The organism is Streptomyces sp. RKAG290 (assembly GCF_023701695.1).
Classification (GTDB): Bacteria; Actinomycetota; Actinomycetes; order Streptomycetales; family Streptomycetaceae; genus Streptomyces.
The window spans coordinates 6,315,257-6,776,629 of sequence record NZ_JAJOZC010000001.1; the positions used below are offsets into that span (position 1 = coordinate 6,315,257).

Here is a 461,373-nt window from a genome sequence, read left to right on the forward strand (position 1 = left end):
CGGCCTCTCGTCGAAGATCGCCGCCAAGCGTGACCTGGCCTGACCCCTCCCTGTTACGTCACCGCCTCCCCGGCCGTCCGCGCGGGGAGGCGGTCGCACATCCACCCCCTTGTCCTTCCGAGGAGCACGCAGTGAGCAACGGCAACGGCAACAGCGACGTACGGCTCTGGGGCGCCCGCTTCGCCGACGGCCCGGCCGAGGCGCTGGCCAAGCTGTCCGCGTCCGTCCACTTCGACTGGCGCCTCGCGCCGTACGACATCGCCGGTTCCCGCGCCCATGCGCGCGTCCTCCACAAGGCGGGTCTGCTCACCGCGGACGAGCTGAAGCGGATGACCGCCGGTCTCGACCAGCTCGAAGCGGATGTCGCCGACGGCTCGTTCACCGGCACCATCGCCGACGAGGACGTCCACACCGCCCTCGAGCGCGGCCTGCTGGAGCGGCTCGGCCCGGACCTGGGCGGCAAACTGCGGGCCGGACGGTCGCGCAACGACCAGATCGCCACGCTGTTCCGGATGTACCTGCGCGACCACGCCCGGATCATCGGCGGCCTCATCGCCGACCTGCAGGACGCCCTGGTCGGCCTCGCCGAGGCCCACCCGGACGTGGCCATGCCCGGCCGTACGCACCTCCAGCACGCCCAGCCGGTGCTCTTCGCCCATCACATCCTGGCCCATGTGCAGCCCCTGTCCCGGGACGCCGAGCGGCTGCGGCAGTGGGACGAGCGGACCGCCGTGTCGCCGTACGGCTCGGGCGCGCTCGCCGGTTCGTCCCTCGGCCTCGACCCGGAGGCGGTCGCGGCCGACCTCGGCTTCGAGCGCGGGTCGGTCGGCAACTCCATCGACGGCACGGCCTCGCGGGACTTCGTCGCCGAGTTCGCGTTCGTCACCGCGATGATCGGCATCAACCTCTCCCGGATCGCCGAGGAGATCATCATCTGGAACACGAAGGAGTTCTCCTTCGTCACCCTGCACGACGCCTTCTCCACCGGCTCCTCGATCATGCCGCAGAAGAAGAACCCCGACATCGCCGAACTGGCGCGGGGCAAGTCGGGTCGGCTCATCGGCAACCTGACCGGGCTGATGGCCACGCTGAAGGCCCTGCCGCTCGCGTACAACCGCGACCTCCAGGAGGACAAGGAGCCGGTCTTCGACTCCTGCGACCAGCTCGAAGTCCTGCTGCCCGCCTTCACCGGCATGATGGCCACGCTCACCGTCAACCGCGAGCGCATGGAGGAGCTGGCCCCGGCCGGCTTCTCGCTCGCCACCGACATCGCCGAGTGGCTGGTCAAGCAGGGCGTGCCGTTCCGGGTCGCCCACGAGGTCGCCGGCGAGTGCGTCAAGGAGTGCGAGCAGCACGGCATCGAACTCGACGAGCTGACCGACGAGCAGTTCGCGAAGATCTCCGAGCACCTCACCCCCGAGGTCCGCACGGTCCTCGACGTGGCCGGCGCACTGGCCTCCCGCAACGGCCGCGGCGGCACGGCGCCCTCCGCGGTCGCCGTCCAGCTGGCGGAGGTCAAGGCGGACCTCGCGACTCAGCACGCCTGGGCGACGGCCCGCAAGTAGCCCGACGGGCATCGCGGGCTACGTTGGTCGCAGGGCCTGTCCGGCGGACCGGTTCCGGGCAGGCGCTGCCGACTGCCCGGCGGATCACGGCGGACGGACCCCGGCCGAATTCCGTACCGACCATGAGGAGTCCGCGATGCCGTTCGCCCGACTGGCCACAGCGACCACCCCGACCGCCCACATCGGGCTCGGCCTGGCAGCGGTCGGCAGGCCCGGCTACATCAACCTGCACCGCGACCGCGACCTGCCGGACGAGCGCAGCGTCGAAGCGCTGCGCGCCCGCACGCACGAACTGCTGGACGCCGCCTACGCACAGGGTGTCCGCTACTTCGACGCGGCCCGCTCCTACGGCCGGTCCGAGGAGTTCCTCGCCGGCTGGCTGGCGGCCAGGCCCGAGGTGCAGGACGTCGTCATCGGGAGCAAGTGGGGCTACACCTACACCGCCGGGTGGACCACCGACGCCGAGGCGCACGAGGTCAAGGACCACAGCCTCGGTACGTACGAGCGTCAGCGCGCCGAGACCGCCGCACTGCTCGGTGACCGGCTCGACCTCTACCAGATCCACTCGGTGACCGCGGACAGCCCGGCGCTCACCGACAAGGAGCTGCACGCCCGCCTCGCCGCGCTCGCCGCCGAAGGGGTCAGCGTCGGCCTCTCCACCAGCGGACCCGGACAGGCCGACGCCATCCGGGCCGCCCTTGCCGTCACGGTCGACGGCACGCCGCTCTTCCGCACGGTCCAGGCCACCTACAACGCGCTGGAGACCTCGGCCGGACCGGCGCTCGCCGAGGCGCATGACGCCGGGCTCACCGTGATCGTCAAGGAGGCCATGGCCAACGGCCGGCTCGCGGGAACGGAAGCCCCCGCCGTGGTGCGGGAGATCGCGGCCGAGGAGGGGCTCGGGAGTGACGCGGTCTCCCTCGCGCTGGTGCTGCACCAGCCGTGGGCCGGGGTCGTGCTCTCCGGCGCGGCGACCGTCGCCCAGCTCTCCGGCAACCTCCACGCGGCCGTCCTCGGCCTCGACGAGGAGCGGCGCGCCCGGCTGGACGCGCTGGTGGAGGAGCCGGAGGCGTACTGGCGCCACCGTGCGGCGCTGCCGTGGAGCTGAGCCGCCCCTGACCACGGATCCGGGCCCGGCGGTCACATCGGACGGGGCCGGCGCGCGGGGCGGCGACTTCGACGCGCTGGTCGCGGTGCTCGACCCGGATGTCGTGACCCGGATCGACGCCGGAGGGGTCAGCCGTCAGCCTGCCGGCCGTCCGCCCACGCGGCCAGGGCGTCGAAATCGGCCGGCAGGAGCCCGACCCGCGGATCGATCTGGAGCAGCAGGCTCTCGGCGGCCACCCCCTGCCCGGCGACCCACGCGCGGTCCCGCTCGGTGATCTCGTCGTCGACCCACGCGAACGGCCGCCCGGCGGCGTAGGCCACGACGTACTGCGTCTTCCAGTACGTGCCGTCCGGTGCGCTGCCGTGCATCGCGGGCCAGTCGATGTACGGCAGCCGGGGCAGCCCGAGATGCGGCCCGATCCACTCGTTCGCCTCGTCCTTCCAGGTCGTCGCCCAGACCAGCTCGTAGCGGCCGGTCAGCGCGAGCAGCTGCGCACCGTGCCCGTGGTCGAGCAGGACGGGCAGCGGCGGCCCGACGGTCCACCCGGTCGGCCGCATGCGGTGCCGGGTGTATCCCTCGGGCACCCGTCGGCGGGACAGCGCTGCGTAGGGATTGAGCGGACCGTCGATGTCGATCAGCAGCAGCGGCTTCATGACGCCATGGTCCCCGCCGCGGACGGGCAGAGCGAGGCTATTTCTGGTGAGACAATGATGTCTCAAATGGGTTAGTGTCGTCTCATGACTCTTGATCGTGAGCAGGTGCTGCGCAGTGCTGCCGCCCTGCTGACCCGTAGGTCGACCGCCACCATGGACGAGGTCGCGAAGGCCGCCGGCATCGGCCGCGCCACCCTGCACCGGCATTTCGCCGGCCGGGACGCCCTGGTCAGGGCGTTGGAGGAGCTCGGAATCCAGGAGTTCGAGGCGGCGCTCGACGCCGCCGCGCTCGACGAGGGCACATCCGAGGAGGCGCTGCGCCGGTTCGTCGCGGCCGTCGAGCCGAGCGCCGGGCTGCTCTCCTTCCTGGTGACCGAGAATCAGCTCTTCGAGGGCGACGAGCAGAACGACGGCTGGGACCGGCTGGACGCCCGGGTCGCCGCCTTCTTCCGGCGCGGCCAGCAGCGCGGCGAATTCCGCATCGACCTGACCCCCGCCTGGCTGACCGAAGCGCTCTACGGGCTCATCGGCACCGGCGCGTGGGCCGTCCAGGTGGGCCGGGTGGCCGCACAGGACTTCCAGTACATGATCGTCGAGTTGCTGCTCGGCGGCGCACGCCGGAGCGTGGAGCAATGAGCAGCATGGAACAGCAGCCGGAGCCCGCCGCCCCCGAGCTGCACCGCCCCGGCCGGTGGATCGCGCTGTCCGTGCTCGTCCTCGCCGTGCTGCTGGTGGCCGTCGACGCCACCGTTCTCGGCCTGGCGACACCGTTCCTCAGCGAGGACCTCGAACCCACCGGCACCCAGCTGCTCTGGATCGGCGACGTCTACTCCTTCGTCATCGCCGGACTCCTGGTCTCCATGGGCAGCCTCGGTGACCGCATCGGCCGCAAGAAACTGCTGCTGTGCGGTGCCACCGCGTTCGGCGCGGTCTCGGTGCTCAACGCGTACGCGAACTCACCCGAGATGATGATCCTGGCGCGGGCGCTGCTCGGCGTCGCCGGTGCCACGCTGATGCCGTCCACCCTCGCCCTGATCCGCAACATCTTCCACGACGCGCGCGAGCGGAGCCTCGCCATCGGCATCTGGGGAGCGATGGCCTCGGCGGGCGCGGCCGTCGGCCCCGTCGTCGGCGGCTTCCTCCTGGAGCACTTCTGGTGGGGCTCGGTCTTCCTGATCAACCTGCCGGTCATGGCCGTGCTCGTCGTGGTCGGGATCAAGCTGATCCCCGAGTCCAAGAACCCCTCGCCCGGACCGTGGGACCTGGTCAGCGTGGCGCTGTCGCTGGTCGGCATCATCGGGATCGTCTACGCCATCAAGGAGTTGGCGGCACACGGGGCGAGCTGGGAGGTCGCGGTCGCGGGCATCGGCGGCGTGGCGGCCCTCGTCTGGTTCGTGCGCCGGCAGTTCCGGCTCCCCGCACCGCTGCTGGACATGCGGCTCTTCCACCACCGGGGCTTCTCCGGCGCCGTGCTCGCCGACCTGCTGACCATCCTCGGCCTCTCCGGGCTGGTCTTCTTCCTCTCCCAGTTCCTGCAACTGGTCCAGGGGCGCGGACCACTGGAGGCCGGACTCGCCGAACTGCCCGCGGCGATCGGCGCGGTCACCGCGGGCCTGCTGGCGGGCACGACCGCCCGCCGCTTCTCGGTGCGGTCGGTGGTGTCCGGCGGCCTCGCGGGGATCGGCCTGGCGCTGGCCGCGGTCGCCGCGGTCCACAAGGACACCTCGTATCCGCTGATCGGCGCCCTCCTCCTGGTCGTCGGCGTCGGCGCGGGCTTCGCCTTCACGGTGACCTCCGACGTGATCCTCTCCAGCGTCCCGAAGGAGCACGCGGGCTCCGCGTCCGCGGTCTCCGAGACGGCGTACGAGCTCGGCGCCGCCCTGGGTATCGCCCTGCTCGGCTCCATCGTCACGGGGGTCTACCAGGACTTCACCTCACCCGCCGGGACCCCGGCCGCCGTCTCGTCGGCCGCCCACGAATCGCTGGGCGGCGCCGTCGAATCCGCCGAGGCGCTCCCGGAGGCGCAGGCGACCGCCCTGGTCTCCGCCGCCCAGGACGCGTTCGTCGACGGACTGGGGCTCGCCTCGAGCATCGGCGCGGTCGTTCTGCTGGCGACAGCGGTCGCCGCCTGGTTCCTGCTGCGCGGCGAGGAACTGCAGGAAGGCATCGTGCACGACTGAACCCTCCCCGTCCGGATCGCGGCACCTGTGCTGATCCGGACGGAAGACCCAGCCACCCCCACCCCCGCCGAACGGGTGGAACGGACATACGGAAGGGCCCGTACCGCCAACCGGGGTACGGGCCCTTCCGTATGTCGTACGACGCGGGGTCTCCGCGTCCGTTCAGGCGGCCTTGGCCTTCGTCGCGTACATGTCCACGTACTCCTGGCCGGACAGCCGCATCACCTCGGCCATCACGGAGTCGGTCACCGCCCGCAGCACGTAGCGGTCGCGGTCCATGCCCTCGTAGCGCGAGAACTCCATCGGCTCACCGAAACGGACCGTGACCTTGCCCGGCCGGGGCAGACCGGAGCCGCCCGGCTGCAGCTTGTCCGTGCCGATCATCGCGAACGGCAGCACGGGCGCGCCCGTCATCAGCGTCAGCCGTGCGATGCCCGTACGGCCCCGGTACAGCCGGCCGTCGGGGGAGCGGGTGCCCTCCGGGTAGATCGCGAAGGCCTTGCCCTCCTCCAGCACCCGGTGGCCCGTCATCAGCGCCGCGACACCACCGCGGCCGCCGTCCCGGTCCACCGGGATCATGCCGACGCCCGTGAAGAACCAGGCCATCAGCCGCCCCTTGAGCCCCTTGCCCGTGACGTACTCGTCCTTGCCGATGAAGAACACCGGCCGGTCGCAGCAGATCGGCATGATCATCGAGTCGATGAACGTCAGGTGGTTTCCCGCGAGGATCACCGGCCCGGATCCCGGAATGTTCTCGATCCCTTCCATCCGCGGACGGAACATCAGGCGCAGGATCGGTCCGAGCACTGCCTTGATGAGTGCGAGACGGGACAACGGTTCCTCCGGTGTAGTGGCCGGGCCGGCCGGGACGACGGAATGAGCGGTCCATGCAGGTGAGGACGATACTCGCGGGTACTCCCTGATCGCACATCGGGTTCACGCACTGGATACGCAGTGTTGACGTGTGTTTGCGCCATGTTCGTCCAGGTGCCGCCGTCCGGACCCCCGCGCTGCCTACGCTCGGGCCTCGCTCGGCAGGTGCCGGACATCACATGCGAGGAGCATTCATGACAGAGCGTGCGCAGGCTGTTCCCGGACGACGGACCGTCATGGGCGTGGGAGCCGCGGTACTCGGAACCGCGGCCCTCGGCCTGACCGGGACGGCGCAGGCGGCCGGGAACACCGCCGAGCGGTCCGGCGGACACGGCAGCGGCCACGGTCCCCGCCTCGACCTGCCGGTGCCGACCGTCATCGGGCACCGGGGCACCAGCGGATACCGCCCCGAGCACACCCTCGGCTCCTACCAGCTGGCCCTGGACATGGGCGCGCACATCATCGAGCAGGACCTCGTGCCGACCCGGGACGGCCACCTCGTCTGCCGCCACGAGAACGACATCACCGCCACCACCGATGTCTCCGCCCACCCCGAATTCGCCAGCCGCAGGACGACGAAGACGGTCGACGGCCTCCCCCTCACCGGCTGGTTCACCGAGGACTTCACGCTCGCCGAACTGAAGACGCTCCGGGCCACGGAACGCATCCCGGGCAACCGCCAGAAGAACACCCTGTACGACGGCCGCTGGGAGATCCCCACCTTCGAGGAGGTCCTGCGCTGGGCCGACCGGGAGGGCCGCAGGCGCGGGAAGCAGGTCTGGCTGTACGTCGAGACCAAGCACCCCACCTACTTCCGCGGCCTCGGCCTCGGCCTGGAGGAGCCGCTCGCCAAGCTGCTGCGCCGCTACAACCGCCACCGCGCGCAGTCGCCGCTCATCCTCCAGTCCTTCGAACCCAGCAGCATCCAGCGACTGTCCCGGCTTGTCGCCGCCCCGCGCGTCGTGCTGCTCTCGGGCGCCGGAACACGGCCCTGGGACTTCGTGGCGACCGGTGACCCGCGCACCGTCGACGACCTCGTGAAGCCCGCCGGGCTGAAGTGGATGGCGTCCTTCGCCCAGGGCATCGGCCCCACCCTGGACCTGATCATCCCCAAGGACGGCTCCGGCAGGCTCACCTCGCCCACCACCCTGGTGGACGACGCGCACGCGCAGGGGCTGATCCTGCACCCGTACACGATGCGCAACGAGAACACCTTCCTGCCCGCCGACTTCCGGCGCGGCACGGACCCCAACGCGTACGGCGACGCGTTCGGTGCCTTCGCCGCGTACTTCGCCACGGGCATCGACGGGATCTTCTCCGACAACCCGGACACGGCGTTGCTCGCGGCGGCGGACTTCACCGCCAAGTAGCGGGCCCGCCCCGGCCGGTGGCCGCAGGCCGACGCGGTTCCGTCAGCACCCGGCCGGGGCGTGCCCCGGTCGGGTGGCGCTTGCCCGGTTCGGCAACCGGCGGCCGGTGAAGCGCGTCGGGTGGGTGCATGACGCTTCTCGATCTTCCCGCCGTGCTGCCACTCCCGGCCCCGCGGCCGTCGTCCGGACCCTGTATCCCCTGGTCAGTGCCGAGGCGAGAGCGGAGGCCGCCGCCGCGGCCACCGGTGCCGCGGTGGACCCCGCCGATCTCGAACAGGCCGTCTGGCTGCGGCTGCTGGAGCGGCTGGCGGACCAGGGGCCGCCCGAGGACGCCGCCCGCTGGGTGCGGGACACCGTCAGGGGAGAGGCCCGCCGGGCCCGCCGCACTGCCCGTCACGAACGCCCCTACCTTGACGAGACCGCCCCCGATCCGGCCGGCTGCCCGGAACGGGCGGCCGTCGGCGCCGACGAACGCCGGGCCCTGCGCGCGGCGGTGGACCGGCTGCCGGGCCGCTGCGCGCGCTTACTGAGCGCCCTGCTCGCGCCCGGTGACCCGACCTACCGGGAAATCGCAGGGGAGTTGGGTATGTCACAGGGGAGTTTGGGCCCGATCCGTTCCCGATGCCTTGGATGTCTGCGCAGAATGCTGGCGGCGGAGGTTGTAGCTCCTGAACTGCGGGGAAAGGAGCGGTAGACAACCGGTGGATCAGGTGAGCGAGAGGCATGCGCAGATGGGCATGAGCGTGATCATCTCGGCGGCGAGCGCACAGGACGCCGAACAGGTCTTGAAACTCCAGTACCTCTGTTTTCAGAGCGAGGCGGAGCTGTACGGAAACTACCGGATCGACCCGCTCGTCCAGGCCCTCGACTCGGTGCGAGCCGAGATCGCCACGGACCTGGTGTTCGTCGCGCGGCTCGGTGACGAGGTCGTCGGCTCGGTACGGGGATCGGCGGACGCGGACGGCACCGGACAGATCGGGCGGCTCTGTGTCCACCCCAGGCTCCAGGGGCACGGCCTCGGCGCCCGGCTGCTGCGGGCGGCGGAGACCGGACTCGCGGACCAGCGGTCGGCCACCCGCTTCCGCCTGCACACCGGACACCTCAGCGAAAGCAACCTGCGGCTCTACCGGCGGGAGGGCTACGCCCCGGTGGGCAACGCCACCGGCCAGGACGGCGTCCGGATGATCCTGCTGGAGAAGGAGGCCTCGGCCCCCGCGTACGTGACCAGCGCCTAGGGTCTTTCGTCTTTCGGCCCGCGAGCCCGGCCTGTTCCGGACGGGAGGCCCTGGTTACGCGGTCCGCGCGCGGCGCAGCCAGATCATCCCGGTGACCGGCAGGATCACCGGGATGAACAGGTAGTCCCTGCCGAAGTCGGACCAGACGGTGGCGTCCGCGAACGCCGAAGGGTCGACCAGCGTCCACGTGCCCACGATCAGCACCCCCGCGAGCTCGGCGGCGCAGCACACCAGCGCCGTCCTGCGCGCCTTCTCCCCGCCGCGCACCAGCGAATACGTGATGAAGCCGTAGACGAGCGCGGCCACGGCCGACAGCACGTAGGCGAGCGGTGCCCGGTCGAAGTCCAGGATCATCTGGACGATCGAGCGGGACGCCGCCGCCACGGTGAACACGCCGTAGAACCAGACCAGTACGCGGCCCGGACCGGTGCCGAGGTCGAAGGGCTCCTTCTCACCGGGGGCCGCCGCGGGGGTGCGATCGGTATCGGTCACGGTCAGTTCCCCCAGATGTCGTAGAGCCGTACTTCGAGGACGGCCAGCACGACCGCGCCCGCCGCCACCGTCACCGAACCCCACCGGGTCCGCTCGCTCAGCGACAGGAATCCCGCTGCCGGTACGGCGAGGAAGGCCCCGATCAGATACGCGATGAAGATGGTCATGCCCTGGTCCGGCCGCTCGCCGCGGGCCAGCTGCACGATCCCCACCACCAGCTGGGCCAGTGCCAGCACCGAGACCACGGCCATCCCGATGAAGTGCCAGTCCTTGGTCGGCTGGTCCCGGTAGGCGGCGAATCCGCACCAGGCGGCGAGGGCGAGGGCGGCCACGCCGACCGCGATCGTCAGGGCGTCAAGCATGAGCCGAGGGTATTACGGGCCGGAAGGCCTTCGGCGTGCGCCCCCGTCACCGGGCGCCGTGGCCGGCGGCCGGGAAGATCCACGCCGAGGCGCGCCGCTCGGCGGTGCAGCGGCGCCGGTCATCTGCGCCGAGTCCTCCCGCGGGGCTGCGGGCGGGGCGTCGGGCCGGGACCGGGGCCGTGGCCTTGGCCACAACCCAGGACCGTTCCGGGTGGGCGGCCGATGCCGTCGTCGAGGACCCCTTTGCCGCATCGATGCAGGTCACAGCGGTGTGACCGGAAATTTCCGCGACCGGCCTGGCGTCGGCTTCGCACCATCCACGGCTGTCCGCTATCCGGACAGCCGGTCCTGGCGGAACGTTACGTCTGTTTTACTTGGCCCATGACCACGACGAGCAGCCGCACCCTTGCGACCGAGGCGATCACGACGCCCGGTGCTCGTTGTATGTGTCGAATGCGCGCCTTCTGAGGGCCCCCGCCTGAGCCTCGCGCCCCGAAGCGAGACCGAGCCCGAGGCGTCCGCACCCAGCGGAACGCGCCTCTGCCGGAGCACGCTGCCCCGCGGTCACCACCGCGCCTGGCCGTGCCGGGACCCCGCTCGAAACGTCCGATCGAACGTCCGAAGAGTCTCACCGGACGAATGCCCCGTGCCCGGCGGACACCGCGCCGCGCACTCGACAGTGACGGAAACCCTGTGATCACCACTACGGGCCTCACGAAGGTCTACCAGTCGCGCGACCGCGAGGTCACCGCTCTGGACGGCGTCGACCTGCACGTCCGCGAGGGCGAGGTGTACGGCGTCATCGGACAGAGCGGCGCCGGGAAATCCTCCCTGATCCGCTGCGTGAACCTGCTGGAGCGCCCCACCTCGGGCACCGTGACCGTGGCCGGCCAGGACCTCACGGCCCTCGCGGGCCGGGGCCGCCGGGCCGGCAAGGAGCTGCGCGAGGCGCGCAGCCGTATCGGCATGGTCTTCCAGCACTTCAACCTGCTGGCCTCGCGCACCGTGCAGGACAACGTCGAACTCCCGCTGGAGATCCTCGGCGTCGCCGGCCGCGAACGGTCCCGCAAGGCCCTCGGACTGCTCGACCTGGTCGGCCTCGCCGACAAGGCCAAGTCCTACCCGGGCCAGCTCTCCGGCGGCCAGAAGCAGCGCGTCGGCATCGCCCGCGCACTCGCCGGTGACCCCAAGGTGCTGCTCTCCGACGAGGCGACCTCCGCCCTGGACCCCGAGACCACCCGTTCCATCCTCCAGCTGCTGCGCGACCTCAACCAGCAGCTCGGCCTCACGGTCCTGCTCATCACGCACGAGATGGACGTCGTCAAGACGGTCTGCGACTCCGCCGCGCTGATGCAGAGGGGCCGCATAGTCGAGTCCGGCACCGTGGGCGAGCTGCTCGCCACCCCCGGCTCCGAACTCGCCCACGCGCTGTTCCCGGTCGGCGGCAGCGCCTCCGGGCCCGACCGCACGGTCGTCGACGTCACCTTCCACGGCGAGGCCGCCGGCCGTCCGGTGATCTCGCAGCTCTCCCGTACGTACAACATCGACATCTCGATCCTGGGCGCCGCGATGGACACCGTCGGCGGCAAGCAGATCGGCCGGATGCGCATCGAGCTGCCCGGCCGGTTCGAGGAGAACGTCGTCCCGATCGGGTTCCTGCGCGAGCAGGGGCTGCAGGCCGAGATCGTCGACGGCACGGACGCACCCTCCGCCCGTATCCCCGCACCGCTCACCAAGGAGGTGGCCAAGTGACCTGGTCCGAAATGCAGCCGCTGCTGACGCAGGGCACCGTCGACACCCTCTACATGGTGCTGTGGTCCGCGGTGGTCACCGTGCTGGTCGGACTGCCGCTCGGCGTCCTGCTGGTCCTCACCGACAAGGGCGGACTGCTGCGGAACACCCCGGTGAACAAGGTCATCGGCGTGATCGTGAACATCGGCCGCTCGCTGCCCTTCATCATCCTGCTGATCGCCCTGATCCCCTTCACCACCTGGGTCGTGGGCACCTTCATCGGCCCGACCGCGATGATCGTGCCGCTCGCCGTGGGCGCCATCCCGTTCTTCGCCCGGCTCGTCGAGACGGCGGTCCGCGAGGTCGACCACGGACTCGTCGAGGCCGTCCAGTCGATGGGCGGATCCATCCCGACGATCGTCCGCAAGGTGCTGCTCCCGCAGGCACTGCCCTCGCTCGTCTCCGGCGCCACCACCACGGTCATCGTGCTCATCGGCTATTCGGCGATGGCCGGTGCGGTCGGTGGCGAAGGGCTCGGCTCCAAGGCCGTCACCTACGGATTCCAGCGCTTCGACAACCAGTTCATGCTCATCACCGTCGCGCTGCTGATCGTCATCGTGACCGTGATCCAGCTGATCGGCGACGGCGCCGTCCGGCTGCTGGCCCGCCGAGGCCGCACCACCTCCTGAGACTTCCCCTCCCCGAGCCCGCACTCCTTGTCCGGGCGTACCACCGTCACCACCTGAAAGAGGCACTCTTCGTGCGTAAGAACATCAAGATCACCGCTGCTGCCGCCGCCACCGCCGCCCTCGCCTTCGGCCTCACCGCCTGCGGTACGGACTCCGACCCGGCGTCCAAGAGCGAGACCGGCGCCAAGGCCGACACCTCCAAGGCACTCGTCGTCGCCGCGTCCCCGACACCGCACGCCGACATCCTGGACTACGTCAAGAAGAACCTGGCGGCCAAGGCCGGCCTGAAGCTCGAGGTCAAGGAGTTCACGGACTACGTCCTGCCGAACACCGCCACCGAGACCGGCCAGGTCGACGCCAACTTCTTCCAGCACCAGCCCTACCTCGACGACTTCAACAAGAAGAACAACACCCACCTGGTCTCGGTCGGCTCCGTGCACCTGGAGCCCCTCGGCCTCTACTCCAAGAAGGTCAAGGACCTGGACGGCATCAAGTCCGGCCAGACCATCGCCGTACCGAACGACACCACCAACGAGGGCCGCGCGCTCCAGCTGCTGGCCGAGCACGACCTGATCACCCTCAAGGCCGGCGTCGGCACCAGCGCCAAGCTGAGCGACATCACGGACAAGAAGGGCCTCAACTTCAAGGAGCTGGAGGCGGCGACCGTCCCCCGCGCCCTGAACGACGTCGATGCCGCCGTCATCAACGGCAACTACGCCATCGAGGCCAAGCTCAAGCCCGCCAAGGACGCCCTGGCGCTCGAGAAGGCCGACGACAACCCGTACGCCAACATCATCGCCGTGAAGAAGGGCAACGAGCAGGACCCCCGCGTCCAGAAGCTCGTGAAGCTCCTGCACTCCGACCAGGTCAAGAAGTTCATCGAGGACACCTACCAGGGCTCGGTCATCCCGGCCTTCGGCACCGCAGCCAAGTCCTGACCCCTGCAAGGCACTTGTCCGACCGGCCCCGCACACCCCGCCCGGGTGTGCGGGGCCGCGTCGTGCGGACCCGCCCATGCACAGGGTCCGCCCGATGCTGCATGCTGTGCCTTTACACGGTCCTCGGCATGGAGCTGCGCATGACTTCCACCTTTCCGGACATCTCCATCAGCACGGATCGGTTGGTGCTGCGCCCGTTCGACATGGCGGACGTCCCCGCGTACATCGAGATGATGAATGACGAACTCGTCATCGCCTGGACCGAGGCACCCCAGCCCTACACCCAGGTCGACGCCGAACGCTGGGTCCGCAGGATCGCTCCTGCACAGCGCACCAAGGGCGACGGCATCGTGCTGGCCGTCACCGAATTCCTCACCCAGCGTCTCGTCGGCTCGGTGCGGCTGCGCAACACCGACTGGCGCACTCTGGCCACCGAGGCCGCCTACGTCACCGCCCCTGGGCGCGCGGCGAGGGATACGCCACCGAGTCCGTACTGGCGCTCGCCCAGTGGCTCTTCCGCGACCAGGGCTTCGAGCGCATCGAGCTGCGCACCGCCGCCGACAACACCGCCTCCCAGCAGGTGGCCCAGAAGCTCGGCTGCATCAGCGAGGGAGTGCTGCGCAACGCCCGCATAGCGCGCTCACAGACCGAGGACGGAGGATGGGCCGACATCAGGACCGATCTGATCGTCTGGGGCCTGCTCCCCGAGGACCTCGAGGGAGTCGCCGAACAGCTCGCCGACGCCGGTGGATACGGTACGTACAACGACTGGAACTGACCTTCCCCCGGTCCACCGCCGCACCGGTGGGAGCCCAGGCTGTTTCGCCCTGCGCGCCACGGGGGACCAGCCCCCACCTGCAACAACTCCAGGAGACTGACGACAGATGGCCGACCGGGTCACAGTGATCGGCTGGGACGGCTCACCACTGACAAGAGCGGCCACGGCAGCGCTCTCGGCCGCCACGCTCGTCGCCGGAGCCGCCCACCACCTCGCACTGAACGAGGTCCCGCCGGGCGCCGAACGGATCAGGCTCGGCTCCATAGACCTGGCCGCCCGCCGGATCGCCGGCCACCGCGGCAGCGCCGTGGTCCTCGCCGACGGCGACCCCGGGTTCTTCGGAGTCGTACGCAGCCTGCGTGCCCCCGAGCACGGCCTCGAAGTCGAAGTGGTGCCCGCCGTCTCGGCCGTCGCCACCGCGTTCGCCCGAGCCGGCATGCCGTGGGAGGACGCCCAGACGGTCGTCGCCCACCCCCGCACACTGCGCCGCGCCGTGAACGTCTGCCGCGCCCACCACAAGGTCGCCGTCCTCACCTCACCCGGCGCCGGCCCCGCCGAACTGGCCCTGCTGCTCGAAGGCGTCCACCGCACGTTCGTCATCTGCGAGGAACTGGGCACCGCCCGCGAACAGGTCACCGTCGTCACCTCCGACGCCGCCGCCGACCACGTCTGGCGCGACCCCAACGTCGTCATCGTCATCGGCGGCGGCCCGGAACAGCAGGCCGAGGGGGCCTGGATCGCCGGCCGCCACCCCGCCTACCCCCGGGGCGTACGGGGCTGGGCGCTGCCCGCCGACGCCTACCCGGGCACCGAGCCGAAGAGCGGCGAGGGCGAGGCCCCCGGGCTGCGCGCCGCCCAACTCGCCCGCCTCGGGCCCCGCACCGGCGACCTGCTCTGGGACATCGGCTCCGGCAGCGGCGCCCTGGCCGTGGAGGCGGCCCGGTTCGGTGCCGCGGTGCTGGCCGTGGACAGCGACCCGGAGGCCTGCGCCCGCACCGCAGCCGCGGCACGCGACTTCGGCGTCCAGCTCCAAGTGGTCGAGGGACGGGCCCCGCACGTGCTGGAACGCCTGCCGGAGCCCGATGTCGTACGGATCGGGGGCGGCGGGGTCCCCGTCGTCACCGCCGTCGCCGACCGCAGGCCGGAGCGGATCGTGACCCATGCCTCGACCCGGGACGAGGCCGAGGCGCTGGGCGGTGCCCTCACCGAGAACGGATACAAGGTCGCCTGCTCGCTCCTGCAGTCCGTCGAACTCGACACGTCCGCATGGTCGGAGCGCGAACGCTCGGTCGTCTTTCTGCTGTCCGCACTGCGTTCGGACCTCGCCCCCTGACCCTGCCGGGATACGGCGCGAGGTAGGCTGGCCGATCGTTGCACCGCACCTGGATGTTCGTCGCTTCGTTGGTCAATGTCCGGAAAAGGGGACCGTTTTGGCCCCCGTTGTGGTACGGCATAACCGGGGGACGCGCAACGTGGCGCAGTCCACAGCGAGCCGTGGCGAAATGACCTGCCGCGGCGGCGAACGACCGCGAGAATGCAGTATGTCCGCGACCGTTTCGTGCCGCGCGGCGCGCCCGCTCGTTCCACTGGACGAGCGCCTGTGTGCCGTGTTCGGGCGTCCCGGGCGAAGGGCCGAAGGAGCACTGACGATGGGCGAGGGGTACGCATGAGTGACACCGGCCAGATCCCGGGCGAGGGACTGCCGGAGAACGCAGGCATGGTGGAGCAGCCGGGTATCGCCGCCCCGGATGCCTACACCTTCCTCGATCCCTCCGAGCACGCGTCCGAGGACGACGACCTTCTGCTGATGCCGAGCCCCCAGGGCGCCTGGAGCGAGCCGCAGGCCGCCCCGGTGCCCGGCCAGTACCCGGACGGGGCCGCGCACGCCCCGCTGCCCGAGCAGGGCGGGTACCAGCCCCGGCCGGCCCCGCAGCACATGACCCAGCTGCCGGGCGACAACCCCGCGCAGGCCCAGGGCCCGGTCCAGGTCCCCGCGTACGCCATGCACCACGCCCCCGCCGAGGCGCTGCCGGAGAACGGCCAGGGGACCCACGAGTCCGGCGGCCGCGACTCGGGCGCCGTCGACCTCAGTGGCGTACGCATCCCCTCGCCCGTCCCGGCCCGGCACAGGCCCAGGTGCCGGTGGCCCAGACCCAGGCACCCACGCGCCGGCCGCTGCACCGCGGCCCGGCCTCCGGCGAGCCGGGCCAGAGCTACGGCGGTACGTCGGGCAGCGGCGTGGTCCGCTCACTCGCCGACCGGGGCCCGGCGGGCGTGCCGCAGGCACAGGCACCCGCGCCCGCTCCCGCACGGCACGCGGGACCGGCCACCGCGGAACCCGAGTACTTCCAGATGTCGGAGGCCGAATCGGCCGCGCTGCCGGGCCCGCAGCTCGGCGAGATCCCGCCGCAGAACGTGAGCCGGTGGGCGGCGCACGCGCCGCAGCAGGCTGCCGAGCCGGCGCCGGTGGAGACGCCGGCCGCAGAAACGGTCGTCCCCGAGCCGGCTGCCGCCGCTCCCGTGACTCCGGTGCAGGCCGCAGAGCCCGAAGCCGCCGCGCCGCCCGTCGCACCCGCAACGGCCCCGGCCGAAGAGCCCGTGCCCGCTCCCGTTGCCGCACCTGCGGCCGAGGCCCCGGCCGAACTCCCGGCCGAGACCATGCCCGAGCCGGCTCCGGCAGCGGCATCGGTCGAGTCCGCTGCCGATGCGGCGCCCACCGAGGCCGTACCGGTCGAGGCTGCACCGGTCGAGGCGGCCCCCGCCGCAGCGGCGCCGGCCGAGGCCGCACCTGCTGAGGCGCCGCCGGTCGAGCCGGTGCCGGACGGTGCCTCGCCGGCCCGGTACGTGCCGGTACCGGAGTCGGTTCCGGCCGTCCCGCACCCGGCGCCTGTCGCCGAACAGCCGGTGGCGGCCGAGGCGGTCGTGGAGGCCGCGCCCGAGGTCCCGGCGCTCGTCGTGGAGCCCACCGAGCCCGTGGCGGCCGTGGAGCCCGTGACGGCCGAGGTGGCCGAGGCGGCAGCGATCGTCGAGGCGCCGGTCGTGGAGCCCGCGGCCGAGCCGTCGCAGGAGCCCGGGACCGGCCCGGAGGTCATCGAGACCCCGGACCTCACATACAGCACCGGCTCCGCACCGGCACAGACGCCGGAGGCCGAGCAGGCCGTCGGGATCGCCGGGCCGGCCGTGCCGCAGCACGCTCCGGAGCCCGTGCAGCCCGACGCCCTCGCCGAGCCCGCGCCCGAGCCGGTGCCCGTGCCCGTGCCCGTGCCCGAGCCCGTGCTCGTGGACGGGAATCCGGCGCCGGACGCTTCCGAGGCTTCGTATGCCCCAGAGGCCGAGGCTCCGTACACCCCCGAGACCGAGGCTCCGGAAGCCCTGGAGGCCGAGGCCCCGGCGGCCGAAGAGGTCCCCGTCGCCTCGCCGCCCGCGCCCGGCTACGACGACGCGGAGCGCGACGCCGTCATGCGCGTCATGCGCGAACGCCGCGACATCCGCAACGGCTTCCGCAGCGACCCCATCCCGCACGAGGTGCTGCTGCGCGTCCTGGAAGCGGCACACACCGCGCCCAGCGTCGGGCACTCGCAGCCCTGGGACTTCGTCGTCATCCGCTCCGCCGAGACCCGCCGCTCCATGCACGAACTGGCGCAGCGCCAGCGCGACGCGTACGCCAAGTCGCTCCCCAAGGCACGGGCGAAGCAGTTCAAGGAACTGAAGATCGAGGCGATCCTCGACACCCCGGTCAACATCGTCGTCACCGCCGACCCCACCCGTGGCGGCCGGCACACCCTCGGCCGGCACACCCAGCCGCAGATGGCGCCGTACTCCTCGGCGCTCGCCGTCGAGAACCTCTGGCTCGCCGCCCGCGCCGAGGGCCTCGGCGTCGGGTGGGTCAGCTTCTTCGACGAGCGCGAGATGGTCCGCGCGCTCGGCCTTCCCGAGCACCTCGAAGTCGTCGCCTACCTCTGTGTCGGCTACGTGGACGAGTTCCCGGAGGAGCCCGAGCTCATGCAGGCGGGCTGGTCCAAGCGCCGGCCGCTGTCATGGGTCGTGCACGAGGAGACGTACGGCCGCCGCGCACTGCCGGGCGAGGAGCCGCACGACCTGCTGCAGGAGACCATCTCCAGCATCCGGCCGCTGGACGCCAAGGCGCTCGGCGAGGCCTGGGAACGTCAGAAGCGGATGACCAAGCCCGCCGGTGCGCTCGGCATGCTGGAGATCATCTCGGCGCAGCTGTCCGGACTGTCCCGGATGTGCCCGCCCCCGATCCCGGAGCCCGCGGCCGTCGCGATCTTCGCCGGCGACCACGGGGTGCACGCCCAGGGCGTCACTGCCTGGCCCCAGGAGGTGACCGCCCAGATGGTCGCCAACTTCCTCGGCGGCGGCGCGGTCTGCAACGCCTTCGCGGCCCAGGTCGGCGCCGAGGTGTGTGTGGTCGACGTCGGTGTGGCCTCGGAACTGCCCGCGACACCCGGTCTGCTGCCCCGCAAGGTGCGCGCCGGAACGGCGGACTTCACGACCGGCCCCGCCCTCACCCGCGAGGAGGTCCTCGCGGCGATCGAGGTCGGCATCGAGACGGCCCGCGATCTGGTCGCGGCGGGCAACAAGGGCCTGCTGACCGGTGAGATGGGCATCGCCAACACCACGGCGTCGGCCGCCCTGATCTGTGTGTACACCGGGGTGGACGCGGCGGAGGTGACCGGTCGCGGTACCGGTATCAACGACGAGATGCACGCCCGCAAGGTCGACGTGGTCCGCCGTGCGCTCGACCTGCACCGGCCCGACCCGGCCGACCCGATCGGCGTGCTGGCGGCCGTCGGCGGCCTGGAGCACGCCGCCATGGCCGGGTTCCTGCTCGGCGGTGCCTCGCTCCGTACGCCGGTCATCCTCGACGGCGTCAGCGCGGGCGCCGCGGCCCTGGTGGCTCGCGCCATCGCACCGGAGGCACTGGCGGCCTGCATCGCCGGCCACCGCAGCGCCGAGCCCGGCCACGTCGCCGCGCTCAACAAGCTGGGCCTGCGGCCGCTGGTCGACCTCGACCTGCGTCTGGGCGAGGGCACGGGCGCGCTGCTGGCGCTGCCGATCGTGCAGAGCGCGGCGCGGGCGATGCACGACGTGGCGACGTTCGACTCGGCGGGCGTCACGGAGAAGTAGGGCGCCGCCGCGGGGGTTTCGGGGGCGCTGCCCCCGGACCCCCGCTCCTCAGGAGCCGGAAGGGCTTGATCTGCATTCCGGCCTCGTCCGCGTGTGAGCCCCGGGCCGGACCCGGCGCCCCAGCCCACCCCGTATCGTGGACCCAGCGCCACTCCGTCGCACAAACCCGCACGTCACAGCCGCTCCACCGCCGCAGCGGCCCGCATCCGCACCGCACAGGAGCCCGCACCGCCATGGCCGAGCACGCCGTTCACCCCGCGTACCCCGTCGGACTGCGCCTGAGCGGGCGCCGCGTAGTCGTCGTCGGCGGCGGCCAGGTCGCGCAGCGCCGGCTCCCCGCCCTCATCGCGGCCGGCGCCGACATCGTCCTCGTGTCGCCGTCCGCCACCCCGTCCGTCGAGGCGATGGCGGACGCCGGAGAGATCCGCTGGGAACGCCGTGCGTACGCCGACGGGGACCTCGCCGACAGCTGGTACGCCCTCATCGCGTCCGACGACCCGGCTGCCAACGACGCCGCCTCCGCCGAGGCCGAGCGCACCCGCACCTGGTGCGTCCGCAGCGACAACGCGGACGCCGCCACGGCCTGGACCCCCGCCACCGGCCGCAGTGAGGGCGTGACCGTCGCCGTGCTCACCACCGACGCGCACGGCCGCGACCCACGCCACTCCGCCGCCGTCCGCGACGCCATCGTCGAGGGCCTGCGCGACGGCACCCTCGCGGCCCCCCACCACCGCACCCGGACCCCCGGCGTCGCCCTGGTCGGCGGCGGCCCCGGCGACCCCGACCTGATCACCGTCCGTGGCCGCCGGCTCCTGGCCGAGGCCGACGTCGTCATCGCCGACCGGCTCGGCCCGCGCGACCTGCTGGACGAACTCCCCCCGCACGTCGAGGTGATCGACGCCGCGAAGATCCCGTACGGCCGCTACATGGCGCAGGAAGCGATCAACAACGCGCTGATCGAGCACGCCAAGGCGGGCAAGGCCGTCGTCCGGCTCAAGGGCGGCGACCCGTTCGTCTTCGGGCGCGGCATGGAAGAGGCCCAGGCGCTCGCCGCCGAAGGGATCGCCTGCACCGTCGTTCCCGGCATCTCCAGTTCGATCTCGGTGCCGGGCGCGGCCGGAATCCCGGTCACCCACCGCGGGGTCGCCCACGAGTTCACCGTGGTCAGCGGCCATGTCGCCCCCGACGACGCGCGTTCGCTGGTCGACTGGGCGGCCCTCGCCCAGCTGCGTGGCACCCTGGTTCTCCTGATGGCCGTCGACAAGATCGGCGCCATCGCCCGCACCCTCATCGCCCACGGCAAGTCCCCCGAGACCCCGGTCGCGCTGGTCCAGGAAGGGACCACGGCCGCCCAGCGCCGCGTGGACGCGACACTCGCGACCGTCGCCGAGCGGGCCGTCGCGGAGGAAGTGCGCCCGCCCGCCGTCATCGTCATCGGCGACGTCGTCGCGGTCGGCCCCACAGCCGCCGGACGATCCGCCGAGTAACCACCGGTAACGGATCTTCCTCCAGACCGTTGGCACCACACACCAGGCAAGGCAGTATCAACCTGTGGCTGATCTCATCACCGTCGACGACCCCGACGACCCCCGACTGCGCGACTACATCGGCCTGACCGATGTCGAGCTGCGGCGCAGGCGAGAGCCCGCCGAGGGCCTCTTCATCGCCGAGGGCGAGAAGGTGATCAGGCGCGCCAGGCAGGCCGGGTACGAGATGCGCTCCATGCTGCTCTCGGCGAAGTGGGTCGACCTGATGCGCGACGTCATCGACGAGGTCCCGGCCCCCGTCTACGCGGTCAGCCCGGAGCTCGCCGAGCGCGTCACCGGTTACCACGTGCATCGCGGCGCTCTCGCCTCCATGCAGCGCAAACCGCTGCCGACCGCCGACGAACTGCTCCGCACCACCCGCCGCGTGGTCGTCATGGAGGCCGTCAACGACCACACGAACATCGGGGCGATCTTCCGCAGCGCGGCTGCCCTCGGCATGGACGCCGTCCTGCTCTCCCCGGACTGCGCCGACCCGCTGTACCGGCGCTCCGTCAAGGTCTCGATGGGCGCCGTATTCTCCGTCCCGTACGCCCGTCTCGACACCTGGCCCAAGGCGCTGGAGACCGTGCGGGAAGCCGGCTTCAAGCTGCTCGCGCTGACCCCCGACGAGAAGGCCAGCAGCATCGAAGAGGCGGCGCCGCACCGGATGGACCAGGTGGCCCTGATGCTCGGCGCCGAGGGCGACGGACTGTCCACCCAGGCCCTGGTCGCGGCCGACGAATGGGTACGGATCCCGATGGCCCACGGAGTCGACTCGCTGAACGTGGGCGCGGCCGCGGCCGTCGCCTTCTACGCGGTGGCGACAGGCCGCCCGGAGAGTTAGGCCCTTTCGTCCGGGTCGTGCGGGGCTCGCTGATCCGGCCTGACCCGGACGAAAGACCCTGGGCATCTCGTCCCGGATCATGCCGGGCTCGCGTGCCCTGGCACCGCACCTCGCGGCATTGATCCGGCCCGATCCGAACGGAAGACCCCCAGGCCTCCCGTTCGGGTCACGCCGCGCCCGTGCGGTCCAATCCGGACGACGGCCCCGAGGGGGGTTACTGCTCGCTCTGGCTCTGGCCCTGGCCCGCGCCGAGGCCGCGGGCCGGCCCCTGGCAGCCCTGGGCCGCCGCGATGCCGAGTGCCACCAGCAGCGTCACCACGACGAACACGACGAGCCGCTGCCGCAGCAGCCGGGGTTGGCGGGACGCCGCCCGGTCGAAGTGGAACGCGTCCCGGGCCGGGTGCCCGGCCTGCCGTTCGTCCCGTTCGTGCCCTGCGTCCGCTTGCCCGGACGGGTCGTGTTGCGCGGCTGCTGCGTGGGACGCGGATCCCCGGTGCGGGGCGAGGAGGGACGCGGCGGCGCGGTCTGCCGGTTCTGCGGGCGCGACACCGGCGCCGGACCGGCCGCGCGGCGGGTGTGCTGCTCGGTGTACGGGCCGTCCAGGCGGCCGGTGGGCCGGTCGGCCTCCTGTGCCGAACGCTGGGCCGGCGGCCGGCTCTCGTGCAGTCCCTGTGCCTCCCGCGCCGCGATCTCCTTCAGCCGCATGGAGAGTTGGAGCGTGCTCGGCCGTTCCTCCGGGTCCTTCGCCAGACACGCGCTCACCAGCGGAGCGAGCGCGTCGTGCACGTCGTACAACTGCGGTTCCTCGTGCACCACGCGGTAGAGCATCACCTCGGAACTGCCGTGCCCGAAGGGCGAATCGGCCATCGCCGCATACGCCAGCGTGGCCCGAGGGAGAAGACGTCGGTCGCCGGCGTCACCGCCGCGCCCCGTACCTGCTCGGGTGCGAGGAATCCCGGCGAACCCACCGCCGTACCGACGTGCGTGAGGGTGGACGCACCCGTCGCCCAGGCGATCCCGAAGTCGATGATCCGCGGGCCCTTGGGGGAGAGGAGGATGTTCGACGGCTTCAGGTCACGGTGGACGACCCCCGCCTCGTGCACCGCCACCAGGCCCTCGGAGAGCGCCGCCCCGATCGAGGCCACCTCGGCGGCCGACAGGGGCCCTCCTCGGCCACCTTGTCGTGCAGGGAGGGCCCGGGACGTACTGCGTGGCGAACCACGGGCGGTCCGCCTCCAGGTCGGCGGCCACCAGCCGGGCCGTACAGCCGCCGCGGATCCGGCGGCGGCGGAGACCTCACGGGCGAACCGCGAGCGGAACTCCTGATCCTCCGCCAGGTCCGGGCGGATCACCTTCAGGGCCACCCGCTGGCCCCGCCGGTCCGAACCCAGGTAGACGACACCCATGCCGCCCGCCCCGAGTCGCCGGTGCAGCCTGAACGAGCCGACGACACGCGGGTCCTCGCGCCGGAGCCGCATCATCGCCATGTCTGCCCATCCCCGCTGCCTGGTCCGCCTGACGAGGCACAGCTTACGTACCCGCCGCCCGGGGCGCTCAGAGGCCGCGCCCTCGCCGGAGAATCGATTGTCAGTGCCGGGTGGGAAACTTGAGGAGTGGTCAGGGAGCGGCGGATCCAGGCTCCCCGGCCCGTGCGAGATCTCAAAGGTCCGTCGCAGAAGGGGATTGGATCAGTGAAGGGCGATCGAGTCGAGATAGTCGTGGACGCCGGGGACACGACCCGTACCTACGAAGTGGTGGCCTCCAGAGCAGGCCGCCGGGTGGAGACCGCGGTCCGCCGAGGGGTGGTCGAAGTGAGTGAAGTCACTCGGAACGGATCAGTGGTGCGCACCGCCCGCTTCATGGCGACTAGGGTGCTCGCCCTGGTCGAACAGCCGGTCCCCAGGGAGGACGTCTCCGAGCGTTCCCTCCGGGATGACCCCAACACGCGGTAGAGCCGTCTCCACCCAGGGGAGTACGCCGACCACCCACGGCTCATCCTCCGGGAGGCCCGGCATTCGGTACGCGGGCATGACGCCGCCCGTCTCCCGGATCCCTAATGTTGAAGTCGAGCGGCGGGCGTTGCACTCGTCCCCCGAGGTCACACGCCCGCCGCTCCACAACAGGTCAGGAGAGGAACCATGGCGGACACGGCAGCGCGGACCATGATCCGCACGCAGGGACGCAGGGCCTACGCCTCGTTCGGCAGCCGCCCGTCGTCCGGCAAGCGTCACCCGCTGGTGGCGACCGCCATGGTTCTTCCTCTGGCGGCCCTGCTCGTGGTCGCCTTCGGCGGCTGGGACGCAGTGGTCACACAGGCGTCGTCCGTGGGCGTGATGCTGGGGCGCTGAGCGGCGCCCCGGGTCCGGAAGAGCGGTCCGGACCGGGACATCCGGCCAACAACCCCGTGGGGACGGGGGTGCGGCGGACGGCAGCGTTTGTCCGGTCAGCTGGGGAGCTGACCGGACATCGCGCTGTCCGGGGTCCTTTCGGGCGCCCTGCCCTGGCGGGCGGCCCGCCGGAGTGATCCGCGTACGCTCTTCGCCGGGCACGGCGTCGGCCGATCCCGCCGATCCTGCGCCACCGGGGGAGACCGTGACCACCGCAGTCGTACGCGCGCTGAGCGCCCTCGCCCACGAAGCGGCCCATGCGCCCTCCACCGCAGGCTGCGACTGCCCGCCGCCTGCCGTGCTCGCCGACCGGGCGGACGGCACCGTGGTCCGCAGCGGTCCCGTCGTCGCCAAGGCCCATGCCCCGGCACGGACCTCGGGCCCTCGCCGTCCGGCTGCGGCTCGCGGCCGACCCCCGCCTGGCGGGCATCCTGCTCGCGCCCCTGCCGGCGGGGCCTGCGGCGGCCCCCGTGACGGCAGCCGGCCCGCCGCCGCACCTCACGGAGGTGGACGGCCGCCCGGTCACCCTGTGGCCGCACGGGGAGCCCGTGGACCCGGGTGACCCGGACGCCGCACCGTGGGAGGAGGCTGCCGTGCTCCTGGCGCGCCTCCACGGCACCCAGCTCCGCCCTCCGACGGCGGCAGGCCCGCCCGCACCCCGGGGGCGTGTCCTGCGGTGCCACCGCCGTGCGAGCCTCCCCCAGGCGCGGTGACACCGCCGTGCGAGCCTCCAGCGGGGGAGCTGACACCGCCGAGTGAGCCTCCGGCGGGGGAGCTGACGCCGCCGTGCGAGCCTCCAGCGGGGGAGCTCATGCCGCCCTGCGGGCCTCCCGCGAGCACGCTGACGCAGCCGTGCGGGCCACCCGCGGGCACGGCGGGACCGCTCGGGCTTCCCGCGATGCGGGGGCCGGCGAAGGCCGCGCTCGCCGTGGCCCGGATGTGTGCGGCACGCCCCGGGGATCCTGTCGTCGAGCCCGTGCTCGCGGCCTGGCGGCTGCTGCCCGCGTGGGCTCGTGACGAGGCGCCCGCGCCCGCGCACCGCTCGCACTTCCTCTGCCACGGCGATCTGCACCTGGGCCAGCTCGTCCGGCACCCGGCCACGCGGGGCCCCTGGCTGCTCATCGACATCGACGACGCGGGCCTCGGTGACGCCGCCTGGGATCTGGCCCGGCCCGCCGCCTGGTACGCAGCCGGACTGCTGTCCCCCGAGGTCTGGTTCCGGTTCCTGGACGCCTACCGGGCGGCCGGCGGCCCCGCGGTCCGCGCCGAGGGCGACCCCTGGCCCGAGCTGGACGTCGCCGCCCGCGCGCTGACCGTGCAGACCGCGGCTCTCGCGCTCGCCAAGTCCGCGGCGGAGGCCAGGGCTCCGGATGAGGTGGAACAGCTGGTGATCGACGCCTGTGCCCGAATTGCCTCCCTCCCGCCCGAGTTGGCCGCCGAACACTCGTCGTAGGGTGAACCGACCGTCGGCGGGCATGCATTCCGGCGACGGCTAACCGACGGCGAGGAGTGAGCCCGAACATGCAGTGTCCCAAGTGCCACGCACAGATGCACACGTACAACCGCAACGGCATTCAGATCGAGCAGTGCAGCGGCTGCCGGGGGATATTCCTGGACTACGGCGAGCTGGAGTCCCTGACCCGCATGGAGTCGCAGTGGACGCAGCAGGCACCGCCCCCGCCGCCCGCCCCGCAGGCCTACCCGGCCGCCCCGGCGCCGGCCTGGGGTGCCCCGCAGCACCACGGCGGCCACCACGGCCACCACCGGCAGAAGAGCTTCGGCCGCATGCTCTTCTCGTCCTGACCCGCCTCGCGCCGCGGCCCGGACGGAAGGCGTCCGGGCCGCGGCGCGGACGCGTGCGGCAACGACGAAGCCCCGGTCGTCGAGACGACCGGGGCTTCGGACTGTGCGCGATACTGGGATTGAACCAGTGACCTCTTCCGTGTCAGGGAAGCGCTCTCCCGCTGAGCTAATCGCGCAGGGTGACCCTGCGTGTACTGCGTGCGCGATACTGGGATTGAACCAGTGACCTCTTCCGTGTCAGGGAAGCGCTCTCCCGCTGAGCTAATCGCGCGGGGTCCTTGCGGACCGGTGGACGATACTGGGATTGAACCAGTGACCCCTTCCGTGTCAGGGAAGTGCTCTCCCGCTGAGCTAATCGTCCTTGGAGGTGGAGACGGGATTTGAACCCGTGTAGACGGCTTTGCAGGCCGTTGCCTCGCCTCTCGGCCACTCCACCAGGGATGGGGGTTCGGGAAGATCCCCCACCTTCTGCGAGCGGACGACCAGGTTCGAACTGGCGACCTCAACCTTGGCAAGGTTGCGCTCTACCAACTGAGCTACGTCCGCTTGTCGGTTCCGGTTCACTTGCGCGTCCCGGCGACGTGATGAACTCTAGCGGATTCCGGTGCCAGCACAAAAACGCGTTTGTGCAGCGTGCTGAGGTGCGCTCGCCCCGGCGCAGGTCACCGCGCGCCGTCCTAGACTCACCGGCGTGCACGACCTCGCTCCCATGGCCCGCTTCGGCGGCCTCGTCGCCTCCGATCTGCAGGATGTGACCAGTGATCCCGCAGCCCTCGACTCGTCCGGCTTCTGGGCCGTATCCGCCGATTTCGAGGGCCGGCTCGTCTGTGCCCGTTTCGCCACCGTCCGTACCGCCGCCGTGCCCGCGCCGGTGCGGGGAGCCTGGCGGGGGCCCGCGGCCGGTGACTGGAGTTCGTCCCTGGACCGTGCCGCGTACCTCGCGGGTGTACGGCGCATCCGTGAGTACATCGCGGCGGGCGAGGTCTACCAGGCCAACCTCTGCCGGGTGATGACGGCCCCGCTGCCCGATCCGGCCGCGGCGGACGTGGACGCCTTGACCTCGCTGCTGGCCCGCGGCAACCCGGCCCCGTACGCAGGAACGATTCGGCTGCCCCGGCACGGCGTGGAGATCGCGACCGCGTCCCCCGAGCTCTTCCTCCGCAGGGACGGCCGCACGGTCGAGTCCGGGCCGATCAAGGGCACCGGCCGCACCGAGGGCGATCTGCTGGAGAAGGACCACACCGAGAACGTGATGATCGTCGACCTGGTCCGCAACGACCTGGGCCGGGTCTGTGCCACCGGATCGGTCACCGTCCCGGACCTGTGCGTGGTGGAGAAGCACCCGGGCCTCGTCCACCTCGTCTCCACGGTGAGGGGCCGGCTGGCCGACGGGACCGGCTGGCCGGAGCTCCTCGCCGCCGCCTTTCCGCCCGGTTCGGTCACGGGGGCCCCGAAATCCAGCGCGCTGAGGATCATCGGGGAACTGGAGACCGCCCCGCGAGGCCCGTACTGCGGCGGCATCGGGTGGGTGGACGCCGACCGCGCCACCGCGTCGCTCGCCGTGGGCATCCGCACCTTCTGGACCGACCGCACCGGCGCCGCACCGGTCCTGCGCTTCGGCACCGGCGCCGGCATCACCTGGGGATCGGATCCGGAACGCGAATGGGACGAGACCGAACTCAAGGCGGCCAGGCTGCTCGCGGTAGCGTCGGGCACATACGAAGCAACCGGAAGGACCGCACGATGAGGATCTGGGTCAACGGCGAACTGCGGGCCGCTGATGATGCCCGGGTGTCCGTGCTCGACCACGGGCTCACCGTGGGCGACGGCATCTTCGAGACGGTCAGGACCGCCGACGGCAGGCCCTTCGCGCTCACCCGGCATCTCGAACGGCTGGCCCGCTCCGCGCGGGGCCTCGGCCTGCCCGAGCCGGACCTGGACGAGGTGCGCCGGGCCTGCGACGCCGTCATCGAGGCCAACCCGGCCCCGCTCGGCCGGATGCGGATCACGTACACCGGAGGGATCTCGCCGCTCGGGTCCGACCGCGGCACCGACGGCCCCGGTCTGGTCGTCGCCCTCGGTGAGGTGGAGCGGCGGCCGGACACCACGGCGGTCGTCACCGTCCCCTGACGCGCAACGAACGCGGTGCGCTCGTCGGGCTGAAGACCACCTCGTACGCGGAGAACGTCGTCGCGCTCGCCCGCGCCCACGAGCAGGGTGCCTCCGAGGCGCTCTTCGCCAACACCGTGGGCGAGCTCTGCGAGGGCACCGGCTCGAACGTCTTCGTCGTCCTCGACGGCAAGCTCTACACCCCGCCGCTCGCCTCCGGCTGCCTGGCCGGGATCACCCGGGCCCTGGCGGTGGAGTGGACCGGGGCGCAGGAGGCCGCGCTGCCGTTCGACGTCCTGGAGCGGGCCGAGGAGATCTTCCTGACCTCGACCCTGCGCGACGTCCAGGCCGTCCACCGGGTCGATGCCAGGGACCTGCCCGACGGCCCAGGGCCGGTGACGGCGAAGGCCATGCGCGTCTTCGACGAGCGGGCCGGGAACGACCTGGACCCCTGACCGGACGACGGCGGGTGCGGGTCCGCCGGGCAAAAGCGGATGACGGGCCGGTGCGCAGGGGATAGACATCCTCTGATGACCACGACACTCCGGCCCTCCGGGCCGATCCAGGCAGGCGCCGACGGCGCACAGAAGCGCGCGTACGACGTGTGCGACAACGGGCGGCCCGTCGGTGCTGTCGAGATCGGCACCGAGCCTGCGGCGGACGGGAGCACGGGTCTGCTGCGGTCCCTGCGGATCGACGAATCCGTCCGCAGGCGAGGCCGCGGCACCATCGCCGTCCTGGCGGCCGAAGAAGTGCTGCGGGGCTGGGGCTGCGCACGGGTGCACGCGGAGGTCGCCCCCGACGACACCGCGGCGCAGCGGCTGACCGCCGCACTCGGCTACACCGAGCGCAGCAGGAACATGGTCAAACGGCTGCCGTCCGACCCGCCGGCCCTGGCGGACGGATTGACGGCGCGGCCGATGACTCCCGGGGAATTCGCGGAGTGGGAGGACGGGGCGATCGCCTCCTACGCGGCGAGCCTGGTCACCCGCGGCACCCCGGAAGGCGCCGCTCTCCAGGAGGCCCGCACCTCCCATGCCCGGCACCTGCCGGACGGCCTCGCCACCGAGGGAGCGCATCTGCACGTCCTGGTCCGGGGCGGCGGGACCGTGGGGCACGTGTGGGTGGCGCCCTTCGAGATGCACCCCGGCCTGCGGGTCGGCTACGTGTTCGACGTGGAGGTGCGCGAGGAGTTCCGTGGGCTGGGGTACGGGCGGGCGCTGATGCTCCAGGCCGAGCGGATCGCGCTCGCGGCGGGCCACGAGCAGCTGGGCCTGCACGTCGTCACGGCCAACGCGCCCGCGGTCCGGCTCTACGAGTCGCTGGGCTACGAGCCGACCCGGTACAACCTGGCCAAGGCGCTGTAGGGCCCTCCCGCTCTCAGCCCTGTCCGGCGAGCAGCCGGTCGGCGATCTCCTCGATCCGCTCGCGCAGTCCTTCCTGGCTCTTGCCGCCGTCCAGCAGCTCGCCGCCGATCACATAGGTCGGCGTGCCGGTGACGCCGATCGCCTTGCCCTCGGCCTGGTCGGCGTCGACGATCAGCAGGTGCCGGCCGTCGATCAGGGCGGTGTCGAACTCCTCGGCGTCCAGGCCGAGTTCTCCGGCCACCTCGATCAGCAGCGGCTCGCCGGCACGTGCGAGGTCGGCGGTGCGGGCGAGCACCGCCTCGATGTACGGCCAGTCCTTGCCCTGCGCCGCGGCCTCCTCGGCCGCCTGCGCGGCGGCGTAGGCATGCTTGTGCTTCTCCAGCGGGAAGTGCCGCAGCCGCACCTCGATCCGGTCGCCGTACCGGGCCCGCAGGGCGTGCACGTCGGTGAGGGCGTGGTGGCAGTCCGGGCACTGCAGCTCGCACCAGATGTCGAGGACGACCGGCGCTGCGGGGGTGGAATCGCTCATGGGGCCAGTCTCCCAGGGCCTGCCCGGGTGCCCCCACCCGGCACCGGACCGGTGCCGGGTGGATCCTGCGCCCGCCCGCACGGCACCTGGGGAGGAGCCCGGCCCTGAAATGTCCCTGATGTGGGCTCGGGGCATGGCCGCCCGCCCGCGGACAGGTGCAGGATGGAAGGGACGTTTCCCCTGCGCCTGGAGGCACCGATGCTTGCCGAGACCATTTGTTCCGCGGCGTCCGCGGCGGGCCTGGGCATCGCCGCCGTCACCGCGTACCGGAAGCGTTTCCTCGCCGCGACCAGGATCGCCGCCTACTCCCTGGTCCCGATCGGCCTGGTGCTGACCGGCGTCGTCGAGTGGTTGTCGGACATCGTGTTCAAGCCGAGTGTCTGGCTTGGCTTTGGGCTGCTGGGTCTTGCCTGGCTGCTGTTCATGACCACACGCGCCGTCGAGCGCCGCGGCGGCGGTACCCGCAAGGAACGCAAGGCCGCCGCCCGCGCCGCGCAGAACGACGCCGTGGCGCCGGCGGCCGCGGCTCCCTCGCTGGGGGCGGGCGCCCCGGCGGAGCGGCCGCAACCGCGGGAGAAGTCGAAGAAGCAGGCTGCGGCGGGCGGTTCGGGTGACGACTTCAGCGACATCGAGGCCATCCTGAAGAAGCACGGCATCTGACGGCACGCCCGCGCTCCGCGCCCGCGCCCCCGTTCTGCGGACAGCGCGGGCGGCCCGACGGTGTGAATCGATTCACGCATGATCCTTGACGGTGTCCGGCGATGGGGCTAGCGTCCGAACGGATTGAATCAATTCACTCTCACACCCGTCCGTACGATGGGGTGATGCCGCTGGACCAGTGCGGCCAAGGGCACCAGTGGGGCAGGACAAGTGGCGCGTGTGGCAGGGATCAAGGATGTGGCCCGGCAGGCCGGCGTCTCCGTGGGCACGGTCTCCAACGTGATCAACCGGCCGGAGGCCGTACTTCCCGAGACCCGTGCGCGGGTGCTGGCCGCCATCCAGGAGCTCGGATACGTCCGCAGCGAGTCGGCGCGCCAGCTCAGGGCGGGCCGCAGCCGGATCATGGCTCTGCTCGTCCTGGACATGGGCAACCCCTTTTTCGTCGACGTGGCCCGCGGGGCCGAGCGGGCCGCCCGGCAGGCGGGTCTCGGCGTCATGGTCTGCAACAGCGGCCAGAGCCCCGCGGAGGAAGCCGAGTATCTGGGCCTCTTCGCGGAGCAGCGGGTGTGCGGCGTGCTGGTCACACCGGCCGACGCGACCGGCCGTAACCTCGAGTCCTTCCGCCGGCACCGGATTCCCTACGTCCTGGTGGACCGGGTCGCATCCGGCACGGGGACCTGCGCGGTCTCCGTCGACGACGTGCGGGGCGGCGCCCTGGCCGTCGGCCACCTGGTCTCCGCCGGGCACCGCTCGGTGGCCTATGTCAGCGGACCCGGCGACCTGCACCAGATCAGGGACCGCCGCGAGGGGCGCTGTCCGCCCTGGCCGAGGCGGGGCTGTCGCCCGACGCGCTCGTCGAGATCCCCTCCGAACGGCTCGACGTGGCGGCCGGACGTGACGCGGGGGCCCGGCTGCTCGGTCTCGTGCCTCGCCCCACGGCCGTTTTCTGCGCCAACGACCTGCTCGCCCTCGGCGTTCTGCAGGCCCTGTACGCGGCCGGGGTACGGGTGCCGCAGGACATCGCCATCGTGGGGTACGACGACATCGAATTCGCCGCCGCCGCTGCCGTGCCGCTCACCTCGGTCCGCCAGCCCGCGGTCGTGATGGGCCGGATGGCCGCCGAACTCCTGCTGGAGGAGGCGGTCGACGAGGACGGCCGCCACGAGCACCGCAGTGTGGTGCTCCAGCCGGAACTCGTCGTCCGCGCATCGAGCTCCACGCCCCGCTGAGGCCGGACCGCCCGCCGGCTTCCGTATCCCGCGTCCGCCTCCGAACCCCTGCCGTCCCTAGAACCTCTCCCGCTCCTCCTGTCGTTCCCTTCCGCATGCCCGAAACGGAGATGCCGTGTCCCTGTTCGACCTGCCCTGGATCAACTCCGCTCCTACCGGCCGGAGTCCGGTGAACCGGACGACTTCGACGCCTTCTGGCAGCGCACTCTGGAAGAGACGTCCGCGCACCCGCTGGACGCCGAATTCCTGCCTTACGACGCGGCGTTGACCCACGTGGATGTCCATGACGTGTCGTACGCAGGCTGGGGCGGCCACCGGATACGCGCCTGGCTGAACGTGCCCGCCGGCGCAGAGGGCCCCGTGCCGACCGTCGTGCACTACCTCGGCTACGGCGGCGGACGCGGACTGCCGCACGACCACCTGGTGTGGCCCGCCGCGGGATGGGCCACCCTGCTCGTGGACACCCGGGGCCAGGGAGCCGTCAACGCCCACTCGGCGGGCTCCACGCCCGACCCGCACGGCGGCGGCAATCCGCAGTCGCCCGGCTTCATGACCCGGGGCATCCTGGACCCCGACGAGTACTACTACCGGCGGGTGTTCACCGACGCGGTGCGCGCCGTGGAGGTGGCCCGCACCCACCCGGCCGTCGACCCGGACCGGATCGTCGTGCACGGCGGCAGCCAGGGTGGCGGCATCGCGCAGGCGGTGGCGGGGCTCAGCCCCCACGTCAAGGCCGCACTCATCGACGTACCCTTCCTGACGCACTTCCGCCGGGCCGTGGAGATCACCGACCGGGACCCGTACCAGGAGCTCGTCCGTTTCCTCTCCACCCAGCACGGCACGGCCGGCCAGGTGTTCCGGACCCTGTCGTACTTCGACGGCATCAGCTTCGCCGCCCGCGCGACGGTGCCGGCGCTCTACTCGGTGGCCCTGATGGACCCCATCTGCCCGCCGTCCACCGTCTTCGCCGCCTACAACCACTGGGCGGGCCCCAAGGAGATCGAGGTCTACCCCTGGAACGGCCACGAGGGCGGCGGCTCGGTCCACCGCGCCGTGCAGCTGCGTATGCTGCGCGACCTGAGCTGACCGGCAGGGCGTCCGCAACGCGGGGGCGCGCGGCGGCAGTTCCGAATGTGTGACGGGTGATCGGACGCCGGAGCGATTGTGGCCACCACGTCAAGGGTGAACTCCCCTCACGAAAAGGCATGTTGGCCACCAACAGGGTGCGGGCTGCGTCATGATCGTCCCGAGATGGTGGACACCTCCCGGGGCGATGCCCCCGCACCCCCTGCCGAAGAGCCGCGTGGCTGCCTCTTCGCGCTTTCCCAGCCCCCTCTGATGATCTTCCTCACGGTGATCGGCAGCCTGCTGCTGATGGCCGCGTTGCACGATCTCTTCGTGCTGTGAACGGTCAGCCGGCCGCTTCCCTGCGGCGCGCCCGGTACGCGGCGACGTGCAGTCGATTACCGCAGGTGCGGCTGGAGCAGTAGCGGCGGGAGCGGTTGCGGGAGAGGTCGACGAAGGCCTGCCGGCAGTCCGGGGCCTCGCAGCGCCGCAGCCGCTCCGTCTCGCCCGCCACGATGATGAACGCGAGGGCCATGCCGCAGTCGGCCGCCAGGTGGTCGGCGAGCGAGGCGTCCGGTGCGAAGTAGTGGACGTGCCAGTCGTAGCCGTCGTGATTGCTCAGCTGAGGAGTGGTGCCCGCGGCGGCCACCAGGGAGTTGACGAGTGCGGCGGCCTCCTGCGCGTCGGGCGCGGCGAAGACCGCGGCGAACCGTGCCCGCACGTCGTGCACGGCGCGCAGGTCCTTCTCGTCGAGCTCGTTCACCCCGCTCACGCGGTGGCGCCCGGCGAACGCGTGGAGTGCCGGGACGCCGTCGAGCCCGTCGGCCGGCGGCCCGCCCTCCGGCTGCGCACTCTCCGGTGCGGTGTTCACCAGATCGACCACCGTTTCGAGGGCGATCCGGGTGTCGTGGGGGATCAGCACGCTTTCGCTCCCTGCTCCGGCGGGCGGGCGCCCACCGATGCCGGCTGACTCTACTGGCTCGGCGGATGCCCCCCAGGGGCCCTGCGGGGCCCCAGGGCGAAAGCTGCCGACCGTGGGGCCGCGGGGCCGGATCCGCGGCCGTCAGGCAGGGCTGTGGGGCCCGGCGAGGGGCGTCCGGACGGGTGGCCGGGAGCGGGCGGACGCGGACCGGCGCCGTCGCCACGGTGGATTCCGTGGTGACGGCGCCGGTTTCTGCCGTATGAGGTTGTATGCGCGACGCCGTCTCCCCGAGTCGGACGGCGTCGTGCAGCTCTCGGCCTGGCTCAGCTCTCGGCCAGGATGTGTGAGAGCTCCGTATCGAGATCGAAGTGACGATGCTCGGTGCCCGGTGGAACCGCGGCGTCGGTCCTCTTCAGGAACGACTCCAGGGCCCTTGCCGGGGCCTCGAGCAGGGCTTCGCCCTCCGGGGAGCTCAGCGCGATACAGACGACGCCCTGGCCGTGACTACGGGATGGCCAGACGCGGACGTCTCCGGTGCCGGTGGGCCTGTGCAGCCCCTCGGCAAGGAGGTCACGGGCGAAAACCCACTCGACCGTCTCCTCCGCTCCGGTATGGAAGGTGGCGTGCACGGCATACGGATCGGCCGTGTCATACCGCAGGCCCGCGGGTACAGGCAGTGAGGACTCGCTCGACACAACGAGGCGCAGGTGCAGCTCGCAGCTGACCGTGGTGTTCATAAGCGCCAGGGCCTTTCGCTCAGTGTGCGCTCGGGGATTCGCACGTCGGCGAAATCGACATGCCACCTACGGTGGCGTTGTAAACCCCTCTGACCGTTTTGTGATCCTTCAGGTAGCTCGTACAGCGGTGTGTAACTTTGGGTTATGCCGCCATTCCAGTGATGAGGAGAGGTCCGGTAGGTTGATCCCCATGAATGCGGAGAGTGACGAGCGGGACGGGGTCGCCGCATCGGCGGACCCGGCCCCCGCGACGGGGGACGTGGCGGGAGAGGCGACGGGAGACGTCGCGCAGGGTGTGACGAAGGATGATCCGGAGCTCGGCTCCCGGGCACCCGATTTCATCAAGGCGTCCAGGACGCTGCACCTGAGCTGGCAGGTCGGTGTGTTCGTGATCGGCCTCGCCGTGGTGGTGGCGGGCGTGATCATGCTGCCGCTGCCCGGCCCCGGCTGGCTGGTGATCTTCGGCGGCATGGCGATCTGGGCGACCGAGTTCGTCTGGGCGCAGCTGGTGCTGCGCTGGACGCGGCGCAAGGTCACCGAGGCCGCGAAGCGGGCGCTCGATCCCAAGGTCAGGCGGCGCAACATCGCCCTCACCGTGATCGGGCTCGTGATCATCGCGGTGCTGGTGGGGATCTATGTGTGGAAGTTCGGGATCGTCATGCCGTGGAAGATCCACGAGTGACCTGGAGTCGGTCGGGAGGCGCCGCTGACATGGGGTAATGTTTGGCGTGCGCCCGGGCGATTAGCTCAGTGGGAGAGCGCTTCGTTCACACCGAAGAGGTCACTGGTTCGAAACCAGTATCGCCCACCCCGGACCGACGGCCCGGAAGCTTCTTGAAGCTTCCGGGCCGTCGGCGTTTCCGTGTGCGCCGTTCAAGCGCTTCGACTGATTTCCGTCCCAACTGTTGACGCCGTCCGTGCCGCTCCCTACCTTGACCCAGCAAGCGCTTTCTAAAACGATTCAACCAAGCGTAGGGGCGAACACTATGGCTCGGAACCAGGGCATGGACCGGCGGCAGATGCTGAAGCTCGCAGGCCTGTCGGCCGCCGGTCTCGGGCTGACCGCGGCGGGGTGCGGCTCGGGCGGCGGTTCGAACGGGCCGGTGACCATCCGGCATGCCTGGTGGGGTGCCGACGACCGGGCCAAGAAGGTCCAGGAGTGCGTCACGCTCTTCGAGAAGAAGCACCCGAAGATCAAGGTGAAGACGGACTTCCAGCAGTACGCGGACTTCTGGAAGAAGTTCAACACCCAGGCGGCCGGCGGCAACCCGCCCGATGTGATCCAGAACGCCGTCACCTTCCTGCGCAAGTACGAGGCCAAGCACGTCCTGCTCGACCTCAACCCGCAGGCGAAGAAGGGCAACCTCAAGCTTGAGGGCTTCCGCGCCGGTCTGGAGAAGTTCGCCGAGATCGACGGCAAGCTGCTGGGCGTACCGGTCGGCAGCAATTCGATGGCCCTGGTCATCGACGAGAAGGTCTTCGAGAAGGCCGGCGTCGACCACAGCCTCGGCTGGACCTGGGACGACTGGTACGCGGGACTGCGGAAGATCAAGTCGGGCGCGCACATAGCCGGCGACTCCGGACCGCACGGCATCATGTACCTCTACGACCTGATCCTCCGCCAGAACGGCAAGGCGTTCTTCACCGAGGAGGGCATGGGCTTCGGCGAGGCCGAGCTGCTGCCGTACTGGACGGAGTCGCTCGCACGGGTCAAGTCCGGTATCTACGCCGACCAGAAGAAGGTCGAGCAGATCAAGCCGGCCTCCGCGCTCGCCAAGGGCATCTCCGCCGGCGAGTTCACCTGGGACAACTTCTCCGTCCGTTACAGCGCCGAGGGCAAGAGCAGCTACGGTCTCGCGCCCATCCCGAGCACCGACGGCAAGAAGACCGGCCAGTACCTCGGCTCGCTGATGCTGAGCGGCACCGCCCGCACCAAGCACCCCGCCGAGGTCGCCACCTTCATCAGCTTCATGACCCACGACCCGGCGGTCGCCCGGATCATGGGCTACGACCGCGGAGTACCCGCCACCACCGCACAGTTCGAGGCCTTCCAGCCGACCGACGCCCCGAGCAAGGCGATCGGCGCGTACGAGACCGAGATCGCCGAGGCCGGAGTGCTGGAGCCCATCACCCCGCACCCGGCCGGCGCCGACGTCGTCGAGGCGACCTTCCTGCGCATCGCCGGTGACATGTCCCTGGGCAAGGCCTCGCCGGAGGACTCCGTGAAGCAGTTCTTCTCCGAGGCGAAGACCGCCCTCGACTCGAACTGAAAGGGTTCGCGGTGACTCACATCCAGACCCCCGCGAGCGGACCGGTCCTCGGGAGCGACCCCGCCGCCGTGCGGCGCAGCGGCCCGGAACCCACGTCACGCCCGGCCCCGCGACCGCGGGGCCACCGCGAGAATCTGACCGGCTACCTCTTCATGTCGCCCTGGATCGCGGGCTTCCTGTTCCTGATCGCCGGGCCCATGGTCTTCTCGCTGTACCTCGCGTTCACCGACTACAACCTGTTCGAGGCACCGCGCTGGGTCGGGCTGAAGAACTTCACCGACATGTTCGCCGACCCCCGCTGGCGCCAGTCGGTCAAGGTGACCTCCTGGTACGTGGTGATCGGCACCCCGGTCAAGCTGGCCGCCGCGCTCGCCGTGGCCATGCTGCTGTCCCAGAAGCGGTGGGGCCAGTCCTTCTACCGGGCGGCCTTCTACGCCCCGTCGCTGATCGGCGCGAGCGTCTCGGCGGCCATCGTCTGGCGCGCACTGTTCTCGGACGGCGCCGTCGTCGACCGCGGGCAGCAGCTGTTCGGCATCGACGCGGGCGGCTGGATCGGCGACCCGCAGATGATCATCTACGCGCTGGTGGGCCTCACGGTCTGGCAGTTCGGCGCCCCGATGGTCATCTTCCTGGCCGGGCTCAAGCAGGTCCCCCGGGAGCTGTACGAGGCGGCGAACGTGGACGGGGCAGGCGCCTGGCGCAAGTTCTGGAACATCACCCTGCCGATGATCTCGCCGGTGCTGTTCTTCAACGTCCTGCTGGAGACCATCCACTCCTTCCAGATCTTCGCCTCGGCCTACATCGTCAGCAACGGCAGCTGCGGCCCGGCCGACGCCACGCTCGTCTACACCTGTTACCTCTACGACCAGGGCTTCGCGAACAGCCGGATGGGCTTCGCCTCCGCCATGGCGTGGCTGCTGCTCGTCGCGGTGGGCCTGGTCACCGCCGTGCTGTTCTGGTCCCAGAAGCGCTGGGTGCACTACGAGGAGGGCGGCCGATGAGCCCGCTGGACGCTACCGCCGTACGACGCCGGATTCCCGGCTCCCTTGCCTGGCACCTGGTCGCGCTCGCCGTCCTCGTGGTGATCCTCTACCCGGTGGTGTGGACGATCGGTGCCTCGTTCAAGCCGAGCGAGGACATCGTCGGCGCGCTGAACCTCTTCCCGGCCGACCCGGTCACCTCCAACTACCGCCGGCTCGCCGACGGCATCGCCGACATCCCGATCTGGAAGTTCTTCCTGAACTCCGCCTACATATCGGTGGGTTCGGTCATCGGGGTGGTGCTCTCCTGCTCGCTCACGGCCTACGCCTTCACCAAGATCCGCTTCGCCGGACGCAGGACCATGTTCACCGTCATGATCGGGACGCTGCTGCTGCCGTACCACGTACTGATCATTCCGCAGTACGTGCTCTTCCAGAAGCTGGAGCTGATCAACACCTTCACTCCGCTGCTGATCGGCAAGTACCTGGCCACCGACGCGTTCTTCGTCTTCCTGATGGTCCAGTTCATGCGCGGACTGCCCAAGGAGCTCGACGAGGCGGCACGGCTCGACGGCTGCGGACACCTGCGGATCTACTGGTCGATCGTGCTGCCGCTGTGCCGGCCCGCGCTCATCACCAGCGCGATCTTCACCTTCATCCAGTCCTGGAACGACTTCATGGGCCCGCTGCTCTACCTCAACGAACCGGACAAGTACACGGTCTCGATGGGGCTGCGGATGTTCATCGACCAGGACGCCGTCGCCGACTACGGCGGCATGATCGCGATGTCGCTGGTGGCACTGCTGCCGGTGCTGGCCTTCTTCCTGGCCTTCCAGCGCTACCTCATCGACGGCATGGCCACCTCCGGCCTGAAGGGCTGAGCAGCCAGTGGCGAGCGAATCCGGCGCCGCGCCCAGGACCTCCTTCGTCCGGGAGCGGTTCAGCGTCTTCACCGAATGCCTGCTCACCGGCGTGTGGATCACCGTCGCCGCCCTGCCGCTGGTGACGTTCCCCGCGGCCTTCGCCGCGGGGGCCCGGCACCTGCGCCGCCATCTGGCCGGTGAGGCGGGCGGGGTGCGGGAGTTCGCCGCCGACGTGCGGGAGGCCTTCCGTACCGGATGGCGTGTCGCGCTGCTGTGGTGGGCGGCGCTCGCGCTGCTCGCCTTCGACTGGCAGGTGGCCCGGTCCGGTCTGCTGCCGGGCGGCCGTGCGCTGGTCGTGGTGAGCGTGCTCGGGCTGCCGGCCGTCGCCGTCTGGGGGCTGCGCACGGCCGCCGCCTGGCGTCCCGGCACGCCCTGGCCACGCACCGCCCGGGACGCCGGTCGCAGGACCCTGTCCGACCCGGCCGGGTCGCTGCTGCTCGTCGGCGGATTCGTCGCGCTGGCCCTCACCGCCTGGCAGGTGCCACCGCTGGCCGCACCCGCCCTGGGCTGTCTGGCCGCGGCGGCGGTCGCCGCGGACCGTCGCTGACCCGGCACCCGGACCCACCCACCGCGCCACCTCCGATCCCTGTCCGCACCACGCGTCAGCGTGCGATCTGTCATGCCCATTTTCGCAACGAACTGGAGTCGTGATGTCCCCGATCCCCCGCCGTACCGTCCTCAAGGCCGCCGCAGCCGCGGGCGCGGCCACCCCCTTCTCCTGGGCGCTGAGTGGCACCGTCCAGCAGGCCGCCGCCGACACCGGGAAGACCGCCGAGGGTCCCGTCGAGATCGGCTGGCTGGAGGAGGCCGGACTCGGCGCCGCGCCAGGCTCCACCTTCGGTGTCCCGTGGGCCCGGGGCCGCTTCCCCGCAGACCAGAAGTTCGCCCTGGCCACCGCCGACGGCAAGGACGTCCCCGTCCAGACCTGGGCCACCGCCAAATGGCCCGACGGCTCCCTGAAGTGGACCGCCCACGCGGTCGGACCCGAGGCCGGCGGAGCCAGGAAGTTCGCCCTGAGCGCCGGTGAACCGGCCGCCCCCGCGGCCAAGGTCACGGTCAGGAACAGCGGCGGCTCGATCACCGTCTCCACCGGAGTCATCACCGCGAGGCTCGGCAGGACCGGCTCCTCGCTGATCACCTCCCTCACCCGCGGCTCCACCGAGATCGCCAGGGACGGCCGCCTCGTCCTCATCCGCCAGGGCGAGATCGAGGACGGCGACCAGGGGCAGCAGAAGTACGAACGGTTCGAGAGCGCCATCAGCACGACCGAGGTCGAACAGAGCGGCCCCGTCCGGGCCGTCGTGCGCATCGACGGCAAGCACCGCCGCGGCAGCCGCTCCTGGCTGCCGTTCTCCGTCCGGCTCTACTTCTACGCGGGCGCCGAGTCGTTCCGCATGATGCACACCATCACCTTCGACGGCACCCAGGAACCCGGCAGGGCGAGCGGCGACTTCATCCGCGGCCTCGGCGTCCGCTTCACCGTCCCGATGCGCGACGAGACGTACGACCGGCACATCCGCATCGGCGGCGACGAGGGCGGCATGCTCCGCGAGGCCGTCAAGGGCATCACCGGCCTGCGCCGCGACCCCGGGGCCGCCGTCCAGGCCGCCCAGTTCGAAGGGACGAAGCTGCCCGACCCGGCCACCTGGGACCAGCGGGTCACCACCCGCCTCCCGCTCATCCCCACCTGGGGCGACTACACCCTCAGCCAGCTCTCGGCCGACGGCTTCTCGCTGCGCAAGCGCACCAAGAAAGGCCACGGCTGGATCGCCGCCGGCGGTGGCCGGCACGCCTCCGGCTTCGGCTACGTGGGCGGCGCGAGCGGCGGACTCTCCTTCGGGCTGCGCGACTTCTGGGAGAAGTTCCCCGCCCAGCTCGACATCCGCGGCGCCGACACGAAGGCGGCCGAGGTCACCCTCTGGCTCTGGTCGCCCGAGGCCGAGCCGATGGACCTGCGCTTCTACCACGACGGCATGGGCCAGGACACCTTCGCCGAACAGCTCGAAGGCCTCGAAATCACCTACGAGGACTACGAGCCCGGTTTCGGCACCCCGTACGGCATCGCCCGCACCAGCGAACTCGTCTTCTGGGCCAACGAGTCCACCCCCGGCGCCGAGGCACTCGCCCAGCAGACCCGCACGGTGCGCACCCTGCCGCAGCTCGCCGCACCGCCCTCCCAGCTGATCGGCGCGCACGTCTTCGGCGGGCTCTTCTCCCCGGTCGACCGCTCCACCCCCGCGAAGGCGAAGATCGAGGACCACCTGGACTTCCTGTTCACGTACTACAAGGACCAGGTCGAGATGCGCCGCTGGTACGGCTTCTGGGACTACGGCGACGTCATGCACTCGTACGACCCCGCCCGCCACCAGTGGCGCTACGACATCGGCGGCTACGCCTGGGACAACTCCGAGCTCTCGCCCGACCTCTGGCTCTGGTACGCCTACCTGCGCTCCGGGCGCGCCGACGTCTTCCGCTTCGCCGAGACCATGACCCGGCACACCGGCGAGGTGGACGTCTACCACCTCGGCGACTGGGCGGGCCTCGGCACCCGCCACGGCGTCCAGCACTACGCCGACAGCGCCAAACAGCAGCGCATCGCCAACACCACCTACCGGCGCTTCTACTACTTCCTCACCGCGGACGAGCGCGTCGGCGACCTGATGCGCGCCAACGTCGACTCCGACGAGACCTTCCTCGCCCTCGACCCGCTGCGCAAGATCCGGACGGAGCCCTACACCCCCGACCGGCACGCCCTGTCCGTCGGCTTCGGCACCGACTGGAGCGGACTCGTCTCCGCCTGGCTCACCGAGTGGGAGCGCGGCGGACCGCAGGCCGAGAAGGCCAAGGCCCGGGTGCTCGGCACGATGGAGACGATCGCCGCCCAGCCCAACGGATTCGTCCAGGGCAGCGGCCTCTACGACCTGGACACCGGGAAGTTCGCCGTCGCCGCCGAACCCGTCGTCAGCGTCTCCCACCTGTCCGGCGTCTTCGGGCTCAACGAACTGTGCGCCGAGCTCATCGGCCTGGTCGACATGCCGGAGTTCAAGGAGGCGTACCTCGACTACTGCCGCTTCTTCAACGCCACCAAGGCAGAGCAGAAGGCCCGCTACGGCGCCGACTTCGGCAGCCTCCTCCTCTTCCAGGGCCATTCCCGGATGGACGCCTACGCCGCGGTGCAGACAGGGGATGCGAAGCTCGCCGCCCGTGCCTGGGAGAAGTTCTACAACAGCGACGGATACAAGGAGTCCGCGCCCTGGAAGACCGAGAAGGTGAGCGGCCCGGTCACCACAGTCCCGGGCAGCGAGGCCAACTGGGTCTACACCAACGACACCGCGCTGTACGGCCTGGCCGCCATCGAGAACCTCGCCCTCGTCGGCGACCGGATGCCGGCCTGAGGCCCGTGCGGGCGCCCCGGGCCGGCGGCCGTGCGGCGGCAGGTCACCGCATCCGGCCCAGGGCGTCCCGCAGCCGCCGCGCGTCGCGCAGCCGCTTCTCGTACGTCGCCCCGACCGCCAGCAGCAGCATCCCGGCCAGTGCGGGGGCCACCCAGCGCGGCAGCGTACCGACCACCTGGACCACGTACGGCGCGAGCTCGTGCAACGCGTCCAGTGCCAGCGCCGCACCGCCCAGCATCAGCAGGGCCTGCAGCCGCAACCGCGCGCCCAGCAGCGTGATCACCAGTGCCGCCGCACCGAGCAGCAGCGGCCGCGGCCAGTGCGGGTCGGCCCAGGCCGCGACGAGCGAGGGAAGCAGGGTCGCCGCCAGGCCCGCCCCGTACGCGGTCCACGACGAGGCCACCGGATCGCGGCGCCGGCGCAGCACACCGATCACCAGTGCCGGCACGGTCACCGGCAGGGTGTACGCCTCCGGGGACGACACCCCGGACGCCGACAGCCGGACCCAGGCCGCCAGCACGAACAGCGCCGTCGCCAGGTATCCGGCCACCGGCCGCCGCTCCGGGCGCAGTGCGGTCCCCGCGGCCAGCACCGCGCACAGGGCCAGCACCAGTGCCAGGAACGGCATGTCGCCCACCGCCATGGCCACGGCCGGCAGGGCCGCCGCACCGCCGGTCACCTCTACCGGCAGGGCCACCGCACGCCCCTTCAGCCGGGCACCCAGCACCACCGTCACCGCGGGGACGGCCAGCATCAGCGGAGCCGCCCGGTGCGCGGCCAGCCCCAGCGACGCACCGAACGCACCGGTCAGCACCACGGCGCAGACCACGGCCGCGCACGCCAGCACCGCCTGCAGGGCCGCCGGCACCCGCTCCGTCCGCGGTGCCGCGAGCGCGGAAGCGTCCAGCGCCGCCGCAGCCGCCACGCACACCACCAGCAGCGCCCCGAACACCGCGTACGTGGCCGCCTCCGTGCTCAGGGACAGCAGTGCCACGCCCACCGCGCCCACCGCCCCACACACCGACGCCGTCAGCGCCGTCCCCGTCATCCCGCGGCGCAGGGCGCAGACCGCCACCGCGAACGCGCCCGCGACCAGCACCGACTGCAACAGGACGGCCACCGCGTACGAGACATCCAGCGCGGCAGGCAGCACCGCGAGCCCCGCCCAGCCCAGCACCGCGGCGAGCGCCCCGACAGCACCCCGCGCCGCGCGGCCGGGAGTGAGCACGGAGCCGGCCCGGCGCAGCACGCTCTCCCACGACCGGTAAGCCACGGCGAGCGCCCCGGCCACGACGAGCAGCACGGCCGGTGCCGACGCCATCTGCGACCACGGCAGCCCCGTCGCACCCAGCGCTCCCCGGGCACCGTCCCGCGGCGTGCCCGCCCACACCCGGCCCAGCTGCGACACCGGACCCACGAGCGACACCGCGACCGGCGGAAGGGAGAACAGCACCGAACCAGCCGTCACCACGCCCGACGCCCACACCACGCCCCGCCCGGCCGGACGCCCCAGCGGAGCCCGTACGCCCGCCAACAGCGCCCCGCCGCACAGCAGATACACCGGCACCACCCAGCCGTCGGGCACCCCCGCGACCACCACAGCGGAGACCGCGGCCACGACCGCCAGGCCGGCCACCAGACCACCGGCCGTCGCCGGCCCCGCCGGCGCCCGCCGGGCACCCGACAACGCGAGCGCGGCGCCCGCCAGCAGCAGCGCGCCCGGGGCCAGCGCGCCCGTCGGCGTGCCGGCCGACAGCGATTGCGCCAGCGACACCATCAGTCCCGCGCCACCGCTCGCGACGAGCCCGGCGCAGGCCGTGATCCGTACCGCAACTCCCCTGCCCCACAACGCGATCGCACAGTCCAGCGCGGCCGTCACCAGCAGCGCGCCGGCGAACACCAGGGCATCCGCCCGCTCGGCCCACGCCCACAGCAGCAGCGGCAGCTGTGCGCTGAGCACCGCCGTCGGCAGCGGCAGCCGCAGCCCGCCGAGCAGCAGACCGTAGGCCGCCCAGAGCACGGCCAGCACCGTCGAAGCGGTTGCCGCGAACCCGAGCCCGCCCGTCTGCGGGACCGCCACCCGGTGCAGTGCGTAGGCGTCCAGCACCATCAGCACCGACGCGAGCGCCGCGAGCGACTCAGCCGTCGAGGACAGGCCCCGCCGCAGCAGCACCCCGGGCGCCGCCAGCGTCGCGACCGTGAGGGTGGCCAGGACGGCCGAGCGGCCACCGATCCCCATCTGGCCCCAGCTGACCAGGGTGAACGCGAGCGCGGCAACCGTCAGCAGCAGTCCGCCGAGGGTGAGCAGCACGTTCTGTGCACCGCGGGTACGGACCGGGGGAGTGGGCGCCGCGAAGGGCGCCGAGGGGCGGCCCTGCGGCGGGGACCAGGTTCCGGGCGTGGGCGGCTGCAGCACTCCGGGCTGCTGCAGGACGCTCACCAGCCAGGCGCGACGGGTCAGCAGCTGGGTCCGGCGCAGATCCAGACCGGCGAGCTCACGATCGAGGAGCGCCAATTCCTCGGCGGGCGGCGGCAGATGTTCCATGGAGCGAGTGTGGCGGCGGTCACGCATGCGGACATGCGCACGGATACTCAGATCCCCGGCTGAGTATGCGCATCCTGGACGCATGGACTGGAGTCACTACCGATTCGTGAGCATCTGGGACCTCTCGGCCCCGCCCGCCGCCGTGTACGAGCTACTGGAACGCGTGGAGCACTACCCGCAGTGGTGGCCGCAGTTCCGCGAGGTCACCCCCGTCGACGACGCCTCCGGGATCACCCGGATCCGCTCCCTGCTCCCGTACGACCTGGTCATGACGGTCCGCGCACGCCACCGCGATCCGGGCAGCGGGATCCTCGAGGTCACCCTCACCGGTCACCTGGAGGGCTGGGCCCGCTGGACCGTCACCCCGCACGGGGCCGGGAGCCGTGCCACGTACGAGCAGGAGGTGGACGTGCGCAGGAGGCTGATGCGGGTGCTCGCGGTGCCGGGACGCGCCGTGTTCCGGGCTAACCACGCCCTGATGATGCGGGCCGGGCGCCGGGGGCTCGCGGCTCGGCTGGAAGCGGTTTGAACCACACCCGCCGAGCCCTGTATGGTTCAACCCGTTCCCGGGCGATTAGCTCAGTGGGAGAGCGCTTCGTTCACACCGAAGAGGTCACTGGTTCGAACCCAGTATCGCCCACCCCGGGAGAGGCCGGTCCGTCAGCAGCACCGACGGACCGGCTTCTGCGTGTCCGGGGCCGTCTCCCGCGGCAGCCCCGGTCGCGCCCGCTCACGCCGCGGCGCGCAGCTCCGGGCGCAGCGGCCACGCCGGGTCCACCGTCTCCGGTGTGCCGCTCTTGGTGAACCAGGCCTGCAGCCCGCGGGCCTGGGCGGCGTGCCAGACCGCCTGCAGCGTGTGCAGCTCCGCCGGGGTCAGCCGTTCCAGCCGGTTGGCGAACCGCCGCCCCACCGCCCTGACCAGCTCCAGCGAGGCGGCGGCGTCGGCGGCCGCGTCATGTGCCCCGTCCAGCACCACCCCGTACAGCTCGCACAGATCCGTGAGCGTGCGCCGGCCCTTGCGGTAGCGGTCCAGGTGCTTGTCGAGCACCCGCGGATCCAGCACGCGCAGCGGCGCGCTCTCCAGGTAGCCGGCCAGCGACGACGCCCGGTGCCGCTTCAGCTCCCGGTCGAGCAGCGTCAGATCGAACGGTGCGTTCATCACCACCAGCGGCCGGCCGGCCGCACTCTGCTCGGCCAGTGCCCGGGCTATCTCCTCCACCACCGGCGCCGGCCACCGCCCGTTGCGCTGGAGGTGGTCGTCGGTCAGACCGTGGATCTCGGTGGCCCCCAAGGGCACCGGCACCCCCGGATTCACCAGCCAGCGGGTGACGCGCATCCGCCCGCCCGCACTGTCCTGGACGACGAGGGCGGCCGAAACGATCCGGTCCTCCTCGACGTCAACGCCTGTCGTCTCGGTGTCGAATGCGGCCAGCGGCCCTTCGTACCAATGAGTCATCCCCGAACTCCTCGCGCCCGAGCGGCAGATGGTGTGATTTCTCTGCCCGGTTCGGTAATACCCGCACCCTTTGCCTGATACGCCGTTTGCGGGCGGCTCTCTGCGGTGACAACACAGGTGACGGGGAAGGAAGTTGCTACCGCCTCCGCGTCGACAACCCATCGGCACAGCCCGGAAGGCACACGGAGCCATGGCGCTCGCGCAGCCCGACCCGAGTGGGCTGCTGCCCCAGCGGATCGCACCGCTGCGCGGCGCACTCGCCACCACCGCCTGCATGGAGACCCTCCAGGTGGGCTACCTGCACGCGGTCGCGGCCGCGGCGGGGTGTTCCCTGTCGCAGCCCTTCCCCGACAACGGCATCGACTGGCATGTCAGCCACGGCGCCCCGGGCCACGTCGTCGACGACGAGGTGACCATCAAGGTCCAGCTGAAATGCACCTACCAGATACCGGCCCGCCCACCCGGCGCGACGTTCGCCTTCACGCTCGACAACGCACACCTCGTGAAGCTCGCCCGGACGCCCGTGTCGGTGCACAAGATCCTGGTCGTGATGCTCGTGCCCCGCAGCCAGGACGACTGGCTGCGCGCCGGACACGACCGCCTCGACCTGCGGCACTGCTGTTACTGGACCAATCTGGCCGGCCACGCGGTGACCGGCCGGCACCGGACCACCGTGCGGATCCCGACCTCGCGCATCTTCGACGACCGAGCGCTCTGCGAGATCATGACCCGTGTCGGGGCGGGAGGGAGACCCTGATGCACCGGCCGATGGACGAGTCCGTCAACGAAGCGATCCCGTCAGTCGTACGACCCCACCCCACCGAACCCGCCGGGCCCTGGCCCGCCGGCTCGCCGTCGGGCGGCAGCCTTCCCGACCCGGCCCGGGTCGATCCCGCGGTGCTCGCCGCCCTGCTCGCACGGCACGGCTGGCGGCGGCGCGGCGGGGCCGCCGGACGCTACAGCCGCTGGACCCCGCCAGGACCGCCCGGTGGCCCCACCAGCCTGCTCGTCCCCGACACCCGTGCCTTTCCCGACAGCGAGGACCTGCTGGGGGAGGCCCTGACCGCACTGGCCCGCAGCGCGGCCCCCTCCGCCCGCGACATCCTGGTCTCCCTCGCCGTCCCCAGCGATGAGATCCGCTGGTGGCGCGAGGCCCCCGAACCGGCTGCCGGGACCGCCGGCGCGGCCAGCTGGACCGGAGCGGAACAGCTGCACGGCGCGGCCCGCCAGATGCTGCTCGCCGGCGCCCTGGCCGTCCGCGGCCGGGCCGGGTACCACGGCGCGCGCCACCGCCGGCGGGCCCTCGCGGCGCTCGGCTCCGTCCTCGTCGGACCCGCACCGGGCGGCCGCGACCTCACCGCGTTCGTCCCCGTCGAGGCCGGCCGCCCCGTCGCGGTACGGCTCCACCACGCCCTGCACGCGACCCGGGAGGCCGTCGACTACCAGCGGGCCACCGGCCGGATGGATGCCTTCGACAGCGCCGTCGAGGCCGGTGTCAGCCGCGAACTGACGGAGGCCGTCGTCGCCCTCGTCCGCGGTTCGGAGGGCGCCGGGATCGCACTGGAGTGGGCGCCCGCCGCGGGCACCCCCGACGGCTGCCCGGCCCGCCCCGAACCGGTCGAGTTCTCCCCGGGCGACCTGCCCGCACTGCGCGGCGCGGGCGCCCGCTACCTCCGGGACGAACCCGCGGTGACGGTACGGATCACCGGCGCCGTCGTACGCATGCGGCGCTCGGGACCGCGCGGAGCCGGCATCGTGCGGCTGCGGGTGCTGGCCGGCGCCGAGGTCCCGCACGTACGGATGGAGCTCGACGAGGAGGCGTACCGGATCGCGGGCCACGCCCACCTGGTGGGGCTGCCGGTGCGGGTGGAGGGCAGGCTGGAGAGCCGGGGCGGTTTCCGGCGCCTGAGCAGTGCCTCGCAGGTGGTCCCGGTACAGGTCGACGAGGCGGAGCGGGACCGGCTGATGAAGTCGCTCCAGGAGAACGTCGACTATTTCGAGGAGGCCTGCACCGGCGAATAGCGGGGGCGGAAGCCGCCGGGACCCCGCCTCCTCTCGCGGGCCTTCCCCGGCCCTTTCGCTAAGGGGCCGTCGGCTCGGTACGATTCCTCTTGCGTGCGCAGGAGGAATGCGCCGCGCCCCCTGAGTCAGGAGAGACCGGTGTCAGACGTCCGCGTGACCGTCCAACGCGATTCCGAGCGGGAAGAGCGCGTGGTGACGACGGGCACTACGGCAGCCGAGCTCTTCCCCGGCGAGCGCACCGTCGTCGCCGCCCGCATCGACGGTGAACTGAAGGACCTCGCGTACGTGCTCGCCGACGGGGAGAGTGTCGAGCCCGTCCTGATCTCGTCCGAGGACGGCCTGAACATCCTGCGCCACTCCACCGCGCACGTCATGGCGCAGGCCGTGCAGGAGCTCCACCCCGAGGCCAAGCTGGGCATCGGCCCGCCGGTCAAGGACGGCTTCTACTACGACTTCGACGTCGAGAAGCCGTTCACGCCCGAGGACCTCAAGGCCATCGAGAAGAAGATGCAGGAGATCCAGAAGCGGGGGCAGAGGTTCTCCCGCCGGGTCGTGACGGACGAGGCGGCCCGCGAGGAGCTCGCCGACGAGCCGTACAAGCTGGAGCTCATCGGCATCAAGGGCGCCGCCTCCTCGGACGACGGCGCGGACGTCGAGGTGGGCGGCGGCGAGCTGACCATCTACGACAACCTCGACCCGAAGACCGGCGAGCTGTGCTGGAAGGACCTCTGCCGGGGCCCGCACCTGCCGACCACCCGCCTCATCCCCGCGTTCAAGCTGATGCGCAACGCCGCCGCGTACTGGCGCGGCAGCGAGAAGAACCCGATGCTGCAGCGCATCTACGGCACCGCGTGGCCGACCAAGGACGAGCTCAAGGCGCACCTGGAGTTCCTGGAGGAGGCCGCCAAGCGCGACCACCGCAAGCTCGGCAGCGAGCTGGACCTCTTCTCCTTCCCGGACGAGATCGGCCCCGGCCTCGCCGTCTTCCACCCCAAGGGCGGCATCATCCGCCGGGCCATGGAGGACTACTCGCGCCGGCGTCACGAGGAGGAGGGCTACGAGTTCGTCTACAGCCCCCACGCCACCAAGGGCAAGCTCTTCGAGAAGTCCGGCCACCTGGACTGGTACGCCGACGGCATGTACCCGCCCATGCAGCTCGACGACGGGGTGGACTACTACCTCAAGCCGATGAACTGCCCCATGCACAACCTGATCTTCGACGCCCGGGGCCGCTCGTACCGTGAACTGCCGCTGCGCCTCTTCGAGTTCGGCACGGTGTACCGGTACGAGAAGTCGGGCGTCGTGCACGGCCTCACCCGCTCGCGCGGATTCACGCAGGACGACGCGCACATCTACTGCACCAAGGAGCAGATGGCGCAGGAGCTGGACCGGACACTCACCTTCGTCCTCAACCTGCTGCGCGACTACGGGCTGACCGACTTCTACCTGGAGCTCTCCACCAAGGACCCGGAGAAGTTCGTCGGCTCGGACGAGGTCTGGGAGGAGGCCACGGAGACGCTGCGCCTGGTCGCCGAGAAGCAGGGCCTGCCGCTGGTCCCGGACCCGGGCGGCGCCGCGTTCTACGGCCCGAAGATCTCCGTGCAGTGCAAGGACGCCATCGGCCGCACCTGGCAGATGTCGACCGTGCAGCTCGACTTCAACCTGCCGGAGCGCTTCGACCTGGAGTACACCGGCCCCGACGGCACCAAGCAGCGCCCGGTCATGATCCACCGCGCCCTGTTCGGTTCCATCGAGCGCTTCTTCGCGGTGCTCCTGGAGCACTACGCGGGTGCGTTCCCGGTGTGGCTGGCCCCGGTCCAGGCGGTCGGCATCCCGATCGGCGACGCGCACATCCCCTACCTCCAGGAGTTCGCCGCCAAGGCCCGCAAGCAGGGGCTGCGGGTCGACGTGGACGCCTCCTCGGACCGGATGCAGAAGAAGATCCGCAACCAGCAGCGCGCCAAGGTGCCCTTCATGATCATCGCGGGCGACGAGGACATGGCCAACGGCGCCGTCTCCTTCCGCTACCGCGACGGGTCGCAGGAGAACGGCGTCCCGGTCGAGGACGCCCTCGCCAAGATCGCGAAGGCCGTCGCGGACCGCGTCCAGGTCTGATCGGCAACGAGTACGGGCCCCCGCCGAGCTACCCGCTCGCCGGGGCCCCTTCTCGTCCTCCCGCCGGAACTCCTGGATCAGCCACGACGAGAACGAACCCGTCACCGCCCCCAGCAGTGCCAGCCCGCAGGCCATCAGGAACGCCGCGACGAGCCGGCCGCCCGGCGTCACCGGTACGGCATCCCCGTACCCCACCGTCGTGAGCGTCGCGCACGCCCACCAGACCGCGTCGCCGAAGGTCCGGATCGAGGCACCCGGGGCGTCGTGCTCCAGGTGGTAGACGGCGAGGGCGGCCGAGACGCCGAGCAGCACGGACGTCATGCCCGCGTAGGAGATCACGCGCGCGTACAGGCTCAGCCGGGGCTCGTCGCGGCGCTTCTGGACGGCCGAGTACACCTTGACCATGCGCAGCGGCCGCAGCAGCGGCAGCACGAGCACCACCGTGTCCAGCCAGTGCCGCCGGACGAAGCGGTGGCCGAGACCGCTGAGCCGGATCCGCACGGCGTAGTCGATGACGAAGAGCAGCCAGGTGGCACACACCAGGGCGAGAGCGAGGTCGCGCCAGCGCCCGGCGTCGTGCGGGACGAGGACGCGGGCCGCGTAGCCGAGCAGGAACAGCAGCGAGGCGACGAAGAGCGGCGCCTCGGCGCGCTGCTCCCATCGGGTCAGAGCGGGAGGGACTGGGCCGTGGTGCGGTCGCTCATCGGCCAAGCATCGCGGTGCGGGAACGGGTCGGGCCCCGGCGACACGCTCGGCACGGGGGAAGCAATATGCTGATCGGCATGACGAGTGAGCCCGAGCAGCAGATCGGAGTGGGGACGCCCGACGCGTTCCAGCGCCTGTGGACGCCCCACCGGATGGCGTACATCCAGGGCGAGAACAAGCCGACCGGTCCGGAGGCCGGCGACGGCTGTCCGTTCTGTGCGATCCCGTCGATGTCGGACGAGGACGGGCTCGTCGTCGCACGCGGCGAGCGGGTCTACGCCGTGCTCAACCTGTACCCGTACAACGGCGGGCATCTGATGGTGGTGCCGTACCGGCACGTCGCGGACTACACCGAGCTGGACGGTCCGGAGACGGTGGAGCTCGCCGATTTCACCAAGCGCGCGATGACCGCGCTGCGTGCGGCCTCGGGGGCGCACGGCTTCAACATCGGCATGAACCAGGGCGCCGTGGCCGGCGCCGGCATCGCCGCACATCTGCACCAGCACCTGGTGCCCCGCTGGGGCGGTGACACCAACTTCATGCCGGTGGTGGGCCACACCAAGGTGCTGCCGCAGCTGCTGGCCGACACCCGCAAGATGCTGGCCGACGCCTGGCCCCTCTGACCGGACGTCCGGACACCGCAGTCACTTCACCACAGGGCGCCCCGGCCTCCGGGGCGCCCTGCGTGTGTCCGCGTGCGGTGACTACGCGTCGTACAGGTCGGCCTTGCGCGGGGTGGGGTCCTGGACGAGGCCGCTCAGTATCGACGACCGGTTGCCGAAGCGCTCGGTGTCGACGCCGTTCTCCTCGAGGACCTTCATGGCGGCGCTGTGCACCACGCGCAGCACGGGTGTGGCCGCACGCATCGCGTCGTCGGCCATGAAGCGGTGGCGCCACGGCTTCTCGGCCCAGGCGTGCCGCAGACCGAAGGGCTCGGGCAGGGTGATCTTGCCGCCGAGGTAGTCCAGCACCGGCGGATACCAGGTGAACGGGGCGCGCAGGGCGAGGCGGACGACCTCGTGGGCGTCGACGAGCGACAGCTTTATGTCGCGGGTCTCCCAGAACTTGACGGTCTTGTTGACCGTCCTGGTCTTCGCGGCGGGCTTGCTGGTGAACAGGGAATGGACGGGACCCAGCGCGTGTCCGGTGACCTCGATGCGCAGGGTTTCGAAGAGCACGGTGACGGTGATCATCATGGTGATGACCAGCTGGCCGTCCCAGAGCGTGAACTGCACGCCCAGGTAGTGACGGTCGCCGCCGCCGAACTGCTGGTGGTTGCAGATCCGCTGTATCTCGTGCGGCTTGATCTGGAAGGTCGCGACGTCCTCGCCCTCGGGGCGGGAGACCGCGTCGGCGTTCTCACCGACGGGCGACACGATCCAGTGGGTGACCGAGGGCTTGGGGAAGCCGCCGGTGTTCAGCGGGCCGCGCTCCAGCATCTTGAGCTGGTCGTGGATGACGCGTATCAGGTCCCAGCTGCGGAACTGGTGGAACTCCTTGCCGGGGTCCTTGGCGACGAGGTCCTCCGCGAGCTGCCAGCTGCCCCAGCGGGTGCCCATGCCGAGGATGCCCTTGGGACCGGCGTAGAACACCGCGTTGGACTGCTGCTCGGCCGAGAGCTTCTCCAGGCCCTGCCGGAGCGCCTCACGGGCGGTCTCGCTGGGGTTCTTGGGCACGGCTTCGGGGATCTTGGCGATGACACCGCCGCCGGAGAGCAGCCCCTCCCAGCGGGCGCGCATGTCCTGGGCGGACGTCTCGGCGATTCGTTTGGCGATCAGCCAGCCGATGACGGGCGCGACGGCAGCCGCCCGTACGTACAGCCCGAGGAACCCGGTGAGGGGCGCCTTGACCAGCAGGAACACCACGCCGATGGCGACGATGGGCAGCAGGGCGTTCCCCAGGCCGGAGAGCGCCTTGTCCTTCGTCTTCGTGAAGGAGTCACGCACGGCGAACGCGATGACCCACAGCAGCATCCCGGGCAGGAAGACGAAGCCGAACAGGGCCGTCACCGCGGTGAGTTTCGTGTCGCGCGCCTTGCGGAGCCGGCTCGCGGACAGGCAGTGCTCGACGACGGTCTGCGGGTCGCTGCCGAAGGACTGGATCAGGGCCTTGCGGGCGCCGCCCAGGGTGCGTTCCTGCACGGCGCGGGAGAAGGCCTCGCCGAGGTTGGGTTTGAAGTAGTCGGACTTGAAGAGCCTGGAACGGCCGGCCTTCACCTCGGACTTGTGCCACTCGCTGTTGGCCTTGAGGATCTCGTCCACCGGGCTGTCGCGGTACGCGGCGGAGGCGAGGGCGTTCGTCGCCACCGCCGCCCCCGCCGCTCCCTGGAGCGGAATCTGCGCTCCGGGAGAGAAATCGAATCCGTTGCTGGCCACTGTCGCCCCCACTCGCCGCCAAGGAACCGCTTCTGCGGCTGTTTCCCAACTGCCGTGCCCGGCACACTTTCTGAGCTGGGACCCCAGCGTATCGTCCGGATCAATACGGCGTCCGGCCCTGTGGACAACCGCGGCCGCCAGGGGCTCCTACGCGCCGTTCGTGCCGCTCCGCCGCTGTTCGCGCACGCGGTCCGCGAGCTGCGCGGGCATGGCCTCGTGACGGGCGTACGAGCGGTCGAAGCGGCCGGTGCCGTGCGACAGGGAGCGCAGGTCGACCGCGTACCGGCCGATCTCCAGCTCCGGCACCTCGGCCCGTACGAGGGTGCGCCCCGCCCCGGACTGTTCGGTGCCGGTGACCCGGCCGCGGCGGCCGGAGAGGTCGCTCATCACGGGCCCGACGTAGTCGTCGGGGACGAGGACGCGGACCTCCGCGACGGGTTCGAGGAGCTGGATGCGGGTGTCCGAGGCCGCTTCGCGCAGGGCCAGGGCGCCGGCGGTCTGGAAGGCGGCGTCGGACGAGTCCACCGAGTGGGACTTCCCGTCCCGCAGGGTGATCCGCAGGTCCACGAGCGGATGCCCGGTGACGACGCCGCGGGCGGCCTGGGCGCGGACACCCTTTTCGACGGACGGGATGAACTGGCGCGGTACCGATCCGCCGACCACCTTGTCCACGAACTCGATGCCGGAACCCGGTGGCAGCGGCTCGACGTCGATCTCGCAGATGGCGTACTGCCCATGGCCACCGGACTGCTTGACGTGCCGGCCGCGTCCGGCGGACGGGCCGGCGAACGTCTCGCGCAGGGCCACCTGATGGGGGACCGCGTCGACCTGCACCCCGTACCGGCTGTGCAGCCGGTCAAGCGCGACGTCCAGCTGCGCCTCCCCGAGACACCACAGGACCGTCTGGTGGGTGTCCTGGTTCTGTTCGAGGCGCATGGTCGGGTCCTCGGCGACGAGCCGGGCGAGGCCCTGGGAGAGCTTGTCCTCGTCGGCCTTGCCGCGTGCCTGCACGGCGAGCGGCAGCAGCGGGTCGGGCGTCGTCCAGGGCTGCATCAGCAGCGGGCGGTCCGGGTCGGACAGGGTGTCTCCCGTCTCGGCGCCGCTCAGCCGGGCGACGCAGGCGAGGTCCCCGGCCGTGCACTCGGTGCGGGGACGCTGCTGCTTGCCGAAGGGGGAGGAGAGCGCGCCGACGCGGATCTCGGTCTCGTGGAAGGGGCGGGCCTCGTGGCCCGGGTCGGTGAGTCCGTGGCCGAACACGTGCACCGTGTCGTCGGGGCGCAGGGTGCCGGAGAAGACGCGTACGAGGGAGAGCCGGCCGACGTAGGGGTCGGAGGCCGTCTTGACGACCTCGGCGACCAGTGGCCCCCCGGCGTCGCACCCGAGGGCGGGGAGCGCGGCGCCGTGCAGGGCGGTGACGGCGGGCAGCGGGCGTTCGAGGGGGGTCGGGAAGCCGCCGGTGATCAGGTCGAGGAGTTCGACGGTGCCGATTCCCTGCCGGGCGCCGCCCGCGGCGGGGGCCGCGGTCAGGACGGGGTGGAAGGTGCCGCGTGCGACGGCGCGTTCCAGGTCGTCGACGAGTGTCCGGATGTCGATGTCCTCGCCGCCGAGGTAGCGGTCCATCAGGGTCTCGTCCTCGCTCTCGGCGATGATCCCTTCGATGAGCCGGTTACGGGCCTCGGCCAGTGGGGGCTGCTGGGCCTCGTCGGGCGGGTTCTCCTTCCGCTCACCGCCGGAGTAGTCGAAGATCCGCTGGGAGAGCAGTCCGGTGAGCCCGGTCAGCGGTGCGTGCCCGTCCGCGCCCTCGGGGCCGAGCACCGGCAGATAGAGGGGCAGTACGGCGTCGGGGTCGTCACCCCCGAAGATCTCGCCGCACACCCGGGTCATCGCGTCGAACGGCGTGCGGGCGGTGTCGAGGTGGGTGACGACGATGGCGCGCGGCATGCCGACGGCGGCACACTCCTCCCAGACGGCCCGGGTGGCGCCGGCCACGGAGTCGGCCTCCTGGGCGGCCGAGACGACGAAAAGGGCCGCGTCCGCTGCCCGCAGACCGGCCCTGAGTTCCCCGACGAAATCCGCGTAGCCCGGGGTGTCCAGCAGATTTATCCGGATCCCGCCCCATTCGACGGGGACCAGGGAGAGCTGTACCGAGCGTTGCTGCCGGTGCTCGATGGCGTCGTGGTCGGAGACCGTACTGCCGTCCTCGACCCGGCCTGCCCGGCTGACCGCGCCCGCGGTCTGTGCGAGGGCCTCGACGAGGGTGGTCTTGCCCGAGCCGCTGTGGCCGACCAGTACCACGTTCCGTACGGAGGAGGGGTGGCCGGCCGTCGTCGCTCCTGTGGCGGCCCCGGTGTGTGCGTGTGCCTTGTCGCCCATGGTGCGTGCCTCCCAGGTGGTGGCGCCGGGGGAGAACCACCGGCGCGGGGTGGGGAGTGGCTGCACGGGCACGGGGAGCCGTCGCGGCGGCTACGGCGACGCCCGCGGTACCTCCGAGCTTTCCACTCCGCCCGGGGCCCGTCCATACGTCGCACGCGGCTGCCCGGCGCAGGCGGCCGCGGGAGGCGGCTGCCGGGCACGCCGCGGGCGACAGGCCTCAGGAGCCTGGGGTGCCCGGACGGTGGAGCGCGGCGGTCGTGACTACGATGGGCCAGCCGGTGGCCGATGGGGCCAGCCGGCCCACCGAACCCTCGGGAAGGCCATGCTGAACAAGTACGCGCGTGCATTCTTCACGCGTGTCCTCACGCCGTTCGCCGCACTGCTGCTCCGCCTCGGCGTCAGTCCTGATGCGGTCACTCTGATCGGCACGGCCGGGGTGATGGCAGGTGCGCTGGTCTTCTTCCCGATGGGGGAGTTCTTCTGGGGCACGATCGTCATCACGATCTTCGTCTTCTCCGACCTCGTCGACGGCAACATGGCGCGGCAGGCCGGCATCTCCAGCCGGTGGGGCGCGTTCCTCGACTCGACCCTCGACCGGGTCGCCGACGGGGCGATCTTCGCCGGATTCGCGCTCTGGTACGCGGGCAGCGGCGACGACAACATCGTGTGCGCGGTCGCGATCTTCTGCCTGGCGAGCGGCCAGGTGGTCTCGTACACCAAGGCCCGCGGCGAGTCGATCGGCCTGCCGGTGGCGGTCAACGGGCTCGTGGAGCGCGCCGAACGCCTGGTGATCTCGCTGGTGGCCGCCGGTCTGGCGGGTCTGCACAAGTTCGGCGTGCCCGGCATCGACATCCTGCTGCCGATCGCGCTGTGGATCGTCGCCGCGGGCAGCCTGGTGACGCTGGTGCAGCGGGTCGTGACGGTGCGCCGCGAGTCCGCGGAGGCCGACGCGGCCGCCGGGACGTCGGGCACGGTGGACCGGGGGAGCGAGGCCGCTCAGTGAGCCGTGCACCAGGGGACACCGAGCCCGGCCCGAAGGAACGGCTGAGCGACGGGCTGTACGGGCTCGGCTGGGCCGCGGTCAAGAAGCTTCCCGAACCGGCCGCGCGCGCCCTCTTCCGCACCATCGCCGACCAGGTGTGGAAGCGGCGCGGCAAGAGCGTGCTGCGGCTGGAGTCGAACCTGGCGCGGGTCGTGCCGGACGCGAGCCCTGCCCGGCTCGCCGAGCTGTCCAAGGCCGGGATGCGCTCCTACATGCGCTACTGGATGGAGTCGTTCCGGCTGCCCACCTGGAGTGCGCGGCGGATCAAGGCCTCCATAGACGTGACGGACGCGCACCGGCTGACCGAGGGGCTCGCCGCGGGGCGCGGTGTCATCATCGCCCTGCCGCACCTGGGGAACTGGGACCTGGCGGGCGCGTGGGTCACCACGGATCTGAACGTCCCGTTCACCACGGTCGCCGAACGGCTGAAGCCCGAGTCGCTGTACGACCGGTTCGTGGCGTACCGCCAGGGGCTGGGCATGGAGGTGCTGGCGCACAACGGCGGGACCGCGTTCGGCACGCTGGCGCGCCGGCTGCGGGAGGGCGGCCTGGTCTGCCTGGTCGCCGACCGTGACCTGTCGGCCTCCGGCGTCGAGGTGACGTTCTTCGGCGACACGGCCCGGATGCCGGCCGGACCCGCCCTGCTGGCCCAGCAGACCGGCGCGCTGCTGCTGCCCGTCACCCTCCACTACGACGACACGCCGGTGATGAAGGCGCGGATCCATCCGCCCGTCGAGGTGCCCGGCTCAGGCGACCGCACGGAGAAGACGTCTGTGATGACACAGGCGCTGGCCGATGCCTTCGCCACCGGAATCGCCGCGCACCCGGAGGACTGGCACATGCTGCAACGGCTCTGGCTCGCGGACCTCGAACCCCTCGGAGACCAGCAGTGAAGATCGGCATCGTCTGCCCGTACTCCTGGGACGTACCGGGCGGCGTGCAGTTCCACATCCGTGACCTGGCCGAGCATCTGATCCGGCTCGGCCACCAGGTGTCCGTGCTGGCCCCGGCCGACGACGAGACACCGCTCCCGCCGTACGTGGTGTCCGCGGGCCGGGCCGTGCCCGTCCCGTACAACGGCTCGGTCGCCCGGCTGAACTTCGGTTTCCTGTCCGCGGCACGGGTGCGGCGCTGGCTGCACGACGGCACGTTCGACGTGATCCACATCCACGAGCCGACCTCGCCGTCGCTGGGGCTGCTGACCTGCTGGGCCGCGCAGGGGCCGATCGTCGCCACGTTCCACACGTCCAATCCGCGCTCCCGGGCGATGATCGCCGCGTACCCGATCCTGCAGCCGGCGCTGGAGAAGATCAGCGCGCGCATCGCGGTGAGCGAGTACGCGCGCCGGACCCTGGTCGAACACCTGGGCGGCGACGCGGTGGTCATTCCGAACGGTGTCGACGTCGGCTTCTTCGCCGGGGCCGAGCCCCGGGCCGAGTGGCAGGGCGGCACCATCGGCTTCATCGGGCGCATCGACGAGCCCCGCAAGGGCCTGCCCGTGCTGATGCGGGCGCTGCCCGCGATCCTGGCCGCACGTCCGGACACCAGGCTGCTGGTGGCCGGCCGGGGCGACGAGGAGGAGGCCGTCGCCTCCCTGCCTAAGGAGATGCGTTCGCGCGTCGAGTTCCTCGGCATGGTGAGCGACGAGGACAAGGCGCGGCTGCTGCGCAGCGTCGATGTGTACGTCGCGCCCAACACCGGCGGCGAGAGCTTCGGCATCATCCTGGTCGAGGCCATGTCGGCGGGCGCTCCGGTCCTGGCCAGCGACCTGGACGCCTTCGCACAGGTCCTGGACCTGGGAGCGGCGGGCGAGCTGTTCGCCAACGAGAACGCGGACGCACTGGCGAGCGCGGCGATCCGGCTGCTGGGCGACCCGGAGCGGCGCGCGGAGCTGCGGGAGCGCGGCAGCGCGCACGTGCGGCGCTTCGACTGGTCGACGGTCGGGGCCGACATCCTCGCGGTGTACGAGACGGTGGCGGATGGAGCGGCGTCGGTGGCCGCGGACGAACGCTCGGGGCTGCGGGCCCGGTTCGGGCTGGCACGGGACTGATCCGGACCGGGGGAAGGCCGGGTGGCAGTCCGCGACCTCCACGGACACGGGCCTGGTCCCGGACATCACCCGCCCTGCCCGGCCCGGACGAGGCGGGCACCACTCGCAGGCCGATGCGCGCGGCAGGCCTCCTGCCTGCGGACTGGCGCTCTCCGGTTTTCGGAAGGTTCTCCCACCTCCGGGAGGCCGGTGCGGTGCGCGGTCGCCGGTAGCCTTCGGCCGTGACCGAATCCCTTATCTGGACAGCCGTCGTGCTCATCGCGATCGGCCTCTACCTCAGCTGGACCGCCGGCCGTCTCGACCGGCTGCACACCCGCATCGACGCGGCCCGGGCCGCTCTCGACGCGCAACTGCTGCGCCGCGCCTCGGTCACCCAGGAACTCGCCACCTCCGGCGTCCTCGACCCGGCCGCTTCCCTCGTGCTGTACGAGGCCGCGCACGCCGCCCGCCAGTCGGAGGAGGAGCACCGCGAGGTCGCCGAGAGCGAACTGAGCACCGCGCTGCGTGCGGTCTTCGGCGAGACGGCCCAGGTGGAGGCGGTGAAGGAGATCCCGGGCGGCGAGGACGCCGCTTCCGAGCTGGCCGCCGCCGTCCGCCGCGTCCCGATGGCGCGCCGGTTCCACAACGACGCGGTACGGGCCGCCCGTGCGCTGCGCCGCCACCGCACGGTGCGCTGGTTCCGGCTGGCCGGACACGCCCCGTTCCCGCTGGCTTTCGAGATGGACGACGAGCCCCCGGTCGCCCTCGCCGCCCGCCCCGTCAGCTGACGCCCGCCGGGCGGGGGCGCCTGGCCGGGGCGCCTGGCCGGGGCTTCCCGGGCGGCTCCCGTGCGCGGCGCGGCCGGGCCAAAACGATCCACCGGCCTGCTATTGGCCCTTGCTGTGGACCGGTGCCGGAGAGTTTGCTCAGCAGTGCATCAGCCCTGCACCTTTCAGCATCTTTCTCCGAGTGAGGTCGATCCATGTCCACGTCCACCACCCCGCAGTCCGCCGAGTCCCCGGCGACCGGCACCGCCCGCGTCAAGCGCGGCATGGCCGAGCAGCTCAAGGGCGGCGTGATCATGGACGTCGTCAACGCCGAGCAGGCGAAGATCGCCGAGGACGCGGGCGCCGTGGCCGTCATGGCCCTGGAGCGGGTGCCGGCCGACATCCGTAAGGACGGCGGCGTGGCCCGGATGTCGGACCCGACCATGATCGAGGAGATCATCGAGTCCGTCTCCATCCCGGTCATGGCGAAGTCCCGCATCGGACACTTCGTCGAGGCCCAGGTCCTGCAGTCCCTCGGCGTCGACTACATCGACGAGTCCGAGGTCCTCACCCCGGCCGACGAGGTCAACCACAGCGACAAGTTCGCCTTCACCACCCCGTTCGTCTGCGGTGCCACCAACCTGGGCGAGGCCCTGCGCCGCATCGCCGAGGGCGCGGCCATGATCCGCTCGAAGGGCGAGGCCGGCACCGGCAACGTCGTCGAGGCCGTCCGTCACCTGCGCCAGATCAAGAACGAGATCGCCCGGCTGCGCGGCTACGACAACAACGAGCTGTACGCCGCCGCCAAGGACCTCCGCGCCCCGTACGAGCTGGTCAAGGAGGTCGCCGAGCTCGGCAAGCTGCCCGTCGTCCTCTTCTCCGCGGGCGGCGTCGCCACCCCCGCCGACGCCGCGCTGATGCGCCAGCTCGGTGCCGAGGGCGTCTTCGTCGGCTCCGGCATCTTCAAGTCCGGCGACCCGGCCAAGCGCGCCGCCGCCATCGTGAAGGCCACCACGTTCTACGACGACCCGAAGATCATCGCGGACGCCTCCCGCAACCTGGGCGAGGCCATGGTCGGCATCAACTGCGACACCCTCCCCGAGGCCGAGCGCTACGCCAACCGTGGCTGGTAGTCACTGATGAGCGACACCCCTGTGATCGGTGTCCTGGCTCTCCAGGGCGACGTACGGGAACACCTGATCGCCCTGGCCTCGGCGGACGCCCTGGCCAGGCCGGTCCGGCGGCCCGAGGAACTCGCCGAGGTCGACGGCCTGGTCGTGCCCGGCGGCGAATCCACCACGATGTCCAAGCTGGCGGCGCTGTTCGGCATGCTGGAACCGCTGCGTGAGCGGGTGCGCGCCGGGATGCCGGTCTACGGCACCTGCGCCGGAATGATCCTGCTCGCCGACAAGATCCTCGACCCGCGCTCGGGCCAGGAGACCATCGGCGGCGTCGACATGATCGTGCGCCGTAACGCTTTCGGGCGGCAGAACGAGTCGTTCGAGGCGGCCGTCGAGGTCGCCGGGATCGACGGCGGTCCGGTCGAGGGCGTCTTCATCCGCGCCCCCTGGGTCGAATCCGTGGGCGCGCAGGCCCAGGTGATCGCCGAGCACGGCGGCCATATCGTGGCGGTACGGCAGGGAAACGCCCTTGCCACGTCATTCCATCCCGAACTGACCGGGGACCACCGGCTCCACGCGTACTTCGTCGACATGGTGCGCGCAGCGGGCTGACTCGATCCCGGTAGGATCTCTCGGGTTCGTACGGAATTTGGTGACGCGAAGGAGAAGGCAGATGTCCGGCCACTCTAAATGGGCTACGACGAAGCACAAGAAGGCCGTGATTGACGCCAAGCGCGGCAAGCTCTTCGCGAAGCTGATCAAGAACATCGAGGTCGCGGCCCGCACCGGCGGTGTGGACCCCGAGGGCAACCCGACCCTTGTGGACGCGATCCAGAAGGCGAAGAAGAGCTCGGTCCCGAACAAGAACATCGACTCCGCGGTCAAGCGCGGTGGCGGTCTCGAAGCGGGCGGCGTCGACTATCAGACGATCATGTACGAAGGCTACGGCCCGAACGGTGTCGCGGTGCTCATCGAGTGCCTCACCGACAACCGCAACCGTGCCGCGTCCGACGTACGCGTCGCCATGACGCGCAACGGCGGCTCGATGGCCGACCCGGGCTCGGTCTCCTACCTGTTCAACCGCAAGGGCGTCGTCATCGTCGCCAAGGGCGAGCTGTCCGAGGACGACGTGCTCGGCGCGGTGCTCGACGCGGGCGCCGAGGAGGTCAACGACCTCGGTGAGAGCTACGAGGTCGTCAGCGAGGCCACCGACATGGTCGCGGTCCGCACCGCCCTCCAGGAGGCGGGCATCGACTACGACTCGGCCGAGGCCAACTTCCTGCCCACCATGCAGGTCGACCTCGACGAGGAGGGCGCGCGCAAGATCTTCAAGCTGATCGACGCGCTGGAGGACAGCGACGACGTGCAGAACGTCTTCGCCAACTTCGACGTCTCCGACGAGGTCATGGAGAAGGTCGACGCCTGAGCGGTCGTCGGTTGACCGGCGCAGTTTTCCGTGGACGGGCCGGCGGGGACACACCCCGTCGGCCCGTCGCATTGTCAGTGCGAGCCGATAGCCTGCGGGAACAGTTGACCGATCGGCAGGGAGGGGACGACCCATGCGGGTACTCGGTGTGGACCCCGGGCTGACCCGGTGCGGCGTCGGAGTCGTCGAAGGCGTCGCCGGCCGTCCCCTGACGATGCTCGGCGTCGGTGTCGTGCGCACCCCGGCCGACGCGGAGCTCGGCCACCGGCTGGTGGCCATCGAGCGCGGCATCGAGGAGTGGCTCGACGAGCACCGCCCCGAATTCGTCGCCGTGGAGCGGGTGTTCAGCCAGCACAACGTCCGTACGGTGATGGGCACCGCCCAGGCCAGCGCGGTCGCCATGCTCTGCGCGTCCCGCCGTGGCATCCCGGTCGCCCTGCACACGCCCAGCGAGGTCAAGGCGGCCGTCACCGGCAGCGGCCGCGCCGACAAGGCACAGGTCGGGGCCATGGTCACCCGGCTGCTGCGGCTGGACGCCCCGCCGAAACCGGCCGACGCCGCCGACGCGCTGGCCCTCGCCATCTGCCACATCTGGCGCGCCCCCGCGGTCAACCGCCTCCAGCAGGCGCACGCGGCCGCGGCCGCCGCCCGCACCCCGCGCGTCCCGCGCACCGCAGCAGTTCCCGTCCGGAAGGTCCCCCGATGATCGCCTTCGTCAGCGGCCCAGTGGCCGCGCTCTCCCCGACCACGGCCGTCATCGAGGTAGGCGGCATCGGCATGGCCGTCCAGTGCGCCCCGAACACCCTCGCCGGTCTCCGCATCGGCAAGGACGCCAAGCTGGCCACCTCCCTCGTCGTGCGGGAGGACTCGCTGACCCTCTACGGCTTCGCCGACGACGACGAGCGGCAGACCTTCGAGCTGCTCCAGACCGCCAGCGGGGTCGGGCCCCGGCTCGCCCAGGCCATGCTCGCCACGCACAGCCCGGACGCCCTGCGCATCGCCGTGTCCACCGGGGACGAGAAGGCGCTCACCGCCGTGTCCGGCATCGGCAAGAAGGGCGCGCAGAAGCTGCTGCTCGAACTGAAGGACAGACTCGGCGAGCCGGTCGGCGCCCACATCGGCCAGCAGGGCATCGGCACCGCGGTCTCCTCCTCCTGGCGCGACCAGCTGCAGGCCGCCCTCATCGGCCTCGGATACGCGACCAGGGAGGCGGACGAGGCCGTGTCCGCAGTGGCCCCGCAGGCGGAGGCGGCCCTCGCGGACGGCGCCCAGCCGCCCGTGCCGCAGCTGCTGCGGGCCGCCCTGCAGACCCTCAACCGCGCGCGCTGAGCCGGCCCCGGCGGCACGCGCCCGCCGGACCGCGACACCCCGGGCCGGGCACCGCACGGCCCGGCACCGAAACACCCGAGGCGGGACTGACGAGATGAACTGGGACGAGACCGGACCCGACACCGACGAGCTGCTCGACGAGCGGCTCGTCGGCGCCGGCGCGGACGGCGAGGACGCTTCGGTCGAGGCGGCGCTGCGCCCCAAGGACCTCGACGAGTTCGTCGGCCAGGAGACGGTGCGCGAACAGCTCGACCTGGTCCTCAAGGCGGCCCGCGCCCGCGGCGCCACCGCCGACCACGTGCTGCTCTCCGGCGCCCCGGGCCTGGGCAAGACCACCCTCTCCATGATCATCGCCGCGGAGATGAACGCCCCGATCCGGATCACCTCAGGCCCCGCCATCCAGCACGCGGGCGACCTGGCGGCGATCCTGTCTTCGCTCCAGGAGGGCGAGGTCCTCTTCCTCGACGAGATCCACCGCATGTCCCGGCCCGCCGAGGAGATGCTCTACATGGCCATGGAGGACTTCCGGGTCGACGTGATCGTCGGCAAGGGACCGGGGGCCACCGCCATCCCGCTGGAACTGCCGCCCTTCACCCTGGTCGGCGCCACCACCAGGGCCGGGCTGCTGCCGCCCCCGCTGCGGGACCGTTTCGGCTTCACCGGACACATGGAGTTCTACACCCCGGTGGAACTGGAACGGGTGATCCACCGCTCCGCCCGCCTCCTCGACGTCGAGATGGACGCCGAGGGCGCCGCCGAGATCGCCGGACGCTCCCGCGGCACGCCCCGGATCGCCAACCGGCTGCTGCGCCGCGTGCGGGACTACGCCCAGGTCAAGGCCGACGGCCGGATCGACCGGGACATCGCCGCGGCCGCCCTGAAGGTGTACGAGGTGGACGCCCGCGGCCTGGACCGGCTGGACCGGGCGGTGCTCGGCGCCCTGATGAAGCTGTTCGGCGGCGGCCCGGTCGGCCTGTCCACGCTCGCGGTCGCGGTGGGCGAGGAGCGCGAGACGGTCGAGGAGGTCGCCGAGCCCTTCCTGGTACGCGAAGGACTGCTGGCCAGGACGCCGAGGGGACGGGTCGCCACACCGGCTGCCTGGGCCCACCTCGGGCTGGTTCCGCCGCAGCAAGGCGGAAAGGGACAACAGGGCCTGTTCGGGGCGTGATGAGTCACAGGTTGGCCCGCAGAGGAACCCCGGTGCCATGCTGGGCGTTGTTCCATCGATGCGGACTCGCTTAGACTCCGCCGATGCCGCCCTTAAAGGTCGGTGTACCCACCCCCGAAGACCAGGCCGCCTTCCAGCGCGGTCGTGCGAAGGAAACTCGTCCCGTGAATCCCGTGACTCTCCTCCCCTTCATCGTGCTCATCGGGGCCATGTTCCTGATGACGCGGTCCGCCAAGAAGAAGCAGGCGGCGGCTGCGAACATGCGCAATGAAATGCAGCCCGGTACCGGCGTCCGGACGATCGGGGGCATGTACGCCACCGTCAAGGAGCTTCACGACGACTCGGTCCTCCTCGAGATCGCTCCCGGCGTGCACGCCGTCTATGCCAAGAACTCCATCGGTGCCGTCCTCGACGACGCGGAGTACAACCGCATCGTCCACGGTGACGAGGCGGAGGAGCTCGACGTCGACGGCCCGGTCGTGCCCGACGACGCCTCCTCGCTGACCGAGCTCGACGCCGCCGACGCGCACACCTCGGACGACGCGAAGATCGACCTGGACAAGAAGGCCGAGGCGGACACCGCCGAGCCGACCGAGACCCAGGCCGACAAGAAGTCCGACGGCAAGACCGACGGCAAGTCCGACGGCGAGGCCGACGCGAAGTAGCACACGACCCGGGGATGCCGTGAGCCCACAGGCATCCGGCACTCCCCGGACCGTGCGGTCTTCTGCAGGGGCGGGTCCTCACTACACTTCGTGGCCGCTTGGGCGCGTACCCGGCGCGGGGCGGTTGGACAGGGAGAAACGAGAAGGTGGCAGCACCGAAGAAGGGCCGAGGGCCGTCCGGCGGTCAGGGCAGGCCGGGGCGTGCCCTGGCTCTGATCCTGATCGCCATGGTCGCGCTCACCGGCGGGATGTTCCTGGCCCACCAGCCGACGCCGCGACTCGGCATCGACCTGGCGGGCGGTACGTCCATCACGCTCGAGGCGAAGGCCGAGCCGGGCCAGGAAAAGGCGATCAACAAGACCAACATGGACACGGCGGTCCAGATCATGGAGCGCCGCGTCAACGGTCTTGGTGTCTCCGAAGCCGAGGTCCAGACCCAGGGCGAACGCAACATCATCGTCAACATCCCCAAGGGGACGAACTCAGCCCAGGCCCGGAAGCAGGTCGGTACCACGGCCAAGCTCTACTTCCGCCCGGTGCTGACCGTCGCCCAGGGGACGCCCACCCCGGCGCCCAGCGCCTCGTCCTCGGACAAGGCGACCCCGTCCGCGAAGCCGAGCGCCACGGCCTCCGGCTCGGACAAGGCGTCCAGCCCGTCGGCGAAGCCGAGCACGAGCGCCACCACCCAGGGCCGCGCCGTCACCGGCGCCCTGAAGGCGGACTCCACGCCCACCCCCAAGGCGAGCGGCACCCCGACGCCCTCCGCCAAGGAGCAGGCGGCAGCCGCCGCGCTGCAGAAGAAGTTCGAGGCGCTGGACTGCTCCAGCAAGGCCTCCCGCGCCAAGGCGGCCCAGGGCTCCAAGCCCACCGACACGGTGGTCGCGTGCAGCCAGGAGGGTGACGCCAAGTACGTCCTCGGCCCGGCCGAGGTGTCCGGCACCGAGGTGAGCAGCGCGAAGGCCAACTTCGACCAGCAGCGCGGCATGTGGATCGTCCAGATGGAGTTCTCCGACAAGGGCTCCAAGCAGTTCCAGTCGATCACCAAGAAGCTCTCCACCCAGCAGGAGCCGCAGAACCAGTTCGCCATCGCGCTGGACGGTGAGGTCGTCTCCGCCCCCCGGGTGAGCGAGGCGCTCAGCGGCAGCGCCCAGATCTCCGGCAGCTTCACCCAGCAGTCCGCCGAGGACCTGGGCAACGTGCTCTCCTACGGTGCGCTCCCGCTCTCCTTCCAGGAGCAGAGCGTCACCACCGTCACAGCCGCCCTCGGCGGCGAGCAGCTCCAGGCCGGCCTGATCGCCGGCGCCATCGGCCTGGCCCTCGTGGTCATCTACCTGGTGGCCTACTACCGAGGGCTCGCGCTCATCGCGCTCCTCAGCCTGCTGGTCTCCGGCATCCTGACCTACACGCTCATGTCACTGCTCGGCCCGGCCATCGGCTTCGCGCTGAACCTGCCCGCGGTCTGTGGTGCCATCGTGGCGATCGGTATCACCGCGGACTCGTTCATCGTGTACTTCGAACGCATCCGGGACGAGATCCGCGAAGGCCGCACGCTCCGTCCGGCCGTCGAGCGGGCCTGGCCCCGTGCCCGGCGCACCATCCTGGTCTCGGACTTCGTGTCGTTCCTGGCCGCCGCGGTGCTCTTCGTGGTCACCGTCGGCAAGGTCCAGGGCTTCGCGTTCACGCTGGGGCTCACCACCCTGCTCGACGTGGTCGTGGTGTTCCTCTTCACCAAGCCCGTCATGACGCTGATGGCCCGCAAGAAGTTCTTCGCGAGTGGTCACCCGTGGTCCGGACTGGACCCGAAGCGGCTCGGTGCCAAGCCGCCGCTGCGCCGTTCGCGCCGTGTCAACGCCCCCACCGACCCGAAGGAGGCGTGAGATGTCGCGACTCGGCAACGTCGGCGCCCGTCTCTACCGCGGCGAGGTCGGCTACGACTTCATCGGCAAGCGCAAGATCTGGTACGGCATCTCGATCCTGATCACCATCACGGCCATCGTCGGCCTGGCGGTCAGCGGCCTGAACATGGGCATCGAGTTCAAGGGCGGTGCCGTCTTCACCACTCCGAAGACGACCGTCGCGGTCTCCCAGGCCGAGGCGGTCGCCACGGAGGCCTCCGGGCACCAGGCGATCGTCCAGAAGCTGGGCAACGGCGGTCTGCGCATCCAGATCACCGAGGTCGACACCGCGAAGTCGGACGCGATCAAGGACCGGCTCTCCGAGGAGCTGTCCGTCCCGTCCGAGAAGATCGCCGCGGACCTGGTCGGCCCCAGCTGGGGTGAGCAGATCGCCAACAAGGCCTGGACCGGCCTCGGCATCTTCATGGTCCTCGTGGTGATCTACCTGGCCATCGCCTTCGAGTGGCGGATGGCGGTCGCGGCCCTGGTCGCGCTGATCCACGACATCACCATCACGGTCGGCATCTACGCCCTGGTCGGCTTCGAGGTCACGCCGGGCACCGTGATCGGCCTGCTGACGATCCTCGGTTACTCCCTCTACGACACGGTCGTCGTCTTCGACAGTCTCAAGGAGGGCGCGAAGGGGATCACCAAGCAGACCCGGTGGACGTACAGCGAGATCGCCAACCGCTCCATCAACGGCACGCTGGTCCGTTCGATCAACACCACGGTCGTCGCCCTGCTGCCGGTCGCCGGTCTGCTGTTCATCGGTGGCGGCGTACTCGGTGCGGGTGTGCTGAACGACATCTCGCTGGCGCTCTTCGTCGGCCTCGCCGCCGGTGCGTACTCCTCGATCTTCATCGCCACCCCGCTCGTCGCCGACCTGAAGGAACGCGACCCGCAGATCAAGGCCCTGAAGAAGCGGGTCCTCGCCAAGCGGGCAGCAGCCGCCGCCAAGGGTGAGGCCAACGAGGCCGAGCAGGCGGAGCAGGCGCAGGACGGGGACGTCCCCGAGGACGCCGCGCCCGCCGGTGCGGTCGTCGGCCAGCGTCAGCAGCCTCCCAGGGGCCACGGCCGGACCCCGGGGAAGCGTCGATGACAAGCACCACCGAGAGCACGAGGGACCTCCTGCTCAGCCGGATCCGCGATGTGGCGGACTACCCGAAGCCGGGCGTGATGTTCAAGGACATCACCCCGCTGCTCGCGGACCCGGTGGCCTTCACCGCCCTCACCGACGCCCTCGCGGAACTGTGCGTACGGCACGGCGCCACCAAGGTCGTCGGCCTGGAGGCACGCGGCTTCATCCTGGCCGCACCCGTCGCGATCCGTGCCGGGCTCGGCTTCGTACCCGTCCGCAAGGCCGGGAAGCTGCCGGGCGCCACGCTCAGCCAGGCGTACGAGCTGGAGTACGGCACCGCGGAGATCGAGGTCCACGCGGAGGACCTGTCGGCCGATGACCGGATCATGGTCATCGACGACGTCCTGGCCACCGGCGGCACCGCCGGCGCCTCGCTGGAGCTGATCCGGCGGGCCGGAGCCCAGGTCGCGGGCGTCGCCGTCCTCATGGAACTGGGATTCCTGGCCGGCCGTGCCCGTCTGGAGGAGACCCTGCGGGGCGCTCCGCTGGAGGCTCTGATCACGGTCTGACAGCCGTCGGACCGTACGCGACACCGCATACGCACACCGAAGCGGGCACCCGGGAACAACCGGGTGCCCGCTTCGCGTTTTGACAGCTCTCACGGTCCCCGGGGGAGGACCGGCCGCAGGGTCGATACGATGGCCCTTCCGGGTGTCCGGATCCGCACGAGGAGCGCTCTTGCCAGACGAGGCCCAGCCAGTCGCCGCCCCGCAGCCCGACAAGCCCGCGGCGGCCCCAGCCACGCCCGCGAAGGAGCAGCCCGCGGAGAAGGAGAAGCCGAAGCCTCCGGCGCCGGAGGCCGGCGCCGGCCCGGCCTCCGCGGAGGCGAACGGGCCCGTGCCCGCGTCCCCCGCACAGCCGGCCGCTCCCGCCTCCCCGCCCCGGGCGCACCGAAGCCCCCGGCGAAGCCCGAAGCGGGGCAGGCCGTGCCCGCAGGCCCGGCGGCCCGCTCCGGCGGCGGCTCCTCCAACAGGGTCCGGGCCAGGCTGGCCCGCCTGGGCGTCCAGCGCTCCAGCCCGTACAACCCGGTGCTGGAACCACTGCTGCGCACCGTCCGCAGCAACGACGCCAAGATCGAGACCTCCACGCTGCGCCAGATCGAGCGCGCCTACCAGGTCGCCGAGCGCTGGCACCGCGGCCAGAAGCGCAAGAGCGGCGACCCTTACATCACCCACCCGCTCGCCGTGACGACGATCCTGGCCGAGCTGGGCATGGACCCGGCCACCCTGATGGCGGGGCTGCTGCACGACACGGTCGAGGACACCGAGTACGGCCTGGACACCCTGCGCCGCGACTTCGGCGACCAGGTCGCGCTGCTGGTCGACGGCGTCACCAAGCTGGACAAGGTGAAGTTCGGCGAGGCGGCGCAGGCCGAGACCGTGCGCAAGATGGTCGTCGCCATGGCCAAGGACCCCAGGGTCCTGGTCATCAAGCTCGCCGACCGGCTGCACAACATGCGCACCATGCGCTACCTCAAGCGGGAGAAGCAGGAGAAGAAGGCCCGCGAGACGCTGGAGATCTACGCCCCCCTCGCCCACCGCCTGGGCATGAACACCATCAAGTGGGAGCTGGAGGACCTCGCCTTCGCGATCCTCTACCCGAAGATGTACGACGAGATCGTCCGCCTGGTCGCCGAGCGGGCGCCCAAGCGCGACGAATACCTCGCCATAGTGACCGACGAGGTCCAGTCCGACCTGCGCGCCGCCCGCATCAAGGCCACCGTCACCGGCCGGCCGAAGCACTACTACAGCGTCTACCAGAAGATGATCGTGCGGGGCCGGGACTTCGCCGAGATCTACGACCTGGTGGGCATCCGGGTTCTCGTCGACACGGTCCGCGACTGTTACGCGGCGCTCGGCACCGTCCACGCGCGATGGAATCCGGTCCCCGGCCGGTTCAAGGACTACATCGCGATGCCCAAGTTCAACATGTACCAGTCGCTGCACACCACGGTGATCGGCCCCAGCGGCAAGCCCGTCGAGCTGCAGATCCGTACGTTCGACATGCACCGCCGCGCCGAGTACGGCATCGCGGCGCACTGGAAGTACAAGCAGGAGGCCGTCGCCGGTGCCTCCAAGGTGCGCACCGACGTCCCCAAGAACACCGGCCGCGGCCAGGACACCGTCAACGACATGGCGTGGCTGCGCCAGCTCCTGGACTGGCAGAAGGAGACCGAGGACCCCAGCGAGTTCCTGGAGTCCCTGCGCTTCGACCTCTCGCGCAACGAGGTCTTCGTCTTCACGCCGAAGGGCGACGTCATAGCGCTCCCCGCGGGGGCGACATCGGTCGACTTCGCGTACGCCGTCCATACGGAGGTCGGCCACCGGACCATAGGGGCACGGGTCAACGGGCGGCTCGTCCCGCTCGAGTCGACGCTCGACAACGGCGACCTGGTGGAGGTCTTCACCTCCAAGGCGGCCGGCGCCGGGCCGTCCCGTGACTGGCTCGGGTTCGTCAAGTCACCGCGGGCACGCAACAAGATCCGCGCCTGGTTCTCCAAGGAGCGCCGCGACGAGGCGATCGAGCAGGGCAAGGACTCCATCGCGCGGGCCATGCGCAAGCAGAACCTGCCGATCCAGCGGATCCTGACGGGCGACTCCCTGGTCACCCTCGCCCACGAGATGCGCTACCCCGACATCTCCTCCCTCTACGCCGCGATCGGTGAGGGGCACGTCGCGGCGGCCGGCGTCGTGCAGAAGCTGGTCCAGGCGCTCGGCGGCGAGGACGCGGCCAACGAGGACCTGGCGGAGAGCTCCCCGCCCTCGCACGGGCGCAACAAGCGCCGTGCCAAGGCGGATCCGGGCGTCGTCGTCAAGGGTGTCGAGGACGTCTGGGTCAAGCTGGCCCGCTGCTGCACGCCGGTCCCCGGCGACCCGATCATCGGCTTCGTGACCCGGGGCAGCGGGGTCTCCGTACACCGCGCGGACTGCGTGAACGTCGACTCGCTCTCGCAGCAGCCGGAGCGGATCCTGGAGGTCGAGTGGGCGCCCACCCAGTCCTCGGTCTTCCTGGTCGCCATCCAGGTCGAGGCACTGGACCGTTCCAGGCTCCTCTCGGACGTCACACGCATCCTGTCCGACCAGCACGTCAACATCCTGTCCGCGGCCGTACAGACCTCGCGTGACCGGGTGGCGACCTCGCGCTTCACCTTCGAGATGGGCGATCCGAAGCACCTGGGTCACGTCCTGAAGGCCGTACGCGGCGTGGAGGGCGTCTACGACGTCTACCGGGTGACCTCGGCCCGCAGGCCCTGACAGGCAAGCAGAGAGGGCCCTCCGTCACTGACGGAGGGCCCTCTCTGCTTGCCGACCGGTGCGGCGGCCCGGGTGGTCAGCCGCCGAACTCCTCCAGGCCCTTCAGCGCCTGGTCCAGCAGGGCCTGCCGGCCCTCCAGCTCACGGGCGAGCTTGTCCGCACGGGCGTTGTTGCCCGAGGCGCGGGCCGTGTCGATCTGCGTACGCAGCTTGTCCACGGCGGACTGGAGCTGGCCGGTCAGACCCGCAGCACGCGCACGTGCCTCCGGGTTGGTCCGGCGCCACTCCGACTCCTCGGCCTCCTGGAGCGCCCGCTCCACCGCCTGCATCCGCCCCTCGACCTTCGGGCGGGCGTCACGCGGCACGTGGCCGATGGCTTCCCAGCGCTCGTTGAGGGCCCGGAACGCGGCCCTGGAGGCCTTCAGGTCCTTCACCGGCACCAGCTTCTCGGCCTCGAGGGCGAGCTCCTCCTTGAGCGTGAGGTTCTCGCCCTGCTCCGCGTCCCGCTCGGCGAAGACCCCGCTGCGGGCCGCGAAGAACACGTCCTGAGCACCGCGGAAACGGTTCCACAGGTCGTCCTCGGCCTCGCGCTGGGCGCGGCCCGCCGCCTTCCACTCCGTCATCAGGTCGCGGTAACGGGCAGCCGTCGTACCCCAGTCCGTGGAGCCGGACAGCGACTCGGCCTCGACGACCAGCTTCTCCTTGGCCTTGCGGGCCTCCTCGCGCTGGGCGTCCAGCGAGGCGAAGTGGGCCTTGCGGCGCTTGGAGAACGCCGAGCGGGCGTGCGAGAAGCGGTGCCACAGCTCGTCGTCGGACTTGCGGTCGAGCCGCGGCAGGCCCTTCCACGTGTCGACGAGCGCACGCAGCCGCTCGCCCGCGGAGCGCCACTGCTCGCTCTGCGCCAGCTCCTCGGCCTCGACGACCAGCGCCTCCTTGGCGTGCTTCGCCTCGTCGGTCTGCTTCGCCTTCTGCGCCTTGCGCTCCTCGCGCCGCGAGTCGACCGTCGCCACCAGGGCGTCCAGCCGCTTGCGCAGCGCGTCGAGGTCACCGACGGCGTGATGCTCGTCGACCTGCGCACGCAGATGCTCGATGGCGGTCGTCGCGTCCTTCGCGGACAGATCGGTGGTCTTCACCCGCCGCTCGAGGAGGCCGATCTCGACGACAATGCCCTCGTACTTGCGCTCGAAGTAGGCCAGGGCCTCCGCCGGAGAACCGGCCTGCCACGATCCGACGACCTGCTCGCCGTCGGCTGTACGCACGTACACGGTGCCCGTCTCATCGACACGGCCCCACGGGTCGCTGCTCACAGCGCCTCCTCCACCTGATGCCCGCGAGAGGGTTCGCCCCCCTGGCATCGTCCACAGTTTCCTGGGGCGGGCAGCGCCCGCCCTGCACAACGCCAATCTAGGCGACGGGCCACCCGGCTGTCCGCACTCCGCGCGGCCGAAATTATCCGGCCCGCGCCCGGTGCCTGTGTCGTGCGGACCATGCCGGGGCCCGTCGGGCTCACGCCTTGTCGACGGCAGCCTTCGAGATGTTCACGGCCTTCTTCGGCGCACCGTCGGCGGCGCCGCCGGTCACGCCCGCCTTGCCGATTGCCTCGACGGCCTTCAGTGAGGCGCCGTCCATCGTGCCGAACGGCGTGTAGGTGGGCGGCAGTTTGCTGTCCTTGTAGACCAGGAAGAACTGGCTGCCGCCGGTGTGCGCCTGGCCGGTGTTGGCCATCGCGACCGTGCCCGCGGGATAGGTCACCGTGCCGTCCTTGCCCGCCTTGCCCAGCGCGGTCAGGTTCTCGTCCGGGATCGTGTAGCCGGGACCGCCGGTGCCGTCACCCTTGGGATCGCCGCACTGCAGGACGAAAATACCCTGCGTGGTCAGCCGGTGACACTTCGTACCGTCGAAGAAGCCCTTGTCCGCGAGCGACTTGAAGGAGTTCGCGGTGTGCGGGGTCTTCGCCGGGTCCATCGTGAACGCTATGCCGCCCTGGCTCGTCTTGAGCGACAGGGTGTACTTCGCCTTCTTGTCGATCTTCATCGCGGGCTCGGGGGCGCTCTTCTCGCTCGCCGAGGGCGATGCCGACGGGCTCTGGCTCGCGGCCGCGTCGGTCGTGCTCTTCTTGTCGTCGTCGCCGGTGGCGAGGTACGCGGCGCCGCCGATGACGGCCACCACGGCCACCGCGGAGGCGATGATGACCGTCAGCCGCCGCGTGCGGTGGCGGGCCTCCTCCCGGCGCTGCTGCTGCCGCTCGAACTTCTCCCTGGCGAGCTGCCGCCGCCGCTGATCGCTGCTGACCACCGGGTGATCTCCTTGTACGTCGTGTGATCGGGCCTGAGTTGCCCCGTACCGTATATGGGTTAGCTGTGGAATGAGGAGCGCCGGTAGGCTCTGAACTGCTGCGACCTCGCAGCGGCAATCCCTCGTCGGACGACTTTTAAGGACGATCGTGCTCATTGCCGGGTTCCCCGCCGGGGCCTGGGGGACCAACTGTTACCTGGTCGCCCCCGCCGCAGGTGAGGAGTGCGTGATCATCGACCCGGGCCATCAGGCCACGTCCGGGGTCGAGGAAGCGCTGAAGAAGCATCGGCTGAAGCCCGTCGCCGTCGTGCTCACCCACGGCCACATCGACCATGTCGCCTCGGTCGTCCCGGTGTGCGGCGCGCACGACGTCCCTGCCTGGATCCACCCGGAGGACCGCTACATGATGAGCGACCCGGAGAAGGCCCTCGGCCGCTCCATCGGGATGCCGCTCATGGGCGAGCTGACGGTGGGGGAACCGGACGACGTCAAGGAGCTCACCGACGGCGCCCGGCTGATGCTGGCCGGTCTGGAGTTCGGCGTCTCGCATGCGCCCGGCCATACCAAGGGGTCGGTGACGTTCAGGATGCCCGAGGCCGCGGATGTTCCGCAGGTCCTCTTCTCGGGCGACCTGCTCTTCGCCGGCTCCGTCGGACGCACCGACCTGCCCGGCGGCGACCACACCGAGCTGCTCGAGTCGCTGGCCCGTGTGTGCCTGCCGCTCGACGACTCGACCGTGGTGCTGTCCGGCCACGGCCCCCAGACGACCATCGGACGCGAGCGCGCCACCAATCCGTATCTGCACGGTATGGACGCGCCCCGACGAGGAATGTGACGAGAGCGAATCGTGAGCACCTTCAAGGCCCCCAAGGGCACGTACGACCTGACCCCGCCCGACTCCGCGAAGTACCTCGCGGTGCGTGAGGCGATCTCCGCACCGCTGAAGAACTCCGGCTACGGCTACATCGAGACCCCCGGCTTCGAGGACGTGGCCCTCTTCTCCCGAGGCGTCGGCGAGTCCACCGACATCGTGAGCAAGGAGATGTACACCCTCACCACCAAGGGCGGCTCCAAGCTCGCGCTGCGCCCCGAGGGCACCGCTTCCGTGCTCCGCGCGGCCCTGGAGGCCAACCTCCACAAGCTCGGCAACCTGCCGGTGAAGCTCTGGTACTCCGGTTCGTACTACCGGTACGAGCGCCCGCAGAAGGGCCGCTACCGCCACTTCTCGCAGGTCGGTGCCGAGGCCATCGGCGCCGAGGACCCGGCGCTGGACGCCGAACTGATCATCCTGGCCGACCAGGCGTACCGCACCCTGGGCCTGCGCCAGTTCCGCATCCTGCTGAACTCGCTGGGGGACAAGGAGTGCCGGCCCGTCTACCGCGACGCGCTCCAGGGCTTCCTGCGCGAGCTCGACCTGGACGACGACACCCGGCGCCGCATCGAGATCAACCCGCTCCGGGTCCTCGACGACAAGCGCGCCGAGGTCCAGAAGCAGCTGACCGGCGCGCCGGTGCTCCGCGACTACCTCTGCGACGCCTGCAAGGCGTACCACGAGGAGGTGCGGGACCTGCTCAACGCCGCCGGTGTGGTGTACGAGGACGACGAGCGGCTCGTCCGAGGCCTCGACTACTACACCCGCACCACCTTCGAGTTCGTCCACGACGGACTGGGCTCGCAGTCGGCGGTGGGCGGCGGCGGCCGGTACGACGGCCTGTCCGAGATGATCGGTGGCCCGGCGCTCCCGTCGGTGGGCTGGGCGCTCGGCGTGGACCGCACGGTGCTCGCCCTGGAGGCGGAGGGCATCGAGCTCGAACTGCCCTCGACCACCAGTGTCTTCGCCGTACCGCTCGGCGAGGAGGCGCGGCGCAAGCTGTTCGGTGTCGTCACACAGCTGCGCCGCGAAGGCATTGCCGCGGACTTCGCGTTCGGCGGCCGAGGCCTGAAGGGCGCGATGAAGAGCGCCAACCGGTCGGGTGCGCGGTTCACCGTCGTGGCCGGCGAACGCGACCTGGCCGAGGGCGTCGTACAGCTCAAGGACATGGAGTCCGGCGAGCAGACGGCCGTGCCCCTGGCCGAGGTGACCGAGACGATCCGGACGCGCCTCGCGTAGTTCCCACACCGGTCACGGGCGGGCGGTACTCCGGCCGCCCGCGACCGGCGGGCCGGCCGGCGGGTGGTGAACCGCTCGCCCGCCAGGCGGGTTCGCCCTCCCGTACCGTCAACCCGACGGCTGCGGATTCATCCTGCCGGACGGTTCCGGTCCGGGAGCGGCAGCGGCGGCCGGAGCCCGGCGCAGGACGAGCCGGTCCTCTCGTGAGAGCTGCGACAGCCCTGCCCGGTCTGCGCGGTCGCGCGCCTGCCGGCCTCGCACGGTCCGCGGATTCCGCACCCCGGTCAGGCGGGACCCCCAGGTCCGGGCCTTCGGGCGGGGAAGATTCGCCGTCCCGCCGGCGCGGACCACGTACGCCGGCCGCCGGTTGCCCCGAGTCTCCGAGCGTCTGTTCCGGCCCGGCGTTCCCCGCCGTGAGCGCACGAATCCTGGCCGCATCTTTATGTTCATCGAACGGAAGACCGGCGGGAGGGTACGGCACAATGACCGTGCCCAGCAGGCTACTCACTGACGGAACGGCGATATGACGACTGCAGCGGTTGACCATCCCTCCTCCGACCAGGACGAGGACGGCGGGAAGAGGACCATCGGCGGCAGTCGCGCGTTCGCACTGCTGCTGGTGATCACGGGCGCTGCCGGACTCCTTGCCGCGTGGGTCATCACGATCGACAAGTTCAAGCTGCTCGAGGACCCCAACTTCACCCCGGGCTGCAGTCTCAACCCGGTGGTGGCCTGCGGCAACATCATGAAGAGCGAGCAGGCGGCCGCCTTCGGCTTCCCCAACCCGATGCTCGGACTGGTCACCTACTCCGTGATCATCGGCATCGGTCTGGCGCTGCTCGCCGGGGCCCGCTTCCGCACCTGGTACTGGCTGGGGATGAACGCGGGCACCCTGTTCGGTGTCGGATTCTGCACCTGGCTCCAGTACCAGTCGCTGTACAGCATCAACTCGCTGTGCCTGTGGTGCTGCCTGGCCTGGGTCGCCACGATCTTCATGTTCTGCTACGTCACCACGCACAACATCAAGCACCGGATCGTGCCTGCGCCGAACTGGCTGCGCAACGGCCTGATCGAGTTCCACTGGGTGCCGCCGGTCCTGTGGATCGGCATCATCGGCATGCTGATCCTTACCCGCTGGTGGGACTTCTGGACCAGCTGAGCGGCCCTCGGCCGCCGTGGCCGCACCGGGGCCAGGCAGGGATGTCAGTGCGGTGACATAGGCTTCAAATCGTGGAGCCCGACCTCTTTACCGCAGCCGCCGAAGACCGCCAGGAGAAGGACCCGTCCAGCAGCCCCCTGGCTGTCCGGATGCGTCCGCGTACCCTCGACGAGGTCGTCGGCCAGCAGCATCTGCTCAAGGCGGGCTCTCCGCTGCGCCGTCTCGTCGGCGAGGGCAGCGGGGACCTGCGGGTCCCTCGTCGGTGATCCTCTGGGGACCGCCCGGCATCGGGAAGACGACTCTGGCGTACGTGGTCAGCAAGGCCACCAACAAGCGCTTCGTCGAGCTCTCCGCGATCACCGCGGGGGTCAAGGAAGTGCGCGCGGTCATCGAGGGCGCCCGCCGTGCCACCGGTGGCTACGGGAAGGAAACCGTCCTCTTCCTGGACGAGATCCACCGGTTCTCCAAGGCCCAGCAGGATTCGCTGCTCCCGGCCGTCGAGAACCGCTGGGTGACGCTGATCGCGGCCACCACGGAGAATCCGTACTTCTCGATCATCTCCCCGCTGCTCTCGCGTTCGCTGCTGCTGACGCTGGAGTCGCTGACCGACGACGACCTGCGCGGTCTGCTGCACCGCGCCCTGGGCGACGAGCGCGGACTCGGCGGCGCGGTGACGCTGCCCGGGGACGCCGAGGAGCACCTGCTGCGCATCGCGGGGGCGACGCGCGCCGTGCGCTGACGGCGCTCGAGGCCGCGGCCGGTGCGGCGCTGTCCAAGAAGGAGAAGGAGATCACCCTCCAGACCCTGGAGGAGACCGTCGACCGCGCGGCCGTGAAGTACGACCGGGACGGCGACCAGCACTACGACGTGGCGAGCGCGCTGATCAAGTCGATCCGGGGCTCGGACGTCGATGCCGCGCTGCACTACCTGGCCCGCATGATCGAGGCGGGGGAGGACCCCCGGTTCATCGCCCGGCGGCTGATGATCTCGGCCAGCGAGGACATCGGACTCGCCGACCCCACGGCGCTGCCGATCGCGGTCGCGGCGGCCCAGGCGGTCGCGATGATCGGTTTCCCGGAGGCGGCGCTCACGCTCAGCCACGCCACGATCGCGCTGGCGCTCGCCCCCAAGTCCAACGCGGCGACGCTGGCGATCTCCGCCGCTCAGGAGGACGTGCGCAAGGGCCTGGCGGGCCCGGTCCCGGCCCATCTGCGCGACGGCCATTACAAGGGGGCCGCCAAGCTGGGCCACGCCCAGGGCTACGTCTACCCGCACGACGTCCCCGGCGGTATCGCCGCTCAGCAGTACGCCCCCGACGCGGTCCGCGACAAGCGGTACTACCAGCCCACCCGCTACGGCGCCGAAGCGCGCTACGCGGACGTGGCCGACCGGGTCCGCGAGCGGCTCGGCCGCACGGACACCGAAGGCGATGCGGCTCCGTCCGGGGACTGACGCCGCGCGGAGATCCACCGGGGATCACGGCACAGCCCGCAGGGACCTCCTGGCCCCGCTTCAGTGCGCGGCCGCCTCGAAGAGCGTGTGCATCGCATGGCGCAGCTCGACGACGTCGCGCACCGGCTCGGGGAACTCGAAGCGGGCGTCGAAGCATCCGCCGTCCCGCTCGCACAGACGCACCCGCAGGCCGAGTCGGTCCAGCGCGACCGGTACGACAGCCGGCCGGTGCGCCGCGCAGTCGGCAGCGGCCCGTTCACCGAGCAGTCCGCAGAGCGTTCCCAGCTGTTCCCCGTGTGCCGCGTGCAGGTGCTGGAGCAGCTCCGCCTCGTGGCCGACGAGCGGGTCGGCGGCCGCGTCCCGGAATTCTTCCGGCTCGACGGCCTGTGCGCCCCACAGATCGTCCACGTACGCCTCACCCGTCTCCAGCCGCAGCAGCATCCGGCCGGGCCCCGCCATTCCGGGTACGGAGGTGAGCCAGCCGCTGACGCGGGCCCTGCCCCGGATACGGTGCGGTACGGAGACCGGGGCGACGTCCGTGATCTCCAGCACAGCCGTCAGCTCGTCGTCCTGGGCGTGCGTCGCGGCCCGTACGGCCGGGGAGTCAGCGGGGAATTCGAGGAAGAGATCCCCGTCGGGACCCACGCTGCGGGACAGTGGCATCAGCTGGTCCGAGCCCGCTGCGTCGAGCCCGGGGATAAGCAGTACCGCGGAGCAGGTACTCTGTACGAGAGTTCGTGTGCGCTCGGCTGCTGACGGCATCCGAGTGTTTTCAAGCCCGCTGGGACGCGGCTGACCACGATCTGATCGGTCCTCCGTCGTATTGACGCCCTCAGGTGCGTCGACGCTGTCAGTGCTGTCCGTGACGTGTGTGGTGTTCCCAGGGCGAGACATGCGATCTCCTTGAGTAAGGTGAGCCTAACCTAACCTACAACGGAGGTCTGGAGAACGTGCCTAATCAGTCGCGTCCCAAGGTCAAGAAGAGCCGCGCGCTCGGCATTGCGCTGACGCCGAAGGCCGTCAAGTACTTCGAGGCGCGCCCCTACCCGCCGGGCGAGCACGGTCGCGGCCGCAAGCAGAACTCGGACTACAAGGTCCGACTGCTGGAGAAGCAGCGTCTGCGCGCCCAGTACGACATCAGCGAGCGCCAGATGGCGCGTGCCTACGACCGCGCCAAGAAGGCCGAAGGCAAGACGGGCGAGGCGCTCGTCGTCGAGCTCGAGCGTCGCCTCGACGCCCTGGTCCTGCGTTCTGGCATCGCCAAGACGATCTACCAGGCCCGCCAGATGGTCGTGCACGGTCACATCGAGGTCGACGGCCACAAGGTGGACAAGCCGTCCTTCCGTGTCCGTCCCGACAACATCGTGATGGTCCGCGAGCGCAGCCGCGACAAGCACCCCTTCCAGGTTGCCCGCGAGGGTGGTTACGACACCGACGGTGAGACCCCGCGCTACCTGCAGGTGAACCTGAAGGCCCTGGCCTTCCGCCTTGACCGGGACCCGAACCGCAAGGAAATCCCCGTGATCTGCGACGAGCAGCTCGTCGTCGAGTACTACGCCCGCTGATCCAGGCGTAGTCGCTCCTCACCAGCGCTCAGGCCCGCCCCTTCCCGATGTCGGGGAGGCGGCGGGCTTTCGCGTTCTCCCCGCTTCCGGCTGCTGCCCCGGCAGCTCCTGCCCGCCGGATTCCGCGTCCGCGGGCCGGCCCGCCAGGGCCCTGGCCACCACCGCGTCGACGCCCAGCCTGCCGCCGGCGCGCCGCTGCGACGCGTACCGCACCTCGCCCAGCTCGTGCCGGGCCAGCTCCTCGCAGCGGGCCCGGGGCGCCCCGAAGTGGGCCGAGCCGAACAGCGGCAGCCCCACCGACGGCCAGATCTGGTCGGCGGCCCCCTGCAGCAGCGCCGCCTCCGCCGCATCGCCCTCGACCACCGTGACGAGCGCCAGCAGCTCCACCGCGAGCACCGTGCCGAGCAGGTCGTGGAAGGCGTGGCTGATGGCCAGCGACTCCTCGAGGAGCTCCCGGCACCGGCCCGGGCGGCCCCGCTGCAGCGCGGCGAATGCCAGCACGAACAACGCGTAGCTGAGCGCCCAACGCTCCCCGTGGTCCTCGCAGATGTCGCGGACCTCTTCGCAGATCATGACCGCACGGTCCAGATCACCCCGGAACCCGACCGCCATCGCCAGCTCCACCTGAGCCATCAGCACATTGCTGTTCAGCTCCCCGAGCTCCCGGTAGCGGCCGAGCGCGTCGCCCAGCAGCTCCTGCGCCCGCGCCGTGTCGTCCGTGACGAGCGCCAGGCAGCCGGTGCGGTGCACCGCGTACGCCGACGCCGTGGCGTCACCCGCCAGATCCGCCTCCTCCCGGCACTCCGTCAGCGCCGAGATCGCGCCCACCGGGTCACCCTGCAGCACCGCGACATAGCCGAGCACCCACAGCGCCTTCAGCCGCGAGGAGTCGTGCGGGGTCTCCTCCTCCAGCACGTGGTCCAGCCAGTGCCGTCCCTCCGAGAGCCGTCCGCAACCGACCCACAGGAACCACAGCGTCCCGGCCAGGTACTGCGCGAGATGCGCCTCCTCCGGGGTTTCCAGCGAAGACTCCATGGCCCGCCGCAGATTGGGCAGTTCGCTCTCCACCCGGGCCGCCACCTCGCCCTGCCGCGGGCTGAACCAGTCCAGCTCGCACCAGGTCGCCAGCCCCAGGAACCAGTCGCGGTGGCGCCGGCGCAGGCGTTCGGTGTCACCCGTGGCCGTCAGCCACTCGGCGCCGTACTCGCGCACCGTGTCCAGCATCCGGTAGCGGGTGCCCGCGGCGGAGTCCTCCCGCCCCACGATGGACTGCGCCAGCAGTCCGGAGAGCACGTCGAGCACCGAGTCGGCCGGCAGATCGGAGCCGCTGCAGATGTACTCGACCGCCTCCAGGTCGAACTGGCCCGCGAAGACCGACAGCCGCGCCCACAGCAGCCGCTGCTCCGGGGCGCACAGCTCATGGCTCCAGCCGATGGCGGTGCGGAGCGTCTGATGGCGTGCCAGCGCGCTGCGGCTGCCGCCGGTCAGCAGCCGGAAGCGGTCGTCCAGCCGTTGCAGTACCTGCTCGGTCGACAGGGCCCGCAGCCGACCGGCCGCCAGCTCCAGCGCGAGCGGAATCCCGTCCAGCCGCCGGCAGAGCTCCCGGGCGGCGCCCCGGGTGTGCTCGGTCAGCCGGAAATCCGGCTGCACGGCGGCGGCCCGCTCGGCGAAGAGCCGCAGCGCGTCCGCGTCGGTCATGGTCGCGAGCGGGTAGCCGGCTTCGCCGTCGAGCTCCAACGGCAGCCGCCCGGCCGCCAGTACCCGCAGCCGTGGCGCCCGGCGCAGCAGATCCCGTACCAACTCCGCGCAGGCGTCCACGAGATGCTCGAAGCCGTCGATCACCAGCAGGAGGCGGCGTCCGGCACAGTGTTCGAGGAGTGTCGTGCGGGGCGGCCTGTTGGTGTGGTCGGTGAGCCCCAGCGCGTCGACGAGCGCGTGCTCCAGCAGGCCGGGATCGTGGACGCTGGACAGCTCCACCAGCCAGACCCCGTCGCAGTACCGTTTCTCCAGGAGCGCCGCCGCCCTGGTCGCCAGCCGGGTCTTGCCGACTCCGCCCACGCCCACGACGGTGACGAGCCGGGACTCCTCCAGCAGCCGGGCGAGATCGGCCAACTCCTCCTCGCGTCCCACGAATCTGTTCAGTTCCGCCGGGAGATTGCCCGGGACGCCGCGCACGGGCCCGCCACGCGCGGTGGCCGGCCGGCCCGGATCGTCGGAGGAGGGGAAGGGGCGCTGAGAGCGTCGCATGAAACACGCAGAGTACTGGCCCGAAAGCGCTCCGTACAATCTTGTTGCGGGAACTCCCGCTTTGCCCGACGGTAATGCGGTACAGGGCGCGAGCCCCGGCGCGATAGGCTCGGAGGCGGTGACCGGCCGCGACGACGGCCGTCGCCGAACGAGCAGATACAAGACAGAGACAGACGACAAGCCAGAGAGCGGTGCACTGTGTCCGGTGGTGAGGTGGCCGGGATCCTGGTGGCCGTCTTCTGGGCGATTCTGGTTTCGTTCCTCGCCGTCGTGCTGGTGAGGCTCGCCCAGACGCTCAGGGCGACCACCAAACTCGTGGCGGACGTGACCGAACAGGCCGTCCCGTTGCTCGCCGACGCGTCCGCGACCGTGCGCTCCGCGCAGACCCAGCTCGACAAGGTCGACGCGATCGCGACGGACGTCCAGGAGGTCACCTCCAACGCCTCGGCGCTCTCCACCACCGTCGCCTCGACGTTCGGCGGCCCGCTGGTCAAGGTCGCCGCGTTCGGCTACGGCGTCCGCCAGGCCATCGGCCGCAAGACCGGTGCCGAACCGGAAGCGCGCTCCCGGCGATCGGTGATCGTCGGCCGGACCGTGCCGTCCGCGCGTGGCAAGAAGCGCAACGGCAGAAATTCCCGCGGATCGAAGGACTGACGCAGCGATGTTCCGCCGTACGTTCTGGTTCACCGCCGGCGCAGCCGCCGGCGTCTGGGCCACCACCAAGGTCAACCGGAAGATCAAGCAGCTGACCCCCGAGAGCCTCGCGGCGCAGGCCGCCGACAAGGCGCTCGTGGCCGGTCACAAGCTCAAGGACTTCGCCCTGGACGTCCGCGACGGCATGGCCAGACGCGAAGCCGAACTGGGCGAGGCGCTGGGTCTCGAGGCCCCGGTCGACCCGGACCTCCCGGTGCAGCGCCACCTTCCCCTCGAGGCGGCGGAGTCCGACGGGCGCAGGACGCCCGCCCGGTACCGCAAGCCTCCTTACCACTCGTACAACCGGAATGAGGACCACTGATGGAGTCGGCCGAAATTCGTCGCCGCTGGCTGAGCTTCTACGAGGAGCGCGGTCACACCGTCGTGCCTTCGGCGTCGCTCATCGCGGACGACCCGACTCTGCTGCTGGTCCCGGCCGGCATGGTGCCCTTCAAGCCGTACTTCCTCGGCGAGGTCAAGCCGCCCGCCCCGCGCGTCACCAGCGTGCAGAAGTGCGTCCGTACGCCGGACATCGAAGAGGTCGGCAAGACCACCCGGCACGGCACCTTCTTCCAGATGTGCGGGAACTTCTCCTTCGGCGACTACTTCAAGGAAGGCGCCATCGAGTACGCCTGGGAGCTGCTCACCGGCTCCCTCGCGGACGGCGGCTTCGCCCTCGACCCCGAGCGCCTGTGGATCACGGTCTACCTGGACGACGACGAGGCCGAGGCCATCTGGCGCGACAAGATCGGTGTCCCCGCCGAGCGCATCCAGCGGCTGGGCAAGAAGGACAACTTCTGGTCCATGGGCGTCCCCGGCCCCTGCGGCCCCTGTTCCGAGATCAACTACGACCGCGGCCCCGAGTTCGGCGTCGAGGGCGGCCCGGCCGTCAACGACGAGCGGTACGTGGAGATCTGGAACCTGGTCTTCATGCAGTACGAGCGCGGCGCCGGCGACGGCAAGGACGACTTCCCGATCCTCGGCGACCTGCCCTCCAAGAACATCGACACCGGCCTCGGCCTCGAACGCCTCGCGATGATCCTGCAGGGCGTGCAGAACATGTACGAGACCGACACCCTGCGCGTCGTCATGGACAAGGCCACCGAGCTGACCGGGGTGCGCTACGGCGCCGCCCAGGGCACGGACGTCTCCCTCCGCGTGGTCGCCGACCACATCCGCACCTCCGTCATGCTCATCGGCGACGGCGTCACCCCCGGCAACGAGGGCCGCGGCTACGTGCTGCGCCGCATCATGCGCCGGGCCATCCGCAACATGCGGCTGATGGGCGCCACCGGTTCGGTCGTCAACGAGCTGGTCGACGTCGTGATCGACACGATGGGGCTGCAGTACCCCGAGCTGATCACCGACCGCAAGCGCATCGAGACCGTCGCCCTCGCCGAGGAAGCCGCCTTCCTCAAGGCCCTCAAGGGCGGCACGAACATCCTCGAGACCGCCGTCACCGAGACCAAGGCCGCCGGCGGCCAGGTCATCGCCGGTGACAAGGCCTTCCTGCTCCACGACACCTGGGGCTTCCCGATCGACCTCACCCTGGAGATGGCCGCCGAGCAGGGCCTGTCCGTGGACGAGGACGGCTTCCGCCGCCTCATGCAGGAGCAGCGGGACAAGGCCAAGGCCGACGCCAGGGCCAAGAAGACCGGTCACGCCGACCTGTCCGCCTACCGTGAGGTCGCCGACAACTCCGGCGTCACCGAGTTCACCGGCTACACCGCCACCGAGGGCGAGTCGACCGTCGTCGGTCTCCTCGTCGACGGCGTTCCCTCGCCCGCCGCCACGGAGGGCGACGAGGTCGAGGTCGTCCTGGACCGCACCCCGTTCTACGCCGAGGGCGGCGGCCAGCTCGCCGACCAGGGCCGGATCCGGCTCGACACCGGCGCCGTCATCCAGGTGCGCGACGTCCAGCAGCCGGTGCCCGGCGTCTCCGTCCACAAGGGCTCGGTCCAGGTCGGCGAGGTGACGGTCGGCGCCCACGCACTCGCCAGCATCGACAACACCCGCCGCCGCGCCATCGCCCGCGCCCACAGCGCCACCCACCTGACCCACCAGGCGCTGCGCGACGCCCTGGGCCCGACGGCCGCCCAGGCCGGTTCGGAGAACTCCCCGGGGCGCTTCCGCTTCGACTTCGGCTCGCCCGCCGCCGTCCCCGGCACCGTGCTGACCGACGTCGAGCAGAAGATCAACGAGGTGCTGGCCCGGGAGCTGGACGTCCAGGCCGAGGTCATGTCCATCGACGACGCCAAGAAGCAGGGCGCCATCGCCGAGTTCGGCGAGAAGTACGGCGAGCGGGTCCGGGTCGTCACCATCGGCGACTTCTCCAAGGAGCTGTGCGGCGGCACGCACGTCCACAACACCGCCCAGCTCGGGCTGGTGAAGCTGCTCGGTGAGTCGTCCATCGGTTCCGGGGTGCGCCGCATCGAGGCCCTCGTGGGTGTCGACGCGTACAACTTCCTCGCCAAGGAGCACACCGTCGTCGCCCAGCTCCAGGAGCTGGTCAAGGGCCGCTCCGAGGAGCTCCCGGAGAAGATCGCCGGCATGCTCGGCAAGCTGAAGGACGCCGAGAAGGAGATCGAGAAGTTCCGCGCAGAGAAGGTCCTGGCGGCCGCCGCCGGACTGGTCGACTCCGCCAAGGACGTCCGGGGCGTCGCCCTGGTCACCGGCCAGGTGCCGGACGGCACCTCGGCCGACGACCTGCGCAGGCTCGTCCTCGACGTGCGCGGCCGCATCCAGGGCGGCAGGCCGGCCGTCGTGGCCCTGTTCACCACGGCCAACGGCCGCCCGCTGACCGTCATCGCCACCAACGAGGCCGCCCGCGAGCGCGGTCTCAAGGCGGGCGACCTGGTCCGCACCGCCGCCAAGACCCTCGGCGGCGGAGGCGGCGGCAAGCCGGACGTCGCCCAGGGCGGCGGCCAGAACCCGGACGCCATCGGCGACGCCGTCGCCGCTGTCGAACGCCTCGTCACCGAGACCGCGTGACAACGGAGATGACACAGATGCGCCGCGGACGCCGACTCGCCATCGACGTCGGCGACGCCCGGATCGGGGTCGCCTCGTGCGACCCCGACGGGATCCTCGCCACGCCGGTGGAGACCGTGCCCGGCCGCGATGTACCGGCCGCCCACCGGCGGCTCGGGCAGATCGTCTCGGAGTACGAGCCGATCGAGGTCATCGTCGGTCTGCCCCGGTCCCTCGGCGGTGGCGAGGGACCGGCGGCGGCCAAGGTCCGCGCCTTCACCGATGTGTTCGCCCGCGCGGTTGCACCCGTTCCGGTGCGATTGGTGGACGAGAGGATGACCACAGTGACGGCCACTCAGGGGCTGCGCGCATCGGGCGTGAAGTCCAAAAAGGGCCGATCCGTCATCGATCAGGCTGCCGCTGTGGTGATCCTTCAGAACGCTCTGGAGTCCGAACGGGCTTCGGGTAAACCTCCCGGCGAGGGCGTCGAAGTGGTTGTCTGATCGCGATACGGTAACGTTCCGCGCGATGCGGCGGTGTTCGAACAAACACCGCACAGCAAAGAGACGGAACGTCGTCTCGCGGCTCAAGGGGATCGATGACTGAGTATGGCCGGGGCCCCGGCTCCGAACCGTGGCATCCCGAGGACCCCTTGTACGGGGACCAGGGATGGGAAGGCCAGCAGCCTGCCCACGGCCAGAGCCAGTACGGCGGCCAGCAGCAGCCCTATCCGCAGGACCCGTATGCCCAGCAGCAGCCGCCGCAGCATGACCCGTACGCCCAACAGCCGCACGACCCGTACGCGCAGCAGCAGCACCAGCAGTCGCACGATCCGTACGCCCAGCAGCACCAGCAACAGCCGCAGGATCCGTACGCCCAGCAGCACCAGTACCAGCAGCAGCCCCCGTACGGCGCCCAGCAGGATCCGTACGCCCAGCAGCAGCCGTACAACGGCGGCTGGGACACCGGCCAGCAGGCCGCTGCGATGCCGTACGAGGGCCAGCCCGCGGACCCGTACGGATACGGCGAGAGCGCTGACTACTACGGCACCCCCGAGGCCTACCCGCCGCCGCAGCCCCCGGGCCGCCGCGAGGCCGCGCCCGAGCAGTCCCCGGCGCCGGCCCCCGACTGGGACCCGGAGGTCCAGCCGGAGGAGACCCATCCGTTCTTCACGGGTGCGGACGACGGGCGGGCCGAGGACGACGACTACGACGAGGACGACCCCCGCGAGTCCCGCCGCGGAGGCGGCGACGAGCGGCGCGGCAAGGGCAAGGGCAAGAAGAAGAGCCGCAGCGGCTGCGCCTGCCTGGTCGTCTCCCTCGTCCTGGTGGGCGGCCTCGGCGGCGCGGGCTATTTCGGCTACTCGTACTACAAGGACAAGTTCGGCGACGCGCCGGACTACGCGGGTAGCGGCTCGGGTTCCGTCGAGATCGAGATCCCGAAGGGCTCGTACGTCTCCGACATCGGCAACATCCTGAAGAAGCAGGGTGTGGTCAAGAGTGTCGACGCGTTCGTCTCGGCGCAGAGCGAGAACCCCAAGGGCAAGTTCATCCAGGCCGGGGTCTACCTCCTCCACGAGAAGATGTCGGCGGCCGAGGCCGTGAAGATGATGGTCGACCCGAAGAGCCAGAACCTGCTGATCATCCCGGAGGGCACGCCCAACCGCACCGTCTACACCTCGATCGACGAGAAGCTGGGTGTCAAGAAGGGCACGACCAGCGGCGTCGCCGAGAAGCAGGCGGACGACCTGGGGCTGCCGGACTGGGCCGACGGCCACCGGGGCACGCTCGACCCTCTGGAGGGGTTCCTCTACCCGGCCGCCTACCCGGTCACCAAGGGGATGAAGCCCGAAGCCGTCCTCAAGAAGATGGTCTCGCGTGCCAACGAGGAGTACGACAAGGCCGACCTGGAGGCCAACGCCAGGAAGCTGGGGCTCAAGAACCCCTGGCAGCTGATCACGGTGGCGAGCCTCGTCCAGGCCGAGGGCAAGTACAAGCACGACTTCGACAAGGTCTCGCGCGTCGTCTACAACCGGCTCAAGCCCAACAACACCGAGACCAACGGGCTGCTCGACTTCGACTCCACCGTGAACTACGCCAAGAAGCAGAGCACGCTCGACACCGGTGCGGTGTCGGACCTGCGGAACTTCAAGAACGCGTACAACACGTACTACATCCACGGTCTGCCGCCGGGCCCGATCAACAACCCCGGTGACGCCGCCCTGCAGTCGGCGATCAAGCCCACCCCGGGCCCCTGGTACTACTTCGTGTCGGTGACCGAGGACAAGACGCTGTTCGCGGTGACCAACGCCGAGCACGAGCGGAACCGGAAGAAGTACGAAGAGGAGAAGTCCGGCCAGTGAGCACCCCGCACCGGGCAGCCGTCCTCGGCTCGCCCATCGCCCACTCGCTCTCCCCGGTCCTGCACCGGGCCGCCTACGCCGAGCTCGGCCTCGACCACTGGTCCTACGACCGGTTCGAGATCGACGAGCAGACGCTGGCCGGCTTCGTGGAAGGCCTGGACGGCACGTGGGCCGGGCTCTCGCTCACCATGCCGCTCAAGCGGGCGATCATCCCGCTGCTGGATTCCGTCAGCGAGACCGCGTCCTCGGTCGAGGCCGTCAACACGGTCGTGTTCACCGAGGACGGCCGGCGCCTCGGCGACAACACCGACATCCCCGGCATGATCGCGGCCCTGCGCGAGCGCGGCGTGGAGAAGACCGAGTCCGCCGCCGTCCTCGGCGCCGGAGCCACCGCCTCGTCCGCGCTCGCCGCGCTCGCCGAGATCTGCACGGGAGCGGTCACCGCCTACGTCCGCAGCCGGGAGCGCGGTGACGAGATGCGCGGCTGGGGCGAGCGGCTCGGCGTCGACGTGCGGATCGCCGACTGGGCGGAGGCCGAGCAGGCGCTGCGGGCCCCGCTGGTCATCGCGACCACTCCGGCCGGGGCGACGGATGCCCTGACGGGAGACGTACCGGAGATCCCCGGCACGCTCTTCGACGTGCTGTACGAGCCCTGGCCCACCGGCCTCGCCGCCGCCTGGGCGGCCCGCGGCGGCGCAGTCGTCGGAGGTCTCGATCTCCTGGTGCACCAGGCCGTCCTCCAGGTCGAACAGATGACGGGCCGCACGCCCGCACCGCTGGCCGCGATGCGGCAGGCCGGCGAACGGGCACTGGCCGCCCGCTGAGCCTCCTCCCGGCGGCGCGATCCGTCCGTCTGCTGGACCGGCGGCCGGTCCGGGTCCCCGGCCGTGGGAGGATCGGGGGCGGCGGGCCAGGGCCGCGCACCCTGTCGCGCCGTCGGATTTCAGGCGCGAGCATGAGGAGCACCGTTGAGCAGGTTGCGCTGGCTGACCGCGGGGGAGTCGCACGGCCCCGCACTGGTGGCGACGCTGGAGGGTCTTCCCGCCGGCGTCCCGGTCACCACGGAGATGGTGGCGGACGCGCTCGCCCGGCGGCGGCTCGGATACGGCCGCGGCGCTCGGATGAAGTTCGAGAAGGACGAGGTCACCTTCCTGGGTGGCGTCCGGCACGGGCTGACCATGGGCTCGCCGGTCGCCGTGATGGTGGGCAACACCGAGTGGCCCAAGTGGGAGCAGGTCATGTCGGCCGACCCGGTCGACCCCGACGTGCTGGCCGCCCAGGCCCGTAACGCCCCGCTGACCCGCCCCCGGCCCGGCCACGCCGACCTCGCCGGCATGCAGAAGTACGGCTTCGACGAGGCCCGGCCGATCCTGGAGCGCGCCAGCGCCCGGGAGACCGCGGCCCGGGTCGCCCTCGGTGCCGTCGCCCGGTCGTACCTCAAGGAGACGGCCGGCATCGAGATCGTCAGCCACGTCGTCGAACTGGCTGCCGCCAAGGCCCCGTACGGGGTCTACCCGGTCCCCGCCGATGTCGACAAGCTCGACGCGGACCCGGTGCGCTGCCTCGACGCCACCGCGAGCAAGCAGATGGTCGCCGAGATCGACCAGGCCCACAAGGACGGCGACACCCTCGGTGGTGTGGTCGAGGTGCTGGCCTACGGAGTGCCGGTCGGCCTCGGTTCGCATGTGCACTGGGACCGCCGGCTCGACGCGCGGCTCGCCGCCGCGCTGATGGGCATCCAGGCGATCAAGGGTGTCGAGGTCGGCGACGGCTTCGACCTGGCCCGGGTGCCCGGTTCGCAGGCGCACGACGAGATCCTGGTGACCGAGGACGGGATCAAGCGCGCCTCCGGCCGCTCCGGCGGCACCGAGGGCGGACTGACCACCGGTGAGCTGCTGCGCGTCCGCGCCGCCATGAAGCCGATCGCGACCGTGCCGCGTGCGCTCGCCACCGTCGACGTGCTGACCGGTGAGCCCGCCAAGGCCCACCACCAGCGCTCCGATGTCTGCGCCGTACCGGCCGCCGGGATCGTCGCCGAGGCGATGGTCGCCCTGGTGCTCGCCGACGCGGTCGCGGAGAAGTTCGGTGGCGACAGCGTCCCCGAGACCCACCGCAACGTGCAGTCGTACCTCGACCACCTGCAGATCCGATGAGTGCCCCGCTGATCGTCCTCGTCGGGCCGATGGGCGTCGGCAAGTCCACCGTCGGTGAGCTCCTCGCCGAACGGCTGGGCACCACCTACCGGGACACCGACGCGGACGTCGTCGCCACGGCCGGGAAGCCGATCGCGGAGATCTTCTTCGACGAGGGCGAGGAGCACTTCCGCGCGCTGGAGCGGCAGGCCGTCGAGGCCGCGGTCGCCGGGCACGCCGGCGTGCTCTCGCTCGGCGGCGGCGCCGTCCTCGACGACGCGACCCGCACGCTGCTGGCCGGCCACGCCGTCGTCTATCTCTCGATGGACGTCGACGAAGCGGTCAAGCGCGTCGGGCTGAACACCGCGCGCCCGCTGCTCGCCGTGAACCCGCGCCGGCAGTGGCGCGAGCTCATGGAGGCCCGCCGTCACCTCTACACGGAGGTGGCCCGCGTGGTCGTGGCGACCGACGAGCGCACACCGCAAGAGGTCGCCCAGGCGGTCCTCGACACACTGGAACTGCCGGACGCGCCGTCGTCCGGCCGGGAGAACGCAACGATGACGGACCAGGGCCCCACCCGCATCCAGATCGCCGGCAGCGCGGGCACCGACCCGTACGAGGTGGTGATCGGCCGGCAGCTCCTCGGCGAGCTGCCCGCGTTCATCGGTAACCGCGTCAAGCGCGTCGCGGTGCTGCACCCCGAGGCACTCGCCGAGACCGGCGAGGCGGTCCGCCAGGACCTCGCCGGCCAGGGCTACGAGGCCATCGCCATCCAGCTGCCGAACGCCGAGGAGGCCAAGACCGTCGAGGTCGCGGCCTACTGCTGGAAGGCGCTCGGCCAGACCGGCTTCACCCGCACCGACGTCATCGTCGGCGTGGGCGGCGGCGCGACCACCGACGTCGCCGGCTTCGTCGCGGCGACCTGGCTGCGCGGGGTCCGGTGGATCGCCGTACCCACCACCGTGCTCGCCATGGTGGACGCGGCCGTCGGCGGCAAGACCGGCATCAACACCGCCGAGGGCAAGAACCTCGTCGGCGCCTTCCACCCGCCGGCCGGGGTGCTCTGCGACCTCGCCGCCCTCGACTCGCTGCCGGTCAACGACTACGTCAGCGGCATGGCCGAGATCATCAAGGCCGGCTTCATCGCCGACCCGGTGATCCTCGACCTCGTCGAGGCCGACCCGCAGGGCGCGCGCACGCCCGCCGGGCCGCACACCTCCGAGCTGATCGAGCGCGCCATCCGGGTCAAGGCCGAGGTCGTCTCCAGCGACCTCAAGGAGTCCGGTCTGCGCGAGATCCTCAACTACGGCCACACCCTGGCCCACGCGATCGAGAAGAACGAGCGCTACAAGTGGCGCCACGGCGCGGCCGTCTCGGTCGGCATGGTCTTCGCCGCCGAACTGGGCCGGCTGGCCGGACGCCTCGACGACGCGACCGCCGACCGGCACCGCGCCGTCCTGGAATCCGTCGGCCTGCCGCTCACCTACCGCGGCGACCAGTGGCCCAAGCTGCTGGAGAACATGAAGGTCGACAAGAAGTCCCGCGGCGACCTGCTGCGCTTCATCGTCCTCGACGGCCTCGGCAAGCCCACCGTCCTGGAGGGCCCCGACCCGGCCGTGCTGCTCGCCGCCTACGGGGAGGTGTCGGCGTGACCCGCCGGGTCCTCGTCCTCAACGGGCCCAACCTCGGCCGGCTGGGCTCCCGCGAGCCCGACGTCTACGGCGCCACCTCGTACGCCGGACTCGTCGACACCTGCCGCACCGTCGGCAAGGAGCTCGGCTTCGATGTGGACGTGCGGGAGACCAACGACGAGGGAGAGCTGATCCGCTGGCTGCACGAAGCAGCGGACGGTTCAATTCCGGTCGTTCTCAACCCGGGTGCCTTCACGCACTACTCGTACGGGATGCGGGACGCGGCCGCCCAGCGCACCGCCCCGCTGATCGAGGTGCACATCTCGAACCCGTACGCGCGGGAGGAATTCCGCCACAACTCCGTGGTCGCACCGGTCGCCACCGGGACCGTGGCCGGATTCGGCATCGGCTCCTACCGGCTCGCCCTGCGCGCCCTCGCGGACGAACTGACGGACTGACCCACCGCCGCACCGGAAGGCCCACTGGCCGACGGGGCACTGTGGCTCCTCCCCGGCCGTTCCCTCTGTGGCGGCCGGGGAAGGTACGGTTGCCGTTCCACCAGCGCCAGTTGCCTGTACGAGACGGAGTGCCACCGGATGGAGCACGCAGTGGGGGCACCGCTGCCGCCGCCCCAGGGTCCCGGCAACGGGCCCGTCGGCTGGTCGCACCAGGCCCAGCACCCCGGCCCGCCGGTTCCGCCGCCGGCCGGTCACCCCGGCCCGCCCCCGGCGCCTCCCGCCCCGCCCGCCCACCAGGGGCAGAACCAGGGCTGGAGCGGACCCGCACCGCACCAGGCCCCGGCGCAGGTCTCCAGAGAGACCACCGGACACATCCAGCTGCCGCCCGGCGGGCCCGTACCGCTGCCCGCGCCGCCCGCCGAGCCGGGCACCGGTACGGCGACCCTCGCCGTGCTCCTGATCGGCCCGGCAGGCGCCGGGAAGACCACCGTGGCCAAGCTCTGGGCCAGCCGGCGCCGGGTCCCCACCGCCCACGTCAGCCTCGACGACGTCCGCGAGTGGGTCTGCTCCGGCTTCGCGGACCCGCAGACGGGGTGGAACGACCAGTCCGAGGCCCAGTACCGGCTGGCCCGCCGCACCTGCGGCTTCGCCGCGCGCAACTTCCTGGCCAACGGCATCTCCTGCATCCTCGACGACGCCGTCTTCCCGGACCGGCCCGTGGTCGGCCTGGGCGGCTGGAAGCGCCACGTCGGCCCCGGTCTGCTGCCCGTCGTCCTGCTGCCCGGCCTGGAGATCGTCCTGGAGCGCAACGCCGCCCGCAGCGGCAACCGGCGCCTCTCGGACGAGGAGGTCGCCCGGATCCACGGCCGGATGGCCGGCTGGTACGGCTCCGGCCTGCCGATCATCGACAACTCGACGTACGACGTGGAGACCACCGCCCGCGTCCTGGACGACATACTCGCCCGCTCGATAGCCAGCCCGCCGGCCTGGTGAAGTGAAGGGACGCCGGAGGGCGGCCGCCGTCCGCTGACGGCCGCGCCGCCCCCCGGTCGGGTGCGCTGACCGGGCGGGGCTCGGGCTCCGCTCGTACGCTCGATGCATGTCAGAGGTGTACGCCGTCCGCCGCGGGCTGCTCCGCGACCGGTGCGCCGCCGTCGGATCCGCGGCCGCCCTGGTCTCCCGCCCCGCCAATGTCCGCTACCTGGCGGGCGGAGCGCCGCCCGGGGCCGTGCTGCTGCTCGGCCCCGACCAGGACGTTCTGCTCTGCCCGCGCACTCCCACCGGTGATCCGGCCGACGGCCGCACCGACGAACGGCTCCGGGTGGATCTGCTGCCGGTGGCCGGCGGCGATCCGGTGGTCGCCGCCGCGGACCTGGCCACCTCCCAGGGCGCGGAGTCGCTGGCCGTCGAGGAGCACGACCTGACGGTCGCCCGGCACCGGGCCATGGGGTCGGTCGCCCCCAGGCTCCGGCTGGCCGATCTCGGTGCCACCGTCGAACAGCTGCGCATCGTCAAGGACGAGGAGGAGATCGGCTGCCTGCGGATCGCCGCCGAGATCACCGATCAGGCGCTCGGTGAACTCCTCGAATCGATCCTGGTCGGCCGGACCGAACGGCACCTCGCGCTGGAACTGGAGCGCCGGCTGGTGGACCACGGCGCCGACGGCCCCGCCTTCGCGACCTCCGTCGCCACCGGTCCCCACTCCGGCCGGGGCCGCCACCGGCCCTCGGACCGACGGGTGGAGGAAGGAGATTTCCTCTCCGTCTGCCTCGGCGCGAACTACCGCGGCTACCGGTGCGAGATCGGCCGCACCTTCGTCATCGGAACGGCCCCGGCCGACTGGCAGATTGAGCTCTACGACCTGGTTTTCGCCGCTCAGAGGGCCGGACGCGAGGCTCTCGTGCCCGGCGCCGCCTACCGTGACGTGGACCGTGCGGCCCGCCATCTCCTGGACTCGGCGGGCTACGGTGAGGGCCTCGCACCCTCCACCGGACACGGGGTGGGACTCGAAATCGACGAGGACCCGCAGCTGGCACCTGCGGCCATGGGTAAACTGGACGCTTGTGTGCCGGTCACCGTCGAACCGGGGGTCCACCTCCCGGGCCGGGGCGGGGTCCGGATCGATGACACGCTCGTCGTGCGCCCAGAGGCGGACGGCGGACCCGAGCTACTCACCATTACGACCAAGGAGCTGCTCGCGCTCTAGCGCGCATCCTCGGTCGTTCCACCAGCTTCAGTCCAGGAGATTCCGCAACCGTGGCTTCCACGAACGACCTCAAGAACGGCCTGGTGCTCAAGCTCGACGGAGGCCAGCTCTGGTCCGTCGTCGAGTTCCAGCACGTCAAGCCCGGCAAGGGCCCCGCCTTCGTGCGCACCAAGCTCAAGAACGTGCTCTCCGGCAAGGTCGTCGACAAGACGTTCAACGCCGGCGTGAAGGTCGAAACGGCCACCATCGACCGGCGCGACATGCAGTTCTCGTACATGGACGGCGAGTACTTCGTCTTCATGGACATGGACACGTACGACCAGCTGATGGTCGACCGCAAGTCCGTCGGCGACGCCGCCAACTTCTTGATCGAGGGCTTCACCGCCTCTGTCGCCCAGCACGAGGGCGAGGTGCTCTACGTCGAGCTGCCGGCCGCCGTCGAGCTCGTCATCCAGCACACGGACCCGGGCGTCCAGGGCGACCGTTCCACCGGTGGCACCAAGCCCGCCACGCTGGAGACCGGTTACGAGATCGGTGTCCCGCTCTTCATCACGACCGGTGAGAAGATCAAGGTCGACACCCGCTCGGGCGATTACCTCGGCCGGGTGAACAGCTAACCGTGGCTGCCCGGAATACGGCCCGCAAGCGCGCCTTCCAGATCCTCTTCGAGGCCGACCAGCGCGGTGAGTCCGTGAAGACGGTCCTCGCGGACTGGGTACGGCACTCGCGGACCGACACCCGTCAGCCGCCGGTCACCGAGTACACGATGGAGCTCGTCGAGGGGTACGCGCAGTATGCGGACCGGATCGACGACCTCATCGTCACCTACGCCGTGGACTGGGAGATCGACCGGATGCCGGTCGTCGACCGGAACATCCTGCGGCTCGGTGCGTACGAGCTGATCTGGGTGGACGCGACGCCGGACGCGGTGGTGATCGACGAGGCGGTGCAGATCGCCAAGGAGTTCTCCACCGACGACTCCCCGTCCTTCGTGAACGGGCTGCTGGCCCGCTTCAAGGAGCTCAAGCCGAACCTCCGCCGGGAGCAGTAGCTGCCGGCGGCGCTCAGCCGACGAAGGGCCCGCGGTCGACCGACCGCGGGCCCTTCGTCGTGCACCGGCTGCCCTCGGCGCGGGGCAGGGCGGAAAACGAAACGCCGGACCGGCGGGGCGTCCGGGATAGGGCCCCACCGATCCGGCGGTACGTTTCTGCTGGTGTGGCTCAGCCCTCGTCGTGGGCGACCGCGCGACGGGCGTCCGCGTCCAGCACACCCCAGCTGATCAGCTGTTCCGTCAGCACGGAAGGCGACTGGTCGTAGATCACCGCGAGCGTGCGGAGGTCGTCCTGGCGGATCGAGAGCACCTTGCCGTTGTAGTCGCCGCGCTGGCTCTGGATCGTCGCCGCGTAGCGCTGCAGCGGTCCGGCCTTCTCCGGCGGGACGTGGGCGAGGCGCTCCAGGTCCAGGACGAGCTTCGGCGGCGGCTCGGCGGCGCCGCCGGGCGTCGTACCGGGCAGGAGCTCCTGCACCGGGACGCCGTAGAAGTCGGCCAGCTCGGCGAGGCGCTGCACGGTCACGGCACGGTCGCCGCGCTCGTACGAACCGACCACGACGGCCTTCCAGCGGCCCTGTGACTTCTCCTCCACGCCATGGAGGGAGAGGCCCTGCTGGGTGCGGATGGCACGGAGCTTGGCACCGAGCTGCTTTGCGTATTCGCTGGACATAAGGCTCCCGGGACGCTGGAACATTTCGCGGCTCCGCCGCGTGGCTGGTAACTCACTGTGAGGTTACGCAGCGTTACTTGGGTGCGTCAAGCTGAAACGGTCCGGACCGGCACCTCCCGGGGGTGCGACGAGGGCCCTGCACAAGCCCTGGTAACGTGGATGACGCAATTTCGACGTCCTTTAAGATCCGTCCAGTGAGGCGGAGAAGGAGGTCCGTTTCTTATGGACGCACAGCACGACGCCACCGGCAATGCGGCACGCCCCGTTCTCGAGGCTCCCGACATCGCCCGAGTACTCACCCGCATCGCCCACGAGATCGTCGAACGCGCCAAGGGCGCCGACGATGTGGTGCTTCTCGGCATCCCGACCCGGGGCGTCTTCCTCGCCCGCCGGCTCGCCGACAAACTCGAAGAGATCACCGGCCGGAAGATGCCGGTCGGCTCGCTCGACATCACCATGTACCGGGACGACCTGCGGATGCGCCCTGCGCGCGCCCTGGGCCGCACGGAGATCCCCGGCGAGGGGATCGAGGGCCGCCTGGTCGTCCTCGTCGACGACGTCCTCTTCTCCGGCCGCACGATCCGTGCCGCGCTCGACGCGCTCGGCGACATCGGCCGGCCCCGCGCGGTACAGCTCGCGGTCCTCGTCGACCGCGGCCACCGCGAACTCCCGATCCGCGCCGACTACGTCGGCAAGAACCTCCCCACGTCGCTGCGGGAGACGGTCAAGGTCCAGCTCGCCGAGGAGGACGGCCGCGACGCCGTGCTGCTCGGCGTCGAGCGGACCGCCCCGGCGGGCGAGCAGTAGCTGCGCGTCCGTACGGCTCACCTGCCGTACGGCCGCTCCGGCACGCCCGCACGCCTGAATCCTCCAGCCACCCGGAGAACACCCAGATGAAGCGCCACCTCATCTCGGCCGCAGACCTCACCCGCGACGACGCCGTCCTGATCCTCGACACCGCCGAGGAAATGGCCAGGGTCGCGGACCGGCCGATCAAGAAGCTCCCCACCCTGCGCGGGCGAACCGTCGTCAACCTCTTCTTCGAGGACTCGACGCGCACCCGCATCTCCTTCGAGGCCGCCGCCAAGCGGCTGTCCGCGGACGTCATCAACTTCTCCGCCAAGGGCTCGTCCGTCTCCAAGGGCGAGTCGCTCAAGGACACCGCCCTGACCCTGGAGGCGATGGGCGCGGACGCGGTCGTCATCCGGCACGGCGCCAGCGGCGCCCCGTACCGCCTGGCCACGTCCGGCTGGATCGACGGCGCGGTCGTCAACGCCGGTGACGGCACCCACGAGCACCCCACACAGGCCCTCCTGGACGCCTTCACCATGCGCCGCAGGCTGGTCGGGGCCGACACCGGACTCGGCCGGGACCTGGACGGACGCCGGATCACGATCGTCGGCGACATCCTGCACAGCCGGGTCGCCCGCTCCAACGTCCACCTGCTGACCACCCTCGGCGCCCACGTCACCCTGGTGGCCCCGCCGACCCTGGTGCCGGTCGGCGTCGAGAAGTGGCCGTGCGACATCAGCTACAGCCTCGACGAGGTGCTGCCGAAGTCGGATGCGGTGATGATGCTCCGTGTGCAGCGTGAGCGGATGAACGCCGCGTACTTCCCGACCGAGCGCGAGTACTCCCGCCGCTACGGCCTGGACGGCGAGCGGATGGCGAAGATGCCCGAGCACGCCATCGTCATGCACCCCGGCCCGATGGTCCGCGGCATGGAGATCACCGCCGAGGTCGCCGACTCCGACCGCTGCACGGTCGTCGAGCAGGTCGCCAACGGGGTCTCGATCCGGATGGCCGTGCTCTACCTGCTGCTGGGCGGCTCCGAGCCCGCCGCCCCCTCCCACCCGTCGCCCGTCGCCCGTACCGAGGAGAACAAGTAACCATGAGCAAGATCCTTATCCGCGGCGCGAAGGTCCTCGGCGGCGAGCCGCAGGACGTCCTGATCGACGGCGAGACCATCGCGGCGGTCGGCACCGGGCTCGACGCCGGCGACGCCACCGTGATCGAGGCGGCGGGCCAGGTCCTGCTGCCCGGCCTGGTCGACCTCCACACCCACCTGCGCGAGCCCGGCCGGGAGGACTCCGAGACGGTCCTGACCGGCACCAAGGCCGCAGCGGTCGGCGGCTTCACCGCCGTGCACGCCATGGCCAACACCTTCCCGGTCGCCGACACCGCCGGTGTCGTCGAGCAGGTCTGGCGGCTCGGCAAGGAGTCCGGCTACTGCGACGTGCAGCCCATCGGCGCCGTCACCGTCGGCCTGGAGGGCAAGCAGCTGGCCGAACTCGGCGCGATGCACGACTCGGCCGCCGGAGTGAAGGTCTTCTCCGACGACGGCAAGTGCGTCGACGACGCGGTGATCATGCGCCGCGCGCTGGAGTACGTGAAGGCGTTCGACGGAGTCGTCGCCCAGCACGCCCAGGAGCCCCGCCTGACCGAGGGCGCCCAGATGAACGAGGGCATCGTCTCGGCCGAGCTCGGCCTCGGCGGCTGGCCCGCCGTAGCCGAGGAGTCGATCATCGCCCGCGACGTCCTCCTCGCCGCGCACGTCGACTCCCGCGTCCACATCTGCCACCTCTCCACCGCAGGGTCCGTGGAGATCGTCCGCTGGGCCAAGTCCAAGGGGTGGAACGTCACCGCCGAGGTCACCCCGCACCACCTGCTCCTCACCGACGAGCTCGTACGGTCCTACGACCCGGTCTACAAGGTGAACCCGCCGCTGCGCACCGAGGCCGACGTCCTGGCCCTGCGTGCGGCGCTCGCGGACGGCACCATCGACTGCGTCGCCACCGACCACGCCCCGCACCCGCACGAGGACAAGGACTGCGAGTGGGCCGCGGCCGCCATGGGCATGGTGGGCCTGGAGACCGCGCTCTCGGTGGTCCAGCAGACGATGGTCGAGACCGGTCTGCTCGACTGGGCCGGCGTCGCCGACCGGATGTCCCTGCGCCCCGCCGCCATCGGCCGGCTCGACGGACACGGCCGGCCCGTCTCGGCGGGTGAGCCCGCCAACCTCACCCTGGTCGATCCGGCATACCGTGGAGTGGTTGACCCCGCGGGCTTCGCCTCCCGCAGCCGCAACACTCCGTACGAGGGGCGCGAGCTGCCGGGCCGAGTGACCCACACCTTCCTGCGGGGCCGTGCCACGGTCGTCGACGGGAAGCTCGCGTGACAACACTCAGCCCCACACATCAGCTGTACCAACTGGCCGCCGAGCAGAAGTCGGCGGACGTGACCGACTGGTCCGCCCGGATCAGCTGGGTGATCGGCCTGCTCGTCCTCATCGCGTTCGTCTACTGGCTGATGCGCCAGGGATGGAAGTGGCGCGGAAGCCTCCAGTCGGGCCTGTCCGACCTCGCCACCACCCCGGACGGATTCGCGGACGGCGAGAAGCTGCTCACCCTCACCGGGCGCTACCACGCCTCGACGACCGCGGGGCAGTGGCTCGACCGCATCGTCGCCCACGGCCTCGGCACCCGCAGCCGCGTCGAGCTGACCCTCACCGAACAGGGCCTGGACGTCGTACGGCCCGGCGCGGCGGACTTCTTCGTCCCCGCAGCCGACCTGCGCGAGGCCCGGATCGACAAGGCGCTCGCCGGCAAGGTCCTGCCCGAGGGCGGCCTGCTGATCATCACCTGGGCCCTCGGCGACGAGCTGATCGACTCCGGGTTCCGCTCGGACCGCTCGGCCGAACACCCCGCCTGGGTCGAGGCCGTCAACCACCTCACCAGCACTACGGAAGGCACCGCACGATGACGATCTCCACCCGGGGAGCCGCCAAAGCTCCCGCCGTACTCGTCCTGGAGGACGGCCGCGCCTTCCGCGGCCGCGCCTACGGGGCTGTGGGGGAGACCTTCGGCGAGGCGGTGTTCTCCACCGGCATGACCGGCTACCAGGAGACGCTGACCGACCCCTCGTACCACCGCCAGGTCGTCGTGATGACCGCCCCGCACGTCGGCAACACCGGTGTGAACGACGAGGACCCCGAGTCGAAGCGGATCTGGGTCGCCGGATACGTCGTCCGGGACCCCGCCCGCATCCCCTCGAACTGGCGCTCGCAGCGCTCGCTCGACGAGGAGCTCGCGGACCAGGGCGTCGTCGGCATCAGCGGCATCGACACCCGCGCCCTCACCCGCCACCTGCGCGAGCGCGGCGCGATGCGCGTCGGCATCTTCTCCGGCAGCGCGCTCGCCGACGAGGAGACGCTGCTCGCCAAGGTGCGCCAGGCACCCCAGATGAGCGGCGCCGACCTCTCCGCCGAGGTCGCCACCAAGGAGACGTACGTCGTCCCGGCGGTCGGCACCAAGCGGTTCACCGTCGCCGCGGTCGACCTCGGCATCAAGGGGATGACCCCGCACCGGATGGCCGAGCGCGGCATCGAGGTGCACGTCCTGCCCGCCACCGCCACGCTGGAGGAGGTGTACGCGGTGCAGCCCGACGGCGTCTTCTTCTCCAACGGCCCCGGCGACCCCTCCACCGCCGACCACCCGGTCTCCGTCATGCAGGGCGTCCTGGAGCGCAGGACCCCGCTCTTCGGCATCTGCTTCGGCAACCAGATCCTGGGCCGTGCGCTCGGCTTCGGCACCTACAAGCTGAAGTACGGCCACCGCGGCATCAACCAGCCCGTGCAGGACCGCTCGACCGGCAAGGTCGAGGTCACCGCGCACAACCACGGATTCGCCGTCGACGCCCCGCTGGACAAGGTCTCCGACACGGCCTACGGGCGCGCCGAGGTCTCCCACGTGTGCCTGAACGACCAGGTCGTCGAGGGACTCCAGCTCCTGGACCGGCCGGCCTTCAGCGTCCAGTACCACCCCGAAGCAGCCGCGGGCCCGCACGACGCCGCGTACCTCTTCGACCGCTTCGTATCCCTGATGGAGGGCCAGCGTGCCTAAGCGCTCCGATATCCAGTCCGTCCTGGTCATCGGCTCCGGTCCGATCGTCATCGGCCAGGCCGCCGAGTTCGACTACTCCGGCACCCAGGCGTGCCGTGTCCTCAAGGCCGAAGGCCTGCGCGTCATCCTGGTGAACTCCAACCCGGCGACGATCATGACCGACCCGGAGATCGCCGACGCCACCTACGTCGAGCCGATCACCCCCGAGTTCGTCGAGAAGATCATCGCCAAGGAGCGCCCCGACACGCTGCTCCCCACCCTGGGCGGCCAGACCGCACTGAACACCGCGATCTCCATGCACGAGAACGGTGTCCTGGAGAAGTACGGCGTCGAGCTCATCGGCGCCAACGTCGAGGCCATCAACAAGGGCGAGGACCGCGACCTCTTCAAGGGCGTCGTCGAGGCCGTCAAGGCGAAGATCGGCTACGGCGAGTCCGCCCGCTCGGTCATCTGCCACACGATGGACGACATCATCGAGGGCGTCGACACCCTCGGCGGCTACCCGGTCGTCGTCCGCCCCTCCTTCACCATGGGCGGCGCCGGCTCCGGCTTCGCCCACGACGAGGAGGAGCTGCGCCGCATCGCCGGACAGGGCCTCATGCTCTCCCCGACCACCGAGGTGCTCCTGGAGGAGTCCATCCTCGGGTGGAAGGAGTACGAGCTGGAGCTGATGCGCGACAAGAACGACAACGTCGTGGTCGTCTGCTCCATCGAGAACTTCGACCCGATGGGCGTCCACACGGGTGACTCGATCACCGTGGCTCCCTCGATGACGCTCACCGACCGCGAGTACCAGCGGCTGCGCGACATCGGCATCGCGATCATCCGCGAGGTCGGCGTCGACACCGGCGGCTGCAACATCCAGTTCGCCATCGACCCGGTCGACGGCCGCGTCATCGTGATCGAGATGAACCCGCGGGTCTCCCGCTCCTCGGCGCTGGCGTCGAAGGCCACCGGCTTCCCGATCGCCAAGATCGCCGCCAAGCTGGCCGTCGGCTACACGCTCGACGAGATCCCCAACGACATCACCGAGAAGACCCCGGCCTCCTTCGAGCCGACCCTCGACTACGTCGTGGTCAAGGCCCCGCGCTTCGCCTTCGAGAAGTTCCCCTCCGCCGACTCCACCCTCACCACCACCATGAAGTCGGTGGGCGAGGCCATGGCGATCGGCCGGAACTTCACCGAGGCGCTGCAGAAGGCCCTGCGCTCCCTGGAGAAGAAGGGCTCGCAGTTCGCCTTCACCGGCGAGCCCGGCGACAAGGCGGAGCTGCTGGCCGAGGCGGTCCGGCCGACCGACGGCCGGATCAACACCGTCATGCAGGCCATCCGGGCCGGCGCCACCCAGGAAGAGGTCTTCGAGTCCACGAAGATCGACCCCTGGTTCGTCGACCAGCTCTTCCTGATCAAGGAGATCGCCGACGAGCTGGCCGACGCCGACAAGCTCGTGCCCGAGCTGCTGGCGGACGCCAAGCGGCACGGCTTCTCGGACGTCCAGATCGCCGAGATCCGCGGTCTGCGCGAGGACGTCGTCCGCGAGGTCCGGCACGCGCTCGGCATCCGTCCGGTCTACAAGACGGTCGACACCTGCGCCGCCGAGTTCGCCGCGAAGACGCCGTACTTCTACTCCTCCTACGACGAGGAGAGCGAGGTCGCGCCCCGCACCAAGCCTGCGGTGATCATCCTCGGCTCCGGCCCCAACCGCATCGGCCAGGGCATCGAGTTCGACTACTCCTGCGTCCACGCCTCCTTCGCACTGAGCGACGCGGGCTACGAGACCGTGATGGTCAACTGCAACCCGGAGACGGTCTCCACGGACTACGACACCTCCGACCGCCTGTACTTCGAGCCGCTGACGCTCGAGGACGTGCTGGAGATCGTGCACGCCGAGTCCCTGGCCGGCCCGATCGCGGGTGTCATCGTCCAGCTGGGCGGCCAGACCCCGCTGGGCCTCGCGCAGGCCCTCAAGGACAACGGTGTGCCCGTCGTCGGCACCTCCCCGGAGGCCATCCACGCCGCCGAGGACCGCGGCGCCTTCGGCCGCGTCCTGGCCGAGGCGGGGCTGCCCGCCCCGAAGCACGGCACCGCGACCACCTTCGCCGAGGCCAAGGCCATCGCCGACGAGATCGGCTACCCCGTCCTCGTACGCCCGTCGTACGTGCTCGGCGGCCGCGGCATGGAGATCGTGTACGACGAGACCCGGCTCTCCTCGTACATCTCCGAGTCCACCGAGATCAGCCCCACCCGGCCGGTCCTGGTCGACCGCTTCCTCGACGACGCCATCGAGATCGACGTCGACGCGCTCTACGACGGCACCGAGCTCTACCTCGGCGGCGTCATGGAGCACATCGAGGAGGCCGGCATCCACTCCGGGGACTCCGCCTGCGCGCTGCCCCCGATCACCCTCGGCGGCTACGACATCAAGCGGCTGCGCGCCTCCACCGAGGGCATCGCCAAGGGCGTCGGCGTGCGCGGACTGATCAACATCCAGTTCGCGCTCTCCGGTGACATCCTCTACGTCCTGGAGGCCAACCCGCGCGCCTCGCGCACCGTCCCCTTCACCTCGAAGGCGACCGCGGTGCCGCTCGCCAAGGCCGCCGCCCGGATCTCGCTGGGCGCCACCGTCGCGGAGCTGCGCGAGGAGGGCCTGCTGCCGAGGCACGGCGACGGCGGCACGCTGCCGCTCGACGCGCCGATCTCCGTCAAGGAGGCCGTCATGCCGTGGTCGCGCTTCCGCGACATCCACGGCCGCGGCGTCGACACGGTCCTCGGCCCGGAGATGCGCTCCACCGGTGAGGTCATGGGCATCGACTCGGTCTTCGGCACGGCGTACGCCAAGTCGCAGGCCGGCGCGTACGGCCCGCTGCCCACCAAGGGCCGCGCCTTCATCTCGGTCGCCAACCGCGACAAGCGTTCGATGATCTTCCCGGCGCGGGAGCTGGTCGCCCACGGCTTCGAGCTGATGGCCACCTCCGGCACCGCCGAGGTGCTCAAGCGCAACGGCATCAACGCCACCGTCGTGCGCAAGCAGTCCGAGGGCGAGGGCCCGAACGGCGAGAAGACGATCGTCCAGCTGATCCACGACGGCGAGGTCGACCTCATCGTCAACACGCCGTACGGGACGGGCGGCCGGCTCGACGGCTACGAGATCCGCACCGCGGCCGTCGCCCGGTCCGTACCGTGCCTGACCACGGTCCAGGCGCTCGCCGCGGCGGTCCAGGGCATCGACGCCCTCAACCACGGGGACGTGGGCGTGCGCTCGCTCCAGGAACACGCGGAACATCTGACCGCGGCACGCGACTAGAGAAGCCAGCAGGGGGACACCGGAAACGGTGTCCCCCTCTTCATGAGGACACCGTGATGTACAAACTCTTCTTCCAGCTGGTCTTCAAGCGCATGGACCCGGAGCAGGCCCACTACGCGGCGTTCCGCTGGATCCGGCTGGCCGCCCGCACCCCCGTCCTGCGCACCTTCGTCGCCGCCGCGCTCGCTCCCCGCTACAAGGAACTGCGCACCGAGGCACTCGGCCTGCGGATGCACGGCCCCTTCGGCCTCGCCGCGGGCTTCGACAAGAACGCCGTGGCGATCGACGGCATGTCGATGCTCGGCTTCGACCACATCGAGATCGGCACGGTCACCGGCGAACCGCAGCCCGGCAACCCCAGGAAGCGGCTCTTCCGCCTCGTCGCCGACCGCGCCCTGATCAACCGCATGGGCTTCAACAACGAGGGCTCGGCCGCCGTCGCCGAGCGGCTGGCCGCCCGCGTGCCGGTCTTCCGGACCACGGTCGGCGTCAACATCGGCAAGACCAAGGTCGTGCCGGAGGCCGAGGCCGCCGCCGACTACGTGAAGTCCACCGAGCGGCTCGCCGCCCACGCCGACTACCTCGTCGTCAACGTCTCCTCGCCCAACACCCCGGTCTCCGCAACCTCCAGGCCACCGAGTCGCTGCGCCCGCTGCTGAGCGCCGTGCGCGAGGCGGCCGACCGCAGCGTCACCGGCCGCCGGGTCCCGCTGCTCGTCAAGATCGCTCCCGACCTCGCGGACGAGGACGTCGACGCGGTTGCCGACCTCGCGGTCGAGCTGGGTCTGGACGGCATCATCGCGACCAACACCACCATCGCCCGCGACACCCTGGGCCTGAAGTCCGCGCCGTCCCTGACCGAGGAGACCGGCGGCCTGTCCGGTGCGCCCCTCCAGGAGCGCTCCCTTGAGGTCCTGAGCCGCCTGTACGCCCGGGTGGGCGACCGGATCACCCTGGTGGGCGTCGGGGGCGTCGAGAACGCCGAGGACGCCTGGCAGCGCATCCTGGCCGGTGCCACGCTCGTGCAGGGCTACAGCGCCTTCATCTACGAGGGCCCGTTCTACGCCAGGGCGATCCACAAGGGCCTGGCCGCGCGCCTGGCCGCCTCCCCGTACCCCACCCTCGCCGACGCCGTCGGCGCGGAAACCCGGAAGGCAGCGAAATGACCCTGGAACCCTTCGGCGCACGTCTGCGGCGGGCCATGGACACCCGTGGTCCGCTCTGCGTCGGCATCGACCCGCACGGCTCCCTGCTCACCTCCTGGGGGCTGAACGACGACGTCGCGGGCCTGGAGCGCTTCACCCGTACGGTCGTCGAGGCACTGGCCGACCGGGTCGCGGTGCTCAAGCCGCAGTCCGCGTTCTTCGAGCGCTTCGGCTCGCGCGGCATCGCCGTCCTGGAGAAGGCCGTCGAGGAGGCCCGCGCGGCCGGTGCGCTCGTCCTGATGGACGCCAAGCGCGGCGACATCGGCTCCACCATGGGTGCCTACGCCGCGACCTACCTGGACAAGGACTCGCCGCTGTTCTCCGACGCGGTGACCGTCTCGCCGTACCTCGGCTTCGGCTCGCTGCGGCCGGCGCTCGACGCGGCCGCGGTCTCCGGCTCGGGCGTCTTCGTCCTCGCCCTCACCTCCAACCCGGAGGGCGCCGAGGTGCAGCGGGCGACGGCGGCCGACGGCCGTTCGCTGGCCCAGCTGATGCTCGACCACATGGCGGCCGAGAACGAGGGGGCCACCCCGCTCGGCTCGGTCGGCGCGGTGGTCGGGGCCACGCTCGGCGACGCGGGGGTGAACCTGGCGGTCAACGGCCCGCTGCTCGCCCCCGGCATCGGCGCCCAGGGTGCGACCCCGGCGGACCTGCCGGGGGTGTTCGGCGACGCGGTGCGCAACGTACTGCCCAGCGTCAGCCGGGGCGTGCTGCGCCACGGTCCGTCCGCATCAGGGCTGCGCGAAGCCGCCGAACGGTTCGCGGACGAGGTGCGCGCGGCCGTCTCGGACGGCTGACGATCCCACGTAACAGCGCGTTGACGTAATCCTGACCAAAAAACTCGGTTGTTATGCCAGGAATGTCCTGGTCGGCAAAGGCTGACCAGGACTTTTCGTCTGTTCTCGCTGACTCCGGCGGCCTTGGCCGCTAGTCTCCGTCGAGAGCCAACGCACACAGGTTGTTCGTTGCTCACCAGGTGAGGGGCGATCCCGTTGCCTCACCGGTCCGTATCCGACAGATCGACATCCGAGGTGACGTAGGCGTGGCTCTTCCGCCCCTTACCCCTGAACAGCGCGCAGCCGCGCTCGAAAAGGCCGCCGCGGCTCGCCGGGAGCGGGCCGAGGTCAAGAATCGACTCAAGCACTCCGGCGCCTCCCTCCATGAGGTCATCAAGTCGGGCCAGGAGAACGACGTCATCGGCAAGATGAAGGTCTCCGCCCTGCTGGAGTCCCTGCCCGGCGTGGGCAAGGTCCGCGCCAAGCAGATCATGGAGCGGCTCGGCATCTCCGAGAGCCGCCGTGTCCGGGGTCTTGGCTCCAACCAGATCGCATCCCTGGAGCGTGAGTTCGGCGGCAGCGCCGCCTGACGTTCTCAGGCACTCCTGAGAACCTGGATAATCGCCCCATGGCTGCAACATCCCGGGGGACGTCCCCCGTACCCCCGGACGTACGTCCGCGGCTGACCGTGCTCTCCGGCCCCTCGGGGGTCGGCAAGAGCACGGTCGTCGCGCATATGCGCAAGGTCCACCCCGAGGTGTGGCTCTCGGTGTCGGCGACGACCCGCAGGCCCCGCCCCGGTGAACGCAACGGTGTCCACTACTTCTTCGTCGACAACGAGGAGTTCGACAAGCTGATCGCCAACGGCGAGCTGCTGGAGTGGGCCGAGTTCGCCGGCAACCGCTACGGCACGCCGCGCCGGGCCGTGCAGGAGCGGCTGGAGGCCGGTGAGCCGGTGCTGCTGGAGATCGACCTCCAGGGCGCCCGGCTGGTCAGGCAGTCGATGGACGACGCCCAGCTGGTCTTCCTGGCACCGCCGAGCTGGGACGAGCTGGTCCGTCGGCTCACCGGCCGCGGGACCGAGGCGCCCGACGTGATCGAGCGTCGTCTCGGGGCGGCCAAGGTCGAACTGGCTGCCGAATCCGAGTTCGATACGACGCTTGTCAACACCTCCGTCGAGGATGTGGCACGTGAGCTGCTAGCCTTGATGCTGGAGGCTTCCGGCCACCGTGCCGACAGCGACTGAGCGTAGTAGCCGCGCAGTGGCGGCGATGACACGGCGACCGCACCACACAGCCCCTGACTGTCAAAGATTTCTTTGATCTTCACCCCCTTTCGGAAGGCAGAGCGTGTCCTCTTCCATCACCACGCCCGAGGGCATCATCAACCCGCCGATTGATGAGCTCCTCGAAGCAACCGACTCGAAGTACAGCCTCGTGATCTACGCCGCCAAGCGCGCGCGCCAGATCAACGCGTACTACTCGCAGCTCGGTGAGGGACTCCTCGAGTACGTCGGTCCGCTCGTCGACACGCATGTGCACGAGAAGCCGCTTTCGATCGCGCTCCGCGAGATCAACGCGGGCCTGCTCACCTCCGAGGCCATCGAGGGCCCCGCGCAGTAAGCAGGAAACGTACCTTCACCACAGGCCCGGCGGTCACCACCGCCGGGCCTGTGGTGTGTCCGGGGCGCCGGACCGGCGTCCGCGCCGGTGAGGCAGCATGGGTGCGTACGTATCCGAGTACGTACCCGAGTGCGGGGAGACGCAGTGGAGAAGCCGAAGGTCGTCCTGGGCGTCAGCGGGGGCATCGCCGCCTACAAGGCGTGCGAGCTGCTGCGGCGGCTGACCGAGTCCGGCCATGACGTACGGGTCGTACCGACCGAGGCGTCGCTCCACTTCGTCGGCGCGGCCACCTGGTCGGCGCTCTCCGGCCACCCGGTGTCCACCGAGGTCTGGAACGACGTCCACGAGGTCCCCCACGTGCGGATCGGACAGCACGCCGACCTCGTCGTCGTGGCCCCCGCCACCGCGGACATGCTCGCCAAGGCCGCTCACGGGCTGGCCGACGACCTGCTGACCAACACCCTGCTCACCGCCCGGTGTCCGGTCGTCTTCGCGCCCGCCATGCACACCGAGATGTGGGAGCACCCGGCCACCCAGGAGAACGTCGCCACCCTGCGCCGCCGGGGCGCCGTCGTCATCGAGCCCGCCGTCGGCCGGCTCACCGGGGTCGACACCGGCAAGGGCCGGCTGCCCGACCCGGCGGAGATCTTCGAGGTCTGCCGCCGGGTGCTGGCCCGCGGTCCGCTCGCCCCGGACCTGACCGGCCGCCACGTGGTGATCAGCGCGGGCGGCACCCGGGAGCCGCTCGACCCGGTCCGCTACCTCGGCAACCGCTCCTCCGGGAAGCAGGGGTACGCCCTCGCCCGCACCGCGGTCGCCCGCGGCGCGCGGGTCACGCTGGTGGAGGCCAACACCGGACTGCCCGACCCGTCCGGCGCGGACGTCGTCAGGGCCGGGACCGCGGTGCAGCTGCGCGAGGCCGTGCTCAAGGCGGCGCAGGACGCGGATGTCGTGGTGATGGCGGCGGCGGTCGCCGACTTCCGCCCGGCCGAGTACGCCACCGGGAAGATCAAGAAGAAGGACGGTCAGGAGCCCGCGCCGATCGCGCTCGTCCGCAACCCGGACATCCTGGCCGAGGTCGCCGCGCGGCGCGCCCGCCCGGAACAGATCGTCGTCGGATTCGCCGCCGAGACCGACAACGTCCTGGCCAACGGCCGCGACAAGCTCCGCCGCAAGGGCTGCGACCTCCTGGTGGTCAACGAGGTGGGGGAGCGCAAGACCTTCGGCTCGGAGGAGAACGAAGCGGTGGTGCTCGCCGCCGGCGGTGGCGAGACCCCGGTGCCGTACGGGCCCAAGGAGGCGCTCGCCGACACGGTCTGGGACCTCGTGTCGTCACGTCTTGGATGAATTTCTCGTGTCGTCGCCCGTGCGGTGCGACCCCCTGGAATACCGGCATCGGCGGCCTCCTCGGAAGCCGCCTGGGGCCATCCGGGCGATCGTGCCGCATGTCACAGAACTCCCAAAGGGCGAGACACGTTGTCCGACAGCCGGAGCCGACCGATAAACTGGTCCAGGACCGACCCGGGCGCAGCTCCCGGCCGTCCGCCCAATGATCAGCCAGCAGCCGCTGCAACCCCAGGGAGCGATGTGTCCCGCCGTCTCTTCACCTCGGAGTCCGTCACCGAGGGTCACCCCGACAAGATCGCTGACCAGATCAGCGACACCATTCTCGATGCACTGCTTCGCGAGGACCCGACGTCGCGTGTCGCCGTCGAGACCTTGATCACCACCGGGCAGGTGCATGTTGCGGGTGAGGTCACGACCAAGGCCTACGCCCCGATCGCCCAGCTGGTGCGCGACAAGATCCTGGAGATCGGCTACGACTCCTCCAAGAAGGGCTTCGACGGCGCCTCCTGCGGCGTCTCGGTGTCCATCGGCGCGCAGTCGCCCGACATCGCGCAGGGCGTCGACACCGCGTACGAGAAGCGGGTCGAGGGCGACGAGGACGAACTCGACAAGCAGGGCGCCGGCGACCAGGGCCTGATGTTCGGCTACGCCTGCGACGAGACGCCCGAGCTGATGCCGCTGCCGATCCACCTCGCGCACCGGCTGTCCCGCCGCCTCTCCGAGGTCCGCAAGAACGGGACCATCCCGTACCTGCGTCCCGACGGCAAGACCCAGGTCACCATCGAGTACGACGGCGACAAGGCCGTCCGCCTCGACACGGTCGTCGTCTCCTCGCAGCACGCCAGCGACATCGACCTCGACTCGCTCCTCGCGCCCGACATCCGCGAGTTCGTCGTCGAGCACGTGCTCGGGCAGCTGATCGAGGACGGCATCAAGCTGGACACCGAGGGCTACCGCCTGCTGGTCAACCCGACCGGACGTTTCGAGATCGGCGGCCCGATGGGCGACGCCGGTCTGACCGGCCGCAAGATCATCATCGACACCTACGGCGGCATGGCCCGGCACGGCGGCGGCGCCTTCTCCGGCAAGGACCCGTCGAAGGTGGACCGCTCGGCCGCGTACGCCATGCGCTGGGTCGCCAAGAACGTCGTCGCCGCGGGCCTCGCCGCCCGCTGCGAGGTGCAGGTCGCGTACGCGATCGGCAAGGCCGAGCCGGTGGGCCTGTTCGTGGAGACCTTCGGCACCGCGGTGATCGAGACCGAGAAGATCGAGCACGCCATCGGCGAGGTCTTCGACCTCCGCCCGGCCGCGATCATCCGCGACCTCGACCTGCTCCGCCCGATCTACGCCCAGACCGCCGCGTACGGCCACTTCGGCCGCGCGCTCCCCGACTTCACCTGGGAGCGCACGGACCGGGTGGACGCGCTGCGCAAGGCCGCGGGCCTGTAGGTCCGCCGCCTGCCTATGCGGTGGGCAGCTTCTCAGTGCGCCGGAGCCCGGACGCCTCATCGGCGTCCGGGCTCCGGCGTTCCGTCCGCCCGCAGCGGACCGGGCCGCCCGGCACCGGGGCGGCGGGAAATGCGGGCGCACGGCCGCAGGCGGGGCCCTACGATGGCGCTCTCCCGGTGCGAGGGCCGCGGATACTTCTGGAGCGGGGCGCGAGCCCCGTGTCGAAGGGAATCCCGCCGTGGCCCGCCTGATCTCGGGAGAGCCACATGTCCGGCGCCGCTGTCAGCGGCGTCTGGTAGGAATTTGGCTGTGAGCAGCGACGACAAGCGACCCGACGAGCCCGATGCCGGGGCACCGGAGCAGCTTGCGCTGATTCGGGAGACCGTCCGCAAGGCCGAGGTGCCGAGGGCCAAGCCGCGGACCTGGCGCGGGGCCACGCTCGCCAGGGAACTGCCCGTCGCCCGCGTCCTGGTGAACAAGGGCGCTCTCCATCTCGATCAGTACTTCGACTACGCCGTGCCCGAGGAGCTCGACGCCGACGCACGGCCCGGAGTGCGGGTGCGGGTGCGCTTCGGAGCCGGCGGGCGCAACGTCCGGGGCGGCCGGCGTGAGGGCGGCGGGCTGATCGACGGGTTCCTGGTCGAGCGGCTGGCCGAGTCCGACTACAACGGCGCCCTGGCCGCGCTCGCCTCCGTCGTCTCACCCGAACCGGTGCTCGGCCCCGAGCTGCTCGGCCTCGCCCGGGCCGTCGCCGACCGGTACGCGGGCAGCCTCGCGGACGTCCTGCAACTCGCGGTGCCGCCCAGGAACGCCCGGGCCGAATCCAAGCCGTCCCCCGAGCCGCTGCCGCCCCGCCGGCCCCCGCACCGGGCAGCTGGGAGCGGTACGGACAGGGCCCGGCGTTCCTGACCGCGCTGGCCGAGGGCGGTGCGCCCCGGGCCGTGTGGACCGCGCTGCCGGGCCCGCACTGGCCGCAGGAGATCGCCGGAGCCGTTGCCGCGACCCTCGCATCGGGGCGCGGTGCGCTGGTAGTCGTCCCCGACGGGCGGACCGCGGGGCGGGTGGACGCCGCGCTCCACGGGATTCTCGGCGAGGGCCGCCACGCACTGCTGACGGCCGGCTCGGGCCCCGAGAAGCGGTACCGGGAGTGGCTCGCCGTGCGGCGCGGGTCGGTCCGGGCGGTGGTGGGGACCCGGGCCGCGATGTTCGCCCCGGTCGCCGACCTCGGCCTGGTCGCGATCTGGGACGACGGGGACTCCAGCCACAGCGATGACAACGCCCCCTTCCCCCATGTCCGCGAGGTCCTGGAGCTGCGGGCCGCGCACAGCAGGTGCGGTTTCCTCCTCGGCGGTACGAACTGCACGGTGGAGGCGGCGCAGTTGGTGGAGAGCGGCTGGGCGCTGCCGCTGCGCGCCGACCGGGAGCAGACACGGATCGCGGCGCCGCTGGTGCGGACCGTCGGTGACGGCGAGCTCGCGCGGGACGGCGCCGCCCGGGCCGCCAGGCTGCCGAGCCTTGCCTGGCAGACCGTGCGGGACGGGCTGCGCAGCGGCCCGGTGCTGGTGCAGGTGCCGCGCCGTGGATACGCCCCGCGGCTGGCCTGCGAGCGCTGCCGGGAGCCGGCCCGGTGCCGGCACTGCGCGGGACCGCTGGAGGCGCCGGACCAGCAGGATCTGAACTGCGCCTGGTGCGGGCGGGCCGAGACGGCCTGGCACTGCGTCGCCTGCGGGGCCCGAAGGCTGCGCGCCCAGATCGTCGGTGCCCGGCGCACCGCGGAGGAACTGGGGCGGGCGTTTCCGGCCGTGCCGGTGCGGACCTCCGGCCGTGACCACGTGCTCGACTCGGTGCCGGACCAGCCCGCCCTGGTGGTCAGCACCCCGGGGGCCGAGCCGGTCGCCGAGGGAGGGTACGCGGCGGCTCTGCTGCTGGACGGCTGGGCGATGGTCGGCCGCCCCGACCTGCGGGCCGGGGAGGAGGCGCTGCGGCGCTGGACCGCCGCCGCCGCGCTGGTGCGGGGGCAGCCGGAGGGCGGCACGGTGGTGATCGTCGCCGAGCCCACGCTGCGGCCCGTGCAGGCCCTGGTGCGCTGGGACCCGGTCGGGCACGCGCGCCGCGAGCTGGCGGAACGCGCCGAACTGGGCTTCCCGCCGGTGTCCCGGATGGCGTCGGTGACCGGTGAGCCCCAGGCGCTCGCCGCGTTCCTGGCCGCCGCGGAGCTGCCGCCGGACGCGGAGGTGCTGGGCCCGGTGCCGGTGCCCGGCGGTGAGCCGGGACGGCCCCGCAGACCGTTCGACGCGCCGCCGGGGGAGACCTGGGAGCGGGCTCTGATCCGGGTGCGCCCGGGCAGCGGGGCGGCGCTGGCGGCCGCTCTGAAGGGGGCGCAGGCGGCTCGGATGTCCCGGGGCGGCGGGGGTGCGGTGCGGATTCGGGTGGATCCGCCGGACATCGGGTGACGGGGCGCGGGTGAGGCGGCGCCCGGTGACGGGTGCGACGGAGGGCGTGGGGGCGCCCGCCTGGCGCCTTGTCCGCAAGCTCCGGACGAGCTCCGGACGAGCTTGAGGGTGCGCGGGCCGCGTCAGGGTATGGGAGTGCCTGTCCCGGCGTGGTGCGGCGGGACAGGCACGGGGTGTCGCGTCAGCCGTTGCGCGGGCCAGGGAAGGCTCCGGGGCGCAGGTCCTCGCGCAGGGACGGGCGGTCCGCCGACGGCTGCGGCGGCATCGAGCGCGCGGCCGGGACGGCGGGCAGGGCGGGAGCGGCGGAGGACCCGGGGACCACCGGTACCGGACGCTGCGCCAGAGGCTCGGCGGCCTCGGCCGGCAACGGCTGCGGGGCGGCCCGCCGGGCGCCGTAGCGGCGGTGGACCGCCTGCTTGGTGACTCCGAGCGCGGAGCCCACCGCGTCCCAGGAGAAGCCCAGTGAACGGTCGAAGTCCACTGCCGCGGTCACCAGGGTCTCGACGCTGTCCCGCAGTTCCTGGGCCAGCCTGACGGTGGGGGCCGGGGCCCTGCCGTAGACGACGAAGCCCGCGGACGGGCCGGAGCGGCGCGGACGGTAGACGTTGCCCAGTTGGGCGGTGAGCGTGCGTAGTGCGTCCACCTGCCGCCGGACCCGCTCGATGTCCCGCACCAGAAGATGCAGGCTGGCCCGCGCTTGGGCGTCGTGGGTTGCGTGGTCGGCCATGAAGAAGCCTCTCGAACCGGCGTTGAAAGCGATCGGCCGCACCGTGGCGGCTCGCTTCGGTCAATCTCTCTTGACCAACGCCTCACCGGGGGATGTGGTCACGCTCCGGGGGCGTATACGCGTAGGCAAGGGGCGCGCAACCGTGCGTACGCCCCCCGGGTGCCGGACCCATAGACTTGTGCGTTGCTCGTCACCGTAACGTTTCGGCCTGAGAGGCAGTCAGCCACCCATGAAGCTCGTCTTCGCAGGCACCCCCGAGGTAGCCGTACCCGCACTTGACGCCCTGATCGCCTCCGACCGGCATGAGGTCGCCGCCGTCGTGACCCGGCCCGACGCACCAGCGGGGCGTGGCCGCCACCTGGTGGCCAGTCCCGTCGCCGAGCGGGCCGAGGAGGCCGGTATCGAGGTGCTCAAGCCGGCCAGACCACGGGACGAGGACTTCCTGGCGCGGCTGCGGGAGATCGCGCCGGACTGCTGCCCGGTCGTCGCCTACGGGGCACTGCTGCCCAGAACCGCGCTCGACGTGCCCGCCCGCGGCTGGGTCAACCTCCACTTCTCGCTGCTGCCCGCCTGGCGCGGCGCCGCACCCGTGCAGCACGCGGTCATGGCGGGCGACGAGGTGACGGGTGCCTCCACCTTCCTGATCGAGGAGGGGCTCGACTCGGGGCCCGTGTACGGCGTCCTCACGGAGGAGGTCCGCCCCACCGACACCAGCGGTGACCTGCTGACCCGGCTGGCCTTCGCCGGGGCCGGACTGCTCTCCGCCACCATGGACGGCATCGAGGACGGCACCCTGCACGCCGTGCGGCAGCCCGCCGAGGGGATCACCCTCGCGCCGAAGATCACCGTCGAGGACGCCCAGGTCCAGTGGTCGGCGCCCGCCCTGCGCGTCGACCGGGTGGTCCGCGGCTGCACCCCCGCCCCCGGAGCCTGGACGGTCTTCCGCGGGGAGCGGCTCAAGCTGATCCAGGCCGTGCCCACCCTGGACCGGACCGATCTGGCGCCCGGCGAACTGTCGGCGGGCAAGAACCACGTCCACGTGGGCACCGGATCGCACGCGATCGAACTGCTCTGGGTCCAGCCGCAGGGCAAGAAGCCGATGCGCGCGGCGGACTGGGCGCGCGGGGTGCGCATCGTCCCCGGCGAGCTCGTGGGCATCTAGGGCCTCTCGTTCGGGTCATGCCGGGCTCGCGTGCCCTGGCACCGCACCTCGCGGGTCCGGCCCGGCCCGGACGAAACCCGAGGCCCGTCCGGCGGACCGCAGGGCCGGGGCGGGGACGTAGGCTGGGTGGGTTCGCCCTCTCACCATCAGCGGAGCACCTTTCACGTGAACGACCAGCCGCGTCGCCGTCCCTCCACCCCGCACCGCCGCCCGCAGAAGGACCCGGTCCGGTTCCTTGCCTTCGAGGCCCTCCGGGCCGTCGACGAACGCGACGCGTACGCCAACCTCGTGCTTCCCCCGCTGCTGAAGAAGGCCCGTGCCAAGGGCGACTTCGACAACCGGGACGCGGCGCTGGCGACCGAGCTGGTCTACGGGACGCTGCGCCGGCAGGGCACGTACGACGCGATCGTCGCCGCCTGCATCGACCGGCCGCTGCGCGAGGTCGACCCGCCGGTCCTGGACGTGCTGAACATGGGCGTGCACCAACTGCTCGGCACCCGCATCCCGACCCACGCGGCGGTCTCCGCCAGTGTGGAGCTGGCCCGGGTGGTGCTGGGGGAGGGGCGCGCCAAGTTCGTCAACGCCGTGCTGCGCAAGGTGTCCGCAGACGACCTCGACGGCTGGGTCGCGCGGGTCGCGCCCTCGTACGAGGACGACGCCGAGGACCACCTCGCCGTCGTGCACTCGCACCCGCGGTGGGTCGTCTCCGCGCTCTGGGACGCGCTGGGCGGTGGCCGCGCCGGGATCGAGGACCTGCTGGAGGCCGACAACGAACGGCCCGAGGTCACCCTGGTCGCCCGGCCCGGCCGCTCCACCACCGAGGAGCTGCTGGAGGCCCTCGGCGAGGAGAACGGCCTGCCGGGCCGCTGGTCGCCCTATGCCGTGCGGATGGCGGAGGGCGGCGAGCCCGGAGCGCTGACCGCCGTGCAGGAGAGCCGGGCCGGTGTCCAGGACGAGGGCAGCCAGCTCGTCGCCGCCGCCCTGGCCAACGCCCCGCTGGAGGGGCGCGACACCCGCTGGCTCGACGGCTGCGCCGGCCCCGGCGGGAAGGCCGCCCTGCTGGCCGCCCTCGCGGCCGGACGCGGTGCCGCCCTGCTGGCCGCCGAGAAGCAGCCGCACCGGGCGCGCCTCGTCGAGCGCTCACTGGCCGGCAACCCCGGCCCGTACCAGGTGATCACCGCCGACGGCACCCGGCCGCCCTGGCAGCCCGACACCTTCGACCGGATCCTGATGGACGTCCCGTGCTCGGGACTCGGCGCGCTGCGCCGCCGGCCGGAATCCCGCTGGCGCCGCCGCAAGGAGGACCTGGAGAGCTTCGCGCCGCTGCAGCGCGGTCTGCTGCGCGAGGCGCTGAAGGCCGTACGGATCGGCGGCGTCGTCGGATACGCGACCTGCTCCCCGCACCTCGCGGAGACCCGGGTGGTCGTCGAGGACGTGCTCAAGGGCCGCGGCGGGGCGCCGGTCGAGGCCGAGTGGGTGGACGCGCGTCCGCTGATGCCCGGGGTGCCCGCCCTGGGCGACGGACCCGACGTACAGCTGTGGCCGCATCTGCACGGCACGGACGCGATGTACCTGGCCGTCCTGCGGCGTACCGGCTGATCACGCCGGTCAACGGCCCGGCCGTCCCCTGCGGGGGCGAAAAAGCCGGGAATGTGCGAACCGTAATGATCCCGTGAGGCTTTGGAGCGCACCGAAGCGGGGAAGTGCCGCAGAACATGGCAGGCTTGGCCCATGGCCCAGATCAACCCCAGCATTCTCTCCGCCGACTTCGCACGCCTCGCCGACGAGGCGAAGGCCGTCGAAGGCGCCGACTGGCTCCATGTCGATGTCATGGACAACCACTTCGTGCCCAATCTGACCCTCGGCGTTCCGATCGTGGAAGCGCTCAGCAGGGCCACGAGCACGCCGCTGGACTGCCACCTGATGATCGAGGACGCGGACCGCTGGGCCCCGCAGTACGTCGAGGCGGGGGCGGGTTCCGTCACCTTCCACGTGGAGGCCGCAGCCGCTCCCGTGCGGCTGGCGCGGGAGATCCGGGCCAAGGGCGCCCGCGCGTCCATGGCGCTGAAGCCGGCGACGCCCATCGAGCCGTACGAGGACCTGCTCCCCGAGCTCGACATGCTGCTGATCATGACGGTGGAGCCGGGCTTCGGGGGCCAGTCCTTCCTGGACATCATGCTGCCGAAGATCCGCCGCACCCGTGAGCTGATCTCCAGGCACGGTCTCGAACTGTGGCTCCAGGTAGACGGCGGGGTCTCCGAGTCCACCATCGAGCGGTGCGCCGACGCGGGCGCGGACGTCTTCGTCGCGGGCTCGGCGGTCTACGGCGCCAAGGACCCGGCCGAAGCGGTACGGGCCCTGCGGGCCAAGGCCGACGGAGCGATCGCCTCGGCGCAGTGGGCGTGCGGCCACTGACGCCGGCGACGGCTCAGGCAGCCGCTGCGGCCCCCGACCGCAGGTCGGCCCGGCCAAGGGCAGATGAACGCGGTCCGACGGGACCGGTCAAGGATCGCCGTATCTGACAGGATGAACGGCGTATCACGAGCGTGAACAGCAGTGAGGAGAACGCGGTGTCTGCAATGTCGGCGGGCCGGTCCGCCCTGCGGATGGGGCCCGCGGAGCTGGTGCAGGCGGCGGCCATGGCCCGCCGCTTCTACCTCGAGGGCAAATCCAAGATCCAGATCGCCGAGGAGTTCGGCGTCAGCCGCTTCAAGGTCGCCAGGGTCCTGGAGACGGCGCTGGAGCGTGACCTCGTACGGATCGAGATCCGGGTCCCCGCCGAGCTGGACGCCGAACGCTCCGACGCGCTCCGCGCCCGCTACGGGCTGCGTCACGCCGTCGTGGTCGAGTCCCCCGCGGAGGAGCAGGACGACGCCGCCGACCCGGAGAACCTGGGCGAGGTCGCGGCCGACCTGCTCGGCGAACTGGTGAACGAGGGCGATGTACTCGGGCTCGCCTGGGGCCGGTCCACGATCCACATGGCGGCGGCCCTCGACCGGCTGCCGCCGTGCACGGTCGTGCAGCTGACCGGGGTGTACGACGCGGGGACCGCCGAGCGCGGCTCGGTCGAGGCGGTCCGGCGGGCCGCCCAGGTGTCCGGCGGCGAGGCACACCCGATCTACGCGCCGATGCTGCTGCCCGACCCTGCCACGGCCGCCGCGCTGCGCCACCAGACCGGCATCGCCCGGGCCTTCGAGTACTTCGACAAGGTGACGGTCGCCGCGGTCTCCATCGGTTCCTGGGAGCCCGGCATCTCCACCGTCCACGACATGCTGTCCGACGAGGAGCGCGAGCACTACGCCTCGCTCGGGGTCGCCGCCGAGATGTCGGCGCACCTCTTCGACTCGGACGGCCGGCGGGTCGGCCGTGACCTGGGCGAGCGCTGCATCACGGTCGAGGCGGACCGGCTGCGCCGGATCCCCGAGGTGGTGGCGATCGCGGGCGGTCAGCGCAAGGCCGCGGCGATCGGCGCGGTGCTGCGGTCAGGACTGGTCACCAGCCTGGTGACGGACACCGCGGCGGCGGACTACCTGCTGACCGAGTCGGCCGCGCCGCGCAGGCCCGCACTGGAGCGGGCCGACCCGGACGGGGAGTGAGCCGAAACGGGAGGGTGCGGGCGGTGACACCGCCCGCACCCTCCCGTTTCCGGTGATTCCCGCGCACCGGTCAGTCCTGCCCGGTGCCGAGCACCGTCGCCTCCAGATACTGCTCCGGCTCCTTGTACTGACTGACGTCGGCCGGGTTGTACCGCGGTGTCTGCCGGGACCAGTCGAGATTGCCGCGCATCCAGCTCCGCATCCCGTCCAGATACGGCTCCAGCATCCAGGTGAGCTGCGGATATGCGGCCAGCAGCTCGTCCTGCGCGGTCAGGAAGCGCTCGGTCTCGGTGGTGATCTCCGCACAGACGTGGTCGAGCGACTGCTGCTTGCCGTAGCCGCGGTGGTGCCGGACCAGATGCACCAGGTTGTGGATCTCCCCGAGCACCTGCTCCTTCTCGTACGAGTACACGTCGTTGGCCCAGCAGACGACGTTGCACGAGGCCTCCAGCGCGGTGATGAACCTGGGGTCGTTGTGGATCGACTCGGGCGCCTCGATGCCGGCCACGATCTCTATCAGGTCCATGCAGACATGTATCGCACCCGTGTGGCGGCGCTTCTCGATGTACGTCGCCTCGGGCGGGACCACGCCGGCGGCCCGGTTGCCCGCCTCCCAGGTGGTGGTGGTCGTGAGGTACGTCATCAGGTGCCAGGCGAAGCGGCGCCGCCAGTGGGCCGCGGCGGTCGGTGTCGTGCGTTCCCACAGATCGGCGAGGGCGATCACCGCGGCCGGCAGTTCCTCCTGCTCCAGAGCCCCGGTGCCGGCGCCCTCGATCACGGACTGCATCAGAGCCACCACGTCCCGTACCCGGTCCGGGCTGCGGCCCAGGTGGCCGTCGTCCAGCTGGTCGTCGACGAGAAACAGCCAGACGAACCAGTCGGCGACGAGGTCCAGATTCTGACTGTCGGCGGTCGGGTACACCATGCCGACGAACGCGCCGAAGTCCGCCTGCTCGAAGCGTTCCCTGGCTGAATCCCGGTGCACCAGGCCGGTGTTGCGCGTCCAGCGGTCGAGATGTTCCCGTACGTGGCCGACGTGCGGGTTCGTCCGCTGGGGGAACGGGCAGTAAATGTCCGGAAGTTCGCTCTCCACGGGCGGGTCGTAGTCCTCTCCGGTCGTACGCGTGACGGAAGTTGTGACCGTTCCGCCTGTTCCTCCGGGGCGATGTGGTGACCCGCGGGACCTGCGGCTTTGAAGCTACCTGACCCCCTGTCACCAGGTCCAGGGAAGATGATCGCGAATGATCCGGGTGCCGTGCGGGTAGGGTCTGCGGGTAAGGCAGGTTCCACTTGCCCGGGACTCCCGATCCTGTTCCTCGGAGGAACGCACGAAGGCGGGAGTCATTTGCTGTGTCTTCGTGGAAACGACCTGCGCCATTTCGTATGAAAAAATGAGTGTTATGCGTTTTCTTGAGCCCGGCACCGGTCGATACACAGAGTCCCCCTCGGTCCCGTACGACCTCACGTACGACGATGTCTTCATGGTTCCGGGCCGGTCGGCGGTCGGATCCCGCCAGGGGGTCGACCTGTCCTCGCCCGACGGCACCGGCACCACCATCCCGCTCGTTGTCGCAAACATGACCGCCATCGCGGGCCGCCGGATGGCCGAAACGATCGCCCGCCGCGGCGGGCTCGTCGTCATCCCGCAGGACATCCCGATCGAGGTCGTCACCGAGGTCATCAGCTGGGTGAAGACGCGCCACCTGGTGCTCGACACGCCCATCGTGCTGGCGCCCGGCCAGACGGTCGCCGACGCCCTGTCCCTGCTGCCCAAGCGCGCCCACGGCGCCGGTGTCGTCGTCGACAGCGAGCGGCGCCCCGTCGGTGTGGTCACCGACCACGACCTGACCGGCGTCGACCGCTTCACCCAGCTCTCCGAGGTCATGACCAGGGACCTGGTGCTGCTGGACGCGGACATCGACCCGCGCGACGCCTTCAACAAGCTCGACGGCGCCAACCGCAAGCTCGCCCCCGCGGTCGACGCGCAGGGCCGTCTCGTCGGCATCCTCACCCGGAAGGCGGCACTGCGCGCGACTCTCTACACGCCCGCCACCGACGCGGGGGGCAGGCTGCGGATCGCCGCCGCCGTCGGGATCAACGGCGACGTCGCGGGCAAGGCCAAGCAGCTCCTGGACGCCGGCGCCGACACGCTGGTCGTCGACACCGCGCACGGCCACCAGGAGTCCATGATCGCCGCGGTCCGCGCGGTGCGGGCGCTGGACCCGCAGGTACCGATCGTCGCGGGCAACATCGTGGCCGCCGAGGGCGTGCGCGACCTCATCGAGGCCGGCGCGGACATCATCAAGGTCGGTGTCGGACCCGGCGCCATGTGCACCACCCGGATGATGACCGGCGTGGGGCGGCCGCAGTTCTCCGCCGTCCTGGAGTGCGCCGCGGAGGCGAAGAAGTACGGCAAGCACGTCTGGGCCGACGGCGGCGTCCGTCACCCCCGCGATGTCGCCATGGCTCTCGCCGCCGGCGCGTCCAACGTGATGATCGGTTCCTGGTTCGCCGGAACGTACGAGTCGCCCGGCGACCTCCAGCAGTCCGCCGACGGGCGCTTCTACAAGGAGTCCTTCGGCATGGCCTCGGCGCGCGCCGTGAAGAACCGCACGTCCGACGAGTCGGCGTACGACCGGGCCCGCAAGGCGCTCTTCGAGGAGGGCATCTCCACCTCGCGGATGTTCCTCGACCCGGCCCGCCCGGGCGTCGAGGACCTGGTCGACTCGATCATCGCGGGCGTCCGCTCCTCCTGCACCTACGCCGGTGCCGCCTCCCTCGCGGAGTTCACCGAGAAGGCGATCGTCGGCGTGCAGAGCGCCGCCGGTTACGCGGAGGGCAAGCCGCTGCACGCCAGCTGGAGTTGATCCCGCCGCACCGCACCGTCCGTGCCCCTTCCGGCCGTTCGCGCCGGGAGGGGCACCGGTGTTTTCGGGGGTTCGCGGGGGCCCGGCCGGTGTCCGGATCATGATGCCTGTGAAGGCTTTCACGCTTTCCAACTCTGTTGAAGATTAAGTAATATGAATCCCAGTCAGCTGCCCGCCTCTCTGCGGTAAGGGATCTCATGTCCTTCTTCACCGACCTGGCCCATCAGTACATCGACGGAGAGTGGAGGCCGGGCAAGGGGTCCTGGGACATCATCGACTTCAACCCCTTCGACGGAGAGAAGCTCGCCTCGATCACGGTCGCCACGGCCGACGAGGTGGACCAGGCCTACCGGGCGGCGGAGACCGCTCAGCAGGCCTGGGGCGACACCAACGCGTACGCCCGGCGTGCCGTGCTGGAGAAGGCGCTGCGGATCGTGGAGGAGCGCGAGGGCGAGATCGGTGACGCGATCGTCGCGGAGCTGGGCGGCACACGCCTGAAGGCGGCCTTCGAGCTGCACCTGGCCAAGGAGTTCCTGCGCGAGGCGATCCAGCTCGCGCTGCGGTCCACCGGGCAGATCCTCCCCTCGCCGACAGAGGGCAAGGAGAACCGGGTCTACCGGGTCCCCGTCGGCGTGGTGGGCGTTATCAGCCCCTTCAACTTCCCCTTCCTGCTGTCGCTGAAGTCGGTCGCCCCCGCCCTGGCGCTGGGGAACGCCGTGGTGCTCAAGCCGCACCAGAACACCCCGATCTGCGGCGGCACCCTGGTGGCCAAGGTGTTCGAGGACGCCGGGCTGCCCGCCGGGCTCCTGAACGTGGTGGTCACCGACATCGCCGAGATCGGTGACGCGCTGCTGGAGCACCCCATACCGCAGGTCATCTCCTTCACGGGTTCGGACAAGGTCGGACGGCACGTCGCGACCGTGTGCGCTTCCCACCTGAAGCGTTCCGTGCTCGAACTCGGCGGCAACAGCGCGCTCATCGTGCTCGACGACGCCGACGTGGACTACGCGGTCGACGCGGCGGTCTTCAGCCGTTACGTGCACCAGGGGCAGGTCTGCATGGCCGCCAACCGGATTCTGGTGGACCGCGCGGTGGAGCGGGAGTTCACCGAGAAGTTCGTGGCCAAGGTCGCCTCGCTGCGGGTCGGTGACCCGGCCGACCCCGCGACCCAGATCGGTCCGCTGATCAACGCCACCCAGGCCGAGGCGATCGCCGCCCTCGTCGACCAGACCGTCGAGGCGGGCGCTACCGCGCTGCTGCACGGACAGGTCGACGGAAACCTGGTCGGCCCCTCCGTCCTGACCGGCCTGGCCGCCGACTCGCCGGTCCTCTCCCAGGAGATATTCGGCCCGGTCGCGCTCCTCGTGCCGTTCGACGGCGAGGACGAGGCGGTCCGGATCGCCAACGACACCCCCTACGGGCTGAGCGGCGCCGTGCACACCTGCAACGTCGAGCGCGGGGTCCGGGTCGGACAGCGCATCCGCACCGGCATGATCCACATCAACGACGGCACGGTCCACGACGAGCCCATCGTCCCCTTCGGCGGCGAGAAGAGCTCCGGGCTCGGACGGCTGAACGGCGACTCGATGCTCGACGCCTTCACCACCCAGAAGTGGATCTCCGTGCAGCACGGGCGCTCGCAGTTCCCCTTCTGACCCCGCTCGACCTGCGGTGAGCACGCCCTGCGGGGCGGCCCCATGGTCTACTTCGGGGGCGGCACCGCCGCCCCCGAAGCAGCCCTGCCCGCCCTCGCCACCGCAGAGAAGTGACCCGTACGAAGTGCGACTGAACGACCTCGACGAACGCATCGTCCACGCCCTCGCCGAAGATGCCCGCCGCTCCTACGCCGACATCGGCTCGATCATCGGCCTGTCCGCGCCCGCGGTGAAGCGCCGGGTGGACAGGCTGCGCGCCGAGGGCGCGATCACCGGGTTCACCGTGCGGGTGGACCCGGCGGCGCTCGGCTGGGAGACCGAGGGGTTCATCGAGATCTACTGCAGCCGCAACACCTCGCCGGAGTCGATCAAGCACGGGCTCGCCCGGTACCCGGAGGTCGCGTCGGCGTCCACGGTGACCGGCGACGCCGACGCGATCGTCCAGGTGTTCGCCGCGGACATGCGGCACTTCGAGCAGGTACTGGAACGGATCGCGGGCGAGCCGTACGTCGAGCGGACGAAGTCCGTGCTGGTGCTCTCGCCGCTGTTGCGGCGGTATTCGTCGGGGTCGCCGGGGTAGCGAGCGGCGCCGTCGCCGCGGCTTGTGCCTTCGCGGGCGGGCGCCGGCGGGACGGGTGGGTCCTGGAGACCTGGATCACCTTGTTGACCTGCGGTGACCTCAGGCGCAACGAATCTTCGCGAGCGGCCTGACCGGCGCAACGGATCGACGGTCGGTGCGCAACGGTCGCGCCTTGTCCGGGGGGAATCGCGGACCGTACCGTCAATACGTCCCCGCCCCGCCCGCCCCGCCCGAGGTCAGCCATGCCGCCGTTGCGCACCGCCCTGCTCCAGAGCTCCGGACGTCCGGGCTCGGTGGCCCGGAACATCGAGGTGCTCGACGCTGCCGCAGGTCGCGCCGCCGCGGCCGGGGCCCGACTGCTCGTCTGCCCCGAGATGTTCCTGACCGGGTACGCCATCGGGGACGACGTACCCCGGCTGGCCGAGGCCGCCGACGGGCCCGCCGCACAGGCCGTCGCCGCGATCGCGGCCCGGCACGGGCTCGCGGTGCACTACGGCTACCCGGAGCGCGACGGCGAGCGGATCTTCAACGCCGCCCAGCTCATCGGGCCGGACGGTGTGGCGCTGGCCAACTACCGAAAGACCCATCTCTTCGGCGGTTTCGAACAGCAGTGGTTCACCCCCGGCGAGCAGCCGGTCGTCCAGGCCGAGCTGGACGGCGTGCGCATCGGGCTCATGATCTGTTACGACGTCGAATTCCCGGAGAACGTACGGGCGCACGCCCTCGCCGGCACCGATCTGCTGCTGGTGCCGACCGCGCAGATGCACCCCTTCGAGTTCGTCGCGGAGTCCGTCGTCCCGGTCCGCGCCTTCGAGAGCCAGCTGTACATCGCCTACGTCAACCGGACCGGACCGGAAGGCGAGTTCGAGTTCGTCGGGCTCAGCTGCCTGGCCGGCCCCGACGGCACGGTCCGCACCCGTGCCGGGCGCGGTGAGGAACTCGTCCTCGGTGACGTCGACCCCGCCCTGCTGACCGGATCCCGGGCCGCCAACCCGTATCTGCGCGACCGCCGCCCCGGCCTGTACGGCTCCCTCGTCTGAGCCCGCCGCACCGCTCACCCCCTTTTCCCGCAAGGAGTCCGTACCCCATGACGTCCACGGTGCCCCCCGCCGTCCAGCACACCGAGGCAGCCCCGCCGATCACCATGTTCGGGCCGGACTTCCCGTACGCGTACGACGACTTCCTCGCGCACCCCGCCGGGCTCGGGCAGATACCGGCGACCGAACACGGCAGCGAGGTCGCCGTCATCGGCGGCGGGCTCTCCGGCATCGTCGCCGCCTACGAGCTGATGAAGATGGGCCTCAGGCCCGTCCTCTACGAGGCGGACCGGATCGGCGGACGGCTGCGCACGGTCGAGTTCGACGGCTGCACCGTGGACGGCGAACCGCTTACCGCCGAGATGGGCGCGATGCGCTTCCCGCCGTCCTCGACCGCACTCCAGCACTACATCGACCTGGTGGGACTGGAGACGAAGCCGTTCCCCAACCCGCTCTCCCCGGTCACCCCGTCGACCGTCGTCGACCTGAAGGGCGAGTCGCACTACGCCAGGACCATCGACGACCTTCCCCAGGTCTACCGCGACGTGATGGACGCCTGGAACGCCTGCCTGGAGGAGGGCGCCGACTTCTCCGACATGAACCGGGCGATGCGCGAGCGCGACGTCCCGCGCATCCGGGAGATCTGGGCCCGGCTCGTCGACAAGCTCGACAACCAGACGTTCTACGGCTTCCTCTGCGACTCCGACGCCTTCAAGTCCTTCCGCCACCGCGAGATCTTCGGCCAGGTCGGCTTCGGCACCGGCGGCTGGGACACCGACTTCCCCAACTCCATCCTGGAGATCCTGCGCGTCGTCTACACGGAGGCGGACGACCACCACCGCTCCATCGTGGGCGGCAGCCAGCAGCTTCCGCTGCGCCTCTGGGAGCGCGAACCCCGGAAGATCACCCACTGGCCGCTCGGCACCTCACTGGCTTCGCTGCACGGCGGAGAGCCGCGCCCGGCGGTGACCCGGCTGAACCGCACCGCCGGGAACCGGATCACCGTCACCGACGCCACCGGCGACATCCGCACCTTCCGGGCGGCCGTCTTCACCGGTCAGTCCTGGCTGCTGCTCTCCAAGATCGCCTGCGACGACGCGCTCTTCCCGATCGACCACTGGACGGCGATGGAGCGCACCCACTACATGGAGTCGTCGAAGCTCTTCGTCCCCGTCGACCGGCCGTTCTGGCTGGACAAGGACGAGCTCACCGGCCGGGACGCCATGTCGATGACCCTGACCGACCGGATGACGCGGGGCACGTACCTCCTCGACGACGGCCCGGACAGGCCGGCCAGCATCTGCCTCTCGTACACCTGGTGCGACGACAGCCTGAAGTGGCTGCCGCTCTCGGCGACCGAGCGCATGGACGTCATGCTGAAGTCCCTCGGCGAGATATATCCGGGCGTCGACATCAGGAAGCACATCACCGGCAACCCGGTGACGGTCTCCTGGGAGAACGAGCCCTACTTCATGGGCGCGTTCAAGGCCAACCTGCCCGGCCACTACCGCTACCAGCGACGGCTGTTCACCCACTTCATGCAGGACCGGCTGCCCGCCGACAAACGGGGCCTGTTCCTGGCCGGCGACGACATCTCCTGGACGGCCGGCTGGGCCGAGGGCGCCGTACAGACCGCGCTGAACGCCGTCTGGGGTGTGATGACCCAGTTCGGCGGCGCGACCGATGCGACGAACCCCGGCCCCGGCGACGTCTTCGACGAGATCGCCCCGGTCGAACTCCCGGAGGACTAAGGCCTTTCGTCCGGATCAGGCCGGGTTACGCGGGCCGGCAGACGCTGCGCTGCCGGACCGGGCCGGTCGCATGAAGGTGAGATCTCCTGACCGGTTCAGGTGCGGGTACGGAAACGGCTGCGGCCGCGGAGGTCAGCGCAGCCGGGCCAGGGCGTCGGCGGTGACGGCGTGGACCGGCGGGCGCCCGGCGAGCAGCCGCAGCACCTCGTTGACGGCGCTGGTGCCGAGCCGCTGCCGGCACTCGACGCTGCCGGCCGCCTGGTGCGGGGTGAGCAGCACGTTCGGCAGGGACCGGAAGGGGTGGCCGGCCGGGAGTGGCTCGGCGTCGAACACGTCGATCGCCGCGTCCAGCCGGCCGGTGGTCAGTTCGGCCAGGAGCGCGTCCTCGTCGACCAGCCACGACCGGGCAGTGTTCACCAGACCTGCCCCGTCCGGCATCAGGGCCAGCTGCTCGGCGCCGATCATCCGGTGGGTCTCCTCGGTGACCGGCGCGTGCACGGCCACGATGCGACTGCCGGAGAGCAGCGCCTCCAGCGGGACGGACTCCACACCGAGCTCCCGGGCACCCGCCTCGGAGAGGAACGGGTCGGTGACGCGCACCCGCGCCCCCATCGCCCGCACCATCCTGATGTAGGCCCGCCCGGTGCGGGAGGCGCCGATCACCCCGATGTCGCTGCCGTGGATCTCGTGGCGCGGGGGTGCCTCGCTCGCCGCCGCCCAGTCCAGTCCGCCGCGCAGGGCGTGGTCGAAGCGCTGGATGCGGTGGAGGAGCGCGAGAGTGAAGGCGAGCGCGACCTCGGCGACCGGGCGGGCCATCTCGTCACCGGCCTGGGTGACCACGACGCCCCGCCGGAACACGTCCTCGGTGACATAGGGCGCGACCGCCGATCCGGTGTGCGCGACCAGCTCCAACCGGTCGGCATGGGACAGGAGTTCGGCGTCCACCTTCGGTGCCCGCCACGAGGTGATCAGTGCGCGGGCGCCGGGCAGCGCGGCCGCGACCGCCGCCCGGTCGGTGTGCTCGTCGATGACCGCGAGCGACGCGGCCCGTCGAAGTTCCTGCCACACCTCGGCGGTGAAGAACTGGGCCCGCAGATGCGGCGGTACGGCGACGACCACCCGGGAGGAGCGGTCGGCGGTTTCAGGAGAGCCAGGCATCTAGGTGCTCCGCAACGAAGGCGTCATCGGTCAGCCAAGGGTAGGCCGCGGCGACCCGGGTGATCTCCCGGGCCTGTCCGGGCGAGAGCGTCTCGGCCGGGTCCAGGCAGCGGATGTTCACCAACAGGCCCTGACGGCGCAGCACTTCGTGGACCCCGGCGATGCAGCCGCGGAACGCGCCCGGCACGTCGAAGACCGCACTGTTGGCGTCGGTCAGTTCGGTACGCCGGGTCAGGCTGCGGACCATCGCCGCGTGGTCCCCGGCGCGGGCCCTTCGGATGTCGTCGAGCAGGGTCACCGCGGAGCTCGTCCACACCGCCCACTGGCCGAGCAGCCCGCCCGCGATCCAGCGGGCCCGGGCGCTCGGCAGGACGCCCCACCACCGACACCAAGGAGGCCCGGATCGAGGCCTTTCTGTGGGTGAAGCTGCCGGGTGAGTCCGACGGCTGCACGGGCGCGGCGGGCTCCTTCAGCCCCGACTTCGCCTACCGGCTGGCGACGGGCTGACCGGTCAGGCCCCGTCGGCCGGCGGCTTCTCGTCGTACGCGGACGTCCCCGAGTCGAGCAGGGGCTCCTGGGTCTTGAGGTGGGCCGGCGCGAAGGCCCGCAGCACGTGGTAGCCGGTGATCACGACGATGGTGCCGAGTGCGATGCCGCTCAGCTCGAAGTTGTCGGAGACCTTCAGGCTGACTCCGCCGATGCCGATGATGATGCCCGCCGCGGCCGGCACCAGATTCAGCGGATTGCGCAGATCGACCTTGGCGTTCAGCCAGATCTGGGCGCCGAGGAGGCCGATCATGCCGTAGAGGATCACGGTGATGCCGCCGAGTACCCCACCGGGAATGGCGGCCACGATCGCGCCGAACTTGGGGCAGAGCCCGAACAGCAGGGCGAAGCAGGCGGCGGCCCAGTAAGCCGCGGTGGAGTACACGCGGGTCGCGGCCATCACGCCGATGTTCTCGGAGTACGTGGTGTTCGGCGGGCCGCCCACCGCGGTCGACAGCATCGAAGCGGCGCCGTCCGCCGCGATCGCGGTGCCCAGCTTGCCGTCCAGGGAGCGGCCGGTCATCTCTCCGACGGCCTTCACATGGCCGGCGTTCTCGGCGATCAGCGCGATGACGACGGGCAGCGCGACCAGAATCGCCGACCACTCGAAACTCGGCGCGTGGAAGTTCGGCAGACCGACCCAGTCGGCCTTCCCCACACCTGACAGGTCCAGCCGCCAGTGGTCCACGGCCTCACCGCCGCCGACGGAGGAGTGGATCTTCCCGAAGACCCGGTCCAGCACCCAGGACAGCACGTAGCCGAAGACCAGGCCGAGGAAGATCGCGATACGGGAGAGGAATCCGCGCAGACAGACCACGGCCAGTCCGGTGAACAGCATCACCAGCAGGGCCGTCCACTGGTCCTGCGGCCAGTACGTCGACGCGGTCACCGGCGCCAGGTTGAAACCGATCAGCATCACGACCGCGCCCGTCACCACCGGCGGCATCGCCGCGTGGATGATCCGTGCACCGAACCGCTGCACCGCGAGACCGGCCAGGAAGAGCGCCGCGCCGACCACGAAGACGGCGCCGGTGACCACGGCACTGCTGCCGCCACTGGCCCGGATCGTCGCGGCCACTCCCACGAAGGAGAGCGAACAGCCCAGGTAGCTGGGTACCTGACCGCGCGTGGCCAGCAGGAAGATGGCCGTCGCGACACCCGACATCATGATCGCCAGGTTCGGGTCCAGGCCCATGAGCACCGGAGCGACGAAGGACGCCCCGAACATCGCGACCACGTGCTGGGCGCCGAGCCCGAACGTCCGGGGCCAGGTGAGCCGCTCGTCGGGGCGGACCACCGCTCCCGGTGCGGGCGTCTTCCCGTCGCCGTGCAAGGTCCAGCGCACGCCGAGGCCCATGGTTGCTCCCTGTGTGTAGTGCGGAGTCCAGTACCTCGCCGGGCACGGCGCACGCCGCGGAAATGATCAGCGCCATGTTAGTGCCGGACCGCGATGCCCACCCGGCCGGGTTGCGGGCCCGGAGCTGCGCTTGCGTGGATCTCATCCATGAATCGTGCGCGGGGCATTGTCAGTCCGAACAGGCAGCTCTACGCTCACACGATCTTAGTCGTGAACGTGATTCATATACATGACTGATGGAGTGTTCGATGAGTGGAAAAACCCGTCGGCGCCCACGCGCCCTCCTCGCCGTAGCGGTCGCCCTGAGCGCGATGCTGCTCCCGGCCACCGCCTCGGCAGCCGCACCGCACGGCCACCGCGCGCTGCGCCCCGTACCGCAGACCGTGGTCATCGACGGCCACCGCCTCCAGCAGACGAAGGCCCGCCTCGACCACGGCGACCCCGCCCTGCGCGCCGCCGTCCGGACGCTGACCGCCGGTGCGGACGGCTGGCTCGGCCAGGGCCCCTGGACCGTCGTCGACAAGCCGGCGCCCGCCCCGGGCGGTGACCCGCACGACTACCTGAGCCAGGCGCCCTACTGGTGGCCCTCCCAGCCGAAGACCGCGGACAACCCCCGGGGCTGCCCGTACGTCCAGCGCGACGGCGAACGCAACCCCGAGGTCGACACGGGCACCGACCGCCCCGACATCGGCAAGGTCTTCAACTCCGTCACCACCCTCAGCCTCGCCTGGTACTACACGGGACACAAGCAGTACGCCGAGCACGCCTCGGACATCCTGCGCACCTGGTTCCTGGACCCCGCCACGCGGATGAACCCCAACCTGGACCACGGGCAGTTCATCCCCTGCAAGTACGACGGCCGGGCGATCGGCATCATCGACTTCTCCCAGCAGTACACGTCCGTGCTGGACGCCGTCGCGCTGCTCGACACCGGCGCTCCCGGCTGGACGAGGAGCGACCGGACCGCCATGCGGAGCTGGAACACCTCGTTCCTCGACTGGCTGGTGAACTCGGACTTCGGCAAGCAGGAGACCGCGGCCGAGAACAACCACGGCACCTTCCAGGACATGCAGATCGCCGCCCTCGCGCTGGCGACGGGCGACAGGGGACTCGCCCGCAGGACGGTCCTGGACGCCCGGGCGCTGCGCATCGAACCGCAGATCGCGGGCGACGGCAGCCAGCCGCAGGAGCTGGCACGCACCCGCAGCTGGCACTACTCGACCTTCGACCTGGTGGCGTACACCCGGCTCGCCGCCATCGGCAGGCAGGTCGGAGTTGACCTCTGGGCGTACGAGGGCCCACAGGGGCAGAGCCTGTTCAAGGCGGTCGACTATCTGCTGCCCGCCGCCACCGGGGAGTCCGCCTGGCCCCATCCGGAGCTGGAGTTCCACCGGTACGCGGCGAGCGACATCGTGCACGCGGCGGCCGACGCGGGCGACGCCGAGGCCCGGGCGGCCGTCGGCCTGCTGGAGACGCCGCCGGGCGGCGACCTGTGGGCCCTGCGGCCCGCCGCGGAACAGCTCGACTCGATCGCCGGCTGAACCGCCCGCCGCGCCCGTGGGCCGGACGGCTCAGGGGCGCGGCTCGGCCGGTGCGGTGCTCGGTACGCCGGCGCCCGGGGACGACATCGCCTTGCGGTCGCCGGCCCGCAGCACGCCGGCTCCGAGCACCAGGCCGAACGCCAGCACCGACACCAGGCCGAACGAGACGACCAGCGAGGTGGCCTCGGCCAGCGAGCCGATCGCCGACGGGGCGATGAGCCCGGAGGTGTACGTGATCGTCGCGACACCCGCGATCGCCTGGCTGGGGTTCGGTCCGCTGCGCCCGGCCGCCGCGAAGGCGAGCGGCACGACCACGGCGATGCCGAGCCCCATCAGGCCGAACCCGCACATGGCCAGCGCCGCATTGGGCGCCGTGACCACCAGGACCCCGCCGACCGTGGCGAGAACGCCGCCGGTCCGCACGGTCCGCACCGCGCCGAAGCGGTCGACGACCCGGTCCCCGGCGATCCGGGCCACCGCCATGGTCAGCGCGAACGCCGTCGTCGACGCGGCCGCCAGTCCGGCGGAGCTGTCCAGGACGTCCCGGAGGTAGACCGCCGACCAGTCCAGGCTGGCACCCTCGGCGAACACCGCGCAGAAGCCCACCGCTCCGATGATCAGGGCCGACTTCGGCGGCAGTGCGAAGCGCGGCGGCGGCTCCTGGTCCGGTTCGCTGCGCAGATCCAGCACCCGCTGGCAGGCGATCAGGCCGAGAGTGGCGAGGACGAGGGCGGCGATGGTGTGGTGCAGCCGCGCATCGGCTCCCAGATGGGCGGCCACCGTGCCCGCCGCCGAGCCGATCAGGGCTCCCACGCTCCACATCCCGTGCAGCCCGGACATGATCGACTTGTTGAGGCGGTTCTCCACCTCGACCCCGAGCGCGTTCATCGCCACGTCGGACATCCCCGCCGACGCCCCGTACACCAGGAGCGCCCCGCACAGCGTCAGCAGGTTGGGGGCCAGGGCGGGCAGGATCAGTGCCAGGGTCCACAGCATCAGCAGCCCGCGCAGCGCGGTCCGGGCGCCGAACCGGTGGCTGACCGCTCCGGCCAGCGGCATCGCTATCGAGGCGCCGATCGCCGGGAAGGCGAGGGCGATGCCGAGCTGCCCGGCGCTGACCCCCGCGTGGTCCTGGATCCACGGAACCCGGGTGGCGAAGCTGCCGGTCACCGCCCCGTGTACGGCGAAGACCGAGGCGATGGCGTACCTGGCGCGCCTCACCTGTTCCGTGCTGAAGACCGTTGCTGTGGAATCCGTCGTCATGCCGCCTTGCCCTCCCCTGGAAACTTTCCTGTGCCGCGGTTCCGGCGCTCCCCGGCGTCCTTCTCCACGATGCGGGCAGTAAACTATCAGGAACCCTGCCTGATAAATAGGCCGCGCTGTCATTCGGTGCGGCCGACGTCTGGAAGGATCCCGGCATGCCCGCATCCCCGAGCACCGCCCGGGCCATCAACGACCGGCTCGCCCTGCGACTGCTCCAGCAGGACGGCCCGCTGACGGCCACGCAGCTGAAGACTCTGACCGGACTCTCCCGGCCCACCGTCGCCGACCTGGTCGAACGGCTGCAGGGCGCGGGCCTGGTCCGGGTGGTCGGCGAGTCCGGCGCGGAGCGCCGCGGGCCCAACGCCCGGCTCTACGGAATCGTCTCCGACCGCGCCCACCTGGCCGGCCTCGACGTCCGTACCGACAGCGTCGCCGTGGTCGTCGCCGATCTCCTGGGCGCGACGCTGGCCGAGGCCACCTTGCCGATCGGCAGCGAGACCGCCACCGACGACGCCGTCGAGCAGGCCGTCGCCCTCCTGGAACGCACCGCGCACCGGGCGGGCACCGCGCCGCTGCACAGCGTCGGCATCGGCGCCCCCGGCCTCATCGACCCGGTCACCGGCGAGCTCCGGGACACCACCGGACTGCCCCTCTGGCACCGCAGACTGGTCCGGGCCCTCCAGCAGCGTCTGCCCGCGACCGTGCACGTTGAGAACGAGACCAATCTCGCCGCCGTCGCCGAGAACCGCGCCGGGGCCGCCCGCGACCACGACACCTTCGTCCTGTTGTGGCTCGGACACGGCGTCGGGGCTGCCGTCATGCTGGACGGCAAGCTGCGCCGCGGAGCCTCCGGCGGCGCGGGCGAGATCGGCTTCCTGCCGGTCCCCGGCACGATCGGGACCCCCTCGGCGCTCAACTGCGACGGCGGTTTCCACTCCCTGGTGGGCTCGGTCGCGCTCTGCGAACTGGCCGCCGCCCACGGCATCGTCACGCCGGACGGAGGGCGGGAGCCGGGCGCCGCGGTCGCCGTGCGTGCGGCCCTGGCGGGGGAGGGCGACAGCGCGGCGTTCCTGGACACCCTCGCCGACCGGCTGGCGCTCGGCGCCGCGGCCGTCGCCTCGGTCCTCGACCCGGGGTGCGTGCTGCTGTCGGGCGAGGTCGGCCATGCGGGCGGCGACGCGCTGGCTGCGCGGGTCGAGGAACGGCTGGCCGTGATGTCCCCGCTGCGCACTGAGGTGCGGGCGGGGCTGCTCGGCGGCACCGCGGTCCTGCGCGGCGCGCTGCTGGCTGCGCGTGAGGCGGCTCAGGAGGCGTTGTTCACTCCGGCGGTCTGAGTGTGTTTGCGCCCCGGCCCGGGGCTGGGGGTTTTGTCCTCAATCGCCGGACGGGCTTGATGTGGTGCGGGTGCCCCGTGCGGGGTGCGGTTCCGTGGGGTGCCCGGTCCCCGGGTGCGGGGTTCCGTCCTCAATCGCCGGACGGGCTTGGAGTGGTGCGGGTGTCCCCGTGGGGTGCGCTTTGGTTGGTGGGTGGTGGTCCCGTGCCCCTCCGGGGCGTCTCCTCAGACGACGAACGTTCCGCGGGTACGCGAGGGGGCCCGGGTATCTGTTCGTCGTCCTGCGGGGACTCCCCTGCACGGCCCCGGACCGGTCCGTCCCGCGTCTGCGACGGTCATGGGGCCGGTGTGCAGACGCGACCGATGCAGGGGGTGGGGACGTGCAGGGGAGTCCCCGCAGGGAATGGCGTAGGACCCGGGTCCCTCGCGGACCCGGGTGAACACGCCATTTCTGAGGAGACGCCCCGGAGGGGCACCACCCCCAACCACCAGGGGTGGTGCGCACCCCGCGGGGCGACCCGCGCATCTCAAGCCCGTCCGGCGATTGAGGACGGAACCCCGAACCAAGGGGACCCGCACCCCACGGGGCAACCCGCACCAGGTCCAGCCCCCCCGCCCCCCGGCCACGGCAAACGCGTGGCCGAAAAAGGCCTTGTCACGGGCTGTCTGTGAGCCACTCCACAGCGTTCACCCGTATGGCCCACGGCCAGTCGTGGCACACTGATCGTGTACCAGCAGCAGCGCACTCCGGGGTCGGTGCAATTCCGAACCGGCGGTTATAGTCCGCGACCCGTCCGCATCCAGCGGACGGTTGACCAGGTGGGATTCCTGGACCGACGGTTAAAGTCCGGATGGGAGGCAGTGCGCGGCGGGCCGTTTCGCGGGTACGCCGCCGTCGGCGGATGGTTTCGGGCTACCGAACCGTCCTTTTCCGGCAACCGGCGTCCCTGCCCTGCGTTCCGCTTCATCTGTCGACATCGACAGGCCCCGGAGTCCGTGCCCGAAGAGGCAGGAGGACCCGGTGGACACCGCAGCCGACACCACCGCAATGCGCCGAGCCATCGCGCTCGCAGCCCGCGGTCTCGGCTCCACCAGCCCCAACCCGGTCGTCGGGTGCGTCGTGCTCGACGCGACGGGACGAACGGCCGGTGAAGGCTTCCACCAGCGCGCCGGCGGGCCGCACGCCGAGGTCCACGCGCTGCGCGCGGCCGGCGAGAAGGCCCGCGGCGGTACCGCCTACGTCACCCTCGAACCCTGTAACCACACCGGCCGCACCGGCCCCTGCGCCCAAGCGCTCATCGAGGCCGGTGTCGCCCGTGTCGTGTACGCAGTCGGCGACCCGAACCCGCAGGCCACCGGCGGTGCGGACACCCTGCGCGCCGCCGGGGTCAAGGCTGAGCACGGCCTGCTGGCCGAGGAGGCGGAGGCGGGCAACGCCGCCTGGCTGACCTCGGTGCGCCTGGGCCGTCCCCACGTCACGTGGAAGTACGCGGCGACCCTGGACGGCCGGATCGCGGCCGCCGACGCCACCAGCCGCTGGATCACCTCCGCCGAGTCCCGCGCCGACGTCCACCGGCTGCGCGCCGAGGCCGACGCCGTGGTGGTCGGCTCCGGGACCGCCCGTACCGACGACCCCCAGCTCGGTGTGCGGGGCGTCGACGGAGCCGTCCAGCCGCTGCGGGTCGTCGTCGACACCGCCGCCACCGCCGTCCGGCCCGGCGCGCGGGTCCTCGACGCCACCGCACCCACCCTGATCGCGGTCGCCCCCGACGCCGACACCCGGCACCTCCCCGACGAGGCCGTGCTGCGGCTGCCACGCGCCGCCACCGGCCCCGGACTGGACATCCCCGCGCTGCTCGCCGCCCTCCACGGGCGAGGCATCCGCTCCGTACTCCTCGAAGGCGGACCGACCCTGGCCGGGGCCTTCGTCGCGGCGGGAAAGGTCGACCGGATCGTCGGCTACCTCGCTCCCGTGCTCCTCGGTGCAGGCCCCGCGGCCCTCGCCGACGCCGGAATCTCCACCATCACCCAGGCGTTGCGCCTGCATGTGACCGAGACCGTGTGTATCGGCCCCGATCTGCGCATCACCGCTGTCCCCGGCCCTGCCCCGAAGGGAAACTGAGTGTTCACCGGAATTGTCGAAGAACTGGGTGAGGTCACCGCCGTCGAGGACCTCGGCGACTCCTCCCGATTCCGCCTGCGTGGTCCCGTGGTCACCGAGGGCGCCAAGCACGGCGACTCGATCGCGGTCAACGGTGTCTGCCTGACCGTCGTCGACCTCGGCGAGCAGGATTTCACCGCCGACGTGATGGCCGAGACGCTGAACCGGTCCAGCCTGGGTGCACTGCAGGCCGGTTCCCGGGTCAACCTGGAGCGGCCCATGGCGGTCGGCGGCCGGCTCGGCGGACACATCGTGCAGGGCCACGTCGACGGCACGGGCCGCATCGTCGAGCGCAAGGTCTCCGAGAACTGGGAGATCGTGAAGATCTCCCTCCCCGCGGACCTGACGCGCTACGTGGTGGAGAAGGGGTCGATCACCGTCGACGGCGTGAGCCTGACCGTCGTGGACGCCGGACCCGACTACTTCACCATCAGCCTCATCCCCACCACCCTCGCCCTGACCACGCTCGGCCACAAGGGCCCGGCGACCCGGTCAACCTAGAGGTGGACGTCATCGCGAAGTACGTCGAGCGGCTGCTCGGCAACTCCGCGCAGGAGCCCGAGGAGCCGGCGAAGTGAGCGCCCTGCACTGGCTGAACTCGGAGGCGTTCACCGTCCTCGACCAGCACATCATCTGGTCCGACATGATCGGCAACACGGTCGGTCTGATCGCCCTGGCCCTGGGCTGGCTCCGCTCGATCTGGACCTGGCCCGCCCAGCTGCTCTCCGGCGTCGTGCTGGTCGCCGCCAACGTCTCCGTGCACCAGGCGGGCAGCGTGGGCAAGCAGGTCGTCGTCATCGCGGTGGCGGTCTGGGGCTGGCAGCAGTGGACCCGGGGCCGGCAGCAGGCCCAGGACGGTTCCATAGCCGTACGGTTCGCCACCTGGCGCGAGCGCGGCTACCTGCTCGGCGGAGCGGCGCTCGGGACCCTCGCCGTCGGCGGCCTGTTCACCGCGTTCCCCTCGCTGTCCTGGAGCCCGTGGGCCGACGCGTACATCTTCGCCGGGACGCTCGTGGCGATGCTCGCCCAGGCCCGCGGCATGGTCGAGTTCTGGTTCGCCTGGCTCCTCGTCGACCTGGTCGGCGTACCGCTCAACTTCCACAGCGGTCTCGCCTTCTCCGGTCTCATCTACGTCGTCTACGGGGCCCTCGTCCTGTGGGGCATGCGCGACTGGTGGCTGCGTACGCGGACACCCGCTCTGGAAGGAGTCACGGCATGACTGCCCAGCCCACCTGGTTGCACCGGGAACACGACGCACTCGCCGAGAAGCTGACCCTCGACCCCGTCGAGCAGGCCATCCGTGACATCGCCGCCGGACGCCCCGTCGTGGTCGTCGACGACGAGGACCGGGAGAACGAGGGCGACCTCGTGATCGCGGCCGAGAAGGCCACCCCCGAGATCGTCGCGTTCATGATGAGCGAGTGCCGCGGACTCATCTGCGCACCCATGGAGAACGACGAGCTGGAACGGCTCGAACTGCCGCAGATGGTCGACCACAACACCGAGTCGATGAAGACGGCGTTCACCGTCTCCGTCGACGCCTCGGCCGCGCACGGCGTGACCACCGGCATCTCCGCCGCCGACCGCGCCACCACGCTCCGGATGCTGGCGGGCGGCGCGGCGGGCCCCGGCGACTTCGTGCGGCCCGGCCACATCTTCCCGCTGCGTGCCCGCACCGGCGGGGTGCTCGTGCGCAACGGCCACACCGAGGCGGCCGTCGACCTCGCCCGGCTCGCCGGCCTGCGGCCCGCCGGGGCGATCGTCGAGATCGCGGGCGAGGACGGCGTCATGCTGCGCCTGCCGCAGCTGGTCCCGTTCGCCCGCAAGCACGGCCTGACGATCATCTCCATCGAGGACCTGATCGCCTACCGGCGCACCTCGGAGCCGACCGTCCGCCGCGAGGCCGAGGTCCGGCTGCCGACCAACTTCGGCGCGTTCACCGCATACGGTTACCGCTCCACGGTGGACGGGGTCGAGCACGTCGCGCTGGTCCACGGCGACCTCGGGGACGGTGGCGACGTCCTGGTCCGGGTCCACTCCGAATGCCTGACCGGCGACATCTTCCAGTCCCAGCGCTGCGACTGCGGCCCCCAGCTGCACGCCTCCATGCAGCGCATCACGGAGGAGGGCCGCGGCGTCGTCGTCTACCTGCGCGGCCACGAGGGACGCGGCATCGGCCTGGTGTCCAAGCTGCGCGCGTACGAACTCCAGGAGCGCGGCGTAGACACCCTCGACGCCAATCTGGAGCTCGGACTGCCGGCCGACGCCCGGGACTACGCGGCCGGCGCCCAGATCCTGAAGGACCTCGGCGTCCACAGCCTGCGCCTGATGACGAACAACCCCGAGAAGACCGCCGCGATCCTGCGGCACGGCCTCGCCGTCACCGGACGGGAACCGATGCCCGTCCAGGCCGGCGAACACAATCTGCGGTACCTGCGCACCAAGCGCGACCGCATGGGGCACGACCTGCCCTGGCTCGACGCCGCCACGGTGTCGACCTGCGGCAACCAGTGACACCAGCAGTCCCCAGCAGTCATCCGAGGAAACGAGCGGTAGGAGAGACATGAGCGGCAAGGGCGCACCCGAACTGTCCGTACGCAACTGCGGTGACCTGCGTGTGGCGGTCGTCGCCGCGCAGTGGCACGAGAAGGTCATGGACGGACTCATCGACGGCGCACTGCGCGCCCTGCACGAGCTGGGCATCGACGAGCCGACCCTGCTGAGGGTGCCCGGCAGCTTCGAGCTCCCGGTGGTCGCCAAGGTGCTGGCCGGGCGGGGCTACGACGCGATCGTCGCCCTCGGCGTGATCATCCGTGGCGGCACCCCGCACTTCGAATACGTGTCGCACGGCGTCACCAACGGCCTCACCCAGGTCGCCGTCGACACCGGAGTGCCGGTCGGATTCGGCGTCCTCACCTGTGACACCGAGGAGCAGGCCTTCGACCGGGCAGGCCTTGAGGGGTCCAACGAGGACAAGGGGCACGAAGCGGTCACCGCTGCCGTCGCCACCGCCACCACACTGCGCTCGGTCAGCGAACCCTGGCGCTGAGTGCCGGGCCGCGACCCCGTATTCTAAGGACATCATGGCGAACAAAACCTTCGAAGAGCTCTTCGCCGAGCTGCAGCTCAAGGCCGCCAACGGCGACCCCTCCACGTCCCGTACCGCCGAACTGGTGGACAAGGGCGTGCATGCCATCGGCAAGAAGGTCGTGGAGGAGGCCGCCGAAGTCTGGATGGCCGCCGAGCACGAGAGCAAGGACGCCGCAGCCGAGGAGATCTCCCAGCTGCTGTACCACGTCCAGGTGATGATGGTCGCGCGCGGAATCTCGCTCGACGACGTCTACGCCCATCTCTGAGCACGGCCTCCGCACCCGCCCGCACGTTCCGTACACCCCTTTCGCAAAGGAAACCCGACCTCATGCTGCGCATCGCCGTCCCCAACAAGGGTTCACTCTCAGGGCCTGCGATGGCGATGCTCCATGAGGCCGGATACCAGCAGCGCAAGGAGTCCAAGGAACTCGTCCTGGTCGACCCCGAGAACCAGGTGGAGTTCTTCTACCTGCGGCCCCGCGACATCGCGATCTACGTCAGCTCGGGCCGCCTCGACATCGGCATCACCGGCCGCGACCTGCTGCTGGACTCCGGTGCCGAGTCGGAGGAGATCCTCCAGCTCGGATTCGCCCGCTCCACGTTCCGCTACGCCACCAAGCCCGGCACGGCCGCGGGCCCGCAGGACTTCGACGGCATGACGATCGCCACCTCCTACGAGGGCATCGTCGCCAAGCACCTCGCCGACCTCGGGGTCAACGCCTCCGTCGTCCACCTGGACGGTGCCGTCGAGACCGCCATCGAGCTCGGTGTCGCGCAGATCATCGCCGACGTCGTCGAGACCGGCACCAGCCTGCGCAACGCCGGACTCGAGGTCATCGGCGAACCGATCATGAAGTCGGAAGCGGTCGTCATCCGCCGCACCGGCGCTCCGGACGACGAGCCCAAGGTGCAGCAGTTCCTGCGCCGCCTGCAGGGCGTCCTGGTCGCCCGCAGCTACGTGATGATGGACTACGACTGCCGCGTCGAGCACCTGGAGCGCGCCGTCGCCCTCACCCCGGGGCTGGAGTCGCCGACCATCTCCCCGCTGCACCACGAGGGCTGGGTCGCCGTCCGCTCCATGGTCGCCGCCAAGGAGGCGCAGCGGATCATGGACGACCTGTACGACCTCGGTGCCCGCGCCATCCTCACCACGGCCATCCACGCCTGCCGGCTCTGACGGCGGGACGGGAAGAAGACCATGCCAGGCTCCGCACCCCGGACCCAGCCCCCCGCCCTTCCGGTCACCTTCCGGCCGACCCGCACCCGGGTGGTCCTGCTGAGCGTCGGGGTGGTGATGTTCGCCGTCATCACCGTCGTCGCCTTCACCCTCGAACAGCTCAGCCCGGGGGAGCGGACCAGCTTCGTCTTCACCGCGCTGGTCTTCCTCGGCGTCCTGGGGCTGCTCAGCCGCCCCAAGATCGTCGCGGACGCCGAGGGGGTGACCGTGGTGAATCTCACCCGCACCCGGCGGCTGTCCTGGGCCCAGATCGTGCGGGTCAACCTGCGTGTCGGCGACCCGTGGGTATTCCTCGACCTCAGCGACGGGACCAGCCTGCCCGCCCTCGGCATCCAGCCCGGAATCGCCAAGGACCAGGCCATCCGCGACGCCCGTGCACTGCGTGCCCTCGCCGAGAACCACGGCACCGGCACGGACAACGGCTGAGCCCCCTGCCCCCTACGGCCTCCTGTTGATTACTCTGGAGGGCGGCGGCGCCCTGTGCGCCCCGCCCCCACCAGTGGTCCCCGAGACCCGCGGGGCTTTCCTGCGACCCAAGGAGTGACTCCCTCCAGCAATGGACGGATCTTCCGGTAGTACCTGCGCCGCCCCTTCCGTGGAGGCGGCGGCATGACCACCCCCCTGCTGCTTCTCAGCGCGGCATTCCTTCTCATCCTCGCCAACGGATTCTTCGTGGCAGCCGAGTTCGGGCTTGTCACCGTGGAACGGGCGGACGCCGAGCGCGCCGCCGCCGAGGGCGACCGGCGGGCCCGTACCGTCGTCGACGCCCTGCGCGAGCTCTCCTTCCAGCTGTCCGGCACCCAGCTCGGCATCACCATCACCTCACTGGTGGTCGGCATGCTCGCCGAGCCGGCGCTCGCCCAGCTGCTGGACGGCCCGCTGACCCTGACCGGTCTCCCCGAAGGTGCCGTACCCGGCATCAGCGTGGTGCTCGGCATGCTGCTCGCGGCCGCCGTCCAGATGGTGATCGGCGAGCTCGTACCGAAGAACTGGGCGGTCTCCAAGCCGCTCCAGGTCGCCCGGTTCGTCGCCGGACCCCAGCACCGGTTCACCCGGGTCTTCCGGCCGGTGATCGGGCTGCTGAACACCGTCGCCAACCGCCTGGTGCGGCTGCTCGGTGTCGAGCCGACCGACGAGCTGGCCTCCGCCCGCACCCCGGGGGAGCTGGTCTCCCTGGCCAGGCACTCGGCCGAGGCCGGCACCCTCGAACAGGACACCGCTGATCTCTTCGTACGGACCCTGTCGCTCGCCGGGCTCACCGCCCAGCACGTCATGACCCCCCGTGTGAAGGTCAGCGCCCTGCAGTCGTCCGCCACCGCGGCGGACGTCCTCAACCTCACCCGGGCCACCGGCCTCTCCCGCTTCCCCGTCTACCGGGAGCGCATCGACGAGGTGGTCGGCATGATCCACCTCAAGGACGCGCTCGCCGTTCCGGCGGCGGAGCGGATGCGGACCCCGGCCGGCCGGATCGCGGTCCCGCCGCTGCTGGTGCCCGAGACCCTGCCCGTCGAGCAGCTGCTCCAGCGGCTGCGCAAGGAGCAGCCGATCGCCGTCGTGGTCGACGAGTACGGCGGCACCGCCGGTGTCGTCACCCTCGAGGACATCATCGAGGAGCTCGTCGGCGAGGTCAGGGACGAGCACGACGCCGAAGGCGCCGACCGCCCCGAGCTGGCCCCCGCCGCCCCCGAGGACGGCAGGCCCGCCTGGGACGCCGAAGGCAGCTGCCGGGTGCTCACGCTGCGGCGGATAGGCCTCGACGTACCCGACGGCCCGTACGAGACGGTGGCCGGACTGGTCGCCGACCTGCTGGGCCGGATCCCGGCCCCCGGCGACCGGGCCGAACTCCCCGGCTGGCGGATCGCGGTCCGCCAGGTCGGCCACTACCGGGCCGAGAAGGTCCGCTTCGTGCGCCTGGCCGGGGCATCGGACCCGGTCACCGCCGAACCGGCGGCCCGCGGTGTCCTGGAGGCTGCGCGATGAGCATGGTCCAGTTGCTCTTCGCCGGACTTCTCGTCCTCGCGAACGGCTTCTTCGTCGGCGCCGAGTTCGCACTCGTCTCGGTGCGCCGCAGCCAGATCGAACCCCTCGCGGCAACCGGGTCGAACCGGGCCCGCCAGGTGCTGTACGGCCTGGAGAACCTGCCGCAGATGATGGCGGCCGCCCAGTTCGGCATCACCGTCTGCTCACTGACCCTGGGCGCCGTCGCGGAACCGACCGTCGCCCAGCTCCTGGAGCCGGTCTTCCACGCGGTGCATCTGCCCGAGGGGCTGATCCATCCGCTCGGCTACGTGCTGGCGCTGGTCTTCGTCGTCTTCCTCCACCTCGTCATCGGCGAGATGGTCCCGAAGAACCTGGCGATGGCGGCCCCGGAGAAGACCTCGCTGTGGCTCAGCCCCGGCCTGGTCGGCTTCGCCCGCCTCTGCCGCCCGGTCACCTCCGCGCTCGGCGCCTGCGCCCGCCTGGTGCTCCGGCTCTTCGGCGTGGAGCCCAAGGACGAGGTGGAGGCCGTCTTCACCAGCGAGCAGCTCAACCGGCTGGTCGAGGACTCCGGGCAGGCCGGACTCCTGGAGCCCGAGGCACAGGAACGGCTGGAGGACGCACTGGAGCTGGGCAGCAGGCCCGTCACCGATGTGATGCTCCGCCGGGGGTCCCTGGTGACGGTCGACCCCTCCGTCACCCCGCACCGGATCGAGGAGCTCACGGTACGGACCGGCTACTCCCGGTTCCCCGTCTGCGCCGAGGGCGGTGGCCCGTTCATGGGCTACCTGCACGTCAAGGACGTCCTCGACCTGGAGGACGGCGAGCGGGCGGTGCCGCAGCACGTATGGCGCCCGATGGCGACGGTACGGGCCGAGCTGCCGCTGGACGACGCCCTGACAGTGATGCGCCGCGCCGCGACGCACCTGGCCCAGGTCGCGGACGCGTCGGGCCGGGTCCTCGGGCTGGTCGCCATGGAGGACGTGCTGGAGATGCTGGTCGGCGAGGTACGCGACCCGGCCCACCGCGTCTCGGAACCCCGCCGCACCGAGGAGAAGAAGACGGACTCGGACGAACTCACGGCGTTGGTCGGCTGACCCGCGCACGATCCTCGATCGCCGGACGGGAGACCGGCTCCGCACGGAGACACGGGCACTTCGAGCCCGTCCGGCGATCGAGGACGAAGCGGTGACCCCGGACCGCCCGGCCCATGCGCCCGCCGAGGACGGCCGGCCCGTCACCCCGCGGGCGGCCGCCGCCCCGACAGCACCTCGCCGTACGCCTGCATCAGATCCGGCAGCCGCAGCGTCGCCAGGTCGTCCCGCGTCGGCACCGTCGCATAGCCGGAGAGCCGCAAGTCGCGGTAGGCGCAGCTCTTCTCGTACAGCGTGCGCAGGAACCGGCCGTTGCCCAGCTCGTCGAGCCAGCCCTGATCGACGACATGGCCGCTGATGGAGCGCAGCTCGTCCAGCGACTCCTCGTCCCACGCGTCGCCGTTCTCCGAGGCCAGCACCTCGCCGATCGAGGTGAGCTCCAGCGGGCGGTAGCTGGGGAAGTCCACCCGGGTGGTGAAGCGCGAGGACAGCCCCGGATTGGTGGCGAGCAGCCGGTCCATGCCCTCCGGGTATCCGGCCAGGATGACGACGAGATGGTCCCGGTTGTCCTCCGCACGCTTGAGGAGGACCTGCAGGGCCTCGTCCCCGTAGGCATCGCCCTTGCTGTAACCGGTGTTGGAGAGGCTGTACGCCTCGTCGACGAAGAGCACCCCGCCCAGCGCCGAGTCGATCAGCTCATTGGCCTTCACCGCGGTCTGGCCCAGGAACTCGCCGACCAGGTCGGCCCGTTGGGCCTCGACCAGATGGTCCCCGCCGAGCAGGCCCAGGGCGTAGAACACCCGGCCCAGGATGCGGGCCACGGTGGTCTTCCCGGTCCCGGAGGGGCCCGAGAAGACGAAGTGCCGCTTCGGCGGCTGCACGGGCAGCCCCTGGCCGGACCGCAGCCGCGCCATGTTCAGCTGCGCGGACAAGGCCTTGACCTGTCGCTTCACCGGTTCCAGGCCGACCATCCGCTCCAGCTCCGCCAGTGCCTCGGCAAGCAGCACCGGATCACTGGGCCCGGCCGGGAACGGCTGCGGCGCGGACTGTCCCGGCACCGCGGTCTTCTCCCGCGCCCTGCCCGGCGGTGGTGACACCCCGACGCCCGGCAGGTCCTGCGGCTCGCCGCCCGGGCGCAGCTCCCGGCCGTCCACGAGGTCGGTACCCAGCAGCGAGTCGCCGTCCGGCTGGCTCTCCGCGAAGGCCCCGTCGGCGCCCAGGCCGGTCAGCGAGACGGCGGCCAGGCCGGACACCTCGTCGGAACCTTCCAGGCCGTCGTAGTCCGCGATGGCGGCCAGCCGTGCCGAGGTGTCCATGAAGGCCGGGTCGATCCGGTGCACCGCCCGGTACAGCGGCAGCGCGGCCGCACTGCGGCCGGTGCCTTCGTGTGCCCGGGCCAGCCAGTAGCGAAGCTCCTTGCGCTGCGGCTGCTCGCTGCGGCAGCGCATCAGGGCGGTGGAGAGCAGCGGCTCGGCCTGCCCGTACATCTCCAGCCGCACCCGCGCCATGCCGCCGAAGAGTCCTGCCTCGATGCCAAGCAGCGGGTCGTCGATCAGCTGCTCCGTATGGCGTACGAGCTGCTCCCAGTCCTTGACGAGGTAGGAGCGGCAGGCGTGCAGGAAGCGGACCTGGCTGTCGGCGTCCACCGGCGGCAGCCCGGCCAGCGCCCGGTCGAGCTCCGGCACATGGCGTCCGTCCAGCCAGTGCGAGGCGTGCGCGAGCAGCAGATCGCGCGGGCTCTCCAGTACCGGCTGCACCCACCAGCCGAGCCAGTACCAGGAGTTCAGCGTGCGGCGATGCCGGCCACGCTGCTCGCCGAAGCGGTCGCGGTGGCGGTGCATGTGCAGCAGCGCCGTCGTCGTGTCGACCCGCAGCGCATGGAGGCCCAGCCAGGCGTCCGCCATGCCGGGATCCAGGCGCACCGCAGCTCTGAATTCCTCTTCGGCCTGCGGGTAGGCGCCCATCGTGTAGGCGTCCACGCCGCGCAGCCACGCGAGGTCGGCCGGGGCCTGTGCGCCCTGCGTGCCGATGTCCATCAGGTCCCCCACAAACCGTGCCCCCAGGATGTCCCGCCGCACGACGGCCCGCCGAGGCGTGCCGAATCGCTGTGCCGTGGACGGGAATTGACCGCACCGAGAGGCATCGTACCTGCGCAGGGAGTGTCCGACTAAGGGCGCCGCAGGCCGAAGAAAGAAGGTGACCCAGGGTAAGCGGAATGGGGTGGAGCGAGGCCGGAAAGGAACATCGAGCACAGAGCGAAGCCCCCGATCACGGGGGAACAACCGGGGGCTTCGCGTCTGCGGGGGCTCCGAAAAGCCGCACATTGAGAACGTAAGACCTGTACCGCCCCCGGGTCAAGCAGAGTTGAGGCACTTCCGGGCCGATTTCCGACTGCTCAGTATGGCGGTGCCGGACGCTCACGTTCGGTCACGGAATGGTTCGCTCCTGCTGTCGCACGGGTTCCCTCCAGCCACTCGTACCCCACAGGCAACTGGCGTACCAGCGCGTCGGCCGAGGGGCGGGAGGGATCGGCCGAGAAATGAGCCTCCTCGGCGGTGGTCCACTCGTCCCAGAAGGCGGTCAGGGCCGGCCCGTCCCGCCGCCGGCCCCGCTCCCAGGACTCGGTGGCGGGCAGCTCCATCCACAACAGGTGTGCCAGGAAGGGGCGCAGGGCCCGTCGGCCGGCACCGACCCCCTCGATCAGAACCACCGGGGCGGGCTCCAGGGCGCGCGGAGGACCGAAGTTCCGGGACGTCCAGTCGTACGGCTCGTAGCGGGCGCGGTCGCCGCGCGAGAGCGGCTCGATCACCTGCTCCCTGAGCCTGTCCGTCCAGTCGAACAGCTGCTCGTGGGTGGCCAGATCGTCCAGGTGCAGCACGGGGGCGTCGTCGAGCGCCGCCGCGAGGCGGGCGGCGAAGGTGCTCTTGCCCGATCCTGCGTGGCCGTCGACGCCGATCAGCCGTACCGGCCCGCAGGACGGCGCAAGCGTGCGAAGCCGCGCGGCGTGGAGCGAGAGGTCAGCCATGGGTCCAGCCTACGAGCCGCCGGGAAGCTGTCGCAGGTCACGCCAGTGGTTGAGACCAATATTGGTCGCACGGCACGACGTGAATCGCTGGCCGAACCGGGGCACGACCCGCAATAGTTGGCGCACTGTCGTGCACACGCAGCCCCATTCCGCTTACGACCGGGGGTCTCGCCCATGCCCAGTCCGACCTCACGCAGAACCGTGCTCACCGCCGCCGTCGCGGCAGCGGCCGGCGCCGGAGCGCTGTCGTCCGCCGCTTCCGCGGCGGCCGCGGCCCCGTCCGGTACCCCGCACCACGCACCTTCGGCGGCAGCCTCTCTCGTGGACAACCATTCCTGGAGTACGTACACCGACTGGCGCTGCGGCTCCGGCGCCGGAACGCGCGCGGTCGCCGGCCGCCGGGCGGGCCTGGTGATCAGCCACCCGCTGGGACGTACCGACTACACCGACCCGCACACCGGCACCACCGCGGCCTGGGAGTACGCGACCTGGACCTCCCCGGTCCACCGCTCCGCCGTCCCGGCCACCGAGGCGATCGCCTCCTGGAACGCGGACACCCCGGCCGGCACCTGGATCCAGATCGAACTCCAGGGCACCTACTCGGACGGCACGGGCACCCCCTGGTACGTCATGGGCCGCTGGGCGGCGGGCGACGGGGACATCCGCCGCACCTCCGTCGACGACCAGAGCGACGGCAAGAGCTCCATCTGGACCGACACCTTCTCGGTGGACGACGCGGCGAGCGGCCTGCGCCTGCTCTCCTACCGGCTGCGGCTGACCCTCTACCGCACCCCCGGCACCCGGCTCACCCCCACGGTGTGGCGGCTCGGCGCGATGGCTTCGGACATCCCCGACCGCTTCACCGTGCCCGCGTCCGCCCCCGGCCTCGCGCGGGAGCTGCCGGTGCCGCGCTTTTCGCAGAACGTGCACGCGGGTCAGTACCCGGAGTACGACAACGGCGGCGAGGCGTGGTGCAGCCCGACCTCCTCGCAGATGATCATCGAGTACTGGGGCCGCACTCCCACCGCCGAGGACCTCGCCTGGGTCAAGCCGGGACTTCAGGACCCGCAGGTCTGCCAGGCGGCGCGCTTCACGTACGACAACCAGTACGAGGGGTGCGGCAACTGGCCGTTCAACGCCGCCTACGCCGCCACCTACGAGGACATGAGTGCCGTGGTGACCCGGCTGAGCTCGCTGACGGACCTGGAGACCCTGGTCCGCGCGGGCATCCCGGTCATAACGTCACAGTCGTTCCTCAAGGAGGAGCTGACGGGTGCGGGGTACGGCACCTCGGGTCACCTGATGACGGTGATCGGCTTCACCGCCGAGGGTGATGTGATCGCCAACGATCCCGCGTCACCGAACGACGAGGCGGTGCGCCACGTCTACCGCCGGCACGAGTGGGAGACGATCTGGCTCCGCACCAAGCGCTACAACGCGAGCGGCAGTGTGGTCTCGGGCACAGGCGGCGTCTGCTACCTGTACTTCCCCGCGCACCCGACGCCCGCCCAGCGCCGGGCTCTGGCCGCTGTCGGGGTGCGCTGACGCGGTCCGGTTCCCTCGGGGCAGTGACGCAGGTCTCTACCCCGGGGGTCCGTCGTGCTGGCACTGTGGTCGGGTCCTCGGGGGACACCGACTGCCGGCCGACCGAACGAGATGCCATGACCGCGACTGCCGCCGCAACCACCACCCCTGCCCGTCGCCGCGCGCGGACGGGCGGGCCCGATGACCGCTCCAAGCTGCTGGAGAACGTCCTGGGCTGGACGCTGGTCGTCGTCATCGCCATGTTCGTCACACAGCTCGGTCTCATGTGACCTGCCGGCGCACCTGACGGGGGCGGGGAGCCCGCCCGGCTCCCCGCCCCCGTCACGCTGCTGCGAGAACGTCAGTTGATCGCCTTGATCAGCTCGCCGTCGGTGGTGTCACCGCTGAGCTCCCAGAGGAATGTGCCGCCCAGGCCCTGCTGGTTCTTGTAGTCCATCTTGGTGCCGATGGTGGCCGGGGTGTCGTAGCTCCACCAGTCGGTGCCGCAGTGGGCGTAGGCAGTGCCCGCGATCGTGCCGGTGGTGGGGCAGCTGTTCTTGAGGACCTTGTAGTCCTCGATGCCCGCTTCGTACGTGCCCGGGGCTGCGCCGGTGGCGGTGCCGCCGGGCGCGTCCTGGGTGACGCCGGTCCAGCCGCGGCCGTAGAAGCCGATGCCGAGCAGCAGCTTCGAGGCGGGGACGCCCTGCGCCTTCAGGTTGGCGATCGCCGCGTCGCTGTTGAAGCCCTCCTTGGGGATGCCCGTGTAGGAGGTCAGCGGGGAGTGCGGGGCCGTCGGGCCCTTGGCGTCCCAGGCACCGAAGAAGTCGTACGTCATCGGGTTGTACCAGTCCACGTACTTGGCCGCGCCGCCGTAGTCGACCGCGTCGAGCTTGCCGCCCTCGGAGGCGTCAGCGGTGATCGCCGAGGTGACCAGGTTGTCCGCGCCGAACTTGGAACGGAGAGCGGACAGCAGGCCGCCGTAGGCGTCACGGCCGCTGGTGTCGCAGCTCAGACCGCAGGAGTTGGGGTACTCCCAGTCGATGTCGATGCCGTCGAAGACATCGGCCCAGCGGGGGTCCTCCACCAGGTTGTAGCAGGACTCGGCGAACGCGGCCGGGTTCTGCGCGGCCTCACCGAAGCCGCCGGACCAGGTCCAGCCGCCGAACGACCAGATGACCTTGAGGTTCGGGTGCAGCTTCTTCAGCTTGCGGAGCTGGTTGAAGCTGCCGCGCAGCTCCTGGTCCCAGGTGTCCGCGACCCCGTCGACCGACTGGTCGGCCGTGTAGGCCTTCTCGTAGTCGGCGTAGGAGTCACCGACCGTGCACTTGCCGCCCTGGACGTTGCCGAAGGAGTAGTTGATGTGAGTGAGCTTGTCGGCCGAGCCCGAGGTCTCGATGTTCTTGACGTGGTAATTGCGCTCGTAGACACCCCAGTCGGTGAAGTACCCGACCACCTTGTCGCCGGCCGCGGTGGGGGCGGCGGGCGCTGCTGCGGAGGCTGCGGCCTGCTGGGACGCGGGGGCCGCGCCGGCCGATCCGGTGCCTGCGACGCCCAGCAGGGCGGCGCCCAGAGCGGCGGTACAGGCGGCAGCGGCGAGGGCCCGGAGACGGGCTCCCGGGCGGTGCAGTCCGATCATTGTTGCTCCTCGTGGGGGAGGGTGCTTGCCGGTTGGTGGCCGGCTTTCGGCGTACGCACGAGATTGGCATGAACGCGGAAAGCCGGTTCGGGGGGAACCGTAGATGGACTAGACCAGTTGGGTCAATGGTTCGGACCAAGTCCGGCGACCGGCCCGGTGCCGGCGGCCCGTTGCCGGGCGTGTTCTGTCACCCGGTGACGGATACCGTCCGATCGGGCATACTCAAGCCGCCACAGCCGCTGACCCGCACCTCTCGTGACCCGGGAGGGCAACATCGGCTGGGCAGCAGTGTTTTCGGGCCATGCCCGGAGATCCCCCGGCGGCGCCGCTCACACCCCGCGCGTGCGACCGCCGCTACGCCCGACAGGGAGGAGAGCGCCGTCATGTCCGACCGTGCCCCGCAATTGGTGGAACGCCGTCTGCCCACCGAGGAGTCCACGCAGCTCATCGCGCTCGTCCGGGACATCGCCCAGCGGGAGATCGCGCCCCGGGCGGCCGAGGAGGAGGACGCGGGCCGGTTCCCGCGCGAAGTCTTCACCCTGCTCTCCGAGTCCGGCCTGCTCGGACTGCCGTACGACTCCGCCCACGGGGGCGGCGACCAGCCGTACGAGGTGTATCTCCAGGTCCTCGAAGAGCTCGCGGCCGCCCGGCTCACCGTCGGGCTCGGCGTGAGCGTCCACTCCCTCGCCTGCCACGCGGTCGCCGGCTACGGCACCAAGGAACAGCAGGCCGAGCACCTCCCGGCGATGCTCTCGGGCGGCCTGCTGGGCGCCTACTGCCTCTCCGAACCCGCCTCGGGCTCCGATGCCGCCTCGCTGCGCACGAAGGCCGTACGGGACGGGGAGGACTGGGTCATCACCGGCACCAAGGCGTGGATCACCCATGGCGGCATCGCCGACTTCTACACCGTCCTGGCCCGGACCGGCGCCGACGGGGCCCGCGGAATCACCGCCTTCCTCGTGCCGGGCGACGCCCCGGGACTCGGCGCGGCCCTCCCCGAGAAGAAGATGGGCATGAAGGGCTCGCCCACCGCCCAACTGCACTTCGACGGCGTCCGGATCCCCGACGCGCGCCGGGTCGGGGAGGAGGGCCAGGGCTTCGCGATCGCGCTGTCCGCACTCGACTCCGGCCGGCTGGGCATCGCGGCCTGCGCCATCGGTGTGGCCCAGGCGGCGCTGAACGAGGCCGTCGCCTACGCCACCGGCCGCCAGCAGTTCGGCCGCCCCATCGCGGACTTCCAGGGGCTGCGGTTCATGCTCGCCGACATGGCCACCCAGATCGAGGCCGGCCGGGCGCTCTACCTGGAGGCCGCCAGGCTGCGCGACGCGGGCAGCCCGTTCTCGCGGCAGGCGGCGATGGCCAAGCTGTTCTGCACGGACGCCGCGATGCGGGTCACCATCGACGCCGTCCAGGTGCTCGGCGGATACGGCTACACGCTGGACTTCCCGGTGGAGCGCCTGATGCGCGAGGCCAAGGTGCTGCAGATCGTCGAGGGCACCAATCAGATCCAGCGGATGGTCATCGCCCGCCACCTCGCGGGTCCTGAGACGCGCTGACCCGCAGCGGCCGGTCCGACCACACGGGTGTCGTCATGATCCGGTTCCACTCCTGGTCGTGGCGGCCCGGCAGGGTCCTGCCGGTGCCCTCCCAGCTCCGGAGCAGCGCCCGGTAGATGGGCGGATCGGTCGAGTGGGGTACCGAGCGCGGCGCCGGACGGGGCGGCTCGGATTTCTGCGCCGGTGACGATCCGGGCCGCGGAACCGATTCTTCGGCGGCCGGAGCGGCGAGACGGCGGCGACCGGGGCCGGCCGTGGAGTGCAGCAGGGTCATGCCGGGCCAACGCCGCAGGGCGGGGCCGGGTCACTGTCCGGCTGATTCGAGCGCCTGTTCACCAGGTTCACCCGCGGCGGCGGGACTTCGCGGGCACGGGCGGGCCCCGCGACGGCCGCCGGCCGCACCACGCCGGCCGGGCCGGCGTGGTGCGGCGCAGGTCTGTGTCCCTCCGCGTGCGGGCCCTCCCGCGGAGCCGGGAAGCTGCCTCAGGCGGCGTCGCGCCGGAGCGGGTTCGGCACCCGGAACGGGCGCGAGCCGGCGCCGCCGGCGTGCGAGAAGGGCTGCATCCTCCAGTCGAGTCCCTGAGGGAGCGTCAACAGCAGTGCTGTCTCCTGCTCCTGGACCTCGGGCGACTCGTCGGCGGGCTGCGCCTTCGACGCCGCGGTGCCGGTACCCGCACACACCGTGAGTACGAACGGGTTCCACGGAGTCGGGCACAGCGCGTGCTCCGGGAGTGCGTCCTCGTCCGCCAGGAGTGCGATCGGCTGCGCGCAGTCCGGGCAGGTGACGCGGTACATCTCGAACGTGTCGTACGCGTCGGGAGCGGTGTCCTCGAAAGGATCGACGGGCTCCGGTTCGGTACGTCCGGTGAGCTTCAGGCTCTGCATGGGAAATTCCCCCCTCGGGTGGGCCGACAAGGCGCCGTGGCCTCGGCCAAAGCAAGCACTTCCCGTCGCGGATCAGCCGTAACCGCGCGGCGCTCGGCTACCGACCCGTAAACCTGTGGCATTCGTCACATGCCCCCGCAGGTGCCCCTACGGGGCTCCCACGACTGTGCCTGGAGGGACTTGGGGCCATAGATTGATCCATATGGAGGAGCTGGACCGTCAAATCGTTGAGTTGCTCGTCAAGGACGGGCGGATGAGCTACACCGACCTGGGCAAGGCCACGGGCCTGTCCACATCGGCCGTTCATCAGCGGGTCCGCAGGCTGGAGCAGCGCGGGGTGATCCGGGGCTACGCCGCGGTCGTCGACCCCGAGGCCGTCGGCCTGCCGCTGACTGCGTTCATCTCGGTCAAGCCCTTCGACCCGAGCGCCCCGGACGACATCGCGGAGCGGCTGGCCGGTGTCCCGGAGCTGGAGGCGTGCCACAGCGTCGCGGGCGACGAGAACTACATCCTCAAGGTGCGGGTCGCGACCCCGCTCGAGCTGGAGCACCTGCTGACCCGGATCCGCTCGCTGGCCGGGGTCTCCACGCGCACCACGGTCGTCCTGTCCACGCCGTACGAGGCACGGCCCCCGCAGATCTGAGGGGTCGCGCACCGGGCGCACCCCGGCAGGCGGGAGACTGGTCACCATGACCGAGAGCACCGCCCCCCAGAGCGAACACCGCACCGTGCTGCTGCGCGGTGGAGACGTCCACAGCCCCGCCGACCCCTTCGCCACCGCCATGGTGGTCGAACGGGGCCATGTCGCCTGGGTGGGCTCCGAAGGGGCCGCCGACGCCTTCGCCGGCGGCGTCGATGAGGTGATCGACCTGGACGGGGCCCTGGTCACCCCCGCGTTCACCGACGCCCACGTCCACACCACGTCGACCGGACTGGCCCTCACCGGCCTCGACCTCTCCGGCGCCCGCACCCTCGGCGAGGCCCTCGCTCTCGTACGTACCTACGTGGTGGCGCACCCCGCCGACCGGGTGGTTCTGGGGCACGGCTGGGACGCCACCCGCTGGCCCGAGCAGCGCCCGCCCTCGCGCGCCGAACTCGACGCGGCGGCCGCCGGCCGGCCGGTCTACCTGCCCCGGATCGACGTGCACTCGGCGGTCGTCAGCACCGCGCTGCTCGATCTGGTCCCCGGCATCGCCTCGCTGACCGGATACCACCCCGAGGCGCCGCTGACCGCCGCCGCCCACCACGCGGTGCGCGCGGCGGCCCACGGCGCCGTCTCCCCGCAGCAGCGTGCCGACGCCCAGCGCGCGGCGCTGAGCCACGCCGCGTCCCTGGGCATCGGCACCGTGCACGAGTGCGGCGGCCCGGACATCTCCGACGAGGAGGACTTCACCGCGCTGCTGAGGCTCGCGGCCGGACAGCGCGGACCGCGGGTCTTCGGCTACTGGGCCGAACAGGTCGGCGACGAGAAGGATGCCCGGCGCATCAGGGAACTCGGCGCGGTGGGCGCGGCCGGGGACCTCTTCGTCGACGGCTCGCTCGGCTCGCACACGGCCTGCCTCCACGAGCCGTACGACGACGCCCCGCTCACCGGCGCCGCCCACCTGGACGCCGCACAGATCGCGGCCCACGTCGCCGCCTGCACCGAGGCGGGGCTGCAGGCGGGCTTCCACGCCATCGGTGACGCGGCGCTGTCCGCCGTCGTCGCGGGCGTCAGGGCCGCCGCCGAGCAGGTCGGCCTGGGCCGGGTCCGGGCCGCCAGGCACCGGATCGAGCACGCCGAGATGCTCACGCCCGAAACCGTCGCCGCTTTCGCGGAACTGGGTCTCACCGCGTCCGTCCAGCCCGCCTTCGACGCCGCCTGGGGCGGTGAGGAGGGCATGTACGCCCAGCGGCTGGGTGCCGGGCGGGCGAGGACCCTGAACCCCTACGCGGCCCTCCTGCGGGCCGGTGTGCCCCTCGCGTTCGGCTCCGACAGCCCGGTGACCCCGCTGGACCCGTGGGGGACCGTGCGGGCAGCGGCCTTCCACCGGACGCCGGAGCACCGGATCTCGGTACGGGCCGGCTTCACCGCCCACACCAGGGGCGGCTGGCGGGCCGTCGGCCGCGACGACGCGGGCACCCTGGTGCCCGGCGCCCCGGCCGACTACGCGGTCTGGCGCACCGAGGAGCTGGTGGTCCAGGCCCCGGACGACCGGGTGGCCCGCTGGTCGACCGACCCGAGGTCGGGAACCCCGGGACTGCCCGACCTCAGCCCGGGGGGCGAACTCCCGGTCTGCCTGCGCACGGTCGTCTTCGGACAAACTGTCTACGTACGGCCGAACGAGTGACGTGCGGACATTTCGTACCGCCGATCGAAGGTGCCCCGGTTCTCCCACGACCTGGGTATCTTCGGTACTGACCAGGCAAGTTCGGTAAACGGTGCAGGTCAGGCAACTATTGACAGAATGCGCCCACCGGCCGGTAGGTTCGGCCGAGTCCACCACAGGACGTCCGACCGGTTAAACGTCCACGCAGTCGTCGAACGCCGCTGGGTCATGGGGTGGTGTGCCGCACCGGCGCACCACCACTGACAGCCAGGTTCAGCGCCCGCGCCTCGGGGGCGAGGGAAGGTTTCAGCCGGACGGAGGGTGCGACCCGGGTGGGGCCCGGACGTTCAGTAGACAACGGCTCTAGGTCGATCCGCAGCCGGCGGGTCCCAGGTCGGCCCGAAGGACGCCGGGCCCCGATCCGCAGTTCTGTCCGTACTTCCGCTCTTCTGTCCGCCGCCGCTTCCCGTGCCGTCCGACCGGGCCGGTCTGAGAGCCCGCCACGCTGGATATGGTGTGCATCTGCGTACGGACGTAAGGGGCAGTAAGTGAACGACGGCGGTCAGAGGCGATACGGCCCGCTCGGCAGAACCTTGGTGATCATTCCGACCTACAACGAGGCCGAGAACATCAAGCCGATCGTCAGCCGGGTGCGCGCCGCCGTGCCGGAGGCCGACATCCTGGTCGCCGACGACAACAGCCCCGACGACAACAGCCCCGACGGCACCGGCAAGCTCGCCGACGAGCTGGCCGCCGTGGACGACCAGGTCCACGTGCTGCACCGCAAGGGCAAGGAAGGGCTCGGCGCCGCCTACCTCGCCGGCTTCCGCTGGGGGATGGAGCACGACTACGGCGTGCTCGTCGAGATGGACGCGGACGGTTCCCACCAGCCCGAGGAACTGCCCCGGCTGCTCACCGCCCTCAAGGGCGCGGACCTGGTGCTGGGATCCCGCTGGGTGCCGGGCGGACGCGTGGTCAACTGGCCCAAGTCCCGCGAGATGATCTCGCGCGGCGGCAGCACGTACTCGCGGCTGCTGCTGGGCCTGCAGACGAGGGACGTCACCGGCGGATACCGGGCCTTCCGCACCGAGACGCTGCAGGGGATCGGGCTCGACGAGGTCGCCTCGCAGGGCTACTGCTTCCAGGTCGACCTGGCGCGCCGCGCGATCGAGGCCGGCTATCACGTCGTCGAGGTCCCGATCACCTTCGTCGACCGGGAGATCGGCGACTCCAAGATGAGCCGGGACATCCTCGTCGAGGCCCTCTGGCGGGTGACGGCCTGGGGCGTCACGACGCGGACGAACCGGGTGCTCGGCCGCCGGACGCCCTGACGACTCCGGCCTGAGCGTCCTCGCCCCTTACCCCGATCGGACCGGGGTCCAGGCACACTGGGGGCATGACGACCGGCACACCGCCCCCGACCGCCCGGAAACGCTCGCGCGCCCGGACCTTCATACCTCTCGCCGTAGCCGCCTGGGCGGTGCTGGAGATCTGGCTGCTCGTCGTGGTGGCAGACGTGGCGAGCGGGTTCGCCGTCCTGCTGCTCCTGGCCGCGGGCGTCGTGCTCGGGGCCGTGGTGATGAAGCGGGCCGGCCGCCGCGCCTTCCGCAACCTCACCGAGACGCTCCAGCAGATGCCCGGCCAGCCGGGCGCCGGTGCCGTCGGCTCCTCCCCGGCTCCGGCGAGCAGCAGGGGCAACGGCTTCCTGATGCTCGGCGGGCTGCTCATCATGATCCCGGGATCATCTCGGACGTGGCCGGACTGCTGCTCCTGGTGCCGCCGGTCCGGTCGGCACTCAGCAGGTACACGGAGCGGTCGCTGGAGCGCCGGATGCGTGCGGCGACTCCCGGTGGCCTCTCGGACGCCTTCCAGCAGGCCCGTATGCACCGGCCGGACGGAAAGGTCGTCCAGGGCGAGGTGATCCGCGAGGAGCCCACCCACCCCGACGAGAACCCCCGCCCGCCCCTCACCCCGTAACCGCCCCGGGGTCGGCGCTCAGGCCTGTGCCTCAAGGCGGTACCTCAGGCGGTACCTCAGGCCGGCACCTCAAGCCCGTCCGGCGATTGAGGACATCTTTGACGCCGGCGCGGAACCGCCCAGGACCGACCACCCTCTGCGCCCGCAACAACCCCCGCAGCCTGCCGCCGAGGCAAACGACAAGAGCCGCGGGCCGCGACACACCAGGTGTGTCGCGGCCCGCGGCTCTTGTCTCAGTGCGGTACTACGCGGTCAGGCAGACTTCCTGCTGTCCCGCGGATGCACGGCAATGTTCATGGCTCCGGAGCGCAGAACCGCCAGCCTCTCGGCCAGCACCTCCTCCAGCTCCTCGCGTGTGCGCCGCTCCATGAGCATGTCCCAGTGCGTGCGCGCAGGCTTGCCCTTCTTCTCCTCGGGGCCATCCCCGTCCACCAGGAGTGCCTGGGCGCCACACGCCTTGCACTCCCACTCCGGCGGAATGTCCGCCTCTACCGAGAACGGCATCTCAAATCGATGTCCGTTCTGGCATGCGTACTCCACCGCCTGGCGCGGGGCCAGATCGATGCCGCGGTCCGTCTCGTAGCTGGTAACCACAAGTCGCGTGCCGCGGAGAGCTCGCTCACTCATGAATCGTGCCTCCCGGGCTTGTCGCCCACAGGACAGGTGTCGCTGTCGTCGTCATCCGGTCAACGTCCGGTCGTCGGTAAAGATTCCCGTTGCCGGTCATGCGTCGCCCGTCGTGCCGCTGCTTTTCAGGTTTGCCAGGGTTCAAGTACCCGTCAACGCCCCATTTGTCACATCTGGCGGAAGTTGTCACCCAACGGTTTGGGTTCTTCCACTCGCAGTAACGGTCCTCCGGGCAGGCCAAAGGCGTACACTACCGGCCTTTCACTTCAACGTCTAAATCCGTTCCGGAACGGGATTGCCGGCAGCAGCCACAGCCTGCCGTACGGGAACCCTCGCGAGCAGCACGGAACCCACCACGAAGAAGATCACCAACGAGATGATGGCGTCCCGGTAGCTGCCGGTCAGCTGGTACGCGAGACCGAACACCAGCGGCCCGAGCCAGCTCAGTCCGCGGTCGCTCATCTCGTACGCGGAGAAGTACTCGGCCTCCTTGCCGCGCGGCACCAGGTGTGAGTAGAGCGAGCGCGACAGCGCCTGGCTGCCGCCGAGCACCAGGCCGATCGCCGCGGCCAGCGCGTAGAAGAAGACCGGCGCGTCGGCGGGCAGGAAGTACCCCGCGACGAGAATCAGCGTCCAGACGATCAGGGACGCGAGAATTGTGCGCTTCGCGCCGTGCACCCGGGCGAGTCGGCCCATCCCCAGCGCCCCGGCCACCGCGAGCACCTGCACCAGCAGGACGGCCGTGATCAGCGTGGTCTGGTCGAGCCCCAGCTCCTCGGAGCCGTACACCGAGGCCTGGGAGATCACCGTCTGCACGCCGTCGTTGTAGACGAGGTAGGCCAGCAGGAAGGAGAGGGTGAGCGGATGGCGGCGCATGTCGCGCAGGGTCGCCGTCAACTGCCGCCACCCTGATCCGACGGCCCCCTGTCCGCCCGGCGCCACCCGCCGGTCGCGCAGCCGCCGCAGCGGTACGACGGTGAAGGCGCCCCACCAGACGCCGGCCGAGGCGAGGCAGATCCGTACGGCGTCGGACTCGGAGAGGCCGAAGGAGGCGTGGCCCGTGTAGAGGATCAGGTTCAGGACGAGGACCAGCGCCCCCGACGTGTAGCCGAAGGCCCAGCCGCGCGAGGAGACGGCGTCGCGTTCGTCGGGTTCCGAGATCTGGGGCAGGTAGGAGTTGTAGAGCACCATCGACACGGATATCGCGGCGTTCGCCACGATGAGCAGGAAGGCGCCGAGCAGATAACGGGTGCCGTCCAGGAAGAACATCCCGGCCGTCGCGGTGGCACCCACGTAGGCCGCCGCCGCCAGCAGTGGCTTCTTGCGGCCCGAGCGGTCGGCGGCCGCGCCGACGACCGGCATCAGGATCACCGCGACGACGACGGACACCGAGACCGCGTAGGCGAACAGCGACCCGGCGCGGACCGGGACGCCGAGCGGATGGACGAAGCCGTCGGCGTCGGCCGCCGCCTTGGCGATCGAGGTCAGGTACGGCCGAGGAACACCGTGAGGACGCTCGTCGAGTAGACGGAGCAGGCGAAGTCGTAGAAGTACCAGCCGTGCTGCTCGCGGCGGCGCTCGCCGGGGTCGGCCGCCCCGGCCGGATCCTCCGCCGGGTCGGCGGTGTCTGCGGTCTCGGCGGTCATGGCGCACCCCTCGTATCTCCCCGGGGAGACGTCACCGGGCCGGCGTCAGGCCCAGGCCCCCCGCTCGCTCAGCACCGTACGCAGCGTCTCGATGTGATCGGTCATGATGCCATCCACACCGAGGTCCAGGAGCGCGGTCATCCGCTCCGGTTCGTTCACGGTCCAGACGTGCACCTGAAGCCCCTGTGCGTGCGCCTCCCGCACGAAGCGCCGGTCCACGACCCGGACGCCGCCCTGGCTCTCCGGGACCTGCGCGCACACCGCGCCGGCACGCAGCGCCGCCGGGATGCCGTACGAGCGCAGGCGCAGGCCCAGGACACCGCGGACGCCGTAGGAGGTGGCCAGGCGCGGGCCCGCCAGCCGGTGTGCGCGCGCGACCCTGGCCTCGGAGAACGAGCCGACGCACACCCGGTCCCAGGAGTTCGTCCTGCGGATCAGCTCCACCAGCGGCTCCAGGGCGGGCTCCGCCTTGATGTCCACGTTCCAGCGGGCGTCCGGGAACGCCTCCAGCAGCTCCTCGAACAGCGGCAGCGGTTCACGCCCGGCCACCCGGGCCCGCCGTATCTCGCTCCAGGGCAGCTCCGCCATCCGCCCCCGGGCGTCCGTCACCCGGTCCAGGGTGGCGTCGTGGAAGGCCACCAGCCGGCCGTCGGCCGAGGCGTGCACATCGGTCTCGAAGTAGCGGTACCCGGCGTCCGCGGCCCGCCGGAACGCGGCCGCCGTGTTCTCGATGCCGTCCGCCGCACCGCCCCGGTGGGCGAACGCGAGCGGCGCGGGATGGTCGAGGTAGGGGTGGCGTACAGAAGTCACTGCGGAAGTATGGCCTGCCCGGACGGCCGTGCGGTGACCGTGGCGCTGCCGTCGTCCGGGATCGCGAAGACGCGCAGGAAGAACTGGGCGAGCGGGCCGATGGCCAGGGCGTAGAGGACCGTGCCCACGCCGAGGGAGCCGCCGAGCAGGAACCCGGTCACCACGACCGCCACCTCGATCGCGGTACGGACGAGCCGGATGGAGCGGCCGGTCCGCCGGTGCAGCCCGGTCATGAGCCCGTCGCGCGGACCGGGACCGAACCGGGCCGCGATGTACAGCCCCGTCGCGACGCCGTTGAGGACGATTCCCGCCGCCATCACCCCGGCCTGCGCGGCGAGCCCGTGCACCTCGGGGACGAGCGCCAGTGTGCCGTCCATCGCGAGACCCACGGCGAAGACGTTGGAGACCGTACCCAGGCCCGGCCGCTGCCGGAGCGGGATCCACAGCAGCAGCACGATCGCGCCGATGATGATCGAGACGACCCCGATGGTGATCCCCGTGCGCTCGGCGAGCCCCTGGTGCAGCACGCCCCACGGCTCCAGCCCCAGCCCGGCGACGACCAGCAGCGCCGAACTCACCCCGTACAGCGCCAGGCCGACGTACAGCTGGATCAGCCGTCGGGTGAGGTGCGCTCCGCGCGGGGCGGCGGTGGTGGACAAGTGGTGCCCCCTGGTGTGGTGGTGGTGGACTGCCGCATGTCACTCTGTGGCAGGGGATTGGCTGCCAACCATGGCCAATCCGAGGAAGGTGGACTGATTCTCATGGCGCAGTGGACTTCGGCGGTCGGTGCGGCCCAGCTCGCGCGGCAGCTCCACGCCCAGCAGCCCCGCCCGACCGGGCCCGGCAACCGCAAGCCGCCGGCCTACCGGGCGCTGGCAGACGGTATCCGGCTCCTCGTCCTCGAAGGCCGGGTGCCGGTCGCCGCCCGGCTCCCCGCCGAACGCGAACTGGCACTGGCCCTGGCAGTCAGCCGTACGACCGTCGCCGCGGCCTACGAGGCGCTGCGTGCGGAGGGATTCCTGGAGTCCCGGCGCGGGGCCGGCAGCTGGACGGCGGTACCCGCGGGCAATCCGCTGCCGGCCCGCGGCCTGGAACCGCTGCCTCCGGAGGCGCTCGGATCGATGATCGACCTGGGCTGCGCCTCGCTGCCCGCCCCCGAACCGTGGCTGACCCGGGCCGTGCAGGGCGCCCTGGAGGAACTGGCCCCGTACGCGCACACCCACGGGGACTACCCGGCAGGACTGCCCGCCCTGCGGCAGATGATCGCCGACCGGTACACCGCTTCCGGCATTCCCACGATGCCCGAACAGATCATGGTCACCACCGGGGCGATGGGCGCGATCGACGCCATCTGCCACCTCTTCGCGGGCCGCGGGGAACGGATCGCGGTGGAGTCCCCGAGCTACGCCAACATCCTCCAGCTGATGCGGGAGGCCGGCGCCCGCCTCGTGCCGGTGGCCATGGAGGAGGGGCTCGGCGGCTGGGACATGAACCGGTGGCGCCAGGTGCTGCGGGACGCGGCGCCCCGGCTCGCGTACGTCGTCGCGGACTTCCACAACCCCACCGGGGCCCTGGCCGACGAGGACCGGCGCCGTGCGCTGGTGGACGCAGCCCGCTCGGCCGGCACGGTCCTGGTCGTCGATGAGACCATGAACGAGCTGCACCTGGACGACGACGTGGAGATGCCGCGCCGGGTCTGCGCCTTCGACCCGGCGGGCAGCACCGTGCTCACCGTCGGGTCGGCCAGCAAGGCCTTCTGGGCCGGCATGCGGATCGGCTGGGTGCGAGCCGCGCCGGATGTCATCCGCAGTCTGGTCGCCGCCCGCGCCTACGCCGACATGGGCACCCCGGTCCTGGAACAGCTGGCCGTCAACTGGCTGATGCGCACCGGCGGCTGGGAACAGGCCGTGCAGATCCGCCGGGAACAGGCGCGGGACAACCGGGACGCGCTGGTCACTGCCGTGCGCCGTGAGCTCCCGGACTGGGAGTTCGCCGTGCCGCGCGGCGGTCTGACGCTCTGGGTGCGCACCGGCGGCCTCTCCGGCTCGCGGCTCGCGGTGGCCGGGGAGCGGGTCGGGGTGCGGGTGCCGTCCGGACCCCGGTTCGGTGTCGACGGCGCCTTCGAGGGATACGTACGGCTGCCGTTCACGGTCGGCGGCCCGGTGGCGGACGAGGCGGCCCTGCGGCTCGCGGCCGCCGCCCAGCTGGTCAGCTCGGGAGCGGGCGCCGGGGCGGAGACGCCGCGGACCTTCGTGGCCTGAGCGCCGGTGCCGACAGCGGACGAGGGCCCGCGGACCGACCGGTCCGCGGGCCCTCGCAGTGCGCCGGTCAGTCGCTGACGGCCACGCTCTCCACGGCGACGGAAGCGGTCACCGGCTCCGCCATCACCGGCTCCGCCGTCACGGGGTCCGCCGTCACCGGGTCGGGCACGTTCGCCTCGATCGCCGTCCGCCGCTCGGGCAGCAGGCCGAGCACCGCCTGGCGCTGCGCCTCACTGGTCGCGTCGTCGTACGGATCGGGCGTGGCCGGCACCTGGATCCGCAGCACCGGACCGGTGCCGAGCCGTGCGTAGCCGCGGCCGGGCGGGACATCAGGGGTCGGAGTGGTGTGCGGCTCCAGGCCGAGGACGGACTCGATCTGGCCGGGGGAGCAGTGACCGAGCACCACCCGGGCCCGGGTGTGGGTCCGCACGGTGTCGCCCAGGCCGTCCAGGCTGTCGAACTGCTCCGTCATCACCACGGTGACGTTGGCGGCCCTGCCGTGCCGCAGCGGCACCTGCAGCAGGTCCTGCGGGTCGGGTCCGTCGTCGGCGGCGGCCAGGTGGCCGAGCACGCTCGGCCGGTCCAGCAGGATCCAGAGCGGGCGCCGGGTGTCCTCGGGGACGGCGTGGCCGGACTGCCGGGCCCGGTTGGACTCGATCAGCCGGCGCTCCGTCTCGTTGGCCGCCCACTCCAGGGTGGCCAGGGACCCGGCCAGCCCGCACTCGACGGCCAGCACGCCCTCGCGCCCGGTGAGACAGGCGTACTCGCCGATGCCGCTGCCTTCGATGATCAGGATGTCGCCGTGCTGAAGTGCCTGCAGGGCGATGGAACGCATCAGCGTGGTGGTACCGCTGCCGGGCTGACCGGCGATCAGCAGATGCGGTTCGGTGGAACGGGCGCCGGTCCGCCACACGACGCCGGGGGCGTCCCGGGTCTCCTCACCGTCGCTGACCGGCACGGTGCGCTGCACCGCGTCGTCGTCCGTGAAACCGAGCACGGTCTCACCCGGGGCGGTGACGAAGCGCTGGGCGGTGATCGAGGTGGGCAGGGCGTCGAGCACGCTCATGACGAGCTGGTTGCCCTCCTCGTCCCAGCTGAAGTGGTACTCGCGGCCGCGACCCGACTTGGCGTGCAGCAGCTGCTCGATCCGGGCGCGGGAGGATGCCTCGCTGTCGGTGAAGTACGCGGGATACGCCACTCGGAGCCGGGAGACACGGCCGTCGCCGTCGAACTCGTATCCGCTGAAGACCTGGTCCCAGTCGCCGCCGTGGGCGAACAGCGGACTGGGGTCGTCGGCCGTGGAGAAGTACGGCACGAGCGCCTCGTACAGGGCTTGCAGCCGCCCGGACTCTGCCTCGTCCGGGCCGGTTCTGACGGGAGTGCGTTCCCGTCCCTTCCATGCGGCAGCGCCCATCACCATGACCAGGGCCAGCAGCGGCCCGTAGGGGATGAGCGCGACCACGAGCACGCAGGCCGCGACGAGGAACAGCGTGGGACCACGCCGGTCCTTGGGCGTCGCGGCCCACTTCTGCCGTCCTGCACCTGCCAGCAGCCGCAGACCACGGGTGATCGTGATCAGCGGATGGAGCACGTCGGTGGCGCTGTCGGCGGCCGTGCGCGCGAACTCGCGACTGCGAGTGATCGAAGCGCTGCCGCTGCTCAGAATGCGGGGGAGTGGTCGCCGGGCCACGTCTGTCTCCTGAAGGGGGTGGGAGCGGTAGCGGAGGGTCAGAACTTGATCCCGCCCAAGAGGCCGGCGAGGCTCGCACCGCCCGCGGTGATGCTCGGTGCGATGGCGGTGCCGGCCAGATAGAAGCCGAACAGGGCGGTGACGAGGGCGTGCGAAGCCTTGAGGCCGTCCTTCCTGAAGAACAGGAAGACGATGATGCCGAGGATGACGACGCCTGACATGGAAAGGATCATGAGTGGTTCTCCTGGTTGGGGGGACAGTCACCATGAGTCCTTCCAAGCTCACCGGAAGTATCTATAGGATAAAAGGTGTAATCGGGTGAAAAGCCGGGTTTTTCACTGGACTGGCAGACAGTGAGGCGCTGCCCGGAGAGGTTTTCGGTCCCGCGCATCGCTCCGTCGTCACTCGACGTGATCTTTTGCCATGGGTGGCCCGGGTCATGTGCCTGGTCGGGCAGTACCCTGTCGATTCACTCGTACGGCCCCACAGGCACCCGTCCCGGCGGGCCGGCTGCGGCGAAACCGGTTAATGGAAGGCGGTCCCCCCGATGAGCGAAACCCCTGATCCCGAGGTGGTGGAGCTGGCCACCAAGGTCTTCGACCTGGCGCGCCGCGGCGACACCGACGCGCTCGCGGCGTACGTCGATGCCGGAGTTCCCGTGAATCTCACCAACGACCGGGGCGACTCGCTGCTCATGCTCGCCGCCTATCACGGGCACGCCCCCGCAGTCACGGCACTGGTCGCCCGTGGCGCGGACCCGGACCGGGCCAACGACCGGGGGCAGACGCCCCTCGCCGGAGCGGTCTTCAAGGGCGAGGACGCCGTGATCCGCGCTCTGCTTGACGCCGGGGCCGATCCGGCGGTCGGCACGCCCTCCGCGCTGGACACGGCGCACATGTTTGGCAAGGCCGACCTGCTGGAACTCTTCGGCGCCCGCTGAACGGGTTCGCCGTAAATGTGGTCGCGGTGGCGAAATGGCTGGGTCATCATGACGTCGCGGGCCCGATTCGGGCCAACCGACGAGAGGTAGGAAGATGGTCTGCACCAGGCGGAAGACGGCGGTCGGCCGATCATGTTGCTGCGCGGCCTAGTGCCCTCCCGGCACGTGGAACTGCACAGTCCCGGTTGCGTCGACAGCTTGATGTGAGGCTTTTCCCATGTTTGATCCGTTCATAGCGCCGAGCGGCACGCTGCTCGGCCTGCTGCAGAGGGGCCGCGGCGACGGCACGCTCCACGCGCTCGCCGCGCCACGCCCCGAGGCCCTGGCGGCTCTCAACCACTGCGTCCTGAGCGATCCGCGTCACGACTGGCAGGTGGAGAACCGCTCCCTCTACTACGCACGCCTGTATCTCGACCTCGACGGCGGTATCGAGGAGATCGAGCGCCACCTCAACGATCCGGACGATCACCTCGACACGGACGAGTCACGGACCGGCCTGGCCCTCGCGGTCCTCGGCCACCTCGCCTCCTACGGACGCGACGACGCGTTGGCCCTGCTGCGGCGCTACGCCGCGGCCGGGTCCAACTGGGCCTGGGCCCTGGACGAGCTGGCCCTGCGCGACGACGATGCCGGGCTCCGCTCCCTCGCCGTGCCGGTGCTGGCCCGGTTCGCCGGGGATGCCGGGGGTAACGCCGAGCTCGCCGCCACCGTGCGCGACGCCTTCGAACCACGGCCCTGGCGGCTCTGGGCCGACGACCCGCGCGAAGCGGTCGGCGCCCGGGTACGGGCCGCCTCGGAACAGGGCTCGTTCGACCGCTGGCAGCGGCAGATGCGGGCCGGTGGCCCCCGTCCCGGGTGGAGCGTCCAGGCCGTCTTCGACTGGGCCCAGCAAGGGCTCGACCGTGGCAGCGACCTCCATGTACCGGCCGCCCGCTGCCTCTCCGCGGTCGCGGGACCCGAGGACCGGCCCGTGATCGTCGAGGCCGCCCGCAGCGGCCCGGACGGCGCCCGGTGTGCCGCCCTGCACTATCTGGCCGAGGCCCAGGACCCGGTCGTCCTCGACCTGATCGAGGCCGCGGCGGTCGGTGCCTCGCGCACGGTCGCCGATGCGGCCGTCGCCGCCTTCGAGCGGATGTGCGGGGACGCGGCGGTGGACCGAGCCCGGCGCTGGGCCCGGCGGCCCGACGCACTCGGCGCCTCCGCGGCCGGAGTGCTGGCCTGCCGCGGCGGCGCACAGGACGCCCCCCTGGTCCTCGGCGCCCTGCGCGACGCGGTACGGGGGACGGGCCCGACGCCCCACGCCTGTGGACGCTGGTCGACGGCACGGGCCGGCTGGGCATCGCATGTGCCGCTCCCGTCCTGCGCCACGTCTACCGGGAGACGTCCTCCTCCCACCTGCGGGGCAGGGCAGCCCGCGCACTGGCCGCCACCGACCCCACCTTCCCCACCGGTTTCGCCGTCGAGTGCCTGTGGGACTGCGAGGAGACGACCCGCGAGGTCGCCGCACGCCACGCGGAGACCGGCGACATCAGGGTGGCCGAGCGCCTGCGCCGACTGGCCGCCGACCCGGCCGAGGAGGCCGAGGTACAGACCGCCGTACGCAGCAGGATCGGGCCGGACGCACCCGCCGTCTGACCGAGGTACACCCAGCAGGAGCGTTGCGCGTCGGGGGCGCGCGACGCCAAGCCGCGAACAGCGGCGCACAGCTGACCCCGGCCCGCACACCGCCGGACCCTCCGCACCCGCGCGGCCACCCGCCGCGCCTCGGAGTCCTTCGCACCCGCGCGGCCACCTACCGCGCCTCGGGGACCCTCCGCACTAGCCCGGACAACGACCGGGCCCCGGCCCCTTCCGCACCCGCACGGTCAACGACCGGGCCCCGGCCCCTTCCGCACCCGCACGGTCAACGACCGGGCTCCGCACCCCGCTCCGCCGGGCAGCGCGCCAAGTCGCCCCGGCCTACGGCCCGTCGCCCTGTACGCCCGGCCTGAAAGCTGCTGTGTCCCCGCGCAGCCCGCGCCGCGTGGAGCGCGCCGGGCAGGGAGTGACCGACTCCGGGGCAACCGGCCGCTTCTGCGCCGTTTCGACCGTTGTCGGTGCGAGGACCTAATCTGTGCAGCGTGACTTCGCCTGCCTACACGGAAAACGCTGCGCCCCAGCTCAGCGCGGGCCGCGGCCCGCCCCGGGCCCGGCTGCCGACGAGGGGCTCTCGCGACGGCTGCGCGCGCTCGCCTGCACGGCGCCGCTGCACGACCTCGACGTGCGCAAGGCGAACCTCGCCGGTGAGTACACCGTCTACGCGATGGCCGAGGTCGCGCTCGCCGCGATCGACCTCGTCACGCTCAACATGGACTTCGACACCGGCGCGGACCACGACCAGATAGTGGCCAGACTCCTGCCGCGCGTCGCCGCGCAGGCCCCGCGCCGACCGGTCGCCGAGCACGAACGCGTCGCGCGCTGGGTGCTGGAGAACCTGATCAACGTCGGGAGCGTGGACCGCGGCTTCCGCGCCGTCTACGGCACCTTCGGGCCCGATGGCACCTACGTACGCCGGGACTACGACTTCAAGCTGATCGAAGAGGTCCCGGGGTACGGCGGCAGCGTCTACCTGCGTGCCACCGACGAAGCGGTCAACGTCCTGGTCGGCGCCCTCGACACGGACGTCACCAGCGCCCAGATCGCCGCCGAGGTGAAGCTGGAGGTCCTGATCAGCCGCGGTCGCCTCGCCGACGCGCAGCTCGCCGCCGAGCAGGCCCGCTACCGGACCGTGCAGTACGCGGAGACCCTCCGCAAGACGCTCGACGCGACCCGGCGCAACGTCCGGGCGGTCGACTGGCTGAACGCCGTGCCCGACATGATCGCCGAGGCGCTGGACCACGTCGCCGACCGGTACCGCCACGAGAACGCCATCCTCACCAACATCCGCAAGGCCCGCGACGAGGCCGAGGAGCCGGAGCACAAGCGGCGTGCCGCCGAGCTCGTCGACATCGTGAAGGACTGCATCCGCCGCCACACCCAGCTGCAGTCGCGGCTGCTGGAGGCCGGTCCGCTGTTCCGTGCCGAACAGGACCGCCAGGCCTTCGCCACCCCGGCCGCCCGCACCGGCCTCGACCTGTACGGCCAGTTGCTGGCCCCTCTGCTGCCGCTCCCCGTCGAGCAGGCGATCCGCGCCACCGACGCGTTCTTCGCCCACGGCACGGGGCTGCGCACCCCCACCTCGGTACGGGTGGGCGACCTGGTCGACATGCTGCTCACCCCGCCCTGGAGCGCGAGCACCTGGGCGCCGAGATGCCCGAACCCGACCTGATCGCCACCCCGGCCGACAGCCGCTTCAGCGAGGAGCAGCTGGCGAGCGCCATGGAGCTGCTGGATCTGGAGCACGACGCACCGCGCCGCCTCTCCGGGCTGCTGGCCGAGGCCAGGCGACGCGATCCCGACCTGCCCTACCTGGTCGCCCTGCTCGCCGTGCACGCGGCGAGCCCCCCGGTCGGCACCGCCTACCGGCAGGGTGAGCGTCGCCTGCTGTTCTCCGTCGACGACGGGACCCAGCTGGAGGACCCCGAATTCGGCGGTGCCGACCTGATCGTGGGCATGGCTCTGCTGGACGCCGCGGGCATGACCGCCGACCGCTCGGATGCGGCATGACGGCGACGCGGTCCGGCCGGACCGCGTCACTCCGGCCGACGGCGGCAGGCACCGTTCCGTACGGGACTCGGGAGGCGGCCGAAATCGCCCGACCGGTCCCGCCCGGAGTTCACGGGGCGGCCATCAGCGCCCGACCCGTCCCGCGCCGGGCCGTGGGGGCGGCCACGCGGCCCCGGCCCGCCCACTCCGTAACCGAGGTAACCGAGATCTTCCGCAGCAAGGAGCGCCCGTCGTGAGCGACCACCGCGCAGAGCACGCCGACGCGTGGAGCGAGCAGACAGCCGCCCATCCGGCCGACCGGACCGGGTCCGCGCCGTCCAGCGCGCCCACGGCCGTCACCCCGGCCGATGCGGCCGACGCCGCCCGGCTCGTCGCGTTCGGGCTGCAGCCCAAGCTGCTGCCCGCCCGCGACGCCGAGTACGCCGAACTGCTGCGCCGTTACCGGGAGGAGTCGGCCTTCGCCCGGCTCGCCGACGCCGTGGCCACCGGGCTCGGACTCGTCGTGCTGGAGGTGTCCACCCGGGCCGGCATGGCCGTCACCGCGGGCGAGGACTCGGTCTTCGCCGTCCGCATGGGCGACTACGCCCGCCGGGCCTCGCCGGACTCCGCCGACCGCTTCCTGCACGGCCTCGCCCACCTCGCCGTCGCCGCGATGGCCTTCCCGCGCCCCGAGGACCTCGCCGACGACGCGTACATCGGCCGGATCACGGTCAACGGCGTCGACGCCTTCGTACGACAGGCGTGCCACCGCCTGGAGGAGCGGGCCGAGGAGCACGGCGACAACACCGACCCGGCCAGTGACGCCCCCGGCCTGGAGGCCGGCTGGCGGATCTACGCCCGCCGCAGCTCCACCGGAGCGACGAAGGACGCCCGGCGGCTGGCCGGTTCCACCACCGGCATCGTCGGCAAGGCCGTCGCCTTCCTCACCGACTCCGGCTTCCTCCAGCGCACCGGGGACGACGCCGGAGGCGCCTTCCGCACCACCGCCCGTTACCAGCTCCAGGTCCGTGACATGGCAGGCAGCGCCGCTATGGCCGAACTGCTGGAGCTTGGCGTGGTAGCGGTCACCGACGGAACGGCGACCCTGCTGCCGCCCCCCGACCCCGACGACCTGGAGCTGGCGGCCGACGCCGGCCTGCCCTTCCACGGCTGACCGGCTCCCACCGCCGCCACCCGCCACCGACGTCTCCCTCCCGCTGCCTGAACGACGAGAGTCCGCCGCCATGTACGAGCTGTCCCGGGTCCGCCTCTACTCCATCGGGCCGGCCGGTGCGCGCTATGCCGACACCGTGCTCGACCTGCGCGGGGTCGGCGAGCCAGTGCCCCATCCCGCCCCGGCGCAGGCGGAGTTCTTCGAGGAGGAACCGGTCGGCCCGCCGCGCCGCCCCGCCCCCGCCGGAGTGCTCTTCCTGGAGAACGGGGGCGGCAAGTCCGTCCTGCTGAAGCTGATCTTCTCCGTGATGCTGCCCGGCCACCGCAACACCCTCGGCGGGGCCAGCTCAGGCGTGCTGCGCAAGTTCCTGCTCGCCGAGGACTGCGGCCATGTCGCGCTGGAGTGGCAGCACACCCTGACCGGCGAATGCGTCGTCGTCGGCAAGGTCAGCGAATGGCGCGGGCGCCAGGTCTCCAACGACCCGAGGAAGTTCGCCGAGGCCTGGTACTCCTTCCGGCCCGGTCCCGGACTCAGCCTCGACTCGCTGCCCGTCGCCGAGGCCACCGCGGTGGGCCGCCCCGCCGAAGGCGTCTCCGGCGCGCGCGGCAGGCGCCGCACCATGAAGGGCTTCCGCGACGCGCTCACCGACGCGGGCAAGTTCTACCAGCACCTCGACGTGCACTGGGAAGAGATCCACGACCGCTGGAACGAGCACCTCGGAGACCTCGGACTCGACCCCGAACTCTTCCGCTACCAGCGCGAGATGAACGCCGACGAGGGCGAGGCCGCCGGACTCTTCGCCGTCAAGAAGGACTCCGACTTCACCGACCTGCTGCTGCGCGCCGTCACCGACACCCGCGACACCGACGGTCTCGCCGACCTCGTCAGCGGCTTCGGCAACAAACTGGGCCGCCGGGCCGAACTCACCGCCGAGCGCGACTTCACCGCAGGCTCCGTCGATCTGCTCGGCCGCATCGTCGAGGCCTCCGGAACGCGTGCGCGTACCCGTGACATCCACGCCGGCGCCGAGCGCCGCACCCGCACGCTGGCGCGCAGGCTCTCCGCCCGCGCCGGCCAGGAGCGCGGCCGGACCGGGGAGCTCGCCCAGCAGGTCACCGGAGCGGCCCACACCGTCACCGGCGCCGAGGAGACCCGCAGCCGCAGCGCCCTGATCGCCGCCGAACTCGCTTACCGGCACGCCTCACTGGCGCTGACTGCCGCCGAGAAGAGCGCGGCCGCCCAGCGCCGGGAGCTGGTCGACGCCCGTACCCTGCACGCCGCCTGGCAGGCGGCCGAGGCCGTGCTGCGTCACCGCGCCGCCGCCGACCGCTCCGCACGTGTCGCCGTCGCGATCCGCGAGGCCGAGCGGGACGCCGCTCCCGCGCTCGCCGCCCGCGCCACCGCCGCAGCCGACCTCGTACGGGCCCTGCACACCGCAGCCGAGGCGGGCGAGAGCGTGGCCAACGAGGAGGAGGAGCGCTCCGAGACCCTCCAGACGGCGGGCGAAGCAGCCCACCGCGACGCCACCACCGCCGCCACCGAGGCGCAGCGCGCCCGCAGCGAGGTCGGCCACCTCCGCCAGCGCCTCGCCGAGGTCGAGCAGGAGACCGCCGAAGCCGTCCGGGCGGGCTGGCTCGACGACACCGCGCCGAACGCCGACCCCGCCCGCGCGGCCCTCGCGGCGAACGACGCCGAGAAGTCCGCGGTGGCCGGCTGGGACACCGCCCGGGAGGCCGCCGGGAGCGCGGCGGACCGGTCCAGGCAGGCAGCGGCCGCCGAGAGCCGCGCCGAACTCGCCGCGGCGCGGGCCGCCGACGGCGCACGGGCCGCGGAACAGGCCTACGAGGCCGAGCTCAGGGCGGCCGAGTCGATCGCCGCCGACCACCGCCTCGCCGACCTGCTCGGCCTGCCCGCCACGCAGGCCGGCGGCGTGCCCCGGCCCCGCAAGGGCGCGACGGGTTCCGGCACCGATGACCGGGCGCGGCACGACGAGGGACCCGACGGCGGCCCCGCCGCGGACCTCGGCCCCGACACCGGCGACGGGACGAACCCGGCCGCGCACGGCGGCCCCGCTGTCACGACCGCGCAGACCAGGCCGGCCGGACAGCCGCTCACCGCCGAGGAGTTCGACCGCAACGCCGAGGAGTTGCGCGACCTCCTGGACCAAGGCGTCGCGTCCGCCGAACGGCGCCTGTTCGAGCTGCGCACCGCGGCTGCCGACGACTCCCGCATCCTGGGCGCGCTCGGCGACGGCGGACTGCTGCCGCCAGGACCCGACGTCCTCGCCACCGTCGAATACCTCGGCGAACACGGCATCCCCGCGCTGCCCGGCTGGCGCTATCTCGCGCAGGCCGTCGACCCGGCCGACCACGCGGCCGTGCTCGCGGCCCGCCCCGAACTCGTCGACGGTGTGGTGATCACCGACCCGGACGCGCACGCCCGGGCCCGGGACGTTCTCGGCGCCGCCGCCCTGCTGCCGCGCTCCGCCGTCGCCGTCGGCACCGCGGCCGCCCTGCTCGCACCCGTCCCGGACCCCGGCACCGGCTCCGGCGCGAGCACCGACGGGGTGTTCCTCGTGCCGCCGAACCCGGCGATGCACGACGAGCACGCCGCCGACGAGGAGCGGCAGGCGCTCAGGAGCCGCGCCGCCGCCCGTGACGAGGACATCCGCACCCTGGCGGCACGCCTCGGTGCGGACCGCGCGCTCGCCTCCCGGATCGGGTCCTGGCGGGCGGACTGCCCGCCCGGCATGCTCGCCGAGCTCGCCGAAGCGGCAGGCAGCGCCCGGACGGCCGCCGAAACAGCCGAGGCGGCACTCGCCGAGGCCCGTACCGTCCGCGCCGAGGCCGACGAGGCCGCCGCGGACACCGCCCGGGTCCGCGACGAGCGTCAGGAAGCCGCCCAGCGTGCCCGCCGGGTCGCCGACGCACTCGCCGGACTCGCCTTCCGCCTTCGCGAACGGGCGGGCTGGCAGGCGAAGCTGCGCGAACTGGTCGACGAGGCGGCGGAGTCCGAAGCCCGCGCGACCGCCTGCCTGGAGCGCGCCAGGGCCGCCGACGAGGACCGCAGGGCCGCCCAGCGGGCCGCCGACGACGCCCGGCGCACCGCCCGCGCCCTGCGCGCCGAGCGGGCCGAGATCGCCGGCGCACCCGAGCACCTGCCGGAGCCCGACCCGGACGCCCCGCGCCACGCGCTGCCCGCCCTGCGCGAGGCCTACCGAGCGGCGTCCCAGCTCTACGAGAAGGTAGGCGTCGGCGCGGACCTCCGCGCCGAACAGGCCCGGGCGGAGAGCGACGAGAGCGCCGCACTGGCCGAGCTCGACCGGCTCACCAACAAGGTCCGCACCCGGGCAGCCCAGCTCCTGGAAGGAACGGACGGCGCCGACGGTCCGTCCCGGCAGGCGGCGGCCGCCCGCGCGGAGTCCCTGGTGCAACTCCTGGAGACCCGCGCCTCGGCGGCCAGCGAGCAGCTGGGCCGGCTGCGCGGCGAGGCCGAGCGGCTGGCCCCCGCCGACGGCGAGAGGCGGCACACCGAACTCCCCGACGAGCAGGCCCCCGTGGACGCCGAGCAGGCCCAGGCCCTCCTGCGTACCGCCACGGCCGAACTCGCCTCCGCCACCGCGGCCCTGGACAGCGCCAGGGGCGCCCACGCCGAGCTGCTCCACGCCCATCGCACCGCGGAGGACTCGGCAGGCGGTTTCGACGAGGCCGCGGCCCTCCTGCGGGACCTTCTGCGCGACCACGGCGACGAGGACCCCGAGACCCCCGAGCCGTACCCCGGCAGCCTCGACGAGGCCCGGCAGTCCGCCGCCGAGGCCCGCCGTTCACTGCGCGGCTGCGCCGCCGACCTGTCCACCGCGGAAGCGGCCGTACGGGAGGCGAGCGACGTGCTGGTCCGGCACGCCAACTCCACCCGCTACGAACAGGTCCGCACCCCGGCCCGCCAGCAGATCCGTGAACTCCCGGCGGCGGCGCTGCCCGAGCACGCGGAGAAGTGGGCCCTCGCCTTCGCCCCCAGGCTGCGGGTCCTCACCGACGAACTGGCGCAGCTGGAACGCAACCGCGACTCCATCGTCGACCGGCTGCGCGGCCTCGTGGACTCCGCCCTCACCACACTCCGCTCCGCCCAGCGGCTCTCCCGGCTGCCCGAGGGGCTGGGGGAGTGGTCCGGTCAGGAATTCCTCCGGATCCGCTTCGAGGAGCCCGACCAGGCCACCTTGACCGAACGGCTCGGCGAGGTCATCGACGAGGCCACCAGGGCCGCGCTCAAGAAGAACTCGGACCTGCGCCGGGACGGGATGTCCCTGCTGCTGCGCGGCGTACAGGCGGCGCTGGAGCCCAGGGGCATCGCTGTCGAGATCCTCAAGCCGGACGCGGTGCTGCGCGCCGAGCGGGTGCCGGTCGGGCAGATGGGCGACGTCTTCTCCGGCGGCCAGCTCCTCACCGCCGCCATCGCCCTGTACTGCACGATGGCCGCCCTGCGCAGCAACGACCGGGGCCGCGACCGTCACCAGCACCGGCACGCGGGCACGCTCTTCCTCGACAACCCCATCGGCCGCGCCAACGCCACCTATCTGCTGGAGCTGCAGCGTGCGGTGTCGGACGCGCTCGGCGTGCAACTGCTCTACACCACGGGGCTGTTCGACACGACGGCGCTCGCCGAATTCCCGTTGGTGATCAGGTTGCGCAACGACGCGGACCTGCGGGCCGGGCTGAAGTACATCAGCGTCGAGGAGCATCTGCGCCCCGGACTGCCGCAGCAGGACCCGGGTGCCGAGACGGTGCACGGAGAGATCACCGCCACCCGCATGTTCAAGCGCTCCGTATCGGGGGCCCAGACGCCCCCGGCGGCGACCGCGAACGAGTCCGCCGGCCAGGGCGCCTGAACAGGGCCTGAGGACCGAGGGCGGGACAGGGCCGACGCCGGGCCAGGACCGGAAGGCCGGGCGCCACGGCAGGACCGGCACCTGATCAGGTCAGTGGACCCCCGCGGCGGGGCGGCGTACGCACGTCGGACGGCTCGACCGACGGCACCGGCAAGGCGGTGGCCCGGACTGTCAGGCCCGGGAGAGCCTGCGGCCCGCGCCCCGGCGGCGTATCCGGGCACTGTCGCGCTGTTCGGTCCGCGCCGCCCGCCTCGCCCTGCGCCGCTCGCGGCGCAGCTGCCGGGCCGAGCTGCTCGGCACCGACACCACGCCGTTGCGCTGGTTCCACACCTGCCGGGTGACCCACACGTCCAGCACCGACCACGTCGCGACCACCGTGCTGCCCACGCTGCTCAGCACCATCGGGAAGGCCAGCCAGGACCCTGCCATCGTCGAGAGGAAGGCCACCAGCGCCTGGATGATCGTCAGCGACATGATCAGAACGGCACGTACGGCCGCCGTGCGCACCGGGTCCGGCATCCGCCGCCGCAGGGCGGGCTCCTCCACCCAGAGCGGCTGCCGCGGAATCTCCGGCCGGTCGCGCGCCGCCGCACCCTTTACCGCTCGGGTCTGCTCCGTCTCCACCTCGCCCTGACGCTCTTGCGTGTCCAAGGACTTTCAACTCCCCACCGCTGTCCGACTTCAGGGTTGCTGCCCGGCATGCGTCCTTTCTACGCGGACGGACCGTGCCATCCTGCCGAGTGCGTCCCAGCAGTCCCCCTACCCCCGTACAGACAGACGAGTGCACGGCTGTGAAGATTCCCCCGAACCGTCACGGAACGAAGAATTCCAGCCAACTGGCATGGGGAGGAATGTGGCGCTCTGGCGGGTCCCTTCTGTCTCTTTCGCGAATTTCATCTCCCGGAATACCGGGACAACTCATGGTCAACTCCCAGCAGGGCGGCCGAAAATCGTCCGGACATGCCTTCGAGTTGTCTCTGTGTCAGTAGTAGGCTCGCGCCGTTTGTTGACGGAACACATCCCCGCGCCGCGGGGCCGAGCTGGGGGAGGCCATGCGCTTTCGCGGAAAGTCCATCCGCAGGAAGATCGTGGCGTTGCTTCTGGTGCCGCTCGTCTCCCTCACCGCACTCTGGGGCTTCGCCACCTATCTGACCGGCCGTGAGGCCGGTCAGCTGCTGAGCGCGAGCACCGTCGTGGAGAAGATCGGCCACCCCCTGGAGGACACGGTCCGGGCCGTCCAGAACGAGCGCCGTCAGACCCTCGTCTTCCTCGCCGACCCCCGCGCCTCCGACGCCCTGCCGGTCCTTCGCCGCCAGCGCGCCGCCACCGACCGGGTCGTGGACCGGGTCACCAGCAGCGCCCAGCACAAGGACATCCGCGACGCGCTGCGACCCGACGCCGAGACCCAGCTCAGTTCCATCCTCGGCGCCGTCGAAGGACTGCAGTCGCTCCGCGACTCCGTCGACAAGCGCACCATCGGCCGGGCCAAGGCGATGGAGTACTACAACAACCTCATCGACCCCTGCTACCGCTTCCTGACCGGCCTGCACGTCATGGAGAACGTGTCCATGGACAAGCAGGTCCGGGCGCTTGCCGGTATCTCGCGCGCCCGTGAAATGCTCGCCAGGGAAGACGCGCTCGTCGCGTCGGGACTCCTCGCGGGGCGACTGACCGCCCCCGAACTCCGGCAGATCTCCGACCTCATCGCCAAGCGCGGTCTGCTCTACGAGATCAACCTCGAAGTGCTCCCCGCGTCGGAGCGCCGCCGTGTCGAGCAGTACTGGGCGAGCCCGGACAGCGAGCCCCTGCGTTCCGCCGAGGACAAGCTCATCGCGCAGGGCCCCACCCGCGACTCCCGCGCGGTAGACCCCGCCCGCTGGCAGGAGGTTGCCCCGCCGGTCCTGGACCGGCTGGCCAACGACTCGACCGAGATGAACAACCGCTTCCAGGACCGCGGCAGGCCCGCCGGCTACGGCGTCCTGATCAAGGCCGGCGTCGCGGGCGTGCTCGGATTCCTGGCCCTGCTCGTCTCGGTCTTCGTGTCCGTGCGCATCGGCCGCGAACTCGTCCGTGACCTGTCCCGGCTGCGCAAGGACGCCCACGAGGTCTCCGGGGTACGCCTGCCGAGCGTGATGCGCCGCCTCGCCGCCGGCGAACACGTCGACGTCGAGACCGAGTCCCCGCATCTGCACTACGAGCGCGACGAGATCGGCCAGGTCGGCCAGGCTCTCAACATCCTGCAGCGGGCCGCCGTCGAGGCCGCCGTCAGGCAGGCCGACATGCGCCGCGGCGTGTCCGAGGTGTTCGTCAACCTCGCCCGCCGCAACCAGGTGCTGCTGCACCGCCAGCTGACGCTCCTGGACACGATGGAGCGCCGCACCGAGAACACCGAAGAGCTCGCCGACCTGTTCCGCCTCGACCACCTCACCACCCGCATGCGGCGTCACGCCGAGGGCCTGGTGATCCTCTCCGGGGCCGCACCGTCACGGCAGTGGCGCAAGCCCATCCAGCTGATGGACGTGGTGCGCGCCGCGGTCGCCGAGGTCGAGGACTACGAGCGGATCGAGGTCCGCAGGCTCCCGCGGATCGGCGTGGGCGGTCCCGCCGTCGCCGACCTCACCCACCTGATCGCCGAACTCCTGGAGAACGCCACGGTGTTCTCACCGCCGCACACCGCGGTCCAGGTGCACGGCGAGCGCGTCGCCAACGGCTTCACCCTCGAAATCCACGACCGCGGCCTCGGCATGCCCCCCGAGCTCCTCCTGGACGCCAACCTCCGGCTTGCCGAGACCCCCGAGTTCGAGCTCTCCGACACCGACCGGCTCGGCCTCTTCGTGGTCAGCCGGCTGGCCCAGCGGCAGAACGTCCGGGTGTCGCTGCAGACCTCCCCCTACGGAGGTACCACCGCGGTCGTCTTCATCCCGGCGCCGCTGCTGACCGAAGCCCCGGAGGCGCACGGCAGCGGATTCCGCCTCGACCGCAGGTCCGAGAAGGCGATCGCCAGCAGCAGGCCGGGCAGCGACACCGCGGGCGGCGCCAACGGCGGCGACAGCGCGCAGGGCGTCCCCGCCGACGGACGCCCGCAGGGCAGCAGGCCCGCCGGCCTCTCGCCGGTCCCCACCGGTCTGGCGGACCCGGCGCTGCTGGACGGGCCGGTCGAGCTCGAAGGCCCGCTCGGACCCAGGGACTTCGGCCGCGACCCGGTGCTCGAAGCCGTCACCGGCCCGGGGCTCGACCCCGTACTCGACGGCCTGTCCGACATCGAGGACACCGAGAGCGAGCGCGGCGGCATCTTCCGGGCCCGCGAGCTGCGGCGCGGCGGCGACCGCGAGCAGCACCAGCAGGCCGCCGACCAGAGCGAGGACCCGGACGGAGTGCGGGCACTGCGCCCGGACGGCACCCGGCCGCTGCCCCGGCGCAAGCCGCCGACCCTGGTCACCGACCGGGGCCGCCGGGTCGACGAGACGGGCCGCGCCCACCCCACGACCGCCGGCCCGGAGGACAGGCCCGCGGCCGCCGGCCCCGCCCTGTCCGGAGACCGGCGCCGGCCCACGGAATCGACCCGTCGGCCGCCCGGTCTGCGGACACCCACCGGGCCCGCCTCGGCCCCGGCGGCCAAGCCGTCGGTGCCGGCACCCCGGTCGCCGTCGTCCACCCGGAGCTCGCCGCCCGCCGCGGACACGGTGGGCGGGCTGCCCCGCCGGATCCGGCAGGCCAGCCTCGCTCCGCAGCTCCGCGAAGGATCCGGCGGCCGTGCCGACGAGCCGGCCCCGGTGGAGACGGCACAGGACATCGAGCGGGACGCGGACGAGGTGCGCAGCCGGATGGCCTCGCTCCAGCGCGGCTGGCAGCGCGGCCGTCTGCAGAACGCCGAGGACGTGACCGGCCCAAGTGACACAGCACAAGGAACCACTCCGGGAGGGGACGGTCCATGACCGCACCGAACGCCGCAGCACTCAACACCGCACGCCAGGGATCCGGCGAACTCAACTGGCTCCTCGACGAACTCGTCGAGCGCGTCGCCAGCATCCGCAAGGCGCTGGTCCTGTCCAGTGACGGCCTTCCCACCGGCGCGTCCAAGGACCTGACCCGGGAGGACGGCGAGCACCTGGCGGCCGTCGCGTCCGGGTTCCACAGCCTCGCCAAGGGGGTGGGGCGGCACTTCGACGCCGGCCGGGTCCGCCAGACGGTCGTCGAACTCGACGAGGCGTTCCTGTTCGTCACCGCTGCGGGTGACGGCAGTTGTCTCGCCGTGCTCGCCGACTCCGACTCGGACGTCGGGCAGGTGGCCTACGAGATGACGCTGATGGTCAAGCGTGTGGGCGCCCACCTGGCCAATTCGCCCCGGACGACCGGTCTGCCCTCCGGAGGGTGAGTGGATGGCATGAGCGCCGACTCCTCCCGTTCCCCTGCCGCCCCCGGCGGTCCGCAGTCCTCGCGCTGGTACGACGCCGACGCGGGGCCGGTCGTGCGCCCGTACGCGATGACGCGGGGGCGTACCAGCAGTGCGTCCCGCCATCGTCTCGACCTGATCGCGATCGTCGTCCCCGAACCCGCGGCCGACGATCCCGGCCGGGACCAGACGCTCTCCCCGGAACACGTGGAGATCGTCGAACTGTGCAGTGACATGCCCCAGTCGATCGCCGAGCTCGCGGCCGGTCTGGATCTCCCCGTCGGGGTGGTCCGGGTCCTGGTCGGTGACCTCGTCGAGGACGAGCTGGTGCATGTAACCCGTCCCGTTCCGCCGGCCGAGCTGCCGGACGTGAACATTCTTCGCGAGGTGATCAATGGCCTTCGGGCGCTCTAGCCGCAGCAAGCGGCACGTTGAGCCCGTTACCCTGAAAATCCTGGTGGCGGGCGGCTTCGGCGTGGGCAAGACGACCCTGGTGGGTGCGGTCAGTGAGATCAGACCGCTGCGTACGGAGGAGAGGCTGACCGAGGCAGGACGTCCCGTGGACGACCTGGACGGCGTCGAGGGGAAGACCACGACGACGGTGGCCATGGACTTCGGGCGGATCACGCTCCGCGAGGACCTGGTGCTGTATCTCTTCGGCACCCCGGGACAGGACCGGTTCTGGTTCCTCTGGGACGAACTCGCCCAGGGCGCACTCGGGGCGGTCGTCCTCGCGGACACCCGGCGTCTGGAGGACTGCTTCGCGGCGGTCGACTACTTCGAACGCCGGGAGATCCCGTTCGCCGTCGCCGTCAACTGCTTCGAGGGAGCCGACCGGTTCCCCGTCGAGACGGTGCAGGCGGCGCTCGACCTGGATCCGGAGGTGCCGGTGCTCCTGTGCGACGCGCGGGACCGGTCGTCCGTACGGGACGTACTGGTGTCCGTGGTCGAACACGCGCTGGCCCGCGCGGACCGGCTCCGCGTACCGGCCACGACGTAGGTCCGGCAGCGGCCGGACACGCACTGGCCCGCGCGGACCGGCCACCGGCCATGACATGGGTCCGGCAGCGGCCGGACCACGACAGCGGAACGCGGCACGTACCCCCGCCGACAGGGGTACGTGCCGCGCGTCGTGGGACCGGCGGGAGGTGGCCGGCCGGACGCCCGGTCCTAGGGTCTTTCGTTTGGGTCAGGCCAGGGCACGTGAGCCCGGCGTGATCCAGCCGAGAGTCCCTACTGCCCGTCGGCGCCCTCCTGCTGCCAGCCGAGGCTCCGCTCCACCGCCCTGCGCCAGTTGCCGTACTCGCGCTCGCGGACCTGCGGCTCCATACGGGGCTGCCACTCCACATCGCGCTGCCAGTGCGCCCTGAGTTCGTCGAGGCCCGACCACACCCCGGTCGCCAGCCCCGCCGCGTAGGCGGCGCCCAGACACGTCGTCTCCGAGATCTTCGGCCTGATCACCGGAACACCCAGCACGTCCGCCTGGTGCTGCATGAGCAGGTGGTTGGCCGTCATGCCGCCGTCCACCTTCAGCGTCGTGATCGGCACCCCGGAGTCCTGGTACATCGCGTCCACGACCTCACGCGTCTGCCAGCTGGTCGCCTCCAGGACGGCGCGCGCCAGATGCGCTTTGGTGACGAAGCCGGTCAGGCCGGTGATCACGCCCCGGGCGTCGGAGCGCCAGTAGGGGGCGAACAGGCCGGAGAACGCCGGCACGATGTACGCGCCCCCGTTGTCCTCGACGCTCGCCGCCAGCGTCTCGATCTCCGCAGCGCTCCCGATGATCCCGAGCTGGTCGCGGAACCACTGGACCAGCGCCCCGGTGATCGCGATCGACCCTTCCAGGCAGTAGACGGGCGGCTGGTCGCCGATCCGGTAGCCGAGCGTCGTGATCAGTCCGCTCTTGGACGGCACGGGGCGGCTCCCGGTGTTGAGCAGCAGGAAACTTCCGGTGCCGTACGTGTTCTTGGCCGTGCCGGGGTCGTAGCAGGCCTGCCCGAAGACCGCGGCCTGCTGGTCGCCCAGCGCGGAGGCCACCGGCACACCGGCGAGCGCGCCGACGGCCGTCCCGTACACCTCGGACGACGACCTGATCTCCGGGAGGATCGCCGCGGGGAGGTTCATCGCGGCGAGGATGGCCGGGTCCCACCGCAGTGTCTCCAGGTCCATCAGCATCGTGCGCGACGCGTTGGTCACGTCCGTGACGTGGACGCCGCCCTCGGTGCCGCCCGTGAGATTCCAGATCAGCCAGGAGTCCATGGTCCCGAACGCGATCTCGCCCCGCTCGGCCCGCTCGCGGAGCCCGGGCACGTGGTCCAGCAGCCAGGCGGCCTTGGGCCCGGAGAAGTAGCTGGCCAGCGGGAGGCCGGTGGTGGAGCGGAACCGGTCCTGGCCGTCGGTGCCGCCGAGTTCCTGGCAGAGGCCGGCGGTGCGGGTGTCCTGCCAGACGATGGCGTGGTGGACGGGGAGGCCGGTGGCCCGGTCCCAGAGCACGGTCGTCTCGCGCTGGTTGGTGATCCCGAGGGCGCTGAGCTGTTCCGCCCGCAGCCCGGCCCGGTCCAGCGCGCCCGCGACGACGCCCTGCACGGTGGTCCAGATCTCGGATGCGTCGTGCTCCACCCAGCCCGGCCGGGGAAAGATCTGCCGGTGTTCGCGCTGGTCGACGGCGACGACGGCACCGTCCTGGTCGAAGATCATGCAGCGGCTGGAGGTGGTGCCCTGGTCGATGGCGGCGACAAACCTGATCGTCATGACGTCCCCTTGTCCGTCGGGTGCTTGTGGCAGCGGCCTCAGAACGCGGCGTTGAACAGGACGCCGCCCAGCAGACCGCCCAGGAGCGGACCCACGACCGGTATCCAGGAGTAGCTCCAGTCGGACGTGCCCTTGTTCGGTATCGGAAGCAGCGCGTGCACCAGCCGGGGACCGAGGTCCCGGGCCGGGTTGATCGCGTAGCCGGTGGGCCCGCCGAGCGAGAGACCGATGCCCACCACGAGGAGGGCGACCAGGAGTACGGAGATGCCGGAGCCGTAGATGCCGGCAGCGGAACCGGCCACCGGGCCGATCCCGATCCCGGAGTTCTTCCCGAAGGCCAGGATCGGCAGTACCAGCGCGGTCGTGGCGATGATCTCGGTGACCAGGTTGGCCAGCGGGTTCCGGATCTCCGGAGCGGTCGCGAAGATCCCCAGGGTGGGCCCGGAGGTGTCCGCGTCGGCATTGGCACGGAACTGCGCGTAGTACGTGAGCCAGGCGAGCACGGCGCCGATCACCGCGCCGGTCAGCTGGCCCAGGATGTAGAGCGGGACCTTGTCCCACTCACCGGTGTCGACGGCGATGCCGATGGTCACCGCCGGATTGAGATGCCCGCCCGACAACGGCGCGGCGGTGTACGCCCCGGCCAGCACACCGAATCCCCATCCGAAGGAGATGACGACCCAGCCCGCGGCCCTGGCCTTCGAGTGAGCGAGCGTGACGGCGGCGCAGACACCCGCGCCGAAGAGGATGAGGATGGCCGTTCCGAGGACTTCCCCGACGAAGATGTCTCCATTGCTCATGGCGCTCCCAGTGGTTGTCCGGCGGGTCCCGCCGGACGCTTCCATGGCTACGGAGGCCGGGGGCGGGAACGTGCCGTGCCCCGGCGACCGCGTCGAGCGTGCTGACCGAGCCGGACCGCCCTGGAGTGGTGAGGGCGCGAGCGACTGGGAATGGAGTGTTCACCGCGCGTGACGGGCCGTCAAGGAGGCTGACAACAAACGCAGTTGGCGGCGGGTGCGGACGCGGTCGAGCAGGCGTCCGTGCACCGGGACGACCCCCGAGCCGTGGCCGTCCCGGCGTCAGCGGACCGCGACGACCGCCGAGCCGTGACCGAACAGGCCCTGGTTGGCGGACATCGCGGCGCGCGCCCCCGGAACCTGACGTTCCCCCGCGGTGCCGCGCAGCTGCCAGGTCAGTTCACAGACCTGGGCGATGGCCTGCGCCGGCACCGCCTCACCGAACGACGCGAGCCCGCCGCTGGGGTTCACCGGGATGCGCCCGCCGAGTGCCGTCGCGCCTTCGCGCACGAGCGACGCGCCCTCGCCCACCGGGCACAGCCCGAGGTCCTCGTACCACTCCAGTTCCAGGGCGGTGGAGAGGTCGTACACCTCGGCGAGGGAGAGATCCGCGGGCCCGATCCCCGCTTCCTCGTACGCCGCCTGCGCGAGGGAGGCGCGGAAGCTCATGGGTGCGGGTTCCACGGCGACCGCCGAATCGGTGGCGATGTCCGGCAGGTCGAGCACGGCCTTCGGGTACGTCGGCGTCACGGTCGAAACGGCACGGATGCGGACCGGGTCCGCGACCCCGTGGCGCCGGGCGAAGTCCATGCTGGTCAGCACCAGCGCCGCCGCGCCGTCGGAGGTGGCGCAGATGTCGAGCAGCCGCAGCGGATCGGCGACCACCGCGGAGGCCGCGACCTGCTCGGCGCTCACGGCCGCCCGGTAGCGGGCGTTGCTGTTCAACGCGCCGGCCGCCGCGTTCTTCACCTTGACCAGGGCGAAGTCCTCCGGTGTGTCTCCGTACACGGCCATCCGGCGACGGGCGTAGAGCGCGAAGTAGGCGGGGTTCGTCGCGCCGAGCACCCGGAACCGCAGCCAGTCCGGATCATCGGGCCGGTCGCCGCCCGCCGGGGCGAAGAACCCCTTGGGCGCCGCGTCCGCGCCGACCACGAGCACCACGTCCGCCATGCCGGCCAGGATCTGCGCCCTGGCGGTGTTGACGGCCTGGGCGCCCGAGGCGCAGGCGGCGTACACACTGGTGACCCGGGCGCCCTGCCAGCCCAGCGCCTGCGCGAACGTCGCGCCGGCCACGTACCCCGGATACCCGCCGCGCACGGTGTCCGCGCCGACCACGGACTGCACGTCCGGCCAGTCGATGCCCGCGTCGCCGAGTGCGCTGCGGGCCGCCACCCTGCCGTACTCCACGAAGCTGCGCCCCCACTTGCCCCAGGGATGCATTCCTGCTCCGAGGACGGCCACGTCCCCGCTCATCGCCCACCGTCCACGGGCGTGGTGGCGACGGGCCGCCAGTGCCATGTCGTCCACACCGTGCCGTCGTCCCGGTCAGGGCCCGTGCCGAGCACCCCCGGCACTGCCTCGACCGTCATCCCGATCGCCAGATCCGCGACACCGATACCGGGCGCGGCCTGCCCGAGCACCACCATCCGCTCGGCCGCGAGCTCCACGGCCACCAGCGTGTACGGCTCCCAGGGCACGTCAGGGTCGGAGAGGTAGGGCGCCGGCGGGCGATAGCGGCCGTCGGTGTACGACCAGACGGTGCCGCGCCGGGACAGCGGGACCTCGGTCGGTTCGCCGCCCGCACAGCCCGGATTGCGGCAGAAGGCGTCCTGGCGCGGGAAGAAGACCGAAGAGCAGAGCGGGCAGCGGGTGCCCAACAGCCGGAAGTCCTCATCCGGGCCGTCCTCGGTGAACCACCCGGCCACCACTGGTATGCGCTTGCGCGGCAAAGTCCCTCCCCGGCACTGAATCTGACGGAACGTCAGAAGTGTGCCACGGTCAGCCGTTGTCGGCGAGCCACTTGGCGGCGGTCTCTGCGAGCTCCCGGTCGCGCCCGGCCAGCATCATCCGGATCATCTGCACGTCTCCGCGCAGCGACCACGCCGGATGACCGAAGGAGGCCGGGTTGTTCCCCTCGATCAGGAAGTGGGCGGGCCAGGCGGTCCCGTACCCGATCAGCGGCAGTGCCGCCGCGTATCGCTTGCGGCCGCGCGCCAGGCCGTAGGCCGTGATCGCGAGGCCGGTCAGGGTGCCGGTCAGATGGACCCAGCGGGTCGCGGCCCTGGAGTGCATCGCGACGTAGTACGGCCAGAATTCCTCGTACGAATCGAACGTCTGCTGTGACATAGGGGCACCGTAATGGCTCCGGCGGCAACCGGATACGGCCGATCCGCGTCCGAGAAGGAGAACGGGTGGCCGGAACCCACGGGGGTGGTCCCAGTCACCCGTTCCCCGCCTCCTGGCTCAGTGCCCGGCGACGGACCTGCGAGCCACCGGGAAGTCGAAGTAGGTGTCCGGGAACAGCTCCGGCTGGAAGGTGTAGTGCCACCACTCCTCGGCCAGGTTGACGAATCCGGCGTCGGTGAGCGTCTTCTTCAGGAACTGCCGGTTGGTGCGCTGCACCCCCTGGATCCGCGGATCGTCCGTGTGCGAGAGCGTGTCGAAGCAGTCGAATCCGGTGCCCATGTCGATCGAGTTGTCGGGGAAGCGGTCGGCCCGCGGCGCGTAGCACGGCACCAGTTCCTGGCCCGGGTGGTACGGCTTGGTGGGCCGGGCCGGCAGCCTCACCAGCGTCAGGTCCACGGTGCTGCCGCGGCTGTGTCCGGACTTCTCCGCGATGTAACCGTCCGCGAACAGCCGGGTCTTGTCGACCCGCGGATAGAACTCGCCCTTCATGGTCTCGTCGTCGAGGTCCTTCGCCCACCGTACGAAGTGGTCGACGGCCCGCTGGGGCCGGTAGCAGTCGTACACCTTCAGTGAATAGCCCTGCCGCAGCAGCCGGAGCTGGGCCCGGTGCAGGGCCTGCGCGGCCGGCCGGGTCAGGATGCAGAGGGGCTGGAGGTAGCCGTCCACCGGTTCGCCCATGAAGTCGTGCCCGGTGGGGTAGCGCATCTCCTGGAGGATCGTGGGATCCACCGAGCGCAGCGGGACGAACTCCCCGGGAGCCTTCGGCTCGGGCTTCGCCTGCGCCACGGGGGCGGTGGCGGTGACGGCGAGCAGGGTGGCGGCAGCGGCTGCCAGGACACGGAGAGCGGAAGCAAGACCTGTCATGAGCACATCGTCCATCAGTCCGGCGGCCCCGGGCAGGCGATCGGATACAGTCCGCGCGTGTCCGCGACGACGAGTGAACCGGAGATGCCCGTGAAGAACTCCCACTGCGGCAGCTGCGGAGCTCCGTACACCGCTCTCGCCTCCCCGGACGCCTGGCCCCGCACCTGCGCCGCCTGCGGCGACACCGCCTACCGCAACCCGCTGCCCGTCGCCGTCGCCCTGCTCCCCGTCAGCGACCGGGACGGCACCGGACTCGTCGTCATCACCCGCACCATCGAACCCTGCCTCGGCGGACGCGCACTCCCCGGCGGATTCGTCGACCACGCCGAGGACTGGAGACACGCGGTCGTACGCGAACTCCGCGAGGAGACCGGCATCGAGGCCCACCGCGACGACGTGCGCCTCGCCGACGCCCTCAGCTCACCCGACGGCCACCTGCTCCTGTTCGGCCTGCTCCCCACCCGGCCGGCGGCCGGACTCCCGCCCTCCGTACCGACCGACGAAACGTCCGGGTACGAAGTACTGCGCACCCCCGAAGCCCTCGCCTTCCCGCTCCACACGGACGCCGTCCGCTCCTGGTTCGCCGGCCGCTACCGCTGACCGCGCTCACCCTCCCCGGACCCGGACCGGACAGTCCACCAGCCCCTCCTCGCCGTCCCGCTCCACCACGACCCGGCCGCCCGCCAGCCGCGACGTGTACCGCTCGACGACCGCCGCCTCCCAGCCGTCCCCCGCATCACGCACCACCGAACCGCCACCGGTGCGCCCCGGCGCCGGCGCCCACACCTCCAGCTCCAGCCCGCCGTCCGCACCCCGCACCGGAATCACCGACCCGGCCCGCGCCAGCACCGGCACCCGCGACAACGGCGCATCGACCACCACCTGCCCCGGCCCCTCGTACACCGCACCCGTCACCGTGTCGTACCAGCGCCCCGGCGGCAGCCGCACCGCCCGCTCACCCACCCCAGGACCGAACACCGGCGCCACCAGCAGCGCGTCACCCAGCAGGAACGCGTCCTCGCACCCGCGAAGCGCCCGGTCGCCCGGCGCGCCCCACCACACCGGACGCACATACGGAGCACCCGTCAGCCGGGCCAGCTGAGCGAGCGTCACCCAGTACGGGCGCAGCCGCTCCCGCTCCACCAGCACCGCCCGCGCGGCATCGAGCACCTGCGGCCCGAACTCCCACGGCTCCCGCCGCCCCGCGTCGATCGCCGCATGCGTACGGAACAACGGCAGATACGCCCCCAGCTGGAACCACCGCAGATACAGCTCCGGCGAAGGCGACCCGCCGAACCCGCCCACATCCGGCCCCGAGTACGGCACCCCGCACAGCCCGAGACCCAGCACCAGCGCAAGGGAAGCCCGCAGCCCCGGCCAGCCGGTCGTCACGTCTCCCGACCAGGTGCCCCCGTACCGCTGCATCCCCGCCCAGCCCGAACGCGAGAACAGGAACGGCCGCTCGTGCGGACGCAGCCGCCGGAGCCCCTCGTAACCGGCGCGCGCCATGGCGAGGCCGTACACGTTGTGGGCCTCCCGGTGGTCACCGCCGCGTCCCTCCAGCGAATGCCGCGCCGAACGGGGCAGCGTCGGATCACCGAACGCGGCGAACGACACCGGCTCGTTCATGTCGTGCCAGACACCGGAGAACCCTGGGCCAGCCGCTCCTCGTACAGCCCACCCCACCACTCACGGACCAACGGATCGGTGAAGTCCGGATACACGCACTCACCCGGCCACACCTCCCCGCGCACGATCCGCCCCCGGCCGTCCCGGACGAACGCACCCGAAGGCCCCACGGCCGCACCGGCGTCGAACACCGCGTTCCCCGGCACGGCGGGCACCGCCGGATCCACGATCGACACCAGCCGCACCCCGTCGCCGCGCAACTCCTCGGCCAGCCCGGGAAGATCGGGAAACCTCTCGCGGTCCACCGTGAACACCCGGTGCGCGTCGAAGTGGTCGATGTCCAGATGCAGTGCGGACAACGGCAGCCCCCGCTCCCGGTACCCCGCCACGATCCGCCGCACCTCCCGCTCGCTCCCGAACCCCCACCGGGCGTGCTGCGGACCCAGCGCCCAGGACGGCGGAAGAGCCGGCGCCCCCGTCAACGCGGCCCAGCCCTGCAGCACCCGGGCCGGTGTACCCGCCACCACCCAGCACCGCAGCGGCCCCCCGTCCACCCGCACCTCGGACATCCCCGGCCGGTCATGGCCGGAGCCGGCGCCCTCCTCCCCCTCGCGCAGCGTCACCCGCCCCGCCCAGGAGTTGTCGTGGAACGCCAGATGCGTCCCCGCGTCCGAGACGACCAGCTGCACCGGCATCGTCAGGTACAGCGGATCGTCCTGCGGCCCGAACCGGCCGCCCGGATCGGTGTTCCACAGCCCGTACACCCCGTCCCGGAGCCGCGGCCCCGCCGCCCGCCCGCCGAGCCCGAAGAACCGCGCGTCCGCGGGGACCTCGGACCGCTGCACCCACCGGGCGGGCCCGCCCGCCACTGGTTCCCACCACCGGGGCGGCAGCTCACGGCGGAGCACCACCCCGCCCGGAGTCCGCAGCTCCACCGCCCCGTGCCGGGACACCGCGACGGTCAGCCGCTCCGACACCACCTGCCACCCGCCGTCCTTGTCCGGCTCCAGCACGGCCCGCGGATCGGCGTCGGGCGCCAGCCCGGGCAGCGCGTACGACGGCAGCGGCTCCGCCCCGTCCCACCCCCAGAAGACCGCGCCGCCCACCGCCACCCGGACACGCAGCTCCGAACGGGCGAACCTCACCACGCCGCCACCCGGCCCCGGCTCCGCCCCGGCCAACGCCCCCGGCACCCGCGCCCGCTCCGGACCGCGCGCCGACAGCGCCCGCGCATCCACCCGCGAGCGCCGCCACGCCGAGCGCACCGTACGCAGTCCCTGCTTCGAACCGACCAGCTTCACCGAACGCACCAGGTCACGACCGTCCATGCGGCTCACCCTGCCATCCGGCGAAGCGGGAACGGGTTCTGTTCAACTTCCGTTCACCGTGGCCGCACGTGTCCGGAGCACATATCCGGACACGCGGCCATGGGCGGGCAACCCTGGTGCGAAAGACGATCACATGGCATCGTCCGTGAATGCCGCCTCACGCGCACACTCCAGCACGTGCGCGCGACCCACGCAGACCCCGCGTACCCGTACAGCCAGGGAGCCGACCGATGACCTCAGCAGCCGACGAAGCCCCCCTCTGGCAGCCAGGCCCGGACCGCATCGCGGCCGCTGCCGTCACCCGCTTCCAGCGCTGGGCGGCCGAGCGCCACGGCGCACCGGCCGAGGGCGGCTACGCAAGCCTGCACCGCTGGTCCGTCGACGAGCTCGACACCTTCTGGCAGGCTGTCGCCGAATGGTTCGACGTGCGGTTCTCCACCCCGTACGACACCGTCCTCGGCGACCGTGCCATGCCCGGCGCCCAGTGGTTCCCCGGCGCCACCCTCAACTACGCCGAACACGCGCTGCGCACCGCGGAGGACCCCCTGCGCGCCGACGCGCCCGCACTGCTCCACGTCGACGAGACCCACACCCAGGTCCCCCTCTCCTGGTCCGAGCTGCGCCGCCAGGTCGGCTCCCTCGCCGCCGGACTCCGCGCACTCGGCGTCACTCCGGGCGACCGCGTGAGCGGCTACCTCCCCAACATCCCCCAGGCGGTCGTCGCCTTCCTCGCCACCGCCGCCGTCGGCGGAGTCTGGACCTCCTGCGCCCCCGACTTCGGCGCCCGCAGCGTCCTCGACCGCTTCCAGCAGGTCGAACCCGTCGTCCTGTTCACCGTCGACGGCTACCGCTACGGCGGCAAGGAACACCCCCGCGCCGACACCGTCGCCGAACTGCGCCGCGAACTGCCCACCCTGCGCGCCGTCGTCCACATCCCGCTGCTCGGCACCGAGGCACCCGAAGGCACCCTCGACTGGTCCGCCCTCACCGAAGCGGACACCGAACCCGTCTTCGAGCAGGTCCCCTTCGACCACCCGCTGTGGGTGCTCTACTCCTCCGGCACCACCGGACTCCCCAAGGCCATCGTCCAGTCCCAGGGCGGCATCCTGCTCGAACACTTCAAGCAGATCGGGCTGCACTGCGACCTCGGCCCCGAGGACCGCTTCTTCTGGTACACCTCCACCGGCTGGATGATGTGGAACTTCCTCGTCTCCGGTCTCCTCACCGGCACCACACTCGTCCTGTACGACGGAAGCCCCGGCTACCCGGACGTCAGCGCCCAGTGGCGCGTCGCCGAGCAGACGGGCGCCACCCTCTTCGGGACCTCCGCCGCCTACGTCATGGCCTGCCGCAAGGCAGACATCCACCCGGGGCGCGACTTCGACCTCTCCCGCATCCAGTGCGTCGCCACCACGGGCTCCCCGCTGCCGCCCGACGGATTCCGCTGGCTCCACGACGAAGTGGCCGACGATCTGTGGATCGCCTCCGTCAGCGGCGGCACGGACGTCTGCAGCTGCTTCGCCGGAGCCGTCCCCACCCTCCCCGTCCACATCGGCGAACTCCAGGCCCCCTGCCTCGGCACCGACCTGCAGTCCTGGGACCCCGCGGGCCGCCCACTGACCGGCGAGGTGGGCGAACTCGTCGTCACCAAGCCCATGCCGTCCATGCCGATCCACTTCTGGAATGACCCCGACGGCAGCCGCTACCAAGACAGTTACTTCGAGATGTACCCCGGCACCTGGCGCCACGGCGACTGGATCACGATCACCGACCGGGGCTCCGTCGTCATCCACGGCCGCTCCGACTCCACCCTCAACCGCCAGGGCGTCCGCATGGGCTCCGCGGACATCTACGAAGCCGTCGAGCGGCTCCCCGAAATCCGCGAATCGCTCGTCATCGGCCTGGAGGAACCCGACGGCGGCTACTGGATGCCACTCTTCGTCCACCTCGCCGACGGCGCAGCACTCGACGACGACCTCCGCGACAGCATCAAGCGCACCATCCGCGAGAACCTCTCGCCGCGGCACGTCCCGGACGAGGTCATCGAGGTCCCCGGCATCCCGCACACCCTCACCGGCAAACGCATCGAGGTTCCGGTCAAGCGCCTGCTCCAGGGCACAGCCCTGGCCAAGGCCGTCAATCCCGGCTCGATCGACAACCTGGAACTCCTCCACTTCTACGAGGAGCTGGCGCGCAAGCGCCGCTGACGGACCGCACTGTCAGTGCCCATGATTACGCTGAGTGAGCAATGATCGACGGCGCACTGGGGGAATCATGGCGCAGACCAGGAACAAGCGGACCACCGTCCACGGCCGGACCGGCACCACCATGCGACGCTCGCTGCGCCGCGAAGCACCCAGCACCATCGGTCTCCTGACCGATGAACAGGACTTCGCGGCGATGCGGCACTACCGCACCTTCACCTTCGACGACCACACCGTCTACCTGCGGCAGGTGGAAGGCCTGCTCAAAGCCTTCGCCGCCCAGGGCATGCACACGACGGTCGCACTCTTCGACCCCGAGGAGTACGCGCAGTTCTGCACCGAGACGGACATCGCACCCGACTCCCCGGCCAGCCGCAGCCGCTTCACCGCGGAGATCGCGGCAGCCGGGGCCACCGTCGCCTACACCGGGCAGCCACTCGACGCCCTGATCCCGCTCCTCGTCGGCCGGGCCGTCCGCCGGGCCACCTGGGAGTACGCCACGATGCTTCTGGCCGAGCTGGGGGAGTGCGCCGACTGCGGCCAGGACGTCGGCCGCGCCGCCTTCGACCGGGCCTCCCACCTCCTCCTGCGCACGCTGGAGACAGCGGGTCCCGGCACCCACCACCTGGTCTGCAGCACCCCTACGGAGAACGAGCAACTGCTCGCCGCGCTGCACACCGAACGCGACAGCACCGGTCCCGCCCACATCGACTCGGCGGAAGGAGCCGAGTTCGTGACGGTGCTCGCCGTCGGCATCGCCCTCGAAAGCCACGGGGGAGTCGTCCTGCGGACGAGCGCGCCCGGCTCCCCGGACCGGGTGCACGGCTGGCGGCTCACCCGCGGCAGCCTCGTCCCGCTGACCGCGGGCGAGGTCTTCAGCGCCTACTGCACCGACGCCGACACCGGAGAGCCCGTCTCCCCGGAGTCGGGCGTGGAGTACTGCGCAGGCTTCGACATCGGCGCCGACGAACCGGAAACGCACCGCTGAAAGCACGAAGGGGCTCCCCGCCACCATGGGCGGGAAGCCCCTTCTCCCGGTTGTCCGGGCCCTGCGGTCCTACTCGCCCGACAGCACCGCCTGCGCGGCAACGCGCGCTTCCTCGGCGGAGTCCGCCGCACGCGCGGCGGACGCAGCCCGCTCGCACTGGGCGAGGGTGTACTTCGCCAGCGTGGTGCGCACATAAGGAATGGACGCGGCACCCATCGACAGGGATGTCACTCCCAGACCGGTCAGGACACAGGCGAGCAGCGGATCGGAGGCAGCCTCGCCACAGACGCCGCAGCTCTTGCCCTCGGCCCTGGCGGCATCGGCCGACATCGCCACCAGATCCAGCAGCGCCGGCTGCCACGGATCCTGCAGCCGGGACACCGCACCCACCTGACGGTCCGCCGCGAAGGCGTACTGAGCCAGGTCGTTGGTGCCCAGCGACAGGAACTCCACCTCCTGCAGCACCGAGCGCGCGCGCAGCGCGGCCGACGGAATCTCCACCATCGCACCGAACTTCGCCTGCAGCCCCGCCGCCCGGCACGCGTCCGCGAACGCCTTGGCGTCCGCGCGGTCCGCCACCATGGGCGCCATGACCTCGAGGTAGACGGGCAGCCCGTCAGCGGCCTTCGACAGAGCGGTCAGCTGGGTCCGCAGCACATCCGGGTGATCCAGCAGGCTGCGCAGCCCACGCACACCCAGCGCCGGGTTCGGCTCGTCCGCCGGCGTCAGGAAGTCCAGCGGCTTGTCCGCCCCGGCATCCAGCACCCGCACCACGACACGCCCCTCGGGGAACGCCTCGAGAACCGCGCGGTACGCCGCGATCTGCTTCTCCTCCGACGGCGCCTGCTTGCTGTCGTCCAGGAAGAGGAACTCGGTACGGAACAGCCCCACGCCCTCCGCGCCCGCCTCGAGGGCCGCCGGCACGTCGCCGGGCCCACCGATGTTGGCGAGCAGCGGCACCTTGTGGCCGTCGGACGTCGCACCGGGACCGGTCGACGCGGACAACGCGGCCTTGCGTGCGGCCGCCGCGTTCTCCATCTCCGCCCGCTTCTCGGCACTCGGCTCGACGAAGATCTCGCCGGTGCTGCCGTCCACAGCGATCACGGTGCCCTCGGCCAACTCGCCGGCACCGGGGAGCGCCACCACAGCGGGCACACCGAGCGCGCGCGCCAGAATGGCGCTGTGGCTGGTCGGTCCGCCCTCCTCGGTGACGAAGCCGAGCACCAGCGTGGGGTCGAGCAACGCCGTGTCGGCAGGCGCCAGGTCCCGCGCGATCAGCACGTACGGCTCATCGCTGTCCGGCACACCCGGCATCGGCACACCGAGCAGCCGCGCCACGATCCGATTGCGCACATCGTCGAGGTCGGCGACACGGCCCGCGAGGTACTCCCCGGCACCTGCCAACAGCGCCCGGTACGACGCGAAGGCGTCGTACACGCCGCGCTCGGCGGTGCTGCCGACAGCGATGCGCCGGTCGACATCAGCCATGAGCTCGGGGTCCTGAGCCATCATGGCCTGGGCCTCGAGCACGTGCTGGGCCTCGCCGCCGGCCAGGTTGCCGCGCGCGACGAGGTCGGCCGCCACAGCCTCCACGGCCTGCCGGGCCCGGCCCTGCTCGCGCTCGGCCTCCTCGGCCGGAATCTGCTTGGCCGGCGGTTCGAGCACAGCCGTGCCCATGTGCCGTACCTCGCCGATCGCCACACCGTGGCTCACGCCTACGCCCCGCAGCGTTGTCTCCATTTCACCTGTCTCCGATTGTGCGGCGGCCGATGCCCCCGCGGTGGATATCCCGTCGGCTGTCACTGCGCCGAACGCGTTACTGCCAGCCGAACAGTGCGTCGCCGACCTTCACGTCGCCGTCCTCGACGACGGAGGACAGAGAATCGGCGGTCGCCTCCAGCGCAACCACGGGGCAGATCGGCGACTTGCCAGCCGCCTCGACAGCTGCCGGGTCCCAGCGCACGATGCTCTGGCCGCGGGTGACGGTGTCACCCTTGTTCACAAGGAGGTCGAAGCCCTCGCCATTGAGCTGGACCGTGTCGATCCCGAGGTGGGTCAGCACCCCGTGGCCCTCGCTGTCCACGACCACGAAGGCGTGGGGGTGCAGGGAGACGACGATGCCGTCGACCGGCGACACGGCCTCGGACGGCTCGCGCACGGGGTCGATGGCGGTGCCGGGACCGACCATCGCGCCGGAGAAGACCGGGTCGGGTACTGCAGAGAGCCCGATGGCACGTCCGGCAAGAGGGGACGTCACAGTGGTCATGGGGGAGCCTCCCAGAGTGGAGCTTCAACGGTTGCCGCCACGGCTTGTAGGAGGACGGCGTACTGCTCAGCAGGGTAAGTCATAAGAAGTGACGGTTCCGCCTGAGTCCTGGTGGTTCGCAGACCTAGGGGTGCACCGGAAACGATTTGCCTCGACTCCCAGCAACCTGTACTGTCGTACTCCTGCCTGACCCCAACACGACATTGCGTCGGGGGTCGGCGGCGACTATCAAGCCCAAACCCTAACCCGATATCGGCACCGGCATGTCTGCTGGAGCTGGTCAATGGGACCGGATAAGGCTGATAGAGTCGGACTCGCCGAAAGGGAAAACCGCGAAAGCGAATTCCCCGAAAGCAATTCAGTAAGAATCCCGCTTCGACCGGGAATCGGACACGAAAGAGTCTGATAGAGTCGGAAACGCAAGACCGAAGGGAAGCGCCCGGAGGAAAGTCGCAGAAAATGTTCTGCGGTGAGTACAAAGGAAGCGTCCGTTCCTTGAGAACTCAACAGCGTGCCAAAAGTCAACGCCAGATATGTTGATACCCCGACCTGCTTCGGCAGGTTCGAGGTTCCTTTGAAAGTCCTGCGAGGTCACTGACCTGGCAGGCAATGCACATAGCGAGGACACAGTGGACGGTCGGTCTTATTCCGACTTGATCGTTCCGCTCTCGTGTGTGTGATCCCGATTACGGGAAAACATTCACGGAGAGTTTGATCCTGGCTCAGGACGAACGCTGGCGGCGTGCTTAACACATGCAAGTCGAACGATGAAACCCTTCGGGGTGGATTAGTGGCGAACGGGTGAGTAACACGTGGGCAATCTGCCCTTCACTCTGGGACAAGCCCTGGAAACGGGGTCTAATACCGGATAATACTTTCCCTCTCATGGGGGAAGGTTAAAAGCTCCGGCGGTGAAGGATGAGCCCGCGGCCTATCAGCTAGTTGGTGGGGTAATGGCCTACCAAGGCGACGACGGGTAGCCGGCCTGAGAGGGCGACCGGCCACACTGGGACTGAGACACGGCCCAGACTCCTACGGGAGGCAGCAGTGGGGAATATTGCACAATGGGCGAAAGCCTGATGCAGCGACGCCGCGTGAGGGATGACGGCCTTCGGGTTGTAAACCTCTTTCAGCAGGGAAGAAGCGAAAGTGACGGTACCTGCAGAAGAAGCGCCGGCTAACTACGTGCCAGCAGCCGCGGTAATACGTAGGGCGCAAGCGTTGTCCGGAATTATTGGGCGTAAAGAGCTCGTAGGCGGCTTGTTGCGTCGGTTGTGAAAGCCCGGGGCTTAACCCCGGGTCTGCAGTCGATACGGGCAGGCTAGAGTGTGGTAGGGGAGATCGGAATTCCTGGTGTAGCGGTGAAATGCGCAGATATCAGGAGGAACACCGGTGGCGAAGGCGGATCTCTGGGCCATTACTGACGCTGAGGAGCGAAAGCGTGGGGAGCGAACAGGATTAGATACCCTGGTAGTCCACGCCGTAAACGTTGGGAACTAGGTGTTGGCGACATTCCACGTCGTCGGTGCCGCAGCTAACGCATTAAGTTCCCCGCCTGGGGAGTACGGCCGCAAGGCTAAAACTCAAAGGAATTGACGGGGGCCCGCACAAGCAGCGGAGCATGTGGCTTAATTCGACGCAACGCGAAGAACCTTACCAAGGCTTGACATACACCGGAAAGCATCAGAGATGGTGCCCCCCTTGTGGTCGGTGTACAGGTGGTGCATGGCTGTCGTCAGCTCGTGTCGTGAGATGTTGGGTTAAGTCCCGCAACGAGCGCAACCCTTGTTCTGTGTTGCCAGCATGCCCTTCGGGGTGATGGGGACTCACAGGAGACTGCCGGGGTCAACTCGGAGGAAGGTGGGGACGACGTCAAGTCATCATGCCCCTTATGTCTTGGGCTGCACACGTGCTACAATGGCCGGTACAATGAGCTGCGATGCCGCGAGGCGGAGCGAATCTCAAAAAGCCGGTCTCAGTTCGGATTGGGGTCTGCAACTCGACCCCATGAAGTCGGAGTTGCTAGTAATCGCAGATCAGCATTGCTGCGGTGAATACGTTCCCGGGCCTTGTACACACCGCCCGTCACGTCACGAAAGTCGGTAACACCCGAAGCCGGTGGCCCAACCCCTTGTGGGAGGGAGCTGTCGAAGGTGGGACTGGCGATTGGGACGAAGTCGTAACAAGGTAGCCGTACCGGAAGGTGCGGCTGGATCACCTCCTTTCTAAGGAGCACTTCTTACTCGGTTCGCCGGGTCAGAGGCCAGTACACCGGCGAATGTTCGGTGCTGGTTGCTCATGGGTGGAACGTTGACTATTCAGTACCTGGGGTTCAACCGGGTCGTAAGTACTGCTCTTCGGAGCGTGGAAAACGAACCGAGTGGATTCGAGGTGCTGGGCACGCTGTTGGGTATCTGAAGGTACGGCCGTCATGGTCGTCCTTCGGTTGCCGGCCCCAGTGAACTCGCCCGGTAAGGGTGGGGTGATGGGTGGCTGGTCGTTGTTTGAGAACTGCACAGTGGACGCGAGCATCTGTGGCCAAGTTTTTAAGGGCGCACGGTGGATGCCTTGGCACCAGGAACCGATGAAGGACGTGGGAGGCCACGATAGGCCCCGGGGAGCTGTCAACCAAGCTTTGATCCGGGGGTGTCCGAATGGGGAAACCCGGCAGTCGTCATGGGCTGTCACCCGCTGCTGAACACATAGGCAGTGTGGAGGGAACGAGGGGAAGTGAAACATCTCAGTACCCTCAGGAAGAGAAAACAACCGTGATTCCGGGAGTAGTGGCGAGCGAAACTGGATCAGGCCAAACCGTATGCGTGTGATACCCGGCAGGGGTTGCGCATGCGGGGTTGTGGGATCTCTTTTTCACGGTCTGCCGGCTGTGAGACGAGTCAGAAACCGTTGATGTAGGCGAAGGACATGCGAAAGGTCCGGCGTAGAGGGTAAGACCCCCGTAGCTGAAACATTAACGGCTCGTTTAAGAGACACCCAAGTAGCACGGGGCCCGAGAAATCCCGTGTGAATCTGGCGGGACCACCCGTTAAGCCTAAATATTCCCTGGTGACCGATAGCGGATAGTACCGTGAGGGAATGGTGAAAAGTACCGCGGGAGCGGAGTGAAATAGTACCTGAAACCGTGTGCCTACAAGCCGTGGGAGCGTCGCTGTATGTGCTTGCACATGCAGTCGTGACTGCGTGCCTTTTGAAGAATGAGCCTGCGAGTTTGCGGTGTGTTGCGAGGTTAACCCGTGTGGGGAAGCCGTAGCGAAAGCGAGTCCGAATAGGGCGATTTAGTAGCGCGCTCAAGACCCGAAGCGGAGTGATCTAGCCATGGGCAGGTTGAAGCGGAGGTAAGACTTCGTGGAGGACCGAACCCACCAGGGTTGAAAACCTGGGGGATGACCTGTGGTTAGGGGTGAAAGGCCAATCAAACTCCGTGATAGCTGGTTCTCCCCGAAATGCATTTAGGTGCAGCGTCGTGTGTTTCTTGCCGGAGGTAGAGCACTGGATAGGCGATGGGCCCTACCGGGTTACTGACCTTAGCCAAACTCCGAATGCCGGTAAGTGAGAGCACGGCAGTGAGACTGTGGGGGATAAGCTCCATGGTCGAGAGGGAAACAGCCCAGAGCATCGACTAAGGCCCCTAAGCGTACGCTAAGTGGGAAAGGATGTGGAGTCGCAGAGACAACCAGGAGGTTGGCTTAGAAGCAGCCACCCTTGAAAGAGTGCGTAATAGCTCACTGGTCAAGTGATTCCGCGCCGACAATGTAGCGGGGCTCAAGCGTACCGCCGAAGTCGTGTCATTCATACACATATCCCCAACGGGAGTATGGATGGGTAGGGGAGCGTCGTGTGCCGAGTGAAGCAGCCGCGGAAGCGAGTTGTGGACGGTTCACGAGTGAGAATGCAGGCATGAGTAGCGATACACACGTGAGAAACGTGTGCGCCGATTGACTAAGGGTTCCTGGGTCAAGCTGATCTGCCCAGGGTAAGTCGGGACCTAAGGCGAGGCCGACAGGCGTAGTCGATGGACAACCGGTTGATATTCCGGTACCCGCTTTGAAACGCCCAATACTGAATCAGGCGATGCTAAGTCCGTGAAGCCGGCCCGATCTCTTCGGAGTTGAGGGTAGTGGTGGAGCCGACGAACCAGACTTGTACTAGGTAAGCGATGGGGTGACGCAGGAAGGTAGTCCAGCCCGGGCGGTGGTAGTCCCGGGGTAAGGGTGTAGGCCGTGTGGTAGGTAAATCCGTCACACATTAAGGCTGAGACCTGATGCCGAGCCGATTGTGGTGAAGTGGATGATCCTATGCTGTCGAGAAAAGCCTCTAGCGAGTTTCATGGCGGCCCGTACCCTAAACCGACTCAGGTGGTCAGGTAGAGAATACCGAGGCGTTCGGGTGAACTATGGTTAAGGAACTCGGCAAAATGCCCCCGTAACTTCGGGAGAAGGGGGGCCATCACTGGTGATTGGATTTACTCCATGAGCTGGGGGTGGCCGCAGAGACCAGCGAGAAGCGACTGTTTACTAAAAACACAGGTCCGTGCGAAGCCGTAAGGCGATGTATACGGACTGACGCCTGCCCGGTGCTGGAACGTTAAGGGGACCGGTTAGCTGACTTTCGGGTCGGCGAAGCTGAGAACTTAAGCGCCAGTAAACGGCGGTGGTAACTATAACCATCCTAAGGTAGCGAAATTCCTTGTCGGGTAAGTTCCGACCTGCACGAATGGCGTAACGACTTCTCGACTGTCTCAACCATAGGCCCGGTGAAATTGCACTACGAGTAAAGATGCTCGTTTCGCGCAGCAGGACGGAAAGACCCCGGGACCTTTACTATAGTTTGATATTGGTGTTCGGTTCGGCTTGTGTAGGATAGGTGGGAGACTTTGAAGCGGCCACGCCAGTGGTTGTGGAGTCGTCGTTGAAATACCACTCTGGTCGTGCTGGATGTCTAACCTGGGTCCGTGATCCGGATCAGGGACAGTGTCTGATGGGTAGTTTAACTGGGGCGGTTGCCTCCTAAAGAGTAACGGAGGCGCCCAAAGGTTCCCTCAGCCTGGTTGGCAATCAGGTGTTGAGTGTAAGTGCACAAGGGAGCTTGACTGTGAGACCGACGGGTCGAGCAGGGACGAAAGTCGGGACTAGTGATCCGGCAGTGGCTTGTGGAAGCGCTGTCGCTCAACGGATAAAAGGTACCCCGGGGATAACAGGCTGATCTTCCCCAAGAGTCCATATCGACGGGATGGTTTGGCACCTCGATGTCGGCTCGTCGCATCCTGGGGCTGGAGTCGGTCCCAAGGGTTGGGCTGTTCGCCCATTAAAGCGGTACGCGAGCTGGGTTTAGAACGTCGTGAGACAGTTCGGTCCCTATCCGCTGTGCGCGTAGGAATATTGAGAAGGGCTGTCCCTAGTACGAGAGGACCGGGACGGACGAACCTCTGGTGTGCCAGTTGTCCTGCCAAGGGCATGGCTGGTTGGCTACGTTCGGAAAGGATAACCGCTGAAAGCATCTAAGCGGGAAGCCTGCTTCGAGATGAGTATTCCCACCCTCTTGAGGGGTTAAGGCTCCCAGTAGACGACTGGGTTGATAGGCCAGATGTGGAAGCCCGGTAACGGGTGGAGCTGACTGGTACTAATAGGCCGAGGGCTTGTCCTCAGTTGCTCGCGTCCACTGTGTTAGTTCTGAAATAACGAACGGCCGTGTTTTGTTCCGGTGTTGGTTAATTTCATAGTGTTTCGGTGGTCATTGCGTTAGGGAAACGCCCGGTTACATTCCGAACCCGGAAGCTAAGCCTTTCAGCGCCGATGGTACTGCAGGGGGGACCCTGTGGGAGAGTAGGACGCCGCCGAACTCCTTTTAAAATAGTTAAGCCCCGTGCCCTTGTGGCACGGGGCTTTTCTGCGTTCCCCGACGGTTGCCCGTACCCCCGTGTCCCTGCCGGCCGCAACTGAGGGTAAGGTCAGGGGGCATCATTGGCACGTTCTTCACAGGAGGCCCCCGGGTGGAGGTCCAGGAGACTCGCGTTCAGACGAACCGGGTCCTCACCATCCCCAACATCCTCAGCATGGCTCGCCTCGTCGGCGTACCTGTCTTCCTGTGGCTGATTCTCCGCCCCGAGTTCGGCGGCCCGAAGAGCGACGGCTGGGCATTGCTGGTACTCATGTTCAGCGGCGTCAGTGACTACCTCGACGGTAAGCTCGCACGCCGCTGGAACCAGATCAGCAGCCTGGGACGGCTGCTGGACCCGGCTGCCGACCGCCTCTACATTCTTTCGACTCTCGTCGGGCTGACCTGGCGGGAGATCCTTCCCCTCTGGCTCACCGCAGCTCTTCTCGCGCGTGAGCTGATGCTCCTCGTGATGGTGGCAATCCTGCGCCGTCACGGCTATCCACCGCCACAGGTGAACTTCCTGGGTAAGGCGGCCACGTTCAACCTGATGTACGCCTTTCCCTTGTTGCTGCTCAGCGACGGAGGTGGTTGGCTGGCAACACTGGCCACTGTTTTCGGATGGGCGTTCGCAGGATGGGGTACAACTCTCTACTGGTGGGCAGGAGTCCTCTACGTGGTTCAGGTCCGCCGGCTCGTCAAGGCGGATGCAGTAGCCGATTGAGCCTGTTGAAGCGGTGTCGCGCAGTGTGGCCGGCCCGCGGCTGATGACACAGATGATGCCCCGACGGGTGAAGTCGGCTAAACCGTCGTCTCTTATAGGAGGACGTTTCCGACATGAAGGCCGTTGTGATGGCAGGCGGCGAAGGTACACGCCTTCGCCCTATGACCTCAAGCATGCCCAAGCCGCTCCTGCCCGTAGCCAATCGGCCGATCATGGAGCATGTTCTCCGGCTGCTCAAGCGGCACGGGCTCAACGAGACGGTGGTGACCGTCCAGTTTCTCGCGTCCCTGGTGAAGAACTACTTCGGGGACGGCGAAGAGCTCGGGATGGAGCTCACCTACGCCAACGAGGAGAAACCGCTCGGCACCGCGGGCAGCGTGAAGAATGCCGAAGAGGCATTGAAGGACGACACCTTCCTCGTCATTTCCGGTGACGCGCTCACCGATTTCGACCTCACCGATCTCATCGCCTTCCACAAGGAAAAGGGCGGCCTGGTCACGGTCTGCCTCACGCGTGTACCGAATCCCCTGGAATTCGGCATCACGATCGTGGACGAAGCGGGTCAGGTCGAGAGGTTCCTGGAGAAGCCCACCTGGGGTCAGGTCTTCTCCGACACCGTCAATACGGGCATCTACGTGATGGAGCCCGAGGTCTTCAACTACGTCGAGGCCGATGCCTCCGTGGACTGGTCCGGGGACGTCTTCCCGCAGCTCATGAAGGAAGGCAAGCCCATCTACGGCTATATCGCCGAGGGCTACTGGGAGGACGTGGGCACGCACGAGAGCTACGTGAAGGCCCAGGCCGACGTTCTCGAGCGCAAGGTCGACGTGGAGCTCGACGGCTTCGAGATCTCGCCCGGCGTGTGGGTGGCCGAAGGCGCCGAAGTGCATCCGGACGCGGTACTGCGAGGGCCCCTGTACATCGGCGACTATGCCAAGGTCGAAGCCGGCGTGGAGATCCGTGAACACACGGTGATCGGGTCGAATGTCGTCGTGAAGAGCGGGGCGTTCCTGCACAAGGCCGTCGTGCACGACAACGTCTATATCGGCGATCACAGCAACCTGCGCGGCTGCGTGATCGGCAAGAACACCGACATCATGCGTGCGGCCCGGATCGAGGACGGTGCGGTGATCGGCGACGAGTGCCTCGTCGGCGAGGAATCGATCATCCAGGGCAACGTCCGCGTCTATCCCTTCAAGACCATCGAGGCCGGCGCGTTCGTCAACACCTCGGTCATCTGGGAGTCGCGCGGACAGGCTCACCTCTTCGGGGCCCGAGGCGTTTCCGGCATCCTGAACGTCGAGATCACGCCGGAACTGGCTGTCAGGCTGGCCGGAGCGTATGCGACGACGCTGAAGAAGGGCTCCACGGTCACCACCGCGCGTGACCACTCCCGTGGCGCCCGCGCGCTGAAAAGAGCGGTGATCTCCGCGCTGCAGGCCAGCGCGATCGATGTCCGTGACCTCGAGAACGTACCGCTGCCCGTGGCGCGCCAGCAGACCGCGCGTGGCAGCGCGGGCGGAATCATGATCCGGACGTCGCCGGGCGTGCCCGACTCCGTCGACATCATGTTCTTCGACGAACGGGGTGCGGACCTCTCCCAGGCGCAGCAGCGAAAGCTGGACCGCGTCTACGCCCGACAGGAATATCGCCGTGCCTTCCCCGGCGAGATCGGGGACCTGCACTTCCCGTCCAGCGTCTTCGACTCGTACACCGGGTCCCTGCTGCGCAACGTGGACACCACGGGGATCGCCGACGCCGGCCTCAAGGTCGTCGTCGACGCCTCCAACGGCAGCGCGGGGCTTGTCCTGCCCAGCCTGCTGGGACGGCTCGGAGTGGACGCGCTGACCATCAATCCCGGGCTCGACGAGTCGCGTCCGACCGAGACGGCCGAGACCCGGCGGTCCGGGCTGGTGCGGCTGGGCGAGATCGTCTCCTCGGCGAGGGCCGCCTTCGGCATCCGGTTCGACCCGGTGGGCGAGCGGCTTTCGCTGGTCGACGAGCGGGGGCGGATCGTCGAGGACGACCGGGCCCTGCTGGTCATGCTCGACCTCGTCGCCGCCGAGCGGCGCAGCGGGCGGGTGGCGCTGCCGGTGACCACCACCCGCGTCGCCGAGCAGGTGGCCGCTTACCACGGCACCCAGGTCGAGTGGACGACGACGTCGCCCGACGACCTGACCAGGGTGGGCCGCGAGGAAGGCACCATCTTCGGGGGAGACGGCCGCGGCGGATTCATCGTTCCGGAGTTCAGCAGCGTCTTCGACGGATCGGCCGCGTTCGTGCGGCTGATCGGGCTGGTGGCCAGGACGCAGCTCACGCTCAGCCAGATCGACGCACGCATTCCGCGTGCTCACGTCCTGCGCCGTGATCTGGCGACTCCGTGGGCGGTGAAGGGCCTCGTGATGCGCAGCGTCGTCGAAGCCGCCGGAGACCGCAGCGTCGATACGACGGACGGTGTGCGGGTCGTCGAGGCGGACGGGCGCTGGGTGATGGTGCTGCCGGACCGCGCGGAAGCAGTCACCCATCTGTGGGCGGAAGGGCCGGACGATGCCTCGGCGCAGGCTCTCCTGGACGAGTGGTCGGCGGTCGTCGACAGCGCGGGCAACTGAGCCGTCCGGCCAGTGCGGCGGCGCAGGTACTGCCGCCGCAGTGGCCGGCAGGTCCGTGGATCCCACCGGTGTGCCGGGGGTGTCGTTCGACGGCGCCCGGCACACCGGTGGGGCCATTCGGCGGTAGCTACTGCGACGTGCGACGATGTGCGGCATGTCGCAGCAGCCCCCGATCGGAGTACGGCCCCGCCGCCCGCGCGCCCCGACGCGTCCATGTCGCTGCTGACCAACGTGATGGACCACAGCCTGGACGACGGGTATGCCGAGGCATCGGCTCGTCGCAAGGCGGACGGCCGCTCCGGTATGCCCCGCACGCTCAAGGCCAAGGTGGGTTTCGCCGCGTGCCTGGTGCTGGCGGCGCTCGTCGTCACGCTCGGCGCCGCGCAGGCACGGGTCTCGGCCCCGGTCCTCGCCAAGGAGCGCGAGGAACTCATCGACCGGATCGACGCGGAGACCGACGCGGCCGACACACTCGAAGCACAGGTCGAAGAGGTCCGCGACGACGTGAGCAGGCGTCAGCGCAAGGCGTTGGAGAAGCACGGAGGGGACCAGGCGGAGCTGGTCGCCCTGCTCTCCGGGGCGACGCCCGTGCACGGTCCCGGGATCAAGCTGGTCGTCGACGACGCGAAGGACACCGACCAGGGCGGTGGCGGTCCGCGCGAGACCAGCGGGTTCTCCGACACGGGACGGGTCCGCGACCGGGACATGCAGCGGGTCGTCAACGGCCTGTGGCAGTCCGGCGCCGAAGCGATCGCCATCAACGGGCAGCGGCTGACCGCCCTGTCGGCGATCCGCGCCGCGGGCGACGCCATACTGGTCGACAACAAACCGCTCGTGCCGCCGTACTCGGTGCTCGCGGTGGGGGACGGGAAGAAGCTCAGCGCCGCCTTCCAGGACACTGCGGACGGCCAGTACCTGCAAGCGCTGAAGGACACCTTCGACATCAGGACCAGCATCTCCGTCCAGGAGAAGGTGAGTCTCCCGGCCGCCCCGAGCCTGATCGTACGGACAGCAGAGCCTTATAAGGCCGCAGACACCGGCAGTGGTGCGGCAGAAACTGGGAAGGGCACATCGTGATCGCCGTACTGGGCCTCGTCGTGGGAGTCGTGGTCGGACTGTTGGTCCGGCCCGAAGTGCCGGCGGTGGTCGAGCCGTATCTCCCGATCGCCGTGGTGGCCGCCCTCGACGCGGTGTTCGGCGGCCTGCGCGCCATGCTGGACGGCATTTTCGTCGACAAGGTGTTCGTGGTCTCGTTCCTCTCGAACGTGGTCGTGGCCGCGCTGATCGTCTTCCTGGGTGACAAGCTGGGCGTCGGAGCGCAGCTCTCCACGGGTGTGGTGGTCGTCCTCGGCATCCGGATCTTCTCCAACGCCGCCGCGATCCGCCGGCACGTCTTCCGGGCCTGAGGCCGATGAGCAACGACGGATTCACAGACGGCCCGGAACAGCCCGGCGAGCGGCCTGCGGACGCCTCCCAGGAGCTCACCGGACGCCAGCGGCTGCTTGCCGGGGTGTGGCCGCCACGCGTCACCCGCGCCCAACTCATCGTCGCGGTGCTGCTGTTCGTCCTCGGCCTGGGACTGGCCATCCAGGTACGGTCCAACAGCGACAACAGCGCGCTGCGCGGTGCCCGCCAGGAGGACCTGGTCCGCATCCTCGACGAGGTGGACGACCGATCCCAGCGGCTGGAGGACGAGAAGCAGCGCCTCGACGACCAGCGCACGGAGCTGGAGAACAGCTCCGACCAGGCCGAGGAGGCCCGGAAGCAGACGGTCGAGAAGGAGCGTCAACTCGGCATCCTCGCGGGTACCGTTGCCGCGCACGGGCCCGGGATCACCCTCACGATCAACGACCCCGGTGACGCGGTGGAGGCGGACAAGCTGCTCGACGCCCTTCAGGAGCTCCGGGCAGCCGGCGCCGAGGCCATCGAGGTCAACGGCGTGCGCGTGGTGGCCAATACGTACTTCTCCGGCGACGGCGGTGCGATCAAGGTGGACAGCCGGAAGATTTCGGCGCCGTACGTCTTCAAGGTCATCGGCAAGCCGCAGGACCTGGAGCCGGCGCTGAACATTCCCGGCGGGGTGGTGCAGACGCTGGAGAAGGAGCAGGCCACCGTGCACGTGGCGCAAGCCGACGACATTGTCGTGGACGCCTTGCGACCGGCGGAGCGGCCTGACTACGCTCGGTCGTCGGCCCAGTGAACCGGGGACGCGTGGACGTCGGGGGACACGGGCAGAAGGTTGCGGGGGGTCGCCGCATCGTAATGGCGGTGCGTGGTGGAAACTGTCGAGTGGATACGGACGTTGTGAAGATGTCCGGGTCGGCAGGTGTGTTCATTCAGGGTTCGTCCTGCCCCACGGGCGGGTCTGTTTCGGTCAAGGGGAATCGCCCGTGAAGTTGTTTGGGAAGTTGTTCGGCAAGAGCGCACGCGATGAAGCTGCCCGCCATCGCGCACCGCGCCATGGCCAAGCCGACGAGCAGGGCGGCGAGCGCCCGCTCTTCCGCGATCAGGTGGCAGGTTCGGGGGGTGACAATCCGGGCGGTTCCGGCGCGTCGTCTGTTGACCCTGCCGGTCCCGGCCGCATAGGTTTCGGAGAACCGTCAACCTCAGGTACGGGTGGAGGGTTCGCCCCGAGGCAGGAAGGTGCGCCCATGCCGGTCTGTACGAGGTGCGGGCACCGCAATGCCGAGGCCAGTCGTTTCTGCTCCAACTGCGGCGCGCCGCTGCGGGGCGGGGTTCCCGAGCGAGCCTCGGAGACGACGTCGACCATCTCCATCTCGGGCCTTGAGGCATACGAGGCGGAGGCGACCGGTCAGACGTCCGTGCCGTCGCTCTCTCCCGAGGCTCAGGCCGCGGTGGACGCCCTGCCGCTCGGCTCGGCGCTCCTGGTGGTGCGGCGCGGTCCGAACTCGGGCAGCCGCTTCCTGCTGGACGGCGAGCTGACCACGGCCGGCCGCCACCCGCAGAGCGACATCTTCCTCGACGACGTGACGGTGTCGCGTCGTCACGTGGAGTTCCGCCGGAGCCCCGACGGCAGCTTCACGGTCGGGGATGTGGGCAGCCTGAACGGCACCTACGTCAATCGTGAGCGCATCGACTCCGTCGCGCTGTCCAACGGCGACGAAGTGCAGATCGGCAAGTACCGGCTGGTCTTCTACGCAAGCCAGCGGGCCGTCTGACCCGCTCCCCGACTCCGTCGGGGGGACCCCCAGGAAGGTCCATGCTGAGAACACCGACGGGCGGTGCCGGACACGGCACCGCCACCGACCGCCCGATGAGCATCGGGACGGTGCTCCTGCAGCTGCGGGAGGAGTTCCCGGAAGTCACCATCTCCAAGATTCGTTTCCTGGAGGCGGAGGGACTCGTCGAACCGCAGCGGACCCCCTCCGGGTACCGGAAGTTCCGCCCCGACGACGTCGAGCGGCTCGCTCAGGTGCTGCGGATGCAGCGGGACCACTACCTTCCGCTGAAGGTCATCCGTGAGCACCTGGACGCCCTCGCCCGGGGCGAACAGGCCGCCCTGCCGTCCCAGGACGGCGGGACGGACCTCGTCGAAGGTGGCTGGACCTGCGGGCCCGGGCGGGCCACGGCGGCCCGCATCGGCCGCGCCGAGCTCCTGGCCGCCGCCGAGGTCACCGAGAGTGACCTCGATGCGTGGGAGTCCTACGGTCTGGTCGTTCCGACGTCCGAGGGCGGATACGACGCCGAGGCGGTCACCGTCGCCAGGCTTGTGGCGGATCTGGGCCGATTCGGTCTGGAACCCCGTCATCTTCGCGCGATGCGAGCGGCCGCCGACCGGGAGGCCGGCCTGATCGAACAGGTCGTCGCGCCCCTGCGCCGGCACCGGAATCCGCAGACCAGGGCCCATGCCGAGGCCACTGCGAAGGAGCTTGCGGAACTCTCTGTACGGCTGCACTCGGCCCTCGTACAGACCGCTCTTCAGATCCGGCTCCACTGATCCCGGTGGAGCCCGACTACCCAAACCTGCCGAGCAAGTCCTAGGGTTGCTGTGTGAACGAGCTCGACGTTGTGGGTGTCCGGGTGGAAATGCCCTCCAACCAACCGATCGTGCTCCTGCGTGAAGTGGGAGGCGACCGGTACCTCCCCATTTGGATCGGTCCTGGTGAGGCGACCGCGATCGCCTTCGCCCAGCAGGGTATGGCTCCGGCCAGGCCGCTGACCCATGATCTCTTCAAGGATGTGCTCGAGGCCGTCGGCCAGGAGCTCACCGAGGTCCGGATCACGGACCTTCGCGAAGGGGTCTTCTACGCGGAGCTCGTCTTCGCGAGCGGAGTCGAGGTGAGCGCGCGGCCGTCCGACGCCATAGCGCTCGCCCTGCGCACCGGAACGCCGATCTACGGCAGTGACGGGGTGCTCGACGACGCGGGGATCGCGATTCCCGACGAGCAGGAGGACGAGGTGGAGAAGTTCCGCGAATTCCTCGATCAGATCTCGCCGGAGGACTTCGGTACGAACAGTCAGTGACGTCCCGAGGGGGCGCCGTCAGCGCATCCGAGAAGCCTTTCCCGGTCGGGAGTCACGGGAAACCACCCTCAGGGTGATTATCACTCGGCGTGCCGAGTGTGGCGATCGTTGACGCACCCCTGGTGACTGCCTACCTTCGAGTGGGCAGGTCAAGGACGGAGGTCGGCGTGAGAAGCAGCGGCGACGGTGCGGCAGTGGGTGGGCCGTATCCGCAGCAGGGGAGTACAGCCGGCCACACCATCAGGCAGCCGGCTGCGCCGGCTGAGGTGGCGGGGGACGGCGTGGCATCGGCCGACGACATCGGTTACCGCGGGCCGACGGCGTGCGCGGCGGCGGGGATCACCTACCGGCAGCTCGACTACTGGGCCCGCACCGGCCTTGTCGAGCCGAGCGTCCGCCCGGCCTACGGGTCGGGAACACAGCGTCTCTACAGCTTCCGGGACGTCGTCCTGCTGAAGATCGTGAAGCGCTTCCTCGACACCGGGGTGGCCCTCCAGAACATCCGCACCACGGTCCAGCATCTACGGGCCCGGGGCTTCCAGGACCTCGAACGCATGACCTTGATGAGCGACGGCGCGACCGTCTACGAGTGCTCCTCACCCGCCGAGGTCGTCGACCTGCTCCAGGGGGGCCAGGGCGTCTTCGGTATCGCCGTGGGGGTGGTGTGGCGGGACGTCGACGCCGCCCTGTCGCAACTGCACGGGGAACGGGTGGACACCGGGGAGACGCTGGTCGGGAACAACCCCGCCGACGAGCTCGCCCGACGGCGCAACCGGGCCGGCTGACCCGGTGGGAGCCCGCCCGGGCCGTAGACGTCCCGGGGCCACGGGCCGTCGCCGCGCGGCGGTTGTCAGTGCCGTAGGGCAGCATCGGTTGATGTGAGAGCCGCGCCCACCATCCTGCACCTGGACATGGATGCCTTCTACGCCTCTGCGGAGCAGGCGGCGAAGCCGAGCCTGCGCGGCAAGCCGGTGGTCGTGGGCGGGCTGGGGCCGCGTGGCGTCGTCGCCACCGCCTCGTACGAGGCCAGGCGCTTCGGGGTGCACTCGGCGATGCCGACGGCCCAGGCCAGAAGACTGGCGCCGAACGCCGCCTATCTCGTGCCGCGTTTCATGCTGTACCGGACCGTGAGTGACCAGGTCATGGAGCTGCTGGGCCGGCTCTCCCCGCTGGTCGAGCCGCTGAGCCTGGACGAGGCGTTCGTCGACCTGGAGGCCGGCGGGACCGCGGACGACACGGCCTCGGCGCTGGCGATCGGTGAGCAGCTGCGTGAGGCGATCGAGGCGGTCACCGGACTCAGCGGCTCCGTCGGCCTCGCGGGTTCCAAGATGCTGGCCAAGATCGCCTCCGAGGAGGCGAAGCCCAACGGGATCCTGCTGATAGAACCGGGCACCGAGCGGGACCTGCTCGCGCCCATGCCGGTGCGTACGCTCCCCGGCGTGGGGCCGGCCACCGCGGACCATCTGCGCCGCGCCGGGATGACCACGGTGAACGACCTGGCCGAGGCGGGCGAGGCCGAGCTCGTACGGCTGCTGGGCAGGGCGCACGGCGGCTCGCTGCACCGGATGGCGTCCGGCTACGACGACCGGCCGGTCGTCGCCGAGCGCGACGCGAAATCGGTCTCGGTCGAGGACACCTTCGACACCGACCTGCACGACCGGGTCCGGGTCAGGAGCGAGGTGGAGCGGCTGGCCGACCGGTGCGTCCAGCGGCTGCGGGCTGCGGAGCGCTCGGGCCGGACCGTGGTGCTGAAGGTGCGGCGGTACGACTTCTCGACCCTCACCCGGTCCGAGACGCTGCGCGGGCCCACCGACGACCCCACGGTGGTCCGGGAGGCCGCGGCACGGCTCCTGGAGTCGGTGGACACCACCGGGGGAGTGCGGCTGCTGGGCGTGGGTGTCACCGGACTGGCCGACTTCACGCAGGAGGATCTGTTCGCGCAGGCGGCCGACGAGCGGACGGCCGCGCAGCTCGCGGTGGCCGCCGAGCAGGGAGCCGGCGCCGGTACGGACGAGGGCGGGCCGCAGGACGAGGAGCCCGAGCAGGAGAGCGCCGAGCAGCTCGCCGCCCGGCGCTGGCCGGCCGGGCACGACGTACGTCATGACACCTACGGCCACGGCTGGGTGCAGGGCAGCGGGATCGGCCGGGTGACGGTGCGCTTCGAGGAGCCGGAATCGGCGCCCGGCCGGGTGCGTACGTTCCGCGTCGACGATCCGGACCTGCAGCCGGCCGATCCGCTGCCGCTCGTGCGGAACCCGGTCGACTACTCGTCCTGGCCGGCCAGCCTGCCGAAATCGCGGTCGGGGCCGGTTTCCTCGGGCAGCGAGTCCAGACCGTAGTGCCGGTAGAGCTGGAGCTCCTGTTCCGGCGAGAGATGCCGGCCGACCCCGAAGTCGGGCGCGTCCTTGATCAGCGCCCGGTCGAAGGGGATACGCAGCGCGTCCTCGACGAATTCGCTCGGTTCCAACGGGACGAAGGCATCCCGGCTGAACAGTCCGGTGCGTACGGCCGCCCATTCCGGCACGCCGGTCGCGTCGTCGAGGTACACCTCGTCCACGGTCCCGATCTTGGTGCCCTTGCGGTCGAACGCCTTGCGGCCGATCAGGCTGCGCGGATCGATATCGGTCTGCACGGACCCTCCCACTGGTCGCGGCTACTCCACAGGCACTACAGAAGTGCAGATCCGTGGCATTGGCCACTCGAGAACTCTGCCGGGAACCCCGCTGGTAGGCTGGCCGTGGCTGCTGACCCTGTGCGGGAGAGTCCTCCGGAGCGAATCCGGAGGCGCCGAAGGAGCAAATCCTCCCCGGAATCTCTCAGGCCCCCGTACCGCACGGACGAGGTCACTCTGGAAAGCAGGGCGGGTTTCGCACGGCCGTGGCCGAGGCGGACCTCTCCCTCACCGACGGTGAAAGCCGGTGCGAGCAGTGGGCACCGGTGAAGCTCTCAGGTCGAGATGACAGAGGGGGAGGCCGTTCGGGCACCCCGCGCCGTGGTGCCCCTCGCAGGTCGTGACAGACCAGGAGGCCTCCATCATGACCCCCCGTCGCACTTCGCTCTCCCAGCTGGAACAGGGAATCCCGTTCGAGCAGCGTCATATCGGTCCCGACGCCGCGGCGCAGGCGAAGATGCTTGCCCAGGTCGGTTACGGCTCGCTCGACGAGCTCACCGCGGCCGCGGTCCCCGATGTCATCAGGAGCGCGGAAGCGCTGCAGCTGCCGGCGGCCCGTACCGAGGCCGAGGTGCTGGCCGAACTGCGTCTGCTCGCCGACCGCAACCAGGTGCTGGCCCCGATGATCGGGCTCGGCTACTACGGCACGTTCACCCCGCCGGTGATCCTGCGCAACGTGATGGAGAACCCCGCCTGGTACACGGCCTACACGCCGTACCAGCCGGAGATCTCCCAGGGCCGCCTCGAAGCCCTGCTGAACTTCCAGACGATGGTCGCCGAACTGACCGGGCTGCCCACCTCCGGAGCCTCGCTCCTGGACGAGGGCACCGCCGCCGCCGAGGCCATGGCACTGGCGCGGCGCGTCGGCAAGGTCAAGAACGGCGTCTTCCTGGTCGACGCGGACACCCTTCCGCAGACCGTCGCCGTCATCGAGACCCGTGCCGAGCCGACCGGTGTCGAGGTCGTCGTCGCCGACCTCACCGACGGCATCCCGGCCGAGATCGCCGAGCGCGGCGTGTTCGGCGTGCTGCTGCAGTACCCGGGCGCCTCCGGAGCCGTACGCGACCTCAGGCCCGTCATCGAGCAGGCCCACGGGATCGGCGCGATCGTCACCGTGGCCGCCGACCTGCTGGCCCTCACCCTGCTCACCTCGCCGGGTGAGCTGGGCGCGGACATCGCCGTCGGCACCACCCAGCGTTTCGGCGTGCCGATGGGCTTCGGCGGACCGCACGCCGGCTTCATGGCCGTCCGCGAGAAGTTCGCCCGCAGCCTTCCGGGCCGCCTCGTGGGTGTCTCCGTGGACGCTGACGGCAACAAGGCGTACCGCCTGGCCCTGCAGACCCGTGAGCAGCACATCCGCCGGGAGAAGGCCACCAGCAACATCTGCACCGCCCAGGTGCTGCTCGCCGTGATGGCCGGCATGTACGCGGTCTACCACGGCCCCGACGGGCTGCGGACGATCGCGCGGCGCACCCACCGCTACGCCTCGATCCTCGCCGAGGGGCTGCGCGCGGCCGGTGCCGACGTGGTGACCGCTGCCCACTTCGACACGCTCACCGTCCGGGTCCCCGGCAGGGCCGCGCAGGTCGTCGCCGACGCCCGCGAGCGCGGCGTGAACCTGCGGCTCGTCGACGGCGATCTCGTCTCGCTCGCCTGTGACGAGACCACCACCCGTACGCAGGTCGCGGCCGTCTGGGCGGCCTTCGGCGTCGAGGGTGACATCGAGGCGCTGGACGCCACGACCGCCGAGGCGCTGCCCGAGCCGCTGCTGCGCACCGATGACATCCTGACCCACCCGGTCTTCCACCAGTACCGGTCGGAGACCGCGATGCTGCGCTACCTGCGCAGGCTCGCCGACCGCGACTACGCGCTGGACCGCGGCATGATCCCGCTGGGCTCCTGCACGATGAAGCTGAACGCCACGGCCGAGATGGAGTCGATCACCTGGCCCGAGTTCGGGGCGCTGCACCCCTTCGCGCCGGCCGAGCAGGCACAGGGCTTCCTGACGCTCATCCGCGAGCTGGAGGAGCGCCTGGCCGAGGTCACCGGCTACGACGCGGTCTCCATCCAGCCCAACGCCGGCTCGCAGGGCGAGTTCGCGGGTCTGCTGGCCGTCCGCGCGTACCACCGCGCCAACGGTGACGAGGGGCGGACCGTCTGCCTGATTCCGTCCTCCGCGCACGGCACCAACGCGGCGAGCGCCGTGATGGCCGGGATGAAGGTCGTCGTGGTGAAGACCGCCGACGACGGCGAGGTCGACATCGAGGACCTCCGCGCCAAGATCGCGCAGCACCGCGACGAGCTCGCCGTGCTCATGATCACCTACCCGTCGACCCACGGCGTCTTCGAGGAGCACGTCGCCGACATCTGCGCCGAGGTGCACGACGCGGGCGGTCAGGTGTACGTCGACGGTGCCAACCTCAACGCGCTGGTCGGCCTGGCCAAGCCGGGCCACTTCGGCGGCGACGTCTCGCACCTGAACCTGCACAAGACCTTCTGCATCCCGCACGGCGGCGGCGGTCCCGGTGTCGGGCCCGTGGGCGTGCGCGCCCACCTGGCGCCGTACCTGCCGAACCACCCGCTGCAGCCGGCCGCCGGTCCGGAGACCGGGGTCGGCCCGATCTCGGCCGCTCCGTGGGGCTCCGCGGGCATCCTGCCGATCTCCTGGGCGTACGTGCGCCTGATGGGCGGCGAGGGTCTGAAGCGCGCGACGCAGGTCGCCGTGCTCGCCGCCAACTACGTCGCCAAGCGGCTGGAGCCGCACTACCCGATCCTGTACAACGGCCCGGCCGGACTGGTCGCGCACGAGTGCATCGTGGACCTGCGGCCGATCTCCAAGGCGACCGGCGTGAGCATCGACGACGTGGCCAAGCGCCTCATCGACTACGGCTTCCACTCGCCGACGATGTCGTTCCCGGTCGCGGGGACGCTGATGATCGAGCCGACCGAGAGCGAGGACCTCGCGGAGCTGGACCGCTTCTGCGACACGATGATCGCCATTCGCGGCGAGATCGAGAAGGTCGCCTCCGGTGAGTGGAGCGCGGACGACAACCCGCTGGGCAACGCCCCGCACACGGCGGCCGCGCTGGGCGGGGAATGGGCGCACGGCTACAGCCGTGAGGTGGCGGTCTTCCCGTCCGGTGTCCAGGCCGCCGACAAGTACTGGCCGCCGGTGCGGCGGATCGACGGTGCGTTCGGTGACCGCAACCTCGTCTGTTCCTGCCCGCCGCTGGACGAGTACGACAACTGACGGCTTGAGCGTCGCTGTGTGACGCGGAACTGCGTCGGGGCCGGTGCGGAGACTTCTCCGGGCCGGCCCCTGTCCTTACCTGCCGCGGTCAGGCGGCCTTCACCACCCGGCCCGTTCCCAGCGGCCGGTGCGGAGCGATGATCTGCCCGTCCGGGAGCAGCTCACCGGTGTCCTCGAAGAGCAGGACGCCGTTGCACAGCAGGCTCCAGCCCTGTTCCGGATGGTGCGCCACCAGGCGGGCGGCTTCCCTGTCGGCTGAGTCGGCTGTGGGGCAGGGTGGCTGGTGCTGACACATGGATGGGTTCTTTCGCTGCGTTGAGTGGAGTGTCCTGCGGCTTGAAGAGTGGTTCATGGCCGCCCCCGTATCGATCGGTCCGTTCCCAGTGTTGCCCCACGGGCGTCAATCCGCAGGGATTTCGCGGCAGCGCTTCTTCTCCTCTCATGACGCATCACCCGGCCGGACGGTTCAACGCAACTGCACTGTCACTTCGGATGGTTCGGGGTGGGCTGATGGGGCTAGTCCGGATGGGGCGCGCGTGCGCCTCGCGGCGCTGTGCCCGCCACCGGAATCGGTGGCGGGCACAGCGAAGTGGGGGCGGCCCGGCTTCAGGCCGGAGAGCCGAGCAGCGGGCCGGGGCCGGGAGCGATGCGGGTGGTGATCACGGGAAGCAGGTCGGCGACCCGGTGCGGACGATGTGCCGCGATACCCGGAGGGGCGGGCGCCAGCGGAACCAGCAGATCGGCCGGGGCGGGCGACCCGCCGGACGCGTCGGCCTCGGTGTCCTCGTGCAGCCACAGCGCCAGCATGTAGAGCTCAGGAATGGACAGCAGCCTCGGCTGGTAGTGCGTCTTTGCCGCCTCCGCCTGGCGCAATGCCAGTTCGGTGGAGGCGATGTAGGGGCCCTCGAAGAAGTGCGAGAAGGTCCAGCCGTCGGGGGTGAGCATGGTGTCCGCCGCGGCGACTGCCCGCTCCGCACTGCGGATCTGGAAGCGCCAGGCGGCGAGCCGGGTGGTGGGTGTGAGACCGCCCGCTCCGATTCGGTCCAGTACATGGACGGGGAGCGGGTGTTCGGGGCTCAGCGGGCCCTGGACGGACCGCAGAGCGGGGTTCGGGCCTCGCGGACCGCGGTGGGTGATCCGAGCGCCGCGAGTACGCTTCTCAGCGCGGGCGCGGGAGCCGGGGGAACATGCAGCGGCATAGTGGGTCGCCTCTCACTTCGGAGACACGGTGGAGCGTGGGCGGGTGCAGACGGCGCTGTCGGCGTGCGGGGCCAGAGGAGGCCGGTGACTGAGCCGGTGCGTCAACTCTCTGCCTCGTCCGCGGAGTTTATACGACACGTGTTCACGCGGTGTTTCCACTAGCCGCCACGACTATTGCCGGCAAGGCGGTATCCGGACTTAATTATGCGGAGATTATGCTGATTCGATGCGAGCGGCGCAGCCACCGCCTCGGGTTTTTCCCCCAGCGCGGTAGGCTGAAACACGTCGGCGCATTGCTCGGACGCCGAACGGTGGAAACTGCGCCCTGCGTCATGCCGAGTGAATGTGCCGCGGGCCGTGGTCATCAGATTAGCGGGTGCGCGCCGTCCGGGGACGTTATAGATCACCCTGTCTGGGCATTATCGATCGTGACGCGAGCGGCCTGGGCCGCGGGCTGCCCACTCGAGGAGGGACACTTCGATGGGGGAGAAGGTCGTGGCGGACGCCTTTGACCTGTCTGACCGGCAAAGGTACCGGCGGAAGCTGCACCGGTGCCTGGAGGGGCTGGGGAGGCTCCTGTCGGAGCGGAGGTTCGATCGGCCGCGCAACCTCATGGGCATGGAGATCGAGCTGAATCTGGCGGGCTCCGACGGCATGCCGAAGATGATGAATGGACAGGTCCTGGAGCGCATCGCGAGCCGCGATTTCCAGACCGAACTCGGTATGTTCAATCTGGAAGTGAACATAGTTCCCCATCATCTCACAGGCCGCGTTCTCGACCAGCTGGCCGAGGAGTTGCGCACCGGTCTCGGATATGCCGACCGGAAGGCCGGCGAGGTCGACGCCGGGATCATGATGATCGGAATACTGCCCACGCTGGGCAGTCAGGACATGGTCCGCTCGAACCTCTCCGACGTGGACCGCTACGCACTGCTGAACGATCAAATGGTGGCGGCGCGCGGCGAGGATTTCTCCCTCGATATCGAAGGCGTCGAGCGCTTGGTCTGCACTTCCGGGTCGATCACACCGGAAGCGGCCTGTACCTCGGTCCAGCTGCATCTGCAGGTGACCCCGGAGCGCTTCCCGGACGTGTGGAACGCGGCCCAGGCCGTCGCCGCGGTCCAGGTGGCGCTGGGAGCCAATTCGCCGTTCCTGTTCGGCCGGGAGCTGTGGCGGGAGTCGCGGCCGCCGCTGTTCCTGCAGGCCACGGACACCCGGCCGCCCGAACTGCAGAATCAGGGGGTGCGCCCGCGGACCTGGTTCGGGGAACGCTGGATCGGTTCGGCGTTCGAGCTCTTCGAGGAGAACGTCCGCTACTTCCCCCCGCTCCTGCCCATCTGCGACGAGGAGGACCCGCTTCGGGTCCTCGACGACGGCGGGGTGCCGCGGCTCCAGGAGCTCGTGCTGCACAACGGCACGGTCTACCGGTGGAACCGGCCGGTGTACGGGCTGTCGGACGGCGTACCCCACCTCCGGGTGGAGAACCGCGTGCTGCCCGCGGGGCCGACCGTCGCCGACGTGATCGCCAATACCGCCCTCTACTACGGACTGGTCCGGGCCCTCGCCGAGGAGTCCCGCCCGGTGTGGACCAGAATGCCGTTCTCCGCCGCGGCCGAGAACTTCGACACCGCCTGCCGGCAGGGCATCGAAGCCGAGCTGCTCTGGCCCCGGTCCGGCCGCTCGGGCGGTCTGACGAAGGTGCCGGCCGTCAAGCTCGTACGCGACGAACTGCTGCCGCTGGCCGCGGCGGGGCTCGACGCCTGGAACATCGCCCCCGCGGACCGCGACCACTACCTCGGGATCATCGAGGAGCGGTGCAGGCGGCGGACGAACGGGGCGTCCTGGCAGGCGGACACCTACCACCGGGCGAGGGAGGCCGGAATGGGGCGGCAGGCGGCACTCGCTGCCATGACCCGCCGGTACGGCGAACTCATGCAGGACGGCGAGCCCGTGCACACCTGGCCGGTGGGCGTCCCGGCACCGTGACCGGACCCGGCCGCCCGTAAGCGCTGCTTCTGCGGGCGGCCGGGTGCGCAGTTGCCGCGCCCCGTCCCTGCCGCCGCGCAGGTCCTACTCCTCGGCTCCGCGGCCGCTCTGCCCGGCGGTCATGACGGCCTGCAGAATCACCGCCTGGATCTCCGCCGGGTCGTTGACCTGGTAGCCGCCGCCACCGGTCACCTTGGCTATCTCGTTCACCTCGTCGCGGTCAGCGTCCGGCCCCACCGCGATGGCGAGCAGCGGAACCGGTCGCTCCGGGTCGGCGATCCGCTTCAGTTCCGCGATCAGTGCGCTGCGCGAGATGGAAAGGTCGTCCTGGTTCGAGCCGTCGGTGAGGATCACCACGGCGTTGAACTTTCCCTTCACATACGTGCGCTGCGCCTCCTTGTAGGCGGCCAGCGTGGTGTCGTACAGCCCGGTCGCACCGTCGGGCACCGGCTTCAGCGCGGCGAACGCGGCGGCGAGCTTCTCGCGGTGGGTGCCGCCGCCCTTGGCCGCGTCCCCGAGCCGGCTGGTCGCCACCAGCCTGCGGTAGTCCTTGTCGCCGTCCAGCGTGGTGGCGAACTCCCACAGGCCGATCTCGTCGTTCGGGGTGAACTGGTCGAGGGCCTGGATCAGGGAGGCCTTGGTGACGTCCATCCGGGACTGGTTGCGCCCCGGCACGACCGTGGCCATCGATCCGGAGGCGTCGACGACCGTGGTGAGCCGGGCGCTCTGCACGGTGATCGTCCACATGCCGAGCGCTTCCTGCAGCGCCTCGTCGGACGGCGCGGTGGCGGGCGATGTGGCGTACGGCTGCGGGGACTTGCCGCCCGCCGAGGCGACGAGGCTCTCGCCCGCAGTGCCGTCGGTGGTCCGGAAGCCGTGCTCCGCCAGGGTGTGCTGCGCGCTGTCCTCGGAGAGCAGCGTCATGAACCGCAGGGCCGCCCGGCTCTCGTCGAGGCTCTGCTGTTCCTCGTTGACCAGTGTGAAGGGGTAGTTGAGCAGCGGCGTGCCGTCCTTGGGGTAGAAGAGGTCCAGCCTCCCGTCCTCGGTCGACTCGGCGTTGTGGGCGAACGCGGCCTGTTCGGACAGCAGCACCGCCTGGTTGCGCGAGGGGTTGCCCGCCTCGGCACCGGAGCCGTCCTGGGCCAGCGTCCCGAGGACCTGGGTGTCACCGTCGGACATCCGCTGGGCGAGCAGCTTGGCGGTGGCCGCGACACGGGTGTCGCTGTCGCCTCCCTGTTTGCCGGACGAGGTGGCGATGCTGGTGAGCGCCAGCAGGCCGGTGGCGCTGCGCGCCGGGTCGGCCGCGCCCAGGCGCACCTTGTCGGCATCCATCGCCGCGGCCGTCACCTGCGCCCAGGAGTACTGCTTCTGCGGCCAGCCGAGGCTCTTGGCGGCGGCGGGCACCATGGCGAGGGCGACCGGCGAGGAGGCCACGGAGTCGCCCGGAGTGATCGGAACGGCGTCGCCGGTCCCCTTCGCGCGGCTCAGCCAGAGATCGGAATCCGGCAGCCACATCTGGTAGTCAGGCTTGCGGGTGCCGCCGGCGAGTGCGTCGGCGACCTTGTACGAGTCACGGGCCACCACTTCCACGTCCACGCAGTGGCCGTCGGATCTCAGATCGTCCTTGCGTGCCTTGTCGGCGACGGCACGCACGGCGGGAGCGATGTCCGGTGAGGTCATCATGGACAGACGGACGGCGGAGTCCCCGCAGGAGTTCGAGAACGACAGCAGGCCGCCCTGGGCCGCCACCGCCGTCCCCGCGGCGACGGCGAGAACGAGCATGGTGGCGATGGCTACGGTGCGGCGGCGGCGCGGTGGACGGTCCCCGCTTCCGTCCGCCGCGTAGTCGTCGGGCAAGCTGTGACGTCCCATGTCGGTGGTGCCCCTCCTTGAGGATGAACAAGGAAAAGGGGGACCACACCATCGGCAATGGTGCTCGTCCCCCGGCCAGTCGCGCATGATCTTCGTACCTGCATTCGAGACCCTAGCGGGGCGGGGAGTGGCATGGGACGTGAATGCACAACCCAGGGCAGGTGTACAGGTGGAGGAGGGGCGCGTGGCTGATTCTTATCCCCAGGAGGCCGTGTCACGACGGATCTTGCGGTCCGAAACGGTGTTGGTACTGGCGCTCTCGCTGGGGGCCAGCGGGGTGTCTGCCCTGATCAGTTTTGTCGGATCGCTGACGAAACCGGGGGGTTTGAAGGACCAGGCGGCGACCCTCAACAGTTCGTACGCCCCGGGGCGTCCCTGGCTGGATCTCGCCTGGCAGCTCTTCGGCATCGCGACAGCACTCGTGCCCGTCGCCCTGGTGGCGCATCTGCTGATGAGGGAGGGGACGGGCCTGCGGGCGATCGGGTTCGACCGGACCAGGCCGTGGCCGGACCTGGGGCGCGGCACGCTGGTGGCGGCGGGTATCGGCAGTGCCGGGCTGGCCTTCTACCTGGTGGCCAGGGCCGCCGGTTTCAACCTCACGGTCGTTCCCGAGTCCCTGCCCGACGTGTGGTGGAAGTTCCCGGTCCTCATCCTGTCGGCGATCCAGAACTCCGTGCTGGAGGAAGTGATCGTCGTCGGGTATCTGCTGCGCCGGCTGGGGCAGTTGGGGTGGACGCCGATGGCCGCCCTGGTGGCCAGCTCGGTGCTGCGCGGCTCCTACCACCTGTACCAGGGCATCGGCGGTTTCCTCGGCAACATGGCGATGGGGGTGGTCTTCGTGCTGCTGTACCGCCGCTGGCAGCGGGTGGGGCCACTGGTCGCGGCGCACGCGCTGCTCGACATCGGGGCGTTCGTCGGATACGCGCTGCTGGCCGGGAAGGTGGGCTGGCTGCCCACCCCATGAGCGGGTGCGGGGCCGTGGGGCGGCGGGAGGGGGTGGGCGGGACGATCCGCACACCCCCTCCCGCCGTCCCACGCCGACCGTCAGAGGGTGACGAGCAGCTCCCCGTCCAGGACCGTCACCGCGCGGCCGGTCAGCAGGGTGCGGGCACCGCGCAACGAGGTGCGGACCAGCCCGGAGCGGGCGGACGCCTGGAGGCCGGTCAGCTCGTCGCGGCCGAGGCGGGCCGACCAGAACGGCGCCAGGGCGGTGTGTGCGCTGCCCGTCACCGGGTCCTCGTCGATGCCGACCGCGGGGAAGAAGCCCCGGGAGACGAAGTCGTAGCCGCAGTCGGGGGCGGCGGCCGCGGCCGTGGCGATGACGCCGCGCCGCGAGTGGGCGGTCAGTGCCGCGAAATCGGGGGCGAGTCCTCGTACGGTCGCCTCGTCGCCCAGTTCCACCAGCAGGTCGCCGATGTGCGGGCCCGTGTCGTGCACGGACACGGGCTCCGCCCCAGGGCGGCGGCCAGTCCCTCCGCCGGGGCCTCGGGGGTCAGCGGCGCGGTGGGGAAGTCGAGGGCGATCGAGCCGTCCGGGTGCGCGGTCGAGGTGAGCACCCCGCACCGCGCGGCGAACCGCACCGTGCCGCTCGCGGCCGCGGTGGTGTGCAGGACATGGGCGGTAGCGAGCGTGGCGTGGCCGCACATGTCGACCTCGGTGACCGGGGTGAACCAGCGCAGCGCCCAGTCCGCGTCGCCGCCCGGCGGCAGCGGGTGCGCGAACGCGGTCTCGGAGAGGTTCAGCTCCGCGGCGACCTGCTGGAGCCGGCTGTCATCGGGGAAGCCGCCTGGGCCCAGGAGCAGGACGCCGGCGGGATTGCCGGTGAAGGGGCGGTCGGTGAACGCGTCGACGATTCGAATCCTCATGGCCCGACCGTAGGTGCGCCGCGGTGCCGCAGGCCAAGGCCAATTCGGCATCCGCGGACCGCTGCCGCGGCAGCGACCCGTGCGTCGGCCGCGGCCTGCTGACAGCCCTTACGCGCGCTGGAAGAACTCCACCTCCGCGAGCGCGATGTGGCGGCCCCGCGTCAGGCCCGCGGGGGCGCCGAGCGTCAGTCGGATCGTTCTGGCGTCACTGATGCCGACAGGGATCGTCTGAGGGCCGGGCTTGTCGCTCAAGTTGATCGCCTTCCGGTGCACCTGGCCGTCCTGTGCCGTCACTTCCATGTCCATCCGCAGAGCGCGCCCCTGGAGCCCGTACTTCTCTGCGGCCTTCGACGCACCATTGGTGATGATCAGGTCGACGAGCCGGAACGGCTTGCTGAAGGTGTACGTCACGGAGGCACCGGAGCGGGGGACGGCCCAGTAGCGGTTGCTGAGCCCGTCCGTGGTGTCGTCCGCAGGGTGCCCGGGAAGCTGGGCGCTTGCCGTGACGCCGGCCGGGGAGACCGCCTTGGCCTTGCCGAGCTTGTCCCGGGTGTCCTCGATCAGATGCCGCCCGCCGGCAGCAGCAGGAAGCCTCCCGCACACAGGGCCATGACCACGGCGATGATCACCACGAGGCGTACCAGGCGACCCGAGCCTCCTCGGGCACGGCGGCGCAGCGGCCAGACCGTCCGCCACCACGGCAGCGGAGTGCTCACGGCAGCGGAGGCCAGGGGAGCCGCACAACGGCGGCAGAAGCGGCGGTCCGGCGGATTGGGAGTGCGGCACTGTGGACAAGGCACACCGGTCGCGGTGTCGTCCGCCGTGGTGGGCCGGACCACCGGGCGCGGGGCCGTCGCCCTGGCGGGCTTGACCGGCAGCGGTGCGGCCGCGCGGGGCGGGGCGGGCGAGGACGCGGGCGGCGCCGGGCTGTCTGCGTCAGCGGGAGGCAGCGGGTGCGTGGCGGGGGCGCCGGGGCCGGCCGCCGTTGTCGAGGCGTCGCCCTCGGCCGGCGCCGGCACGGGGCCCGTACCGCCGGGGGCAGGTGCGGAGGTGTGCTGACGTGGCTGGGGGGCACTTCGTGCCGCTCCTCGCGCCGGGGCTTCCGTGGACGCTGCGGGCGGCGCCGGGTGCTCCGGTCCGCCCGGTGCCGGCTCCGTCTGCGCCGCCGTGGCGGCGTCCGACCAGCCCAGGTAGCCGCCGCAGTTGCCGCAGAAGTCGTCCGTCGCTCCGTTGGACGCCCCGCAGTCGGGACACTCACGCATGAGGTTGCCTTTCTTCACCGGCGGGTGGCCCCGGCAGGACTTCCACCCGGTAGACGGTGTGCACCGGGCACAGCGCCCGGACCAGTTCATGGACCCGGTCCGCGTCGACCGTGGCCGTCCGCTCGGGCCACACCCGGATCAGGACCGCCTCGGCCGGCGCGGGCGGCGGAGCGCTGTCCGCCGTACGCGACCAGACGACGGAGCCGTCTCCGCTGACGTCCGCCCGCACGCCGAGGACCAGGCGCAGCGCGTCCACCAGCCCGTGCCGCGTGCCGCGCCCGCGGTGCAGTTCCATCGCCCGGACCACTGCCTCGCGGCGCAGCTCCACGGGCCACCTCGGGTCATCGATCCCACCGACCCAGGAGGCCAGCCAGGCAAGGAAGTCGCTCGGTGCCACCCGGGGATCGAGGTAGGCGGGCAGATTGTCGAGGGTGGCGAACACCGGGGCCAGCACGGTGTCGAGACCCGCGGTGAACCGCTGGGCGAAGTCGTCGTCGGCGTACAGAGCGGGCAGCTGCGCGCCGATGGGGTACCGGCTGGGCAGCCCGGGGACGGCGGCGCGGCTCATGCGCGGCCCTGCCGGTCCGCGGCGCTCACGACCACTTGATGCTGGTACGAGAAGACGAGCGCGCCGGCGCCGATGTCGATGCGGTCGACGGGAGAGCCGCGCCTGCCCGTGATCGGATCGGCGGCGAACAGCCGGACTTCATCCACCAGCACGTCACCGATGGCGCGTTGCAGCACACCGAACACCTCGCCGTACTGCACCGACCGCCCGAACGGCCAGCCCGTGCCGTCCGGGCCGCCGTGCAGCGGATTGAAGTACCGGAACAGTGCGGCCAGCGCGGCGTCGCGCACCCGGCCGGTGTCACCGGACGGCGCCGTGAGCCGGACCACCACGGTCACGCCCTGGTAGACCGGCGGTTCCACGACCAGCCGGGTTCCGATCAGCCGGCGCTCGTCGAGAGCGCCGGCGACAGTGGCGAGCACCTGGTCGGACGGGATCAGCTGCTCGAAGCGGAGCCGGTCGTCGCCCTCGTCGGCGACCGCGTCGGGCACCACCAGAACCCGGACCGCGCCCGGGTCGTCGGCGGCCGGCAGACAGCGCACCCGGCGCACCGAGGGCGCCGCCCGGCGGGCGATCAGTTCATGGTCCTCGGCGGTCACCGCGCGCTCCTGCATCCGGAGCGCCTGCGGGGCGCGCAGCTTGGCGTTGTCGACGGTCTCGCCGGCCACCCCGCCGCGGGCCGCTTCCCGGTTGCCGACCCGGGCCACGTACGGAACGGAGCTGCGCAGCACATTGATCGCGCCCCGGGCGACGTTGCCCGCAGGGCCGCCGCCGGTGCGGTAGCGCGCCACCCGCACCTGGGCCCCCTTGGGGGGCACGGCGCCGCACGCGCGCAGCGTGCCGTCCGCCTCACGCAGGACCGGAGGAAAGGTGAACTCGCCTGTCGTCGCGTCGACCTGGACGTGCCGGTCCGTGGGCTGCGAGCCTCCGAAGTGGTCCACGACATCCCAGCGCTGCCATCCCTCGGACGAGGAGACCTCCACCTCCGGGGGCGTCCCGTCGAGCAGGACGGGCGGGCGGTCCAGCCGGAAGGTCTGTCCTGCGACGCCCTCCGAGGTGCCCAGCGACACGTCGGCCACCGTCTCGGCGTGCTCCACCGTCATGGTGCCCCCGATGGTGAAGACGGCAGCCTCGCGCACCGTCGGGGACTCGGAGTAGAACGGCTGGCCCGGCTCCGCCTCGACGGCCCGGCAGCGCAGCCACCCCGCGCGCGTACCGCCGATCACCGACGCCTTGTGTCCGGCAGGTACGTACACGACGACCTCGCCGGGCCGGTTCAGACCGCCCGTGGTGTCCTCGCCGGTCTCGCACCGCTGCCAGCGGCCCCCGTCCCAGGCCTCCCACACCAGCGGGGGCTGGCGCGGGTCGACTCCGACGCCCTCGACGCGGCTGTCCAGACGCACCGCGACCACGCAGCGCGGCACCGCAGTCGGCAGACCGAAGAGCAGTGCGTCACCGGGTTCGGGCGCCGTCTGGAAGCACGGTACGTCGCGGCCCTCGGCGAGGGCGCCCGTCCGGTCGGTCTGTTCACCTGTACGGGGAGCCGTCACCAGGCGAATCAACTCGCTCGGGACGATGCGCAGTTCCTCCGTGGTGGCGAACACCACGGCCTCCTCGCTCTCTCCTGCCGCGGTCGTCACCTCGGTGCCCGCGGTCAGGGTCACCGTGTCGGGCTGGGGCGCCGACAGCCAGAAGTCGACCTCGGCGCCGGCCGCCGACGGCGGGAACAACTGAATGCCCAACAGGTCCAGGAACGCGAGGTAGTTCCTGTCCGGGACCCGGTTCAGCCGGTATAGCAGCTGGTCCACGAGGTAGGCGAACGTCTCGATGAGGGTGACACCGGGGTCGGAGACGTTGTGGTCGGTCCACTCCGGCGTGCGCTGCTGCACGTACCGCTTCGCCTCGTCGACGAGCTGCTGGAACCGGCGGTCGTCCAGATTGGGGGAAGGCAGGACCATCAGCTCGTGACCGATTCCTCGGCCCCCTCCTCGGAGGGGATCGTGTAGAAGGGAAAGACCAGGTTGCGCCGGTCGTTGGTGGTCCGCACCGTGAAGCGCACGTCGATGTAGAGGGTGCCCGCGTCCACGGAGTCGAAGGCGACGACCACGTCGTCCACCGCGATCCGCGGCTCCCACCGCTCCAGCGCCTCGCGCACCTGCTGGGCGACCCGGCCCGCGGTGTCGCCGTCGCCCGGGGCGAAGACGTAGTCGTGGATGCCGCAGCCGAACTCGGGTCGCATCGGGCGTTCGCCGGGAGCCGTCCCGAGCACCAGCCGGACGGCCTCCTCGATCTCACGTCCGCGCTCGACCATCGCGATGCCGCCGGTGGGGCCGACCCGCAGGGGGAACGCCCAGCCGCGGCCGATGAACCGGTCGCTCACAGCAAGCCTCCTATCTCGACGTTCAAGGCGCCGGGCGGGATGATCTGAGCGCCGCAGACGGCCTTGTCGCCCACCCGTGCGGCCGCGAACCCGCCGATGAGGACCTGGTTCCCGACCAGGGCGGCCGGATCGGGTTCGAGCACGTTGAGCGGTCCGAGGGCCGCGTGCGGCACGACCGGGCAGACGTGCAGGCTGCCCATGACGGCGGCCGGGCGGCCGCCGATCAGCACACGGGCCACCGCCGCGGCGGCCATGGGCGGCGGGGTGGTGATCCGGCCTCCGTGAGCGGTGGCATCGCCCGTACGGGCTACGGCTGGCATCGGGTACTCCTCGGGATTGCGGTCGGCGGCGGGCGGGGGCCGGCCTCGGGACAGGCCGGGGCAACGGCCTCGGCAGTGGGCTTAGTTGATCCGGATGAGCTTCGCCTTGAGGATCCCGAGCAGACCGCCGTCGACGGTGACCTCCGACTGCCCGGACACCCCCACCTTCCGGCCGCTGATGTCGACGCCGGCCGTTCCCGTGATGTCCACCCTGCGTCCCCGCACGGTCACCGTCCCCTGTCCGGCGTCCAGGGTGATGTTCTTCCTGTCCAGGACGACGGAGGTCGCGGCTCGTTTCGGTCCCGCGTACACGGTGACCTCGATCCGGTCCCGGCGGTCGTCCATGCGTACTTCGAGGAGCTCGTCCCCGGTCACCAGGCGCAGCCCCGAAGGGCCGGGCGCCGCGGCATCGAGGAGCTCCACGCGGTGACCCGAACGCGACGCCACGGAACGGCGGTTGACCTTGCCACTCGTTTTGTCGATCAGCGGTACGTCGTGCGGCGAGGGCTTGTCGACGCCGTTGTAGAGGCCGCCGATGACATACGGGCTGTCCAGCAGCCCCTGCTCGAATCCGACGAGCACCTCGTCGTTGACCTCGGGGCTGACCACACCGCCCCCGCCCTTGCCGCCCCACTGCACGGTGCGAACCCAGTCGGTGACGTACATGTCGTCCAGCCAGGGGAACTTCAGCCGGACCGCGCCACGTTCGGAGCCGTTCGGTTCGCGGACGTCCGTCACCACGCCGATCGCCAGGCCGGGGATGCGCGGGCCGCGGCCGGGCGCGTTGGCGCCGGTGACCAGGCCGGTCAGCGACCGGTCCGGGCTGGCGCTGACCCACAGTGTGGTCCGGTAGCCGCCGTGCGGTTCCAGGACGTGCTGAACGGCTGTCGCCGTGTACCTGCCGGAGAACGCCGTGCCCACGTTGCCGAGCGCGATCGGTTTGCCCGCGCGCAACATCGGGTTGCCGTCGGCCACCGCCTCCAGCTCCGCGTAGTGCGCGCTGACCTGTTCGGCCGTCGCCCGGGCGACCGCCGTCGCCTCGGCCTGCGTACGGTACGGGGTGTCGGTGACGGTCAGCTGCGTCGACTTGCCGAACCGGGCGACGGACGCCGGGTTCAGGCCCGGCACCACCGCCCCGCTGACCACGGACGCCTGCTCGGCGACCAACGGCCGCTTGGTGGTGGTGTCCCAGCCGCGCACCTGCACCTTCGCCGCCGCGTCGGCGACCGAGAGCCCGGCCCTCAGCGCCAGCAGGTTCCGCCCGTACTCCAGGACCAGGGGGTTGCCGGCGGCGGATGTCGAGGGCGCGGGCGCACCGGATGCCTTCAGCGGACGGGTGAACTGCAGCTTGCCCTTGTCGTCGACGCGCACCTGTGCGCCGCTCTCGCCCGCCAGATACTGCAGGAAGTCCCAGTCGGAGACGTTGGCCTGCGACAGCTGCTTGTGCGTGACGGCCGGAGCCTCGACCTTCCCGCAGGCCAGGCCGGCGCCGGCCGCGACCTTGCGGACGATCGCCGCGGTCGTCATGTTCCGGTACGCCACCACCTTCCGGCCGCGCTGCAGGCGGTGGGCCTTGGAGTAGGCCCGTACGACGGTGAACGTGCCCGTGCTGTCCCGGTCGAGTTCGAGGGCCGTGACCTCGCCGTCGAACAGCCGCTCGCGCGCCTGCCCCTTCACGGTCACCACCGAGACCCGCAGGGGCGTGCCGATGGTGATGCCGGTCGCGCCAAGGAACTCGTGGTCGGGGTCCCGGTAGGTGAGCATCGCCGTGTCCGGCAGACCGACGTTCTCGTCCACGACACAGCTCACCAGCTGCGCCGCCCAGGCAGGTGGCAGTTCGGCGGGCGCCTCGATGACGGGGTCGGCCGCGAACGACCGGCCTCCGGGTGCTCCGGGTGTGCTCACGAGTCCTCCTCGCCCGAGGCGTCCCGTACGCCCGGCACCATGAGTTCGGCGCCGGGGCGCAGGGCCATCGGGTCGTCGATGCCGTTGGCCTCCGCGATGGCCCGCCAGGCGGTGGCGTCGCCGTACTCGCGCCAGGCCAGCATGGCCAGGCTGTCGCCCGCCACCACCGTGTGCGTACTGCGGGCGCTGCGCGCGCCCGACGTGGGGTTCTGCCCCGGAGGATCGACACTCGCTTCCTCTATGGACAGCGAACAGGTGGCCCGCAGCGGCTTTCCGTCCACGTCGAAGAGCTTGTACGACACCGACAGGCTGGACAGGACCCCGTCGAACGACGTGGTGCGTGCGGTACCCCATTCGAACCGCACCCAGGGACTCGCCGGCTTCTTCCGGCCCAGGCTCGCGGGAGTGGGCACACATGCCTTCATCAGCTTCTCCACCGCTTGTTCCACGGAGTTGTCATGGGTGGCGGTGGCGTCCAGGAACACTTCGAGGCTCAGCGTGCGCGGACCGCTGCCGACGAACTCCGGCAGTGCGGACTGGCCCGCCATCCTGGAGGGGGTGCGGCGCCATTCGGTGGACTTGCTCAGTTCGAGCGTCGAGGGGTTGAACTGAAGGTTCAGCCGGGCGATCGTGCCGCCCGGCCTGGCCCCCACCGAGGTCGGCGGCTCCTTGAGGGTGAGCTGGGCCCTGACCCGGCTGGTACGGACCGCTGGGGACATCGTGTGCGTTCCTTTCCTGAGCGGGTTCGAAGGGCGGTGAGGAGGGACAACCCATGGCTGGGACGGGGAGGCTGCCGTGCGTCAGGACGGGGTCAGCCCCTGGTGGGCGATCTCCAGGGTCTCCACCGCCGCCGCCGAGTTGGCCGGGTCGAAGGACGGTCCCTGCCACCGCACGGGAACGATTCCGTACACCTGCCAGCTGATGATCCGGCTCAGGTCGGGACGCAGCGCCACGATCTCGCCGTCCTTGGGCTCCACCCGTCGCAGCGTCTCGTCCAGCCAGCGGCCGATCTTCGCCGTGTCGGTCGTGACGGGACGGGTGAGAGTGATGTTCGTCCAGGTCACGCGCCCGGGCAGCTGCCAGGTGAAGCCGTTGTTGCCGCCCTCGGCGTAGCTCTCCATCTCGACCTCGGCGCCCATACCGGAGCAGGTGTGAAAGGCCCCCAGGTCGTTGCCGCCGATGGCGAGGCGGAAGAACACGCTCGTCGCGAAGATGTTGTCCGTCATCAGTCCGTCGTCCTGTCGTCTGTTCCTCGTGCGTGGTGCTCAGCGGCGCCCGTCGAAGGGCCTGCCCGTCCGTTCCCGGCCGCGCCGTAATTCGGTGCGCAGCAGGCGGGCCACCGGGTCGAGCAGGCGCCGGGCGAGATCGTCCAGGTCGGGTCCCGCGTCCTGCGCGGCTTTCCCGTGCGAGCTGCGGCGGACTTCCTGAGCGGTGGCGCTCCGGCCCTGCGCCGGCTGCGCCGCGGTCGCGGCGCCGTCGGTGTGCGTGGCGCCCTCGGTCCGGTCCGGATCGCGTTGGACGAAGGCCGGGGTGGCAGGCGTCGGCGGAGCGGCCCGCAGCGGAGCCGTCCGTTGCGGGGGCGCCGCCGGAGAGGGCTGCACCGGGGGAAGCCGGGGCGAGGGGCCGGTCACGGGCAGGGGGCGCGCCGGTGCCGCTCCGGCCGGGCGGGCCACCGGCACCACGCGTGGCAGCGCGGTGGGCTCGGGGCGTACGACGTGTGGTGACCGCGGCGGGGCCGCAGAGGTGACGCGCTGGACCTGCGCAACCGAGGTGGCGTGCTGCGGGAGGTGTACGCCAAGGGGCGTCGCGCTGCCGCTGCCGGGCGCGTCCGTCCCACGCGGCCAGCGTGCCGCGACCACCGGGCGGGCGCGGTCGGGAGTGCCGGGGGCGTGCATCGAGCCGGTGCCGGTGCCGGTGCCGGTGCCGGTGCCGGTGCCGAGGGTGAGCGGGCGCGCTGTCAGGAGCTGGACGCTGGGCCGAGCCGCGGGCGTTGCTTCGGCGCCCGGGGTGGTGACACCCGCCGCATCCGCCACGGCGCGCGCGACGACCAGAGGAGCGGGCCGGGCGTGGTGCGTGGTGCCCGGGGCCCCACCGCCGGGGCGCGGGTGCGAGGCCGTGCGGACGGGTTCGACATCGCCGGTGGCGCGCGGGTGCGAAGCCGTGCGGACGGGCTCGACGTCGCCCGTGGCCCGGCGTCGCACCAGCGCACCGGGGCCGGTGGAAGCGCCGGGCGTGCGGGTTGCTCCGGTGCCGGGTGCGCCCTCCCGCGAGGTGTCCGACGCGGGAGAGGGCCCGAGCAGGGGAGCTTGGCGGGGACGTCCGCCGGACGGCGTGTCCGGGAGCGCCGCGTCGGCGGACGCCGGTGTGGCCGAAGTGGCAGGGGTGCTCGCAGATGTGCGCTGTACGGCCGACCGGGAATCCGGACCGGAGGCGCGCGCGACACGGGAGCCGGGTACGGGCAGAGCGGCGCTGGGCGGCAGCGTGGAAAGAGGGGGGCCAAGCCCGGTGCGCGGGCGGGACCCGGACTGCTTCGGGGCGGACGGGCGCGTCGAACCGGACCGGGTGGTGTCGCCGCGCGGGGCGGACACGCCGGACGCCGACGGCGTGGCGGGCGCGTTGCGGCCGCCGCCGTCGGACCGCGCCGGACGCCGGTCGGCCACGTCGTCCGCCCGGCTCTGCACGACGGGCAGCGCGGGGCCTGGCGCACTGCCCCCGGCGCGCCCTGAGACGCCGACGGCGCAGCCGTGGAAGGGAGTCCGGGCAACGGTGCGCCCAACGGGGGACGGCCGGTCGCGCGCTGAACGGGCGCCTCCACGACCGGCTGTGCCGCTTCCGCGGGGTCGGCTGCCGGAGTTCCGGCAGGCGCGCTGCTCCGAGTGTGGGCCGCAACGTCGGTCGACGCGTTCCGGGTTCCTGCCGATGGGGCGGAAGGGCGCACCGCGGGCACCCGGCGCACCGGTGCGGCAGTGCGCCGCGCGACGGTCAGAGGGCGGCTCACCGGACGCGGGCGGACGGCCGGCCGGGCCGTGACCGGGCCGGTGGAGCCGGCCCGGCCCGGCTCGTTCTCCCGCTGCGCGGCAGGGGCCCCGGTGGGCTTCCCCCCGGACCGGGGTGGTGCCGTGCGGGCCGCCGGTGGCATCGGGCCGTGGCCCGCGACGGCAGCGGCTCCGGGCGGGGCTCCGGGCGTGGCTCCGGCGGGGCGGGCATCGGGAACCACCGCGATACGGCGGACCAGCGGGAACCGGGTCGGGCTGGGCGAGACGGCGTCGCGGACGCGCGTCGCTCCGGTTGTCGGCCCAGCGGTTTTCCGTGGGGCCGACGCGGAGGTGTTCAGCACCGTCGCGGTGTGCTCGAACGGGAGACCGCGCTGCTGTTGGACCGGCGCGGGTGCGGGAGACGAATCGGAGTGGTCCGCCCGGCCGGAGTGTGAACGGCCGCCCGAAGGAGTCGAGGTGCCGGATGACCGCGGGGCCGCGCTCGGGTCCGTGGCGCCGCTGCCGGACGTGCCGGACGCTGCCGCCTCGGGTGCCCTGGCGTCGTCACGTGCCCGGCGCTGTATCCGGGGCGGCTGTATCCGGGGCGGCTGCGACCGGGGCGGCGTGTGCGGCTGCGCCGCCGACGGGTCAGGGGTGGTGCCCCGGTCCTCGGCGCTGGGCGTACGCGTGCGAGATGACCGATCGTCGTCCCGCGAGGTCCGCCGCACCGGTGGCAGGTCGAGCTGAGGCTGCCCCTGCGGCTGCGCGGGAGTCACCGCGGAGCGGGCGCCCGAGGGGGCCGCCGCCCGTGCACGGCTGTCCGCCCGCGCAGCCGGAGAGCGGCGGCCGCCCTCCGGGGCCGCGCGTTCGCTGCGCGCACCCGGAAGGACCGGTACGTCCGAATCGCCCTTGCCCGCAGTGGATTCGGCTTCCTCCCCGGCCGGTGACAGAGCGCGCAACAGCAGCGGACCGCCTCCGCTGTGGGAGGCGGGAGCCGAGGCTGCCGGGCGGGCCACCCCGTGGACGAGGCCGCCCGGAGCCGAGGGCAGCAGGCCGTGCGCGAGGCCCGTGTCGAACGACGGGTCGCGCCATGCTGCGAGGCCCGCACGGAAGACGAGCCCGTCGCTGACCGCCATGGGGGACCGGGCCAGGGTGAGTTGCGGCGGGGCGGTTCGGCGCCAGCCGCCGTCCCAGTCGCCGGGCACGGCGGACACCGGCGCGGCAGGGCCGGCCTGCCCCCCGGCGGCGGCGTCCGGGCGTCGCACGGCCGGGGTGTCCGGACCGGCGGTGCCGCGTGCGCGACGCACTCTGTCCCGCCATGTCATGCGCTCAACCACCTTCGTTCACCCGGGTGTTGATGCGGGCGATCTCGGTGACCCACTTCTGGCGTTCGCCGTGGGTCAGGTCGAGGATCTCCTCGCGTGGCCAGTGGAAGTGATAGGCGATGTACGCGACCTCCTCCCACAGCCGGGGGAGGGCGTACGTCACGATTCCCCCAGGCGCCCACCGGAGAGGTCGACCTCGAAGCCGCCCTCGCAGTGCGGACACGTGACGGCCGCACGCGTGTGTCCCTCGCTGTTGACGCGCCGGTAGAAGTCCTGCAGGAACGCGACGTCGGTCGCGTACATCCGCTCCACGACACCGGCGTGCACATCCGTGACCGTGCCGATCCGGGTGATCACCTGGCTGAGCAGCACCACGCTCAGATACGCCGGATTCTCCTTGACCCGCAGGTCGATCTGTGGACGCAGCTCGTCGCGGGCGGTCGCGAGGCGCATGGCACCGTGGCGGTGGACGGTGCCCGCCTCGTCGACGTACCCGCGCGGCAGCTCGAACTCGAACTCGGTGCGCAGGCCGTGGTTCCGACCGGACGCGGGAGGGGCGACGGGGGGAGGGGCGACCGGCTCTCCCGCATCCGCCGCGGGCGTGGTGGCCTGGAGGATCTCGTCCAGGTTGCCCGCTGTCACCGTACGACGCCTCATTCGACGACGATTTCCTCGAACACGATGGTCACGGACTCCGTGGCCGCGGAGGACTCGCCCGCCTTGAGCGAGGGGCCTTCCCACTTCGAGGCCCAGCCCTGCATCAGCTGGATGCGGCGGACCGTCTCACCGGTGGAGTCCTTGATCTCGATGGTGAGGTTCTGGCGCGCGGTGTCCACTGCGCCGTTGTTGAGGGTCTCCTTGATCCACTTGGTGAACTCGCTGCTCTGGTCGAGTCCCCGGGTGATCGTGATTTCACCGGCCTGGCGGGCGCCCGGCTGCTTGCGGATGATCTGCTTGCCCTCCGCGCTGACCTGCCGGACCTCGACGACCTCCTCCTCGACGGTCAGTCCGCTGATCTCCTGGATCGACTCGACCAGGTAGCCGCCGAGCTGCACACCGAAGATATGGGTGGAAAGAGCATCGCCCTCTGCCATGACTGTCAGTCACCTTTCGTAATGTCGCGTGCCCCGGAGGTACCGGAGCCGGGTGGCGGAGCCGTGTCTCACTCGTCGACGAGGCTGGTGCTGTCGGAGAACTGCGCCAGCCGGAACACCACGAACTCGGCCGGCTTGACGGGTGAGACACCGATCTCGCAGACCACACGGCCCTGATCGATGGACTCCTGCGGGTTGTTGTCGCGGTCGCACTTCACGTAGAAGGCTTCCGCGGCCGTCCGGCCGAACAGCGCGCCCCGCCGCCACTCCTCGGTGAGGAACGCACTGACATTGCGGCGGATGCTCGACCAGAGCCGGTCGTCGTTCGGCTCGAACACCACCCACTGCGTGCCCAGGAGGATCGACTCCTCCAGGTAGTTGAAGAGGCGGCGCACGTTCAGGTAGCGCCAGGCCGGGTCGGAGGAGAGGGTGCGGGCGCCCCAGATCCGGATGCCCCGGCCGGGGAACGCCCGTACGCAGTTCACACCGATCGGGTTCAGCAGGTCCTGCTCACCCTTGCTCAGCCGCAGTTCGAGATCGACGGCGCCGCGGATGACCTCGTTGGCGGGGGCCTTGTGCACGCCGCGCTCGGCATCGCTGCGCGCCCACACACCCGCGATGTGACCGCTGGGCGGGACGGTGGCATTGCGCCCGGCAGCGGGGTCGAAGACCCGCACCCACGGGTAGTAGAGGGTCGCGTAGCGGGAGTCGTAGCCCGCCTCGTCGTTGCGCCAGTTGCGGACCTGCTGCGCGGACAGTCCGGGCGGACTGTCAAGCACCGCCACCCGGTCGCCCATCTGTTCGCAGTGCGAGATGACGGCGAGCTGCACCGTCCGTACGCCCTCGTCGTCGATGTCGCCGCGCTCGTAGGCGCTCATCAGGTCCGGTACGGCGACCATCGTGATCTCGTCGATGGTCTCCAGGCCGGCGAACCCGGTGCGGGCACCCGCGTCGCCGACGTATTCGGCGGGGTCCAGACGGGAGACCTCGCCCGCTGCGGCGGGGGCGGGGACGGCGGGTGCGTCGGGGACCGCCACCGTCTGCGCCGAGGGCCTGCTCTGGGTGGCGCCGCGCTGCTCCGTGACCTCGATCAGTTTCGAGGCGCGGACCTGGCTGAGGAGGTAACCCTTGACGTTCTTGCGGGTGGAGGCCTCGTACGTCTCGGCCACCTGGTCGCCCTGGCGGACCAGGACCCTGAAGCGGTCCTCGGGCTGGCTCTCCCCTTCGGGCTCGGCGATCTCCACGGACACACCGCTCACGCCGGGCCGGGCAGCGACGAGGAAGCCGCCCAGTTCCACCGACTGCGGTGCGCGGCTGCGGGGCTCGGCCCCGTTCGCGGCCGGGGCGGACGGATCGTCGGAGGAACCACCGATCCGGACGATGTAGGCGGCGCCGCCGCCGTTGGCGAAGTAGCCGTACACGGAGTGCGGCAGATAGGAGCCCTGGGCGAAGCCGCCGAACTGCCGGCTGTACTGGTCCCAGCTGGTGACAAGCGTCGGGGTGTGGAACGGTCCGTCCGCGGCGAAGCCGACGAACGCGGCGACGGCGGTGCCGACCCCCTCGATGGGACGAGCACCGGACTGCACCTCCTCCATGTACACGCCTGGGGTGAGGTACGTCGGCATGCTCGCTCCTTCGCGTTCCTGTGGTTCTGGTCCCTCTCAGCCTTTCTGTCCGCCGCCGCCGGTGGCAGAGGACTTCGGGCCCTGCCCGGGGGCAATCGCCCTGCCCGTGCGGACGTCTGCCCCGGGCGTTGCGTGCACCTCAGATGCCGTCCGCCGCCTGCGCCGTGTACGGGCCGAACTCGGCATCGAGCACCAGGCGGCCGAGCTTGCGGTACTCCTGGGCGACCGCCGCCACCACCTGGCGCATGGTCAGCGGGGAGCCGGACTCGGCCGACAGGTAGGCGGCGGTCACCGCGCAGGCCCGGATCGAGCCGCCGGCCAGCTCGAACCGGTCCGCGCAGAAGGCGAGATCGAGGTCGTCGGCGCGGGGCAGGCGCTCGCCCAGGCACCGCTGCCACAGGGCCAGCCGCTGGGTCGCGTCGGGCACCGGGAAGTCCGCCACGATGTCCAGGCGCCGGGTGAACGCCTCGTCCAGGTTGGCCCGCAGATTGGTGGTGAGGACGGCGATGCCGTCGAACGACTCCATGCGCTGCAGCAGATAGGCCGATTCGATGTTGGCGTGCCGGTCTCGCGCGTCCTTCACGTCGGAGCGCTTGCCGAAGATCGCGTCGGCTTCGTCGAACAGCAGCACCGCGTTGACGGCCGAGGCCTCGGTGAAGATCCGCTCCAGGTTCTTCTCGGTCTCCCCGATGTATTTGTCGACCACCGTGGACAGGTCCACCACGTACAGGTCCATGCCAAGATCGGCGGCCACGACCTCGGCGGACATCGTCTTGCCGGTGCCCGACCCGCCCGCGAACAGGGCGATCACACCACGACCCCGGCCACCGCCCGGCCGCATGCCCCACTGGCCGAGTACCTGGTCGCGGTGGCGGGAGCGTACGGCGAGTTCCCGCAGCCCGCGGTGGGTCTGCGGCGGCAGCACGAGGTCGTCCCAGCCCACCGCGGGCTCCACCCGGCGGGCCAGCCGGGCCAGACCCGCTCCGTTCTGCGCCCGTACGGCGGCGCGCAGGTCGTCGGGTCCGATCGGGCGGCCGGCGAGAGACGCCGTGCGTGCGGCCGTGTCGGCGGCGCGCCGCAGCTGCCCGGCGTCCAGACGGTGGGCAGCCACCGACCGGGCCAGCGCGTCGGCGTCCGCCGCCGAAGCGTCGTCGGCGGTCCTCTCGAGCGCGTCCCGCCACCGCGCGACCTGCTGGTCGGGAGAGGCGGGCGCCACCGTCAGGGTGACGGGCGTAAGGGCGGCCCAGGCCGGGTCCCAGCCGTCCGAGCCGTAGGTGAACAGCGGGACTCCGGACAGTGCTGTGCACAGCGTCCGCAGTGCGTGGGCGCGTTCGGACGGCATGTCAGGCAGTGCTTCCAACGGGCCGACGACCACTCCCGAACCCGTCAGACGCGCTTCGCGGGCAGCGGCCCGGGCCAGCGAGGGCAGGTCACCGCGGCGGCGGGCGAGCGCCGCCGCGTCCAGGACCAGAGGGCGGCGTCCGGACACCCGCAGTGCGGCGCCCGCCAGGCCCTCGGGTGCACCACCGAGTGACCGCAGGTGCACATGGCCGGTGCCGCTCCCGGCTGCCGCCGCTGCCTGCTGGACCTGCACCGTGTCGAGGGTCGGGTCCACGGTGTCCGTACCGAGCACCTCGATGAGACGCGCGTCCGGCACGGAACTGCCGAGCAGATGCCCGGTCACCCGGTCGGGCACCGTCAGCACGCGTGACAACGGCGGCCGGTCGGCCTCCGCGACCTCCAGCAGGCCGCCCTCGACCAGTGGGCCGCCGGGGGAGAGGCGGAACCTGCCGGAGGACATCCCGGTGTGCCCGCACAGCTCCAGCGCGAGGCCGACCGTGGGGCGACGGCGTGTCAGATCGTCGTTGAGATAGCCGTAGAGCCGCTCGAACCGGGAGTCCAGGTCCGGTGCCACGGCGATCAGCAGCAGGTCCACATCCAGCGGCGACAGGCCGAAGCCCACGGCGAGGCGGTCGAGGACGGAACCGGCCGGCGGGACCGCGGGCTCCGGGGCGGGCAGGCCGGGTCCGCCCGGCTCGTCGAGGATCCGGGCGACCGCCGCGGGGGTGAGGTACAGGCCCCGGTAGGGGTCGTCCGGGTCGGGATCACCGGCCCGCCGGGCCGCCACCGCCCTACGCACCCGTTCCTCCACCAGCTGCAGCCGCTGCCACAGGTGAGGAGCGTGGTCCGCCCCATCCCGGGAGCCGGGCTCCACGGTGTACGTCACGGTTGACGGTCCCCTCGTCGTCGGCGGCGCGCGGGCGCCGGCCGGCGTTCCCGGGAGCCCCGAAGCCCTCCGGGCCCGGAGGGCTCACTTCGTCGTAGCGCAGGCGGCGTGCCGCCTCCGCGTCGTCCGGCCCGGACCGCGGCAGGGCGCGGACCAGGAGCCCTTCGGTGACCGGCGGGGCGGCGGCCTGCCGGATACCGGCCAGTGGCGCCCGTACCCGTACCCCGAGGGACGGTTTCAGCTCCCCACCGAGGGCCGACCACACATCGGACGCGGCAGGCGCGTCGAGTCCGGTGCCGCCCGCGTCGAGGCCCACGATGAGGCCGAGCTCGGAGAGCGAGCCGGTCAGCAGGTGCGGTGCCAGCGTGTCGGTCGACACGAGGCAGGCCAGCACCTGGGAGAGCAGCCGGTGTTCGTCCTGTGGCCGGCCCGCCCATGCCGTGACCAGATACGTCAGCTCGAACCACCGCGCCGGCGCGCGGCGTGCCACGACGAACCCGTCGTCGTCGTACACCTCGCCCGCGCTGCTGCCACGCCGCGTGTTGTCCTCGCGGATGTCGTACAGGAAGACGCACACCGTGGGAGCGCTGCGACGGGCCGCCCAGTCGCTGGTGGGCGCGTCGAAGACGACCTCGACGCCCGAACCCGCGATACCGGACTCCTCGATCAGACGGCGCAGCGCCTCGTCGACTTCGTGGATCACCGGCGCGTCACCTCGTCCGGGGGCTGCACACTGCCGTTGACGACCAGGAAGTCCGTCCGCACCGGTGAGAAACCGGGGCCGCTCGCGGTGATGACGCGGGGTCCTGTCTGGTCCTTGGTGAGGATGAGCAGCTGGCCGATGAAGGTGCCGTCGGCCTTCGGAACGGTCGGGGCCGCCGCGGCGGTGATCCCCGGTTTCCAGCGGAACCGCACCGGCACGCCGGGCGGGAAGTCCTTTCCGCGCACCGAGGTCACGAACCCGGGCTTGCCGATCGGGGGTACCGCGACGATCCGCGGCTGGAGGATGCGCAGCCGCTGCCGGGCGGTGTTGTCACCGAGGTCGGCGTCGGTTCCGCTCGTGGTCAGTACACCGGTGACCTGAGCCGTGAGCGCCTTCTTCGGGCTGAGTACGACCTGGAGCACGGTGCGTGCCCCCGGCGCGAGATCCGGCAGGGCGCACACCCGGCGGCTGTCACAGCCCGGGGGCGGCCCGTTGTCCGGGATGCCCTTGGGCAGTCCGAGGCGCAGGCGCAGGCCGGTGGCCAGCGCGTTGCGGCCGTTGCGGACGGTGTACGTGACGACGACGCGGCCCCCGACGTATCCGGGGTTCGGCTGTGCCGTGACGCGCAGGCCCGGGCCGGCCTCGGGAGCCGGCGGCTCTGCGGGCGGCGGCGGTGTGGTCGGCGGTGTCGTGGGCACGGTCGGGGTGGGCGTGGGTGTGGGGTCGGGCGGCGCGGGTGCCTCGGCCACCGGCACCACGGTCCGGCCGGTGTTGTCGCTGGGATTCGGGTCCAGCACGGTGCCGGCGACCGACCAGCCGACCGGCTGGTCGCCCGGCGTGAGACCGGTGAGCGTCACCGTCACCGGGACCGTGCCGCCGGGCGGCACCACGCCCAGGTCGCAGGTCAGGGCGGCGGGGTCGCAGGTGCCGCCGGGCGCGGTCAGGCCGGTCACGGCGACGCCCGCGGGCGGGGCGACGGTCAGCCGGGTGCCGGGTGAGGCGGCGGGGCCGTGGTTGACCACGTCGACCTGGACCGTGCCGGTCCGGCCGACGACGATCTCCCCGCCCCTGTCGGGCGCCTGCAGTGCCAGGTCCACGGACTGCTGGACGCTCGGCTCCTTCTGACGCCCCGGCAGGCCGGCCGTCAGCGGGGTCATGGCCCCTGAGTCGACGTTCACCAGCTGCAGCTTCTCCGGGCTGTTGGCGGGCAGCCCGGCACGGGAGGTGAGCACCAGACTCTCGCCGTCCGCCGTCCATGCGGCGTCCCGGGGCTGGAACGGACCGGAGAGCGTCGTGTCGGGCAGCTCACGGCCGCAGGCGCCCGGCAGATCCCGTGCGGAGCCGGGCAGCAGGACACGGCAGTCGTCGCCGGTCAGCGAGGTGAGCAGGATGCCGTTGTGCTCGTCGAGCAGGCCGCCGCCGTTTTTACGGTTGAAGGCGATCGTCGTCCCGTCCGGCGAGAAGGCCGGGCTGTCGTCGATCACCGCGCAGTCGCCGGGGCAGGCGGTCGCGCTCAGGTCGCGCTGCTGGTCCAGGTGGTCCACCGGCACGGTCCAGATGTGCCGGCTGCCGCCCGCCCCTGCGATCACCGCGTCGCGGGTGAAGGCCAGCGTGGTGCCGTCGGAGGACCAGGTGGGCTGGGCGTCGCCGCCCTGGGCCTGCCCGGCGGGCGGGGTGATCTCGTCGCGGATCTCGCCGGTGGCGGCGTCCGCGACCAGGATGCGCCCCGGCCCGGCCGCGTCGCCGACCCCGCCGGGCGACGTGCGGGTGAAGGCGAGGTACTTGCCGTCGGGGGAGAACGTCGGGTCGGTGTCCCAGTCCTTGGCTCCGCGGCCGGCCAGCGGCATCGCCCGGGCGTTCGAGCCGTCGGCGTCGGCCATCCAGATCCGCTCGATCCGCCCGTCCGCCGGGCCCTCGAAGCGGGTCAGTACGATCCGGCGGCCGTCGGGCGTGTAGTTCTGCCGCTCGGTCCAGGGGTCGAACCCGGCGGCAGGCCGGAACAGCGGGTCGTGGGACGGATCGGTGTCGGTGTCGGCCGCGGGGTCCTCCTGGAGGATCGTCAGGCCGAGGTCGCGCGGGTCGGAACCGTCCGTCCGGACGTCCTGGAGGGTCACCACGTGCGGACCGGAAGCGGACGTGCGGTCCACCACCGCGGTCCCGCCGTCGACCGGCCCGAGCCAGGTCGCCGCGGTGACCTCCCGGTCCTCGCTGAGCACCAGCGTGGGAGTGTCCGTCGAGTGGGCCGGCACCCGGAACACATGGTCCCAGTCGCCCTCGCAGGCACAGGTGCGGTCGGGGCTGAGGAAGAGCAGACCGTCCCCGTCGGGCAGCCACGCTGCCCCGTGGGTCTCCCAGCCGGCCTGCGCACCGGACAGCAGCGGGCCGCCGCCGCTGCCGTTTCCGGCCGTCCAGCGCAGCCGGGGCCCGGCATCGCCGGTCGCCGTGTAGGCGATGATGTCCCGGTTCTCCTCGTCGTCCACCGGGTTCCAGACCGGCTCACTCGCCGTGCCGTCCGCCGGTGCGCTGACGCGGACGGCCACGCCGCCCCGCAGGGGCCGTACGTAGATCTGCTGCCCGGCCGGCGAATTGCTGTCGCCGGAGTACGCCAGACGCTGCCCGTCCGGCGAGAGCGTCGGGGACTCCTCGTCGACGGGGGTGTCGGTCAGCCGGGTCGGGGCGCTGCCGTCGGTCCGCACCATCCAGAGATCGCGCTGGGTGCCGTTGCCGGCGCCCGGCTCGGCCGAGTCGAACACGACGGTCTGCCCGTCCGGACCCAGCCGCGGGTGCGCCGCGTCGCGACCGCTGGTCAGCCGCCGTACCGACCCGTCGGCGGCCCTGAGGTAAATCTGTGGCTTCTTCTCGTCGCGGCGGCTCGCGAAGACCAGCTGGTCGCCCAGAGCCGATGGCTGGATGTCGGAGTGGGCCGGCCCCTCGCCGAACAGAGGGGTGCTGGAGGTGGTGGTCGCGACGCGGCCCAGACTGCGGTGCCGGGTACCGGCGTACGCGATCCGGGTGTCGCCCTGGCCGGCCGCCCCAGGTGCCTCGGCCGCCGTGGTCCCGGGGCCGCTGGGACCGGAGGCCCCGGTGACCGCGAGGAGGGGGACCAGCAGAAGCACCGACAAGCCGAGCCTCCCCAGGCGGTCCCGCCGGCCGCCGGAACCATCCGTGCCTGTCACGGCCCACCCCGCAGTTCGAATTCCGCCGTCGCACACATGCCGGCCATCCTGCGTCCCGCAGGGCCAGGAGCGGCAGGGCCCGCAGGACGCACCCGGGGGAACGCTCGGTGCGCTTTCAGGCAGTGGCGAGGCGGCCGTCGGGCCGGCTGTGGGCTGCCGGGCGGTCAGATGAGGCCGTTGCGCAGCGCGTAGCCGACGGCGTGGGCGCGGTTGCGCAGTTCCAGTCGCGTAATGACCTCGTGCAGAACGTTCTTGACGGTGCGTTCGGAGAACGAGGTCTTGCGGGCGATCTCCGCGGTGTCCATCCCGTCGGAGACCAGCCGCAGCATCTCCGCCTCGCGCGAGGTCAGCGTCGACAGCGATATGGCGCGCGGGTCGAGTGCCGAGCGCTGGAGACTGCCCACGTGGCTGAGCAGCTTCGCCAGCAGATCACCGGGGAGCACGCCCTCGCCGTTGGCTATGGCCAGGACCAGGCGCAGGAGCCGGTCCTGGTCGGCCTCGGCGCGCCGCAGCACCGCCGCGACACCGGAGTCGATCGCCCGTTGCAGTGCGTCCCCGGACTCGAAGGTGCCGACCACCAGGCCGGTGCGGGTGGTGGCGTTGTGCCGCAGCCGGTTCAACAGAGCGGACGTCTCGTTGTCCACGGCGTCCACGACGACGAGCGACACCTGGGCCTGGTCGGCGTCGGCGGCGTCCTTGAAGTCGATCTCGGGCCGCTGGCGGAGCTGTTGGACCACTCCGACGTGCAGGATCGGGTCCGGCGCGTAGACGGCCACGGAGACACGCTCGGGACGGTCCGTACGTGCCGGCCACCGGGTGGCGGACGAAGGGGCGGTGCTGCTCGCCTGAAGGCAGGTCATGGGTGTCAATACCTGTTCCGTATGCGTGTGTGGGGGGTGCGGCCGATGTGCCCGCGGAGGGAACGGTGGTGCTCGGTAGCCGGAGACGGCTGCCCGGAATGGCTCGTCACTGTCGGCGTGGAGGCCAACAGAGGTCTTTGGAAAGGTCGTTGGCCGGAGTGTGCAGGGGCACCGCCACTGCCCGGTGCGTTGCCCCGGGGCCTCTCCCGGGGCCGGGAGGGGCGTCGTAGCGTCGGCGCGTGACGTCTCCAACAGCCTCTCCCAACCCCGGTGCGCCGGGTCTCGACATCCCCGAGGTGTCGGTGGCCCCTGGCGGTACCGCGTCCACCAGCCTGACCGTCCGTAATGACAGCGACATCGTCGAGGCGTACCACCTGGAGGTCATCGGCGACTGCGCCGCATGGGCCACCGTCGAACCGGAACGCGTCTCCCTCTACCCCGGTACGTCGGAGACGGTGACGATCCGGCTGGACCCGCCGCGCTCCTCGGAGGTGCGGATGGGCGAGGTCCCCCTCGCCGTCCGGGTGCTGCCCACCGAACATCCCGATGCGGTACGGGTCCCCGAGACCACCGTGCGTATCGAGGAGTTCCGCCTGCTGCGCACCGAGATCGCTCCTCGGCGACGCCGCGGCTGGCTGCGCGGCCGGTACCGGCTGGCGCTGCGCAACGAGGGCAACGCCCCGGTGCAGCTGGGCTTCAAGGCCGCTCAGCCGGGCGAGGAGCTGGCATTCGCGTTCCGCCCGACGGCACGGAAACTGGAGCCGGGCGAGTCGGTCGAAGTGGGTCTGCGGGTGCGTACCGGGAAGCCGGTGTGGTTCGGCAGTCCGGTGGTTTGGCCCTTCACCGTCGCGGTCACCGAGAGCGGCCGGGACGCCGACCACCCGGAGCCCGCCGATGCCCAGGCCCTCCGGGCGCCGCTGGACGCGGAGTTCGTCCAGATACCGGTCTTCCCCAAGTGGCTGCTCGCCGTGCTCGCCGCGATCCTTGCGCTGCTGCTCGCCTGGTTCACCCTGGTGCGGCCCGCTGTGCGCAGCACGGCCAGGGACGCGGTCGACGCAGTCATCCAGCCGCGCCCGACGCCGGGCGGGGCCGACGACCCGGATCAGGGGACCGGTGCGGGGTCCGACCGGAAGCCCGGTGGCGGCGGTTCGAGTGCGAAGCCGGGGACCGGCGGCGACGGCACGGGCACCGATACCGGCAGCGGCAGCGGCAGCGGCGGCAGGGCCGGCGAGCAGAGTTCGGCCACCATCGATCTTCAGACATCCACCGGACCGGGCGAGACCGGCACGTACAAGGTGCCTGCGGGCAAGGTGTTCGAGGTCACTGACATCGTCGTCGCGAACTTCCAGGGCGATGAAGGGGTGTTGACCATCAACTTCGGCAAACGCAAGATCACCACGATTGCGCTGGAGACCTTCCGGAATCAGGACTACCACTGGGTCACCCCCATCAGGATCGCCGAGAACGACACGGTGACGGCCCAGGTGACCTGTGCGAAGCCGGGCACGCCTGCCACGGGGCGGCGTGCGCAGAACTGCCATGAGGTACTCAACGTGAGCGGTGTGCTCAGCAGCACCAGGTGACCAGGTGTCAAGAACATGGTCGGTGAAACTTTGCCCTGGTGCAAAGAGGAGGAATCCCTGCGCGTCCGGAAATCGGACCCTGAGCCATCTGGAACGGATGCCCTCTTTACGCTCCTATGTTCTGGTGTCGTCGTCCAAATACCCGGATGTGGCGGCGTGGGCAGCCTCATCGGGACCCTGAAAATTTGGCTGGATCTTGGCTGCCGCTCGGAGCGGCCGAGGGGGCATAGCAGGAGGTCAGCGGCCGTGCCCCTCGGCGCGCGGCCGCTGTGCGCTGTGGCCGTCGGGAGGAGCACTGTGCGAGCACACCGGCACCGCACTGGTCGGGACGGCGAGCCAGGGGCTACGCGGGCCGAAGCGGGGCGTGCCGCCCCGTCCGCACAGCCCCTCCTCGCACTTCAGAGATCCGCGGGCAACACCACGGTGAGCCGCATGGTCGAGGAGGCCCGTGAACACGGCCCCGACGCCGTCGTACAGAGGACGCCAGAGTCCTCGCGCCCGCCTTCGCGCGCCTCGGAGAAGTCCGAGGAGTCGCAGAAGTCGCACGCGTCGCAGGAATCGGGCAACTCGCAGGGGTCCGCACACTCCACGATGACGCCGGCCGACGCACGGGCCATCAGGTTCGTCCAGGACAAGACCGAGTTGTGGCAGCGGATCAACAAGATCGGCAGACTGTCCGCGATGCCCGGCTTCTGCTCCGCAGTCGCCGCCTTTCTGGACAACATCGAGGCCGATGTGCGGGCCGGGCAGCCCACCACGGTCGACGGCCCGGCCATCGGCGGGATCATCGACGGGTTCCAGCACAGGAGCATCCAGGGGCACAGGGTCCAGTACTCCTGGTACAAGCGACACCAGGACAAGGACGGGTTCGAGGACGCGCTCGACCGGGTGGCCGACGCCTCCGCCGACCACGGCCAGGTCTGGTCGAAAATGGGCTCCGCCATCCCCACCGAGGACGCGAACGTCGGACGGGGCGTGGTGCTGGAGGCATCCGTGCAGGGACGCATCTTCGACGGCCTCCTCTTCGGCCTCCCCACCTGGAGTTCGTCCGACGCCCTGGCCGAACTCTGGCGGCAGCTGTCGACGTCGTACGTCCAGGGGCTGACCGGCCAGGTCACTGCCCACAGTCTGGACGGCGCCACCGACTCGAGCGTGCTCACCGCCCTCGAGTGGCCCGAGTTGCGGACACGGATCGAGAGCGGCGACGCCGACGGTCTCGTCTTCGTCGTCTACCACGCCACGCCCGACCCCGCCGGTGGCGCGCACGTCCTTGAACCCGTCGACAGTTTCCATGTCCGCACGCAGCAGGAGTTCGACGCGCTGCCCAAGGCGCCGTCCGACGACGCCTGGCGGGGCGAACAACGGCAGATCGACCTGGAGCAGCGGGCCGCGCTCGCCGACGTCTACTCACGCGAGGAGGAGATCGACCAGTTGGACGCCTTCGTGACCCAGCTGTTCGGGAGGTTCGGCGCGAACCTGCGCTTCCGGGCCTCCACGACCCCGCACAACACCCGCGCCAACTCCGCGCTCGCCTCGCCCCGGCCGGAATCGCCCGGCACCGCCGCCTGACGGCACGGGCACTCAGGGGGAGGTCGACATGGGGCTGCCGCCCTCCTGGTACTCGTCGCCGCTGCTCTGCGAGTCGAACGTGACGCTGAGGATCGTCCGGCCCTGCGACTGCGACTCCTCGGACATCTCGGTGTCGGAGCTGCTGCTGGAACTCGAGTCGCTGTCGGACGCAGGCGCGGGGACGTCGTGCAGCGTGTACACGGCCTTGTCACCGGTGCCACTGCGGCTGACCAGGCCCGCGTCGACGTACTTCTCGATCGTCTTCTTGCGGCGGTCGGCCGGAATGGTGCTCCGGGTCATGCCGGCGGCGTGCGCGTCGGCGGTGCTGGCCCCGGGAGTTCCGCCCTGGGTGACGGTGTCGTGATAGTCGATCTGGGCAAGGTTGTCGGCCCGGTCGCGCGCCATCGCGGCAAGGACGAAGTCCTGCATCTCGTCAGCTGTCAGCTGCTGCCCTTGCGCGTAGTGCTTCTCCTCCATCGCGTCGGCGTAGAAGTCGAACAGGTCGCTGGGGTCGGCACCCGCCCTGATCAGGTCGTTGGTGTCCGGCTCGTTTCCCCACGACTTGTACGGGGCGCTGTTGTGCTCGATGTCGATCCTCGTCGGGACCATCACGGTGCGGTGGTTCCCGCTGGCCGACGCGTAGTGCACCTGGAAGCGCACCGTGCCGGATCCGAGGTCCGCCAGCTCCTGCTCGATCCGCCGCCACATGCCGGTGCCCTGGTTCAGGGACCACTGGGGCACGATGTTCTTCGGGTCGTCCTGGCCGCCGACCTCCAGCCCCATGACGTGGCCACGGTCGTAGCCGGCTCCGCCGAAGAGGTCCCGCCACACGTCGGCGTCGCTGGGAACCTTCCACTTGTTGCCCGAGGCCTGCGCCTTGTACGCCTGCTGGAGGGTCTTCACCGCGATGGGGTTGGGCGCCGCGGGCCGGCCCGCCGTCCCCGTCTTGTTGACGTCGCCGGTCACCGTCCTCGGGCGTTTGACGCGCAGGTCCTGCGCGGTGCCGGTACCGGCCTTGGTCGGCGTGTAGTGGGCCACGGTCGCGTCCTCGGTCGCCGTCGTCATGGCCCGCTGCACCGCTGCGGGGTCCGCGCCCGCGCCGGCCGTGTCCGTGGCCGGCGCCCGCTGAACGTGGTCCCCGGCGGGCGCCGCCTCGGGGGCCGGGCCCGCCATGACCTTGTGCGCGTTGGCCTCCGCCGCCTTCTCGAAGCGGTCCCCGGGATCGGACAGGGCGAAGCCGTGACCGGAGTCGGTGCCGGAGACGGGGCCACGGCGCTGCTGGACCACGTGTGTCAACTCATGAGCCAGCGTGTGCTTGTCGCCTCCGCCGCGCCCGATCACGACATGGCTCCCGGCGGTGTACGCGCGGGCACCGATGTCGGCCGCGGAGCGTTCGGCGGCCGGCCCGGTGTGCAGGCGCACGTCACCGAAGTCGGTTCCGAAGCGGTTCTCCATCTCACCGCGCACGGAGTCGTCCAGCGGCCGGCTGGAACCGTTGAGGACGTGGTGCACCGACGACCGCTGTACCGCGGCGGCTGCCGCCGCGTTGCCCGCCGACCGCTGCAGCGCCGTCACCTCCTCGGGCCGCAGCGGGCGACGGGGGTCGGCCTGCACGGCGCCCGTGTCGGACGGCGCCGCCGTCCGGGCAGCCGTTTTGCGCCCTGCGTCGGTCTCCCGCACCTCGTGCCGGTCCCGCCGTTCGTGCGTCGGCATCTCGCACCTCCCATCGTGAGATTCCAGCAATAGCGCACGATGCGGGGGTCCGGCAGGGCGCTTGAGGCACAGCGGGGGCAGCGTCGTTTGCAGAAACGCATCATGGGGCTGCCCTTGCGGGCGGGCCGGCCACCCCGAGCCGACCGGTCCCGGCGCCCCTCGTGGACCTGGGACTTCTCGTTTGGATCAGGCCGGGCTCGCGTGCCCCGGCGCCGCACCTCGCGGCGTTGTCGTCGGTCGCCGACGCTCCGCGTGGGCTCCTTCCTCCGCCTTGGGAGGCACAGCACCGGACCCCGCTCCCTGATCCGGCCTGATCCAAACGGAAGACCCCAGGGACTCGCCCCCTGGCAGGCGTTGACAGGCGAATTCCGACAGGTGCCAAGGTGGCGTCAGGCGGGCTGCGGTGCGGCCGTTGCCGGAGCGGGCGCGGCCTTGCGGGTCTCGCGCATGATCAGCAGGCCGTTGGCCACCATCAGTGTCGCGGTCAGGCAGTGGACGCCGAGCGCGGTGGCCAGGGAGCCGTGGTGGGCCAGCACGGTGGCCATGTCGCCGTACGCGGCGAGGGCCTCCACCAGCAGCGCCCAGGCCAGCGCCCGACGCTGGCCTGTCACCAGCAGGACGCCCAGGACCAGGGCCAGGACGACGTCGCGGATTCCCTTGATGATGAGGAAGCCGTCGCCGTCGCCGGACGGCCAGGTCGGCAGGCCGAAGCCCGGCGCCGTCGTCTCCGGGCTCAGGATGAACTCCATCCCGAACCAGAGGATGAAGAGGATGAAGGCGGCGGCCAGGACGGTGTTGATCTTCTGCAACGACATGGTTCTTCTCCTTGCCATTCTTCGTCGGCTTGGTGAGCTTCGTGGAGCTCGCTGAGTCGCGTGGAGCTTGAGCCGGCCGGGCGGACGCGGCCGGTCGGGGGGCGTGGTCTGCCGGTATCGCCGTGGTGGGATCCGATCGGCAGCCGCACTCCCGGATGTCGGGAATCGGGGCCGACGGCCGCCGGGCGAGTGCGGCGTCCGGCCGCGGGTCAGTAATCGCGAAGTCCTGTCGCACTCACCCCCGTCGGGGGAAGGGCCGTCGGGGCGAAGGGCCGTCGACATGACGCGATGACCAGCGCATGCCGGGTGAGCCCGCGAGCTCAGGTGAGGGCGGCGACCAGCAGGGCGAAGGCGGCGATGATGACGGCGACGCGGACGTAGTGGAAGCGGTCCCAGCGGTTCATCTGCTCCTTCCAGTCGGCCGGCCGGTTATCGGGGGTCCACGTCTTGCTCAGGTTGTTGATCGGGACGAGCAGCAGAACCGACATGATCACGCTGAGCATCAGCAGCGCGCCGGCGGTGACGACGAGGCCGGTGCCGTGGTGGTGCCAACGGGTGATGGCCCAGAACGCGACGAGGACGAGCGAGCCGATGTACCAGACCGGCATCACGGCGCCGAGCATCCGACCCCCGTGCGCGCGGCCGAGTTGGCCGCTGTCCTCGGGGAGTGCGTTGAGGATCGGGTTGATGACGAAGGCGACGGAGAACTCCACGCCCACCATGACGCCGACGACCACTGTGGTGATGACCTCGAATGCGTTGAACATGACGGCTCCCCCTGGGATCTAGCATCGCTAGGTGATGAGGCAACGCTAGTACTACCTATGCTCGATTGTCTAGCGGTGCTAGAATCGAGTCATGTCGGTACAGGAGCGCAAGCAGCGCGAACGGGCGGAACGCGAACGCCTCATCGTGGCGACGGCCCGCGAACTCGCCGAGCAGCAGGGCTGGGACGCGGTCACCACCCGCCGGCTCGCCGAGCGCATCGAGTACAGCCAGCCCGTCCTCTACAGCCACTTCCGCGGCAAGCGCGAGATCATCGGTGCCGTCGCCCTGGAGGGCGCCGCCGAGATGGCGGCGGTGGTGCGGGGCGCGGCAGCCACCGCGGACGGCCCGCGCGCCCGGGTCGCCGCGCTCGCCCGCGCCTACCTCGAGTTCGCCGCACACCACCCGGCGGTCTACGACGCCTTGTTCCAGCTCGACGGCGGCTTGGCCTTCGCGGACGAGGACACCCCGGAACCTCTCAAGGACGCCTTCGCCGCGCTGTTGGAGACCCTGGGCGAGGTCGCAGGGGGCGGCGTCCCCCCGGGGCTGTTCACCGAGGTGTTCTGGGCGTCCCTGCACGGTCTTGCGACCCTGACCCGGGCGGGACGGCTGCTGCCGGAGGAGGCCGCGCAGCGGGTGGAGCTGCTGGTGGACCGGCTCGCCGTGGTCTGACACGCCACCCCGGCTGTCACGCCGCCGGGGCCCTTCGGGTCCCGGCGCCACCTGCCTGCGGCATCCCTTTCCGATCACTCGGGCCCACGCGGCGCAGCCGAAGATCGCCGCGCCTCGTACCTCGGACGGGCGGCCGTCCCATGGGCGCGGCGATGCTCATTGAGCGCGACCCTCTAGGTCCCCCGGCACCGCGTCACTCCCGGCACCGCGTCACTCCCGGCACCGCGTCACCCCCCGGCACCGCGTCCCCCGCCGGTGCCTCGTCGTCCTCGTCGTCCTCGTCGAGGGTGACGCTGTGGTGCTTCGGCGACGGCCCGGCGTGGCCGGCCCGCTTCCGGGCGACGGGCCGCAACCTCCGCCCCCGGCCTCGATCTGGCTTGCGTGTGCGCCTTGACCTGGCCTTTGACGTGCTCCTCGGCCGGCTCGTTCAAGCTCAGGCCGGCAGGGCGTACCCGCGCACCGCTTCCCATGTCTGTCGGCCAGGGGATTGTCAAGCGACCGGTTCCGATATATCGTTGACGCATCGCGACAGATCAACGATATAAGGAGTGCAGTGATGCGATCACACGGACATGAGCATGGACACGGGCATGGACACGGCCCCTGCGGGCCGGGCGAGCGCGGCCGGGGTGACTTCGAGGGGCGCCGGGCGGCCTTCGGTCAGTTCGGTCCGCCCTTCGGTGGCGGTCCCTTCGGTGGAGGCCCCTTCGGTGGCGGACGCGGCCGGGGCGGCGGCCGGGGAAGGGCGCGTCGCGGTGACGTGCGTGCCTCGATCCTGGCCCTGCTGAAGGACCGGCCGATGCACGGCTACGAGATGATCCAGGAGATCGGCGAGCGCAGTGGCGGGGCCTGGCGGCCCAGCCCCGGCTCGGTGTACCCGACCCTTCAGCTGCTGGAGGACGAGGGCCTGATCGTCAGTGCGAGCGAGGGCGGCAAGAAGCTGTTCACGCTGACCGACACCGGCACCGCCGAGGCGGAGTCGGGTCCGGAAGCCCCCTGGGAGGAGGCCGGACGAGGCGTCGACTGGGAGGGCGTGAACGAGATCCGGCAGGCCGGGTTCGGTCTGATGGAGGCGTTCGGGCAGGTCTGGAAGACCGGTTCGGCCGATCAGCGCGAGAAGGCGCTCACGGTCATCAACGACGCCCGCAAGAAGCTCTACCTCATTCTCGCCGGCGAGCACTGAGCCGGCTGGTGCGACGGCTGAGGAGCTGTGCGTCGAAGGGCCCCCGCGGCTGTGCCGCGGGGGCCCTTTCCGTTGTCAGGTGTGGCCGGCCGGTCGTCAGGCGACGACCAGCCCGTCGAGTTTGCGCAGTGACTCGTTCAGGGCGGCGGTGGCCGAGTCCTTGAGCTTGCCGGCCATCAAGGAGACCGCCGCCCCGGTGAACTCGCCGTCGATGCGGACGGTGGTGGCATCCCCGTCCGGTGTCAGCGCATAGCGCATCTTCAGGTTGACGCCCATCGGGCCCTTCCCCGTGGTCGTCAGCAGGCGGCCGCTCTCCAGCTCCGACACCGTCCAGGTCACCTCGGCGGGGAACCCCATGAGTTTCAGGTTCTCCTCATAGGTGCCCGCGAGTTCGAGCACGTCCGGGCCGCCTTTGGGGAAGCTGGTGTGGGTGGCGTTCCACTCCCCGTACGTGCTGAAGTCGGTCAGCTGGGCCCAGACCTTCCCGGCCGGTGCCTCGATGCGCGTCTCTGCACTGACTTCGGCCATGCGACCACCCCTTCTCGGCGGGTTACGGTGTCGCGGAACGTAGCCGCAGCGGCGAGAACATTCAATACTGATGAAGTGTCAGATCTGCGGGGTCCGTTCCGGCCCGCCAGATCCGTGCCGCGTCGAAGCGGTCGCAGGCGCGTGGGTACGGCCCCTCGTCGTGGCAGTGGAACGCCGCCCAGAAGAGGTCCGCGAGCAGGGCGTCGCCGGGCGCGTGGACCCGGTAGACATAGTCGCGCCCGTCGAGTGCGGGCAGGGCGACGAGCCAGCTCACCTCCGGCACCCCTCCTGCCACCGCAACAGCGCTCAGGCCTTGTGGGACGTACGCCGGGAGGCTTCCGGTTGCTCCAGGAGCGCGAGGCAAGGCGGCGCGCGCCGTTTTGCGGGATCGGATCCCGCAATGGCGCGATCTCATCCGTAAGGAGGAGGGACCGTACTTCTGTGCCCAACTCGGGTGGGATGCGTCAATGGGCCTCTCCGGGGACGTTCCGGCCCGCCGGGGCTGATGAGGTGGGAGTGTGCAGAACCGGACCCCGCGGATCCCTGAGCAGCCCGCACCGAACCATCGTGCCGAGACCGATGCCAGGCTCACCGCCGAGCTGGCCGCCGTCGTGACGGGTGCGCGCAGGCGCGCGCTCCGCGACGGCGACCGCCAGATCGACACGGCGCATCTGCTGCACTCCCTGATCGAGTCCGACCCGGAGGTTCGCGCCTCCTTCGCCGGCGGACCGCAACTGGCCAGGGTGCTCGGCTACCTCGTGCAGCGCAGCATCGGGTACGGGCTCCGCTGGCAGGGCTCCGTCGAGGACCCCGGAGCGCTCGCGGTGGCGTCGGCCCTGCCGGACGCGAGGGCGGAGGGCTGGTCGCCCTGCGCGGCGCGCGCGATGGAGGAAGCGCACCGGCGCGCCCGCCACCGCGGGCAGGAGCGGGCCGGTGGCCTCGACCTGCTCGCGGCCTTGGCGGCGGACCGGGAGTGCCGGGCCGTGGAGGTGCTGGAGCGGGCGGGTGTCGACGCGGCGCTGCTCGCGGCGCGGATCGTCGAGGCCCCCGGCCGGGGGTGACTGCCGGGCTCGCGGGGTCCGGCACGCACATCTGCCGCGCCGGCGTCACCCGTCATGGTTCCGCCATGCCTCGATGCTCCGCCTCGGGGCCGCACCCACCGGACCCCGCTCCCTGGTCCGGCCGGGCGGCGCCGGGGCGCAGGGCATTCGCCCGGAACAACGCGCGGTTCAGGGGCGGTTCACGCGGCCGCGTGCCCCTGGCGGATGTCAGGGGCGCCAATGACATCGGAGTGTTACCCGGGTCAGGTGTCATGGGGATGACGCTCCTGACGGCAGCTGTCATGATGTGCCGATGCACGCGTCTCAGGGAAGAAGCGCCGGCCTGGGACTCGCCCTCGCCTCGGCCTTCGCGTTCGGCGGTTCCGGAGTGGCGGCCAAGCCACTGATCGAGGCGGGGCTCGACCCGCTCCATGTGGTGTGGCTCCGTGTCGCCGGCGCCGCACTCGTCATGCTGCCCGTGGCCTGGCGCCACCGCGCCCTGGTGCGCAGCCGGCCCGTACTGCTGCTGGGCTTCGGCCTGCTCGCCGTCGCGGGGGTGCAGGCCTGCTACTTCGCGGCCATCTCCCGTATCCCCGTCGGGGTCGCGCTGCTGGTCGAATACCTGGCGCCGGCGCTCGTCCTGGGCTGGGTGCGCTTCGTCCAGCGCCGCCCGGTGACCCGGGCGGCCGCCGTCGGTGTGGTCCTGGCGGTCGGCGGCCTGGCCTGCGTGGTCGAGGTGTGGTCGGGGCTGAGCTTCGACGCCGTCGGGCTGCTGCTCGCACTCGGCGCGGCCTGCTGTCAGGTGGGCTACTTCGTCCTCTCCGACCCGGGCAGCGGTGGCTCGGCGCAGGACACGGAGCCTCCGCATCCGGTCGGCGTCATCGCCTACGGGCTGCTGGTCGGGGCCGCTGTGCTCACCGTGGTGGCCCGGCCGTGGGGCATGGACTGGTCCCTTCTCGGCGGACGCACCACCATGAACGGCACGAGTGTGCCGGCCTGGCTGCTGCTCGTCTGGATCGTGCTGCTGGCCACGGTCATCGCCTACGTCACCGGCGTGATCTCGGTCCGGCTGCTGTCCCCGGCGGTCGCGGGTGTCGTCGCCTGCCTGGAAGCGGTCATCGCGACCGTGCTCGCCTGGGTACTGCTCGGTGAGCACCTGGCCGCCCCCCAGCTCATCGGTGGTTCGCTGGTACTGATCGGCGCCTTCATTGCGCAGTCGTCGACGCCCAAGGCGCCCTCCGGGCCCGTGGCGTCGGGCCCGGGCGGTGGCTTCGACGAGGCCGATATCGCCTTGCCCGCCGAGCGGGCCGCCACATAGGGTGACGATCATGCATTCGACCGTACTGCCGCCTCCCGCCGCTTAGCGCGGGCGGCCACATCTGACGAAGACCGGGCTCGGGCAGTCCCCGAGCGGTTCGTCGCTGCCCGCGTGCGGAGCCGAGCGACCACCTTCCTGTCTTCCTTGGAGAAGTCACGTGTCGAATTCTGCTTCCGGCCTGTCCGTCGGGCGGAGCCTCTGCTATCTGATCGTCGCCGGAGTGGCCTGGGGTACGGCCGGAGCCGCCGCCTCGCTGATCTTCGGTGCCAGTGATCTCGGCGCCCTCGCGCTGTCGTTCTGGCGCTGTGCGGGCGGCCTCGTGCTCCTGCTCGCCGCCCTGGCCCTCCGCGCGGCGCGGCGGGCAGCCCGTAGGTCCACCAGCGCCTACGCCGCGTCGTCCCACCGTGTGCACGCCGAGTCCCGGCGTCGCCGGCTGGTGCGCATCATCGGCACCGGGGTGGGGCTCGCCGTCTTCCAGACCGCCTACTTCGCCGCGGTCCGGGAAACCGGTCTCGCGGTCGGGACCCTCGTCACACTCGGGGCGGGCCCGGTCCTCATCGCCGTCGGCGCCCGGCTGACCATGGGTGAGCGGCTCGGCCGCGGTGGGTGCTCGCGGTGGCGGGAGCCCTTGCCGGGCTTGCCGTGCTCGTCCTCGGCGGCGACGACGCCATGGTGCGGCCAGCCGGTATCGCGCTGGCGCTGCTCTCCGCCGGGGGCTACGCGGCGATCACTCTGCTGACCCGCCGGCTCGGCCGTGACGGCGGTGGTACGGACGTACTCGTCACCAGCACCTGGGCGTTCGCCGTCACGGCGGCCGTGCTGCTGCCGATGGCCGCCGGTGAGGGGATCGTGCCGCGGACCGCGCACCCCGTGGAGGTGGTGACGCTGCTCGTCTACGTCGCGGCGATCCCGACCGCACTCGCCTACGCGCTCTACTTCGCGGGGGCCGCGGTGGTGCGGGCCGCCACGGTGTCGGTGATCATGCTGCTCGAACCGGTGAGCGCGGCGGTCATCGCCGTCGTGGTGCTCCGCGAGCAGATCACCGCGGCGACCGTCGCCGGGACGCTGCTGCTGCTCACCGCGGTGGTCGGGCTGGCACTGGCCGAGACCCGCAGCGCCGCGAACGCCCGTCGAGAGGCGGCCGTCCCGGCCTGACGCCGGAACGGCGGGCCCGCATCCTTCGATGCGGGCCCGCCGTTCAAGGGTGGTTCAGAGCGCGCTCAGATAATCCGGAACCGCGATGGCGGGATCGAGGTCGTCCGCGGGCACCGGAGCCGCGAAGCCGCGCGTGAGAGGGACGACGCCCGTCCAGTGGGGGAGCGCGAGGTCTTCGGGCTCGTCGTTGGGACCGCCGGTGCGGATCTTCGCGGAGACCTCCCGCAGGTCCAGCCGGATCACGGCGGTGGCCGCCAGTTCCTTCTCGTTGGCCGGCCGCGAGTCCTGGGCCCGCCCCGGAACCACCTGTTCCACGATCGCGTCGAGTGCGGTGCGCCGCTCCTCGGGGTCGGTCACCGTGTGGGCGATGCCGTGGACCACCACGGAGCGGTAGTTGAGCGAGTGGTGGAAGGCGGAGCGGGCCAGTACCAGACCGTCGACATGCATCACCGTCAGGCACACGGCGAGGCCGTCGTCATTCCCGCCCGCCGTCCGCAGCGGGCGGGACCCGGTGGAGCCGTGGACGTAGAGCCGCTCGCCGACCCGGCCGAAGAGTGTCGGCAGGACGACGGGTGCCCCGTCGCGCACGAAGCCGAGATGGCAGACGTAGGCCTCGTCGAGTATCGAGTGGATCTGTTCGCGCTCGTACGCGGCCCGTTCGCGTGAGCGGGTCGGGACCGTGCGCGCAGTGGGTTCGTAAACGGTTCCGGCGCCCGGGCCCGGGGTCTGCGGCAGTTCGGTGTCCGGCATTGCGTACTCCATTGCACTAGTGCATAATCTTGTTTGTGCTAGGAGAGTATCGGATCGTCGGGCGGCGTGCATCGGAGATTGCCGCCAGCGTGGAGCAGGCAGTCGGTTCGGGGGAGCTGGTGCCCGGCCAAGTGCTGCCGCCCATGAGGGAGTTGGCCGGACAGCTGGAGGTGAATCCCAATACGGTGGCGGCCGCCTATCGCACCCTGCGCGAGCGTGGGGTGATCGAGACGGCCGGGCGCAGAGGCAGCCGGGTGCGTCCGCGCCCCGCGAGCACCGAGCGTGGATCGCTGCGGGTCGAGGCGCCGCCAGGGGTGCGGGACCTGGGAGAGGGGAATCCCGATCCGGCGCTGCTGCCCGCGCTGGGCGAGGCGTTCGCGGCGGTCGCCGCGGCCTACGACCAGGCGCCCGGGATGTACGGGCAGGCTTCCGTGGACCCGGAGTTCGCCGCGTTCGCGCGATCCATGTTCGACGCCGACGGCGTGCCGGCCGGACCCGTGATCGCCACCTCGGGCTCGCTCGACGCGATCGAGCGGGTGCTGATCGCCCATCTCAGGCCCGGCGACGCGGTCGCGGTCGAGGACCCCGGCTGGGGCAGTCTGCTGGATCTCGTCCCGGCGTTGGGGATGCGCCCCGTCCCCGTCTCGCTCGACGACGGCGGACCGCTGCCGGACGCGCTCGAAGCGGCGCTGAAGGCCGGCGCCCGCGCGGTCGTCGTCACCGGCCGGGCGCAGAACCCGACCGGTGCCGCGATCGGTGCCGCGCGCGCCGCCGAGCTGCGGGCGGTCCTCGCCGGGCACCGGGGCGTGCTGCTCATCGAGGACGACCACGGGCACGCCATCGTCGACCTGCCGCTGCATCCTCTGGCTGGTGCCACGGACCGCTGGGCGTTCGTGCGGTCGGTTGCCAAGGCGTACGGGCCGGATCTGCGGGTCGCCGTGCTGACGGCCGACGCCGTCACGGCCGACCGGGTGTCGGGGCGGCAGCGGCTGGGGCCCGGCTGGGTCAGCAGGCTGCTGCAGCGGGTGATGGTGCACCTGTGGTCCTCGCACGCCGTGGACCCGCTCGCTGTGGCCAGGTCGTACGCGCACCGCCGGGACGCGCTCGTGCGGGCACTGGCGGCCCGGGGTGTCGAGGCGCACGGCCGCAGCGGCATGAACGTGTGGGTCCCGGTGAGCGACGAGACCGGGGCCGTGGCGCGCCTGCTGCACGCGGGCTGGGCGGTGGCGCCCGGGGCCCGGTTCCGGTTGTCCGCGCCCCAGGGCATCCGGATCACCGTGTCGCCGCTCGGCGACGGGGACATCGGGCCGCTGGCCGATGCGGTCGCGGCGGCGGCGGGACCCGCGAAGCCCCTGAGTTACGGCTGAGCCGGTGTCTATCGTCCGGGCCGGGCCCGGTGGGTCCGGCCTGATCCACGCGGAGGGCCCTGATGAGGGCCCCGATCGCGAAAGGCTGCGGGTTCCCGCGGGGCGGCCGCCTTGCGGGCCCGGGGCCTGCTCTGGGTCAGGGCGGCCCCCGCCAGGACCACGAGGGCGCCGACCGGGGTGTTCCAGCTCAGCTGTTCGCCGAGCACGGTGACTCCGGCGGCGGTGGCGATCACCGGGATGAAGTAGGTGACCATCTGAGCGGTGGTCGGGCCGACCTCGGTGACCAGCCCGTACTGCAGGAGTACGGCGAGCCCCGTACCGAGGGCGCCCAGTGCCACCACCGCCAGCGTGGGCAGAAGCGGGAACCGCGCCGGGAGCGAGGTGAACAGCGGAGTCACCAGAGCGAGCTGCACGGTGCCGAGGAAGAGCTGGCTGCCGGTCAGGGCGAGGGTCGACGAGCCGCTGCCCGCCAGCGTCCGGCGGACGTAGATCCAGCCGATCGGATAACTGAGAGAGGCCAGGAGGGCCATCGCCGTGCCGCTGACGTCCAGGCCGGAGAAGCCCTGCCAGGCGCCCAGCACGGTCAGCACGCCGAGGAAGCCGAGCCCGAGACCGGCGACACGGCGGCGGGTCGGCCGGTCCTCCGAGAGTGCGACGAGCGACAGCGCCATGCCCCACAGCGGCGAGGTCGCGTTGCAGATGCCGGCCAGCGTCGAGGGGATGGTGAGTTCCGCGTACGCGAAGAGCGAGAACGGCAGCGCGTTGAGGAAGAACGCGGCGACGGCCAGGTGGCCCCAGGTGCGGGCGGTGCGCGGCAGTCGCTCGCGCTTCACCGCCATGGCCACGGCCAGCACCGCCGTGCCCGACAGCAGACGCCCGAGGGTGACCTGGAAGGGTGCGTAACCGTCGGTGCCGACCTTGATCAGGAGGAAGCTGAACCCCCAGATGAGCGAGAGCGCCCCGAAGCGCAGCCGCCAGTCCAGTGCCGGACGCCGGGCGGGGCCGGCGGGAGAGGGACCGGGCCGGTGTGGTGGTGGAGGTGCCGGCGGCCGTCGGCCGTGCCTCGGGTGCGGGCGGTGCGGGTGCGCTCATGGACTCCACGATGACGAATCCGACCTCGTAGCACAAGTGAGACTTTGTGCGAGAGTCCGCGTAGCATCACTTACATGTTGAATCTGGAGCGCCTGCGCACCCTGGACGCCCTCGCCCGGCTGGGTTCGGTCAGTGGCGCGGCCGAGGCGCTGCACGTCACGACGTCGGCCGTCTCGCAGCAGATGGCGAAGCTGGAGCGCGAGGTGGGACAGCAGCTGCTCGCCAGGAACGGCCGCGGGGTCCGGCTCACCGACGCGGGCCAGCTCCTCTCCGACCATGCGGCCCGGATCCTCTCCCAGGTCGAGCTCGCCCAGTCCGACATCGAGGCGCAGCGCGGCGAGGTGGTGGGCGAGATCCGGCTGGGTGCGTTCCCCACCGCGGCGCGCGGCCTGTTCCCGTCGACACTGCTGGCCCTGCGCGCGGACCACCCCGAACTGCGGGTGCGCACCCTGGAGCTGGAACCCGAGGCAGGGATCCGGGCCGTGCTCAGAGGCGACCTGGATGTCGCGGTGGTGCTGGACTGGAGCAACAAGCGGCTGCCGGTGCCGGGCGGCCTGGCAACCGCGGAACTGCTCGACGACGCCCCGGACGTCGCGATGCCGGCCGGGCATCCGCTTGCGGACCGGGCCGAGGTGGAGTTGGAGGACTTCGCCGACGACGACTGGGTGTCCTGGCCCGAGGGTGAGTTCTGTTACGACTGGCTGATGTTCACGCTGCGCTCCAAGGGCATCGAGCCGCGCATCGCGCACCTCGCGGGTGAGCATCACACGCAACTCGCTCTGATCGCGGCCGGAATGGGCGTCTGTGTGGCGCCGCGACTGGGGCGCGGACCGGTGCCCGACGGGGTGCGGCTGGTGCCCGTACGGCAGAAGATGAGGCGTCACATCCACGCCGTGTGGCGGGCGGACGCGGACCGGCGTCCCTCGATCAGGGCCGCGGTCGCGGCGCTGCGGGAGGCCGGGCGGGAGCTGGACGAGCCGGTCGGGAAGGGCTGAGGGCTCTCCCGCAACCGAACCGGACGCAGCACCTGACGACGCGCTACCGGCCGCCGGACAGGCCGGCGAGCTTGCCGAAGTCCCAGGAGGTGACGGCCTCCGGAGTGAGCCGCAGCCACGCGTGCCGGCCGTCGTGCGGCATCGTCTCCATGCCGAAGTACTTCGCCGCGAAGAGCTGCTCGGGGACGGCGAGTTCGGGGCAGGCCTCGCCGGTGCGCGGTGCCTCTCCGACGAACACCGCCTCGCCGGAGAGCTCGATGCCGCGCAGTTCCCCGTACTCCACCCCGTCGTCCACCACCACGGCGATCTTCGGGTCGTGGCTCAGCTGCGACCAGCGCAGGCTCCGGGTGATCGAGTAGATCCACAGCGAGGTGCCGTCCCAGCAGAACCAGAGCGCCCCGATGTGCGGGCGGCCGTCCGCACCGACGGTGGCGACCCGGCAGGTGCGCTGTTCGGCGAGGTAGGTGTCGCGTTCCTCGTCCGTCATCATGATGCGGCGGCCGCGTCGCTGAATGACTGCCATGGGAAGCCCCCTGCTGATAGCTGACTAGGTGTCAGGAATCATGGAGCCTCTTCCCTCATCGCGCAATGGAGGTTAGCCTCGCGCGCCCGTTCCGTCACCGAGAGGGGCAGCCGTGCCGGTAAGGGAACAGCTCGCCGAGCAGATCGATCCGGCCACCACAGTCCTGCTGACGGTGGAATGCCAGCAGGGGGTGGTGGGGCCCGCCAGCGCGCTGCCGGAACTCGCGAAGGAGGCCAGGTCCTCGGGCGCGCTGCACAACGTGGCCCGGCTGGTCGCCGCCGCCCATGAGGCCGGGGTCCAGGTACTGCACGCGGTGGCCGAACGCCGCCCCGACGGACGCGGCGCCAACCACAACGCCCGCCTCTTCCGCGCCGCAGGGCGGCTGCCCGTGCAGCAGCACTCCGGGACCACGGCCGTACGGATCGCCGAGCCGATCGAGGTGGCGGACGAGGACCTCGTCGTCCGCAGGCTGCACGGACTCTCGCCCCTCGCGGGCACGGACGTGGACGCGCTGCTGCGCAACCTCGGCTGTCGCACTCTCGTCGTCACCGGCGTATCGGCCAACGTGGCCGTTCCCAACGCGGTGTTCGACGCGGTGAACCTCGGCTACACGGCGGTGGTGCCGTCCGACGCCATCGCGGGGGTGCCTGCCGACTACACCCCCGCCATGATCCGCAACACCCTCGCCCTGGTCGCCACCGTCGCGACCACGGACGACGTGCTGGGCTGCTGGCTACGAGCCGGAACCGGCCAGCCCCGCGGGTGACGGCGGCGGTCGGGCGACCGTCCCTAGGACGCCAGGCTGATCGAGTCGCCCTGCACCTCGATCGGGGTGGCGGGCAGCGGCTCGGTGGCGGGTCCCGCCTTCACGCCGCCCGTCGCCACGTCGAACTTGCTGCCGTGACAAGGGCAGTTGATGGTGCCGTCCGCGACGCTCGACACCGCGCAGCCCATGTGTGTGCACTTGGACGAGAACGCCTTGAACTCACCGGCCGCGGGCTGCGTGACCACGACGCCCTGCTCCTTGAAGATCTTGCCGCCGCCCTCCGGGATGTCGGCGGTCTTCGCGAGGACCGCGCCCCCGGCCCCGGCGCCGGCCCCGCCCTCTCCCGCCTGCTTGACGGTGCCGGAACCGGTGGCCTCCTTCGAGCCGCCGCACGCGGTGAGTACGGCAGCCACCGAGGCGGCGCCGGCCGCGGTGACGACGGTCCGGCGTCCGAGGCGGGCCTCGTGGTCCTGCGATGCGCTCATGCTGGCTTTCCCTTCCACGGTGAACTTGGCTCCGACGCTTCGTCCAGGGGTACGCGCAGCCGGCACCCCGTGTTCAAAGCCCGAGGGACTTCCTCAGGAAATCCCGCTCCAGCAGCAACAGACTGCTCGCCGTCGCCTCCTGGCTGACCAGATGGCCGGCGCCCGACAGCGGCAGCACCGTATGCGGCCGGCCTGCGGCCAGCAGCGCCGCGGAGAACCGCAACGTGTGGGCCACAACCACATTGTCATCGGCAAGACCGTGCACCAGCATGAGCGGCCGGGTCAGGGCCGCGGCCTCGTCCAGCAGGGAATTGCGGGTGTAGTTCCCCGGCAGGACGTCCGGGTGGCCCAGGAAGCGTTCCTCCCAATGGGTGTCGTAGAGCCGCCGGTCGGCCGGTGCCGCACCCGCGACCGCGGCGTGGAAGACCTCCGGATGACGGAGCACGGCGGCCGCCGCCAGATACCCGCTGAACGACCAGCCGCGCATCGCCACCCGCGTCAGGTCCAGGTCGGGGTGGAGCGCCGCCGCCTCGCGCAACGCATCGATCTGGTCCTCCAGCACGGCCGTCAGGCGGTCGCCGTGCACCGACTTCTCCCAGGCCTCACCGCGCCCCGGCGTACCCCGCCCGTCGGTCACCAGCACCGCGAAGCCCTGCTCGGCGAACCACTGAGCCACCGCGACCCACCACGTGCGCACCTTCAGCACGACCTGCATGCCGTGGCCGGCGTACGGGCTGAGCAGCACCGGCAGCGGACCGTCGCCCGGCCGGTGCCACGACGGCAGGTAGAGCCTGCTGCGCAGTTGCCGCGTGCCGAGGCGCAGGGCCAGTGGCCGCGGGGTCACGAGCGGTTCCTCCGCCAGGACCGCGATCCGGCCCACCGCGGCCCCGGACCGCAGGACCGTCACGCTGTGGCCGTCCGGGGTCCTGCTGTCGAGCACCACCGTCGGTCCGCCGACCGAGGCCGTGTGCACACCGGGTGCGCTGCTGACGCGGACGAATCCGTCCCCGGGCGCGCCGACGTCGCAGGACCAGAGGTGGATCTCGGTCGGCTCCTCACTCGCGGTGAAGTAGACCCGCCCGCCCGCCGCGCCGACCACCTCGCGGACCTCCAGACCGGGCGGCGTCGGAGTGCCGCCGATGTCCAGGCCCTGGGTGTCGCCGCCCGGGCGGGCGGGGACGACGAGCGCCCCCGAGGCCAGACGCAGCGGCGTGCCGGGCCGCAGTGCGACCCAGGCGCCGTCGTGGGCGCGGCTCGACGTCACGGTCGCGCCCGACACCTCGTCCACCTCCAGCACGTGGACCGACCGCTGGTCACGCGTCTGTACCGAGACCAGCGGCCCCCGGCCGTCCCAGTCCGCCGACACGACGTACTCGAACGCCGGGTCCGTCCAGGCGGCCTCGGGGTGCTCCGCGCCGGCGGCTCCGGGCAGCCGGACATCGGTCGCTTCCCCCGACACCCGCACCAGACGCAGTGACACCTTCGCGTTCGGGGTGCCGGCGGCCGGATACGCCACCACGCGGGGCGGCCGCTCCGGGTGGGCGGGATCGCTGAGGTACCGGCGCCGGACCCCGGCGGTGTCGGTCCGGGCCACCAGCAGCGCATCGCTCCGCGGCGACCACCAGTAGCCGCGCGAGCGCCCGATCGACTCCTGCGAGACGTAGTCGGACAGCCCGTACGTGACGTGCTCGCCCTCCGGTGCGGCGAGCGTGCGGTCATCGCTGCCGTCTGCCCGTACGGTCCGCAGTGCGCCGCTGGACACGTACGCGATTCTGGAGCCGTCGGGGGAGGGGCGCGGGTCGACGACGGGTCCGGCCGTGGCGATCCGGCGCGGGGCCCCGCCATCGGTGCGCACCACCCAGAGCGTGCCCTGCAGCGCGAAGGCCACGAGTACCGCCGGTCCGTCCGTGGCGTAGGAGACCACGCCCGACGAGGTCTCCCGGGCCCGCTCCCGCCGGGCCCGCTCCTGCGGCGGCACCTCGCCCGGCGCGTCGTCCGCGAAGGCGGGAGCGAGTGGATCGGCGAGCACCCGCTCCGCGCCGTTCTCGTACAGCCAGAGCCGGCTCACCGGGTCGGTGCCCGAGGTGCCCCGTACGAAGAGCACCCGCTCGCCGTCCGGGGACACGGTGAACTGCCGGGGCACCCCGAGCGAGAACCGCCGGGTGCGGGCGAACTGGAGAGGGAACCGCTCGGCGGCGGTCGCACGGGCATCGGCCGGTCCATGGAAGGGGGGAATCATGGCGACACCATGACAGGTCGAAATCCACTCGATCCATCACAGTCCGACCCCCTATGCTGTCGGGTTCGCCGCCGAAGATGCCGCCGCAACTGCCCCTTGCGGCGGGAGCCGGACCCTACCGTCAACTCCTGTAAGCCGTAGCTGACTTCATGGAGGACTGGAATGAACAACAGCATTCGCACCGCGGCCGCTGCCGCAGCTCTCGTCGCCGGCCTCGTCACGGTGGGCGGTACCACCAACGCCGCTGCCGCCGAGCGCCCGGACCGGATCACCACCCAGGAGCAGCTCGCGAAGAGCATCGCGCAGGCGGTCGCTGCCGAGCAGCAGAAGGGCGCCGTCACCGACGGGGTCATCGGCGGCATAGTCGTCAGCACGGTCGCCGCAAGTTCCTGCTGACGAATCGGAGGTGAGCACCGTGGACAGCACTGCGGACCTTGCCCGGGACGGGCAGGAAAGTCCTCTCAGATGGTGTCCGAGCGGTGATGTGAGCCGCCCGGAGACCGTGGTACTCGGCGTGCGGTCCGGGGAGCGTGACCAGGTCGTCTACCTGGCCGAACCCGTACCCGCCGCCGCCGTTCTCGGTAGTATCCCGGAGGGGATAGCCCCCAACCGGGTGCTCCGGTTCGCCTCGCACTGCGTGTCGGACTGCGCGAACCGGGTCGGCGAGGCCTGCGGGCTGATCGAACGCATCACGACCGTGCCGGCGGAGCCCGGACCGGCCGCAGTACCACGGTGCCACCTCCGCCCGCACTGCAAGTGGTGGAACCAGGTCGGTGTCGAGGCCTGCCACCGCTGTCCCGCCGTCACGACGCTGGAACCCCGCGACGACGAACTCGCCGTTCTCGTCGCGGACCCGGCGACCACCCGTGAGCAACTGGAGGACTGGATCGCCGCCGCGCCGTGAGCGGGGACCGTTCACGGCGCCGGTCACCGACCGGACCGAGAGCACGAGAGAAGGGATGCCGTGGACAACTGGATACGGTGCTACCGCCCGGACCCCGACGCCGGAGCGCAGCTGCTGTGCTTCCCGCACGCAGGTGGATCGGCCAGTGGCTACCATCCGCTGTCGACCAGGGTCGCGGGAACGGCGGAAGCACTGGTCGTGCAGTATCCCGGGCGGCACGACCGCATCGCCGAGCCGTTCTCCGAACGGCTCGGTGATGTCGTGGACGCCGCCCTGGCCTCGCTCCCGCCGAGCGGGGGCCGGCCGCTGATGCTGTTCGGCCACAGCATGGGAGCGATCCTGGCGTTCGAGACCGCGCGGCGGCTCGCCGCCGAAGGGCGGCCGCCCGCGGCGCTGTTCGTCTCGGGCAGCGAGGCCCCGTCGCTGCCGCGGAAGGCGCGGCTGCCCGACCCGCCCCGCGACGAGGACCTGATCGGGGAGATGCGGCTGCTGTCCGGCACGGACGACGAGCTGCTGAACCATCCCGAGATACTCCAGCTCGCGCTGCCACCGTTGCGCGCCGACTACGCCATGCTCTTCGCCCGCAGCTACGTCCCCGGTCCGCCGCTGCACTGCCCGGTCGTCGCGCTGACCGGCGACAGCGACCCGCGGGTCTCCCTCGAAGGTGTCCAGGCGTGGGAGCGGGAGACCGACGGTCCCTTCGAACGGCATGTACTGCCGGGCGGCCACTTCTTCCTGAGTGAGCACCTGACCTATGTCGCGGAGCTCGTCGCCGCGTACGTACCCGGGCGCGCGGCCCGCACGGTCGTCTGACACCGCGCACCACGCACCGCACAGGGCTTGGGCCCCGACCCCCTTCCGGGGGCGGGGCCCAAGCCCTGTGCGGTGCTCACTCACTCCGCCTCGAACTCCGCGAGCAGGGCGTCGAGGGAGTCGTCACCGTCGCGCACCGCGATGATCCGACGGGCCATCTCGTGCAGCGTCAGCTGCTCCAGGAACAGTGTGATGGGGACGTCGAGGTCGAAGTCGTCCCGGAGGCAGCCGACCAGGTGGACGGCGGTCAGGGAGTCGCCGCCGGCCGCGAAGTACGTCATCTCCGGGTCGTCGGCGTCCGCCAGGCCCAGGGCCTCGGCGAGCAGCGCGCGGATGTCCTGCTCCAGGCCGGCCGAAGGGCCGCTCCGCTCCGGCTCCCCGCCGGCCGCGCGGGGCACCAGGCGGTACGCGCCGTGGCTCTCGCCGGCGAAGGGGTAGGACGGCAGCGCCGCCCGCCGGCCGCCGCGCTCCCACAGCACCGGCTCACCCGCGAGCCAGGCCTCGCCGAGCGGGTCGGGCCCGCCGGCGTCCACCGCACCGCCCGAGGCCGGCCCGGCGAGCAGCTCGGCCGCCTCCGCCCGGCTCCCGGCCCGCACATAGCCGCGTACGGCCATCGGTGCACGGCCCAGGAACAAGGTGTACGCAGTGTCGGCGAGGGACGGGGCCTCGTCGCCCCGCAGCGCCTGTGCCAGCCGGCCGGCCACGGCGGCGAGGTCCTCCGGGGTGCGGGCGGACAGCAGCAGGACCTCCGGTGTCGACGGGCCGTCCGGTGCCTCGGCAGCGGTGCGCCGGGGCGCCTCCTCCAGGACCACGTGCACGTTGGTGCCGCCGATGCCCACCGAGCTCACCCCGGCCCGCCTGCGGCCGAGTTCCGGCTCCGGCCAGGACGTCGCCCGCTCGACGAGGTGGAACGGCGAGTCTTCGAAGCCGAGTTCGGGGTGCGGGCGGCCTGCGTCGGCGTTCGGCACCAGGGTCGCGTGCTCCAGCATGAGCACCGACTTGATCAGTGCGGCCACACCCGCGGCGGCGTCCAGGTGGCCGATGTTCGACTTCACCGAGCCGATCCCGATCCGCCCGGTGCCCAGCGCTCCCTTGAACGCGGCGGTCGCCGCCGCCGCCTCGATGCGGTCACCGAGCGCGGTGGCCGTGCCGTGCGCCTCCAGGTACTGCGCGTCGGCCGGTTCGAGTCCGGCCGCGGCCCAGGCCTCCACGATCGCGGCGGTCTGCTGGTCGACCCCGGGCGCGGTGAACCCGACTTTCGTGGCCCCGTCGTTGGTCACCGCGCTGCCCCGGATGACCGCTCTGATCGGGTCGTTGTCGGCGAGCGCGTCGGACAGCCGGCGCAGCACGACCACACCCACCCCGTTGCCGGGGACGGTGCCGCCGGCCCGCTCGTCGAAGGGCCGGCAGCGGCCGTCCGGCGAGAAGATGCCCCCCTGGTGGTGGACGTAGCCCCGCTTGCCCGGCGTGTCCACGGCCACGCCGCCGGCCAGCGCGGTGTCGCACTCGCCGAGCAGCAGCGACTGCACGGCGAGGTGCACCGCCGTCAGCGACGTCGAGCAGGCGGTCTGCACGGTCAGGCTCGGACCCTCCAGGCCCAGCCGGTAGGAGACCCACGGGGCGAGGAACTCGCGGTCGGTGAGGATGCGCACCTGAAGCGCCCCGATGGACGCGGCGAGCCGCGGGTCGGTCTGCGCCGCCAGCATGTGCTCGGTGACGCCGCCGCCGACGTACACGCCGGTACGCGCCGCCTTGTCCAGGGGATTGCGTCCGGCGTTCTCCAGCGCGGACCAGGCCGTCTGCAGGAGCAGCCGGTGCTGCGGGTCCAGGGCCGCCGCCTCGGTGCGGTTGAAGCCGAACAGCTCCGCGTCGAAGCGGTCCGCGTCCGCGAGATGCCCCTTGGACGGCACGTAGTCGCGGCCGCGCACCTCCTGCGGGTCGGCCCCGTCGGCGATCAGTTCCGCCTCGGTGAAATCGGTCACCGAGCAGAGCCCGCCGAGGAGGTTGCTCCAGTAGGTGTCCAGGTCGGGGGCGCCGGGGAAGCGGCCGCTCATCCCGACGACCGCGATCGCGGAGTCGGCTGCGAGGGGCTCGGCGGCGCTTGCGTTCTCGGTCATCGTGTGGAGCCTTTCCGGTAGCTGGTGCGTCGGGCTGCGGCGGTGCGTCGTGCGTGCCGGTCACCGCCGCGCGCGGCGGCCGTGTCGGCGGGAGGGGTGATGCCGGGGGCCTCGGCGGCGGGCCCGGGGGCCGAACGGTCGAGGAAGGCGGCCAGGGAGGCGACGGTGGGGTGGCGGAACAGGTCGACGAGGCTGAGTTCGCCGTACGTCCCCCGCTCCCGGAGGGCGGACAGGACACTCAGCAGCCGGATCGAGTTGCCGCCCAGATCGAAGAAGTGATCGGTGACGGCGACCAGTTCGAGGTGGAGCACGCGCGCCCACAGGGCGGCGACCACCTGCTCGGTCGCGGTGCCCGCGACGGTGGCCGAGCCGTCCGGCCGGCACTGCACGGTGACGGGTTCCGGGAGCCGGGCCCGGTCGATCTTCCCGTTGCCGTTGAGCGGCATCTCGTCCAGGCGCACGAACACCTCCGGCACCATCGAGCCGGGCAGTCGCAGCGCGAGGTGGGCGCGCAGCTCCGCGTCCGGCGGCGCGGCCCCGTCCCGGCCCACGACGTACGCCACCAGCCGCTGCTCGGTGCCCGTGCCGCGGACGGTGGCCGCCGCCAGGGCGACGCCCGGCGCACCGGCCAGCAGGGTCTCGATCTCGCCGAGTTCGATGCGCACGCCACGCAGCTTGACCTGGAGGTCGGTGCGCCCGAGGTAGTGGATCAGACCGTGCGCGTCGATCCGGCCGAGGTCGCCGCTGCGGTACATCCGGGTACCCGGTGCGCCGTGCGGGTCGGCGACGAACCGTTCGGCGGTCAGGCCGGGCCGGCCGATGTAGCCCCGGCCCAGTGAGGCACCGGCGACGTAGATCTCACCGGCCACCCCGGCGGGGACCGGCCGCAGCCGCTCGTCGAGCACGTAGACACGCGCCCCGGGCACGGCGCCGCCGAGCACCACCGGCTCACCGGCGGTGAGCTCCGCGGTGGTCGCGTAGACGGTCACCTCGCTGGGCCCGTACGCGTTGACGATCCGCCGGCCGGGCGCGCTGAGCCGCCCCACCAGCTCGGGCGGGCACGCCTCGCCGCCGACCGCGACGGTCCGCAGATCGGGCAGCTGTCCGGTCAGGTCGGGCAGCAGCATCGCGGCGGACGGCGGCAGGAACACATAGGTGATGCGGGAGTCCCGCAGCCGCTCCAGCAGCGCCTCGCCGATCCGCTCGTCCTCCCGGGGGATGTGCAGCTCCGCTCCGGCCACCCAGGGGAAGAACAGGTCGGAGACGGCCACGTCGAAGCCGAACGAAACGAACTGCAGCACCCGGTCGTCCGCGTCGACGGGGAAGGAGTGGCGCACCGCCCGGGTGAGGTTGACCAGAGCCCGGTGTTCGACGGCCACCCCCTTGGGGACGCCGGTGGAGCCCGAGGTGAACAGGACGTAGGCGAGGTCCCCGGGGGCCGGCGGGATGCCGGGTGTTGCGGGCCCCGGCGTGACGGGGTCCGTGACGGCCGGGCGGTCGAGCCGGATGCACGGCACCGCGAGGGCCGTCCCCTTCTGCGCGGTCTCCCGGGCGGTGATCAGGAGTCCGGTGCCCGAGCTCTCCACCATGTGGTGGAGCCTGGCCTCCGGCTGCGCCCCGTCCAGCGGTACGTAGGCGCCGCCCGCGCGCAGGACGGCGAGGGCCGCGATGCCCTGGTCGGCGGAGCGGGGCAGGAGCAGCCCGACCCGGAAGCCGGGCCGGACCCCGGCGGCGCGCAGCCGGGCGGCCAGCGCGTCGGTCCGGGCGAGCAGTTCGGCGTAGCTCAGTCGCAGGTCGCCGCAGACCAGGGCGGTGGCGTCGGGACGTATCGCGGCCTGGTCGGCGATCAGGTCGGGCACCAGGCGGTCCAGCGGCGCGGCCTGTGCGAGGCGGTCGGCGCCGTCGATGATCCGGCGGCGCTCGTCGGCCGCCACCAGCTCCACCTCGGACAGCGGCGCGGACGGGTCCGCGAGGAGCCCGGACAGCAGCGTGCGGAAGTTGTCCGTCCAGCGGCGCACCGTCGCGGCGTCGAACAGGTCGCTGCGGTAGATGAACTGAGCGGCGAGGTCGGCGCCCCACCGCTCCACGAACAGGTGGAAGTCGAACTTGGCGGTGTCCAGGGTCAGAGCGAGCCGTTCGGTCGTGGCGCCCGCCAGCCGCAGATCGAGCTCGGCCTCGTCGTCGTAGCTGAGCGCCACCTGCACCACCGGGTCGTGGCTCGTCTCGCGGACCGGGGCGAGGGTGTCGACCACCGCCTCGAACGGCGCGTCCTGGTAGGGCTGGGCCGCGAGCAGCGAGGCCCGGACCCGGCCGGTGAGCTCGTCGAGGGACGGGTCGCCCGACACGTCCACGCGCAACGCCAGGGTGTTGGTCAGCATCCCGGCCATCTCCTGGAGTTCGGGCCGTTCGCGCCCCGACGCCGGGTAGCCGACAACCAGGTCCTCGCGGCCGCAGAGGCGGGCGAGGAAGGCGCTGTAGACCGCGAACATCGTCATGAACGGAGTGGCGGCCTGTGACGCGGCCACCTCGGCCAGGCGTTCCCTGACCTCGGCGCCGAGCAGGAAGCGCTCGGTCCCCCCGGCGGTCGTGCGGACCGGTGGGCGCGGGCGGTCCAGCGGCAGTTCCATGGCGACGGGCGCGCCGCGCAGTCGGTCGACCCAGTGCTCCACGGACGCCTCGAACGCGCCGGCCTCGGTGCGCTCCCGCTGCCAGGCGGAGTAGTCGGGGAACTGGAGCGGGAGTCCGGCCGGCCGGCCGGCCGCACCTCGCGCCTCCTGCCGGTACCCGTCGGACAGCCCGTCCAGCATGATGCCGAGCGACCAGCCGTCGCAGACCAGGTGATGGGCGACGAGGAGCACCCGGTGGCTGCCGTCGTCGACGGCGTACACGGTGCAGCGCAGCAGCGGCCCCGCGGCGGTGTCGAAGGGGCGGGCGGCGTCGGCCCGGACCAGGGCGTCCGCGCCGTCGGCGGGCACGTCCTGCCGGACCGTGAGCCGCACCCGGCCGACGGCCGAGACGCGCTGCGCCGGAGTGCCGTCGTCGGCGGTCCGAAAGACGGTCCGCAGTGCCTCGTGGCGGGCGACGAGCGCATCCAGGGCACGGCCGAACGCGGCGGTGTCGAAGGGCCCGTGCACGGCGAACGCGACCGGGACGTTGTACTGCGCGGTGCCCGGATTCAGCTGGTCGAGGACCAGCAGACGGCTCTGGGCGTCGGAGGCGGGGAACTCGTACTCCTCGTCCCCGCCGCCCTCCTCGGCGTGGAGGTCGATGAGATCGACGGTGTCGACGGTCATGGTTTCAGTCCCCTCGGAGGGCGGTTTCGAGGACCGCGGCGATCTCCGCCGCCGGGCCCGGGTTGAGTACGTCGCTGTGACCGCAGTCCAGTTCGTGCACGTCGAGCGCGGCGGTCACACGCCGCCAGGCCTCGGTCTTCTCGGTGGTGGTCGGCCAGGCGTCGTGCGTCGCGGAGAAGAGCGTCGTCGTGCCCTCGTAGCCGGACGGGCGCCAGCGCCGGACCAGTGCGGTGTGATGCGCGCCGACGTCGACCAGGGTGTTCAGGGCGGCGTCGGACAGGCCGTCGAAGGCCCCCTCGTGGGCCATGGCGAACACCGCGGCCCGCTTCAGGGGTCCGGGCGGCAGCGGCAGTCCGGGGGCGTGGGAGTGGAGCAGGATGCGCAGCATCTCGTCCTCGACGGCTGCGGGGTCCAGCGGGGTGCGGGCGATCTCGTCCGGCATCGGCATCGCGTCCACCACGGCGAGCATCGCCACCTCCTCGCCGGCCGCGCGCAGCCGCACCGCCAGCTCGTGGGCGAGCGGCCCGCCGAAGGACCGGCCGAGCAGCAGGTACGGCCCGTGCGGCTGGAGCTCACGGACGCGCGGCAGGTACAGGTCCGCCATCTCGCCGATGGTCGGCGGGAGCAGGTCCACGCCGGTCAGCAGCGCCGGACTCTGGAGGGTGTGCACCGGCCGGGCCGGATCGAGGTGCGGCAGCAGGTTCACGTACGACCAGCCCAGGCCCAGCCCCGGGTGCACGCAGATGAGCGGAGTACGGTTCCCGCCGGCCCGCAGCGTGAGGACGGGCGCCAGGCTGTTGTGCTGCGGCTCGCCCCGCGGCGTCGCGGCCGTGGGGCGTCCGGCGGCGGGCCGCAGGGGTATCCGCGGGGCGGGGCCGTCCGCGGTGGGCAGCGCGTCGAGGCGGGCGGCGAGAGCGGCCGGGGTCGGTGCGTCGAACAGGGCGGAGACCGGGATCCGTACGCCGAGGACCGTCTCGATCTTCGACTTCAGGCGCAGGGCCGTCAGTGAGTGGCCGCCTGCCAGGAAGAAGTCGGTGTCGGGCCCGACCGCGGGGATGCCGAGCACGGTGCCGAACAGGGCGCACAGCTCCTGCTCGCGCGGGGTGCGCGGGGCCCGGTGGGCCGCCGGTTCCCCGGTGGGTCCGGGGTCGGGCAGCGCGGCCCGGTCGACCTTTCCGTGGCGGGTGAGCGGCACCTCGTCGATGCGGGCCCACAGGGACGGCACCAGGTGCGCGGGCAGGTGCTGAGCGGCATGCGCCCGTGCCCCGGCGAGGGTCCGGCGCCACCGCTCCTGCGGGTCCGCACCCGAGCCGTCGTCCGGCCCCGCCGCCGGCACCAGCCAGGCGGCCAGCACCTTGCCGCCGGCGGCGTCGAGCCGGGCACCGGCCACGGCGCGCGCCACGCCGGGGCAGCCGGCCAGCGCGGTCTCGACCTCGGCGGGCTCCACGCGGAAGCCCCGCACCTTGATCTGGTCGTCGGCCCGGCCCACGAACTCCAGGGCGCCCTCCGGCGTGCGGCGCACCAGGTCGCCGGTGCGGTACATGCGGCTGCCGGGCGGCCCGTACGGATCGGCGGTGAACCGCTCCGACGTGGCCACCGGCCGTCCGAGGTAGCCCTGGGCGAGGCCGGTGCCGCCGATGTACAGCTCGCCGGTCGCGCCCGCCGGAACGAGACGCAGCCCGGCGTCCAGGACGTGCGCCCGGGTGTTGTCCAGGGGGCGTCCGATGGGAACGGCGCCCGGGTGACCCGTCGGCTCCGCGGTCGCGGTGTGCGCGGTGGCGAACACCGTCGTCTCGGTGGGGCCGTAGCCGTTGACGACCACGGTGCCCGGGCAGTGCTCCCGCAGACGGCGCACGGTCTCGGGTGCCAGGACGTCGCCGCCGGACCACACCTCGCGCAGCCCGGACAGGGCGTCGGGCGCGATCTCCGCCACGGTGCGCAGCAGTTCGGGTGTGAGCATGAGCGCGGTGACCCGCCGGTCGGCGACCACCCGCTTGAGCAGGTCGGGCGTGACCGCTTCGGCCGGGGCGACGACCACGGTCCCGCCGTTCAGGAGCGGGATCCACACCTCGTAGGTCGAGGCGTCGAACGTGTACGGGTTGTGCAGCAGGACCCGTTGGTGGGCGCCGCCCGCGAAGCGGCCGTCGGCGGCGAGCTCGGTGATCGCCTGCTGCGGTACGACCACGCCCTTGGGCTCCCCGGTGGAACCGGAGGTGTAGATCACGCAGGCCGCGGACCCGGGAGGGGCGTCGACCGCGTCGAAGGGCGTCGTGCCGGACGCTTCGGTGAGGTCAAGCACCGCGGTGCCGGCGGGCAGGGGAGCGGGGCCGGTACCTGTCCCCGCGACGAGGACCAGGGTGGGCGCCGCCGCGGACAGCAGCCGGGCCAGCCGCTCCGGCGGATGCGCCGGGTCGAGGGGGAGCCAGCAGGCGCCCGCCTTGAGGACCGCGAGCTGGGCGACGACCAGGGAAGCCGATCGCGCCAGCAGCAGGGCCACGGTGTGCCCCGGCGCCACGCCGGCCCGCACCAGGCGGCCGGCCAGCCGGTCCGAAGCGGCGTCGAGCCCGGCGTAGCTGAGGCTCTCACCGTCCGTGTCGACGGCCGGCGCGTCCGGGGTCCGGGCCACCTGGGCGGCGAACCGCCCGGTCAGGGTGGCGGGTTCGGCGGGCGGGCGGGACGGGCCGTCGGCCAGCGCGAGCAGGTGGTGCCGCTCCGCCACGGGCAGCGCGTCGATGTCCTCGACGGGGGTGTGCGGAGAGCGGGCCAGCTGCTCCAGTACGTGGGCCAGGCGCCCGGTCACGGAGGCGGCCGAGATGCCCCGGCGGCAGCTCACCGACAGCAGCAGCCGGTCCTCGGCGACCGCCGCTATCGTGACCGGGTAGTGCGTCGCGTCGGTCACCTTCACCAGGCGCACGGCGTCGGGGCCCTGCTGACTCCCGGCATTCCGCGGGAAGTTCTCGAAGGCGAGGATCGAGTCGAAGAGTTCACCGGCCCCCACGGCGCGCTGCACCTCGGCGGCGCGGGCGTGGTGGTGGCCCAGCAGGCGGGACTGCTCGTCCTGGATCCGGCGCAGCAGTTCGTCCACCCGCTCGCCGTCCCGCAGCCGCACCCGTACCGGCAGGGTGTTGATGAACAGGCCGGCCATGGACTCGACCCCGGGCAGATCGTGCGGGCGTCCCGAGACGACCGCGCCGAACACCAGGTCCCGGGACCCGGTCAGCCTGGCCAGGACCAGCGCCCAGGAGACCTGCACCAGGGTGTTGAGGGTGACGCCCGCGGCGGCGGCCCGCCGCACCAGCATCCCGGTGAGACCGGTGGTCAGCCACACCTGGGAACGGTCGGGTGCCGTGTCCGGTCCGGCAGGGGCCAGCAGCGCGGGCCGCTCCAGGCCCGCCAGCGCCTCGCACCAAGCGGCTTCGGCCTTGTGCCGGTCCTGGCCGCTCAGCCACACCAGGTAGTCCCGGTAGGGCGTGGCGGGCGGCAGCGGATTCCCCGCCACCAGGGCCGCGAGGTCCCGTTCGACGACCGGCATCGACCAGCCGTCCAGCAGGATGTGGTGGAAGGACACGATGAGTTCGCCACCGGTGTCGCGGCGCAGGAACGTGGCACGGACCAGCGGCGGGCGGGCCAGGTCGAAGCGGAGCGACGCGTCCTCGCGCAGCGCCTCCTCGGTCCGGGCGACGGCCTCGTCCGCGGTGAGACCCGCCAGGTCCACGCGGGCCCACGGCACCCCGACCGCCTTCGGCACGACCTGGACCGGCCGGTCCAGCCGCTCGTGCCGGAAGCAGGCACGCAGATTCGGATGCCGGTCCAGGAGCGCGCCGACCGCAGTCCGTACCGTCTCCTCGGTGATCCCGGGGCCGATCAGGAAACGGGCCTGCACCAGGTAGGGGTCGGGGCCCTCGGTCTCCCGGGCGGCGTGGAAGAGCAGGCCCTCCTGCAGCGGGGAGAGCGGCAGTACGTCCGCGATGCGCTCGTTCATCGTCGGTCCCCTTCCTCGCGGGTGGCGTCCGCGCCGTCGGGGACGGGTTCGAGATCCCCGAAGTCCATCTCCTGCGCGAGCAGTTCGAGCTGGTCGCCGGTGAGGTCGACGAGCGGGAAGTCGGACGGGGTGTGGACGGCCTCCGCGTCCGGCCCGCAGTGGTCCGCGAGGACGCCGAGCGCCTCGGACCACGCCGCGGCCAGGGCGCGCGCCTCGTCCTCGGTGAACAGTCCCGACGGGTAGGAGAAGCTCGCCTCCAGCAGGGGCTCGCCGTTCTCCTCGACGGCCATCACGTCGACCTCCAGGGCGTGTGCGAGCGGCACGGCGTCCGGCCCGAGGTCGAGCAGCCGCCCGCCCGCCGCGTCGGTCGCGGTGAACCGCCCCAGATAGTTGAACCGGACATCGGGTACGGGGAGCGCGGCGAGTGCCGGACGCGTCCCCGGGTCGAGGTAGCGCAGCAGCCCCCAGCCGAGCCCGCCGGAGGGCACCGCCCGCAGCTGCTCCTTGACGCACTTCAGCGCCTCGCCCGGCCGGCCGCCGGCCGTCACCGACGCGGCCCCGATGTCCAGGCGGACCGGGTACTGCGTGGTGAACCAGCCGACGGTGCCGGACACATCGGCCTGGGCGGAGACGACCTCACGCCCATGGCCCTCCAGGTGGACGACGAGCGCGGATCCGCTGCCCCGTCGCCGCACGGCCGCCGCGGTCAGCGCGGTCAGCATCACCGCGTCGGGCCGGCAGTTGAAGGCGGCAGGCAGGGTGACGAGCACACTCCGGGTGAGCTCGGGGCTCAGCTCGAAGGTGAGGGTCTCCCGCCGGCCTTCCTGCCCCGGCCGTCGGTGAGACGGGCCTGCGGATCAGCCAGCTGGCTCTGCCACCAGGGCAGTTCCCCGGTACGCAGACCGGCCTCCTGGGAGAGCAGCCGGGACCACCGGGCGAACGACGTGGTCCTGGCCGGCGCCGCGTCGCTCTCGGGCGGGGGGCGAGTGCGGCGGCCAGTTCCTGTCCGAGGACCCGCCAGGAGAAGCCGTCCACCGCTAGGTGGTGCACGGTCAGCACCAGTGCGCCGGGCCGGCCTCGGCCGGGGTCGAGCCACACCGCCCGCACCATCTCGCCGTCCTCGGGCCGCAGTGCCGTGGTGCGTGCCAGCTCCGTCGCCCGGACGTGGAGATCGGCGTCCGCCGCCACTGTCAGCCGGACGGTCCGCGCGTTGGCCGGTGCGCTGTCGACGGGCACCTCCAGCTCCCAGTCGCTGCCGTCCCCGCGCCGCAGGCGCATCCGCAGTGCCGCATGCCGCCCGACCAGGGTGGCGACGGCTTCCTCGATCGCCGCGAGGCCGGTGCCGGGCGCCAGCGGGAACAGCATGGACTGCGTGAACGCCGAGGTGTCCAGCACCTGTTCGCGCCACCAGTGCATCACCGGGGTGAGGGGCAGCCGCCCGGAACCGGTGTCCTCCTCCGCCGGGGCGTCGGTCCCGGGCGTGCGGGCCAGCACGGCCAGCCGTGCGGGAGTGCGTACGGTGAACACGTCGTGCGGCGAGAGCACGAGACCGGCCGCCCTCGCCCGGGCCGCGAGCTGGATCGCCATGATGCTGTCGCCGCCGAGACGGAAGAAGTCGTCGTCGGCGCCGGCCTGTTCGAGGTCCAGGAGCTCCGCGAAGAGCCCGCAGAGGATCTCCTCACGCACCGACCCCGGGAGCCGGACGGCGTCACCGGCCCGCCGGGCGGGCGCGGGCAGAGCGGCCCGGTCCAGCTTGCCGTGGGACGACAACGGCAGTGCGTCCAGGGCCACGACGGCGGCCGGGACCATGGCCGCGGGCAGCCGGCCAGAGGCGTGCAGGAGCAGCGCGTCCTCGTCGATCTCGGCGCCCTGCGCGGGCACCACGTACGCGACGAGCTGTGCGGCGCCCGGCCGGTCGTGCCGGACGACGGCCACCGCCCGCTCCACGGAAGGGTGTTCGGCCAGGGCGGCGGCGACCTCGCCCGGTTCGATCCGCAGCCCGCGCAGCTTCACCTGCTCGTCGTCGCGCCCGAGGTAGTACGTGAGGCCGTCGTCGTCCCGGTGGACCAGGTCGCCGGTGCGGTACATGCGGCTGCCGGGCGGACCGTAGGGGTCGGCGACGAACCGCTCGGCGGTGAGCGCGGCACGCCCCAGGTAGCCGAGGGCGAGTGCGGCACCGGCCAGGTAGAGCTCGCCGCCGACCCCGGCCGGCACCGGACGCAGCCGGTCGTCGAGTACGTAGGCGGTCGTGCCCGCCACCGGTGTGCCGATGGGCGGCACCGTCGTGTCGGCGTCCAGCGGCCCGGAGAAGGTGGCGACGACGGTGGACTCGGTGGGCCCGTAGGCGTTGTGGAAACGCCGTCCGGCCCCGGCCCAGCGGGCCACCAGGTCCGGCGGGCAGGCCTCCGCGCCGACGACCAGGGTGCGCAGTTGCGGATGAGGCCCGGCCGGCACGGTCGCCAGCACGGACGGCGGGACGAACGCGCAGGAGATCCGCCGCTCGCTCAGCACCGTCCCGAGCGCCTCGCCCACGAGGGGCCCCGGAGGCGGCAGCACCAGGGTTCCGCCCGAGCCGAAGGCCAGGCACAGTTCGCCGACGGAGATGTCGAAGGAGGGCGGCCCGAGCTGGAGCACCCGGCTGTCGGTGTCCAGCGCGATGCCCTCGACCAGGCTGCGGGTGAGCGCGGCCACGCCGGCATGGGTGACCAGCACCCCCTTGGGGGTTCCGGTGGAGCCGGAGGTGTGGATGACGTGGGCGACACCGTCCAGGTCGGGCCCGGCCGCGGGCAGCGGCGCTCCGGCCCAGGCGTCCTCGTCCAGGACCAGGGCCGGGACGCCGGTGTCCAGGGGGCGGCGCCGGGTTCGGTGACCACGAGCACGGGCGCGGCCTCGGCGAGTACCCGGCGGATGCGCTCGGCCGGGTGGGCGGGGTCGAGGGGCAGGTACGCGGCGCCGCAGCGCTGGACGGCCAGAGCCGCCACCGGCCAGTCGCTGCCGCGGGCCATGGCCAGGGCCACGATCTGTCCGGGCCCGGCCCCGCGGCGCGCCAGCTGACCGGCCAACCGGGCTACCCGGTCGTCGAGTTGGGCGTAGCTGAGGGTGTGCCGCGGGGACTCGACGGCCGGCGCGTCCGGTGTGCGGGCCGCCTGCCGGGTCACCAGCTCGGGCAGCGAGAGAGGGGCCGGGGCGGCGGGCCCGGCGGAGCCTGCGAGCAGCTGACCGCGCAGGGCGGCGGGCACCAGGTCGATGTCCCCGATGAGCGCCGTGGGGTCGGCGGTGATCTGCCGCAGGAGCTCGACGTAGCACTGCGTCCAGCGGGCCACCGTCGCAGGGCTGAAGACATCGGTCCGCAGCCCGAAGCTGCCCTCCATGCCGTCGCCGCTGTCCTTCACCACGCCGACGAGGTCGTGCTCGCCGCCGGTGTGGATGCGCTCGGGCTCCGCGAACTCCTTCATCACCGAGACGCTGGGCTGCTGCGTCAGGTGCATGAACACCCACTGGAACAGCGGGGCCCGGCCCGCGCTGCGCTCGGGCGCGGCAGCCGACACGATCCGGCCCACGGGCACGTCCGCGTTGGCCATCAGATCCGGGAAGTCGACGGCGAATCCGGCGAGCACGTCGGCGAAGGACCGGTCCGGGCCCACCTGCCAGCGGGTCGGCACCGCGTTCATCACGTACCCGATGACCTGGTCCAGGCCCTTGGCCGCACGGTTGGCGATGGGCGTACCGATCACCAGGTCGTCGGCGCCGCTCACCCGGTGGGCCAGGACGGCGAAGGCGGCCATCAGGACGACGTAGACCGAGGCGCCGCGCTCCCGGGCCAGGGCCCGCACGGCCGCGGTGGTCGGGGCGTCGATGTGGAAGGGAACCTGCGCGATGCCGTCGCCGTCGGCGATGCCGGCAGTGCCGCCCGCAACGGTGAGCGGGCCGGGAGGGTCGGCCAGATAGCGCCGCCAGAAGTCGAGCCGGCTCGCGAAGACCCCGGACTCCGCCAGCTCGCTCTGCCAGGACGAGAAGTCGGCGTACTGGACGGCCGGCCGGGTGAGCGGCGGCTCCAGACCGTCGCGCAGGGCGCTGTACGCCTGGGCGAACTCGTTCTGCAGCACGTCGAAGGACCACCAGTCGCTGATGGTGTGGTGCAGGCTCAGCATCAGCGTGGAACGCCGCTCGTCGACCCGGACGAAGCGGGCCCGGATCAGCTTGTCCCGGCCCAGGTCGAAGGGGCGGTTGCGGAAGGTCTCGAAGGCTTCGTCGATCGTCCCGGCGGTGCCCCGCAGGTCCTCACGCTCCAGGTCGAAGGTGCCCTCGTCCGGGAACTCCACGTGCAGTTCGCCCGACGGGTCCGTCACGATCCTGGTCCGCAGGATGTCGTGGTGACGCTGGATCAGCGTCAGCGCCGCCTCCAGGTGCGCCGGATCCACGGGCTGCTCGAAGTGGTAGGCGGCGCACAGGTTGAGCGCGGGGGTGCCGGGATACAGCGAGTCGTACACCCACAGGTCGTGCTGCGCGGGGCTGAGCGGCACCCGGCGTTCCGGGTCGCGCGGCGGTATGACGGCGGGTATCTCACGGGCCCGCCCCGCCTGAAGGAGGCGGCGCATCAGACGGACCCGCTGCTCCCTGCCCAGTGCGCCGAACCGGTCGGCCATGGAGGGGGAAGCCGCACCCGGTGCGGTGCGCGAAACGGTGGGGGCGCTCATCACAGGTTCTCTTTCAGTTCGGCCAACCGGTGCAGCCCGGCCAGTACGTCGTCCCGTCCGATGCCGAAGTCGATGAAGCAGGCGACCTCGTCGACGCCCAGCTCGGCCAGATCGGCGAGCATCTTGGCGCAGTGGCCCGGGGAGCCGAGGAGGCTGCCCCAGCTCAGATAGCGCTCGAAGGCGAAGTCGGCCAGCATCGCGGTCTGCTGCTCGGAGAGCTGTGCGGTCGTGGCGTCCGCGGACCGGTTGGCCGCGGTCTGGCGGACGTACGAGGCGAGATACGTCTTGAGGGGTGCGCCCGCCAGCCGGCGGACCTCCGCGTCGTCGGCGGCGACGAACGTGTGGGCCATGAGCGTGACGCGGCCGTGCGCGTCGGTGCCCCGCTGGTCGGGTGCGGCGGCGCAGGCGGCGCGGTAGAGGGCGATCTTCTCGGCCAGCTCGTCCCGGCTCTGGCCGACGGTCGCGCCGAGCACCCCGGCGCGCAGCCGGCCGGCCGCCTCCCAGGTCTCCGGGTTGCCGGACGTGGTGAGCCACAGCGGCAGGGTGTCCTGTACGGGTTTGGGCTGGGGCGTCACGGAGACCGGCGCGCCGGTGCCGTCGGGGTACTCGGCGGGCTCGCCCGCCCACAGCGACCGCAGCCGCGGGATGTTCTCCAGTGCGGTCCGCCGGCGGTCCGCGTACTGCTCGGGGGCCAGCGTGAAGTCCTTGGAGTGCCAGCCCGTGGCGACGGAGAGACCGACCCTGCCGTGCGAGAGGTTGTCGACGACGGCCCAGTCCTCCGCCACCCGCAGCGGGTGGTGGAGCGGCAGTACGACGCTGCCGGCCCTGATCCGGATCCGCTCGGTGGCGACGGCGAGCGCCGCGCTGAGCACCGGCGGGCTGGGGAAGACCTGCCCCACCTGCTGGAAGTGCCGCTCGGGGGTCCAGACGGCGTGGAACCCGAGCCGGTCGGCGGTCCGGGCCACGGTGAGGATGTCCTCGTACGTCTCGGTGTGCCGGGCCTCGCCGGCGGTGGTGCTGTCCGCACCGAAGAACATCACACTGAGGTCCACTGCGACTCCTCCTGCTTCCTGCTGGGCTGGGTCTGGGGTTCCGGGCGCCGCGCCACGCGGGGGCGGCGCGGGATGGGGGCCGAGGCGACCGGTACGGGCAGGGCGGCCGCCCGTTCCAGTACCGCGGCGAAGGCGGCGACGGTCGGGGCGGCGAACAGCTGGGCCACGGTCACCGGCCGGCCGGCGGCGAGCCGGGCCACGGCGCGCACGGCGCGCAGGGAGTTGCCGCCGAGGGCGAAGAAGTCGTCGTGCGGGCCGGCGCTCGGCACGCCGAGGACCTCGCACCACACGGCGGCGGTCTCCCGCTCCAGCGTGGTCATCGGGCGCGCGGCCGGGGCCCGGTGCCGGGCCGGCGCCGGGGCGCGGTCGCTCTCCCCGGCGCGCCGGGGCGGGGCGGGGAGGCCCAGCCGCGACAAGGGCGTGCCGGGGGCGGACGCGGCGGTCTCCAGGGCGTGCGGGAGGGCGTGCGCGAGCCACTGGACGAATTCCGTCTCCAGTGCCTCCCCGCGGTACTCGAAGGTCAGGGTCAGCCCGTCGGGCGCGCCCCGGTCCGAGGTGGAGTCCGTCACGTCCACCAGGAGTTCGAACCTGGCGGCGCCGGTGCGCACGACCTCGACGCCGTCCTCGGCACCGGGCAGCGTGACCTCGGCCCGTGCGTTGTTCTGGAGGGCCAGCACCACGTCGGTGAAGGGTTGACGGCCGGGGGAGCGCGGCGGGTTGAGGGCCCCGACCACGTCCTCGAACGGCACGTCCTGGTGGGAGAAGGCGGCAAGGTCCGTCTCCCGTACCCGGGCGAGCAGTTCCGCCGCCGTGGGGTCGCCGGACAGGTCGGTGCGCAGCACCAGCATGTTGACGAAGAAACCGACGACGTCCTCGACGCTGCCGTCCCCGGCCCGGCCGGCCACCGGGGCGCCGATCGCCAGGTCCTCGTCCGCACCGGCCCGCACCAGCACGGTGGCCAGCGCGGCGTGCAGGGCCATGAAGAGGGTGGCGCCCCCGGCACGTGCCGACTCGACGACACGGGCGTGGGCCGCCGCGTCGAGCCGGGCCACCACGACCCGGGCGGCCGGTCCGGGTACGGCGGGCCGGCCGGCGCGGCGGGGCAGCAGCGGACCGTCGGCGGGCAGCCCGTCCAGCTCCTTGCGCCAGTAGGTGAGCTGGCGGGCGGCGAGCGCGTGCGGGTCGGACGGTGCGCCGAGCCGGTCGAGCTGGTGGCGGGCGTGCTCCGCGTACGGGACGGCGAGCGGCGGGAGTCCGGCCGCGCCGGCGCCCCGGACCCGTGCCTCGTAGGCGCGTGACAGGTCACGGAAGAGCGGCCGCAGGGACCAGCCGTCCCCGGCGATGTGATGGACCAGCACCAGCAGCGCGTGCTCGCCCGGCCGCTCCCGGGTGGTGAACAGGGTCGCCCGCACCGGAATTTCGCCGCGCAGGTCGAAGCGGTGGCGGGCCTCCCGGCCGATCTCCCGGTCCACCGAATCCCCGGCGATCCGCAGATGGCGCAAGGGGGCCGTGCGGCCGCCCCGGTCAGCACCCGCCGTACGGGGGCGCCGTCGTACTCCTCGAAGACGGTGCGCAGGACCTCGTGACGGTCGGCGACCCGGGCCAGGGCGTCCTCCAATGCGGCCGGGTCCACCGGGCCGCGCAGCCTCACCAGCATCGGCAGGTTGTACGCGGCTCCGGATCCGAGCCGGTCCAGGAACCACAGCCGGTGCTGCGCGTGCGAGACGGGGAGCGCGCCGGAACGGGTGCCGGACGCGGCGGCGGGTGTCGCGCGGGGCGCCGGGGGAGCGGTGTCGACGAACGGGGCGAGCAGCGCGGGGGTGGGAGCCTCGAAGAGCCCGCGGATGTCGATCTCGGCGCCGAGTGCGGTGTGGATCCGTCCCAGCAGCCGGGCGGCGAGCAGGGAGTGCCCTCCCAGGGAGAAGAAGTCGTCGTCCGGACCGACCGGACCGGTGTGCAGCACCTGGGAGAAGAGGTCGCACAGCGCGGCCACGGTCCCGCTCGACGCCGGTCGGCCGGCGGGTGCGGGCGCGGGCCCGGGCTCGGGCAGCGCGGACCGGTCCAGCTTCCCGCTGGGGGTCAGCGGCAGCGCGTCCAGCGGGACGAAGACCGCCGGCACCAGGTAGTCGGCCAGCAGACCGCGGGCGAAGGAGCGCAACCCTGCTTCCTGGAAGCCGTGTCGGGCGCCACCGCGCGGCACGACGTACGCGGTCAGCTGCCGGTCGCCCGCCGGGTGTTCATGGGCGAGCACCGCCGCCCGGTCGATGTCGGGGTGCCGGACCAGTACGCTCTCGACCTCGCCCGGCTCCACCCTGAAGCCCCGGATCTTCACCTGGCTGTCGGCCCGGCCCCGGTACTCGAAGACCCCGTCGCCACGCCGGCGCCCGAGGTCACCCGTGCGGTAGACGCGCTCCCCGGACGGGGCCGCGACGAAGCGTTCCGCGGTGAGTGAGGGGCGGCCCCGGTACTCGCGGGCGAGGCCCGCCCCGGCGGCGTAGATCTCACCGGTTCCGCCGTCCGGGACCGGACGGAGCTCCTCGTCGAGGACGTACAGCCGCTTACCGGCCAGCGGACGGCCGATGGGCACCGGGCCGGCGCCCAGCTCGGCCGGGACCACCGGGTGCACGGTCAGGAAGATCATGCACTCGACGGGCCCGTAGCCGTTGCTCAGCCGCAGGTCCGGCCTGCGCTCCAGGGCGCGGGCCGCATGCGGAGGGGACAGGGCCTCGCCGCCCACCACGAGTTCCCGCAGCCCGTCCATCACCTGCGGGTACTCGTCGACGACGACGTTGAAGAGGGAGGCCGAGAGGTACATCGAGGTGATGCCGTGCTCGGCGACGAGCCGTGCCATCTGGAAGGGATCGGGCCGCCGCCCGGGGTGCAGGACGCAGGTTCCGCCGTTCATCAGCGGCCCCCACAGCTCCAGAGCGAACGCGTCCCAGGACAGCGGCGCGCACTGGAGCCAGACGGAGCCCGGTCCGAACGAAGCGAAGTCCTGTCCGGTGAGGGTGGACGTGAGCGCGTGGTGCGTCGCGGCGATGCCCTTCGGCCGCCCGGTCGATCCGGAGGTGAACATCACGCAGGCCAGGTCGCCGGACCGGGCAGCGGCGCCGCCGCGGGGCAGCGGCTCGGCCCCGGAGGCGTCCTCGACGTGCACCGGTGTCACGCCGAGTGGACCGGGCGCGGCGTCCCGGGCCGACACGACCACGGCCGTGCCGGCGTCCTCGGCCATCGCACGCAGCCGTTCGACGGGGAAGGCCGGGTCGAGCATCACATAGGCGGCTCGGGCCTTGAGGATGCCGAGCACCGTCACGACCAGTGCGGTGGAGCGCTCCAGGTACACGCCCACCGTGTCGCCGGGCCGGATGCCCCGCGCGGTGAGCAGCCCCGCCAACCGGTCGGCCCGGTGGTCGAGTTCGGCGTAGGTGAGCCGTTCGCCGCCATGGATCAGCGCGGTCGCGCCGGGCGCCCGCGCCGCCTGTTCCTCGAACAGTTCATGCGTGCACCTCATCCCGCTCACCTCCCTGGTGGTCGCTCTGCCCGGCCGGCGCCTGCGGTGCGTCGAGGTCGGGCAGCAGGACGTCGATGTCCCTGATCGAGCGGCTGGCGAGTCCCCACAGGGCGACGGCGGTCCCGCCGACGCCGGCGAGGAGCAGCATGGCCGCCATGCCGCTGCCCGGCCCGTCACCGACGAGGGGGCCGAGCGCCGTGAAGAGCCCGGAGCCCTGGGCGGCCTGCGGTTCGAAGACGTGGTCGGCGAGCGGCCCGGCGACCGCCATGGCCACGGGTACGGAGATCTGCGACAGGAACATCACCGCGCCGAAGACCCGGCCCTGCCATTCGTGGGGGACCTTGGTCTGCACGATCGTCTGCATCGACGAGTTGACCGTCGTCATGAGCAGCGCGCCGACCAGGATGGCCAGGCACCAGCCGGTCACGCCGCCGACCAGACCCATCGCCACCAGGCCGGACAGGCACATGCCGACCACGCCGAGCATCATGCCCCGGCCCCGGTTCGCGGGGCCGCCCCAGGCCGCCAGGAGCAGGGCGCCTGCCACTCCGCCGATGCCGACGGAGGTGTTGACGGCGGCGAGTGCCCCGTTGCCGGCCCGCAGCAGCACCATCGGCGAGATGAGGGCGAAGCCGAAGACCATGACGAGGTTGACGACGCAGAAGTTGATGATCAGATCGCGCAGGCTGGGCACCCGGAACAGGTAGCGCAGCCCCTCGACCGCGTCGGCGGTGATCCGCCGGCGCGGTGCGCCGGTGTCCGTCGCCACCCGGTCGCCGGTGAAGCGCACCAGCCTGATGCCGATGAGGGCGAACGCATAGCTCGCCACGTCGACCAGGAGCGTCGGGCCGATTCCGAAGAGGGCGACGAGGAGGCCGCCGAGCGCGGGGCCACCGATCCCGGCGGCACTCTTCGCGCCAGCCAGCAGGCCGTTGGTACGGTCGAGTTGGTCCTTGCGGACCAGGAGGGGCACGGCCGAGGACAGCGCCGGGAACTGGAAGGCGGCACAGACGCCGAGCAGTACGGCGGCCGGATACACCTGCCAGGCCTGGAACCCGCCGAGGTAGTGGAGCAGGGCCAGCGTGCCCACGACGAGGAGCCCGCCGGCGTCGGCTATCTGAAGTGCGGCGCGCTTGGATATCCGGTCGACGATTGCGCCCGCAATGGGGCTGAACACGGCCTGCGGCAGCATGGCGCACAGCGAGAGAATGGTGACGGCGGTTGCCTGCTCACCGCTCGACCACACTTCGACGATGAAGGCGAACCGGACCGCCGCGCTGCCTGCCAGGGATACCGCCTGACCGGACCAGACGAGGAGAAAGGGGCCCATTCCCGAGAAACGACCAGGAATGTCCGTTGATATCCGGGCGCCCATCAGGATTCGTGTCCGTTGTGCTCCGGCGTCCGGCACTTCGTGCCGCCGCCGTCGAATGGTTTGGTCACCACGCCTCAATCTCCCAGGATGTCGCATCCCCTGCGGACCACCACGGGTCCCTGTCTGGATCGAACGGGGTCATCATGCGTCCACCGATTACCGCTGCGTTCCCTTAGCGAACGCGGGAACGGGAAGGGAGCGGGAACGGATCGGGAGGGAAGCGGGAGCCGGGAGGGCAAGGGTCGTTCCGTAGTTGTCTGCAGAAGGAGTACTCACGTGAAGGACCCCAGGGATCGTTCGCCCGACGGGACGGAACTGCGCCAGGCCCTCCAGGACCTCTCCACCGTGGAACGGTGGGCCGAGCACGTGGCGTCCGGCGTTCATACCCGTCCCTACGCCGCGCCGGAGCCCTGGGAGGGGCCCCAGCTGAGCGTCGAGACCAGGACCGAGAACGGCATGCACACGGTGGCGGGGATCGCGGTGTGGCCGCCCGGGGACGACGCCTGCCCGGCGGTCCTGGACGAGAAGGAGCGCGTGGTCCTCCGCTCCCTCGTACGTTCCCTGCTCGACCTGGCCGGCCACGAGTCGGGAACGGCCCGCACGCGCGTGGTCCTCACCCCCGTCGGGCCGCGCGTCGCCGCCTGCCAACTCGACGTGGACCAGGGCGTTTCGTTCGGGATCAGGCACGAGGCGGACGAGAGGCCGTAGGCGATGCCGGTCCGTTCCCGCGGCAGTTCCGGGAGGCGGTATCGCGGCAGGAACGGACCGGGAACGCCGGTCAGCAACATCAGTGGTGTCGGGAAGCGGAACACCGCAAAAACCCACAAACACCACTTAGGGGCGGGACCATGGGACACAAGCTTGCTGGGCTCTTCGGGATCATCGCGGCGACGCTGGCCTTCGGGATCGGCGTGACGGTCGAGGCGGGGCACTCGGACAGCCCCCGGAGCACCCAGCAGGTTGTCGCCGACGACAAGGGCCCGACGGTGATCGGTACCCACCTGGTCGCCGACGACAAGGGCCCCACGGTGATCGTCCACACCGACGACGACAAGGGCCCCACGGTCGTCACCGACACGGTCAACGACGACAAGGGTCCGACGGTCATCACCGACACGGTCAACGACGACAAGGGTCCGACCTCCCCCGCCATGTGATCCCACCGCCCCGACACAAGCGCCCCGCACCGGAGTCACGGTGCGGGGCGCGGTGCTGTCCGACCCGGAGCCGGCGGGCCGGCGGGGCGGAGTGCGCGGTGCTTCCTCGGGCCGGGACCTGCCGTCAGCCGCGCCGCCGGCCCTCCGGTACGCCCATCCCGGCGAAGAGCTGCTCCGCCTCCGCCCGGTACCGGACCGCGTCCGGCGTGTCCCCGAGAGCGTCGGCCATGCCGACCAGGGCGTAGGCCTTCTCGATGCGATAGCTGAGCGACGAGGAGATCTCGTGGGCATGGGCGTGCAGCGCGAGCGCCGCTGCCAGGTCTCCCTGCCGGCGGCGCAGCCGGCCCACCATGTTCTCCACCTTGGCCCGGCGCAGCGGCGAGGCGTTCGTACGCATCATGTCGAGGGCGAGCTCCGCCTCGTCCGGGACGCGGGCAGGCCTTCCCAGCCGGTTCTCCACATCCGCGGACAACGCCAGGGTCAGCGCCTGGTTGACCTGGTTCCCGGTGTCCCCGTACAGCGCCCGGGCCTCCGTCAGGCAGCGCTCGGCCTCCTCGTACGCGCCGAGGCCGACATGGGCGAAGGCGAGGTCGGTGATGGCTCCGGGCAGCCCCTCGTGCTGCCCGAGCTGCCGGCTCAGTTCGGCCGAGCGCAGGGCCGCGTCCCGCGCCTCCTCGTACCGGCCCCACTGCTCGTAGAGGGTGCTGAGGATGGTCAGGCTCTCGGCCTCCGCGCGCGGCATGTCCAGGTCACGCTCATGCGCGATCGCCGTCTCCATGTGGACCAGGGCCTCGGAGAAGTCGCCGAGCAGACTGTTGAACTGGCCGAGGATGCTCTCGCTGTGGGCCTGGGTGTGCAGGTCCCCGAGGCGGATCGCGACGTCCCGGCTCTTGCGGGCGGCCTCCAGTCCCTCGGTCAGACGCCCGAGCTTCCAGCAGGCGACGCCCAGGTTGGACAGGCTCACCCCCAGCAGCGCCAGATCCTGCAGCCTGCCCGCGGCGGCGACCGCGACCCGGCTCAGCTCGCCGAACTCCTCAAGGAGGCCGAGGTCGTTGAGCTGGAAGACGAGGTTGCGGGCCAGGCACACCACGTAGCGGTCGTGCCCGTTGCGCTCGGCGAGCGTGACGGCCGCGAGGAGTGCCGTCTGCTCGCGCAGGAACCACTTCCGCGCCCGCTCGGCGGTGGCGAGGTCGGGCAGCTCGGCCGTGCTGGGCGCGATGCCGGTGTTGCGCCGGCGTCGTCCGGAGTAGAGGAGGTCGCACGCCACCTCGGTGGCGGTCAGGTAGTAGCCCAGCAGCCGCTCCACCGCCGCGGAGTCCTCGGCGGACTCGACGAGCAGGCTCTGCGCGAAGCTGCGGACCAGGTCGTGGAAGGTGTAGAGGCCGATCTCCGGCTGCTGCACGAGGTGGACGTCGAGCAGCAGTTCGAGCAGATCCTCCGCATCCCTTGCGCCCGTGCCGAGCAGCGCACCGGCGGCGTGGATGTCCATGTCGCTGCCCGGGTGCAGTGCCAGCGTCGAGAACGCGTTGCGGCACTCCTCGTCCAGCGCCTGGTAGGACAGACGCAGGGTGGCGGAGACGCTGCGGGCGCCCGAGCTCAGCTCGTCGAGTCTTCGGGTCTCGTCGCGCAGCCGCTCGGCCAGGTACTGGAGGGTCCAGCGCGGCCGGTTGCGCAGCCGAGCGGTGGCGATCCGCAGGGCGAGCGGGAGGTGGCCGCAGAGCCGGGCGAGCTCCGCCGCCGCCTCGGGCTCGGCGGCGACGCGCTGGGCGCCGAGCGTCTCGGCGACCAGCATCGCGCTGTCCTCGGGCGGCATCACCCCGATGGAGATCCACCGCGCACCGTCCAGATCGACCAGCCGGGCCCGGCTGGTGACCATGATGAGGGAGCCGGGGGAGGCGGGCAGCAGCGGGCGGATGGCGGCGGCGTCCGCCGCGTTGTCGAAGAGGATCAGCAGCCGCTTGCCGACCAGGGTGGCGCGCCACAGGGCCGTGCGGGCGGGGACGTCGTCGGGGATGAGGTGGCCCGGGACGCCGATGGCCCGCAGCAGGCTGTCGAGGGCGATGCCGGCGGTCACCGGCTGGTCGCCCGGCGTGTAGCCGCGCAGATCGATGTGGAGTTGACCGTCCGGGTAGTCCGGTGCGAGCCGGTGCGCCGCCCGCACCGCGAGCGAGGTCTTGCCGCAGCCGCCCATGCCGTCGATGGCCACGATCAGCGGGCCCTGTTCCGCGCCGTCCTTGACGCCGCGCAGGATCTCCGTCAGTTCCCGGTCCCGTCCGGTGAAGTCCGCGAGGTCGTACGGCAGGGTGCTCGGCGGTTCGGAGGGCAGCGTCACGGGCATGACCTGGGTGGGCGTCGGCTCGGGACCTGCCAGCTCGGGGCTCTCCCGGAGAATGCCCTCGTACAGCTTGGTCAGCTTGGAGCCGGGGTCGATACCGAGCTCCTCGACAAGGAGTTCGCGCACCTTGCCGAACTCCTCCAGCGCCTCTGCCTGCCGCCCGGACCGGTACAGGGCGAGCATCAGCTGGCCGCGCAGGGACTCGCGCAGCGGATGCTGCTGGACCAGTTCCCGCAGTTCGACGACGAGTTCGGAGGCCTCGCCGAGTGCGAGGTGGAGATCGAAGAGCTGTTCCGCCGCGGTCAGCCGGCGCTCCTCGATGGAGGTCGACGCGGCCTCTATGACCGGACCGCCGCCGCCCGACATAACAGGCCCCCGCCAGAGCGCAAGGGCGCCGCGCAATATCTCGGCGGCTTCGGCCGTGCGGCCCTCGGACGCCGTGAGCTTCGCTTTACGTATCAGTAGACCAAATTCGGCCACGTCGATTTCACATTGTTCACGGGCGACGCGATAGCCGGGACCGTCCGTGAGGAGGACGTGGGCGCCTCCCGGTATGCGTCTTCGGAGATCCGCAACTGCCTTGCGCACTTGGTGTGGTGCCGTCGGCGGCGGTTCTTCGTCCCAAGCCGCCTCGACCAGCCGGGAAACCGGAAGCACCTTTCCGGGCTCCAGAAGCAAGGTGGCCAGAACTCGCTCCTGGATGACTCCCCCCAGGCGCAGTCGCGTCCCGTCCCACCAGCCCTCAATCGGGCCAAGAATGTTGAAGCGCAGCCGAACCTCTTCTGCTGTTGACACGCATCCTCCCCCTCAGATCTGCCCACCCGCAGGTCCTGTCCCGGCGCGAGGCGATCGTAGCCCCTGCGGAGGGGAAGGCGCGGTACTGCACCGGGAAGAGTTCGGGAATGACTCGGTGGAAGGTGTTCATCGACGGCAGGCCTTCGCTGCCACGGAGCGTACGGAGCGTGAGCGGACCGCAAAGGTCGCGGTCCGGCCTCGCGTTCCGGACAGTCCTGGGTGGCCGGGTAACCGGCCATTGCATTTTCTGAGCATGTGGAGACCGAGGAGACAATGATGAATTCCCAGCCCGCACCCGGGCTTGACGTTCTGCTGCAGAATGCGCGCAGGCGGTCGGGGCTCACCCAGGAACAGCTCGCGGGGCTTTCCACGGTGAGCGTACGGGCCATTCGCGACCTGGAGCTGGGACGGGTCCAGCACCCGCGCAGGGAAACTCTGAGGCTCCTCGCCAATGCCATGAGGCTGAGCGACTCGCGACGCATCGAGCTCGAACTCGCCGTCGATGCAAAGGCCGTGGGGCGTGTTTTCCAGGACATCTACGGAGCGGACCTGGCCACACCGCCCCCTGCGCTGCGTCCGCTGGTGGGGCGGCGGCCGGAACTGGAGGCGCTGACAGCCCGGTTGCGTACGGATCACGAGAGACTGCTGACCCTGGTGGGCCTGCCGGGAGTGGGGAAGTCGCGGCTCGCCCAGGAGGCGGCATCCCTGATCCACGCCAAGGACCGGGTCCCGGTGTTGTGGGTCTCCCTGGACGAGACGGCCGAGACCGCGGGAGCGGCTCCCGGCAGCCCGCAGTCGACCGTCGCCGGCTGGGTGCGTTCACTCGTGCGGGACGGCGGGGAATTCGATGAACTGGCCACGCTCATAGGGTCGAAGCCGACCCTGATCGTGCTGGACGGTCACGATGCGTCACCATCCGTCACCCCTCGGCTGCTCAGTCTGCTGCGTACCTGCGAGCACCTGAAAATTCTCACCACGGCCGACCGGCCGGTCCAGCTGCCGGGCGGGCGGCTGCTGCCGCTGGCCCCGCTCGCGGTACCGTCGGCCGCCGACCTTGCCGTCGACACGGTGGGCGGCCCGCTCGTCGCGGACCGGCACGCCGTCGAGCTGACGCTCTCCCATGTCAGCTACACACGGCCCGACTTCCTTCCCACGGATGCCGTCGTCACCACCGTCGGCCACATCTGCCGGGCCCTGGACGGCATGCCGCAGGCGCTGGAGGCGGCGGCTTCGTGGCTGCTGCTGTACTCCCCCCAGCAGCTCCTGGACATCGCCCGTACCGCACCGCTGGTCCTGCTCGACGGGGTCACGCCCACCGACCCCGCCGCCGGCCCCACCCTGAGCGAGCGGCTCACCGCGGCCGTGACCGATCTCGGCCCGCAGGCCGCCGCCCTGCTGCGCACGCTGGCGACGCTGGAGGACCCGTGGACGATGGACGGCGCCGCGCGTGCCTGCGGCACCTCCATGGCCGCGACCGCACGTGACGTGCATGCGCTGCTGGTCCGTGGCCTGATCCGCCGGCTTCCCACCACGGCGGGCGACCCGGTGGGCTTCACGGTGCTCAATCTGGTCCGCGCGGTGCTCGCCGCCGACCAGGAGACGGCACCTGCCGCTCTCGTCGCCGCGCACTGACACACCAGGTCTGCCCGTTCCCCGCTCCGCCGCCCGTCTCCGGTCCCTGGTCCCCGTTCTCGCCCGTCATCGTCCTCGTGAAAGGCACCTCACCCATGCGCAACCTGATCTCGCTGGCCGACCTCACGCCCGCCGAGCTTGACCACCTGGTCCGGCGCGCCGTCTCGTTCGGCCGCGACGGCATCGCGCCGAAGCCGCTGGCCGGACGCCAGGTCGGTCTCTACTTCCGCAAGTCCTCGACCCGGACCCGTACCTCCTTCTGGAGCGGGGCGACCCGCCTCGGCGCCGATGTGATCACCTTCGGTCCGAACGAGCTGCAGCTCAGCACCGGCGAGACGGTGGAGGACACGGCCCGGGTGCTCGGGCAGTACCTCGACGCGCTCGTCGTCCGCACCAACGGCGACGTGGAGGAGATCCGCCGGCTCGGCAGCAGCGAGGACCTGGCCGTCGTCAACGCCCTGAGCCTGGACGAGCACCCGACCCAGGCGATCGCCGATCTGGCCACGCTCACCGAGCAGTTCGGCTCACTGGACGGCCTGCACCTCCTCGCCGTCGGCGAGGGCAACAGCTCGGGCGCGGCCCTCGCACTCGCCGCCGCCCTCACCCCCGGCCTGCGCCTCACGCTGCTGTGCCCGCGGGGGTACGAGGTCCCCAAGGACACCCTGGACCTGGCGGCCGAACTCAGCGGCGGTAAGGCCCTGGTGAGCCAGATCGTGACACCCGACGAGGTCGAGGGCCCGGTGGACGCGGTGTACACCAGCCGGTGGCAGACCATGGGAGTGACGAAGGAGAACCCGGACTGGCTCCGCGACTTCGACGGCTTCCAGATCAACCGCGCGTTCCTGGACCGCTTCGGCGGCCCGCGCACCGTCTTCCTGCACGACCTGCCCGCGGTCCGGGGCGAGGAGGTCACCGACGAGGTGCTCGACGGCCCGTCGAGCCTGGCCTGGCGGCAGGCCCACCACAAGATGACCGCCGCCGCGGCGGTCCTGGAGTGGTGCGTACGCGGCGTCCAGGACTGACCGCACCTGCCCCGCCCCGCCCACCCGGCGGCGCGGGGCCGCCCGCTGCACAGACCGACGAAGCTCCCGTCAGACATGGACTCACGACCGAGGTCGCCCGTGTCTGCCGGGAGCTTCGTGCGTGGCCGCGCTACCGCGCCGGTGCGGAGCAGGGCCCGAGGGCCGCACGAAAAGGGCGGGTGCGGGGCACGGTCCGCGGGCCGCGCGTGAGGGCCGGTGCGGGGCACCGTCCGAGGGCCGCGAAAAGGGCGGGTGCGAGGCGCCGTACGCGCCTCGCACCCGCCCTGTCGGAACCTGGGAGAACCGGGGGTTCAGCCACCCATCGCCGCAACCACCGAACGCGGCCGCATGTCGGTCCAGTTCGCCTCGATGAATTCGCCGCATTCCTGCTTGCTGCCCTCGTCCTTCACCAGTTCCCAGCCCGCCGGCTGCTGGATCCGGACCGGCCACAGCGAATACTGGCCTTCTTCGTTGGCCAGCACCACATAGCGGCCCTGGGGGTCCTCGAACGGGTTGGTTGCCATGATTTCCACCTCGGTTGGACGAAGGTATGCGTTCGGTCGTCAGGTGTGCCTGAGTGTTTCGGCTGCATCAAATGCTAGGAGCCGCCGGCCGTCTCGCCGGGCAGAAGGCCAGGCAGATCGGCGGCACCACGGAGCGCGGAGTCAGGCGAGCACCCGGGCCGTCTGATGCGCGTACGTGAGGGCGAACCCGGTGGCCACGGTGGCCGCGCGCACCGCGCCGAGCGCCTCGCGCACCAGCTCCGAACGCTCCACCGGCGGCACCTCGAACCCGGTCTGACCAGCGCGGACGATGTTCACCGCGGCCTCCAGGACGGCGATCTGCGCCTCGCCCAGCGCCTCCCGCCGGTCGACGCTCTCCCGTACCTCCGCCAGCACGTCCGCGAGCACGTCCGCCGCACGGACGCTGTGGCCGGTCTCTGCCATGTCATGACTCCTCGGTCGTTCGCCGGCGCTGTGCACGGGGCCGGAGGCTGGATTCTGCGGGTGCAGTACGGCCAGTCTCACGCCCCGTCGGCCGCCCGGCACGGGACTGTCGGTCAACTGCTCCTTTCCTGCCGCCCAGTTGCCGCCGCTCACGCCGGAAACGCCTCCGGGGCGAATCTACGGTGGTGGCCGAAAGGAAGTTCCGGGCAAGCCTGGATCTCTTTCTCCCCTTGTCATCCAATGATGTGGACGAAGCGAACAATGAAGCCTGCGGAATGGGCGGCTCGTCATCGATCCGGGCCGCTGGATGTTGTTGTCACCGGACTTCAGTCCGATGCTCACACCTGGAATCTCATCTACATCCAACTGCTGCTCGAAGACCTCGGGCACAAGGTCGTCAATCTGGGTTCCTGTGTGCCCGAGGACGAGATCGTCGAGTCCTGCTGCAAGTACCAGCCCGACCTACTGGTCGTCAGCAGCGTCAACGGGCACGGCTTCAACGACGCCGAGCCGCTGATCGGGGCCATCCGCTCGCGCTGGGAGCTGACCGGCCTGCCGGCCGTCATCGGCGGCAAGCTCGGCGTGTCCGGCGCCGGGGAGGAGAAGGCCGACGCACTCATGAGGGCCGGGTTCGACGCGGTCTTCCAGGACGGCGCCGACATCTCCGCCTTCGAGTCCTACGTCGGCACGCTGCCCAGGGAGGTGGAACGATGACCGCACCGGTCCGCACGGCGGTGCCCGGGAACCGCACCGGTCCCCACCCCCGCCCGCTCTCCTTCGGTCGCTTCGTCGCCGAGGCGCAGGCACGCGGCACTCTCGTGGTGCAGCCCCGGATGGGGTTCTCCGACCCCGCGCTGATGCGGGCCGGCCTGCTGGCCACCAAGGGAGCAGCCGACGCGGTCGTCGGCACCATGACCATCGACAGCTACACCCGGGTCAGCGACGAGGTCTCCGCAGTCCGGGCGCTGAACAGCGGCGTCCCGCTCAACGGGTTCCCGATCACCTCCTACAGTCCGCACACCTCGGGCTGGGTCCTGGACGGCGTCCGGGACGCCGGCTTCCCGGTGCAGATCCGGCACGGATCGGCGCGCCCGCAGCGCATCGTCGCCGCGCTGGCCCGGCTCGGCCTCGACGCGACGGAGGGCGGCCCGGTCTCCTACTGCCTGCCCTACGGACGCACCCCGCTGCTGGACTCCGTACGCAACTGGCAGGAGAGCTGTGACTTCCTCGCCGCCCTGCGCGGCACCGGGGCGGAACCGCACCTGGAGACCTTCGGCGGCTGCATGCTCGGCCAGCTGTGCCCGCCCGGCCTGCTCGTCGCGATCAGCGCGCTGGAGGCGCTCTTCTTTCACCGGGCGGGGCTGCGCAGCATCTCGCTCAGCTACGCCCAGCAGACCAACGCGGCGCAGGACCGCGAGGCGGTGCACGCGCTGCGCCGCCTGGCCGGTGAATTCCTGCCGGACACCGACTGGCACATCGTCCTCTACACCTACATGGGCCTCTACCCTCAGACCCGGCGCGGTTCCCTGGAACTCCTGGAGCGCTCGGCCGAGTTGGCGGTGGACACCGGGGCGGCCCGGCTGATCGTGAAGACGGCGGCCGAGGCACACCGCATCCCGACCGTGGCGGAGAACGTCGAGGCCCTGCGGATCGCCGCTCGGGCCGCCGCCCGGCACCGGGACGCGACCGACGCCCGGCCCGGGGACGCGTCCCCGCACACCGACCAGGCGGACAACGCCGTCTACGCCGAGGCACGCGCCCTCGTGGACGCCGTACTCGATCTCGACGACGACCTGGGACAGGCCCTGCTGAAGGCCTTCGCCCGTGGATACCTCGACGTTCCCTACTGCCTGCACCCCGACAACGCGGGCCGCACCCGGAGCCACATCGACGGGTCCGGCCGCCTCAACTGGTCCGAGATCGGGGCGATGCCCCTCGGGCCCGTCCGCGACCGCGGCCGGCGGCTCACCGCCGCCGGGCTGTACGACGCCCTGTCGTTCGTGCAGCGCCGGCACGACCGCACCGTTCCCCCGTCCGCTTCCCGCCCCCCGCTTCCCTCGGCGGCCCGTCGCCCGGCAGCCCATCGGCAGCACACCCAGGAGGTAGCACCATGACCACCACGATCGCCGAGCCCTACGGCCGCGTCGCGCCCGCGTTCCCGGCCTCTCCCGACCAGCACCTGATGGCCGAGCCGACCCGTGCCACGCTGCGGGTGCAGAGCCGCATGCTCGCGGCGACCCGCGCCTTCCTGACCGCGCAGGGCTTCCAGGAGCTGCTGCCGCCGGTCATCGGGCCGGTGACCGACCCGGGCATCCGGGGCTCCAAGCAGGTGGACGTCGACTTCTACGGACACAAGTACAAGCTGATGACCAGCGCGATCCTCTACAAGCAGGCGTCGCTGCTGGCCTTCGACAAGATCTTCTACATCGCACCCAACGTGCGCCTGGAACCGCTCGAGACGGCTGTCACCCACCGCCACCTCGCCGAGTTCCACCAGATCGACGTGGAGATCCGCGACGCGGGCCGCGAGGACGCGATGGAGCTCGCCGAGCGGCTCGTGGCGCACGTCGTGAACGAGGTCGTCCGCGACATGCCGGGTGACCTGGAGCTCCTCGGCAGGGACCGGGACGCCTTCCGGGAAGTGGTCCACGGCGCGTTCGCCCGCACCACCCACGCGGAGGCGACTGCGGACCTGGTGGCGCTAGGCCACCCGCAGGACCCGGGCGCCGAGATCGACTGGGAGGGTGAGGAGATCCTCTCCGCGAAGACCAGCCGCCCCTTCTTCGTCGTCGACTACCCCAAGGGCTCGCGGGGCTTCTACGACCAGGAGGACACCGACCGTCCCGGCATCCTCCGCAACTTCGACCTGATCGCACCCGAGGGCTACGGCGAGCTCGCCAGCGGCAGCGAGCGCGAGCACGACTACGCGGCCCTGGTCACCCGGATGCGGGAGACCGGCGAGAACCCCGCGAAGTACGGCTGGTACCTCGACCTGGCCCGCCGCGGCATCCCCGCCAGCTCCGGGTTCGGCATCGGCCTGGAGCGCTTCACCCGGTACGTCACCGGCCGCACCGCCGCCTGGGAGGCCAGCGCCTACCCCAAGCTCCCGGGAGTGGTGTCGGCATGAGCGCCGTACTGAGCGCCGCGGGCTTCCCCGAGGAACAGGTGCGGCACCGGGCCAGGGCCGGAGCGGCGGGGGCCTTTCCCGCGCTGGAGTCCTACGGCAGCAGCCTGCTCGGCGCGCTCCCGGCCGGCCACGACCCGCACGACCTGCTGGAACGCGCCAGGATCGTCCCTCCCGTGTTCATGCCGGAGCGGCTGAAGAAGCTCATCGACCTGGCCCGTGAACCGCTCTACACCGACGTCGAACTGGACACGGTGATCGGTGGGTTCACCTCCCGGCTGCCGCTGTACGTGTCCGCGTTCGGCTCCACCCAGGTCGCCAGTCACGACCTGGGCGAGGCGGCCGGACGTCAGGCCGGACAGCTCGGCATCCCGATGGTCATCGGGGAGAACGTCGTGCCGGTCAACGGCTACCGCGCCGCCTCCGACTCCGGGTCCTCCCCGCTGCTCGGCCGGATCGCCGCCTACACGGCCGCCGCCGACGACGAGCACGGCGGCGTGGTCGTGCAGCAGTCCACCGAGGACGCGGACGCCGAGGTGTGGAACCAGGTCTACAGCGACCCCGTCTCCGAGCCGCTGCTGGCCACCGGCCGGCTCGCCTTCGAACTGAAGGTCGGCCAGGGCGCAAAGCCCGGGCTCGGCGGACTCACCGTCCTGGGCCGCGAGGCCGGCGGCAGGGTCGCCGAACAGTACGCCCTGGACGCGGTGTTCGGCGCGGACAGCGACTCGGTGCTGCGGATCAGCAGCCCCGGCACCTTCACCGAGGAGATCCTGCGCCAGCAGATCCGGCTGATGCGCAACAACTTCCCCCGCGTGAAGGTGTGGGTGAAGCTGCACCCCGGGCGCGACGTGGCCCTCGCCGCGGCCACCGCCTGGGCGGCCGGCGCGGACTCCGTCACGGTGGACGGCGCGGAGGGCGGCACCGCCTGGGCGCCGACCACCTTCCTCGGCCAGGTCGGGCTCCCGCTCGGCGAGTGCCTGACCCGCATCGGCCGCACCGACCACTGCCTGCTCGCCAGCGGGCGGATCTGGGAGGGCAGCAGGGCCGCCAAGGCGCTGGCCCTCGGCGCGCGCGCCGTCGGCCTCGGCCGGGCCGCGCTGCTCGCCGTGGACGAGGACGCCGAGAGCGGACTGGTCCGGCTGGTCGAGAGCATCGCCCTGGAACTGCGGCTGCTGATAAGCGCGGTGGGCAAGTACCACGCGAACGCCCTGGAAGCGGACGACGTCCTGCTGCCGGCCGACTCCGCGATGGTCTCCCGCACCGGCTGATTCCCCTGCGCACCGCACGACTTCGCACCACCCGCACGTCATCCACCGTGGCTCCGTCGGTCTCCCGGCACGCCGCGAGACCACGAGATCCGAGCTACCAAGAAGGTGTCGAGATGTCCCAGCCGCAAGCAGATCCAGCTCTCTCCCTCGGCGTCGGCGTCCCCGCGCACGTCGCCACGTACAACGACACGGCCGAGGACCTTCCCGTGGGTGCGCTGCACGTGCTCTTCGCCGCGCAGGCCGCCCGCACCCCGGAGGCCGTCGCCCTCGTCCGCGAGGACGGCCGTCTCACCTACCGGGAACTGGACGGCGCGGCCAACGCTCTCGCACACCGGCTCGTCTCCGAGGGCGTCACGCCGGGCGACGCCGTCGGCCTCCTCTTCGACCGCTCGTTCGCCTACGTCGTCACGGTGCTCGCCGTGCTGAAGAGCGGCGGGGTGTACGTCCCCTGGACCCCCGCCAGCCCGAGGACCGCCTGAGCTGGATCCTCGGCAACACCGGGGCCACCCACCTGCTGACGGACCGCCCGGCCGGGGAGACCGGTTTCGCGGGGGAGCTGCCCGTCCTGCGGCTGGACGACGCGAGCACCACGGCCGGGACGGCGCCCACCGCTCCGGACGTCACGGTCCACCCCGACCAGGCGCTCTACATGATGTTCACCTCCGGCTCCAGCGGCACCCCCAAGGGCGTCGTCAACACCCATCGCAACGTGGTCGAACTGGCCCTGGACCCGGGCTTCGGCGCCACGGCCCACGAGCGGGTGCTCGCCTACTCGCCACTGCCGTTCGACTCGTCGACGTACGAGCTGTGGGTGCCGCTGCTGCGTGGCGGACTGGCAGTCGTGCTGTCCGCTCCGAAGATCGACATCGGTGAACTGGCCGAGGCCATCGCCCGCCACGAGGTGACCGCCGCGTACTTCACGACCGCCCTCTTCGACGCGATGGCCCACGAGGCCATCGACGGCCTCGGGCGGCTGCGCGAGATCTGGACCGGCGGCGACGTGCTGTCCGCCACCGCACTCCAACGCGCCCTCGAACACTGCCCGGACACCACGTTCGTGCACGTCTACGGTCCCACCGAGGCGACCGTCTTCTGCAGCTACCAGACCTTCACCCCCGAGGTCCGCACCCTCGACCGGCTGCACCTCGGCGTTCCGATGGCGAACACCGCCATGTACGTCCTGGACGGCGACCTGCGCCACACCGCCCCGGGCGAGGCCGGCGAACTCTACGTCGCGGGCCCGCACCTCGCCCAGGGCTACGGCCGGCTCCCGGCCCTGACCGCCGAGCGCTTCACCGCCGACCCGTACGGCCCGGCCGGCAGCCGCATGTACCGCACCGGCGACCTCGCCGCCTGGAACGAGCACGGGGAGGTCCTCTTCCTCGGCCGCGCGGACCAGCAGGTCAAGCTGCGCGGCAACCGCATCGAGCTCGGCGAGATCGAGACCGTGCTGGTGCGCCACCCCTCCGTCGCCCAGGCCGCCGTCATCGTCCGCGAGGACCGGCCCGGCGACAAGCGCCTGGTGGCCTACGTCGTACCCGTCGAGGAGGGCGTCCTGGACGGAGCCGAACTCCTCCGCCACGCGGGTGACCAGCTCGTCGAGTACATGGTTCCCTCGGCCGTCGTGCCGATGGGAACCCTGCCACTGACCCCGAACGGCAAGCTCGACCGGCGCGCACTGCCCGCGCCCCGGGCCGGCGCGGCACCCAACGGCCGGGCCCCGCGCAACCCGGTCGAGGAGGTCCTCTGCGGCCTGTTCGCGCACTCCCTCGGCCTGCCGTCGATCGGCATCGACGACGACTTCTTCGCCGTCGGCGGACACTCGCTGCTGGCGACCCGACTGGTGAGCCGGGTGCGCACCGTCCTGGACGTCCAGCTGACACTGCGGCAGTTCTTCGACTACCCGACCGTGGCGCTGCTCGCCGAGTACGTCGCCACCGGCGGCGGCGAGTCCGCCCGCCCCGCCCTCACGGCCCAGGAGCGGCCGCAGCCGCTGCCGCTCTCGGCGGCCCAGCAGCGCCTCTGGTTCCTGGACCAGCTGGAGGGCCCGTCGGCGACGTACAACATCCCGCTCGCCGTCCGGGTCCGCGGTGACCTCGACGTCGCGGCCCTGGAGTCCGCGTTCACCGATGTCGCGGGACGCCACGAGAGCCTGCGGACCGTATTCGGACAGGACCAGGGGCAGACCTACCAGCGGATCCTGCCGGCCGACAGCGTCCGGGTGGAGCTGCCGCTCACCCCGGCGACCGAGGACACCGTTGCCGCGCTGCTCACCGCCGAGTCGGAGCGCATCTTCGATCTGGCGGCCGATCTGCCCTTCCGCGCCCGGCTGTTCAGCCTCGGTGAGCGCGAGTACGTGCTCCTGGTGGTCATGCACCACATCGTGGCCGACGGCTGGTCCTACCAGCCGCTCATGCGCGACCTCAGCACCGCGTACGCCACGCGCTCGCGCGGCGAGCGCCCCGCCTGGGAGCCGCTGCCCGCCCAGTATGCCGACTACGCCCTCTGGCACCGGGGCATCCTCGGTGACCCCGCGGACCAGGAGAGCGTCGCGGCCAGGCAACTGGACTACTGGAAGCAGGCGTTGGCCGAGCTGCCGGAGGAAGTCACCCTCCCCGCCGTCCGGCAGCGGCCGGCGGTCGCCTCCTACCGCGGCGCCACCCACACCGTGCACTGCCCCGAGGGCATCCACTCCTCGCTCGCGGAGCTGGCGCGCGAGTCGGGCGCCTCGGTGTTCATGGTGGCCCAGGCGGCGGTGTCGACCCTGCTGTCCCGTTCCGGGGCCGGACACGACATCCCGCTCGGCTCACCGATCGCCGGCCGCACGGATCAGGCACTCGACGACCTGGTCGGCTTCTTCGTCAACACGCTCGTGCTGCGCACCGACCTGTCGGGCGATCCGAGCTTCCGGGAGCTGCTGACCCGGGTCCGGGAGACCGACCTGGCTGCCTGGAGCCACCAGGACCTGCCGTTCGACCGGCTGGTCGAGGCCCTGAACCCGGACCGTTCGGCGTCCCGGCACCCCCTGTTCCAGGTGATGCTCACGCTGACGGACGCGGCCACGCCGACACTCGTCGCCGGGGACCTGGACACCGAGTCCGAGTTCACCTGGCTGCGCTTCGCGAAGTTCGACCTGACGTTCTCGTTCGCCGAGCACCGTACGGGTGAGGGTCGGCCGGGTGGGCTGGACATCACGATCGAGTATGCGACGGATCTGTATGACGCGCGTTCGGTGGAGTTGGCGGGTGAGCGTCTGGTGCGGTTGCTGGGTGCTGTGGCGTCGGCTCCGGATGTGCCGGTGGGTGAGCTGGAGTTGTTGTCGGCGGGTGAGCGTGGGGTGTTGTTGGGGGAGTGGGCCGGTGAGGTGACCGGTTCTCCTGATGCGGGTCTTGCGCAGTTGTTCGCGGCGCAGGTGGTGCGGACTCCGGATGCGGTCGCCGTGGTGGGTGAGGGGCGGGAGTTTTCCTACCGTGAGGTGGATGTGCTGGCCAATCGTGCGGCGCGTCGGTTGATCGGTGAGGGGGTGCGGCCGGGTAGTCGGGTGGCGTTGTTCCAGGAGCGCTCGGTGGGTGCGGTGGTGACGACGTTGGCGGTGGTGAAGGCGGGTGCGGTGTATGTGCCGTTGGATACCCGTTATCCGGCTGATCGGGTGGAGTTGATTGTTGGTGGGTCGGGTGTGTCGCATGTGGTGACGGACCGGGATCCGGGTGCGGTGGTGGTGCCGGCGGGTGTGCGGGTGCTGGGTCCGGTGTCGGGGGTGAGGGTGATTCCTCGGATCCGTTGGTTGTGGTGCATGCGGATCAGCCGGTGTATGCGATGTTCACGTCGGGTTCGACGGGTGTGCCGAAGGGTGTTGCGGTCACGCATCGCAATGTGGCGGATCTGGCTGCTCAGACCGTGTATGCGAACGGGAATCACGGGCGGGTGCTGTTCCACTCGGCGATGGCGTTCGATGCCTCGACGTACGAGATGTGGGTGCCGTGGCTGAACGGCGGCACACTCGTCGTCGCCCCCGCAGGACACCTCGACGCGGCAGCGTACGAAGCGCTGATCGCTGAGCACGGGATCACCGCGTTGTGGCTGACGGCGGGGTTGTTCCGGGTGATGGCGGAGGAGGTTCCGGAGGCGTTCGCCGGCGTGCGTGAGGTGTGGGCGGGGGTGATGTGGTTGCGCCGGAGGCGGTACGCCGGGTCATGGACCGTTGCCCGGACCTCACCGTCGTGAACGGTTACGGTCCGACGGAGACCACGACGTTCGCCACGACGCACCGCATCCACCGGCCGCTGGACTACGCCGGTGCCATCCCGATCGGCGAGGCCCTCGACAACCACCGGCTCTACGTCCTGGACGAGGCACTGCAGCTGGCTCCGTCAGGCACTCCCGGCGAGCTCTACATTGCGGGGGCCGGTCTGGCGCAGGGGTATCTGGACCGCCCGTCGCTGACCGCGGACCGTTTCGTCGCGGACCCGTACGGCCCCTCCGGCACCCGGATGTACCGGACCGGTGACCTGGTCCGCTGGAACCACGAGGGTTCCCTCGAATACCTCGGCCGCGCCGACCAGCAGGTCAAGCTCCGCGGCTTCCGCATCGAACTCGGCGAGATCGAGACCGTCCTCGCCGGCCGGCCGGGCGTGGCGCAAGCAACCGTCGTGGTCCGGGAGGACCGGCCGGGCGACAAACGCCTCGTCGCCTACCTCACCGCCGAGGAAGGCGCGCGGATCGAGCCGGAGGACACGCAGCGGCAGGTGTCAGGACTGCTGCCCGACTACATGGTCCCGTCCGCCTTCATGGTCCTGGACGAGATCCCGCTCACCGTCAACGGCAAGGTCGACCGACGCGCCCTGCCCGCACCCCAGCTCGGCAACGACGCCACCGGGCGTGCGCCCCGGGGGCCGGTCGAGGAGGTCCTGTGCGGTCTCTTCGCAGAGGTACTCGCACTGCCGTCCGTCACCATCGACGACCACTTCTTCCACCTCGGCGGACATTCCCTGCTCGCCACCCGGCTCATCAGCCGCATCCGGCAGACCTTCGGCGTCCAGATCACCGTCAGGGACCTCTTCCAGGGCCCGACAGCCGCTGCTCTGGCCGAATACGTCGAAGCGGGCGGCGAGACGGTGGCACGTCCCGCGCTGCGGCAGGCGGAGCGGCCCGAGCGGGTGCCGCTCTCCTCGGCCCAGCTGCGCCTCTGGTTCCTGCACCACCTGGAGGGCCGTCCGCGACGTACAACATTCCGCTGGCGCTGCGCCTCACGGGCGCCCTCGACGAACAGGCGCTGCAGCTCGCGCTCACCGACCTGGTGGTGCGGCACGAATCGCTGCGCACCCTCTTCGGGACGGCCGACGACTGCGCCTACCAGTGGCAGCTGCCGGCGGCCGAGGTCCGGGTGGAACTGCCGGCCGTCGCGGCGACCGAGACCACACTGGAGGCGGAGCTCGGCGCACACGCTGCCCAGAGCTTCGACCTGGAGTCCGAACTCCCGATCAGGGCCGCCCTGTTCGAGCTGGGCGACCAGGAACACGTCCTGCTGGTGGTCATGCACCACATCGCCTCCGACGGCTGGTCCACCGCCCCGCTGCTGCGGGACCTGGCTGCCGCCTACACGGCGCGGACCGAGGGCGCAGCACCCGCCTGGGAGCCGCTGCCGGTCCAGTACGCCGACTACACCCTCTGGCAGCAGGAACTGCTCGCGGCGGACGGGGAGCGGCAGGCCGAGTTCTGGCGCCACACCCTGGACGGGCTGCCCGACGAGGCCACCCTGCCGGCCGACCGCCCTCGTCCGGCGGTGGCCACCTACCGCGGCACCACCCACGGCGTCCACGTCCCCGCCGAGCTGCACGACGCACTGACGCGACTGGCCCGGGAGACCGGCAGCACCCTTTTCATGGTGGCCCAGGCCGCCGTCGCCACGGCGCTGTCCCGCTCCGGCGCGGGGGACGACATCCCGATCGGCGCCCCGATCGCCGGCCGGTCGGAGCAGGCACTCGACGACCTGGTCGGCTTCTTCGTCAACACCCTTGTGCTGCGCACCGACCTGTCGGGCGATCCGAGCTTCCGGGAGCTGCTCGCCCGGGTCCGCGAGGCCGACCTGGCGGCCTGGGCCCACCAGGACCTGCCCTTCGACCGGCTGGTGGAGACCCTCAATCCCGAGCGCTCCACCGCCCGGCACCCCCTCTTCCAGGTGGTCCTCACCCTTCAGGAAGCCCTCACCCCACCCTCGAACTCCCCGGGAACTCGGCCGAGTCGGGCTTCACGGCGCTGGAGATCTCCAAGTTCGACCTGACCTTCTCCTTCCACGAACACCGCACACCGGACGGCCTCCCCGGCGGGCTGGACATCAGGGTCGAGTACGCCACCGACCTGTATGACGCAGGCACCGTCGAGGCCGTCACCGACCGGCTGGTCCGGCTGCTGGCCGACGCCGTCGAGCACCCGGAAATCCCCGTCGGTGAACTGGAGTTCATCGGTGCGCAGGAGCGTCACCAGCTCCTGGAGGGATGGAACGGCACGGTCACCGAATCCACCGGGGCGGGGCTCGCGGAGCTGTTCGCCGCACAGGCGGCCCGTACCCCGGAGGAGATCGCCCTGGTCGACGGTGACCGGGAGCTGACCTACGCGGAGCTGGACGAGGACGCCAACCGGCTGGCCCACCACCTCGTGGGCCTCGGCGTCCGTCCGGAGAGCGTCGTCGCCGTCCTGATGGAGCGGTCGGCGGACCTGCTCACCGGGCTCCTCGCGGTGGTCAAGGCCGGCGGCGTCTACGCCCCGCTGAACACCGCGGACCCCGACACCCGCCTGCTGCGGATCCTGGCGGAGACCGGGGCACCGGTGCTGCTCACCGACCGGGCGCTGGCCGAGCACCCGGTCGTGGCCCGGACGGCCGCCGAGACGGTCGTGCTCGACGGGGTCGCCGGGTTCGCCCACCTCCCCTCGACGTCACCGGCGCTCCCCGCCCATCCCGACCAGTGGCTGTACGTGATGTTCACGTCGGGTTCGACGGGGGTGCCGAAGGGTGTCGCGGTCACGCACCGAAACGTCGCGGACCTGGCCGGCCAGACCATGTACAAGAACGACAGCCACGAACGGGTGCTCTTCCACTCGCCGCACACCTTCGACGCGTCGACGCACGAGATCTGGGTGCCGTGGCTGAACGGGGGCACCGTCGTGGTGGCTCCTCAGGGCTACCTCGACCCCGGCTCGCTGGGCGGGCTGCTGGCCGAGCACGGGATCACCGCGTTGTGGCTGACGGCGGGGCTGTTCCGGGTGATGGCGGAGGAGGTTCCGGAGGCGTTCGCCGGGGTGCGTGAGGTGTGGGCGGGCGGTGATGTCGTTCCGCCGGAGGCGGTACGCCGCGTCATGGACCGGTGCCCGGACCTCACCGTCGTCAACGGCTACGGCCCGACGGAGACCACCACCTTCGCCACCACGCACCGCATCCACCGCCCGCTGGACCACGCCGGCGCCATCCCGATCGGTGAGCCCCTCGACAACCACCGGCTCTACGTCCTGGACGCCGCGCTGCAGTTGGTGCCGCCGGGTACCCCCGGCGAGCTGTACATCGCCGGCGCCGGCCTGGCACGTGGCTACCTCGGGCGGCCGGGCATGACGGCGGAGCGCTTCGTGGCCGACCCGTTCGGCCGGGGCGGTACCCGGATGTACCGGACCGGTGACCTGGTCCGCTGGAACCTCGACGGCTCGGTCGAGTACCTCGGCCGCGCCGACCAGCAGGTCAAGCTCCGCGGCTTCCGCATCGAACTCGGCGAGATCGAGACGGCGTTGAGCGCCCACGAGGGTGTGGGCCAGGCGACCGTAGTGGTCCGGGAGGACCGGCCCGGCGACAAACGCCTGGCCGCCTACCTCGTCGCCGCCGACGGCGCCCGGATCGACGTCTCCGAGTTGCGCGCGCATGTCTCGGACGCCCTGCCCGAGTACATGATCCCGTCCGCCTTCGTCGTACTGGACGAGATCCCCCTCACCACCAACGGCAAGGTGGACCGACGCGCCCTGCCCGCCCCGCAGGTCTCCCAGGCCACCAACGGGCGGGCCCCCCGCACACCGCAGGAAGAGGTCCTCTGCGGACTCTTCGCCGCCGTTCTCGGACTGCCGTCGGTCACCATCGACGACCACTTCTTCCACCGGGGCGGCCACTCGGTCCTGGGTACCCGCCTCATCAGCCGTATCCGGCGGGCGTTCGGGGTCCAGCTCGGGGTGAAGGACCTGTTCCGCAACCCGACGGTGCTCGCCCTCTCCGACTGCGTCACCGCGGGCAGCGGCGAACTTCCCCGGCCGGCGCTGCTGCCGGAGGAGCGGCCGGAGCGCGTGCCACTGTCCTCCGCCCAGCAGCGGTTGTGGTTCCTCGACCAGATGGAAGGCCCGTCGGCCACCTACAACATCCCCCTCGCCCTGCGGCTGAAAGGCCCCTCGACCACTCCGCACTCCAACTCGCCCTCACCGACCTCACCACCCGCCACGAAGGCCTGCGCACCGTCTTCCCGACCCACGAGGGCACACCCCACCAGCGCGTGCTGCCCCGGCCGCCGCAGACCTCCCACTGATCACCACCACGGAGGAGGCACTCACCGCACGGCTGGCCGACCTCTCCTCGGCCGCCTTCGACCTGTCCGTCCAGCCGCCGATCCGCACGCATCTGCTCTCGCTCGGCGCCCAGGAACACATCCTGCTGCTGGTCATCCACCACATCGCCTCCGACGGCTGGTCAAACGGTCCGCTCTTCCGCGACCTGGCCACCGCCTACGAGGCCCGTACCGAGGGCACGGCCCCGCGTGGGAGCCGCTGCCGGTCCAGTACGCCGACTACTCGCTGTGGCAGCAACGGCTCCTGGGCAGCGACGAGGAGCGCCAGCTCGACTACTGGCGCACCGTGCTGGCCGAACTCCCGGAAGAAGCCACTCTCCCGGCCGACCGGCCCAGGCCGGCCACCGCCTCCAACCGGGGCACCACGCACACCGTGCACTGCCCGGCCGGCCTGCACGACTCGCTCACCTCGCTGGCCCAGGACACCGGCAGCACGCTGTTCATGGTGGCCCAGGCGGCGGTGTCGACCCTGCTGTCCCGTTCCGGGGCCGGGCACGACATCCCGCTCGGCTCACCCGTCGCCGGGCGCACCGACCCGGCCCTCGACGACCTCGTCGGCTTCTTCGTGAACACCCTCGTCCTGCGCACCGACACCAGCGGCGACCCGAGCTTCCGGGAGCTGCTGACCCGGGTCCGGGAGACCGACCTGGCTGCCTGGAGCCACCAGGACCTGCCGTTCGACCGGCTGGTCGAGGCACTCAACCCCGAGCGCACCACGGCCCGGCACCCCCTCTTCCAGGTCATGCTCACCGTCGGCGACATGTCGGCCGAGGCCCCCGAACTTCCCTCGCTGGAAGCGTCGTACGAGTTCTCGAAGGTGGAGATCGCCAAGTTCGACCTCACCTTCGGCTTCGCCGAGCACCGTACGGGTGAGGGTCGGCCGGGTGGGCTGGACATCACGATCGAGTATGCGACGGATCTGTATGACGCGCGTTCGGTGGAGTTGGCGGGTGAGCGTCTGGTGCGGTTGCTGGGTGCTGTGGCGTCGGCTCCGGATGTGCCGGTGGGTGAGCTGGAGTTGTTGTCGGCGGGTGAGCGTGGGGTGTTGTTGGGGGAGTGGGCCGGTGAGGTGACCGGTTCTCCTGATGCGGGTCTTGCGCAGTTGTTCGCGGCGCAGGTGGTGCGGACGCCGGATGCGGTCGCTGTGGTGGGTGAGGGGCGGGCGTTTTCCTACCGTGAGGTGGATGTGCTGGCCAATCGTGCGGCGCGTCGGTTGATCGGTGAGGGGGTGCGGCCGGGTAGTCGGGTGGCGTTGTTCCAGGAGCGCTCGGTGGGTGCGGTGGTGACGACGTTGGCGGTGGTGAAGGCGGGTGCGGTGTATGTGCCGTTGGATACCCGTTATCCGGCTGATCGGGTGGAGTTGATTGTTGGTGGGTCGGGTGTGTCGCATGTGGTGACGGACCGGGATCCGGGTGCGGTGGTGGTGCCGGCGGGTGTGCGGGTGCTGGGTCCGGTGTCGGGGGTGAGGGTGATTCCTCGGATCCGTTGGTTGTGGTGCATGCGGATCAGCCGGTGTATGCGATGTTCACGTCGGGTTCGACGGGTGTGCCGAAGGGTGTTGCGGTCACGCATCGCAATGTGGCGGATCTGGCTGCTCAGACCGTGTATGCGAACGGGAATCACGGGCGGGTGCTGTTCCACTCGGCGATGGCGTTCGATGCCTCGACGTACGAGATGTGGGTGCCGTGGCTGAACGGCGGCACACTCGTCGTCGCCCCCGCAGGACACCTGGCCCCCGCCGACTACCAGCGCTTGCTGGCCGAACACCGGATCACCGCGTTGTGGCTGACGGCGGGGTTGTTCCGGGTGATGGCGGAGGAGGTTCCGGAGGCGTTCGCCGGGGTCCGTGAGGTGTGGGCCGGTGGAGATGTGGTTCCCCCGGAGGCGGTACGCCGCGTCATGGACCGCTGCCCGCAGCTGACAGTGGTCAACGGTTACGGTCCGACGGAGACCACCACCTTCGCCACGACGCACCGCATCCACCGGCCGCTGGACTACGCCGGTGCCATCCCGATCGGCGAGGCCCTCGACAACCACCGGCTCTACGTCCTGGACGAAGGGCTGCGACTGGTCGCACCGGGTACTCCCGGCGAGCTCTACATCGCGGGGGCCGGTCTGGCGCAGGGGTATCTGGACCGCCCGTCGCTGACCGCGGACCGTTTCGTCGCGGACCCGTACGGCCCCTCCGGCACCCGGATGTACCGGACCGGTGACCTGGTCCGCTGGAACCACGAGGGTTCCCTCGAATACCTCGGCCGCGCCGACCAGCAGGTCAAGCTCCGCGGCTTCCGCATCGAACTCGGCGAGATCGAGACCGTCCTCGCCGGCCGGCCGGGCGTGGCGCAAGCAACCGTCGTGGTCCGGGAGGACCGGCCGGGCGACAAACGCCTCGTCGCCTACCTCACCGCCGAGGAAGGCGCGCGGATCGAGCCGGAGGACACGCAGCGGCAGGTGTCAGGACTGCTGCCCGACTACATGGTCCCGTCCGCCTTCATGGTCCTGGACGAGATCCCGCTCACCGTCAACGGCAAGGTCGACCGACGCGCCCTGCCCGCACCGCAGTTCGTCAAGGACGCCACCGGGCGCGCGCCGCGCACCGGCAAGGAAGAAGTCCTGTGCGGTCTCTTCGCAGAGGTACTCGCACTGCCGTCCGTCACCATCGACGACCACTTCTTCCACCTCGGCGGACATTCGCTCCTCGCCACCCGGCTCGTCGGCCGGATCCGCACCGTCCTCGGGGTCGAACTCTCCGTGGCGACCCTCTTCGAAAACCCGATCGTGGCCACGCTCGTCGAGAAGCTCGACGGCGCCGAGGCCGCACGGCCCAAACTTCGGCCGATGCGCCGGATGGGAGTGACCAAGTGATTCCCTTGTCCTTCGCCCAGCAGCGGCTGTGGTTCATCGCCCAGATGGAAGGGCCGTCGACCACCTACAACATCCCGCTCGCCGTCCGTCTCAACGGTGAACTCGACCGCGCGGCACTCCATTCGGCGCTCCTGGACGTGGTGGGCAGGCACGAGAGCCTGCGCACCCTCTTCCCCGACCGGGAAGGCACCCCGTACCAGCACATCCTCGACGAGGAGGACGTGGAGCTTGCGCTTCAGGTCGTCCCGGCCGACGCCGCGACGCTGCCGGCCGTGCTCGCCGAGGAGTCCGCCCAGGTCTTCCACCTCGCGGTGGACCTGCCGGTCCGGGCCCGCCTGATCGCCCTCGGCGAGCAGGAGCACGTCCTGCTCATCGTGATGCACCACATCGTGTCGGACGGCGGCTCGACCGCCCCCCTGCTCCAGGACCTCGCCACCGCCTACGAGGCACGCGTCCGAGGCATCGTGCCCGCGTGGGAGCCGCTGCCGGTCCAGTACGCCGACTACACCCTGTGGCAGCAGGAACTCCTCGGTGAGGGCGACGACCCGCAGAGCGCAGGCTCGCGTCAACTCGACTTCTGGAGCAAGGCATTGGCGGAACTGCCGGAGGAGGCCACGCTGCCGGCCGACCGTCCGCGTCCGGCCTCCGCCTCGTACGTGGGCGCCACCTGCGACGCCCGCCTGCCCGCCGACATCCACACCGGCCTGACCCACCTCGCACGGGAGTCCGGCGCCACGCTGTTCATGGCGGTCCAGGCCGCAGTGGCCACCGCCCTGTCCCGCTCCGGCGCCGGTCCGGACATCCCGATCGGCTCCCCGGTGTCGGGGCGCATCGACGAGGCACTCGACGGCCTGGTCGGCTTCTTCGTCAACACGCTGGTGCTGCGCACGGACGTCACGGGTGACCCGAGCTTCCGCGAGCTGCTCGGCCGGGTCCGCAAGACGGACCTCGCCGCCTGGGACAACCAGGACCTGCCCTTCGACCGGCTGGTCGAGGTGCTGAACCCCGAGCGCTCCGCCTCGCGCCACCCGCTCTTCCAGGTGATGCTCACCATGGGCGAGGCCGGATCGGACGTCATCGGGTTCCCGGGGCTCGATGCCCGGACCGAGTACAGCGCCCTGCAGATCGCCAAGTTCGACCTGACCTTCGGCTTCGCCGAGCACCGTGCCCGTGACGGCCGGCCCGACGGCCTGGACATCACCATCGAGTACGCCACCGACCTGTACGACGCCCGGACGATCGACGCCCTCATGGCCCGGCTGAACCGGCTGCTGGAGGCCGTGGTCACCTCGCCCGACACCCCGCTGTCCGTCCTCGACCTGCTGGGCGAGCACGAGCGGCGGCTGCTCCTGGAGGAGCGCAGCGGCGCCGCGACCGGCACGTCCGAGCAGAGCCTGGCGGAGCTGTTCGCCGCGCAGGCCGCCCGCACCCCCGACGCGATAGCCCTGGTGGACGAGGACCACGACCTGACGTACGCCGAACTCGACGAGGCCACCAACCGGCTGGCCCACCACCTCGTCAACCTCGGCATCCGGCAGCACGACGTGGTCGCCGTCCTGATGGAGCGCTCGACCGACCTGCTCACCGCACTGCTCGCCGTGGTCAAGGCCGGCGCCGTGTACGCCCCGCTGAACACCACCGACCCCGACAGCCGGCTCGTCCAGATCCTGGCCGACACCCGGGCACCGGTCCTGCTCACCGACCAGGCACTGTCGGACCACCAGGTCGTCCTGGACACCGACGCGCAGGTCGTCGTCCTGGGCGCCGGCACCGACCTCGGTCATCTGCCCGCCACCGCACCGGCGTACGCCATCCACCCCGACCAGCCCGTGTACGCGATGTTCACGTCGGGTTCGACGGGTGTGCCGAAGGGCGTCGCGGTCACGCATCGCAACGTCGCGGACCTGGCCGCCCAGACCATGTACAAGAACGGCAACCACCAACGGGTGCTCTTCCACTCGCCGGCCGCCTTCGACGCCTCCACGTACGAGATCTGGGTGCCGTGGCTGAACGGCCGCACGGTCGTGGTGGCGCCGCGCGGCCATCTCGCCCCCGCCGACTACCAGCGCCTGCTCGCCGAACACCGGGTCACCGCACTCTGGCTGACCGCGGGCCTGTTCCGGGTGATGGCGGAGGAGGCGCCCGAGGCGTTCGCCGGGGTGCGTGAGGTCTGGGCGGGGGTGATGTGGTCCCGCCGGAGGCGGTACGCCGTGTCATGGACCAATGCCCGGAGCTGACGGTCGTCAACGGCTACGGCCCGACGGAGACCACCACCTTCGCCACCACGCACCGCATCCACCGCCCGCTGGACCACGCCGGCGCCATCCCGATCGGTGAGCCCCTCGACAACCACCGGCTCTACGTCCTGGACGCCGCGCTGCAGTTGGTGCCGCCGGGCGCTCCCGGCGAGCTGTACATAGCGGGCGCCGGTCTGGCGCAGGGCTATCTCAACCGCGCCCCGCTGACCGCGGAGCGCTTCGTGGCCGACCCGTACGGTCCCTCCGGCACGCGGATGTACCGGACCGGCGACCTGGTCCGGTGGAACCACGAGGGCTCGGTCGAGTACCTCGGCCGCGCCGACCAGCAGGTCAAGCTCCGCGGCTTCCGCATCGAACTCGGCGAGATCGAGACGGCGTTGAGCGCCCACGGGAGTGTGGGCCAGGCGACCGTAGTGGTCCGGGAGGACCGGCCAGGCGACAAGCGTCTGGCCGCCTACCTCGTCGCCGCCGACGGCGCCCGGATCGACACCGACGCGGTCCACCGCGAGATCGCCGGCACACTCCCGGAGTACATGGTCCCGTCCGCCTTCGTCGTCCTCGACGAGATTCCCCTCACCACCAACGGCAAGGTCGACCGGCGCGCCCTGCCCGCCCCCCAGCAGAGCGCCGACGCCGGGGGCCGTCCGCCCAGGACGCCCGCCGAGGAGGTCCTGTGCGGGCTCTTCGCGGCCGTGCTCGGACTGCCGTCGGTGAACATCGACGACCACTTCTTCCGGCGCGGCGGGCACTCCCTGCTCGCCACCCGCCTGGTCAGCCGCATCCGGGCCGTGTGGGACACCGAGATCACCATCCGGGACCTGTTCCAGTACGCGACGGTCGCGCAGCTCGCCGAGCGGATCGCAGCCGAGGGCAGCGGGGAGCGGCGGCCGGCGCTGCTGCCGGAGGAGCGGCCGGAGCGCGTGCCGCTGTCCTCCGCCCAGCAGCGGTTGTGGTTCCTCGACCAGATGGAAGGCCCGTCGGCCACCTACAACATCCCCCTCGCCCTGCGGCTGAAGGGCCCCCTGGACCACTGCGCACTCCAGCTCGCCCTCACCGACCTCACCACCCGCCACGAAGGCCTGCGCACCGTCTTCCCCACCCACGAGGGCACACCCCACCAGCACGTACTGCCCGCGGCCGCCGCAGACCTCCCACTGATCACCACCACCGAGGAGCAACTCGCGGAGCTGCTGGCCGCGGAGGCCGGACGGACCTTCGACCTGGCGGCCGAACTGCCCTACCGGGCGCAGCTGCTGAAGCTCGGGGCACAGGAGCACGTGCTCCTTCTCGTGATCCACCACATCGCCTCGGACGGCTGGTCCAACGGGCCGCTCTTCCGCGACCTCGCCACCGCCTACGAGGCCCGTACCGAGGGCACGGCCCCCGCGTGGGAGCCGCTGCCGGTCCAGTACGCCGACTACTCGCTGTGGCAGCAACGGCTCCTGGAGCGGGACGAGGACCGTCAGCTCGACCACTGGCGAGGCGTCCTCGCCGACCTGCCGGAGGAGGCCACGCTTCCCACCGACCACGCCCGTCCGGCCGTCGCCTCCAACCGGGGCCGCACACACGCCGTGCGCTGCTCCGCCGAACTGCACACCGCGCTGATGTCGCTGGCCCAGGACACCGGGACCACCCTCTTCATGGTCGCCCAGGCGGCCGTCGCGACCCTGCTGTCCCGTTCCGGCGCCGGGCACGACATCCCGCTCGGCTCACCCGTCGCCGGCCGTACCGACCAGAAGCTCGACGACCTCGTCGGCTTCTTCGTCAACACCCTCGTCCTGCGCACCGACACCAGCGGCGACCCGAGCTTCCGGGAGCTGCTGACCCGGGTCCGGGAGACCGACCTGGCCGCCTGGGCACACCAGGACCTGCCCTTCGACCGGCTGGTCGAGGTGCTGAACCCCGAGCGCACCACCGCCCGGCACCCCCTCTTCCAGGTCATGCTCACCGTCGGCGACACCAGCAGCGAAGCACCCCGGCTCGCCGGACTCGACAGCGAGTTCGCCGTACCGCAGGTCTCCGTGGCGAAGTTCGACCTCACGTTCGCCTTCGCCGAGAACCGTGCGGCGGACGGCAGGCCCGACGGCCTCGACATCCTGATCGAGTACACCACCGACCTCTACGACGCACGCACCGTCGAGGCCACGGCCGACCGCCTGGTGCGCCTCCTCACCGGAGCCGTGGCCGGTCCCGACCTGCCCCTCGCGGAGCTGGAGACGGTCTCCGAGGACGAGCACGCGCGGCTGCGGGAGTGGAGCGGCGCGCGGACGCCCGCACCCGGCCAGGGGCTCGACGCGCTGTTCACCCAACAGGCCCTCCGGACCCCGCACTCGGTGGCGCTGGTCCACGAGGAGCAGCAGGTGACCTACCAGGAGCTGGACATCTGGTCCAACCGGCTGGCCCGCCACCTGAGCGCGCGCGGCGTCACCCCGGGCAGCATCGTCGCCATCCACCTGGAGCGCTCCCCCCAGCTGATCGCGTCACTGCTCGCCGTCCTGAAGGCCGGCGCCGGGTACACCCTGCTCGACCCGCAGTTCCCCGCCGACCGTCTCAACACCGTGCTCGGGCAGACGAACCCCGCGGCGCTGGTCACCCAGGCCCACCTGACCGCCCTGTCGACAACGGCCCCCCTGGTCGACCTGACCGCGGAGATACCCGCGATCAGTGCGCTGCCGGGGACGCCGGTGGAGACGGGCGGGCACCCGGAGTTCATCGCCTGCGTCATGTTCACCTCCGGGTCGACCGGAGTCCCCAAGGGAGTCGCGGCCTCCCACCGGGCGCTGGCCGCCACCTTCATCGGCCCCGACTACCTGGACTTCGGACCCGGGCAGACGTATCTGCAGAGCTCACCGGTGTCCTGGGACGCCTTCGCCCTGGAGGTCTTCGGACCGCTGCTGCACGGTGGCGTCTGCGTCCTGCAGCCCGGCCAGCACACCGACCCGCACCAGATCGCGGAGCTGGTGGAGCGGCACGGGATCACCACCCTGCAGATGTCGGCGAGCCTGTTCAACCACATGCTCGACGAGCACCCGGCGGTCTTCTCGCGGATCAAGGAGGCCATGACCGCCGGCGAGGCGGCGTCGCCCGCCCACACCGCCAAGGCGCTCGCCGACCACCCCCACCTGCACCTCGTCAACGGCTACGGTCCGGCCGAGAGCATGGGGTTCACCACCGCCCAGACCCTCACCCGGCCGGCGCCCGCCATCCCGATCGGCCGGCCGGTCACCGGCAAGCACGCCTACGTCCTGGACGAGAACCTCCGGCTGCTGCCGCCGGGCGTCCCCGGTGAGCTCTACGTCGCCGGACACGGCCTCGCCCACGGCTACATAGGGCAGCCCGCACTGAGCGCCGAGCGGTTCGTCGCCGACCCGCACGGCGCGCCCGGCTCCCGGATGTACCGCACCGGTGACCTGGCCCGCTGGAGCCAGGACGGGGCGCTGGAGTATTTCGGCCGGGCCGACCAGCAGATCAAGCTGCGGGGCTTCCGCATCGAGCCGGGTGAGATCGAGTCGGCACTGCTGCGGCACCCCTCCCTCGCGCAGGTGGCGGTGCTGATCCGTGAGGACCGGCCCGGTGACAAGCGCCTGGTGGCGTACGTGGTGCCCGCCGAAGGCAGCCGGCCGGACCTGCCCGAGCTGCGCAGGCACGCCGTGGCGGCGCTGCCCGAGTACATGGTGCCCGCCACGATCGTGCCGCTGGACGCGCTGCCCCTGACGGTCAACGGCAAGCTCGACCGCCGCGCGCTGCCCGAACCCCCGCAGTCCGACACCGCCGGCGGGCGGGCGCCGCGCACCCCCGCCGAAGAAGTCCTGTGCGGCCTCTTCGCGGCCACCCTCGGGGTGCAGTCGGTCACCATCGACGACCACTTCTTCCAACTGGGCGGCCACTCGCTGCTCGCCACCCGGCTCATCGGCCGGATCCGCGCCATCTGGGACACCCGCGTCACCATCCGGGACCTGTTCCAGTACCCGACGCCCGTGCTGCTCGCCGAGCACATCGCCACGAGCACCGGCGGCGACCCGATGGAGACGCTGCTGCCGATCCGGGCCGCCTCCGGCGCCGTCAACGAGGCCCCGCTGTTCTGCGTCCACGCGATCTCCGGAATGAGCTGGTCGTACGCGGGGCTGCTCCGGCACATCGGCGGTCAGCGGCCGCTGATCGGTCTGCAGGCGAAGGAGCTGACGAACCCGGCGGACCGGCCGGCCGGCATCGAGGAGATGGCCGACGGCTATGTGACCGAGATCCGCTCGGTCCAGGCCCACGGCCCGTACCACCTGCTCGGCTGGTCGTTCGGCGGTCTGGTGGCGCACGCGATCGCCGCCCGGCTGGAGGCGCTCGGCGAGGAGGTGGCCCTGCTGGCGCTGCTCGACTCCTACCCGCTGCCCGACGGGTTCCGGCCGCCCGCCATCACCGGCCGGGAGGTGCTGACCGCCCTGCTCGGCGGCCGCGGCGCCGAGCTCGACGTGCGGTGCGCCGACACCGCCCCGGACCCGGCGGAGCTGGCCGCCGTGCTGCGCGCCGAGGACGCGATCCTGGGCGCGCTGGAGCCGGCCCAGGCCGCGGCGGTCGTCGCGGCGACGGCCGGGAACCTGGAGATGCGCTACCGGTACGTACCCCGGCGGCAGTTCGGCGGCGACGCCGTGTTCTTCAACGCCGCCCGCACACCGGCAGCCGCCGACGGCGCCGACTCCTGGGCGCCGCACGTCCAGGGCCGGGTCGAGGAGCACGACATCGACTGTGAGCACTGGGACATGACCACCGCGGAGCCCCTGCGCGAGATCGGAAAGGTGCTGGCCGAGGAGTTGCGAGGGGCGCGCCACTGACCCAGGACCACTGACACGGCCACAGGTGCCCGGGCCCGCCCACGACGGCGGACCCGGGCACCCGTGCGTGCGCCGCCGCCCTCGCGCCCCCAAGTTGCCCGCGGGCTGCCGCTCATGCCGCCGGGCGGCGGGTTCCGGCCTGCATAGCGTGAAGCCATCCGCAGGCCACGGCCCCCGGCAACAGAAAGTCAAGGAAATGGTTGATCATTCCGGCTGGCGTGTCGGGGTAGCTTCAGCCCCCGTCCACCACGGCGAGATCCTGCAAGGCGTGTTCACCGGTGACGGCGGGCTCACCCGAGGTCTCGTCACTCTTCCCTGCACCATTCACGCGACACGCGCGACGTTCATACCCGCTCCCGGCGCCGAAGTCACCGTCACGCCGGAATGGAAGGGCAAGGCGCGGCGCGCGGCCGAACTCGCGGTCCGCGCCGTGACCCCGCCGGGCGCCGAGCCGGCCGGCGGTCATCTCGACCTCACCGGCGACGTACCGCTGTGCCGGGGCTTCGGCTCGTCCACCAGCGACGTGCTCGCGGCCATCTGGGCGGTCAAGGACGCATTCGTCAGCCCACTGCCGCCGCAGGACGTCGCCCGGATCGCGGTGAGCGCGGAAACCGCGTCGGACTCCCTGATGTTCGAGGAGTCCACCGTCCTCTTCGCCCAGCGCGAGGGCACGGTGATCGAGGACTTCGGCTACCGGATGCCGGCCATGCGGATCCTCGGCTTCGGCTCACGCCCCGAGGGCGGCGGGCGGGGCGTGGACACGCTGGCCCTCGCACCGGCCCGCTACGGGCAGGACGAGATCGACCTCTTCACCCGGCTGCAGTCGATGCTCCGGGAGGCCATCCAGATGAAGGACGTGGCCCTGCTGGGATCGGTGGCCACGGCCAGTACGGAGATCAACCAGCGGCATCTGCCGATCCCGGAGCTCGACCGCATCCGGGACATCGCGCGGACCACCGGAGCCGTCGGCGTACAGGCGGCGCACAGCGGGGACATCGCCGGACTCCTCTTCGACCGGGACGACCCCGAGGTCGAGGCGCGGACCGACCTGGCCCAGGACCTCCTGCAAGAGCTCGGAATTCACGAGCAGTGGAACTACACAACGGGTGACTGACATGACGACGACGACTCTGCCCAAGGCTCACTCCTCGATCGTGGAGGCGACGGAGCTGCCCCGCATCATCAAGGTGAGCGACAACCTCTACGCGGCGGCCTTCAGCCTGATGAAGCTGCTGCCCGCCCGCTACATACTCGACCGTGCCGAGGCCGCCGGGCTGATCTCCCCGGGCACCCGGATCATCGAGACCTCCTCGGGCACCTTCGCGCTGGGCCTGGCCATGGTCTGCCGGCTGCGCGGCTACCCGCTGACCATCGTCGGCGACTCGGCGATCGACCGTGACCTGCGAACCCGGCTCGAAATGCTCGGCACGACGGTGGAGATCGTCGAGCACACCGGCGAGGCAGGCGGCATTCAGGGCGCACGGCTCGCCCGGGTGGCCGAGCTGCGCAGGCAGGACCCGGAGGCCTTCGTCCCCGGCCAGTACGACAACCCCGACAACCCGGGCGCGTACGGCGTCGTCGCCGATCTGATCGGCAACACCGTCGGAGCCGTCGACTGCCTGGTGGGACCGGTGGGTTCGGGCGGCTCCACCGGCGGACTCGCCGCCGCGCTGCGGCAGACCGACCCGGCGCTGCACCTGGTCGGCGTCGACACCCAGGGCAGCATCATCTTCGGCAGCCCGGACGGACCGCGCATGCTGCGCGGCCTCGGCAGCAGCATCCACCCGGGCAACGTCAGCCACGCGGCGTACGACGAGGTGCACTGGGTGACGGCCCCCGAGGCCTTCCACGCGACCCATGAGCTCTACCGCGCGCACGGCCTGTTCATGGGACCGACCAGCGGCGCGTCCTTCCAGGTCGCGTCATGGTGGGCCGAACAGAACCCGGACAGCACCGTCGTGATGGTGCTCCCGGACGAGGGCTACCGCTACCAGTCCACGGTCTACAACGACACCTGGCTGAAGGAGCAGGGGATCGTCCCCGCTCCCGCCGTCGACGGCCCGCTCACCGTCGAGCACCCGCTGGACGCCACCGCCGCCTGGTCCCGGCTGCTGTGGGCCCGCCGCGGCTTCGACGACGTCGTGCTGCCGGTGGTCGGCTCATGAGCGAGCGGCTCCTGCTCCTGGTCGAGAGCAACACCACCGGCACGGGACGGCTGTTCGCGCGAAGCGCCGTCGAGCTGGGTGTGGTGCCGGTGCTGCTGTGCGCGGACCCGGGCCGCTACCCGTACGCCGTCGAGGACCGGCTGCGCACGGTTGTCGTGGACACCTCCGACGAGGCCGCGCTGTGGGCGGCCGTCCAGGCACTGGAGAGCGGGGCGACCGTCGCGGGCGTCCTGACCAGCTCCGAGTACTACGTACCCGCCGCTGCCGCACTGGCCTACCGGCTCGGACTGCCCGGCCCGTCGGCCGACGCCGTGCGAGCCTGCCGCGACAAGGCCGAACAGCGCCGGGAGCTCCGCGCCGCGGGCGTCGGCTCGCCGGACTTCGCCGTCGTCTCGGAGGTCGCCGACGCCCTTTCCGCAGCCCGCGGCATCGGACTGCCCGTCGTGGTCAAACCGGTGCAGGGGTCCGGAAGCCTGGGCGTACGGCTCTGCGCGGACCTCGACGAGGTCGCCGAGCACGCCGGCACGCTGCTGGCAGCCACCGTGAACGAGCGTGGTATCACCGCGCCGGGCCGGATCCTGATCGAGGAGTACCTGACCGGTCCGGAGTTCTCCGTCGAGGTCTTCGGCACGGACGCCGTCGTCACCGTCGCCAAGCACGTCGGCGCGCTGCCGGTGTTCGTCGAGACCGGCCACGACGTGCCGGCCGCGCTCCCCGGCGAGCAGGAGATCGCCCTGCGCGAGACCGCGGTACGCGCGGTGCGGGCGCTCGGCCTCGGCTGGGGCGCCGCCCATGTGGAACTGCGGCTGACCGGGGCCCGGACCGCCGAGGTCATCGAGGTCAACCCCCGGCTGGCCGGCGGCATGATCCCCGAACTGGTCCGCAGGGCCTGCGGGATCGACCTGGTGCGCGCCCAGGTGCTGGCCGCGCTCGGCGCAGCTCCCCAGCTGGAGCGCGGCGGTTACGCCCGTGCCTCGATCCGGTTCCTCACCTGCGCACAGGACGGCATCCTGGCGCGCTCGGCCGAACTGGCAAGGGCCCTGGACCGGGCCCGCACCGTCACCGGCACCGTCGAGGCGGTGCTCTACCGCGCCGCGGGTGAACCGGTCGGCCCCGCCGAGGACTTCCGCGGCCGCGTCGGCCACGTCATCGCCGTCGCCGACCGCGCCGGACGGGCGGCCGAGGCCGCCGACCGGGCCGTGGCCCTGCTCGGTGAGGCCGTGTCCTACGCGGATCTGCACACACTGGAGGCGTTCGCATGACCACTGCAACGGCGCACGGCATCGACACCGGCCGGCTCAAGGCCGCGCTCGACGCCGAGGCGCACCGCATCGTCTACGACCAGTACCTGCCCGACACCGCCGACGGCCTGGGCCAGGAACTGCGCTCCATCAGCGAGGTCGACCGGGCCCACCTGATCATGCTCACCGAGCGCGGGATCGTGGCCGCGGACCGGGCCGCCGCCCTGCTGCGCGCCATCGAGGAACTGCGCGGGCAGGACTTCGCACCCGTCCGGGCCAGACCGATGCCGCGCGGCGTCTACCTGGCATACGAGGGACACCTCATCGAGCAGCTGGGCGACGGGACCGGCGGCATCCTGCACACCGGCCGCTCCCGCAACGACCTCAACGCCACCACGACCCGGCTGAAGACGCGCACGCCCTACCTGGCCCTCCTCGACGCCGTCGACCGGCTGGCCGGGGTGCTCCTGGCGAAGGCCGAGGAGTACCGGGACGTGGTCATGCCGGCCTACACCCACGGACAGCCGGCCGTGCCCATCAGCTACGGCCACTACCTGGCCGGAGTCGCCGGCGCGGTGCTGCGCGCGTACGAGGCGCTGCTGGACGCCGGCCGCCAGCTCGACGTCAACCCGCTGGGCGCCGGTGCGATCGGCGGGACGTCCGTCCCCATCGACCCCCGTCGCACCGCCGAACTGCTCGGCTTCAGCTCCGCCGCACCCAACTCGGTCGACGCGGTGGCCTCCCGTGACTTCGTCCTGGACCTGCTGTCCGCTGCCGCCGTCCTCGGGGTCACCCTGGCCCGCGCCGGGCGGGACCTGAGCACCTGGACCTCGGAGGAGTTCGGGCTGCTGCGGGTGGGGGACACCCTCGTCGGCTCCAGCTCGATGATGCCGCAGAAGCGCAACCCGTTCCTGCTCGAACACATCCAGGGCCGGTCCACCGCGAGCCTCGGCGCGTTCGTCGGCGCGGCCTCCGCGATGACCACCGGCGGCTACACCAACGCCATCGCGGTCGGCACCGAGGCCGTGCGGCACCTGTGGCCCGGCCTCAGCGGCACCACCGACGCGGTGACGCTGCTGAGCCTGGTGGTCGCGGGCACCGAACCGGAGCGCGCACGCATGACGGACCGGGCGGTGGACGGCTTCACCTCGGCCACCTACCTGGCGGAGCGGCTCGTGCTGGACGGGATGCCGTTCCGGGCCGCGCACCACCTGGTCGGCGAGACCGTGCTCGGCGCCCTGGACTCCGGCCGGTCGCTGGAGGACGCGGCGCGCTTCACCGCGGTCGACGACGGCGGACTGGCCCCCGACCGGGTGGCCGAGGCGTGCGCCCACGGCGGCGGACCCGGCTCCACGGCCGACGGGATACGTGCCCTGGGCGCCCGGCGGGACATGCTGAAGACGGAGCTGACCGACCGGCGAACCCGCTGGTCGGACGCGGGCACGCGGCTGTCGCAGGCAGTGCTCAAGGCGGTGACGTCATGAGCGCCGGGCTGTCCGAGCGGGCTCCCGACATGGACCAGGGGCCGCCGCGCAGCGGGCTGCGCGCCAACCGGGACTTCAGGCTGCTGTGGATCGGCGAGACGACCAACCGCCTCGGCATCAACATCACCGCCGTCGCCATGCCGTTGCTCGCCACGGTGACGCTTGAGGCGAGCCCCTTCTCGGTGGGCCTGCTGGCCGCCGCCCCCTGGCTGCCGTGGCTGCTGATCGGTCTGCCGGCCGGCGCCTGGGTGGACCGGATGCGACGACGGCCGATCATGCAGATCTGCAACCTGGTACCGCTCGTGATGCTGGCGAGCGTTCCGGTCGCGGACTGGCTCGGGTTCCTGACGATGACCCAGCTGCTCGTCGTGGGGCTGATCAACGGGTTCGCCGCGGTCTTCTTCGGGATCTCGTACAAGGTCTACGTGCCTTCGATCGTCGAGCCCGGGGACCTCCCGGAGGCCAACGCCAAGCTCCAGGGGAGCGAATCGGTCGCCCAGGTCGCGGGGCTGGGCGGTGGTGGTCTGCTGGCCCAGGCATTCGGCGCGGCCTCCGGTCTCCTGGTCAACTCGGCGACGTACCTCGTCTCCGCGCTCTGCCTGTTCGGCATCCGCAGCAAGGAACCGATCCCGGAGAAGCCCAACGAACGGCCGGCCCTGCTGCCGGACATCAAGGAGGGACTCCGGTTCGCCTTCCACGACCCCTACCTGCGTGTCCTCACCCTGTACGGCACCGCCACCAACCTGATGCTCACGGCCGAGGCGGCGGTCCTGCCGATCTTCATCGTCCGAGAGCTCGGGATACCCGAAGGCGCCACCGGCTGGCTGCTCGCGTCGAGCAGTATCGGCGGGATCCTCGGGGCCACCACCGCCAAGCGGCTGATCGCACGGTTCGGCTCGGCCCGCGGACTGCTGGTCGCCACGGTTGCCAGTGCCCCGTTCGCCCTGCTCATCCCGTTGGCCGGGACGGACTGGACCCTGGTCGCCCTGGTGCTCGGCAGCGCGATCCTCTCGCTGGGTGTCGTGCTCGCCAACGTGATCCAGGGTGCGTTCCGACAGCGCTACTGCCCGCCACAGCTGCTCGGCCGCGTCTCGGCCAGCGTCTCGTTCGCCAACTTCGGTGCCATTCCCATCGGTTCCGTGCTCGGCGGGAGCCTCGGACAGGTCCTCGGTCTGCGGCCCGCCCTGTGGCTGCTCACCGCCGGACTCGCCCTGACTCCGCTGCTCCTCCTGATCGGGCCGATGCGCCGAAGGCGGGACCTGCCGGTCGCGCCGGCCACGCCGTGAGACCCCGATCGCCCGTCACTCTCGTACGAACAGGAGAGACCCCGTGGAACAAACCCTGCCGTGGGTCGTTCGTGAGCTGCCACCCCCTGGCTCACTGGACCTCTGGCTCCTGAGGGTCTCGGATGTCCCCATCGGCATCCTGGACGAACAGGTACTCGACGCGACCGAGCGTCAGCGTGCCGCCAGTCTCATGCACGCCGCCGACCGGACCCGGTTCACGGCCGCGCATGTCGCTCTTCGCCGGCTGCTCGGCTCGTACCTGAGCCTGCGCCCCGAGGACGTCCACTTCGGCCGGGACGCCTGCCCCTGCTGCGGCGGACCGCACGGCCGGCCCACCGTGCTCGACGCCGAGGACCGGCTGTTCTTCTCGCTGTCGCACCGGGGCGATCTCGCCGTCGTCGGCACGGCGCTGGCCCCCATCGGGGTCGACGTGGAACTGGTGTCGGACGAGGACGGCACCGCCGAACTCGCCTCGATGCTGCACGTGGACGAGCAGGCCGAACTGGCCGCGCTCAGCCCCCCGGCACGGCCCCGGGCGCTGGCCCGGCTGTGGACCCGCAAGGAGGCCTACCTCAAGGGCCTCGGCACGGGTCTGGGCCGCGATCCGGCTCTCGACTACGTCGGCTCGGGGCAGCCCGAGGGCCCGTACCCGCCGTCCGGCTGGACCCTGCGCGACATCCCGGTGGACCGGGGTTACGCGGCGGCGGTGGCGGTACGCGGCGAGCTGTCCGTGGACGGCCCCCTCGTCAAGCGGCTCTCCGGCCTCGACGTCGTACGGCACACCTGTGACGCCCTGCAGACGGCGAGAACCCCGCCCTGACCCGGCCCGAGGTCCGCCGGGTGCACCGCCTCGGTGATCACCCGGCGGCGGGCACGTACCATCCGGCCGCTCCCGCCGCGGCTGCCGATCACCGACACGTCCTCGACAACACTCCTACGGACTTTTGGAACTGACGATGTCAAACGCTGTGCAGCAGGCCCCCGCGGCCCTCCTCCCGCAAGTACGGCCCCGCACCACCGGGCAGCCGGACACCGGCGCCGAGTGCGTGACGGGTGCCCAGTCCCTCATCCGCTCGCTCGAAGAGGTGGGCGCGGAAACCGTGTTCGGCATTCCCGGCGGCTGCATCCTCCCGGCGTACGACCCCTTGATGGACTCCACCCGGGTCCGTCATGTGCTGGTCCGCCACGAGCAGGGAGCCGGGCACGCGGCCACCGGCTACGCCCAGGCCACCGGCAAGGTGGGGGTGTGCATGGCCACTTCGGGTCCGGGCGCCACCAATCTGGTGACCCCGATCGCGGACGCGCACATGGACTCGGTGCCGCTGGTCGCCATCACCGGCCAGGTGCCCTCCAAGGCCATCGGTACGGACGCCTTCCAGGAGGCCGACATCGTCGGCATCACCATGCCGATCACCAAGCACAACTTCCTCGTCACGCAAGCGGACGACATCCCGCGCACGATCGCCGAGGCCTTCCACATCGCGTCCACCGGCCGCCCCGGGCCGGTGCTCATCGACATCACCAAGGACGCGCTGCAGGCAGCCACCACCTTCCAGTGGCCGCCGGCGATGGAGCTGCCCGGCTACCGTCCCGTCACCAAGCCGCACGCCAAGCAGATCCGGGAAGCCGCCCGGCTCATCAGCGCGGCTCGCCGCCCGGTCCTCTACGTCGGCGGCGGTGTGCTCAAGGCACGGGCCACCGCCGAGCTGCTCACCCTGGCCGAACTGACCGGGGCGCCCGTGGTCACCACCCTGATGGCGCTGGGCGCCTTCCCCGGCAGCCACCCGCAGCATGTGGGCATGCCAGGCATGCACGGGGACGTCGCCGCGGTCGCCGCGCTCCAGAAGGCCGACCTGATCGTCGCCCTGGGGGCGCGGTTCGACGACCGGGTCACCGGCAAGCTGGACGGCTTCGCCCCGCACGCCAAGGTCGTCCACGCGGACATCGACCCCGCGGAGATCTCCAAGAACCGGTTCGCGGACGTGCCGATCGTCGGGGACGCCCGCGAGGTGCTCGTCGCCCTGGCCGCCGCCGTGCGAGGTGAGCGGGAGGACGGACACGTCGGCGACTACGCCGGGTGGTGGCGGGACCTGGACCACTGGCGGGCCACCTACCGGCGCGGCTACGAACTGCCCGCCGACCCGGGGCTGCTCTCCCCGCAGCAGGTCATCGAGCGGATCGGTCAACTCGCCCCGCAAGGGACGCTGTTCGCCTCCGGCGTGGGCCAGCACCAGATGTGGGCGGCGCAGTTCCTCCCGCACGAGGAGCCGGACACCTGGTTCAACTCGGGCGGTGCCGGGACGATGGGGTACGCGGTGCCGGCCGCGATGGGCGCCAAGGCGGGCATGCCCGACCGTACGGTCTGGGCGATCGACGGTGACGGCTGCTTCCAGATGACCAATCAGGAGCTCACCACCTGCGCGCTCAACAACATCCCGATCAAGGTCGCGATCATCAACAACGGCGCGCTCGGGATGGTCCGCCAGTGGCAGAACCTCTTCTACGGAGCACGGTTCTCCAACACGGTGCTGCATGACGGCGCCACCAACGCCACCACCGGATCCACCCGCGGAGTGGGCTCCACCGCCAACCGCGGCACCCGCGTACCGGACTTCGTGCAGCTCTCCGAGGCGATGGGCTGTGTGGGCCTGCGCTGCGAGAACCCGTACGAGCTCGACGCGGTCATCGACAAGGCCAATTCGATCAACGACCGTCCCGTCGTGGTGGACTTCATCGTCCACGAGGACGCGATGGTGTGGCCGATGGTCCCTGCCGGCACTTCCAACGACGACATCATGGCCGCACGCGACGTACGCCCCGACTTCGGCGACCTTGCGGACGACTGAGAGGACCCCCTGACATGTCCCAGCACACGCTCTCCGTCCTGGTCGAGAACACGCCCGGCATCCTGGCCCGCGTGGCCGCCCTGTTCTCGCGCCGCGGCTTCAACATCGACTCGCTCGCGGTCGGTACCACCGAACATCCCGAGCTCTCCCGCATCACCATCGTAGTCAGGGTCGACCACGAACTCGCCCTGGAACAGGTGACCAAGCAGCTCAACAAGCTGGTCAACGTCCTCAAGATCGTCGAGCTGGAGGCGGACTCCGCCGTCCAGCGCGAGCTGGTCCTGGTGAAGGTGAGCGCCGGCAACGACACCCGGGCCCAGATCGTCCAGGTCGCCGAGCTGTTCCGTGCCAGAACCGTCGACGTCTCGCCCGATGCCGTCACGCTCGAAGCGACCGGTTCCGGCGACAAGCTCGACGCGATGCTCCGGATGCTCGCCACCTTCGGCATCAAGGAGCTCGTCCAGTCCGGCGCGATCGCGATCGGCCGCGGCTCCCGGGCCCTGGCCGACCGCTCCGCGCGCGAGGCCCGGCCGATCCGCCTGACCCCGGCCGGCACCGCGGCGACCGCACGCGCACAGAGCGCGTAGCGCCGCCCCGCAGGCCACCGCGTCCCGCATTCCCGTCCGCACACCCTCATGTTCCGGAACCAAGGAGAACTCCCCATGCCCGCCGAGATGTTCTACGACGACGATGCCGACCTGTCCATCATCCAGGGCCGCAAGGTCGCGGTCCTTGGTTACGGCAGCCAGGGCCATGCCCACGCGCTGTCGCTGCGCGACTCGGGTGTCGACGTCCGTGTCGGTCTGCACGAGGGCTCGAAGTCCAGGGCCAAGGCCGAGGAGCAGGGCCTGCGCGTGGTGACTCCGGCCGAGGCCTCCGCCGAGGCCGACGTCATCATGATCCTGGTCCCGGACCCGATCCAGGCCCAGGTCTACGAGGAGTCCGTCAAGGACAACCTGAAGGACGGCGACGCGCTGTTCTTCGGTCACGGCCTGAACATCCGCTTCGGCTTCATCAAGCCGCCGGCGGGCGTCGACGTCTGCATGGTCGCCCCGAAGGGCCCGGGTCACCTGGTCCGCCGCCAGTACGAGGAGGGCCGCGGCGTTCCGTGCATCGTGGCCGTCGAGCAGGACGCCACGGGCAAGGGCCTGGAGCTCGCCCTGTCGTACGCCAAGGGCATCGGCGGCACCCGCGCCGGCGTCATCAAGACGACGTTCACCGAGGAGACCGAGACCGACCTGTTCGGTGAGCAGGCCGTCCTCTGCGGTGGTACCGCCGCGCTGGTGAAGGCCGGGTTCGAGACGCTGACCGAGGCCGGTTACCAGCCGGAGATCGCGTACTTCGAGTGCCTCCACGAGCTGAAGCTCATCGTCGACCTGATGTACGAGGGCGGCCTGGAGAAGATGCGCTGGTCGATCTCGGAGACCGCCGAGTGGGGCGACTACGTCACCGGCCCGCGGATCATCACGGACGCGACCAAGGCCGAGATGAAGAAGGTCCTCACCGAGATCCAGGACGGCACCTTCGCCAACGCCTGGATGGCGGAGTACCACAACGGTCTGCCCAAGTACAACGAGTACAAGAAGGCCGACAGCGACCACCTGCTGGAGACCACCGGCCGTGAGCTCCGCAAGCTCATGAGCTGGGTCAACGACGACGACGCGTAACAGCACGCCGGCCGTCGGACGTCCGGCCCCCGGTGCGCGAAGGCGCCCGCGGGGACCGGACGCCGCGCTGCCCGGGGCCGGAGCCCGGCCGGCTGTCTCAGCCGATCTCGATGAGCAGATCGCCCGCCTCGACCTGCTGGACCCTGCCGATCGCGAGGCGGCGCACCACACCGGCGGTCTGGGCGGTGATCGACGCCTCCATCTTCATCGCCTCGATCGTGGCGACGGTCTGACCGGCCGACACCGACGCGCCCTCCTCCACCTGCAGGGTGACGACACCGGCGAACGGCGCCGCGACATGGCCCTCGTTGCCGCGATCCGCCTTCTCGGCGGCCTTGACCTCGGTGGCAACGGCCTTGTCCCGTACCGAAACCGGCCGCAACTGCCCGTTGAGAGTGGCCAGTACGCTGCGGAATCCGCGCTCGTCGGCCTCGGAGATGGCCTCCAGCTCGATCAGCAGGGTGACCCCGGGGTCGAGCGTGACCGTGTGCTCGGTCTCCGTCTCCAGCCCGTACAGGAAGTCCCGGGTCGGCAGAACGGACGTGTCCCCGTAGGTCTCGCGGTGGGCTTCGAACTCCTTGGTCGGCCCGGGGAACAGGAGCCGGTTCAGCGTGGCGCGCGGCGACTGCTTCAGACCCTCGCGGTCCTCGTCCGACAGCTGCGGCGTCTGCGCCTTGGCCGGGCGGCCGTGCAGGGCACGCGTGCGGAACGGCTCGGGCCAGCCGCCGGGCGGGTCACCCAGCTCGCCGCGCAGGAAGCCGATCACGGAGTCCGGCACGTCGAACTTTCCGGGGTCGGCCTCGAAGTCCGCCGCCTTGACCCCCGCGCCCACCAGATGCAGCGCCAGGTCGCCGACGACCTTCGAGGACGGCGTCACCTTCACCAGCCGGCCGAGCATGCGGTCGGCCGCGGCGTAGCAGTCCTCGATGAGTTCGAAGCGGTCGCCCAGACCGAGGGCGATCGCCTGCTGGCGCAGGTTGGACAACTGGCCGCCGGGGATCTCGTGGTGGTAGATCCGGCCGGTCGGCGAGGCGAGCCCGGACTCGAAGGGGGCATAGACCTTGCGGGTCGCCTCCCAGTACGGCTCCAGGTCGCCGACTGCCTGGAGGGACAGGCCCGTCGCGCGCTCGGTGTGATCGGTGGCGGCCACCAGCGCCGACAACGGGGGCTGACTGGTGGTGCCGGCCATGGAGGCGACCGCCGCGTCCACCGCGTCCACGCCCGCGTCGATGGCGGCGATCAGCGTGCCGAGCTGCCCGCCCGCGGTGTCGTGGGTGTGCAGGTGGACCGGCAGGTCGAACCGCTCGCGCAGCGCGGTGACGAGTGTGCGCGCGGCCGGCGGGCGGAGCAGACCCGCCATGTCCTTGATGGCGAGCACATGGGCGCCCGCCTCCACGATCTGCTCGGCGAGACGCAGGTAGTAGTCCAGCGTGTACAGGCTCTCGCCGGGGTCGGAGAGGTCGGCGGTGTAGCAGAGCGCCACCTCGGCGACCGAGGTGCCGGTGGCCCGTACGGCGTCGATCGCCGGCCGCATCTGGGACACGTCGTTGAGTGCGTCGAAGATCCGGAAGATGTCCATCCCCGCGGTCGCCGCCTCGGAGACGAACGCCTCGGTGACCTCGGTGGGGTAGGGCGTGTAGCCGACCGTGTTGCGGCCGCGCAGCAGCATCTGGGTGCAGATGTTGGGCACGGCCTCCCTGATCTTCACCAGCCGCTCCCACGGGTCCTCGGCCAGGAAGCGCAGCGACACGTCGTAGGTGGCGCCTCCCCAGCATTCGAGGCTCAGCAGCTCCGGGGCGGTCCGGGCGACGTGCGGCGCCACGGCCAGCAGGTCACGGGTCCGGACCCGGGTGGCGAGCAGCGACTGGTGGGCGTCGCGGAACGTCGTGTCGGTGACGGCCACGGCCGACTGGGCGCGCAGCTCGGCGGCGAAGGCCTCCGGGCCGAGGGCCGCCAGGCGCTGGCGCGACCCGGCCGGCGGTGTACCGGACGGGAGAGCGGGCAGCTTGTCGACCGGGTCGATGACGGAGGGGCGGGGGCCGTACGGCCGGTTGACGGTGGTCTCGGCGAGGTAGCTGAGGATGCGGCTGCCGCGGTCGGCCGAAGGGCGCGCCCGGATCAGCTCCGGGTGCTCCTCGATGAAGCTGGTCGTGATGTGCCCCGCCCGGAAGTCGGGCTGGTCCAGCACGGCCCCCAGGAACGGCAGGTTCGTGGCGACCCCGCGGATCCGGAACTCCGCGATGGCCCGCCGCGCCCGGCGGGCGGCGTTGGTGAAGTCGTGCCCGTGGCAGGTGAGTTTGACCAGCATCGAGTCGAAGTGGGCGGACACCTCGGCACCCGTGTGCACGGTGCCGCCGTCCAGCCGCACACCCGGCCCGCCGGGGGAGCGGTAGGCGGAGATGGTGCCGGTGTCCGGCCGGAAGCCGTTGGCCGGGTCCTCCGTGGTGATGCGGCACTGCATCGCGGTGCCGTTGAGGGTGATGTCGTCCTGGGTGAGGTGCAGTTCGGGCAGGGTCATGCCCGCGGCGATGCGCAGCTGGGCGATCACCAGGTCGCGGCCGGTGACCTGTTCGGTCACGGTGTGCTCGACCTGGATGCGCGGGTTCATCTCGATGAAGACGTGGTTGCCGCGCTCGTCGACGAGGAACTCGACGGTGCCCGCGTTCACGTAACCGATGTGGCGTGCGAAGGAGACCGCGTCGGCGCAGATCTGCTCCCGCAGCGCCGGGTCGAGGTTCGGGGCGGGCGCGATCTCGACGACCTTCTGGTGCCGGCGCTGCAACGAGCAGTCCCGCTCGTAGAGATGCACGACGTTGCCGTCGGCGTCGGCGAGGATCTGCACCTCGATGTGGCGGGGATTGATCACCGCCTGCTCCAGGAAGACGGTCGCGTCGCCGAACGCGGAGCGTGCCTCGCGCATTGCCGCGTCGATCGCCTCGCGCAGGTCCCCCGGCTCGGCGACCCGGCGCATGCCGCGCCCGCCGCCGCCCGCGACTGCCTTGACGAAGACCGGGAAGCCGATGTCGTCGGAGGCCGCGACGAGTGCGTCGACGTCCTCCGAGGGCGCGGAGGACTTCAGCACCGGCACGCCGGCCTCCCGTGCGGCAGCGACCGCCCGGGACTTGTTGCCCGTCAGGTTCAGCACCGAGGCCGGCGGCCCGACGAACGTGATCCCGGCCTCCGAGCAGGCGGCCGCGAGGTCCGGGTTCTCCGACAGGAAGCCGTAGCCCGGGTAGATGGCGTCGGCCCCCGCCTTACGGGCGGCCTCGACCACCTCGTCCACCGAGAGGTAGGCGCGCACCGGATGTCCGGGCTCCCCGATCTGGTAGGCCTCGTCGGCCTTTGCCCGGTGTAGGGAGTTCCTGTCTTCGTGGGGGTACACGGCCACGGTGGAGATCCCGAGCTCGAATGCCGCGCGGAACGCGCGGATCGCGATCTCCCCACGATTGGCGACCAATACCTTGTCGAACATCAAACTCCCCAGTCGTGTCACGAGCGCGTGGCCTCAGGACGGGCGATGTCGCACGGGACACACCTGTCGGTATCCCGTGGTCACATGGTGGTGGCGAAAGTGCTCCGTAGTGCTCCGGCGGAAGCGTTCGACACCGTACCGGAGACCTACCCAGAGATCGCGGGCCCACAAGATGGCCTGCGTCACGTGCCGCGAACGGCCTGCGGCCGACTGTGTGCCGTCACCCCGCGCCCCGTCACCCTGGGTGCCGCGGTCCGCCGCACCGGGGCGGCCGTTTCGCGGACCGCCCGGCCGGGAGGCGCGCTGCGGACGGCCGCCGGCCAGGAAGAACGCGTCATGGCGCCGAGGCCGCAGGGAGGGCGTACCCCACCGGCACCCTTCGGTGCCCCGGGTCGCGAGGCCGTTGCGGCCGGCCCCCCGCGTAGTCTTTTCCCGTGCCCAACCCGCCCCTGCATCACGTCGCCGTCCTTGTGCTCGAGGGTGCGAAACCGCTCGATGTCGGGATTCCCGCGCAGGTGTTCACGACCCGCGCGAGCATGCCGTACGAGGTACGGGTGTGCGGTCCGGCGCCAGGTCTGGTGGCCGGCGGCGACGGCTTGTCGTACTACGTCGCGCACGGCCTCGACGCACTGGAGTGGGCCGACATCGTCTTCGTCCCCGGCTACCGGCACCCGGACCGCGACGACCCGCCGCAGGCCGTCGTCGACGCACTGATCGCCGCCCACGACCGGGGCGCGCGGCTCGCCGCCATCTCGACGGGCGCCTTCGCGCTCGCCGCCACGGGCCTGCTCGACGGCAAGCGGGCCACGACGCACTGGCACTACACGCGGGCCCTCGCGGCGAAGCGTCCGCTCGTCAGGATCGACGAGAACGTCCTGTTCGTCGACGAGGGCAGCGTGCTGACGTCGGCCGGCGCGGCCTCGGGCATCGACCTGTGCCTGCACATCCTGCGCGGCGACCTGGGGGTGTCCGCGTCGAACCACGCGGCCAGGCGTCTGGTCGCGGCCCCCTACCGCAGCGGCGGCCAGGCGCAGTACGTCCCGCGCAGTGTGCCCGAGCCGCTCGGCGAGCGGTTCGCCGCCACCCGGGAGTGGGCGCTGCACCGCCTCGGCGAGCCACTCACCCTCGATGTGCTCGCCCGGCATGCGAAGGTGTCGCCGCGCACGTTCTCCCGGCGATTCGCCGAGGACACGGGCTACACCCCGATGCAGTGGGTCATGCGGGCCCGCATCGACGTGGCCCGTGAGCTGCTCGAACGCTCCCAGCGGGGCGTCGAGCAGATCGCCGCCGACGTCGGTCTCGGCACCGGTGCGAATCTGCGGCTGCACTTCCAGCGCATCCTCGACACGACACCGAGCGAATACCGGCGCACCTTCGCCCAGGGCGACTAGGGCCTCTCGTTTGGATCATGCCGGGCTCGCGGGGCCTGGTGCCGCTCCCTTATCCGGCCTGATCCAGACGAAAGACCCTGTCCCGCCACCGCACCAGCGCGTGGCGCGATCCTTTTGGACCCTGGCGATCACGCCGCTGTCAGCGGCCGACGCCGCGCGGGAACCTGGTGGGGAACCGAAGGGACACCACTCATGACTCGCATCGCCATCAATGGATTCGGCCGCATCGGACGCAATGTGCTGCGTGCACTGCTCGCACGCGAAAGCGGCCTGGAGGTCGTCGCCGTCAACGACCTCACGGAGCCCGCCACCCTCGCGCGGCTGCTCGCCTTCGACACGACGGCGGGCCGGCTCGGCCGCCCGGTGCACGCCGACGGGGACGCCCTCGTCGTCGACGGCCGGCGCATCTCCGTCCTCGCCGAGCGCGAACCGGCGAAGCTGCCCTGGGCGGAGCTCGGCGTCGACATCGTGCTGGAGGCGACCGGCCGTTTCACGTCGGCCACGGGCGCCCGCGCCCACATCGAGGCCGGCGCGAAGAGGGTGCTCGTCAGCGCGCCCGCGGACGGCGCCGATGTCACGCTCGCCTACGGGGTCAACACCGACGCGTACGACCCGGCCGCGCACACGATCGTCTCGAACGCCTCGTGCACGACCAACGCGCTCGCGCCGCTGGCCTCGGTGCTCGACGATCTCGCCGGCATCGAGCACGGCTTCATGACGACGGTGCACGCCTACACGCAGGAGCAGAACCTCCAGGACGGCCCGCACCGCGACGCCCGCCGAGCCCGTGCGGCAGCCGTCAACATCGTCCCGACCACGACAGGCGCCGCCAAGGCGATCGGCCTCGTGCTGCCGAATCTCGCGGGCAAGCTGTCGGGCGACTCGATCCGCGTGCCGGTCCCGGTGGGATCGATCGTCGAACTCAACACGACCGTCGCCCGCGACGTCACCCGGGAGGACGTGCTGGCGGCGTACCGCACCGCGGCGCAGGGACCGCTGGCCGGGGTTCTCGAATACTCGGACGACCCGCTCGTGTCCTCCGACATCACGGGGAATCCCGCCTCGTCGATCTTCGACTCGGCCCTCACCCGCGTCGACGGCCGCCACGTCAAGGTGGTCGCCTGGTACGACAACGAGTGGGGCTTCTCCAACCGCGTGATCGATACGCTGGAACTCCTCGCCGCCGGCTGACGGGAGCAAGCGGGTAAGCCGGGGACGGCGTGCGTCGCCCACGCGCGCGTCCGGGGCGCCCGCACGGAGATGCGTGCCACGAGCCGTCGGCCACCCTCCTGTCACGGCAGCGCTGCGACCCCATCGGATGAACGCGTGGCCGCATTCGGAACTCTTCGGCCCCTAGGGGTATCTCACCACCAGTACGGCCCATGCCCCGACGACAGGAGCTGTTCCGGATGGTGCGCCGAATTCGCGTGTTGCTGCTGACCGCCCTACTGCTGGTGACGGGCGCGGCGATGTCGTCCGCGCCGGCCTCCGCCGTGATCGGCGGATCGAAGAGTACGTACGGCCCGTGGGCGGTCCGCATGCTCATCGACGGCAGACCGGTGTGCACCGGGACGGCGGTCACACGTCGGTGGATCATCAGCGCTTCGCACTGCTTCTTCGAGCAGGCGGAGCCGGTCGCAGACAAGCGGATCTCGTTCCGGGTCGGCAACCTCGACATGCGGAAGGGCACCACGGTCCACCCGGTTCCCGGTGGACGGGTGGGAAGCGCACACGCCGACATGATGCTCGTCAAGGTCCCGTCGATGAAGATCCGGCCGGTGCGCCTGTCCACCGTCCGCGTCCACGCCGGCCAGGCCGTGCGCCAGTACGGCTGGGGTGCCACCTGCACCGGGGACGAGAACGCCTGCCAGTCCCCGGTGCTCAAGCTCTCCACCCTGCGGGTCGTGCGGCCCGACGCCTCGCGGTGCGAGGGCTTCACCGTGCCGGGCGGCTCGGACTTCTGCATGGAGAGGGTGTCCGGGATCCCGGCCGGCGGCGACTCCGGCGGACCGGTGATGAGCGTCGCCCCGCACGGCGCCGAAACCCTCCTGGGGGTCTTCGACGGCTCCGACCGGCAGGAGATGGCCGGGGCCGGGGAGATCTCCCAGCAGCTCTCCTGGATCCACTCGGTGACCCGGCGACACGGCGACGCGCGCTCCTAGGGCCCCCCGTTCGGCTCATGCCGGGCTCGCGTGCCCCGGCACCGCTGCCTCGCGGCTGAGGTAGTGGGGTGAGACCGGGCGGCAGCTCAACTCGCCCGGGTACCCCTGCGGGTGGCGATGTGCCGGGGCGGTTCGATGCCGTCAGGGAGCAGGGGGTCGGCTTCCGGGGCGCCCCAGGTGGAGACCAGGGGCAGGACGCCCGCCCAGATCCCGAGGGCGGCGTCGGGTCCGTCGCCGTCGTCCGGGGCGCCCGTGCGTATCTTGACCGACGCCTCGCGAAGCGAGATGGCGAGCAGGGAGGTCGCCGCCAGTTCCTTGCGGTTCGGCCGCCGTGCGTGGTCCCACTGTCCGGGTGCGGCCTGCTCGGTCAGGCAGCGCAGCCCCTCCAGCTTCTCCTGTGCATCCGTGACCAGGCGCGGAACGCCGTAGATCATCGCGCTGCGGTAGTTGACGCCGTGCTCGAACACCGACCGGGCAAGGACGAGGCCGTCCACGTGCGTCACGGTGACGCATATCGTCGCGCCCGGCGAGGCGGTCAGGCTCCGGCCGGCCACGGAGCCGTGGAAGTAGAGGTTCTCCCCGTCGCTTCCGTAGACGGTGGGGACGACCATGGGGTCCCCTTCGACGACCACACCGAAGTGGCACAGGAAGCCTGCGTCCAGGATCGCGTCGAGTTCGCCGCGGTCCAGGCTGCCCTGTTCCCGTAGCCGGCGGTGACGGGTGCGGTCTGTTTCCGGCAGCGTGGCGGGCAGTTGGCTGTGGTTCACGTCAGTTCTTTCCGAGGGCGTTGTCCGTTGCAGGACTTCATGACGGACCGGACGGCTGTCGCGGCCGGCACAGGCGCGCGCTCCATCGAGGTCCATGCGCCCTCAAGCTACCGATATCGGTAGCTGTGTGCCAGCAATCAACGAAATCGGTTCAGCGGAACCTGTAAAAGTGCGAAAACCGTTGCGAGCTGAGAGGTGGTGCGGGAGGTCAGGGTGCCGCGATCCCGGTCCGCGACTGCGCTGCGGCATTCGCTGAGCGACGTCCGCGCAGTCCGGGGCGGGCGAGCTGTCGCGCGGGCGGCCGACGGGATCGGCCGCATTCGGGGCCGTGAGGTGGCGGACGCGGGGTAGTCGGAGGTCACCCGGACGGCGCTCGTGCCGCCCGACCCGATCCCGCAGCCCCGAGGAGCACCATGTTCACCTTCAGCGCGTTGTCCCGGCGGCTGCAGCGCAGTGCGCGCAAGGTGTTCGGCTGGGAGCGGCTGCGGCCCGAGCAGTTGCGGGCGATGAAGTCGGTCATGGAACAGCGCGACACTCTCGTGGTGATGCCGACCGGCGCCGGGAAGTCCGCCGTCTACCAGGTGCCCGGCGTGCTTCTGTCCGGCCCCACCGTCGTCGTCTCCCCCCTGATCGCCCTGCAACGGGACCAGGTGAGCGGCCTGTTGAGACGGGCCGGAGCGGACGCCGCAGCCGTGAACTCCACCCAGAGCCGCGGTGAGAACGACGCGGTGTGGGACCGGATCAGCGAAGGAGACGTCGACTTCGTCTTCCTCGCCCCGGAGCAGCTGGCCAAGGACGAGGTGGTCGAGCAGCTCGCGGCGGCACGGCCCGCGCTGTTCGTCGTGGACGAGGCGCAGTGCGTGTCGACCTGGGGGCACGACTTCCGGCCCGAGTACCTGCGGCTGGGCCAGGTGATCGACCGGATCGGGCGCCCGCCGGTGCTCGCCCTCACGGCGAGCGCCGCGGCCCCGGTGCGGGCGGACATCGTCCAGCGGCTCGGCATGCGCGACGTGCGGGAGGTGGTCACCGGCTTCGACCGGCCCAACATCCACCTGGAGGTCATCCCCTTCCGGAGCGCCGCCGACAAGCGCCGGGCGGTGGTCGAACGCGCCGCCGCCGAACCCAAGCCCGGGCTGGTCTACGCGGCGACCCGCAAGGAGTCCGAGGAGTACGCCCGCGAACTGGGCGACCTGGGGCTGGGCGTGGCGGCCTACCACGCCGGCCTGCCCGCCAAGGAACGCGGCACGGTGCACGACCGTTTTCTCGCGGGGGAGCTGGACGTGGTGGTGGCCACCTCCGCCTTCGGGATGGGCATCGACAAGCCGGACGTCCGGTTCGTGCTGCACGCCTCGGTGCCCGGCTCCCTGGACGCCTACTACCAGGAGATAGGCCGGGCCGGACGGGACGGGAAGCCGGCCCGGGCGATCCTCGCGTACCGGTCGCAGGACCTCGGCATGCAGCGGTTCTTCGCCGCCGGACGCCCCGACCCGGACACCGTCTCCCAGGTGGCCGGCACACTGGAGGAACACGCCGGCCCGGTCCGGCCGAGCGACCTGCGCAGCGAGACGGGCCTGACGGCCAGTCGGCTGACGGCCGTGGTCAATCTGCTGGAACAGGTCGAAGCGGTACGCACCACCGAGTCCGGAGACCTGGAGACCACCGGCGCCGCCGATCCGGCGGAGGCCGCCCGCAAGGCCGTCGAACTCGGTGACGCGCACCAGCAGCTGGAGCGGTCGCGGGTCGACATGATGCGGGGCTACGCGGAGAACACGGGCTGCCGGCGGCGGTTCCTGCTCGGCTACTTCGGGCAGGAACCGGAAGTCGGGGGGTCCTGCGGTTCCTGCGACCGCTGCGAGGCCGCCGCGCTCTCCTCGGACGGCCCGAAGGCGGCCGCGGGGGTGCTGGCCGGCACCGGCGGACCTGTGGCCCCGCAGGAGGAGAGCCGCGCCGACGACGCCCCGCACCCCTTCCGCCTCGGCGCCCGGGTCCGGCACGGTCAGTGGGGGGACGGCTCGGTGATGAGCCAGGACGGCCGTCGGCTGACCGTGCTGTTCGAGACGGCCGGCTACCGCACGCTCTCCCTGGACGTGGTCGAACAGAACGGCTTGCTGACGTTGTGCTGAAGGCACGCGGCCGGCGCGTACCACGGGCCGGCCGCGGGCAGTTCCCCGCAGCCCGGGGATCGCGGCCCGCTCCGGCTCCGCCCACGATTCCCCACGAACGTCCTCGCCCGCCTGCCGTCCGGCGCTCCGGGCGGCAGGGGAATGGAGAGGGGCGTACGGGGCAGGAGAAGCGCGCACACCGCTTCTGCGACGATTGGGTGGATCATGCTGGTGCCGAGCCCGGAGAGAATCCGCACCCTGCTCAGCCGCTACAACGAGGTGCAGTTGAGGCACTCGCAGTCCTCGACCTACGAGTTGCAGCGGCAGTTGGAAGACGTCACGTACACCCTGTGCGTCAGCACCCGGACCCGCACGGTGAGCGACGCGCTCCTGGCCGCCGACGCCATCCTGCGGCAGTCGTCGATCGCCGATGAGCATGCGGCCCCGGCCGTGGCCCACCTTCCGTCGCAGGCGCGGCCCGCTCCGCAGGAGCCGCAGACCGCCTGAGCCTGCGCGGGCCGGAGGGGCGCGAGCCTCGCGGATCTCCAGGTAGCGGCGCCGTATAGCCTGGCGAAATGCTTACAGAGGTCACGGCGACCCGCTATGTCACGCCCCTGCGTGAGGGCGGCTCGCTCCCCGGGATCGTCGAGGCGGACGACCTCGGCACGTACGTCATGAAATTCACCGGAGCCGGACAGGGCCGCAAGACGCTGGTCGCGGAGGTGATCTGCGGGCAGCTCGGGCGGCGGCTCGGACTGCGCGTCCCGGACCTCGTACAGATCGAGCTGGACCCGGTCATCGGTCTCGCCGAGCCCGACCAGGAGGTGCAGGAGCTCCTGAAGGCCAGCGGTGGCCTCAACCTCGGGATGGACTTCCTCCCCGGTTCCCTCGGGTTCGACGCGCTCGCCTACCAGGTGGACCCCCGCGAGGCCGGACGTGTCGTCTGGTTCGACGCGCTGATCAACAACGTCGACCGGTCCTGGCGCAATCCGAACATGCTGATCTGGCACGGCGACCTGTGGCTCATCGACCACGGGGCCACCATGATCTGGCACCACAACTGGCCGGGCGTCCAGGCGTCCGTCGCCAAGCCGTACAACGCCTCCGACCACGCGCTGGCCCCCTTCGCCCCCGATGTCGCGGCGGCGGCCGCCGAACTCGCTCCGCTGGTCACCGAGGAGCTGCTCACCGAGGTCGCGGCCGACGTCCCCGACGAATGGCTGGTGGACGAGCCCGGCTTCGACTCGACCGATCAGCTCCGGCGCGCCTATGTGGAGGCGCTGCTGCCGCGAGCGGCCACCATCCACGAGCGGATCAGCCTGGACGCGCCGACCGCTGCCAAGCCTTCCCAGGCCCCGGGCTGGCTCACCGAACGCCTCGCCCCGCGGCCGCACGACACCAGCGACAGCGACAAGGGCGGCCGGCTGTGAGTGAACGCGTTGTCTTCGAGTACGCCCTGCTGCGCGTGGTGCCGCGCGTCCAGCGCGGCGAGTTCTTCAATGCCGGCGTGGTGGTCTACTGCCGTGCGAAGGGGTTCGTCGCCGCCCGCACCGAGCTCGACGAGGGAAAGCTCCAGGCGCTGGACCCCGCCGCCGACGTGATCGGGGTACGGGCCGCGCTGCGGGCCGTCGAGGGCATCTGCCGCGGAGGCCCGGACGCGGGCCAGGCGGCGGGCGACGAGGTCGGGCGGCGCTTCCGCTGGCTCATCGCCCCGCGCTCGACCGTCATCCAGCCGAGCCCCGTGCACAGCGGCCTCACCGCCGACCCGGCCGCCGAGGTCGAACGACTGCTCGACCTGCTGGTGCGCTGATCGGCACCAGGACACCGCCGCTGCCGCCTCCGCGGCGGCAGCGGCGTGCGGTGTGACATGCGCCGCTGCGCCCGTGGGCCGTTGACACCGGGTGCCAGGGCTTCTAGCGTCTCGACTGCTGAAGGTACTAAGCGGTTGCTCAGTTATCGGGAGCGTTCTTACGGAGAGCGTCCTGACGTCCGCTGAGCCGCGATCCAAGGGCGAGGAGAACCAAGCATGTCCACCACCGAGCAGCGCGTAGCCATCGTGACGGGAGCGGCACGGGGCATCGGTGCCGCCACCGCGGTACGCCTGGCGGCCGAGGGCCGCGCCGTCGCCGTACTCGACCTGGACGAGGCGGCCTGCAAGGACACCGTCGAGAAGATCACCGCCGCCGGGGGCAAGGCCCTCGCCGTCGGCTGTGACGTCTCGGACAGCGCTCAGGTGGAAGCCGCCGTCGCGCGGGTCGCCACCGAGCTCGGCGCCCCGACGATCCTGGTCAACAACGCGGGCGTGCTCCGCGACAACCTGCTCTTCAAGATGAGCGAGTCCGACTGGGACATCGTGATGAACGTGCACCTCAAGGGCGCGTTCCTGATGGCCAAGGCCGTTCAGAAGCACATGGTGCACGCGAAGTTCGGCCGTATCGTCTCGCTGTCCTCCTCCTCCGCCCTGGGCAACCGCGGCCAGGCGAACTACGCCGCGGTCAAGGCCGGTCTGCAGGGCTTCACGAAGACCCTCGCCAAGGAGCTCGGCAAGTTCGGCATCACCGCCAACGCCGTCGCGCCCGGCTTCATCGTCACCGAGATGACCGCGCAGACCGCCGCCCGGGTCGGCATGGGCTTCGAGGAGTTCCAGGCCGCGGCCGCCACCCAGATCCCGGTGCAGCGCGTCGGCTTCCCCGAGGACATCGCGAACGCCATCGCCTTCTTCTCGGGCGACGACGCCGGATTCGTCTCCGGCCAGGTCATGTACGTCGCCGGCGGACCGCTCAACTGACGCGAAAGGCTACGACATCATGACTGTGCAGGACAGTGGCAAGGTCGCGCTGATCACCGGCGCGAGCCGGGGCATCGGCTACGGCATCGCCGAGGCGCTCGTCGCCCGCGGCGACCGGGTGTGCATCACCGGACGCGGCGAGGACGCCCTCAAGGAGGCCGTCGAGGCGCTCGGCTCCGACCGGGTCATCGGCGTGGCGGGAAAGGCGCACGACGAGGCGCACCAGGCGGCGGCCGTCGAGCGCACCATGGAGGCGTTCGGCCGCGTCGACTTCCTGGTCAACAACGCCGGCACGAATCCGGTCTTCGGCCCGATCGCCGAGCTCGACCTCAACGTCGCCCGCAAGGTCTTCGAGACCAACGTGGTCTCGGCGCTCGGCTTCGCGCAGCAGACCTGGAAGGCCTGGCAGAAGGAGAACGGCGGGGCGATCGTCAACATCGCCTCCGTCGCGGGTGTCTCCGCCTCGCCCTTCATCGGCGCCTACGGCATGAGCAAGGCCGCCATGATCAACCTGACCCTGCAGCTGGCGCACGAGTTCGCGCCCGTCGTCCGGGTCAACGCGATCGCGCCCGCGGTCGTGAAGACCAGGTTCGCCCAGGCGCTCTACGAGGGCCGCGAGGCGGAGGCGGCCGCGGCGTACCCGCTCGGCCGCCTCGGTGTGCCGCAGGACATCGGCGGCGCCGCTGCCTTCCTCACGTCGAACCAGTCCGACTGGATCACCGGCCAGACCCTGGTCGTCGACGGTGGAATTTTCCTGAATGCGGGCGTGGGCTGAGACAGCCTGGGACGGTTTCGCCCTGATTGACTCAAGTGCCCCGTCGGGCCTGTGGATTGACCCGGCGGGGCGCTGCGGTATGGTCTGCCGACCCATGGCTGATCGAGGAGCGTGCACGTGTTCTACCGGGCCAGTCTGCAGGCTGCTGCAGCCCTTGCTTCCCTCTCTTTGCTGGCCGGCTGCGGTCTGTTGTCCGACAGTGGCTCGGAAGTGGAACAGAAACTAGCCGTCGGGACGACCAGTGAGCCTTCCACGCTCGACCCGGCGGCGGCATGGGACGGCTCCTGGGAGCTGATGCGCAACGTGTTCCAGACGCTGGTGAGCTTTCCCACCGGCAGCACGAGCCCCGAGCCCGATGCCGCGGACCACTGCAAGTTCACCGACACCACCAGCACCGCCTACCGCTGCACGCTCCGCAAGGGTCTGAAGTTCTCCAACGGCGACGTCCTCGACGCCGAGGCCGTCAAGTACTCCATAGACCGGATCAGGACGATCGGGGTCAAAGGCGGACCCATCGGCATGCTCGGCTCGCTCGACCGGGTGGAGACCAAGGGTGACGATGTCGTCATCTTCCATCTGTCCAAGCCGGACGCCACCTTCCCCTTCGTGCTCGCCACGCCCGCCATGTCGCTGGTGGCGCCCAGCGCCTACTCCAAGCACAAGATCCGCGACGACGGCGGGGTCACCGGCTCCGGTCCCTACCTGCTGGACGCGTACAAGCCCGGAGACCGTTCCGAGCTGTTGAAGAACCCCGACTACGAGGGCTTCGCCGACCGCAAGAACGACGCCGTGACCATTCGCTACTTCAAGGACTCCGGCACCATGGTGTCGGCGCTCAAGAAGAACGAGATCGACGCCACCTACCGAGGGCTGTCCGCCCAGGAGGTCGTCAGCCTCGAGGACAACCAGGACAAGAAGAGCGACCTCCAGATCGTCGAGACCGTCGGCGCCGACATCCGCTTCCTGGTCTTCAACCCGAAGGACAAGGCCGCGGGGAACCCGGCCGTGCGGCGCGCGATAGCCCAGCTCGTGGACCGTGACGCGCTGGTGGCCAAGGTCTACCAGGGCACCGCCGAGCCGCTCTACTCCATGGTGCCCAAGGGCATCGCGGGGCACACGACCAGCTTCTTCGACACCTTCGGCGATCCGAGCACGACGAAGGCCCGGAAGATCCTCACGGACGCCGGCATCACCAAGCCCGTTCCGATGACGTTCTGGTTCACCACCGACCGGTACGGCTCCTCGACGGCCCCCGAGTTCGCCGAGCTCAAGCGTCAGCTGGAGGCTTCCGGGCTCTTCAGGATCACCCTGAAGAGCCAGCCCTGGAAGACGTTCCAGGAGGGCTTCAACAAGGGTGAGTACCCGGTCTTCGGCCGAGGCTGGTTCCCCGACTTCCCGGACCCCGACAACTTCATCGCCCCGTTCGTCGGCAAGGACAGCGTCACCGGCATGCCGTACGTGAAGGACGAGATCACCAAGCAGCTGCTGCCCCAGTCCCGCAAGGAGAGCAACCGCGGCGCGGTCAGCCGGCAGTTCGAGCGGGCCCAGAAGATCCTGGTCGACGACGTCCGGCTGCTCCCGTTGTGGCAGGGCAAGCTGTATGTCGCGGAGGGCGAGGACATCGGCGGCGGCGAGCGGGCCCTGGACCCGCAGACGGTCATGCAGATGTGGGAGCTGTACCGCAAGGCCAGCTGGTAGCCCCCGAAGGGCTGCGGAGCCCGTTGTCAGTGGTCACCGGTAGGTTCTGAGGTCAAGAACTGATTGCTTACCGGAGGTTGTTGACGTGACCGACACCGACCTGCTGCCCGAGTCCTGGCGCGGCGTCCTCGGCGAAGAGCTGCAGAAGCCGTATTTCGAGGAGCTCACCGAATTCGTCGAGAAGGAGCGGGCCGGGGGCCGGTCTATCCCCCTCGGGGGCAGGTCTTCGCAGCCCTGGAGGCGACCCCGTACGACCGGGTGAAGGTCCTGGTCCTGGGCCAGGACCCGTACCACGGCGAGGGCCAGGGGCACGGGCTGTGCTTCTCGGTGCGGCCCGGCGTGCGGACTCCGCCCTCCCTGCGGAACATCTACAAGGAGATGAAGGAGGAGCTCGGCCTGCCGGTCCCGGACAACGGGTATCTGATGCCGTGGGCCGAGCAGGGGGTGCTGCTCCTCAACGCCGTACTGACGGTGCGCGCCGGCGAGGCGAACTCGCACAAGGGCAAGGGCTGGGAGAAGGTCACCGACGCGGTGATCCGCGCCGTCTCCGCCCGGCCCGAGCCGGCGGTCTTCGTGCTCTGGGGGAACTACGCACAGAAGAAGCTTCCGCTGATCGACGAGGAGCGCCATGTGGTGGTGAAGGGCGCGCACCCCTCGCCGCTCTCGGCGAAGAAGTTCTTCGGGTCCCGCCCGTTCACCCGGATCAACGAGGCGGTCGCGGCTCAGGGGCACCAGCCGATCGACTGGCGCATCCCCGACCTGGGCTGATGGCGCGCCGGAGCCTGAGTGCGATTGTCCGCCGCGACGGTTAGCGTCGAACCGGCCGGAACCATCCGGAACCGTCCGGAACCCATCGGATCCGGCCGGGCGCAGGTGGACGGGTACGAGGGAGACCGCAGTGACGGAGCAGCAGGCGGCGTCGCAGGACGTCGTCATGACCAGAATCGGCCAGGCGATCATGCTGCTGCACGGCGGTGACCGGGAGGAGGCCCGGAATCGCTTCGGCGAGCTCTGGGCGCAGATCGGCGAGGACGGTGACGCCCTGCACCGGTGCACCCTCGCGCACTACATGGCGGACACCCAGGACGATCCCGTCGACGAGCTGGCCTGGGACCTGCGCGCGCTGACCGCCGCCGAGGGGCTGAGCGACGAGCGGGTCTCGGAACACCGGGACGCCCTCGCGGTGCGCGCCTTCTATCCCTCGCTCCACCTCAACCTCGCGGCGGACTACATGAAGCTCCGCCGTCCGTCCCGGGCCTGGATCCATCTGGACCGGGCCCGGGACGCCTCCGCGGTCCTCGCGGAGGACGGGGTGGACGACGGGTACGGCGGCGGAGTCCGGGCCGCCATCGGACGGCTGGAGCGGCGGCTGCGGGAGCTGTGAGCGCGGGCCGGGTGGCGAGGAAGCTGCCCACGGCGGCCCGTGGGGGCGCCCCGCCCCGTGCCCGCCCCACGCCCGCCGCCACCCTTCCGGCAGCCTGAGCGCTCTTCCTCCGCCCTTCCGTCCGCCTGCCGCCTGCCGTCGCCCCTCCGTCGGCCTTCGGTCAGCGACCGTAGGCGTCGTCGCAGATCCGCGACTGCGGACTGGCCGCCGGCCAGTGCCCGTACCCCCGCCCGAGCGCGCAGAGGTCCGTCCCGGTGAGCCGTACCGGCCGGGGAGGCACGCGTGCGGGTACGGGGGCGGCAGGGGCGGCCTCCCGTGGCCGGGGGCGAGGTGCGCCGGGGCGGTTCTGCTGTTGCTGTGGCAGGCGGGGTCCGGCACGCCCTGCGGCCGGAGGGACGGCGGCCGCACGACCGCCCGCCGAGGGGGACGGCTTCGGGTCCGGCAGGGCTTCCAGGGTGTCGCGGACCGGGGGCCGGACGACCTGCGGAGCCAGGTCCTGGGCGGGCCTGCTGGGCCCCGGAGCCGGCGGAGCGCTCGGCTGCGGCTGGACGGACACACACCCGGACAGGGCCGTGACCGCCACGCCGACCAGGAGCTTCACGGTGGTTCTGGTTCGATGCACCTGATCAACTCTGCTGTGCGGACGAGCCGTCGAGTGAGCCGGGAGGCCCGGATTGGCCCGCACGAGTGACCCGGTCAGCACAGCGCCCCGCGTGTCGTCACCGCGGCGGCCGGGCGCGCCCGCGCCTCAGCGTCCGAGCATCCCGCGCAACAGCTCACCGAAACCGGCACGCAGCTGGGCCTCGCTCGGCACGGAACCGCTGTAGGAGCCTGCCGCGCACGAGAACATCAGCCCCTCGCACCAGGCCACCAGGGACAGGGCGTGCCGCTCGGGCTCGGGCGACCCGGCCGCCTTCATCAGGGCCACCAGGGGCTCGCGGAACTGCCGGCCCGTCGCGTCGAAGAAGGTCCGCAGTTCGGGGCGGCGTGTGGCCTCCAGGGCGAGTTCGTAACGGCAGACGAGCAGGTCCCGGTGGCGGGTCAGGTAGCGGTGCAGGGCCAGGGCGAGACCGGCGACCAGGGCGTCCTGACAGGGAAGCGCGGCCGGGCCGGACGGGGGGCCGGGAGCCGCCGCGCCGGGTACCGGCTCCCGGGCGGGGGTGGTGGCCCCGTCTGGGGCCCGGTCCGGTGCCGGGAGCTCGCCCGGCGCCAGGACCCGTGCCTCGCGCTCGGCCAGGCGCCGCACGGCCGCCTCCAGCAGGGACTGCCGGGTGCGGGCGTAGTTGGAGGTCGACCCCTGGGGGAGACCGGCTCGTTCGTCCACCGCTCGGTGGGTCAGCCCCCGCATGCCACGCTCGGCCAGGAGGGCGAGTGCGGCGTCGGCGATCAGATCGGCCCGGGAGGAACCGGTGGTGCGTGTGGCCATGGGATCAACCTACCGCCGTAACTACAGCTGTAGTACGTTGGTCTCGTCACTACAGATGTAGTTACCGAGAGTCGAGGAGGAGTCATGGACGCACCCCGCGCGGTCGTCATCGGCAGCGGTATCGGTGGTCTCACGGCGGCGGTGGCCCTGCACCGGTCGGGCTGGCAGGTCACCGTGCTGGAGCGGGCCGACTCCCTGGAGCCCGTCGGCGCAGGTATCGGTCTGGCCCCCAACGCCCAGCGTGCCCTGGACGTCATCGGGCTCGGCGACGAGATCCGGTCCCTGGCCGCCTGGCAGGGTGAGGGCGGCATGCGTTCCCCGGACGGCCGCTGGCTGTCCCGGACCGACAGTGCCGCCGCGGCCGAGCGGTTCGGCGGCCCACTCGTCCTGGTGCACCGGGCCACCCTGATCGACCGCGTGGCCGCCGGGCTCCCCGCGACCGCCATCCGCACGGGCTGCCCGGCACACCTCGTGGACCCGGGGGTCGTGGGCGGCCGGCCCGCCGTGGTCGGCACCCCGCAGGGGCCGGTCGAGGCCGACCTCGTGATCGGCGCCGACGGCATCCACTCGGCCGTGCGGAGCGCGCTCTTCCCGGACCACCCCGGGCCGTCGTACGCCGGTTTCACCGCCTGGCGCGTAGTCGTCCCCGCCCCCGCCGAGCCCTTCGCCCCGCACGAGACCTGGGGCCGCGGCGCCCTCTGGGGCACCCAGCCGCTCAAGGACGGCCGGATCTACGCGTACGCGGCAGCCGTCGCCCCCGCGGGAGCGCGGGCCGCCGACGACGAGCGGGCCGAGCTGCTGCGCCGGTTCGGCGACTGGCACGCCCCGATCCCCGGGATCATCTCCGCCGCCGAACCCACGGGTGTCCTCCGCAATGACGTCTACCAGATGACCGACCCGCTGCCCGCCTTCCATCTGGGCCGCACGGTGCTCGTCGGGGACTCCGCCCACGCCATGGCGCCCACCCTGGGCCAGGGCGGCAACCAGGCCATCGAGGACGGGATCGTGCTCGCCCACCACGTCGCACCGGGCGCGGACCTGGGCGCCGGCCTGGCCGGGTACACCGCCGACCGGCTGCCCCGCACCGCCGCCGTCGTCCGCAAGGCCGAACAGGTCTCCCGGCTGATGCGGCTGACCGGGCCCGCCTCCGTCGCGGTGCGCGACTTCGTGATGTCCACGGTCTCCCGGTTCGGACCCGGTCTGGTCCTGCGCACCTTCGACGGCATCGCCGACTGGCGGCCACCGCAGCACACGTATGCTGCCGGGACGAAGGACGCGCCGGCGAAACCGCGGTGGAGCGCCACGGACGAGGGCCGCGACGTACGGCGCTGAACGGCGAGAGGGAGACCCTGTGAAGGTCGGCTGTATCGGGCTCGGCGACATCGCGCAGAAGGCGTACCTGCCGGTACTCACCACCCTGCCGGGGGTCGAACTGCATCTGCAGACCCGCACCCCCGCCACTCTGGCCGCCGTCGGGGCGACCCACCGGATCGCGCCCGCGCAGTGCCACACCGACCTCGACTCCCTCCTCGCCCAAGGGCTGGACGCGGCGTTCGTGCACGCCCCGACCGCCGTGCATCCGGAGATCACCGGCCGGCTGATCGAGGCGGGCGTACCCACGTACGTCGACAAGCCGCTCGCGTACGCACTCGCGGATTCCGAGCGGCTGGTGGAGCTCGCCGAGGCGCGCGGCGTCAGTCTCGCCGTCGGCTTCAACCGCCGGGTGGCGCCCGGTTACGCGCAGTGCCTCGAGCACCCGCGTGACCTGATCCTCATGCAGAAGAACCGGGTCGGGCTGCCGGAGGAGCCGAGGACCATGGTCCTCGACGACTTCATCCATGTCGTCGACACGCTGCGCTTCCTGGTGCCGGGCCCGGTGGAGCAGACGGTCGTACGGGCCAGGGTCCGCGACGGCCTGATGCACCACGTCGTGCTCCAGCTGTCCGGGGACGGCTTCACCGCCATCGGTGCGATGAACCGGCTGAGCGGGTCGACCGAGGAGCGGCTGGAGGTCTCGGGCCAGGACTCCAAGCGCGAAGTCGTCAACCTCGCCGAAGTGATCGACCACAAGGGCCAGCCGAGCACGCGCCGGCGCGGCGACTGGGTGCCGGTGGCCCGGCAGCGCGGCATCGAGCAGAGCGTGCTGTCGTTCCTGGACGCCGTGCGGGCCGGCAAGCTGCTGAGCGCCCGCGACGCCCTGGAGACGCACGACCTCTGCGAGCGCGTCCTGCGCGACCTCGACTGCGCCTGAGCGCTCCCCCTCCACGGCCGGGGCCCGGTCCGTCCGGTCCTCCGGATGCGTGCGGACCGGGCCCGATGCAGGCTGAGGGGATGGACCGCCGGCCCGCGGAGGTGACCTTGTGAAACGCCGTCACGAGCCACCGGGCTGGGGCGCGCTCCAGCCCCCGCCCGGGTACTACTCGGCGGACGGGCGGCCGCCCGATGCCATGCAGCGCGCGCTGATCCTCGACTGGGCGGTCAGCCAGCGGATCGCGAGCGGCTGGCGCATGGAGTCCCGCTCCGAGACCCAGGTCGTGATGGTCCGCGGCCGCCCCCTGAACCATGTGCTGCACGCCGTGCTGACGGTGTTCAGCTGTTTCGTCTGGGGCGCCGTGTGGCTGGTGCTGGGCGTGACCAACAAGGTGGAACGGATCGCGCTCACCGTCGACGCGATGGGCGACATCATCACCGTGAACGGGCCGGGCCGTAGCGGATTCTGAGACCTCCGCCTGCCGCTCCACGGACGGCGCGCGCACCGCCCGGTAGTCCCTGCGCGTTCCGAGTCACTGCGCGGACTCCGTCCGGGACTCCGGGGCCGGCCGGGCAGGTGTGGCGGACGCGGCCCCGGCGGCGACCGCACCCGCCGGAACGGACAGGCCGGGCCTGCGCACGGACCGCACCCCTTCGAACGCGCAGAAGGCGGCCAGGACGCCCAGTGCGCCGTACAACGGCCAGTCGCCCAGCCGGACGTACAGCGTGGTCCCCGTCGCCAGCGGCGCGCCGAACACCGCGGCCCCGCTGGTGTCCGTACCGAGCGGAGCGCCGACGGGCTCGCCCTGCGGGCCGTACACCGCGCTCACACCCGTGAGCGTGGCATGCACCATCGGGCGGCCGTTCTCGGCGGCCCGCAGGGCACCGAGCGAGGCGTGCTGGGCGGGTGCCCAGCCGTTCTGGAAGGACGAGGTGGAGGACTGGGCGATCAGCAGCTGCGCACCGTCCCGGGTCAGCCGTCGGCTCATGTCGGGAAACGCGGACTCGAAGCAGACGAGCGGGCCGATGTGCAGTGCATGCGCGCCGGGGAGCGTCATGGTCACCGGCCGTGCGCCGCGCAGCCGGTCCTCGCCCGCGGCCCGGCCCATCGAGGTGGCCCAGCCGAGCGCCGACCGGGCCGGGATGTACTCACCGAAGGGCACCAGCCGCATCTTGTCGTAACGGTCACCGGTCAGGCCCTGCGGACCCACCAGCACGGCGCTCTTGAAGATTCCGGTCCGGCCCGACGCATCGGTCTGTCTCGCGTCCACGTTCACCAGCACATCCGCGCCCACCAGGCGCGACAGTGCCGCGATCCGGGCGGCGACGTCGGGCCGCCGGACCGGATCGACGGCCAGGCTGCTCTCGCCCCACACGACCAGGTCGACGTCCCGGCCCGCCAGCGAGCGCGTCAGCTCCTCACTGCGGGCGAGGCGGCGCTGGATGCTGCCGGGCCCCTCGATGACACCGGGCTGCACCACGGCGATCCGGGCCACCCCCGACCGCTCCGGCTGCGGCGCCCACATCCACACCGCTCCCACCGCCACCGTGCCGGCCACGAGCGCCACGACGGCTGCCGTGCGGGCGGCCGGGGACACCAGCAGCACGGCGACGGCGGTGTTCACGGCCACCACCAGCAGGCTCACCAGCCACACCCCGCCCACCGAGGCCAGCCGGAGCGCGGGCGTCACCTGCCATTGGCTCGCGCCCAACAGCCCCCAGGGGCCGCCTAGCGCCTCCCAGGAGCGTGCCAGCTCGATCATCAGCCAGCCGCACGGAACCACGATCACGGCCGCGGCCACCGCGGCGCCCGACGTCGGCCCGCCGAGCAGCCGGGAGACCAGCAGGCCCCAGGGGGCCCACAGCAGCCCGAGCAGGGCCGCCAGCACCACGATGAACACATGGAGGCTCGGCATCAGCCAGTGGTGCACAGCGAGCATGTAGCCGGTCCCGCCGAGCCATCCGTCGAGCGCCGCCCGGCGCCCCGTACCGGCGGATCGGATCAGGAGCAGCAAGGGGACCAGCGCGACATAGGCGAACCACCACAGCGAGGGGGCGGGGAACGCGAGCGCGGGCAGCGCGCCGGCGGCGAGCGCGGCGGCCCCACGCCACAGGGCGGAGCCGCGTATCCGGTTGCCCCACTCGCTCCGTCGCCCGGCCCAGGTCCGCATGGAGCGCCTCCTCGTTCTGCCCTGTCCGGGGTCGGTTCCGTGCCCCGGTTCCCGTCTTCTTCCCCCAGTGTGAGGCAGCGGAAGCGGGCCGGGGCCGATCAGCCGGTGGCGAGGGGGCCCGACAGGCTCCGCCACTTCTCGTGCACGGTCACGCCATGGATCCGCCAGCCGTTCTCCGTGCGCAGCAGCTCGAAGGCGTACCGCCCGCCGGAGACGAAGTTCGGCGCGGTCGGCGACGCGTCGTCGCCGCCCTTCCCGCTGTCGTCGCCGTCCGGGCCTGTCAGCCGCATCGGGTTCATGTAGTCGGCCCGTACCTGGGCCCCGTCGCCCGGGTAGCCGCCGAGGTCCTGGAGGTCGAGCCGGCGGTTGACGATCAGGTGCTGCCGCACGGGAAAGAGCAGCATCGTTTGCGACAGCCACTGCGCGACCTCGGCGGCGGGTCCCTCGATGCCGCCGGCGGTGCGGTAGTCGGCGCGGCCGTCCGGGGTGAACAGTGCTTGGTAGTCATTCCATTCGCCGTCGTCCACCGCCACCGCGTAGCCGGTGATCACTGCATCGATGGAGAGCCGGTCCATCACGGTCGAGAGATCTACGCGCTGCGTCATCGGGTCAGTGTGTGCCCGCAGGCCCCAGGGGCCAAGTGCCGTGCACCCGCGGCGGCCCCCGTGGGCGCGGAACGGCCGCCGAGGCGGGGCGCGGCAAAGGAGGCCGTGCCTGAGCCCAGGGCCCCGGTGCGTCGGCTGCCGGCCGCGCGTGCCGGTGCTGCGGACCGGTCCGACGGGTCCGGCACGGCGAGCCGCCGAATGCTGTTGTCCTCGTCGGTCGCAGCGCCTGCACCTATGCTCGCGGGATGGAGCAGAGCGAAGTCGTGAAGCGTGTGATCGGCATCCTCACCGAGGCGGGCGAGATGCGCAGGCTCTTGGAGGAGGACCCGGACCGCGGCGACCCGAGCAACGACTCGACCGTGGTGACCGCCCTCCTGAACGAGACCATGCCGCGCATCGCGATCCCCGAGGACGCCACGATCGAGGATGTGGTGGGGCTGGTGGGCCGCGAGGTCGGGGGGGCGGTCGAACAGTTGGTCGGAGCGTTCACCCTGGCTTTCGCCATGCTGGCGCAGGTGCACGACTCGGGGCAGACGGATGTGACGTCCGCGGACGTGCTGCAGGACCTCGCCCTGCGGGCCGAGCAGTTCGGCTCCGACGGCCCGGAGGACACGGAGGCGTAGCGCCTGCCCGACGGGCGGCATACTCGTCGGCATGCGTATCGACATCGACCCCCGGTCCACGGACCGGGGCACGTTCTACCGGCTGCTCACCGCGGTGGTCGTGCCGCGGCCCATCGCCTGGGTGTCCACCGTGACCCCGGACGGCGAAACGGCCAACCTGGCCCCCCACTCGTTCTTCACGATCGCCTGTGTGAGTCCGCCCGTGGTCCAGTTCACCTCGGTCGGGCGCAAGGACTCGCTGCGCAACATCGAGGAGACCGGCTCCTTCGTGGTCAACTTCGCGCCGGAACACCTCTTCGAGCAGATCAACGCGACCGCGACGGACTTTCCCCGCGGCGTCAGTGAGTTCGAGGCCGTGGGCGTCGAGCCGGAACCCAGTCTGCGGGTGAAGCCCCCGCGGGTGGCGGGGTCACCGGTCGCCCTCGAATGCGAGCTGCACAGCACGGTCCTGCTCGGCGACTCCACTGTCGTCTTCGGCCGTGTGGTGCATGCCGTGGTCGACGAGGACGTCATGGCGGACGGGCATCCTGAGGTCACCAGGCTGCGCCCGCTGACCCGGCTCGGCAAGGACGAGTGGGGCACCTTCGGAGGCGTACGGGAGATCTCCCGCGTCCCCTACGCCCAGTGGCAGGAGGACCGCACCGCCCCGTGAGGCGGCAGGGGGCCCGGCGGAACCGGCCGGTACTCCACCGGGCGTACGGGCACTGCCTTCCGAGGTACGACGACGCCCGGACGTGTGCCGCGGGAAGCTGCGCACCATGGAGAACCAGACCGCAGCAACTGCCCCGGCCGGACCGCCGGGCCGGCGCATCCGCCGCCCGTCCGGGCACCCCCGCAGCCTCCGGGGCGTCCGGCCGGTGGAAGCCCTCTGCTACGCGACGGGGGCGGTGCTCATCGCGTCCGGGCTGGTGCATCTCGTCGTGCTCGTCGCGGACGGCGGTTCCTGGGAGGGCCCGGTGTCCTGGCGCAAGCCCGTCACCTTCGGGCTCTCCTTCGGCCTGACCCTCATCGCGATCGCCTGGGTCTCCTCGTACCTGCGGATCGGCGTGCGCACCCGGGCCGTACTGCTGGGGCTGTTCGCCGCGGACTGTGTGCTGGAGGTCGCCGGCATCACCCTGCAGGCCTGGCGGCACGTGCCGTCCCACTTCAACATGGAGACCCCCTTCGACACGGCTGTGTCCATGACGCTGGCCGTCGGCGGGGGCGTACTGGTCGTCATTCTGTCCCTGCTGTCGGCCGCCGCGTTCGTCCGGCGCCCCGGCGGTCCGGACGGCATGGCGCTCGCGCTGCGGGCGGGCTGCGGGATTCTCGTCATCGGGCTGCTGTCGGGCGCGGCGATGATCGCGCGCGGCGTGTATCTCACCCGCACCGGGCACCAGTTGGCCGGCTACGCCTCCACGGCCTCGCTCAAGCCCCTGCACGGCGTGAGCCTGCACGCCGTCCTCGTCCTTCCCGCGCTGGCCCGCCTCCTGGCTCTGACCTCGTGGAACGCACCCGCCCGAGTGGCCGTCGTGCGGGCTGCCGTCGGCTGCTACGCGGTGGCCGTGGCGGCGGCGCTGGTGTGGGCGGTCGTCGCCTACTGATGCGGCCGTGAAGGCGAATGCGGGACGCACCGGCGACGGTGCCGACGGCCGGACCTGCGGCAACGGATAGTCTCTGCAAGCCTCGTCGGAATTTTTACCGGAGCCCTGGTGGGTGTGGGACCGGGACGATGCCACACCCCCGTCGTCGCCGCGGTCCTCGGACCGGCCGGCCTCGGGGCTCTCACAGCAACTGCGATGTACAGGAGACCCGATGGCTGATACCCCGCCCCGCCAGGTTCAGCGGCGCTCGGACGAGAGCGCGGCGGGCTCGGCGGCCGATGCCCAGGGCCGTGTCGAGGCCGTACCGACACCGCGCTACCAGGGGCTTTTCGTCGAACCCGATCTTCCGCCGTTCGTCGAGACCGAGTGACGACACGCGCACCGAGGCCCGCATCGCCCCTGTCCCCGCTCCGGCGGGGGCGGGGGCGGTCCGGCACCGGGCGGCCGCTCCCCGACCGCCACCGGCGCGGCGGGGCCCCGCTGTGCGCGCCCCGCGCATCATGGAAGCTGTCGGCATGAACATCTCTGCCGACGAAGACTCACCGGAACGGGCGGGCTACCGGCGCTCGGCGGGATCGCCGCGCGGTGAGGCCCGCCGTCGGGAGCTGCTGGAACGGGTCACCGAGGACCTCGCGGCCAACGGGCTCGTGGACTTCTCGCTGCGGCGCGCCGCCCGAGCGGCCGGTGCCACGCACAAGGTGCTCCTCTACCACTTCGACGGAGTGGACGACCTGCTCGTGCAGGCGGTCGTCCGGCTGCGTGAACGGCGCATCGGGAAGGCACTGGACGCCGCCACCGAGGGATCGGTCCGCCGGTCGCTGGGGGAGTGGGTGCGTGCGGTCTGGCCCATCCTGGTGGGCGAGGAGGCGCGGGTGCTCGATCAGGCCATCGGCCTCGCGATGTACGACTCCGAACGCTACGCAGCACTCGGCCGCGAGGCGTCCCAGCAGTACCTGCCCACCCTGCTGTCCGTCTGCCCGCAGCACTGGTCCGACCGCCGCAAGCTGGAGGTCGCCGAAATGGTCCTCGCGACACTCCGCGGTTTCCTGGTGGACGCCCGGACCAGCGGCGACACCGCCGGGGTCGCCGCCGGGTTCGAGGCGCTCGTCCGGGCGCTGGACCGGGAGGAGGCCGCGGACGAGTGACCGTGCCTCCGTGGCCGCGGCGCGGAGCCGGCGGGGCGATGGACAGCATGTGAACCACGTGGTTCACTTTTGGGAGGGATGAATCCATCCACCCGGAGGTCGGCATGCGTACGTCCGCAGAACGCCAGAAGGTCCGATTCACCGCCGACGGCACCGAATGCGCCGCCTGGCACTATCCCGGTACGAACGGCGGCTGCGTGATCATGGCCGGCGGCGGCGGAGTGACCAAGGAGCCCGGCACCGACCCCTTCGCCGCGCGGTTCAACGACGCGGGGTTCACCGTCCTCGCCTTCGACTACCGCCGCCTCGGCGAGAGCGGCGGCCGGCCGCGCCAGACCGTGCGGATCAAGGATCAGCTCGTCGACTGGCAGTCGGCGATCTCCTTCGCCGCGACCCTGCCCGACGTCGATCCGGCCCGGATCGCGATCTGGGGCTTCTCCCTGTCCGGCGGTCATGTCCTGCGCGTGGCGGCCCGTAACCCGCAGCTCGCGGCGGCCATCGCCCAGACACCCAACGCCGACGGGCCGGCCGCCTCCCGCAACGCGACGCGCCACCAGAAGCCGCTCGCGATGCTGCGGCTCACGGGCCGGGCCCTGCTGGACGCGGCCGGCGGACTCCTCGGCCGGAGCCCCGTGCTGGTGCCTCTCGCGGGCGAGCCGGGCACCGTCTCGATGCTCACCACCCCGGACGCCGTCGACGGCGACAGGGCCCTCAACCCGGGCAACCGTTACCCGCAGTGGCAGCAGACGATCGCCGCCCGCTCCGTGTTCGGCATCGTCCTCTACCGCCCGGGCCGCGACGCCCCGCGGATACGCGGTCCGCTGCTGGTCCTCGTGTGCGACCAGGACCGCACGGCGCTGAGCGAACCCGCCGTCCGCGCTGCGGGACAGGCACCCCGTGCCGAACTGGTCCGCCTGCCCGGCGGGCACTACGCACCGTTCCTGGACCAGCACGAACCCGCGGTCCGGGCTGAGTTGTCCTTCCTGCGCCATCACCTGCTCGACGAGGCGCCCGCGGGTGCGGATGCGGCGGCTACGGCGAGATTCGGCTCCGCGGATGCGGGGGCCACTGTGCGATCCGACTCCGCGGTTGCGGCGGCCGCCGGGCGACCTGACTCCGCGGACGCGCCGGCCGCAGCGCGACGGTCATGAAGGAGATCGAACTGTCCGCCGGGACGATCGACTATCAGGACACCGGCGGCGACGGACCCGCGGTGGTCCTGCTGCACGGACTGATGATGGACGCGTCGCTGTGGGAGGGGCCGATCGCCGGTCTGTCCGCCGACCACCGGTGCCTGGCCCCGACGCTGCCCCTCGGTGCGCACCGCCGCGCGATGCGTGCGAACGCCGACCTGTCCCTCCTCGGGACAGCGCGGCTGGTCACCGAGTTCCTCGACCGCCTGGACCTGCGGGACGTCACCCTCGTCGGCAACGACACCGGCGGGGCCCTTGTCCAGTTGATCGTCGCCGACGGAGCCGCCCGGGTGGGACGGGTGGTGCTCGTTTCCTGCGAGGCGTTCGACAACTATCCGGCACGGGTCACGGGAACGACTCTCGCGCTGGCCGGCAGGCTCTCGCCCCGCATGTTCGGGGTGTTCATGCAGCAGATGCGACTGCGGGCGGTACGCCGCCTCCCGATCGCGTTCGGCTGGCTGACCCACCGGGGCGATGCGGCCACCCGACGCTGGACGCGCCCCGTCATGACCCGGCCGGAGATCCGCCGCGACGCCGTGCGGACGCTGCGAGCGGCCGGCGAGGACGCCCGCCGGCTGGCCGAAGCGGCCGGGAGCCTGCCGTCCTTCGACCGGCCGGCCCTCGTCCTCTGGGCGGCCGGGGACCGCGTGATGCCGCCCGAGCACGGCCGGCGCCTCGCCGCACTCCTCCCACAGGGCCGGCTGGTCGAGATCGCCGGCAGCCGCACGCTCGTCCCGCTGGACCAGCCGGAGCAACTGGTGCGGCTGATCAGGGAGTTCGTGCCCGCGCACCGCCAGTGACATACGGCGGACGTACCGGACTTCCGTCGCGCCCGACACCCCGAGCCGACTGGGTAACCCGAGCAGCTGCCTGCGCCTTCCGCCCTGGGGTGGGGGACAGGTCTTCCCGGCGTACGGGCGTCAGGTGCGGGCAGCAGGTGCGGACGTCAGGACACGTCGCCGCGGACGCTGTCCCCGAGAAGGCCATCGGTGTACGTCACGTACTTGGAGTCGAACTGACCCTTTCCGGTGATCGTGCCGGTGATGTTCTCACCGGGACCGAGGTGGACGGTGCCCATCTGGTTCTCGTCGACGCCGAGCTCGGCAGTGTGCTTGCTGCCGTTGGCGTCGGTGACCGAGAAATAGAGCGGGTTGACGTCGATGTCGTCGCCGCTGTTGTTCGTGACCGTCACTTCGACACTGGTGTAGTCGGAGCCGTCGGCGATGACGCTCTTCTTGAAGGCGGCCTTTCTCGCGGCAATCGTCACCGGCGCGTCGGCAGGCGTCGCCGTCGCCGTCGTCTTCTCCTTCTGCGGACCGTCCGTCCCGGTGGCCTTCGCCTTGTCCGGCTCGGTGCTCCGCCCGGTGGCAGTGGGCTTGCTGCCGGACGACGATTCGTTCTCGTCGCCCCCGAAGACGATGGCGCCGCCGATGGCGAAGACGATGACGAGGGCGACGATGCCGAGGCAACTGAAGCTCACGATCTTCCCGGTGTTGCTCTTCTTCGGGGCGGGGGCTGCTGCCCCCACCCCGGCTGTCGGCCCCAACCGGGTTGCTGCGGCTGCTGATGCGACATGTGCCCCCCAAGGATGTCCGTGGAGGCATGACCGTAGCGGCGAGACAAGCGGCAGAGGAGGAAGATGTTCCGGTGGTGACGGAGCTGTGACCAAAGGGTGGGGAAGGGGTGGGCGAACCCTGCGGAGAGGGGGCGGAGGGGGCGGGAGTTGCCCGATCCACCTACTCCATCGTCGTCCGGGCCGGGAGCTGCCAGGTCCTGCATGGCGATGCGATCGCCTTGCAGCCGTGCCGTTGGCTTCCCTGCAAACGCCGCCCAACTTGATCACCGGCAGAGCGGCGTCGCGTGGGTCGGGCCACGTACCCTCGGATCCGTGCCCCGCAACGCTAAGAGGCGCCGTCGGCTGGTCGCCGACGGGCGCGTGTACATGTGGTCCATGCGCCACAGTCATCGTGCGGATGACAGCGGCCGGTCCGTGGACTGCCGACAGACCCTCACGCTGTCCCCGCAGCCGGCCGGCACCGGCGGGCCGCTGCGCATCGTGTTCGCCGACGGCCCCGGCCGGTTCGTCCCGGGCGGAGCATTCCTGGGTTCCGGGGACGTGGGCTTCACCCGGGGCAACTCCCTGAACCTGCACGAGCCGGGCGCCGTACGGGCTCTGCTCGATGTGGCGCTTTCACGCGGTTGGCAGCCGGGGCAGCGACGGGTGGTGGAAGTCGACGGCTGGACGCTGCTGAAGGAGGCAGGTGCGCGAGATGGGGGCGACGCACGTGGCGGCCAGGAGGGGTGACTCGGGGCAACGTCGGCCGCCCACTGGTTCAAGGGGCGCCCCACGCGACGGATGTGCCGCAACTGCGGGGCCCACTTGGATGTAGCGGGGTAGCGACTACTCCGCTGATCCGAGGTTTTTGCGCTGGTTGGCGTTGAAGCGCGCTTTCTTCTGGCGGTTCCCGCACGTGTTCATGTCACACCATCTGCGGGTGCGGCTTTGGCTGGTGTCGAAGAAGGCGGCTTGGCAGGTTGGCGATGCGCACAGGGCCAGTTTTCCGTCCCGTTCGCCTGCGATGACGCTGATCGCGTCGGCGGCGATCACGCCGAGGGCATCTTCCACGCCGGAAGCCGTGCCGAGTAGCCAGCGCCGCTCACCCGCCGGCGTCAGGACAGCCGCGGCTCGCCCCTGAGCGCTGCGTTCATTGATGACTTGGACAGCTGACGCAGGGAGAGGGTCCTGGAGCGCGGCCGCTGTCGCGGCGGCATGAATCGACTCCCTCAGTTCCCGGGCGAGGTCGAGCTGGGCGGTGCTGCAGGAGTCCACGGCGAGGCCGTTCACTGTCAGCCAGTCGACGAGCCGGTGCGGGGTGGGAATGCGCTCCACCGCGCTGCCGCGACGCTCCGACAGGGTCCCCGTGAAGCTGGTCGCCAGCACGTTACCGAGGCGGAATTCAGGAAACCCAGCAGGCATGGAACCACCTTAGCAGGTTGCGGCGTGACTCAGAGGGCTGCTAGAACCGTCTTAGGTGGTTCGCGAATGGTTCGCAGCCGGACCCTCGATGGCCAGGAGGTCTCATGCCCCGTCCGACCAGCGACGTGCAAGCATTTGAAGCCCACGCAACTGACGCCGACCTGGACGATCTGCGTGCGCGACTGGCCGCAGCGCGGCTGCCGGAGGCCGAGACGGTCCATCGCACCCCGCCCGGGCCTCGCCGATGGGGGCAGGGCGTACCTCTCGCCGACCTTGTCGATGTCGTGAACTACTGGCGCACCGGGTACGACTGGCGGTCGTTCGAAGAGCGCCTCAATCGGATCGGCCAATTCCGCACGACCATTGATGATCTGGGAATCCACTTCCTGCACCGCCGATCGGCGCGCGCGGACGCCACGCCTCTGATCCTGACCCACGGCTGGCCGGGCAGCATTGCCGAGTTCACCGATGTGGTGGACGAGTTGGCAGATCCGAAGGATGCGGACGCACCCGCATTCCACGTAGTGGTCCCTTCGCTGCCAGGCTTCGGTTACAGCGACAGGCCGGCCACCACCGGGTGGGGGACCGAAAAGATCGCGGCCGCGTGGGTGGAACTGATGGGAAGGCTCGGCTACAGCAAGTTCGCGGCCCACGGCGGCGACTGGGGAGGGAATATCACCACGGTTCTCGGCGGCAGGTTCCCGGCGCACGTTCTCGGCATCCACACAACGTTCGCGGAGGCGCCGCCCGGGTTGACGACGGACGGGCTGACGGCGGCCGAGCGGGAATGGACCGAGGAAACCCGCGATTTCTGGCGCCACCGCGCGGCGTACGCGAAGCAGCAGGCGACCCGGCCCCAGACCATCGGCTACTCGCTTGTCGACTCACCGGTCGGGCTTCTCGCCTGGATCCTCGACAAGTTCGCCGAGTGGTCAGACACCGAAGACAGCCCGTTCGAGACGATTTCCATGGACAGCGTCCTTGACGACGTCACCCTGTACTGGCTGACGCGCACCGGCGCGTCGGCGGCCCGCATCTACTACGAAAGCCACAACTCGCTGGACCCCGAACTTCGGGTCGACGTCCCGTCAGCAGTCAGTATGTATCCCCGCGACGTCGAGAAGTGTCCGCGCCCCTGGGCACAGGAGCGGTACCGGCAGATCGTCCGATGGGGGTCGCCGGAACGCGGCGGACATTTCCCGTCGCTGGAGGTCCCCGAGTATTTCGTCAAAGATCTGCAAGAGGGCCTCGCGGCAGTGCTGGCCGCCAATCGGTGAGCGCGCGCCTGAGTGCCGGCACTCGGTCACTCCACCGTGCGCTGATCCACCAGGGACTGCGGGACAGCCCTCAGGAAATCGTTGCCTGGGCGACGCGGCGGCGACGTGCTCGCTGCCGGCACGTAGCTCCGCAGTAGCGGGCGGGGCGGCCGGTGGGCCGGGCGTCCAGCCGGGCCCCGCACTGCTCACACCGTGGCGCCGCGTGAAGCGTGCCGGGCACGTCACGAAACACCCGCCCTTGCGTGACGGACGCGGGACTCCGCAAGCTCTCCAGGGTCAGCCGCACCATGCGGGCGCCGCCGTTCCGGTCGGGGTGGGCGGCGCTCGTCGTCGCGCACCCGACGGTGAGCGCAGCGACATCGTCCGCGCTGACGTCGGTGCGGACCCCGCCGGCCCGCTGGGCTGCGCGGAGCAGTTCGTCGAGTGCCTGGCGGAACCGTCGCGCCGACGCAGCCAGGTTGGGGCGCGGCCAGCTCGTTTCGGTGGTCAAGGCGTCGCACGCGTGCTTGCGCCCCTGAGACGTGTCGACGACTTCCAGGAGGAAGCCGAAGAACGCCGCGACCGGGTCTGCGCGGGCCGCCCAACGCCGTGCGGCATCAACATGGTTGTCGACCTGCTGGGCGAGTACGGCCTCCAGCAGGATCTCCTTGCTGGGGAAGTGCCGGTACACGGTGCCGGCGCCGACCCCCGCCTGCCGTGCGATCGCACCGAGCGAGATGTCCGGGCCGTGCTCGTCGAACGCCCGTGAGGCGGTGGCGAGCACCTTCTTGCGGTTGTGGCGGGCATCAGCCCGGCCGATGTCCTCGGGAGCTGCGGTCATGTCACGTAATCCCTTGTCCGTCGGACTCAACCGGGTGCAGCATTCCACATCGACCCCGGGCCCGACCCACCGTGCTCCCGACAATCCCGGGGTGGAGGACGACATGACCACTGATCGCTTGGTTGCCGTGACCGGTGCGACCGGTCGACAGGGCGGCGCCACCGCACGCCGGCTCCTGGCGGCGGGCAGACCGGTGCGCGTACTCGTGCGGGACGCGACCACGCCCACCGCCCGGTCACTCGAAGCCGCCGGGGCCGAACTCGTCCGCGGCGACTTCGACGACCCGTCGAGTCTGCCTGCGGCACTGGAGGGAGCGGCGGAACTGTTTGCCGTCCCGCCCGTGGCATTCGGGCCGGCCGGCACCGACGTGGACCGGGAGTTCGCCCGGGGCAGGGCGCTGATCGATGCCGCTGCCGCTGTGGGGGTCGAGCACGTCGTGTTCACGGGCGTCGCTTCCACGCCGGGGCGCACGGGTGGCTCCGAGGGGAAGAAGCGCATCGAGGACCACCTGCACGAGCGGATCAACTCAGTGACCGTGCTGCGCCCGGTGCGCTTCATGTCGAACTATCTCGGATCGATACCCATCGGAGTCGACGGCATCGCGCACGGCGTGCACCGGCACATTTTCCCGCCGGACGAACCCGTCCAGGTCATCGCGGTGGAGGACATCGCCGAATTCGCCGCGCTGGCCTTCAGCCGGCCGGACCGATTCGCGGGGCGAAGTCTGGAGCTGGCCGGGGATGCCCCCACCCCGGCCGAGGCAGCTGCCGCAATCAGTGAGGCCACTGGTGTCCCGGTGCGCTACGAGCAGATCACCCACGCCGAGGCGGCCGCACTCAGCCCCGAGATAGCACAGGTCCGGGAGCGCTGGGCAGCAGGATCGCGCTGGCACGCCGACATCGAGGCGCTGCGCGTCATCCACCCCGGCCTGCGTACGTTCGCGGACTGGCTGGCCGAATCCGGCACTGCCCTGCTGCGGAAGCGACTCCTCGAAACCGCCTAGTACCCCAGCTGTTGACCGTGATCTAGCTGCTCGGGGCCGGTACGGGACGGACCGGAGTGCGGCCACCGTCGGTCGTCGTGAGGAGTGTGGACCGGCGAGGAGACGGTGGCCGAAGGCAGCGCGAGATGTTCGAGGCGGCCATGGGGGGGATCGCGGCCCGGTTCCCGTGGGTCGAACCCCGTCCGTGGGCCGGGCGGTTGGAACGGGGCGTGCTGCCTGACCTGCCGCCGGCTGGTGATGTCCGCTTGAAGCCGATCAGCCCGCGGACTCACCCGCGTGCGGGCTCAGAGATCCCGCGCCGACCAGGATGAACAGCACGATGCCCAGAATGATCCGGTAGATCACGAACGGCATGAAGCTCTTGGTCGTGATGAACTTCATGAACCAGGCGATGACGACGTATCCGACACCGAACGCGATGAACGTCGCGAAGATCGTCGGGCCCCACGCCACATGTCCCTCGCCCGCGTCCTTCAGCTCGAAGACGCCCGAGGCGAGCACCGCCGGGACGGCGAGCAGGAACGAGTAGCGCGCCGCCGCCTCGCGGGTGTAGCCCATCAGCAGGCCGCCGCTGATCGTGGCGCCGGACCGGGAGACACCCGGGATCAGGGCCATCGCCTGGCAGAAGCCGAAGATCAGGCCGTCCTTGATGCCCAGTTCCTTGAGGGACTTGCGTTCCTTGATCGCCCGGTGCTTGCCGCCGGTCTCGTCGCGGGCGGCCAGGCGGTCGGCGATGCCCAGGACGATGCCCATCACGATCAGGGTGGTGGCGATCAGTCGCAGATCGCGGAACGGGCCCTCGATCTGGTCCTTGAACGTCACACCCAGCACGCCGATGGGGATGGAGCCGACAATGACCAGCCAGCCCATCTGGGCGTCGTGGTCACCGCGCATCGAGCGGTTCGTCAGCGACTTGAACCACGCCGAAACGATTCGGGCGATGTCCTTGCGGAAGTAGATGAGGACTGCGGCCTCCGTGCCGATCTGGGTGATCGCGGTGAACGCCGCGCCAGGATCGTGCCAGCCGGCGAACGCCGCGGTGAGCCGCAGATGCGCGCTGGAGGAGATCGGGAGGAACTCGGTCAGTCCTTGAACGAAACCGAGGACGAACGATTCGAACCAGCTCATGGGGCTTGGGCCATCCCGGAGTGATCATGCATCGGCCGACGGCATCAGGGCCGTCGGCGGCGTGCGGATTGCGGTCGTGCGAGGGCAGGGCCACATCGGCCCGGACATCGTCTGTCGGTCGCGGGCAGCGTATCGCCCCCGGATGAACAGAGTTACGACAACCCCCGCGCAGGCCGCCGCGTCACTCGGCGCCGAGCCGGTGACGCCTGCGCCAGGCGATCACGGCCGCCCCGGCCCCGGTCAGCACGATGAAGCCCATCGCGGCCAGGAACGCGGGCGACGTCGGTGACGAGGCCTCGCTCCCCGCCACGACGTACGCGGCCGTGTTCGGGATCGAGCCGAGGCCGGTCGCCGCCAGGAACGGCGGGTAGCCCATGCGGGACACGGCGGCGCAGTAGTTGGCGGCGGCGAAGGGCACCCCGGGGAAGAGCCGCAGCGCCAGCATCGACCGGAAACCGTGCCGGCTCAGCTGCCCGTCCGCCGCCCGCATCCAGCGCCCGCGCAGCAGCGTACGGAGCGCGTCCTGCCCCAGCACCCGTCCGAGCCCGAACGAGATGCCCGCACCGAGCACCGTGCCCGCCAGGGCCGCCACCAGACCGGCCTGGGAGCCGAACAGCGCGCCGGCGGCGAGGTTGAGCAGCGGGCGCGGCACGAACGCCACCGTGCACACGCCGTACGCGAGACCGAAGAGCGCGACAGCGGCCCACCCGTCGCTCAGCTGGGCGGCGGGTCCGCCGGATGCGAGCAGCCGCTGGGGTTCGAGGAGCAGCATCGCCGTCGCGGCGGCCAGCAGCACCGCCACGAGCAGCGAGAGCCGGGACCAGGGGGAGAGCAGCACCCTCGTGCAGCGCACGGCGAGACCTGCGGCGGGCCGGGTGGCCGGGGTGAGGTCGAGCATTCGGGGAGAGTATCCGACCCGATGTGTGATCGCCGTAATGTGACCGTTATGAGCCACGGAGTCGAAACCGGCCACGACGCGCCCGGGCCTGGGCCGTCCATCCCCAGCAGCGCGCTTGCCGACACCGTGCTGGAGCGACTCACCGCGCTGTATCCCGCAGTCGCCGATCCCGGACGCGCCCGGTCGGCCGCCGCGTACATGAAGCACGTCGCGCCGTTTCTCGGCATCCCCACCCCCGGACGCCGAGCGCTGTCCCGCGCCGTCCTGGAGGGCACCGCGCGTCCCGAGGAGGCGGACTGCGCCGCCATCGCGCTGCGCTGCTGGTCGCTGCCCGAGCGCGAGTACCAGTACTTCGCCGCCGACTACCTTCGCCGCCACGTCGCGCGCTGCTCCCCGGGATTCGTGCCGGTGCTGCGCCATCTGGTCTCGACCGTGCCCTGGTGGGACACCGTCGACGTACTGGCCGCTCATGTCGCGGGCCCGCTGGTGGCCGCGGACGGGGCGCTCCGGCAGGAGATGGACGCGTGGATCGAGGACGACGACCTCTGGATCGTCCGCACCGCACTGCTGCACCAGCTGCGCTACAAGCAGGACACCGACACCGGACGGCTCTTCGGGTACTGCCTGCGCCAGGCCGGCCACCCCGACTTCTTCATCCGCAAGGCGATCGGCTGGTGCCTGCGGGAGTACGCCAAGACCGATCCGCAGGCCGTACGGGACTTCGTCGACGGTGCGAGTGGCCGACTCTCGCCCCTGTCCGTACGCGAGGCGACCAAGCACCTCTGAGGGACCCCGCGGATCGCCCGCCCCAACTTCCCGCCGCCCGCCGAAAATCGCTCGACGGACCCGCGGCACTCGGACATGATCGACGCATGTTCCGGTACGCCTTCCTCGCAGCGCAGTCCGCAGTCGCGGACGCGCCGAAGGCTGCCGTGAACCTCACGTACAGCACTGCGGCAACTGCAGTCGCGGCAGCGTTCACCGCTGCCGCAGCGCCCTTCGGCGGCGCCCGAAGCTGACCCTCCCCCGACAGCCCGGCGGACCCCGCAAGGGGAGGGTCGGCAGGGACCTGGGGTCTCCTCTCAGCTTCGAACTCCAAGGAATGAGCCATGCCCAAGACGGCATACGTGCGCACCAAGCCGCACCTCAACATCGGCACCATGGGCCACGTCGACCACGGCAAGACGACTCTGACGGCCGCCATCACCAAGGTCCTCAGCGACCGCGGCACCGGCACGTTCGTCCCGTTCGACCGCATCGACCGGGCGCCCGAGGAGGCCCAGCGCGGCATCACCATCAACATCGCGCACGTCGAGTACGAGACCGGCACCCGGCACTACGCGCACGTCGACATGCCAGGACACGCCGACTACATCAAGAACATGGTGACGGGCGCCGCCCAGCTCGACGGGGCGATCCTCGTCGTCTCCGCGCTCGACGGGATCATGCCGCAGACCGCCGAACACGTGCTGCTCGCGCGCCAGGTCGGCGTCGACCACATCGTCGTCGCCCTCAACAAGGCGGACGCGGGGGACCCCGAGCTGACCGACCTGGTCGAGCTGGAGGTGCGGGAGCTGCTGTCCGCGCACGGCTACGGGGGCGACAACGTGCCCGTGGTGCGGGTGTCGGGCCTGCGGGCGCTGGAGGGCGACCCACGCTGGACCGGCGCCGTGGAGGCGTTGCTCGACGCCGTCGACACCTACGTACCGATCCCGGTGCGCTACACCGACGCGCCGTTCCTGCTGCCGGTGGAGAACGTCCTGACCATCACCGGCCGGGGCACGGTCGTCACCGGCGCGGTGGAGCGCGGCACCGTCCGCGTCGGCGACCGGGTGTCCGTGCTCGGCGCGGACACCGAGACGGTCGTCACCGGCCTGGAGACCTTCGGCAAGCCGATGGAGTCCGCCGAGGCCGGCGACAACGTGGCGCTCCTGCTGCGTGGGGTCGAGCGCGACCGGGTCCGCCGCGGCCACGTCGTCGCGGCGCCGGGCAGCGTGACACCGAGCCGGCGCTTCACCGCGCAGGTGTACGTCCTGTCGGGGCGGGAGGGCGGCCGGACCACTCCGGTCACCACCGGCTACCGGCCGCAGTTCTACATCCGCACCGCGGACGTAGTCGGCGACGTCGACCTCGGCGCGGTGTCGGTGGCGCGCCCCGGTGAGACGGTCACCATGACCGTCGAGCTGGGCCGGGACGTACCGCTGGAGGCCGGCCTCGGCTTCGCCATCCGTGAGGGTGGCCGCACGGTCGGGGCCGGCACGGTCACCGCGCTGCTCTGACGTGCGCGCAGAGCCGGGCCCGCCTCCGCACCCGTGGAGGCGGACCCGGCGTCGTACGCCCCGACGGACAGTGCGCTGTCCCGGAGTATCGCGCTGGGACAGGCGGTGCGCTGACCGGGCGTCGCACGCCGGGACGGGCGGTGCGGCGGTCCCGGCGACGGCCGTCGCGCGCTGGTGCCGTCGCCGCGGTCGGGCGAGGCGGCCGGTCACCGCACAATGGGGGAGTGAACGAGTCGATACCCGTCATCCGTGACGTGGACCAGGGCACCGCCAGACTGCTCCCCGATGTGGACCGGGAGCGGGCCTGGCTGCTCACGGTCGACGGCGCACCCCAGTCCTACGTCGACCTCGACGCGCCGGAACACCTCGAATTCGAGTACGCGAGACGACTCGCCCATGTCCTGGACTGCGCGGCCGATCCGGGCGCACCACTCGACGTGCTGCACCTCGGCGGCGGCGCCCTCACCCTGCCCCGTTACGTCGCCGCGACCCGTCCCGGCTCCCGGCAGGAAGTCGCCGAGGCCGACCGGGGGCTGCTCGCCCTCGTCGCCGAACACCTGCCGCTGCCGGACGGCAGCGGGATCAGCGTGCACGGCACGGACGCCCGGGAGCGGCTGGAGGCGACCGAGCCAGGCTCCGTGGACGTCGTGGTCGCCGATGTCTTCGGCGGCTCGCGAGTGCCTGCCCACCTGACCTCCGTGCCTTACGCGCAGGCTGCGGCGCGGGCGTTGCGTGCCGACGGGATCTACACCGCCAATCTCGCGGACGGGGCGCCCTTCGCCTTCCTGCGTCCGCAACTCGCCACCTTCGCAGCCGTCTTCGCCGAGCTGGTCCTGATCGCCGAGCCGGCGGTTCTGCGCGGCCGTCGCTTCGGCAACGTCGTCCTCGTCGCTTCCCAGGTCCCCTTCGACACGGCCGCTCTGGTCCGCCGTTGCGCCTCGGACGCGTTTCCGGCCCGTGTCGAGCACGGCGCCGCGGTGGCCGAACTCACCAAGGGGGCCCGGCCGGTCGGCGACGACGAGGCGGTCGACTCACCCGAGCCGCCCGACGGTGCCTTCGGCATCGGCTGACGCGGACACGCCCTCAGCATCCCGCACGTCGCTGTCAGGGGACCGCGTGCTGCCGCCCGGCCCGGAAACCGCGAACGCCGCCGCGATCGTCACGCCGTCGTTGCTCAGGCGCGTATTGATCGCGGCGGCGGTCAGCAGCCGGTGGGTGCGGCCGCCCGGGAGAGGCGGTCCGACGGAAGTGCGGGAGCGGTCAGGAATCGGTGATCTTCACCAGGCGCACGGTGCTCAGGATCTTCTGGATCGTCGCGTCGGGCAGCTCGTCCTTGACCGAGTCGGCACCGTAGAGGATCCAGGAGGAGAAGGCACCCTTGCTGTTCTTGAAGGTGAAGGCGATGGTCTTGCCGTCGGTGTCGCACTTCTTCTTCTTGGTGACATTGGGTGCCGTCGCGGTGACCACGCTGCCGGTCAGGCCCGACTTGGTGGTGTACTGCTTCGGCTTACTGATCTTGATGGTGCTCTTGGGCATGTGCTGGGCATAGGCGGCCCATGCCCAGGTGCCGGCCTCGTTCCTGGCATTGACGTCGGCGTCCGTGGCGCCTTCCGCGCCACGGGTGCCGGTGCCGGCCAGGCTGGTGTTCTCCTTGACCCCGTCCTTGTCGGAGTCGTCGACACACCACTTGCTCTTGAGGTCCGCGGGCGCCGAGAACCCGATGAGCGGCAAGCCGTCATTCTTCTTCGCGTCCTCGAAGCCCGACGTGACGCCAGGAGGCGAGACCTCCCAGTCGCCGGGCACGTCGAACTGCGTGCCCCACTTGGGGTTGGTCACCACCTTCCACCCCGCGATGAGCGGCTTGGCGTCCCCGTCGGTACCGCGCGGGTTCGCCTCGGGTGAGGACGCGGACCCGGAGGGCTTGACGGGCGCTGACGACTTCTTGTCGTCGGCGACGTTCTTGCCGTCCTTGTCGTCGTCCTTGTTCATCACGACTACGCCCGTGACCACCGCGGCGGCGACCACCGCGGTCGCCGCGACGATGGCGATGACGGTCGTCTTCTTCTTGTCGTTGCCGGGCTGAGGACCCCCGGGCTGCCCCGGAACCGCGTACTGCGGCACCGTCGGCTGCTGGTACGGGTTGGGCTGCGGGTAGCCCGGCTGACCCTGCGGTTGCCCCGGCTGACCCTGCTGCGGGTAGCCGTAACCGGGCTGCTGCTCGGGCGTACCCGGCTGTTGGTATCCCGGCTGCTGGTAGGGATTCGGCTGCTGGTAACCCGGCTGCTGGTACGGGTTCTGGTTCTGGTCCTGCGGGTTTTGCTCGCCCCCGGGCGGCTGCTGTCCTGGCCACATGGCGAGTAACGATAGAGGGGCGTCGTCCGGGCGGCTACGGCCGCCCCCGTGAGCGGACGGTGAAGGATGCGATCGAGGGCGCTCGCGGGACCTTCAGGGCATGGCCAAAGCGGCCTACTCATGAGTAACATCAGGCTCATGAGCGCTGAACAGATGACTGCGGGCGAGATGGTCGCCGCGACGGTTCCGATGGTCCGGACCCTCAACCTCGAATTCCTGGAGTCCACCGCCGAACGCGCGGTGGTCCGCCTGCCGGACCAGGCGGACTTCCACAACCATGTCGGCGGACCGCACGCCGGAGCGATGTTCACGCTGGCGGAATCGGCGAGCGGGGCCATCGTCATCGCCGCGTTCGGGGACCAGCTCACGCGTGCCGTCCCGCTCGCGGTGAAGGCGGAGATCGGCTACAAGAAGCTGGCCATGGGCGACGTGACCGCGACCGCCACTCTCGGCCGGCCGGTGGCGGACGTCGTCGCCGAACTCGACGCGGGCAAGCGCCCCGAGTTTCCGGTGGCCATCCAGATCCAGCGGGCGGACGGTGCCGTGACCGGCGAGATGACGGTCGTCTGGACGCTGCGCCCGAACGCCTGACCCCGCACGGCCGCACCGGGCCGCACCGCACCCGACGGGGGCGGTGCGGCCCTTCGCGCTGTCCGGGCCGATGGCGCGACCGGTAGGCTTTTGGCGGTGCGCCGAGGAGTTGTCCGGCGGGCGACAGGACATCACTACGGAGGAACCGGCGTTGCACATCCAGGAGTGGCTGGAGACCGTCCCCGCGATCAGCGTGTACGTCCTGGTGGGCGTCGTCATCGGACTGGAGAGCCTCGGCATTCCGCTGCCCGGTGAGATCGTCCTGATCAGCGCGGCGCTGCTGGCGGCGGGACACGACGGCATCAACCCGTGGATCCTGGGCGCCTGCGCCTCGGCCGGGGCGGTGATCGGCGACTCGGTCGGTTACGCCATCGGCCGCAAGGGCGGACGTCCACTGCTCGCCTGGCTCGGAGGGAAGTTCCCCCGGCACTTCGGCGAGGGCCAGATCGCCATGGCGGAACGCTCGTTTCACAAGTGGGGCATGTGGGCGGTGTTCTTCGGCCGCTTCGTCGCACTGCTGCGCATCTTCGCCGGACCGCTCGCCGGCGTCCTGCACATGCCGTACTGGAAGTTCCTGATCGCCAACCTGTTCGGCGGTATCGCCTGGGCCGGCGGCACCACGGCCGTCATCTACTCGGTGGGCGTCGTCGCCGAGGCCTGGCTCAAGCGGTTCTCGTACCTGGGACTGGCGATCGCGGTGCTGATCGGACTTGCCTCGATGCTCGTTCTCAAGAACCGCGCCAAGAAGGCGGCCGCCCGCGCCACGGCCGACTCCGAGCCCGAACCGGGGACCGTCCCGGTGGCCGACTGACGCGGCGGGTAAGGCTGAACGCGAGGGACCCCGGCCGCCCGGCCGGGGTCCCTCGCGTTCAGCCTTGGGGGGTGGCCCGGGTTCCTCGTGCTCAGTCCTCGTACGCCTGGCGGTGCGCCTTGGCCAGCTCCACGTAACCGACCGCGTTGAACCGGACGCCCTCGAGCTCCTCCTCGGTCAGCTGCCGCTTGACCTTGGCCGGAACGCCCGCGACCAGCGAGCCCGGCGGCACCCGCATCCCCTGCGGGACCAGGGCCTGGGCGGCGATCAGCGAGCCGGAGCCGATGTGCGCACCGTTGAGGACGGTGGCTCCCATGCCGACCAGGACGTCGTCCTCGATGGTGCAGCCATGGAGCACGGCGTTGTGCCCGACCGAGACGCGCTCGCCCACCGTGACGGGGAAGCCGGGATCGACGTGGACGCTGCAGTTGTCCTGGATGTTGGAGTCGGCGCCGATGACGATGGGGCCGCAGTCCGCACGCAGCACCGCGTTGTACCAGACGCTGGAGCCGGCGGCCAGGGTGATCTCACCGATCACGACCGACGTCGGCGCGGTGAAGGCGGCGGCATCGATGTCCGGCTCCTTGCCGCCCATTGCCCTGATCAACGCCTGCTCTGCCATCGCGCGTTCCTCCGTGCCGGTGCCGTGGGTAGCGGTTGTCCGATCGCAGCTGTCCGATCCCGCGGGGAAACGGTATGCGACGTGTGCGTGGGTGCGGGGGCGGGTGGGGTGAAGATCACAGGCCGGTGCGGCGGACTGCTCCGGGCGCGCCGACTACCGTGTGCGAGTGCCGAAGAACAGAGACACGGTCTCCTCCCTGACCGCCTGGCGGCGGCGCGCCCTGTCGGGGGCGGTCCACCGCTGCTGGCGCTGGGTGCGGGAGACGGGTGCGGTCACGGCGGCGAATCCGGGCGGGCTGCGGTTCGGCCGGATCGGTGAGGGCACCCGGCTCGCCTTCCCGCAGGGCACGGTGTTCGGGGAGCGCTGGATCGAGCTCGGTGTGCACTGCATCATCGGTGAGCAGGTCACCCTGACGGCAGGGCTCATGCCCGATCTGGACCTTGGATCCGACCCCATTCTGACGCTGGGCGACGGAGTGGTGCTCGGCCGCGGCAGCCATGTCGTCGCCGACACCACGGTGACGATCGGCTCGGACACCTACTGCGGGCCGTACGTCTACATCACCTCGACCAACCACAGTTACGACGATCCGCAGGAGCCGGTGGGGCGGCAGTGGCCGCGGATGGAGCCGGTGGCCATCGGCCCGGGCTGCTGGATCGGTACCGGGGCGGTGATCCTGCCGGGAGCCCGGCTCGGGCGCAACGTGGTGGTGGCGGCGGGCGCGGTGGTGCGCGGCGAGGTGCCCGACCATGCGGTGGTGGCCGGCGCCCCCGCCCGTGTCGTACGCAGCTGGGACCCCGAGAAGGGCTGGCAGCCGCCCCTGCGCACGCCGGCCCCCGTGCCGATCCCGGCGGGTGTGACCCCCGAACAGCTCCTGGCCGTGGCGGAGCTCGAAGAGGGCTGACGGCCGTGGCGGGCGGTGTTCCGTCAGCCGGTCGCGAGCAGCACCGTGCCCACCAGGGCGAGCCCGGCGCCGGCCGCCTGCACGCCGCGCAGCCGTTCGCCGAGGACACCGCGGGCGGCCAGGGCCGTGACCACCGGGTAGAGCGAGGCCAGTACGGCGGCGACGGTGACCGGTCCGTGCTGTGCGGCGATCGAGTACGTCCCGTTGGCGGCGACGTCCGCGAGACCCACGAACGCCAGCGCCGGCAGCGCGGCCCGTACGACGGCGGCCCCGCCCTCTTCGGGAAGCGCGCGGGCCCCGCGCCGCACGGAGACGTACAGTGCCGTGCCGCCCACGGCGATGTTGGTGATCCGCTGCACGAAGAGGGCCAGGAACAGCCCGGTGACCGTGGTGGAGGCCTCGGCGATCAGGGACATCACGGCCCCGAAGCCGAACGCGGCCACCAGCGTCAGCAGTACCGCCCGGCGCTGCACGGGTTCGCCGCGCAGCTGCGGGCCGCCCGCCAGTACGATGCCCACCACCGCGACGGCCACTCCGGCGAACTGCAGCAGCCCCGGCCGCTCGCCGACGATCAGCCCCACGCTCACCGGTACGGCGACCCCCAGTGAACCGAGCGGGGACACCACACCCATCGGGCCGAGCGCGAGGGCCTTGTAGAAGCTCAGCATCGCGACCGGCCCGACCGCGCCCGCCGCGACGGCGAACCAGAGCTGCCCGCTCACCTCGCTCCAGGCGCCCGTGACGATCACGATCACGCCCAGCACGGCCGCGGCGGCGGTCTGCGAGACGACCACGACGGTGAGAGCGGGCGTACGCCGTGTCAGCAACCCGCCGCCGAAGTCGGCCAGCCCCCACAGCAGGCTGGTGGCCAGGGCGAACAGTGCTGTCATTGCGTGCCTCGCAGTACAGTGCGGTGAACGGGTGGGTACACCACACCGTAGTGCAGTATTTTCGACTCTGTCATCCAATATATTGGACGGAACGTGACTGATCTCGACCAGCTGACCCAGTCGCTCGCGCGCAACCTCAAGCGCTGGCGCGGTGAGCGGGGCTTCACCCTGGACGCCCTCGCCACCCGTGCCGGGGTCAGTCGCGGCATGATCATCCAGATCGAACAGGCGCGCACCAATCCGAGTGTCGGCACCACGGTCAAGCTGGCCGACGCGCTGGGAGTCAGCATCACCACGCTGCTCGACTACGAGCAGGGCTCCCCGGTCCGTCTCGTGCCCGCCAGTCAGGCCGTGCGCATGTGGGCCACCGAGGCGGGCAGTTCCACCACGCTGCTGGTCGGTACGGAGGCCAGGGGTCCGCTCGAACTCTGGAGCTGGCGCCTGATGCCGGGTGACAGCAGCGCCTCCGACCCGCACCCCGAGGGCACCGTCGAGCTGCTCCACGTCACCACGGGCGACCTCACCCTGGTCGTCGACGGCACCTCGTACGCCGTGCCCGCCGGTACCTCAGCCACCTTCGAGGCGCACCACCCGCACGACTACCGCAACGAGGGCGCAGAGCCGGTCGAACTCACCATGGCCGTGTCCATCCCGCCCGTCAGATGAGACGCCCAACGGTTCTGCGAAGCGGGGCTGTTAGCGTGGCGCGCATGCGCGCACCCATCGGCTCCTTCGAGGATGCCCGTCCCGCAGCCGACCGTCTCGAACTGCTCACCGCTCCGGTGGCCGAAGCGGTCCGCGAAGGCTGGGGCGGCTTTCCCGCCGAGCAGATCATCCACGTCGACACGGACCCGGAGATCGCCGACACGGCCGTGTTCGTCGAGCATCACGGCGCTGACCTGCTGGAGCGGTCGGCCAACTGTGTGGTCGTGGCGGGCAAGCGCGGCGGTGACGTCACCCTGGCCGCCTGCCTCGTCCTGTCCCACTCCCGCGTCGACGTGAACGGCGCCGTCCGCAAGCACCTCGGTGCGCGCAAGGCGTCGTTCGCCCCGATGGACACCGCGGTCGGCGAGACGGGCATGGAGTACGGCGGCATCACGCCCGTCGGACTCCCGGGCACCTGGCCACTGTTGATCGACCCCGCGGTCGTCGACCAGGAATGGGTCCTGATCGGCAGCGGCAGCCGGCGGGGCAAGCTGATCATGCCGGGCAAGGCTCTGGCGGCGCTGCCGGGCGCGGTCGTGGTGGAGGGGCTCGGTATCAGGGCCTGAGGAGGCTGTCCGCGGTGCGCCGCCGGTGCACCGGCAGCCACCGCGTGGCGAAGCCGACCGCTTCGGGGAAGCGGAACAGGCGGCTCTCGGCCGAGCCGACCATGTCGCTGGAGACGGCCGGGGGCGGGCCGACCGCTCGAAGCCCTTTCCTAGGGCCCCGAAGTCGCTGTCGTCCAGGACTACGTCCTCGTACTCCCACCACCGCCGTCCGCCGCCGTCCCGCACCACACAGCGGTAGGTGCGCCGGGGCGGGGACGGCACGCGGTACTCGGCCAGATGGAACGCGCTGCAGGAGTCGAAACCGGTCCCCAGTAGCAGGATCTGGGCCCGCAGTTCGTGCATTCGGGCCAGCGGGGAGTCCTCGCCGAGATGACAGTCGGGGTGGTGGTCCGCAACCACATGGCCAGCCAGTGGGCCCACCGCCGCGAACGAGGTCTGCGGATGGGCGCTGCGCAGGGAACCGGGGGACTGTCGCACTGTCTCGGATAGTCGGCCCATCGATGGGGCAGCCGTGGTGGCCGGATCGAACGCGGGCATGCCCGCCCGTACGGCCTCCCGTTCACGGTCGCCGAGGCGGCGTACCCGCGAGCGGTAGTGCGGGGAGGTGTCGGAGTTCTCCGGAGTGAAGGCGGGGACGACCAGCGTGCCCTGCGGTCCCAGCGCATCGCGCAGGGCGCCTGCCACGGCCTGCGGACCGCCGTCCACCGCTCCGACCGCGCGCAGCGAGGCATGCACCATGAGGACGCCTCCCCGTTCCACGCCAAGTCGGGCCAGATGTCTGGCCAGCCGGGCACGGCTGTGAGAGGCGTTCTGTTCACGGAGAGCGGGGGCAGTACGCACAGCGGGTTAGTCTGGCAGCCCCAAGTGGAGCGTGGCACCACGCACATTCGGCCGAACGGTGACAGCCTTCGGGGCCTGCTCGACTCAGACCCCATCGGTCCGCTCCGGAATTCCTTCGGGGATAACTCTGAGGTCGATCGTCGCACGTCCAGAGCGGCCGCATTCCGCCGGCGTAGAGTCCACGACCAGCCTATCGGCGCTCCACGCGATGGTGGCGATGGCCAGCAGCCGGGTGACTTGTCGAAGCGGCCTCGCGGCCCTTGCGTAACCGCTTGTTGTCGTCGGGCTGCGTGGGTAGCCACGGGAAGAGGAGCTGCAGGTGGGAATGGGTTTGGCGGAGCGTCTGGCCTGGAAGGCGAAGCCGAGTGTGGCCTGCATCATCGTCGGCGTGACGAGTTCGGCGTCGGTGAGCAGACGCCTTCAGCAGATCGTTGGTTCTCGTGCAGAGCAGGGACGCGAGGGTGCCCAACTTTGTCTTCACGCGCTGGCGTTGGACACCCTCGCCCTACGCACGCAGCCGATCCCCTGGAATCGAATATTTAGCGGCCGGCCCCAAGCCTGTGGACCTTAAGAGAAGTATCCGCTGTAGATAAACCGGCCATTGCTGGTACCACCTTCGTCGAGCTTTCCGGTGATTTCGTACCAGATGTTTCCCGCGTCACTGATGCACTCGTAGTACCAATGTACTGTCCTCCCAGCAGGGAGGTACTGGGTGACGGTGGCTCCTGCGCTGGGGCCCGTGTGGACGGGGGTGCGGGCGTTAGTTACCCCGGCCCTGCCATCGCCTTTGCAACTGTGTATCGACGAGGACATCTCGCCGACCGAGGTGAAGGTGTGGGCTGGAGCTGCGCTGGCTGAGGGCGCAGTGATGAGGACTGCTGAGGCAACCATGACTGGCAGGGCGATCGCAGTCCATGCCTTATTTCTCTTCACGAGAGGTTCCTTACATCTTCCTTGGGAGCGGCACTGGGTGTCAGCGACGCGGTGCGTTGATCATACAAGCGCGTGTGGCGAGTTGATGGTGCATTACAGATCTTCTAGTTCCACGCCTCCATGGGGTTGGGGGCGGTCACGGTGCCGACTTGGTCGTGTCGTTTCCACTCAGGTCTGCAAAGTGGTCTCTCATGCCGCGAGGTGCGTGGCCGGGCTGATCGGCGCATTCTCGAGCCGGTGAGCGAGACAATCGCGCGACACGAGAGCCGAGTTGAGCGGCAGAGATGCGAGCTATTGAACTGCGGTGACAGGAGAGTTCGCTCGGGCTCATTACCTCCGAACTGCACATGAGGCCCTGCCCTCATGCGGCAATCATCCCGAGATCACTCGATCCATTGCCTCGTTCGACCCCAAGTCCAGATATCGGTAGGAACCTGTCAGCGACAGTTGAGGACTGGGACGTGACGGGCGGCATTGAGGCTAGGAGGCCGCCATAGTCGCACCGGGTGCTGCGGATGAGGCCCTGCTGACCGACCATCTCGGACATGAGCCCGGTGAGCGGCCCGAGGGCGGCTGGGAGAGTTACCGCAGCAGGCACCCGTCCAAAGCGGTCGCCATTGCGGTGCATTTGGGCTTTTCGCCATTGATCGGTGCAAACCTGGTTAATTCACTTGGATGTCGTGCGGTGGATCCCTCAGGCTCCGCGCATGGCCGCCCGACTGATCGACGACGCCTTTGCCGCTCTGCACGAGCCGAGCGTCGTCGTCCCAGGACCGACACCCTGGACACCGTCATTCCCTCGCTGGGAGCCTTCGATGAACCAACGCAGGGCCCAGGAACCCGGATAAACACCCCGCTGGATGACCACGCTCTTTCCCAGATCCTGACCTCGATGCCCCGCCGTCGGCGTCAGGACCGCCGCAGTCCTGCCGTCGGCGACGGCACCAACTTCCCCGGCGCCGCCCACCTCGCCTCCTACGCCGGCGTGGGGACAACGAAGTCGTCGGGAACCTCCATCCACGGCGAACACGCGCCCCGAGGCGGAAACCGGCAGCTGAAGCGGGCCATGTTCCTGTCCGCCTTCGCCTGCATGAACGCCGATCCCGCCTCCCGGACCTACTACGACAAGCAGCGCGCCCGCGGAAAGACCCACACTCAAGCCCTCCTCCGCCTCGCCCGCCAACGCATCAGTGTCCTGTTCGCCATGCTCCGCGACGGAACCCTCTACGAGCCCCCGAACGCCCGCCGTCAGCTTCGCCGCATGAACGAGACCAACACCCACGAAACCGGCAGCGCGGGATTGACGAACGACATAGAGGCCCCCGCGCGTGGGGGCATCACCTCTAGCGCGCGGAGAGCCGCAGTGGAGGGTTGGAATGCCGCCTCTGCCACTCGCTGAGCACTCGTTCTTCCATAGAATGGACCGGGTGGGTGCCGGGGCTCTTGCGTGTGTGGCGGTGCGCTAATCTAGGGAACCGATCTCTATCGCGGGGCAGCGGTCCATGACCATGTCGAGCCCGGCGGCCCGGGTGCGCTCGTACGCCTTCTCGTCGCTCACCCCGAGCTGGAACCAGACCGCCGAGGCGCCGATCGCGACCGCCTCGTCGGCCACCGCCCCGGCCAGTTCGCTGTTGACGAAGACGTCCACCACGTCGACCGGGAACGGGATGTCGGCCAGTGAGGCGTACCCGTCCTCGCCGTGCACCCGCTCGGCCTTGGGGTGCACCGGGACCACCCGCTTGCCGAAGCGCTGAAGCACCTCCGCCACCCCATAGGCCGCGCGTGAGCGGTTGTTGGAGAGCCCCACCACCGCCCAGGTGTCGCCGGTGTCTGCCAGAATCCTGCGGATCGTCTCCGTGTCTGCGTACATGATCCGCACAACGGGCGGCCGCCCCGGACCATTCCCGCACCTGCGCATAGGCTTGCCGGATGCAGGAGCAGTACCGGACAGTCGCCCGAGCGGGCGTGCACGAGACCGAGATCAACCGGTCACGCTTCATCTGCGCGCTCGCGCCCGCCGCCACCGAGCAGGAGGCGCAGGAGTTCGTCGCAGGCATCCGCAGGGAACACCCGGCCGCCAGCCACAACTGCTTCGCGTACGTGATCGGCGCCGACGCCTCCGTACAGAAGGCCAGTGACGACGGCGAGCCGGGAGGCACCGCCGGAGTCCCCATGCTGCAGATGCTGACACGACGCGAGATGCGCTACGTGGTCGCCGTCGTCACCCGCTACTACGGCGGGGTGAAGCTCGGTGCGGGCGGGCTGATCCGGGCCTACGGAGGAGCGGTGGGCGAGGCCCTCGACACACTCGGCACCCTCACCCGGCAGCGGTTCCGGCTCGCCGTCGTCACCGTCGGGCATCAGCGGGCGGGCAGGCTGGAGAACGAGCTGCGGGCCACCGGACGGACGGTGCGCGAGGTCCGGTACGCGGAGGCGGTCACCATCGAGATCGGCCTGCCGGAGGCGGAGATCGAGGAATTCCGGCGCTGGCTAGCCGACGCGACAGCGGGCGAGGCGGAACTGGAGCTGGGTGGCGAGGCGTACGGGGACGTCTGAGACCGGGGCGGTGGGGCAAACAGGAACGTGCCTCCGAGCGCCTCGGGACCCGGGTCGATCTTCTGGGATGAGGCTCCGGGGGCGCCGTCGGGGGTGGGACACTGTGCCGCGTGAGGGAACAGGGGCAGGGCGTCGCAACTGTGGGGGAAGGCGTCAGCGGGGACCCGGGCCCCGCCGGTGCACAGCCCGTGCGGGCCCAGCGGCGGAGGAAGCGAAACATGCAGGTCGGAGCCGGGTCTTGAGGATTTTGCACACGTCGGACTGGCACCTCGGGCGGTCGTTCCACCGGGTATCCCTGCTGGAGGCGCAGGCCGCCTACCTCGACCATCTGGTGGCGACGGTCCGCGAGCACGAGGTCGATGTCGTGCTCGTGGCGGGTGATGTGTACGACAGGGCGGTGCCGCCGCTCTCCGCCGTGCAGCTCTTCGACGACGCGCTGCACCGGCTCGCCGCGGCGGGCGTACCCACAGTGATGATCTCCGGGAACCACGACTCGGCCCGCCGGCTGGGTGTCGGCGCGGGACTCATCGGGCGTGCGGGCATCCACCTGCGCACCGATCCCGCACACTGCGCCACTCCGGTCGTGCTCAGCGACGCGCACGGTGACGTGGCGTTCTACGGACTCCCGTATCTGGAACCCGCCCTCGTCAAGGACGTGTTCAAGGCGGAACGGGCCGGGCACGAGGCCGTGCTGACCGCCGCCATGGACCGGGTCCGCGCCGACCTCGCACAGCGGGCGGACGCCACCCGGTCCGTCGTCCTCGCCCACGCCTTCGTCGCGGGGGGCGAGCCGAGCGAGAGCGAACGCGACATCACCGTCGGCGGGGTGGCCGCGGTCCCCGCCGGGGTCTTCGACGGTGTCGACTACGTGGCCCTGGGACACCTGCACGGCTGCCAGACCGTCGCCGAGCGCGTCCGGTACTCCGGATCCCCGCTCGCGTACTCCTTCTCCGAGGCCGACCACCGCAAGACGATGTGGCTGATCGACCTGGACGCCTCGGGTGCGATCGCCGCGGGGCGGATCGACTGTCCGGTGCCCCGCCCGCTCGCCAGACTCCGCGGCCGTCTCGACGCGCTGCTCGACGACCCGGCCCTGGACCGGCACGAGAACTCCTGGGTGGAGGCCACCCTCACCGACCCGGTACGCCCCGCGGACCCGATGGCGCGCCTAGCCGAGCGCTTCCCCCACACCCTCAGCCTCGCCTTCGAACCGGACCGGGCACCCGAGGACCCGCACACCTCCTACGCCCAGCGGCTGCGGGGGCGCGACGACCAGAGCATCGCGGAGGACTTCGTGGCACACGTCCGCGGCGGGTACGGAACCGACGAATCCGAGCGGACGGTGCTGCGCAGCGCCTTCGACCACGTACGGGTCAACGACAGCGTGCACGAGGTGAACCGGTGAGGCTCCACAAGCTCGGCATCACCGCCTTCGGGCCGTTCGGCGCCACCCAGGAGATCGACTTCGACGCGCTCTCCGCAGCCGGGATCTTCCTGCTGCACGGACCGACCGGCGCCGGTAAGACCTCGGTCCTGGACGCCGTCTGCTACGGCCTGTACGGCGCAGTGCCCGGTGCCCGGCAGAGCCCGGGAACCTCGCTGCGCAGCGACCATGCCGCGGCCGGCCTCCCGACCGAGGTACGGCTCGAAGTCACCGCGGGCGGACGCCGGCTGGAGATCACCCGGCGGCCCGCCCAGCCCCGCCCCAAGAAGAAGGGCGACGGCTACACCACGGAGAAGGCGCAGAGCTGGCTGCGGGAGCACCACCCGGATCAGGGGTGGCGGGCGCTGAGCCGCTCGCACCAGGAGATCGGCGAGGAGATCACCCAGCTCATCGGAATGAGCCGGGACCAGTTCTGCCAGGTGGTGCTCCTGCCCCAGGGCGATTTCGCGCGCTTCCTGCGCGCCGACGCCGAGGCACGCGGCAAACTGCTCGGCAGGCTCTTCGACACCCGCCGCTTCGCTGCCGTCGAGGAACGCCTCGCCGAGCTGCGGAGGGCCGCCGAGGCGCAGGTCAGGGCCGGGGACGAACAGATCCTCGCCGTCGCCCAGCGGATCGCCCAGGCGGCCGGCCCCGCCGCGCGCGAGTGCCCGCTGCCGACGGCCCAGCCGGGTGAACCCGGTCTCGCGGACGCCGTACTGGTCTGGGCCGCGACGGCGCGCAGCAGCGCCCGGGAGCGGCTCGACATCGCAGACTCGGTACGCTCCGCGGCCGAGGGCCGGCAGGCGGCGGCTCGCGTGGCGCTGGACGCCGAACGCGAACTGGCCGGGCTCCAGCAGCGGTACGAGGAGACACAGCGGCGTGCCACCGCCGTGGAAGCCGGCCGTCATGAGCACGAAGAGGCGCAGCAGCAGCTGAAGCGGGCCCGAAAGGCGGATCTCGTCGCCCCCGCGCTGGAGCTTCGCGACGAGGCCGGGCGGGCGTATCAGCGGGCGAGCACGGCCCGGGACCGCTCCCGGGCGGGGCTGCCCAGCGGCCTCGCCGACGCGGGCGCCGAACAGCTGACGGCGCTGGAACGCAGACTCCGCGAGGAGCTCGGCGGGCTGGACGCCGCGCGCCGGGCCGAGCGCCGCAGCTCCGAGATCGACAGCGAACGGGCCGCGCTGCAGCGGCAGGCCCGGGCGGACGACGAACTGGTCCGGGACGCGGAGAGCTGGCTGGCCGGCTGGGACGCCACCCGGCACCGGCTGCAGACCCGCATCGAGGAGGCCCAGGAGGCGGCGACCCGCGCCGAACTGCTGGCCGGCCGGCTGGAGCCGGCCCGACGACGGCTGGACGCGGCCCGGCGCCGGGACGCGCTGGCGGCGCAGGCCTCGGACGCCGAGGGCCGCCTCGGTGCGGCCCGCGAGCAGGCGCTTGGCACCCGCGAGACCTGGCTCGACCTGCGTGAACGACGGCTCCGCGATATCGCGGCCGAGCTCGCACGGGAACTGGTCGAGGGCGAGGCCTGCACGGTCTGCGGTTCGGCCGACCACCCGGAGCCGGCCCGCGCCGGCGACGGACATGTCGACCAGGCGACGGAGGAGGCCGCCGAGGCCGCCCACCGGCGTGCGGAGCAGGCGCGCACCGAGGCGGAACACGCTCTCGGAGCCGTACGCGAGCGGTACGCCGCGGCTCGTGCCGAAGCCGTCGAGACCGCAGGCGGCGCAGCCGGTCCGGCCGGGGACGGAGAAGCCGGGGAGGCGGCGGGTGAGCAGGACCGGGCGGCCGATCCGGCCGTTGCCGCGCTGGCCGCGCTCGTGGACGCGCTGACCAGGGAGCACACCGAGGCGTACCGGACCGCCACCGGAACGCATGCGGCGCGCGAGGCCCTCGCGGCCGCCGAACGCGAGCAGGAGCAGCGCGCCGAGGGCCGCAGGCAGGCCGAACAGCGCGCCGCCGCCCGTACGTCCAGGCGCGAAGGCCTCGACGGGGAACAGGCGGCACTGGAAGAGGTGCTGGCGCAGGCCCGTGGGGAGTCGGCCGGCGTCAGTGAGCAGGCAGCCCTCCTGCAGCGCAGGGTCGAGCTGCTCGTCGAGGCGGCCGGCACCGTGCGCGACGAGGAGAGCGCGGCGGCGCGGCTCAAGGAGGCCGACGACCGGCTGGCGGACGCGGCGTTCCGGGCAGGTTTCGAAACCCCGCAGGCCGCCGCCGGGACCCTGCTCCCCGACTCCCGGCAGCGTGCGCTCCAGCACCGGATCGACGCTTGGCAGGCCGAGGCCGCGGCGGTGGCCGACCGGCTCGCCGAGACGGCTGCCCGCGCCGCCGGCGGGCGCCCCCCGGCCGACCCGGACACCGCGCAGCGGGTGTACGACACCGCGGAGCGGCTGCTGCGGGATGCCGCGAGCTCGGTGGCGGCGGCCCGGGAACGCTGCACCGAACTCGGCCGGTTGTCCCGGCGCGCGACGGACGAGGTGCGTGGCCTTGGACCGGTGCGCGAGGAGTACGAGCGGATCGCACGGCTCGCCGGCCTCACCGCCGGCACCTCGGCCGACAACGAACGCAAGATGCGGCTGGAGTCCTACGTCCTGGCGGCCCGGCTGGAACAGGTGGCGGCGGCCGCCACCGCCCGGCTGCAGCGCATGTCATCCGGCCGCTACACGCTGGTCCACTCCGATGCCCGTACCGGAGGCCGCAGGGCGGGGCTCGGCCTGCACGTCATCGACGCCTGGACCGGCCGGGAACGCGACACGGCCACGCTCTCCGGCGGCGAGACGTTCTTCGCCTCGCTCGCCCTGGCACTCGGCCTCGCCGACGTGGTCACCGACGAGGCCGGCGGCGTACGCCTGGACACCCTCTTCATCGACGAGGGCTTCGGAAGCCTGGACGACCAGACTCTCGACGAGGTCCTCGACGTGCTCGACTCGCTGCGGGAGCGGGACCGCAGCGTGGGCATCGTCAGCCACGTCGCCGATCTGCGCCGCCGTATCCCGGCCCAGCTCGAAGTGGTGAAGGAACGGCACGGCTCCGCCGTGCGGCACCGGGCCACTGACGGGATCAGCGGCTGACCGCCCGCCGCGGCAGCGGCGAGGAGTAGACGACGCTCGTGGTGACGGAGCCGAGGGCGCCGATCTTCCCGGAGACTGCCTCCAGATGGCTCATGGAGCGGGCCGTCACCTTCAGCACGAAGCAGTCGTCGCCGGTGACGTGGTGGGCCTCCAGGATCTCCGGCGTGGTGTCGAGGAGGTCGTGGAACGGCTTGTAGTTGCCGTTCGGATAGCGCAGCCGGACGAAGGCGAGAATCGGCAGACCGAGCCGCTCCGGGTCGACCACCGCCGCGTACCCGCTGATGATCCCGGCCTCTTCCAGCCTGCGCACCCGCTCCGTCACCGCGCTCGACGACATGGCCACCGCCCGCGCGAGTTCGGCGAAGGTGGCGCGGCCCTCGCGCTGCAGGACATCGAGGATGCGCCAGTCGGTGGCATCCGGGGAATAGTCGGTCATGTGCAGAGAGAACAGGGAAATGCCCGGCGGATCAACCCACCTCCCGGGGATCTCTCCTTCCGGCGGGGCGGTGCCGGTCATAGATTCTGACCATGACTTCGCAGCCCGCCGTCCTCGCGGCCAACCCCGTCCTTCGCGTTCCGCCCGCCGCTCCGGCAGCGGCGGCCGCCTACTTCGGGGCCTCGCTCGCCTTCCACGCCGATGTCTCCGACGTCGCCGCCGCGCTGGCGGCCGACGGCGACCCCGGCTTCGTGCTCCTCGACTCCCGCTCCACCGCGTCCTGGGACCAGGGGCACATTCCCGGTGCGGTGCACCTGCCGACGGCGCTGATCGCCGAACAGGCGCCGGGACTGCTCGACCCGGCGGTACCGGTCGTCACGTACTGCTGGGGGCCCGGCTGCAACGGCGCCGCCCGTGCCGCCCTGGCCCTCGCCGAACTGGGCTACCGGGTCAAGGAGATGCTCGGCGGCTTCGAGTACTGGGCGCGCGAGGGCTTCGCGTTCGAGACCTGGCAGGGGGCCGAGCGGCGCGACGCCGACCCGCTCGCCGCACCGGCCGGCGCAGACGACTGCGGCTGCTGACCGCAGGGTGGTGGCCCGGGTCGACCGGAACGCGGAGGGAACGCCCGGCGGCATCGGACTCCGCGGCGGCCGGGCCCGGGGAGGATCCGGGCCCGGCCGCCAGTACGCTCAGAGCTTCGACAGCTCGTCGACCAGGTCGTCCAGACCCAGCGGCCCCTGCGACAGGGCTGCCATGTGCCAGGACTTGAGGTCGAAGGAGTCCCCGTGCGCGGCGCGGGCGTTCTCCCGGCCGAGCAGCCAGGCGCGTTCGCCCAGCTTGTAGCCGATGGCCTGCCCGGGCATCGAGAGGTAGCGGGTCAGTTCGCTCTCCACGAAGTCGGCGGGGCGGCCGCTGTGGTTGCCGAAGAACTCCTGCGCCAGCGCGGGCGTCCACCGCTCACCGGGGTGGAAGGGTGAGTCGGCCGGGATGTCCAGCTCCAGGTGCATGCCGATGTCCACGATCACCCGGCAGGCGCGCATCATCTGCGCGTCCAGGTACCCCAGCCGGCGCTCGGCGTCCGGGAGGAAGCCCAGCTCGTCCATCAGCCGCTCCGCGTAGAGCGCCCAGCCCTCGGCGTTGGCACTGACGATGCCGATGGAGGCCTGGTAGCGCGAGAGGCTGTCGGCGACGTGCGCCCACTGGGCGAGCTGCAGGTGGTGGCCCGGCACACCCTCGTGGTACCAGGTGGAAACCAGGTCGTACACCGGGAAGCGGGTCTCACCCATCGTCGGCAGCCAGGTCCGGCCGGGACGCGAGAAGTCCTCGGAGGGTCCGGTGTAGTACGGGGCCGCGGCGCCGCCGGGCGGGGCGATCCGGGACTCCACCTTGCGGACCCGCTCGGCGAGTTCGAAGTGGGTACCGTCCAGGGCCTCGATCGCCTCGTCCATCAGGCCCTGCAGCCACGCCTGGACCTCGTCGACCCCCTCGATGTGCTTGCCGTGGGTGTCGAGATGGGCCAGCGCCTCCCAGGGCCGGCGCCCGGCAGCACCTTCTCGGCCTCGGTCCGCATCTCGGTGAGCAGCCGGTGGTACTCCGACCAGCCGTACGCGTAGGCCTCGTCGAGGTCCAGGTCGGTGCCGTTGAAGTAGCGCGACCAGCGGGCGTAGCGCTCGCGGCCCACCGTGTCCGGCGCGCCCTCGATCGCGGGGGCGTACACGTCACGCATCCACTGCCTCAGCTCGTCCAGCGCCTGCGTGGCCTGCCGGGCGGCGTCGTCGAGCGCGGTGCGCAGCGAGGCCGGGCCCGCGGCGGCGAAGTCCTGGAAGAACCCCTTCGTACCGTCCCCGACCCACTCGTCGAGCTGGCCGATGACGGTGGCCGTGGCGCGCGGACCGCCGTACAGCTTCCGCTCCAGACCGAGCGCGAGCGATTCGCGGTAGCCGGCGAGCGCGGCCGGAACCGCGCGGAGCCGTTCGACCACAGCCGCCCAGTCCTCGTCCGTCTCGGTGGGCGTCACCGTGAAGACCTCACGGATGGAGTGCACGGGCGAGTGCAGGTTGGAGACGGCACACAGCGCCTCGTCGGCCTCGTGGACAGCGAGTTCGGCCGTCAGCCGCTCGCGCAGGAGACGTCCGCAGCGGCGCTCGGCGTCATCGGCCGCGCCGGGCAGCTGTTCCGCGAGGTCGAGCTGCGCGAGAGTGGCGCGGGCGAGCTCGGCCAGGGCCTCCTGGCCCGCGGGGGAGAAGTCGGGAAGGCTGCGGGAGCTTTCCGCGACGCCCAGAAAGGTCCCGGAGATCGGGTCGAGTTCGATGAATGCGTCGACATAGGCGTCGGCGATCTGGCGGGGCAGCGCGGTGCTCGGAGAGTCTGACATGTGGACATCTTCGTACGGAGAGTGGCGCCCCGTCACCCTCATTCGGGCCCGGAGGCCTGACTTGGCCCCGGCGCGGCAGCCGGGCCCGAGGGCGGCAGGAGCGGTCCGCACTCCCATTGCTGGAAGATCAACCGGGTCTCGACCCGGGCCACTTCGCGGCGGGAGGTGAACTCGTCCAGGACCAGCCTCTGCAGATCCGCGGTGTCGGCAACGGCCACATGGACCAGGTAGTCGTCGGGGCCGGTCAGATGGAAGAGCGCACGGGACTCGGGCAGTGTCCTGATCCGTTCGACGAACGGGCCGATCAGCTCCCTGCGGTGCGGGCGCACCTGCACGGAGAGCAGTGCCTCAAGCCCGCGGCCCAGCCTGGCCGGGTCCAGCCGCAGCTGATGGCCGAGAATGACGCCTGTGCGGCGCAGCCTGGCGACCCGGTCCAGACATGTCGACGGGGCGACCCCACCTCTGCCGCAAGCTCGCGGTAAGTGCTCCGGGCATCGTTCTGCAGCAACCGCAGAATGTGTAGATCCACCGTGTCCAAGGCGACAGAATCGGTCATTCGCCGAACGTAACACGGCCATCGGCGCAGAAATCCCGGTGAGTGTTCAGAGTAATGACATGGACACCGAAGCCGTGATCGCGCCCCCGACGACAACCCGGTCCAGGGCGCTGGCCACCGAAGCCGTGCACGCCGGACGCGACGACCTCGCGGCACTCGGCCTGCACGCCCCGCCGATCGACCTGTCCACCACCTACCCCTCGTACGACTCCAGGGGAGAGGCGGAGCGCATCGACGCCTTCGCCGCCACCGGCGCCCGCCCGGACGGTCCGCCCGTCTACGCCCGTCTCGACAACCCGACGACCGGTCGCTTCGAGACGGCGCTGGCCCGGCTCGAAGGGACCGCGAGCGCCGTCGCGTTCGCCAGCGGGATGGCGGCGCTCACCGCCGTGCTGCTGGCCCGCGCGAGCATGGGGCTGCGCCACGTGGTGGCCGTCCGGCCGCTGTACGGCTGCAGCGACCATCTTCTCGGCGCCGGGCTGCTGGGCACCGAGGTCACCTGGACCGATCCGGCGGGCATCGCCGACGCGATCCGCCCCGACACGGGTCTGGTGATCGTGGAGACCCCGGCCAATCCGACGCTCGCCGAGGTGGACATCCGGGCGGTCGCGCACTCCTGTGGCTCCGTGCCGCTGCTCGTCGACAACACCTTCGCGACACCGGTGCTCCAGCGGCCCGTCGAGCACGGAGCGCGGATCGTGCTGCACAGTGCGACGAAGTACCTGGGCGGTCACGGCGACGTGATGGGCGGAGTCGTCGCCTGCGACGAGGAGTTCGCCGCCCGGCTGCGCCAGGTGCGCTTCGCCACCGGCGGGGTACTGCATCCGATGGCCGGATACCTGCTGCTGCGGGGCCTCGCCACGCTGCCGGTCCGGGTGCGGGCGGCATCCGCGAGCGCCGCGGAACTCTCCCGCAGGCTCGCCGCCGACCCGCGGATCGCCCGCGTCCACTACCCGGAACTGGGGGGCGCCATGGTGTCGTTCGAGGTGTACGGGGACCCGCACCGGGTGATCGCCGCGGTACGGCTCATCACGCCCGCCGTCAGTCTCGGCAGTGTCGACACCCTGATCCAGCACCCCGCCTCCATCAGCCACCGCATTGTGGATGAAGGAGACCGGCAGGCATCGGGGGTCGGCGACCGGCTGCTGCGCATGTCGGTCGGTCTGGAGGACGTCGAGGACCTCTGGGCCGACCTGTGCCAGGCGCTCAGCTACGAGGAGCCGGCGCGCCGGGAGTTCAGTGACGCGCCTGCTCGTACGGCGGCAGGGTTCGTGCCGGCGTCGCGCCCAGGCGCGCGGTGATCACGAGCGTGCCTTCCTCGATCTGGTAGTCGAGCGGCAGCGAGAGTGCGCGCATGGCGGCGACCATGCCGGTGTTCGACGCCTGGGTGACGGCGTAGACGCTCTCGCAGCCGGCCTCGACGGCGAGCGCCACCAGGCGGGCGAGGAGCTCGGATCCGATGCCGCGGCGCTGCCAGTCGTCCTCGACGAGCAGGGCGACCTCGGTCTCGTCGCCGTCCCAGAGCAGGTGGCCCAGGGCGACCAGGCGGCCGGAGGCCGTCTGCACGGCGAGCGTGCGGCCGAAGCGCGGGCTCAGCAGGTGGTCGAGGTAACGGTCGGCGTCGCGGACCGGGCCGTGGTAACGGAGCCGCAGGGTCTGCTCCGAGCAGCGGTCGTGCATGGCGCGGGCCGCTTCGAGGTCGCTGCGGTCCGCCCGGCGCACGGTGATCTCGTTGCCCTCGGGCAGTGTGAGCACGTGTTCGCTGCGCGGGACGCGGGGGCCGAGCCGGGCGTCGAGCTCGACCAGCGCGCGCGCCCTGGCGAACTCCGTGGGGGTGAAGGGGAGATAGGGCCGCTCCACGGTGATGACACCGCCCGACGGGTCGCGCAGCCGCATCACCGTCTCCTCCAGGACCCCTTCGACAGGCGCGGTCTCCCCGGTGGCGCGGCCGGTGATCCCGACGGCCGGCAGCGAGTGAATGGTGCACCGGCCGAGCAGCTGGCGCAGGGCGAGGGGGAGTTCGGCGGCATCCAGCGCGGTGCGGGTGGCGAGGCCGAGCACCCGGGTCGGGGTGTCCACCAGGTCGTGGGCGTCGGCGCGCTCGATCCAGGTGGAGCTGCCGCCCGCGGCGGAGATCGCCCGGGTCAGCTGCTGGGCCGGAAGCGTGGCGGGAGCACGCAGCAGGAACTCGTCGACCGTGCCCTGCGCCAGTGGGTGCGTCTGCAGGGTGAGGATGTCGATCTCGTGCCGGGCCAGCACGATGCACAGGGCGGCCAGGCTGCCGGGAGCGTCCCGGACGGTGGTACGCATCCGCCACAGCGTCGTCTCCTCGGCCCCGGCCTCCGGGGCGGAGGCGTCCGCGACCGGCTGAACCGCTGCGCCGTCCACGCCGGGCACCCCGTCGGTATCCGGCGGGGGAGCGTGGCTGTGGCGCCGTGCCCACCAGGTGTGGAACGTGGCGGTCGCGGTCAGGGCCAGGGCCGAGGCGACGAGCAGATACGGGCCGTCCGGCTGGTGTCCGATCAGGTTGGCGATCGCGTCGGCAACGGCGACGGCGGTGAACAGGGCGGCGAGTTCGATGAGATCCCGTCGCCAGTGGTGCGGGCGGCGGGCACTCTTCGCGGATGTCACATCAGTCATGTCCTCACTGTGACCGAGTGGTGTTGCCTGATCACGAACGCCTTGTGACCGATGGGTTAAGTGTGTATCTAGTCGCCTATCACCTATTTTTGTCCGGTTGACCAGGGAAGTTCGAGCCAAACCTGGCCAGGGGCGAAGCCCCAACGGCCCCGGGCCCGCCCTGGTCGGAACGCGGACCGACCAGGGCGGGCCGGGCTCCCTGGCTCACTGCCCCACGTGCCCCGGCTGCAGCACCTTGCTGAACAGGACGGAGCCGCCCTGTGCCCGCAGCCGCACGGTCAGTGCGCCGCTGTCCCCGTCGATCTCCACCTCGCCGAAGAGCGCAGGCGTCTCCATCGGAGACACATTCGCCCGCGCCGGCGCCCGAACGAAGACCTGGTCGGGGCCGAACGTTCCGTCGAGCGCGTTGGCGGGAAACTGACCCGCGGCCAGCGGACCCGTCACGAATTCCCAGAAGGGCGCGAAATCCTTGAACGCCGCCCGCTCCGGGGCGTAGTGCTGGGCCGAGGTGTAGTGCACGTCAGCCGTCAGCCAGAGCGTGCCGGTAATCCGGCGCTGCTTGATGTACCGCAGGAGTTCGGCGATCTGCAGTTCGCGGCCGAGCGGAGCCCCGGGGTCGCCCTGGGCCACCGCCTCGAAGTCCGTCGCGCCGTCGGCCACGACCAGGCCGAGCGGCATGTCCGCGGCGATCACCTTCCACACCGCCCGGGAGCGTGACAGCTCGCGTTTCAGCCACGCCAGCTGCGCCGAGCCGAGGATCCCGGTGGTGTCGTCGGGCTGCCGGCCGGGGGAGTTGGGGTCGCGGAAGGACCGCATGTCCAGGACGAACACGTCGAGCAGCGGGCCGTGTCGCACCACCCGGTGGACCCGGTCGCCGCCCGACGGCTCGTGCAGAGTGGACACCGGAAAGTACTCGCGGAAGGCCCTCATCGAGCGCGCCGCGAGCACGTCCACGTTCTTCTCGGTGTATCGCGCGTCGTCGAGGATCTGTCCCGGGTACCAGTTGTTGCGCACCTCGTGGTCGTCCCACTGGATGACCGACGGCACCTGCGCGTTGAACGCGCGGAGGTTGTCGTCCAGGAGGTTGTAACGGAAGTTCCCCCGGTACTCGGCGAGGGTCTCGGCCACCTTCGCCTTCTCCTGCGTGGTGACGTTGTGCCACACCCGGCCGTCGGGCAGCGGCACGCTGGGCTCGATCACACCGTCCGCGTAGATGTTGTCCCCGCTGCAGAGGAAGAAGTCCGGGTCGAGGCGGCGCATTTCCTCGTACACCCGGTAGCCGCCGATGTCGGGGTTGATGCCCCAGCCCTGTCCGGCGATGTCGCCGGACCACAGGAAACGCACTCCGTCCCGGCGCCGCGCGGGGGCGGTGCGGAAGGTCCCGTACACCGGTCGGCCGGTGCGTCGCGGGTCGTCGGGCGCGGTGAGCGTCACCCGGTAGTGCACCTGCTCGCCCGGCGGCAGACCGTACAGCGGTGTCGTCCCGGTGAAGTCCGTACCCGGGCCCAGCAGTGGACCGTGCCATCGGCGCGGACGCCGGAACGACTCGGTCGCCGAGGTCTCCACCACCATCCGGGCCGGACGGTCGGAACGCACCCACACGAGAGCGGAGGACGCCGTGACATCACCCACCTGCACTCCCCAGGCCGCGTCCGGCCGGCCCGACCGTGCGAAGGCAGGGGCCGCCGCACCCGCCACGGGCAGGGCGAAAGCGGCCGAGGCGGCCACCGAGCCGCGCAGCACGGTACGGCGGTCGGGGGACGGAATTCGCGGGTACGGCATCGAAGCGCCTCCGGGGCAGCGGGTGGGGCGAACGGACTGCTGATCGACCGGCCCACCCTCGCGCCCGACGGCGGCGCCCACACCAACGTGAGGTGAATACCGGCCCCCGCGCCATCGGCGTCGCTCAGTGGCAGCCCTGTTGGGCCTCGGCCAGCAGGCGCACTCCCCGGGTGATGTCGGCGGGCGCCAGTTGCGCGTAGCCGAGCACCAGGCGCACGGAGCGGCCCGCGGACCGCGCGGTGCCGCAGTCGCTCAGCAGCCGCAGCGCGATGCCGGCACCGGCCGCCCGGGCGGCGAACCCGGCCTCGGGACCGTACCGTCCGGGCAGCCGCGCGATGATGTGGAGCCCGGCGGCGATGCCGCTGACCTCGGTGCCGGGGAAGTGTTCGGCCAGCGCCGCGGTCAGGATGTCGCGGCGTTCCCGGTAGGCGCGCTGGCAGCGCCGCAGCTGGCGGTCGTAGCCTCCCCGGGCGATGAAATCGGCGAGTACCGCCTGGTCGACGGCCGGATTGCCGAGGTCCATCGTGCGCTTGCGGTCGACGATCTCGTCCGTCATCGACGCCGGTGCCAGCAGCCATCCCAGCCGCAGACCGGGGGCCAGGGACTTGCTCACCGAACCGGTGTACGCGACGTGCTCGGGATCCAGACCCTGCAAGGCCCCGACGGGCGCACGGTCGTAGCGGAAGTCACCGTCGTAGTCGTCCTCCACGATCACCCCGTCCACGTCCCTCGCCCAGTCCAGGAGCTGACTGCGGCGGGCGGCGGAGTACGCGATCCCGGTGGGGAACTGATGAGCGGGGGTGGTCATGACGGCGCGGACTCCGGAACGCACCAGTGGTTCGGTGGCCAGCCCCTCGTCGTCGAGCGGCAGGCGGGACGCGGCAAGGCCCGTGGAGGCGAAGAGCGCGGAGTGTTCGGGGCTCCCCGGATCCTCGACACCGACCGTGCGCACCCCGCGTCCGTGCAGCACGAATCCGAGCAGGGTCGTCGCCTGCGCCACACCCGAACACACCAGCAGGCGTTCCGGGTCGGCGACCACCCCGCGGCGCCTCGTCAGCAGGGCCGCGAGGGCATCCCGCAGCTCGGGCAGTCCACGCGGATCGGGGTAACCCAGGGAGCTGTGCGGCAGCCGGGCGAGCACCGAACGGTGGGTGGCGGCCCAGGCACCGCGCGGGAAGAGCGACAGGTCCGGGGTGCCGGGCCGGAAGTCGACAAGCGTGCCGGGAGCACGCGGGGCGAGATCGCGGGCCCCGCCCGCCGCTGCGCGCACCGATCCGCTCACCCATGTCCCCGCCCCGCGCCCGCTGCGCAGATAGCTTTCGGCGGTCAGCTGCTCGTAGGCCTCGGTGACCAGGCCGCGTGAGACGCCCAGATCGGCGGCGAGTTCACGACTGGACGGAAGGCGTGTCCCCGGCGCCAGAAGGCCGGAGCGGACCGCCTCGCGCAGCGCCGACTGGAGGGCGCGCCCGCGCCCGCGGGCCGGAGCGGATGCTGCCGGGAGCAGCAACTCCCAGGCGGCCGAGACCGATTCCTGCGCCCTCCCGCCGCCGACCGGTACTGGATTGGTCCCCGAAGAGGTCATGAAGGTGGACCTTAAACCGGGCCGCCGAGCTCCCTAGCGTCGGTGCCATGAACGTGACCTATCTCCGCGGGGCCCTCCTCGCCGCCGTGGCATGCGTCCTCGTGGGCGCCTCCTTCACCGCCAACAGCGTCCTCGGCGACTATCCGTACGCGGGTGGTCAGGCGCTTCGCTACGGTCTCGCCGGACTGCTCCTCCTGCCCCTCCTGCGACGGGGCAACGAGCCCCCGCCCGCTGCCGTCCTGCGCACGCTCAGCGGCCGGCAGTGGGGGCGCCTCGCCCTGCTCGCGGCCGTCGGGATGGTCGGCTTCAACCTGGCCGTCCTGGCCGCCGAGCAGTCCGCGGAACCCGCCGTTCCGGGAGTCTTCGTCGGGTGCGCCCCGATCCTCGTCGCGGTGCTCGTGCCGCTGCTGGACGGGCGTCGGCCGACCCGCGCCGTGCTGTACGCCTCGGCGCTGGTCGCCGCGGGTGCGTTCACGGTCCAGGGCTGGGGCCGTACCGACGCGGCAGGCATCCTCTGTTCCGTCGGTGCGCTGGCCGGTGAGGTGGGTTTCGCCGTCATCGCCGTGCCGGTCCTGCGTCCACTCGGCCCGAAGCTGCTCTCGGCGACGGTCTGTGGGCTCGCCGCCGCCGAGTCGGCCGCACTGGGACTGCTGCTCGACGGCGGCGGATTCCTGCGGGTGCCGTCGCCCGGAGAGGCGGCGGCGCTGCTGTGGCAGGCCGCCGTGGTCACGGTCGTCGGGTTCGTCTGCTGGTACATGGGGATGCAGCGCATCGGCGCCGAGCGGGCCACGCTCTTCTCCGGCCTCATCCCGGTCTCCGCCGCGCTCACCGCCCCGCTGGTCGGCACCGGCTCGTACGGTGCCGCACAGGCTGCGGGCAGCTGTCTGGTCGCGCTGGGTGTGGCGGCCGGGTCGGGGGTCCTGCGGCGGCGCGGGTCCCTGCGGGCGACGGGCTCAGCGACTGGTGTCGAGGATCACCCGCGCGACGAGGGCCGGGTCGTCGTTCATCGGCACGTGGCCGCAGCCGGGCAGCCGGACCAGCCGGGCGCCGGGCAGGACGTGCTTCGCCCTGACTCCTTGGCGGCGCAGGAGCAGCCGGTCGCGACTGCCCCACGCGATGGTCACAGGTAGCCCCGGCACGTCGTCGGTGAACATGACATCGAGCCCCGCGGCCAGCGTCTGGTGGAACCCGGTCGCCTCGCGCAGGGCGAGGGTCTCCGAGACCGCCGCCTCCGGTGAACGGCGGCCGGGCCTGGCGTAGATGGTGCTGGTCAGGACCGTGCGACCGGCTGCGGTACGGGAGAGCCGCTCGATGAGCGGCAACGGCATCGACCTCGCCGCCAGCCGCATCGCGCGCAGGGTGCCGAACGCGTAGCGCCGCTCGGGTTCGGTCCAGAAGCCGGCGGGCGAGAGGGCCGTCACCGAACGTACGAGCTTCTCGCGTCCCAGCTCCAGCGCCAGCAGACCGCCGAGGGAGTTGCCCGCCACATGGGGGCGGTCCACGCCCAGCTTCTCGCAGAAGGCCCCGAGCAGCGGTGCGACGGACGTCAGGTCGTAGGAGACACCGTCCGGCAGTCCGGGAGAGGCGCCGAAGCCGGGCAGGTCGACGGCGATGACGTCCCGCTCCGCGGCGAGGACGGAGATCACCGGGTCCCACGCCTGGCGGTGGTGGCCGATGCCGTGGAGCAGCAGGAGTGGTTCCCCGGACCCCGTCCGTTCATAGGCGACGGACACAGTCCGCGGTCCGTTCGGTGACTCGACGGGGAACGAGACCGTGGTTGCCATGGAGTTACTCCCGGGTGTTCCGACACGGAGGGGCCGTGCCTGCAGGCGGATTAGACGGCGCGTCAACAACAATTACCCGCAGGTAGCTTGGAGTTCAAGGGGGTCGGGCGATGCGAACTGGACACCGTGCGACCCGTCGGCTGGGATGGGACGGTGACCGCCGACACAGCGACCGACGTCTTCGAAGCGCACCGGCCCGTACTCACGGGGGTCGCCTACCGCATGCTCGGCCGGATCGCGGACGCCGAGGACGTGGTTCAGGAGGCGTGGCTGCGCTGGTCGTCCGCGACCCGGGATGACGTGCGAGGGCCGCGCGCCTTCCTCATCAGGATCGTCACCCGCCTCGCCGTCGACCGGCTGCGCCGGCTCCAGTCGCATCGCGTGGCGTATGTCGGGCCCTGGCTGCCCGAGCCCCTCGTCACCGATTTCGGCCCCGCCGTGCCCGACACGGCGGAGCAGGCGGTGCTCGCCGACTCCGTGTCCCTCGCCGTGCTGGTGGTCCTCGAATCGCTGTCCCCGCTGGAGCGCGCCGTCTTCGTGCTGCGCGAAGCCTTCGGTTTTCCTTATGGAGAGATCGCCGCGACGCTGGAGCGCACCGAGGCGGCCGTGCGCCAGCTCGCGGGGCGCGCCCGGCATCATGTGGGCGAGCGCAAGCCGCGCTACGACGTCGATCCCGTTCACCGCCGCGACCTCACGGAACGCTTTCTTGCCGCGGCCGCGGGCGGCGACATCCAGGAGCTCCTGGCGCTCCTCGCGCCGGACGTGCGGCTCGTCGGCGACAGCGGCGGGAAGTCCAAGGCTCCGCTGCGGATCCTGGAGAGCGCGGACAAGGTCGGCCGCTTCCTGTACGCCGTCGCCCATGATCAGGCTCAGGACCTGGAGATCCGGAGCCTGGAGCTGAACGGCGGCCCGGCGATTCTGGTGCTCGCCGGTGGAGAGCCCGACTGCGTCATTCAGGTCGACGTACGGGATGGGGTTATTCAATGCGTATATATCGTGCGCAATCCTGACAAGCTCACCACTTTCGTCGGCACATAGCCGCCCGGTGTCCGCCGGTCGCTTTGAAGGACACATCTCCGGACGGCCAGGCTCCGCCGTCAACTCCCCATAGCGCCCGCGAGGCCCCACGCACCTAGCCGGACGTGGGGCTTTGTGCTGCGCACGGCACACCGGTCCACGAACGTCCTGTGAACGCTCTGCGGCAGAACCCCGTTTCACAGCGTTACGGACTAAGGATTGGTCTTGACCAAGGGGGTGCGCCGTCCTATGGTCACAACGTTAAGACAGGAACCTTTAATAAATAACGTCGCGGAAAAGCCGCTGGGCGATTGCGGAGGACAAGGGTGGGGACCACGCAGCTGGAAGCGGTACAGGAGCCGAAGTACTGGCACCTCAAGACCGTGCTCAGTGAGGCACTCGACTCCGACTTTGCGGTGGGGGAGGTCCTTCCCAACGAGCGTGAGCTCGCCGCCCGCTTCGGAGTCGCACGGGCCACGCTCCGCCAGGCTCTGGAGCAGCTCGAACTCGAAGGCCGGCTTCAGCGCCGCCGGGGCGTCGGAACCACGGTCGCCCCGCCGCGCGTGGGCGTCGCCGTCTCGACCGGCCAGCACGACTGGAACGGTGGCGGCGCGGGCGAGGCATGGCAGCCGGTGGACTGCCGGACCGAAGCCGCTCCCGCCGCGGTGGCCGTCATGCTCGAAACGGGAAGCGACGAGCCCGTCCACGTCGTGCGCCGGATCCGGGTCACCCACGGACAGGCTGTCGCGGCCGAGCTGCTGTACGTGCCGTCGTCCTCGGTGCCCGAACTCTCCGCGATAGACACCCCGTCCGGAGCCGCCAGGGCCCGCGGCGTCGTGCGCGAGCTGCACCGGCTCGGGCTCGAAGGCCAGGACCGCTCGGTGGAACTCGGTTCGGCGCGTGCGGACGACGCCAAGGAGCTCGACCGGCTTCCCGGCGCTCCCGTGCTCGTCGTCACCACCCGCTACCTCGCCGAAGGCGGCACCGCGGCCGTCTCCGTCGCCACCTACCGGGCCGACACCTGCCGGCTCACCTTCGGCGACTCGGGCGACCTGGAGATCAGCCACCACGACCAGGAGCGCAAGGCATCCTGACCGGGCCTGCCCCGGCAGCTCAGCGGGAACCGCGCCCAACGGCCCGTCGCACTCAGCGGCGGGCCGTTACCGTTCCCTCCACGGCGAAGAGCTGCTCCTCGACGTGGTCGAGTGCCAGCCGCAGCGCACCCGTTGCCACAGCGGCTTCGCCGAGCAGCGACAACGCCACCCGTGGAGGGCGCAGGCAGTAGCGGGCCAGCTCACCGCGGAGCGGGTCGAGCACCCCGTCCAGTCCGGCGGCCCACCCTCCGATGACCACCAGCTCGGGGTCGAGCGCCAGCACGAGCGCCGCCACATCGTGGACCAGCCGCTGAATGAACCGCTCGACCGCCGCCTGCGCCTGCTCGTCGCCGTGCCGTGCCTTCGCGAACACGGCGGCCACCGCATGCTCGTCCAGCGGGTCAAGCGGTGTGTCCGTCGTCGACAGGAGCCTCTCCGGAGTCACGTCACGGCCGAGGAGGTGCAGCGCGCCGATCTCGCCCGCCGCACCGCCGAAACCACGGTGCAGCCGCCCGCCGATGAGGGAACCCGCACCCGGACTCAGCCCGGCCAGCACGAACACGATGTCGTCGGACTCCGTGGCCGCGCCCTTCCAGTGCTCGGCCACGGCTGCGGCATTGGCATCGTTCTCCACGAGAACGGGACAGCGGAAGGAACGCCTCAGCCGCTCGCCGAGTGCCAGGCCGGTCCAGTCCGGCAGCGCCGTGCCCAGCCGGACGGTGCCGTCGGCCTCCACGATGCCGGGGCTGCCGACCCCGACCGCACGCAGACTGCTGCGGGCCACTCCGGTCCGCCGCAGGACATCGGCAACCACGGTCCGCACCCTGTCGAGGCGGTCGTCCGCGCTGGCCGTCTCCGACACCTCACGAGAGCCGGCGCCGATGATCCGGCCGTCCAGCCCCGACAGCAGCGCCGAGACCCTGTGGGGGCCGATCTCTACTCCCAGGAGATGCCCGGCCTCTGCCCGGAACCGGAACCGCCGGGCCGGACGGCCCTGACGACGCGCCTCGGCGCCGTCGGGTGCCGACTCGACGACCAGTCCGGCCTCGAAGAGACCCTCCATGACACCCTCGACCGTCGGCCGGGACAAGCCGGTGATCCGGGTCAGGTCCGTGAGGGTCGGGGAGTCGGCGCCCCGCAGGGCGTGCAGCACCACCGCGGAATTGATCCGACGAAGCAGCGACGGGTCCCCACCGGTCAGCCGGCCCACGGTGTGTCCTCCCAGCTCGTGCGCATGTCAGGCGGATGGTACTCGCTGCTCAGAGGCACGGCGACCGTGGGCCGAAATGCCGCCCGCAACGCCCGGGATCAGCTCGGAGCGACAAAACCGGACTCGTAGGCGGCGATGACCGCCTGGGTGCGGTCCCGGGCGCCCAACTTTGCCAGCACCGCGCTGACATGCGTTTTCACCGTCTCGACTCCCACCACGAGTCTGGCGGCGATCTCGGCATTGGACAGGCCCCGCGCCATCAGCCGCAGCACCGCAGCCTCGCGCTCGGTGAGCGAAGCCCGGTCCATGGCCTCCCGCGCCTTGCTCGTGCCGTACTCGGCAGCGAGCTGCCGGACCGCCGCCGGGAAGAGCAGGGACTCGCCCTCCGCCACCAGCCGCACGGCGTGCACGATCTCCGCGGGCCGGGCCCGCTTGAGGAGAAAGCCATCCGCCCCCGCCCGCAGCGCCTCGTAGACGTACTCATCGTTCTCGAACGTCGTCACCACCAGGATCTTGGGCGGATCAGGCACCGTGCGCAGCACCACCCGGGTCGCTTCTATGCCGTCCATCAGTGGCATGCGGACGTCCATCGCCACCACGTCGGGGCGCAGCTGACGCACCAGCGGGATCACCGCGGCTCCGTCACCCGCCTCACCGACCACCTCGATATCGGGCTGGGCCTCCAGCACCGCGCGCAGACCCGCGCGGACCAGGGGCTCGTCGTCGACCAGAAGAACGGTAACCGGCATTTGCTCAGCGTATGCGGTCCAGCGGAAGGCTCGCGTGCACCATCCATTCCCCTCCGTACGGACCGGTCTTGGCGTTTCCGCCCAGCAGGGCGGCCCTCTCCCGAATACCCCGCAACCCGCTCCCGCCCCCGGACGTACCCGTCGAACCCGTGAACGGGTTGCTCACCTCCAACTCCAGTCGGCCGTCAGCGACGTTGATGCGGACCCGGATGGGAACCGCTCCCGAGTGCCGCAGGGCATTGGTGAGGGACTCCTGAAGGATGCGATACCCCTCACGGGATACCGACCCCGGTACCTGCTCCAGCGGACCGGACACTTCGGCGTCGACCCTGGCACCGGCACCCCGTGCGGAATCCAGCAACCGGTCCGCCTCGCTCAGCGACGGCCGCTGCCCCGACGGCTCACCCGCCTCGCGCAACACCCTCAGTACCCGCTCCAGGTCCTCCAGTGCGGCACGGCCGGTCTCCTCGATCGCCACCAGCGCCCGGTCGGTGAACTTCTCGTCCTGGGCCGCCTGGCCGCACCGGCCTGCAGGACGGCCACCGTCAGGGCGTGCCCGATCGAGTCGTGCAGTTCGCGGGCGATCCGATTGCGTTCGAGAAGCTGCTCGGTGCGCTCCTCCAACGCGGTCAGCCGCTGCGCCGGCGTCGGGCCCAGCAGCCACCGCGCGGCCGCGGTGATCAGCTCCCCGCAGCTCACGACCACGGCGAGCATCATCAGCAGGGGTACAGGTGCGAGGAGCGCAGCCCACCAATGTGTTCCGAGGCCGGAACCAGTCCTCGCTCGGTATCGAACCCGACGCTGAGCGGATGAGGTCGACCGTCGTGGCCGGCAGCCACACCGTGGCCATTCCGGCCACAGCCGCACACAGCAGCCGCACCTCCAGCCAGAGCGAGGTCCGCCAGCGCTCGGACCACGAGCCGGACGAGGCTACCGAGATGGTCGCGTCCGGGTCTCCGCGCTCCGCCGACGTGAGCAACAACTGCGCCTGGACCCCTTCGGCGAGACGCATGCCAGGTATCAGTCCCACCAGAGCCGCGAGCACGACGGGAACCCATGGCGTGTCCATCGAGATGAACAGCCACACGCTCACTGCGGCACACGGCATGACCAGATGCAGCCAGCGGGTGTAGGTGACCGGGACAGCCAACGGGCGGAGGAAGCGGAGCATGCCGCCATCGTGCCAGCGCACTCGGGCCCGGCGGCTCCCCCGAGCGAGGGAGACGGTCCACTCCGGCGGGGGAGGGACCTGAGCGGGGAGACCGCCAGGCTGAGGACATGAACAGCATCGATGTCCACGAGCTCACCAAGGACTACGGCGGGACCCGCGCCGTGGACCGCCTCACGTTCCGCGTGCGGCCCGGCCGGGTCACCGGATTCCTCGGACCGAACGGGGCCGGCAAGTCCACCACCATGCGGCTCGTCCTCGGTCTGGACCGGCCAACCGGGGGCACCGCCACCATCGGCGGGCGGGCGTACGCGGAACTGGACGATCCGCTGCGCCGAGTCGGTGTGCTGCTGGACCCGCAGGCGGCTCACGGTTCGCGCACGGCCCGCAATCACCTGCTCGCTCTCGCCACGAGCAACGGCATGGGCGCCGGGAGGGTGGAGGAGGTGCTGGACGAGGCAGGTCTTGGCCAGGTCGCCGGACGCAGGATCAAGACGTTCTCGCTCGGTATGCGTCAGCGGCTCGGCATAGCGGCCGCACTGCTCGGTGACCCGGAGGTGGTGATGCTGGACGAGCCGTCGAACGGCCTGGATCCCGAAGGCATCATCTGGATCCGGGAACTGATGAAGCGGCTCGCCCGGGAGGGGCGCACGGTACTGGTCTCCAGCCACCTCATGAACGAGACGTCGTCGTTCGCCGACCACCTGATCGTGCTGGGGCGGGGCCGGCTCCTCGTCGACCTCCCGATGCAGGAGTTCCTCGACTCCCGCAGCCGGCCCCGGGCCCGGGTGCGCACAACTGAATCCACCCGGCTCGGTGAGGTCCTGGCGCGCAGGGGTTACCGCGCTGCCGGAGGGGAGGACGGGCGTTGGACCGTCGAGGGCGTGAAGGCGGAGCAGATCGGAGCGATGGCCGCCACTGAGGGCATTCCGGTCCTTGAGCTCATCGACGAGCAGGCCACGTTGGAGCAGGCCTACCTGGACCTCACCGCCGATGCGGCGCAGTTCGCGTCGGCAGCTGCTCCGCCCACCACGCGACAGGAGACCTGACCATGTCGACCACCGCAGTCCTGCGATCCGAGTGGATCAAGATCAGATCGGTGCGCTCCATCTCAGGGTGCCTGATGGCCGTCTTCCTCGTCACCATGGCCGTCACGGTGCTCACCTCCGCCACTGTCGGCCAGACCGAGGCGGACAACGCGGACGCCGAACTCGTCTTCGGTGCCTTCTACGCACTGAACTTCGGTCAGATCGCCGCCATTAGCTTCGGTGCGACGGCGATCTCGTCCGAGTACCTCAACGGCGCACTGCGGATGTCGCTTGCGGCCGTTCCGCGCCGCACCCTCTTCTACTCGGTCAAGATGTCACTTCTCGGGGAGCGGCTCTGGCGGTCGGGCTCGTCACCACCTTCAGTTCCTTTCTGGTGGGACAGCTGTTCATGGGGGAGTACGCCATCGGCCTGGGAGAACCAGGCGCCCTGCGGGCGGCGTTCGGAGGCGGGATATATCTGGCGCTGATGGCTCTCTTCGCCGCGGGGCTGACCGTCCTGCTGCGGAGCGCGGTTGCCGTGCTCAGCCTGCTGATCCCCTTCATCCTGATCGCCTCGTTCGTTATCGGCGACATTGCGGGCAGTGCGGCCGACTATCTCCCCGACCGAGCGGGACAGTTGGTGCTGCACCAGCACCCGGAAGGCAGCCTCGGACCCTGGCCGGGACTGGCCGTCACGGCGGCATGGGCCGCAGCGGCACTGCTGGCCGGTTGGTGGGCACTGCGGCGGCGGGATGCCTAGGTGGACGAGGGCAGGAGGTCGGTGACGGTCAGGGGCAGCCGGACGGCCGGTGGCCGGTTTCCGGCTGCCCCGTGTGGACGGTGCTTGTTGCAGTGGGTGTTCGGGACGCGGAGCGCCGTTGAGCCTCGTTGCTCTGGCTGCCAGCTCCGGGGGTGAAGGAATTCCCCTGAGGGAAGGCGATGCGGTTGTATCTCTCCGCTTTGCCGCTGCGGCGATCTGCATGGCGTGATGCGCTGGTGCCGTGCTCCAAGCAGCTCGCGAACGAAGGCAGGCGCCGGCTGGGAGCAGGACCCGTTGTCGGTGACGATCCGCTTGATTGGGGAGCTCCCCATCTCCCCGCCACACGGGCGAACGGCCGCTACTTGCAGCGGTCGACCGGGACGCATCAGCCTTCAGCAGCCAGCGTGGTGTGCGCCTGCACCCCTCGCATGAGTGACGACAAAGTCATGAGCCACGACACCTGGTGCGGCGGCGGGCCGCCAAGGTCAGGGGAGGCTGCAGGGGCTTGTCCGTCCACCCGGAGGTCTTGCCGTGGACTTGACCGGACTGCGCGCTTGACGCCGAATTAGCATCATCAGGTAGTCGGTGGGCTGGAATAGGGTGGCTGAAAGCCGCTCAAAGCGTGGACCCAGGCTTCGGTTGTCAGTGCCGGACGGTTTACTGACGGCATGACCACCGCACATCACCTCCGCCTCATCGACGGGATGCGCGCCCGGGAATTTCCCGAGGAGCGCATCCGATCGGGCTCGGGAGTCAGCGGACCCGGCTACCACACTGCTCTCCTGCACGCGGACGACGATGACTGGGAAGAGGACGCGGCCGCACGGCCGGAGCGCCGGGCTCAATGCCTCGCGGAGCACGATGCGCTCATCACGCTGCTCGGTGCCCGGTGGGGGGAGCCGCAGATGATCAGTCTGTGGAGTGCGCAGGAGCGCATGATGTCCGGCGAAGAGATACCCGACCCCTGGGCCGAGACCGTTGCGGGCTGTGAGTACTTCCGGCTCTGGCGCATCGAGGAACGGTGGATAGCCCTCGGCCTCTACCTGGAGGAGGACGGGCCCGGGTGTGAGTTGAGTGTCGTGGTGACGGAGATCGACCCGCCTTGAGTCGCGTGGACTGCCCGAGGCGGGAGACAGACGGGGTGACCATCGCCGTGTGCCCGCCGCCCCAACCACCGGCCCGCCTCAGCCACCGCATTCACCGGCCCGCATTCATCGACCCGCATTCACCGCCTGCATTCACCGGCCCGCCGAGCCTGGCCCCAACCGTGTACGCCCAGCGCCCGCTGTCCCCGTCAGCCCCACGCCCCGCTGCTCCCGCCCGCCCGGCCGCCCACACGGTCAGGCGTCGCCTTCGGCGTCGGCGCCCGGGCTGCCGGTGAAGGCCCCGGAGGCGGTGCGGGGGTCCGAGGTGACGGCCTCGCGGAGGCGTCCGTACTCCTCGGCCATCGTCTGAGCGGTCCAGTGGGCGTTGAGGCCGCTGGGGTTGGGCAGTGCCCAGACCCGGGCCCCGCCGATCGTCCGGTCCTGCGGCCCGATGCGGGCCTTCCGTTCGCCGAACGCAGTCCGGTAGGCCGTGATGCCGACGACCGCGAGCCATTGGGGTCGCAGCCGTTCCACCTTGGCGGTCAGGAGCTGTCCCCCCGTGCGGAACTCCTCGGCGGACAGTTCGTCGGCCCGGGCAGTGGCCCTGGCGACCACATTGGTGATGCCGAGCCCGTACTGGAGCAACTCGGACTGTTCGGAGGGCCTCAGCTGCCGTGAGGTGAATCCTGACAGATGGAGTACCGGCCAGAAACGGTTGCCAGGGAAGGCGAAGTGGTGGCCCGTGGCACCCGTCATCAGGCTCGGGTTGATTCCGCAGAACAGCACACGCAGGCCGCCCGCGACCACATCGGGAACAGTGCGGTCACGGGCGGCCTGGAGCTCATCGGGTGTCATCAGGCGTCGGGTCGGGCCGTCAGAGGATGGAGCCCGGCGTGTACCCGGCGGCAGCCGGGTGCTGCTTGGTGATCTCCTCGATCCGGGAGACGAGAGCGGTGACCTGGTCGCCCGCCGCACCCGTGAACGAGAGCTTGTCGGCCATCAGCTCGTCCAACTGTGCACGGTCCAGCGGGATGCGGGCGTCGGCTGCCAGCTTGTCCAGCAGCTCGTTGCGCTCCGTGCCCTGCTCGCGCATGGCCAGAGCGGAGGCGACCGCGTTCTCCTTGATGGCCTCGTGGGCGACCTCGCGGCCGACACCCGCGCGCACCGCGCCCATCAGCACCTTGGTCGTGGCGAGGAACGGCAGGTAGCGGTCCAGCTCGCGGGCGACGACGGCCGGGAAGGCGCCGAATTCGTCGAGCACCGTCAGAAAGGTCTCCACCAGGCCGTCGAACGCGAAGAACGCGTCCGGCAGTGCCACCCGGCGTACCACGGAGCAGGACACGTCGCCCTCGTTCCACTGGTCGCCCGCCAGCTCGCCGGTCATCGACGCGTAACCGCGCAGGATCACCATCAGGCCGTTGACGCGCTCGCAGGAGCGGGTGTTCATCTTGTGCGGCATCGCGGACGAGCCGACCTGGCCCGGCTTGAAGCCCTCGGTCACCAGTTCGTGGCCGGCCATCAGGCGGATGGTCTTCGCGACCGAGGAGGGCGCTGCGGCCAGCTGCACCAGAGCCGTCACCACGTCGTAGTCGAGCGAGCGCGGGTAGACCTGACCGACCGAGGTGAAGGCCTGCGCGAAGCCGAGGTGACCGGCGATGCGCTGCTCCAGCTCGGCCAGCTTCCCGGCGTCGCCGCCCAGCAGGTCGAGCATGTCCTGGGCCGTGCCGACGGGCCCCTTGATGCCGCGCAGCGGATAGCGGCCCAGCAGGTCCTCGAGTCGCCCGTACGCCACCAGCAGCTCGTCCGCCGCCGTCGCGAAGCGCTTGCCGAGCGTCGTGGCCTGTGCGGCGACATTGTGGGAGCGGCCGGCGATGACCAGCTCGCGGTATTCGCCCGCGAGCCTGCCGAGACGGGCCAGCACGGCCACGGTGCGGTCGCGCATCAGTTCCAGGGAGAGCCGGATCTGGAGCTGTTCGACGTTCTCGGTGAGGTCCCGGGACGTCATGCCCTTGTGAACCTGCTCGTGGCCGGCGAGGGCGTTGAACTCCTCGATGCGGGCCTTGACGTCATGCCGGGTGACCTTCTCGCGCTCGGCGATGGAGGCCAGGTCGACCTGGTCGATGACGCGCTCGTAATCGGCGAGAGCGGCGTCGGGCACCTCGATCCCGAGATCCTTCTGGGCGCGCAGCACCGCCAGCCAGAGCTGACGTTCCAGCTTCACCTTCTGCTCGGGGACCAGAGGACGGCCAGCTCGGTGGAGGCATAGCGGCCGGCCAGGACATTGGGGATGCGGGGCTTCGCAGACAGAGCAGTCACGTGTCCAGATTCTACTGGCGGTTTGTGCAGGTCGGCGCCGCGGCCCGGTTTGTGGGTTGCTACGAGGCCCGTGCACGGCCGTCCGCAGACCCCGGCGGCCCGCGACCCGGGCGCCGACCCCCGTACCGTGCGCATCCGTGCTTCGCCGCCCGCTCCATCCGCACCGGCCCGACAAGGCAGCAACTCCCGTACGAGGCATGGGAGCGGCGCCGTGCTTCGCGGTCCAGGAAGAGGGGGAAGGGTGCTACTCGTCCGGGTCCACCCGGCGCCACGCGGTGACGGGGCCGGGCGCACCGCCGTCCTCGGGGGTCACCCAGAAGGCCCGGCCCAGCTCCGCGCTGAAGTGCGCTCCCGAACGTCCGTCCCCGGACGAACGGCCGGTCAGACGTCGACCGATCCAGGGCAACAGGTGCTCGCGGGCGAAGCGCAGATCGTCGACGCGCCGGGCCCCCCAGCGCGTCGGGACAGCGGCGGCCAGCTGCGAAAAAAGCCAGTCGTCCTCCGGCGGCAGCCCCAGTGCCCGCCAGACCGCCTCGGCCACCCTGCGATGTCCCTCGGCGGTCAGGTGCAGCCGGTCCACGTCCCACATCCGGGGGTCACCCAGCACCGGCGCCCCGTACAGATCGACGACCTCCGCGCCGTACTGCGAAGCCAGCTCGTCGATCAGGACGAACAGGTCTTCCATCCGCGGCCGGAACCGTTCCATCACGGGTCCGTTGCGCCCGGGGCTGCGCATCAGCACCAGCTTCTTGCACGACGGTGCGAGGCGCTCCACCGCCTCTTCGAGCCGCCCGCGGACCATGCCCATGTCGCACTTGGGGCGCAGGGTGTCGTTGAGTCCGCCGACCAGCGTCACGACGTCCGGGCGCAGCGCCGCCGCCACGCCCACCTGCTCATCGACGATCTGGCCGATGAGCTTTCCGCGCACGGCGAGGTTGGCGTACCGGAACCCGGGAGTGCGGGCTGCGAGCCGGGCGGCGAGGACATCGGCCCAGCCCCGGTACGAGCCGTCGGGCAGTCGGTCCGACATGCCTTCGGTGAACGAGTCGCCGATCGCGACGAAACTGGTGTAGGTGGCATTCATTTCCATGGCGATGCGATCGTATCGCGGGCGTGGCCCAGCCCTTCTCGGGTGGCGAGGGGGCGAGGAGCGGGGCGAGAGGGCGAGGTGCACGTCCCGGACGCGCCTCCCGCCACCAAGGCCCACTCCCGCCAGCAGGGGCGCTTCCCGCCACCAAGGCCCCGGTCGCCAAGGCCCGCGTCGACCAACCGCCCCCCAGACCGCGACCCGCCACAACACCCGCCCGCCCCCACCCGCGTCAGCGGGCCTGGGGCCGGCCCACCAGTTCCCGGAGCACGTCCTCCATCGTCACCATTCCGGCGAGCTTGTCGTTCTCGTCGAGGACCGCGGCCAGGTGCGTACGGCTGCGCCGCAGCGCGGTCAGTACGTCGTCGAGCGGCGTGGCGGCACGCACCCGGGCGATCGGCCGCATCGCGGTCACCGGGAACGGCACATCGCGCGGCGTGACGTCGAGGGCGTCCTTCACGTGGAGGTAGCCCAGGATCCGCTGCTCGCTGTCCATCACCGGGAAGCGTGAGAACCCGCTCTCGGAGGAGAGCCGCTCCAGTTCTTCGGGCGTCGTGCCGACCCTGGTGTACATCACCTGGTCCACCGGCAGCACCACATCGCGCACCGGACGGCGGCCCAGCTCCAGCGCGTGGTGCAGCCGCTCGGCCGCCCGGTCGTCGACCAGCCCGGCGGCCCCGGCGTCCTTCACCAGGCGCGCGAGTTCGTCGTCGGAGAAGGTGGCCGACACCTCGTCCTTGGTCTCCACCCGCAGGAGCTTCAGCAGCGCGTTGGCGAAGGCGTTGATCGCGAAGATCACCGGACGCAGTGCCCGGGCCAGCGTCACCAGCGGCGGACCGAGCAGCAGCGCGGTCCGTACCGGCTCGGCGAGCGCGATGTTCTTCGGCACCATCTCGCCCAGCAGCATGTGCAGATACGTGGCCACGGACAGGGCGATCACGAACGAGATCGGATGGACCAGTCCGTGCGGCACGCCCACGGCGTCGAAGACCGGCTCCAGCAGATGGGCGATGGCCGGTTCGGCCACGATGCCGAGCACCAGGGTGCAGAGCGTGATGCCCAGCTGCGCCGCGGCGAGCAGGGCCGAGACGTGTTCGAGCCCCCAGACGACGCTGCGCGCCCGCCGGTTGCCGTCCTCGGCCTGCGGCTCGATCTGACTCCGCCGTACGGAGATGAGAGCGAACTCCGCACCGACGAAGAAGGCGTTCACGACCAGTGTCATCAGGCCGATGAAGAGCTGTACGGCGGTCATCGCTCGTCCTCCGACGCGTCGTGGGACCCGGGCAGTGGCGCGTGCAGCAGCGCCCGCGCGGCGCGGCGCCCGGAGGCGTCCACCACGTCGAGCCGCCAGCCGGCGAGCTCGACCGAGTCACCCACGGCGGGGATCCGGCCCACTTCCGCGGCGATCAGCCCGGCCAGGGTCTCGTAGGGCCCGTCCGGTGCCCTCAGCCCGATCCGCACGAGCTGGTCGGTCCGGGCAGCGCCGTCGGCCGACCACAGGGTGCGGCCGTCGGCGTCCTCGCCGGCCGGTGCGAGGTCCGGTGTCTCGTGCGGGTCGTGCTCGTCCCGGACTTCGCCGACGACCTCCTCGACGATGTCCTCCAGGGTCACGACACCCGCCGTGCCGCCGTACTCGTCGATGACGACCGCCATGGCGAGCTTTCCGGAGAGCCGGTCCAGCAACCGGTCCACGGTCAGCGTCTCCGGCACGAGCAGCGGCTCGCGCAGCATGTCACCGACCGGCTTACGGGACCGCTGCTCGGCCGGGATGGCCAGCACGTCCTTGATGTGGGCGACGCCGACGACGGTGTCGAGGCTGCCCCGGTACACGGGGAACCGGGACAGTCCGGTCGCCCGGGTGGCGTTGGCGACGTCCTCCGCGGTGGCCCGTACCTCCAGGGCGGTGACCTGGACCCGAGGGGTCATCACGTTCTCGGCGGTGAGCTCCGACAGGTTGAGGGTGCGGACGAAGAGCTCGGCGGTGTCCGCCTCCAGCGCGCCCGCCTTGGCGGAGTGCCGGGCCAGCGCCACCAGCTCCTGCGGCGTGCGGGCGGATGCGAGCTCCTCGGCCGGTTCCAGCCCGAAGCGGCGCACGATCCGGTTGGCCGTGTTGTTGAGATGGCTGATGAAGGGCCGGAACACGGCGGTGAAGGCGCGCTGCGGGGTGGCCACGGCCCTGGCCACTGCAAGGGGTGAGGAGATCGCCCAGTTCTTCGGTACGAGCTCGCCGACGACCATCAGGAACACGGTGGACAGGGCGGTCCCGATGACGAGGGCCACCGACGAGGCCACGCCCGGCGACAGACCCACGGCCTCGACCGGACCCCGGATCAGCTTCGCGATGGACGCTTCGGAGAGCATGCCGACCACCAGGTTGGTGACGGTGATGCCCAGCTGGGCCCCGGAGAGCTGGAAGGTGAGGCTGCGTACCGCCTTCATGGCGCTCTCGGCGCCCCGGTCACCCTGCTCCACGGCCCGTTCGAGCTGACTCCGGTCGATCGTGGTCAGGGAGAACTCCGCCGCGACGAAGGCGCCGCAGGCGAGGGAGAGCAGTACCGCCACGAGCAGCAGAAGCACTTCGGTCATCGGTTCACCTCCGTCCCATGATCGGGCAGGGGCAGGTGGATCGCTCGATGTCGGCGATGTCGGCTACTGGGAGGCTCGCCCATGGGCGGACGCTCACACCTTTCGTAAAGATCGGCAGGGGGAGCACCCATGGTAAAGGATCGGCAAAGTTGCCCGCCGGTCCGGGCGGCTCCCCGGCCATTTCACCAGGCGTCGGCCTCTCGCGTCCCGGGGACGGCCGTGTCGGGGCCGGTCTTTCGCTGCTCAGCCGGCCGCTGCCGGGGCCGGTGACGGGTACGCCGCCGTCGTCCCGCCGGTGGGCGGCCGAAGATGCGCCCAGGGCGCCGCGCGCTCGAAGGCGGCAGCCGCGCGGAGCACCGTGGCATCCGCCAGGTGCCTTCCGATGATCTGCAGGCCGACCGGCCTGCCGTCGGAGGTCAGGCCCGCCGGGACGCTGATGGCGGGCTGGCCCGTCAGGTTCGCGGGTGAGGTGAAGCCGGTCCAGGCGGTCGGGGACACCTGCCTGCCGTCGATGCGGGTGGGGCCCTCGATGCCGACGGGGAAGGCCGGAACGCAGGTCGTGGGCGTCAGCAGCAGGTCGTAGCGGGCCATGAAGCGGGCCGTCCTGTTGACGACGTGCTTGCGCGCCATCTGCGCGTCAGTGAACTCCCTCGCGGTCCAGTCGCGGTCCAGCATCGCGCGCAGGTGCGGCGACATCGCCGAGCCGTGCAGCCGGGCAAGTTCCCGCATTCCGCCGAGGTCCGTGTCCGCCATGATCAGCGCGGCGAACGACTCGGCGGGATCCTCCCAGCCGGGGTCCGTCTCCTCGACCTCGCAGCCGAGCGCCCCGGAGAACACCGCAGCCGCATCGGACACCACCCGGCGCACCTCGGGGTCGACGGCCAGGTACCCGAGCCCGGCACTGAAGGCGATCCGCAGCCCCGGCGCCCCCTCCTGGGCGCCCGATCGCGCGGCAGCCACCCAGTCCACGTCGCCGCAGGGGATGGAGTGCCTGTCGCGCGGATCCGGTCCGGCGAGCACGGAGACGGCCAGGGCCGCGTCCTGCACCGTGCGGCTGAGGGGGCCGATGTGCTCCAGCGTCTCCCAGCCGGACACCCCGGGGAACCGCTCGTCCCGGCAGCCCGGATAGACCGGGACCCGGCCCATCGACGCCTTGAACCCGACCAGCCCGCACAGCGCGGCGGGCACCCGCACCGAACCGCCGCCGTCGCTGCCGAGGGCCAGCGGACCCACCCCGGCGGCGACCGCCGCTGCGCTGCCGGCGCTGGATCCGCCCGGGGTGAGGGCGGTGTCCCATGGGTTGCGGGTGGTGGGAAAGAGCGGATTGTGTCCCGTGGCGCTGTAGCCGAACTCGCTCGCATTGGTCTTGCCGAGCACGACGGCGTCTGCCGCCAGCATCCGTTCGACCACGATGTCGTCCTCGGCGGGCACGAAGTCCCGGTAGGCGGGCGAGCCGGAGGTCGTCCGCAGACCGCGCGTGGAGATCAGGTCCTTCACCCCGAAGGGAACGCCGGCGAGCGGACCGGGACGGTAGCCCCGGGCGATCCGCCCGGCCAGCGCGCGAGCGGCCTCCCGGGCCCGCTCGGGGGCGGGCGTGCAGAACGCGTGCAGGGACGGTTCGGTCTCCGCCAGTCGCGCGGTCACCGCATCCACCACCTCCACCGGCGAGAGCTCGCGTGCGCGTACCCGGCGGGCCAGCTCCGCGGCGGGCAGTTCGCAGAGCAGGTCACGGTCGCTTCGGTTCACTTCATCTCCAAGAGGACACATTGCGGGGGTGGTTCATCCGAGCGGGACGCTCGCGGAGGGCAGGGCGGCCGGTTCGGGCGCCTGCGCGCGCCGAGGGCTGAGCAGGACGAAGACCGCGGCGGCCACCGCGATGCCCACCACCGCGTCGGCCGCGCCCGGCGCCAGCCAGTGCGCCGCACCGGCCAGAGCGGCTCCGGCTGCCCATGCGGCGAACGCCGCCGTCCGGTACCCGGCCGGCACCGGCGCGGGAGACCTGCGACGCCGTATCTGGTCGACGACGAGAACCGCGCCGATCGGCGGCACGAAGACGCCGAGCAGGTTCAGCCAGTCGAGGAAGGAACTCCACACCCCGGTGAGCGCGGCCAGCAGACCGAGCAGGCCGAGGGCGACGGCCAGCGGACGCATCCGGACCCCGGTGATCGACGACCACCCGACCGCGGCGTTGTACAGGCAGTGGCTCGCCACGGAACCCAGGTTGGCGAAGACGAACAGCACCGCGAACGCCGTCAGCAGCGGACCGTGCCCGGCGAGCAGTCCCAGGAAACCGCCGCCGTCCACCCCCGGATTCACCGCGCCACCGATCGCCACGACGATTCCGCCCACACCGAAGGCGACCCCGTTGGCGAAGGGGAAGGCGCACAGTGTCGCGATCACGCCGGAACGCCCGTCCTTCGCCCAGCGGGTGAAGTCCGCCGTCATCGTGCCCGAGTCCGCGAACCCGGCGATGACGATGCCGACCGCTCCGCCGAACGACAGGGCGTGGCCTGCGCCCCCGTAGGAGAGCGCCCCGCCCAGCGACGTCCCGCCGTCCTGCAGGCCGAACCCGATGGCGACCCCGGACAGGACCACGAACAGCGGTACCGCGACCAGGCCAAGGAGCGACAGCGCGCGGATCCCGACGACGGTGACGGCCGTGTACACCACGCCGCCGACCACCGCCCCGGTCCAGGTGGACCAGCCGAGCGTCTGGTGGAGCGTGCTGCCGGTCAGCCCGATCTGGAACGAGAACCAGCCGATCACGACGGTGGCGAGAAAGGCTGCGGCGATCACCCGTCCCCGTGCGCCGAAGGCCCCGGCTGCCTGGAGCGAGAAGTTCTCGCCGGTGCGCGCGGCCGCGTGACTCAGCACCCCGACGTATCCGAACAGCACCAGGTTCCCGATCAGGATCGCCGTCAGCCCCCGGACGAGGCCCAGGTTGTAGACGATGACCCCGCCGAACACCGCGTTCCCCAGATTCATCGGGAAGCCGAACCACACGGCCGACACCGACAGCAGTCCGCGGCGGGCGGACGGCGGGACGGGCGTGTGCTCGTACTCCTCGGACAGTTCTGTCCGGCCGGTGTGCTGATCGACGCTGTCAGTCATGCCGAAGCCTCCATCTGATGGTATACCGATGTGAGGGGGACCGTAGGGATCGCGTGTTTCGGCGGGTGGCTGTTCGGGTTACACGGGCGATACACGGCTTAGGTCTGGTTGTTGACGAGGAGATATCGCTTCCCTCGGCGACGGCTCGGCCGCCGAGGAGGAGGCGGTATACCGGGTGAGCGGCTCGATGTGTCCTCGATGGGTCCCGCGTCCGGACCGGTTCCGAACGGCCACGTATCCTCGGTCCCCGGGGGACACGCTCCTCGCCAGGAACGGAAACGGCAGGTCGCAGTGGACGGCACTCAGGACTCGTCACTCGCGGACCGGGCGCGCGACGAGGTGCGGCGGCGCGTCGTGGACCGGCGCTACCCGCCCGGCACCCGCCTCGTGGAGCGCGAAGTCGCCGTGGAACTGCAGATGTCCCGGGTACCGGTGCGCGAAGCCCTGCGATCCCTCGCGGCAGAAGGACTGCTGGACACGCTGCCGCGCGGCGGAGCACGGGTGCGTCGCATGGACCGCGCCGACGTCATCCACCTGTACGAGGTGTGGGAGCCGCTGGCGGTACAGGCCTCGCGGCTCGCGGCCCGACGCGTCACGGAGGCCGGCGGCCGGCAGCCCGCCGCGCTGGGCGAGCTGACCCGGGCCCTCGATGACGCCGAGGCGGCGGCCGCCGCCGAGGACGGGTCGGCTGAGGTGGCGGCCAACACGCGGTTCCACGCAGGCGTCGTCACACTGGCGGGCAACCCCCTGCTCAGCCGGATGATGGAACAGCTCGGCTGGCAGCTGCAGTTCGTCTTCGGGCGTCTGCACGATCCCGCCACATGCGCGCCCAGCACGCCGTGATGCTCCGCCACATCGCGGAGGGGGACGAGGAGGCGTCGGCGGCCGGCACCCTGCTCCATGTCCGCGACAGCCGGGCCGCCGCCTTGCGCTCGCTGTTCACCCAGAGCCCGGCCGGCTGAGCTCCGGCACGCTCATACCGGGTCCGGACCTGCCACTGCCGCGTCCGGTCCCTCGCCGGACCGCGCGACGGCGTCCTTAGCGCTGCTGACCGGAAACGTCAGCCGCACCGACAGGTATGCGAAGTCCGGACCGAGCGCGTTCATGGCCACCACGCAGATCCACGCCGCCCACGGACTGCCCGCGTCGTAGCCGAATCCGCTGAAGTACGTCGCGAAGTAGCTGGCGAAGCCGAAGAACATCCCCGGGACGAGGGCGAGCGCACCCAGCCGGCCGGCGTACATGAGCGCGCTGTTGACGACGAGGATCACCAGGGCCTGGAAGGCGTTGCGGGCGAACTGACCCTCGCCGAAGGGCGTACCGGCGTGTTCCTCGACGACCACGATCAGCAGGGCGAAGGCCGAGCCCACAGGCATGGTCGACCAGAGCCGGACGGCATCCCCCATGCCGGGGCCGACTCATCCCCGCAGTGGCTTCACCCAGCGCCGCCAGTGGTCCTCGCGGTGATAGCCGCCCGCGGCCCAGGTGCGGTGGGCGCGCTCGTTGGCCTCCAGGACCATTGCGTCGACGCGGCGCCCGCCGAGTGCGGCGAAGCGCTGTTCCGCCGCCTCCATCAGGGCGGTGGCGATGCCTTGCCGGCGGCAGTGCGGGTCCACGGCCAGCCGGTAGGCGGAGCACCGCCACCCGTCGAAGCCCGCGATGACGGTTCCCACGAGGAGGCCGTCACGCTCCGCGAGGAGCAGGGCTTCCGGGTCCCGCGAGACGAGCCGTGCCACCCCGTCGTGGTCGTCACTGATGCTCGTTCCTTCGGCGGCGGCGCGCCAGAACTCCAGCACGGCGTCGATGTCGGTGAGGGCGGCGCTACGGATGTGGAGATCGCTCATCTGGTGAGCCAAGCAGAGGGCCGGCCCGTACGGCGAGCGATTTCCTCACCGGGGCACCCGGGCACCCGGGAGCGATCCGGGAGTGCGCACCGGGCTCAGCGCAGGTGCACCGGCAGCGATTCGATGCCGTAGACGATCGACAGCTTGCGGAAGGCGAGGTCCTGCGGCGGGACCGCGAGGCGCATGCCGGGAAAGCGACGGGCCAGGGCCGGATATGCCGAGCGCAGCTCCATCCGCGCCAGTTCGGCGCCGATGCAGCGGTGGATACCGTGGCCGAAGGCGAGATGTCCTGCCTGGGGCCGGCGGTGCAGGTCGAAGCGTCCGTCGTCCACGACGTACGACGGATCACGGTTGGCGCCGCTCAGTGAGCAGAGCACCATGTCCCCGCGCGGAATGACCACTCCGGCTATCTCGATGTCCTGACGGGCGAACCGGGGGAAGGCCATCTGCACCGCGGAGAGGTAGCGCAGCGCCTCTTCGACGAACGGCGTCGTCACGGCGTCCTCGGTGCGCAGCCGCGTGCGGACGTCCTCATGGCGCAGCAGTACGAGCGAGCCGAGCGCGATCGTGCTGGCCGTCGTCTCGAACCCGCCGGTGAGCACGCCGTCGGCGAGGCCCGCCAGTTCCTCGTCGTCGACGCTGTCGCCGTGCTCCCGCACGATCATGCCGAGCAGACCTTCGCCCGGCTTCCGCCGCTGGGCCCTGACGACCTCCCTGAAGTAGTCCATGGACGCGGACATGGCACCGAACGGCGCCGTCGTGCCGCCGAAGAGGTCGAAGCGGTCCATGGCCAGCCGCTGGAAGTCGTCGCGGTCCTCGTACGGCACGCCGAGCAGTTCACAGATGGTGAGGGAGGGGATGGGCAGGGCGAACTCCTGCACCAGGTCGACCGGGCCGCGCATGGCTGCCATCGCTTCGAGGCGTTCCCCGACGATGGCATCGATCCGGGGTGCCAGACGGCGGAGCCGGCGCATCGTGAACTCAGGGGTGAGGATGCGCCGCAGCCGGGTGTGCACGGGCGGATCGCTGAACCCGAGCCCGCCGGGACTCTGCTCGGCGGTGACCCCGGCATTCGTCGCGAGATGAGCGAAGTCGGTGCTGAATGCATCGGCTGATCCGAGTACGGCCTTCGATTCCTGGTAGCCGGTGACCACCCATGCGTCCATGCCGAACGGCAGCGAAACCTTCGAGAGCGGCGCGTTCGCCCGCGTCCCGGCCAGTTCCCGCACCGGATCCAGGCCGTCCCTGCGCAACGGCATCAGGAGGTCCTCCGGCAACAGCCTGAGCGTGGAGGCGCCGATCCCGTGCTTCTGGATCCTGGCCAGGTAGCTGCGACCGAGGCGGGCGGTTATGCGGGAACGGAACGTCGTACTCAAAGTGCGCTCCATGAGTCGTCGCGGGATCTGGCCGGATGGTGCGCGTTCGACGCCAGGACCCGGCCGACTGCGCCGACGGTGTCTGCCTGACCAGGAATTATGACTACCCATTCGGGTGAGCGGGGTGTTCGGGTGCGGTTTCGGCCGCTCATGTTCCGACCGTAGGTGCGGAAGGGGGCCGACGCCTGCGGCCGGCGGATTTCGGGGGCGGGCCGGGCGGCCTGGGCGAGGGGCCCGCCGAGCACGGCCCGGCGGGATGGATCCCATGCGGTCCGGCCCCCCGCGAACCGCTCCCCTTGCCGATGCTAGCGATCCCGCGCTAGCGTGAGGGGGTGCCCAAGACTCAGCTGAACGTACGAGTGGACGAGGCCACCGCCGAGGCCGCGCGGCAGCGCGCGCTCCAGAGGGGGATGAGCGTGAACCGCTACATAGAGGAGCTCGTCAAGCAGGATGCTGGCGAGGTCGGACACACCTTCGTCGAAGCAGCCGCCGACTTCATGAAGCAGTACGAGTCGGTGTTCGCCGAGGAGTTCGGCCCGGAGCGCAAAGGCAACCGTTGAACCTCCGGATCCATCTTTCCTGGCTGCTCATGGTCGCGGAGCACAAGACGCCCGGCGACCCTCAGGTCACCGACTGGGGCGCCCTGGTCGCCGCCGTCGCCCGGCACGAGGCGGAGATCTTCGGCAGCCCCGTCTACAGCGACCCGCACTCCAGGGCGGCGGCGCTGCTGCAGCTGCTGCTGCACGTGCCCGCGCTGGAGCGCTCCAATGCCATGTTCGCGTCCGCCGTCGCCTACGGCTACCTCGTCGCGTCGGGGCTGAAGGTCATCACCTCGCCCGAGCAGGTGCGTGACCTGGCGCTGCTGGTCAAGGAGGGCAAGGCGGACGTCCGGGCCATCGCCGACGAACTGCGCCAGTGGAGCCTGTGACCCCGCCGGCCAGCCCGATTCCGCCCCGCCCTGTACCCTCCCGCCGGTCAGCCCGGCGGCCGGTTCCCGCCCAGCTGCGGCGCCAGCCAACTTCCGGCCCGGGCACGGAAGTCCGCGGGCCCGAGTGATCCCGCGCCGGCCGGTACCACGCCCAGCAGGGGCGCGGCCGCCGCCACCGGAAGGTCCGCCAGATTGCAGCGCTCCGCCAGGTCCGGCTCGGCGGGCATGCTGCCGACGACCACCCCGAGGCAGTCCAGCCCGCGGGACCGCAGCGCCTCCGAGGTCAGCGCAGTGGAGTTGAGCGTGCCGAGCCCGGCCGGCGCGACGACCAGGACCGGCGCCGACAGCAGTCGGGCCGCGTCCGCGAGGGTGGCGCCGTCGTCGTCGAACCGCACGAGCAGCCCGCCCGCGCCCTCGACCAGGACCAGATCGTGATCGGCGGTCAGCTTCTCGGCCGCCTCGGCGATCTCGTGCGGGCGCACCGGCGCGAGCCCGGCCCGCCTGGCGGCCGTCGCGGGCGCCAACGGCTCGGGGAAACGAGCCAGTTCGACCGTCGTCACATGGCTGCCGGCCAGGCGCGCCACCTCGGCGGCATCGCCGGGCTCACCCGGTGCCAGGCCCGTCTGGGCCGGCTTGAGCACGGCGACCCGACGCCCCGTGGCGGCCGCCGCGACAGCCGCGGTCACGATCGTCTTGCCGATCTCCGTGCCCGTGCCGGTCACTACCAGAATGCCCATCTCAGCCCTCCCGCGCCGCCGCGCACACCGCGCGGCAGATCCGTGCCACATCGTCGTCGCCGGTCACGTACGGCGGCATGGTGTAGACGAGGTCGCGGAACGGCCGCAGCCACACGCCCTCGCGCACCGCGGCCCCGGTGGCGGCCGCCATGTCCACCTCGTGATCGAGCTGTACGACGCCGATGGCGCCGAGTACCCGCACGTCCCGGACCCCGGGCAGCTCCGCCGCCGGTGCCAGCCCGCCGAGCAGACCGGCTCCGATCCGCTTGACCTCCTGCTCCCAGTCCTGGCCGAGCAGCAGGTCGACGGAGGCGCAGGCGACCGCGGAGGCGAGCGGATTGCCCATGAACGTCGGGCCGTGGGCGAGCACCGGCACTTCGCCGCGCGAGATGCCCTCGGCCACCGCGGTCGTGCACAGCGTCGCGGCCATCGTCAGATAGCCGCCGGTAAGGGCCTTGCCCACGCACATGACGTCGGGGGACACCCCGGCGTGTTCTGCGGCGAAGAGCTTGCCCGTACGGCCGAAACCCGTGGCGATCTCGTCGAACACCAGCAGCACACCGTGTGCGTCGCATGCCTCGCGCAGCACGCGCAGATAGGCGGGCGAGTGGAACCGCATCCCGCCGGCCCCCTGCACCACCGGCTCCACGATCACCGCGGCCAGTTCATCGGCATGGTGCGCGATCAGTTCCCGCAGATGCGTCGCGTACGCCTCGTCCGGCTCGGCGTCGAAGCCGGCCGGCGGCTCGTCCGCGAAGACCTGGCGCGGCAGCGCCCCCGACCAGAGCTCGTGCATGCCGCCCTCGGGGTCGCACACCGACATGGGCTGCCAGGTGTCCCCGTGGTAGCCCCCGCGCCAGGTCAGCAGCCGCTGCTTGGCGGGCCGCCCGGCCGAACGCCAGTACTGCAGGCACATCTTCACGGCGACCTCGACGGACACCGAACCCGAGTCGGCGAGGAACACGTGCTGCAACGGTTGCGGCGTGATCTCGACCAGCCGGGCCGCCAGCCGCACGGCGGGCTCGTGCGTGAGCCCGCCGAACATCACATGGCTCATCCGGTCCAGTTGGCCGCGGGCCGCGTCGTTGAGCACCGGGTGGTTGTAGCCGTGCACGGCCGACCACCAGGACGACATGCCGTCGACCAGCTCGTGATGGCCGTCGACGGGTTCGGCGAGCCTCAGCCGTACCCCGGACGCGGACTCCACGACCAGCGGTTCCTGCCGGCCCGGCATCGGGCCGTACGGGTGCCAGACGTGGGCCCGGTCCAGGGCCCGCAGATCCGAGGGGGAGAGCGGCTCAGGCATTGGGTGCGAGATCCGTACCCGCACCGCGACGCCGGACCGACACCAGGTCGGTGCGTGCCGCGGAGGCCGCTGCGGCCTCCGCCGGAACGGCCTCCTCGGGCGAGACCTCCGCCTCCGGGCCGTCGCCGCAGGGCGCACACCCGCCGGAGTGCGAGCCGCAGCCGCCGCCCGCCTCCGCGCGGTGCCGGGGGAGCGTGGTCGTGCCCGCGCCCTCCACCTCGAAGCCGGCGTCCGCGATCATGTCGAGGTCCGCCTGTCCCGCCTGGCCCTCGCTCGTCAGGTAGTCGCCCAGGAAGATCGAGTTGACCAGGTGCAGGGCGAGCGGCTGCATCGAACGCAGATGCACCTCGCGCCCGCCGGCGAGCCGGACCTCCACATCCGGGCAGACGAACCGGACCATCGCCAGGATCCGCAGGCAGCGCTGCGGCGTCAGGTTCCACTCCTTGGCGAGCGGGGTCCCCTCGAACGGGATGAGGAAATTGACGGGCACCGAGTCGGGGTCGAGCTCGCGCAGGGCGAAGACCACATCGACCAGGTCGGCGTCGCTCTCACCCATCCCGGCGATCAGCCCGGAACAGGCGGAGAGGCCGGCGGCCTGCGCCTGGTGCACCGTCTCCACCCGGTCGGCGTAGGTGTGGGTGGTGGTGATCTCCCCGTACGTCCCCTCGGACGTGTTGAGGTTGTGGTTGTACGCGTCGGCGCCCGCGGAGCGCAGCCGGCCGGCCTGGCCGTCGGAGAGCAGGCCCAGGCAGGCGCAGACCTCGACGCCCTCGTTCTGCTCCTTGATCGCCTCGATGGTCTGCGACACCCGGTCGACGTCCCGGTCGGTCGGGCCGCGGCCGCTGGCGACCAGGCAGACGCGCTTGGCGCCGCCCGCCACCCCGGCGGCCGCCGCCTTCGACGCCTCGTCCGGCTTCAGCCACGTGTACTTGAGGATCTCGGCCTTCGAGCCCAGCCGCTGCGAACAGTACGAGCAGTCCTCGGGGCAGAGCCCGGACTTCAGATTGACCAGATAGTTCAGCTTCACGCGCCGCCCGAACCACTGACGGCGCACCTTTCCGGCCGCGGCCACCACGTCGAGCAGATCGTCGTCCGAGGTCGCCAGTACGGCGAGGGCTTCTTCGCGGGTGGGCAGCTCGCGCCGCAGCCCCTTGTCCGCCAGCGTGTTCAGGAGGTCCATGGCGACGATCCTGACGTACGGCACGGCTCCGAGCCAAGGAAGAACCGGACAACAGAGCGGCGTGAGGGTGTGTGCATGACCACACCCTGCCCGACTTCGCTCCCGGTTAAGGTCTGTGAGTTGCCTACAAAAGGGACCGCTCATGTCCTTCGCCCCGTTCGACTGGATCGACGACGAGGCGCGCCGCCGTGCGGACGCCGGACTCGTCCGGACGCTCCGGCCGCGGCCCGCCGAGACGGAACTGCTGGATCTCGCGAGCAACGACTACCTCGGCCTGACCAGGCACCCTGAGGTGACTGCGGCTGCGGCCGACGCGGCACGCCGCTGGGGTGCGGGGGCCACCGGATCCCGGCTGGTCACCGGTTCCACCGCGCTGCACGCCGAGCTCGAACGGGAACTGGCCGATTTCTGCGGTTTCGAGGCGGCACTCGTGCTCTCCTCGGGGTACGCGGCCAACCTCGCCGCTCTCACCGCACTCACCGGACGCGATTGGCTGATCGTGTCGGACGCGAGCAATCACGCCTCCATCGTCGACGGCTGCCGGCTCTCCCGGGCCGAAACCGCCGTCGTGCCGCACGCCGACCCCGAAGCCGTGCGCAAGACCCTGCAGGCCCACGGCGGCAGGGCACTGGCGGTCACCGACTCGGTCTTCTCGGTCGACGGCGACGCCGCGCCGCTGGCCGCACTGGCCGGGGTCTGCCGCGCGGAGAACGCCGCTCTCCTCGTCGACGACGCGCACGGCTTGGGGGTGCTCGGCGAGGGCGGCCGCGGCGCCCTCGCAGCCGCCGGTCTCGCGGGCGGCGACGGCATCGTGGCCACGCTCACCCTCTCCAAGTCCCTGGGCAGCCAGGGCGGCGCGGTACTCGGCCCCGCCCGCGTCATCGACCACCTGGTCAACACCGCCCGCACGTTCATCTTCGACACCGGGCTCGCACCGGCCGCCGCCGGAGCGGCGCTCGGCAGCCTGCGGCTGCTGCGCCGCGAACCGGAACGTGCGGGCAGGGCCCGTAAGGTCGCCACCGCGCTGTACGAACGGCTGACCGCGGCCGGTCTGGCTGCCGTGCGCCCGGACGCCGCCGTGGTCTCGGTACGCGCACCGTCGGCCGACGCCGCGGTCCGCTGGGCTGCCGACTGCCGTACGGCTGGAATGGCGGTCGGATGCTTCCGGCCGCCGTCGGTGCCGGACGGCATCTCGCGGCTGCGGCTGACGGCACGCGCCGACCTGACCGACGAGCAGATCGCCACCGCGGTGGCGATCGTACGGCGGACCGCTCCGGTCAGCTGAGGCGGCAGGGGCGTCGTCGGGCGACGCGAACGGCCCGCCGCCGCGTCAGCGGTCCGGGCCGAGGCCGAGACCGGCGACGAATGACGTCCAGGCCGCGGCGGAGAACTGCAGCGGCGGCCTGGACACATCCTTGGAGTCGCGTACCGCCAGCCGTCCGCCGCCGAACGGCGCGGCCTCCACGCAGTTGTTCATTCCCGTGCTGCGGCTGCTGCGCCGCCACCGTAACGCGTGCTGTGCGAGGCATTGCGACATGACGTTCCCCTCGGGCAGTCCGGAGTTACCGATCGTCGCGGTCGATCGCGGCGATCAGGTCCAACGAGTGCTCCGGCGACAGCGCGTGTGCCTGCAGGGTGCGGAAGGCCGAGCTGTACGCCTCGAGGTCTTCTTTCCGCTCCAGGTAGAGGCTACTCGTCAAATGGTCAAGAACGACCACATCCAGATCAGAAGTGTTCGGAAAAGAGAAGATTACGAAAGGGCCGGTGAGCCCGACGTAGCCGCCGACCGCGAAGGGCAGCAACTGGAGTTCCACCTGGGGTAGTTGGGCGACCCGGATGAGGTGGCGCAGCTGCTCCCTCATCACCCGGCGGCCACCGACCTCGCGCCTGAGCACCGCCTCGTCGAGCACCGCGCTCAGCCGCAGCGGCGGATCGCTCCGCAGCACCCCCTGCCGGGCGAGCCGCACCTCCACCAGCGAGTCCAGCTGACCGGCCGGCAGCCCGTCGAGCGAGGCCCGGGTCACCGCCCGCGCGTAGTCGGCGGTCTGCAGCAGCCCCGGCACCACCGAGGTCTCCAGAGTGCGGGCGGTACGCGCCTGTGACTCCAGACTGATGAAGTCGCGGTACTGGGGCGGAATGAGGCCGCGGTAGGCGTGCCACCACCCGGCGCCGCCACCGCCCGCCGAACCCGCGAGCGTCTTCAGGACCTCCCGCAACTGGCGGTCGTCCACGCCGTAGGCGTCCAGCAGCCGGGTCACGTCGACCGGCCGCACTCCGCTGACGCCGGTCTCGATCCGGCTCACCTTCGACTGGTGCCAGCCGAGCAGCCGCGCGGCGTCCCGGCTGGTGAGTCCCGACGTGTGGCGCAGACTCCGCAGCTCCTCCCCGAGCTTGCGGCGTCGCACCGCAGGGCCGTGCTGCATGTGGTGCCTCCCTCCCACTCCCTGCCGAGCGGACAGTGTGCCGTCCCCGCGCGGCATCCAGGGCGGAGTTCACCGCTTTGAGCGACAGATATATGCATATCTTGGTGGATCGTCGTCACAGAGGGCAGCATCAATGGCAGTCTGGCGCGAAGCGCAGCACGGACCGATCGCGGGTCGGTACGGGTGGGAAAGGGGCGGCCGGCCATGGCGGACCATCAAGAGGCAAGCGTCACTCTGCCGAGCGAGCCGGTTTCGGTCTCCGCGGCCCGGAGGTATGTCGCCCGGGTGCTGGCCGAATGGGGTCTGCCCGACGACACCGAGGCCGCCGACACCGTCCGGCTCATCATCTCGGAGCTCGCGACCAACGCCGTCCAGCACACCTTCGGCCAGTCACCCACTTTCACCGTGGACCTGCGGCTGGAGCGCGACGAACAGCTGCACCTCGGGGTGACGGACAGTCACCCCCGTTGGCCCCAGAAGCTGCCCGCCGCGGTCCGCCAGGACAACGGGCGCGGCATGGTGATCATCCGCTCGCTGGCCAAGGAGTACGGCGGCCGGCTGAGCGTCACCCCACCGCCGACGGCGGCAAGACCGTCTGGATCGTCCTCCCCTGGACCGTCCCCGTCCAGAGCTGACCGACCGGGCCCCTCAGCTCACGATCCGGTTCACGGGCCCGTCGCGGCGGCCCGCCCGAATCCGCTGCGCAGCAGCGCCCGCAGGGTCGCCGCCGCCGCGCTCGACCGGTCACCGCGGTGCACCACCGAGATCGTCCGGCGGAACGAGGCCGGCTGCAGCCTGCGCACGGACAGCGGCGTCGGCGACATCGCCGCGACCATCTCCGGCACCACCGCGATCCCGATGCCCGCGCTGACCAGCGCGCACACCAGCGCATAACCGGGCGACTCGCAGACCACGGCGGGCAGCGCGCCCGCCTCGGCCAGTGCGCTCTCCACCCCGCGGCGTGGCGGATGGGTCGGCGCGCTGCTGATCAGCGGCCGGCCGGCGAGGTCCGTCACCGGGAGCCTGCCGCTGCCGTCCGCCAGGACCTGCCCCACGGCGGTGATCAGCACCAGTTCCTCGACCAGCAGGGCCTCGGCACTGACGCCCGAAGGCAACGGCGTCGGGGCAGCCGGCTCGTACGCGTGGGTCAGTGCGAGATCGACCTCGCCCGCCGCCACCGCTGCCACCCCGCCCGGCGGCTCGTACTCCGTGACGACCAGCTCCACATCGGGGTGGGCCCGACGGAAGGCGCTGAGCACCGGGGGCAGCAGATGGATGCCCGCCGTGGTGAAGGTGCCGACGCGCAGGCGCCCGCCGGAGAGCCCGGTCAGACGGGCCAGCTCATGACGGGCCTGGTCCATCTCGTCGAGGATCCTGCGGGCGCGCCCGGCGAGCAGCTCGCCCGCGGCGGTGAGACGGGCACCCCGGTGGTGCCGCACCAGCAGCGCGGCACCGGCCTCGCGCTCCAGCTTGGCGAGCTGCTGGGAGAGTGCGGGGGCGGTGTAGCCCAGGCGGGCGGCGGCCCGGGTGATCGAACCGGCCTCGGCGACCGCCACCAGGGCCGCGAGCCTCGTCGGGTCGTACATTAAGCGTTCCTTTTGGCAGACCCAGGATATTGCAAGTACATGCTAAAGGCTCTGCTGGTCCAGGGTGGGAGCCATGGACGCTCAACTGACTGCTTTCCTCGGGGTCGCCGCCGTCATGGTCGCGCTGCCCGGAGCGGACTTCGCCGTCGTAGTACGTAACGCGCTCGCCTCACGTGCGGCGGGGGTGGCGACCGCACTGGGCGTCGCCGGAGGTCTGCTCGTCCACACCGCGCTCGCCGTCGCCGGGCTGGCCGCCGTGCTGGTGGCGGTGCCGGTGCTCTTCCGCACGGTTCAGCTGCTGGGCGGGGCGTACGTGCTCTACCTGGGCATCAGCGCGCTGCGCGCGGCCCGGCGTCGCGGCGGGCAGGCGCACGCCACCGAGGATGCGGCGGAGCGGGTGGACGCGCCCGAGGCCGCGACCGGGTCCCGGCGCGCACTGCGCCAGGGCTTCCTCACCAACGCGCTGAACCCCAAGGCGCCGGTGCTCTTCCTCAGCCTCCTCCCGCAGTTCGTCCCCGCCGGGGCCGCGCCGCTGCCCAGAACGCTGCTGCTCGCGGCGATCGTCGTGCTGCTGGCCCTGGTGTGGTTCCCGGCCGTGGCGCTCCTCGTGGACCGCCTGGGCCGGTGGCTGCGCCGGCCGCGGGCCGCCCGGGCCATCGAGGGCGGCAGCGGCGCGGCCCTCACCGCGCTGGGGCTGGTGCTGGTGACCGGCACCCTGCTGCACTGACGCCAGGTGCGGGGCCGAAGGCGGGGAAGGGGCGTCAGCGGACCCGCCCGTAGTAGACGCTCCCGGTCCAGATCTTCTCCAGCCGGACCACGGCGCCGGTCTTGGGCGAGTGCCAGATCTTTCCGCTGCCCGCGTAGATGCCCACGTGGTACACGCTGCGGCCCGAGTGGAAGAAGACCAGATCGCCGCGCTGGCGCTTTGAGGCCGAGATGTGGCGGGTCTTGTTGTACTGCTGCTGGGCCGTGCGGGGAAGCGTCTTGCCCGCCTTCCTGAACGAATAGAGCGTCAGGCCGGAGCAGTCGAAGCGGCTGGGGCCGGTGGCGCCCCAGCGGTAGGGCGATCCCTTCTTCGAGGCGGCGATGTTGAGCGCCTTCATCGAATGGGTCGCGGCCTGGGCGTCGGTCGCGGCGCCGGGGACGAACAGTGAGCCGCCGACGGCGGCGAGGGTCAGAACCGAGGCCGTGGTGGCCCGGGCGAGCAGAGACGGGACATGAACCTGCGCAGACATGCGCAACCCTTCGTCAGCCGCCTGTGAAGGATGACCTGTCGGGTTCGGGCTGGCGAAGTTGCCCGGCCGCACAAGGCGGCTTCACCCCGAGGGACAACCGGAGGTCCGGTCGGCCCGTTGTGCTCGGGTCCTCCACTCCTGCCGATCCACTCCTGTCGACCAGGCATCCGGACAGCGGCAGGACTCGGCGTCCGCCCGGACCGCCCCGCCGCGGTGGCGGGGGCTTGTCGTCCCAGGGATCTTGACTCACCGGCTGCCCGATTTCCGAGGTGAAACGGCGATATGTGAGGCTCGTCACCCCTGGCCCGTTCGGGTGGACAGGGCTCCGGCCGGGAAGATTCTGCGGCGCCCCGGCCGGTGCCGTGCCAGTGGCGGAACGGGAGATTTCACCCATGGCCCACCTCGAAAGCGCAAATTGAGCAGTCCCTCGCGCGAGGGAACGCCTACGCCGAACGAGCGAGAGAATTTGATCCGCCCGTCGGGCGTGTCGGCGCAAGGGAGTTGATCAACTCGTCGGGGCCGGTGGCACGGTGACCCGCCCGGCGCGCCGCTCCCCGTCGAGCACGCGCAGCGCCCGCGCCAACGTGCCGGAATGGATGCGCGCTTCGCCCCGCTCGTGCATCAACGCGAGCGCGTCCCGCAGCGCGGTCGCGTGCGAGGCGAGTGCCTGCGCGGCGCGCAGGGCCCCGTAGGTGTCGCTGCCACGGGCCGGATTGATCCGGCCCAGCTGGTCGAGGACCTCCAGGTAACGGTCGATGAATTCGCCCTCCGCGCGGGTCAGGGCGGGCAGCGGTGCGAACTCCGGTGGCTGCATCGGGGGTTCACCGGGCGGTGCGCGGTGCCGGCAGTGGGTCGCGGTTCTGCACGATGTGGTCGACCAGTCCGTAGGCCTTCGCCCCCTCGGCGTCTAGGATGAGGTCGCGCTCGGTGTCGGTGGTGATCTGCTCGGCGGAGCGGCCGGTGTGACGGGCCAGCATGCCGGTCAGCGTGTCGCGCATCCGGGCCAGTTCCCGCGCCTCGATCTCCAGGTCGGACGGCTGCCCCTGCACCGGTTCGGCGAGTTCGGGCTGCTGCACCACGACGCGTGCGCCCGGCAGTGCGTGCCGTCGGCCGGGCGCGCCCGCGGCCAGCAGCACCGCCGCGCCGGCGCCTGCCTGGCCGAGGCAGAAGGTCTCCACCTCGCAGGTGAGGAAGGCCATCGTGTCGTAGACGGCCGTCATGGCGCCGAACGAGCCGCCGGGGGAGTTGATGTAGAGCTGGATGGGCCGGTCCGGCGCGTTGTGCTCCAGGTACATGAACTGGGCGACCAGGTCGTTGGCCGCGGTGTCGTCGACGGGTGTGCCGAGGAAGACGACCCGTTCGGCCAGCAGCTTGGAGTAGGGATCGAGAGTGTGGGTCCCCTGGGACGTGCGCTCGGTGAACTCGGGCAGTACGTAGCGGGCGGCGGGGCGGTGCATGGCGGGAGACCTCTCCTCCGGGGCACGCGGAAGCCCGTGAGGGCCCTGCGCACGCTTCTGTAAAAAATGTACAGGACGTACAGAAGGTTATGATGGGGAGCATGGCCTACGAGATTCCGGTGACGCAAGCCCGGGCTGAGCTCGCCGAACTGATCAACCGCGTCGTCTACGGCGGTGAGCGAGTGGTCGTGACGCGGCACGGCAAGCCGCTCGTGGCGCTGGTATCGGCCGCTGACCTGGAGCGACTTGAGAACGAGGAGACGGCGGAGCAGGAGCAGGTGATCAGCTCGGTCTCCTCGATCCGCTCCACGTCGTCCGCTACCGGCGAACGGCACCGCTTCGGGATCGCGGCGGAGCACCGGGGGCAGCAGGGCCCGGGGGACTGACGCCGGAACGCCGTGCACCCCCGTCCGCAGCGGACGGGGGTGCACGGCGTTCCGTGCGGCGGCGGGTCAGCCCGCCAGGGCAGGCCGGCGCACGGGTTCGGCGCCGGAGGGCGGGGCCGCGGGCCGGCGACGGCCGCCGATCAGTACGGCGGTCAGCCCCAGCGCGGCCCACAGGGTGAGAACCAGGACGGCCCGGCCCGCCGCGCCGCCGTCGAAGAACGCCACGGACCGCAGCAGTGATCCGCCCGCGCCCGGCGGCATCCACTCGCCGATCGTCCCGACCGGCCGGGGAGCAGCTCGGGCGCGCTGGTGACGCCCGAGAAGGGGTTGCCCACCAGCACCATCAACAGCGACCCCAGCCCGACGCCCGGTGTGCCGATCACTGCCGCGAGTCCGGCCACCGCCCCGCCGATCGCGAGCACGGTGAGCCCGAGCGCGCCCGCCTCGCTCCACCAGTCGCCGGTGATGACTCCGAGCCAGCTGTCGGTGAGTGCCGCGGCCACGATCCCCACGAGGGCGGCGACCCCGAGCAGAGCCGCGACGGCCCGGCCGCCACGCAGGCCCATCAGGGTCACCGCGGCGCCGGCGACCACGCCCGCGATGGCCAGGGGCAGGATGCTCGCGCCGAGTACGCTGCCGCGCGGATCCGATGCCGGGACGGCCACCACGTCCGTGACCCGGACCGTGGCGCCGTCCGGGGCCTGGGCGGCGACCGCGTCGTGCAGCAGCTGGGCGACCACCGGGCCCGCGGCAGAAGCGGTCAGCAGTTCGGGGCCGTGCGCGGTGGCGACCACCGCTCCGTATACGGCCCGGTCCTCGATCGCGGTGCGGGCGGCGGCCTCGGAGCCGTACCGGTGGATCTCGAAGGCGCCGTCGCGCTGTTCGAGCCGCTCCTGGAGCCGGTCGGCGGCCGGCGCCGAGCCGACGACGCCGAGGGGCAGATCGTGCGGCGCCATCCGGGCGGCCGGCCAGGCGAAGGCCCACAGGGCGAGGGTCACCACCAGGGGGACCAGCAGGACGACTCCCACCAGGCGCCGGTTCGAAGTGGTGGACATGGCGGAAGCCTCGTTTCGAAGAGAACGGACCCAAAGAGAATGATCGTTCGTTTTATGGGACGGCCTCACTGTCCCGCCGGTCCGGGACCTTGTCAAGAAGGAATGTTCGTTTTAAGTTGAGGGCATGGCTCGCGTATCCCAGGAACACCTCGATGCCCGCCGCCGGCAGATCCTCGACGGTGCCGCGCGCTGCTTCGCCCGCGACGGATTCCACGGCACGTCGATGCAGGACGTGCTGAAGGAGGTCGGGCTGTCGGCGGGTGCCGTCTACCGCTACTTCAGCGGCAAGGAGGATCTGATCGCGGCCATCGCGGGGGAGGCGGTCGGCAGCCTCCGACGGGCGTTCGAGCGGGCCTCCCAGGTCACTCCGCCGCCCGCCCCCGACGTGCTGATCGGCCGGGTGGTCCGGACGCTGTTCGACGGTGACGCGGACGGGGCGCGTGGACTGGACTCGCGGGCGTTCGCCGGGCTGATCGTCCAGGTGTGGTCGGAGAGCCTGCGCAGCGAGCGGCTCGCGGCCACCCTCGCCGAGGCCTACCGGGGCCTGTCGGCGGCCTGGTCGGAACTCGTGTGGGCGTACCGGGAGAGCGGCCTGCTCGCCGCCGACGTCCCCGACGCTCATGTCGCCCGCACGCTGATCGCCACCGCGCAGGGGTTCATCGCGCAGCTGGCCATGTTCGGCGACGCCGGTCCGGAGGTCCTCGAGAACGGGTTGCGCGGGCTGATGTCCATGGATCTGCAAAAGATCAGTTAACGCGCCGGAAAAACTTCGGCTCTAACGTGCAATACCTCGCCGTGCGGCACCGGTTCTACGTTCAACAGCCTGTTGAAGACGGCTAGTGTCGCGCTGCGCCCAGGGCCGGTACCGGGCGGACGACTATGAGGTGGACACGTGCAGCTGACCCCGCACGAGCAGGAACGCCTGCTCATTCACGTAGCCGCGGATGTGGCGGAGAAGCGCCGCGCACGCGGACTGCGGCTCAACCACCCGGAGGCGGTCGCCCTCATCACCTCCCATCTCATGGAAGGCGCCCGCGACGGCCGTACGGTCGCGGAGCTGATGGCATCCGGGCGCAAGGTGCTCACCCGTGACGACGTCATGGACGGCATCGCCGAGATGGTCCATGACGTGCAGGTCGAGGCGACCTTCCCGGACGGCACCAAGCTCGTCACCGTCCACGACCCGATCGTCTGACGGGGCGCCGCCGATGATTCCGGGAGAGATCCTGTACGCGGACGGGCCGGTGCCGCTCAACGCGGGCCGGGCCGTCACCCGCCTCACTGTCCTCAACGCGGCCGACCGGCCTGTCCAGGTCGGCTCGCACTACCACTTCGCCGAGGCCAACCCCGGTCTGCGCTTCGACCGGGCGGCAGCCCACGGTCTGCGGCTGAACATCCCTGCCGGGACCGCCGTCCGTTTCGAGCCCGGCATCCCCGTCGACATCGAACTCGTCCCGCTGGCCGGACGGCGCATCGTCCCCGGCCTGCGCGGCGAGACCGGAGGTGAACTCGATGGCTGAACTCCATCGCGCCGTGTACGCGGACCTTTTCGGTCCCACCACCGGCGACCGGATCCGCCTCGCCGACACCGATCTGCTGGTCGAGATCGAGGAGGACCGCTGCGGCGGACCCGGGCTCGCCGGCGACGAGGCGGTGTTCGGCGGCGGCAAGGTGATCCGTGAGTCCATGGGCCAGGCGCGCACCACCCGCGCCGAAGGTGCCCCCGACACCGTCATCACCGGGGCCGTCATCATCGACCACTGGGGCATCGTCAAGGCGGACATCGGCATCCGCGACGGCCGGATCACCGGGATCGGCAAGGCCGGCAACCCCGACACGATGGACGGCGTCCATCCGGACCTGGTCATCGGGCCGGAGACCGAGATCATCGCGGGGAACAGGAAGTTCCTCACCGCGGGCGCCATAGACGCCCATGTGCACTTCATCTCGCCGACCCTCATCGACCAGGCGCTCTCCTCCGGCATCACCACGCTCGTCGGCGGTGGCACGGGCCCGGCCGAGGGCACCAAGGCCACCACCATCACGCCGGGCCCCTGGCACCTCGCCCGGATGTTCGAGGCGCTGGAGGCCTACCCCGTCAACATCGGCCTGCTCGGCAAGGGCAACACGATGTCCCGCGACGCCATGCACTCCCAACTGCGGGCGGGAGCGCTGGGGTTCAAGATCCACGAGGACTGGGGCGCGACACCCGCCGTGATCGACGCCTGTCTCGGCGTCTGCGAGGAGACCGGCGCCCAACTCGCCATCCACACCGACACGCTGAACGAGGCGGGGTTCGTCGCCGACACCCTGGCCGCCATCGCCGGACGCTCCATCCACGCCTACCACACCGAAGGCGCGGGCGGCGGGCACGCGCCCGACATCATCAGCGTCGTCTCGGAGCCGTACGTCCTGCCGAGCTCAACCAACCCGACCCGGCCGCACACCGTCAACACCATCGAGGAACACCTCGACATGCTGATGGTCTGCCACCACCTGAACCCGGCCGTACCGGAGGACCTGGCCTTCGCCGAATCACGGATCCGGCCCTCCACCATCGCGGCCGAGGACATCCTGCACGACCTCGGGGCCATCTCGATCATCTCGTCCGACTCCCAGGCCATGGGGCGCATCGGAGAGGTCGTCATGCGCACCTGGCAGACCGCGCACGTGATGAAGAGACGCCGCGGGGCACTGCCGGGCGACGGCCGGGCCGACAACCACCGAGCCCGTCGCTATGTCGCCAAATACACCATCAACCCCGCGGTGGCCCAGGGCCTCGACCGGGAGATCGGCTCCGTGGAGACCGGGAAGCTCGCCGACCTGGTGCTGTGGGAACCGGCGTTCTTCGGGGTGAAGCCGCAGACCGTCATCAAGGGCGGTCAGATCGCGTACGCACAGATGGGTGACGCCAACGCCTCCATCCCCACGCCGCAGCCCGTCATGCCCCGCCCGATGTTCGGAGCGGTCGGCCGGGCCCCGGCCGCCAACTCGTTCAACTTCGTGTCGGGCGCGGCGATCGAGGACGGACTGCCGGAGCGGCTCGCACTCGGGAAGAGATTCGTCCCGATCACCAGCACCCGGGGCGTCACCAAGGCCGACATGCGGGAGAACGACGCGACTCCGCGGGTCGACGTCGACCCCGACAGCTTCGCCGTGACGATCGACGGCGATCCCGTCGAACCGGCACCCGCCGCCGAACTCCCCATGGCCCAACGTTACTTCCTCTTCTGAGAACGGGCCACGATGAGCCGCGCAGCCCTGCTCGTCCTGGCCGACGGCCGGTTTCCCGCCGGTGGCCACGCCCACTCCGGTGGCGCGGAACCGGCCGTCGAGGCAGGACGCATCCGTAACGCCGAGGACCTCGCCGACTTCTGCCGGGGCCGCCTCCACACGACCGGGCTCACCGCCGCGGCGCTCGCCGCGGCGGCCGCCCACGGACACGACCCGCTGGCCCTCGACGACGCTGCCGACGCCCGAACCCCCTCACCCGCGCTGCGGGCGGTCGCCCGCAGGCTGGGCCGTCAGCTGATGCGGGCCGCCCGCGCCACCTGGCCGAGCGGTGAACTCGACGCACTGGCACGGGCCCGCCCGCGCGGCGCCCACCAGCCCGTCGTACTCGGCCTCACCGCCCGCGCGGCGGGGCTGGGGCCGCAGGACGCCGCGTACTGCGCCGTGTACGAAACGGTCAGCGGTCCGGCCACCGCGGTGGTCCGGCTGCTCTCCCTCAATCCGTTCGACGCCACCGCCGTCCTCGCCCGGCTCGCCCCGAACTCGACCGGGTCGCCGCGCAGGCAGCCGCCGCGGCGCACGGGAGCATCGACGAGCTGCCCGCCGCATCGGCCCCCCTGCTCGACATCACCGCAGAGGGACACGCCGACTGGCCGGTCCGGCTGTTCGCCTCGTGACCCTGCCCGCAGACCTGCTCGTTGCCCCGAACCACCACAGGAGCCGCACCATGCACCTCGACCACTCCCACCTCGGCCCGGCCGCGGTCGGCGCCGACGCCGCACGCCCCGACGGCACCCGGCGGGCCCTGCGCATCGGTCTCGGCGGTCCGGTCGGCTCGGGCAAGACCGCCACCGTGGCCGCGCTCTGCCGCACCCTGCGCGACCAGCTGTCCCTCGCGGTCGTCACCAACGACATCTACACCCGTGAGGATGCGGCGTTCCTGCTCCGCAACGCGGTCCTGCCGCCCGAGCGCATCCAGGCCGTCGAGACCGGAGCCTGCCCGCACACCGCCATCCGCGACGACATCTCCGCCAACCTCGAAGCCGTCGAGGACCTGGAGGACGCCGTGGGGCCCCTCGATCTCATCCTCGTCGAATCGGGCGGCGACAACCTCACGGCCACGTTCTCCAAGGGGCTGGTCGACGCCCAGATCTTCATCATCGACGTGGCGGGCGGTGACGACATCCCGCGCAAGGGCGGCCCCGGGGTCACCACGTCCGACCTGCTCGTGATCAACAAGACCGACCTGGCGCCGTACGTCGGCTCCGACCTCGACCGGATGGCCCGGGACGCCGCCGACAAGCGGGGCGAACTGCCCGTCGTCCTCACCTCGCTCACCTCCGGCGAAGGTGTCGGGCCCGTCGCCGACTGGGTGCGGGGGCAGCTCGCCTCCTGGACCGCATGAGCGTCCGGGCCACCGCCCGCGTCACCGCCGTACGCGACAGCCGCGGTGCCACCTCGTTCCCCGTCCTGGAGAGCGAGGGGCCGCTCGCCCTGCGCCGGACCAGGGCCACGGCGCCCGGATCCGCCCGCGTCACCGTCGTCGGCGCGATGAGCGCACCGCTCGGCGGTGACCGGCTCGCCATCGAGGTGCGGGCCGGTCAGGGGGTCCAGCTCACCGTCGACGCGACCGCGGCCACGGTCGCCCTCCCCGGACCGGGGCCGGACGCCGGACCCGCCCACTACGACGTGACTCTGGAGGCGGGGGAGGGGGCCGGGCTCAACTGGCGTCCGGAGCAGCTCATCTCCGCCCACGGCAGTCATCTGATCATGCGGACCACGGTCGAACTCGCCCCCACCGCACGGCTGGTGCTGCGCGAGGAACAGATCCTCGGCCGTCACGGGGAGACGACCGGCACCCTCATCAGCAGACTCACCGTCCGCCGCGCCGGCCGCCCGCTCCTGGACCAGCAGGTGGCGTACGGGCCGGGCGCCCCCGGCGGATGGGACGGACCGGCGGTGCTCGGCGGCCATCGCGCCGTCGGACAACTGCTCGTCGTGGACCCGGGGTTCGACGAGAAGGCCCCGGACACCCGGCTGCTGGGACCGACCGCCGTGCTCACCCGTCTCGCCGGCCCCGCCGTGCTGGTGACCGCGGTGGCCACCGACGCGAGGGAGCTGCGCGCGGTGCTGGACCGCGCGGCCGACGAACTGACAGCCCCCGCGAACGGCTGAACACCGCTGAGCGCGGCCGGACCGTCCCGCGCCCGGACCGTCCCGCGCCCGGACGGGCGGTGCCCACCGAGCGCCGGCCCGCCGTCAGCGGCGCAGTTTCGGGAACCTTCCCGTGCGTCCTGCCTGGTCGGCGGCCTTCACCTTGACCGCGTACTCGTCGACGTACTCCTGATCGGACAGGTCGAGGATCGCGTACATGATCTCGTCGGTCACCGCCCGGATCGCCGCCTTCTCGTTCTCCAGTCCGGCGTAGCGGGAGAAGTCCAGCGGTTCGCCGAAGCGGATGGTGACCTGCTTGATGCGCGGTACGACCTTGCCGGGAGGCTGGATCTCGAACGTGCCGACCATGGCGCACGGCACCACCGGCACCTGCGCCCTGATGGCCATGACGGCGACCCCGACCTTGCCCTTGTAGAGCCGCCCGTCCGGCGAGCGGGTGCCCTCCGGGTAGATGCCCAGCAGCTCGCCCCGGCTCAGTACCCCGAGCCCCTCGCGGATCGCCGCCCGCCCCGCCTCCTTGCCCGACCGGTCCACCGGGATCTGACCGGCGCTCCGGAAGAACGCGGCGGTCAGCTTGCCCTTCACGCCGGGGCCGGTGAAGTACTCCGCCTTGGCCAGGAAGGTGATGCGGCGTTTGATGATCGCGGGCATCAGGAAGTGGTCGGAGAACGACAAATGGTTGCCGGCGACGATCGCCGCGCCGTCCGCCGGAATGTGTTCCGTGCCCTCGATGACAGGGCGGAAGAACAACCGCAGCAGCGGCCCCAGGACGACGTACTTGAGCAGGTAATAGAACACGGGCGGCTCCTAGCTCTGCCGGGACGGCTGCACGGCTGCGTTGTGCCAGGTCAGCAGGCATCTCGGAGGACGACAGCCTAAGTGCAGCTGTCGCCTCGTGTACCCCTCTTCGGGCGGGTCAATGCGGACGTGATCCCGGCTCCACTGACCGGGTGTCAGGCTGGGTCACCTTAGTAAAGGGCACCCGCCGTGCCTCCGGCGGCCGCACCGACGCAGCCGGATCGACTGGCGGATAGCCCGAACGGGTGGGGCTTTCGATACCTCGCCCGCGCGGCCAATCCGCGGGCGGCGCGTCTCCGAATGACTCCTGGAGCGGGCCTCACGGGGAGAGGCCTGCCTCATCCGCTCGGGGCCGGGTCGGTAACCTGGCAGGATCCGGCCCCGAGCGTGCATCGCCCGCTGCGCACGCCGGATCGGCTGGGGCAGGCTCGCCGTGGCCGGCTTCTTCCGCGGCCGTTCCATCAGCCCTCGGGGCCTCCTGCGTCGGTCCCCGTTTCCTTCGCCCACCGTCGGCTCCAGGCGTCCAGTGGGCTCAGCGCCTCCACGAGGTCCTGGCCGAGCCGGGTGAGGTGGTAGCCGTCCCCGTGCAGGGTCAGCAGGCGGGCGCCGGTCAGCTCCTCGAGCCGGGTGCTGAGCACACTGGAGGACATGCGCTCGCATCGGCGCTGCAGTTCGCGGAAGCCTGCCGGGGCTTGGCTCAGTTCCCACAGGATGCGCATCGTCCAGCGCCGCCCGAGCAGGTCGAGTGCGGCCATGACAGGACGGCCCGACTCCGAACCCCGTACGGGCGCACCCGGCCTTGGCTGGCTGCTTTCCATGTCCACTCCTTGCGCTTCGGTTCTCGAAGCATCATAGTGATGCGAAAATCGAAGCAGGAAGAGGTGCCGCATGCCTCGCATCGAACCGCTCCACCCCCCGTACCCTGCGTCCGTCGAGCACGCGCTCCGTCGGTGGATGCCCCCCGACGTGCCGCACGAGCCGCTCACCCTGTTCCGGGTGCTGCACCGCAACCCCGAACTGGCCTCACGCATGTTCGCCCTGGGCGCCGGACTGCTGGGCCACGGGCTGCTCCCCGCCGCCGACCGTGAGATCGTCATCGCCCGCGTGACCGCGCGTACCGGCTGTGCCTACGAATGGGGAGTGCACGCCGCCACTCTCGCCCGGCAGGCCGGGCTCAGCCCGGAACAGCTCCGGGCGACCACCGGCATCGACCCCGGCACCGCCACCTCATGGCTGCCGCGCCATCAGGCACTGCTCGACGCCGTCGACGAACTGCACGAGACGGCGCAGCTCTCGCAGTCGGTCTGGGATGCCCTGCGGATCCACTACGAGGAGGCGCAGCTGCTCGAACTCCTCGTACTGACCGGCTGGTACCGCACCATCAGCTACCTGGCCAACGGCCTCCTCCTGGAGGAGGAGCCCTGGGGCGCCGGCTTCCCGGCGGGGTGACCGCAGCCACCCCGCAGCCGGGGGACGGCGGGCTGTCGCGCGGGTCGGGGTGCCGCCCTGCTCGGGCGCGGGACCACGACCTCGGAGCAGCAGGACCGCGGCGCGCGCTGCGGTGCGGGTCAGCGGCGGGGCGGGACGCGCAGGGCGAGCAGGGCGGTGTCGTCGCTGGCCCACCCGGAGTGGTGGGATCCCAGGATCCGGGTGATCCCGTTGACGGTGGCGGCAGCGTCCAGGCCGTGGCAGTCGGCCAGGGACCGGGCGAGGGCGTCCTCGTCGAACATCGGCCGTGCGGCCCCGACGGTGTGCCGGGACCGGGCTTCGCAGGCGCCGTCGGTGTAGAGGAGCAGAAGGTCGCCAGGGCTGAGGCGGAACCGGACGTCGCTGAGGGTCACATGGTCGAAGACGCCGAGGAGGGTGCCCGGTGTGCCGAGTTGATGGACGCGTCCGTCGGCGCGGCGTACCAGGGCCGGCGGATGGCCGGCCAGCGCGAGACGTCCGGCGAGGCCCGAGGGCGTGAGGCGGAAGGTGGTGTACACGGCGGTGAGGAAGCGTGGGGAGTTCTGTTCCCGCATCGCGGTGTTCAGGCGCCGGAGGAGATCGGCGGGCGACGGGTGCTCGCCGGCGTCGGCGCGGACGGTGTAACGGGCCATGGCGGTGACCTGCGCGGCTTGGATCCCTTTGCCGCAGACGTCTCCCAGCACGGCACCGAAGCCCGAGCCGCGGGTGCGGAAGAGGTCGTAGAAGTCGCCTCCCACCTCCACGTGCTCTCTGTCGCTCTGCGAGGCGGGCAGGTAGGTGGCGGCGGTCTCGAGACCGGGGACGGGGCGAAGCGCCGGGGGAAGCATGCCCTGTTGGAGGGTGTGGGCAAGGTCCGCGGACAGCTGGTGGGCCTGCTGGGAGGCGGCCAGCGACTGACGGAGGTGGACTTCCGAGGAGACCGAACGGGCCAGGGTGGCGAGGGTGGTGAGATCCGCCGGGGTCCACTCGCGCGGGGCGTCGTCGATGACGCAGAAGCTGCCGAGGACCTCACCGCCGGGGCCCAGCAGCGGATAGCCGGCCCACGCGCCGATGTTCATCGGCACCAGGGACGGATGGTCCCGGGTGCGGGGATCGGCAGCGGCGTCCCCGACTATGAAGGGGCCCCCCGCAAGGCCGACGAGGAAGTAGCAGAAGCTCTCCCCGACCGGACTCTGCCGGTCGGCCGTCTCGGTGGCGTCGACACCGAAGCAGGACTTCCAGAACGAACGGCTGCCGTCGACCAGCGTGACGAAGGCCCGCCCCGTGCCGGTTATCCGCGCCGCGAGCGAGGACAGGTCGTCGAAGACGTTCTCCGGGCCGGTGTCCAGCAGGCCGGTGGCAGCAACCGCCGAGAGCCTGGCGGGGTCGGAAAGCGCTGCGGGGAGCCCGTCGGCCCGCACCCCACCCGCGAACTCCATCACTACCCTCTCCACCCACTTCGTTCACCGGATATCCGCGATGGCCCGGATCAGGTAACCATGGCCTGCGCCCGGCTGTCACCTCGCCGGAGGGCGGGGCTCCGGGGGGCGTGCCGGAGTGATGTCCCGGCCGCGACGCGTGACGTCGGACCGGCGGGCGGCGCGGGTCGCTCCCTGTCCGGCGACGGTGCCGACGTCGTCGTGGAACGGGCGCATAGGATCGCCGGTATGGCATTGCGACCTGTTCAGGTGAACATAAAGGCCCTTGACGACTCGGCGGTGGGCCGCTTCTGGGCGGACGCGCTCGGCTGGGGTGTTTCCAGCGAGGGACCGGGCGTGACCAACGTCGAACCCGGCGGCGGCTTCGTCTGGCCTGACGCGGCCGCCGTCTGCATCGACGTCGTGGCCGTCCCGGAGCCCAAGACGACGACGAAGAACCGCGTGCACCTCGATCTCGCCACCACCTCCGCGAGCCATCAGGCGGAGTTGGTCGCGCGTCTGAAGGCTCTCGGTGCGACGCCCGCCGACGTGGGCCAGGGCGACGTGCCGTGGACGGTCCTCGCCGACCCGGAGGGCAACGAGTTCTGCGTGCTGGAGCCTCGGGAGATCTACCGGGACACCGGACCGGTCGCCGCCGTGGTCGTCGACTGCGAGGATCCGCGTGCCATGGCCCGGTTCTGGGGCGAGGCGATGGACTGGACCCTGCACGAGGTGACCGACGATTGTGCGGTGCTGCGCTCCGCCAAGGGTGTCGGCCCGTATCTCGAGTTCCTCCGCTCCGGCGCGAAGACCGTGCCGGACCGCGTCCACATCGACCTGCTGCCCTACGCCGGAGACGACAGGAGTGCGGAGGTGGACCGGCTGCGGACCCTCGGCGCCACCGACCTCGACCTCGGTCAGGGCGACGTCTCGTGGACGTGCCTGGCCGATCCCGAGGGGCACGAGTTCTGCGTCCTCGGCCGGGCCTGAAGCGGAGCACTGACGACCCCCGCCGGGCCGGACGGAGGGCCCGGGTGGTCAGCGGGGGTCCGGGTCAGATGGTGGGGGACATCTTCCTGGCCGTGCTGCAGTGCCCGGCCTTGTGATGACGCCACAGCTGGACCACGGTCCAGGCCAGCAGGACGGTGAACACGGCCAGGAACAATCCCGCGACCCCCACCTGTCGCCCGCCCGCCGACCGGTCCTGCTGGAGAACCAGCCCCAGCACGGACAGCAGCACCCCCGCCGCGTACACCGAGCGAACACGCCTCAGTTGGCGCACCATGCGAGGAGCAAGAGCAACACGCTTCACCAGAGCCATACTTACCTCACTACCCACCTGCTCCGGGAGTAGACCGTTCCGGTCCTCCCCGCTTCCACCGGTCCGGCGGGGCTCCACCGGACCGGGCGGTTCCGCGGGCCGAGCAGGCGGTGTCGTCCCTCGCCGGCTCAGCCCGCGCCGTCAGAGATCGCTGTCGATTCCGGTGACGGCCGGTGTTCCCAGCGGTGCGTCCTCAGCTGAGAACCCTGTCTCCTGCAGCGCCGTGGACACCAGTGCGGACGCGTCGAGTTCCGCTTCGTACCGGTCCGTGGCTTCGACTTCCAGGCGGATGGAGAAGGTGCCGTCGTCGTTGAGGGTCAGCAGGTCGAGTCCTTCGCTTCTGCTCAGGTCCGTGTGCCGCTTGGCCAGCTTCTCCTCCAGGGCCGCACGGGAGGTGTCGGTGATCTCGGTGACGAACGTTCCGGGGACTGTGATGACAAAGGTGGTCACGACGGCTCCTGTCTCCATTGCGTAAGCGGCGTGTTGTCCGGCTTCCCCCATTTTCAGCTCCGAACCGGTGCCGGGGGCTATCCGGGCGATGCCCGGCGCGTGCCCGAGCCGTCCAGGCGTTCGACGGCATCGGAACGCGTCGGAGAGCCGGGCTCCGCCCCGGCGCTCAGAGCCCCAGTCCGCCCACGACCTTCAGCTCCTGCCTGGTGAACTCCCCGTTGAGCATCGGCATCGCCCGGCCGATGGCTGCCTTGACCTCGGGCAGCTCCAGCGAGGCGTCGTGATCCTCCTTGGACCGCCACACCTCGGTGACCCAGATCGTGTTCTCGTCATCCTCGGACACGCTCACGAGGTACTGCTCGCATCCCGCGGCGCGAAGACCGTCCAGGCCGCTCAGCAGCAGCGAGACGACTTCGTCGCGCCGGCCGGGCCGGGTGCCCATGGAACCGATGTAGCCGTACCGCATGAGGTGCTCCTTGTGGGGCGCGGCTGTGCGGCGCCCAGCGGGAACCGGCGGGCCCGACCACGCTGTTGTGGCAGTCGTGGGTGCACTCCGAGCGATCCGGCCCCCGCCCGACGCGTCGCGTTCTCAGCCGGAGGATGAGGGTGACCGTCCGGTCGTCATCGTAGTCGGTCAGCGCGTCGCCGCCCGGAAGATCCGCGACGCCCCGATACTTCGGCATGAATCCGGCACAACCATCCGGGCCCGTTGAGGGTCACATCAAGTGGGAGCAAACGGCTCTCAGTTCCACAAGGGGGAAAAATGAGGATCAAGCGCAATGTAGCGGTCGCAGGAGCGTTCACCGCACTGGCGGTGGGCGCCACGACCATGCTCGCCACGACCGCCTCGGCCGCACCCAACGTCACACCGCAGAGCGTCTGCGGCAGCGCCTACAAGACCGTGAACTCGGCACCCATCAGCTCGCTGGGCACCGTCTACCTGACGTACAACTCCTCGAACGGGAAGAACTGCGTCGCGACCATCCGCACCAACCCGGGCAAGGCCAAGGACATGGGCACGTACGTCTACGTCCCCGACACCGACGAGTGGGCCGGTGACTCCGGCCGTTACACGTCGTACGCGGGGCCGGGCTACGTCTACGGCAAGGGCCACTGTGTGAGCTGGGGCGGCAACATCGACAACGTGTACGTGTCGGTGGACAACTCCAACTGCGCGTCCCTCAAGGAGCACCGGGTCACCGAGGTCCGCTGATCCGGCTGCACGCCCCGTGCCGACGCGGCGTCGCCCGCTCTGCCGGACGTGACACCGCCCGCTGCCGGATGTCCGGCAGGGGGCAGGTCGTTGAAGGCCCCGGGCCCCGCCGCCATGTCAGTGCGGCGGCGAGGGGACGGGAGCGGGATCAGGGGGCGGTGCCCCAGGAGAGTGCGCCGGTCACGTACACGCCGATCTTCGACGCGTCGGCGAAGGTGGTGCTGGCCGAACGGCTGTAGTCGTCGGCCTCGTTGAAGTTGGACCAGTCGCTCTTGTTGAGCCGCAGCTGCATCTCACCGGTGGAGGCGCCGGCGGCCAGCGTGCCGCTGCCGAAGCCGACCTCCAGGTAGTGACTGGCACCGGCAGCCGAGCCGCCGGAGGACTTCACGCCGTGAGTCAGGTTCCCGCAGCCGATCACCGCGTAGTCGCACGCGGTGCCGAAGGTGGAGGCCCCGGCCTCGGGAGTGAACCAGTAACGCACCTTCACCGTGGACAGGTCCACCGCGGCGCTGCCGGTGTTGACCAGTTGCAGACCCATCCGGATCTGGTTGTCGGTGGCGGAGGAGTCGTTGTTCTTGTACTGGACCTTGAGGGCGCCCGTACCGGTGCCGCCGCCCGCGGACGTGGTGGCTGAGAGCGCGCCGGATGCCGCCGAGACGTTACCGGCCGCGTCCTTCGCCTTGACCGTGTAGCTGTAGGCGGTCGAGGCCGTCAGACCCGTGTCCGTGTACGAGGTCGTGGTGGAGGAGCCCACCTTCGTCCCGCCCCGGTACACGTCGTAGCCCGTCACACCGGTGTCGTCGGTCGACGCGGTCCAGGACAGCGAGACGCTGCTGCTGGTCTTCGCCGTGGCGGTCACACCGGTGGGTGCGGTCGGCGCCTGGGTGTCGTCGTCACCGCCACCACCGGGCGTGCCGTCGAGCGGCGGGTAGGCGTTGCGCACGAGCTCCTGGAACTGTGCGGAGAACCAGTGACCCGCGAGCGGGGAGTTCGGCAGTGCGCCGGTCAGGCTGTTGCCGTTGCGGCCGTTACCGGTGTACGTGGGGTCGCACATCCGGTCGAAGCCCTTGCCCTCGTCGTTGTCGATGGGGGCGCTGTTGCCGTCCGACTCGCCCGGGGGCTTCGCCCAGACGTACGCGTCGATGCCGGGCTCCGGGGCAGCGGTGGGACGCTCGCCGATGCCGGCGCCGGTCTGGTTGCACCAGTTGCCGGCGTGGATGCGGCGGTCGACCCGGCCGCCGTTGATGTAGGCGTCCACACTGGTCTGCGGACCGGGGCCGGCGGGACGGTCGGCGCCGCCCCAGCCGTTGCGGGCCGTGTCGATCAGCATGCCGATGTTCGAGGCGAAGCCCTGGCTCACCAGCTCGGTGCGCAGCGCCTGGGCGAACGACAGCTCATCGACGTAGTAGTTCCAGTCGATCCACTTGGACTGACGGACCTGGGTGCCGTTCACCGTGTCGGTGACCTTGAAGTTCGGCTCCTTCAGGGCCGAGTAGTTGGCCGTGTTCACGATGAAGCCCGTGACGTCGGCGACCGTGGCGCCCTCGGACGTGGCGGCCTTCTTGAACTCCTGTGCCGCCGGGACGAAGTTGGAGTCCCAGCCGAGCCAGCCGTGGTGGGCGGCGTCGATGTAGTTGTAGACGTTGGGAATGGCACCGAGGGTGTGCAGGGCGTAGCCGACACCCTTCTCGTAGTTGCCGTTCGCCTTCATCGTCGCGCAGGCGTCGGTGGAGCCGGCCGAACCACCGGCGTTGGTGACGATGTTGGGAAGCGAGTCCGGCTCGATGATCGTGACGATGCGCAGGCTCGCGTACGCCGGGTCGGCGAGGATGTCGGAGATCGGGTCGATGTACTCGTCCTTGTACCGGCCGAGTTCCGTCGGGCCGAGCTCACCGTTGGACGCCAGCGCGGCGCAGTCCCGTCCCGGCAGGTCGTAGATGACCACCTGGAACAGGTTCGCGCCCTGGTCCAGTGCCGTGTCGAGGTGCTCGCGCAGCCCCTTCGCGTCGGCCGAGCCCTCGATGGCCGCGATGCGGTCCATCCAGACGAAGGCCGGTGTGTCGGCGATGGCCGCGCCACCCGGTTCGGCCGCGGCCTTGGCGGACCAGTCGGGGTTCACGTACGCAGTGGCGCCCACGTAGGGGTTGTCGACCCGGGCCGCCGCCGAGGCGGGGGTGGGGATGGCGACTGCCAGCGCCGCACCCATGGCCAGGGCGGAGAGTGCGGCCAGCCTTCGGCGTAGCCCGTGCATGATGGTGCCTCTGGTTCTCATTGCGGCTCCGTGCTCCTCTCGTACGCCTGCGGAAACTCCCCGCAGACGGGTTCGTGGGGTGTGACTCGGGGACGGCCGGGCCGTTGGGGCTCGGTGCCCCCGTCAGGCCGGCGTCGGCGGCCTGCGGTGCGTCGGTGAGGACGGTGGTGGTGCCCCGATGGCGGGCACAGCGGGGCGGTGGTCAACCCGCCATCGGGAGTGCGGAGTCGTGTCCGGGCCGAGGACCTCTCGTTTGGCGAGGCCGGCGACCGGTCACGGGGCGGCGCCCGCGGTCAGGACACCGTTGACGTACACGGCGACCTTCGAGGCGTCGGCGAAGACGGTGTTGGTGGCCCTGCTGTAGTCGTCGGCCTCGTTGAAGGCGGACCAGTCGCTCTTGTTGAGCCGCAGCTGCATCTCACCGGTGGAGGCGCCCGCGGCCAGGCTGCCGCCGGTGAAGCCGACCTCCAGGTAGTGGTCCGCGCCCGGCCCGGCGGAGCCGGACGACGCCACCCGGTGGGTGACGGACCCGCAGCCGATCACCGCGTAGTCGCACGCGGTGCCGTACGAGCCGGCTCCCGGCTCGCCGCTGAACCAGTAGCGGAGGGTGACGTCCCTCAGGTCCACCGCGGTGGCGCCGGTGTTCACCAGCTGCAGGCCGGGCCTGATCTGGTTGTCGCCCGGCGACGAGTCGTTGTTCCGGTACTGCGCCTTGAGCGCGGCGGTCGTCCCGCCGCCCGGCCGGGTGCTCGCGGTGACCGCCGAGGAAGCCGCCGAGGTGTTCCCGGCCGCGTCCCTGGCACGCACGGTGTAGCTGTGCGAGGACGAGGCGGCAAGTCCGGTGTCGGTGAACGAGGCCGAGGCCGAGGAGCCGGCCTTCACCCCGTCGCGGTAGACGTCGTACCCGCTGACTGCGGTGTCGTCCGAAGCCGGGTTCCAGGACAGCGAGACCGAGCTGTCGGTACTTCCGGTCACGGCCACGCCCGTCGGCGCGGTCGGTGCCTGGGTGTCCTCCCCGCCCCCGCCGGGCTCCGTGCTCGCCGCGAAGGAGAACTCGTTCATTCCCAGGCCCTGACCGCCCTGCCAGATCTCGAACCCGGCCTCCGCGTCGATCAGGTAGTGCGCGGGGCTGATGGAGCCGCGCCCGACGCCATCGTCGATCAGGCCCTTCACATCGAAGTCGGTGAGCGCGGTGGCGCCGCCCTGGAGCACGTACGAGATCACCTTCCAGCCCGAGGCACCAGGCCCGGTCCAGACGTCCCAGGTCCTGCCGTCGAGCTGCACCGTGGCGGTGCGGGAGCCGATCGGCTGGACACCGCCGCGATGGTTCATCCAGATCATCAGCTCGGTGCCGTCCGGCTGGTCGTCGGTGACCGGCGCCGAGTTGAACCAGATGTCCATCGACACGTTGTACGCGCCGGAGCCGACCTGGGTGGTCGACCAGTCGGTGCGCACGCTCTCCAGCTCGTCCACCCGCAGCGGCAGCCCGCTGTCCGAGGTGCACAGGCCCCAGTGGCAGCCCTTGTAGCTGGAGGGGTACGTGGCCGGGGCGCCGTTCGTCGGCAGGGAGAACGAGGACTTGGTGACGCTCCAGGCTCCCGTGTCCGGGTCCACGGCGACGCACTGCTCGGCCTCGGAGTTCCACTCGTTCTGCTGGTAGAGGTACTGGCCGTCCTGCAGTTCGGTGGTCCCCCACGGGGTGCAGTCGGTGGCCGGTGCCGCGGTCGCCGCCGAGGCGCCGGTGAGCATCGACGCCGCGGCGAGCACGACGGCCGCCACCGCCCCGGCCACCGCCGGGAACCTTCGGCCGGGGCGTCCCCCGGGCGCGCCCTTCACGGGGTGGCCGCTCACGGCTCGATCCCCCAGGCGAGGGTGGAGCCCACGTACGCCGCGACCTTCGACGCGTCACCGTAGACGGTGTTGGCGGCCCGGCTGTAGTCGTCGCTCTCGTTGAAGTTGGACCAGTCGCTCTTGTTGAGGCGGAGCTGGAGCTCGCCCGTCGAGGCGCCGCCTGCCAGGGTGCCCGCGCCGCCGGTGAAGCCGACCTCCAGGTAACGGTCGGCGCCGGTCTTCGGGCCGGCGACGGCGACCACCTTGTGGGTGATGTTCGCCGAACCGAGCGCGGCGTAGTCGCAGTACGTACCGAAGGTGCTCGGGCCCCGTCGGAGGAGAACCAGTACCGCAGCTTCACCGTGGACAGGTCGACCGGGGCGCTGCCGGTGTTCAGGACCTGCAGGCCCAGCCTGATCTGGTTGTCGGTGGCGGAGGAGTCGGTGTTCTTGTACTGGACCTTCACCGCGCCGGTGCCGGAGGATCCGCCGGTCTTCGTGGTGGCGGTGACCGCGGCCGACAGCGCCGAGGTGTTGCCCCCCGCGTCCCGGGCCGCGACCGTGTAGCTGTACACGGTGGCCGCGGCGAGGTCCTGGTCGGTGAACGTCCGCGAGGTCGCGTTCCCCGCCAGCACCCCGTTGCGGTACACGTCGTATCCGGTCACCGCGACGTTGTCGGTGGAGGCCGACCAGGACAGCGCCACCGTGCTGTTCGTCGTCCCGGTCACGGTGAGCCCGGCCGGCGCGGTCGGCGGCTCGGTGTCCCCGCCCGGCTCGCCGCCGCCCTCCACCAGCAGCTCCGCGTAGATCGCGAAGGCCAGTGCGAGCGCCGCCTGTGCCCAGAAACGGTGGTAGGTGAAGGTGGGCGCCGCGCCGCCGTCCAGGTACGCCTGGACCTTCGGCCAGTCCGGGTCGTCCTTGTACCAGCTGCGGATGTCGAGGAAGGTGGCACCCGGCTCGACGGTGTCGCCGTTCGGCATGGTGCCCGACCACCCGGCCGGGATGTACACCTCGTCGTCGAACCGGTTGTAGTCCTTCCTGGTCTCCGGCACCGAGATGCCCTTGTCGGTGGTGTTCAGCGCCATCGCGTCCAGCAGCGCCTTGGCCAGCGCCCCGGCGTCCTCGTCCCCCGACTTGGCGGCGTAGTAGGTCAGCGTCTTGACGTACGCGGCGCCCACGCCGACGTCGTTGGCGTAGTCCACGACCGAGACGTGCAGGCCCGCGTTGTCCCCGGGGGACGTCGCGTTCCAGGTGTCCGGCTGACCCGTCCAGCTCAGGGTGGAGGGGAAGCGGAACGTGCCGTCGGCACCCACCGTCGTCTCGGCCGAGGCCCAGGCCACCCACTTGGACAGCACCGCCTCCGCGGACGCGTTGCCGGTGACGTAGTAGTACGCGGCCACGCGCTCCATGCCCCAGGCCTGGAAGCCGAACCAGTTGTTGCTCGGCGGGTCGTGGTAGACCGGCTGCCAGTCGTAGGCCATGCCGTAGAAGGTCGGCGTACCGGCCGGCGGCTTGCTGTAACTCCCCTCCCAGCTGTTGGTGCAGCCACCCGCGAACGCGCCCTCGCTCGACTGCAGCCAGGTCAGGAACTCCAGCTGCCGGGTCAGGCTCTTGGACCAGTCGCCCCTGGCCGTGGCCGACTTGGGGGTCAGCGCCGGTACGTTGGACAGCGCCCAGGCGGAGAGCGGATTCTGGTAGCCCTGGTGGGAGGCGCCGTCACCGATGCGCCACGCCCAGCCGCCGCCGCTGCCCCCGGCCGCGCCGCCCCAGGCGTAGTACCAGGACAGCAGGTAGTGCTGGGAGTCCCGGCCCGAGGCGGCCGGGCAGGAGGCCGGGTCGGTGCAGTCGCCGATCCGCTTGAAGTACTTGTCGAACATGGCGTAGCGGAGGTAGTCGCCCATCTTGGCGGCCTTCGCGACCGAGGCCGCGACCTCGCTCCCCTTGCCCTGGTCCGAGGCCCAGCGGAACGCCCAGTAGGCAGCCTGTACCGCGCGGGCGTCGGCGTCCGGCGCGTTGGTGTACTTCCACTGCTTGGCGTAGCTGGCGTCGCCGACGAACAGATCGAGATATCCGTTGGGGCCGCCGTAGTTGAAGAGATCGGTGGTGGGCTGCGGGACCGTCTCCCACACCGATTCCTGCGCACCGCGCTGGTAGGTGTTGATGTACGAGGCCCCGGCGCCCGGCCCGGACTCGCCACCGGTGCCCGGCTTGTTGCCGTAGCCGTAGATGTTGTCCAGGTCCATCAGCCAGTGCATGCCGTAGACGTCCATCGTCCCGTAGGAAGCGGCGAGTTCGGTGGCGAGCGGATCGGTGCCGACCTTGACCGTGCTGTCCAGGGCGGAGGGGTAGCCGTCCGGCAGGGGGTGCTCCGGTGCGTAGGTCGCGGGGGCCGCGGGGTTGTACGAGCCGCTGGTCGACTGGTCGGCGTGCTGCGGGATGATGGTCTTCTCCGCCACCGCCCAGGCCGCGTTGAACGGGTCCCAGTCACCGGTCACCCGGCCGTACGCCGCCTCCAGCCACATCCAGAAGCTGACAGCCTCCGACGTGGTCTCGTGGCCGTGGTCCGGCGCCTCGACCATCAGGGTCTCGACCGAGTGGTACGGGAGACCTTCCGGGCTGAAGTAGCCGTTGGCGGCCGCCTTGATCTTGCCGTACTGGGTGAGGAACGCCTGGGTGTAGGGGTCGTCCGCCGCTGCGGCACGGGCGCCGCTGCCGCCCGCCGGAGTGGCGGGCCTGGCGACGGCGGTGCCCTGCGCCACACCCATGGCGAGCAGGCTGCCGCCCAGGGCGCTGCTGAATGTTCTACGTGATATCGACACAAATCCTCCGTTGGCGGGTGTCGTTGGGGGAGAGAGGAGCGGGAGAGGGGGTGAGCGGGAGAAGCGATGCGCGTGCGTCACGTGGCGGTCGCCGGTCAGGGCTCGATGCCCCCGACGAGCTCACCACCGACGTAGACGGCGATCTTGCCGGTGTCCGTGTACGAGGTGCCGGTGCCGTGGCTGTAGTCGTCCGACTCGTCGAAGTTCGACCAGTCCGTCTTGTTCAGGCGCAGCTGGATCTCGCCCGTGGAGGCCGCCGGGGCCAGAGTGCCGCCGGTGAAGCCCACTTCGAGGTAGTGGTCGGCGCCGGCTCCCGGGGTGTCCATGGCGGCGATCCGGTGGGTGACCGTGGAGCAGCCGAGTGCGGACCAGTCGCACCAACTGCTGTATGTGGAAGCCCCGTTGCCGCCGGTGAACCAGTACCGGACCGTCACCGACGACAGGCTGACCGCGGACCCGCCGGTGTTCACGAGTTGGAGACCCGGCTTGATCTGGTTGTCGGCCGACGAGGAGTCGTTGCTCCGGTACAACACCTTCAGCGCGCCCGGGCCGCCGCCCTCCTCGCCGCCGCCGAGCGCGGTCCGTACCGCGTCGTAGGCCGGCTTCGGCAGGAGGTTCTCGTCGTAGAGGCCGGCCGCGCCCTCGCCGGGAAACGTGCCCGGGACCCAGGAGTACTTGTCCGTGTAGTCCCACACGGTGATGCCGACACAGCGCTCCACCGCCAGGCAGTCCTCGACCACGCGCCGGTAGTACGTGGACTGGGTGGCCACCTCGGCCGCGTCGGCGGGCAGTTGCACGCGCACGTCGAGTTCGGTGACGGCGACGTCGAGGCCGAGGTCGGCGAACCGCTGCATGTTCGCCCGCATCTCGTACGGGAAGCCGTACTGCACGGCCAGGTGCGCCTGCATCCCGACCCCGTCGAGCGGCACGCCCTCGTCGAGCAGCTCGTTCACCAGCGCGTACATCGCGTCGCTCTTCGCGCCGAGCCCCTCGATGTTGTAGTCGTTGAGGTACAGCCTGGCGTCCGGGTCCGCGGCGTGCGCGGCGCGCAGCGCGGTGGCGATGTAGTCGCTGCCCATGGCGGTGTAGAACGGACTGGTGCGGAAGGTCCCGTCCTCGTTGAACGGTTCGTTCACCACGTCCCAGGCGGTGACCGCACCGCGGTAGTGCGTGGCCTCCTCGGTGATGTGGTTCTCCATGGCCGCCTCGATCTGGGCCGACGGAAGCGCGGTGACCCATCCGGGCAGCTGGCTGTGCCAGACGAGGGTGTGGCCGCGCACGGACTGGCCGTGCTGCCGCGCGAAGTCGGTGACCACGTCGCCCTTGGTGAAGTCGAACTGCCCCCGGGCCGGCTCGGTGGTGTCCCACTTCATGGAGTTGCCCGGGGTGACCTGCCCGAACTCGGAGCCCAGCGTCGCCGCGTAGGCGGCATCGGGCAGTTCGGGATTGTCGGTGGCGGAGCCGAAGTACCTGCCCTGGGCGGCGGCGAGTTCATGCAGCGTGCCCTGCTGGGCCGCTGTCGCCGGTCCGCCCGCCAGGCTGGTGGCGAGGGCAAGGGTGCCGACCAGCAGGGTCGGGAGCCCTCTGGTGCGGCGGCGCCTACAGCGCTTCACCAAGCTCATGACAAACGCCTTCCTCGGCCGGGCAGCTCGGAGCATTGCGGGGAGCGCGGCAGCGCCCCGCAACGCCCTTGTGGCCACCCGGTGTTGGGGGAGAAGGGAGGGGAGTGGAGTGTGCAAGTCTTGATTGTGGGAGCGCTCCCAAAGTGGCGTGGTGATAGGCACCTGTCAAGACTTAAATCACAACTGCCTTACGAGCGCGTTAACTCGGCCACGCAACGAACGGGCGCTCCATGGAGCCCAGTTGTGGCTCTGCGGGGCCGTGCGCCGAACCCGGCCGGCGTGACGTTCACGGCCGGGGCGGCGGGTCGTCCGTCGCCGCTGGGTGACGGCCTGCGGGAGCTCCTGTCGAGCGGACAGGAGGTGTTCGCATGTGCACAGGGATGGTGCGGAGGGCGCTCCGCAGCGGTCCTGGCTCCGGGGCTGGGCGCGGATGCGGTCGGTGACGTACGCGAATCCTGCGCCGATGCGGCATCGGTGCAGGCCTTCGTCGAAGGCCGGCGCCGTTCGCGGGGGCGCGGGTGCGGCGCCGTGGCGGGAGTGTCGGGGGAGAACCCCTGGCGGAAGAGGTACGTGAACGGGGCATCGTTACGGCGGAGTGTGAGCGCGCGATGGCGGTGGCGGACGGGCGCTTGCGGTCACCGGGGCACGGGGGGAATCGGTCGCACGTGTCATGCCGTCGACGGAGAGCGACACCGGGGCCGTTCGGTGCGGGTGGGACGGCCGGGTCCGTGGGGCCTGGCCGGGCGCGACCGGCGTACGCGACTGCGTACGCGCGAGCTGTCGCGCCGCCGGGGTTCCGGGGTGCGCGGCCGCGGACGCGGCCGTTTCAGCGGACCGTGAGTGATCCCTTCATGGTCGGATGGATCGTGCAGATGTAGGGATACGAACCCGCCCCGGCGGGAGCGGTGAAGGTGACCGTCTGCCCGGGGTTCACGTCACCCGTGTCGAAGGCCTTGGCGCGGGTGGCCGTCACGGTGTGGGCCGTGGCGTCCTTGTTGATCACGGTGACCCTGGTGCCGGGGGCGACGGTCAGGGCGGCCGGGTGGAACGAGAAGTCCTTGATGGTGATCAGTGCCTTGCCGCTCGCGGAGGGCGAGGACGGGCGCGGGGCCGGAGAGGTGGCCGACGAGGAGCCGCCGCCACCGCCGGAGCAGCCGGCCAGGGCGACCAGGCAGGCGGCCGACGCCACGACGGCGACGCGGACACGGGCGGGCAGCAGGGTGCGGAGCACGGGTCAGTACCCTCCGGTTCCGGACGACGGCGAGGACGAGGATGCGGACGGGGCGGGCTTGGTGATCTTGTTCCCGGTGGGGCCGACCACGTACCAGGCCGCACCGAATCCGTTCGATCCCTGGCCGTTGGTGTCACCGGCGCTCGTGTCTCCGGCGTAGTGGTACAGCGGGTGCCCGTTGTAGGTGATCTCCTTGCTGCCGTCGTCCCGTGTCGTGGTGCCCAGCAGGCCGGCCTGCACGCCCTTGCCTGCGACCGGCTTCCCGCTGACGGTCAGGGGCGGCCAGGCCTTCGCGCAGTCACCGTTGCAGGCCGACTTCCCCGAGGAGTCCGCCTCCCAGAGGTAGAGGGTCCGCCCGTCAGCGTCGACCAGGACGGTGCCGAGCGGAGTCGACGCGGACGCCACGGTGCCGGACGACGGCGCGGCGGAACCGGACCTCGACGTGGCGGACGCGGACGGTGAGGAGGAGGCCGCCCCACTGTCCCCGTCGCTGTCCGAACAGCCGCCGAGGGTGACGGCCAGCAGGCCCGCCACGATCATGGACCCGACTTTCCCTGCGCGGTTCCCCATGGCGAACTCCTCGGGCCCGGCCGCCACTCCGGCAGCGCTGTGGCCCGAACTGTAGGGGCCGGGCCGCCCACCTCGGGGCAGGCGCTCGGTGGGTGCCGCCGACCGGCCCCGTCCGGGCGTACGCATGCTGTCACCGGTACTCCGACCGGACCCGCCCGCCGGGCCGGGCGGCGGAGTGCGCGGCGAGGCTGCTTGTCTCCGCGGCCGCCCCGGGGTGGTCTGGCCGGGTCCGCAAGCCCGTGCCACTGATCCGGGAGCCCGCCATGCGTGTGCGCACCGCTCTTGCCGCCGCCGCCCTGCTCACCCTGGGCGCGCCCGTGCCCGCCGGGGCCGCGCCGTCCCCGGATCCGGGACGCGGGCTCTTCCTGACCGTCTCGGGCAGCGGGAACACCTGGATCCGCGGGGTCGCGCTGCACTGCCCGCCGGGCCCTGACGACCGGCACCCCGATGCGGCAGGTGCCTGTGCGGCGCTCGACGCGGCGGACGGCGACTTCGACGCACTCCCCGGCGATCCGCATCCGTGCACCGGCGAGCACGACCCGGTGACCGTCACCGCCGAGGGCTTCTGGCGGGGCGCGGCCATCGCCTGGCGGCGCACGTTCCCCAGCCCGTGCGCGATGCACGCGGCCACCGGGCCGGTGTTCCGCTTCTGAGTCCGCCCGGGGCGCCGGGCCGGCTCAGGTCTCGCGAGTGGCGACCATTCCCATCGTGATCAGCCCCAGCACCACCCAGCCGAACCAGAGCCAGCCGTTGCTCCCCAGCGCCACTGTGTAGGCGGTGACCGCCACCAGTGCCCCTACGGTGAGTACTCCCATTGCCTTCGTGGATCCGGACATGCGCGCACGCTCCTCGCCGGCCGCGCGGCCGTGGATGCCATCGTCACCCCGAAGGCATGTCCACCGCTACTGTCCGCGCGCCTGCAACGAGGCGAGATACGCGTTGTACGCGTGCAGCTCCTGGTCCCCGTCCCGGTCCGCGGCGCGGTCCGAGCGCTTCGCCGTCCGCTGATCCGAGCGGTACCACTGGAAGACCAGCGCGAGCAGGACCAGCACCGACGGGATCTCGCTGAACGCCCAGGCGATGCCGCCCGCCGCGTTCTGATCGGACAGGGCGTCGATGCCGAGGGACGCCGACGGGCTCTTGTAGACCTCGACCATCGGCTGGGAGGCCATCATGAGAGCGATGCCGAAGAACGCGTGGAACGGCATTCCGGCGAACAGCTCCAGCATCCGCAGCAGGTATCCCGGGCGGTGCGGCCCCGGGTCGATGCCCATGATCGGCCAGAAGAAGACCAGGCCGACCGCCAGGAAGTGCAGCATCATCACCAGGTGCCCGGCCGTCGAGCCCATCAGGTAGTCGAACAGCGGGGTGAAGTACAGGCCGTACAGGCTGGCGATGAAGAGCGGGATGGTGAACACCGGATGCGTGACGATCTTCATGAACCGGCTGTGCAGCAGCATCAGCAGCAGCTCGCGCGGCCCCTTGTGGCCACGCGCCGCGACCGGCAGCGCACGCAGCGCCAGTGTCACAGGGGCGCCCAGCAGCAGCAGGATCGGCGACAGCATGCTGATCACCATGTGCTGCACCATGTGCACGCTGAACATGACCATGCCGTAGTCGTTGAGCTTGGTGCACATCACCAGGGCGATGGTCAGCACACCGATCACGAAGAAGACGATCCGGTTGACCGGCCAGCTGTCGCCGCGGCTGCGCAGCCGCATCACCGCGTACCCGTACAGGACCACCGCGAGGACGCAGCCGATCAGGAAGATCGGGTCCGCGGAGAACTGGAGCCCGCGTCCCAGCGTGAACGGCGGCAGATCCATGTTCATGCCGTGCCCGCTGTGATCCATCTGTTCACTCCCGATGGGGACGCCGGGACGTCCCCGTTTCGTGCCGGTTGTCCCGACCAGAGTAGAACTGCCCCCGGCCGCGGTTGCGGCCGGGGGCAGTCTCAGTCCTCGGTGTCGTTCAGAGCACGCACTCGGCCTCGGCGTACCGCTCGGCCGGGACCGTCTTCAGGGTCTCCACGGCATCGGCGAGCGGCACCATCGTGATGTCCGTGCCACGCAGGGCCGTCATCATGCCGAACTCGCCGCGGTGCGCCGCCTCCACCGCGTGCCAGCCGAAGCGGGTCGCGAGGACCCGGTCGTACGCGGTCGGGGTACCGCCGCGCTGCACATGGCCGAGGATCACCGGGCGGGCCTCCTTGCCCAGGCGCTGCTCCAGCTCGATCGAGAGCTGGGTCGCCACGCCGGCGAAGCGTTCGTGCCCGTAGACGTCCTTGACGCCCGACTCGAACTCCATGGAGCCCTCGCGCGGCTTCGCTCCCTCGGCGACCACGACGATCGCGAACTTCTTGCCGGCCGAGAAGCGCCGGCCGACCAGCTCGGTCAGCTCGTCGATGTCGAAGGGGCGCTCGGGCACGACGATGGCGTGCGCACCGGCCGCCATGCCCGAGTGCAGGGCGATCCAGCCGGTGTGGCGGCCCATGACCTCGACGATCATGACCCGCTGGTGCGACTCGGCGGTCGTCTTCAGCCGGTCGAGGGCCTCGGTGGCCACGCCCACGGCGGTGTCGAAGCCGAAGGTCACGTCCGTGGAGGCGATGTCGTTGTCGATCGTCTTCGGTACGCCGACGATCGGCAGCCCGGCCTCGGACAGCAGATTGGCCGCCTTGAGCGTGCCCTCGCCGCCGATCGGGATGATCGCGTCGAGACCGAGGTCCGCGACATGGCCCCTGGCCTGCTCGACGCCACCGCGCAGATGCGCGGGCTGGACCCGGGAGGAGCCGAGGATCGTACCGCCACGGGCGAGGATGCCGCCGACCGCGTCCAGGTCGAGCTTGCGGTAGTCGCACTCCAGGAGGCCCCGCCACCCGTCGTGGAAGCCGACGACCTCGTCGCCGTGGTCGACCACAGCACGGTGGACGACGGAACGGATGACCGCATTGAGGCCGGGGCAGTCGCCGCCGGAGGTGAGCACACCAATTCGCATTGCCCGGGAAACCTTTGCAACGTGGGCCGACGACCGGACCACGTCGTCCGGCTGGAATCCCGCCACCCTACCGGCGCAGGGTGGCGGGATCGAACCGGGCGTCCGCCTGCTGGACTTCGCTCAGCTGAGCGAAATAAGCCTCATCAGGCGGGCTGTGTGGCGGCGGCGATCCGCTCGGCGCGCAGCGCCTCGTACCAGCGGTCGTCGGTGGGCGGCAGCGCGTTCACGTCGAGGGCCAGCTTCAGCAGCAGGTCCGCGATCAGCGGGTTGCGCGCCATCACGGGACCGTGCATGTACGTACCGAAGACGGTGTCGTTGTACGCGCCCTCGGTGCCGTCGCCGGTGCCGTTGCCCCGGCCGAACTGCACCCGGGCGAAGGGGCGCGCCGTCGGGCCGAGATGGGTGATGCCCTGGTGGTTCTCGAAGCCGGTCAGCGGCGGCATCCCGAGGTGCGGGTCGATGTCCGCGAGCACGTCGCCGACGCACCGCGCACCCTCGCCGCGGGTGGAGATCACGTCGAGCAGCCCGAGACCCTGCTCGCGCTCGCCGAGGTCGTTGACGAACTCGTGCCCGAGGATCTGGTACCCGGCGCAGACCGAGAAGATGATCGCGCCGTTGGACGCGGCCCGGCTGAGACCGCCGTCGCGGCGCAGCCGCTCGGCGGCGAGCCGCTGCGGCCGGTCCTCACCGCCGCCGATCAGATAGATGTCGCCGGACGTGGGTACCGGCTGGTCGCTGCGCACGTCCACGCGCGACACGTCGAGACCGCGCTGACGGGCCCGGCGCTCCACCACGAGGGCGTTGCCCTGGTCGCCGTAGGTGCTCAGCAGGTCCGGGTAGACCCACACCAGCCGCAGGCTGTTGTTGCTCATGCTTCGTCCTCTCCGGAGGGGCCCGGGGCCGGGGTCAGTTGCCGACACGACGGCGCAGATCCTGGAAGGCGGTGTAGTTGGCGATGACCTCGATGCGGCCCGGCGGCGCGTACTGCACTGCCTCGTCGAGGTTCTCGCAGACCCGGAAGTCGAGACCGGCCACCTCGAGGCGGACCGCGAGGTCCAGCTTGCGGTCGCCGAGCACGAAGATCGGGTGGCCCGCGAGCTGGGTGTAGTCCACGTCCCACAGCCAGGAGGTGTCCGTGCCGTCGGCCCCGCGGGCGTTGACGGAGAGGATCACCGGGGTGGGCGGCGGGTCGATCAGGGAGAACGTCTCCAGCCAGCCCGCCGGGTTCTTCGCCAGCAGGAGCCGCAGCTCACGGCCGAGGAAGGTGACCACGTCGTAGCGGCCCGCGACGGCCTGGACCTTGTACATCCGCTCCAGTGCGACCTGCGGCGGCACCCCGAAGACGGCGGCGACCGCGGCCGAACTGGTGGCGTTGGCCTTGTTGGCGCGGCCGGGCAGCTGGAGGTGGATCGGCCATGCCGAACCGTGCGGGTCCAGGACGTAGTCGCCGTGCAGGACCCAGCTGGGTGCCGGGCGGCGGAAGCCGCACTCGCCGCAGAACCAGTCGTCGCCGGGACGCTGCATGACACCGCCGCAGGACGGGCACGACCAGGCGTCGTCCTTCCACGCCTGGCCGGCCGCGACCCACACCACGTTGGGGGAGGAGGACGCCGCCCAGACGATCAGCGGGTCGTCGGCGTTGGCGACGATCACGGCCTTCGAGCCGGACAGCCCCTCGCGCCACTTCTCGGCCAGCATCCGGGTCTCCGCGGCCCGGTCCAGCTGGTCGCGCGACAGGTTGAGCAGCGCGATCACCTTGGGCGTCGTGTCCCGGGCGACCCCGGCCAGGTACTTCTCGTCCACCTCGATCACGCCGTACTGCGCGTCCGAGCCGCCGGCCAGGGCGGAGGTGATGCCCGCGGGCATGTTGGCGCCGAGCGCGTTCGACACGACCGGGCCGGCGGCCCGCAGTGCCTCGGCGATCAGCCGGGTCGTGGTCGTCTTGCCGTTCGTCGCTGACACGAGGATCACGTCCAGGTGCTGCGCGAGCCTCCCCAGCAGGTCGGGGTCGAGCCTCAGCGCAACCTTGCCGCCGATCACCGATCCGCTGCCCCGCCCGGCTGCCCGCGACACCGCCGCAGCGGCCTTGCCCGCCGTCACGGCCAGCTTGGCCCGCGGCGACAACGGCTCCGTGTTGCCTGCCATCGTCCTAGATCCTCCTTGCATCGGTCCGCGCCCAGCCTATCGATGTCCGGCGCGGCGGCGGCACCGCGGCACCGCGCGGACCGTGGAGTTCCCGTGGAACTCCTTGCGGGTGAAGCAACACCATTTCGCTGGTCCGGCAAACATGCAGGTCAGAAGGGGTTCGACTTATCGGGGGCCGAGTCCCCTGTATTTCCCTGCCGGGATGGTGCCGGGAAGGCAGGTCCCTCGATGTCCGCTGTGTGAACACCGGCCGGTGCCGGGCAGGCCGTGGCCGGTCACGTTAAGTCGGGGTGACCGATGCCTGTGCAGCACGACCGGCCCTACCGTCGATGACATCACCCCGCCTCCGGAAGGAACCTCGCGTGCCGCATGATCCGGACACCGTTCATCCCACGCCGGCCCGCACCGGCAGGGCGGGAGCGCCGCAGGGCACCGCCGCCGGGCGAGGGGCCGGAGCGGGTGCGGTGACGCCGGCCGTCGAGGAGTACGCCGTGTCCGGACCCGACGCCGGCCCGTACGGGATCACCACCGGTCCGGACGGCGCCCTGTGGTTCACCCTGGTGCACAGCGGCGGCATCGGCCGCCTGCTGCCCGGCCGGCAACCGGCCATCCATCAGCTGGACCCCGGCACCGGACCGACCGTCATCACCCCGGGGCCCGACGGCGCGCTGTGGTTCACCGAATACCGGGCGCACCGGATCGGCCGGATCACCACGGCCGGCGAAGTCACGGCGTTCGCACTGCCGACCGCCGCGTGCGGGCCCTTCGGGATCGCGGCGGGGCCGGACGGTGCGATGTGGTTCACCGAGACCGCCACCGACCGCATCGGTCGGCTGGCCCTCGACGGGAGGGTCACGGAGTACGCCCTGCCGCGCGACGGCGCTTTCCCCTCCGCGATCGCCGCCGGACAGGACGCGATGTGGTTCACCATGAACCAGGCCAACGCCATCGGACGCATCGACATGGACGGCCGCATCACCCTCCACGACCTGCCCACCGACGCCGCCGCCCCGGTGGGGATCGCCGTCGGCCCCGACGGCGACGTCTGGTTCACCGAGATCGCCGCCGGCCAGATCGGCCGGATCTCTCCCGACGGCCGGATCACCGAACACCCCCTGCCCGACCGCTCGGCCCGGCCCCACGCCGTCACCACCGACGCGCACGGAACGGCCTGGTTCACCGAGTGGGGTGCCAACCGCATCGGGTCCCTCGCCGTGGACGGAGCCGTCGCGGTGCACGACCTGCCCACCCCGGCCTCGGAACCGCACGGCATCACCATCGGCCCGGACGGCGCCCTGTGGGCCGCCCTGGAAATCGGTGCACTCGCCCGCCTCGCACCGGCCGACCGCACCGGCTGACACCCGGCAACAGCAACAACAGCGACCGGAGGAACGAACCATGAAGTACGCACTCGTGATCTTCGAGACGGATGCCTCGCGCGCCCGCATCCAGACCGACCGGGACGCCTACCGGAAGGCGTACGAGAACTGGATCGGCGAGACGGCAGCCGCGGGGAAGCTGGTGAGCGGCGACGCCCTCGACACCGAGCGCCGGGGCCCCACCACCGTACGGAAGGCGGAGAACGGGACTGCGACCGTGACCGAGGGACCCGTGCACAACGGTGAGGAGACGCTCGGAGGGTGGTTCGTGCTGGAGGTGACCGACCACGCCGAGGCCGTCGAACTGGCCCGCTCCTTCCCCACTCCGGAGGCACTCGAACTCCGGCCGCTCCTCGAATCCGCCTGAGCCGGAAGGCGCGGCGACGGCCCGCCCGGTGGCAGGCACACCGCTTTTCCGCGCGCCCCTGGGCCGCACCCCGTCCATGCTGACCGGCTCCCGGATCTTCCACACCGGCACGACCTCGACCACTTACGCGAAGAACCATGGAGAGAACATGTTGTTCCGGTCCACGACCGACGCCGATCTCGACCGCGTCACGGCCGTCACGGTCGACGAACCCATCAGCTGGATCACCGCCGACCGCTACCTCGATGAGCTGGGCCGGCGAATGTACCGGCCGGAATGGACCTGGATCGCCGAGGACGGTGACCAGGTGGTGGGCCGCGCCCTGTGGTGGGGGCAGCCGGCCGGTGAGCACCCCCTCGCCCTGGACTGCCTGCACGTCGACGCCTCGGTCGCCGACCGAACGGCGGTCGCGGCAGGACTTGTTGCCGCAAGCCTGAAGGCCTTCGCCGAGCAGGGCGCGCCCAGACCGCCGCTGTACAACCTGACCCTGCCGAACGGCTGGCGTGAGGATCCGGCCGTCGCGGCCGCCCTCGCCTGGCGGCGCGACGCCGCCCTGGCAGCCGGTCTGACCGACGAGGTGGAGCGGCTGCGCCTGGAGTGGACACCCGGCACCGGACTCCCGGCCGTCAACGGCAGCCTCGTCTTCGCGGAGGCCTCCGACGAGGAGTTCCTGCGGGTGTTCCAGCAGATCGCGGTGGGCAGCCTGGACGGCGAGACCCGCAGGAACCTGGCGGCCAAGGGCGCCGAGGCCACCGCCCGGGAGGAGATGGACTTCTACCTGGGCTGCCCGGGGGAGCGCGGTTGGTGGCGGCTGGCCCGCACTCCCGAGGGGAAGACCGTGGGCCTGGCGATCCCGTCGGCCACCCCGTACAACCGCAATGTCGGATACCTGGGCATCGTCCCCGAGTTCCGGGGCCGCGGCCACGTCGACGAGGTGCTCGCCGAGATCACCCGCGTCCACGCGGAAGCCGGGGCGGAGCTGATCACGGCCACCACGGACACCGGCAACGCGCCGATGGCGGCTTCCTTCGCACGGGCCGGCTACCGCACCGCACAGATCCGGATGATCTATTCGGCGCCGGAGTCCTGAGACCCCCGGATCTCACGAGGCCAGGAGCTCGGCGAGTTCGGTACGGGAGCTGATGCCCAGTTTGGGGAAGGCGCGGTAGAGGTGGTGCCCCACCGTGCGGGGACTGAGGAACAGCTGGGTGGCGATCTCCCGGTTGGTCGCACCCGTGGCCGCCAGCCGTACGACCTCGCGCTCCTGCGGGCTCAACCGGTTCACGCGTCCGTCGACCGGGCCCGTGACGTCGGCGCTGCCCCCTGCCGCCTGGAGCTCCGCGCGGGCCCGCCGGGCCCATGGCCGGGCGCCCAGCCTCTCGAAGACCTCCAGCGCTTCGCGGAGGTGATCGCGGGCGTCGATCTTGCGCCGGAGCCGGCGCAGCCACTCCCCGTGGAGCAGCTCGGTACGGGCCCGTTCGAAGTCGCCGCAGCCCTGGTGGAGTTGGGCGGCTGCCTTGAAGTGCTCCTCGGCCCTTTCGTCCCGGGCGGTCATGGCCAGGCAGCGGCGGGCCGGCGCGTCGAGGGGCGTCCCAGGGGCGGCGGCCGCCCACGCAGCCAGCAGGCGGGTCGGCTCCGCGGCACGCTCGGGACGGCCGGCGCGCACCGCGGCCTCGACGAGGTCGGGCAGCAGCAACATCGTCAGCAGCGGGTGGCCCACCTGCTGCTGCGCCGATTCCAGCAGCTCCAGCGCCGTCTCTGCGTGCCCGAGGCCCAGTTCGAGCAGGCCCAGTGCCCACAGGGCGTCCGCGGTGCCCCGTCCGACATCGCGCGGGCGGGTGTAGTCCAGGGCCTCCTGCGCCAGGGCGCGGCAGTCCTCCTCCTGCCCCCGGACGGCGGCCAGCGTCGCCAGGACCGCCCGCAGGTGGGCGGCCCGGTGGTCCAGGTGGTAGTACTCGGCCAGCCGCAGCCCCTCGGCGGCGTGCGCCGACGCCTCCTCGTGCCGGCCCAGTGCCAGCTCCGTCTGGGCGAGCAGGTGAAGTGCCGTGGGCAGCCAGCCGCCGATCCCGTGGTCCCGGCAGTGGGCGACCGACGCGGCGGCCATCTCGTGCGCGGCCGCATGGTCGGCGACGACGTGGCAGTAGATACCGGTCATCAGCCGGTCCATGAACCCGGTGCCGGGTTCACGGCTGTCGCGCACCAGCTCCTGGAGGGAGCCGAGTGCGCCGGCCGTCTCCTCGGCGAACAGGCGGCCGGGCACACCGACCACCAGCAGGTCAGGGGCGCGGGCCCCGACCTCGGTCATCAGACCCGCGTCTCCCGCGGAGAAGGCCGCGTGGACCGCGTCGACCAGGAGCGGGGCGAGCTTGTCGGGACGGCTGGGCCCGATCAGGTCCGCGCACTCGAGCAGGATGCGGCCTGCGGTCTCCGGCCTGCCGTAGCCCAGCTCGACGACGGCTCGCACCCGGGCGAAGTCCGCGGCCGTGCCGGGGGCCCGCAGCGGGAGGGGCACCTGGTCGGCCAGGGCCCCGCACCGCTTGTCCTGGCCGGCGTCGCTGGCCTTCTGGGCGGCACAGATCAGGCGGCGCGCGCGGCGCTGCGGATCGGCCGTGAGCTGGGCCGCGCGTTCGTAGGCGGCGGAGGCGGACGCCATGGCCTGCCGGCTGCCGGCCCACTCGGCGACCCGCTCCAGTTCGTCGGCGACCTGTTCGTCCGGGCCCGTCGACGCGGCGGCCAGGTGCCAGGCGCGCCGGTGCGCGTGCCGGGAGGGGGCCAGCGTGTCGGCCAGCGCCTTGTGCGCCGCGATGCGCCCGGCGAGCGGTGCCCCCCGATAGGCGGCGTACCTGACCAGGGGGTGCCGGAAACGGACCACGTCCCCGGACAGGAAGACCAGCCCGGAGCGTTCCGCGGGGGCGAGGTCCTCGATCGCGGCGCCGAGCCGCCCGGCGGCCGCGAGCACCAGGGGCAGTTCGCCGGTGTCGTCCGCGGCGGCCACTCCCAGCATCACCTGGGTGGCCTCGGGCAGACGGCCGATCTGGGTCACGAACGCGTCCTGGATGCGGCTCGTGAGCCGGGACGTCGCCTCGGGGAGCGCCAACGGGCTCAGCTGCCCCTCCCGCTGCGCCGGGGTGAGCGCGGCCGACAGTTCGATCAGGGCCAGCGGATTGCCTTGCGACTCCCCGATGATCCGGTCCACGACGTACGGGGGCAGGCCGGGGAGCAGCGCCTCGGCCGCCGCCCGGTCCAGGCCTTCGAGGAGCAGTTCGGGCAGCCCCTGCACGTCGGCGCCGCGGGCTCCGCTGCGGACGGCGAAAACCATCACGACACCCTCGGCGCGCAGCCTGCGGGCGGCGAAGGTGAACACGTCCACCGACGGCTGGTCGAGCCACTGGGCGTCGTCGACCAGGCACAGGAGCGGGCCTTCTTCCGCGATCTCCGACAGCATGGTGAGCACGGCAAGGCCGACGGTGAGGCGATCACGCACCGCGTCGTCGGTGAGCCCGCATATCGCTCGCATCGCCGCGGCCTGCGGGCCGGGCAGCCGGTCGACGACGTGCAGTACGGGCAGGAACAGGTGGTGCAGCCCGCCGAAGGCGAGTTCCATCTCCGACTCGATGCCTTCGACGCGCAACACCCGCATGCCGTCCGCCCGTTCGGCGGCGTAGTCGAGCAGGGCGGTCTTTCCGATCCCTGCCTCGCCGCCGACCAGCAGGGCGCTGCTCATTCCCCGACGGGCGCCGGCGAGCATCCGGTCCATGCGGTCCCGCTCCGCGGTTCTCCCCTGCAACGCTCGCCCCGTTCCGTCGCGCTTCGATCAGCCCTCCCGGTTCCGGCAGCGCCGTACGACAGCACGCGGGGAGGGTTTCGACGATCTTCTCATCGTCCGCGACCGGGGAAGGGGCGCAGCCCACTGGCACGCGGCGGCGCTGCCTCAGGTGCGGAGCGTGTGCCCGGTCCTCGATTGCACGTGGTCCGGGATCTCGTCCTCGCGGCGCCTGCGGCGGACAGCCCCGCGCCCTCTCACGGCAGGCCGGCCCGGGTCCCGAAGGCGGCCGGCCGGCCGGTCAGGGCTGTGTCGCGATCTGGATCAGGTTGCCGCAGGTGTCGTCGAAGACGGCGGTGGTGACCGGGCCCATCTCCACCGGCTCCTGGGTGAAGCGGACACCGAGGGCGGACAGACGCTCGTACTCCGCCTGCACGTCGTCGACGGCGAACTGGGCGAGCGGGATGCCGTCCTTGACGAGCGCGTCGCGGTAGGGCTTGACGGCCGGGTGGCCGGCGGGCTCCAGGAGGAGTTCCGTGCCGCCGGGTTCGTCGGCGGAGACGACGGTCAGCCACCGGTCTTTCTCGCCCACCGGGACGTCGTACTTCTTCACGAAGCCCAGGATCTCGGTGTAGAAGCGCAGGGCCACGGCCTGGTCGTCGACGAGGACGCTGGTCAGCTGGATCTTCATGGGGTGTTCTCCTCCGGTCCGGATGTGCCGGGTACGGGCCGATGCCCGGTGATCTGCCGAGGCCGTGCAGCATGTCACGGCCCTCCCGCCCCGTCGCGACGGCACCGGCGGCCTCCAGGACCGCGAGGTGCTGGAAGACCCCCTGGCGGAAGATGCCGAACCGGTGCTGCGGGGCCCGTCGTGACGCAGATCCCGAACAGTGTCTGTCCTGACTTCTCCACCGTACGATGGCCGCCATGCGAAACCGTCCCATCCCCGGCAGTTCCGGCCTCGTCCGGACCATGAGCCTGCTCGGCGACCCGGTCCTGCACGGCGCGTGCGACCCGGTCACCGACTTCGGGCCCTCACTGGCCCGGCTGGTCGAGGACATGTACGCCACGATGTACGAGGCGCAGGGCGTCGGGCTCGCCGCCAACCAGGTCGGCGTGCCGTTGCGGGTGTTCGTCTACGACTGCCCCGACGACGAGGACGTCCGCCACCTCGGACACCTGGTCAACCCGACCCTCGTCGAGGCGGACGGCATCACCGTCCGTGGCCCGGAGGGCTGTCTCTCGCTGCCGGGGATCGAGGCCGGCACGCCGCGCTTCGACCACGCGGTCGTCGAGGGACTGACGGTCGAGGGGAAGCCGGTACGGGTCAGCGGCACCGGGTTCTTCGCCCGCTGCCTCCAGCACGAGTGCGACCACCTCGACGGCGTCGTCTACACCGACCGGCTGACCGGGCTGCGCCGGGCACGCGCCCTGCGTGCGGCCCGCCGCGCACCCTGGGGGCGCACCGGCTGACCGGGCAGGGGCGGGTTCAGAAGCCGGGACCGCCGGGGCGGTCGCCCGCCGCGGCGAGCCTGCCCCACAGCAGGTCGGCCAGGCTGCTCACCAGCTGGGCGCGTGAGCACGGGCGCTCACCCAGCCACCAGTCGCCCGCCGCGTGCATCATGCCGACGATGCCGTGGCCCCAGATCCGAGCCATCGCCTGGCTGTCCGGCCCGAGATCCACCCGCTCGGCGATGACCGTGGCGAGCTCCTCACCGAGGCGGCGCAGCAGCGGGGCGGAGTGCCGTCCGACGTCGAAGCCCTGCTCGGGCGAGGGCACCGCGTCGTCGGACGGGTGCATCAGGAACCGGTAGACCTGCGGGCGGGCCTCGATGGCGGCGAGGTAGGTGTCGAGCGTGGCCTCGACCCGGGCGCGCCGGTCGGCGGGCGCGTCGAGTGCGGCGCGCAGTGCGCTGAGCAGCGCGTCCGTGTGCCGCTTGGCCAGGGCGCGGTAGAGGCCGCCCTTGTCGCCGAAGTGCCGGTAGAGAATGGGCTTGGTGATCCCGGCCTCCGCCGCGATGGCGTTCATCGAGGCACCGGGGCCGTCCCTGAGTACCACGCGGTCGGCGGCCTCGAGCAGCTCGCGGCGGCGGCGCTCGGCCGCGGTCCGCTGTCGCTCGGCCTGTCGTGTGGTCTCCATACTGTTTCTCCCACCCCTGGCCGTGCTGTCCGTCATGCCTGCGCAACGTAACACCCTGCCCAGCGGCGTGTGCATCGGCCGCCGACCGGTTGACAGAGGCTACTTGCCGGTAACAGACTGTTGTTACCGCAAGTAACGACTGGTTTTTGACGGCAGTACGTGGAGGGGAACATGGCCGAGTTCACGCTCGAGCTCAACGACGACCAGAAGCAGGTCCGTGACTGGCTGCACGGCTTCGCCGCGGATGTGATCCGTCCGGCCGCTTCGGAGTGGGACGAGCGTGAGGAAACGCCCTGGCCCGTCATCCAGGAGGCGGCCAAGGTCGGAATCTACTCCCTCGACTTCTACGCACAGCAGTTCTTCGACCCGACCGGCCTCGGCATCCCGATGGCGATGGAGGAACTGTTCTGGGGCGACGCGGGCATCGCCCTGTCGATCGTCGGCACGGGCCTGGCGGCCGTCGGCGTCCTCGCCAACGGTACCGAGGAGCAGATCGGCACCTGGATCCCGCAGATGTACGGCGACGCGAACGACGTGAAGGTCGCCGCCTTCTGCTCCTCCGAGCCCGATGCCGGATCCGACGTCGCCTCGATGCGGACCCGCGCGGTGTACGACCAGGCCAAGGACGAGTGGGTGCTCAACGGCACCAAGACCTGGGCGACCAACGGCGGTATCGCCAACGTCCACGTGGTGGTCGCCGTCGTCGACGCGGAGCTCGGCTCCAAGGGGCACGCCTCCTTCATCGTGCCGCCGCAGACCCCCGGGCTCTCCCAGGGCCAGAAGTTCAAGAAGCACGGCATCCGCGCCTCGCACACCGCCGAGGTCGTCCTGGAGGACGTGCGCGTCCCCGGCCACTGCCTGCTCGGCGGCAAGGAGAAGCTCGACCAGCGCCTCGCGCGGGCCCGTGAGCGCGCCGCCTCCGGTGGTGAGCGGGTGAAGAACGCCGCGATGGCCACGTTCGAGGCGTCCCGCCCGGCCGTGGGTGCCATGGCGGTCGGCACCGCCCGCGCCGCGTACGAGGTCGCACTGGACTACGCCAAGACCCGTACCCAGTTCGGCCGCCCGATCATCGACAACCAGGGCATCGCCTTCCAGCTCGCCGACATGCGCACCCAGATCGACGCGGCACGTCTGCTGGTCTGGCGCGCCTCCTGGATGGCCACCGCAGGCAAGCCGTTCGACTCCGCCGAGGGCTCGATGTCCAAGCTGTACGCGAGTGAGACCGCCAAGAAGGTCACCGCGCAGGCGATCCAGATCCTCGGCGGCAACGGCTTCACCCGTGAGTACCCGGTGGAGCGGATGCACCGGGACGCCGCGATCTACACGATCTTCGAGGGCACCAGCGAGATCCAGCGCCTGGTGATCGCCCGCACGCTCTCCGGGATGCCGATCCGCTGACCTCCGGCCCCGGCCCACGAACCCGGCCCCCGTCCCCTGCCCCACCGGCAGGAGGCGGGGGCCGGGTCCGTGCGCAGGCCGGATGGTGTGCACCTGCCATGTCCCTGTAGATTCCCCGTGAAGATCGTGACCGGTTCATGGAGGGGGACTGCTCGTGTCGAAGTCCAAGGGGAGAAGGCTCGTGGCGGCCGCCGCTGCCGCGATCGGCCTCGTCATGGCCGCGCAGGGCACGGCGGTCGCGGCACCGAAGCCGATCGACGCCTCGTTCGGCGGGTACGGCGAATGGAACGCCGACCCGTCCGGGAGCATCCCCGGCGACTCCATCCGCGCCTGCGACACGGCTGCGGACGGCTGGGGCATCGAGGTGAAGCTCGACATCGGCCGCGACGGCACGTGGGACCGGACCGCCACCACCCGCGGCCACAACTCGCCCTACTGCAGCCCGTGGAAGAGCGGCAACATCGCGGAGGGCACGCCCGTGAGCGTTCAGGTGACGAATGTGGACGGCGGGGTCACCTACCCCAAGGGCTCGCTCCTGCTCAGCCACGCCTGACGAGCCGGCCACGCCCGTCCGGCGGACCGGGGTCCGGTCCACCGGAGGGCGCGGCGGGTGATCAGGCGGTGAGCTGTGCCTCGATGGCCGCGACGACCTCCGGGGCCTCCGGCTCGGTACGCGGACGGATCCGGGCGACCGGCTCGCCCGCCGGGGAGATCAGGAACTTCTCGAAGTTCCACTGGATGTCACCGGCCTCGCCGTCCGCGTCCGCGAGCTGCGTAAGCTCCGCGTAGAGCGGGTGCCGGCCGGCGCCGTTGACGTCGGTCTTCTCCAGCATCGGGAAAGTCACCCCGTACGTCGCCGAGCAGAACGTCTGGATCTCCTCCGAACTCCCCGGCTCCTGGCCGCCGAACTGGTTGCACGGCACGCCCAGTACGGTCAGGCCCCGCTCCCCGTACTCCTTCTGGAGCCGCTCCAGGCCGGCGTACTGCGGGGTCAGTCCGCACTTGGAGGCGACGTTCACCAGCAGGACGGCCCGGCCGCGGTAGGCGCCCAGCGTCGTCGGCTCGCCGGCCAGGGTGTGCAGCGGAATGTCGTACAGCGTCATAAGGGTCTCCTCGTCAATGGCTTCCGCAGCCATTCTTACGCCCACAGGTTCATCGGCACGAAGCCGATCGCCCGGCCGTCCGGATCCAGCAGCCTGCCCATCAGCTTCACGGCGCGCAGGGCGACCGCCCGGTCGGCGATCCGCAGGTGCGGGAGGGCTGCGGCGAGGCGTACCTCCAGGGCTTGGGCGTCCACCAGGGAGGACACCCAGACCGTCGCGATCAGATTCTGCGGACCGGCCAGTCCCAGGCACTGGCGGATCTCCGGGAGCTTCGCCAACTCCCTTGCCGTGGAGTCCAGATGCTCGGCGGCAACGGTGCCGAAGAAGGTCACGGCGACCGGTGAGCCGGACAGCGAGCGGGCCAGGTCGCAGCGGAGCACCAGCCGGCCGGCTTCCAGCAGCCGGTTCAGGCGGCGGCTCGCGGTGTTCACGGAGACGCCCAGCGTCTCGGCCAGTTCGCTCAGCGACATCCGCCCGTTCTCACCGATCGCCGTGACCAGCTCGGCGTACTCGGGCAGGTGCTGGGAGCCGCCGAGCGCCGAGCGCCGGGACGCGGCCAGCGTCTCCTGCTGGGTGCGGCTCAGGCTCGTCAGCCGCCAGACGCTGCCCTCCGTGTAACTGCGGGTGACCAGGTGCGCCCTGGTCGCCGTGATGCCGGGGACCGTGCCGAGCCGGTCCACGATGTAGCGCGAGAGCGCGCCGAAGCCGGTGGCCATCGCCGTGATCAGCAGGTCGCGGCCGCCCGCCGCGTGTTCCACGGTCACCGCGTGCGGATCCGCCGACAGTGCCTCGGCCACCGCCCCCGCCTGCCCCGGTGCGCAGTCGATCTCGATCAGCGCGCCGGCACCCGAGCCGCCGAACGGATACGCGGTCACCCAGGCGTGGCCCGCGGCGCGCAGCCGCTCCCAGCGCCGGGCGACGGTCGCGGCATCGATGTCCAGCGCCTTCGCCAGCTCGGTCCAGGGGGCCCTGGGGTTGATCTGCAACGCGTTGACCAGGGCCAGGTCGAGCTCGCTGAGCGAGGGCAGGTTTTCAGTCATCGGACATCCGCATCAGGAAGCGCTGTGGGAAAAAACTGCATTGGATCGTGATCCATGACAGGGATAAGCAATTCAGGGCCACTCCTTGTTCGGAGATTAGCATCGCCGTACTCCATCAGATCCAGCCATCTACCCAGTCCGGAGGTGCGCGGTGCAGCA

Annotated in this window: 366 protein-coding genes, 7 tRNA genes, 3 rRNA genes, 48 pseudogenes and 3 riboswitches (2 of these 427 only partly in view); of the genes and pseudogenes, 256 read left to right on the forward strand and 168 right to left on the reverse strand. The window is 71.3% G+C overall.

Annotation, left to right across the window (positions count from 1 at the left end; genetic code table 11):
- From LNW71_RS27935 to LNW71_RS27945, 3 genes are all read left to right on the forward strand, one after another.
- Positions 1 to 43: the final stretch of an argininosuccinate synthase gene (locus LNW71_RS27935; protein WP_250970737.1), read on the forward strand. It extends 1,151 nt beyond the left edge of the window; 43 of the gene's 1,194 nt are visible here — the last part of the coding sequence; its start codon lies beyond the left edge, outside the window; the stop codon is at positions 41 to 43.
- 88 nt (positions 44 to 131) lie between these two features.
- A complete protein-coding gene (argH, locus tag LNW71_RS27940) occupies positions 132 to 1,565 on the forward strand; it encodes an argininosuccinate lyase (RefSeq protein WP_250970738.1) in 1,434 nt (477 codons plus the stop codon).
- A 136-nt stretch (positions 1,566 to 1,701) separates the two neighbouring features.
- On the forward strand, positions 1,702 to 2,673 hold the full coding sequence (locus tag LNW71_RS27945; protein ID WP_250970739.1) for an aldo/keto reductase: 972 nt from the start codon (positions 1,702 to 1,704) through the stop codon (positions 2,671 to 2,673).
- Between the two features lie 128 nt (positions 2,674 to 2,801).
- Here LNW71_RS27945 and LNW71_RS27950 read toward each other — a convergent pair whose 3' ends face one another.
- Complete coding sequence (locus LNW71_RS27950) at positions 2,802 to 3,326, reverse strand: hypothetical protein (RefSeq protein ID WP_250970740.1); 525 nt, start codon at positions 3,324 to 3,326, stop codon at positions 2,802 to 2,804.
- A gap of 84 nt (positions 3,327 to 3,410) precedes the next feature.
- Here LNW71_RS27950 and LNW71_RS27955 point away from each other — a divergent pair, with 84 nt between their 5' ends.
- Together LNW71_RS27955 and LNW71_RS27960 are read left to right on the forward strand one after the other, a co-directional pair.
- Entirely contained in the window at positions 3,411 to 3,962 is a 552-nt protein-coding gene (locus tag LNW71_RS27955; protein ID WP_250970741.1) for a TetR/AcrR family transcriptional regulator, read from the forward strand.
- Positions 3,959 to 5,506 carry an MFS transporter gene (locus tag LNW71_RS27960; protein WP_250970742.1) on the forward strand — a complete coding sequence of 516 codons (1,548 nt, stop codon included), beginning with the start codon at positions 3,959 to 3,961 and terminating at the stop codon, positions 5,504 to 5,506. The genes LNW71_RS27955 and LNW71_RS27960 overlap by 4 nt, the downstream gene beginning before the upstream one ends.
- Before the next feature lie 162 nt (positions 5,507 to 5,668).
- On the opposite strand, the gene LNW71_RS27965 is transcribed toward LNW71_RS27960, so the two are convergent.
- Positions 5,669 to 6,340: a lysophospholipid acyltransferase family protein gene (locus LNW71_RS27965; RefSeq protein WP_250970743.1), complete on the reverse strand. Its 672-nt coding sequence runs from the start codon at positions 6,338 to 6,340 to the stop codon at positions 5,669 to 5,671.
- A 233-nt stretch (positions 6,341 to 6,573) separates the two neighbouring features.
- Between LNW71_RS27965 and LNW71_RS27970 the strand changes: the two genes are divergently transcribed.
- The 3 genes from LNW71_RS27970 to LNW71_RS27980 all read left to right on the forward strand — a co-directional run bounded on the left by LNW71_RS27970 (position 6,574) and on the right by LNW71_RS27980 (position 8,984).
- Positions 6,574 to 7,749 carry a glycerophosphodiester phosphodiesterase gene (locus LNW71_RS27970; RefSeq protein WP_250970744.1) on the forward strand — a complete coding sequence of 392 codons (1,176 nt, stop codon included), beginning with the start codon at positions 6,574 to 6,576 and terminating at the stop codon, positions 7,747 to 7,749.
- A gap of 124 nt (positions 7,750 to 7,873) precedes the next feature.
- Positions 7,874 to 8,443, forward strand: coding sequence for a sigma-70 family RNA polymerase sigma factor (locus LNW71_RS27975; protein WP_250970745.1), 570 nt, complete (start codon positions 7,874 to 7,876; stop codon positions 8,441 to 8,443).
- A 37-nt stretch (positions 8,444 to 8,480) separates the two neighbouring features.
- Entirely contained in the window at positions 8,481 to 8,984 is a 504-nt protein-coding gene (locus LNW71_RS27980; protein WP_250972172.1) for a GNAT family N-acetyltransferase, read from the forward strand.
- A 54-nt stretch (positions 8,985 to 9,038) separates the two neighbouring features.
- Here the strand turns inward: LNW71_RS27980 and LNW71_RS27985 are convergent, their stop codons facing one another.
- Entirely contained in the window at positions 9,039 to 9,476 is a 438-nt protein-coding gene (locus tag LNW71_RS27985) for a hypothetical protein (protein ID WP_250970746.1), read from the reverse strand.
- A 2-nt stretch (positions 9,477 to 9,478) separates the two neighbouring features.
- Positions 9,479 to 9,838, reverse strand: a complete 360-nt coding sequence (locus LNW71_RS27990) for a hypothetical protein (RefSeq protein ID WP_250970747.1) — start codon at positions 9,836 to 9,838, stop codon at positions 9,479 to 9,481.
- Between the two features lie 693 nt (positions 9,839 to 10,531).
- Between LNW71_RS27990 and LNW71_RS27995 the strand changes: the two genes are divergently transcribed.
- The 5 genes and pseudogenes from LNW71_RS27995 (at position 10,532) to cbiE (ending at position 15,307) form a co-directional block, all read left to right on the forward strand.
- A complete protein-coding gene (locus LNW71_RS27995) occupies positions 10,532 to 11,590 on the forward strand; it encodes a methionine ABC transporter ATP-binding protein (RefSeq protein WP_250970748.1) in 1,059 nt (352 codons plus the stop codon).
- Positions 11,587 to 12,258, forward strand: a complete 672-nt coding sequence (locus tag LNW71_RS28000; RefSeq protein ID WP_250970749.1) for a methionine ABC transporter permease — start codon at positions 11,587 to 11,589, stop codon at positions 12,256 to 12,258. The genes LNW71_RS27995 and LNW71_RS28000 overlap by 4 nt, the downstream gene beginning before the upstream one ends.
- 71 nt (positions 12,259 to 12,329) lie before the next feature.
- Complete coding sequence (locus tag LNW71_RS28005; RefSeq protein ID WP_250970750.1) at positions 12,330 to 13,196, forward strand: MetQ/NlpA family ABC transporter substrate-binding protein; 867 nt, start codon at positions 12,330 to 12,332, stop codon at positions 13,194 to 13,196.
- Between the two features lie 101 nt (positions 13,197 to 13,297).
- A pseudogene (locus tag LNW71_RS28010) lies at positions 13,298 to 13,974 on the forward strand (GNAT family N-acetyltransferase).
- 106 nt (positions 13,975 to 14,080) lie between these two features.
- Positions 14,081 to 15,307, forward strand: a complete 1,227-nt coding sequence (gene cbiE / locus LNW71_RS28015; protein ID WP_250970751.1) for a precorrin-6y C5,15-methyltransferase (decarboxylating) subunit CbiE — start codon at positions 14,081 to 14,083, stop codon at positions 15,305 to 15,307.
- A gap of 419 nt (positions 15,308 to 15,726) precedes the next feature.
- Here the strand turns inward: cbiE and LNW71_RS37040 are convergent, their stop codons facing one another.
- Positions 15,727 to 16,077 carry a hypothetical protein gene (locus LNW71_RS37040; RefSeq protein WP_374119459.1) on the reverse strand — a complete coding sequence of 117 codons (351 nt, stop codon included), beginning with the start codon at positions 16,075 to 16,077 and terminating at the stop codon, positions 15,727 to 15,729.
- 39 nt (positions 16,078 to 16,116) lie between these two features.
- Between LNW71_RS37040 and cobT the strand changes: the two genes are divergently transcribed.
- From cobT to LNW71_RS28030, 3 genes are all read left to right on the forward strand, one after another.
- Positions 16,117 to 19,122, forward strand: coding sequence for a nicotinate-nucleotide--dimethylbenzimidazole phosphoribosyltransferase (gene cobT, locus LNW71_RS28020; RefSeq protein ID WP_374119460.1), 3,006 nt, complete (start codon positions 16,117 to 16,119; stop codon positions 19,120 to 19,122).
- A gap of 233 nt (positions 19,123 to 19,355) precedes the next feature.
- Complete coding sequence (gene cobA / locus LNW71_RS28025; RefSeq protein WP_250970752.1) at positions 19,356 to 20,609, forward strand: uroporphyrinogen-III C-methyltransferase; 1,254 nt, start codon at positions 19,356 to 19,358, stop codon at positions 20,607 to 20,609.
- Between the two features lie 64 nt (positions 20,610 to 20,673).
- Positions 20,674 to 21,492 (forward strand): RNA methyltransferase, encoded by an 819-nt coding sequence (locus LNW71_RS28030; protein WP_250970753.1) that lies wholly within the window; start codon positions 20,674 to 20,676, stop codon positions 21,490 to 21,492.
- A 312-nt stretch (positions 21,493 to 21,804) separates the two neighbouring features.
- On the opposite strand, the gene LNW71_RS28035 is transcribed toward LNW71_RS28030, so the two are convergent.
- Entirely contained in the window at positions 21,805 to 22,359 is a 555-nt protein-coding gene (locus LNW71_RS28035; protein WP_250970754.1) for a hypothetical protein, read from the reverse strand.
- Positions 22,320 to 22,979: a serine/threonine-protein kinase gene (locus LNW71_RS28040; RefSeq protein WP_250970755.1), complete on the reverse strand. Its 660-nt coding sequence runs from the start codon at positions 22,977 to 22,979 to the stop codon at positions 22,320 to 22,322. The genes LNW71_RS28035 and LNW71_RS28040 overlap by 40 nt, the downstream gene beginning before the upstream one ends.
- 204 nt (positions 22,980 to 23,183) lie before the next feature.
- On the opposite strand from LNW71_RS28040, the gene LNW71_RS28045 reads away from it, so the two are divergent.
- The 5 genes and pseudogenes from LNW71_RS28045 to LNW71_RS28060 all read left to right on the forward strand — a co-directional run bounded on the left by LNW71_RS28045 (position 23,184) and on the right by LNW71_RS28060 (position 25,682).
- On the forward strand, positions 23,184 to 23,444 hold the full coding sequence (locus tag LNW71_RS28045; protein WP_250970756.1) for a hypothetical protein: 261 nt from the start codon (positions 23,184 to 23,186) through the stop codon (positions 23,442 to 23,444).
- 186 nt (positions 23,445 to 23,630) lie between these two features.
- Entirely contained in the window at positions 23,631 to 23,840 is a 210-nt protein-coding gene (locus LNW71_RS28050) for a hypothetical protein (RefSeq protein WP_250970757.1), read from the forward strand.
- A 440-nt stretch (positions 23,841 to 24,280) separates the two neighbouring features.
- Positions 24,281 to 24,510 (forward strand): annotated as a pseudogene (locus LNW71_RS37045) (aminoglycoside phosphotransferase family protein); the annotation flags it as partial.
- A 258-nt stretch (positions 24,511 to 24,768) separates the two neighbouring features.
- Positions 24,769 to 25,332 (forward strand): annotated as a pseudogene (locus LNW71_RS36585) (phosphotransferase family protein); the annotation flags it as partial.
- 68 nt (positions 25,333 to 25,400) lie between these two features.
- Entirely contained in the window at positions 25,401 to 25,682 is a 282-nt protein-coding gene (locus LNW71_RS28060; RefSeq protein ID WP_250970758.1) for a zf-TFIIB domain-containing protein, read from the forward strand.
- Between the two features lie 104 nt (positions 25,683 to 25,786).
- Here LNW71_RS28060 and LNW71_RS28065 read toward each other — a convergent pair.
- From LNW71_RS28065 to LNW71_RS28085, 5 genes are all read right to left on the reverse strand, one after another.
- A tRNA-Val gene (locus tag LNW71_RS28065) sits at positions 25,787 to 25,858 on the reverse strand.
- A 23-nt stretch (positions 25,859 to 25,881) separates the two neighbouring features.
- Positions 25,882 to 25,953: transfer RNA gene (locus tag LNW71_RS28070), tRNA-Val, on the reverse strand.
- 18 nt (positions 25,954 to 25,971) lie between these two features.
- Positions 25,972 to 26,043, reverse strand: a tRNA-Val gene (locus LNW71_RS28075).
- A gap of 1 nt (position 26,044) precedes the next feature.
- Positions 26,045 to 26,118 (reverse strand) — tRNA-Cys (locus tag LNW71_RS28080).
- A 37-nt stretch (positions 26,119 to 26,155) separates the two neighbouring features.
- Positions 26,156 to 26,228: transfer RNA gene (locus LNW71_RS28085), tRNA-Gly, on the reverse strand.
- 163 nt (positions 26,229 to 26,391) lie between these two features.
- On the opposite strand from LNW71_RS28085, the gene LNW71_RS28090 reads away from it, so the two are divergent.
- From LNW71_RS28090 to LNW71_RS28100, 3 genes and pseudogenes are all read left to right on the forward strand, one after another.
- Positions 26,392 to 27,429, forward strand: coding sequence for a chorismate-binding protein (locus LNW71_RS28090; protein WP_250972173.1), 1,038 nt, complete (start codon positions 26,392 to 26,394; stop codon positions 27,427 to 27,429).
- Positions 27,426 to 28,246: pseudogene (locus LNW71_RS28095) on the forward strand (aminotransferase class IV). Before LNW71_RS28090 ends, LNW71_RS28095 begins: the two are co-directional and overlap by 4 nt.
- Positions 28,247 to 28,321: 75 nt before the next feature.
- Positions 28,322 to 29,158: a GNAT family N-acetyltransferase gene (locus tag LNW71_RS28100; protein WP_250970759.1), complete on the forward strand. Its 837-nt coding sequence runs from the start codon at positions 28,322 to 28,324 to the stop codon at positions 29,156 to 29,158.
- 13 nt (positions 29,159 to 29,171) lie between these two features.
- Here LNW71_RS28100 and LNW71_RS28105 read toward each other — a convergent pair whose 3' ends face one another.
- Positions 29,172 to 29,687, reverse strand: coding sequence for a DsbA family protein (locus LNW71_RS28105; protein WP_250970760.1), 516 nt, complete (start codon positions 29,685 to 29,687; stop codon positions 29,172 to 29,174).
- Between the two features lie 198 nt (positions 29,688 to 29,885).
- Between LNW71_RS28105 and LNW71_RS28110 the strand changes: the two genes are divergently transcribed.
- The 4 genes and pseudogenes from LNW71_RS28110 (at position 29,886) to LNW71_RS28125 (ending at position 32,983) form a co-directional block, all read left to right on the forward strand.
- Positions 29,886 to 30,347, forward strand: a complete 462-nt coding sequence (locus LNW71_RS28110; protein WP_250970761.1) for a hypothetical protein — start codon at positions 29,886 to 29,888, stop codon at positions 30,345 to 30,347.
- 210 nt (positions 30,348 to 30,557) lie between these two features.
- A pseudogene (locus tag LNW71_RS28115) lies at positions 30,558 to 31,576 on the forward strand (LacI family DNA-binding transcriptional regulator).
- Between the two features lie 135 nt (positions 31,577 to 31,711).
- Complete coding sequence (locus LNW71_RS28120; RefSeq protein ID WP_285803080.1) at positions 31,712 to 32,662, forward strand: acetylxylan esterase; 951 nt, start codon at positions 31,712 to 31,714, stop codon at positions 32,660 to 32,662.
- 165 nt (positions 32,663 to 32,827) lie between these two features.
- Positions 32,828 to 32,983 (forward strand): hypothetical protein, encoded by a 156-nt coding sequence (locus tag LNW71_RS28125; protein WP_250970762.1) that lies wholly within the window; start codon positions 32,828 to 32,830, stop codon positions 32,981 to 32,983.
- 4 nt (positions 32,984 to 32,987) lie between these two features.
- On the opposite strand, the gene LNW71_RS28130 is transcribed toward LNW71_RS28125, so the two are convergent.
- Both LNW71_RS28130 and LNW71_RS28135 read right to left on the reverse strand, forming a co-directional pair.
- Positions 32,988 to 33,563, reverse strand: coding sequence for a CGNR zinc finger domain-containing protein (locus tag LNW71_RS28130; protein WP_250970763.1), 576 nt, complete (start codon positions 33,561 to 33,563; stop codon positions 32,988 to 32,990).
- Between the two features lie 323 nt (positions 33,564 to 33,886).
- Positions 33,887 to 34,300 carry an SsgA family sporulation/cell division regulator gene (locus LNW71_RS28135; RefSeq protein WP_003959770.1) on the reverse strand — a complete coding sequence of 138 codons (414 nt, stop codon included), beginning with the start codon at positions 34,298 to 34,300 and terminating at the stop codon, positions 33,887 to 33,889.
- A 190-nt stretch (positions 34,301 to 34,490) separates the two neighbouring features.
- On the opposite strand from LNW71_RS28135, the gene LNW71_RS28140 reads away from it, so the two are divergent.
- The 7 genes from LNW71_RS28140 to LNW71_RS28170 all read left to right on the forward strand — a co-directional run bounded on the left by LNW71_RS28140 (position 34,491) and on the right by LNW71_RS28170 (position 41,868).
- Entirely contained in the window at positions 34,491 to 34,982 is a 492-nt protein-coding gene (locus LNW71_RS28140) for a TIGR02611 family protein (RefSeq protein WP_250970764.1), read from the forward strand.
- A gap of 54 nt (positions 34,983 to 35,036) precedes the next feature.
- A tRNA-Val gene (locus LNW71_RS28145) sits at positions 35,037 to 35,108 on the forward strand.
- 178 nt (positions 35,109 to 35,286) lie between these two features.
- Complete coding sequence (locus tag LNW71_RS28150) at positions 35,287 to 36,570, forward strand: extracellular solute-binding protein (RefSeq protein ID WP_250970765.1); 1,284 nt, start codon at positions 35,287 to 35,289, stop codon at positions 36,568 to 36,570.
- Between the two features lie 11 nt (positions 36,571 to 36,581).
- The gene (locus tag LNW71_RS28155) at positions 36,582 to 37,571 is read left to right on the forward strand and encodes a carbohydrate ABC transporter permease (protein ID WP_374119461.1); all 990 of its coding nucleotides are present in this window, start codon (positions 36,582 to 36,584) and stop codon (positions 37,569 to 37,571) included.
- Positions 37,568 to 38,431, forward strand: a complete 864-nt coding sequence (locus LNW71_RS28160; protein WP_250970766.1) for a carbohydrate ABC transporter permease — start codon at positions 37,568 to 37,570, stop codon at positions 38,429 to 38,431. Before LNW71_RS28155 ends, LNW71_RS28160 begins: the two co-directional genes overlap by 4 nt.
- A 7-nt stretch (positions 38,432 to 38,438) precedes the next feature.
- Entirely contained in the window at positions 38,439 to 39,020 is a 582-nt protein-coding gene (locus LNW71_RS28165) for a hypothetical protein (protein WP_250970767.1), read from the forward strand.
- Between the two features lie 103 nt (positions 39,021 to 39,123).
- Positions 39,124 to 41,868 (forward strand): Tat pathway signal sequence domain protein, encoded by a 2,745-nt coding sequence (locus LNW71_RS28170; RefSeq protein ID WP_250970768.1) that lies wholly within the window; start codon positions 39,124 to 39,126, stop codon positions 41,866 to 41,868.
- Positions 41,869 to 41,911: 43 nt separating this feature from the next.
- Here LNW71_RS28170 and LNW71_RS28175 read toward each other — a convergent pair whose 3' ends face one another.
- The gene (locus LNW71_RS28175; protein WP_250970769.1) at positions 41,912 to 44,413 is read right to left on the reverse strand and encodes an SCO7613 C-terminal domain-containing membrane protein; all 2,502 of its coding nucleotides are present in this window, start codon (positions 44,411 to 44,413) and stop codon (positions 41,912 to 41,914) included.
- 82 nt (positions 44,414 to 44,495) lie between these two features.
- On the opposite strand from LNW71_RS28175, the gene LNW71_RS28180 reads away from it, so the two are divergent.
- Positions 44,496 to 44,942 carry an SRPBCC family protein gene (locus LNW71_RS28180; protein WP_250970770.1) on the forward strand — a complete coding sequence of 149 codons (447 nt, stop codon included), beginning with the start codon at positions 44,496 to 44,498 and terminating at the stop codon, positions 44,940 to 44,942.
- 39 nt (positions 44,943 to 44,981) lie between these two features.
- Positions 44,982 to 45,053: transfer RNA gene (locus LNW71_RS28185), tRNA-Val, on the forward strand.
- 90 nt (positions 45,054 to 45,143) lie between these two features.
- Here the strand turns inward: LNW71_RS28185 and LNW71_RS28190 are convergent.
- Positions 45,144 to 45,869 carry a 3'-5' exonuclease gene (locus LNW71_RS28190; RefSeq protein ID WP_250970771.1) on the reverse strand — a complete coding sequence of 242 codons (726 nt, stop codon included), beginning with the start codon at positions 45,867 to 45,869 and terminating at the stop codon, positions 45,144 to 45,146.
- Positions 45,870 to 46,059: 190 nt separating this feature from the next.
- On the opposite strand from LNW71_RS28190, the gene LNW71_RS28195 reads away from it, so the two are divergent.
- From LNW71_RS28195 to thrS, 3 genes are all read left to right on the forward strand, one after another.
- Positions 46,060 to 46,626, forward strand: a complete 567-nt coding sequence (locus LNW71_RS28195; RefSeq protein WP_250970772.1) for a DUF4365 domain-containing protein — start codon at positions 46,060 to 46,062, stop codon at positions 46,624 to 46,626.
- Complete coding sequence (locus tag LNW71_RS28200; protein WP_250970773.1) at positions 46,626 to 47,891, forward strand: hypothetical protein; 1,266 nt, start codon at positions 46,626 to 46,628, stop codon at positions 47,889 to 47,891. The genes LNW71_RS28195 and LNW71_RS28200 overlap by 1 nt, the downstream gene beginning before the upstream one ends.
- A 138-nt stretch (positions 47,892 to 48,029) precedes the next feature.
- A complete protein-coding gene (thrS, locus tag LNW71_RS28205; protein ID WP_250970774.1) occupies positions 48,030 to 50,006 on the forward strand; it encodes a threonine--tRNA ligase in 1,977 nt (658 codons plus the stop codon).
- Between the two features lie 30 nt (positions 50,007 to 50,036).
- Here thrS and LNW71_RS28210 read toward each other — a convergent pair.
- Positions 50,037 to 50,717, reverse strand: a pseudogene (locus LNW71_RS28210) (potassium channel family protein); the annotation flags it as partial.
- Between the two features lie 59 nt (positions 50,718 to 50,776).
- Here LNW71_RS28210 and LNW71_RS28215 point away from each other — a divergent pair.
- The gene (locus tag LNW71_RS28215; RefSeq protein ID WP_250970775.1) at positions 50,777 to 51,334 is read left to right on the forward strand and encodes an HIT domain-containing protein; all 558 of its coding nucleotides are present in this window, start codon (positions 50,777 to 50,779) and stop codon (positions 51,332 to 51,334) included.
- 81 nt (positions 51,335 to 51,415) lie between these two features.
- On the opposite strand, the gene LNW71_RS28220 is transcribed toward LNW71_RS28215, so the two are convergent.
- Both LNW71_RS28220 and LNW71_RS28225 read right to left on the reverse strand, forming a co-directional pair.
- Positions 51,416 to 53,086 carry a hypothetical protein gene (locus LNW71_RS28220; protein ID WP_250970776.1) on the reverse strand — a complete coding sequence of 557 codons (1,671 nt, stop codon included), beginning with the start codon at positions 53,084 to 53,086 and terminating at the stop codon, positions 51,416 to 51,418.
- A gap of 147 nt (positions 53,087 to 53,233) precedes the next feature.
- Positions 53,234 to 55,459: an elongation factor G-like protein EF-G2 gene (locus LNW71_RS28225; RefSeq protein WP_250972175.1), complete on the reverse strand. Its 2,226-nt coding sequence runs from the start codon at positions 55,457 to 55,459 to the stop codon at positions 53,234 to 53,236.
- A 322-nt stretch (positions 55,460 to 55,781) separates the two neighbouring features.
- Between LNW71_RS28225 and pgsA the strand changes: the two genes are divergently transcribed.
- From pgsA to LNW71_RS28300, 15 genes and pseudogenes are all read left to right on the forward strand, one after another.
- Complete coding sequence (gene pgsA, locus LNW71_RS28230) at positions 55,782 to 56,462, forward strand: phosphatidylinositol phosphate synthase (RefSeq protein WP_250970777.1); 681 nt, start codon at positions 55,782 to 55,784, stop codon at positions 56,460 to 56,462.
- Positions 56,459 to 57,394: a phosphatidylinositol mannoside acyltransferase gene (locus LNW71_RS28235; protein ID WP_250970778.1), complete on the forward strand. Its 936-nt coding sequence runs from the start codon at positions 56,459 to 56,461 to the stop codon at positions 57,392 to 57,394. The genes pgsA and LNW71_RS28235 overlap by 4 nt, the downstream gene beginning before the upstream one ends.
- On the forward strand, positions 57,391 to 58,551 hold the full coding sequence (locus tag LNW71_RS28240) for a glycosyltransferase family 4 protein (protein ID WP_250970779.1): 1,161 nt from the start codon (positions 57,391 to 57,393) through the stop codon (positions 58,549 to 58,551). The genes LNW71_RS28235 and LNW71_RS28240 overlap by 4 nt, the downstream gene beginning before the upstream one ends.
- A 221-nt stretch (positions 58,552 to 58,772) precedes the next feature.
- A complete protein-coding gene (locus LNW71_RS28245; RefSeq protein WP_250970780.1) occupies positions 58,773 to 59,318 on the forward strand; it encodes a hypothetical protein in 546 nt (181 codons plus the stop codon).
- 194 nt (positions 59,319 to 59,512) lie between these two features.
- Positions 59,513 to 60,430 (forward strand): pyridoxal 5'-phosphate synthase lyase subunit PdxS, encoded by a 918-nt coding sequence (gene pdxS, locus LNW71_RS28250; RefSeq protein WP_250970781.1) that lies wholly within the window; start codon positions 59,513 to 59,515, stop codon positions 60,428 to 60,430.
- A 6-nt stretch (positions 60,431 to 60,436) separates the two neighbouring features.
- Positions 60,437 to 61,030 (forward strand): pyridoxal 5'-phosphate synthase glutaminase subunit PdxT, encoded by a 594-nt coding sequence (pdxT, locus tag LNW71_RS28255; protein ID WP_250970782.1) that lies wholly within the window; start codon positions 60,437 to 60,439, stop codon positions 61,028 to 61,030.
- Positions 61,031 to 61,091: 61 nt separating this feature from the next.
- Entirely contained in the window at positions 61,092 to 61,844 is a 753-nt protein-coding gene (locus LNW71_RS28260; protein ID WP_250970783.1) for a YebC/PmpR family DNA-binding transcriptional regulator, read from the forward strand.
- Positions 61,845 to 61,977: 133 nt separating this feature from the next.
- On the forward strand, positions 61,978 to 62,550 hold the full coding sequence (gene ruvC, locus LNW71_RS28265; RefSeq protein WP_250970784.1) for a crossover junction endodeoxyribonuclease RuvC: 573 nt from the start codon (positions 61,978 to 61,980) through the stop codon (positions 62,548 to 62,550).
- Positions 62,547 to 63,173 carry a Holliday junction branch migration protein RuvA gene (ruvA, locus tag LNW71_RS28270; RefSeq protein WP_250970785.1) on the forward strand — a complete coding sequence of 209 codons (627 nt, stop codon included), beginning with the start codon at positions 62,547 to 62,549 and terminating at the stop codon, positions 63,171 to 63,173. Before ruvC ends, ruvA begins: the two co-directional genes overlap by 4 nt.
- A gap of 94 nt (positions 63,174 to 63,267) precedes the next feature.
- A complete protein-coding gene (ruvB, locus tag LNW71_RS28275; protein ID WP_250970786.1) occupies positions 63,268 to 64,341 on the forward strand; it encodes a Holliday junction branch migration DNA helicase RuvB in 1,074 nt (357 codons plus the stop codon).
- 164 nt (positions 64,342 to 64,505) lie between these two features.
- The gene (gene yajC / locus LNW71_RS28280) at positions 64,506 to 65,006 is read left to right on the forward strand and encodes a preprotein translocase subunit YajC (protein WP_250970787.1); all 501 of its coding nucleotides are present in this window, start codon (positions 64,506 to 64,508) and stop codon (positions 65,004 to 65,006) included.
- A 146-nt stretch (positions 65,007 to 65,152) separates the two neighbouring features.
- A complete protein-coding gene (gene secD / locus LNW71_RS28285) occupies positions 65,153 to 66,883 on the forward strand; it encodes a protein translocase subunit SecD (RefSeq protein WP_250970788.1) in 1,731 nt (576 codons plus the stop codon).
- A gap of 1 nt (position 66,884) precedes the next feature.
- Positions 66,885 to 68,000, forward strand: a complete 1,116-nt coding sequence (gene secF / locus LNW71_RS28290) for a protein translocase subunit SecF (RefSeq protein WP_250970789.1) — start codon at positions 66,885 to 66,887, stop codon at positions 67,998 to 68,000.
- Entirely contained in the window at positions 67,997 to 68,548 is a 552-nt protein-coding gene (locus tag LNW71_RS28295) for an adenine phosphoribosyltransferase (RefSeq protein WP_250970790.1), read from the forward strand. Before secF ends, LNW71_RS28295 begins: the two co-directional genes overlap by 4 nt.
- 169 nt (positions 68,549 to 68,717) lie before the next feature.
- Positions 68,718 to 71,293 (forward strand): annotated as a pseudogene (locus LNW71_RS28300) (bifunctional (p)ppGpp synthetase/guanosine-3',5'-bis(diphosphate) 3'-pyrophosphohydrolase).
- Between the two features lie 76 nt (positions 71,294 to 71,369).
- Here LNW71_RS28300 and LNW71_RS28305 read toward each other — a convergent pair.
- Together LNW71_RS28305 and LNW71_RS28310 are read right to left on the reverse strand one after the other, a co-directional pair.
- Positions 71,370 to 72,599 (reverse strand): DUF349 domain-containing protein, encoded by a 1,230-nt coding sequence (locus LNW71_RS28305; RefSeq protein WP_250970791.1) that lies wholly within the window; start codon positions 72,597 to 72,599, stop codon positions 71,370 to 71,372.
- 199 nt (positions 72,600 to 72,798) lie between these two features.
- Positions 72,799 to 73,587: a peptidylprolyl isomerase gene (locus LNW71_RS28310; protein WP_250970792.1), complete on the reverse strand. Its 789-nt coding sequence runs from the start codon at positions 73,585 to 73,587 to the stop codon at positions 72,799 to 72,801.
- A gap of 148 nt (positions 73,588 to 73,735) precedes the next feature.
- Here LNW71_RS28310 and LNW71_RS28315 point away from each other — a divergent pair, with 148 nt between their 5' ends.
- The 4 genes and pseudogenes from LNW71_RS28315 (at position 73,736) to LNW71_RS28330 (ending at position 78,308) form a co-directional block, all read left to right on the forward strand.
- Positions 73,736 to 74,422 (forward strand): MBL fold metallo-hydrolase, encoded by a 687-nt coding sequence (locus tag LNW71_RS28315; RefSeq protein WP_250970793.1) that lies wholly within the window; start codon positions 73,736 to 73,738, stop codon positions 74,420 to 74,422.
- A 12-nt stretch (positions 74,423 to 74,434) separates the two neighbouring features.
- Positions 74,435 to 75,697 carry a histidine--tRNA ligase gene (gene hisS / locus LNW71_RS28320; RefSeq protein ID WP_250970794.1) on the forward strand — a complete coding sequence of 421 codons (1,263 nt, stop codon included), beginning with the start codon at positions 74,435 to 74,437 and terminating at the stop codon, positions 75,695 to 75,697.
- A 523-nt stretch (positions 75,698 to 76,220) separates the two neighbouring features.
- Positions 76,221 to 76,856 (forward strand): vitamin K epoxide reductase family protein, encoded by a 636-nt coding sequence (locus tag LNW71_RS28325; protein ID WP_250970795.1) that lies wholly within the window; start codon positions 76,221 to 76,223, stop codon positions 76,854 to 76,856.
- 71 nt (positions 76,857 to 76,927) lie between these two features.
- A pseudogene (locus tag LNW71_RS28330) lies at positions 76,928 to 78,308 on the forward strand (replication-associated recombination protein A).
- A gap of 60 nt (positions 78,309 to 78,368) precedes the next feature.
- On the opposite strand, the gene LNW71_RS28335 reads toward LNW71_RS28330, so the two are convergent.
- Entirely contained in the window at positions 78,369 to 79,070 is a 702-nt protein-coding gene (locus LNW71_RS28335; protein ID WP_250970796.1) for a DUF2470 domain-containing protein, read from the reverse strand.
- 188 nt (positions 79,071 to 79,258) lie between these two features.
- On the opposite strand from LNW71_RS28335, the gene rpsD reads away from it, so the two are divergent.
- Positions 79,259 to 79,873, forward strand: coding sequence for a 30S ribosomal protein S4 (gene rpsD, locus LNW71_RS28340; RefSeq protein ID WP_123528313.1), 615 nt, complete (start codon positions 79,259 to 79,261; stop codon positions 79,871 to 79,873).
- 18 nt (positions 79,874 to 79,891) lie between these two features.
- Here rpsD and LNW71_RS28345 read toward each other — a convergent pair whose 3' ends face one another.
- On the reverse strand, positions 79,892 to 82,120 hold the full coding sequence (locus LNW71_RS28345) for an AAA family ATPase (RefSeq protein ID WP_250970797.1): 2,229 nt from the start codon (positions 82,118 to 82,120) through the stop codon (positions 79,892 to 79,894).
- 213 nt (positions 82,121 to 82,333) lie between these two features.
- Between LNW71_RS28345 and LNW71_RS28350 the strand changes: the two genes are divergently transcribed.
- The 13 genes from LNW71_RS28350 to nusB all read left to right on the forward strand — a co-directional run bounded on the left by LNW71_RS28350 (position 82,334) and on the right by nusB (position 95,623).
- Positions 82,334 to 82,774 (forward strand): DUF948 domain-containing protein, encoded by a 441-nt coding sequence (locus LNW71_RS28350; protein ID WP_250970798.1) that lies wholly within the window; start codon positions 82,334 to 82,336, stop codon positions 82,772 to 82,774.
- Between the two features lie 7 nt (positions 82,775 to 82,781).
- Positions 82,782 to 83,135 carry a DUF6167 family protein gene (locus LNW71_RS28355; protein WP_250970799.1) on the forward strand — a complete coding sequence of 118 codons (354 nt, stop codon included), beginning with the start codon at positions 82,782 to 82,784 and terminating at the stop codon, positions 83,133 to 83,135.
- Positions 83,135 to 85,804: an alanine--tRNA ligase gene (gene alaS, locus LNW71_RS28360; protein WP_250970800.1), complete on the forward strand. Its 2,670-nt coding sequence runs from the start codon at positions 83,135 to 83,137 to the stop codon at positions 85,802 to 85,804. Before LNW71_RS28355 ends, alaS begins: the two co-directional genes overlap by 1 nt.
- A gap of 8 nt (positions 85,805 to 85,812) precedes the next feature.
- Positions 85,813 to 86,286, forward strand: coding sequence for a Holliday junction resolvase RuvX (gene ruvX, locus LNW71_RS28365; RefSeq protein WP_250970801.1), 474 nt, complete (start codon positions 85,813 to 85,815; stop codon positions 86,284 to 86,286).
- A 95-nt stretch (positions 86,287 to 86,381) separates the two neighbouring features.
- On the forward strand, positions 86,382 to 88,145 hold the full coding sequence (mltG, locus tag LNW71_RS28370; protein WP_250970802.1) for an endolytic transglycosylase MltG: 1,764 nt from the start codon (positions 86,382 to 86,384) through the stop codon (positions 88,143 to 88,145).
- A complete protein-coding gene (locus tag LNW71_RS28375) occupies positions 88,142 to 88,969 on the forward strand; it encodes a shikimate dehydrogenase (RefSeq protein WP_250970803.1) in 828 nt (275 codons plus the stop codon). The genes mltG and LNW71_RS28375 overlap by 4 nt, the downstream gene beginning before the upstream one ends.
- A 144-nt stretch (positions 88,970 to 89,113) precedes the next feature.
- The gene (gene aroC / locus LNW71_RS28380; protein ID WP_250970804.1) at positions 89,114 to 90,298 is read left to right on the forward strand and encodes a chorismate synthase; all 1,185 of its coding nucleotides are present in this window, start codon (positions 89,114 to 89,116) and stop codon (positions 90,296 to 90,298) included.
- Entirely contained in the window at positions 90,295 to 91,929 is a 1,635-nt protein-coding gene (gene aroB / locus LNW71_RS28385; RefSeq protein ID WP_250970805.1) for a 3-dehydroquinate synthase, read from the forward strand. Before aroC ends, aroB begins: the two co-directional genes overlap by 4 nt.
- On the forward strand, positions 91,926 to 92,366 hold the full coding sequence (gene aroQ / locus LNW71_RS28390; RefSeq protein WP_250970806.1) for a type II 3-dehydroquinate dehydratase: 441 nt from the start codon (positions 91,926 to 91,928) through the stop codon (positions 92,364 to 92,366). The genes aroB and aroQ overlap by 4 nt, the downstream gene beginning before the upstream one ends.
- 138 nt (positions 92,367 to 92,504) lie before the next feature.
- A complete protein-coding gene (locus LNW71_RS28395) occupies positions 92,505 to 93,359 on the forward strand; it encodes a Pro-rich N-terminal domain-containing protein (RefSeq protein WP_250970807.1) in 855 nt (284 codons plus the stop codon).
- A 106-nt stretch (positions 93,360 to 93,465) separates the two neighbouring features.
- Positions 93,466 to 94,572 carry an aminopeptidase P family protein gene (locus tag LNW71_RS28400; protein WP_250970808.1) on the forward strand — a complete coding sequence of 369 codons (1,107 nt, stop codon included), beginning with the start codon at positions 93,466 to 93,468 and terminating at the stop codon, positions 94,570 to 94,572.
- Between the two features lie 50 nt (positions 94,573 to 94,622).
- Positions 94,623 to 95,189 (forward strand): elongation factor P, encoded by a 567-nt coding sequence (gene efp, locus LNW71_RS28405; protein ID WP_024490947.1) that lies wholly within the window; start codon positions 94,623 to 94,625, stop codon positions 95,187 to 95,189.
- Positions 95,190 to 95,191: 2 nt separating this feature from the next.
- Positions 95,192 to 95,623: a transcription antitermination factor NusB gene (gene nusB, locus LNW71_RS28410; RefSeq protein WP_250970809.1), complete on the forward strand. Its 432-nt coding sequence runs from the start codon at positions 95,192 to 95,194 to the stop codon at positions 95,621 to 95,623.
- Positions 95,624 to 95,792: 169 nt separating this feature from the next.
- On the opposite strand, the gene bldD is transcribed toward nusB, so the two are convergent.
- Entirely contained in the window at positions 95,793 to 96,293 is a 501-nt protein-coding gene (gene bldD, locus LNW71_RS28415) for a transcriptional regulator BldD (RefSeq protein WP_014157378.1), read from the reverse strand.
- Between the two features lie 222 nt (positions 96,294 to 96,515).
- On the opposite strand from bldD, the gene pyrR reads away from it, so the two are divergent.
- The 14 genes and pseudogenes from pyrR to LNW71_RS28485 all read left to right on the forward strand — a co-directional run bounded on the left by pyrR (position 96,516) and on the right by LNW71_RS28485 (position 113,346).
- The gene (gene pyrR, locus LNW71_RS28420; protein WP_250970810.1) at positions 96,516 to 97,100 is read left to right on the forward strand and encodes a bifunctional pyr operon transcriptional regulator/uracil phosphoribosyltransferase PyrR; all 585 of its coding nucleotides are present in this window, start codon (positions 96,516 to 96,518) and stop codon (positions 97,098 to 97,100) included.
- 86 nt (positions 97,101 to 97,186) lie between these two features.
- A complete protein-coding gene (locus tag LNW71_RS28425) occupies positions 97,187 to 98,182 on the forward strand; it encodes an aspartate carbamoyltransferase catalytic subunit (protein ID WP_365399242.1) in 996 nt (331 codons plus the stop codon).
- Between the two features lie 2 nt (positions 98,183 to 98,184).
- Complete coding sequence (locus LNW71_RS28430) at positions 98,185 to 99,471, forward strand: dihydroorotase (RefSeq protein WP_250970811.1); 1,287 nt, start codon at positions 98,185 to 98,187, stop codon at positions 99,469 to 99,471.
- Positions 99,468 to 100,055 (forward strand): hypothetical protein, encoded by a 588-nt coding sequence (locus tag LNW71_RS28435; RefSeq protein WP_250970812.1) that lies wholly within the window; start codon positions 99,468 to 99,470, stop codon positions 100,053 to 100,055. The genes LNW71_RS28430 and LNW71_RS28435 overlap by 4 nt, the downstream gene beginning before the upstream one ends.
- Positions 100,052 to 101,194, forward strand: a complete 1,143-nt coding sequence (gene carA, locus LNW71_RS28440; RefSeq protein ID WP_250970813.1) for a glutamine-hydrolyzing carbamoyl-phosphate synthase small subunit — start codon at positions 100,052 to 100,054, stop codon at positions 101,192 to 101,194. Before LNW71_RS28435 ends, carA begins: the two co-directional genes overlap by 4 nt.
- The gene (gene carB, locus LNW71_RS28445; RefSeq protein ID WP_250970814.1) at positions 101,187 to 104,495 is read left to right on the forward strand and encodes a carbamoyl-phosphate synthase large subunit; all 3,309 of its coding nucleotides are present in this window, start codon (positions 101,187 to 101,189) and stop codon (positions 104,493 to 104,495) included. Before carA ends, carB begins: the two co-directional genes overlap by 8 nt.
- Before the next feature lie 56 nt (positions 104,496 to 104,551).
- Positions 104,552 to 105,660: pseudogene (locus tag LNW71_RS28450) on the forward strand (quinone-dependent dihydroorotate dehydrogenase).
- Positions 105,657 to 106,496 (forward strand): orotidine-5'-phosphate decarboxylase, encoded by an 840-nt coding sequence (gene pyrF / locus LNW71_RS28455; protein ID WP_250970815.1) that lies wholly within the window; start codon positions 105,657 to 105,659, stop codon positions 106,494 to 106,496. Before LNW71_RS28450 ends, pyrF begins: the two are co-directional and overlap by 4 nt.
- 245 nt (positions 106,497 to 106,741) lie before the next feature.
- Positions 106,742 to 107,065 carry an integration host factor gene (locus tag LNW71_RS28460; protein ID WP_018524251.1) on the forward strand — a complete coding sequence of 108 codons (324 nt, stop codon included), beginning with the start codon at positions 106,742 to 106,744 and terminating at the stop codon, positions 107,063 to 107,065.
- A gap of 38 nt (positions 107,066 to 107,103) precedes the next feature.
- The gene (gene gmk / locus LNW71_RS28465; RefSeq protein WP_250970816.1) at positions 107,104 to 107,721 is read left to right on the forward strand and encodes a guanylate kinase; all 618 of its coding nucleotides are present in this window, start codon (positions 107,104 to 107,106) and stop codon (positions 107,719 to 107,721) included.
- A 103-nt stretch (positions 107,722 to 107,824) separates the two neighbouring features.
- Positions 107,825 to 108,097: a DNA-directed RNA polymerase subunit omega gene (gene rpoZ, locus LNW71_RS28470; protein WP_003970369.1), complete on the forward strand. Its 273-nt coding sequence runs from the start codon at positions 107,825 to 107,827 to the stop codon at positions 108,095 to 108,097.
- A 144-nt stretch (positions 108,098 to 108,241) separates the two neighbouring features.
- On the forward strand, positions 108,242 to 109,444 hold the full coding sequence (gene coaBC / locus LNW71_RS28475; protein ID WP_250970817.1) for a bifunctional phosphopantothenoylcysteine decarboxylase/phosphopantothenate--cysteine ligase CoaBC: 1,203 nt from the start codon (positions 108,242 to 108,244) through the stop codon (positions 109,442 to 109,444).
- Positions 109,445 to 109,684: 240 nt separating this feature from the next.
- Complete coding sequence (metK, locus tag LNW71_RS28480; RefSeq protein WP_250970818.1) at positions 109,685 to 110,893, forward strand: methionine adenosyltransferase; 1,209 nt, start codon at positions 109,685 to 109,687, stop codon at positions 110,891 to 110,893.
- A 309-nt stretch (positions 110,894 to 111,202) separates the two neighbouring features.
- Positions 111,203 to 113,346: pseudogene (locus tag LNW71_RS28485) on the forward strand (primosomal protein N').
- Positions 113,347 to 113,527: 181 nt separating this feature from the next.
- Here LNW71_RS28485 and LNW71_RS28490 read toward each other — a convergent pair.
- Positions 113,528 to 114,073 (reverse strand): hypothetical protein, encoded by a 546-nt coding sequence (locus LNW71_RS28490; protein ID WP_250970819.1) that lies wholly within the window; start codon positions 114,071 to 114,073, stop codon positions 113,528 to 113,530.
- Positions 114,074 to 114,302: 229 nt separating this feature from the next.
- On the opposite strand from LNW71_RS28490, the gene fmt reads away from it, so the two are divergent.
- The 4 genes from fmt to LNW71_RS28510 all read left to right on the forward strand — a co-directional run bounded on the left by fmt (position 114,303) and on the right by LNW71_RS28510 (position 118,831).
- Positions 114,303 to 115,235, forward strand: a complete 933-nt coding sequence (gene fmt, locus LNW71_RS28495; protein WP_250970820.1) for a methionyl-tRNA formyltransferase — start codon at positions 114,303 to 114,305, stop codon at positions 115,233 to 115,235.
- Positions 115,236 to 115,400: 165 nt separating this feature from the next.
- Positions 115,401 to 116,834, forward strand: coding sequence for a transcription antitermination factor NusB (locus LNW71_RS28500; RefSeq protein ID WP_250970821.1), 1,434 nt, complete (start codon positions 115,401 to 115,403; stop codon positions 116,832 to 116,834).
- Positions 116,835 to 116,966: 132 nt separating this feature from the next.
- Positions 116,967 to 117,650: a ribulose-phosphate 3-epimerase gene (rpe, locus tag LNW71_RS28505; protein ID WP_250970822.1), complete on the forward strand. Its 684-nt coding sequence runs from the start codon at positions 116,967 to 116,969 to the stop codon at positions 117,648 to 117,650.
- A gap of 164 nt (positions 117,651 to 117,814) precedes the next feature.
- Positions 117,815 to 118,831 (forward strand): sugar-binding domain-containing protein, encoded by a 1,017-nt coding sequence (locus LNW71_RS28510; RefSeq protein WP_250972176.1) that lies wholly within the window; start codon positions 117,815 to 117,817, stop codon positions 118,829 to 118,831.
- Positions 118,832 to 118,901: 70 nt separating this feature from the next.
- Here LNW71_RS28510 and LNW71_RS28515 read toward each other — a convergent pair whose 3' ends face one another.
- Positions 118,902 to 119,924, reverse strand: a complete 1,023-nt coding sequence (locus LNW71_RS28515; RefSeq protein WP_250970823.1) for a terpene cyclase — start codon at positions 119,922 to 119,924, stop codon at positions 118,902 to 118,904.
- Positions 119,925 to 120,231: 307 nt separating this feature from the next.
- Between LNW71_RS28515 and LNW71_RS28520 the strand changes: the two genes are divergently transcribed.
- From LNW71_RS28520 to LNW71_RS28540, 5 genes are all read left to right on the forward strand, one after another.
- The gene (locus LNW71_RS28520) at positions 120,232 to 121,698 is read left to right on the forward strand and encodes a GuaB1 family IMP dehydrogenase-related protein (protein WP_250970824.1); all 1,467 of its coding nucleotides are present in this window, start codon (positions 120,232 to 120,234) and stop codon (positions 121,696 to 121,698) included.
- Between the two features lie 197 nt (positions 121,699 to 121,895).
- Positions 121,896 to 123,353 (forward strand): aldehyde dehydrogenase family protein, encoded by a 1,458-nt coding sequence (locus LNW71_RS28525; protein ID WP_250970825.1) that lies wholly within the window; start codon positions 121,896 to 121,898, stop codon positions 123,351 to 123,353.
- A 124-nt stretch (positions 123,354 to 123,477) separates the two neighbouring features.
- Positions 123,478 to 123,933 (forward strand): Lrp/AsnC family transcriptional regulator, encoded by a 456-nt coding sequence (locus tag LNW71_RS28530; protein WP_123469724.1) that lies wholly within the window; start codon positions 123,478 to 123,480, stop codon positions 123,931 to 123,933.
- A gap of 242 nt (positions 123,934 to 124,175) precedes the next feature.
- Positions 124,176 to 124,973, forward strand: coding sequence for a carbon-nitrogen hydrolase family protein (locus tag LNW71_RS28535; protein WP_250970826.1), 798 nt, complete (start codon positions 124,176 to 124,178; stop codon positions 124,971 to 124,973).
- Between the two features lie 47 nt (positions 124,974 to 125,020).
- On the forward strand, positions 125,021 to 126,721 hold the full coding sequence (locus tag LNW71_RS28540) for an NAD(P)/FAD-dependent oxidoreductase (protein WP_250970827.1): 1,701 nt from the start codon (positions 125,021 to 125,023) through the stop codon (positions 126,719 to 126,721).
- 132 nt (positions 126,722 to 126,853) lie between these two features.
- Here the strand turns inward: LNW71_RS28540 and LNW71_RS28545 are convergent, their stop codons facing one another.
- Positions 126,854 to 127,879, reverse strand: a complete 1,026-nt coding sequence (locus LNW71_RS28545) for a hydroxyacid dehydrogenase (protein ID WP_250970828.1) — start codon at positions 127,877 to 127,879, stop codon at positions 126,854 to 126,856.
- Positions 127,863 to 128,231 (reverse strand): annotated as a pseudogene (locus LNW71_RS28550) (dihydrodipicolinate synthase family protein); the annotation flags it as partial. The gene LNW71_RS28545 and the pseudogene LNW71_RS28550, both read right to left, overlap by 17 nt.
- Before the next feature lie 32 nt (positions 128,232 to 128,263).
- Between LNW71_RS28550 and LNW71_RS28555 the strand changes: the two are divergent.
- A pseudogene (locus tag LNW71_RS28555) lies at positions 128,264 to 128,386 on the forward strand (endoglucanase); the annotation flags it as partial.
- 4 nt (positions 128,387 to 128,390) lie between these two features.
- On the opposite strand, the gene LNW71_RS28560 reads toward LNW71_RS28555, so the two are convergent.
- Positions 128,391 to 129,782, reverse strand: coding sequence for a uracil-xanthine permease family protein (locus LNW71_RS28560; protein ID WP_250970829.1), 1,392 nt, complete (start codon positions 129,780 to 129,782; stop codon positions 128,391 to 128,393).
- A gap of 248 nt (positions 129,783 to 130,030) precedes the next feature.
- Between LNW71_RS28560 and LNW71_RS28565 the strand changes: the two genes are divergently transcribed.
- Positions 130,031 to 131,323 carry an alginate lyase family protein gene (locus LNW71_RS28565; RefSeq protein WP_250970830.1) on the forward strand — a complete coding sequence of 431 codons (1,293 nt, stop codon included), beginning with the start codon at positions 130,031 to 130,033 and terminating at the stop codon, positions 131,321 to 131,323.
- A gap of 30 nt (positions 131,324 to 131,353) precedes the next feature.
- Here the strand turns inward: LNW71_RS28565 and LNW71_RS28570 are convergent, their stop codons facing one another.
- Entirely contained in the window at positions 131,354 to 132,586 is a 1,233-nt protein-coding gene (locus LNW71_RS28570) for an MFS transporter (protein ID WP_250970831.1), read from the reverse strand.
- 155 nt (positions 132,587 to 132,741) lie between these two features.
- Between LNW71_RS28570 and LNW71_RS28575 the strand changes: the two genes are divergently transcribed.
- The 11 genes and pseudogenes from LNW71_RS28575 to LNW71_RS28625 all read left to right on the forward strand — a co-directional run bounded on the left by LNW71_RS28575 (position 132,742) and on the right by LNW71_RS28625 (position 143,481).
- Complete coding sequence (locus LNW71_RS28575; RefSeq protein ID WP_250970832.1) at positions 132,742 to 133,920, forward strand: ROK family transcriptional regulator; 1,179 nt, start codon at positions 132,742 to 132,744, stop codon at positions 133,918 to 133,920.
- A 737-nt stretch (positions 133,921 to 134,657) separates the two neighbouring features.
- A riboswitch (FMN riboswitch) is annotated at positions 134,658 to 134,788 on the forward strand.
- A 152-nt stretch (positions 134,789 to 134,940) separates the two neighbouring features.
- Positions 134,941 to 136,041, forward strand: a complete 1,101-nt coding sequence (gene ribD / locus LNW71_RS28580; protein ID WP_250970833.1) for a bifunctional diaminohydroxyphosphoribosylaminopyrimidine deaminase/5-amino-6-(5-phosphoribosylamino)uracil reductase RibD — start codon at positions 134,941 to 134,943, stop codon at positions 136,039 to 136,041.
- Positions 136,042 to 136,658: pseudogene (locus LNW71_RS28585) on the forward strand (riboflavin synthase). It begins immediately after the preceding gene.
- The gene (locus tag LNW71_RS28590) at positions 136,655 to 137,299 is read left to right on the forward strand and encodes a nicotinamide mononucleotide transporter family protein (RefSeq protein WP_250970834.1); all 645 of its coding nucleotides are present in this window, start codon (positions 136,655 to 136,657) and stop codon (positions 137,297 to 137,299) included. The pseudogene LNW71_RS28585 and the gene LNW71_RS28590 overlap by 4 nt, the downstream one beginning before the upstream one ends.
- The gene (locus LNW71_RS28595; RefSeq protein ID WP_250970835.1) at positions 137,296 to 138,594 is read left to right on the forward strand and encodes a bifunctional 3,4-dihydroxy-2-butanone-4-phosphate synthase/GTP cyclohydrolase II; all 1,299 of its coding nucleotides are present in this window, start codon (positions 137,296 to 137,298) and stop codon (positions 138,592 to 138,594) included. Before LNW71_RS28590 ends, LNW71_RS28595 begins: the two co-directional genes overlap by 4 nt.
- Positions 138,595 to 138,643: 49 nt before the next feature.
- Positions 138,644 to 139,129, forward strand: a complete 486-nt coding sequence (ribH, locus tag LNW71_RS28600) for a 6,7-dimethyl-8-ribityllumazine synthase (protein WP_250970836.1) — start codon at positions 138,644 to 138,646, stop codon at positions 139,127 to 139,129.
- Between the two features lie 34 nt (positions 139,130 to 139,163).
- Positions 139,164 to 139,436, forward strand: coding sequence for a phosphoribosyl-ATP diphosphatase (locus LNW71_RS28605; protein ID WP_018524273.1), 273 nt, complete (start codon positions 139,164 to 139,166; stop codon positions 139,434 to 139,436).
- A 62-nt stretch (positions 139,437 to 139,498) separates the two neighbouring features.
- Positions 139,499 to 140,347: an ATP phosphoribosyltransferase gene (gene hisG / locus LNW71_RS28610; protein ID WP_250970837.1), complete on the forward strand. Its 849-nt coding sequence runs from the start codon at positions 139,499 to 139,501 to the stop codon at positions 140,345 to 140,347.
- 21 nt (positions 140,348 to 140,368) lie between these two features.
- Positions 140,369 to 140,833 (forward strand): PH domain-containing protein, encoded by a 465-nt coding sequence (locus LNW71_RS28615; protein WP_250970838.1) that lies wholly within the window; start codon positions 140,369 to 140,371, stop codon positions 140,831 to 140,833.
- Positions 140,834 to 141,016: 183 nt separating this feature from the next.
- Positions 141,017 to 142,387: a hemolysin family protein gene (locus tag LNW71_RS28620; protein ID WP_250970839.1), complete on the forward strand. Its 1,371-nt coding sequence runs from the start codon at positions 141,017 to 141,019 to the stop codon at positions 142,385 to 142,387.
- Positions 142,384 to 143,481, forward strand: a complete 1,098-nt coding sequence (locus LNW71_RS28625) for a hemolysin family protein (protein WP_250970840.1) — start codon at positions 142,384 to 142,386, stop codon at positions 143,479 to 143,481. The genes LNW71_RS28620 and LNW71_RS28625 overlap by 4 nt, the downstream gene beginning before the upstream one ends.
- Before the next feature lie 140 nt (positions 143,482 to 143,621).
- On the opposite strand, the gene LNW71_RS28630 is transcribed toward LNW71_RS28625, so the two are convergent.
- Both LNW71_RS28630 and LNW71_RS28635 read right to left on the reverse strand, forming a co-directional pair.
- Complete coding sequence (locus tag LNW71_RS28630; RefSeq protein WP_250970841.1) at positions 143,622 to 145,514, reverse strand: AAA family ATPase; 1,893 nt, start codon at positions 145,512 to 145,514, stop codon at positions 143,622 to 143,624.
- A 359-nt stretch (positions 145,515 to 145,873) separates the two neighbouring features.
- Entirely contained in the window at positions 145,874 to 146,503 is a 630-nt protein-coding gene (locus LNW71_RS28635) for a hypothetical protein (RefSeq protein ID WP_250970842.1), read from the reverse strand.
- A 174-nt stretch (positions 146,504 to 146,677) separates the two neighbouring features.
- Here LNW71_RS28635 and LNW71_RS28640 point away from each other — a divergent pair, with 174 nt between their 5' ends.
- Positions 146,678 to 148,048, forward strand: a complete 1,371-nt coding sequence (locus LNW71_RS28640; RefSeq protein WP_250970843.1) for a peptidase C39 family protein — start codon at positions 146,678 to 146,680, stop codon at positions 148,046 to 148,048.
- Positions 148,049 to 148,164: 116 nt separating this feature from the next.
- Entirely contained in the window at positions 148,165 to 148,317 is a 153-nt protein-coding gene (locus LNW71_RS28645; RefSeq protein ID WP_250970844.1) for an SCO1431 family membrane protein, read from the forward strand.
- 71 nt (positions 148,318 to 148,388) lie between these two features.
- Here LNW71_RS28645 and LNW71_RS28650 read toward each other — a convergent pair whose 3' ends face one another.
- Complete coding sequence (locus LNW71_RS28650) at positions 148,389 to 149,663, reverse strand: glycoside hydrolase family 18 protein (protein WP_250970845.1); 1,275 nt, start codon at positions 149,661 to 149,663, stop codon at positions 148,389 to 148,391.
- Positions 149,664 to 150,046: 383 nt separating this feature from the next.
- Here LNW71_RS28650 and LNW71_RS28655 point away from each other — a divergent pair, with 383 nt between their 5' ends.
- Positions 150,047 to 151,219 carry an acyl-CoA dehydrogenase family protein gene (locus tag LNW71_RS28655; RefSeq protein WP_250970846.1) on the forward strand — a complete coding sequence of 391 codons (1,173 nt, stop codon included), beginning with the start codon at positions 150,047 to 150,049 and terminating at the stop codon, positions 151,217 to 151,219.
- A 483-nt stretch (positions 151,220 to 151,702) separates the two neighbouring features.
- On the opposite strand, the gene LNW71_RS28665 is transcribed toward LNW71_RS28655, so the two are convergent.
- Positions 151,703 to 152,104, reverse strand: coding sequence for a hypothetical protein (locus LNW71_RS28665; protein ID WP_250970848.1), 402 nt, complete (start codon positions 152,102 to 152,104; stop codon positions 151,703 to 151,705).
- A 202-nt stretch (positions 152,105 to 152,306) separates the two neighbouring features.
- On the opposite strand from LNW71_RS28665, the gene LNW71_RS28670 reads away from it, so the two are divergent.
- The 4 genes and pseudogenes from LNW71_RS28670 to fxsA all read left to right on the forward strand — a co-directional run bounded on the left by LNW71_RS28670 (position 152,307) and on the right by fxsA (position 156,390).
- Positions 152,307 to 152,747, forward strand: a complete 441-nt coding sequence (locus tag LNW71_RS28670) for an Lrp/AsnC family transcriptional regulator (RefSeq protein ID WP_024493538.1) — start codon at positions 152,307 to 152,309, stop codon at positions 152,745 to 152,747.
- 46 nt (positions 152,748 to 152,793) lie between these two features.
- Positions 152,794 to 154,434 (forward strand): amidohydrolase, encoded by a 1,641-nt coding sequence (locus tag LNW71_RS28675; protein WP_250970849.1) that lies wholly within the window; start codon positions 152,794 to 152,796, stop codon positions 154,432 to 154,434.
- A gap of 527 nt (positions 154,435 to 154,961) precedes the next feature.
- Positions 154,962 to 155,744, forward strand: coding sequence for a polyprenol monophosphomannose synthase (locus tag LNW71_RS28680; protein ID WP_250970850.1), 783 nt, complete (start codon positions 154,962 to 154,964; stop codon positions 155,742 to 155,744).
- A gap of 65 nt (positions 155,745 to 155,809) precedes the next feature.
- Positions 155,810 to 156,390, forward strand: a pseudogene (gene fxsA, locus LNW71_RS28685) (FxsA family membrane protein).
- Between the two features lie 252 nt (positions 156,391 to 156,642).
- Here fxsA and LNW71_RS28690 read toward each other — a convergent pair.
- The 4 genes and pseudogenes from LNW71_RS28690 to LNW71_RS28705 all read right to left on the reverse strand — a co-directional run bounded on the left by LNW71_RS28690 (position 156,643) and on the right by LNW71_RS28705 (position 160,132).
- A complete protein-coding gene (locus LNW71_RS28690) occupies positions 156,643 to 157,017 on the reverse strand; it encodes an RNA polymerase-binding protein RbpA (protein ID WP_250970851.1) in 375 nt (124 codons plus the stop codon).
- Positions 157,018 to 157,290: 273 nt separating this feature from the next.
- Positions 157,291 to 158,663: pseudogene (locus LNW71_RS28695) on the reverse strand (MFS transporter).
- Positions 158,664 to 158,708: 45 nt separating this feature from the next.
- Positions 158,709 to 159,473: a glycerophosphodiester phosphodiesterase gene (locus LNW71_RS28700; protein WP_250970852.1), complete on the reverse strand. Its 765-nt coding sequence runs from the start codon at positions 159,471 to 159,473 to the stop codon at positions 158,709 to 158,711.
- Positions 159,470 to 160,132 (reverse strand): hypothetical protein, encoded by a 663-nt coding sequence (locus LNW71_RS28705; RefSeq protein WP_250970853.1) that lies wholly within the window; start codon positions 160,130 to 160,132, stop codon positions 159,470 to 159,472. Before LNW71_RS28705 ends, LNW71_RS28700 begins: the two co-directional genes overlap by 4 nt.
- A gap of 102 nt (positions 160,133 to 160,234) precedes the next feature.
- Between LNW71_RS28705 and LNW71_RS28710 the strand changes: the two genes are divergently transcribed.
- Entirely contained in the window at positions 160,235 to 161,734 is a 1,500-nt protein-coding gene (locus LNW71_RS28710; RefSeq protein WP_250970854.1) for a PLP-dependent aminotransferase family protein, read from the forward strand.
- 67 nt (positions 161,735 to 161,801) lie between these two features.
- Here LNW71_RS28710 and LNW71_RS28715 read toward each other — a convergent pair whose 3' ends face one another.
- Both LNW71_RS28715 and LNW71_RS28720 read right to left on the reverse strand, forming a co-directional pair.
- The gene (locus LNW71_RS28715) at positions 161,802 to 163,424 is read right to left on the reverse strand and encodes an ATP-binding protein (protein WP_250970855.1); all 1,623 of its coding nucleotides are present in this window, start codon (positions 163,422 to 163,424) and stop codon (positions 161,802 to 161,804) included.
- Positions 163,425 to 163,462: 38 nt separating this feature from the next.
- Positions 163,463 to 163,657, reverse strand: coding sequence for a hypothetical protein (locus LNW71_RS28720; RefSeq protein WP_018103962.1), 195 nt, complete (start codon positions 163,655 to 163,657; stop codon positions 163,463 to 163,465).
- A gap of 314 nt (positions 163,658 to 163,971) precedes the next feature.
- Between LNW71_RS28720 and LNW71_RS28725 the strand changes: the two genes are divergently transcribed.
- From LNW71_RS28725 to LNW71_RS28745, 5 genes and pseudogenes are all read left to right on the forward strand, one after another.
- A complete protein-coding gene (locus LNW71_RS28725) occupies positions 163,972 to 164,364 on the forward strand; it encodes an ankyrin repeat domain-containing protein (RefSeq protein ID WP_250970856.1) in 393 nt (130 codons plus the stop codon).
- Between the two features lie 217 nt (positions 164,365 to 164,581).
- A pseudogene (locus LNW71_RS28730) lies at positions 164,582 to 165,999 on the forward strand (HEAT repeat domain-containing protein).
- Positions 166,000 to 166,484: 485 nt separating this feature from the next.
- Positions 166,485 to 168,009: pseudogene (locus tag LNW71_RS28735) on the forward strand (hypothetical protein).
- Between the two features lie 232 nt (positions 168,010 to 168,241).
- Positions 168,242 to 169,162, forward strand: coding sequence for a hypothetical protein (locus tag LNW71_RS28740; RefSeq protein WP_250970857.1), 921 nt, complete (start codon positions 168,242 to 168,244; stop codon positions 169,160 to 169,162).
- Between the two features lie 70 nt (positions 169,163 to 169,232).
- The gene (locus LNW71_RS28745; protein WP_250970858.1) at positions 169,233 to 174,047 is read left to right on the forward strand and encodes a hypothetical protein; all 4,815 of its coding nucleotides are present in this window, start codon (positions 169,233 to 169,235) and stop codon (positions 174,045 to 174,047) included.
- 171 nt (positions 174,048 to 174,218) lie between these two features.
- Here LNW71_RS28745 and LNW71_RS28750 read toward each other — a convergent pair whose 3' ends face one another.
- Complete coding sequence (locus LNW71_RS28750; protein WP_285802216.1) at positions 174,219 to 174,698, reverse strand: hypothetical protein; 480 nt, start codon at positions 174,696 to 174,698, stop codon at positions 174,219 to 174,221.
- 401 nt (positions 174,699 to 175,099) lie between these two features.
- Here LNW71_RS28750 and LNW71_RS28755 point away from each other — a divergent pair, with 401 nt between their 5' ends.
- From LNW71_RS28755 to LNW71_RS28770, 4 genes are read left to right on the forward strand one after another with little or no spacing between them, the layout of a single operon-like run.
- Positions 175,100 to 177,982: a nitrate- and nitrite sensing domain-containing protein gene (locus LNW71_RS28755; protein ID WP_250970859.1), complete on the forward strand. Its 2,883-nt coding sequence runs from the start codon at positions 175,100 to 175,102 to the stop codon at positions 177,980 to 177,982.
- A complete protein-coding gene (locus LNW71_RS28760; RefSeq protein ID WP_250970860.1) occupies positions 177,979 to 178,422 on the forward strand; it encodes a roadblock/LC7 domain-containing protein in 444 nt (147 codons plus the stop codon). The genes LNW71_RS28755 and LNW71_RS28760 overlap by 4 nt, the downstream gene beginning before the upstream one ends.
- Before the next feature lie 9 nt (positions 178,423 to 178,431).
- Positions 178,432 to 178,854 carry a DUF742 domain-containing protein gene (locus tag LNW71_RS28765; RefSeq protein ID WP_250970861.1) on the forward strand — a complete coding sequence of 141 codons (423 nt, stop codon included), beginning with the start codon at positions 178,432 to 178,434 and terminating at the stop codon, positions 178,852 to 178,854.
- The gene (locus tag LNW71_RS28770) at positions 178,835 to 179,440 is read left to right on the forward strand and encodes an ATP/GTP-binding protein (protein WP_250970862.1); all 606 of its coding nucleotides are present in this window, start codon (positions 178,835 to 178,837) and stop codon (positions 179,438 to 179,440) included. Before LNW71_RS28765 ends, LNW71_RS28770 begins: the two co-directional genes overlap by 20 nt.
- A 233-nt stretch (positions 179,441 to 179,673) precedes the next feature.
- Here the strand turns inward: LNW71_RS28770 and glpK are convergent, their stop codons facing one another.
- The 6 genes from glpK to LNW71_RS28800 form a co-directional block, all read right to left on the reverse strand.
- A complete protein-coding gene (gene glpK, locus LNW71_RS28775) occupies positions 179,674 to 181,191 on the reverse strand; it encodes a glycerol kinase GlpK (RefSeq protein ID WP_250970863.1) in 1,518 nt (505 codons plus the stop codon).
- A 38-nt stretch (positions 181,192 to 181,229) separates the two neighbouring features.
- Positions 181,230 to 181,991 carry an MIP/aquaporin family protein gene (locus LNW71_RS28780; protein ID WP_250970864.1) on the reverse strand — a complete coding sequence of 254 codons (762 nt, stop codon included), beginning with the start codon at positions 181,989 to 181,991 and terminating at the stop codon, positions 181,230 to 181,232.
- Positions 181,992 to 182,270: 279 nt separating this feature from the next.
- Entirely contained in the window at positions 182,271 to 183,461 is a 1,191-nt protein-coding gene (locus tag LNW71_RS28785) for a lipid-transfer protein (protein ID WP_250970865.1), read from the reverse strand.
- Positions 183,458 to 183,937 (reverse strand): Zn-ribbon domain-containing OB-fold protein, encoded by a 480-nt coding sequence (locus LNW71_RS28790; RefSeq protein WP_250970866.1) that lies wholly within the window; start codon positions 183,935 to 183,937, stop codon positions 183,458 to 183,460. The genes LNW71_RS28785 and LNW71_RS28790 overlap by 4 nt, the downstream gene beginning before the upstream one ends.
- 49 nt (positions 183,938 to 183,986) lie before the next feature.
- The gene (locus LNW71_RS28795; protein ID WP_250970867.1) at positions 183,987 to 184,334 is read right to left on the reverse strand and encodes a DUF962 domain-containing protein; all 348 of its coding nucleotides are present in this window, start codon (positions 184,332 to 184,334) and stop codon (positions 183,987 to 183,989) included.
- A 117-nt stretch (positions 184,335 to 184,451) separates the two neighbouring features.
- A complete protein-coding gene (locus tag LNW71_RS28800) occupies positions 184,452 to 185,258 on the reverse strand; it encodes a M15 family metallopeptidase (protein ID WP_250970868.1) in 807 nt (268 codons plus the stop codon).
- An 84-nt stretch (positions 185,259 to 185,342) separates the two neighbouring features.
- On the opposite strand from LNW71_RS28800, the gene LNW71_RS28805 reads away from it, so the two are divergent.
- Complete coding sequence (locus LNW71_RS28805; RefSeq protein WP_250972178.1) at positions 185,343 to 185,858, forward strand: NUDIX domain-containing protein; 516 nt, start codon at positions 185,343 to 185,345, stop codon at positions 185,856 to 185,858.
- Between the two features lie 6 nt (positions 185,859 to 185,864).
- On the opposite strand, the pseudogene LNW71_RS28810 reads toward LNW71_RS28805, so the two are convergent.
- A pseudogene (locus LNW71_RS28810) lies at positions 185,865 to 188,215 on the reverse strand (glycoside hydrolase family 31 protein).
- 230 nt (positions 188,216 to 188,445) lie between these two features.
- Here LNW71_RS28810 and LNW71_RS28815 point away from each other — a divergent pair.
- Both LNW71_RS28815 and LNW71_RS28820 read left to right on the forward strand, forming a co-directional pair.
- Positions 188,446 to 190,422 carry an acetoacetate--CoA ligase gene (locus tag LNW71_RS28815; protein WP_250970869.1) on the forward strand — a complete coding sequence of 659 codons (1,977 nt, stop codon included), beginning with the start codon at positions 188,446 to 188,448 and terminating at the stop codon, positions 190,420 to 190,422.
- 67 nt (positions 190,423 to 190,489) lie between these two features.
- Positions 190,490 to 191,407 (forward strand): hypothetical protein, encoded by a 918-nt coding sequence (locus tag LNW71_RS28820; RefSeq protein WP_250970870.1) that lies wholly within the window; start codon positions 190,490 to 190,492, stop codon positions 191,405 to 191,407.
- A gap of 69 nt (positions 191,408 to 191,476) precedes the next feature.
- Here LNW71_RS28820 and ptsP read toward each other — a convergent pair whose 3' ends face one another.
- Complete coding sequence (gene ptsP, locus LNW71_RS28825; RefSeq protein WP_250970871.1) at positions 191,477 to 193,147, reverse strand: phosphoenolpyruvate--protein phosphotransferase; 1,671 nt, start codon at positions 193,145 to 193,147, stop codon at positions 191,477 to 191,479.
- A gap of 76 nt (positions 193,148 to 193,223) precedes the next feature.
- Positions 193,224 to 193,673 (reverse strand): PTS glucose transporter subunit IIA, encoded by a 450-nt coding sequence (locus LNW71_RS28830; protein WP_250970872.1) that lies wholly within the window; start codon positions 193,671 to 193,673, stop codon positions 193,224 to 193,226.
- A gap of 699 nt (positions 193,674 to 194,372) precedes the next feature.
- Here LNW71_RS28830 and LNW71_RS28835 point away from each other — a divergent pair.
- From LNW71_RS28835 to LNW71_RS28895, 13 genes are all read left to right on the forward strand, one after another.
- Positions 194,373 to 195,898: ribosomal RNA gene (locus LNW71_RS28835) — 16S ribosomal RNA — on the forward strand.
- Positions 195,899 to 196,209: 311 nt separating this feature from the next.
- Positions 196,210 to 199,334 (forward strand): 23S ribosomal RNA (locus LNW71_RS28840).
- Between the two features lie 79 nt (positions 199,335 to 199,413).
- Positions 199,414 to 199,530 (forward strand): 5S ribosomal RNA (gene rrf, locus LNW71_RS28845).
- Together the 16S, 23S and 5S rRNA genes form the textbook arrangement of a ribosomal RNA operon.
- Before the next feature lie 150 nt (positions 199,531 to 199,680).
- Positions 199,681 to 200,289 (forward strand): CDP-alcohol phosphatidyltransferase family protein, encoded by a 609-nt coding sequence (locus tag LNW71_RS28850; protein ID WP_250970873.1) that lies wholly within the window; start codon positions 199,681 to 199,683, stop codon positions 200,287 to 200,289.
- A gap of 113 nt (positions 200,290 to 200,402) precedes the next feature.
- Complete coding sequence (locus tag LNW71_RS28855; RefSeq protein ID WP_250970874.1) at positions 200,403 to 202,898, forward strand: mannose-1-phosphate guanyltransferase; 2,496 nt, start codon at positions 200,403 to 200,405, stop codon at positions 202,896 to 202,898.
- A 213-nt stretch (positions 202,899 to 203,111) separates the two neighbouring features.
- Entirely contained in the window at positions 203,112 to 203,975 is an 864-nt protein-coding gene (locus LNW71_RS28860) for a DUF881 domain-containing protein (protein ID WP_250970875.1), read from the forward strand.
- Positions 203,972 to 204,304 (forward strand): small basic family protein, encoded by a 333-nt coding sequence (locus tag LNW71_RS28865; RefSeq protein WP_003970459.1) that lies wholly within the window; start codon positions 203,972 to 203,974, stop codon positions 204,302 to 204,304. Before LNW71_RS28860 ends, LNW71_RS28865 begins: the two co-directional genes overlap by 4 nt.
- A 5-nt stretch (positions 204,305 to 204,309) precedes the next feature.
- Positions 204,310 to 205,098 (forward strand): DUF881 domain-containing protein, encoded by a 789-nt coding sequence (locus LNW71_RS28870; RefSeq protein ID WP_250970876.1) that lies wholly within the window; start codon positions 204,310 to 204,312, stop codon positions 205,096 to 205,098.
- Positions 205,099 to 205,288: 190 nt separating this feature from the next.
- A complete protein-coding gene (locus tag LNW71_RS28875) occupies positions 205,289 to 206,077 on the forward strand; it encodes an FHA domain-containing protein (RefSeq protein ID WP_250970877.1) in 789 nt (262 codons plus the stop codon).
- A gap of 41 nt (positions 206,078 to 206,118) precedes the next feature.
- Positions 206,119 to 206,856: a MerR family transcriptional regulator gene (locus tag LNW71_RS28880; protein ID WP_250970878.1), complete on the forward strand. Its 738-nt coding sequence runs from the start codon at positions 206,119 to 206,121 to the stop codon at positions 206,854 to 206,856.
- 53 nt (positions 206,857 to 206,909) lie between these two features.
- Positions 206,910 to 207,383, forward strand: coding sequence for a bifunctional nuclease family protein (locus LNW71_RS28885; RefSeq protein ID WP_006123076.1), 474 nt, complete (start codon positions 206,910 to 206,912; stop codon positions 207,381 to 207,383).
- Positions 207,384 to 207,550: 167 nt separating this feature from the next.
- Positions 207,551 to 208,168 carry a MerR family transcriptional regulator gene (locus LNW71_RS28890; protein WP_250970879.1) on the forward strand — a complete coding sequence of 206 codons (618 nt, stop codon included), beginning with the start codon at positions 207,551 to 207,553 and terminating at the stop codon, positions 208,166 to 208,168.
- Between the two features lie 93 nt (positions 208,169 to 208,261).
- Positions 208,262 to 209,722 carry a DNA polymerase IV gene (locus tag LNW71_RS28895; RefSeq protein WP_250970880.1) on the forward strand — a complete coding sequence of 487 codons (1,461 nt, stop codon included), beginning with the start codon at positions 208,262 to 208,264 and terminating at the stop codon, positions 209,720 to 209,722.
- On the opposite strand, the gene LNW71_RS28900 is transcribed toward LNW71_RS28895, so the two are convergent.
- Positions 209,647 to 210,015, reverse strand: a complete 369-nt coding sequence (locus LNW71_RS28900) for a PRC-barrel domain-containing protein (protein WP_250970881.1) — start codon at positions 210,013 to 210,015, stop codon at positions 209,647 to 209,649. The two genes, LNW71_RS28895 and LNW71_RS28900, sit on opposite strands and share 76 nt — an antisense overlap.
- Before the next feature lie 113 nt (positions 210,016 to 210,128).
- A riboswitch (glycine riboswitch) is annotated at positions 210,129 to 210,225 on the forward strand.
- Between the two features lie 193 nt (positions 210,226 to 210,418).
- Here LNW71_RS28900 and gcvP point away from each other — a divergent pair.
- Entirely contained in the window at positions 210,419 to 213,304 is a 2,886-nt protein-coding gene (gene gcvP, locus LNW71_RS28905; RefSeq protein WP_250970882.1) for an aminomethyl-transferring glycine dehydrogenase, read from the forward strand.
- A gap of 88 nt (positions 213,305 to 213,392) precedes the next feature.
- Here the strand turns inward: gcvP and LNW71_RS28910 are convergent, their stop codons facing one another.
- Both LNW71_RS28910 and LNW71_RS28915 read right to left on the reverse strand, forming a co-directional pair.
- The gene (locus tag LNW71_RS28910) at positions 213,393 to 213,599 is read right to left on the reverse strand and encodes a DUF5999 family protein (protein WP_136326371.1); all 207 of its coding nucleotides are present in this window, start codon (positions 213,597 to 213,599) and stop codon (positions 213,393 to 213,395) included.
- A 311-nt stretch (positions 213,600 to 213,910) separates the two neighbouring features.
- Positions 213,911 to 214,503, reverse strand: a pseudogene (locus LNW71_RS28915) (hypothetical protein).
- 481 nt (positions 214,504 to 214,984) lie between these two features.
- Here LNW71_RS28915 and LNW71_RS28920 point away from each other — a divergent pair.
- On the forward strand, positions 214,985 to 216,490 hold the full coding sequence (locus tag LNW71_RS28920) for a glutamate-cysteine ligase family protein (protein WP_250970884.1): 1,506 nt from the start codon (positions 214,985 to 214,987) through the stop codon (positions 216,488 to 216,490).
- Between the two features lie 84 nt (positions 216,491 to 216,574).
- Here LNW71_RS28920 and LNW71_RS28925 read toward each other — a convergent pair whose 3' ends face one another.
- A complete protein-coding gene (locus tag LNW71_RS28925; protein ID WP_250970885.1) occupies positions 216,575 to 218,362 on the reverse strand; it encodes a substrate-binding domain-containing protein in 1,788 nt (595 codons plus the stop codon).
- Positions 218,363 to 218,546: 184 nt separating this feature from the next.
- Between LNW71_RS28925 and LNW71_RS28930 the strand changes: the two genes are divergently transcribed.
- The gene (locus LNW71_RS28930) at positions 218,547 to 219,326 is read left to right on the forward strand and encodes a CPBP family intramembrane glutamic endopeptidase (RefSeq protein ID WP_250970886.1); all 780 of its coding nucleotides are present in this window, start codon (positions 218,547 to 218,549) and stop codon (positions 219,324 to 219,326) included.
- 80 nt (positions 219,327 to 219,406) lie between these two features.
- On the opposite strand, the pseudogene LNW71_RS28935 reads toward LNW71_RS28930, so the two are convergent.
- The 19 genes and pseudogenes from LNW71_RS28935 to LNW71_RS29025 all read right to left on the reverse strand — a co-directional run bounded on the left by LNW71_RS28935 (position 219,407) and on the right by LNW71_RS29025 (position 240,647).
- Positions 219,407 to 220,227, reverse strand: a pseudogene (locus LNW71_RS28935) (PhzF family phenazine biosynthesis protein).
- A 108-nt stretch (positions 220,228 to 220,335) separates the two neighbouring features.
- A complete protein-coding gene (locus LNW71_RS28940; protein WP_250970887.1) occupies positions 220,336 to 220,830 on the reverse strand; it encodes a hypothetical protein in 495 nt (164 codons plus the stop codon).
- Complete coding sequence (locus LNW71_RS28945; protein WP_250970888.1) at positions 220,788 to 221,489, reverse strand: hypothetical protein; 702 nt, start codon at positions 221,487 to 221,489, stop codon at positions 220,788 to 220,790. The genes LNW71_RS28940 and LNW71_RS28945 overlap by 43 nt, the downstream gene beginning before the upstream one ends.
- Complete coding sequence (locus LNW71_RS28950; RefSeq protein WP_250970889.1) at positions 221,482 to 222,057, reverse strand: phage tail protein; 576 nt, start codon at positions 222,055 to 222,057, stop codon at positions 221,482 to 221,484. Before LNW71_RS28950 ends, LNW71_RS28945 begins: the two co-directional genes overlap by 8 nt.
- Entirely contained in the window at positions 222,054 to 224,015 is a 1,962-nt protein-coding gene (locus tag LNW71_RS28955; RefSeq protein ID WP_250970890.1) for a putative baseplate assembly protein, read from the reverse strand. Before LNW71_RS28955 ends, LNW71_RS28950 begins: the two co-directional genes overlap by 4 nt.
- Positions 224,015 to 224,437, reverse strand: a complete 423-nt coding sequence (locus LNW71_RS28960) for a GPW/gp25 family protein (protein WP_250970891.1) — start codon at positions 224,435 to 224,437, stop codon at positions 224,015 to 224,017. The genes LNW71_RS28955 and LNW71_RS28960 overlap by 1 nt, the downstream gene beginning before the upstream one ends.
- Positions 224,434 to 224,757, reverse strand: coding sequence for a PAAR domain-containing protein (locus tag LNW71_RS28965; RefSeq protein WP_250970892.1), 324 nt, complete (start codon positions 224,755 to 224,757; stop codon positions 224,434 to 224,436). Before LNW71_RS28965 ends, LNW71_RS28960 begins: the two co-directional genes overlap by 4 nt.
- An 81-nt stretch (positions 224,758 to 224,838) precedes the next feature.
- On the reverse strand, positions 224,839 to 226,662 hold the full coding sequence (locus LNW71_RS28970; RefSeq protein WP_250970893.1) for a VgrG-related protein: 1,824 nt from the start codon (positions 226,660 to 226,662) through the stop codon (positions 224,839 to 224,841).
- Complete coding sequence (locus tag LNW71_RS28975; RefSeq protein ID WP_250970894.1) at positions 226,659 to 227,381, reverse strand: LysM peptidoglycan-binding domain-containing protein; 723 nt, start codon at positions 227,379 to 227,381, stop codon at positions 226,659 to 226,661. Before LNW71_RS28975 ends, LNW71_RS28970 begins: the two co-directional genes overlap by 4 nt.
- An 81-nt stretch (positions 227,382 to 227,462) precedes the next feature.
- Positions 227,463 to 227,888 (reverse strand): phage tail protein, encoded by a 426-nt coding sequence (locus LNW71_RS28980; RefSeq protein WP_250970895.1) that lies wholly within the window; start codon positions 227,886 to 227,888, stop codon positions 227,463 to 227,465.
- 39 nt (positions 227,889 to 227,927) lie between these two features.
- Entirely contained in the window at positions 227,928 to 228,863 is a 936-nt protein-coding gene (locus LNW71_RS28985) for a hypothetical protein (protein ID WP_250970896.1), read from the reverse strand.
- Positions 228,864 to 230,966: 2,103 nt separating this feature from the next.
- Positions 230,967 to 231,125, reverse strand: coding sequence for a DUF6760 family protein (locus LNW71_RS28990; RefSeq protein ID WP_250970897.1), 159 nt, complete (start codon positions 231,123 to 231,125; stop codon positions 230,967 to 230,969).
- On the reverse strand, positions 231,122 to 231,619 hold the full coding sequence (locus LNW71_RS28995) for a zinc-ribbon domain-containing protein (RefSeq protein ID WP_250970898.1): 498 nt from the start codon (positions 231,617 to 231,619) through the stop codon (positions 231,122 to 231,124). Before LNW71_RS28995 ends, LNW71_RS28990 begins: the two co-directional genes overlap by 4 nt.
- Entirely contained in the window at positions 231,616 to 232,056 is a 441-nt protein-coding gene (locus tag LNW71_RS29000) for a phage tail protein (RefSeq protein WP_164560583.1), read from the reverse strand. The genes LNW71_RS28995 and LNW71_RS29000 overlap by 4 nt, the downstream gene beginning before the upstream one ends.
- 68 nt (positions 232,057 to 232,124) lie before the next feature.
- Positions 232,125 to 233,681 (reverse strand): phage tail sheath subtilisin-like domain-containing protein, encoded by a 1,557-nt coding sequence (locus LNW71_RS29005; protein WP_250970899.1) that lies wholly within the window; start codon positions 233,679 to 233,681, stop codon positions 232,125 to 232,127.
- A 139-nt stretch (positions 233,682 to 233,820) separates the two neighbouring features.
- The gene (locus LNW71_RS29010; RefSeq protein ID WP_250970900.1) at positions 233,821 to 235,908 is read right to left on the reverse strand and encodes an ATP-binding protein; all 2,088 of its coding nucleotides are present in this window, start codon (positions 235,906 to 235,908) and stop codon (positions 233,821 to 233,823) included.
- Positions 235,905 to 236,611, reverse strand: a pseudogene (locus LNW71_RS29015) (DUF4255 domain-containing protein). Before LNW71_RS29015 ends, LNW71_RS29010 begins: the two are co-directional and overlap by 4 nt.
- A complete protein-coding gene (locus tag LNW71_RS29020) occupies positions 236,608 to 239,727 on the reverse strand; it encodes a hypothetical protein (RefSeq protein WP_250972179.1) in 3,120 nt (1,039 codons plus the stop codon). The pseudogene LNW71_RS29015 and the gene LNW71_RS29020 overlap by 4 nt, the downstream one beginning before the upstream one ends.
- Positions 239,728 to 239,951: 224 nt before the next feature.
- The gene (locus tag LNW71_RS29025; protein ID WP_250970901.1) at positions 239,952 to 240,647 is read right to left on the reverse strand and encodes a response regulator transcription factor; all 696 of its coding nucleotides are present in this window, start codon (positions 240,645 to 240,647) and stop codon (positions 239,952 to 239,954) included.
- A gap of 239 nt (positions 240,648 to 240,886) precedes the next feature.
- Between LNW71_RS29025 and LNW71_RS29030 the strand changes: the two genes are divergently transcribed.
- Both LNW71_RS29030 and LNW71_RS29035 read left to right on the forward strand, forming a co-directional pair.
- Positions 240,887 to 242,230 (forward strand): hydrolytic protein, encoded by a 1,344-nt coding sequence (locus tag LNW71_RS29030; RefSeq protein WP_250970902.1) that lies wholly within the window; start codon positions 240,887 to 240,889, stop codon positions 242,228 to 242,230.
- A 432-nt stretch (positions 242,231 to 242,662) separates the two neighbouring features.
- Complete coding sequence (locus LNW71_RS29035) at positions 242,663 to 243,799, forward strand: hypothetical protein (protein ID WP_250970903.1); 1,137 nt, start codon at positions 242,663 to 242,665, stop codon at positions 243,797 to 243,799.
- Between the two features lie 12 nt (positions 243,800 to 243,811).
- Here LNW71_RS29035 and LNW71_RS29040 read toward each other — a convergent pair whose 3' ends face one another.
- From LNW71_RS29040 to LNW71_RS29050, 3 genes are all read right to left on the reverse strand, one after another.
- Entirely contained in the window at positions 243,812 to 245,512 is a 1,701-nt protein-coding gene (locus LNW71_RS29040; RefSeq protein ID WP_250970904.1) for a DUF4157 domain-containing protein, read from the reverse strand.
- A 389-nt stretch (positions 245,513 to 245,901) separates the two neighbouring features.
- The gene (locus tag LNW71_RS29045) at positions 245,902 to 246,327 is read right to left on the reverse strand and encodes a DUF4267 domain-containing protein (RefSeq protein ID WP_250970905.1); all 426 of its coding nucleotides are present in this window, start codon (positions 246,325 to 246,327) and stop codon (positions 245,902 to 245,904) included.
- A 320-nt stretch (positions 246,328 to 246,647) separates the two neighbouring features.
- A complete protein-coding gene (locus LNW71_RS29050) occupies positions 246,648 to 247,094 on the reverse strand; it encodes a DUF1772 domain-containing protein (protein WP_250970906.1) in 447 nt (148 codons plus the stop codon).
- Between the two features lie 91 nt (positions 247,095 to 247,185).
- Between LNW71_RS29050 and LNW71_RS29055 the strand changes: the two genes are divergently transcribed.
- The gene (locus LNW71_RS29055; RefSeq protein ID WP_250970907.1) at positions 247,186 to 247,764 is read left to right on the forward strand and encodes a TetR/AcrR family transcriptional regulator; all 579 of its coding nucleotides are present in this window, start codon (positions 247,186 to 247,188) and stop codon (positions 247,762 to 247,764) included.
- A gap of 556 nt (positions 247,765 to 248,320) precedes the next feature.
- On the forward strand, positions 248,321 to 248,947 hold the full coding sequence (locus tag LNW71_RS29060; RefSeq protein WP_250970908.1) for a PadR family transcriptional regulator: 627 nt from the start codon (positions 248,321 to 248,323) through the stop codon (positions 248,945 to 248,947).
- 96 nt (positions 248,948 to 249,043) lie between these two features.
- On the opposite strand, the gene LNW71_RS29065 is transcribed toward LNW71_RS29060, so the two are convergent.
- The gene (locus tag LNW71_RS29065) at positions 249,044 to 249,475 is read right to left on the reverse strand and encodes an SRPBCC family protein (protein WP_250970909.1); all 432 of its coding nucleotides are present in this window, start codon (positions 249,473 to 249,475) and stop codon (positions 249,044 to 249,046) included.
- Between the two features lie 61 nt (positions 249,476 to 249,536).
- Complete coding sequence (locus LNW71_RS29070) at positions 249,537 to 249,749, reverse strand: hypothetical protein (RefSeq protein WP_250970910.1); 213 nt, start codon at positions 249,747 to 249,749, stop codon at positions 249,537 to 249,539.
- A 244-nt stretch (positions 249,750 to 249,993) separates the two neighbouring features.
- Between LNW71_RS29070 and LNW71_RS29075 the strand changes: the two genes are divergently transcribed.
- From LNW71_RS29075 to LNW71_RS29085, 3 genes and pseudogenes are all read left to right on the forward strand, one after another.
- A complete protein-coding gene (locus LNW71_RS29075; RefSeq protein ID WP_250970911.1) occupies positions 249,994 to 250,536 on the forward strand; it encodes a Clp protease N-terminal domain-containing protein in 543 nt (180 codons plus the stop codon).
- Between the two features lie 292 nt (positions 250,537 to 250,828).
- On the forward strand, positions 250,829 to 251,833 hold the full coding sequence (locus LNW71_RS29080) for a DMT family transporter (RefSeq protein ID WP_250970912.1): 1,005 nt from the start codon (positions 250,829 to 250,831) through the stop codon (positions 251,831 to 251,833).
- Between the two features lie 157 nt (positions 251,834 to 251,990).
- A pseudogene (locus tag LNW71_RS29085) lies at positions 251,991 to 252,988 on the forward strand (DMT family transporter).
- 54 nt (positions 252,989 to 253,042) lie between these two features.
- Here LNW71_RS29085 and LNW71_RS29090 read toward each other — a convergent pair.
- Positions 253,043 to 253,738: a pyridoxamine 5'-phosphate oxidase family protein gene (locus LNW71_RS29090; protein ID WP_250972180.1), complete on the reverse strand. Its 696-nt coding sequence runs from the start codon at positions 253,736 to 253,738 to the stop codon at positions 253,043 to 253,045.
- Positions 253,739 to 253,773: 35 nt separating this feature from the next.
- Here LNW71_RS29090 and LNW71_RS29095 point away from each other — a divergent pair, with 35 nt between their 5' ends.
- Positions 253,774 to 255,105, forward strand: coding sequence for an aminotransferase class I/II-fold pyridoxal phosphate-dependent enzyme (locus LNW71_RS29095; RefSeq protein ID WP_250970913.1), 1,332 nt, complete (start codon positions 253,774 to 253,776; stop codon positions 255,103 to 255,105).
- Between the two features lie 8 nt (positions 255,106 to 255,113).
- Here LNW71_RS29095 and LNW71_RS29100 read toward each other — a convergent pair whose 3' ends face one another.
- Positions 255,114 to 256,088, reverse strand: a complete 975-nt coding sequence (locus LNW71_RS29100) for a DMT family transporter (RefSeq protein WP_250972181.1) — start codon at positions 256,086 to 256,088, stop codon at positions 255,114 to 255,116.
- 183 nt (positions 256,089 to 256,271) lie between these two features.
- On the opposite strand from LNW71_RS29100, the gene LNW71_RS29105 reads away from it, so the two are divergent.
- A complete protein-coding gene (locus LNW71_RS29105) occupies positions 256,272 to 257,192 on the forward strand; it encodes a LysR family transcriptional regulator (RefSeq protein WP_250970914.1) in 921 nt (306 codons plus the stop codon).
- Positions 257,193 to 257,235: 43 nt separating this feature from the next.
- On the opposite strand, the gene LNW71_RS29110 is transcribed toward LNW71_RS29105, so the two are convergent.
- Positions 257,236 to 257,715 carry a pyridoxamine 5'-phosphate oxidase family protein gene (locus tag LNW71_RS29110; protein WP_250970915.1) on the reverse strand — a complete coding sequence of 160 codons (480 nt, stop codon included), beginning with the start codon at positions 257,713 to 257,715 and terminating at the stop codon, positions 257,236 to 257,238.
- Positions 257,716 to 257,827: 112 nt separating this feature from the next.
- Between LNW71_RS29110 and LNW71_RS29115 the strand changes: the two genes are divergently transcribed.
- Positions 257,828 to 258,481, forward strand: a complete 654-nt coding sequence (locus tag LNW71_RS29115) for a cysteine hydrolase (RefSeq protein WP_250970916.1) — start codon at positions 257,828 to 257,830, stop codon at positions 258,479 to 258,481.
- Between the two features lie 23 nt (positions 258,482 to 258,504).
- Here the strand turns inward: LNW71_RS29115 and LNW71_RS29120 are convergent, their stop codons facing one another.
- Positions 258,505 to 258,966, reverse strand: a complete 462-nt coding sequence (locus tag LNW71_RS29120) for a Rieske (2Fe-2S) protein (protein WP_250970917.1) — start codon at positions 258,964 to 258,966, stop codon at positions 258,505 to 258,507.
- 73 nt (positions 258,967 to 259,039) lie between these two features.
- Positions 259,040 to 261,205, reverse strand: coding sequence for a prolyl oligopeptidase family serine peptidase (locus tag LNW71_RS29125; protein ID WP_250970918.1), 2,166 nt, complete (start codon positions 261,203 to 261,205; stop codon positions 259,040 to 259,042).
- Positions 261,206 to 261,367: 162 nt separating this feature from the next.
- Here LNW71_RS29125 and LNW71_RS29130 point away from each other — a divergent pair, with 162 nt between their 5' ends.
- The 3 genes from LNW71_RS29130 to LNW71_RS29140 all read left to right on the forward strand — a co-directional run bounded on the left by LNW71_RS29130 (position 261,368) and on the right by LNW71_RS29140 (position 262,922).
- The gene (locus LNW71_RS29130; protein WP_250970919.1) at positions 261,368 to 261,601 is read left to right on the forward strand and encodes a hypothetical protein; all 234 of its coding nucleotides are present in this window, start codon (positions 261,368 to 261,370) and stop codon (positions 261,599 to 261,601) included.
- Positions 261,602 to 261,689: 88 nt separating this feature from the next.
- Positions 261,690 to 262,109: a hypothetical protein gene (locus LNW71_RS29135; RefSeq protein ID WP_250970920.1), complete on the forward strand. Its 420-nt coding sequence runs from the start codon at positions 261,690 to 261,692 to the stop codon at positions 262,107 to 262,109.
- 60 nt (positions 262,110 to 262,169) lie between these two features.
- On the forward strand, positions 262,170 to 262,922 hold the full coding sequence (locus LNW71_RS29140) for an alpha/beta fold hydrolase (protein WP_250970921.1): 753 nt from the start codon (positions 262,170 to 262,172) through the stop codon (positions 262,920 to 262,922).
- A gap of 80 nt (positions 262,923 to 263,002) precedes the next feature.
- Here the strand turns inward: LNW71_RS29140 and LNW71_RS29145 are convergent, their stop codons facing one another.
- From LNW71_RS29145 to LNW71_RS29190, 10 genes and pseudogenes are all read right to left on the reverse strand, one after another.
- Positions 263,003 to 265,039, reverse strand: coding sequence for a type I polyketide synthase (locus LNW71_RS29145; protein ID WP_250970922.1), 2,037 nt, complete (start codon positions 265,037 to 265,039; stop codon positions 263,003 to 263,005).
- Entirely contained in the window at positions 265,036 to 268,332 is a 3,297-nt protein-coding gene (locus LNW71_RS29150) for an amino acid adenylation domain-containing protein (protein WP_250970923.1), read from the reverse strand. The genes LNW71_RS29145 and LNW71_RS29150 overlap by 4 nt, the downstream gene beginning before the upstream one ends.
- A gap of 4 nt (positions 268,333 to 268,336) precedes the next feature.
- Positions 268,337 to 272,314: an amino acid adenylation domain-containing protein gene (locus tag LNW71_RS29155; RefSeq protein WP_250970924.1), complete on the reverse strand. Its 3,978-nt coding sequence runs from the start codon at positions 272,312 to 272,314 to the stop codon at positions 268,337 to 268,339.
- Positions 272,311 to 273,108, reverse strand: coding sequence for a condensation domain-containing protein (locus LNW71_RS29160; protein ID WP_250972182.1), 798 nt, complete (start codon positions 273,106 to 273,108; stop codon positions 272,311 to 272,313). Before LNW71_RS29160 ends, LNW71_RS29155 begins: the two co-directional genes overlap by 4 nt.
- A gap of 208 nt (positions 273,109 to 273,316) precedes the next feature.
- A pseudogene (locus tag LNW71_RS29165) lies at positions 273,317 to 275,302 on the reverse strand (AMP-binding protein); the annotation flags it as partial.
- Positions 275,188 to 277,011 (reverse strand): annotated as a pseudogene (locus LNW71_RS29170) (condensation domain-containing protein); the annotation flags it as partial. The pseudogenes LNW71_RS29170 and LNW71_RS29165, both read right to left, overlap by 115 nt.
- The gene (locus LNW71_RS29175) at positions 277,011 to 278,063 is read right to left on the reverse strand and encodes a MupA/Atu3671 family FMN-dependent luciferase-like monooxygenase (RefSeq protein ID WP_250970925.1); all 1,053 of its coding nucleotides are present in this window, start codon (positions 278,061 to 278,063) and stop codon (positions 277,011 to 277,013) included. The pseudogene LNW71_RS29170 and the gene LNW71_RS29175, both read right to left, overlap by 1 nt.
- Complete coding sequence (locus LNW71_RS29180; protein WP_308294573.1) at positions 278,048 to 279,535, reverse strand: condensation domain-containing protein; 1,488 nt, start codon at positions 279,533 to 279,535, stop codon at positions 278,048 to 278,050. Before LNW71_RS29180 ends, LNW71_RS29175 begins: the two co-directional genes overlap by 16 nt.
- A 65-nt stretch (positions 279,536 to 279,600) precedes the next feature.
- Positions 279,601 to 281,574 (reverse strand): annotated as a pseudogene (locus tag LNW71_RS29185) (amino acid adenylation domain-containing protein); the annotation flags it as partial.
- Complete coding sequence (locus LNW71_RS29190; RefSeq protein ID WP_250970926.1) at positions 281,558 to 282,904, reverse strand: MFS transporter; 1,347 nt, start codon at positions 282,902 to 282,904, stop codon at positions 281,558 to 281,560. The gene LNW71_RS29190 and the pseudogene LNW71_RS29185, both read right to left, overlap by 17 nt.
- Before the next feature lie 321 nt (positions 282,905 to 283,225).
- On the opposite strand from LNW71_RS29190, the gene LNW71_RS29195 reads away from it, so the two are divergent.
- Together LNW71_RS29195 and LNW71_RS29200 are read left to right on the forward strand one after the other, a co-directional pair.
- Positions 283,226 to 283,657, forward strand: a complete 432-nt coding sequence (locus LNW71_RS29195) for a hypothetical protein (protein ID WP_250970927.1) — start codon at positions 283,226 to 283,228, stop codon at positions 283,655 to 283,657.
- A gap of 140 nt (positions 283,658 to 283,797) precedes the next feature.
- The gene (locus LNW71_RS29200; protein WP_250970928.1) at positions 283,798 to 284,106 is read left to right on the forward strand and encodes a hypothetical protein; all 309 of its coding nucleotides are present in this window, start codon (positions 283,798 to 283,800) and stop codon (positions 284,104 to 284,106) included.
- A 124-nt stretch (positions 284,107 to 284,230) separates the two neighbouring features.
- Here LNW71_RS29200 and LNW71_RS29205 read toward each other — a convergent pair whose 3' ends face one another.
- The gene (locus LNW71_RS29205; protein WP_308294525.1) at positions 284,231 to 287,236 is read right to left on the reverse strand and encodes a BTAD domain-containing putative transcriptional regulator; all 3,006 of its coding nucleotides are present in this window, start codon (positions 287,234 to 287,236) and stop codon (positions 284,231 to 284,233) included.
- A 273-nt stretch (positions 287,237 to 287,509) separates the two neighbouring features.
- Between LNW71_RS29205 and LNW71_RS29210 the strand changes: the two genes are divergently transcribed.
- Positions 287,510 to 288,868 carry a helix-turn-helix domain-containing protein gene (locus LNW71_RS29210; RefSeq protein WP_250970929.1) on the forward strand — a complete coding sequence of 453 codons (1,359 nt, stop codon included), beginning with the start codon at positions 287,510 to 287,512 and terminating at the stop codon, positions 288,866 to 288,868.
- Between the two features lie 95 nt (positions 288,869 to 288,963).
- Positions 288,964 to 289,890, forward strand: coding sequence for an ornithine carbamoyltransferase (locus LNW71_RS29215; protein ID WP_250970930.1), 927 nt, complete (start codon positions 288,964 to 288,966; stop codon positions 289,888 to 289,890).
- A gap of 311 nt (positions 289,891 to 290,201) precedes the next feature.
- Here LNW71_RS29215 and LNW71_RS29220 read toward each other — a convergent pair whose 3' ends face one another.
- The gene (locus tag LNW71_RS29220; RefSeq protein ID WP_250970931.1) at positions 290,202 to 290,414 is read right to left on the reverse strand and encodes an MbtH family NRPS accessory protein; all 213 of its coding nucleotides are present in this window, start codon (positions 290,412 to 290,414) and stop codon (positions 290,202 to 290,204) included.
- A gap of 141 nt (positions 290,415 to 290,555) precedes the next feature.
- Positions 290,556 to 290,837, reverse strand: a complete 282-nt coding sequence (locus LNW71_RS29225; RefSeq protein ID WP_250970932.1) for a hypothetical protein — start codon at positions 290,835 to 290,837, stop codon at positions 290,556 to 290,558.
- Positions 290,838 to 291,098: 261 nt separating this feature from the next.
- Between LNW71_RS29225 and LNW71_RS29230 the strand changes: the two genes are divergently transcribed.
- From LNW71_RS29230 to LNW71_RS29255, 6 genes and pseudogenes are all read left to right on the forward strand, one after another.
- Positions 291,099 to 291,551, forward strand: coding sequence for a cobalamin-dependent protein (locus LNW71_RS29230; protein ID WP_250970933.1), 453 nt, complete (start codon positions 291,099 to 291,101; stop codon positions 291,549 to 291,551).
- Complete coding sequence (locus tag LNW71_RS29235; protein WP_250970934.1) at positions 291,548 to 292,951, forward strand: methylaspartate mutase; 1,404 nt, start codon at positions 291,548 to 291,550, stop codon at positions 292,949 to 292,951. The genes LNW71_RS29230 and LNW71_RS29235 overlap by 4 nt, the downstream gene beginning before the upstream one ends.
- Positions 292,948 to 293,964, forward strand: a complete 1,017-nt coding sequence (locus LNW71_RS29240; RefSeq protein WP_250970935.1) for an asparagine synthetase A — start codon at positions 292,948 to 292,950, stop codon at positions 293,962 to 293,964. The genes LNW71_RS29235 and LNW71_RS29240 overlap by 4 nt, the downstream gene beginning before the upstream one ends.
- The gene (locus LNW71_RS29245) at positions 293,961 to 295,229 is read left to right on the forward strand and encodes a glutamate synthase-related protein (protein WP_250970936.1); all 1,269 of its coding nucleotides are present in this window, start codon (positions 293,961 to 293,963) and stop codon (positions 295,227 to 295,229) included. Before LNW71_RS29240 ends, LNW71_RS29245 begins: the two co-directional genes overlap by 4 nt.
- A 113-nt stretch (positions 295,230 to 295,342) precedes the next feature.
- Positions 295,343 to 298,923, forward strand: a pseudogene (locus LNW71_RS29250) (amino acid adenylation domain-containing protein); the annotation flags it as partial.
- Positions 298,924 to 299,045: 122 nt separating this feature from the next.
- Positions 299,046 to 299,596: pseudogene (locus tag LNW71_RS29255) on the forward strand (AMP-binding protein); the annotation flags it as partial.
- Between the two features lie 3 nt (positions 299,597 to 299,599).
- Here the strand turns inward: LNW71_RS29255 and LNW71_RS29260 are convergent.
- Positions 299,600 to 299,869 (reverse strand): hypothetical protein, encoded by a 270-nt coding sequence (locus LNW71_RS29260; RefSeq protein ID WP_250970938.1) that lies wholly within the window; start codon positions 299,867 to 299,869, stop codon positions 299,600 to 299,602.
- A 9-nt stretch (positions 299,870 to 299,878) separates the two neighbouring features.
- On the opposite strand from LNW71_RS29260, the pseudogene LNW71_RS37050 reads away from it, so the two are divergent.
- Positions 299,879 to 300,265 (forward strand): annotated as a pseudogene (locus LNW71_RS37050) (phosphopantetheine-binding protein); the annotation flags it as partial.
- Between the two features lie 236 nt (positions 300,266 to 300,501).
- Positions 300,502 to 301,509: a condensation domain-containing protein gene (locus LNW71_RS29270; protein ID WP_285803111.1), complete on the forward strand. Its 1,008-nt coding sequence runs from the start codon at positions 300,502 to 300,504 to the stop codon at positions 301,507 to 301,509.
- On the opposite strand, the gene LNW71_RS29275 is transcribed toward LNW71_RS29270, so the two are convergent.
- Positions 301,422 to 301,877: a hypothetical protein gene (locus LNW71_RS29275; protein WP_250972266.1), complete on the reverse strand. Its 456-nt coding sequence runs from the start codon at positions 301,875 to 301,877 to the stop codon at positions 301,422 to 301,424. The two genes, LNW71_RS29270 and LNW71_RS29275, sit on opposite strands and share 88 nt — an antisense overlap.
- Between LNW71_RS29275 and LNW71_RS37055 the strand changes: the two are divergent.
- The 15 genes and pseudogenes from LNW71_RS37055 to ilvC form a co-directional block, all read left to right on the forward strand.
- Positions 301,833 to 303,473 (forward strand): annotated as a pseudogene (locus LNW71_RS37055) (non-ribosomal peptide synthetase); the annotation flags it as partial. The gene LNW71_RS29275 and the pseudogene LNW71_RS37055 overlap by 45 nt on opposite strands.
- Positions 303,474 to 303,843: 370 nt before the next feature.
- Positions 303,844 to 303,948, forward strand: a pseudogene (locus LNW71_RS37060) (hypothetical protein); the annotation flags it as partial.
- Positions 303,949 to 304,025: 77 nt separating this feature from the next.
- Positions 304,026 to 305,219: pseudogene (locus LNW71_RS37065) on the forward strand (condensation domain-containing protein); the annotation flags it as partial.
- Positions 305,220 to 305,341: 122 nt separating this feature from the next.
- Entirely contained in the window at positions 305,342 to 306,685 is a 1,344-nt protein-coding gene (locus LNW71_RS29285) for a non-ribosomal peptide synthetase (RefSeq protein WP_250970939.1), read from the forward strand.
- Between the two features lie 44 nt (positions 306,686 to 306,729).
- Positions 306,730 to 309,074, forward strand: a pseudogene (locus LNW71_RS29290) (condensation domain-containing protein); the annotation flags it as partial.
- A gap of 123 nt (positions 309,075 to 309,197) precedes the next feature.
- Positions 309,198 to 313,766: an amino acid adenylation domain-containing protein gene (locus tag LNW71_RS29295; protein ID WP_374119539.1), complete on the forward strand. Its 4,569-nt coding sequence runs from the start codon at positions 309,198 to 309,200 to the stop codon at positions 313,764 to 313,766.
- A 196-nt stretch (positions 313,767 to 313,962) separates the two neighbouring features.
- Positions 313,963 to 314,880 (forward strand): kinase, encoded by a 918-nt coding sequence (locus LNW71_RS29300; protein WP_250970942.1) that lies wholly within the window; start codon positions 313,963 to 313,965, stop codon positions 314,878 to 314,880.
- Between the two features lies 1 nt (position 314,881).
- On the forward strand, positions 314,882 to 315,931 hold the full coding sequence (locus tag LNW71_RS29305) for a cysteine synthase family protein (protein ID WP_250970943.1): 1,050 nt from the start codon (positions 314,882 to 314,884) through the stop codon (positions 315,929 to 315,931).
- Positions 315,928 to 317,193, forward strand: a complete 1,266-nt coding sequence (locus tag LNW71_RS29310) for an ATP-grasp domain-containing protein (RefSeq protein ID WP_250970944.1) — start codon at positions 315,928 to 315,930, stop codon at positions 317,191 to 317,193. The genes LNW71_RS29305 and LNW71_RS29310 overlap by 4 nt, the downstream gene beginning before the upstream one ends.
- Entirely contained in the window at positions 317,190 to 318,656 is a 1,467-nt protein-coding gene (gene argH / locus LNW71_RS29315; RefSeq protein ID WP_250970945.1) for an argininosuccinate lyase, read from the forward strand. The genes LNW71_RS29310 and argH (LNW71_RS29315) overlap by 4 nt, the downstream gene beginning before the upstream one ends.
- Positions 318,653 to 319,942, forward strand: a complete 1,290-nt coding sequence (locus tag LNW71_RS29320; RefSeq protein ID WP_250970946.1) for an MFS transporter — start codon at positions 318,653 to 318,655, stop codon at positions 319,940 to 319,942. The genes argH (LNW71_RS29315) and LNW71_RS29320 overlap by 4 nt, the downstream gene beginning before the upstream one ends.
- A gap of 43 nt (positions 319,943 to 319,985) precedes the next feature.
- Positions 319,986 to 320,762, forward strand: coding sequence for a 4'-phosphopantetheinyl transferase superfamily protein (locus LNW71_RS29325; RefSeq protein WP_250970947.1), 777 nt, complete (start codon positions 319,986 to 319,988; stop codon positions 320,760 to 320,762).
- Positions 320,763 to 320,898: 136 nt separating this feature from the next.
- Positions 320,899 to 322,788 (forward strand): acetolactate synthase large subunit, encoded by a 1,890-nt coding sequence (locus LNW71_RS29330; protein WP_250970948.1) that lies wholly within the window; start codon positions 320,899 to 320,901, stop codon positions 322,786 to 322,788.
- 14 nt (positions 322,789 to 322,802) lie between these two features.
- Positions 322,803 to 323,375: an acetolactate synthase small subunit gene (gene ilvN / locus LNW71_RS29335; RefSeq protein ID WP_250970949.1), complete on the forward strand. Its 573-nt coding sequence runs from the start codon at positions 322,803 to 322,805 to the stop codon at positions 323,373 to 323,375.
- A 75-nt stretch (positions 323,376 to 323,450) separates the two neighbouring features.
- Positions 323,451 to 324,455 carry a ketol-acid reductoisomerase gene (gene ilvC, locus LNW71_RS29340; RefSeq protein ID WP_250970950.1) on the forward strand — a complete coding sequence of 335 codons (1,005 nt, stop codon included), beginning with the start codon at positions 323,451 to 323,453 and terminating at the stop codon, positions 324,453 to 324,455.
- Positions 324,456 to 324,552: 97 nt separating this feature from the next.
- Here the strand turns inward: ilvC and LNW71_RS29345 are convergent, their stop codons facing one another.
- Positions 324,553 to 327,927 carry a pyruvate carboxylase gene (locus tag LNW71_RS29345; protein ID WP_250970951.1) on the reverse strand — a complete coding sequence of 1,125 codons (3,375 nt, stop codon included), beginning with the start codon at positions 327,925 to 327,927 and terminating at the stop codon, positions 324,553 to 324,555.
- Positions 327,928 to 328,361: 434 nt separating this feature from the next.
- Here LNW71_RS29345 and LNW71_RS29350 point away from each other — a divergent pair, with 434 nt between their 5' ends.
- From LNW71_RS29350 to LNW71_RS29360, 3 genes are all read left to right on the forward strand, one after another.
- A complete protein-coding gene (locus tag LNW71_RS29350; protein ID WP_250970952.1) occupies positions 328,362 to 329,318 on the forward strand; it encodes a helix-turn-helix domain-containing protein in 957 nt (318 codons plus the stop codon).
- A 192-nt stretch (positions 329,319 to 329,510) separates the two neighbouring features.
- Positions 329,511 to 330,509: a type I glyceraldehyde-3-phosphate dehydrogenase gene (gene gap / locus LNW71_RS29355; RefSeq protein WP_250970953.1), complete on the forward strand. Its 999-nt coding sequence runs from the start codon at positions 329,511 to 329,513 to the stop codon at positions 330,507 to 330,509.
- 218 nt (positions 330,510 to 330,727) lie between these two features.
- Positions 330,728 to 331,480, forward strand: a complete 753-nt coding sequence (locus LNW71_RS29360; protein WP_250970954.1) for a trypsin-like serine protease — start codon at positions 330,728 to 330,730, stop codon at positions 331,478 to 331,480.
- A gap of 86 nt (positions 331,481 to 331,566) precedes the next feature.
- Here the strand turns inward: LNW71_RS29360 and LNW71_RS29365 are convergent, their stop codons facing one another.
- Positions 331,567 to 332,247: a pyridoxamine 5'-phosphate oxidase family protein gene (locus LNW71_RS29365; RefSeq protein WP_250970955.1), complete on the reverse strand. Its 681-nt coding sequence runs from the start codon at positions 332,245 to 332,247 to the stop codon at positions 331,567 to 331,569.
- Between the two features lie 413 nt (positions 332,248 to 332,660).
- Between LNW71_RS29365 and LNW71_RS29370 the strand changes: the two genes are divergently transcribed.
- The 9 genes and pseudogenes from LNW71_RS29370 to LNW71_RS29410 all read left to right on the forward strand — a co-directional run bounded on the left by LNW71_RS29370 (position 332,661) and on the right by LNW71_RS29410 (position 340,994).
- Positions 332,661 to 334,370 carry a RecQ family ATP-dependent DNA helicase gene (locus tag LNW71_RS29370; RefSeq protein ID WP_250970956.1) on the forward strand — a complete coding sequence of 570 codons (1,710 nt, stop codon included), beginning with the start codon at positions 332,661 to 332,663 and terminating at the stop codon, positions 334,368 to 334,370.
- A 204-nt stretch (positions 334,371 to 334,574) separates the two neighbouring features.
- Positions 334,575 to 334,856 carry a DUF5133 domain-containing protein gene (locus LNW71_RS29375; protein ID WP_250970957.1) on the forward strand — a complete coding sequence of 94 codons (282 nt, stop codon included), beginning with the start codon at positions 334,575 to 334,577 and terminating at the stop codon, positions 334,854 to 334,856.
- 68 nt (positions 334,857 to 334,924) lie between these two features.
- Positions 334,925 to 335,779, forward strand: coding sequence for a HipA family kinase (locus LNW71_RS29380; protein WP_250970958.1), 855 nt, complete (start codon positions 334,925 to 334,927; stop codon positions 335,777 to 335,779).
- Complete coding sequence (locus LNW71_RS29385) at positions 335,776 to 336,159, forward strand: DUF3037 domain-containing protein (protein ID WP_250970959.1); 384 nt, start codon at positions 335,776 to 335,778, stop codon at positions 336,157 to 336,159. Before LNW71_RS29380 ends, LNW71_RS29385 begins: the two co-directional genes overlap by 4 nt.
- 216 nt (positions 336,160 to 336,375) lie before the next feature.
- Positions 336,376 to 337,137, forward strand: a complete 762-nt coding sequence (fabG, locus tag LNW71_RS29390; protein ID WP_250970960.1) for a 3-oxoacyl-ACP reductase FabG — start codon at positions 336,376 to 336,378, stop codon at positions 337,135 to 337,137.
- A gap of 19 nt (positions 337,138 to 337,156) precedes the next feature.
- Positions 337,157 to 337,912 carry an SDR family oxidoreductase gene (locus LNW71_RS29395; RefSeq protein WP_250970961.1) on the forward strand — a complete coding sequence of 252 codons (756 nt, stop codon included), beginning with the start codon at positions 337,157 to 337,159 and terminating at the stop codon, positions 337,910 to 337,912.
- 117 nt (positions 337,913 to 338,029) lie between these two features.
- A complete protein-coding gene (locus LNW71_RS29400) occupies positions 338,030 to 339,610 on the forward strand; it encodes an ABC transporter substrate-binding protein (RefSeq protein WP_250970962.1) in 1,581 nt (526 codons plus the stop codon).
- An 85-nt stretch (positions 339,611 to 339,695) separates the two neighbouring features.
- Positions 339,696 to 340,378 (forward strand): annotated as a pseudogene (locus tag LNW71_RS29405) (uracil-DNA glycosylase).
- A gap of 130 nt (positions 340,379 to 340,508) precedes the next feature.
- A complete protein-coding gene (locus LNW71_RS29410; RefSeq protein WP_250970963.1) occupies positions 340,509 to 340,994 on the forward strand; it encodes a hypothetical protein in 486 nt (161 codons plus the stop codon).
- A 160-nt stretch (positions 340,995 to 341,154) separates the two neighbouring features.
- Here the strand turns inward: LNW71_RS29410 and LNW71_RS29415 are convergent, their stop codons facing one another.
- Positions 341,155 to 341,616 carry a hypothetical protein gene (locus LNW71_RS29415; RefSeq protein ID WP_250970964.1) on the reverse strand — a complete coding sequence of 154 codons (462 nt, stop codon included), beginning with the start codon at positions 341,614 to 341,616 and terminating at the stop codon, positions 341,155 to 341,157.
- 126 nt (positions 341,617 to 341,742) lie between these two features.
- Entirely contained in the window at positions 341,743 to 342,420 is a 678-nt protein-coding gene (locus tag LNW71_RS29420; RefSeq protein WP_250970965.1) for a TetR/AcrR family transcriptional regulator, read from the reverse strand.
- A gap of 84 nt (positions 342,421 to 342,504) precedes the next feature.
- On the opposite strand from LNW71_RS29420, the gene LNW71_RS29425 reads away from it, so the two are divergent.
- From LNW71_RS29425 to LNW71_RS29435, 3 genes are all read left to right on the forward strand, one after another.
- On the forward strand, positions 342,505 to 343,752 hold the full coding sequence (locus tag LNW71_RS29425; protein ID WP_250970966.1) for an FAD-dependent monooxygenase: 1,248 nt from the start codon (positions 342,505 to 342,507) through the stop codon (positions 343,750 to 343,752).
- Positions 343,753 to 343,771: 19 nt separating this feature from the next.
- A complete protein-coding gene (locus LNW71_RS29430) occupies positions 343,772 to 344,671 on the forward strand; it encodes a Gfo/Idh/MocA family protein (protein ID WP_250970967.1) in 900 nt (299 codons plus the stop codon).
- Positions 344,672 to 344,780: 109 nt separating this feature from the next.
- Positions 344,781 to 345,140 (forward strand): hypothetical protein, encoded by a 360-nt coding sequence (locus LNW71_RS29435; RefSeq protein WP_250970968.1) that lies wholly within the window; start codon positions 344,781 to 344,783, stop codon positions 345,138 to 345,140.
- A gap of 63 nt (positions 345,141 to 345,203) precedes the next feature.
- Here the strand turns inward: LNW71_RS29435 and lnt are convergent, their stop codons facing one another.
- Positions 345,204 to 346,841 carry an apolipoprotein N-acyltransferase gene (lnt, locus tag LNW71_RS29440; RefSeq protein WP_250970969.1) on the reverse strand — a complete coding sequence of 546 codons (1,638 nt, stop codon included), beginning with the start codon at positions 346,839 to 346,841 and terminating at the stop codon, positions 345,204 to 345,206.
- 98 nt (positions 346,842 to 346,939) lie between these two features.
- Positions 346,940 to 347,446: a nuclear transport factor 2 family protein gene (locus tag LNW71_RS29445; RefSeq protein ID WP_250970970.1), complete on the reverse strand. Its 507-nt coding sequence runs from the start codon at positions 347,444 to 347,446 to the stop codon at positions 346,940 to 346,942.
- Positions 347,447 to 347,691: 245 nt separating this feature from the next.
- Here LNW71_RS29445 and LNW71_RS29450 point away from each other — a divergent pair, with 245 nt between their 5' ends.
- The 7 genes from LNW71_RS29450 to LNW71_RS29480 all read left to right on the forward strand — a co-directional run bounded on the left by LNW71_RS29450 (position 347,692) and on the right by LNW71_RS29480 (position 352,790).
- Entirely contained in the window at positions 347,692 to 348,069 is a 378-nt protein-coding gene (locus LNW71_RS29450) for a hypothetical protein (protein ID WP_250970971.1), read from the forward strand.
- A 31-nt stretch (positions 348,070 to 348,100) separates the two neighbouring features.
- A complete protein-coding gene (locus LNW71_RS29455) occupies positions 348,101 to 348,721 on the forward strand; it encodes a flavin reductase family protein (RefSeq protein ID WP_250970972.1) in 621 nt (206 codons plus the stop codon).
- 106 nt (positions 348,722 to 348,827) lie between these two features.
- Positions 348,828 to 349,652, forward strand: coding sequence for a hypothetical protein (locus tag LNW71_RS29460; RefSeq protein WP_250970973.1), 825 nt, complete (start codon positions 348,828 to 348,830; stop codon positions 349,650 to 349,652).
- 211 nt (positions 349,653 to 349,863) lie between these two features.
- Positions 349,864 to 350,022, forward strand: coding sequence for a hypothetical protein (locus LNW71_RS29465; protein WP_250970974.1), 159 nt, complete (start codon positions 349,864 to 349,866; stop codon positions 350,020 to 350,022).
- A 145-nt stretch (positions 350,023 to 350,167) separates the two neighbouring features.
- Positions 350,168 to 350,797, forward strand: a complete 630-nt coding sequence (locus LNW71_RS29470; protein WP_250970975.1) for a TetR/AcrR family transcriptional regulator — start codon at positions 350,168 to 350,170, stop codon at positions 350,795 to 350,797.
- A 104-nt stretch (positions 350,798 to 350,901) separates the two neighbouring features.
- Complete coding sequence (locus LNW71_RS29475) at positions 350,902 to 351,948, forward strand: alpha/beta fold hydrolase (protein WP_250970976.1); 1,047 nt, start codon at positions 350,902 to 350,904, stop codon at positions 351,946 to 351,948.
- Positions 351,945 to 352,790, forward strand: a complete 846-nt coding sequence (locus LNW71_RS29480) for an alpha/beta fold hydrolase (protein ID WP_250970977.1) — start codon at positions 351,945 to 351,947, stop codon at positions 352,788 to 352,790. Before LNW71_RS29475 ends, LNW71_RS29480 begins: the two co-directional genes overlap by 4 nt.
- A 146-nt stretch (positions 352,791 to 352,936) precedes the next feature.
- Here the strand turns inward: LNW71_RS29480 and LNW71_RS36590 are convergent, their stop codons facing one another.
- Positions 352,937 to 353,518 (reverse strand): DUF4352 domain-containing protein, encoded by a 582-nt coding sequence (locus tag LNW71_RS36590; protein WP_250970978.1) that lies wholly within the window; start codon positions 353,516 to 353,518, stop codon positions 352,937 to 352,939.
- A gap of 360 nt (positions 353,519 to 353,878) precedes the next feature.
- Between LNW71_RS36590 and LNW71_RS29490 the strand changes: the two genes are divergently transcribed.
- On the forward strand, positions 353,879 to 354,295 hold the full coding sequence (locus tag LNW71_RS29490) for a hypothetical protein (RefSeq protein ID WP_250970979.1): 417 nt from the start codon (positions 353,879 to 353,881) through the stop codon (positions 354,293 to 354,295).
- A gap of 96 nt (positions 354,296 to 354,391) precedes the next feature.
- Here LNW71_RS29490 and LNW71_RS29495 read toward each other — a convergent pair whose 3' ends face one another.
- On the reverse strand, positions 354,392 to 354,967 hold the full coding sequence (locus LNW71_RS29495) for a CGNR zinc finger domain-containing protein (RefSeq protein WP_250970980.1): 576 nt from the start codon (positions 354,965 to 354,967) through the stop codon (positions 354,392 to 354,394).
- 104 nt (positions 354,968 to 355,071) lie between these two features.
- Here LNW71_RS29495 and LNW71_RS29500 point away from each other — a divergent pair, with 104 nt between their 5' ends.
- Complete coding sequence (locus tag LNW71_RS29500; protein ID WP_250970981.1) at positions 355,072 to 356,244, forward strand: epoxide hydrolase family protein; 1,173 nt, start codon at positions 355,072 to 355,074, stop codon at positions 356,242 to 356,244.
- Between the two features lie 70 nt (positions 356,245 to 356,314).
- On the opposite strand, the gene LNW71_RS29505 is transcribed toward LNW71_RS29500, so the two are convergent.
- The gene (locus LNW71_RS29505) at positions 356,315 to 357,064 is read right to left on the reverse strand and encodes a TetR/AcrR family transcriptional regulator (protein ID WP_250970982.1); all 750 of its coding nucleotides are present in this window, start codon (positions 357,062 to 357,064) and stop codon (positions 356,315 to 356,317) included.
- Between the two features lie 103 nt (positions 357,065 to 357,167).
- Between LNW71_RS29505 and LNW71_RS29510 the strand changes: the two genes are divergently transcribed.
- Entirely contained in the window at positions 357,168 to 358,067 is a 900-nt protein-coding gene (locus tag LNW71_RS29510; RefSeq protein WP_250970983.1) for an NmrA family NAD(P)-binding protein, read from the forward strand.
- Between the two features lie 255 nt (positions 358,068 to 358,322).
- Here the strand turns inward: LNW71_RS29510 and LNW71_RS29515 are convergent, their stop codons facing one another.
- Positions 358,323 to 359,195: an undecaprenyl-diphosphate phosphatase gene (locus tag LNW71_RS29515; protein ID WP_250970984.1), complete on the reverse strand. Its 873-nt coding sequence runs from the start codon at positions 359,193 to 359,195 to the stop codon at positions 358,323 to 358,325.
- Positions 359,196 to 359,376: 181 nt separating this feature from the next.
- Positions 359,377 to 360,093: a TVP38/TMEM64 family protein gene (locus tag LNW71_RS29520; RefSeq protein ID WP_250970985.1), complete on the reverse strand. Its 717-nt coding sequence runs from the start codon at positions 360,091 to 360,093 to the stop codon at positions 359,377 to 359,379.
- Between the two features lie 48 nt (positions 360,094 to 360,141).
- On the opposite strand from LNW71_RS29520, the gene LNW71_RS29525 reads away from it, so the two are divergent.
- The 3 genes from LNW71_RS29525 to LNW71_RS29535 all read left to right on the forward strand — a co-directional run bounded on the left by LNW71_RS29525 (position 360,142) and on the right by LNW71_RS29535 (position 363,442).
- On the forward strand, positions 360,142 to 360,879 hold the full coding sequence (locus tag LNW71_RS29525) for a DNA alkylation repair protein (RefSeq protein ID WP_250970986.1): 738 nt from the start codon (positions 360,142 to 360,144) through the stop codon (positions 360,877 to 360,879).
- A 323-nt stretch (positions 360,880 to 361,202) separates the two neighbouring features.
- Positions 361,203 to 362,372 (forward strand): elongation factor Tu, encoded by a 1,170-nt coding sequence (tuf, locus tag LNW71_RS29530; RefSeq protein ID WP_250970987.1) that lies wholly within the window; start codon positions 361,203 to 361,205, stop codon positions 362,370 to 362,372.
- 224 nt (positions 362,373 to 362,596) lie between these two features.
- On the forward strand, positions 362,597 to 363,442 hold the full coding sequence (locus tag LNW71_RS29535; RefSeq protein WP_250970988.1) for a fused MFS/spermidine synthase: 846 nt from the start codon (positions 362,597 to 362,599) through the stop codon (positions 363,440 to 363,442).
- A 190-nt stretch (positions 363,443 to 363,632) separates the two neighbouring features.
- Here LNW71_RS29535 and LNW71_RS29540 read toward each other — a convergent pair whose 3' ends face one another.
- Positions 363,633 to 364,724: a hypothetical protein gene (locus tag LNW71_RS29540; protein WP_250970989.1), complete on the reverse strand. Its 1,092-nt coding sequence runs from the start codon at positions 364,722 to 364,724 to the stop codon at positions 363,633 to 363,635.
- Positions 364,725 to 364,877: 153 nt separating this feature from the next.
- Between LNW71_RS29540 and LNW71_RS29545 the strand changes: the two genes are divergently transcribed.
- Together LNW71_RS29545 and LNW71_RS29550 are read left to right on the forward strand one after the other, a co-directional pair.
- On the forward strand, positions 364,878 to 365,315 hold the full coding sequence (locus LNW71_RS29545) for a DUF4442 domain-containing protein (RefSeq protein WP_250972185.1): 438 nt from the start codon (positions 364,878 to 364,880) through the stop codon (positions 365,313 to 365,315).
- Positions 365,316 to 365,466: 151 nt separating this feature from the next.
- On the forward strand, positions 365,467 to 366,126 hold the full coding sequence (locus tag LNW71_RS29550; protein WP_250970990.1) for a DedA family protein: 660 nt from the start codon (positions 365,467 to 365,469) through the stop codon (positions 366,124 to 366,126).
- A 91-nt stretch (positions 366,127 to 366,217) separates the two neighbouring features.
- On the opposite strand, the gene LNW71_RS29555 is transcribed toward LNW71_RS29550, so the two are convergent.
- Entirely contained in the window at positions 366,218 to 366,748 is a 531-nt protein-coding gene (locus tag LNW71_RS29555; RefSeq protein WP_250970991.1) for a gamma carbonic anhydrase family protein, read from the reverse strand.
- A 166-nt stretch (positions 366,749 to 366,914) separates the two neighbouring features.
- Here LNW71_RS29555 and LNW71_RS29560 point away from each other — a divergent pair, with 166 nt between their 5' ends.
- Positions 366,915 to 367,652: an acyltransferase gene (locus LNW71_RS29560; protein WP_250970992.1), complete on the forward strand. Its 738-nt coding sequence runs from the start codon at positions 366,915 to 366,917 to the stop codon at positions 367,650 to 367,652.
- Positions 367,653 to 367,675: 23 nt separating this feature from the next.
- Here the strand turns inward: LNW71_RS29560 and LNW71_RS29565 are convergent, their stop codons facing one another.
- Positions 367,676 to 368,542, reverse strand: coding sequence for a DMT family transporter (locus tag LNW71_RS29565; protein ID WP_250970993.1), 867 nt, complete (start codon positions 368,540 to 368,542; stop codon positions 367,676 to 367,678).
- A gap of 93 nt (positions 368,543 to 368,635) precedes the next feature.
- Between LNW71_RS29565 and LNW71_RS29570 the strand changes: the two genes are divergently transcribed.
- The gene (locus tag LNW71_RS29570; RefSeq protein WP_250970994.1) at positions 368,636 to 369,208 is read left to right on the forward strand and encodes an XRE family transcriptional regulator; all 573 of its coding nucleotides are present in this window, start codon (positions 368,636 to 368,638) and stop codon (positions 369,206 to 369,208) included.
- A gap of 44 nt (positions 369,209 to 369,252) precedes the next feature.
- Complete coding sequence (locus LNW71_RS29575; protein WP_250970995.1) at positions 369,253 to 369,813, forward strand: YbaK/EbsC family protein; 561 nt, start codon at positions 369,253 to 369,255, stop codon at positions 369,811 to 369,813.
- Here LNW71_RS29575 and LNW71_RS29580 read toward each other — a convergent pair.
- Positions 369,803 to 370,653: pseudogene (locus tag LNW71_RS29580) on the reverse strand (aminoglycoside N(3)-acetyltransferase). The gene LNW71_RS29575 and the pseudogene LNW71_RS29580 sit on opposite strands and share 11 nt — an antisense overlap.
- Positions 370,654 to 372,278: 1,625 nt before the next feature.
- Here LNW71_RS29580 and LNW71_RS29585 point away from each other — a divergent pair.
- A pseudogene (locus LNW71_RS29585) lies at positions 372,279 to 372,820 on the forward strand (transposase); the annotation flags it as partial.
- A gap of 228 nt (positions 372,821 to 373,048) precedes the next feature.
- On the opposite strand, the gene LNW71_RS29590 reads toward LNW71_RS29585, so the two are convergent.
- Complete coding sequence (locus tag LNW71_RS29590) at positions 373,049 to 373,456, reverse strand: CoA-binding protein (RefSeq protein WP_250970996.1); 408 nt, start codon at positions 373,454 to 373,456, stop codon at positions 373,049 to 373,051.
- A gap of 59 nt (positions 373,457 to 373,515) precedes the next feature.
- Between LNW71_RS29590 and LNW71_RS29595 the strand changes: the two genes are divergently transcribed.
- From LNW71_RS29595 to LNW71_RS29605, 3 genes are all read left to right on the forward strand, one after another.
- On the forward strand, positions 373,516 to 374,142 hold the full coding sequence (locus tag LNW71_RS29595; protein ID WP_250970997.1) for a YigZ family protein: 627 nt from the start codon (positions 373,516 to 373,518) through the stop codon (positions 374,140 to 374,142).
- Between the two features lie 238 nt (positions 374,143 to 374,380).
- A complete protein-coding gene (locus tag LNW71_RS29600; protein WP_250970998.1) occupies positions 374,381 to 375,547 on the forward strand; it encodes an exonuclease SbcCD subunit D in 1,167 nt (388 codons plus the stop codon).
- Positions 375,544 to 378,630, forward strand: a complete 3,087-nt coding sequence (locus LNW71_RS29605) for an AAA family ATPase (RefSeq protein WP_250970999.1) — start codon at positions 375,544 to 375,546, stop codon at positions 378,628 to 378,630. Before LNW71_RS29600 ends, LNW71_RS29605 begins: the two co-directional genes overlap by 4 nt.
- Here the strand turns inward: LNW71_RS29605 and LNW71_RS29610 are convergent.
- Positions 378,620 to 379,066, reverse strand: coding sequence for an Lrp/AsnC family transcriptional regulator (locus LNW71_RS29610; protein ID WP_250971000.1), 447 nt, complete (start codon positions 379,064 to 379,066; stop codon positions 378,620 to 378,622). The two genes, LNW71_RS29605 and LNW71_RS29610, sit on opposite strands and share 11 nt — an antisense overlap.
- 92 nt (positions 379,067 to 379,158) lie before the next feature.
- On the opposite strand from LNW71_RS29610, the gene LNW71_RS29615 reads away from it, so the two are divergent.
- Entirely contained in the window at positions 379,159 to 379,647 is a 489-nt protein-coding gene (locus LNW71_RS29615; RefSeq protein WP_250971001.1) for a rhodanese-like domain-containing protein, read from the forward strand.
- 108 nt (positions 379,648 to 379,755) lie between these two features.
- Here LNW71_RS29615 and LNW71_RS29620 read toward each other — a convergent pair.
- A pseudogene (locus LNW71_RS29620) lies at positions 379,756 to 381,440 on the reverse strand (DUF885 domain-containing protein).
- 38 nt (positions 381,441 to 381,478) lie between these two features.
- Positions 381,479 to 381,996 (reverse strand): annotated as a pseudogene (locus LNW71_RS29625) (Lrp/AsnC family transcriptional regulator).
- Positions 381,997 to 382,055: 59 nt separating this feature from the next.
- Here LNW71_RS29625 and LNW71_RS29630 point away from each other — a divergent pair.
- Complete coding sequence (locus tag LNW71_RS29630) at positions 382,056 to 383,297, forward strand: PLP-dependent transferase (RefSeq protein ID WP_250971002.1); 1,242 nt, start codon at positions 382,056 to 382,058, stop codon at positions 383,295 to 383,297.
- On the opposite strand, the gene LNW71_RS29635 is transcribed toward LNW71_RS29630, so the two are convergent.
- The 3 genes from LNW71_RS29635 to LNW71_RS29645 all read right to left on the reverse strand — a co-directional run bounded on the left by LNW71_RS29635 (position 383,233) and on the right by LNW71_RS29645 (position 388,000).
- A complete protein-coding gene (locus LNW71_RS29635; protein WP_250971003.1) occupies positions 383,233 to 384,636 on the reverse strand; it encodes a GNAT family N-acetyltransferase in 1,404 nt (467 codons plus the stop codon). The two genes, LNW71_RS29630 and LNW71_RS29635, sit on opposite strands and share 65 nt — an antisense overlap.
- Positions 384,637 to 384,840: 204 nt before the next feature.
- Entirely contained in the window at positions 384,841 to 386,418 is a 1,578-nt protein-coding gene (locus LNW71_RS29640; RefSeq protein WP_250971004.1) for an alkaline phosphatase, read from the reverse strand.
- A gap of 124 nt (positions 386,419 to 386,542) precedes the next feature.
- Entirely contained in the window at positions 386,543 to 388,000 is a 1,458-nt protein-coding gene (locus tag LNW71_RS29645) for a PLP-dependent aminotransferase family protein (protein ID WP_250971005.1), read from the reverse strand.
- A 47-nt stretch (positions 388,001 to 388,047) separates the two neighbouring features.
- On the opposite strand from LNW71_RS29645, the pseudogene LNW71_RS29650 reads away from it, so the two are divergent.
- A pseudogene (locus LNW71_RS29650) lies at positions 388,048 to 388,893 on the forward strand (DMT family transporter); the annotation flags it as partial.
- Between the two features lie 60 nt (positions 388,894 to 388,953).
- On the opposite strand, the gene LNW71_RS29655 reads toward LNW71_RS29650, so the two are convergent.
- Positions 388,954 to 389,784 carry an alpha/beta fold hydrolase gene (locus LNW71_RS29655; RefSeq protein ID WP_250971006.1) on the reverse strand — a complete coding sequence of 277 codons (831 nt, stop codon included), beginning with the start codon at positions 389,782 to 389,784 and terminating at the stop codon, positions 388,954 to 388,956.
- A gap of 153 nt (positions 389,785 to 389,937) precedes the next feature.
- Between LNW71_RS29655 and sigJ the strand changes: the two genes are divergently transcribed.
- Together sigJ and LNW71_RS29665 are read left to right on the forward strand one after the other, a co-directional pair.
- Positions 389,938 to 390,822 (forward strand): RNA polymerase sigma factor SigJ, encoded by an 885-nt coding sequence (sigJ, locus tag LNW71_RS29660; RefSeq protein WP_250971007.1) that lies wholly within the window; start codon positions 389,938 to 389,940, stop codon positions 390,820 to 390,822.
- 305 nt (positions 390,823 to 391,127) lie between these two features.
- Entirely contained in the window at positions 391,128 to 391,895 is a 768-nt protein-coding gene (locus LNW71_RS29665; protein WP_250971008.1) for a GntR family transcriptional regulator, read from the forward strand.
- 52 nt (positions 391,896 to 391,947) lie between these two features.
- On the opposite strand, the gene LNW71_RS29670 is transcribed toward LNW71_RS29665, so the two are convergent.
- From LNW71_RS29670 to LNW71_RS29680, 3 genes and pseudogenes are all read right to left on the reverse strand, one after another.
- Complete coding sequence (locus tag LNW71_RS29670; RefSeq protein WP_250971009.1) at positions 391,948 to 393,105, reverse strand: ROK family protein; 1,158 nt, start codon at positions 393,103 to 393,105, stop codon at positions 391,948 to 391,950.
- A gap of 98 nt (positions 393,106 to 393,203) precedes the next feature.
- Complete coding sequence (locus tag LNW71_RS29675; protein WP_250971010.1) at positions 393,204 to 393,854, reverse strand: response regulator transcription factor; 651 nt, start codon at positions 393,852 to 393,854, stop codon at positions 393,204 to 393,206.
- A 4-nt stretch (positions 393,855 to 393,858) separates the two neighbouring features.
- Positions 393,859 to 395,025: pseudogene (locus tag LNW71_RS29680) on the reverse strand (sensor histidine kinase).
- Between the two features lie 107 nt (positions 395,026 to 395,132).
- Here LNW71_RS29680 and LNW71_RS29685 point away from each other — a divergent pair.
- The 3 genes and pseudogenes from LNW71_RS29685 (at position 395,133) to LNW71_RS29695 (ending at position 397,916) form a co-directional block, all read left to right on the forward strand.
- A complete protein-coding gene (locus tag LNW71_RS29685) occupies positions 395,133 to 396,071 on the forward strand; it encodes an ABC transporter ATP-binding protein (RefSeq protein WP_250971011.1) in 939 nt (312 codons plus the stop codon).
- A 2-nt stretch (positions 396,072 to 396,073) separates the two neighbouring features.
- A pseudogene (locus LNW71_RS29690) lies at positions 396,074 to 396,810 on the forward strand (ABC transporter permease).
- Positions 396,811 to 397,478: 668 nt separating this feature from the next.
- The gene (locus tag LNW71_RS29695; protein ID WP_250971012.1) at positions 397,479 to 397,916 is read left to right on the forward strand and encodes a hypothetical protein; all 438 of its coding nucleotides are present in this window, start codon (positions 397,479 to 397,481) and stop codon (positions 397,914 to 397,916) included.
- A 234-nt stretch (positions 397,917 to 398,150) separates the two neighbouring features.
- On the opposite strand, the gene mug is transcribed toward LNW71_RS29695, so the two are convergent.
- The 7 genes and pseudogenes from mug to LNW71_RS29730 all read right to left on the reverse strand — a co-directional run bounded on the left by mug (position 398,151) and on the right by LNW71_RS29730 (position 406,995).
- Positions 398,151 to 398,750, reverse strand: coding sequence for a G/U mismatch-specific DNA glycosylase (gene mug, locus LNW71_RS29700; protein WP_250971013.1), 600 nt, complete (start codon positions 398,748 to 398,750; stop codon positions 398,151 to 398,153).
- 19 nt (positions 398,751 to 398,769) lie between these two features.
- Positions 398,770 to 400,211: pseudogene (purB, locus tag LNW71_RS29705) on the reverse strand (adenylosuccinate lyase).
- A gap of 244 nt (positions 400,212 to 400,455) precedes the next feature.
- Positions 400,456 to 401,301, reverse strand: a complete 846-nt coding sequence (locus tag LNW71_RS29710) for an SGNH/GDSL hydrolase family protein (protein ID WP_250971014.1) — start codon at positions 401,299 to 401,301, stop codon at positions 400,456 to 400,458.
- 229 nt (positions 401,302 to 401,530) lie between these two features.
- Positions 401,531 to 402,550, reverse strand: a complete 1,020-nt coding sequence (locus LNW71_RS29715; protein ID WP_250971015.1) for a hemolysin family protein — start codon at positions 402,548 to 402,550, stop codon at positions 401,531 to 401,533.
- A complete protein-coding gene (locus tag LNW71_RS29720; RefSeq protein WP_250971016.1) occupies positions 402,547 to 403,884 on the reverse strand; it encodes a hemolysin family protein in 1,338 nt (445 codons plus the stop codon). The genes LNW71_RS29715 and LNW71_RS29720 overlap by 4 nt, the downstream gene beginning before the upstream one ends.
- 243 nt (positions 403,885 to 404,127) lie before the next feature.
- Positions 404,128 to 405,630, reverse strand: coding sequence for an amidase (locus LNW71_RS29725; protein WP_250971017.1), 1,503 nt, complete (start codon positions 405,628 to 405,630; stop codon positions 404,128 to 404,130).
- Between the two features lie 33 nt (positions 405,631 to 405,663).
- A complete protein-coding gene (locus LNW71_RS29730) occupies positions 405,664 to 406,995 on the reverse strand; it encodes a cytosine permease (protein WP_250971018.1) in 1,332 nt (443 codons plus the stop codon).
- Between the two features lie 198 nt (positions 406,996 to 407,193).
- Between LNW71_RS29730 and LNW71_RS29735 the strand changes: the two are divergent.
- Positions 407,194 to 407,957: pseudogene (locus LNW71_RS29735) on the forward strand (GntR family transcriptional regulator).
- Positions 407,958 to 407,969: 12 nt separating this feature from the next.
- Here LNW71_RS29735 and LNW71_RS29740 read toward each other — a convergent pair.
- From LNW71_RS29740 to LNW71_RS29750, 3 genes are all read right to left on the reverse strand, one after another.
- The gene (locus LNW71_RS29740; RefSeq protein ID WP_250971019.1) at positions 407,970 to 408,401 is read right to left on the reverse strand and encodes a DUF1097 domain-containing protein; all 432 of its coding nucleotides are present in this window, start codon (positions 408,399 to 408,401) and stop codon (positions 407,970 to 407,972) included.
- A gap of 12 nt (positions 408,402 to 408,413) precedes the next feature.
- On the reverse strand, positions 408,414 to 408,839 hold the full coding sequence (locus tag LNW71_RS29745; RefSeq protein WP_250971020.1) for a GNAT family N-acetyltransferase: 426 nt from the start codon (positions 408,837 to 408,839) through the stop codon (positions 408,414 to 408,416).
- A gap of 95 nt (positions 408,840 to 408,934) precedes the next feature.
- Positions 408,935 to 410,215, reverse strand: coding sequence for a cytochrome P450 (locus LNW71_RS29750; protein WP_374119464.1), 1,281 nt, complete (start codon positions 410,213 to 410,215; stop codon positions 408,935 to 408,937).
- Positions 410,216 to 410,547: 332 nt separating this feature from the next.
- On the opposite strand from LNW71_RS29750, the gene LNW71_RS29755 reads away from it, so the two are divergent.
- Complete coding sequence (locus LNW71_RS29755; RefSeq protein ID WP_024493431.1) at positions 410,548 to 410,775, forward strand: hypothetical protein; 228 nt, start codon at positions 410,548 to 410,550, stop codon at positions 410,773 to 410,775.
- Entirely contained in the window at positions 410,772 to 411,143 is a 372-nt protein-coding gene (locus tag LNW71_RS29760) for a fic family toxin-antitoxin system, toxin component (RefSeq protein ID WP_145767569.1), read from the forward strand. The genes LNW71_RS29755 and LNW71_RS29760 overlap by 4 nt, the downstream gene beginning before the upstream one ends.
- Positions 411,144 to 411,190: 47 nt before the next feature.
- On the opposite strand, the gene bioD is transcribed toward LNW71_RS29760, so the two are convergent.
- Genes bioD through bioB form a run of 3 tightly spaced genes read right to left on the reverse strand, consistent with a single transcriptional unit; the run spans position 411,191 to position 414,366 of the window.
- A complete protein-coding gene (gene bioD / locus LNW71_RS29765) occupies positions 411,191 to 411,880 on the reverse strand; it encodes a dethiobiotin synthase (protein WP_250971022.1) in 690 nt (229 codons plus the stop codon).
- A gap of 1 nt (position 411,881) precedes the next feature.
- Positions 411,882 to 413,186, reverse strand: a complete 1,305-nt coding sequence (locus LNW71_RS29770; protein ID WP_250971023.1) for an adenosylmethionine--8-amino-7-oxononanoate transaminase — start codon at positions 413,184 to 413,186, stop codon at positions 411,882 to 411,884.
- Positions 413,179 to 414,366, reverse strand: a complete 1,188-nt coding sequence (gene bioB / locus LNW71_RS29775; RefSeq protein WP_250972186.1) for a biotin synthase BioB — start codon at positions 414,364 to 414,366, stop codon at positions 413,179 to 413,181. Before bioB ends, LNW71_RS29770 begins: the two co-directional genes overlap by 8 nt.
- A gap of 142 nt (positions 414,367 to 414,508) precedes the next feature.
- Between bioB and LNW71_RS29780 the strand changes: the two genes are divergently transcribed.
- Positions 414,509 to 415,651, forward strand: coding sequence for an 8-amino-7-oxononanoate synthase (locus LNW71_RS29780; protein ID WP_250971024.1), 1,143 nt, complete (start codon positions 414,509 to 414,511; stop codon positions 415,649 to 415,651).
- A gap of 45 nt (positions 415,652 to 415,696) precedes the next feature.
- On the opposite strand, the gene LNW71_RS29785 is transcribed toward LNW71_RS29780, so the two are convergent.
- A complete protein-coding gene (locus LNW71_RS29785; RefSeq protein WP_250971025.1) occupies positions 415,697 to 415,903 on the reverse strand; it encodes a DUF397 domain-containing protein in 207 nt (68 codons plus the stop codon).
- Between the two features lie 25 nt (positions 415,904 to 415,928).
- Positions 415,929 to 416,789 carry a helix-turn-helix transcriptional regulator gene (locus LNW71_RS29790; protein WP_250971026.1) on the reverse strand — a complete coding sequence of 287 codons (861 nt, stop codon included), beginning with the start codon at positions 416,787 to 416,789 and terminating at the stop codon, positions 415,929 to 415,931.
- 204 nt (positions 416,790 to 416,993) lie between these two features.
- On the opposite strand from LNW71_RS29790, the pseudogene LNW71_RS29795 reads away from it, so the two are divergent.
- A pseudogene (locus LNW71_RS29795) lies at positions 416,994 to 417,424 on the forward strand (ATP-binding protein).
- Positions 417,425 to 417,454: 30 nt separating this feature from the next.
- On the opposite strand, the gene LNW71_RS29800 reads toward LNW71_RS29795, so the two are convergent.
- Entirely contained in the window at positions 417,455 to 418,375 is a 921-nt protein-coding gene (locus LNW71_RS29800; RefSeq protein WP_250971027.1) for a LysR family transcriptional regulator, read from the reverse strand.
- A gap of 73 nt (positions 418,376 to 418,448) precedes the next feature.
- Here LNW71_RS29800 and LNW71_RS29805 point away from each other — a divergent pair, with 73 nt between their 5' ends.
- Positions 418,449 to 419,102 (forward strand): LysE family translocator, encoded by a 654-nt coding sequence (locus LNW71_RS29805; protein ID WP_250971028.1) that lies wholly within the window; start codon positions 418,449 to 418,451, stop codon positions 419,100 to 419,102.
- A gap of 34 nt (positions 419,103 to 419,136) precedes the next feature.
- On the opposite strand, the gene LNW71_RS29810 is transcribed toward LNW71_RS29805, so the two are convergent.
- From LNW71_RS29810 to LNW71_RS29820, 3 genes are all read right to left on the reverse strand, one after another.
- Positions 419,137 to 419,610 (reverse strand): C40 family peptidase, encoded by a 474-nt coding sequence (locus LNW71_RS29810; RefSeq protein ID WP_250971029.1) that lies wholly within the window; start codon positions 419,608 to 419,610, stop codon positions 419,137 to 419,139.
- Between the two features lie 3 nt (positions 419,611 to 419,613).
- Positions 419,614 to 419,810: riboswitch (cyclic di-AMP (ydaO/yuaA leader) on the reverse strand.
- A 305-nt stretch (positions 419,811 to 420,115) separates the two neighbouring features.
- Positions 420,116 to 420,424 (reverse strand): hypothetical protein, encoded by a 309-nt coding sequence (locus LNW71_RS29815; RefSeq protein WP_250971030.1) that lies wholly within the window; start codon positions 420,422 to 420,424, stop codon positions 420,116 to 420,118.
- A 7-nt stretch (positions 420,425 to 420,431) separates the two neighbouring features.
- Complete coding sequence (locus tag LNW71_RS29820; protein WP_250971031.1) at positions 420,432 to 421,067, reverse strand: ATP-dependent Clp protease proteolytic subunit; 636 nt, start codon at positions 421,065 to 421,067, stop codon at positions 420,432 to 420,434.
- A gap of 101 nt (positions 421,068 to 421,168) precedes the next feature.
- On the opposite strand from LNW71_RS29820, the gene LNW71_RS29825 reads away from it, so the two are divergent.
- Positions 421,169 to 421,453 carry a type II toxin-antitoxin system Phd/YefM family antitoxin gene (locus LNW71_RS29825; protein ID WP_250971032.1) on the forward strand — a complete coding sequence of 95 codons (285 nt, stop codon included), beginning with the start codon at positions 421,169 to 421,171 and terminating at the stop codon, positions 421,451 to 421,453.
- Between the two features lie 66 nt (positions 421,454 to 421,519).
- On the opposite strand, the pseudogene LNW71_RS29830 reads toward LNW71_RS29825, so the two are convergent.
- Positions 421,520 to 422,508, reverse strand: a pseudogene (locus LNW71_RS29830) (ABC transporter permease).
- A gap of 124 nt (positions 422,509 to 422,632) precedes the next feature.
- Here LNW71_RS29830 and LNW71_RS29835 point away from each other — a divergent pair.
- The 7 genes and pseudogenes from LNW71_RS29835 (at position 422,633) to LNW71_RS29865 (ending at position 427,914) form a co-directional block, all read left to right on the forward strand.
- Positions 422,633 to 423,262, forward strand: a complete 630-nt coding sequence (locus LNW71_RS29835) for a TetR/AcrR family transcriptional regulator (protein WP_250971033.1) — start codon at positions 422,633 to 422,635, stop codon at positions 423,260 to 423,262.
- Positions 423,263 to 423,400: 138 nt separating this feature from the next.
- Positions 423,401 to 423,703, forward strand: coding sequence for an urease subunit gamma (locus LNW71_RS29840; RefSeq protein WP_250971034.1), 303 nt, complete (start codon positions 423,401 to 423,403; stop codon positions 423,701 to 423,703).
- A 13-nt stretch (positions 423,704 to 423,716) separates the two neighbouring features.
- Positions 423,717 to 424,028, forward strand: coding sequence for an urease subunit beta (locus LNW71_RS29845; RefSeq protein WP_250971035.1), 312 nt, complete (start codon positions 423,717 to 423,719; stop codon positions 424,026 to 424,028).
- Complete coding sequence (locus tag LNW71_RS29850) at positions 424,021 to 425,742, forward strand: urease subunit alpha (RefSeq protein WP_250971036.1); 1,722 nt, start codon at positions 424,021 to 424,023, stop codon at positions 425,740 to 425,742. The genes LNW71_RS29845 and LNW71_RS29850 overlap by 8 nt, the downstream gene beginning before the upstream one ends.
- Before the next feature lie 12 nt (positions 425,743 to 425,754).
- A pseudogene (locus tag LNW71_RS29855) lies at positions 425,755 to 426,416 on the forward strand (urease accessory protein UreF).
- Positions 426,417 to 426,466: 50 nt separating this feature from the next.
- A complete protein-coding gene (ureG, locus tag LNW71_RS29860) occupies positions 426,467 to 427,144 on the forward strand; it encodes an urease accessory protein UreG (protein ID WP_250971037.1) in 678 nt (225 codons plus the stop codon).
- Positions 427,141 to 427,914 carry an urease accessory protein UreD gene (locus tag LNW71_RS29865; protein ID WP_250971038.1) on the forward strand — a complete coding sequence of 258 codons (774 nt, stop codon included), beginning with the start codon at positions 427,141 to 427,143 and terminating at the stop codon, positions 427,912 to 427,914. The genes ureG and LNW71_RS29865 overlap by 4 nt, the downstream gene beginning before the upstream one ends.
- An 84-nt stretch (positions 427,915 to 427,998) precedes the next feature.
- On the opposite strand, the gene LNW71_RS29870 is transcribed toward LNW71_RS29865, so the two are convergent.
- Positions 427,999 to 428,712, reverse strand: a complete 714-nt coding sequence (locus LNW71_RS29870; RefSeq protein WP_250971039.1) for a lysophospholipid acyltransferase family protein — start codon at positions 428,710 to 428,712, stop codon at positions 427,999 to 428,001.
- 461 nt (positions 428,713 to 429,173) lie between these two features.
- Positions 429,174 to 429,530: a helix-turn-helix domain-containing protein gene (locus LNW71_RS29875; protein ID WP_250971040.1), complete on the reverse strand. Its 357-nt coding sequence runs from the start codon at positions 429,528 to 429,530 to the stop codon at positions 429,174 to 429,176.
- Positions 429,531 to 429,600: 70 nt separating this feature from the next.
- Between LNW71_RS29875 and LNW71_RS29880 the strand changes: the two genes are divergently transcribed.
- Positions 429,601 to 430,161, forward strand: coding sequence for a carboxymuconolactone decarboxylase family protein (locus LNW71_RS29880; protein WP_250971041.1), 561 nt, complete (start codon positions 429,601 to 429,603; stop codon positions 430,159 to 430,161).
- A gap of 119 nt (positions 430,162 to 430,280) precedes the next feature.
- Here the strand turns inward: LNW71_RS29880 and LNW71_RS29885 are convergent, their stop codons facing one another.
- On the reverse strand, positions 430,281 to 431,597 hold the full coding sequence (locus LNW71_RS29885) for a GAF domain-containing SpoIIE family protein phosphatase (RefSeq protein ID WP_250971042.1): 1,317 nt from the start codon (positions 431,595 to 431,597) through the stop codon (positions 430,281 to 430,283).
- Between the two features lie 228 nt (positions 431,598 to 431,825).
- On the opposite strand from LNW71_RS29885, the gene LNW71_RS29890 reads away from it, so the two are divergent.
- Positions 431,826 to 432,566, forward strand: coding sequence for a VOC family protein (locus tag LNW71_RS29890; RefSeq protein ID WP_250971043.1), 741 nt, complete (start codon positions 431,826 to 431,828; stop codon positions 432,564 to 432,566).
- A gap of 64 nt (positions 432,567 to 432,630) precedes the next feature.
- Here the strand turns inward: LNW71_RS29890 and LNW71_RS29895 are convergent, their stop codons facing one another.
- The 3 genes from LNW71_RS29895 to LNW71_RS29905 all read right to left on the reverse strand — a co-directional run bounded on the left by LNW71_RS29895 (position 432,631) and on the right by LNW71_RS29905 (position 433,813).
- The gene (locus LNW71_RS29895; protein WP_308294526.1) at positions 432,631 to 432,861 is read right to left on the reverse strand and encodes a hypothetical protein; all 231 of its coding nucleotides are present in this window, start codon (positions 432,859 to 432,861) and stop codon (positions 432,631 to 432,633) included.
- 177 nt (positions 432,862 to 433,038) lie between these two features.
- Entirely contained in the window at positions 433,039 to 433,347 is a 309-nt protein-coding gene (locus LNW71_RS29900) for a hypothetical protein (RefSeq protein WP_250971045.1), read from the reverse strand.
- A 166-nt stretch (positions 433,348 to 433,513) separates the two neighbouring features.
- Positions 433,514 to 433,813, reverse strand: a complete 300-nt coding sequence (locus LNW71_RS29905) for a putative quinol monooxygenase (RefSeq protein WP_250971046.1) — start codon at positions 433,811 to 433,813, stop codon at positions 433,514 to 433,516.
- 297 nt (positions 433,814 to 434,110) lie between these two features.
- On the opposite strand from LNW71_RS29905, the gene LNW71_RS29910 reads away from it, so the two are divergent.
- Entirely contained in the window at positions 434,111 to 434,560 is a 450-nt protein-coding gene (locus LNW71_RS29910) for a spore-associated protein (RefSeq protein ID WP_250971047.1), read from the forward strand.
- A gap of 148 nt (positions 434,561 to 434,708) precedes the next feature.
- Here LNW71_RS29910 and LNW71_RS29915 read toward each other — a convergent pair whose 3' ends face one another.
- From LNW71_RS29915 to LNW71_RS29945, 7 genes and pseudogenes are all read right to left on the reverse strand, one after another.
- Entirely contained in the window at positions 434,709 to 436,832 is a 2,124-nt protein-coding gene (locus LNW71_RS29915; protein ID WP_285802223.1) for a glycoside hydrolase family 6 protein, read from the reverse strand.
- A 252-nt stretch (positions 436,833 to 437,084) separates the two neighbouring features.
- Positions 437,085 to 437,837: pseudogene (locus LNW71_RS29920) on the reverse strand (cellulose binding domain-containing protein); the annotation flags it as partial.
- Between the two features lie 33 nt (positions 437,838 to 437,870).
- Positions 437,871 to 438,560, reverse strand: a pseudogene (locus tag LNW71_RS29925) (hypothetical protein); the annotation flags it as partial.
- Between the two features lie 98 nt (positions 438,561 to 438,658).
- A pseudogene (locus tag LNW71_RS29930) lies at positions 438,659 to 441,414 on the reverse strand (glycoside hydrolase family 48 protein).
- Positions 441,415 to 441,554: 140 nt separating this feature from the next.
- The gene (locus LNW71_RS29935; RefSeq protein WP_250971048.1) at positions 441,555 to 443,081 is read right to left on the reverse strand and encodes an endo-1,4-beta-xylanase; all 1,527 of its coding nucleotides are present in this window, start codon (positions 443,079 to 443,081) and stop codon (positions 441,555 to 441,557) included.
- Positions 443,082 to 443,907: 826 nt separating this feature from the next.
- Positions 443,908 to 444,312 (reverse strand): cupredoxin domain-containing protein, encoded by a 405-nt coding sequence (locus LNW71_RS29940; RefSeq protein ID WP_250971049.1) that lies wholly within the window; start codon positions 444,310 to 444,312, stop codon positions 443,908 to 443,910.
- Positions 444,313 to 444,315: 3 nt separating this feature from the next.
- Positions 444,316 to 444,882 (reverse strand): hypothetical protein, encoded by a 567-nt coding sequence (locus LNW71_RS29945; protein WP_250971050.1) that lies wholly within the window; start codon positions 444,880 to 444,882, stop codon positions 444,316 to 444,318.
- A gap of 263 nt (positions 444,883 to 445,145) precedes the next feature.
- On the opposite strand from LNW71_RS29945, the gene LNW71_RS29950 reads away from it, so the two are divergent.
- The gene (locus LNW71_RS29950; protein WP_250971051.1) at positions 445,146 to 445,535 is read left to right on the forward strand and encodes an SSI family serine proteinase inhibitor; all 390 of its coding nucleotides are present in this window, start codon (positions 445,146 to 445,148) and stop codon (positions 445,533 to 445,535) included.
- Positions 445,536 to 445,559: 24 nt separating this feature from the next.
- On the opposite strand, the gene LNW71_RS29955 is transcribed toward LNW71_RS29950, so the two are convergent.
- The 5 genes from LNW71_RS29955 to LNW71_RS29975 all read right to left on the reverse strand — a co-directional run bounded on the left by LNW71_RS29955 (position 445,560) and on the right by LNW71_RS29975 (position 450,024).
- Entirely contained in the window at positions 445,560 to 445,718 is a 159-nt protein-coding gene (locus LNW71_RS29955) for a hypothetical protein (protein ID WP_148015273.1), read from the reverse strand.
- A gap of 66 nt (positions 445,719 to 445,784) precedes the next feature.
- A complete protein-coding gene (locus LNW71_RS29960; RefSeq protein ID WP_250971052.1) occupies positions 445,785 to 446,735 on the reverse strand; it encodes a cytochrome c oxidase assembly protein in 951 nt (316 codons plus the stop codon).
- Positions 446,736 to 446,853: 118 nt separating this feature from the next.
- Positions 446,854 to 447,879: a 6-phosphofructokinase gene (locus tag LNW71_RS29965; protein ID WP_250971053.1), complete on the reverse strand. Its 1,026-nt coding sequence runs from the start codon at positions 447,877 to 447,879 to the stop codon at positions 446,854 to 446,856.
- Positions 447,880 to 448,022: 143 nt separating this feature from the next.
- Entirely contained in the window at positions 448,023 to 448,751 is a 729-nt protein-coding gene (locus LNW71_RS29970; protein ID WP_250971054.1) for a glutamine amidotransferase, read from the reverse strand.
- 34 nt (positions 448,752 to 448,785) lie between these two features.
- Positions 448,786 to 450,024 carry a MurT ligase domain-containing protein gene (locus LNW71_RS29975; protein WP_250971055.1) on the reverse strand — a complete coding sequence of 413 codons (1,239 nt, stop codon included), beginning with the start codon at positions 450,022 to 450,024 and terminating at the stop codon, positions 448,786 to 448,788.
- A 464-nt stretch (positions 450,025 to 450,488) separates the two neighbouring features.
- Between LNW71_RS29975 and LNW71_RS29980 the strand changes: the two genes are divergently transcribed.
- Genes LNW71_RS29980 through LNW71_RS29990 form a run of 3 tightly spaced genes read left to right on the forward strand, consistent with a single transcriptional unit; the run spans position 450,489 to position 452,860 of the window.
- Entirely contained in the window at positions 450,489 to 451,382 is an 894-nt protein-coding gene (locus LNW71_RS29980) for a virginiamycin B lyase (protein WP_250972188.1), read from the forward strand.
- Positions 451,383 to 451,422: 40 nt separating this feature from the next.
- Positions 451,423 to 451,770, forward strand: coding sequence for a YciI family protein (locus LNW71_RS29985; protein WP_250971056.1), 348 nt, complete (start codon positions 451,423 to 451,425; stop codon positions 451,768 to 451,770).
- A gap of 28 nt (positions 451,771 to 451,798) precedes the next feature.
- Positions 451,799 to 452,860, forward strand: a complete 1,062-nt coding sequence (locus LNW71_RS29990) for a GNAT family N-acetyltransferase (RefSeq protein ID WP_308294527.1) — start codon at positions 451,799 to 451,801, stop codon at positions 452,858 to 452,860.
- A 12-nt stretch (positions 452,861 to 452,872) separates the two neighbouring features.
- On the opposite strand, the gene LNW71_RS36225 is transcribed toward LNW71_RS29990, so the two are convergent.
- Positions 452,873 to 455,557 (reverse strand): LuxR C-terminal-related transcriptional regulator, encoded by a 2,685-nt coding sequence (locus LNW71_RS36225; protein ID WP_285802224.1) that lies wholly within the window; start codon positions 455,555 to 455,557, stop codon positions 452,873 to 452,875.
- Between the two features lie 277 nt (positions 455,558 to 455,834).
- On the reverse strand, positions 455,835 to 456,224 hold the full coding sequence (locus LNW71_RS30005) for a VOC family protein (RefSeq protein WP_250971057.1): 390 nt from the start codon (positions 456,222 to 456,224) through the stop codon (positions 455,835 to 455,837).
- Between the two features lie 227 nt (positions 456,225 to 456,451).
- Here LNW71_RS30005 and def point away from each other — a divergent pair, with 227 nt between their 5' ends.
- Positions 456,452 to 457,006 carry a peptide deformylase gene (def, locus tag LNW71_RS30015; RefSeq protein ID WP_250971058.1) on the forward strand — a complete coding sequence of 185 codons (555 nt, stop codon included), beginning with the start codon at positions 456,452 to 456,454 and terminating at the stop codon, positions 457,004 to 457,006.
- Between the two features lie 16 nt (positions 457,007 to 457,022).
- On the opposite strand, the gene LNW71_RS30020 is transcribed toward def, so the two are convergent.
- Positions 457,023 to 457,673: a TetR family transcriptional regulator gene (locus LNW71_RS30020; RefSeq protein WP_250971059.1), complete on the reverse strand. Its 651-nt coding sequence runs from the start codon at positions 457,671 to 457,673 to the stop codon at positions 457,023 to 457,025.
- Positions 457,674 to 457,844: 171 nt separating this feature from the next.
- On the opposite strand from LNW71_RS30020, the gene LNW71_RS30025 reads away from it, so the two are divergent.
- Both LNW71_RS30025 and LNW71_RS30030 read left to right on the forward strand, forming a co-directional pair.
- Positions 457,845 to 459,071 carry an acyl-CoA dehydrogenase family protein gene (locus tag LNW71_RS30025; RefSeq protein WP_250971060.1) on the forward strand — a complete coding sequence of 409 codons (1,227 nt, stop codon included), beginning with the start codon at positions 457,845 to 457,847 and terminating at the stop codon, positions 459,069 to 459,071.
- A gap of 154 nt (positions 459,072 to 459,225) precedes the next feature.
- Positions 459,226 to 459,624 carry a hypothetical protein gene (locus LNW71_RS30030; RefSeq protein ID WP_374119465.1) on the forward strand — a complete coding sequence of 133 codons (399 nt, stop codon included), beginning with the start codon at positions 459,226 to 459,228 and terminating at the stop codon, positions 459,622 to 459,624.
- A 61-nt stretch (positions 459,625 to 459,685) separates the two neighbouring features.
- Here LNW71_RS30030 and LNW71_RS30035 read toward each other — a convergent pair whose 3' ends face one another.
- Positions 459,686 to 460,174, reverse strand: a complete 489-nt coding sequence (locus LNW71_RS30035; RefSeq protein ID WP_250971061.1) for a glutathione peroxidase — start codon at positions 460,172 to 460,174, stop codon at positions 459,686 to 459,688.
- A gap of 35 nt (positions 460,175 to 460,209) precedes the next feature.
- The gene (locus tag LNW71_RS30040; RefSeq protein WP_250971062.1) at positions 460,210 to 461,214 is read right to left on the reverse strand and encodes an Lrp/AsnC family transcriptional regulator; all 1,005 of its coding nucleotides are present in this window, start codon (positions 461,212 to 461,214) and stop codon (positions 460,210 to 460,212) included.
- A 151-nt stretch (positions 461,215 to 461,365) separates the two neighbouring features.
- Here LNW71_RS30040 and LNW71_RS30045 point away from each other — a divergent pair, with 151 nt between their 5' ends.
- A protein-coding gene (locus LNW71_RS30045) for an amidase (protein WP_250971063.1) crosses the window boundary here: on the forward strand, positions 461,366 to 461,373 show its 5' end (the start). Its footprint extends 1,552 nt past the window's final position; only the first 8 of its 1,560 coding nucleotides appear in the window; the start codon lies at positions 461,366 to 461,368; the stop codon falls past the right edge of the window.

Excerpts from the sequence above, each read along its gene's own strand:
- LNW71_RS27945 (WP_250970739.1), top strand. The coding sequence starts at position 1,702 with ATGCCGTTCGCCCGACTGGCCACAGCGACCACCCCGACCGCCCACATC.
- LNW71_RS27950 (WP_250970740.1), bottom strand. The coding sequence starts at position 3,326 with ATGAAGCCGCTGCTGCTGATCGACATCGACGGTCCGCTCAATCCCTAC.
- LNW71_RS27955 (WP_250970741.1), top strand. The coding sequence starts at position 3,411 with ATGACTCTTGATCGTGAGCAGGTGCTGCGCAGTGCTGCCGCCCTGCTG.
- LNW71_RS27960 (WP_250970742.1), top strand. The coding sequence starts at position 3,959 with ATGAGCAGCATGGAACAGCAGCCGGAGCCCGCCGCCCCCGAGCTGCAC.
- LNW71_RS27970 (WP_250970744.1), top strand. The coding sequence starts at position 6,574 with ATGACAGAGCGTGCGCAGGCTGTTCCCGGACGACGGACCGTCATGGGC.
- LNW71_RS27980 (WP_250972172.1), top strand. The coding sequence starts at position 8,481 with ATGGGCATGAGCGTGATCATCTCGGCGGCGAGCGCACAGGACGCCGAA.
- LNW71_RS27990 (WP_250970747.1), bottom strand. The coding sequence starts at position 9,838 with ATGCTTGACGCCCTGACGATCGCGGTCGGCGTGGCCGCCCTCGCCCTC.
- cbiE (WP_250970751.1), top strand. The coding sequence starts at position 14,081 with ATGGCCGACCGGGTCACAGTGATCGGCTGGGACGGCTCACCACTGACA.
- LNW71_RS37040 (WP_374119459.1), bottom strand. The coding sequence starts at position 16,077 with ATGCGTACGCCACTGAGGTCGACGGCGCCCGAGTCGCGGCCGCCGGAC.
- cobA (WP_250970752.1), top strand. The coding sequence starts at position 19,356 with ATGGCCGAGCACGCCGTTCACCCCGCGTACCCCGTCGGACTGCGCCTG.
- LNW71_RS28035 (WP_250970754.1), bottom strand. The coding sequence starts at position 22,359 with ATGGCCGATTCGCCCTTCGGGCACGGCAGTTCCGAGGTGATGCTCTAC.
- LNW71_RS28040 (WP_250970755.1), bottom strand. The coding sequence starts at position 22,979 with ATGGCGATGATGCGGCTCCGGCGCGAGGACCCGCGTGTCGTCGGCTCG.
- LNW71_RS28050 (WP_250970757.1), top strand. The coding sequence starts at position 23,631 with ATGGCGGACACGGCAGCGCGGACCATGATCCGCACGCAGGGACGCAGG.
- LNW71_RS28060 (WP_250970758.1), top strand. The coding sequence starts at position 25,401 with ATGCAGTGTCCCAAGTGCCACGCACAGATGCACACGTACAACCGCAAC.
- LNW71_RS28090 (WP_250972173.1), top strand. The coding sequence starts at position 26,392 with ATGGCCCGCTTCGGCGGCCTCGTCGCCTCCGATCTGCAGGATGTGACC.
- LNW71_RS28100 (WP_250970759.1), top strand. The coding sequence starts at position 28,322 with ATGACCACGACACTCCGGCCCTCCGGGCCGATCCAGGCAGGCGCCGAC.
- LNW71_RS28105 (WP_250970760.1), bottom strand. The coding sequence starts at position 29,687 with ATGAGCGATTCCACCCCCGCAGCGCCGGTCGTCCTCGACATCTGGTGC.
- LNW71_RS28110 (WP_250970761.1), top strand. The coding sequence starts at position 29,886 with ATGCTTGCCGAGACCATTTGTTCCGCGGCGTCCGCGGCGGGCCTGGGC.
- LNW71_RS28125 (WP_250970762.1), top strand. The coding sequence starts at position 32,828 with ATGGTGGACACCTCCCGGGGCGATGCCCCCGCACCCCCTGCCGAAGAG.
- LNW71_RS28135 (WP_003959770.1), bottom strand. The coding sequence starts at position 34,300 with ATGAACACCACGGTCAGCTGCGAGCTGCACCTGCGCCTCGTTGTGTCG.
- LNW71_RS28140 (WP_250970764.1), top strand. The coding sequence starts at position 34,491 with ATGAATGCGGAGAGTGACGAGCGGGACGGGGTCGCCGCATCGGCGGAC.
- LNW71_RS28150 (WP_250970765.1), top strand. The coding sequence starts at position 35,287 with ATGGCTCGGAACCAGGGCATGGACCGGCGGCAGATGCTGAAGCTCGCA.
- LNW71_RS28160 (WP_250970766.1), top strand. The coding sequence starts at position 37,568 with ATGAGCCCGCTGGACGCTACCGCCGTACGACGCCGGATTCCCGGCTCC.
- LNW71_RS28170 (WP_250970768.1), top strand. The coding sequence starts at position 39,124 with ATGTCCCCGATCCCCCGCCGTACCGTCCTCAAGGCCGCCGCAGCCGCG.
- LNW71_RS28175 (WP_250970769.1), bottom strand. The coding sequence starts at position 44,413 with ATGGAACATCTGCCGCCGCCCGCCGAGGAATTGGCGCTCCTCGATCGT.
- LNW71_RS28180 (WP_250970770.1), top strand. The coding sequence starts at position 44,496 with ATGGACTGGAGTCACTACCGATTCGTGAGCATCTGGGACCTCTCGGCC.
- LNW71_RS28190 (WP_250970771.1), bottom strand. The coding sequence starts at position 45,869 with ATGACTCATTGGTACGAAGGGCCGCTGGCCGCATTCGACACCGAGACG.
- LNW71_RS28195 (WP_250970772.1), top strand. The coding sequence starts at position 46,060 with ATGGCGCTCGCGCAGCCCGACCCGAGTGGGCTGCTGCCCCAGCGGATC.
- LNW71_RS28200 (WP_250970773.1), top strand. The coding sequence starts at position 46,626 with ATGCACCGGCCGATGGACGAGTCCGTCAACGAAGCGATCCCGTCAGTC.
- LNW71_RS28215 (WP_250970775.1), top strand. The coding sequence starts at position 50,777 with ATGCTGATCGGCATGACGAGTGAGCCCGAGCAGCAGATCGGAGTGGGG.
- LNW71_RS28225 (WP_250972175.1), bottom strand. The coding sequence starts at position 55,459 with ATGGGCGACAAGGCACACGCACACACCGGGGCCGCCACAGGAGCGACG.
- pgsA (WP_250970777.1), top strand. The coding sequence starts at position 55,782 with ATGCTGAACAAGTACGCGCGTGCATTCTTCACGCGTGTCCTCACGCCG.
- pdxS (WP_250970781.1), top strand. The coding sequence starts at position 59,513 with ATGTCCACGTCCACCACCCCGCAGTCCGCCGAGTCCCCGGCGACCGGC.
- pdxT (WP_250970782.1), top strand. The coding sequence starts at position 60,437 with ATGAGCGACACCCCTGTGATCGGTGTCCTGGCTCTCCAGGGCGACGTA.
- LNW71_RS28260 (WP_250970783.1), top strand. The coding sequence starts at position 61,092 with ATGTCCGGCCACTCTAAATGGGCTACGACGAAGCACAAGAAGGCCGTG.
- ruvC (WP_250970784.1), top strand. The coding sequence starts at position 61,978 with ATGCGGGTACTCGGTGTGGACCCCGGGCTGACCCGGTGCGGCGTCGGA.
- ruvA (WP_250970785.1), top strand. The coding sequence starts at position 62,547 with ATGATCGCCTTCGTCAGCGGCCCAGTGGCCGCGCTCTCCCCGACCACG.
- ruvB (WP_250970786.1), top strand. The coding sequence starts at position 63,268 with ATGAACTGGGACGAGACCGGACCCGACACCGACGAGCTGCTCGACGAG.
- secF (WP_250970789.1), top strand. The coding sequence starts at position 66,885 with ATGTCGCGACTCGGCAACGTCGGCGCCCGTCTCTACCGCGGCGAGGTC.
- LNW71_RS28295 (WP_250970790.1), top strand. The coding sequence starts at position 67,997 with ATGACAAGCACCACCGAGAGCACGAGGGACCTCCTGCTCAGCCGGATC.
- LNW71_RS28325 (WP_250970795.1), top strand. The coding sequence starts at position 76,221 with ATGACGACTGCAGCGGTTGACCATCCCTCCTCCGACCAGGACGAGGAC.
- LNW71_RS28335 (WP_250970796.1), bottom strand. The coding sequence starts at position 79,070 with ATGCCGTCAGCAGCCGAGCGCACACGAACTCTCGTACAGAGTACCTGC.
- LNW71_RS28345 (WP_250970797.1), bottom strand. The coding sequence starts at position 82,120 with ATGCGACGCTCTCAGCGCCCCTTCCCCTCCTCCGACGATCCGGGCCGG.
- LNW71_RS28355 (WP_250970799.1), top strand. The coding sequence starts at position 82,782 with ATGTTCCGCCGTACGTTCTGGTTCACCGCCGGCGCAGCCGCCGGCGTC.
- alaS (WP_250970800.1), top strand. The coding sequence starts at position 83,135 with ATGGAGTCGGCCGAAATTCGTCGCCGCTGGCTGAGCTTCTACGAGGAG.
- ruvX (WP_250970801.1), top strand. The coding sequence starts at position 85,813 with ATGACACAGATGCGCCGCGGACGCCGACTCGCCATCGACGTCGGCGAC.
- mltG (WP_250970802.1), top strand. The coding sequence starts at position 86,382 with ATGACTGAGTATGGCCGGGGCCCCGGCTCCGAACCGTGGCATCCCGAG.
- aroB (WP_250970805.1), top strand. The coding sequence starts at position 90,295 with ATGAGTGCCCCGCTGATCGTCCTCGTCGGGCCGATGGGCGTCGGCAAG.
- LNW71_RS28395 (WP_250970807.1), top strand. The coding sequence starts at position 92,505 with ATGGAGCACGCAGTGGGGGCACCGCTGCCGCCGCCCCAGGGTCCCGGC.
- LNW71_RS28400 (WP_250970808.1), top strand. The coding sequence starts at position 93,466 with ATGTCAGAGGTGTACGCCGTCCGCCGCGGGCTGCTCCGCGACCGGTGC.
- bldD (WP_014157378.1), bottom strand. The coding sequence starts at position 96,293 with ATGTCCAGCGAATACGCAAAGCAGCTCGGTGCCAAGCTCCGTGCCATC.
- pyrR (WP_250970810.1), top strand. The coding sequence starts at position 96,516 with ATGGACGCACAGCACGACGCCACCGGCAATGCGGCACGCCCCGTTCTC.
- LNW71_RS28425 (WP_365399242.1), top strand. The coding sequence starts at position 97,187 with ATGAAGCGCCACCTCATCTCGGCCGCAGACCTCACCCGCGACGACGCC.
- LNW71_RS28430 (WP_250970811.1), top strand. The coding sequence starts at position 98,185 with ATGAGCAAGATCCTTATCCGCGGCGCGAAGGTCCTCGGCGGCGAGCCG.
- carA (WP_250970813.1), top strand. The coding sequence starts at position 100,052 with ATGACGATCTCCACCCGGGGAGCCGCCAAAGCTCCCGCCGTACTCGTC.
- pyrF (WP_250970815.1), top strand. The coding sequence starts at position 105,657 with ATGACCCTGGAACCCTTCGGCGCACGTCTGCGGCGGGCCATGGACACC.
- gmk (WP_250970816.1), top strand. The coding sequence starts at position 107,104 with ATGGCTGCAACATCCCGGGGGACGTCCCCCGTACCCCCGGACGTACGT.
- LNW71_RS28490 (WP_250970819.1), bottom strand. The coding sequence starts at position 114,073 with ATGGCCGACCACGCAACCCACGACGCCCAAGCGCGGGCCAGCCTGCAT.
- fmt (WP_250970820.1), top strand. The coding sequence starts at position 114,303 with ATGAAGCTCGTCTTCGCAGGCACCCCCGAGGTAGCCGTACCCGCACTT.
- rpe (WP_250970822.1), top strand. The coding sequence starts at position 116,967 with ATGGCCCAGATCAACCCCAGCATTCTCTCCGCCGACTTCGCACGCCTC.
- LNW71_RS28510 (WP_250972176.1), top strand. The coding sequence starts at position 117,815 with ATGTCGGCGGGCCGGTCCGCCCTGCGGATGGGGCCCGCGGAGCTGGTG.
- LNW71_RS28520 (WP_250970824.1), top strand. The coding sequence starts at position 120,232 with ATGCGTTTTCTTGAGCCCGGCACCGGTCGATACACAGAGTCCCCCTCG.
- LNW71_RS28525 (WP_250970825.1), top strand. The coding sequence starts at position 121,896 with ATGTCCTTCTTCACCGACCTGGCCCATCAGTACATCGACGGAGAGTGG.
- LNW71_RS28535 (WP_250970826.1), top strand. The coding sequence starts at position 124,176 with ATGCCGCCGTTGCGCACCGCCCTGCTCCAGAGCTCCGGACGTCCGGGC.
- LNW71_RS28540 (WP_250970827.1), top strand. The coding sequence starts at position 125,021 with ATGACGTCCACGGTGCCCCCCGCCGTCCAGCACACCGAGGCAGCCCCG.
- LNW71_RS28545 (WP_250970828.1), bottom strand. The coding sequence starts at position 127,879 with ATGCCTGGCTCTCCTGAAACCGCCGACCGCTCCTCCCGGGTGGTCGTC.
- LNW71_RS28560 (WP_250970829.1), bottom strand. The coding sequence starts at position 129,782 with ATGGGCCTCGGCGTGCGCTGGACCTTGCACGGCGACGGGAAGACGCCC.
- LNW71_RS28565 (WP_250970830.1), top strand. The coding sequence starts at position 130,031 with ATGAGTGGAAAAACCCGTCGGCGCCCACGCGCCCTCCTCGCCGTAGCG.
- LNW71_RS28570 (WP_250970831.1), bottom strand. The coding sequence starts at position 132,586 with ATGACGACGGATTCCACAGCAACGGTCTTCAGCACGGAACAGGTGAGG.
- LNW71_RS28575 (WP_250970832.1), top strand. The coding sequence starts at position 132,742 with ATGCCCGCATCCCCGAGCACCGCCCGGGCCATCAACGACCGGCTCGCC.
- LNW71_RS28595 (WP_250970835.1), top strand. The coding sequence starts at position 137,296 with ATGACTGCCCAGCCCACCTGGTTGCACCGGGAACACGACGCACTCGCC.
- ribH (WP_250970836.1), top strand. The coding sequence starts at position 138,644 with ATGAGCGGCAAGGGCGCACCCGAACTGTCCGTACGCAACTGCGGTGAC.
- LNW71_RS28605 (WP_018524273.1), top strand. The coding sequence starts at position 139,164 with ATGGCGAACAAAACCTTCGAAGAGCTCTTCGCCGAGCTGCAGCTCAAG.
- hisG (WP_250970837.1), top strand. The coding sequence starts at position 139,499 with ATGCTGCGCATCGCCGTCCCCAACAAGGGTTCACTCTCAGGGCCTGCG.
- LNW71_RS28615 (WP_250970838.1), top strand. The coding sequence starts at position 140,369 with ATGCCAGGCTCCGCACCCCGGACCCAGCCCCCCGCCCTTCCGGTCACC.
- LNW71_RS28620 (WP_250970839.1), top strand. The coding sequence starts at position 141,017 with ATGACCACCCCCCTGCTGCTTCTCAGCGCGGCATTCCTTCTCATCCTC.
- LNW71_RS28625 (WP_250970840.1), top strand. The coding sequence starts at position 142,384 with ATGAGCATGGTCCAGTTGCTCTTCGCCGGACTTCTCGTCCTCGCGAAC.
- LNW71_RS28630 (WP_250970841.1), bottom strand. The coding sequence starts at position 145,514 with ATGGACATCGGCACGCAGGGCGCACAGGCCCCGGCCGACCTCGCGTGG.
- LNW71_RS28635 (WP_250970842.1), bottom strand. The coding sequence starts at position 146,503 with ATGGCTGACCTCTCGCTCCACGCCGCGCGGCTTCGCACGCTTGCGCCG.
- LNW71_RS28640 (WP_250970843.1), top strand. The coding sequence starts at position 146,678 with ATGCCCAGTCCGACCTCACGCAGAACCGTGCTCACCGCCGCCGTCGCG.
- LNW71_RS28645 (WP_250970844.1), top strand. The coding sequence starts at position 148,165 with ATGACCGCGACTGCCGCCGCAACCACCACCCCTGCCCGTCGCCGCGCG.
- LNW71_RS28650 (WP_250970845.1), bottom strand. The coding sequence starts at position 149,663 with ATGATCGGACTGCACCGCCCGGGAGCCCGTCTCCGGGCCCTCGCCGCT.
- LNW71_RS28655 (WP_250970846.1), top strand. The coding sequence starts at position 150,047 with ATGTCCGACCGTGCCCCGCAATTGGTGGAACGCCGTCTGCCCACCGAG.
- LNW71_RS28665 (WP_250970848.1), bottom strand. The coding sequence starts at position 152,104 with ATGCAGAGCCTGAAGCTCACCGGACGTACCGAACCGGAGCCCGTCGAT.
- LNW71_RS28670 (WP_024493538.1), top strand. The coding sequence starts at position 152,307 with ATGGAGGAGCTGGACCGTCAAATCGTTGAGTTGCTCGTCAAGGACGGG.
- LNW71_RS28675 (WP_250970849.1), top strand. The coding sequence starts at position 152,794 with ATGACCGAGAGCACCGCCCCCCAGAGCGAACACCGCACCGTGCTGCTG.
- LNW71_RS28690 (WP_250970851.1), bottom strand. The coding sequence starts at position 157,017 with ATGAGTGAGCGAGCTCTCCGCGGCACGCGACTTGTGGTTACCAGCTAC.
- LNW71_RS28710 (WP_250970854.1), top strand. The coding sequence starts at position 160,235 with ATGGCGCAGTGGACTTCGGCGGTCGGTGCGGCCCAGCTCGCGCGGCAG.
- LNW71_RS28720 (WP_018103962.1), bottom strand. The coding sequence starts at position 163,657 with ATGATCCTTTCCATGTCAGGCGTCGTCATCCTCGGCATCATCGTCTTC.
- LNW71_RS28725 (WP_250970856.1), top strand. The coding sequence starts at position 163,972 with ATGAGCGAAACCCCTGATCCCGAGGTGGTGGAGCTGGCCACCAAGGTC.
- LNW71_RS28745 (WP_250970858.1), top strand. The coding sequence starts at position 169,233 with ATGTACGAGCTGTCCCGGGTCCGCCTCTACTCCATCGGGCCGGCCGGT.
- LNW71_RS28755 (WP_250970859.1), top strand. The coding sequence starts at position 175,100 with ATGCGCTTTCGCGGAAAGTCCATCCGCAGGAAGATCGTGGCGTTGCTT.
- LNW71_RS28760 (WP_250970860.1), top strand. The coding sequence starts at position 177,979 with ATGACCGCACCGAACGCCGCAGCACTCAACACCGCACGCCAGGGATCC.
- LNW71_RS28765 (WP_250970861.1), top strand. The coding sequence starts at position 178,432 with ATGAGCGCCGACTCCTCCCGTTCCCCTGCCGCCCCCGGCGGTCCGCAG.
- LNW71_RS28770 (WP_250970862.1), top strand. The coding sequence starts at position 178,835 with ATGGCCTTCGGGCGCTCTAGCCGCAGCAAGCGGCACGTTGAGCCCGTT.
- glpK (WP_250970863.1), bottom strand. The coding sequence starts at position 181,191 with ATGACGATCAGGTTTGTCGCCGCCATCGACCAGGGCACCACCTCCAGC.
- LNW71_RS28780 (WP_250970864.1), bottom strand. The coding sequence starts at position 181,991 with ATGAGCAATGGAGACATCTTCGTCGGGGAAGTCCTCGGAACGGCCATC.
- LNW71_RS28785 (WP_250970865.1), bottom strand. The coding sequence starts at position 183,461 with ATGAGCGGGGACGTGGCCGTCCTCGGAGCAGGAATGCATCCCTGGGGC.
- LNW71_RS28795 (WP_250970867.1), bottom strand. The coding sequence starts at position 184,334 with ATGTCACAGCAGACGTTCGATTCGTACGAGGAATTCTGGCCGTACTAC.
- LNW71_RS28800 (WP_250970868.1), bottom strand. The coding sequence starts at position 185,258 with ATGACAGGTCTTGCTTCCGCTCTCCGTGTCCTGGCAGCCGCTGCCGCC.
- LNW71_RS28805 (WP_250972178.1), top strand. The coding sequence starts at position 185,343 with ATGCCCGTGAAGAACTCCCACTGCGGCAGCTGCGGAGCTCCGTACACC.
- LNW71_RS28815 (WP_250970869.1), top strand. The coding sequence starts at position 188,446 with ATGACCTCAGCAGCCGACGAAGCCCCCCTCTGGCAGCCAGGCCCGGAC.
- LNW71_RS28820 (WP_250970870.1), top strand. The coding sequence starts at position 190,490 with ATGGCGCAGACCAGGAACAAGCGGACCACCGTCCACGGCCGGACCGGC.
- ptsP (WP_250970871.1), bottom strand. The coding sequence starts at position 193,147 with ATGGAGACAACGCTGCGGGGCGTAGGCGTGAGCCACGGTGTGGCGATC.
- LNW71_RS28830 (WP_250970872.1), bottom strand. The coding sequence starts at position 193,673 with ATGACCACTGTGACGTCCCCTCTTGCCGGACGTGCCATCGGGCTCTCT.
- LNW71_RS28855 (WP_250970874.1), top strand. The coding sequence starts at position 200,403 with ATGAAGGCCGTTGTGATGGCAGGCGGCGAAGGTACACGCCTTCGCCCT.
- LNW71_RS28860 (WP_250970875.1), top strand. The coding sequence starts at position 203,112 with ATGTCGCTGCTGACCAACGTGATGGACCACAGCCTGGACGACGGGTAT.
- LNW71_RS28870 (WP_250970876.1), top strand. The coding sequence starts at position 204,310 with ATGAGCAACGACGGATTCACAGACGGCCCGGAACAGCCCGGCGAGCGG.
- LNW71_RS28880 (WP_250970878.1), top strand. The coding sequence starts at position 206,119 with ATGCTGAGAACACCGACGGGCGGTGCCGGACACGGCACCGCCACCGAC.
- gcvP (WP_250970882.1), top strand. The coding sequence starts at position 210,419 with ATGACCCCCCGTCGCACTTCGCTCTCCCAGCTGGAACAGGGAATCCCG.
- LNW71_RS28910 (WP_136326371.1), bottom strand. The coding sequence starts at position 213,599 with ATGTGTCAGCACCAGCCACCCTGCCCCACAGCCGACTCAGCCGACAGG.
- LNW71_RS28920 (WP_250970884.1), top strand. The coding sequence starts at position 214,985 with ATGGGGGAGAAGGTCGTGGCGGACGCCTTTGACCTGTCTGACCGGCAA.
- LNW71_RS28925 (WP_250970885.1), bottom strand. The coding sequence starts at position 218,362 with ATGGGACGTCACAGCTTGCCCGACGACTACGCGGCGGACGGAAGCGGG.
- LNW71_RS28945 (WP_250970888.1), bottom strand. The coding sequence starts at position 221,489 with ATGCGTGAGTGTCCCGACTGCGGGGCGTCCAACGGAGCGACGGACGAC.
- LNW71_RS28950 (WP_250970889.1), bottom strand. The coding sequence starts at position 222,057 with ATGAGCCGCGCCGCCGTCCCCGGGCTGCCCAGCCGGTACCCCATCGGC.
- LNW71_RS28955 (WP_250970890.1), bottom strand. The coding sequence starts at position 224,015 with ATGGTCCTGCCTTCCCCCAATCTGGACGACCGCCGGTTCCAGCAGCTC.
- LNW71_RS28965 (WP_250970892.1), bottom strand. The coding sequence starts at position 224,757 with ATGCCAGCCGTAGCCCGTACGGGCGATGCCACCGCTCACGGAGGCCGG.
- LNW71_RS28975 (WP_250970894.1), bottom strand. The coding sequence starts at position 227,381 with ATGTCCCCAGCGGTCCGTACCAGCCGGGTCAGGGCCCAGCTCACCCTC.
- LNW71_RS28980 (WP_250970895.1), bottom strand. The coding sequence starts at position 227,888 with ATGACGGACAACATCTTCGCGACGAGCGTGTTCTTCCGCCTCGCCATC.
- LNW71_RS28995 (WP_250970898.1), bottom strand. The coding sequence starts at position 231,619 with ATGAGGCGTCGTACGGTGACAGCGGGCAACCTGGACGAGATCCTCCAG.
- LNW71_RS29000 (WP_164560583.1), bottom strand. The coding sequence starts at position 232,056 with ATGGCAGAGGGCGATGCTCTTTCCACCCATATCTTCGGTGTGCAGCTC.
- LNW71_RS29005 (WP_250970899.1), bottom strand. The coding sequence starts at position 233,681 with ATGCCGACGTACCTCACCCCAGGCGTGTACATGGAGGAGGTGCAGTCC.
- LNW71_RS29025 (WP_250970901.1), bottom strand. The coding sequence starts at position 240,647 with ATGACCTGCCTTCAGGCGAGCAGCACCGCCCCTTCGTCCGCCACCCGG.
- LNW71_RS29035 (WP_250970903.1), top strand. The coding sequence starts at position 242,663 with ATGGTCGAGGAGGCCCGTGAACACGGCCCCGACGCCGTCGTACAGAGG.
- LNW71_RS29040 (WP_250970904.1), bottom strand. The coding sequence starts at position 245,512 with ATGCCGACGCACGAACGGCGGGACCGGCACGAGGTGCGGGAGACCGAC.
- LNW71_RS29045 (WP_250970905.1), bottom strand. The coding sequence starts at position 246,327 with ATGTCGTTGCAGAAGATCAACACCGTCCTGGCCGCCGCCTTCATCCTC.
- LNW71_RS29050 (WP_250970906.1), bottom strand. The coding sequence starts at position 247,094 with ATGTTCAACGCATTCGAGGTCATCACCACAGTGGTCGTCGGCGTCATG.
- LNW71_RS29055 (WP_250970907.1), top strand. The coding sequence starts at position 247,186 with ATGTCGGTACAGGAGCGCAAGCAGCGCGAACGGGCGGAACGCGAACGC.
- LNW71_RS29060 (WP_250970908.1), top strand. The coding sequence starts at position 248,321 with ATGCGATCACACGGACATGAGCATGGACACGGGCATGGACACGGCCCC.
- LNW71_RS29065 (WP_250970909.1), bottom strand. The coding sequence starts at position 249,475 with ATGGCCGAAGTCAGTGCAGAGACGCGCATCGAGGCACCGGCCGGGAAG.
- LNW71_RS29080 (WP_250970912.1), top strand. The coding sequence starts at position 250,829 with ATGCACGCGTCTCAGGGAAGAAGCGCCGGCCTGGGACTCGCCCTCGCC.
- LNW71_RS29090 (WP_250972180.1), bottom strand. The coding sequence starts at position 253,738 with ATGCCGGACACCGAACTGCCGCAGACCCCGGGCCCGGGCGCCGGAACC.
- LNW71_RS29105 (WP_250970914.1), top strand. The coding sequence starts at position 256,272 with ATGTTGAATCTGGAGCGCCTGCGCACCCTGGACGCCCTCGCCCGGCTG.
- LNW71_RS29110 (WP_250970915.1), bottom strand. The coding sequence starts at position 257,715 with ATGGCAGTCATTCAGCGACGCGGCCGCCGCATCATGATGACGGACGAG.
- LNW71_RS29120 (WP_250970917.1), bottom strand. The coding sequence starts at position 258,966 with ATGAGCGCATCGCAGGACCACGAGGCCCGCCTCGGACGCCGGACCGTC.
- LNW71_RS29125 (WP_250970918.1), bottom strand. The coding sequence starts at position 261,205 with ATGATTCCCCCCTTCCATGGACCGGCCGATGCCCGTGCGACCGCCGCC.
- LNW71_RS29130 (WP_250970919.1), top strand. The coding sequence starts at position 261,368 with ATGAACAACAGCATTCGCACCGCGGCCGCTGCCGCAGCTCTCGTCGCC.
- LNW71_RS29145 (WP_250970922.1), bottom strand. The coding sequence starts at position 265,039 with ATGACCGAGAACGCAAGCGCCGCCGAGCCCCTCGCAGCCGACTCCGCG.
- LNW71_RS29150 (WP_250970923.1), bottom strand. The coding sequence starts at position 268,332 with ATGACCGTCGACACCGTCGATCTCATCGACCTCCACGCCGAGGAGGGC.
- LNW71_RS29155 (WP_250970924.1), bottom strand. The coding sequence starts at position 272,314 with ATGAACGAGCGCATCGCGGACGTACTGCCGCTCTCCCCGCTGCAGGAG.
- LNW71_RS29190 (WP_250970926.1), bottom strand. The coding sequence starts at position 282,904 with ATGGGCCCCTTTCTCCTCGTCTGGTCCGGTCAGGCGGTATCCCTGGCA.
- LNW71_RS29200 (WP_250970928.1), top strand. The coding sequence starts at position 283,798 with ATGGGACACAAGCTTGCTGGGCTCTTCGGGATCATCGCGGCGACGCTG.
- LNW71_RS29210 (WP_250970929.1), top strand. The coding sequence starts at position 287,510 with ATGATGAATTCCCAGCCCGCACCCGGGCTTGACGTTCTGCTGCAGAAT.
- LNW71_RS29215 (WP_250970930.1), top strand. The coding sequence starts at position 288,964 with ATGCGCAACCTGATCTCGCTGGCCGACCTCACGCCCGCCGAGCTTGAC.
- LNW71_RS29220 (WP_250970931.1), bottom strand. The coding sequence starts at position 290,414 with ATGGCAACCAACCCGTTCGAGGACCCCCAGGGCCGCTATGTGGTGCTG.
- LNW71_RS29225 (WP_250970932.1), bottom strand. The coding sequence starts at position 290,837 with ATGGCAGAGACCGGCCACAGCGTCCGTGCGGCGGACGTGCTCGCGGAC.
- LNW71_RS29230 (WP_250970933.1), top strand. The coding sequence starts at position 291,099 with ATGAAGCCTGCGGAATGGGCGGCTCGTCATCGATCCGGGCCGCTGGAT.
- LNW71_RS29235 (WP_250970934.1), top strand. The coding sequence starts at position 291,548 with ATGACCGCACCGGTCCGCACGGCGGTGCCCGGGAACCGCACCGGTCCC.
- LNW71_RS29240 (WP_250970935.1), top strand. The coding sequence starts at position 292,948 with ATGACCACCACGATCGCCGAGCCCTACGGCCGCGTCGCGCCCGCGTTC.
- LNW71_RS29245 (WP_250970936.1), top strand. The coding sequence starts at position 293,961 with ATGAGCGCCGTACTGAGCGCCGCGGGCTTCCCCGAGGAACAGGTGCGG.
- LNW71_RS29285 (WP_250970939.1), top strand. The coding sequence starts at position 305,342 with ATGTTCACGTCGGGTTCGACGGGTGTGCCGAAGGGTGTTGCGGTCACG.
- LNW71_RS29295 (WP_374119539.1), top strand. The coding sequence starts at position 309,198 with ATGTACCGGACCGGCGACCTGGTCCGGTGGAACCACGAGGGCTCGGTC.
- LNW71_RS29300 (WP_250970942.1), top strand. The coding sequence starts at position 313,963 with ATGGTTGATCATTCCGGCTGGCGTGTCGGGGTAGCTTCAGCCCCCGTC.
- LNW71_RS29305 (WP_250970943.1), top strand. The coding sequence starts at position 314,882 with ATGACGACGACGACTCTGCCCAAGGCTCACTCCTCGATCGTGGAGGCG.
- LNW71_RS29310 (WP_250970944.1), top strand. The coding sequence starts at position 315,928 with ATGAGCGAGCGGCTCCTGCTCCTGGTCGAGAGCAACACCACCGGCACG.
- argH (WP_250970945.1), top strand. The coding sequence starts at position 317,190 with ATGACCACTGCAACGGCGCACGGCATCGACACCGGCCGGCTCAAGGCC.
- LNW71_RS29320 (WP_250970946.1), top strand. The coding sequence starts at position 318,653 with ATGAGCGCCGGGCTGTCCGAGCGGGCTCCCGACATGGACCAGGGGCCG.
- LNW71_RS29330 (WP_250970948.1), top strand. The coding sequence starts at position 320,899 with ATGTCAAACGCTGTGCAGCAGGCCCCCGCGGCCCTCCTCCCGCAAGTA.
- ilvN (WP_250970949.1), top strand. The coding sequence starts at position 322,803 with ATGTCCCAGCACACGCTCTCCGTCCTGGTCGAGAACACGCCCGGCATC.
- ilvC (WP_250970950.1), top strand. The coding sequence starts at position 323,451 with ATGCCCGCCGAGATGTTCTACGACGACGATGCCGACCTGTCCATCATC.
- LNW71_RS29345 (WP_250970951.1), bottom strand. The coding sequence starts at position 327,927 with ATGTTCGACAAGGTATTGGTCGCCAATCGTGGGGAGATCGCGATCCGC.
- gap (WP_250970953.1), top strand. The coding sequence starts at position 329,511 with ATGACTCGCATCGCCATCAATGGATTCGGCCGCATCGGACGCAATGTG.
- LNW71_RS29360 (WP_250970954.1), top strand. The coding sequence starts at position 330,728 with ATGGTGCGCCGAATTCGCGTGTTGCTGCTGACCGCCCTACTGCTGGTG.
- LNW71_RS29370 (WP_250970956.1), top strand. The coding sequence starts at position 332,661 with ATGTTCACCTTCAGCGCGTTGTCCCGGCGGCTGCAGCGCAGTGCGCGC.
- LNW71_RS29375 (WP_250970957.1), top strand. The coding sequence starts at position 334,575 with ATGCTGGTGCCGAGCCCGGAGAGAATCCGCACCCTGCTCAGCCGCTAC.
- LNW71_RS29380 (WP_250970958.1), top strand. The coding sequence starts at position 334,925 with ATGCTTACAGAGGTCACGGCGACCCGCTATGTCACGCCCCTGCGTGAG.
- fabG (WP_250970960.1), top strand. The coding sequence starts at position 336,376 with ATGTCCACCACCGAGCAGCGCGTAGCCATCGTGACGGGAGCGGCACGG.
- LNW71_RS29395 (WP_250970961.1), top strand. The coding sequence starts at position 337,157 with ATGACTGTGCAGGACAGTGGCAAGGTCGCGCTGATCACCGGCGCGAGC.
- LNW71_RS29420 (WP_250970965.1), bottom strand. The coding sequence starts at position 342,420 with ATGGCCACACGCACCACCGGTTCCTCCCGGGCCGATCTGATCGCCGAC.
- LNW71_RS29425 (WP_250970966.1), top strand. The coding sequence starts at position 342,505 with ATGGACGCACCCCGCGCGGTCGTCATCGGCAGCGGTATCGGTGGTCTC.
- lnt (WP_250970969.1), bottom strand. The coding sequence starts at position 346,841 with ATGCGGACCTGGGCCGGGCGACGGAGCGAGTGGGGCAACCGGATACGC.
- LNW71_RS29445 (WP_250970970.1), bottom strand. The coding sequence starts at position 347,446 with ATGACGCAGCGCGTAGATCTCTCGACCGTGATGGACCGGCTCTCCATC.
- LNW71_RS29450 (WP_250970971.1), top strand. The coding sequence starts at position 347,692 with ATGGAGCAGAGCGAAGTCGTGAAGCGTGTGATCGGCATCCTCACCGAG.
- LNW71_RS29455 (WP_250970972.1), top strand. The coding sequence starts at position 348,101 with ATGCGTATCGACATCGACCCCCGGTCCACGGACCGGGGCACGTTCTAC.
- LNW71_RS29460 (WP_250970973.1), top strand. The coding sequence starts at position 348,828 with ATGGAGAACCAGACCGCAGCAACTGCCCCGGCCGGACCGCCGGGCCGG.
- LNW71_RS29465 (WP_250970974.1), top strand. The coding sequence starts at position 349,864 with ATGGCTGATACCCCGCCCCGCCAGGTTCAGCGGCGCTCGGACGAGAGC.
- LNW71_RS29470 (WP_250970975.1), top strand. The coding sequence starts at position 350,168 with ATGAACATCTCTGCCGACGAAGACTCACCGGAACGGGCGGGCTACCGG.
- LNW71_RS29475 (WP_250970976.1), top strand. The coding sequence starts at position 350,902 with ATGCGTACGTCCGCAGAACGCCAGAAGGTCCGATTCACCGCCGACGGC.
- LNW71_RS29480 (WP_250970977.1), top strand. The coding sequence starts at position 351,945 with ATGAAGGAGATCGAACTGTCCGCCGGGACGATCGACTATCAGGACACC.
- LNW71_RS29495 (WP_250970980.1), bottom strand. The coding sequence starts at position 354,967 with ATGCCTGCTGGGTTTCCTGAATTCCGCCTCGGTAACGTGCTGGCGACC.
- LNW71_RS29500 (WP_250970981.1), top strand. The coding sequence starts at position 355,072 with ATGCCCCGTCCGACCAGCGACGTGCAAGCATTTGAAGCCCACGCAACT.
- LNW71_RS29505 (WP_250970982.1), bottom strand. The coding sequence starts at position 357,064 with ATGACCGCAGCTCCCGAGGACATCGGCCGGGCTGATGCCCGCCACAAC.
- LNW71_RS29510 (WP_250970983.1), top strand. The coding sequence starts at position 357,168 with ATGACCACTGATCGCTTGGTTGCCGTGACCGGTGCGACCGGTCGACAG.
- LNW71_RS29515 (WP_250970984.1), bottom strand. The coding sequence starts at position 359,195 with ATGAGCTGGTTCGAATCGTTCGTCCTCGGTTTCGTTCAAGGACTGACC.
- LNW71_RS29520 (WP_250970985.1), bottom strand. The coding sequence starts at position 360,093 with ATGCTCGACCTCACCCCGGCCACCCGGCCCGCCGCAGGTCTCGCCGTG.
- LNW71_RS29525 (WP_250970986.1), top strand. The coding sequence starts at position 360,142 with ATGAGCCACGGAGTCGAAACCGGCCACGACGCGCCCGGGCCTGGGCCG.
- tuf (WP_250970987.1), top strand. The coding sequence starts at position 361,203 with ATGCCCAAGACGGCATACGTGCGCACCAAGCCGCACCTCAACATCGGC.
- LNW71_RS29540 (WP_250970989.1), bottom strand. The coding sequence starts at position 364,724 with ATGTGGCCAGGACAGCAGCCGCCCGGGGGCGAGCAAAACCCGCAGGAC.
- LNW71_RS29545 (WP_250972185.1), top strand. The coding sequence starts at position 364,878 with ATGACTGCGGGCGAGATGGTCGCCGCGACGGTTCCGATGGTCCGGACC.
- LNW71_RS29555 (WP_250970991.1), bottom strand. The coding sequence starts at position 366,748 with ATGGCAGAGCAGGCGTTGATCAGGGCAATGGGCGGCAAGGAGCCGGAC.
- LNW71_RS29565 (WP_250970993.1), bottom strand. The coding sequence starts at position 368,542 with ATGACAGCACTGTTCGCCCTGGCCACCAGCCTGCTGTGGGGGCTGGCC.
- LNW71_RS29575 (WP_250970995.1), top strand. The coding sequence starts at position 369,253 with ATGCGCGCACCCATCGGCTCCTTCGAGGATGCCCGTCCCGCAGCCGAC.
- LNW71_RS29590 (WP_250970996.1), bottom strand. The coding sequence starts at position 373,456 with ATGTACGCAGACACGGAGACGATCCGCAGGATTCTGGCAGACACCGGC.
- LNW71_RS29595 (WP_250970997.1), top strand. The coding sequence starts at position 373,516 with ATGCAGGAGCAGTACCGGACAGTCGCCCGAGCGGGCGTGCACGAGACC.
- LNW71_RS29610 (WP_250971000.1), bottom strand. The coding sequence starts at position 379,066 with ATGACCGACTATTCCCCGGATGCCACCGACTGGCGCATCCTCGATGTC.
- LNW71_RS29615 (WP_250971001.1), top strand. The coding sequence starts at position 379,159 with ATGACTTCGCAGCCCGCCGTCCTCGCGGCCAACCCCGTCCTTCGCGTT.
- LNW71_RS29630 (WP_250971002.1), top strand. The coding sequence starts at position 382,056 with ATGGACACCGAAGCCGTGATCGCGCCCCCGACGACAACCCGGTCCAGG.
- LNW71_RS29635 (WP_250971003.1), bottom strand. The coding sequence starts at position 384,636 with ATGACTGATGTGACATCCGCGAAGAGTGCCCGCCGCCCGCACCACTGG.
- LNW71_RS29640 (WP_250971004.1), bottom strand. The coding sequence starts at position 386,418 with ATGCCGTACCCGCGAATTCCGTCCCCCGACCGCCGTACCGTGCTGCGC.
- LNW71_RS29645 (WP_250971005.1), bottom strand. The coding sequence starts at position 388,000 with ATGACCTCTTCGGGGACCAATCCAGTACCGGTCGGCGGCGGGAGGGCG.
- LNW71_RS29655 (WP_250971006.1), bottom strand. The coding sequence starts at position 389,784 with ATGGCAACCACGGTCTCGTTCCCCGTCGAGTCACCGAACGGACCGCGG.
- LNW71_RS29675 (WP_250971010.1), bottom strand. The coding sequence starts at position 393,854 with ATGCCGGTTACCGTTCTTCTGGTCGACGACGAGCCCCTGGTCCGCGCG.
- LNW71_RS29685 (WP_250971011.1), top strand. The coding sequence starts at position 395,133 with ATGAACAGCATCGATGTCCACGAGCTCACCAAGGACTACGGCGGGACC.
- LNW71_RS29695 (WP_250971012.1), top strand. The coding sequence starts at position 397,479 with ATGACCACCGCACATCACCTCCGCCTCATCGACGGGATGCGCGCCCGG.
- mug (WP_250971013.1), bottom strand. The coding sequence starts at position 398,750 with ATGACACCCGATGAGCTCCAGGCCGCCCGTGACCGCACTGTTCCCGAT.
- LNW71_RS29710 (WP_250971014.1), bottom strand. The coding sequence starts at position 401,301 with ATGGAAATGAATGCCACCTACACCAGTTTCGTCGCGATCGGCGACTCG.
- LNW71_RS29715 (WP_250971015.1), bottom strand. The coding sequence starts at position 402,550 with ATGACCGCCGTACAGCTCTTCATCGGCCTGATGACACTGGTCGTGAAC.
- LNW71_RS29720 (WP_250971016.1), bottom strand. The coding sequence starts at position 403,884 with ATGACCGAAGTGCTTCTGCTGCTCGTGGCGGTACTGCTCTCCCTCGCC.
- LNW71_RS29730 (WP_250971018.1), bottom strand. The coding sequence starts at position 406,995 with ATGACTGACAGCGTCGATCAGCACACCGGCCGGACAGAACTGTCCGAG.
- LNW71_RS29740 (WP_250971019.1), bottom strand. The coding sequence starts at position 408,401 with ATGGGGGATGCCGTCCGGCTCTGGTCGACCATGCCTGTGGGCTCGGCC.
- LNW71_RS29745 (WP_250971020.1), bottom strand. The coding sequence starts at position 408,839 with ATGAGCGATCTCCACATCCGTAGCGCCGCCCTCACCGACATCGACGCC.
- bioD (WP_250971022.1), bottom strand. The coding sequence starts at position 411,880 with ATGGGCATTCTGGTAGTGACCGGCACGGGCACGGAGATCGGCAAGACG.
- LNW71_RS29770 (WP_250971023.1), bottom strand. The coding sequence starts at position 413,186 with ATGCCTGAGCCGCTCTCCCCCTCGGATCTGCGGGCCCTGGACCGGGCC.
- bioB (WP_250972186.1), bottom strand. The coding sequence starts at position 414,366 with ATGGACCTCCTGAACACGCTGGCGGACAAGGGGCTGCGGCGCGAGCTG.
- LNW71_RS29780 (WP_250971024.1), top strand. The coding sequence starts at position 414,509 with ATGTCCTTCGCCCCGTTCGACTGGATCGACGACGAGGCGCGCCGCCGT.
- LNW71_RS29785 (WP_250971025.1), bottom strand. The coding sequence starts at position 415,903 with ATGTCGCAATGCCTCGCACAGCACGCGTTACGGTGGCGGCGCAGCAGC.
- LNW71_RS29790 (WP_250971026.1), bottom strand. The coding sequence starts at position 416,789 with ATGCAGCACGGCCCTGCGGTGCGACGCCGCAAGCTCGGGGAGGAGCTG.
- LNW71_RS29800 (WP_250971027.1), bottom strand. The coding sequence starts at position 418,375 with ATGTACGACCCGACGAGGCTCGCGGCCCTGGTGGCGGTCGCCGAGGCC.
- LNW71_RS29805 (WP_250971028.1), top strand. The coding sequence starts at position 418,449 with ATGGACGCTCAACTGACTGCTTTCCTCGGGGTCGCCGCCGTCATGGTC.
- LNW71_RS29810 (WP_250971029.1), bottom strand. The coding sequence starts at position 419,610 with ATGTCTGCGCAGGTTCATGTCCCGTCTCTGCTCGCCCGGGCCACCACG.
- LNW71_RS29815 (WP_250971030.1), bottom strand. The coding sequence starts at position 420,424 with ATGCAGCCACCGGAGTTCGCACCGCTGCCCGCCCTGACCCGCGCGGAG.
- LNW71_RS29820 (WP_250971031.1), bottom strand. The coding sequence starts at position 421,067 with ATGCACCGCCCCGCCGCCCGCTACGTACTGCCCGAGTTCACCGAGCGC.
- LNW71_RS29825 (WP_250971032.1), top strand. The coding sequence starts at position 421,169 with ATGGCCTACGAGATTCCGGTGACGCAAGCCCGGGCTGAGCTCGCCGAA.
- LNW71_RS29835 (WP_250971033.1), top strand. The coding sequence starts at position 422,633 with ATGGCTCGCGTATCCCAGGAACACCTCGATGCCCGCCGCCGGCAGATC.
- LNW71_RS29845 (WP_250971035.1), top strand. The coding sequence starts at position 423,717 with ATGATTCCGGGAGAGATCCTGTACGCGGACGGGCCGGTGCCGCTCAAC.
- LNW71_RS29850 (WP_250971036.1), top strand. The coding sequence starts at position 424,021 with ATGGCTGAACTCCATCGCGCCGTGTACGCGGACCTTTTCGGTCCCACC.
- ureG (WP_250971037.1), top strand. The coding sequence starts at position 426,467 with ATGCACCTCGACCACTCCCACCTCGGCCCGGCCGCGGTCGGCGCCGAC.
- LNW71_RS29865 (WP_250971038.1), top strand. The coding sequence starts at position 427,141 with ATGAGCGTCCGGGCCACCGCCCGCGTCACCGCCGTACGCGACAGCCGC.
- LNW71_RS29875 (WP_250971040.1), bottom strand. The coding sequence starts at position 429,530 with ATGGAAAGCAGCCAGCCAAGGCCGGGTGCGCCCGTACGGGGTTCGGAG.
- LNW71_RS29880 (WP_250971041.1), top strand. The coding sequence starts at position 429,601 with ATGCCTCGCATCGAACCGCTCCACCCCCCGTACCCTGCGTCCGTCGAG.
- LNW71_RS29885 (WP_250971042.1), bottom strand. The coding sequence starts at position 431,597 with ATGGAGTTCGCGGGTGGGGTGCGGGCCGACGGGCTCCCCGCAGCGCTT.
- LNW71_RS29890 (WP_250971043.1), top strand. The coding sequence starts at position 431,826 with ATGGCATTGCGACCTGTTCAGGTGAACATAAAGGCCCTTGACGACTCG.
- LNW71_RS29895 (WP_308294526.1), bottom strand. The coding sequence starts at position 432,861 with ATGGTGCGCCAACTGAGGCGTGTTCGCTCGGTGTACGCGGCGGGGGTG.
- LNW71_RS29905 (WP_250971046.1), bottom strand. The coding sequence starts at position 433,813 with ATGCGGTACGGCTACATCGGTTCCATGGGCACCCGGCCCGGCCGGCGC.
- LNW71_RS29910 (WP_250971047.1), top strand. The coding sequence starts at position 434,111 with ATGAGGATCAAGCGCAATGTAGCGGTCGCAGGAGCGTTCACCGCACTG.
- LNW71_RS29915 (WP_285802223.1), bottom strand. The coding sequence starts at position 436,832 with ATGAGAACCAGAGGCACCATCATGCACGGGCTACGCCGAAGGCTGGCC.
- LNW71_RS29935 (WP_250971048.1), bottom strand. The coding sequence starts at position 443,081 with ATGAGCTTGGTGAAGCGCTGTAGGCGCCGCCGCACCAGAGGGCTCCCG.
- LNW71_RS29945 (WP_250971050.1), bottom strand. The coding sequence starts at position 444,882 with ATGGGGAACCGCGCAGGGAAAGTCGGGTCCATGATCGTGGCGGGCCTG.
- LNW71_RS29950 (WP_250971051.1), top strand. The coding sequence starts at position 445,146 with ATGCGTGTGCGCACCGCTCTTGCCGCCGCCGCCCTGCTCACCCTGGGC.
- LNW71_RS29955 (WP_148015273.1), bottom strand. The coding sequence starts at position 445,718 with ATGTCCGGATCCACGAAGGCAATGGGAGTACTCACCGTAGGGGCACTG.
- LNW71_RS29960 (WP_250971052.1), bottom strand. The coding sequence starts at position 446,735 with ATGGATCACAGCGGGCACGGCATGAACATGGATCTGCCGCCGTTCACG.
- LNW71_RS29965 (WP_250971053.1), bottom strand. The coding sequence starts at position 447,879 with ATGCGAATTGGTGTGCTCACCTCCGGCGGCGACTGCCCCGGCCTCAAT.
- LNW71_RS29970 (WP_250971054.1), bottom strand. The coding sequence starts at position 448,751 with ATGAGCAACAACAGCCTGCGGCTGGTGTGGGTCTACCCGGACCTGCTG.
- LNW71_RS29975 (WP_250971055.1), bottom strand. The coding sequence starts at position 450,024 with ATGGCAGGCAACACGGAGCCGTTGTCGCCGCGGGCCAAGCTGGCCGTG.
- LNW71_RS29985 (WP_250971056.1), top strand. The coding sequence starts at position 451,423 with ATGAAGTACGCACTCGTGATCTTCGAGACGGATGCCTCGCGCGCCCGC.
- LNW71_RS30005 (WP_250971057.1), bottom strand. The coding sequence starts at position 456,224 with ATGAAGATCCAGCTGACCAGCGTCCTCGTCGACGACCAGGCCGTGGCC.
- def (WP_250971058.1), top strand. The coding sequence starts at position 456,452 with ATGGCCGCCATGCGAAACCGTCCCATCCCCGGCAGTTCCGGCCTCGTC.
- LNW71_RS30020 (WP_250971059.1), bottom strand. The coding sequence starts at position 457,673 with ATGGAGACCACACGACAGGCCGAGCGACAGCGGACCGCGGCCGAGCGC.
- LNW71_RS30025 (WP_250971060.1), top strand. The coding sequence starts at position 457,845 with ATGGCCGAGTTCACGCTCGAGCTCAACGACGACCAGAAGCAGGTCCGT.
- LNW71_RS30035 (WP_250971061.1), bottom strand. The coding sequence starts at position 460,174 with ATGACGCTGTACGACATTCCGCTGCACACCCTGGCCGGCGAGCCGACG.
- LNW71_RS30040 (WP_250971062.1), bottom strand. The coding sequence starts at position 461,214 with ATGACTGAAAACCTGCCCTCGCTCAGCGAGCTCGACCTGGCCCTGGTC.